Annotated in this window: 411 protein-coding genes, 3 other RNA genes, 38 pseudogenes, 7 riboswitches and 4 other annotated features (2 of these 463 only partly in view); of the genes and pseudogenes, 342 read left to right on the top strand and 110 right to left on the bottom strand. The window is 35.4% G+C overall.

Annotation, left to right across the window (positions count from 1 at the left end):
- From hisC to QUF99_RS10900, 11 genes are all read left to right on the top strand, one after another.
- Positions 1-423 carry the final stretch of a histidinol-phosphate transaminase gene (gene hisC / locus QUF99_RS10850; protein WP_289370021.1) on the top strand. Its footprint begins 690 nt before the window's first position, so only the last 423 of its 1,113 coding nucleotides appear in the window; its start codon lies beyond the left edge, outside the window; it ends in the stop codon at positions 421-423.
- A 135-nt stretch (positions 424-558) separates the two neighbouring features.
- Positions 559-1,842, top strand: a complete 1,284-nt coding sequence (gene aroA / locus QUF99_RS10855; RefSeq protein ID WP_289370022.1) for a 3-phosphoshikimate 1-carboxyvinyltransferase — start codon at positions 559-561, stop codon at positions 1,840-1,842.
- 310 nt (positions 1,843-2,152) lie between these two features.
- A complete protein-coding gene (locus QUF99_RS10860) occupies positions 2,153-3,415 on the top strand; it encodes a tetratricopeptide repeat protein (RefSeq protein ID WP_289370025.1) in 1,263 nt (420 codons plus the stop codon).
- Positions 3,416-3,491: 76 nt separating this feature from the next.
- The gene (locus tag QUF99_RS10865) at positions 3,492-4,028 is read left to right on the top strand and encodes a ReoY family proteolytic degradation factor (protein WP_289370026.1); all 537 of its coding nucleotides are present in this window, start codon (positions 3,492-3,494) and stop codon (positions 4,026-4,028) included.
- A 214-nt stretch (positions 4,029-4,242) separates the two neighbouring features.
- Positions 4,243-4,701: a YpiF family protein gene (locus tag QUF99_RS10870; RefSeq protein ID WP_289370028.1), complete on the top strand. Its 459-nt coding sequence runs from the start codon at positions 4,243-4,245 to the stop codon at positions 4,699-4,701.
- A 141-nt stretch (positions 4,702-4,842) separates the two neighbouring features.
- Positions 4,843-5,355 carry a menaquinol-cytochrome c reductase iron-sulfur subunit gene (gene qcrA, locus QUF99_RS10875; protein ID WP_289370030.1) on the top strand — a complete coding sequence of 171 codons (513 nt, stop codon included), beginning with the start codon at positions 4,843-4,845 and terminating at the stop codon, positions 5,353-5,355.
- The gene (gene qcrB, locus QUF99_RS10880) at positions 5,356-6,030 is read left to right on the top strand and encodes a menaquinol-cytochrome c reductase cytochrome b subunit (RefSeq protein WP_286124269.1); all 675 of its coding nucleotides are present in this window, start codon (positions 5,356-5,358) and stop codon (positions 6,028-6,030) included.
- Between the two features lie 51 nt (positions 6,031-6,081).
- Positions 6,082-6,849: a menaquinol-cytochrome c reductase cytochrome b/c subunit gene (qcrC, locus tag QUF99_RS10885; RefSeq protein ID WP_289370031.1), complete on the top strand. Its 768-nt coding sequence runs from the start codon at positions 6,082-6,084 to the stop codon at positions 6,847-6,849.
- A 107-nt stretch (positions 6,850-6,956) separates the two neighbouring features.
- Positions 6,957-7,547 (top strand): lipoprotein heptaprenylglyceryl N-acetyltransferase LhaT, encoded by a 591-nt coding sequence (lhaT, locus tag QUF99_RS10890; RefSeq protein ID WP_289370032.1) that lies wholly within the window; start codon positions 6,957-6,959, stop codon positions 7,545-7,547.
- 73 nt (positions 7,548-7,620) lie between these two features.
- Entirely contained in the window at positions 7,621-8,409 is a 789-nt protein-coding gene (gene ypjB / locus QUF99_RS10895; protein ID WP_289370035.1) for a sporulation protein YpjB, read from the top strand.
- A gap of 104 nt (positions 8,410-8,513) precedes the next feature.
- Positions 8,514-9,197 (top strand): zinc metallopeptidase, encoded by a 684-nt coding sequence (locus QUF99_RS10900; protein ID WP_289370037.1) that lies wholly within the window; start codon positions 8,514-8,516, stop codon positions 9,195-9,197.
- Positions 9,198-9,273: 76 nt separating this feature from the next.
- On the opposite strand, the gene QUF99_RS10905 is transcribed toward QUF99_RS10900, so the two are convergent.
- Positions 9,274-9,522, bottom strand: coding sequence for a hypothetical protein (locus QUF99_RS10905; protein WP_289370039.1), 249 nt, complete (start codon positions 9,520-9,522; stop codon positions 9,274-9,276).
- Positions 9,523-9,696: 174 nt separating this feature from the next.
- On the opposite strand from QUF99_RS10905, the gene QUF99_RS10910 reads away from it, so the two are divergent.
- Complete coding sequence (locus tag QUF99_RS10910) at positions 9,697-10,338, top strand: uracil-DNA glycosylase (RefSeq protein WP_483298625.1); 642 nt, start codon at positions 9,697-9,699, stop codon at positions 10,336-10,338.
- Positions 10,339-10,422: 84 nt separating this feature from the next.
- Here the strand turns inward: QUF99_RS10910 and QUF99_RS10915 are convergent, their stop codons facing one another.
- Complete coding sequence (locus QUF99_RS10915) at positions 10,423-11,304, bottom strand: YitT family protein (RefSeq protein ID WP_289370041.1); 882 nt, start codon at positions 11,302-11,304, stop codon at positions 10,423-10,425.
- Positions 11,305-11,690: 386 nt separating this feature from the next.
- Between QUF99_RS10915 and QUF99_RS10920 the strand changes: the two genes are divergently transcribed.
- The 17 genes from QUF99_RS10920 (at position 11,691) to QUF99_RS11000 (ending at position 26,970) form a co-directional block, all read left to right on the top strand.
- Positions 11,691-12,035, top strand: a complete 345-nt coding sequence (locus QUF99_RS10920) for a nucleotide pyrophosphohydrolase (protein WP_286125211.1) — start codon at positions 11,691-11,693, stop codon at positions 12,033-12,035.
- Entirely contained in the window at positions 12,032-12,832 is an 801-nt protein-coding gene (gene dapB, locus QUF99_RS10925; RefSeq protein ID WP_289370043.1) for a 4-hydroxy-tetrahydrodipicolinate reductase, read from the top strand. Before QUF99_RS10920 ends, dapB begins: the two co-directional genes overlap by 4 nt.
- Before the next feature lie 14 nt (positions 12,833-12,846).
- Positions 12,847-13,242: a methylglyoxal synthase gene (mgsA, locus tag QUF99_RS10930; protein ID WP_286124275.1), complete on the top strand. Its 396-nt coding sequence runs from the start codon at positions 12,847-12,849 to the stop codon at positions 13,240-13,242.
- An 11-nt stretch (positions 13,243-13,253) separates the two neighbouring features.
- Positions 13,254-13,955 (top strand): bacillithiol biosynthesis deacetylase BshB1, encoded by a 702-nt coding sequence (gene bshB1, locus QUF99_RS10935; RefSeq protein WP_289370044.1) that lies wholly within the window; start codon positions 13,254-13,256, stop codon positions 13,953-13,955.
- Complete coding sequence (gene bshA / locus QUF99_RS10940) at positions 13,956-15,101, top strand: N-acetyl-alpha-D-glucosaminyl L-malate synthase BshA (RefSeq protein WP_289370046.1); 1,146 nt, start codon at positions 13,956-13,958, stop codon at positions 15,099-15,101.
- The gene (locus QUF99_RS10945) at positions 15,088-16,281 is read left to right on the top strand and encodes a CCA tRNA nucleotidyltransferase (protein WP_289370048.1); all 1,194 of its coding nucleotides are present in this window, start codon (positions 15,088-15,090) and stop codon (positions 16,279-16,281) included. The genes bshA and QUF99_RS10945 overlap by 14 nt, the downstream gene beginning before the upstream one ends.
- Positions 16,266-17,246, top strand: coding sequence for a biotin--[acetyl-CoA-carboxylase] ligase (locus QUF99_RS10950; protein ID WP_289370049.1), 981 nt, complete (start codon positions 16,266-16,268; stop codon positions 17,244-17,246). The genes QUF99_RS10945 and QUF99_RS10950 overlap by 16 nt, the downstream gene beginning before the upstream one ends.
- A gap of 459 nt (positions 17,247-17,705) precedes the next feature.
- Positions 17,706-18,539: a 3-methyl-2-oxobutanoate hydroxymethyltransferase gene (gene panB, locus QUF99_RS10955; protein ID WP_289370050.1), complete on the top strand. Its 834-nt coding sequence runs from the start codon at positions 17,706-17,708 to the stop codon at positions 18,537-18,539.
- A gap of 2 nt (positions 18,540-18,541) precedes the next feature.
- Positions 18,542-19,390 carry a pantoate--beta-alanine ligase gene (gene panC, locus QUF99_RS10960; protein WP_289370051.1) on the top strand — a complete coding sequence of 283 codons (849 nt, stop codon included), beginning with the start codon at positions 18,542-18,544 and terminating at the stop codon, positions 19,388-19,390.
- Positions 19,391-19,402: 12 nt separating this feature from the next.
- Positions 19,403-19,804 (top strand): aspartate 1-decarboxylase, encoded by a 402-nt coding sequence (panD, locus tag QUF99_RS10965; protein ID WP_289370052.1) that lies wholly within the window; start codon positions 19,403-19,405, stop codon positions 19,802-19,804.
- Between the two features lie 265 nt (positions 19,805-20,069).
- Positions 20,070-22,859 (top strand): ATP-dependent DNA helicase DinG, encoded by a 2,790-nt coding sequence (gene dinG / locus QUF99_RS10970; RefSeq protein ID WP_289370053.1) that lies wholly within the window; start codon positions 20,070-20,072, stop codon positions 22,857-22,859.
- Between the two features lie 240 nt (positions 22,860-23,099).
- Positions 23,100-23,270: a YpmA family protein gene (locus QUF99_RS10975; protein WP_286124284.1), complete on the top strand. Its 171-nt coding sequence runs from the start codon at positions 23,100-23,102 to the stop codon at positions 23,268-23,270.
- A 7-nt stretch (positions 23,271-23,277) separates the two neighbouring features.
- Complete coding sequence (locus tag QUF99_RS10980) at positions 23,278-23,754, top strand: cell wall elongation regulator TseB-like domain-containing protein (RefSeq protein WP_289370056.1); 477 nt, start codon at positions 23,278-23,280, stop codon at positions 23,752-23,754.
- 19 nt (positions 23,755-23,773) lie between these two features.
- Entirely contained in the window at positions 23,774-24,961 is a 1,188-nt protein-coding gene (locus tag QUF99_RS10985; protein WP_286124286.1) for a pyridoxal phosphate-dependent aminotransferase, read from the top strand.
- Between the two features lie 115 nt (positions 24,962-25,076).
- Entirely contained in the window at positions 25,077-25,784 is a 708-nt protein-coding gene (dnaD, locus tag QUF99_RS10990; protein ID WP_289370058.1) for a DNA replication protein DnaD, read from the top strand.
- Positions 25,785-25,799: 15 nt separating this feature from the next.
- On the top strand, positions 25,800-26,447 hold the full coding sequence (gene nth, locus QUF99_RS10995; RefSeq protein ID WP_289370059.1) for an endonuclease III: 648 nt from the start codon (positions 25,800-25,802) through the stop codon (positions 26,445-26,447).
- Between the two features lie 4 nt (positions 26,448-26,451).
- A complete protein-coding gene (locus tag QUF99_RS11000; RefSeq protein ID WP_289370061.1) occupies positions 26,452-26,970 on the top strand; it encodes a YpoC family protein in 519 nt (172 codons plus the stop codon).
- Between the two features lie 17 nt (positions 26,971-26,987).
- Here the strand turns inward: QUF99_RS11000 and QUF99_RS11005 are convergent, their stop codons facing one another.
- Both QUF99_RS11005 and recU read right to left on the bottom strand, forming a co-directional pair.
- Entirely contained in the window at positions 26,988-29,618 is a 2,631-nt protein-coding gene (locus QUF99_RS11005) for a penicillin-binding protein 1A (protein ID WP_289370062.1), read from the bottom strand.
- 65 nt (positions 29,619-29,683) lie between these two features.
- Positions 29,684-30,286 carry a Holliday junction resolvase RecU gene (gene recU / locus QUF99_RS11010; protein ID WP_289370063.1) on the bottom strand — a complete coding sequence of 201 codons (603 nt, stop codon included), beginning with the start codon at positions 30,284-30,286 and terminating at the stop codon, positions 29,684-29,686.
- Positions 30,287-30,388: 102 nt separating this feature from the next.
- On the opposite strand from recU, the pseudogene QUF99_RS11015 reads away from it, so the two are divergent.
- The 3 genes and pseudogenes from QUF99_RS11015 to QUF99_RS11025 all read left to right on the top strand — a co-directional run bounded on the left by QUF99_RS11015 (position 30,389) and on the right by QUF99_RS11025 (position 32,494).
- A pseudogene (locus QUF99_RS11015) lies at positions 30,389-31,413 on the top strand (DUF2515 domain-containing protein).
- Between the two features lie 478 nt (positions 31,414-31,891).
- The gene (locus tag QUF99_RS11020) at positions 31,892-32,134 is read left to right on the top strand and encodes a hypothetical protein (protein ID WP_286124293.1); all 243 of its coding nucleotides are present in this window, start codon (positions 31,892-31,894) and stop codon (positions 32,132-32,134) included.
- A gap of 15 nt (positions 32,135-32,149) precedes the next feature.
- Entirely contained in the window at positions 32,150-32,494 is a 345-nt protein-coding gene (locus tag QUF99_RS11025) for a YppE family protein (protein WP_286124294.1), read from the top strand.
- Positions 32,495-32,519: 25 nt separating this feature from the next.
- Here QUF99_RS11025 and QUF99_RS11030 read toward each other — a convergent pair whose 3' ends face one another.
- Positions 32,520-32,714, bottom strand: coding sequence for a YppF family protein (locus tag QUF99_RS11030; protein WP_289370068.1), 195 nt, complete (start codon positions 32,712-32,714; stop codon positions 32,520-32,522).
- Between the two features lie 176 nt (positions 32,715-32,890).
- Here QUF99_RS11030 and QUF99_RS11035 point away from each other — a divergent pair, with 176 nt between their 5' ends.
- From QUF99_RS11035 to QUF99_RS11075, 9 genes and pseudogenes are all read left to right on the top strand, one after another.
- Positions 32,891-33,454, top strand: coding sequence for a YppG family protein (locus QUF99_RS11035; RefSeq protein ID WP_289370070.1), 564 nt, complete (start codon positions 32,891-32,893; stop codon positions 33,452-33,454).
- Between the two features lie 293 nt (positions 33,455-33,747).
- A complete protein-coding gene (locus QUF99_RS11040) occupies positions 33,748-34,164 on the top strand; it encodes a CotD family spore coat protein (RefSeq protein WP_289370071.1) in 417 nt (138 codons plus the stop codon).
- Positions 34,165-34,386: 222 nt separating this feature from the next.
- Entirely contained in the window at positions 34,387-34,941 is a 555-nt protein-coding gene (locus QUF99_RS11045; protein WP_289370073.1) for an SLOG family protein, read from the top strand.
- A gap of 97 nt (positions 34,942-35,038) precedes the next feature.
- Positions 35,039-35,374, top strand: coding sequence for a cell division regulator GpsB (gpsB, locus tag QUF99_RS11050; RefSeq protein WP_289370074.1), 336 nt, complete (start codon positions 35,039-35,041; stop codon positions 35,372-35,374).
- An 86-nt stretch (positions 35,375-35,460) separates the two neighbouring features.
- Positions 35,461-35,850, top strand: an RNA gene (gene rnpB, locus QUF99_RS11055) — RNase P RNA component class B.
- Between the two features lie 182 nt (positions 35,851-36,032).
- Positions 36,033-37,172 (top strand): THUMP domain-containing class I SAM-dependent RNA methyltransferase, encoded by a 1,140-nt coding sequence (locus tag QUF99_RS11060; RefSeq protein WP_289370075.1) that lies wholly within the window; start codon positions 36,033-36,035, stop codon positions 37,170-37,172.
- 161 nt (positions 37,173-37,333) lie between these two features.
- Positions 37,334-38,245, top strand: coding sequence for a tyrosine-type recombinase/integrase (locus QUF99_RS11065; RefSeq protein ID WP_289370076.1), 912 nt, complete (start codon positions 37,334-37,336; stop codon positions 38,243-38,245).
- Between the two features lie 796 nt (positions 38,246-39,041).
- Entirely contained in the window at positions 39,042-40,169 is a 1,128-nt protein-coding gene (locus QUF99_RS11070) for a site-specific integrase (RefSeq protein ID WP_289370077.1), read from the top strand.
- Positions 40,170-41,046: 877 nt separating this feature from the next.
- A pseudogene (locus QUF99_RS11075) lies at positions 41,047-41,124 on the top strand (hypothetical protein); the annotation flags it as partial.
- Between the two features lie 163 nt (positions 41,125-41,287).
- On the opposite strand, the gene QUF99_RS11080 reads toward QUF99_RS11075, so the two are convergent.
- Together QUF99_RS11080 and QUF99_RS11085 are read right to left on the bottom strand one after the other, a co-directional pair.
- Complete coding sequence (locus QUF99_RS11080) at positions 41,288-41,452, bottom strand: hypothetical protein (RefSeq protein WP_289370078.1); 165 nt, start codon at positions 41,450-41,452, stop codon at positions 41,288-41,290.
- Complete coding sequence (locus QUF99_RS11085; RefSeq protein ID WP_289370080.1) at positions 41,442-41,969, bottom strand: hypothetical protein; 528 nt, start codon at positions 41,967-41,969, stop codon at positions 41,442-41,444. Before QUF99_RS11085 ends, QUF99_RS11080 begins: the two co-directional genes overlap by 11 nt.
- Positions 41,970-43,650: 1,681 nt before the next feature.
- Here QUF99_RS11085 and QUF99_RS11090 point away from each other — a divergent pair.
- Positions 43,651-44,256, top strand: coding sequence for a recombinase family protein (locus tag QUF99_RS11090; protein ID WP_289370082.1), 606 nt, complete (start codon positions 43,651-43,653; stop codon positions 44,254-44,256).
- A 375-nt stretch (positions 44,257-44,631) separates the two neighbouring features.
- On the opposite strand, the gene QUF99_RS11095 is transcribed toward QUF99_RS11090, so the two are convergent.
- Positions 44,632-45,147: a hypothetical protein gene (locus QUF99_RS11095; protein WP_289370083.1), complete on the bottom strand. Its 516-nt coding sequence runs from the start codon at positions 45,145-45,147 to the stop codon at positions 44,632-44,634.
- Positions 45,148-45,469: 322 nt separating this feature from the next.
- Positions 45,470-45,703, bottom strand: coding sequence for a helix-turn-helix domain-containing protein (locus QUF99_RS11100; RefSeq protein ID WP_289370086.1), 234 nt, complete (start codon positions 45,701-45,703; stop codon positions 45,470-45,472).
- Positions 45,704-45,845: 142 nt separating this feature from the next.
- On the opposite strand from QUF99_RS11100, the gene QUF99_RS11105 reads away from it, so the two are divergent.
- The 21 genes from QUF99_RS11105 to pbuX all read left to right on the top strand — a co-directional run bounded on the left by QUF99_RS11105 (position 45,846) and on the right by pbuX (position 65,678).
- Positions 45,846-46,151, top strand: coding sequence for a hypothetical protein (locus QUF99_RS11105; RefSeq protein ID WP_289370087.1), 306 nt, complete (start codon positions 45,846-45,848; stop codon positions 46,149-46,151).
- A gap of 20 nt (positions 46,152-46,171) precedes the next feature.
- Positions 46,172-46,537 carry a DUF3961 domain-containing protein gene (locus QUF99_RS28505; protein WP_353958394.1) on the top strand — a complete coding sequence of 122 codons (366 nt, stop codon included), beginning with the start codon at positions 46,172-46,174 and terminating at the stop codon, positions 46,535-46,537.
- Between the two features lie 176 nt (positions 46,538-46,713).
- Positions 46,714-47,007, top strand: coding sequence for a hypothetical protein (locus tag QUF99_RS11115; protein ID WP_289370088.1), 294 nt, complete (start codon positions 46,714-46,716; stop codon positions 47,005-47,007).
- Positions 47,008-47,330: 323 nt separating this feature from the next.
- Positions 47,331-47,747: a hypothetical protein gene (locus tag QUF99_RS11120; protein ID WP_289370089.1), complete on the top strand. Its 417-nt coding sequence runs from the start codon at positions 47,331-47,333 to the stop codon at positions 47,745-47,747.
- A 124-nt stretch (positions 47,748-47,871) separates the two neighbouring features.
- Positions 47,872-48,642 (top strand): hypothetical protein, encoded by a 771-nt coding sequence (locus QUF99_RS11125; protein WP_289370090.1) that lies wholly within the window; start codon positions 47,872-47,874, stop codon positions 48,640-48,642.
- A gap of 372 nt (positions 48,643-49,014) precedes the next feature.
- Positions 49,015-50,589 carry a DUF4209 domain-containing protein gene (locus QUF99_RS11130; protein ID WP_289370091.1) on the top strand — a complete coding sequence of 525 codons (1,575 nt, stop codon included), beginning with the start codon at positions 49,015-49,017 and terminating at the stop codon, positions 50,587-50,589.
- A 355-nt stretch (positions 50,590-50,944) separates the two neighbouring features.
- Positions 50,945-51,169, top strand: a complete 225-nt coding sequence (locus QUF99_RS11135; protein WP_289370092.1) for a helix-turn-helix domain-containing protein — start codon at positions 50,945-50,947, stop codon at positions 51,167-51,169.
- A complete protein-coding gene (locus QUF99_RS11140) occupies positions 51,166-51,588 on the top strand; it encodes a hypothetical protein (protein ID WP_289370094.1) in 423 nt (140 codons plus the stop codon). Before QUF99_RS11135 ends, QUF99_RS11140 begins: the two co-directional genes overlap by 4 nt.
- Positions 51,585-51,812 carry a hypothetical protein gene (locus QUF99_RS11145; RefSeq protein ID WP_289370095.1) on the top strand — a complete coding sequence of 76 codons (228 nt, stop codon included), beginning with the start codon at positions 51,585-51,587 and terminating at the stop codon, positions 51,810-51,812. The genes QUF99_RS11140 and QUF99_RS11145 overlap by 4 nt, the downstream gene beginning before the upstream one ends.
- 5 nt (positions 51,813-51,817) lie before the next feature.
- Complete coding sequence (locus QUF99_RS11150) at positions 51,818-51,973, top strand: hypothetical protein (RefSeq protein WP_289370097.1); 156 nt, start codon at positions 51,818-51,820, stop codon at positions 51,971-51,973.
- The gene (locus QUF99_RS11155; RefSeq protein ID WP_289370098.1) at positions 51,966-52,736 is read left to right on the top strand and encodes a hypothetical protein; all 771 of its coding nucleotides are present in this window, start codon (positions 51,966-51,968) and stop codon (positions 52,734-52,736) included. The genes QUF99_RS11150 and QUF99_RS11155 overlap by 8 nt, the downstream gene beginning before the upstream one ends.
- A gap of 91 nt (positions 52,737-52,827) precedes the next feature.
- Positions 52,828-53,871: a major capsid protein gene (locus QUF99_RS11160; protein ID WP_289370099.1), complete on the top strand. Its 1,044-nt coding sequence runs from the start codon at positions 52,828-52,830 to the stop codon at positions 53,869-53,871.
- Positions 53,872-53,914: 43 nt separating this feature from the next.
- Positions 53,915-54,166 carry a hypothetical protein gene (locus QUF99_RS11165; RefSeq protein ID WP_289370101.1) on the top strand — a complete coding sequence of 84 codons (252 nt, stop codon included), beginning with the start codon at positions 53,915-53,917 and terminating at the stop codon, positions 54,164-54,166.
- Between the two features lie 2 nt (positions 54,167-54,168).
- A complete protein-coding gene (locus tag QUF99_RS11170) occupies positions 54,169-57,021 on the top strand; it encodes a phage tail tape measure protein (protein WP_289370102.1) in 2,853 nt (950 codons plus the stop codon).
- 970 nt (positions 57,022-57,991) lie between these two features.
- A complete protein-coding gene (locus tag QUF99_RS11175; protein WP_286124301.1) occupies positions 57,992-58,171 on the top strand; it encodes a DUF3921 family protein in 180 nt (59 codons plus the stop codon).
- Between the two features lie 134 nt (positions 58,172-58,305).
- Positions 58,306-60,246, top strand: coding sequence for an ATP-dependent DNA helicase (locus QUF99_RS11180; protein WP_289370103.1), 1,941 nt, complete (start codon positions 58,306-58,308; stop codon positions 60,244-60,246).
- 90 nt (positions 60,247-60,336) lie between these two features.
- Entirely contained in the window at positions 60,337-61,854 is a 1,518-nt protein-coding gene (locus QUF99_RS11185) for a carboxypeptidase M32 (protein ID WP_289370104.1), read from the top strand.
- A 250-nt stretch (positions 61,855-62,104) separates the two neighbouring features.
- Positions 62,105-62,569 carry a GNAT family N-acetyltransferase gene (locus tag QUF99_RS11190; protein WP_289370105.1) on the top strand — a complete coding sequence of 155 codons (465 nt, stop codon included), beginning with the start codon at positions 62,105-62,107 and terminating at the stop codon, positions 62,567-62,569.
- 119 nt (positions 62,570-62,688) lie between these two features.
- Positions 62,689-63,435: a type I methionyl aminopeptidase gene (map, locus tag QUF99_RS11195; protein ID WP_289370106.1), complete on the top strand. Its 747-nt coding sequence runs from the start codon at positions 62,689-62,691 to the stop codon at positions 63,433-63,435.
- A gap of 125 nt (positions 63,436-63,560) precedes the next feature.
- Positions 63,561-63,662, top strand: a riboswitch (purine riboswitch).
- Positions 63,663-63,768: 106 nt separating this feature from the next.
- On the top strand, positions 63,769-64,362 hold the full coding sequence (locus QUF99_RS11200) for a xanthine phosphoribosyltransferase (RefSeq protein ID WP_289370108.1): 594 nt from the start codon (positions 63,769-63,771) through the stop codon (positions 64,360-64,362).
- Positions 64,363-64,364: 2 nt separating this feature from the next.
- Complete coding sequence (pbuX, locus tag QUF99_RS11205; RefSeq protein ID WP_289370111.1) at positions 64,365-65,678, top strand: xanthine permease PbuX; 1,314 nt, start codon at positions 64,365-64,367, stop codon at positions 65,676-65,678.
- Between the two features lie 19 nt (positions 65,679-65,697).
- On the opposite strand, the gene QUF99_RS11210 is transcribed toward pbuX, so the two are convergent.
- On the bottom strand, positions 65,698-66,864 hold the full coding sequence (locus QUF99_RS11210) for a DUF418 domain-containing protein (RefSeq protein ID WP_289370112.1): 1,167 nt from the start codon (positions 66,862-66,864) through the stop codon (positions 65,698-65,700).
- A gap of 489 nt (positions 66,865-67,353) precedes the next feature.
- Here QUF99_RS11210 and QUF99_RS11215 point away from each other — a divergent pair, with 489 nt between their 5' ends.
- Positions 67,354-71,013 carry a dynamin family protein gene (locus QUF99_RS11215; RefSeq protein WP_289370113.1) on the top strand — a complete coding sequence of 1,220 codons (3,660 nt, stop codon included), beginning with the start codon at positions 67,354-67,356 and terminating at the stop codon, positions 71,011-71,013.
- 3 nt (positions 71,014-71,016) lie between these two features.
- Here the strand turns inward: QUF99_RS11215 and QUF99_RS11220 are convergent, their stop codons facing one another.
- The gene (locus QUF99_RS11220; protein ID WP_289370115.1) at positions 71,017-71,271 is read right to left on the bottom strand and encodes a DUF3931 domain-containing protein; all 255 of its coding nucleotides are present in this window, start codon (positions 71,269-71,271) and stop codon (positions 71,017-71,019) included.
- 72 nt (positions 71,272-71,343) lie between these two features.
- Between QUF99_RS11220 and QUF99_RS11225 the strand changes: the two genes are divergently transcribed.
- From QUF99_RS11225 to QUF99_RS11250, 6 genes and pseudogenes are all read left to right on the top strand, one after another.
- A complete protein-coding gene (locus tag QUF99_RS11225) occupies positions 71,344-71,805 on the top strand; it encodes a GNAT family N-acetyltransferase (RefSeq protein WP_289370116.1) in 462 nt (153 codons plus the stop codon).
- 49 nt (positions 71,806-71,854) lie between these two features.
- Positions 71,855-72,127, top strand: a complete 273-nt coding sequence (locus tag QUF99_RS11230; RefSeq protein WP_289370117.1) for a YpbS family protein — start codon at positions 71,855-71,857, stop codon at positions 72,125-72,127.
- Positions 72,128-72,129: 2 nt separating this feature from the next.
- A complete protein-coding gene (locus tag QUF99_RS11235; protein WP_289370118.1) occupies positions 72,130-72,963 on the top strand; it encodes a sulfurtransferase in 834 nt (277 codons plus the stop codon).
- A 115-nt stretch (positions 72,964-73,078) separates the two neighbouring features.
- A non-coding RNA gene (gene ssrS, locus QUF99_RS11240) (6S RNA) lies at positions 73,079-73,261 on the top strand.
- Between the two features lie 21 nt (positions 73,262-73,282).
- Positions 73,283-73,466: non-coding RNA, 6S RNA (gene ssrS / locus QUF99_RS11245), on the top strand.
- Positions 73,467-73,598: 132 nt separating this feature from the next.
- A pseudogene (locus tag QUF99_RS11250) lies at positions 73,599-73,778 on the top strand (family 1 glycosylhydrolase); the annotation flags it as partial.
- A gap of 146 nt (positions 73,779-73,924) precedes the next feature.
- On the opposite strand, the gene QUF99_RS11255 reads toward QUF99_RS11250, so the two are convergent.
- Positions 73,925-74,374, bottom strand: coding sequence for a hypothetical protein (locus QUF99_RS11255; RefSeq protein ID WP_289370120.1), 450 nt, complete (start codon positions 74,372-74,374; stop codon positions 73,925-73,927).
- An 82-nt stretch (positions 74,375-74,456) separates the two neighbouring features.
- Here QUF99_RS11255 and QUF99_RS11260 point away from each other — a divergent pair, with 82 nt between their 5' ends.
- The 20 genes and pseudogenes from QUF99_RS11260 (at position 74,457) to QUF99_RS11355 (ending at position 95,583) form a co-directional block, all read left to right on the top strand.
- On the top strand, positions 74,457-74,768 hold the full coding sequence (locus QUF99_RS11260) for a hypothetical protein (RefSeq protein WP_289370121.1): 312 nt from the start codon (positions 74,457-74,459) through the stop codon (positions 74,766-74,768).
- 3 nt (positions 74,769-74,771) lie between these two features.
- Positions 74,772-76,004 (top strand): glutathionylspermidine synthase family protein, encoded by a 1,233-nt coding sequence (locus QUF99_RS11265; protein ID WP_289370122.1) that lies wholly within the window; start codon positions 74,772-74,774, stop codon positions 76,002-76,004.
- Positions 76,001-76,387 (top strand): DUF350 domain-containing protein, encoded by a 387-nt coding sequence (locus QUF99_RS11270; RefSeq protein WP_289370124.1) that lies wholly within the window; start codon positions 76,001-76,003, stop codon positions 76,385-76,387. Before QUF99_RS11265 ends, QUF99_RS11270 begins: the two co-directional genes overlap by 4 nt.
- Positions 76,388-77,039: 652 nt before the next feature.
- Positions 77,040-77,387: pseudogene (locus QUF99_RS11275) on the top strand (DUF4260 domain-containing protein).
- A 498-nt stretch (positions 77,388-77,885) separates the two neighbouring features.
- Positions 77,886-78,049: riboswitch (M-box (ykoK) riboswitch) on the top strand.
- A 408-nt stretch (positions 78,050-78,457) separates the two neighbouring features.
- Entirely contained in the window at positions 78,458-79,183 is a 726-nt protein-coding gene (locus QUF99_RS11280) for a P-type ATPase actuator domain-containing protein (protein WP_289370125.1), read from the top strand.
- A 158-nt stretch (positions 79,184-79,341) separates the two neighbouring features.
- Positions 79,342-80,208 carry a 5'-3' exonuclease gene (locus tag QUF99_RS11285; protein ID WP_289370126.1) on the top strand — a complete coding sequence of 289 codons (867 nt, stop codon included), beginning with the start codon at positions 79,342-79,344 and terminating at the stop codon, positions 80,206-80,208.
- Between the two features lie 216 nt (positions 80,209-80,424).
- Positions 80,425-81,180 carry a YveK family protein gene (locus QUF99_RS11290; RefSeq protein ID WP_289370127.1) on the top strand — a complete coding sequence of 252 codons (756 nt, stop codon included), beginning with the start codon at positions 80,425-80,427 and terminating at the stop codon, positions 81,178-81,180.
- Between the two features lie 92 nt (positions 81,181-81,272).
- The gene (locus QUF99_RS11295) at positions 81,273-81,902 is read left to right on the top strand and encodes an AAA family ATPase (protein ID WP_289370129.1); all 630 of its coding nucleotides are present in this window, start codon (positions 81,273-81,275) and stop codon (positions 81,900-81,902) included.
- A 223-nt stretch (positions 81,903-82,125) separates the two neighbouring features.
- A complete protein-coding gene (locus QUF99_RS11300) occupies positions 82,126-82,785 on the top strand; it encodes a sugar transferase (RefSeq protein WP_289370130.1) in 660 nt (219 codons plus the stop codon).
- An 8-nt stretch (positions 82,786-82,793) separates the two neighbouring features.
- A complete protein-coding gene (gene wecC / locus QUF99_RS11305) occupies positions 82,794-84,089 on the top strand; it encodes a UDP-N-acetyl-D-mannosamine dehydrogenase (RefSeq protein WP_289370131.1) in 1,296 nt (431 codons plus the stop codon).
- A 40-nt stretch (positions 84,090-84,129) separates the two neighbouring features.
- Positions 84,130-86,043, top strand: a complete 1,914-nt coding sequence (locus QUF99_RS11310) for an alginate lyase family protein (protein ID WP_289370132.1) — start codon at positions 84,130-84,132, stop codon at positions 86,041-86,043.
- Entirely contained in the window at positions 86,024-87,385 is a 1,362-nt protein-coding gene (locus tag QUF99_RS11315; RefSeq protein WP_289370133.1) for a phenylacetate--CoA ligase family protein, read from the top strand. Before QUF99_RS11310 ends, QUF99_RS11315 begins: the two co-directional genes overlap by 20 nt.
- 13 nt (positions 87,386-87,398) lie before the next feature.
- Complete coding sequence (locus QUF99_RS11320) at positions 87,399-88,481, top strand: glycosyltransferase family 4 protein (protein ID WP_289370135.1); 1,083 nt, start codon at positions 87,399-87,401, stop codon at positions 88,479-88,481.
- Between the two features lie 4 nt (positions 88,482-88,485).
- On the top strand, positions 88,486-89,799 hold the full coding sequence (locus tag QUF99_RS11325) for a flippase (protein WP_289370136.1): 1,314 nt from the start codon (positions 88,486-88,488) through the stop codon (positions 89,797-89,799).
- Positions 89,792-91,048: a hypothetical protein gene (locus tag QUF99_RS11330; RefSeq protein ID WP_289370137.1), complete on the top strand. Its 1,257-nt coding sequence runs from the start codon at positions 89,792-89,794 to the stop codon at positions 91,046-91,048. Before QUF99_RS11325 ends, QUF99_RS11330 begins: the two co-directional genes overlap by 8 nt.
- Positions 91,045-92,232, top strand: coding sequence for a glycosyltransferase (locus QUF99_RS11335; RefSeq protein WP_289370139.1), 1,188 nt, complete (start codon positions 91,045-91,047; stop codon positions 92,230-92,232). The genes QUF99_RS11330 and QUF99_RS11335 overlap by 4 nt, the downstream gene beginning before the upstream one ends.
- Positions 92,210-93,334, top strand: coding sequence for a glycosyltransferase (locus QUF99_RS11340; protein ID WP_289370140.1), 1,125 nt, complete (start codon positions 92,210-92,212; stop codon positions 93,332-93,334). Before QUF99_RS11335 ends, QUF99_RS11340 begins: the two co-directional genes overlap by 23 nt.
- A complete protein-coding gene (gene pssD, locus QUF99_RS11345) occupies positions 93,300-93,773 on the top strand; it encodes a PssD/Cps14F family polysaccharide biosynthesis glycosyltransferase (protein WP_289370141.1) in 474 nt (157 codons plus the stop codon). The genes QUF99_RS11340 and pssD overlap by 35 nt, the downstream gene beginning before the upstream one ends.
- The gene (gene pssE / locus QUF99_RS11350) at positions 93,770-94,249 is read left to right on the top strand and encodes a PssE/Cps14G family polysaccharide biosynthesis glycosyltransferase (protein WP_289370142.1); all 480 of its coding nucleotides are present in this window, start codon (positions 93,770-93,772) and stop codon (positions 94,247-94,249) included. Before pssD ends, pssE begins: the two co-directional genes overlap by 4 nt.
- 14 nt (positions 94,250-94,263) lie before the next feature.
- Entirely contained in the window at positions 94,264-95,583 is a 1,320-nt protein-coding gene (locus QUF99_RS11355) for a UDP-glucose dehydrogenase family protein (protein ID WP_289370143.1), read from the top strand.
- Positions 95,584-95,656: 73 nt separating this feature from the next.
- On the opposite strand, the gene QUF99_RS11360 is transcribed toward QUF99_RS11355, so the two are convergent.
- Positions 95,657-96,823, bottom strand: a complete 1,167-nt coding sequence (locus QUF99_RS11360; protein ID WP_289370144.1) for a hypothetical protein — start codon at positions 96,821-96,823, stop codon at positions 95,657-95,659.
- A gap of 109 nt (positions 96,824-96,932) precedes the next feature.
- On the opposite strand from QUF99_RS11360, the gene QUF99_RS11365 reads away from it, so the two are divergent.
- The gene (locus QUF99_RS11365) at positions 96,933-98,141 is read left to right on the top strand and encodes a hypothetical protein (protein ID WP_289370145.1); all 1,209 of its coding nucleotides are present in this window, start codon (positions 96,933-96,935) and stop codon (positions 98,139-98,141) included.
- Positions 98,142-98,232: 91 nt separating this feature from the next.
- Here the strand turns inward: QUF99_RS11365 and QUF99_RS11370 are convergent, their stop codons facing one another.
- The gene (locus tag QUF99_RS11370) at positions 98,233-98,598 is read right to left on the bottom strand and encodes a winged helix-turn-helix transcriptional regulator (RefSeq protein WP_289370146.1); all 366 of its coding nucleotides are present in this window, start codon (positions 98,596-98,598) and stop codon (positions 98,233-98,235) included.
- Positions 98,599-98,768: 170 nt separating this feature from the next.
- On the opposite strand from QUF99_RS11370, the gene QUF99_RS11375 reads away from it, so the two are divergent.
- On the top strand, positions 98,769-99,398 hold the full coding sequence (locus QUF99_RS11375; protein ID WP_289370148.1) for a hypothetical protein: 630 nt from the start codon (positions 98,769-98,771) through the stop codon (positions 99,396-99,398).
- A gap of 475 nt (positions 99,399-99,873) precedes the next feature.
- Positions 99,874-100,728: a GNAT family N-acetyltransferase gene (locus QUF99_RS11380; protein WP_289370149.1), complete on the top strand. Its 855-nt coding sequence runs from the start codon at positions 99,874-99,876 to the stop codon at positions 100,726-100,728.
- A gap of 55 nt (positions 100,729-100,783) precedes the next feature.
- Here the strand turns inward: QUF99_RS11380 and QUF99_RS11385 are convergent, their stop codons facing one another.
- Complete coding sequence (locus tag QUF99_RS11385; protein WP_289370151.1) at positions 100,784-101,344, bottom strand: isochorismatase family protein; 561 nt, start codon at positions 101,342-101,344, stop codon at positions 100,784-100,786.
- Positions 101,345-101,693: 349 nt separating this feature from the next.
- Between QUF99_RS11385 and QUF99_RS11390 the strand changes: the two genes are divergently transcribed.
- On the top strand, positions 101,694-101,954 hold the full coding sequence (locus tag QUF99_RS11390) for a DUF6123 family protein (RefSeq protein WP_289370152.1): 261 nt from the start codon (positions 101,694-101,696) through the stop codon (positions 101,952-101,954).
- Positions 101,955-101,956: 2 nt separating this feature from the next.
- Here the strand turns inward: QUF99_RS11390 and QUF99_RS11395 are convergent, their stop codons facing one another.
- The 3 genes from QUF99_RS11395 to QUF99_RS11405 are packed head-to-tail and all read right to left on the bottom strand — an operon-like array spanning position 101,957 to position 104,151.
- Positions 101,957-102,862, bottom strand: coding sequence for a DMT family transporter (locus tag QUF99_RS11395; protein ID WP_289370153.1), 906 nt, complete (start codon positions 102,860-102,862; stop codon positions 101,957-101,959).
- Between the two features lie 13 nt (positions 102,863-102,875).
- A complete protein-coding gene (locus QUF99_RS11400) occupies positions 102,876-103,262 on the bottom strand; it encodes a reverse transcriptase-like protein (RefSeq protein ID WP_289370154.1) in 387 nt (128 codons plus the stop codon).
- A 16-nt stretch (positions 103,263-103,278) separates the two neighbouring features.
- Positions 103,279-104,151, bottom strand: coding sequence for an aldose 1-epimerase family protein (locus tag QUF99_RS11405; protein ID WP_289370155.1), 873 nt, complete (start codon positions 104,149-104,151; stop codon positions 103,279-103,281).
- Between the two features lie 170 nt (positions 104,152-104,321).
- A riboswitch (PreQ1 riboswitch) is annotated at positions 104,322-104,366 on the top strand.
- 6 nt (positions 104,367-104,372) lie between these two features.
- Between QUF99_RS11405 and QUF99_RS11410 the strand changes: the two genes are divergently transcribed.
- The 5 genes and pseudogenes from QUF99_RS11410 (at position 104,373) to QUF99_RS11425 (ending at position 107,801) form a co-directional block, all read left to right on the top strand.
- Positions 104,373-104,858: a QueT transporter family protein gene (locus QUF99_RS11410; protein ID WP_289370156.1), complete on the top strand. Its 486-nt coding sequence runs from the start codon at positions 104,373-104,375 to the stop codon at positions 104,856-104,858.
- Between the two features lie 823 nt (positions 104,859-105,681).
- Positions 105,682-106,719, top strand: a complete 1,038-nt coding sequence (locus QUF99_RS11415; RefSeq protein ID WP_289370157.1) for an acyltransferase family protein — start codon at positions 105,682-105,684, stop codon at positions 106,717-106,719.
- 34 nt (positions 106,720-106,753) lie between these two features.
- Positions 106,754-106,828, top strand: a pseudogene (locus QUF99_RS28685) (IS6 family transposase); the annotation flags it as partial.
- Between the two features lie 124 nt (positions 106,829-106,952).
- The gene (locus QUF99_RS11420; protein WP_289370159.1) at positions 106,953-107,612 is read left to right on the top strand and encodes a ribonuclease H family protein; all 660 of its coding nucleotides are present in this window, start codon (positions 106,953-106,955) and stop codon (positions 107,610-107,612) included.
- Positions 107,613-107,624: 12 nt separating this feature from the next.
- Positions 107,625-107,801, top strand: a complete 177-nt coding sequence (locus QUF99_RS11425; RefSeq protein ID WP_289370160.1) for a zinc-finger domain-containing protein — start codon at positions 107,625-107,627, stop codon at positions 107,799-107,801.
- Positions 107,802-107,920: 119 nt separating this feature from the next.
- Here QUF99_RS11425 and QUF99_RS11430 read toward each other — a convergent pair whose 3' ends face one another.
- Together QUF99_RS11430 and cspD are read right to left on the bottom strand one after the other, a co-directional pair.
- Positions 107,921-108,169, bottom strand: a complete 249-nt coding sequence (locus QUF99_RS11430) for a DUF2564 family protein (RefSeq protein ID WP_289370161.1) — start codon at positions 108,167-108,169, stop codon at positions 107,921-107,923.
- Between the two features lie 120 nt (positions 108,170-108,289).
- A complete protein-coding gene (cspD, locus tag QUF99_RS11435; protein WP_286124348.1) occupies positions 108,290-108,487 on the bottom strand; it encodes a cold-shock protein CspD in 198 nt (65 codons plus the stop codon).
- Positions 108,488-108,757: 270 nt separating this feature from the next.
- On the opposite strand from cspD, the gene QUF99_RS11440 reads away from it, so the two are divergent.
- The 9 genes from QUF99_RS11440 to QUF99_RS11480 all read left to right on the top strand — a co-directional run bounded on the left by QUF99_RS11440 (position 108,758) and on the right by QUF99_RS11480 (position 118,086).
- Positions 108,758-109,486, top strand: coding sequence for a YqcI/YcgG family protein (locus QUF99_RS11440; RefSeq protein ID WP_289370162.1), 729 nt, complete (start codon positions 108,758-108,760; stop codon positions 109,484-109,486).
- Between the two features lie 153 nt (positions 109,487-109,639).
- On the top strand, positions 109,640-110,272 hold the full coding sequence (locus QUF99_RS11445; RefSeq protein WP_286124350.1) for a LysE family transporter: 633 nt from the start codon (positions 109,640-109,642) through the stop codon (positions 110,270-110,272).
- Positions 110,273-110,291: 19 nt separating this feature from the next.
- The gene (locus tag QUF99_RS11450; protein WP_289370164.1) at positions 110,292-110,585 is read left to right on the top strand and encodes a cytoplasmic protein; all 294 of its coding nucleotides are present in this window, start codon (positions 110,292-110,294) and stop codon (positions 110,583-110,585) included.
- Positions 110,586-110,817: 232 nt separating this feature from the next.
- Positions 110,818-111,447 carry a sterol desaturase family protein gene (locus QUF99_RS11455; protein WP_289370165.1) on the top strand — a complete coding sequence of 210 codons (630 nt, stop codon included), beginning with the start codon at positions 110,818-110,820 and terminating at the stop codon, positions 111,445-111,447.
- 195 nt (positions 111,448-111,642) lie between these two features.
- The gene (locus QUF99_RS11460) at positions 111,643-111,981 is read left to right on the top strand and encodes a DUF485 domain-containing protein (RefSeq protein WP_289370166.1); all 339 of its coding nucleotides are present in this window, start codon (positions 111,643-111,645) and stop codon (positions 111,979-111,981) included.
- 2 nt (positions 111,982-111,983) lie between these two features.
- Positions 111,984-113,534 (top strand): solute symporter family protein, encoded by a 1,551-nt coding sequence (locus QUF99_RS11465; RefSeq protein ID WP_289370167.1) that lies wholly within the window; start codon positions 111,984-111,986, stop codon positions 113,532-113,534.
- Between the two features lie 183 nt (positions 113,535-113,717).
- Positions 113,718-115,070 carry an aspartate aminotransferase family protein gene (locus tag QUF99_RS11470; RefSeq protein WP_289370168.1) on the top strand — a complete coding sequence of 451 codons (1,353 nt, stop codon included), beginning with the start codon at positions 113,718-113,720 and terminating at the stop codon, positions 115,068-115,070.
- Positions 115,071-115,595: 525 nt separating this feature from the next.
- Complete coding sequence (locus QUF99_RS11475; protein ID WP_289370169.1) at positions 115,596-116,429, top strand: MerR family transcriptional regulator; 834 nt, start codon at positions 115,596-115,598, stop codon at positions 116,427-116,429.
- Between the two features lie 304 nt (positions 116,430-116,733).
- Entirely contained in the window at positions 116,734-118,086 is a 1,353-nt protein-coding gene (locus tag QUF99_RS11480) for an MATE family efflux transporter (RefSeq protein ID WP_289370170.1), read from the top strand.
- A 36-nt stretch (positions 118,087-118,122) separates the two neighbouring features.
- Here the strand turns inward: QUF99_RS11480 and QUF99_RS11485 are convergent, their stop codons facing one another.
- Positions 118,123-118,794 (bottom strand): DUF421 domain-containing protein, encoded by a 672-nt coding sequence (locus QUF99_RS11485; protein WP_289370172.1) that lies wholly within the window; start codon positions 118,792-118,794, stop codon positions 118,123-118,125.
- Positions 118,795-118,983: 189 nt separating this feature from the next.
- Here QUF99_RS11485 and QUF99_RS11490 point away from each other — a divergent pair, with 189 nt between their 5' ends.
- The 4 genes from QUF99_RS11490 (at position 118,984) to QUF99_RS11505 (ending at position 122,103) form a co-directional block, all read left to right on the top strand.
- Positions 118,984-119,562: a YdcF family protein gene (locus tag QUF99_RS11490; protein WP_289374623.1), complete on the top strand. Its 579-nt coding sequence runs from the start codon at positions 118,984-118,986 to the stop codon at positions 119,560-119,562.
- Between the two features lie 112 nt (positions 119,563-119,674).
- Positions 119,675-119,992 (top strand): magnetosome magnetite crystal formation protein family, encoded by a 318-nt coding sequence (locus tag QUF99_RS11495; protein WP_289370174.1) that lies wholly within the window; start codon positions 119,675-119,677, stop codon positions 119,990-119,992.
- Between the two features lie 129 nt (positions 119,993-120,121).
- The gene (nfsA, locus tag QUF99_RS11500; protein ID WP_289370176.1) at positions 120,122-120,856 is read left to right on the top strand and encodes an oxygen-insensitive NADPH nitroreductase; all 735 of its coding nucleotides are present in this window, start codon (positions 120,122-120,124) and stop codon (positions 120,854-120,856) included.
- Between the two features lie 392 nt (positions 120,857-121,248).
- Positions 121,249-122,103, top strand: a complete 855-nt coding sequence (locus QUF99_RS11505; protein ID WP_289370178.1) for a phospholipase C — start codon at positions 121,249-121,251, stop codon at positions 122,101-122,103.
- Positions 122,104-122,434: 331 nt separating this feature from the next.
- Here the strand turns inward: QUF99_RS11505 and QUF99_RS11510 are convergent, their stop codons facing one another.
- Complete coding sequence (locus tag QUF99_RS11510) at positions 122,435-122,980, bottom strand: helix-turn-helix domain-containing protein (RefSeq protein WP_286124364.1); 546 nt, start codon at positions 122,978-122,980, stop codon at positions 122,435-122,437.
- A 511-nt stretch (positions 122,981-123,491) separates the two neighbouring features.
- On the opposite strand from QUF99_RS11510, the gene QUF99_RS11515 reads away from it, so the two are divergent.
- The 5 genes from QUF99_RS11515 to QUF99_RS11535 all read left to right on the top strand — a co-directional run bounded on the left by QUF99_RS11515 (position 123,492) and on the right by QUF99_RS11535 (position 128,199).
- Entirely contained in the window at positions 123,492-124,205 is a 714-nt protein-coding gene (locus QUF99_RS11515; protein ID WP_289370180.1) for a response regulator transcription factor, read from the top strand.
- Positions 124,202-125,260 carry a sensor histidine kinase gene (locus QUF99_RS11520; protein WP_289370181.1) on the top strand — a complete coding sequence of 353 codons (1,059 nt, stop codon included), beginning with the start codon at positions 124,202-124,204 and terminating at the stop codon, positions 125,258-125,260. Before QUF99_RS11515 ends, QUF99_RS11520 begins: the two co-directional genes overlap by 4 nt.
- 98 nt (positions 125,261-125,358) lie before the next feature.
- Positions 125,359-125,853 carry a DM13 domain-containing protein gene (locus QUF99_RS11525; RefSeq protein ID WP_289370183.1) on the top strand — a complete coding sequence of 165 codons (495 nt, stop codon included), beginning with the start codon at positions 125,359-125,361 and terminating at the stop codon, positions 125,851-125,853.
- Positions 125,854-126,492: 639 nt separating this feature from the next.
- Complete coding sequence (locus QUF99_RS11530) at positions 126,493-127,776, top strand: hypothetical protein (protein ID WP_289370185.1); 1,284 nt, start codon at positions 126,493-126,495, stop codon at positions 127,774-127,776.
- Between the two features lie 111 nt (positions 127,777-127,887).
- Complete coding sequence (locus QUF99_RS11535) at positions 127,888-128,199, top strand: heavy metal-binding domain-containing protein (RefSeq protein ID WP_289370186.1); 312 nt, start codon at positions 127,888-127,890, stop codon at positions 128,197-128,199.
- A 452-nt stretch (positions 128,200-128,651) separates the two neighbouring features.
- Here the strand turns inward: QUF99_RS11535 and QUF99_RS11540 are convergent, their stop codons facing one another.
- On the bottom strand, positions 128,652-131,093 hold the full coding sequence (locus QUF99_RS11540; protein WP_289370187.1) for a PAS domain S-box protein: 2,442 nt from the start codon (positions 131,091-131,093) through the stop codon (positions 128,652-128,654).
- A 250-nt stretch (positions 131,094-131,343) separates the two neighbouring features.
- Here QUF99_RS11540 and QUF99_RS11545 point away from each other — a divergent pair.
- Positions 131,344-131,577 (top strand): annotated as a pseudogene (locus QUF99_RS11545) (hypothetical protein); the annotation flags it as partial.
- A gap of 186 nt (positions 131,578-131,763) precedes the next feature.
- Here QUF99_RS11545 and QUF99_RS11550 read toward each other — a convergent pair.
- The 6 genes and pseudogenes from QUF99_RS11550 to QUF99_RS11575 all read right to left on the bottom strand — a co-directional run.
- Positions 131,764-132,028 (bottom strand): annotated as a pseudogene (locus QUF99_RS11550) (Ger(x)C family spore germination C-terminal domain-containing protein); the annotation flags it as partial.
- A complete protein-coding gene (locus QUF99_RS11555; protein ID WP_289370188.1) occupies positions 132,007-133,227 on the bottom strand; it encodes an MFS transporter in 1,221 nt (406 codons plus the stop codon). The pseudogene QUF99_RS11550 and the gene QUF99_RS11555, both read right to left, overlap by 22 nt.
- A gap of 4 nt (positions 133,228-133,231) precedes the next feature.
- Complete coding sequence (locus QUF99_RS11560) at positions 133,232-133,690, bottom strand: ArsR/SmtB family transcription factor (RefSeq protein ID WP_289370189.1); 459 nt, start codon at positions 133,688-133,690, stop codon at positions 133,232-133,234.
- Between the two features lie 185 nt (positions 133,691-133,875).
- Positions 133,876-134,007: pseudogene (locus QUF99_RS11565) on the bottom strand (MFS transporter); the annotation flags it as partial.
- A 28-nt stretch (positions 134,008-134,035) separates the two neighbouring features.
- Positions 134,036-134,491 (bottom strand): VOC family protein, encoded by a 456-nt coding sequence (locus QUF99_RS11570; protein ID WP_289370191.1) that lies wholly within the window; start codon positions 134,489-134,491, stop codon positions 134,036-134,038.
- A gap of 125 nt (positions 134,492-134,616) precedes the next feature.
- Positions 134,617-135,219 carry an HD domain-containing protein gene (locus QUF99_RS11575; RefSeq protein WP_289370193.1) on the bottom strand — a complete coding sequence of 201 codons (603 nt, stop codon included), beginning with the start codon at positions 135,217-135,219 and terminating at the stop codon, positions 134,617-134,619.
- A gap of 193 nt (positions 135,220-135,412) precedes the next feature.
- Here QUF99_RS11575 and QUF99_RS11580 point away from each other — a divergent pair, with 193 nt between their 5' ends.
- The 9 genes from QUF99_RS11580 (at position 135,413) to QUF99_RS11620 (ending at position 142,742) form a co-directional block, all read left to right on the top strand.
- On the top strand, positions 135,413-136,306 hold the full coding sequence (locus tag QUF99_RS11580) for a DNA-binding domain-containing protein (protein ID WP_289370194.1): 894 nt from the start codon (positions 135,413-135,415) through the stop codon (positions 136,304-136,306).
- Positions 136,307-136,711: 405 nt separating this feature from the next.
- On the top strand, positions 136,712-137,398 hold the full coding sequence (locus QUF99_RS11585; protein ID WP_289370195.1) for a methyltransferase domain-containing protein: 687 nt from the start codon (positions 136,712-136,714) through the stop codon (positions 137,396-137,398).
- Between the two features lies 1 nt (position 137,399).
- Positions 137,400-137,807, top strand: coding sequence for an NUDIX domain-containing protein (locus QUF99_RS11590; RefSeq protein WP_289370196.1), 408 nt, complete (start codon positions 137,400-137,402; stop codon positions 137,805-137,807).
- A 151-nt stretch (positions 137,808-137,958) separates the two neighbouring features.
- Positions 137,959-139,758, top strand: a complete 1,800-nt coding sequence (locus QUF99_RS11595) for a M3 family oligoendopeptidase (protein ID WP_289370198.1) — start codon at positions 137,959-137,961, stop codon at positions 139,756-139,758.
- Between the two features lie 145 nt (positions 139,759-139,903).
- Positions 139,904-140,617 (top strand): alanyl-tRNA editing protein, encoded by a 714-nt coding sequence (locus QUF99_RS11600; RefSeq protein WP_289370199.1) that lies wholly within the window; start codon positions 139,904-139,906, stop codon positions 140,615-140,617.
- 30 nt (positions 140,618-140,647) lie between these two features.
- Positions 140,648-141,478, top strand: a complete 831-nt coding sequence (locus QUF99_RS11605; protein ID WP_289370200.1) for a TrmB family transcriptional regulator — start codon at positions 140,648-140,650, stop codon at positions 141,476-141,478.
- Positions 141,478-142,203: an AzlC family ABC transporter permease gene (locus QUF99_RS11610; RefSeq protein ID WP_289370201.1), complete on the top strand. Its 726-nt coding sequence runs from the start codon at positions 141,478-141,480 to the stop codon at positions 142,201-142,203. Before QUF99_RS11605 ends, QUF99_RS11610 begins: the two co-directional genes overlap by 1 nt.
- A complete protein-coding gene (locus QUF99_RS11615; RefSeq protein ID WP_286124381.1) occupies positions 142,194-142,505 on the top strand; it encodes an AzlD domain-containing protein in 312 nt (103 codons plus the stop codon). The genes QUF99_RS11610 and QUF99_RS11615 overlap by 10 nt, the downstream gene beginning before the upstream one ends.
- Before the next feature lie 60 nt (positions 142,506-142,565).
- Entirely contained in the window at positions 142,566-142,742 is a 177-nt protein-coding gene (locus tag QUF99_RS11620; RefSeq protein WP_289370202.1) for a DUF3951 domain-containing protein, read from the top strand.
- Positions 142,743-142,843: 101 nt separating this feature from the next.
- On the opposite strand, the gene QUF99_RS11625 is transcribed toward QUF99_RS11620, so the two are convergent.
- The 5 genes and pseudogenes from QUF99_RS11625 to QUF99_RS11645 all read right to left on the bottom strand — a co-directional run bounded on the left by QUF99_RS11625 (position 142,844) and on the right by QUF99_RS11645 (position 145,791).
- Positions 142,844-143,191 (bottom strand): hypothetical protein, encoded by a 348-nt coding sequence (locus QUF99_RS11625; protein WP_289370204.1) that lies wholly within the window; start codon positions 143,189-143,191, stop codon positions 142,844-142,846.
- 228 nt (positions 143,192-143,419) lie between these two features.
- Positions 143,420-144,031, bottom strand: a complete 612-nt coding sequence (locus QUF99_RS11630; protein WP_289370206.1) for a dienelactone hydrolase family protein — start codon at positions 144,029-144,031, stop codon at positions 143,420-143,422.
- Positions 144,032-144,034: 3 nt separating this feature from the next.
- Positions 144,035-144,217 (bottom strand): annotated as a pseudogene (locus QUF99_RS11635) (antibiotic biosynthesis monooxygenase family protein); the annotation flags it as partial.
- A 110-nt stretch (positions 144,218-144,327) separates the two neighbouring features.
- Positions 144,328-144,507: an H-type small acid-soluble spore protein gene (locus QUF99_RS11640; RefSeq protein WP_286124385.1), complete on the bottom strand. Its 180-nt coding sequence runs from the start codon at positions 144,505-144,507 to the stop codon at positions 144,328-144,330.
- A gap of 69 nt (positions 144,508-144,576) precedes the next feature.
- Complete coding sequence (locus tag QUF99_RS11645) at positions 144,577-145,791, bottom strand: helix-turn-helix domain-containing protein (RefSeq protein WP_289370207.1); 1,215 nt, start codon at positions 145,789-145,791, stop codon at positions 144,577-144,579.
- A gap of 118 nt (positions 145,792-145,909) precedes the next feature.
- Between QUF99_RS11645 and QUF99_RS11650 the strand changes: the two genes are divergently transcribed.
- From QUF99_RS11650 to QUF99_RS11675, 6 genes are all read left to right on the top strand, one after another.
- The gene (locus QUF99_RS11650; protein WP_289370208.1) at positions 145,910-147,178 is read left to right on the top strand and encodes an MFS transporter; all 1,269 of its coding nucleotides are present in this window, start codon (positions 145,910-145,912) and stop codon (positions 147,176-147,178) included.
- Positions 147,179-147,445: 267 nt separating this feature from the next.
- The gene (locus tag QUF99_RS11655; protein ID WP_289370209.1) at positions 147,446-147,973 is read left to right on the top strand and encodes a hypothetical protein; all 528 of its coding nucleotides are present in this window, start codon (positions 147,446-147,448) and stop codon (positions 147,971-147,973) included.
- 410 nt (positions 147,974-148,383) lie between these two features.
- Positions 148,384-148,545: a peptidase gene (locus tag QUF99_RS11660; protein ID WP_289370210.1), complete on the top strand. Its 162-nt coding sequence runs from the start codon at positions 148,384-148,386 to the stop codon at positions 148,543-148,545.
- A 193-nt stretch (positions 148,546-148,738) separates the two neighbouring features.
- Positions 148,739-149,380: a cupin domain-containing protein gene (locus tag QUF99_RS11665; RefSeq protein ID WP_289370211.1), complete on the top strand. Its 642-nt coding sequence runs from the start codon at positions 148,739-148,741 to the stop codon at positions 149,378-149,380.
- Between the two features lie 495 nt (positions 149,381-149,875).
- Positions 149,876-150,481, top strand: a complete 606-nt coding sequence (locus QUF99_RS11670) for a histidine phosphatase family protein (protein WP_483298598.1) — start codon at positions 149,876-149,878, stop codon at positions 150,479-150,481.
- 75 nt (positions 150,482-150,556) lie between these two features.
- Positions 150,557-150,967, top strand: coding sequence for a hypothetical protein (locus QUF99_RS11675; RefSeq protein ID WP_289374627.1), 411 nt, complete (start codon positions 150,557-150,559; stop codon positions 150,965-150,967).
- A gap of 211 nt (positions 150,968-151,178) precedes the next feature.
- On the opposite strand, the gene QUF99_RS11680 is transcribed toward QUF99_RS11675, so the two are convergent.
- Together QUF99_RS11680 and QUF99_RS11685 are read right to left on the bottom strand one after the other, a co-directional pair.
- Entirely contained in the window at positions 151,179-151,508 is a 330-nt protein-coding gene (locus tag QUF99_RS11680) for a DUF3147 family protein (RefSeq protein WP_289370212.1), read from the bottom strand.
- Positions 151,492-151,902 carry a MarR family winged helix-turn-helix transcriptional regulator gene (locus QUF99_RS11685; protein WP_289370213.1) on the bottom strand — a complete coding sequence of 137 codons (411 nt, stop codon included), beginning with the start codon at positions 151,900-151,902 and terminating at the stop codon, positions 151,492-151,494. Before QUF99_RS11685 ends, QUF99_RS11680 begins: the two co-directional genes overlap by 17 nt.
- Positions 151,903-152,073: 171 nt before the next feature.
- Between QUF99_RS11685 and QUF99_RS11690 the strand changes: the two genes are divergently transcribed.
- From QUF99_RS11690 to QUF99_RS11700, 3 genes are all read left to right on the top strand, one after another.
- On the top strand, positions 152,074-152,865 hold the full coding sequence (locus tag QUF99_RS11690; protein ID WP_289370215.1) for a PP2C family serine/threonine-protein phosphatase: 792 nt from the start codon (positions 152,074-152,076) through the stop codon (positions 152,863-152,865).
- A gap of 369 nt (positions 152,866-153,234) precedes the next feature.
- Positions 153,235-153,801: a sigma-70 family RNA polymerase sigma factor gene (locus QUF99_RS11695; RefSeq protein ID WP_289370216.1), complete on the top strand. Its 567-nt coding sequence runs from the start codon at positions 153,235-153,237 to the stop codon at positions 153,799-153,801.
- A complete protein-coding gene (locus QUF99_RS11700; RefSeq protein ID WP_289370218.1) occupies positions 153,798-154,898 on the top strand; it encodes a DUF4179 domain-containing protein in 1,101 nt (366 codons plus the stop codon). Before QUF99_RS11695 ends, QUF99_RS11700 begins: the two co-directional genes overlap by 4 nt.
- 48 nt (positions 154,899-154,946) lie before the next feature.
- Here QUF99_RS11700 and QUF99_RS11705 read toward each other — a convergent pair whose 3' ends face one another.
- The gene (locus QUF99_RS11705; protein ID WP_289370220.1) at positions 154,947-156,017 is read right to left on the bottom strand and encodes a WD40/YVTN/BNR-like repeat-containing protein; all 1,071 of its coding nucleotides are present in this window, start codon (positions 156,015-156,017) and stop codon (positions 154,947-154,949) included.
- 141 nt (positions 156,018-156,158) lie between these two features.
- Here QUF99_RS11705 and QUF99_RS11710 point away from each other — a divergent pair, with 141 nt between their 5' ends.
- The 3 genes and pseudogenes from QUF99_RS11710 (at position 156,159) to QUF99_RS11720 (ending at position 157,377) form a co-directional block, all read left to right on the top strand.
- Positions 156,159-156,779 carry an FMN-binding negative transcriptional regulator gene (locus QUF99_RS11710; protein ID WP_289370221.1) on the top strand — a complete coding sequence of 207 codons (621 nt, stop codon included), beginning with the start codon at positions 156,159-156,161 and terminating at the stop codon, positions 156,777-156,779.
- Between the two features lie 39 nt (positions 156,780-156,818).
- Positions 156,819-157,022, top strand: a pseudogene (locus tag QUF99_RS11715) (cation efflux transmembrane domain-containing protein); the annotation flags it as partial.
- A gap of 184 nt (positions 157,023-157,206) precedes the next feature.
- Positions 157,207-157,377: a Fur-regulated basic protein FbpA gene (locus QUF99_RS11720; protein ID WP_286124397.1), complete on the top strand. Its 171-nt coding sequence runs from the start codon at positions 157,207-157,209 to the stop codon at positions 157,375-157,377.
- Positions 157,378-157,544: 167 nt separating this feature from the next.
- Here QUF99_RS11720 and QUF99_RS11725 read toward each other — a convergent pair.
- The 3 genes and pseudogenes from QUF99_RS11725 to QUF99_RS11735 all read right to left on the bottom strand — a co-directional run.
- Positions 157,545-157,985 (bottom strand): annotated as a pseudogene (locus tag QUF99_RS11725) (GntR family transcriptional regulator); the annotation flags it as partial.
- Positions 157,986-158,361: 376 nt separating this feature from the next.
- Positions 158,362-158,889, bottom strand: a complete 528-nt coding sequence (locus QUF99_RS11730; RefSeq protein ID WP_289370222.1) for an isochorismatase family protein — start codon at positions 158,887-158,889, stop codon at positions 158,362-158,364.
- A gap of 437 nt (positions 158,890-159,326) precedes the next feature.
- The gene (locus tag QUF99_RS11735) at positions 159,327-159,443 is read right to left on the bottom strand and encodes a bacitracin ABC transporter ATP-binding protein (protein ID WP_289370223.1); all 117 of its coding nucleotides are present in this window, start codon (positions 159,441-159,443) and stop codon (positions 159,327-159,329) included.
- Between the two features lie 163 nt (positions 159,444-159,606).
- Positions 159,607-159,755: riboswitch (cyclic di-AMP (ydaO/yuaA leader) on the top strand.
- 141 nt (positions 159,756-159,896) lie between these two features.
- Here QUF99_RS11735 and QUF99_RS11740 point away from each other — a divergent pair.
- From QUF99_RS11740 to QUF99_RS11750, 3 genes are all read left to right on the top strand, one after another.
- Positions 159,897-161,723: an APC family permease gene (locus tag QUF99_RS11740; RefSeq protein WP_289370224.1), complete on the top strand. Its 1,827-nt coding sequence runs from the start codon at positions 159,897-159,899 to the stop codon at positions 161,721-161,723.
- 350 nt (positions 161,724-162,073) lie between these two features.
- The gene (locus QUF99_RS11745; RefSeq protein WP_289370225.1) at positions 162,074-162,640 is read left to right on the top strand and encodes a histidine phosphatase family protein; all 567 of its coding nucleotides are present in this window, start codon (positions 162,074-162,076) and stop codon (positions 162,638-162,640) included.
- A gap of 109 nt (positions 162,641-162,749) precedes the next feature.
- Complete coding sequence (locus QUF99_RS11750; RefSeq protein WP_289370227.1) at positions 162,750-163,052, top strand: MazG nucleotide pyrophosphohydrolase domain-containing protein; 303 nt, start codon at positions 162,750-162,752, stop codon at positions 163,050-163,052.
- 185 nt (positions 163,053-163,237) lie between these two features.
- Here the strand turns inward: QUF99_RS11750 and QUF99_RS11755 are convergent, their stop codons facing one another.
- The 4 genes from QUF99_RS11755 to QUF99_RS11770 all read right to left on the bottom strand — a co-directional run bounded on the left by QUF99_RS11755 (position 163,238) and on the right by QUF99_RS11770 (position 165,501).
- Positions 163,238-163,765: a permease gene (locus tag QUF99_RS11755; RefSeq protein WP_289370229.1), complete on the bottom strand. Its 528-nt coding sequence runs from the start codon at positions 163,763-163,765 to the stop codon at positions 163,238-163,240.
- Positions 163,762-164,244 carry a hypothetical protein gene (locus QUF99_RS11760; protein ID WP_289370230.1) on the bottom strand — a complete coding sequence of 161 codons (483 nt, stop codon included), beginning with the start codon at positions 164,242-164,244 and terminating at the stop codon, positions 163,762-163,764. The genes QUF99_RS11755 and QUF99_RS11760 overlap by 4 nt, the downstream gene beginning before the upstream one ends.
- A complete protein-coding gene (locus QUF99_RS11765) occupies positions 164,237-164,578 on the bottom strand; it encodes a PadR family transcriptional regulator (protein WP_286121470.1) in 342 nt (113 codons plus the stop codon). The genes QUF99_RS11760 and QUF99_RS11765 overlap by 8 nt, the downstream gene beginning before the upstream one ends.
- A gap of 503 nt (positions 164,579-165,081) precedes the next feature.
- Positions 165,082-165,501, bottom strand: coding sequence for a VOC family protein (locus tag QUF99_RS11770; protein ID WP_289370232.1), 420 nt, complete (start codon positions 165,499-165,501; stop codon positions 165,082-165,084).
- 408 nt (positions 165,502-165,909) lie between these two features.
- Between QUF99_RS11770 and QUF99_RS11775 the strand changes: the two are divergent.
- Together QUF99_RS11775 and QUF99_RS11780 are read left to right on the top strand one after the other, a co-directional pair.
- Positions 165,910-166,445: pseudogene (locus QUF99_RS11775) on the top strand (DUF3967 domain-containing protein).
- Between the two features lie 174 nt (positions 166,446-166,619).
- Positions 166,620-166,820, top strand: coding sequence for a hypothetical protein (locus QUF99_RS11780; RefSeq protein ID WP_289370233.1), 201 nt, complete (start codon positions 166,620-166,622; stop codon positions 166,818-166,820).
- A gap of 147 nt (positions 166,821-166,967) precedes the next feature.
- On the opposite strand, the gene QUF99_RS11785 is transcribed toward QUF99_RS11780, so the two are convergent.
- Entirely contained in the window at positions 166,968-167,189 is a 222-nt protein-coding gene (locus QUF99_RS11785) for a hypothetical protein (RefSeq protein ID WP_353958422.1), read from the bottom strand.
- Positions 167,190-167,284: 95 nt separating this feature from the next.
- Between QUF99_RS11785 and QUF99_RS11790 the strand changes: the two genes are divergently transcribed.
- The 4 genes and pseudogenes from QUF99_RS11790 to QUF99_RS28690 all read left to right on the top strand — a co-directional run.
- Positions 167,285-167,857, top strand: coding sequence for a histidine phosphatase family protein (locus QUF99_RS11790; protein WP_289370234.1), 573 nt, complete (start codon positions 167,285-167,287; stop codon positions 167,855-167,857).
- A 188-nt stretch (positions 167,858-168,045) separates the two neighbouring features.
- Positions 168,046-168,429, top strand: a complete 384-nt coding sequence (locus QUF99_RS11795) for a hypothetical protein (RefSeq protein WP_289370235.1) — start codon at positions 168,046-168,048, stop codon at positions 168,427-168,429.
- Between the two features lie 1,355 nt (positions 168,430-169,784).
- A complete protein-coding gene (locus QUF99_RS11800; RefSeq protein WP_289370236.1) occupies positions 169,785-170,429 on the top strand; it encodes a 2OG-Fe(II) oxygenase in 645 nt (214 codons plus the stop codon).
- A 962-nt stretch (positions 170,430-171,391) separates the two neighbouring features.
- A pseudogene (locus tag QUF99_RS28690) lies at positions 171,392-171,647 on the top strand (histidine phosphatase family protein); the annotation flags it as partial.
- A gap of 100 nt (positions 171,648-171,747) precedes the next feature.
- Here the strand turns inward: QUF99_RS28690 and QUF99_RS11810 are convergent.
- From QUF99_RS11810 to QUF99_RS11820, 3 genes and pseudogenes are all read right to left on the bottom strand, one after another.
- Positions 171,748-172,644: a VanZ family protein gene (locus tag QUF99_RS11810; protein WP_289374628.1), complete on the bottom strand. Its 897-nt coding sequence runs from the start codon at positions 172,642-172,644 to the stop codon at positions 171,748-171,750.
- 204 nt (positions 172,645-172,848) lie between these two features.
- Positions 172,849-173,113 (bottom strand): annotated as a pseudogene (locus QUF99_RS11815) (IS4 family transposase); the annotation flags it as partial.
- A pseudogene (locus tag QUF99_RS11820) lies at positions 173,043-173,408 on the bottom strand (VanW family protein); the annotation flags it as partial. The pseudogenes QUF99_RS11820 and QUF99_RS11815, both read right to left, overlap by 71 nt.
- Here QUF99_RS11820 and QUF99_RS11825 point away from each other — a divergent pair.
- The 6 genes and pseudogenes from QUF99_RS11825 to QUF99_RS11850 form a co-directional block, all read left to right on the top strand.
- A pseudogene (locus QUF99_RS11825) lies at positions 173,401-173,592 on the top strand (DDE-type integrase/transposase/recombinase); the annotation flags it as partial. The pseudogenes QUF99_RS11820 and QUF99_RS11825 sit on opposite strands and share 8 nt — an antisense overlap.
- A gap of 975 nt (positions 173,593-174,567) precedes the next feature.
- On the top strand, positions 174,568-175,758 hold the full coding sequence (locus tag QUF99_RS11830) for an efflux RND transporter periplasmic adaptor subunit (RefSeq protein WP_289370238.1): 1,191 nt from the start codon (positions 174,568-174,570) through the stop codon (positions 175,756-175,758).
- Entirely contained in the window at positions 175,755-176,435 is a 681-nt protein-coding gene (locus QUF99_RS11835; RefSeq protein WP_289370239.1) for an ABC transporter ATP-binding protein, read from the top strand. Before QUF99_RS11830 ends, QUF99_RS11835 begins: the two co-directional genes overlap by 4 nt.
- Positions 176,432-177,631, top strand: a complete 1,200-nt coding sequence (locus QUF99_RS11840; RefSeq protein WP_289370240.1) for an ABC transporter permease — start codon at positions 176,432-176,434, stop codon at positions 177,629-177,631. The genes QUF99_RS11835 and QUF99_RS11840 overlap by 4 nt, the downstream gene beginning before the upstream one ends.
- 292 nt (positions 177,632-177,923) lie before the next feature.
- Positions 177,924-180,812 (top strand): collagenase ColA, encoded by a 2,889-nt coding sequence (gene colA, locus QUF99_RS11845; protein ID WP_289370242.1) that lies wholly within the window; start codon positions 177,924-177,926, stop codon positions 180,810-180,812.
- Positions 180,813-181,002: 190 nt separating this feature from the next.
- A pseudogene (locus tag QUF99_RS11850) lies at positions 181,003-181,125 on the top strand (undecaprenyl-diphosphatase); the annotation flags it as partial.
- A gap of 94 nt (positions 181,126-181,219) precedes the next feature.
- Here the strand turns inward: QUF99_RS11850 and scfB are convergent.
- From scfB to QUF99_RS11865, 3 genes are all read right to left on the bottom strand, one after another.
- A complete protein-coding gene (gene scfB, locus QUF99_RS11855; protein WP_289370243.1) occupies positions 181,220-182,626 on the bottom strand; it encodes a thioether cross-link-forming SCIFF peptide maturase in 1,407 nt (468 codons plus the stop codon).
- A 126-nt stretch (positions 182,627-182,752) separates the two neighbouring features.
- Positions 182,753-182,902, bottom strand: coding sequence for a six-cysteine ranthipeptide SCIFF (gene scfA / locus QUF99_RS11860; RefSeq protein ID WP_079999468.1), 150 nt, complete (start codon positions 182,900-182,902; stop codon positions 182,753-182,755).
- A 596-nt stretch (positions 182,903-183,498) separates the two neighbouring features.
- Positions 183,499-184,887, bottom strand: coding sequence for an MFS transporter (locus QUF99_RS11865; RefSeq protein ID WP_289370245.1), 1,389 nt, complete (start codon positions 184,885-184,887; stop codon positions 183,499-183,501).
- Positions 184,888-185,541: 654 nt separating this feature from the next.
- Here QUF99_RS11865 and QUF99_RS28695 point away from each other — a divergent pair.
- Positions 185,542-187,157 (top strand): annotated as a pseudogene (locus tag QUF99_RS28695) (IS1182 family transposase).
- Between the two features lie 110 nt (positions 187,158-187,267).
- Here the strand turns inward: QUF99_RS28695 and QUF99_RS11880 are convergent.
- Together QUF99_RS11880 and QUF99_RS11885 are read right to left on the bottom strand one after the other, a co-directional pair.
- Complete coding sequence (locus QUF99_RS11880) at positions 187,268-188,008, bottom strand: GntR family transcriptional regulator (protein WP_097795053.1); 741 nt, start codon at positions 188,006-188,008, stop codon at positions 187,268-187,270.
- A 304-nt stretch (positions 188,009-188,312) separates the two neighbouring features.
- Positions 188,313-188,753: a GNAT family N-acetyltransferase gene (locus tag QUF99_RS11885; protein WP_289370249.1), complete on the bottom strand. Its 441-nt coding sequence runs from the start codon at positions 188,751-188,753 to the stop codon at positions 188,313-188,315.
- Positions 188,754-189,101: 348 nt separating this feature from the next.
- On the opposite strand from QUF99_RS11885, the gene QUF99_RS11890 reads away from it, so the two are divergent.
- From QUF99_RS11890 to QUF99_RS11915, 6 genes are all read left to right on the top strand, one after another.
- On the top strand, positions 189,102-189,632 hold the full coding sequence (locus QUF99_RS11890) for a sigma-70 family RNA polymerase sigma factor (protein WP_289370250.1): 531 nt from the start codon (positions 189,102-189,104) through the stop codon (positions 189,630-189,632).
- On the top strand, positions 189,625-190,650 hold the full coding sequence (locus QUF99_RS11895; RefSeq protein WP_289370251.1) for a DUF4179 domain-containing protein: 1,026 nt from the start codon (positions 189,625-189,627) through the stop codon (positions 190,648-190,650). Before QUF99_RS11890 ends, QUF99_RS11895 begins: the two co-directional genes overlap by 8 nt.
- Before the next feature lie 185 nt (positions 190,651-190,835).
- On the top strand, positions 190,836-191,183 hold the full coding sequence (locus tag QUF99_RS11900; RefSeq protein WP_289370252.1) for an SH3 domain-containing protein: 348 nt from the start codon (positions 190,836-190,838) through the stop codon (positions 191,181-191,183).
- Between the two features lie 122 nt (positions 191,184-191,305).
- Positions 191,306-191,506, top strand: a complete 201-nt coding sequence (locus QUF99_RS11905) for a MazG-like family protein (protein ID WP_289370253.1) — start codon at positions 191,306-191,308, stop codon at positions 191,504-191,506.
- Between the two features lie 499 nt (positions 191,507-192,005).
- Positions 192,006-192,530: a hypothetical protein gene (locus QUF99_RS11910; protein WP_353958396.1), complete on the top strand. Its 525-nt coding sequence runs from the start codon at positions 192,006-192,008 to the stop codon at positions 192,528-192,530.
- Between the two features lie 610 nt (positions 192,531-193,140).
- Positions 193,141-193,452, top strand: coding sequence for a magnetosome magnetite crystal formation protein family (locus tag QUF99_RS11915; RefSeq protein WP_289370255.1), 312 nt, complete (start codon positions 193,141-193,143; stop codon positions 193,450-193,452).
- 67 nt (positions 193,453-193,519) lie between these two features.
- On the opposite strand, the pseudogene QUF99_RS11920 reads toward QUF99_RS11915, so the two are convergent.
- A pseudogene (locus QUF99_RS11920) lies at positions 193,520-193,872 on the bottom strand (DDE-type integrase/transposase/recombinase); the annotation flags it as partial.
- A gap of 165 nt (positions 193,873-194,037) precedes the next feature.
- Here QUF99_RS11920 and QUF99_RS28515 point away from each other — a divergent pair.
- The 5 genes and pseudogenes from QUF99_RS28515 to QUF99_RS11940 all read left to right on the top strand — a co-directional run.
- Positions 194,038-194,541 (top strand): annotated as a pseudogene (locus QUF99_RS28515) (IS3 family transposase); the annotation flags it as partial.
- A 292-nt stretch (positions 194,542-194,833) separates the two neighbouring features.
- Complete coding sequence (locus tag QUF99_RS11925) at positions 194,834-195,817, top strand: LacI family DNA-binding transcriptional regulator (RefSeq protein WP_289370256.1); 984 nt, start codon at positions 194,834-194,836, stop codon at positions 195,815-195,817.
- Positions 195,818-195,914: 97 nt separating this feature from the next.
- Positions 195,915-197,363, top strand: coding sequence for a sucrose-specific PTS transporter subunit IIBC (locus QUF99_RS11930; protein ID WP_289370257.1), 1,449 nt, complete (start codon positions 195,915-195,917; stop codon positions 197,361-197,363).
- 65 nt (positions 197,364-197,428) lie between these two features.
- Complete coding sequence (locus QUF99_RS11935; RefSeq protein ID WP_289370258.1) at positions 197,429-198,901, top strand: glycoside hydrolase family 32 protein; 1,473 nt, start codon at positions 197,429-197,431, stop codon at positions 198,899-198,901.
- Positions 198,902-198,919: 18 nt separating this feature from the next.
- Positions 198,920-199,888, top strand: coding sequence for a carbohydrate kinase family protein (locus QUF99_RS11940; protein ID WP_289370259.1), 969 nt, complete (start codon positions 198,920-198,922; stop codon positions 199,886-199,888).
- 469 nt (positions 199,889-200,357) lie between these two features.
- Here QUF99_RS11940 and QUF99_RS11945 read toward each other — a convergent pair whose 3' ends face one another.
- The 5 genes and pseudogenes from QUF99_RS11945 to QUF99_RS11960 form a co-directional block, all read right to left on the bottom strand.
- Entirely contained in the window at positions 200,358-201,212 is an 855-nt protein-coding gene (locus QUF99_RS11945; protein ID WP_289370260.1) for a phospholipase C, read from the bottom strand.
- 120 nt (positions 201,213-201,332) lie between these two features.
- Positions 201,333-202,100 carry a hypothetical protein gene (locus QUF99_RS11950; RefSeq protein WP_289370261.1) on the bottom strand — a complete coding sequence of 256 codons (768 nt, stop codon included), beginning with the start codon at positions 202,098-202,100 and terminating at the stop codon, positions 201,333-201,335.
- Between the two features lie 424 nt (positions 202,101-202,524).
- A pseudogene (locus tag QUF99_RS28700) lies at positions 202,525-202,689 on the bottom strand (IS4 family transposase); the annotation flags it as partial.
- Positions 202,689-202,889: pseudogene (locus QUF99_RS28705) on the bottom strand (IS4 family transposase); the annotation flags it as partial. The pseudogenes QUF99_RS28700 and QUF99_RS28705, both read right to left, overlap by 1 nt.
- A 442-nt stretch (positions 202,890-203,331) precedes the next feature.
- The gene (locus QUF99_RS11960; RefSeq protein WP_289370262.1) at positions 203,332-203,805 is read right to left on the bottom strand and encodes a MarR family winged helix-turn-helix transcriptional regulator; all 474 of its coding nucleotides are present in this window, start codon (positions 203,803-203,805) and stop codon (positions 203,332-203,334) included.
- A gap of 203 nt (positions 203,806-204,008) precedes the next feature.
- Between QUF99_RS11960 and QUF99_RS11965 the strand changes: the two genes are divergently transcribed.
- The 3 genes from QUF99_RS11965 to QUF99_RS11975 all read left to right on the top strand — a co-directional run bounded on the left by QUF99_RS11965 (position 204,009) and on the right by QUF99_RS11975 (position 205,967).
- Entirely contained in the window at positions 204,009-204,542 is a 534-nt protein-coding gene (locus tag QUF99_RS11965; protein ID WP_289370264.1) for a DUF3238 domain-containing protein, read from the top strand.
- A 141-nt stretch (positions 204,543-204,683) separates the two neighbouring features.
- Positions 204,684-205,268 (top strand): DUF3238 domain-containing protein, encoded by a 585-nt coding sequence (locus tag QUF99_RS11970; protein ID WP_063966207.1) that lies wholly within the window; start codon positions 204,684-204,686, stop codon positions 205,266-205,268.
- Between the two features lie 72 nt (positions 205,269-205,340).
- Positions 205,341-205,967 carry an FMN-dependent NADH-azoreductase gene (locus QUF99_RS11975; RefSeq protein WP_289370267.1) on the top strand — a complete coding sequence of 209 codons (627 nt, stop codon included), beginning with the start codon at positions 205,341-205,343 and terminating at the stop codon, positions 205,965-205,967.
- Positions 205,968-206,406: 439 nt separating this feature from the next.
- Here the strand turns inward: QUF99_RS11975 and QUF99_RS11980 are convergent, their stop codons facing one another.
- On the bottom strand, positions 206,407-206,871 hold the full coding sequence (locus QUF99_RS11980) for a putative iron-sulfur cluster-binding metallochaperone (protein WP_289370268.1): 465 nt from the start codon (positions 206,869-206,871) through the stop codon (positions 206,407-206,409).
- 223 nt (positions 206,872-207,094) lie between these two features.
- Here QUF99_RS11980 and QUF99_RS11985 point away from each other — a divergent pair, with 223 nt between their 5' ends.
- Both QUF99_RS11985 and QUF99_RS28710 read left to right on the top strand, forming a co-directional pair.
- Positions 207,095-207,502, top strand: coding sequence for a carbohydrate binding domain-containing protein (locus QUF99_RS11985; RefSeq protein WP_289370270.1), 408 nt, complete (start codon positions 207,095-207,097; stop codon positions 207,500-207,502).
- Positions 207,503-207,638: 136 nt separating this feature from the next.
- Positions 207,639-207,737: pseudogene (locus QUF99_RS28710) on the top strand (RHS repeat domain-containing protein); the annotation flags it as partial.
- A 235-nt stretch (positions 207,738-207,972) separates the two neighbouring features.
- Here the strand turns inward: QUF99_RS28710 and QUF99_RS11990 are convergent.
- Positions 207,973-209,160, bottom strand: a complete 1,188-nt coding sequence (locus QUF99_RS11990; RefSeq protein WP_289370272.1) for a GTP-binding protein — start codon at positions 209,158-209,160, stop codon at positions 207,973-207,975.
- A 189-nt stretch (positions 209,161-209,349) separates the two neighbouring features.
- Here QUF99_RS11990 and QUF99_RS11995 point away from each other — a divergent pair, with 189 nt between their 5' ends.
- The 6 genes from QUF99_RS11995 to fumC all read left to right on the top strand — a co-directional run bounded on the left by QUF99_RS11995 (position 209,350) and on the right by fumC (position 217,037).
- Entirely contained in the window at positions 209,350-210,327 is a 978-nt protein-coding gene (locus QUF99_RS11995) for a permease (RefSeq protein WP_289370274.1), read from the top strand.
- Positions 210,328-210,339: 12 nt separating this feature from the next.
- Positions 210,340-211,206: a TIGR03943 family putative permease subunit gene (locus QUF99_RS12000; protein ID WP_289370276.1), complete on the top strand. Its 867-nt coding sequence runs from the start codon at positions 210,340-210,342 to the stop codon at positions 211,204-211,206.
- A 318-nt stretch (positions 211,207-211,524) separates the two neighbouring features.
- A complete protein-coding gene (gene nhaC, locus QUF99_RS12005) occupies positions 211,525-212,928 on the top strand; it encodes a Na+/H+ antiporter NhaC (protein ID WP_289370277.1) in 1,404 nt (467 codons plus the stop codon).
- Between the two features lie 332 nt (positions 212,929-213,260).
- On the top strand, positions 213,261-213,968 hold the full coding sequence (locus QUF99_RS12010; RefSeq protein WP_289370278.1) for a hypothetical protein: 708 nt from the start codon (positions 213,261-213,263) through the stop codon (positions 213,966-213,968).
- Between the two features lie 751 nt (positions 213,969-214,719).
- Positions 214,720-215,490, top strand: a complete 771-nt coding sequence (locus QUF99_RS12015; RefSeq protein WP_289370280.1) for a TerC family protein — start codon at positions 214,720-214,722, stop codon at positions 215,488-215,490.
- Between the two features lie 158 nt (positions 215,491-215,648).
- Positions 215,649-217,037 (top strand): class II fumarate hydratase, encoded by a 1,389-nt coding sequence (gene fumC, locus QUF99_RS12020; RefSeq protein WP_289370282.1) that lies wholly within the window; start codon positions 215,649-215,651, stop codon positions 217,035-217,037.
- 581 nt (positions 217,038-217,618) lie between these two features.
- Here fumC and QUF99_RS12025 read toward each other — a convergent pair.
- From QUF99_RS12025 to QUF99_RS12035, 3 genes are all read right to left on the bottom strand, one after another.
- Positions 217,619-217,822, bottom strand: coding sequence for an aspartyl-phosphate phosphatase Spo0E family protein (locus QUF99_RS12025; RefSeq protein ID WP_289370284.1), 204 nt, complete (start codon positions 217,820-217,822; stop codon positions 217,619-217,621).
- A gap of 372 nt (positions 217,823-218,194) precedes the next feature.
- Positions 218,195-218,581, bottom strand: a complete 387-nt coding sequence (locus tag QUF99_RS12030; protein WP_289370285.1) for a hypothetical protein — start codon at positions 218,579-218,581, stop codon at positions 218,195-218,197.
- 527 nt (positions 218,582-219,108) lie between these two features.
- Positions 219,109-219,858, bottom strand: a complete 750-nt coding sequence (locus tag QUF99_RS12035) for an alpha/beta fold hydrolase (protein WP_289370286.1) — start codon at positions 219,856-219,858, stop codon at positions 219,109-219,111.
- 432 nt (positions 219,859-220,290) lie between these two features.
- Between QUF99_RS12035 and QUF99_RS12040 the strand changes: the two genes are divergently transcribed.
- The 3 genes from QUF99_RS12040 (at position 220,291) to QUF99_RS12050 (ending at position 223,000) form a co-directional block, all read left to right on the top strand.
- The gene (locus tag QUF99_RS12040; RefSeq protein WP_289370288.1) at positions 220,291-221,055 is read left to right on the top strand and encodes a DUF2087 domain-containing protein; all 765 of its coding nucleotides are present in this window, start codon (positions 220,291-220,293) and stop codon (positions 221,053-221,055) included.
- Between the two features lie 163 nt (positions 221,056-221,218).
- Positions 221,219-221,575: a GIY-YIG nuclease family protein gene (locus QUF99_RS12045; protein WP_289370290.1), complete on the top strand. Its 357-nt coding sequence runs from the start codon at positions 221,219-221,221 to the stop codon at positions 221,573-221,575.
- 15 nt (positions 221,576-221,590) lie between these two features.
- A complete protein-coding gene (locus QUF99_RS12050) occupies positions 221,591-223,000 on the top strand; it encodes an MATE family efflux transporter (RefSeq protein ID WP_289370291.1) in 1,410 nt (469 codons plus the stop codon).
- 207 nt (positions 223,001-223,207) lie between these two features.
- On the opposite strand, the gene QUF99_RS12055 is transcribed toward QUF99_RS12050, so the two are convergent.
- The gene (locus tag QUF99_RS12055) at positions 223,208-223,609 is read right to left on the bottom strand and encodes a helix-turn-helix domain-containing protein (protein WP_289374629.1); all 402 of its coding nucleotides are present in this window, start codon (positions 223,607-223,609) and stop codon (positions 223,208-223,210) included.
- Between the two features lie 457 nt (positions 223,610-224,066).
- Here QUF99_RS12055 and QUF99_RS12060 point away from each other — a divergent pair, with 457 nt between their 5' ends.
- The 11 genes and pseudogenes from QUF99_RS12060 (at position 224,067) to QUF99_RS12110 (ending at position 232,100) form a co-directional block, all read left to right on the top strand.
- Positions 224,067-224,306: a PLD nuclease N-terminal domain-containing protein gene (locus tag QUF99_RS12060; RefSeq protein WP_289370293.1), complete on the top strand. Its 240-nt coding sequence runs from the start codon at positions 224,067-224,069 to the stop codon at positions 224,304-224,306.
- Positions 224,303-225,202: an ABC transporter ATP-binding protein gene (locus QUF99_RS12065; RefSeq protein ID WP_289370294.1), complete on the top strand. Its 900-nt coding sequence runs from the start codon at positions 224,303-224,305 to the stop codon at positions 225,200-225,202. The genes QUF99_RS12060 and QUF99_RS12065 overlap by 4 nt, the downstream gene beginning before the upstream one ends.
- A gap of 2 nt (positions 225,203-225,204) precedes the next feature.
- The gene (locus tag QUF99_RS12070) at positions 225,205-225,993 is read left to right on the top strand and encodes an ABC transporter permease subunit (protein ID WP_289370295.1); all 789 of its coding nucleotides are present in this window, start codon (positions 225,205-225,207) and stop codon (positions 225,991-225,993) included.
- A 537-nt stretch (positions 225,994-226,530) separates the two neighbouring features.
- On the top strand, positions 226,531-226,944 hold the full coding sequence (locus QUF99_RS12075) for a BlaI/MecI/CopY family transcriptional regulator (RefSeq protein WP_289370296.1): 414 nt from the start codon (positions 226,531-226,533) through the stop codon (positions 226,942-226,944).
- 4 nt (positions 226,945-226,948) lie between these two features.
- The gene (locus QUF99_RS12080) at positions 226,949-227,761 is read left to right on the top strand and encodes a M56 family metallopeptidase (protein ID WP_289370297.1); all 813 of its coding nucleotides are present in this window, start codon (positions 226,949-226,951) and stop codon (positions 227,759-227,761) included.
- Positions 227,762-227,818: 57 nt separating this feature from the next.
- Positions 227,819-227,983 (top strand): annotated as a pseudogene (locus QUF99_RS12085) (cytochrome c biogenesis CcdA family protein); the annotation flags it as partial.
- A 117-nt stretch (positions 227,984-228,100) separates the two neighbouring features.
- Positions 228,101-228,655 carry a TlpA family protein disulfide reductase gene (locus QUF99_RS12090; RefSeq protein WP_289370298.1) on the top strand — a complete coding sequence of 185 codons (555 nt, stop codon included), beginning with the start codon at positions 228,101-228,103 and terminating at the stop codon, positions 228,653-228,655.
- A 17-nt stretch (positions 228,656-228,672) separates the two neighbouring features.
- Positions 228,673-229,356: a diacylglyceryl transferase gene (locus QUF99_RS12095; protein WP_289374630.1), complete on the top strand. Its 684-nt coding sequence runs from the start codon at positions 228,673-228,675 to the stop codon at positions 229,354-229,356.
- Positions 229,357-229,598: 242 nt separating this feature from the next.
- Positions 229,599-230,027, top strand: a complete 429-nt coding sequence (locus tag QUF99_RS12100) for a DUF3995 domain-containing protein (protein WP_289370300.1) — start codon at positions 229,599-229,601, stop codon at positions 230,025-230,027.
- Between the two features lie 61 nt (positions 230,028-230,088).
- Positions 230,089-230,286 (top strand): annotated as a pseudogene (locus QUF99_RS12105) (potassium-transporting ATPase subunit KdpA); the annotation flags it as partial.
- 566 nt (positions 230,287-230,852) lie between these two features.
- The gene (locus tag QUF99_RS12110; RefSeq protein WP_289370302.1) at positions 230,853-232,100 is read left to right on the top strand and encodes a DUF445 domain-containing protein; all 1,248 of its coding nucleotides are present in this window, start codon (positions 230,853-230,855) and stop codon (positions 232,098-232,100) included.
- A 273-nt stretch (positions 232,101-232,373) separates the two neighbouring features.
- Here the strand turns inward: QUF99_RS12110 and QUF99_RS12115 are convergent, their stop codons facing one another.
- Positions 232,374-233,198, bottom strand: coding sequence for an exosporium protein E (locus tag QUF99_RS12115; protein ID WP_289370304.1), 825 nt, complete (start codon positions 233,196-233,198; stop codon positions 232,374-232,376).
- Positions 233,199-233,523: 325 nt separating this feature from the next.
- Here QUF99_RS12115 and QUF99_RS12120 point away from each other — a divergent pair, with 325 nt between their 5' ends.
- The 10 genes from QUF99_RS12120 to QUF99_RS12165 all read left to right on the top strand — a co-directional run bounded on the left by QUF99_RS12120 (position 233,524) and on the right by QUF99_RS12165 (position 243,020).
- A complete protein-coding gene (locus tag QUF99_RS12120; RefSeq protein WP_289374632.1) occupies positions 233,524-234,162 on the top strand; it encodes a response regulator transcription factor in 639 nt (212 codons plus the stop codon).
- A gap of 4 nt (positions 234,163-234,166) precedes the next feature.
- Complete coding sequence (locus tag QUF99_RS12125; RefSeq protein ID WP_289370306.1) at positions 234,167-235,270, top strand: sensor histidine kinase; 1,104 nt, start codon at positions 234,167-234,169, stop codon at positions 235,268-235,270.
- Between the two features lie 134 nt (positions 235,271-235,404).
- The gene (locus QUF99_RS12130) at positions 235,405-236,343 is read left to right on the top strand and encodes an ABC transporter ATP-binding protein (protein ID WP_289370308.1); all 939 of its coding nucleotides are present in this window, start codon (positions 235,405-235,407) and stop codon (positions 236,341-236,343) included.
- Between the two features lie 35 nt (positions 236,344-236,378).
- Positions 236,379-237,488, top strand: coding sequence for an ABC transporter permease (locus QUF99_RS12135; RefSeq protein ID WP_289370310.1), 1,110 nt, complete (start codon positions 236,379-236,381; stop codon positions 237,486-237,488).
- 1 nt (position 237,489) lies between these two features.
- Positions 237,490-238,635, top strand: coding sequence for an ABC transporter permease (locus tag QUF99_RS12140; protein ID WP_289370312.1), 1,146 nt, complete (start codon positions 237,490-237,492; stop codon positions 238,633-238,635).
- A gap of 261 nt (positions 238,636-238,896) precedes the next feature.
- On the top strand, positions 238,897-239,148 hold the full coding sequence (locus QUF99_RS12145; RefSeq protein WP_034670468.1) for a hypothetical protein: 252 nt from the start codon (positions 238,897-238,899) through the stop codon (positions 239,146-239,148).
- Entirely contained in the window at positions 239,141-241,084 is a 1,944-nt protein-coding gene (locus tag QUF99_RS12150; protein WP_289370317.1) for an insertion element protein, read from the top strand. The genes QUF99_RS12145 and QUF99_RS12150 overlap by 8 nt, the downstream gene beginning before the upstream one ends.
- Before the next feature lie 246 nt (positions 241,085-241,330).
- A complete protein-coding gene (locus QUF99_RS12155; RefSeq protein ID WP_289370319.1) occupies positions 241,331-241,819 on the top strand; it encodes a DUF2975 domain-containing protein in 489 nt (162 codons plus the stop codon).
- Between the two features lie 10 nt (positions 241,820-241,829).
- On the top strand, positions 241,830-242,045 hold the full coding sequence (locus QUF99_RS12160; protein ID WP_053358565.1) for a helix-turn-helix domain-containing protein: 216 nt from the start codon (positions 241,830-241,832) through the stop codon (positions 242,043-242,045).
- 471 nt (positions 242,046-242,516) lie between these two features.
- A complete protein-coding gene (locus tag QUF99_RS12165; RefSeq protein WP_289370323.1) occupies positions 242,517-243,020 on the top strand; it encodes a GNAT family N-acetyltransferase in 504 nt (167 codons plus the stop codon).
- Positions 243,021-243,311: 291 nt separating this feature from the next.
- Here QUF99_RS12165 and QUF99_RS12170 read toward each other — a convergent pair.
- A pseudogene (locus QUF99_RS12170) lies at positions 243,312-243,666 on the bottom strand (acetyltransferase); the annotation flags it as partial.
- Positions 243,667-243,812: 146 nt separating this feature from the next.
- Here QUF99_RS12170 and QUF99_RS12175 point away from each other — a divergent pair.
- The 3 genes from QUF99_RS12175 (at position 243,813) to QUF99_RS12185 (ending at position 246,827) form a co-directional block, all read left to right on the top strand.
- Positions 243,813-245,024 (top strand): phospholipase D-like domain-containing protein, encoded by a 1,212-nt coding sequence (locus QUF99_RS12175; protein ID WP_289370324.1) that lies wholly within the window; start codon positions 243,813-243,815, stop codon positions 245,022-245,024.
- Between the two features lie 682 nt (positions 245,025-245,706).
- A complete protein-coding gene (locus tag QUF99_RS12180) occupies positions 245,707-246,168 on the top strand; it encodes a CarD family transcriptional regulator (RefSeq protein WP_289370325.1) in 462 nt (153 codons plus the stop codon).
- Between the two features lie 542 nt (positions 246,169-246,710).
- On the top strand, positions 246,711-246,827 hold the full coding sequence (locus tag QUF99_RS12185; protein ID WP_289370326.1) for a BC1881 family protein: 117 nt from the start codon (positions 246,711-246,713) through the stop codon (positions 246,825-246,827).
- Between the two features lie 213 nt (positions 246,828-247,040).
- Here the strand turns inward: QUF99_RS12185 and QUF99_RS12190 are convergent, their stop codons facing one another.
- On the bottom strand, positions 247,041-247,856 hold the full coding sequence (locus tag QUF99_RS12190) for an LptM family lipoprotein (protein WP_289370327.1): 816 nt from the start codon (positions 247,854-247,856) through the stop codon (positions 247,041-247,043).
- Positions 247,857-248,547: 691 nt separating this feature from the next.
- Positions 248,548-249,291, bottom strand: coding sequence for a UMP kinase (pyrH, locus tag QUF99_RS12195; RefSeq protein ID WP_289370329.1), 744 nt, complete (start codon positions 249,289-249,291; stop codon positions 248,548-248,550).
- Positions 249,292-249,864: 573 nt separating this feature from the next.
- Between pyrH and QUF99_RS12200 the strand changes: the two genes are divergently transcribed.
- The 12 genes from QUF99_RS12200 (at position 249,865) to QUF99_RS12255 (ending at position 269,122) form a co-directional block, all read left to right on the top strand.
- Complete coding sequence (locus QUF99_RS12200; protein WP_289370330.1) at positions 249,865-251,136, top strand: cation:dicarboxylate symporter family transporter; 1,272 nt, start codon at positions 249,865-249,867, stop codon at positions 251,134-251,136.
- A gap of 24 nt (positions 251,137-251,160) precedes the next feature.
- Positions 251,161-252,600 carry an aspartate ammonia-lyase gene (gene aspA / locus QUF99_RS12205; protein WP_289370332.1) on the top strand — a complete coding sequence of 480 codons (1,440 nt, stop codon included), beginning with the start codon at positions 251,161-251,163 and terminating at the stop codon, positions 252,598-252,600.
- Between the two features lie 205 nt (positions 252,601-252,805).
- Positions 252,806-254,539: an oxaloacetate-decarboxylating malate dehydrogenase gene (gene malS / locus QUF99_RS12210; RefSeq protein ID WP_289374634.1), complete on the top strand. Its 1,734-nt coding sequence runs from the start codon at positions 252,806-252,808 to the stop codon at positions 254,537-254,539.
- An 87-nt stretch (positions 254,540-254,626) separates the two neighbouring features.
- Positions 254,627-255,946, top strand: a complete 1,320-nt coding sequence (locus tag QUF99_RS12215; protein ID WP_289370333.1) for an ATP-binding protein — start codon at positions 254,627-254,629, stop codon at positions 255,944-255,946.
- A 4-nt stretch (positions 255,947-255,950) separates the two neighbouring features.
- Entirely contained in the window at positions 255,951-256,883 is a 933-nt protein-coding gene (locus QUF99_RS12220; RefSeq protein WP_289370335.1) for a response regulator, read from the top strand.
- Positions 256,884-257,038: 155 nt separating this feature from the next.
- Entirely contained in the window at positions 257,039-257,677 is a 639-nt protein-coding gene (locus tag QUF99_RS12225; RefSeq protein ID WP_289370337.1) for a LysE family translocator, read from the top strand.
- Positions 257,678-258,206: 529 nt separating this feature from the next.
- Positions 258,207-261,437, top strand: a complete 3,231-nt coding sequence (locus QUF99_RS12230) for an SNF2 helicase associated domain-containing protein (protein WP_289370339.1) — start codon at positions 258,207-258,209, stop codon at positions 261,435-261,437.
- A gap of 486 nt (positions 261,438-261,923) precedes the next feature.
- On the top strand, positions 261,924-262,874 hold the full coding sequence (locus QUF99_RS12235; protein WP_289370341.1) for a nucleoside hydrolase: 951 nt from the start codon (positions 261,924-261,926) through the stop codon (positions 262,872-262,874).
- A 70-nt stretch (positions 262,875-262,944) separates the two neighbouring features.
- Entirely contained in the window at positions 262,945-263,544 is a 600-nt protein-coding gene (locus tag QUF99_RS12240) for a kinase (RefSeq protein WP_289370343.1), read from the top strand.
- Positions 263,545-263,701: 157 nt separating this feature from the next.
- On the top strand, positions 263,702-264,673 hold the full coding sequence (locus tag QUF99_RS12245) for an HD domain-containing protein (RefSeq protein ID WP_289370345.1): 972 nt from the start codon (positions 263,702-263,704) through the stop codon (positions 264,671-264,673).
- A 412-nt stretch (positions 264,674-265,085) separates the two neighbouring features.
- Positions 265,086-265,347, top strand: a binding site (T-box leader).
- Positions 265,348-265,418: 71 nt separating this feature from the next.
- On the top strand, positions 265,419-266,402 hold the full coding sequence (gene asnA, locus QUF99_RS12250) for an aspartate--ammonia ligase (protein ID WP_286124451.1): 984 nt from the start codon (positions 265,419-265,421) through the stop codon (positions 266,400-266,402).
- 704 nt (positions 266,403-267,106) lie between these two features.
- Positions 267,107-269,122, top strand: coding sequence for a class I SAM-dependent methyltransferase (locus tag QUF99_RS12255; protein WP_289370349.1), 2,016 nt, complete (start codon positions 267,107-267,109; stop codon positions 269,120-269,122).
- Between the two features lie 510 nt (positions 269,123-269,632).
- Here the strand turns inward: QUF99_RS12255 and QUF99_RS12260 are convergent.
- Together QUF99_RS12260 and QUF99_RS12265 are read right to left on the bottom strand one after the other, a co-directional pair.
- A complete protein-coding gene (locus QUF99_RS12260; RefSeq protein ID WP_289370351.1) occupies positions 269,633-270,862 on the bottom strand; it encodes an aspartate kinase in 1,230 nt (409 codons plus the stop codon).
- Positions 270,863-271,093: 231 nt separating this feature from the next.
- Positions 271,094-271,280, bottom strand: a riboswitch (Lysine riboswitch).
- A 606-nt stretch (positions 271,281-271,886) separates the two neighbouring features.
- Positions 271,887-276,140 (bottom strand): S8 family serine peptidase, encoded by a 4,254-nt coding sequence (locus QUF99_RS12265; RefSeq protein WP_289370353.1) that lies wholly within the window; start codon positions 276,138-276,140, stop codon positions 271,887-271,889.
- Between the two features lie 1,022 nt (positions 276,141-277,162).
- Between QUF99_RS12265 and QUF99_RS12270 the strand changes: the two genes are divergently transcribed.
- The 6 genes from QUF99_RS12270 (at position 277,163) to QUF99_RS12295 (ending at position 284,795) form a co-directional block, all read left to right on the top strand.
- Positions 277,163-278,071 carry a DoxX-like family protein gene (locus QUF99_RS12270; protein WP_289370355.1) on the top strand — a complete coding sequence of 303 codons (909 nt, stop codon included), beginning with the start codon at positions 277,163-277,165 and terminating at the stop codon, positions 278,069-278,071.
- Positions 278,072-278,075: 4 nt separating this feature from the next.
- A complete protein-coding gene (locus tag QUF99_RS12275) occupies positions 278,076-278,696 on the top strand; it encodes a DUF4166 domain-containing protein (protein ID WP_289370357.1) in 621 nt (206 codons plus the stop codon).
- The gene (locus tag QUF99_RS12280) at positions 278,693-280,321 is read left to right on the top strand and encodes a YndJ family protein (protein ID WP_289370359.1); all 1,629 of its coding nucleotides are present in this window, start codon (positions 278,693-278,695) and stop codon (positions 280,319-280,321) included. The genes QUF99_RS12275 and QUF99_RS12280 overlap by 4 nt, the downstream gene beginning before the upstream one ends.
- Before the next feature lie 399 nt (positions 280,322-280,720).
- Positions 280,721-281,488 carry an ABC transporter ATP-binding protein gene (locus tag QUF99_RS12285; protein WP_289370361.1) on the top strand — a complete coding sequence of 256 codons (768 nt, stop codon included), beginning with the start codon at positions 280,721-280,723 and terminating at the stop codon, positions 281,486-281,488.
- Positions 281,489-281,500: 12 nt separating this feature from the next.
- Positions 281,501-283,369 carry an ABC transporter permease gene (locus QUF99_RS12290; protein ID WP_289370363.1) on the top strand — a complete coding sequence of 623 codons (1,869 nt, stop codon included), beginning with the start codon at positions 281,501-281,503 and terminating at the stop codon, positions 283,367-283,369.
- 163 nt (positions 283,370-283,532) lie between these two features.
- A complete protein-coding gene (locus QUF99_RS12295; RefSeq protein WP_289370365.1) occupies positions 283,533-284,795 on the top strand; it encodes an MFS transporter in 1,263 nt (420 codons plus the stop codon).
- Positions 284,796-285,013: 218 nt separating this feature from the next.
- On the opposite strand, the gene QUF99_RS12300 is transcribed toward QUF99_RS12295, so the two are convergent.
- On the bottom strand, positions 285,014-285,481 hold the full coding sequence (locus QUF99_RS12300; RefSeq protein WP_289370367.1) for a hypothetical protein: 468 nt from the start codon (positions 285,479-285,481) through the stop codon (positions 285,014-285,016).
- A 416-nt stretch (positions 285,482-285,897) separates the two neighbouring features.
- Between QUF99_RS12300 and QUF99_RS12305 the strand changes: the two genes are divergently transcribed.
- Positions 285,898-286,443: a PadR family transcriptional regulator gene (locus QUF99_RS12305; protein WP_289370368.1), complete on the top strand. Its 546-nt coding sequence runs from the start codon at positions 285,898-285,900 to the stop codon at positions 286,441-286,443.
- A 37-nt stretch (positions 286,444-286,480) separates the two neighbouring features.
- Positions 286,481-288,229, top strand: a complete 1,749-nt coding sequence (locus QUF99_RS12310) for an MFS transporter (RefSeq protein ID WP_289370369.1) — start codon at positions 286,481-286,483, stop codon at positions 288,227-288,229.
- A 770-nt stretch (positions 288,230-288,999) separates the two neighbouring features.
- On the opposite strand, the gene QUF99_RS12315 is transcribed toward QUF99_RS12310, so the two are convergent.
- The 3 genes from QUF99_RS12315 to QUF99_RS12325 all read right to left on the bottom strand — a co-directional run bounded on the left by QUF99_RS12315 (position 289,000) and on the right by QUF99_RS12325 (position 292,492).
- Complete coding sequence (locus QUF99_RS12315; RefSeq protein ID WP_289370372.1) at positions 289,000-289,533, bottom strand: PCYCGC motif-containing (lipo)protein; 534 nt, start codon at positions 289,531-289,533, stop codon at positions 289,000-289,002.
- Between the two features lie 165 nt (positions 289,534-289,698).
- A complete protein-coding gene (locus QUF99_RS12320) occupies positions 289,699-292,143 on the bottom strand; it encodes a heavy metal translocating P-type ATPase (protein WP_289370374.1) in 2,445 nt (814 codons plus the stop codon).
- A complete protein-coding gene (locus tag QUF99_RS12325; protein WP_289370377.1) occupies positions 292,133-292,492 on the bottom strand; it encodes an ArsR/SmtB family transcription factor in 360 nt (119 codons plus the stop codon). Before QUF99_RS12325 ends, QUF99_RS12320 begins: the two co-directional genes overlap by 11 nt.
- A gap of 287 nt (positions 292,493-292,779) precedes the next feature.
- Between QUF99_RS12325 and QUF99_RS12330 the strand changes: the two genes are divergently transcribed.
- Positions 292,780-293,817: a flavin-containing monooxygenase gene (locus QUF99_RS12330; RefSeq protein ID WP_289370379.1), complete on the top strand. Its 1,038-nt coding sequence runs from the start codon at positions 292,780-292,782 to the stop codon at positions 293,815-293,817.
- A 255-nt stretch (positions 293,818-294,072) separates the two neighbouring features.
- On the opposite strand, the gene QUF99_RS12335 is transcribed toward QUF99_RS12330, so the two are convergent.
- Positions 294,073-294,528 carry a DUF3574 domain-containing protein gene (locus tag QUF99_RS12335; RefSeq protein WP_289370381.1) on the bottom strand — a complete coding sequence of 152 codons (456 nt, stop codon included), beginning with the start codon at positions 294,526-294,528 and terminating at the stop codon, positions 294,073-294,075.
- Between the two features lie 605 nt (positions 294,529-295,133).
- Between QUF99_RS12335 and QUF99_RS12340 the strand changes: the two are divergent.
- From QUF99_RS12340 to QUF99_RS12430, 19 genes and pseudogenes are all read left to right on the top strand, one after another.
- A pseudogene (locus tag QUF99_RS12340) lies at positions 295,134-295,458 on the top strand (protein kinase); the annotation flags it as partial.
- Between the two features lie 507 nt (positions 295,459-295,965).
- A complete protein-coding gene (locus QUF99_RS12345) occupies positions 295,966-296,562 on the top strand; it encodes a DedA family protein (RefSeq protein ID WP_289374635.1) in 597 nt (198 codons plus the stop codon).
- Between the two features lie 517 nt (positions 296,563-297,079).
- Positions 297,080-298,339, top strand: a complete 1,260-nt coding sequence (hflX, locus tag QUF99_RS12350; RefSeq protein ID WP_289370384.1) for a GTPase HflX — start codon at positions 297,080-297,082, stop codon at positions 298,337-298,339.
- A 297-nt stretch (positions 298,340-298,636) separates the two neighbouring features.
- Positions 298,637-299,845 (top strand): MFS transporter, encoded by a 1,209-nt coding sequence (locus tag QUF99_RS12355; protein ID WP_289370386.1) that lies wholly within the window; start codon positions 298,637-298,639, stop codon positions 299,843-299,845.
- A 15-nt stretch (positions 299,846-299,860) separates the two neighbouring features.
- The gene (cysK, locus tag QUF99_RS12360) at positions 299,861-300,778 is read left to right on the top strand and encodes a cysteine synthase A (RefSeq protein WP_289370388.1); all 918 of its coding nucleotides are present in this window, start codon (positions 299,861-299,863) and stop codon (positions 300,776-300,778) included.
- Positions 300,779-301,470: 692 nt separating this feature from the next.
- Positions 301,471-302,829: a diaminobutyrate--2-oxoglutarate transaminase gene (locus QUF99_RS12365; RefSeq protein ID WP_289370390.1), complete on the top strand. Its 1,359-nt coding sequence runs from the start codon at positions 301,471-301,473 to the stop codon at positions 302,827-302,829.
- The gene (locus tag QUF99_RS12370) at positions 302,822-304,240 is read left to right on the top strand and encodes an MFS transporter (protein WP_289370391.1); all 1,419 of its coding nucleotides are present in this window, start codon (positions 302,822-302,824) and stop codon (positions 304,238-304,240) included. The genes QUF99_RS12365 and QUF99_RS12370 overlap by 8 nt, the downstream gene beginning before the upstream one ends.
- A complete protein-coding gene (locus QUF99_RS12375; protein ID WP_289370392.1) occupies positions 304,230-305,909 on the top strand; it encodes an IucA/IucC family protein in 1,680 nt (559 codons plus the stop codon). The genes QUF99_RS12370 and QUF99_RS12375 overlap by 11 nt, the downstream gene beginning before the upstream one ends.
- On the top strand, positions 305,884-307,662 hold the full coding sequence (locus QUF99_RS12380; protein ID WP_289370394.1) for an IucA/IucC family protein: 1,779 nt from the start codon (positions 305,884-305,886) through the stop codon (positions 307,660-307,662). The genes QUF99_RS12375 and QUF99_RS12380 overlap by 26 nt, the downstream gene beginning before the upstream one ends.
- The gene (locus QUF99_RS12385) at positions 307,659-308,444 is read left to right on the top strand and encodes an HpcH/HpaI aldolase family protein (RefSeq protein ID WP_289370396.1); all 786 of its coding nucleotides are present in this window, start codon (positions 307,659-307,661) and stop codon (positions 308,442-308,444) included. The genes QUF99_RS12380 and QUF99_RS12385 overlap by 4 nt, the downstream gene beginning before the upstream one ends.
- Complete coding sequence (locus QUF99_RS12390) at positions 308,434-309,648, top strand: type III PLP-dependent enzyme (protein ID WP_289370398.1); 1,215 nt, start codon at positions 308,434-308,436, stop codon at positions 309,646-309,648. The genes QUF99_RS12385 and QUF99_RS12390 overlap by 11 nt, the downstream gene beginning before the upstream one ends.
- Positions 309,641-309,901, top strand: a complete 261-nt coding sequence (locus QUF99_RS12395) for a hypothetical protein (protein ID WP_289370400.1) — start codon at positions 309,641-309,643, stop codon at positions 309,899-309,901. The genes QUF99_RS12390 and QUF99_RS12395 overlap by 8 nt, the downstream gene beginning before the upstream one ends.
- An 18-nt stretch (positions 309,902-309,919) precedes the next feature.
- Positions 309,920-311,461 (top strand): IucA/IucC family protein, encoded by a 1,542-nt coding sequence (locus tag QUF99_RS12400; protein ID WP_289370402.1) that lies wholly within the window; start codon positions 309,920-309,922, stop codon positions 311,459-311,461.
- A gap of 236 nt (positions 311,462-311,697) precedes the next feature.
- Complete coding sequence (locus QUF99_RS12405) at positions 311,698-312,294, top strand: RraA family protein (RefSeq protein ID WP_289370404.1); 597 nt, start codon at positions 311,698-311,700, stop codon at positions 312,292-312,294.
- 86 nt (positions 312,295-312,380) lie between these two features.
- Positions 312,381-313,349: pseudogene (locus tag QUF99_RS12410) on the top strand (ABC transporter substrate-binding protein).
- Positions 313,350-313,461: 112 nt separating this feature from the next.
- Positions 313,462-314,505: a FecCD family ABC transporter permease gene (locus tag QUF99_RS12415; protein WP_289370405.1), complete on the top strand. Its 1,044-nt coding sequence runs from the start codon at positions 313,462-313,464 to the stop codon at positions 314,503-314,505.
- Positions 314,471-315,514 (top strand): FecCD family ABC transporter permease, encoded by a 1,044-nt coding sequence (locus QUF99_RS12420; protein ID WP_289370407.1) that lies wholly within the window; start codon positions 314,471-314,473, stop codon positions 315,512-315,514. Before QUF99_RS12415 ends, QUF99_RS12420 begins: the two co-directional genes overlap by 35 nt.
- Positions 315,515-315,525: 11 nt before the next feature.
- A complete protein-coding gene (locus QUF99_RS12425) occupies positions 315,526-316,266 on the top strand; it encodes an IucA/IucC family C-terminal-domain containing protein (RefSeq protein ID WP_289370409.1) in 741 nt (246 codons plus the stop codon).
- Positions 316,267-316,269: 3 nt separating this feature from the next.
- A complete protein-coding gene (locus tag QUF99_RS12430) occupies positions 316,270-317,091 on the top strand; it encodes an ABC transporter ATP-binding protein (RefSeq protein WP_289370411.1) in 822 nt (273 codons plus the stop codon).
- Between the two features lie 266 nt (positions 317,092-317,357).
- Here QUF99_RS12430 and QUF99_RS12435 read toward each other — a convergent pair whose 3' ends face one another.
- Positions 317,358-318,992: a putative polysaccharide biosynthesis protein gene (locus QUF99_RS12435; protein ID WP_289370414.1), complete on the bottom strand. Its 1,635-nt coding sequence runs from the start codon at positions 318,990-318,992 to the stop codon at positions 317,358-317,360.
- 239 nt (positions 318,993-319,231) lie between these two features.
- Positions 319,232-319,453: a binding site (T-box leader), on the top strand.
- Between the two features lie 318 nt (positions 319,454-319,771).
- Here QUF99_RS12435 and QUF99_RS12440 point away from each other — a divergent pair.
- Both QUF99_RS12440 and speB read left to right on the top strand, forming a co-directional pair.
- Positions 319,772-321,109, top strand: coding sequence for a sodium-dependent transporter (locus QUF99_RS12440; protein WP_289370417.1), 1,338 nt, complete (start codon positions 319,772-319,774; stop codon positions 321,107-321,109).
- 313 nt (positions 321,110-321,422) lie between these two features.
- The gene (gene speB, locus QUF99_RS12445) at positions 321,423-322,367 is read left to right on the top strand and encodes an agmatinase (protein ID WP_289370419.1); all 945 of its coding nucleotides are present in this window, start codon (positions 321,423-321,425) and stop codon (positions 322,365-322,367) included.
- 827 nt (positions 322,368-323,194) lie between these two features.
- Here the strand turns inward: speB and msrA are convergent.
- Entirely contained in the window at positions 323,195-323,737 is a 543-nt protein-coding gene (gene msrA, locus QUF99_RS12450) for a peptide-methionine (S)-S-oxide reductase MsrA (protein ID WP_289370421.1), read from the bottom strand.
- Positions 323,738-324,070: 333 nt separating this feature from the next.
- Complete coding sequence (locus tag QUF99_RS12455; RefSeq protein ID WP_289370423.1) at positions 324,071-324,349, bottom strand: YesK family protein; 279 nt, start codon at positions 324,347-324,349, stop codon at positions 324,071-324,073.
- A gap of 198 nt (positions 324,350-324,547) precedes the next feature.
- Positions 324,548-324,793: a binding site (T-box leader), on the top strand.
- Positions 324,794-324,861: 68 nt separating this feature from the next.
- Positions 324,862-325,108: a binding site (T-box leader), on the top strand.
- A gap of 151 nt (positions 325,109-325,259) precedes the next feature.
- On the opposite strand from QUF99_RS12455, the gene ilvE reads away from it, so the two are divergent.
- From ilvE to ilvA, 3 genes are read left to right on the top strand one after another with little or no spacing between them, the layout of a single operon-like run.
- Positions 325,260-326,159, top strand: coding sequence for a branched-chain-amino-acid transaminase (gene ilvE, locus QUF99_RS12460; protein ID WP_289370425.1), 900 nt, complete (start codon positions 325,260-325,262; stop codon positions 326,157-326,159).
- Between the two features lie 24 nt (positions 326,160-326,183).
- Positions 326,184-327,857 (top strand): dihydroxy-acid dehydratase, encoded by a 1,674-nt coding sequence (gene ilvD / locus QUF99_RS12465; protein ID WP_289370428.1) that lies wholly within the window; start codon positions 326,184-326,186, stop codon positions 327,855-327,857.
- A gap of 33 nt (positions 327,858-327,890) precedes the next feature.
- Complete coding sequence (ilvA, locus tag QUF99_RS12470) at positions 327,891-329,153, top strand: threonine ammonia-lyase IlvA (RefSeq protein ID WP_289370430.1); 1,263 nt, start codon at positions 327,891-327,893, stop codon at positions 329,151-329,153.
- A gap of 410 nt (positions 329,154-329,563) precedes the next feature.
- On the opposite strand, the gene QUF99_RS12475 is transcribed toward ilvA, so the two are convergent.
- Both QUF99_RS12475 and QUF99_RS12480 read right to left on the bottom strand, forming a co-directional pair.
- Positions 329,564-330,355 (bottom strand): DUF2935 domain-containing protein, encoded by a 792-nt coding sequence (locus QUF99_RS12475; RefSeq protein ID WP_289370432.1) that lies wholly within the window; start codon positions 330,353-330,355, stop codon positions 329,564-329,566.
- Positions 330,356-330,792: 437 nt separating this feature from the next.
- Positions 330,793-331,899, bottom strand: coding sequence for a CapA family protein (locus QUF99_RS12480; RefSeq protein ID WP_289370433.1), 1,107 nt, complete (start codon positions 331,897-331,899; stop codon positions 330,793-330,795).
- A gap of 1,134 nt (positions 331,900-333,033) precedes the next feature.
- Between QUF99_RS12480 and QUF99_RS12485 the strand changes: the two are divergent.
- A pseudogene (locus tag QUF99_RS12485) lies at positions 333,034-333,746 on the top strand (DUF554 domain-containing protein).
- Between the two features lie 110 nt (positions 333,747-333,856).
- On the opposite strand, the gene QUF99_RS12490 reads toward QUF99_RS12485, so the two are convergent.
- The 3 genes from QUF99_RS12490 to QUF99_RS12500 are packed head-to-tail and all read right to left on the bottom strand — an operon-like array spanning position 333,857 to position 336,208.
- Positions 333,857-334,585, bottom strand: coding sequence for an ABC transporter permease (locus QUF99_RS12490; protein WP_289370434.1), 729 nt, complete (start codon positions 334,583-334,585; stop codon positions 333,857-333,859).
- The gene (locus tag QUF99_RS12495; RefSeq protein WP_289370435.1) at positions 334,585-335,301 is read right to left on the bottom strand and encodes an ABC transporter permease; all 717 of its coding nucleotides are present in this window, start codon (positions 335,299-335,301) and stop codon (positions 334,585-334,587) included. Before QUF99_RS12495 ends, QUF99_RS12490 begins: the two co-directional genes overlap by 1 nt.
- Entirely contained in the window at positions 335,276-336,208 is a 933-nt protein-coding gene (locus QUF99_RS12500; protein ID WP_289370436.1) for an ABC transporter ATP-binding protein, read from the bottom strand. The genes QUF99_RS12495 and QUF99_RS12500 overlap by 26 nt, the downstream gene beginning before the upstream one ends.
- Positions 336,209-336,385: 177 nt before the next feature.
- On the opposite strand from QUF99_RS12500, the gene QUF99_RS12505 reads away from it, so the two are divergent.
- The 4 genes and pseudogenes from QUF99_RS12505 to QUF99_RS12520 all read left to right on the top strand — a co-directional run bounded on the left by QUF99_RS12505 (position 336,386) and on the right by QUF99_RS12520 (position 339,963).
- Positions 336,386-337,057, top strand: coding sequence for a response regulator transcription factor (locus tag QUF99_RS12505; RefSeq protein WP_289370437.1), 672 nt, complete (start codon positions 336,386-336,388; stop codon positions 337,055-337,057).
- Positions 337,054-338,403 carry a HAMP domain-containing sensor histidine kinase gene (locus tag QUF99_RS12510; protein WP_289370438.1) on the top strand — a complete coding sequence of 450 codons (1,350 nt, stop codon included), beginning with the start codon at positions 337,054-337,056 and terminating at the stop codon, positions 338,401-338,403. The genes QUF99_RS12505 and QUF99_RS12510 overlap by 4 nt, the downstream gene beginning before the upstream one ends.
- A gap of 113 nt (positions 338,404-338,516) precedes the next feature.
- Positions 338,517-338,603: pseudogene (locus QUF99_RS12515) on the top strand (N-acetyltransferase); the annotation flags it as partial.
- Positions 338,604-338,751: 148 nt separating this feature from the next.
- Positions 338,752-339,963, top strand: coding sequence for a multidrug efflux MFS transporter (locus QUF99_RS12520; protein ID WP_289370439.1), 1,212 nt, complete (start codon positions 338,752-338,754; stop codon positions 339,961-339,963).
- A gap of 106 nt (positions 339,964-340,069) precedes the next feature.
- Here the strand turns inward: QUF99_RS12520 and QUF99_RS12525 are convergent, their stop codons facing one another.
- On the bottom strand, positions 340,070-340,831 hold the full coding sequence (locus tag QUF99_RS12525; protein WP_289370440.1) for a DODA-type extradiol aromatic ring-opening family dioxygenase: 762 nt from the start codon (positions 340,829-340,831) through the stop codon (positions 340,070-340,072).
- 414 nt (positions 340,832-341,245) lie between these two features.
- Between QUF99_RS12525 and QUF99_RS12530 the strand changes: the two genes are divergently transcribed.
- The 9 genes from QUF99_RS12530 (at position 341,246) to QUF99_RS12570 (ending at position 349,988) form a co-directional block, all read left to right on the top strand.
- Positions 341,246-342,169, top strand: a complete 924-nt coding sequence (locus QUF99_RS12530) for an alpha/beta fold hydrolase (protein WP_289370442.1) — start codon at positions 341,246-341,248, stop codon at positions 342,167-342,169.
- Between the two features lie 62 nt (positions 342,170-342,231).
- Complete coding sequence (locus tag QUF99_RS12535; protein WP_289370444.1) at positions 342,232-342,837, top strand: pentapeptide repeat-containing protein; 606 nt, start codon at positions 342,232-342,234, stop codon at positions 342,835-342,837.
- A 97-nt stretch (positions 342,838-342,934) separates the two neighbouring features.
- Complete coding sequence (locus QUF99_RS12540) at positions 342,935-343,381, top strand: GNAT family N-acetyltransferase (protein ID WP_289370447.1); 447 nt, start codon at positions 342,935-342,937, stop codon at positions 343,379-343,381.
- A gap of 56 nt (positions 343,382-343,437) precedes the next feature.
- Positions 343,438-343,794, top strand: coding sequence for a YunG family protein (locus tag QUF99_RS12545; protein ID WP_483298599.1), 357 nt, complete (start codon positions 343,438-343,440; stop codon positions 343,792-343,794).
- A 95-nt stretch (positions 343,795-343,889) separates the two neighbouring features.
- Positions 343,890-345,197, top strand: coding sequence for a bifunctional S-methyl-5'-thioadenosine deaminase/S-adenosylhomocysteine deaminase (locus tag QUF99_RS12550; protein WP_289370450.1), 1,308 nt, complete (start codon positions 343,890-343,892; stop codon positions 345,195-345,197).
- A gap of 245 nt (positions 345,198-345,442) precedes the next feature.
- Positions 345,443-347,086: a peptide ABC transporter substrate-binding protein gene (locus tag QUF99_RS12555; RefSeq protein ID WP_289370451.1), complete on the top strand. Its 1,644-nt coding sequence runs from the start codon at positions 345,443-345,445 to the stop codon at positions 347,084-347,086.
- A 160-nt stretch (positions 347,087-347,246) separates the two neighbouring features.
- Entirely contained in the window at positions 347,247-347,945 is a 699-nt protein-coding gene (locus QUF99_RS12560) for a response regulator transcription factor (RefSeq protein WP_289370452.1), read from the top strand.
- Positions 347,911-349,005, top strand: coding sequence for a sensor histidine kinase (locus QUF99_RS12565; protein ID WP_483298600.1), 1,095 nt, complete (start codon positions 347,911-347,913; stop codon positions 349,003-349,005). The genes QUF99_RS12560 and QUF99_RS12565 overlap by 35 nt, the downstream gene beginning before the upstream one ends.
- Before the next feature lie 83 nt (positions 349,006-349,088).
- Positions 349,089-349,988, top strand: a complete 900-nt coding sequence (locus QUF99_RS12570) for a M23 family metallopeptidase (RefSeq protein WP_289370453.1) — start codon at positions 349,089-349,091, stop codon at positions 349,986-349,988.
- A 48-nt stretch (positions 349,989-350,036) separates the two neighbouring features.
- Here the strand turns inward: QUF99_RS12570 and bacA are convergent, their stop codons facing one another.
- The 3 genes from bacA to QUF99_RS12585 all read right to left on the bottom strand — a co-directional run bounded on the left by bacA (position 350,037) and on the right by QUF99_RS12585 (position 353,432).
- Positions 350,037-350,849, bottom strand: a complete 813-nt coding sequence (gene bacA, locus QUF99_RS12575; protein ID WP_289370454.1) for an undecaprenyl-diphosphate phosphatase — start codon at positions 350,847-350,849, stop codon at positions 350,037-350,039.
- 210 nt (positions 350,850-351,059) lie between these two features.
- Positions 351,060-352,355, bottom strand: a complete 1,296-nt coding sequence (locus QUF99_RS12580; RefSeq protein WP_289370455.1) for an Nramp family divalent metal transporter — start codon at positions 352,353-352,355, stop codon at positions 351,060-351,062.
- A 504-nt stretch (positions 352,356-352,859) separates the two neighbouring features.
- Positions 352,860-353,432, bottom strand: a complete 573-nt coding sequence (locus QUF99_RS12585) for a helix-turn-helix domain-containing protein (RefSeq protein WP_289370456.1) — start codon at positions 353,430-353,432, stop codon at positions 352,860-352,862.
- Positions 353,433-353,710: 278 nt separating this feature from the next.
- On the opposite strand from QUF99_RS12585, the gene trhO reads away from it, so the two are divergent.
- Both trhO and QUF99_RS12595 read left to right on the top strand, forming a co-directional pair.
- On the top strand, positions 353,711-354,685 hold the full coding sequence (trhO, locus tag QUF99_RS12590; protein ID WP_289370457.1) for an oxygen-dependent tRNA uridine(34) hydroxylase TrhO: 975 nt from the start codon (positions 353,711-353,713) through the stop codon (positions 354,683-354,685).
- Positions 354,686-355,212: 527 nt separating this feature from the next.
- The gene (locus tag QUF99_RS12595) at positions 355,213-356,067 is read left to right on the top strand and encodes a hypothetical protein (RefSeq protein WP_289370458.1); all 855 of its coding nucleotides are present in this window, start codon (positions 355,213-355,215) and stop codon (positions 356,065-356,067) included.
- Positions 356,068-356,269: 202 nt separating this feature from the next.
- Here QUF99_RS12595 and QUF99_RS12600 read toward each other — a convergent pair whose 3' ends face one another.
- On the bottom strand, positions 356,270-356,800 hold the full coding sequence (locus tag QUF99_RS12600; RefSeq protein WP_289370459.1) for a cysteine hydrolase family protein: 531 nt from the start codon (positions 356,798-356,800) through the stop codon (positions 356,270-356,272).
- 544 nt (positions 356,801-357,344) lie between these two features.
- Between QUF99_RS12600 and QUF99_RS12605 the strand changes: the two genes are divergently transcribed.
- The 10 genes and pseudogenes from QUF99_RS12605 to QUF99_RS12655 all read left to right on the top strand — a co-directional run bounded on the left by QUF99_RS12605 (position 357,345) and on the right by QUF99_RS12655 (position 368,838).
- Complete coding sequence (locus tag QUF99_RS12605; RefSeq protein WP_289370460.1) at positions 357,345-357,524, top strand: small acid-soluble spore protein H; 180 nt, start codon at positions 357,345-357,347, stop codon at positions 357,522-357,524.
- Positions 357,525-357,787: 263 nt separating this feature from the next.
- Complete coding sequence (locus tag QUF99_RS12610) at positions 357,788-358,840, top strand: pyruvate kinase (protein ID WP_289370461.1); 1,053 nt, start codon at positions 357,788-357,790, stop codon at positions 358,838-358,840.
- Positions 358,841-359,027: 187 nt separating this feature from the next.
- Complete coding sequence (locus QUF99_RS12615; protein WP_289370462.1) at positions 359,028-360,806, top strand: DNA/RNA non-specific endonuclease; 1,779 nt, start codon at positions 359,028-359,030, stop codon at positions 360,804-360,806.
- 333 nt (positions 360,807-361,139) lie between these two features.
- Positions 361,140-362,201, top strand: coding sequence for a M4 family metallopeptidase (locus QUF99_RS12620; RefSeq protein ID WP_289370463.1), 1,062 nt, complete (start codon positions 361,140-361,142; stop codon positions 362,199-362,201).
- 39 nt (positions 362,202-362,240) lie between these two features.
- Positions 362,241-362,558, top strand: coding sequence for a protealysin inhibitor emfourin (locus QUF99_RS12625; protein ID WP_289370464.1), 318 nt, complete (start codon positions 362,241-362,243; stop codon positions 362,556-362,558).
- Between the two features lie 569 nt (positions 362,559-363,127).
- Positions 363,128-364,816, top strand: coding sequence for a peptidoglycan-binding domain-containing protein (locus tag QUF99_RS12635; protein WP_289374637.1), 1,689 nt, complete (start codon positions 363,128-363,130; stop codon positions 364,814-364,816).
- An 82-nt stretch (positions 364,817-364,898) separates the two neighbouring features.
- Positions 364,899-365,945, top strand: a complete 1,047-nt coding sequence (locus QUF99_RS12640) for a SpoIID/LytB domain-containing protein (protein WP_289370466.1) — start codon at positions 364,899-364,901, stop codon at positions 365,943-365,945.
- Between the two features lie 370 nt (positions 365,946-366,315).
- A pseudogene (locus QUF99_RS12645) lies at positions 366,316-366,556 on the top strand (DDE-type integrase/transposase/recombinase); the annotation flags it as partial.
- Positions 366,557-366,748: 192 nt separating this feature from the next.
- On the top strand, positions 366,749-367,678 hold the full coding sequence (locus QUF99_RS12650; RefSeq protein ID WP_289370467.1) for a patatin-like phospholipase family protein: 930 nt from the start codon (positions 366,749-366,751) through the stop codon (positions 367,676-367,678).
- Positions 367,679-367,890: 212 nt separating this feature from the next.
- Positions 367,891-368,838: a DNA-binding transcriptional repressor DeoR gene (locus tag QUF99_RS12655; RefSeq protein WP_289370468.1), complete on the top strand. Its 948-nt coding sequence runs from the start codon at positions 367,891-367,893 to the stop codon at positions 368,836-368,838.
- Positions 368,839-368,897: 59 nt separating this feature from the next.
- Here the strand turns inward: QUF99_RS12655 and QUF99_RS12660 are convergent, their stop codons facing one another.
- Positions 368,898-369,260, bottom strand: coding sequence for a hypothetical protein (locus QUF99_RS12660; protein ID WP_289370469.1), 363 nt, complete (start codon positions 369,258-369,260; stop codon positions 368,898-368,900).
- Positions 369,261-369,424: 164 nt separating this feature from the next.
- Between QUF99_RS12660 and deoC the strand changes: the two genes are divergently transcribed.
- The 11 genes from deoC (at position 369,425) to QUF99_RS12720 (ending at position 382,531) form a co-directional block, all read left to right on the top strand.
- Positions 369,425-370,096, top strand: a complete 672-nt coding sequence (gene deoC, locus QUF99_RS12665) for a deoxyribose-phosphate aldolase (RefSeq protein WP_289370470.1) — start codon at positions 369,425-369,427, stop codon at positions 370,094-370,096.
- Between the two features lie 112 nt (positions 370,097-370,208).
- Entirely contained in the window at positions 370,209-371,390 is a 1,182-nt protein-coding gene (locus tag QUF99_RS12670; RefSeq protein ID WP_289370472.1) for a NupC/NupG family nucleoside CNT transporter, read from the top strand.
- 73 nt (positions 371,391-371,463) lie between these two features.
- Entirely contained in the window at positions 371,464-372,765 is a 1,302-nt protein-coding gene (locus QUF99_RS12675; RefSeq protein ID WP_289370474.1) for a pyrimidine-nucleoside phosphorylase, read from the top strand.
- A 39-nt stretch (positions 372,766-372,804) separates the two neighbouring features.
- Positions 372,805-373,200, top strand: coding sequence for a cytidine deaminase (locus QUF99_RS12680; protein ID WP_289370476.1), 396 nt, complete (start codon positions 372,805-372,807; stop codon positions 373,198-373,200).
- A gap of 513 nt (positions 373,201-373,713) precedes the next feature.
- A complete protein-coding gene (locus QUF99_RS12685) occupies positions 373,714-376,065 on the top strand; it encodes a xanthine dehydrogenase family protein molybdopterin-binding subunit (RefSeq protein WP_289370477.1) in 2,352 nt (783 codons plus the stop codon).
- Positions 376,052-376,891 (top strand): FAD binding domain-containing protein, encoded by an 840-nt coding sequence (locus tag QUF99_RS12690; RefSeq protein WP_289370478.1) that lies wholly within the window; start codon positions 376,052-376,054, stop codon positions 376,889-376,891. The genes QUF99_RS12685 and QUF99_RS12690 overlap by 14 nt, the downstream gene beginning before the upstream one ends.
- Positions 376,891-377,361 (top strand): (2Fe-2S)-binding protein, encoded by a 471-nt coding sequence (locus QUF99_RS12695; RefSeq protein WP_289370481.1) that lies wholly within the window; start codon positions 376,891-376,893, stop codon positions 377,359-377,361. The genes QUF99_RS12690 and QUF99_RS12695 overlap by 1 nt, the downstream gene beginning before the upstream one ends.
- Positions 377,358-378,299, top strand: coding sequence for an XdhC family protein (locus QUF99_RS12700; RefSeq protein ID WP_289370483.1), 942 nt, complete (start codon positions 377,358-377,360; stop codon positions 378,297-378,299). Before QUF99_RS12695 ends, QUF99_RS12700 begins: the two co-directional genes overlap by 4 nt.
- Position 378,300: 1 nt before the next feature.
- Entirely contained in the window at positions 378,301-378,903 is a 603-nt protein-coding gene (locus QUF99_RS12705; RefSeq protein WP_289374638.1) for a nucleotidyltransferase family protein, read from the top strand.
- A gap of 1,294 nt (positions 378,904-380,197) precedes the next feature.
- Positions 380,198-380,587 (top strand): cupredoxin domain-containing protein, encoded by a 390-nt coding sequence (locus tag QUF99_RS12715; RefSeq protein ID WP_289370484.1) that lies wholly within the window; start codon positions 380,198-380,200, stop codon positions 380,585-380,587.
- Between the two features lie 513 nt (positions 380,588-381,100).
- Positions 381,101-382,531 (top strand): PQQ-dependent sugar dehydrogenase, encoded by a 1,431-nt coding sequence (locus tag QUF99_RS12720; protein ID WP_289370485.1) that lies wholly within the window; start codon positions 381,101-381,103, stop codon positions 382,529-382,531.
- 361 nt (positions 382,532-382,892) lie between these two features.
- Here the strand turns inward: QUF99_RS12720 and QUF99_RS12725 are convergent.
- Positions 382,893-383,159, bottom strand: a pseudogene (locus QUF99_RS12725) (VOC family protein); the annotation flags it as partial.
- A 967-nt stretch (positions 383,160-384,126) separates the two neighbouring features.
- On the opposite strand from QUF99_RS12725, the gene QUF99_RS12730 reads away from it, so the two are divergent.
- A complete protein-coding gene (locus QUF99_RS12730) occupies positions 384,127-384,699 on the top strand; it encodes a hypothetical protein (protein WP_289370487.1) in 573 nt (190 codons plus the stop codon).
- 121 nt (positions 384,700-384,820) lie between these two features.
- Here QUF99_RS12730 and QUF99_RS28520 read toward each other — a convergent pair whose 3' ends face one another.
- The 3 genes from QUF99_RS28520 to QUF99_RS12740 all read right to left on the bottom strand — a co-directional run bounded on the left by QUF99_RS28520 (position 384,821) and on the right by QUF99_RS12740 (position 387,287).
- Positions 384,821-384,898 carry a helix-turn-helix domain-containing protein gene (locus QUF99_RS28520; protein ID WP_353958423.1) on the bottom strand — a complete coding sequence of 26 codons (78 nt, stop codon included), beginning with the start codon at positions 384,896-384,898 and terminating at the stop codon, positions 384,821-384,823.
- Positions 384,899-385,204: 306 nt separating this feature from the next.
- On the bottom strand, positions 385,205-386,572 hold the full coding sequence (locus QUF99_RS12735) for a sensor histidine kinase (protein ID WP_289370489.1): 1,368 nt from the start codon (positions 386,570-386,572) through the stop codon (positions 385,205-385,207).
- Between the two features lie 31 nt (positions 386,573-386,603).
- A complete protein-coding gene (locus QUF99_RS12740; protein WP_289370490.1) occupies positions 386,604-387,287 on the bottom strand; it encodes a response regulator transcription factor in 684 nt (227 codons plus the stop codon).
- A 155-nt stretch (positions 387,288-387,442) separates the two neighbouring features.
- Between QUF99_RS12740 and QUF99_RS12745 the strand changes: the two genes are divergently transcribed.
- Positions 387,443-389,113: a multicopper oxidase family protein gene (locus QUF99_RS12745; protein ID WP_289370491.1), complete on the top strand. Its 1,671-nt coding sequence runs from the start codon at positions 387,443-387,445 to the stop codon at positions 389,111-389,113.
- A gap of 129 nt (positions 389,114-389,242) precedes the next feature.
- On the opposite strand, the pseudogene QUF99_RS12750 reads toward QUF99_RS12745, so the two are convergent.
- Positions 389,243-389,424: pseudogene (locus QUF99_RS12750) on the bottom strand (IS4 family transposase); the annotation flags it as partial.
- Between the two features lie 56 nt (positions 389,425-389,480).
- Between QUF99_RS12750 and QUF99_RS12755 the strand changes: the two are divergent.
- Positions 389,481-389,654 (top strand): hypothetical protein, encoded by a 174-nt coding sequence (locus tag QUF99_RS12755; protein ID WP_353958397.1) that lies wholly within the window; start codon positions 389,481-389,483, stop codon positions 389,652-389,654.
- Between the two features lie 365 nt (positions 389,655-390,019).
- Positions 390,020-392,164, top strand: coding sequence for a DNA topoisomerase III (gene topB / locus QUF99_RS12760; protein WP_289370492.1), 2,145 nt, complete (start codon positions 390,020-390,022; stop codon positions 392,162-392,164).
- A 340-nt stretch (positions 392,165-392,504) separates the two neighbouring features.
- On the opposite strand, the gene QUF99_RS12765 is transcribed toward topB, so the two are convergent.
- A complete protein-coding gene (locus QUF99_RS12765; RefSeq protein WP_289370493.1) occupies positions 392,505-393,362 on the bottom strand; it encodes a glycine betaine ABC transporter substrate-binding protein in 858 nt (285 codons plus the stop codon).
- 251 nt (positions 393,363-393,613) lie between these two features.
- Between QUF99_RS12765 and QUF99_RS12770 the strand changes: the two genes are divergently transcribed.
- Together QUF99_RS12770 and QUF99_RS12775 are read left to right on the top strand one after the other, a co-directional pair.
- Positions 393,614-394,819: a quaternary amine ABC transporter ATP-binding protein gene (locus QUF99_RS12770; RefSeq protein ID WP_289370496.1), complete on the top strand. Its 1,206-nt coding sequence runs from the start codon at positions 393,614-393,616 to the stop codon at positions 394,817-394,819.
- Positions 394,812-395,648 (top strand): ABC transporter permease, encoded by an 837-nt coding sequence (locus QUF99_RS12775; protein ID WP_289374639.1) that lies wholly within the window; start codon positions 394,812-394,814, stop codon positions 395,646-395,648. The genes QUF99_RS12770 and QUF99_RS12775 overlap by 8 nt, the downstream gene beginning before the upstream one ends.
- A gap of 155 nt (positions 395,649-395,803) precedes the next feature.
- Here the strand turns inward: QUF99_RS12775 and QUF99_RS12780 are convergent, their stop codons facing one another.
- Positions 395,804-396,997 (bottom strand): NupC/NupG family nucleoside CNT transporter, encoded by a 1,194-nt coding sequence (locus tag QUF99_RS12780; protein WP_289370497.1) that lies wholly within the window; start codon positions 396,995-396,997, stop codon positions 395,804-395,806.
- A 409-nt stretch (positions 396,998-397,406) separates the two neighbouring features.
- A riboswitch (ZMP/ZTP riboswitch) is annotated at positions 397,407-397,486 on the top strand.
- Between the two features lie 57 nt (positions 397,487-397,543).
- On the opposite strand from QUF99_RS12780, the gene QUF99_RS12785 reads away from it, so the two are divergent.
- The 3 genes and pseudogenes from QUF99_RS12785 to QUF99_RS12795 all read left to right on the top strand — a co-directional run.
- Positions 397,544-399,175 (top strand): glutamate/serine transporter AimA, encoded by a 1,632-nt coding sequence (locus QUF99_RS12785; protein WP_289370499.1) that lies wholly within the window; start codon positions 397,544-397,546, stop codon positions 399,173-399,175.
- 509 nt (positions 399,176-399,684) lie between these two features.
- Positions 399,685-401,013 (top strand): branched-chain amino acid transport system II carrier protein, encoded by a 1,329-nt coding sequence (brnQ, locus tag QUF99_RS12790; RefSeq protein ID WP_289370500.1) that lies wholly within the window; start codon positions 399,685-399,687, stop codon positions 401,011-401,013.
- 188 nt (positions 401,014-401,201) lie between these two features.
- A pseudogene (locus QUF99_RS12795) lies at positions 401,202-401,474 on the top strand (tetracycline resistance protein); the annotation flags it as partial.
- A gap of 105 nt (positions 401,475-401,579) precedes the next feature.
- Here QUF99_RS12795 and QUF99_RS12800 read toward each other — a convergent pair.
- Positions 401,580-402,563: a DUF4003 domain-containing protein gene (locus QUF99_RS12800; protein WP_289370502.1), complete on the bottom strand. Its 984-nt coding sequence runs from the start codon at positions 402,561-402,563 to the stop codon at positions 401,580-401,582.
- Between the two features lie 201 nt (positions 402,564-402,764).
- On the opposite strand from QUF99_RS12800, the gene QUF99_RS12805 reads away from it, so the two are divergent.
- Positions 402,765-402,983, top strand: coding sequence for a hypothetical protein (locus QUF99_RS12805; RefSeq protein WP_289370505.1), 219 nt, complete (start codon positions 402,765-402,767; stop codon positions 402,981-402,983).
- Between the two features lie 98 nt (positions 402,984-403,081).
- Positions 403,082-403,294: a hypothetical protein gene (locus QUF99_RS12810; protein WP_289370506.1), complete on the top strand. Its 213-nt coding sequence runs from the start codon at positions 403,082-403,084 to the stop codon at positions 403,292-403,294.
- Positions 403,295-403,664: 370 nt separating this feature from the next.
- Here QUF99_RS12810 and QUF99_RS12815 read toward each other — a convergent pair whose 3' ends face one another.
- Positions 403,665-404,798, bottom strand: a complete 1,134-nt coding sequence (locus QUF99_RS12815; protein WP_289370508.1) for an FAD-dependent oxidoreductase — start codon at positions 404,796-404,798, stop codon at positions 403,665-403,667.
- A gap of 361 nt (positions 404,799-405,159) precedes the next feature.
- Here QUF99_RS12815 and QUF99_RS12820 point away from each other — a divergent pair.
- Positions 405,160-405,482 (top strand): annotated as a pseudogene (locus tag QUF99_RS12820) (LOG family protein); the annotation flags it as partial.
- Positions 405,483-405,753: 271 nt separating this feature from the next.
- Here the strand turns inward: QUF99_RS12820 and QUF99_RS12825 are convergent.
- Complete coding sequence (locus QUF99_RS12825; protein WP_289370509.1) at positions 405,754-406,230, bottom strand: hypothetical protein; 477 nt, start codon at positions 406,228-406,230, stop codon at positions 405,754-405,756.
- 390 nt (positions 406,231-406,620) lie between these two features.
- Between QUF99_RS12825 and QUF99_RS12830 the strand changes: the two are divergent.
- Both QUF99_RS12830 and QUF99_RS12835 read left to right on the top strand, forming a co-directional pair.
- Positions 406,621-406,752: pseudogene (locus QUF99_RS12830) on the top strand (LytTR family DNA-binding domain-containing protein); the annotation flags it as partial.
- 243 nt (positions 406,753-406,995) lie between these two features.
- Positions 406,996-408,198 carry an L-lactate MFS transporter gene (locus tag QUF99_RS12835; protein WP_286124843.1) on the top strand — a complete coding sequence of 401 codons (1,203 nt, stop codon included), beginning with the start codon at positions 406,996-406,998 and terminating at the stop codon, positions 408,196-408,198.
- Between the two features lie 76 nt (positions 408,199-408,274).
- Here the strand turns inward: QUF99_RS12835 and QUF99_RS28525 are convergent.
- Both QUF99_RS28525 and tnpA read right to left on the bottom strand, forming a co-directional pair.
- Positions 408,275-408,454, bottom strand: a pseudogene (locus QUF99_RS28525) (transposase domain-containing protein); the annotation flags it as partial.
- Positions 408,439-408,699 (bottom strand): IS66 family insertion sequence element accessory protein TnpA, encoded by a 261-nt coding sequence (gene tnpA / locus QUF99_RS12845; RefSeq protein ID WP_289370514.1) that lies wholly within the window; start codon positions 408,697-408,699, stop codon positions 408,439-408,441. The pseudogene QUF99_RS28525 and the gene tnpA, both read right to left, overlap by 16 nt.
- Positions 408,700-409,068: 369 nt before the next feature.
- On the opposite strand from tnpA, the gene uptA reads away from it, so the two are divergent.
- The 8 genes and pseudogenes from uptA to QUF99_RS12885 all read left to right on the top strand — a co-directional run bounded on the left by uptA (position 409,069) and on the right by QUF99_RS12885 (position 416,177).
- Complete coding sequence (gene uptA / locus QUF99_RS12850) at positions 409,069-409,665, top strand: undecaprenyl phosphate transporter UptA (RefSeq protein WP_289370516.1); 597 nt, start codon at positions 409,069-409,071, stop codon at positions 409,663-409,665.
- Positions 409,666-410,091: 426 nt separating this feature from the next.
- Positions 410,092-410,511, top strand: a complete 420-nt coding sequence (locus QUF99_RS12855) for a VOC family protein (RefSeq protein WP_289370519.1) — start codon at positions 410,092-410,094, stop codon at positions 410,509-410,511.
- A gap of 279 nt (positions 410,512-410,790) precedes the next feature.
- Positions 410,791-411,054, top strand: coding sequence for a hypothetical protein (locus QUF99_RS12860; protein WP_289370521.1), 264 nt, complete (start codon positions 410,791-410,793; stop codon positions 411,052-411,054).
- A gap of 311 nt (positions 411,055-411,365) precedes the next feature.
- Positions 411,366-411,707: a hypothetical protein gene (locus QUF99_RS12865; protein WP_289370522.1), complete on the top strand. Its 342-nt coding sequence runs from the start codon at positions 411,366-411,368 to the stop codon at positions 411,705-411,707.
- Between the two features lie 143 nt (positions 411,708-411,850).
- A riboswitch (SAM riboswitch) is annotated at positions 411,851-411,956 on the top strand.
- A gap of 72 nt (positions 411,957-412,028) precedes the next feature.
- Positions 412,029-412,347, top strand: a pseudogene (locus QUF99_RS12870) (LLM class flavin-dependent oxidoreductase); the annotation flags it as partial.
- Between the two features lie 43 nt (positions 412,348-412,390).
- Positions 412,391-413,344: an ATP-grasp domain-containing protein gene (locus tag QUF99_RS12875; protein WP_289370523.1), complete on the top strand. Its 954-nt coding sequence runs from the start codon at positions 412,391-412,393 to the stop codon at positions 413,342-413,344.
- A 503-nt stretch (positions 413,345-413,847) separates the two neighbouring features.
- Positions 413,848-415,527 carry a copper resistance CopC/CopD family protein gene (locus QUF99_RS12880; RefSeq protein WP_289370524.1) on the top strand — a complete coding sequence of 560 codons (1,680 nt, stop codon included), beginning with the start codon at positions 413,848-413,850 and terminating at the stop codon, positions 415,525-415,527.
- 26 nt (positions 415,528-415,553) lie between these two features.
- Positions 415,554-416,177, top strand: a complete 624-nt coding sequence (locus tag QUF99_RS12885) for a YcnI family copper-binding membrane protein (protein WP_289370527.1) — start codon at positions 415,554-415,556, stop codon at positions 416,175-416,177.
- 68 nt (positions 416,178-416,245) lie between these two features.
- Here the strand turns inward: QUF99_RS12885 and QUF99_RS12890 are convergent, their stop codons facing one another.
- Positions 416,246-417,157 (bottom strand): DMT family transporter, encoded by a 912-nt coding sequence (locus QUF99_RS12890; protein ID WP_289370529.1) that lies wholly within the window; start codon positions 417,155-417,157, stop codon positions 416,246-416,248.
- Between the two features lie 97 nt (positions 417,158-417,254).
- On the opposite strand from QUF99_RS12890, the gene QUF99_RS12895 reads away from it, so the two are divergent.
- From QUF99_RS12895 to QUF99_RS12930, 8 genes are all read left to right on the top strand, one after another.
- On the top strand, positions 417,255-418,124 hold the full coding sequence (locus QUF99_RS12895; RefSeq protein WP_289370531.1) for a LysR family transcriptional regulator: 870 nt from the start codon (positions 417,255-417,257) through the stop codon (positions 418,122-418,124).
- A gap of 176 nt (positions 418,125-418,300) precedes the next feature.
- Entirely contained in the window at positions 418,301-418,753 is a 453-nt protein-coding gene (locus QUF99_RS12900; protein WP_289370533.1) for an Rrf2 family transcriptional regulator, read from the top strand.
- A gap of 101 nt (positions 418,754-418,854) precedes the next feature.
- Positions 418,855-419,505: a DsbA family oxidoreductase gene (locus QUF99_RS12905; protein WP_289370534.1), complete on the top strand. Its 651-nt coding sequence runs from the start codon at positions 418,855-418,857 to the stop codon at positions 419,503-419,505.
- A gap of 94 nt (positions 419,506-419,599) precedes the next feature.
- Positions 419,600-420,202 (top strand): nitroreductase family protein, encoded by a 603-nt coding sequence (locus QUF99_RS12910; protein WP_289370535.1) that lies wholly within the window; start codon positions 419,600-419,602, stop codon positions 420,200-420,202.
- 29 nt (positions 420,203-420,231) lie between these two features.
- Positions 420,232-420,639, top strand: a complete 408-nt coding sequence (locus QUF99_RS12915) for a nuclear transport factor 2 family protein (RefSeq protein WP_289370536.1) — start codon at positions 420,232-420,234, stop codon at positions 420,637-420,639.
- Between the two features lie 252 nt (positions 420,640-420,891).
- Entirely contained in the window at positions 420,892-421,422 is a 531-nt protein-coding gene (locus QUF99_RS12920) for a GNAT family N-acetyltransferase (protein ID WP_289370538.1), read from the top strand.
- 590 nt (positions 421,423-422,012) lie between these two features.
- Positions 422,013-422,141 (top strand): hypothetical protein, encoded by a 129-nt coding sequence (locus QUF99_RS12925; RefSeq protein WP_286124580.1) that lies wholly within the window; start codon positions 422,013-422,015, stop codon positions 422,139-422,141.
- 328 nt (positions 422,142-422,469) lie between these two features.
- Positions 422,470-423,513, top strand: coding sequence for an AI-2E family transporter (locus tag QUF99_RS12930; protein ID WP_289370541.1), 1,044 nt, complete (start codon positions 422,470-422,472; stop codon positions 423,511-423,513).
- Positions 423,514-423,610: 97 nt separating this feature from the next.
- On the opposite strand, the gene QUF99_RS12935 is transcribed toward QUF99_RS12930, so the two are convergent.
- From QUF99_RS12935 to QUF99_RS12945, 3 genes are all read right to left on the bottom strand, one after another.
- Positions 423,611-424,276, bottom strand: a complete 666-nt coding sequence (locus QUF99_RS12935; protein WP_289370543.1) for a nitroreductase family protein — start codon at positions 424,274-424,276, stop codon at positions 423,611-423,613.
- A 53-nt stretch (positions 424,277-424,329) separates the two neighbouring features.
- Positions 424,330-425,178, bottom strand: coding sequence for a VOC family protein (locus QUF99_RS12940; RefSeq protein ID WP_289370545.1), 849 nt, complete (start codon positions 425,176-425,178; stop codon positions 424,330-424,332).
- Positions 425,179-425,712: 534 nt separating this feature from the next.
- The gene (locus QUF99_RS12945; RefSeq protein ID WP_289370547.1) at positions 425,713-426,657 is read right to left on the bottom strand and encodes an L-lactate dehydrogenase; all 945 of its coding nucleotides are present in this window, start codon (positions 426,655-426,657) and stop codon (positions 425,713-425,715) included.
- Positions 426,658-426,954: 297 nt separating this feature from the next.
- Here QUF99_RS12945 and QUF99_RS12950 point away from each other — a divergent pair, with 297 nt between their 5' ends.
- The 8 genes from QUF99_RS12950 (at position 426,955) to QUF99_RS12985 (ending at position 436,628) form a co-directional block, all read left to right on the top strand.
- Entirely contained in the window at positions 426,955-428,397 is a 1,443-nt protein-coding gene (locus QUF99_RS12950) for a flavin monoamine oxidase family protein (RefSeq protein ID WP_289370549.1), read from the top strand.
- Between the two features lie 307 nt (positions 428,398-428,704).
- Entirely contained in the window at positions 428,705-429,628 is a 924-nt protein-coding gene (locus tag QUF99_RS12955) for a CobW family GTP-binding protein (RefSeq protein ID WP_289370551.1), read from the top strand.
- A gap of 532 nt (positions 429,629-430,160) precedes the next feature.
- Entirely contained in the window at positions 430,161-431,387 is a 1,227-nt protein-coding gene (locus QUF99_RS12960; protein ID WP_289370553.1) for a serine hydrolase domain-containing protein, read from the top strand.
- 513 nt (positions 431,388-431,900) lie between these two features.
- Positions 431,901-433,118, top strand: a complete 1,218-nt coding sequence (locus QUF99_RS12965; RefSeq protein ID WP_289370554.1) for a substrate-binding domain-containing protein — start codon at positions 431,901-431,903, stop codon at positions 433,116-433,118.
- A 161-nt stretch (positions 433,119-433,279) separates the two neighbouring features.
- On the top strand, positions 433,280-434,053 hold the full coding sequence (locus tag QUF99_RS12970; protein ID WP_289370556.1) for an ABC transporter ATP-binding protein: 774 nt from the start codon (positions 433,280-433,282) through the stop codon (positions 434,051-434,053).
- A complete protein-coding gene (locus tag QUF99_RS12975) occupies positions 434,031-434,735 on the top strand; it encodes a branched-chain amino acid ABC transporter ATP-binding protein (RefSeq protein WP_289370558.1) in 705 nt (234 codons plus the stop codon). Before QUF99_RS12970 ends, QUF99_RS12975 begins: the two co-directional genes overlap by 23 nt.
- Before the next feature lie 23 nt (positions 434,736-434,758).
- Complete coding sequence (locus QUF99_RS12980) at positions 434,759-435,619, top strand: branched-chain amino acid ABC transporter permease (protein WP_289370560.1); 861 nt, start codon at positions 434,759-434,761, stop codon at positions 435,617-435,619.
- A 7-nt stretch (positions 435,620-435,626) separates the two neighbouring features.
- Positions 435,627-436,628: a branched-chain amino acid ABC transporter permease gene (locus QUF99_RS12985; RefSeq protein WP_289370561.1), complete on the top strand. Its 1,002-nt coding sequence runs from the start codon at positions 435,627-435,629 to the stop codon at positions 436,626-436,628.
- 70 nt (positions 436,629-436,698) lie between these two features.
- On the opposite strand, the gene QUF99_RS12990 is transcribed toward QUF99_RS12985, so the two are convergent.
- Positions 436,699-437,232: a GNAT family N-acetyltransferase gene (locus tag QUF99_RS12990; RefSeq protein ID WP_289370562.1), complete on the bottom strand. Its 534-nt coding sequence runs from the start codon at positions 437,230-437,232 to the stop codon at positions 436,699-436,701.
- A gap of 572 nt (positions 437,233-437,804) precedes the next feature.
- On the opposite strand from QUF99_RS12990, the gene QUF99_RS12995 reads away from it, so the two are divergent.
- The 8 genes from QUF99_RS12995 to QUF99_RS13030 all read left to right on the top strand — a co-directional run bounded on the left by QUF99_RS12995 (position 437,805) and on the right by QUF99_RS13030 (position 447,174).
- Positions 437,805-439,205, top strand: coding sequence for a cytochrome ubiquinol oxidase subunit I (locus QUF99_RS12995; RefSeq protein WP_289370563.1), 1,401 nt, complete (start codon positions 437,805-437,807; stop codon positions 439,203-439,205).
- Positions 439,192-440,208: a cytochrome d ubiquinol oxidase subunit II gene (cydB, locus tag QUF99_RS13000; RefSeq protein ID WP_289370564.1), complete on the top strand. Its 1,017-nt coding sequence runs from the start codon at positions 439,192-439,194 to the stop codon at positions 440,206-440,208. Before QUF99_RS12995 ends, cydB begins: the two co-directional genes overlap by 14 nt.
- Positions 440,208-441,935 (top strand): thiol reductant ABC exporter subunit CydD, encoded by a 1,728-nt coding sequence (gene cydD / locus QUF99_RS13005; protein ID WP_289370565.1) that lies wholly within the window; start codon positions 440,208-440,210, stop codon positions 441,933-441,935. The genes cydB and cydD overlap by 1 nt, the downstream gene beginning before the upstream one ends.
- 50 nt (positions 441,936-441,985) lie before the next feature.
- The gene (cydC, locus tag QUF99_RS13010) at positions 441,986-443,680 is read left to right on the top strand and encodes a thiol reductant ABC exporter subunit CydC (RefSeq protein ID WP_483298626.1); all 1,695 of its coding nucleotides are present in this window, start codon (positions 441,986-441,988) and stop codon (positions 443,678-443,680) included.
- Positions 443,681-443,850: 170 nt separating this feature from the next.
- Positions 443,851-444,072, top strand: a complete 222-nt coding sequence (locus tag QUF99_RS13015; protein WP_289374640.1) for a hypothetical protein — start codon at positions 443,851-443,853, stop codon at positions 444,070-444,072.
- A 264-nt stretch (positions 444,073-444,336) separates the two neighbouring features.
- On the top strand, positions 444,337-444,786 hold the full coding sequence (locus QUF99_RS13020; protein ID WP_289370568.1) for a DUF6376 family protein: 450 nt from the start codon (positions 444,337-444,339) through the stop codon (positions 444,784-444,786).
- 225 nt (positions 444,787-445,011) lie between these two features.
- On the top strand, positions 445,012-446,013 hold the full coding sequence (locus tag QUF99_RS13025) for a D-alanyl-D-alanine carboxypeptidase family protein (protein WP_289370570.1): 1,002 nt from the start codon (positions 445,012-445,014) through the stop codon (positions 446,011-446,013).
- Positions 446,014-446,574: 561 nt separating this feature from the next.
- Positions 446,575-447,174 carry a nitroreductase family protein gene (locus QUF99_RS13030; protein WP_289370572.1) on the top strand — a complete coding sequence of 200 codons (600 nt, stop codon included), beginning with the start codon at positions 446,575-446,577 and terminating at the stop codon, positions 447,172-447,174.
- A 156-nt stretch (positions 447,175-447,330) separates the two neighbouring features.
- On the opposite strand, the gene QUF99_RS13035 is transcribed toward QUF99_RS13030, so the two are convergent.
- On the bottom strand, positions 447,331-448,101 hold the full coding sequence (locus tag QUF99_RS13035; RefSeq protein WP_289370573.1) for a TSUP family transporter: 771 nt from the start codon (positions 448,099-448,101) through the stop codon (positions 447,331-447,333).
- A gap of 189 nt (positions 448,102-448,290) precedes the next feature.
- Here QUF99_RS13035 and QUF99_RS13040 point away from each other — a divergent pair, with 189 nt between their 5' ends.
- Both QUF99_RS13040 and entFM read left to right on the top strand, forming a co-directional pair.
- On the top strand, positions 448,291-449,073 hold the full coding sequence (locus QUF99_RS13040; protein WP_289370574.1) for a TrmB family transcriptional regulator: 783 nt from the start codon (positions 448,291-448,293) through the stop codon (positions 449,071-449,073).
- Positions 449,074-449,489: 416 nt separating this feature from the next.
- On the top strand, positions 449,490-450,803 hold the full coding sequence (gene entFM, locus QUF99_RS13045; protein ID WP_289370575.1) for an enterotoxin EntFM: 1,314 nt from the start codon (positions 449,490-449,492) through the stop codon (positions 450,801-450,803).
- Positions 450,804-451,180: 377 nt separating this feature from the next.
- Here entFM and QUF99_RS13050 read toward each other — a convergent pair whose 3' ends face one another.
- The gene (locus tag QUF99_RS13050) at positions 451,181-451,945 is read right to left on the bottom strand and encodes an alpha/beta fold hydrolase (protein WP_289370577.1); all 765 of its coding nucleotides are present in this window, start codon (positions 451,943-451,945) and stop codon (positions 451,181-451,183) included.
- A gap of 528 nt (positions 451,946-452,473) precedes the next feature.
- Here QUF99_RS13050 and QUF99_RS13055 point away from each other — a divergent pair.
- The 7 genes from QUF99_RS13055 (at position 452,474) to QUF99_RS13085 (ending at position 460,232) form a co-directional block, all read left to right on the top strand.
- The gene (locus QUF99_RS13055) at positions 452,474-453,193 is read left to right on the top strand and encodes a 3-ketoacyl-ACP reductase (RefSeq protein ID WP_289370579.1); all 720 of its coding nucleotides are present in this window, start codon (positions 452,474-452,476) and stop codon (positions 453,191-453,193) included.
- A 673-nt stretch (positions 453,194-453,866) separates the two neighbouring features.
- Complete coding sequence (locus tag QUF99_RS13060; protein ID WP_289370580.1) at positions 453,867-455,435, top strand: spore germination protein; 1,569 nt, start codon at positions 453,867-453,869, stop codon at positions 455,433-455,435.
- A gap of 33 nt (positions 455,436-455,468) precedes the next feature.
- The gene (locus QUF99_RS13065) at positions 455,469-456,665 is read left to right on the top strand and encodes a Ger(x)C family spore germination protein (protein ID WP_289370581.1); all 1,197 of its coding nucleotides are present in this window, start codon (positions 455,469-455,471) and stop codon (positions 456,663-456,665) included.
- Entirely contained in the window at positions 456,662-456,889 is a 228-nt protein-coding gene (locus QUF99_RS13070) for a hypothetical protein (protein ID WP_289370583.1), read from the top strand. Before QUF99_RS13065 ends, QUF99_RS13070 begins: the two co-directional genes overlap by 4 nt.
- Before the next feature lie 40 nt (positions 456,890-456,929).
- Positions 456,930-458,036 carry a GerAB/ArcD/ProY family transporter gene (locus QUF99_RS13075; RefSeq protein ID WP_289370584.1) on the top strand — a complete coding sequence of 369 codons (1,107 nt, stop codon included), beginning with the start codon at positions 456,930-456,932 and terminating at the stop codon, positions 458,034-458,036.
- Between the two features lie 72 nt (positions 458,037-458,108).
- Positions 458,109-459,203 (top strand): GerAB/ArcD/ProY family transporter, encoded by a 1,095-nt coding sequence (locus QUF99_RS13080; RefSeq protein WP_289370586.1) that lies wholly within the window; start codon positions 458,109-458,111, stop codon positions 459,201-459,203.
- 171 nt (positions 459,204-459,374) lie between these two features.
- Positions 459,375-460,232, top strand: coding sequence for a peptidoglycan-N-acetylglucosamine deacetylase (locus QUF99_RS13085; protein WP_353958424.1), 858 nt, complete (start codon positions 459,375-459,377; stop codon positions 460,230-460,232).
- A gap of 27 nt (positions 460,233-460,259) precedes the next feature.
- Here the strand turns inward: QUF99_RS13085 and QUF99_RS13090 are convergent, their stop codons facing one another.
- Positions 460,260-460,874 (bottom strand): NUDIX hydrolase, encoded by a 615-nt coding sequence (locus tag QUF99_RS13090; protein ID WP_289370587.1) that lies wholly within the window; start codon positions 460,872-460,874, stop codon positions 460,260-460,262.
- A gap of 94 nt (positions 460,875-460,968) precedes the next feature.
- Between QUF99_RS13090 and QUF99_RS13095 the strand changes: the two genes are divergently transcribed.
- On the top strand, positions 460,969-461,373 hold the 5' portion of the coding sequence (locus tag QUF99_RS13095; RefSeq protein WP_289370589.1) for a pyridoxamine 5'-phosphate oxidase family protein. 237 nt of this gene lie beyond the right edge of the window; only the first 405 of its 642 coding nucleotides appear in the window; the start codon lies at positions 460,969-460,971; its stop codon lies off the right edge, out of view.

A 461,373-nucleotide genomic window follows, 5' to 3' on the forward strand; every position in this document is an offset into this window, starting at 1 on the left:
ATTGGCTATGCAGTTGGAAATGAGAAGTTGATTCAACAGCTAGAAGTAGCAAGGCTACCGTTTAATACTTCGGCAGTTGCTCAAGTTGTTGCAAGCGTAGCGGTAGAAGATCAAGCGTTTTTACAAGAATGTGTGAAATTAAATAAAGAAGGCTTACAGCAGTATTATACATTCTGTAAGGAGTACGATGTATTTTATTATCCATCACAAACAAATTTCATCTTCTTGAAGCTTGGTCTTCCTGGTGATGAGGTATTTGAAAGATTGATGCAAAAAGGATATGTTGTTCGCTCTGGAGGAGCGTTCGGCTTACCGGATGGTATTCGCATTACTGTTGGCCTAAAAGAAGAAAATGATGAGATTATTGGGTTGCTTACGGAACTTGTGAAAGAGGAAGTAAAAAAAGAAGAAACATACTCTTAAGAAAAAACGACTCCAGTTATAGGAGTCGTTTTCTTTCTCTATATTTGCACGATGAAGAAGGAAAGCGGTACAATAAAGATAGATGATATACGTGAGCAATGAAGCATATTGTAACAATTGAAAGAGGTGAGAAAGGTGAAAGAATTAATAAAGTGTAAAAGTGGTTTAAATGGAACCATTGCTGTTCCTGGAGATAAGTCTATTTCACATCGTGCTGTTATGTTTGGAGCAATAGCAGAAGGAACAACAAAAATCTCGAACTTTTTACAAGGAGAAGACTGTTTAAGTACGATTTCTTGCTTTCAAAAATTAGGGATAACGATTGAACAAAATGGAAACGATGTCACTGTATATGGAAAAGGGCTAGATGGTTTACGGGAACCAAAAGACGTACTAGATGTGGGAAATTCGGGAACGACGATTCGTCTCATGCTCGGTATTTTAGCGAATGCACCTTTTCATTGCACTGTAATTGGAGACTCATCGATTGGAAAACGTCCAATGAAGCGTGTCACAGGTCCGCTTCGTGAAATGGGGGCTAAAATTGATGGGAGAGAAGATGGACAATATACTCCCCTGTCTATTCGTGGGGGAAATGTAAAAGGTATACACTATCATTCTCCTGTAGCAAGTGCACAAGTGAAATCAGCTATTTTACTTGCTAGTTTACAAGGAGATGGTGTGGCGTCCGTAACTGAGCCTTTGCAATCGCGTGATCATACTGAGCGGATGTTACGTGCGTTTGGATGTACTGTGGATGTACAAGGACTAACGGTTTCTTTACAAGGTGGTCAATCACTTTTTGCAACGGACATTGAAGTGCCAGGAGATATTTCTTCAGCTGCCTTTTTCTTAGTAGCAGGTGCCATTGTACCAAGTAGTAAAATTGTATTGAAAAATGTTGGTTTAAACCCAACGCGAACAGGAATTTTAGATGTACTATCGGAAATGGGAGCAACCATTTCGATTAACAATATTCGTAATGAAGAGTTTGAACCATGCGGAGATATTACAATTGAAACATCCAAACTGAAAGGAATTGAAATTAGCGGTTCTCTCATTCCGAGGTTAATTGATGAAATTCCTATTATTGCTTTACTCGCAACACAGGCACAGGGAACAACAATTATTAAAGATGCTGAGGAATTAAAAGTAAAAGAAACAAACCGCATTGATACAGTTGTTGATGAGCTCAAAAAACTAGGTGCACGGATAGAGGCAACGAAAGATGGCATGATTATTTATGGAAATCAGGCATTACACGGAAATGTTGTCGATAGTCATGGAGATCATCGCATCGGCATGATGCTGGCAATCGCTTCCTGTATAGCAGGTGAAGAGGTGGAAATTGAAAATAGTGATGCAGTTGCTGTGTCATATCCAAACTTCTTTGACCAGTTAGAAGCGCTGCAAAGTTAAAAGAATCTTTTCTATATAAATACAAATTAAAAAAACGACAAAACCCTTCTTTTTAGGTGGGAGAGAGCATCCGACCATGCATAGAAGCGGTCAGATCCTTTTCCTGCCCCAGACACAGTGAAAACAAAGAGAGAAAACGAGTGCAGGTCACCTTTTGGTATCCATAGCCGCGGCTTATATGTCGAAAAATCAAAATAGATTTATATAGTTGAGAGGATTCTTTTCTTCTTCTTTTTGGTTGCTTACCGCACAACAGTTGTTTATCATTAATGAACAGAAGAGTATATTATGAGTGTTAAAGGAGATATTTATGCGAAAGTTTGAACAAGCTGTTTCTTACATTGAAAACGGCGAAGTAGAAAAAGGATTACAACAATTAAAAGAACAAGTGAAACAAGGGACAGACGAGGAGAAATATGACATTTCTCGTTACTATCATACGCTTGGATTTATTGATGAAGCGTTAGCGATTATAGAAGATTTACGTTTGTTATATCCTGAAGAAAGTGAGTTTACGTTATTTTTAGCAGAATTATATATTGATTTAGATAAAGAAGATGAGGCAATTGAAGTGCTTCATGATATTGCGGAAGATGATGAACTCTATGTTCAATCTCTATTACTTGTAGCTGATTTATTTCAAATGCAAGGCTTTGATGATGTTGCGGAACAAAAGCTATTAAAAGCAAAAGAGCTGATGCCAGAAGAGCCTGTTATCACATTTGGACTAGCCGAATTGTATAGCAGCAAAGGTGAGGATCAAAAAGCAATTGCCTATTATCAGTCATTGTTAGCGGAGCATAAAGTGATGGGTGGTGTTGTGATTGCACTCCGCCTTGCAGAAACTTTAAGTGCAATTGGGAAATGGGAAGAAGCAATTTCTTATTATGAAGAAGGATTAGAAGAGCAAAAAGATATTCATTCTCTATTTGGATATGCATTCACGCTATATCAAGGAGAAGAGTATCAAAGAGCGATTGGGGTATGGCAAGAGTTAAAAGAACTAGATCCAGAATACGCTTCTTTATATATGTATTTAGCAAAATGCTATGAAAAAGAAGGTATGCTGCAAGAAAGCTATGAAACGCTTCAAGAAGGTATCAAAATCGACGAGCTGTCTGTACCACTTTATGTAGAACTTGCACATATTACTGCAAAACTAGGTAGATTAAGTGAAGCGGAAGAGTTACTGCAAAAAGCATTGAAACTTGATCCAAGTCATTTAGGTGCAATTTTGAAATATGCATATATTTTAAAAGAACAAGAGAAATATGAAGAACTAATCAATGTTGTGGAAAAAGCAATTGATAATGGGGAACAAGATACACAATTGCTTTGGGATCTTGCGTTTGCGAAAAAACAATTAGAAATGTATTCAGATGCATTAAAGCACTATGAAAGTGCATATACTTCTTTTAAGAATCATCCAGATTTCTTGGAAGAGTACGGTTATTTCCTGTTAGAGGAGGGTTTGCGAAAAGAGGCGAAAGAAGTATTTACAAGCTTGATACAACTAGACCCGACACAAATTCACATTGAAGAATTGCTATATAATTTAGAGGATTTTTCATAAAGTGGAAGGAAACTGAATGCTGCTTCTTGAATCTAAATAAGTAAGAAAAAGAAAGACAGAGGAGGGATTAAGCGCTATGAATACCCCTGTTTCTGTAAACGAGAAGAAGGATTTTGTAAAATGGTTTTTAAACAATTACCAACTGAAACAGCGTGAATGTGTATGGATTTTAAATTATTTAATGAGTCACGATCAATTAATGCATAAAGTCCATTTCGTAGAACATGCGAAATATTGTCCCCGAGGTTTGGTGATGTCAGCAAATTGTGTAAAAGACACACCATTTCATTTCTTTAAACAAAATGTTATGACGACGGATGCAGAAAAGTCGTTTCATGATATTCGTTTAAATCGAGATGAAGATATTTATATTCAACTTAATTTTAAATCTTCGTTTCAAAATGCAAATTATGTTGCGGTATTAGAAGAAAATCCATATTTACCAAAGCATATTGAAGTAAATGAAAAAGATCGTTTACTTGCAGAGCGATTTTTAGAAGAAAGTATATATTCATTTCGGAGGGACCGACTTTTAAAGTTAATTGATGAGGCGCTGGATAGTCAGGATAGGGAAACTTTTTGTAAGTTGACGGAGGAATTAAAGGGCTTGTAAGGAAGACTACTGTTTAATTTTGACAATTTTTCGACTGTTCAAAAGAAAAACTACCTATATTAGGTAGTTTTTCTTTTTTTACCTGTTTCAGTATGGTTTAATATATATAAAGTGAAAGTTCTGTCATTTAGAATGGGATAAAGTGAAAATTTCGTTAGTGGAGTATCTTACTGCCCACAAATAGCGGGATAAAAGGCAAAGGGGGGGATATATTGTGAAATGGGCTGTAAAAGATGCAGAGCAATTTGAACAAGCAAGAGAGTATATAGATACAGGTATTATACCCCTTCTTTCTATTTCAGTTGCAAAAGAAATGAAGTCTATTGTAGAACAAGGAGAATTCATTATAGCGTTAAGTCGGGAATTAGAAAGGGAATATAAAGGAAGGGTGCTTCTACTACCCGCATTTACTTATTTAACAGAACAACAAGAGCTGGAACAAGAACGCTTGCAAGACTGGACAAACCATCTCAAAGAGCAGGGGTTGAAACATATTGCTTATGTTACAAGTGACTTTGCATGGAAAGAAGCTAAGGATGCATTAACAGGAAATTTATTTTGGCTACCAGCTCTATCACTAGAACAATTCAGTGATCAAGCGAAAAGAGAAGTAATTCATGCCCATATAAAAAACATAATGGATTTATTGACAGAAAAGTGGGAAAATAAATAATAAGCAGATAGTTCCCATGATTATGAGTAGTATGATATTGACCTGTGCATTGCGGTATTATATCATGATAGTGTCCTAGTTTTTATTTTTTATATTGTTTTGTCACGGGGGGACAATTTCTGATAGAGGGGGGAAATTTTCGTGAGCGAGAAGGAACATCGTGTGTCAAGAAGACAATTTTTAAACTACACACTTACAGGTGTAGGAGGATTTATGGCAGCTGGGATTTTAATGCCAATGACGCGCTTTGCACTTGATCCAGTTTTAAGGAAAGAAGCAGGGGGAGAAATGGTTGCTGTTGCTCAAGTAAAGGAGATTACAACGGAACCAAAACGCTTTGACTTTAAGGTGAAGCAGGTTGATGGATGGTATAAATCCGAAGAGCCAAAATCAGCATGGGTGCATAAAGATGAAAGCGGAGACATTATGGCGTTTTCTCCGGTTTGTAAGCATTTAGGATGTACGGTGAACTGGAATTCAGACAAGTCACATCCTAATCAATTCTATTGCCCATGTCACGGGGGGCGTTACACAAAAGATGGTATGAACATAAAGGGAACACCGCCTCTTGCTCCGCTTGATGTGTATGAATCCAAAGTGAAAGATGGAACGCTTTATTTAGGAAAGGCAAAGCCAAGAGGGGGTGCGAAATAGATGTTGAATAAAATTTATGATTGGGTGGACGAGCGGTTAGATATTACACCGTTGTGGCGTGATATTGCCGACCATGAAGTGCCCGAACATGTAAACCCAGCGCATCACTTTTCAGCATTCGTCTACTGCTTTGGAGGATTGACGTTCTTTGTTACTGTTATTCAAATTTTGTCAGGAATGTTCTTGACGATGTATTATGTACCAGACATTAAAAATGCCTGGGAATCAGTTTATTATTTACAAAATGAAGTTGCATATGGACAAATTGTTCGTGGTATGCACCATTGGGGTGCCAGTCTTGTAATTGTGATGATGTTTTTACATACACTTCGAGTTTTCTTCCAAGGTGCATATAAAAAGCCTCGTGAATTAAACTGGATTGTCGGTGTTCTTATTTTCTTCGTTATGTTAGGTCTTGGTTTTACAGGATATTTATTACCTTGGGATATGAAAGCGTTATTTGCTACAAAGGTAGGGATTCAAATTGCAGAGCAAACGCCGCTTATTGGTCCTTACATTAAAACGTTACTTGCCGGTCATTCCGAAATTGTCGGCGCTCAAACATTAACTCGCTTCTTTGCTATTCACGTATTCTTCTTGCCAGCAGCATTACTTGGGCTCATGGCATTCCACTTCATCATGATTCGCAAACAAGGTATTTCCGGTCCACTATAAGAAATTGTTAGGTTTAAAAGGGGAAAAGAATTGAATTGAAGGAGGGAGATTATGCATCGCGGCAAAGGGATGAAGTTTGTCGGAGATTCGCGAGTACCTGTCAATAGGAAACCGAATATTCCGAAAGATTATTCAGAATACCCAGGGAAAACAGAAGCATTTTGGCCAAACTTCTTGTTAAAAGAATGGATGGTTGGTGCGGTTTTTTTAATCGGTTATTTATGTTTAACTGTGGCGCATCCGTCACCACTAGAGAGAATGGCAGATCCTACAGATGCAGGATATATACCACTTCCAGACTGGTATTTCTTATTTCTATATCAACTCTTGAAGTACTCATATGCATCTGGTTCATTTACTGTAATCGGTGCGTTTATTATGCCAGGGATTGCGTTTGGAGCACTATTATTAGCTCCGTTTCTAGATCGTGGTCCTGAAAGACGTCCGTTGAAACGTCCAGTGGCGACAGGATTTATGCTTTTGGCAATTGCTTCTATCATCTTTTTAACATGGGAATCCGTAGCTACACATGACTGGGCAGCTGCAAAAAAACAAGGTGCAATTGTTAAAACGACACCAGTCGATAAAAACGATGAAGGTTATAAACTGATGCAAAAAAATACATGTTTAACATGTCACGGTGATAACTTACAAGGCGGAGCAGCGGCTCCGGCATTGCAAAACTTAACGTTAAAGCCGGAAGAAATCGCAAAAGTTGCGAAAGATGGAAAAGGTGCAATGCCTAAAGGCGTATTTAAAGGAACGGATGAAGAGTTGAAGAAACTTTCGGAATTCGTTGCAAAGTATAATAAAAAATAAGAGAAGAGAAGGCTGACTGCAAATTTGTGGTCAGCTTTTCTCGTATATATAGAAAAGTTTGCTATAATATGCATGAATGTATGTGAAGAAAGTTGAGGGATAATAGCGTGACATTTTTATATTCGATATTGAGAGAGCGTATGTTTTTATGGCTTTTACTCATCATTAATATTTTTGGTACGATTTATGGATATATTTGGTATCAATATCAACTGATTGAAACACCGCTTATTTTTATACCTTTTGTGCCTGATAGTCCAACAGCTAGTTTATTTTTTGTATTTGTATTAATTGCTTTTCTTCAGAAAAAAAACTGGGGGCTAATGGAGGCCCTAGCTATTGTAACTTTATTTAAATATGGTGTATGGGCTGTGGTGATGAACGTACTACTCATCATTGTACAGGGAGATATCGGCTGGGCTGGCTACATGTTAATTGCTTCCCACGGTGCAATGGCAATTCAAGGGTTATTATATGCACCGTTTTACCGCATAAAGTGTTGGCATTTCGTTGTTGCAGCGGTTTGGACCGTACATAATGACATCATTGATTATGTATTTAGACAAATGCCAAGATATGGCGTGCTAGATGCATATTATCAACCAATTGGCTATTTTACATTTTGGCTTAGCATTCTGGCACTAGGAATTACCTATTATTTATGCATGAGAAAAGGACGTCTGCAGTTTTCCCTATAGTGGTTCAAATATCTCTGTTCTATTCTTGTCCACCCCAACATATTTTGTACTAGTAGTTATAGGGGGGACCGGAATGAAGAGAGTATTAATTGGAATGGTGGCATTTCTGCTTATATTGTTTCCTGTACGTATATATGCTGAAAACTGGAATGAGTTAACGGGGATATTAGATGATTCTTTGCAGTTTGTAAAACAAGAAGAGTATAAGAATGCAACACAAGTGTTGAAGCATTTTTCAGAGCAATTTTTATTGCGAGAGAACGCGAAGAAAGAGAAACTGTCACCAAAGCACTTCCGAACGATTTCTCTTGCGTATGACCGAGCGCAGCAATCGCTAGCGGAACAAACCGTAAGTCAGCAGATCAAAATAGATGATGTATTGGCATTGCAACTTGCAGTAGATGCGGAAGTATCTAAGTATCAACCACTTTGGATTGAGCGAGAAGAGCATATAATGGGTGCGTTTGCAAAAGTAGAAAAAGCAACTCAAGCAGAGGATGATGGGCAGTTTCAAATATCATTAAATACATTCTTGCATGAATTTGATGTAATTTATCCGAGTTTAATGATTGTCTTGCCAGAAAATCAATTACAGCGTGTGAATGCACATTTATCTTATTTAGATGAATTTCGTAATGTCATGTTAAAAAACAAAAGTGGACAAACGCAAATTGGCATTATAAAAGGGGATTTACAAAAAATATTTCGAACGGCAAAGAAGGATGAAGTAGATTCTTCGCTTATCTGGTTTATGACGATTACCGGTGGGCTCATTCTGTTTACATTAACATACGTTGGTTGGAGAAAATATAAAGGTGAGAAAGCAAAACGCAAAAGCGCAATGCACTCTAAAAACCGATAACATTGTCAATTATGAAACGGATTGTAAGGTTTCTTAATTGACAATGTTAGGAGAAAAAAATAGAATTGATAGTATTACAATTACGACTTCAATGGAGGTTCATGATGGCTTTTTACTTAATTTACTTCGCGATCATTATGATCATACCGTTGTATGCACAGTCTAAAGTGCGAAGTGCTTATAGTAAGTATTCACAAGTGTATTCAACATCAGGTATGACAGGCGCGGAAGTGGCTCGCAAAATTTTAGATGAAAATGGTTTGTACAATGTCGCTGTAGAAGAAACGCCAGGACATTTATCAGATCACTATGATCCAACAGCAAAAACGGTTCGCCTGTCGACGGACAACTACTATGGTCATTCGGTTGCTGGAACAGCTGTTGCAGCTCATGAAGTAGGGCATGCGATACAAGATGCGAAAGATTATAGTTTTATGCGTTTTCGTCATTCGCTAGTTCCGGTTGCAAACTTTGGGTCTAACATGTCATGGGTGTTCATTATGATTGGTATGTTTGCACAAATGACAAATCTATTGTTGTTAGGAATTATTTTAATGGCAGCAGGTGTACTTTTCCAACTTGTAACATTGCCAGTTGAATTTGATGCTTCAAAACGCGCAATGAAGCAAATTGAAGCGTTTGGTATTGTGTCAACAGATGAATATGGGCAAGCTCGTAAAGTATTAAATGCAGCCGCCTTAACGTACGTTGCAGCAGCAGCCGTAGCAGTATTTGAACTGCTTCGTTTATTATTAGTTTACACAGGCATGCAGCGCAGTGACGATTAAAGACTATCGGTTCCGATAGTCTTTTTTATTGGAAGAATGCCCTCGTATTCTAAAAGGATACGAGGGCATTCTTCCTTTATCTTGGTAATTCAAATTTAACTGTTTGACTTTTTGCGGTATCCTGTAAGCTCATATCAACTGTTGGACCAAATTCTAACGTGAATCTTTTGTAGAAATTCAATTCACCTTTACGGAATAAGAATACGGAAATCTTTTCGCCTTTTTCGCCAGGTTTAATTTCATTCGGTTCTTTTGGTTCTACATGTAATTCTGGTAAGAGAATCCCGCGATTATCGTCAATATGTAATTTTGTATATATTTCCATGGAATATTATACAATTAATGTTTAAATATCGCAATTTTCTTTCGGAAGTGAATAAAGAGAATAATTTGTATATTGATTGACGGAAATAAGACGTCATTCTTGGCTAACATAGTGTAATGATTTTATAAGAGAAAGTTATAATAAAGGTAGTTAAAGTGATCATGAATGAAGGTGATGATTGTGCAATATCCAGATTTATTAGTGAGAGGTGTGAAAGAGCGAAGTGCCGCTTATCCATTAGAGGGCTTTGTGTATGGACAAGGGCCAGAACAACCAAAACTGATGTTTGTAGGAGAAGCACCGGGAGAAACAGAAATTCATAATGGTGTTCCTTTTAGTGGAAGAGCGGGAATTCATTTAATGGAATTTTTGGAGCGAATTGGTGTGACAAGAGAAGAAGTATATATTACGAGTGCTGTGCGCAGTCGCCCTTATAAATGGAGAGAGAAACGAGAGCGAAATGGACAGGTTGTACAGCGGAAATATAATCGAACGCCGAACCAACAGGAAATACTTGCGCATGCTCCTATATTGGATTATGAAATGGAACACATTCAGGCACCGATTATTGTGACACTAGGAAACATTGCTTTAAAGCGTCTTGCAGGACCAGATAAAAAGATTTCCGATATTCATGGGCAATTATTGCAGCAGCCAGTGCGCAAATTAAGAAACAATCAAAGCACAGAGTATATATGGACGGAGAAAGTATGTAACATTTTTCCGACTTTTCATCCAGCTTCTATTTTTTATAATCGAAGTTTATTGGAATTAATTTATGAGGATTTAGAAGTATTGAAGAGATACATACAGTGAAAATTCTTCTATCATGTACATGGACAGGCAACGAAATAAAAAGCTATCTGGTTCGATAGCTTTTTATTTATGCTAAGCTTCTCGTTAATTATGTAATGGATTTTTATTTTCATCCAATGTAAAACCTTCTCCAACCACATCATGGACATCACTTACCGCTACGAATGCATGTGGATCAACAGAAGTAATGATATTTTTCAGTTTTACAATCTCATTTTTCCCAACTACGCAATAGAGAACATTTCGTTCGATTTTTGTATAGGTACCAACCGCTTTTAAAAAAGTTGCCCCACGTTCCATTTCTGACAAAATTTTAGCTGCAATTTCATCATTTTTCTCGGAAATAATCGTTGCTCCTTTTGCAGCATATGCTCCTTCTTGCATAAAATCGATAACTCTTGCCCCGATAAAGACAGCAACTAATGTATACATGCCTTCACGATAGGATAAGTAAGTAAGGATAGAGATAGCAATGACAACTGCATCAAACATAAACATCGTTTTACCCATACTCCAGCCAATATATTTATGTGCTAACCGTGCGATAATATCGACGCCGCCCGTTGTACCACCATATTTAAATATAATTCCAAGTCCAATTCCGATAAATGCGCCGGCGAATAATGCCGCTAACGTCATATCATTTTGTAAGTTTAAATGTAAATTTAGCGATTCATAGCGCTGGAAAATCCAAAGAAATAAAGAGACGCTAAACGTTCCAATTAATGTGTATAAGAAGGTTGTTCGTCCGAGCAACTTCCAGCCAACGAAAAAGAGAGGGATATTTAAGATTAAGTTTGTATAAGAAGGATCGAGTGAGAATAGAAAGTACAGTAATAACGTAATTCCTGTAAATCCACCTTCTGCTAGATGGTTTTCAATATTAATATTGACGATACCAAAAGAAAAAATAGCGGAACCGATCAGAATAAAAATAATGTTTCGAATCTTTAAATTGGTTTTCATGTAGCATGCCCCCTATTATGTAGTTGTCACTCCGCTCCGCTGAAACGGCTAAATAAGAAGAAAAAATGAAGAAAAAGCAAACCAACCATAAGAGCCTGATTGGTGAGGGCTAACCTTTGGCATAAAAAGCACATGCAAAAGAAAGTTTCACTTTACCCCGCTCAAACGGTTGGTAAGAAGCAAGAGCAGGGTGAAAAAGCAAACCAGCCATAAGAGCCCGATTGGTGAAGACTAATCTTTTGCATGAAAAGCACATACAAAAGAAAGTTTCACTTTATTATAGTCTATCCAAAAAAACGTGGCAAATGGAGCGGAAAGTGGAATAATATTTGTCAAATCGTGATGAATTGGCTAACATGAAAGAAGAAGGATTAGAGGTGAATAATATGGAACAAAAAACGATGAAAGATATGCAGAAGGAAGTAGATGCATATATTGGTCAATTTAAAGAAGGGTATTTCAGCCCGCTTGCTATGATGGCTCGTTTAACAGAAGAAATGGGTGAACTTGCAAGAGAAGTAAATCATTATTACGGTGAAAAGCCAAAAAAAACGACTGAAAAAGAACGAACAATTGAGGAAGAACTTGGAGATGTATTATTTGTTATGATTTGCATGGCAAATAGTTTACATATTGATTTAGAAACAGCACATAACATCGTAATGAATAAATTTAATACACGTGATAAAGATCGCTGGACACGTATTGAAGAAGGAGAGAAAGAAGAATGAAAGACATTAGAGTAATTATTGCAGGACCGAGAGGACGCATGGGGCACGAAGCGGTACTTCTTATGGAAAAAACACCACATTTTCAATTAGTAGCAGCGATTGATTATAAACATGGTGGCGAAAAGATTGCTAACATTGCTGGAATGCCTGCATTGGATGCACCAATTTATGCGGATTTACATACTTGTTTAAACGAAGTAGAAGCGGATGTACTACTAGATTTAACAACACCAGAAGTAGGGAAAAAACATGTAACGCTTGCTGTGGAACATGGTCTGCGTTCTGTAATTGGGACGACAGGTTTTACTGAAGAAGAATTACAACACTTAACTGAGACTGCAAAAGAAAAACAAGTCGGTACAATTATCGCTCCAAACTTCGCAGTTGGTGCGGTATTAATGATGAAGTTTTCTCAAATGGCAGCGAAATATTTCCAAGATGTTGAAGTTATTGAATTACATCATGATCAGAAGTTAGATGCACCGTCTGGAACCGCTGTGAAAACGGTAGATTTAATTCGCCAAAACCGTGAGTCAAAACAGCAAGGTCATCCAAATGAAACGGAACAATTAAAAGGTGCACGTGGTGCAAATGTGGATGGCATTCACATTCATAGTGTGCGTTTACCAGGACTTATTGCGCATCAAGAAGTATTGTTTGGCGGAGATGGACAGATGTTAACAGTTCGTCATGATTCTTTCAACCGTGCATCATTTATGTCAGGTGTAAAATTATCCATCGAAACAGTAATGGAGCTTGATCATCTTGTATACGGTTTAGAAAACATTATCGACTAAAGGGGAGACTACCGATGAAGATTGCCTTAATTGCACACGACAAAAAGAAAGATGATATGGTTTCGTTCGCATACGCATACAAACCAATCTTCGAAAAACATGAACTCTTTGCAACAGGAACAACAGGTCTTCGTATTATGGAAGCGACTGGTATGTCTGTAACAAGATATCAATCCGGTCCTCTTGGCGGTGATCAAGAAATTGGTGCAATGATTGCGAAAAACGATTTAGATATGGTGATCTTCTTTCGGGATCCACTAACGGCACAACCACATGAGCCGGATGTGAATGCATTACTTCGTTTATGTGATGTGTACGCGATTCCCCTTGCAACGAATATGGCAAGTGCTGAGATGTTAATGCATGCATTAGAACGAGGAGATTTAGACTACCGAAAGCTAAGAAAATGAGGGGAACAATTATGAGTGGATTACATATATTAGCGTTTGGAGCCCATGCCGATGATGTTGAAATCGGTATGGCTGGCACCATTGCGAAATATACAAAACAAGGATATGAAGTTGGTATTTGTGATTTAACAGAAGCTGACTTATCTTCGAATGGAACGGTAGAATTGCGGAAACAAGAAGCACTAGCAGCTGCTCATATTATGGGAGTGAAAGAGCGTATAAACTTAGCGATGCCGGACCGTGGTTTATATATGAAGGAAGAGTATATAAGAGAAATCGTGAAAATTATTCGAACATATAAGCCCAAGCTCATCTTTGCACCTTATTACGAAGATCGTCATCCGGACCATGCAAATTGTGCAAAACTTGTAGAAGAGGCTGTATTTTCAGCGGGTGTTCGTAAATATATGCTGGAAATTCCACCGCACCGTGTGCAATCGTTTTATTACTATATGATCAATGGTTTTCATAAACCCAATTTCTGTATTGATATTAGCGAGCATCTTACTGAAAAAGTGTCGTCATTAGAAGCATATGAAAGCCAATTTACAACGGGTAGTGATGGCGTAAAGACACCTTTAACGGAAGGATATGTTGAAACGGTTATTGCTCGTGAAAAAATGTTCGGAAAAGAAGTTGGGGTTATGTATGCAGAAGGGTTTATGAGCAAAAAGCCAGTTTTGTTACATGCGGATTTAATAGGGGGGATATAAATGAAATTGAAAATAGGCATTACATGTTACCCTTCAGTTGGTGGTTCTGGAGTTGTCGGAACGGAGTTAGGAAAACAATTAGCAGAACGCGGACATGAGATTCATTTTATTACATCTGGTCTGCCATTTCGGTTGAATAAAGTATACCCTAACATTTACTTTCATGAAGTAACGGTAAATCAATATTCCGTTTTTCAATATCCACCATATGATTTAGCATTAGCAAGCAAAATGGCAGAAGTTGCACAGAGAGAACAATTGGATGTTTTACATGTGCATTATGCGATTCCACACGCAATCTGTGCGTATTTAGCAAGGCAGATGATTGGAGAGAACATAAAGATTGTTACTACGTTACATGGGACAGATATTACGGTACTTGGATCGGATCCATCCTTAAATAATTTAATTCGTTTTGGAATTGAGCAATCTGATGTTGTAACAGCTGTATCTCGTTCATTAATTGAAGAAACAGCTGAGCTTGTGAAGCCGAAAAAGGATATCCAAACTGTATACAATTTCATTGATGAACGAGTGTATTTCAAACGTGATATGTCGCAACTTAAGAAAGAATACGGCATAAAAGAAGATGAAAAAGTGCTAATTCATATTTCGAATTTCCGAAAAGTCAAGCGTGCGCAAGATATCGTACAGTCATTTGCTCGAATTGTAAAACAAGTTAAGACAAAGCTATTGCTTGTTGGGGATGGTCCTGAGTTTTGTACTATTTTACAACTTGTGAAAAGTTTACATATTGAAGAACATGTTTTGTTTTTAGGGAAACAGGATAATGTAGCTGAGCTTCTTGCGATGAGTGATTTGATGTTGCTTTTATCAGAAAAAGAAAGCTTTGGTCTTGTCTTGCTTGAAGCAATGGCATGTGGTGTGCCTTGTATCGGTACGCGCGTTGGTGGTATTCCGGAAGTGATTCAACATGGTGAAACCGGATACTTATGTGAAGTTGGCGATATTCATGGAATAGCGGAGCAAGCAACCAAGTTACTTAAAAATGAAGAACTCCATCGTAATATGGCACAGCGAGCAATGGAAGCTGTATATGAACAATTTCGTTCAGAAAAAATTGTTTCACAATATGAAGCGATTTACTATGACATACTAAGGGATGACAAAAATGAAACAATTTAAACGAGCTGCATTGATTATTGAAACATTAAAGCAGCATGGTTTTGAAGCGTATTTTGTTGGAGGGAGCGTTCGTGATTCTATTATTGGACGACCAATTGGTGATATTGATATCGCAACATCCGCCCTTCCAGAAGAGGTAATGCGTCTGTTTCCACGGCACGTTCCTGTCGGTCTTGAACACGGTACTGTCATTGTTGTACAGGAAGGTGTCCCGTATGAAGTGACGACCTTTCGAACAGAGAGTGATTACGAAGATTTTCGACGTCCAAGCAGTGTTCAATTTGTTCGTTCGTTAGAAGAAGATTTAAAGCGTCGAGATTTTACAATGAATGCGATTGCGATGACTGAACATGGAGAAATAATTGATTTGTTCGGTGGACAAGAAGCAATTGCAAAGAAAGAAATTGCAACGGTAGGGAATGCTGCAGATCGTTTTCAAGAAGATGCACTTCGTATGATGCGTGGTATTCGCTTCGTTAGTACACTTGGATTTTCTTTGGAGGAACAAACTAAGCAAGCGATTGAGACATATGGACATTTGCTAGAACATATAGCAATCGAAAGAATTACAGTCGAATTTGAAAAACTATTAACTGGTACATATTGTACAAAAGGGCTTCAGCATTTAATAGCAACCAAGCTATTTGAGCATTTACCATATTTGCAAATGTCAGAATCCACTATTTTGAAAGCGACGCAATATAATTGGGATGCTTTCGAAACGGAAATTGAAACATGGGCATTCTTTTTATATTGTATTGGTGAAGAGCATCCATCTGTTTTCTTACGCCAATGGAAATTTTCAAATAAAAAAATAAAAGATATTGTAGCTGTTATTCTAGCAATTCGTTCTCGAAAAACAAAAGCTTGGGATGCAGTTTCTCTATATAAAACGGGTAATGAGATTGCTTTAATGGCAGAACGAGTGTATCAAGTGATGATAGAGAAGTATGATCTGTCTGCTGCACACGAGGTACAGTCTTTATTTGATGCACTGCCAATTCATAACCGTCAGGAAATGAACGTAAGTGGTAATGATTTATTAGTTTGGACAGAAAAAACACCAGGCCCATGGGTAGCAGAAGTGCTGCAAAATATTGAGGAAGAAGTACTGTATGGAAGATTAGAGAATGAGAAAGAGAACATAAGGGAGTGGCTACAGCGATGCAATCTACTATGAGAAAACAATTACTACAAATTTTTTCTGAAGCAGATGGCGAATTTGTATCCGGTCAAACAATTAGTGACAAGCTTGGCTGCTCAAGAACTGCCGTTTGGAAACATATGGAGGATCTTAGAAGTGAGGGATATGAATTAGAAGCTGTCCGTCGTCTTGGATATCGAATTAATAGTAAACCGGATAAAGTAACAGCAAATGAAATTCAATTGGGCTTACAGACAGAATTTATCGGCAGAACCGTTTATTTTGAGGAATCAGTAGAGTCAACGCAGCATATTGCGGCACGGCTTGCATATGAAGGGGCAGCCGAAGGAACAATTGTTGTGGCTGAAGAACAATTGGCCGGTCGCGGCCGTTTAAGCCGAAAGTGGCATTCACCGAAAGGAACGGGAATTTGGATGAGCATTATTTTACGCCCAACAGTTCCGGTTCATCAAGCACCACAGCTTACTTTATTAGCGGCTGTTAGCGTGGCACAAGCAATCGAAAAATGTACAGGTGTGAATGTGGGCATTAAATGGCCAAATGATATTTTAATTCAAGGGAAAAAAGCTGTTGGCATATTAACAGAGATGCAAGCAGATCCAGATAAAATTAATGCTGTCATTATTGGAATTGGCATTAATGTAAATCAAAAACAGGAACATTTTGCTGATGAAATACAACATATTGCAACTTCTTTAGCAATTGAATTAGGAAAACCAATCGTTCGAGCAGAGCTTATGCAACAAATCTTTTTACAAATGGAAAAGTTGTACCAAGAATATTTGAAAAATGGATTCTCTGTTATTAAACTTCTTTGGGAGAGTTATGCAGTGAGCATTGGAAAAGAAATTACAGCTCGTACGATGAAAGATGCAATTAGCGGTGTTGCAAAAGGAATTACAGCGGATGGTGTACTCATGTTAGAAGATCATGAAGGGCATATTCATCATATTCATTCTGCAGATATAGAAATAAAGTAAAAGGAAGCTTCCGAGAAGGGAGCTTCCTTTTACTTTATCCCGCAGTAATACCCCCATCTCAAAATTCGGCAGGAAGTCAAAAAGTTAGGTGAGGGATAAAGGCCCTCCCACTGATAAAAGTCTCACTTCATGAGCCATACGTATATCATTGTGTGTGCCGGCATAAATAAAATTTCATATACCGAATTAGGAAGGGAATTTGTTTTTTCAAAAAAGTGTAGCAATTTCATTTCCGAGTTTGCTATAATTAGTTCGAATATGGGCAGTATCGCACAGAACTGCACCACTATTCATGCAATGAAGAAAAAATAATTTGGATTCTGCCTTGATCCAACAACGGACTGGGACAGAGGGATGAAATTTGCCGACTAACACAACCCTTCTGCCCTTTTATGGCCAGAGGGGTTTTTTATATGATTTCGGCCATCTCCTCTCTCCTGTATAAAGGAGGAGTAATTTTTGAAAACGAGAACAGATTTTTTGAAAATGAAAGAGAAAGGTGAGCCGATTACGATGCTTACTGCGTATGATTACCCATCTGCTAAGTTAGCGGAAGAAGCTGAAATCGATATGATTTTAGTAGGGGATTCACTCGGAATGGTTGTACTTGGGTATGATTCTACAATTCCGGTAACGGTAGATGATATGATTCATCATACGAAAGCAGTGCGCCGCGGAGCGAAGGAAACTTTTATTGTAACAGATATGCCATTTATGTCTTATCACGTATCTCTGCAAGAAACGATGCATAATGCTCGCCGCATTGTGCAAGAGAGCGGAGCGCATGCAGTGAAAGTAGAAGGGGCTGATGAGGTAGTATCTATCATTCGTTTCTTAACGAATGCAGGAATTCCAGTTGTGGCTCATCTTGGTTTAACACCACAATCTGTTGGCGTATTAGGTGGCTATAAAGTGCAAGGAAAAGATGCTAAAAGTGCGAACAGATTGTTAGAAGATGCAAAAAAATGCGAAGAGGCTGGAGCGATTGCCCTTGTATTAGAATGTGTGCCAATGCAACTAGCTGAGCTTGTATCACAGCAACTAACGATTCCGACAATCGGCATAGGTGCTGGGGCGAAAGTAGATGGTCAAGTGCTTGTTTATCACGATCTCATTTCGTATGGCGTAACGCGTGTTCCAAAATTTGTGAAGCAATATACGTCTGTCCAAGAAGAAATTGTACGTGGAATCTCACAATATGTGACTGAAGTGAAAACGGGACAATTTCCAGGGAAAGAACATTCGTTCACAATGAAAGAGGAAGAATGCTTAGCATTATACGGAGGAAAATAGTGATGAGAATTATTACAACAGTGCAAGAGATGCAGCAAATTGCTGGAGAGATTCGTGCGAGCGGTAAACAAATCGGATTTGTTCCAACGATGGGTTATTTACATGAAGGCCATGGGGCATTGTTACGCCAAGCAAGACAAGAGAATGAAATTGTTATTTTAAGTGTATTTGTGAATCCATTGCAATTTGGACCGAATGAAGATTTAGATCGTTATCCGCGTGATATTGAGCGAGACGAGAAGATAGCGGTAGAAACAGGCGCTGACTACTTATTTTACCCGAGCGTAGAGGAAATGTATCCCGCAGAGCAAACAACAAAAATTGAAGTTGTGAAGCGGACAGATGTATTATGCGGAAAGCAGCGCCCAGTCCATTTTGCTGGTGTTGCGACAGTATTAATGAAGCTTTTTAATGTAACAATGCCAAACCGCGCTTATTTCGGTATGAAAGATGCCCAGCAAGTTGCCGTAATTGAAGGATTCGTGAGTGATTTTAATATTCCGATTACGATTGTACCTGTCGATATTGTCCGAGAAGAGGATGGGTTAGCAAGAAGTTCTCGTAATGTGTATTTATCAGAAAGAGAACGTCAAGAAGCGCCTCATTTATACCGTAGTTTATGTATGGCAAAAGAACGTATTGAAGCGGGGGAACGTAATCCAAGAACGATTACAAGTCTTGTGAAAGAATATATCGAAGTAAATACGCAAGGTATCATCGATTATGCAGATGTATATGCATATCCAAACTTGACGGGAATTGAGACAATCCACGGACGCATCATTATTGCGATTGCAGTGAAGTTTGAAAATGCACGATTAATTGACAATATTACATTAACGGTTGGATAAGGGGGAGCATCGATGTTTCGCACAATGATGAGAGCGAAGTTACACCGCGCGACTGTAACGGAAGCAAATTTAAATTATGTAGGTAGTATTACAATTGATGAAGATTTAATGGATGCAGTAGAAATTGTAGAAAATGAAAAAGTACAAATTGTTAATAATAATAATGGGGCTCGTTTAGAGACATATGTTATTAAAGGAGAGCGTGGTAGCGGTGTTGTTTGTTTAAACGGTGCAGCGGCCAGACTGGTTCAACCAGGTGATAAAGTTATTATTATTTGCTACGGTCTTGTAGCAGCAGAAGAAGTATGCAAGCAAGTACCGAAAATTGCAGTGTTAGATGATAATAATCAGATTATTGAAATGCTGGGTGCTGAAAAAGCCGGCACGATTTTACCCCGCATTAACGGGCAGTAATACCCCCCACCTCAAACTTCGGCGAAAGTAAAGATGATAGGTGGAGGATAAAACTGCCCGTAAAAGCCCGATTGGTGAGGGCTGATAATCAGTGGGGGATGAAAAAAAAACCGACTGATTAAAGTTTCACTTTATAAGCAAGAAAAGCTATCTCTTCACGGGGATAGCTTTTTTTGTTTCTTTTCATTAAGATAATAAAAAACGTGGTATAGTAACAATATATGAATTTCTGTTGTTTGAAAGGTAAGAAATTGAGGTGTTACATATGAATAAGCGTTATGTCGTTGTTGATTTGGAAACGACAGGGAACTCCTGGAAAGATGGGAAGGACAAAATTACACAAATTGCAGCTGTTGTAGTGGAAGATGGAGAAATTTTGGAAATTTTTTCGTCTTTTGTCAACCCAAAGAGAGAGATTCCCCCATTTATTACAGAACTAACAGGGATCGATGAAGATCTCGTGAAACAAGCCCCGCTATTTCGCGATGTAGCGCCGATGATTGTTGAACTATTACAAGGTGCTTATTTTGTTGCACATAACGTTCACTTTGATTGGAATTTTCTAAAGGACGAATTAAAGCAGGCTGGATATCCAGAAGTAAACTGCCCTAAAATTGATACAGTTGAACTGGCACAAGTTATTTTGCCAACTGCTGATAGCTATAAATTACGTGATTTAGCAAAAAAATATGAATTGGAACATGACCAACCACATCGTGCAGATAGTGATGCTCTTGTTACAGCGGAATTATTTTTACAATTTCTAGACAAATTAAAGCAGTTCCCGCTTGTTACATTGCAATCCTTGTATGAACTAAGTGATGTGTTTCAAAGTAATATAGGCGATATTATTTCAGAGAATATTTTAAAGAAAATGATGCATGGCACAGAAGATGTAAAGAAATTCGATATACATCGAAATCTTGCACTTCGAAAACGAAATTACACATTAGCAATGGGAGACGATTGTTTATCTAAATTTGATGCCTTTCTACATAAAGCGATGGAGCAGCTTGCGCAAACGATGTCATCGTTTGAAAAAAGAGAAGGACAGCAGCAAATGATGACGGAAGTATATACGGCGTTAAGAGACTCTCGTTTTTCTTTAATTGAAGCGGGAACAGGTACAGGAAAGACGCTTGCCTATTTACTACCAAGCGTGTATTATGCGAAGAAAACAGAAAAACCTATCGTAATTAGTACACAAACTGTACAGCTTCAACAACAAATGCTTGAAAATGAAATTCCTTTATTACGAAACATATTGCCGTTTCCGTTTGAAGTGGCTCTCTTAAAAGGCAGAAAGCATTATCTTTGTTTACATAAATTTGAACATGCACTGCAAGAAGAAGAGAGGAACTATGATATTGCGATCACGAAAGCAAAAATTTTAGTATGGCTGCTTCAAACAGAATCGGGTGATCGAGATGAGCTCAATATTCCAGAAGGTGGAAAGTTACTATGGGAGCGTATTTGTAGTGACGTATACAGTCCAGGTGGAATGCAGAGTAATTGGTTTAGCCGCTGTTTTTATCAACGTGCAAAAAATAAAGCATTATTTGCAGATATTGTGATTACAAATCATTCTTTATTATTTCAAGACTTTATTAGTGAAGAGCCACTCTTGGCATCGTGCGAACATATTATTTTTGATGAGGCACATCATCTTGAAGAAACAGCAAGCAGAACACTTGGTGAACAGTTTTCATGCATGTATTTTCAACTTGTTTTATCACGTCTAGGTACGTTAGAAACAGATGATGTGTTGGCAAAAGTGTATGAGATGATGAAAAAATCACAATATGCATCACGTTCAACTTTTCGAATGCTGAGCCATAGGCTGAAAGAAATTAAATTTGATGCCGATGAATTATTTCAAATGATACGTACATTTATATTCCAACAAACAAAGCAAGAACAAGGAGCGAGCAATATGCCGCTCGTTTATCGATACGATGCGAAACAAGAAAGAGGAAAGCTATGGAGTAGCATTGTTGAGCTAACCAATCGTTTTGTATACGAATTAAGAAAATTACTTACTTTGTTAGAGAAACAAGCTGATGTACTGCAAAATCAAATGGAGTGGGAGATGCATATTGTTACAGGAGAGTTTATGCATCTGATTGAGTTGTTAAATAAAATGGTTGATTCGATTCAGTTGCTTATTTTAGAACAAACACCGTATGTAACATGGATGGAGACGGAAACGAAAGGTACGATTCATTCAACCGTATTATATGCGCAGCCCGTCCATATAGCAGAAAAGTTTGCCGATGAGTTTTTAACAGGGAAACAAAGTGTAATCTTCACGTCAGCGACATTAACTGTAAATAATACATTCGACTATATAAAAGAAGGACTAGGACTACATGACTTCGCACCAGATACATTAACAGTGCCGTCGCCATTTCATTATGAGGAGCAAGTAAAATTAATGGTTTCAACTGACGTTCCTCTTATTAAGCAAGTAAGTGAGAAAGAGTATGTAAACGAAATGTCTCAGCATATTATGAAAATTGCGAAATCTACAAATGGGAGAATGCTTGTTTTATTTACATCGTATGAAATGTTAAAAGAAACATATGCAAATTTAAAACAAGAAGATGAATTAAAAGATTTTTTATTGCTTACACAAAGTGTTCATAATCGTAGTCGCAGCCGCTTAGTTCGGAAATTTCAAGAGTTTGAAAAGGCGATTCTTTTAGGAACAAGTAGTTTTTGGGAAGGGATTGATATTCCAGGTGAGGCGTTAAGTTGTCTCGTTATTGTTCGCTTGCCGTTTACACCTCCTAGTCAGCCGATGATGCAAGCGAAAAGTGAATGGATGAAAGAAAAAGGAGAAGATGTATTTACAAAGCTTGCACTTCCACAAGCAATCCTTCGCTTTAAACAAGGATTTGGCCGATTGATTCGTACAACGACGGATACAGGAACAGTATTTGTGTTAGACCGTCGTTTAACCACAGCCTTTTATGGAAAACGATTTCTTCAGTCTATTCCTAATGTTCCTCTTTATGAGGGACCATTAGAAGAGCTTTTGCAGAAATTGGAATAGAGTAAAAATATACGCCTGAAGTACATGGTACTTCAGGCGTAAAATGTGGGTAGGAGGAATTTTATTTTTCTTACATCATGTATACAAATGTATTGCTTTTCAATTTGAAACCTTTTTTTGCTGTACATGTCCTGCTATAATAGATTGGTGATGAAGCAGGGGTTGTAAAGAATGTACTCTTATTGTAACCGTATTGCGTTCTTCTATAATTAGAAATTTTTGTGTAACGGAGGAGTTTTCATGGAGAAGAAAATCGAAGTGCTATCAACAACGCGTATTAAATATACGTCCGATTTGTATAAAATTGTTGATAGTTTAAATCGCACTTTAAAAGAGCAGGACCTCATGTTCGGGTTGGCATTAGACGAAAACGAAAAAGAAACAGCAGTATTTACGATATACAGAACGTAGTGATACAATGAAAAAGTGGATCTTTGCCATCATTATCGTTATCGTTGCTATTGGGTTATATGGGGTGCATATTTATAATACGACGATGGAGAAAAAAATTCCAAAAGAGTCGAAAACTATTGAGATGGCAAAGGAAAAAGCCAAGCTCACGAAAGTAGAAAAAGTCGACTACTATAACGGAAAATCTTCATATGCAGTCGTACAAGGTATGGATGAAAAAGGAGAACAAACAATCGTTTGGGTACCTGAGAAAAAAGGAAATGTCCTAGTGCGGAAAAAAAGCGAAGGAATTTCCGAAAAGAAAGCAATGCAAATTGTGGCTAGTGAACGTAAGCCAAAAGAATTTGTAAAGGTTAAATTAGGTGCTGAAAACGATGTTCCATTGTGGGAAATTACATATATTGATCAAGAAGGTCGTTATACGTATTATTATCTAGAATTTCAAGATGGGAAATATGCTGGTTATTACAGCATTGAAAAATAGATGCAGGGGGAAACCACAAATGAAATTAGCAAAGCGAGTAGCTGCTTTAACACCGTCTTCAACTTTAGAGATTACAGCAAAGGCCCAAGCATTAAAAGCAGAAGGCCATGACGTAATCGGACTAGGAGCCGGAGAACCGGACTTTAATACGCCGGAGCATATTATGAATGCCGCACATCAAGCGATGTTAGAAGGACATACAAAATATACGCCAACGGGCGGATTAGTGACGCTAAAACAGGAAATTGCGAAAAAGTTTACTCGTGATCAAGGGTTAGCGTACGACTCTAGTGAAATTATTGTATGTAATGGAGCAAAACATGCTTTATATACATTGTTTCAAGTGTTACTTGACGAAGGAGACGAAGTTATCATTCCAACTCCTTATTGGGTAAGTTATCCTGAACAAGTGAAGCTTGCTGGTGGTGAGCCTGTATATGTAGAAGGCTTAGAAGACAATCAATACAAAATTACACCAGAGCAGCTACGCGGGGCAATTACGGAGAAAACGAAAGCTGTTATTATTAATTCGCCGAGCAATCCAACAGGAATGATCTACAGCAAAGAAGAATTACAACAGCTTGGAGAAGTATGTTTAGAACACGACATTTTAATCGTTTCTGATGAAATCTATGAGAAATTGGTTTATGGCGAAACCGAGTATACATCCATTGCTCAGCTTTCTAATGCATTAAAAGAACAGACAATTATTATTAACGGTGTATCTAAATCGCATTCTATGACAGGATGGCGCATTGGCTATGCAGCAGGTAATAAACAGCTCATTAAAGCGATGACGAACTTAGCAAGCCATAGTACGTCAAACCCAACTTCAATTGCACAATACGGAGCAATTGCTGCATATGCCGGTTCACAAGAACCTGTCGAAATGATGCGTCAAGCGTTTGAAGAGCGATTAAATATCATCTATGATAAACTGATTCAAATCCCAGGTTTCACTTGCATTAAACCACAAGGGGCATTTTATCTGTTCCCGAACGTAAAAGAAGCTGTTACATTAGCTGGTTACGATACAGTTGATGAATGGGCAAAAGCGTTACTAGAAGAAGAAAAAGTGGCGCTTGTTCCAGGAACAGGATTTGGTGCGCCAAATAATGTTCGCTTATCTTATGCAACATCTCTTGAGCAATTAGAGAAAGCATTAGAGCGAATTAATGCGTTTATGAACGATAAAGTGCAAGCTTAAAAGTAACTGTGAACAAATGAAAATGACCTCCCTATCTATAGGGAGGTTTTTTGACGAATTGTGGCAAAAGGAAATGCTAACAGGTGTGTTATACTAGAGATCGAGGTGTTGAAATATGAAGAAGAAAATGATGCTACAATGGTTTGAGCAGGGAAGTATTGCTATTCCAAAGTTGCTTATGATGCATTATAAAAAACTTGGTTTAAATGAGATAGAGTTTATGGTAGTGCTCCATGTGCATACTTTTTTAGAGGCTGGGAATTCTTTTCCAACTCCAGCGGAAATTGCGGAGCGTATGACAATTACAGAAATGAAGAGTATGGAAGTCATTCAAGTATTAATTCAAAAAGGATTTTTAGCACTAGAAGGCGGTCAGAAATCCGAAGCTGGTATATGTGAGAGTTATTCTTTACAGCCACTTTGGGAAAAAATATTATATTTTTTAATGAATGAAAGCATTGAGGAAGAACAAAAAGAACAAAAGGAACTACAAGTAAATTTATATACAATTTTTGAACATGAATTTGGTAGACCGCTATCTCCGTTTGAGTGTGAGACGTTAGCAATGTGGCAAGATCAAGATCAACATCATCCCAATCTAATTCAAGCAGCTCTTCGTGAAGCGGTGATGAGTGGGAAACTTAACTTTCGGTATATTGATCGAATCTTGTTTGAATGGAAAAAGAATGGAATTAAGACTGTTGATCAAGCGCAAGACCAAGGACGGAAATTTAGAGCAAATCAACAGCGCTCGCAGCAAGTATCGAAACAAGAGACAAAATATACAGGGAAAGTCCCTTTTTATAATTGGTTAGAGCAGTAATATAGGAGGACAGGCATGTTAAATAAGACACAAATTCGTCATTGCTTAGATACAATGGCAGAGATGTATCCGGAAGCACATTGTGAATTAAATCATGAAAATCCATTTGAACTTGTCATTGCCGTAGCTTTATCTGCACAATGTACAGATGTACTTGTAAATAAGGTAACGAAGAGTTTATTTCAAAAATATAAGACGCCTGAAGATTATTTAAGTGCTTCGTTAGAAGAATTACAGCAGGATATCCGTTCAATCGGATTGTACCGAAATAAAGCAAAAAATATTCAAAAGCTATGTCGGATGCTACTTGATGATTATGATGGAGAGGTGCCGCAAGATAGAGATGAATTAATAAATCTACCAGGTGTCGGCAGAAAAACAGCAAATGTAGTTGTTTCCGTAGCATTTGGCATCCCAGCTATCGCTGTTGATACACATGTGGAACGGGTGAGCAAGCGTCTTGCAATTTGTCGTTGGAAAGATTCTGTACTAGAAGTAGAGAAAACATTAATGAAGAAAGTACCAATGGAAGAGTGGGGTGTTACGCATCACCGTATGATTTTCTTTGGGCGTTATCATTGCAAGGCGCAGCGTCCGCAATGTGAAGAGTGTCGGTTATTAGAAGTATGTCGTGAAGGCAAGAAGCGGATGAAGGGGAAATGAAGGAATGAAACAAGTATTACAAATACCAGATGAATTTCAATGTATTCCTTTTTTTGAAAGTGATGTAAAGAAGATAGAATATGATACAGATCAATCTTTTGTAGAGTTGTTAGAAAGTACTTATTTTTTATTTGATATAGAGAAGCAATATAAGCCGTGGAGTGAAATAGAAACGAGTATTCCAGCGGTGTTAGATGTGTGGAAAGCGAAGAAAGAGGATATTTCTATACTTTTTCGAAATCGAAAGCGGAAAGAAGCAAAAGAACCGATGATTCAGTTTGCTGCACATTTATTATCAATTTTGCACTGGTTGAATGGACAGCTAGTACCAGGACTGAAAGAGATTGAGAAAGAAATTGAAAAGTTAAAGATAAAGCCTGTTAATTTTAGGGAACGCTATTCATTTATTACAGCGCAACCAGATCATTATCATTCCTTTATTCAAATTACGCAGTTGTATGGAGAAATTGAAAAGCTCTATGTAAAAGCATTACTAATAAAAAAGAAGTCACCGTCTCGCTAGGAGAGGGTGACTTCTTTTTATTGTTGTGGTACCGGATTTGGAGGCTGTACCTCACCTGGTGGTGGGTTAGATCCATCACCAGGCTGTCCTGTAGTCGGTTTATCTGGTTGCTCCGGTTTATCCGGTTTATCCGGTTTATCCGGTTTATCCGGTTTATCCGGTTTATCCGGTTTATCCGGTTTATCCGGTTTATCTGGTTGCTCCGGTTGCTCCGGTTTTTGCTGTTCTTGTTTGTTCTTTTCTTCTTCAGCTTTTTTCTTAGCTTCTTCTTCTTCTTGTTTGCGCTTTTGTTCTTCAGCTTTTTTCTTAGCTTCTTCATTTTGTTTGTTTTTTTCTTCTTCAGCTTTTTTCTTATCGTCTGTACTCTCGCCCGGAATGGTGATGGATGCACCTGCTGCATCACTTGTTCCATTCCCTTTTTTCGCTACTACAGAGAAGCTGTAAGTTACGCCGGGTTTAATACCGCCAAGTGAGGCACTTGTACCACTCACGGATAAACTACCGCTAGAGCCATCGCTTCCTTTATAGCTTGCAGAATAAGAAACATCTGAAGGTCCAGACCATTGTAATGTAACGGTATTAGATGCTTGATCGTAAGCAGGCTTTAAGCCAGTAGGTGGAGCTACTTCTGTTTTCTTCACAGCATCTTGTTTTACACCTTTAATATATAGTTCATCATTGTCGCGATATACCGTATTGGGCATTTCAAAACGAGCGTTATCTGTTGCCAACTCGCTCATCATTGCTTTAAACATACGTGGAGCAATTTGAGTTGAGTTTGACCCAACATAATTTTCAGGACTATCTTTTTCGTATCCTGTCCAAACAGCCATCGTATATTGTGGCGTATAGCCAGCAAACCAACTGTCACGGTTCGCTGAAGCTGGAAGATTATATTTCTTTAATGTTGGTGCATCATAGTTTGTTGTACCTGTTTTACCAGCGATATCGAGAGAACTAATATTTGCTGTTTTACCAGTACCAGATTGAACGACCGTGCGAAGCATATCGGTTACCATATATGCTGTGTAATCTTTCATAACGCGTTTTGCTTTTGGTTTAAAGTTATATTCTTTTCCGTCAGGATAAACCACTTTTGTTACGAAGTGAGGTTTATTGTAAACACCGCCATTACCGAAAGAAGCATATGCACCAGCAACTGCTAACGGAGAGGATTCATTTGTACCAATTGCACTTGATTCTACCGCACCATCTTTACCAAATGTAAGGCCAAGTTCTTGTGCAAAACCTTGTGCTTTTGATAAACCAACTTCTTGTGCTGTTTTGATAGCAGGTACGTTTTTGGACCATTGTAGCGCGTAACGCATTGACATTGGCCCTTCATATCTGCCATTCGCATTTCTAATCGTTTGGCCAGTTGAATATTTATATTCTGAATCATCTAATTGATGATAAGTAGACCATCTCAAGTACTCAATAGCTGGACCGTAGTCAAAGATTGGCTTCATTGTGGAACCAACAGCACGTTCTAAATCCACAGCCATGTTATGACCTTTAAATGTTGCTTTTTTTTCTCCACGACCACTACCAATTGCACGAACTTCTCCAGAAGTTGTATCCATAAAGACAAATGCACCTTGGAATTGATCATTTGGATAGTCCACGAGTTCATCGGTATTCATGATTTTATCTGCATGGTCTTGGGCTTTCGTATCTAACGTTGTATAAATAGAAAGACCATCAGATCCAATATTGACATCTTTTATCTCATTTTCAATTTCTTGTACAACAGCATCAAGGAATCCTTGATATGGCATTTCTGTTGCTTCTTTAGATGGTAGAAGTCCTTCTGTTACAGGAATGTTCATCGCTTCTTCCATTTCTTGCTTCGTAATGAAGTTGTGTCGATTCATTAACGTTAGTACAATGTTACGACGTTTTGTTGCGGCGTCGACGTTTTCGGGTTTTGTTGGGTCATATTTGTTTGGACCTTGTGGTAGGCCAGCAAGCATAGCAGCTTCATGTAATTTTAAATCTTTTAAATCTTTTCCATAATAGTTTTTTGCAGCTGTTGCAACCCCATAAGAACGATTGCCAAGATTGATTTTGTTTAAGTACATTTCTAAAATTTCATGTTTTGAATATTGTTGCTCTAACTTATAAGCTAAATACCATTCTTGCACTTTACGCTTTGATGTTTTTTCAAACGTTAGGAAATAGTTTTTGATTACTTGCTGTGTAATCGTACTACCACCTTGCTTAGAATCACTTGTAAAGTTCTCCAAAATTGCTTTTCCGGTCCGTTTAAAGTCAATACCGTTATGGGTATAGAAACGAGCATCTTCCGTTGCAAGAAATGCACTTTCCACTACCTTTGGAATTTGATCGTAAGTGACATTCGTTCGCTGTTCGGCCCCATATTCATAAATAAATTTCCCATCTTTATCATAAAACTTTGTTGATAGTGGGTTGACAAGTTTTGCTTTATCTAGCTTTGGAGCATCTTTCACCATCACAAAGAAAGCGGAAACTCCAGCAACAAGACCAACAATGCCAATTAATAAGCAAGCAATTAAAAATTTCTTAAAAAAGGAACCCTTTTTCTTTGGCTTCTCCGTTTTATGTGTTTCTTGCTTTTGATTTTGTGCATGTTTTCGTTCTGTACGAGAACGATAATTTTCTGACATTATACTTTCTCCTACCTTTCATTTTCTCCCCAAAAGTCGAAAAAAGAGCCTTATTGTTGACTCTATCACGAAAAATAAACCGTGTCTAGTACGCGAATATAATCGATTCGAGGGTGATAACCGCATGATAACAAGGATCCGTTCTCTTCGATTTCATGTTTTGTAATCGATTTGCGTCCACCGGAATCTTGGCGATTCCAAAATGAAATGACATGTTTTGCATCGAGTAAATAAAATTCATCATAAAGCGTAAATTTAATAATAACAAATGCAATTCCATTATGAGCTACTACTTGTTTCATATGTTCAATTTGATGAAGATGGAAGTTTTGCAACGGAAAACTTGTTTTATTTTTGGTTTCTTTCGCCTCAAAGTCAATGTACCGTCCTTTGTATACACCGTTGTAGTCCGTTGTAGATGGCTGTTTAAAATAAGCCTCTTTTACAACTGCGGCACTTCGAGCAGGGTAATCTACTTTTACAATTTGAAGAGGGGTGGGCTTTTTATGTATACATGCAATATTATGTGTTAAATAATATTGATTTGTTTCATTTAATTCCTCTTCAAGAGACATACCTCTATTACTATAAGTATGCTTTTTTAATTGTGCTTTTTGAGGTTGCAACGCTTGATTGTACCTTTTTCCGTTTGGGTAACGAATGGTCATATTTTGTCCACTCCAACTGCCTAGAATTACTTACAAAGGTGATTATATCAAAAAAAACAAACAAGATGCGATTTTTTTCAAGAGAGGTGTGATGATTTCGAGATGTTTGTACAGGATGAGTATGAGAAAATAAAAAGAGAGCGCAGCGGAATTTCTTGTATGGAAGAAGAGAAATATTTGATAGGACGTATTAAGCAACAGACAGTTCTAGCAAATGTAGATAATATTTCACGCACACACGCTTATCAAGAATACTACTTGCGAAATAAAGAAATCGGGTGGTCATTTTTAGCGAGTATGGTATCGAGGAATGCTGGATGGAATATGACGGATTTAGAAGGGAAATATTATCCGAGAATTTTATCTGAGGAAATCAGAAAGCAATTATTTCTTACGTATGAAAGTGCAAATTGGCTCATTTTTTCAGATGCATATCCGCAATTATTACTCTATGAGTACAGCAAAGAAATGAAAAGACCATTGTTTCATTTATTACAGTTTTTTTATGTATCTATTTTTATGGAGAAAGAATGGAGAAATTTTTGGAAGAACGGAGATCGAAAGCGACTAATCACAGCGCTTATTATTAATGAACAAAATAAAATTCAAAAGCCTGTCATTGAACATCCGTTTTTTCAAAAACACGTATTTCAAACCTTACTGTTTAAGTTCCAAGAATTGTTTCATTTTAGTGCTGTTATTTTTCCTACCACAGCTGGGGAGCTGTATGGTTTTTCCATATATCAATTTGAAACATTGCAAAAACGTATAGAGTTAGGAAAGAAATTAGCATGGCTACTATTTCATCCAACATATGAAAAGATGTTTCATGCTTTTGCTTTACTAACGGTTCATACAGGGTCAAGAATGGATTATGAGCAGTATTTTGCTGTTTCAAAAGAGAAAGATACAGCGCAACTTCGAGATGTTTTTACAATCATCTCCCATCATAATAAGGTAGAAAAAGATTGGTTTGATGAAAACATGGAGGTAGAGGCGTGGTTTTTATTTCAGGAGCCAGAAGAAGAAACAGATATTACAGCCTGGTTTTTACAAAAACAACAACAAGTACATATTTTTTCTTCATTAAGTAGCTTTTTTTAAGAAATAATGACTTCATGATATAATAAGAAAAAGTCCCGCTCCCTTATAAGGGAGTGGGACTGATTTATTACTTAATAGGTCATACTCTGTATGAGTTTTAATAAGAAGGTACATACAAGAACTCACCTTTATGTATCATACATGGGTAGTAATATCCCCACCTCAAAGTTTGGAGGAATCAAGGAAGTTATGTGGGGATAAACTGCCCATCAGAGCCAGTTGGACGTGAGTTTCACTTTATGTAGCAGGAAAGTTTGGCCCATCTAGCTTTGGATTTCCAGTTTCGGGTTTATTTTGTTGTTTGTTTTGTTTTGTCTTCTTTTCATTTTTAGTTTTAGCCATGATAAACACCTCCCATTCGTATTGTTACCATTACTAAAAATCTCATACGAAACGATTTCTTTGCCGAATCTCAACTAGTTTTGTCAAGTATGCAGGAGCGAAAAGAGGCCCGTCGAAATTACATGACAAAGGAAAAGCAAAGAAGGAGGCGTTTTGTAAATGGCGATGGTTCAGAAAGAAAGTGTAATGAAAAAAATGGATCAAATGTTAAGTGCTCTTGATTTGCTGGAAATGAATGTTTCTCTTAGGGTTAGTCATTCTTTAAAGGATAAACGCGAAGATTTACACAATAGAGTGGAAGTAACTGAAATGCATATCCAACATATGGAAGATAAATTATCGCATCATGAAGAAAAAGGAAGTTGGCTCCAAACGTTTCAAAACGTCGTAGTGAGCGCTTAAGAGGGTGGAAATATAGTGGAATATAAAATGTTAATACAGTCTTCGGAAAAGTTAATACATTATAATGACGAAACAATTATAAAAAAGAAAGAAAATAAAGAGTTTGATTTTTATAAAGATATGAAGCCATTTGTAAATGTTGTGGATCAGGAGTTAGAAGAGTGGAAAGGATTAGCCTATCAATGGATAAAGCAAGAAAAACCAAAATATATCCATGTGCAGCAAATTGATCAAGTCTGTGAGAATTTACAAAATAATGCGTTGCAATGTTTTGTAAATAAGGGAAAAGGGAAGCGGTTTTATGAAACGCACCAAGCGATTCTTTATACGCTTCAAAATATTGTAGAACAATGTAAGTAACAAGAGGGGAGACCCTCTTGTTTTTTTATACTTCTACAATAGTATGCGCGGGTTTAGTAGCACCGATCGTTTCTAATTCACGTGTTAACGTTCGATATTCTGAGATGCAGATTTTTCCTTCTAAATAGTGTTGTCTAGTAAAATCAAGCAATTCATTCATATCTTCTGTGTCATACCCCTTTTTTTGAGCAAAAGCTTGTTTTAAATTCCCTAACAACATGTTGATTCCTCCCCCATGAGAATCTTCTTCTCTACTATCGTAGCATGAAAAGGTTTACTTTCTTATTTTTTTAAAAATTTAAACTTCCGACAAAAACAGACATTTAAAAGGTTACACATTTTATTTTATAGGTACATATTCTATATGTAGAAACCTAGTTAGAGGGGGGAGAATGCATGTTTCCGCAATCTAATGTATATGAGCAATCAAATGTATACCAGCAATCCAGTGCTTATCAGCAACCGAGCTCATATCAACAACCCAATGTATATCAGTACAATGAAAATCCACCTTTTCGTTACAATATGTATCCATTTATGCCTTATTATGGAGAACAAATGAATTATTATCAACCATTTGAAGTATCCTTTATGAATCAGCAGCAACAGCAACAGCAACAGCAACAGCAACAGCAACAGCAACAGCCTTATATAAATCAACAGCAACAGCCTTATATAAATCAACAGCAACAGCCTTATATGAATCAACAGCAACAGCCTTATATGAATCAACAATCTATGTTTTACCCACCGAAACAGCCTTTTCAACCATACCCAACGATGAACAAACAAAAGCAACAGCAACAGCCAAGTCAATTTTCTAGTTTTGTATCCCAATTTAAGACGTCTGATGGTAACTATGATGTGAATAAAATGATGAATACAGCAGGACAGATGATGAATGCCATGAATCAGGTTACGGGAATTGTAAAACAAGTTGGAGGCTTTTTTGTGAAGTAAGGATGGCTGTATGTATGATAGGAGTGTGACATAGACATTAAGGTAGGCGGGGGCTGATTAAAGTTTCACTTTATTTTACACTGACTATTTGAACTCTTGACTATGGGAAGATGGCCATTTTATTGTTATTTTTCATCATGATTGCATGTCCGCTTCTGTTTTTTACAAATTATAACTGAATTTTATAGACAAATTCCTACTGGAAATGGGTATATATAACAAACAGCTTTTACTTCTTTCTCATATTGTAAAGTGTAGTCACATTTTTGAAATGAGAGAGGAGAGAAAAAACTATGTATCATTGTCATCCTTGTTTTGGAGGGCATGCGCCTGTTTCACCTATTAGTATAACACCTCCTGTAATTCATCCAACAAAACAGTGTGTAACACACACTTTTTCAACAACGGTGGTACCACATGTTCACCCAACTCATACAACACATGTTCATCACCAACAGCTTAAAAATCAACATCTTTTCCCGCAAACGACTTCTAATGTGAATGTTGTAGATCCTGGACCTCTAGGACCTGTTGGAGGATTCGGCGGAGGACCTGTTGGAGGATTCGGCGGAGGACCTGTTGGAGGATTCGGCGGAGGTTGTGTCCCATGTGGTCACGGTCCACAAATATCCCCATATGGACCAGGGCCTAATGTATCTCCATTCGGACCAAACGTAGGACCAAATGTCGGTGGAATATTTAAAAAGTAAGTGTTATGTTAGAACTAGCAAATAGCTAGTTCTTTTCTTTTAGAAGATGTTCAAAAAGTCCGGTAAAGATAGCTGCCATATTTCTTCGTTACGTTGCCACTCCGGTACTCATGTAGTTCGGTCTACACTCCGTATCCTCATGGCTTCCGCGCTTCGAACTACTCGGCTCTCTTTATCCTCCTTTTTGAACAAGCACTTTTAGGAGGAAAATGGAGTGTTGATATGAAAGTTGTAGCTGTAACAGGATATAAACCATTTGAACTTGGAATTTTTACGAAAGATCATCCAGGTATTACCTGTATAAAAAAAGCGGTGCATCGTAGATTACTTGCCTTTATGGAGGAAGGATTAGAATGGGTAATTATCAGTGGCCAATTAGGTGTAGAGTTATGGGCAGCTGAAGTTGTTTTTGAGATGCAATTAGAATATCCAGATCTAAAGCTTGCGGTATTTACCCCGTTTTTAGAACAAGAAGAAACGTGGAAGGAAGGAAATCGTGAATATTATGAGTCCATTCTAGCGCAAGCAGATCATATTGATAGCATTACGAAAAGAAAATATGAAAGTCCAGAGCAATTTCGATTAAAAAATCAATTTTTTATTGAAAAAAGCGATGCGCTATTAGCTGTATACGATGAAGAGAAACCAGGAAGTCCAAAATATATTGTAGAAGTAGCAAAGAAAAAAGTAGAATTAGAAAATTATCATAGTTATTTTATTCTTTTTTCGGATTTACAAGATATAATAGAAGAGGAACAGTGGAATAATGAAGGGTAGTATAAAAAGTGGCTTATGTATATGTTATTGACAAAAGACATTGTTTCTGAAAAAATTTAGTTAATGAAAGTTTTGGTAAAAATTTGAGGTGAAGAAAATGATTTCGGATAAAATTAAGTTAACAGCGAAAGATATTTTGGAAAAAGAGTTTAAAACAGGTATGCGAGGTTATCAGCAAGAAGAAGTAGATAAGTTTCTTGATATGGTAATTAAGGACTACGAGGCATTCCATAAAGAACTAGAACAATTAAAGCAACAGAATGTTCGATTGAAACGTGAATTAGAGGAACAAAAAGTAGCGGTAACGCAAGTTCCACAGCAATCAGCTCCAACACCAGTTCCACAGCCTGTATACAACAATACAAATACAGATATTTTAAAACGTCTATCAAATCTAGAAAAAGCTGTATTTGGAAGTAAGCTATACGAATAATAGAAGGAAAGAAGAAAGATTGTAGCATATACATATAAAAAACGTTGCAAAATCTTTTTGTTTCCACTATAATAATGTTTGTCATAACGTTTGGGTAATCGCTGCAACGCCAACGTTGTAGAGGAAAGTCCATGCTCGCACGACCTGAGATGGTTGTAGTGTTCGTGCCTAGCCAATTCATAAGCTAGGGTATTCTGGCTGTAAGGCTGGATTAACGGCAGGGAAAAAACCTAAGTCCTTTTGGATATGGTTTGACTACCTTTAAAGTGCCACAGTGACGAAGCCCTGAAGAAATGATGGGAGTGGAACGAGGTAAACCCCACGAGCGAGAAACCCAAATTATGGTAGGGGAATCTTTTCCAAGGAAATGAACGATGGAAAAGGACAGACAAGTTGCTCTGTAGATAGATGATTGCCACCGGAGTACGAGGCGAGAGCCGTTTGCAGTACAAAGGAACAGAACATGGCTTACAGAACGTTATGAACCAATTATGGAATGACTCAGCTCTCCTTTGTAAGAGGAGGGCTTTTTATTTGTATGAAGTTATAGCATGTGAGTTAAAATGGTAAATAGGTTAAGAATTCGTAATTTCAACTTATTCACAGAGGAAAAGAAGCTGTCAATAAGTATTTGATTATACATAAGAGGTGAATGAAAATGGGAAAAGTTACTTTAATTGCAACAGCAGCAATGGGTATAGAGGCTTTAGTTGCAAGAGAAGTTCGTGATCTTGGGTATGAATGCCAAGTAGAAAACGGAAAAGTAACGTTTGAAGCGGATGAAAAAGCAATTTGCCGTAGCAATTTATGGTTGCGTACAGCAGATCGTGTGAAAATTAAAGTTGGCGAATTTAAAGCAACAACATTTGATGAGTTGTTTGAAAAGACAAAAGCATTAAATTGGGGAGACTATATCCCGGAAAATGGGGAATTCCCTGTAATTGGTAAATCTTTAAAATCAACATTATTTAGCGTTTCAGATTGCCAACGTATCGTGAAAAAGGCTGTCGTTGAGAAGTTAAAGACAACATATAAACGTACAACTTGGTTTGAAGAAGATGGTCCTTTATTCCGTATTGAGATTGCAATGTTAAAAGATATTGCGACATTGACAATTGATGCAAGTGGAGTTGGACTTCATAAGCGTGGATATCGTTTGGAACAAGGTGAGGCACCGCTGAAAGAAACGTTAGCAGCATCTTTAATTATGCTTACAAATTGGAAGGCCGATCGCCCGTTTGTTGATCCGTTTTGTGGTTCTGGAACGATTCCGATTGAAGCAGCGTTAATTGGTCAAAATATTGCTCCAGGTTTTAACCGCGAGTTTGCTTCAGATGCATGGGGATGGATTGGTAAAGACAATTGGCGTGAAGCTCGTCAAGAAGCAGAGGATTTAGCGAAGTATGATCAGCCACTACAAATTATTGGTTCAGATATAGACCACCGTATGATAAGAGTTGCACAAGATAATGCAGATGAGGTTGGACTTGGTGACTTAATTTCATTTAAACAGATGCAAGTAAAAGATTTTACAACAAAAGAGGAATATGGCTATGTTGTAACGAATCCTCCATACGGGGAACGTTTAAGTGAGAAGCCACTTGTTGAAAAATTATATGCTGAAATGGGACAAGTATTCCGTCCATTAGATACGTGGTCTCTATATTTATTAACGAGCCATGAAGAATTTGAAAAATGTTACGGAAAAGATGCGTCGAAGAAACGTAAATTATTTAACGGATTTATTCGAACTGATTACTATCAGTATTTCGGTAAACGCCCACCCCGTAATTCATAGTATAAAACCTCTATAGCACGCATATACTGGCTATTATGTAATGTGCTAAAGGAGCGTAAAGGGCGAAAAATATAATCGGTCCATCACGAACTGACTATTAAATATCAGCCCGATATTAACCTCATTCTTTTTTCCGAACGGAAGAAAGGGTGGGGGTTTTTTTGTTGCATAAATTTGCGATTAAAGAATTTCTGGACGACAGAGAGCTACGGAATTTAAGCCGGCACACACTGAGATCGTATAAGGGAGTTTTGAAAACGTTTGAATCATTTTGCGTTAGCAAAGGGGTATTCGATACTGACGAAATCACCGCGAAGATGGCAAAAGAGTTTCTGATTTATTGCAAGCACGAACTTAAAAATAACGTGGCTACTATAAACGGGAAAAATCGGACGCTTAAGGTGTTTTTTAAATACTTAGTAGAGGAAGAGATATTGGAAGAGAGTCCGTTTAGGAAACTTCGATTTAGTAAAGAAGAGATTATTATGGACGTGTTAACTGACGAACAAGTAAGAAAAGTATTAGACCATTTCGAACGAGGGCATTTTAAAGGCTCTAATTTTGCTTTAATGCGTAATCGATTGGTAATAGTCATACTTATTGCGACAGGGCTTAGAAGGGAGGAATTAGTCAATTTAAAGTGGTCAGATATCGATATGAGGAATCGAACGATTACCACTTATGGAAAGAAACGTGCTATAGCGACAATTCCATATACACGTAAACTACAGAAAGAATTAGCTGAATATAAAACTTTTCTTGAATTTTATTTTGAAAAAGAGGAACTGATTTACGTATTTACAGATACGAGAAACGATCGGTTAACTACAGAAGCGATTTCTACGCTATTTAAACGACTTAAAAGGAATTTAAAGATGGAAGGTTTAACGTGTCATGCTTTTAGACGTTACTTTGCGTCGAAGTGTTTAAAAATGGGGATGGATTCGTTAAATTTACAGAAACTTATGCGTCATGAAACGCTTCAGATGACCGAGAGATACGTTAAATTGTATGGTCACGCTTTACATGACGTAAACGATAAATATAATCCATTGAATTTTATAGAGGTATAAAAAGAAAAAAGTCCCCAGTTGGCGCTGGAGACTCAAAACATTCACATATAACTAAATAACGGACGATCCCGTACATTCAGTACCTTCATTTTATCGAAAAAATTCGAGGAATGCAAGGCTTCTTAAGTGCTGACTTTTTTCAGCGATAAGAGACGTTGGTGTACGGTTTTTCCGAACGAGGAACGACCTAACACTCGTTAAACTTGAACAGGTGAGCCTAGCCAATGTCGGAAAGTAAGGCGCTGTACTTCCAACGTATAACCCTTCCATACGTGTGCAGGTCTAGGTGGTCGCTACCATAAAAGGCGAGGAGTGGACGCATGTTGTTCTTACGGGAACAGGGTGTACTGTTAGGCGCGGTACGTAAAGTACCGGCGCATTGTGGGACATGCTGCAATGTAGAAAGACGGTATAGGCGAAAGTCTAAAGTCGGAAGGGGCGTACTCGGAAACCTCAGCCAACGACTGACGCTAGTATGTGCTTTACCTCTTACCGCAAAGTTAACGTTTTATCGTTTTAGACTTTGCGCGTAGGGGTGAAGCCTGCCCCATCGTTTCCTAGACCGTCCTCCTTCTGCTAGCAAAAAGCGTGAGATTGGTCAAGTATAAATTCGAAGATATTGGCGGTTAATTTAGGCGGAGGGTGGACTATATTATGGTACGAAAACGTAGGTTGACGGAATTTGACGATAGTTTTAAGAAAGAATGGCGTAACTAAACGATCTAAAACGATTTTTTCGACAAGAGGAAAACGATAAAATAAGTACGAAAGTAATATAAGAGAGGAGGGATGACGGATGAAGGGAAGCGTTATTTTAGACAAAATAAGAGGAACTTGGTATTTCTCGTTCGATAGGGGAAAAGATCCGTTTACAGGAAAACGTAGACAGATTAAGAGAAGAGGGTTTGCTACTAAACGAGATGCTCAAGAAGCGATGATAAAACTACAAGCCGAAATTTTAAATGACGAATTTACTGATTTATCGCAAATGAATTATGCTACATACTTAGAGGAATGGATGAAAGAACGATCTTTTCACTTGCAAGAATCTACTTATGAAATTCATAAAAGGTTTTTGAAAAATGTAATTAAACCTCGATTAGGACATTTTAAATTACAACAGATTCAGCCGATACATATGCAGACATTTGTTAACGATTTAGTGACTACCACAGATTATTCACCACATACAATTCATCTCGTTTTTCGAATAATAAGCGCTTCGTTGAAAAAAGCCAAGGTTTTAAAACTAATTAAAGATAATCCTACGGTAGGAATTACATTACCGAAGATAAGAAAGACAGAAATGAATATATGGACGTTGGAGCAAGTGAATCATTTTCTACGTGAGGGGGAAAGTGTCTATCGACCTACTCGTGTTTACATCGCATGTATAATCGCACTACTAACCGGTATGAGGCAAGGCGAAATAATGGCGATAAGGTGGAGTGATATCGATTTTGATAAGCAGATTATCTACGTAAGACAAACGTTAACTCAAGCGGCAGAAATAAAAGTAGGCGCTAAGAATGCGTCGAGTATACGCTCTGTACACATTCCGATGAAATTAATCGAAGAACTTGAAACGCATAAACAAACGATAATAAGGGAGAAGAAAGTATATCAACGAGATTATAAAGACCATGACCTAGTTGTTTGCGCCCGTAAAGGAAATCCGATGATACCGAGGAACTGTCGTAAGGAATTCTATAATTTAACGGAAAAGCTCGGTTTACCGAAGATACGTTTCCACGACCTACGTCATACACACGCGACTATGTTGATACAACAGAACGTCAATGTAAAGCTGATATCAGAGCGTTTGGGCCATACGGATATACAGACGACGCTTAATACGTATAGTCATGTGCTACCGACGATGCAGAGAAGTGTAGCGGATAAGTTGGACGAGATTTTTGGGTGAATTGGTGCACATCTTATGATAGTCAAAAATGTTAGATCATGGAATACCGACTGAAGACGGGCGGAAGTGAACGTCAGTGTAATCGAAAAGTTGTAACTGTGTGGTGACATAGACTTATGACGTTGAGAGAACGAAGGTTATGTATAATTAGCGGACGAAAAAATGTTCACAAAAAATGAACCAAAAACGGTACACAAGAGTGTATACAAAAAATTGATAAATAATGTATACAAAATAAGTTGTTATTGGACTAGCAGTCCAGTATAATAAAGTTATCGCGATAGTGATACAATCTGTATCGCTTTGCTGGTAGGTTGACTGACAGTTAATTTTTTTTTAACTTACAAGTTGCCTCTAAGGCAACATCGAATTCTAGTTTACTCGTTAGAGTATTTTTTTTGAAGCAGAGGTTTGCTTCAGGCAAACTTTTTAGGGATTATTACCCTAGTAGTGATGTAGTAACACACTTACACACTAAATCAAGATTTTAGGTTTACTTTTTAGATTAGAAGCCATAATAATAGAAAAAAGCTTCCCAAGTGCTACCAACACTGAGAAGCTTAAAAAATATAAAATAACAGATTAGATGAGGATAGTTACTAGTAGTGTAAGAGTACCGAATACTACAGTAAATACCACTGTAAGAATTGCACATACTGCTTGAACAGTTTGCGAATCCATAGCCTCACCGCCTTTCTTATGCCAAGCTTAGTACGTACTACCAATACGTATTAGGCTTTTTGTCGTATGCATTACCAAAGTTGGTGCATATTGTCATTATAAACTATACAAAGGCGCAAATCTACCTCGAAAAATATAATTTAATAGATTTATATAAACACCTGATTTATCTGTCGGAGTATCGTTCCTAAAAGTCGATACGATTGCGGCTTCTTTATCGATCAGCACACGCACGGTGCGCCGTGCATTAAAAGTATTATCGGAAGAGTACGGAGTGATTGAACGGAAAGAAACGATCCGTACGGAGGGGAAATTACGAGGCGGTAACGGATTACTCCCGTATATTTGGAAGTTGAATAATATTCCACGAGGGGTTCATAACGTATAGGTAATGCGAGGGTAAAAGTTAGTAGTATAACGAAAAAAAGAAACAGAGTTTATTTCCCCTGTTTCTTTTCGTTATTAATTTTCTTAATAGGAGACGCTGACTCATTAAATCGTCCCTTAGTAATTTTTGTTGTCCCTAAACCTCGTATAGTAGTACCGCTGTTATTACTAGCCGACTCGTTAAATCTTGTAATTTTATTTTTATCATTTGACATGTCTAATCACCTCCTCAATTACAAAATGCACTGCGAAAATTACAAATCCCCAAATCATAAAACTCAAACCAGTTCCATACAATTTCATTTTCGCTTCTAGTTTATCCTTATTTAATTTAACTGCGTCAGTATATGTACCAGCAACAGATAATTTTGCACTACGTTCTTCTTCTCTAGCAAAAGTCTCCGTTACTATATAATCTAAACCAACTTGGTCATATTCACCCGTTTTAATTGACCTTAGAAAGTATACTATACTGATAGTAAAACATACAAAAACCGTTAACTTTAATAGAAATGTGTATATGAGGTATGGAACGTTCTTCGTTACAGGATTAAACGCCCCAAGATAGGTTAAATATGCACCAAATAAAACGCCAACAAATGCAAGTGTTATATTTGTTTTTGCTTCAGCTTGTGTAAACCTCGCAGATTCTTCATTATAAATTTCTTTTGCCGTGTCTAGTATGACGTCACAAGTACCTTCAACAAATGGTCTTTCAGTTTCTTGACTCATCTCTATACTCCTTATAACAAAATAGGTTAAGTATTCCTATATTTCTATATAATTCCTGACACATTTAATTATATTTATAAAATCAAACCTTGTCTAGTGAAATACATATATAAAAATAACCACCATTCCTGGCGACTTTACTCGTCTTTCTTCGTCTGATTATACAGATGATATTTCTCTCGTAATCATTTATCTAAATCAATCGCTTTAAGAATATACATTTATATTATTACCTAATTATACCGCATTAGTAATATACAGGAAATAGAGCATTCCAGACAAATGTCCTTTCGGCTCTCCTCTACATTGTAGACTTTTATAGCTTGCATCCTCGTAAACTCTCGCTAAATAGAATGACGTTATACGGTTATCTGTACTATGGATAAGTCTATTCGCTTAACAAAACTGAACAAATAAACGTATTCTCACCGTTGTACATTACGTTACATATTATCAGCCGAACGCTCGTGACGCACGTCTACCTCTCGAAACTCACCCTTCAATAACCTCTCCCACGCACTAAAACCGTGCATCGTAAGCGGAAGAAAACGAAGTAAAGGTGGTAATGCGTCCGATGAACAAAATCATGCACATTATATAGTAGGAACTCGTTTTTAGTATCGGACATAATCGGACTATTATAACGCTTTACCAGGCGAACGTCCTTTACGCATGACCCCTCGAACGCTTTCACCTATCGCTGTCACAATGGATGGGAAGTGCCGGTTTTAGTGCGTATATATAGAAAGAACTAAAATAACGAGTTCCCAACCGTTCCCATTTCGTCAGTCTCACGCCCGTTACAGATGTCCTATACCGAATTTTTACTAGGTAACTATAACGATAGAATTCTGCGTTATATAAGGAGGAAATGGGTTATATCGAATATAGTACGGTATAGTAATTTGTGACTTTTACCAGGCGAATGGTTCAGCCGGACGGGCCTCCGAAACTTTTAACGGTCTTCCCTGCATATATGGAAATACGGTGTAAAGCGTTATGATCCGTTGTGATTTTTAGAAGCCTAGCGCCTACTATACGTACCCCTCCGATAATTTTTAACGTGAATGTAATAGTTTACATCGGTTTACATTTCGTCAGTCTCAGTCGTCTAATACATAGCCGGTCGGAAATTTCGGAAGAGGTGTTATTTCGGTGCATATATAGTAGGAATTTGAAATACAACTTTCCGATTCTTTCCGATTACACCAGCTTCTCCTCTCCGATAGAGATGTCCTTCAAAACTTCAACCCTCCTTTTTATGCAAGATTTTATACAGGGATTACCGGTATATAGGTCGTTACAAACGTTGATATGACGCATGTATAAAAGTAATGTATTGATAAAAGTATAAAACGAATGTGTAAACGTTGAGATAACAAGGTTTATACGATGCTTCGAACGTAACAAAAGATGAAAATGTTACATTCGTTATGCGCCTAAATGTATTTAAATAAACGTTTTATGCAATCGGTGGATAACTGCTGCTATACCTACTCCGAATATACCTACCGTCCGTTTAAGTATACCTTTACGAACCATCAATAATAGGTTGATTATTAACTATTTTGTCGTTCGTTTAATATAAGAAAACACTTTACGAACGTTCGTTTATTTTATTGACTTTTACGAACGTTTATTTTACAATCGAATCAAACATAACGGAAAGGGAGTAAGGGGAATGGCGGAGAATAGAAGGATTGGATACGTAAGGGTAAGCGCTAAGGATCAGAACGAGGGCAGACAGTTAGAGGCGTTGAAAGCGTTAGGGATTGCGGAGCGTGACATATACATCGATAAGCAAAGCGGAAAGGACTTTAACCGTCCTAGCTATCAGTTATTAAAGCGTGTGCTGCGTAAGGGAGACATACTATACATCCATTCGTTAGACCGTCTAGGACGTAACAAGGACGCTATACTAAACGAATGGAACGAGATAACACAGGAGATACAGGCGGACATCATCGTAATAGATATGCCGTTACTAGATACAACGAAGTATAAGGATAGTGTCGGCACATTTGTCGCTGATCTAGTGCTACAAATACTATCGTGGATAGCTGAGGAAGAACGTAAGAAGATACGTACAAGACAAGCCGAAGGGATTGCCAATGCACGTAAGCAAGGGAAGGAACTAGGACGACCGAAAGCAACGATTACACCTGTGTTTATCGATGTATATAAACGATGGAAAGCAGGAGAGATAACGGCCGTAATAGCGATGAAAGAAGCAGAAGTAGGTAAGACAACGTTTTACAAACTAGTAAAAGAATACGAAGAAAAGTAATAAGTCGGTGAATAATACCGGCTTCTTTTTTTATGCCGGGGGATATCGAAATTATACGATGTTCGCCACGTGACAGAGAAATCGACGCGTCAAAAATAACGTTTGATTTTACAGCGATGTAAAGCGAGTATATTATTTACGCTTTTCGAACGATAAACCGTCTTAATGTATATTTGTATTACTTCGGATATACGTACTCGATTTCGTTGATAATAGTCTAGGAAAAACGACCTCAAAACGTAAAATACAAGGTCTAATAAGTAAATTCTAAAGGAAATACGTACTACATTACGGCTAGCATTGCGTATGTGAGTGTACGATAATATAACGAAAATTAAACCGTCTCTGTAATAGGAGGCGGTTCTTTTTTTTGTATCAATTAGCTATTTTCGTGGTGCCAGGTAGGTAGCTAATTATTTTCTCGCGCTTTTCTTCGTAATCGTCTGTCCAAACCAATTTAATTTCAATAGAACTTTTTCCAGGAACATGAATCATTATTTCGACATCCTCGGAATATTTGGCGCTAATTCGAGTTGGGAAATTGTCTTGTACTATTTTAATCCCTTCAAAGTGATACCGATATACCATACCGTTTTGAATCCTATCACCACTTTTGTATGTTTGGATTTCTAGACCATTAATAAAAATTTTGATATCTTTGGCATCAGAATAACCTGTATTTGAGATTCTTATTTTTCTTTTCCCGTTTCTGTTTTTAGAAGTGCTTACATCATCCCAAATTAGATTGGCTTTATTTTTTTCTTCTTGTTCACTATTGTACTTCTTTTCGTTAATTCTAGAGTTTTTCCAGTTTAAAAATAAAGCGAAACAGGAGATGCAAAAACTTAAAATACTAAGTATACTTGTCCAATTGTCCATTATAAATTCCAAAAAATCATCCTTTCCACACGGTTATTTACAAAATTTATAGTACCATGATTAAGTCGGCATGTCTGTTATTTCCTGGGACTATTTAACTTCGAAAAGGTACAGTTTAGACCGCATATCTCTTATCGTGTGACGAAAACGATACCTAAATACGTCCCGTGACGTGTTTTCCTGTGTAATACCTCTTAGCCAGTGCCACGTGTCACCTACCTATGTAATAACCCTCAGAGTAAAGAACGAACTCCAATCCTTCGATTACTCTCTCGTAAATTGACCGCAGAATGCACGTTATCACCGTTAATTTCCTACATATAAAAAAGACGCCTTATTCAGCGTCCTCCTCATCGTCCATGATTGCTAACAACTCGTTCATATCGGTAATATTCAACTTATCAGCGATCTTTTCTAATGCTTCTTTCGGATATCTTTTCATTTTCCCGCTCGCTAGTTCACTTATAGTTCGTGTAGATAATCCATTATCGTCATCGATTAAATCCTTCTGATCCATACCACGAGCTTTTAATATATCACGTAGCTTAACTTCTATTCTTTTAACCACTATGTATCACCCCTTATTCACATTATATAGTTTAAAAAGAATTACGTAAAATGTAATTTTAGGGTTTACAGTTACGGTAAACGTAATTTATGATATAGACATCAGTTACGGTAAACGTAATTAAACGAGGGGGAAACACAAAATGAATTTATCAAATATCGAACAAGTAAACGTAAAAATCGTACTAGAAAACGGCGACGGTACAACTGTCGAATGCATCGAAAAAGGCGTGAAAATCAGCGATACATTAGTCCTTAGCGTTTACGAAGCTGGTGTATCTATTAATGAGTTTCATTACGATCAAACAGGCGATATTGTATTAGGTGATGAAATCCTGGACTTACAAGGCGTAGTAAATGATTCAGCAATCGACCTTGAAGCAATCGGTAACATGAGCGCCCTAGACTTCTTGTTAAAAATCGCAGCTATCAAACGGGACTTACATTAATTCGAAAGGGGATAACGAAAATGAGATATTCACCAAGTGTTATACAAATGCAGGGGTTACCGGTTACGTTGCAAACGGCAATTGCAAACGAATTTATCGACGAACCGATTAAAACATTCGAAGTAAAAGAATCTGATTTGATATATACGGCAGTTATCGAAACAGACCATTGGCGCAACACTATCGAATTTGACGGCAGTACAAACGAGGTAAAACAACGGGATATTGAGCCGCTTGGCAAGTGCGTTAATTTCTACGTTGTTTTAGAGCAAATGGATGACTATTTCGGTTTACAAACGACATCTGATCGCACTTGGTTTTACGGATTTTACGTATTAGGTACGTTGTTGTTCGCGGCGAGTATGTTTATCGCTTACGTACTATAAAAATTGAAAAGGTGAGTCGTGATATTGGTACGTTGATTGGCAGAGCGTATCAGTAAGCGCTCTTGAATGACGGTACGAGGTGATATGGAGCCGTTTGTAGCTGGCAACTCTTACGATTATGTACCACTTCGGTATAAATCCGTCGGCCTATTAAATTAAGGGGGAGGAAATGAATTATGGAGTTAAAAGCAGGCGATGTATTTCGGATGGAACGGCGGTTCCCAATCGATGACCATTACGAAACTTGCATACTAGAAGGCATGATGCTAAATGACGAGTTATTCTTAACGGCAGAGGATGACACTATGGGCGTGTATGATTTTCAAACGTTTTTAGAAACGAAAGACCTTAGCGATAACTACTTGCAGTTGCATGTTTTTAGTAAGAAACCGTTATCTATCGAGGATGTAAGTCAGTTTAAAGATAAAAGTTTAATCGATTTCCTACTATATTATGTAACAGCGAAATAGGTGATTGGAAAGAGCCTCGTTTTGGCGGACGGGGTTCTTTTTTATTTTTACAAAGGTGTCGTTTTTGATACTTCTCCGGATCTATTTAAAGTAAAGGGGTAATTTTTTATGGAAACCCGTCGTTTTTGCATTTCGAGCGGCACTATTATATGTGAAGGCGAAAAAAGTTTCGTAAAAAGTGCGCGGCGAGTGGCACACTCGCATCATACATAGTATAGGCGGTAAAAATTACAGAAAAAATTCATGAAAAAGTGCGCGGATTGGCAATCTCGTGCGTCATACGCTGTAGAAGGTGAAAAATTGCGAAAAGGGAGAGATTGATTATGAAAAATATTTATGAGGTTGTACTAGTGGAAAACGGAGAAGAGATTACTGTTGATGTTCTACGTATTGAAAGCCAGGAAGAATTAGAAGATAGACGATCTCACTTGGCAAAAGGTTATTCGATAAAGGAATGCAGTTTAAATCAAGATGAGTTAATCGATTTTCTGTTAATGATAAAAGAAATCGAAGAAGATGTTGAATATATCGGTAAAGTTGGTGTTGATAGTGGGCAACTTTTAATTTCTGATCCGTGCTACATAGAGAAGGGGTTGCAGTCATTTGAATACATTGAAACTCATAAACAAGTATTAAATGGGCTAGCCTTTGCATTTTCTTTAGCTAAAGGTGATGGGATTTATGGCGTTTACGCTAAAAGAGATGAAAAAGGTCGTATTTATAAAATCGAAATTGAATAAACGGAGCGGCTTCGGCTGGTATCTCAAAAGAAGCATCGTTTTGTAACGGTGCTTTTTCTTTAATTCGTTAATCACTGTGGAGTTATGTAGTAAAAGTTCAGATTTTAATAGGAGGTAATGGTGAATGAATTCGGCTGTATTACAAATGAAAGAAGAAATCAAAGTGGAAACAAGGCGTGAAAAAATAGAAAAGCAATTAAGAGAGGCAATCGATAATTATATGGAAGGAAATTATACGATTGATGAGGCGATGTACAAGCTGTTACATCAATCGAGCCCGATAAAAGGTTGGTTAAAGAAGAAAGCAAAACGTTTTTTAGACGGAAACTACGACATTTCTATTAGATATGAGGTCGATGATATATACAGTTTGTTAACCGAAGAATTGTGGGAGTTCGTTGCAGAAAGTTCGAATCGTTATGAAGAAATACTGAATTATGTAACCGTATTAAATTACCGTTGTGATTTACGCCTTACAGATTTTAAACGGTATTTTTTAGCAGAAAAACGGACTGTCGAAAGAGTTACGAATCCGAAAGACGACGAAACCCTCGATTATGTTGAATTAAGTACACAGGCGAACGGAAATTACAGCGTCAGTACATATAGAAGCGGCGATAGTGAAGAGGAAAACGAAGTAGGTCAAGCTAGCCGCCGAAAATTCCTTGTTACAGGTTACGGAGAAGAAGTGTTAGAAAACCGTGTGCTGATAACTGAAATGCTAGAATCGCCAGCCTTAAACGAAAAAGATCAGCGGTTATTAAAGTATTTATATCGTTATCCTGATGCATCGTTATCTGAAATAGCGATGGATTGCGGTTACACGAGTAAAAAGGCGGCAAGCCGTGGCATTAAACGAATCGCACGCCAACTTATCTATCTTATACGTTATTAACTATGTATCTATGTGTTATTACGGTTAGTAGCGTATGGGGGCGGTTCTAATACGTATTATTTCCGTTCTATTAGCCTTACGTATTTATAGGTCGTAAAAAGTAATAGAATCGTGCGGGTAAAATGAAAATAATTAAAGATTATAACGGGAATTTTTGTTTCTACTTTGGTTGTTTAGAGGTGCGTTTGCGTTGTTGTTTTAATCGTAGAGCTGTTCGTGATTAAGGAAGTGAAAGCGTATAGGGAAGCAGTTAGAGAGCAAAAGAGAAGAGAATAGAAAATATTTCATAAACCTCCATCTTTTAGGTATAATAGTTTAGTTAATATATTTGAAGATGGATTTTTTATGATAAGGAAATAATGAGGTGATAAAGTGTTACAAGAATACGCTTTAGTTTATTATGGACCAAATGATCCAGTAACAGGCTACTATATAAAAAAATTAATAGATGATTTGAAGGATGATAACTTTATAGATCTGATAATAGAAACAGTACGTAAAGAAACAAAAACACTTCAAGATTATGAGGAAATATTAAAAATTAAAGTTATTCTTGAATATGAGTTAGTAATGGACAATATAAATAGTCCAGAATTTTTGGAAGTATTAAGCCATCTATATAAAAAACTCACCGATGAAGATATCAGCCGAGAACTAATTAAAAAAAAGACAATATCGTATATAAATCAAAGTGCAGTAGAGATTTTTAAACAAGCTAATTATAATATTCAAAAGGAAACATTAATGATTGGCCTAAATTTTGCTGGTGCTATGAAGGTATGGGATGAAATCATAACACATGCAAATGAATTGTTATTAACTCGTTATTTTAATGAATTATATGAGTATACGAAAAAAAAGAAATTAAATGATTTAACTTATAAAATGATAAATAAAATACTATTTCCTATATCTACAAAGCGGTATGAGGAGAAAATAGGAATTGCATTACGAATAAGAAGCGATTTTAAGGATGTTTTTAATAGGTTTAAGATAGATTTATGTGGTTTTTTTGATTTAGCAGAATTTGCGAACTTAACTAATGTGGAACAAGTTAAAATGTTGAGAGATACTTTAGGTAGTAAAATACTTGGTATTGAAGGTGAAATCCAACTGAAAAGTAAACTTGAAGATGCGGAAGAAATCTTTGATGAAAATCTAAAGGAATCAGGTATGGAATACGAGATAACATCAAAAGAATTTGCAGATTTAGAAGAGTTATATGACGATTTTCGAGAAAAGTTTTATCTTCTTACTTATAAAGAAAATTTCCCCATCTATCAAATTATGCAATATCAAGATAAGAAACCAACCACTATTCTTGATCATGTTTCAAATCTAGATGGAATAAGACATGAAAAATATGGTAATGTATCTTTTTCAATGAATTTTCATTATTTTGAAACATTGATGGTGCTGGAAACTATACATCTTATTTATAAATACAAAGATATGTTTTGGGAGGAACTTTCAAAACTTGCAATTGATATTGAAGGATTTATAGGATTAGGTGGATTCTTAAAAGCGGATATAAAGAAGCTTGAAAAATTAGTGAACGAGAAAGATTTTTTTCTAGCTTCTTCATTTGTAACACAATTAATTGAAAGGTTACTTAGAGAATTATTACTCAAATTATTATATGGAGTGACGGATATTCTAAAGGAAGCAAAATTTACACTGGGCATTATGCTAGATATAAAAAGGGAAAGCATTCTTAAAGAAATTTTCACTAGTGAAGAAATTGAAACAATGGAGTACTTTTTAATAAATAATGAGTACGGACTTAATTTAAGAAACAGATTAGCTCATTATAATATTAATTCAGAAGAAGTAGGCATCGATATCTTTGCTCGTTTACTGCATATTTTAGTTTTCATTTTGGTTAAGCTTGATTATCAAGGTATAAAGTTTGAAAGTGAAAATTTACAGTTTGAAGAGAACCAATAATATATTACTACTAATTTTTACCCTCTTAGTTACCTATACGTAATGTAGGATACGATGAAATTATTTTTCGTTTGACTACTGTATTTTAAGCCTTTAGTTACCTATACGTATTAGGAGGACTCTACTAATTTTTAGTATGTTTTGTGTCCTATTATATGAGAAATATCCATCAGATGTTGGGCAGTACCGGCTACGTATTACCGTAGTCGTTATTCTTCATAATTTAATTTTTCTAACGCATTCTTTAGCTAACGTTTAGAGGGCGCTTCCTACGTGGAGGCGTCTTTTTCTTTTGGCTTCGATGTGAAGTTTCGGAATATCGTAATAAAAACTAATTAGAAAGGGGTTGAATCAATTGAAAATTGACGGCAAGTTAGTTCGTTTGCTTCGTTGCGACGAAGGATTAACACAGGAGGCTTTTGCGAAAGCGTTGGGCGTAGGTGTTACAACAATCGCTAATGTAGAAATTGGGTATCGTCCGGTCTCCGATCCATTAAAAGTGAAGCTAATTCGTACGTTCAACTTAACGGACGCTAGATTAGGAGAATTGAAGTCGTTAGAAAAGGTGGTTTTTGCATGAGGTCAGATACGATGATAATCGATTTTACAGCGTTACGCATTCCAAACGAAGCATATATCGTAGGTGCAATGATGGATTACTTTCACATCGACGAAGAAGGTAATCGTAGCTACCCACCTTGTAAAGTAGCGAGTCTCTATATTGATGATACGGAAGTGAATTCAACGACTAAGTGTATCAAATACATATTAAAGTGCTTAGTCATGGAAGTGCCGGAAGGTGTTACGCAAGTTGTATTTCGTTCCAATCTCCCACACTGTATGCGAAGTAGGGACTATCGTAAGGAAGTTGACGGCTTAATTGACGCTGATATTCGCGTTAAGTACGTACATCGACTAGGAAATAAATTAACTCAGTTACAGCTATTAGCGAATGACGCGTTAACTCGAAAATCTAGTGTGATAGGAGTGGTTTCATGAAGGAAGCAGTAGCAATTATATTTTTACGAAGTCACCCCGTAGCGGGATTAGCGGTGAATTGGCGCGTTATCGATAAGGATACAGGCGAAATTATTCGTAATGACGCATTCTCTCGATACCAATTCGAAATCGTAGAGACGGTGAACGGAGTCATGCAAGACGTAATTGGCGTTTGTAATGAATTTGACCGCCGCTTAACTGGTATCCAACTGAAAAGGGGATGAGTGCTATGAAACAAGAAATCTATCGCGAAAAAAGTCGTATCTTTATCAGCAACCAATTACAAGAGGAAACTGAGACTATCGTTTATTATAGCGATGGATCTTTTTTAATTATAAATTCTAATGAATACACACAAAACGAGGAGGAACTTATTAATGTTTAAAGATATCTATATGTTAACGGATGAAAAGGTGGAAGGTCATTACAAGCAAGCCGGTCATATTTATACGGTACAAGAGGAAAATGCTGACGAATTAATTAAGCAAAAGAAGGCTTCATCTCCGTACGACTATGGGCTAACTCACTGGAGGGACAAAGCGGACAAGCTTAAAGAAGACTTCCAAAAAGAGTTAGACGCGATTAAAACGAATAACCGGTTAACCGATATCGCCAAAAAAGAAGATATCAAGGCGCTTATCGAAAAGTATGACGCAGACTTCGCAATAACACAGCGATTATACATGGAAGATATCGAATCACGTTTAGCGGATGCTAAAACGGAGGAGGGCGTTTCAGCTCTTAAAACTGTAAATAGATTCGATGCTAATAAGGTTCGACAAGAGGCTGGCGTAATTGTATCCGACCTAGTCATGGCGAGCAATTTAAACGAAGTTGTTTCCTATATGGAAGAGAAGCTTCAGTCTATCGATCGTGAGGTGGCACGTGAAGTACTATCTCAATTCGTTAGTATTAAAGGAACATTAGACGATTTAAAAGGAAATACAGCAATGGAACGAGCACAAGGGACGACGAAGATTCGAGGTATTTATGAAGGATTAAAGAGTGCAGCCGCTGACGAGGCGCAAGTACAGGCGAATTCTAAAGTAGGAATGTATTCGGCCATAAAAGATCATCGAAGTGACCTTTTATGGCAGTGGCGCCAGAAAAAGCTCGCAATTGAATCGGCTCAAAAGAGATCGATATAAAAAATCGAATAAATCTAGTTTATTAGGACGCTTTCATAAATGAGGGCGTCTTTTTATTACAAATTAAACGAAATATAGGAGGAAGTAAATTATGTCAATTTCGCATTTAGAACCGTTTCAACCACCAGCATTAAAGTTATTAGTCGAGGAGGTGCTACATAATACCCCACCTTCGTTCACTGACAGAGTCTTACCTAATTTCGATTCATTTGATACACGCTTTGCTTTCGAAGTAATTAAGAGCAATAAACATATCGCAGCACTGATTGGTTACGGCGCAGAACCGCCGGTAATGGATAAGAGTGTAGTCGCTTCGAAAATCGGTGAAGTTGTAAAGATGGGGCTTAAGAACATTTACACCGAAGAAGAACTATTAGCACTCAACACGCCGAGAAGTGAAGGCGAGAGGGTAAATGAGATTGGAAAGATGTTAGCTAAGAACGTTGACATCATCGGTGCTTTACAGTTACGTATCGCTCTATTGAAGCTAGAAGCAGTCATGAAAGGTGAGATTAAATACGATGGTAACGGAGTTAAGATAAACCTTGATTTTGGCATTCCGGAAGAAAACCATATTGTACTGGAAAAAGGCGCTGATTGGAGCGATCCAATGCACGACATACTCGGAGATATTGAGGAATGGGTGTATAAATACGAGGACTTAAACGGTGAGCGCCCGGATTTAATTGTTATTCCGCCGGAGGTTTCGAAACTATTACGTTTCAACCAGGGCATTCGCGCAGAAGTTGCGTACATGAAAGGTGAAAGCTCAAGTATTCCAGTACATGCAAGTAACGAAAAAGTCCAGGAGGTATTCGATACGTTTAGATTACCTAAAATCGAATTTCTTAAACGACGAAGCATTACAGCACGTAACGTTTATACAGGCGAAGATGAGCAAATCGAGTATGCACTTCCGAACCGTATCGTTTTCGTAAAAGAACGTGCTGGCGAAACTATCTTCGGACCTACTGTGGAAAATGATTTTAATCCAGGGTACTGTTTACAGATTTACGATAACCGAGAGCCTATCGAAAGCGTTCAAAGAGGCGTCGTTGCCGCGTTGCCAGTGGTTACCAAACCGTCACTATTAATGTTCGCAGATGTTATTGATAACGAAGCACCCGTGCAATAAAGCGTGGGTGTTTTTACTTATATAAAAAATTAGGAGTGATTACATGGGTACAATACAAAATTTAAAAGAGATGGAAAAACTCGCGATTACCTTAACAAAGACAGACGCGTCGCCAAAAACAAAAGTTCAGATTGGAAGACTATTAGAACTTTTTGGGGAAGAAAGCGTAAAATTCGGTGGGTTATACCAAGCCTTAAGCGATGAGCTAGCTGAGTTAGAGGATTTACGACGTTTTATCAAATCTCAGGGACTCTCAGAAAACTTTTCAACGTTCCGGAAGATCGGGAGTAGATAATTATGTCTACAAATCGCGTAGAAGTACAGTTACTTGCAGATATAACGAATTTACAAAGAGGCATGCAGCAAGCTACCCAAGTAGTACGTAATTTTCACCAGGCGGTTAGTCAGCCTATTAATATACCGGCGCCTACTATTCCGACACTAAATACAGCGCCTCTTCAACAAGGGTTACAACAAGCCAATACACACGTACGAAACTTTGGTAACGGAGTAAGCAGGGCAGGACAAACGATGCAGAATGCGTTTGCACCAGCGGCGGCAGCATCAGCGTTTGCGTTAGGGCGAATGATTCAGAATTCGAGAGATTTCGAATCGCAAACACGACGTGCAGCGGTACTTACCGGAGGTAGTTACGATCAAGTTAAATCGTCTATTCTCGATATGGCGTCTACTTCAGTGTATTCAACGGGAGAAGTTGCCGCGGCTTTTGCCGAAATGGGCGCAAAAGGTTTCGATGCTGCCCAAGCGACTGACGCATTACCTGGCGTATTATCAGCCGCTGCAGCATCGGGAGAGGATTTAGGATTAGTTGCTGATACGATTACTTCGGCGCTTAATTCATTCGGAATGGAAGCGTCAAAAAGTGGTCATGTGGCGGATGTACTTGCCCAGGCGGCGAATCAGTCAGCGGCGGGCGTACTTGATTTACAATATGCATTTAAGTATGCTTCCGGTCCAGCAGCGCAATTAGGAATTTCGATGGAAGAACTCGCAGCATCTGTTGGTATTATGGCAGATAATGGTATTAAAGGAGAGACGGCGGGTACGGCGTTACGTGCGTCCTTATTACGTTTGGTTAAACCACCGAAAGCCGCAGCTAACATGTTGAAAGAGCTTGGAGTTGCCGTTACGGATCAACAGGGTAATATGAAGCCGTTAAGTGATATTATTGGTCAACTTAAAACAGGTATGGAAGGCATGACGAAAGCGCAAAAAGGTGCCGCATTAGCTACCATTTTCGGTGTAGAAGCTGTTTCCGGTATGATGGCACTTGTTTCGGCAGGTCCCGACGAAATCAACAAAATGACAAAAGCGCTCGAAAACTCCGGGGGCGCAAGTAAGAAAGCAGCCAAAGATATGCAGGAAGGATGGGCTGGTGCGTTAAAGATGATGGAAAGTGCGTTAGATACCGCAGGGCGCGCATTTACAGACTCTTTAGCCCCGGCTATTACCGCAGTCGCCAATAAAATCGGATGGTTAGCGACCGCTTTTAAGGACCTTCCATCATCGGTGCAAACTATCATCGCTACAGTCGCAGCAGTCGCAACCGCGTTCCTTATTTTTGGTACCGTAGCAGGTATCGCCATGAGTGCTATCGGTACATTCGTTAGTGTTATCGGTGGATTAGCCGCTTCTCTCTTCGGAGCAGTCGGAGGAATGAGTGGTCTATCCGCGGTATTTGCAGCGATAACCGGTCCGATTGGAATAGTCATCGCCGCCATTGCAGGATTAGGCGTAGCGTTAGTAGCCATGTGGCAATCTAACGAGCAGTTTAGGAATAGCGTTATGACAGCATGGACCGCTATCCAGGAAGTAATTAGTACCGTTATCTCAGCCGTTAGTTCTTTCATTATGTCGGTATGGGGACAAGTAGTCGCTTTTTGGAATGAAAACCAAACTTCGATTTTAACAGCAGCACGAAACGTGTGGACGATGATACAAACGGTGATTAATACGGCGCTTACGGTAATTATGGCGATATTCCAAGCTGTGTGGCCTGTCTTGCAGCTCATCGTACAAGGCGTATGGGAAAATATTAAGGGCGTTATACAAGGCGCTTTAACCGTTATTCAAGGGATTATCCAATTATTTAGCGGCATATTCTCCGGTGATTTTGGGCTTATGTGGGAAGGTATTAAGAACATTTTCTTCGGCGCTATTCAAGTTATTTGGAACTGGTTTAACTTAATGTTGGTCGGTCGATTACTAAGCTTAGGTAAACTACTATTCGCAGGACTAAAAGGAATCGTAGTAGGCGGATGGTCGTTTATTAAGTCCGCTTTCCAAGGCAGTATTTCTAGCATCTCGACGTTAGTATCTAACGGATTCACTTCGATTAAAACGATTATTAGCTTTGTAATGAATACAGTAAAATCAATCGTTTCCGGCGCATGGAACGCAATTAAGAGTGGCACATCGAGTGTAATGTCAGCGATTCGAAGCGTGATTTCATCGGTATGGAATGCGATTAAGTCGATCATTTCCACCGTAGTAAATTCGGCAAAAGCAGTCGTACAAGTAGCCTTTCAGTCTATGAAAAACGTAGTCTCTGAAATTTCGTCTAGTATTAGCTCAACGATATCTAGCGCATGGAACGGCATTATTTCCTTCTTAAGAGGAATCAACTTAATGAGTATCGGTAAGAACATCATGGACGGTCTATTAAAAGGGATTACTTCGATGGCAAGCTCGATTTGGAATAAAGTAACAGAGATTGGTAACGGTATTAAAGACAAGCTTACCGGACTATTTAAAATCCACTCACCGTCTAGATGGATGCGAGATATGATCGGTGTGAATATGGTGCAAGGTTGGATTAACGGTATTGACGGAATGAAAGGCGCGGTGTTAAGAACGGCGGATAACATGACGAACTGGATGAAACCGGAGATGCTTGCGGTGGATACAGGTTATGCAAATACGTCTTTAGCGAAGGCTGTTTCACCTTCGGCTTATTCGAACAAAGAACGTTCAAGCGGAGATGTATCAGCGCAGTCATCTAGTAGACCATTAACGATTGAAAACGTAATGGTTATGGATGGATACGAAGTCGCAAGGGCAACTGTAGATCACCTAGATGGTATGCAAGCTGACAGATTATCGATTAAATCTTATATGAGAGGGCGTTAATGATCGAAATCAAATAGAAACGTTCAAACATGACGGCGGGTCTTCCTATTACGGAGAGCTCGCCTTTTTTATTTATATAAGAAAGGAAGCGAGATTGTGAACGTAGAGAAACAAGTAAAACGGTTAGTACGAGACACATGTGCTTGTTATACATCGAAAGAAGGTAACTGTATATACCAGGAAAAATGTCCTTTTTTAAATTCGTTATATTACCGTGATAAAGAAGTAAAGTTTGAAAGTAAGCGATGTGACTATTTCGAAAAACACGTACTACCGGCTGATAAAGAATTATATGCGTTATATTTCAACGAAGGTCAGAACGGAAAGGTATGCGCGGTGTGTAACGATCATTTTATCGCGAAAGGTAACCGAGCTAAATATTGCGACAGTTGTCGGGGTGACGTACGTAAGAAACAGGCGAGGGAGCGTATGCGGAGATATACTAACAAAATAGGGTAATAATTACGCAACAGGACGATTAAAATGCGTTTTAAGCTCGTATTTCACTGATAATAACAAGGAGGATACGAGCGTTATATAAAGAGTAATGTATTTATATTATAACGGTCTAAATCGTAGTGTAATGCGTAAAGTAGACGACAGAGGCGGCGGGTCTTTCCACAAACGGAAGGGTTCGCCGCTTTTTTTGCCTATTTACGTCGGAACATGTCAGAGTTTATTATTGAGCATGATAAATAAGTGTGTTATTATACGAAGATATGCAAATAAACGTCTAATTATGTAAAACATATTGTATTTCCATTCCGTACATATTATTATTAAGGTAATAAAATAATGTTCGGAAAAAATGAACTTGAGGAAATGCGATGAAATCGGGCATTGTGCCGTTTAATATCGTAACTGATTACTATCAGTATTTCGGTAAACGCCCACCCCGTAATTCATAGTATAAAACCTCTATAGCACGCATATACTGGCTATTATGTAATGTGCTAAAGGAGGAAATAATATGGATGGTTTCCAATTTTCAATGATTCAAAAGGCCATTCATCGTACGTATGATGAATTAGGGGAAGAACTTCAAGGGACAGCGATAGATGAAATACAAAGAGCTCGCGAAGAATATTTATCAGCGCTGTCACATGAAACGTTAATCGAAAAGCGGTACTTAAAGTCATTAATAGAGTAAAAAGTTTTCCTTTGTATAAAGGAAAACTTTTTTCGCTCATTTTTATGTATTACAACAGGGGAAAGCAACTGCGTTTTTATAAATAGCGGTTGCTATATCTTTTTATAGAAAAACTTTTTGGTTGGAGGCTAAGGATGTTTACTGAGAAAAGGTTACCATTTGAAGTGGGGAAGCAAGATAATTTTTATGATAAGTTGAATGAGTGGATTGGAGATGTGTTTTACGATATCCTCCCAGAAAAAGGGTTTGAAGAACGTGATGAACAAATTTTCATGGCATTCCAGTTAGAACGAGCATTTCAAGAGAAGCAAGTAATGTTTGCAGAAGCAGGTGTTGGAACAGGGAAAACAATTGTATATCTTCTGTATGCGATTTGTTATGCACGTTATACAGGTAAGCCGGCAATTATTGCTTGCGCAGACGAAACGTTAATTGAGCAGCTTGTGAAAGAAGAAGGAGACATTGCAAAGTTATCTGAAGCATTAGGATTATCTGTTGATGTACGTTTAGCAAAATCAATGGATAATTATTTATGTTTACGTAAACTTGAAGATGTAATGAGTGGACGAGCTCCAGAAGTGATTGAGGATTTATATTATGAATTGCCTCAATTTGTATTTGATCATGGGACAATGCAAAACTTTACTCATTACGGTGATCGAAAAGAGTTTCCGTTATTAAATGATGAAGAATGGTCAAAGGTATCTTGGGATTATTTCCAAGACTGTTTTACATGTGATTCTCGTCATCGCTGCGGACAAACACTATCTCGTGAACATTATCGTAAAGCAGCAGATTTAATTATTTGTTCGCAAGATTTCTATATGGACCATATTTGGACATATGATGCACGTAAGCGTGAAGGACAAATGCCGCTTTTACCAGAAAGTAGCTGTGTTGTCTTTGATGAAGGTCACCTTGTAGAATATGCGGCGCAAAAAGCACTTACGTACCGCTTAAAACAAACGATGATGGAGCAATTATTAACTAGATTATTACAAAATGATATTCGTGAAGAATTTGCTCATTTAGTAGAGGAAACAATTTGGCAAACAGAACGCTTCTTTGATGTATTAAAAGAAAGCAAAAAAGAAATTGCTGGATCTGATCGTTTAGAAATTGCAGTAACCGAAAAAGTGACGACAGAGGCAAAACGACTCTATGCGAAAATTGCTGAAGTCGGTGATGCGCTTGTGTTTGAAAGCGAAATGCATACAGTGAACACATACGATTTAAATATTGTTGATGAGCACTTAGATGTATTGGAGCATTCGCTTCGTCTCTTTATGCATGAGAAAAATGTAATTACATGGGGAGAAGAAGGAGACGGTGCTTTTACATTAGTTATTATGCCACGTGCGGTGGAAGAGGTATTACAAGAGAAAGTATTCTCGAAAAAAATTCCTTACATTTTCTCTTCTGCTACATTATCTGACAATGACTCATTTGCATTTTCAGCAAATAGTTTAGGGGTAAAAGATTATTTATCATTCTCAGTTGCTTCTCCATTTGATTATGAAGAGCAAATGAAAGTATATTTACCATCGTATAAGAAAGAAAATGAATGGGAAAGAAAATGCCAGTATACACTAGAGCACATTCAAAAAACAAATGGACGTACGTTAGTGTTATTCCGTACAACGCAAGAGCTTGCGGCATTTAAAGAATATGTAAATAAAGAGCAAATGTCTGTTCCGTTCTTATATGAAGGAGACCAGGAGATTAGTCAGCTTGTTTCTCGCTTCCAAAATGAAGAAGAAACGGTACTATGTGCGGTTCATTTATGGGAAGGACTAGATATTCCGGGATCTTCACTATCACATGTTATTATTTGGTCACTTCCATTCCCTCCAAATGATCCTGTGTTTGAAGCGAAACGCAAACATGTAAATGATCCGTTTTGGGATGTAGATGTACCGTATATGATTTTACGTCTTCGTCAAGGAATTGGTCGTCTGATTCGTACGAGCGAAGATAAAGGATACATTTCTTTATTCTTATCAGAAGATGAAAACGAAAAGGTAGTAGAGGCTGTAAAACAAGTACTTCCAGTGGAAGGAAAAGTATTACAATAAGCTTGGCATTTGCCAAGCTTTTTTCTTTTAAAAAAGGATTTGATTTCTTTATGTCGAAGTGAAATGAAGGAGAAGAAGGAGGCTAATAATATGACAATCGTTACATACGAAGTAGAAAAAGAGTTTTTAGCACATGTAAAGAAAATGGATAATTACGGGGAAGCATTGAATCTCATGTTTTGGGATTTGCGCACAGGTGCACCGAAGCAAGGGGTAGATCAACGTTCAGAAGTGATTGGAATGCTTTCAACAGAAGTGTTTGAATTATCAACTTCTCAAGAAATGGAAAGGTATTTAAATGAATTAGAACTGTTGATTGCTGAAAATAAACTTTCAGAAACAACGAAAAAAATTGTGGAAGAATGTCGCAAAGAATATGATCGTAATAAAAAGATTCCAAAGCATGAGTATGAAGAATATGTAAAATTACAAGCAAAAGCAGAAAGTGTATGGGAAGAAGCACGTGAAAAATCAGATTTTCAAATGTTCCGTCCATACCTAGAAAAGATTGTTGCGTTTAATAAGAAATTCATTACATATTGGGGTTATGAAACATACAAATATAATACACTTTTAGATATGTATGAGCCTGGTGTTACGGTAGAAGTATTAGATCATGTGTTTGGACAATTACGTGAGCGGATTGTACCGCTTGTAAAAGAAATTTCCGAATCTAATAAAGCGTTACAAACAAGCGTGTTGTTTGAGAAATTCGGAAAAGAACAGCAAAAGAATTTCACAGTACAGTTATTAAAACAATTAAATTATAATTTTGAAGCGGGGCGCCTAGATGAAACGGTTCATCCGTTTGAGATTACATTGAACAGAGGGGATGTTCGCATTACGACCCGTTATGACGAGAATGATTTTCGCATGGCGGTCTTCGGAACAATTCATGAATGTGGACATGCTGTTTATGAACAAAATATTGCAGAGGAATTAGAAGGAACGCCACTTTGTAGTGGTACATCGATGGGGATTCATGAATCACAATCTCTATTCTTTGAGAACTTTATCGGTCGTAATAAATCATTCTGGAAGAAAAATTATGATGTATTAAAGGAATATAGTGATGGTCAATTCGAAAACGTATCTGTCGAAGACTTCTATGATGCAATCAATGAATCGAAACCTTCATTGATTCGCATCGAAGCAGATGAACTTACGTATCCGCTTCACGTTATGGTTCGCTATGAACTGGAGAAAGAACTATTTGATGGCACATTAGAAGTTAAAGACTTACCGGCAGCTTGGAATGACAAGATGGAAAGTTATTTAGGCATTCGTCCAGAAAGTGATGCACAAGGCGTATTACAAGATGTACACTGGGCAGGAGGATCGTTTGGTTATTTCCCATCTTATGCGCTTGGTTACATGTATGCAGCACAATTCAAACATAAAATGCTAGAAGAGATCCCAAACTTTGATGCATTGTTAGAAGAAGGAAATGTGACACCAATTCGTGAATGGTTAACAAAAAACATTCATCAATATGGAAAAACAAAAAAACCGTTAGAAATTTTAGAAGATGTAACAGGTGAAGGATTAAATGCGAATTATTTAGCGGATTATTTAGAAGCGAAATATAAAGAGATTTATGAGTTGTAAGAAAGAGGAAGAGCTGCTTCGTGCAGCTCTTTTTTTATGAACAGGGTAAGTGAAAGGGAAAATTATAAAGTGAAACTTTAATCAGTGGGGGTTTTCTTCATCCCCCACTGATTATTAGTTGAACCAATCGGGCTTTTACGGGCTGTTTATCTCCCACCTAAACTTCTTTGTAATCCTCAAGTTTTGAGGTGGGAGTTTTACAGCCCGTTAATGCGGGATAAATGTGGATTTATTTTATGGGGGGCGAATGATGAAGTATAACTTTAAAATTATGACACAAGAGCAAGCGGAAGATATAGCACATAATTGGCATTATGAAGGGGAACATTCTTTTTATGATATAGAAGCAGATCAAGAAGATTTAGTTGAATTTTTGGATCCGGAAACACGTGGAGACTCTACATTTGTTGTTATTAAAAATGATGAGATGATTGGTTTCTTTAGTTTTTGTAAAGTAGATTACTATACTGTTGATATAGGATTAGGGATGAGACCGAATTTGACTGGAAATGGAAATGGTTTAGAGTTTTTAATGGCAGGTTTAGCATTTGTTCAAGAGGAATATTCACCAGAAAATATAACATTATCAGTAGCAACTTTTAATGAAAGAGCAATAAAAGTATATAAAAAAGCTGGATTTGAAGCAGTAGGTACTTTTGTTCAAGAGACAAATGGTAGTAAATTTGAATTTTTAAAAATGAGTTATAGATGCTGATAAGTTTAGAGGGACTTTCGGTAGAGGGGAGGTTCTTTTTTTATATCCATACCAACATTTTTTGAAGATCTTGAAAAATATGTGTATCATTGAACTGGACATAAACGAGGAGAGATTGAATGATTACCATAAAAAATAAACGAGAAATAGATTCGATGCAAGAAGCTGGAAAAGTATTAGCTTCTTGCCATAAAGAAATCGCAAAAATGATTCAACCAGGTATCACAACTTTAGAAATTGATACATTTGTTGAAGAATATTTAGAAAGGTATGGTGCAACGCCTGAACAAAAAGGATATAACGATTATCCATATGCAATATGTGCGTCTGTGAACGATGAAATGTGCCATGGATTTCCAACTAATCAACCGTTAAATGAAGGAGATATTGTTAAGATTGACATGGTAGTGAACTTAAATAATGCTCTCGCTGACTCTGCATGGAGTTATAAAGTAGGAGATATTTCTAATGAGGCAAAAACGCTATTGCTAGTAACTGAAAATGCCTTATATAAAGGAATTGAACAGGCCGTGATTGGAAATCACATTGGAGATATTGGTCATGCGATTGAGAGTTATGTAACTGCTGAAAAATTCTCTGTTGCAAGAGATTTTACGGGTCATGGAATTGGTAAAATAATACATGAAGAACCGGCGGTATTTCACTTTGGGAAGCCAGGTCAAGGACCAGAGTTAAAAGAAGGAATGGTTATTACAATTGAACCTATCGTAAATATAGGTATGCGATATGCAAAGGTAGATTTAAATGGATGGACTGCAAGAACGATGGACGGTAAATTATCAGCACAGTATGAGCATACAGTAGCTATAACGAGGGAAGGACCAGTCGTTTTAACTGCTCATTAGATGGGGCAGTTAAAAATGAAAGAGTTTTCAAAACTCGAACGAAAAGTGTATATTTTAAAAATTCGTACGTGTTTTTTGCGGAAATGCTTTTCAAAGTAAAAAAAGTGCGTTATAATCCATCTATAAATAAATAAGTTAACTACACTCATATAATCGCGGGGATATGGCCTGCAAGTTTCTACCAAAGTACCGTAAATACTTTGACTATGGGTGAGGACGAATATATTGCTGGTTTAGCATTCTTTTTTGCGAAACTCCAAAAGCACGTCTCTCACTTATATTGGGTGAAGACTGCTTTTGGAGTTTTTTATTTGCATAAGAGGAGGAACAATCATGAAAGTGTTACAAGAGAAGATTATGAATGAAGGAAAGGTTTTATCAGATAATGTATTAAAGGTGGATGCATTTTTAAATCATCAAATTGATCCAGTACTTATGCAAGAAATCGGAAAAGAGTTTGCAAAGCGTTTTAAAGAAGAAAATATTACAAAAATCGTGACGATTGAATCTTCAGGAATTGCACCAGCTGTTATGGCTGCTTTAGAGCTTGGTGTAAAGGTTATCTTTGCAAGAAAGCGTAAATCGTTAACGTTACAAGATAATATGTATGTTGCCAAAGTATATTCTTATACAAAACAAGAAACGAATGAGATTTCATTATCTAGAAATCACATCCATGAAAATGACCGTGTATTGATTATCGATGACTTTTTAGCAAATGGTCAGGCTGCTCTAGGGTTAATGAGCTTAGTTGAGCAGGCTGGAGCAAGCATTGCAGGAATTGGAATTGTGATTGAAAAAGCATTTCAAGATGGGGGAAAAAAGCTGCGTGAGAGCGGTGTTCGTGTAGAATCACTTGCAGAAATTGCATCTCTTGATAACGGTACTGTTACATTTGTTCAGCATGAGACTGCGGAGGTGAAATAGCCATGAAGCAACACCCATTTAAAATCGCTTCCCTTGGTATTCAACATATGCTGGCGATGTACGCAGGAGCAATTATCGTTCCACTTATCGTCGGCGGGGGACTTGGCTTAAATCAACGAGAATTAACATACTTAGTGTCCATCGATTTATTAATGTGTGGTGTCGCAACTATTTTACAAGCTTTATCGAATCGCTTTTTCGGAATTGGCCTTCCTGTTGTATTAGGTTGTACGTTTACAGCGGTTGGACCGATGATTGCGATTGGTAAGCAGTACGGTGTCTCCTCGATATATGGAGCAATTATTGCAGCAGGATTATTCGTAGTTATTTTCGCAAAGTTATTTGGAAAACTCGTGAAACTTTTTCCACCCGTTGTAACAGGATCCGTTGTTACAGTTATTGGGGTTACATTAGTCCCAGCAGCAATTAATGATATGGCCGGTGGAGTAGGGAGTAAAGATTTCGGAAGTCTTGAAAACTTAGCGTTAGCATTTGGTGTCTTATTATTTATCATTATTATGTATCGCTTCTTTGATGGCTTTATCCGTTCTATTTCGATATTACTTGGACTATTATTTGGTACAATCATTGCAGCATTTATGGGAAAAGTCAGCTTACAAGCCGTTGCAGAAGCAGACTGGTTTCACGGTATCCAGCCGTTTTACTTTGGCACACCAACGTTCGAATTAACACCAGTCATTACGATGATTCTTGTTGCATGTGTCGGCATTGTAGAAGCGACAGGCGTTTACTTTGCTTTATCTGATATTTGTAACAAAAAAATCGGTGAGAAAGAGTTAACGAAGGGTTATCGTGCAGAAGGATTGGCAATGGTTTTAGGTGGTATTTTCAACGCATTCCCGTACACAACTTACTCACAAAACGTTGGTCTTGTTCAACTAACAGGTGTACGTAACCGTGTGATCATCTATACGTGCGGTGGTATGTTAATCGTTCTTGGATTTATTCCGAAAATCGCCGCATTAACAACGATTATTCCAAAGTCAGTACTCGGCGGTGCAATGCTAGCGATGTTCGGTATGGTTATGGCATATGGAATTAAAATGTTAAGCAGTGTAAAGTTTGAGAAGCAAGAGAACTTATTAATTGTGGCGTGTTCTGTTGGAATTGGACTTGGCGTAACAGTTGTGCCAACATTATTCTCACAGCTTCCAGAAAGTATTCGTATTTTAACAGATAACGGGATTGTACTTGGAAGTGCATCTGCGGTGTTATTAAATATCGTGTTTAATATGATTCCCCAAAGAAAAAAGAAAACAAAAAAAGAGCAAGTTCCAGTGCAAAGTGCAGTATAAGAAAAGCAAGATCTCGAATTTACGAGACCTTGCTTTTCTTTTTGAGAGGCATTTTCTTTCCGTATGTACCAAGGCGCCAAATATATTCAAATGGGCCGTATTGGTAATGGGAAAGCCACCAGCGGCTAATAAAAATTTGTAGTGTATAAAAACCGATGCAAAAAAGTGTTCCTGTCCATAATGGTGGAACTGATGTAGTACTTTTAAATACGAGTCCGAAGACCAATAATGTAATCACAGTCTGAGAAATATAGTTTGTCAGCGCCATGCGTCCTACAAATTGAAATGGGTGTAATATTTTTTGCCATCTTTCTTTTTGTAATAGACGCATGAGCGTAAAGATGTAAAAGATGAATAAAGTTTTACCGCTAAACATTGTAAATCCTAACATGTATATCGGCTCATACGGTTGTTTTGTTACAAAGTAGCGAATCATAAAGAACCACATTGGGATTGTGAAGACAAACATAATGATTTGCCATTTCTTAAGTTTTTGATCCAATTCACTAGCGCGGCGAAATATATCTTTTTTTCCAGCGTATAAGCCGAGTAAGAACAACCCAATTGATTCTGGAAGGAAGGAGATGTTTAACCAGATTGATTCAGAATAAAAGGCGGTAAAGCGATCTTGCACTTGTGAGCCCCAGTTTTCCAAAGGCATAATGGGTAGGGAAGATCTTAACTCTTCTATCGGTACAAATGCAAGCATTACACTACCTAGTAACATGAAGAATTGGAAAATACCTAGTAAGACAAGTGCCCATATAAGGATGGTCCGGGGAGCTCTTTTGTAAAACAATAATAAGAAAAATCCTGTAATTGCATAAGTATGTAAAATATCTCCGTCCCAAAAGAGAACGTAATGAGTAAATCCAAATAAGAATAAAATGAGCAGACGGCGAATAAATAATGTTGTTGGACGATTCGTCTTCATTTCAGCTCGTTGCATAAAAATATAAAATCCTAATCCAAATAAAAACGAAAAAATAGTATAAAATTTTGTTTGAATTAACATGTCATAAAATAGGCGGATATAGCTGTCTACTCCTTCATAACTTCCTGTGATATCGCGAGAGTCAATGCCAGCTATAATAGGCCAGTTAACAAGAAAAATGCCGAATATAGCAATACCTCGAATAATATCAATGGAATGAATCCTCTCACCTTGCGAAATACTTTGTGTCATTTATTTCCTCCTTTAAATAATTTCCTTTTATTATATAAAATGTAAACAATAGGAGGAAGGATATTTTCCAATTTTTTTAACTGTTAAGATACTTGTTATGAGATATAATAAAGATGCACAACAAGTTTTTAACTCCTTTAAAACAGGCAGTAAAAAGGCTCCTTATACCCAAGGAGCTTTCTTTTTTGAAATTCATGTTGATAATGATTCTCTTTAATGATAAAATGTACTCAAAAGTGATAATCATTATCAAAAAAGGCTGGTGTAATAAATATGATGTATGCATTTGTTGCAGGAACGGTTGCTGTATATGCTGTGATTACAAAATACGTGTTAAATGGAGTAGGAACAACAAAATGAACGACCTTACATAAAATCCCTTTCGTCTTTAAAAAGAATGAAAGGGATTTTTTATTTTTAATGAGAATATCCTGAAAATTTAGTATGATAAGAGGGTATATACATCTTGGAATAAAGGGGAACAAGGGGATGACAAACATAGTACAGACAAACAGTATACAAAAACTTGTTTGTTTTTATGAGGAATGGCAGAAGTACGGTGATACGGAAAATAGCTTGAAGTTGTTTGAAGTGATTCAAAAATATAAGCAAGAGCAACTCATGATTGCATTTTGCGGTCATTTTTCTGCTGGAAAATCGACAATGATGAATCATTTATATAAAGCACAATTATTACCAACAAGTCCAATTCCAACGAGCGCGAACGTTGTAAAAATTGAAAAGGGGCAAGATCGTGTTGTTGTTGCAGTAAAATCAGGACAACAGTATGAGCATGATGGTGCGTATTCAGCGGAAGAGTTAAAACAGCTTTGTAAAAATGGTGATGAAGTCATCGGTGTTCATATTTATCGAAATGATGCACCCATTCCTGATGGTGTAATGCTCGTTGACACACCTGGAATTGATTCAACAGATGATGCGCATCAATTGGCAACAGAATCAACGCTTCATCTTGCTGACGTTATTTTTTATATGATGGACTATAATCATGTCCAATCAGAAGTGAATTTACAATTCGTAAAGGAACTAAAGCAGCGTAATAAAACCGTATATCTCGTTGTAAATCAAATTGATAAGCATAAAGAAAATGAATTATCATTTGAAGCGTATCAACAGAGTGTCGCACAATCATTTTCCAACTGGAATATTGAAGTAGATGGGATTTTTTACACTTCTTTACGGATGATGAACCATCCCTACAATGAGATTGAACGATTAGAACAATTACTTTCTTCTATTATGAAAGAGCGTGAGCAATATGTGAAAGTTGGTATGGAACGAGAAACAGCTTATTTATTACAAGAACATTTTTCGTTTGTTCTTTCAGAAAATGAAAAACAGTTAGCTCCATTTCAAAAAGAATTAGCATCGACAGCATCTCTTCCAAACGTAATTGCAATGAAAGAACAACTGATTGAAAAGGAAAAGCACATTGCTGGAAAAGAATCAGAAGTGAAAAATGAATTTGTAAAAGGTTTGCAAGCGATATTGGATAATGCGTATTTAATGCCATTTGAGATGAGAGAATTAGCGAATCAATATTTAGAAACAAAACTAACAAAATTTAAAGTTGGTTTGCTATTTGCAAAAGGAAAAACAGAACAAGAAAAACAAAGACGTTTAGATGCGTTTTATTCTACATTACAAAAAACAGTCGAAACGCAAATCGATTTTCATGTGAAAGAATATATCGTCTCTTTTTTAAAGAAGGAAGAGTTATTTACGGAAGAAATCGGAAAAGACATATATGCACTGTATATCTCTTTTGAACCAGAGTTACTAGAGGATGTTATTAAACAAGGGGCAGGATTTACTGGAGATTATTTGCTTCTTTATACAGGAGATGTTACGAATGAGCTGAAGAAGCGGTATTTCATGAAATCACAGCAAATTTTTGAAAAAAGTACAAGTATCTTACAAGAAAAGATACGTGTAGGAATTTCTCATATAAAAGAAGAGATAGAAGAGTATACAATCATACAGACGGCAAAAGAAACAAAATTACAATATATACAAGCATATGATGATTATGAGAGAAACTTGCAAGATATTTGGTACGATCGTGTGTCTGTGCCGAATGAAATCGATGTAGAGAAAGTGTTACAAGGTAGGAAACAAGTCGTAAATGAGAAGTTTAAAGTGCAAGAACAGGAAACAAGTAAGGATATCGTACTTTATAACGAGAAAGAAGCAACATCTGCAGCAAAATTAAATATTCATCGCATTATGGAGCAAGTAAAGCAGGCAGAAGGTGTACTACAGCAACTTCCTACTCTCAAGCATTTACATCAAGAAGTCGTTGAAAAGAGAAAGCGTGTGGAAACGAAGCGATTTACAGTGGCTTTATTTGGAGCGTTTAGTGCAGGGAAATCATCGTTTGCAAACGCGTTGCTTGGTGAGAATGTATTACCAGTATCACCGAATCCTACGACAGCAACAATTAATCAAATTTTGCCGGTAACGAAAGAAAAGCCCCATGGTACAGTTATTGTTCAATTTAAATCAAAGCAAGCACTCTTTGAAGATATGAAGGCTGTTTATAAGCTGTTTCATTACGATGTAGCAACGTTCGAAGAAGCATTATCGCAAATTGATACAATATTAGTATATCCTTCACCAAGTGGGAAACAGAAAACGACATTTAGTTTTCTAAGAGCGGTACAGCGAGGCTATAGTGCGGTTTCTAATCATATAGGAGAACAAGTATGTGTGACATTAGAACAATTTTCTGATTATGTTGCCAATGAAGAGAAATCATGTTTTGTTGAATATATGGAATTGTACTATGATTGTGCCTTAACAAGACAAGGAGTTGCTCTTGTTGATACGCCAGGTGCAGACTCGATTAATGCACGTCATACAGATGTGGCATTCCAATATATTAAAAATGCGGATGCAATTTTATTTGTGACGTATTACAATCATGTCTTTTCAAGAGCGGACCGTGAATTTTTAATTCAGCTTGGCCGTGTAAAAGATACATTTGCACTTGATAAAATGTTTTTCTTAATTAATGCAGCAGATTTAGCACAATCTGAAGATGAGCTGCAGATGGTAAAAGGATATATTGCAGATCAACTCTTACAGTATGGCATTCGAAATCCACGTTTATTTGCAATTTCAAGCTTATATGCACTTGAGGAAAAGCAAGGAAAGAACATTCAAAAAGAAAAGTATGGTATTTTGCAGAATTCTGGAATTACGCAGTTTGAAGAATCATTTACGTCCTTTATGATGCGCGATTTAATGCTCGTCTCTGTACACTCTTTATACGGTGCTTTGCAAAGTGCAAAGCAGCTTCTTATTAATATGATACAAGGGGCAAAACAAGGAAATGATGAAAAAGAAAAACAAACAAAAAAATATGAAGCAGAACGTGAAGACCTACTTCGCATCATTTCAACGTTTAGTGTGCTAGCAGAAGAGCAGGCACTTCAAAATGAAGCAACAGAACTTTTATTTTATGTAAAGCAACGTTTGTTTTTACGCTATAACGATGTGTTTACTGAATTCATTAATCCGGCATCACTTCGAACAGAGGGAAATGTGAAAGATCAGCTACAAGAATGTGTCATGGAACTTGTGACGTTTTTACAACATGATTTAATGCAGGAAATGAGAGCAACATCGCTGCGTCTTGAAAAGTGGATGAATGAAGCGATAGGGCATGTGCAGAATGAAATTGTAGCAAAATGTAAGTTGGAAAATGAAGCCATTTCTATGAATGGTACAGTGGAGTATGAGTATCAAGTCATTACACATAAAGATCCGTTTCCTGCTATAGAAATAAAACATTTCAAAAAGGCACTCTCTTATTTTAAAAATGAGAAAAGCTTTTTTGAAAAAGATGATAAAGCGTCGATGCAAGAAGCAGTAAAAGAAACACTTGAACCTTTCGTATCAGAATATGTAACAGATGAAGAAAGTTTATTTATTCATCATTATAAGCAAGAATGGGAAACGAAATGGGAGCTATTACAAGCAGCGATGCGACAGGATGTTGAACAATATTATGAAAGTGTATTGTTTGCATTAGCAGAAACAATTGATATATCTCTATATGAACAAAGCGAAGAGCAATTGCAGAAAGAGTTAACTGCAATCGAAAAAGAAATTCATATTTTATAAAAACTAGGAAAAAAAGATTCGTTCAATTTTTTTTTGTAATACAGTATCTAACGATTTTACAAAACCGGCAAATTCATCTGTGGAAATCATATGAGTAAGGATAAGGCGTCTACCATCTGGTGTTTCACCGCATAAGACGAACGAAGTAAACTCATATGTTTTCCCTTCTACAACTAACTTCGGATAGGAGTATGTGCCATTTTTCTTTTTCTTTCCATCAATTGAGATGACGTTGCACTTTTTTTCATTGTTGTCCATGGGGAATTCCTCCTTTGTATTATTTATGGTAGACAAGGGGTGTTTAGAACAAAGGAGAAGGGAGAAATTTTTATGGAAATAGTAATGGAACACATTTCGCAAAGTATGGCACCTATGTCGTTGTTATTGCTTGCTGATCCAAGTCATGAGCAAATTGTTTCTTATTTACAGCGTGGCATCATATATATTGCCAAACATGATGAGCATGTTGTAGGTGTGTATGTTTTGCTTGAAACAAGGCCAAATACAATGGAGATAATGAATATCGCCGTTTTGGAAGAGGTGCAAGGACAAGGAGTCGGAAAGCAACTGCTACAACATGCAATTGCCCTTGCTAAAGAAAAAAACATGCATACGCTTGAAATTGGGACAGGTAATTCTAGTGTTTCACAGCTTGCTTTCTATCAAAAATATGATTTTCGAATTTTTTCTATTGATTTTGATTACTTTTCGAAGCATTATGAAGAAGAGATTATTGAAAATGGGATTGTATGCCGTGATATGATTCGGCTTACAATGGATATCGTGCAGTAACTTCGATGTGAGGAAACTGCATAAAATTATACACTAGGGGGAAGAGAAGATGGAAGTACATAAAGCTATTACAGCACATTCTCGTAAACAAAATGAAATTGTTACAACATTTTTACAACTAGAAGCACAGCGTGAAGCGGCCATTGAAGCGGCAGTATCGCTTGCGTCAAATGGAAAACATTTCTCAGTGGATGTAATTAATATGGTAACACAGCAAATTAATGTACTTGCCAAACGAGGTGTTGCCCCGCAGCGTAAAGTTGTAACAGAAGATATGGTTATGGAGTATGTGGGTCGTTTACAAGAGAAAGAAGGTCGTTAAGGATGATAGTTACAGTCGAATGGTTGCGTGATCATATAGAAGATGAGCATGTTCGCATAATCGATTGTCGTTTTGACTTAGCAAATACAAACTGGGGGAAAGAGCAGTATGAGCTAGAGCATATTCCTCATGCATTATATTTTGACTTAGATCATGATTTATCAAGTCCAGTTACAAAGCATGGAGGACGTCATCCTCTTCCTGACGTTGAGACATTGGTACAAAAGCTGTCTCAAGCTGGTATTGATGAAAATACGACAGTTGTTGCATATGATAGTCAAGCTGGAGCAATGGCTTCGCGTCTTTGGTGGTTATTAACATATGTAGGACATAAAAAAGTGCATGTGTTAAATGGTGGTTTTCCAACTTGGAAAGAACAGAACTTGCCTACAACAGCGAATCTGTCGGTTGTTGCACCAAAAACATTTATACCATCTTTAGAGGAAGATATACTCATAACGATGGAAGAACTGAAAGAAAAGATCAACACAAATGTAGACATGACGTTAATTGATTCTAGAGAGCCAAAGCGTTATGCTGGTCTTGAAGAACCTGTTGATACGAAAGCTGGGCATATTCCAACAGCTGAAAATTATTTTTGGAAAGATGGGGTAACGGTAGAAGGTCAATTTAAAGGTGAGATTGATCAACAAGAACGTTTCCGTCATCTTGATAAAGAGAGAGAAACGATTGTATATTGTGGCTCGGGCGTTACTGCATGTCCGAACGTACTAGCGTTAAAAACAGCTGGTTTCAATAACGTTAGACTATATGCTGGAAGCTGGAGTGATTGGATTTCTTATCCTGAAAATCCAATTGCGAAAGAAGAAAAGTAACCTCTTGCATGGTGAAAAAATTTGTATTAAAATAGGAATATAAACAAGAAAACACTTCAAAACAATATGTTTTACACATCGCATTTGATGTGTTAAGATAACGACAAGTAAATAAAACATCCTGCGGTGTACGTAACTTATTTATGTCTAAAACCGATGTTAGTTATACGGAAGCTCAACATTTAGAGGCCATCATCAAGCCTTCCTAGTGGAGGAAGATGTACGGCAACTGTGAGAGCATCCACCTGCGAGTAGCGGGTTTTTGGACATTTACGAGGGACGGCACGTGCGGGGGTCTTATTTCATATTACAATATATAAAATTCCTACGGTGTACGTAGCTTGTGTATGTCTTAAACCAATGAGTGTAATACGGAAGCTCAATATTTAAATGCGAACAGCATGCCATCTTTTTAAGAAGGAAGCTGAAAGCTTTTGTGAGAGCATCCACCTGCGAGAGCGGGTTTATGGACATCTAGAGAGAACGGCATGTGTGGGGCTATATAAAAAACCTTACGTTTTATACGTAAGGTTTTTCAGTGTGTTAGGAAACTCTTTAGTTTTTTTCGGCACGCTGGGAATTATTTAAGTTTCAATGTGTGGAAAACACAAAAAATGATAGAAATAAAGTGAACCTTTAATCAATGGGAGCCTATTGACCTAATTAGCGTTTCTACAAATGAAGTGTCCAAACGCTATGGCTTTATCTATGTGGACCAAGATGATGAAGGTAACGGGACGCTTAAGCGTTCACGAAAAGACTTATTCTTCTGGTACAAGAAAATCATTGCAACAAACGGAGAGGATTTGACTTAACTCCATAACCTCTAGCTTATCCTGGCGATTCCTAATTTCTCCATTATAGTTTGACTAGAATAACCTTCTTTTTCTATGTCCCACTATTTGAGTTCACTTCACAATACAGAAATCATCTTCTTGATGTAGCATAGGCTTTTTTATTGTTACCTGCGTTCACCTGTAAAATTCCCGTAATAAATATAGCACTTTCGGTCTTCATCAATTTCTCTTGAATCTAAGGAAAATTCCATAAATATTCCGTCCCTTTGAATGTACAAAACATCTGAATGGAGAGACGTTAAGATTTCTTCATGATCCCATACATCCTTACTTTCTACCAGGATCGAACCTGCTCCCTGTAGTTCTCTAATCTCAAAGCCTATATGGGAATATCTATTTTCTGAAGAATCATTCAAGAACTTTTCTTTTTTGACATATAATACTGCTGTTCCGTCGGGATCCATCGCGGTTGCTGTTACGACATACGTATTTCCTTCTTTAACGAAATACTCACAAGTCATCCTTGCAACGGCTTCGGAAACAGGAATTTTCAAGTAGTTCCATAAGGCAGGATATTGCTTAACCTCATCATTGAGGCGATATTCTAACCGCAATTTCAACCCCTCTTCCTTTTTCTTCTATTTTATCATGCATTCATTTATAATAAAAATATAATATATAAAGGAGCGTGGGAAGGTGAAAAAAACCCAATGGTTAGTAACGGGTGTTCTTACTTCTTTGATGGCCAGCACTTTATCGGGCTGTACAGAAGATCTTCCTCCCAAACCAAATGATAAAAGCTGTTCCGATTGGGATTGGGATGATGAACTTGGCGTGTGGCAATGTGATGACAATCATTCAAGTTATCGTGGGCATTATTTTTACGGGGGTAAATATTATCAAAATAAATCAACTTTCAAAAATTCATCTGAATTTAAGTCCTATCAAGCTTCGTCCAATTTTAAAGGGGGCATTGGAAGCGGTTCAAAGGGCGGATTCGGAGGTTAAATCATGTCGTTTTACATAAAGAAACGAAATCAATTTTATTCAAGGTTCCCTCAATTCTGGTCTGATTTATACGGGAGTGAGTATAGCCTTTTCCATGTTTTTGAAATAACAGAACAAACTATCAGGCATTTGCAATTAGCAACAGAACGAATGGGAAAAGTATTTTTTAAGACTGCTAGGCTTCTTCGGACCTTGTCTGACGCTCAGCTTCTTGAACTTGGTTTTCCTTCTTCAAGTCTGCCTTTTATCAGAATGAAATCTCTATTTCCTGAATCTATTATTTCGAGATTTGATTTTGCTTTGACGGATGATGGTATTAAAATGCTTGAGTTTAATAGTGATACGCCTACTTTTATTATGGAATGCTTCCAAATGAATGGAAAAGTTTGCAAAGAATTAGATTATCATGATCCAAATAAGGGTCAGGAACGTCTTCTTTCTTCTGGTATCACAAAAGCTGTGATGGAAGCTGGTAAAAGAATAGAAAGGCCGAACGTTGTCTTTACAGCCCATCATGAACATATAGAAGATTGGAATACTACCCGGTATTTGAGTCAGCTATGTCAGGTTAGAAACAAAATGATGTCTATGTCAGAACTCAGAATTACTGAAAATGCTTTACTTGACGAAGATGGTGTGCCAATTGATGTTTTGTATCGCCAAACATATCCGATTGAGGATTTGGTTGAGGACCGGGATCCCAAAACCGGAGATTTTGTAGGGATTGAGCTACTGCAACTTGTAAAGGAAGGCAAGCTCTTTATTATAAACCCTATTTCGTCCTTTTTACTTCAGCCGAAATCGATTCAATGCTTGATTTGGGGATTGGCCGAGGCAGGCGCTTTTTATACAAATGAGGAGCGACAATGGATAAAAAAATATATGCTCCCTACTTACCTAGAACAGGATACTTTTTTAGGGAAAAGTTCTTTTGTTCAAAAGCCTTCGTTCGGTAGAGAAGGCGACACGGTTACAATTCGTGACAAAGACACCAATATTGTTAATCAAAATTCATATCAAACGTATAAAAAAGAGCTTCCTGTATTTCAAAAATATATAAAGCTTCCGGTTGTTTCTCTTGAGACTGAAAAGGGGAACGAGGAGTTGTCATATGTGTTTGGATCATTTTTAATTGCTGGGAAGCCAAGTAGTATTGGTATACGTGCTGGTGAAAAAATTACGGGGAATGAATCTTATTATTTACCTGTCGGAATTAAAAAGGAGGATTATAAATGATAAATTTCTTACTTTATTTAGCAGTTTCAATCGGTCTTTTATGTATCGGTCTTTTTCTTATGGAAGTGACAACAAAAGTGAAGGAATTTTCGTTAATAGCTAAAGGGAATAAAGCGGCAAGCTACGCACTTGGAGGAAGACTTCTTGGTCTTGCTATTGTCTTGTATTCGACTGCTGCTCATTCTGTTTCATTAATGGATATGGTTTTATGGGGGGCGATTGGAGTATTAGCGCAAATTATTGTGTTTTATTTAGCTGAGTGGTGTACACCGCGCTTTAATATCAACCAAAGCATCGAAGAAGATAACCAGGCTGTCGGACTTTTCCTTATGTTTTTATCAATTTCCATAGGAGTCGTTATTGCCGGTTGTTTAACATATTGAAAAACCTTATGTTTTATACGTAAGGTTTTTATTTGTCTTTCGTTAATCCTTCTGATACATAGTCAATGAGTTTATCCATCACTTTAGGGAATAACTCATCACCTATTTCTTCTTCATGTAACCGTAACATCATCACAGCTTGTATAATTCCTACGATGATTTGTGGATTATCAATACTCCGCGTTCTATTAGAAAATGGAAGTTCCCGTTACGTTACTTATTAAATAAAGAAAACAGGATGGGAATGTAGCATCAAAATACATATAGATCAAAAGTAAAACAGCTAATTAGGAATCATTAGTTTGCTGCAAGTTCATAATTATGACAAATTAGATATTAATTTAGAAAACGCGTTCAATTAATTATTTGCATTTTAAGGAAGTTAAAGTAATGTTTTTAATAAAGGAAGAAGAAATTCAATATTTTCTGCAAAGCGATTCTAATAAAATATATGAAAAATTCATCCATGTATGTACTGAATTAACTAATGGTCTATCTTCCTATCATTTTATGGCTTTATAACTTTTTATCTCAGCGGTGAAGCTCTGTATGAAAATGTAAAAAAACAGCTGATTATCATGTTAAAAACATTATGGAAAGTATTAATAACCTTTACTTATTATTAACTGATGGTTAAAGAGGAGAGTGAAATATGGAGAAAAAAATCATACATTTCGAAGGGTTTATTGTCTTAATAGCGACTATTTATATTTACGCATTAAATGAGTTTAGCTGGTTGATATTCCTCTTGCTGCTTTTAGTACCTGATGTTTCAATGTTAGCATATTTTATTAATAACCATATTGGTGCACAGGTTTATAACCTGTTTCATACTTACATAGTATCGATATTCCTTATTTTGATAGGCGTCTTTCTAAAATCAGATGTCACCCTTATGATTGGTTTAATTTAGACAGCTCATATTGGAATGGATCGTCTGTTAGGATATGGTCTTAAATATAAAACAGGTTTTAAAGATACTCATATCCAAAAGTTATAAGATAGAATAAATACTTATATAACATATGAATTTTGTTGTAAAACAAACTATATAAATACAAATTAAAAAACCGACATAAAGCCCTTCTTTTTAGGTGGAAGAGAGCATCCGTTCATGCATAGAAGCGGTCAGCTCCTTTTCCTGCCCCATACATAGTGAAAACAAAGAGAGAAAAGGAGTGCAGGTCACCTTTTGTTATCCATAGCTGCGGCTTATATGTCGAAAAAACAAAATGGATTTATTTGGAATTTAATCGTGAATATTTAGATGAGATTTATCACGAAATTATAGAAAAGTATGGAACAGTAGAAGAGTATCTTCTTCAAGCTTGCCGCCTTGAGAAGAGAAGTATACAAAACCCTAAAGCAACTAGTATTAGAACTGGACTATTCTTGCCAGAATCATTTTCTAGGAAATACTTGTTGTAGTGAGAAAAAAGTTTAAATTCAAAGTGTTGACATCTATTTTAAATAGGAGTAACATTTTCTATGTAATAAAATATGTCTCTGTTAGGTGAGGCTCCTGTATAGAGAAATGCTACTGCCCAAAAATGTCGAGAGACGCCAATGGGTCAACAGGAATGATCGAATTAAGGTTTTTCTTAATGTAGCTGGTAAAGTACCTATGCTATACAGTGCTAAAACTCGGCGAGGGAGAGGTTCGTGTATTTCTAATTTTATTAGGAATCGCTTATTTGCGTGTGTACAGACCTTTACTCGTTTACGAGTAGAGGTCTTTTTATTAATAAGATATAAGTATTTTCATAGTATAAAAAATGACTAAAAAAACGAATGAGGAGGTGAGGAGCATGTCAAATTCTGACTCGGTTCCGTTACCCATATACTTCAAAATAAAAATATATGATGTAGGCAGGAAACGACTTGTTCCTCCCTCTATATTTATCATAAGATAACGTTTCACGAACGGTTATTCGTTATGCTTTGTTTAAACATAATCGTTAGTTGAACGCGTCACTCTTTAACAGACTATAGGAACTTCTTAGTCGTTAAAGCAGGATAAATCGAGAAACAAAGCGTTTCTTCCTATGTTATAAAGGAGGAGACGATAGTATGTTATATGTAAATAAACTTGTGGGTAACATGTCTCAGAAACAAAGTAAAAAAGTGATGAAAGAACAATCTATGCTACAACAAAATAGAGAGTTGTTAATTGAAATTGCAACGAGAGATATAAAGTCTGTATTTGCTTATTTTAAAACAACAAGAAATGGCCTTTCTAGTCAAGAAGCGAAAAAGCGTATGCACGTGTATGGAAAAAATCAATTATCTTCTGAACGAGCATTGATCGCTGATATTATGATGAAATTAGGCGAGATCATTCCTCTGTTTTCAAAACATCATGTTCATAGTGAAACAGAGCATGAGTCTATGACAGTTACTGTTTCAAGAGTAGAAGAGTGTGCTGTTCAAGGAGCGAATAGTGATTTTAAAATGATGGAGCTTCCAATTGAAGAGCTTGTTCCTGGCGATATGATTTTTCTTTCTGCAGGTGATATTGTTCCGGCAGATGTACGTATTATTTATGCAGAGGATTTCTTAGTAAATGAGTCTACGGTAACAGGGAAAGAAACATCTGTCGAGAAATTTGAAAGCTGTTATCATCTTGAGCGTAAACGATTTATCCCATTGAAACGTATGAAAGATTACAATCCACTTGAACTTGAAAATGTATGTTTTATGGGTTCACATATTGTAAATGGAAATGCAAGAGCTGTTGTCGTTTCAACTGGGAAAAACACATATTCTGGATTATTGAACACATGTTGTAAAAAATGACTGTCTAGAACTTGTGGTTGGAATAGATAAGGATGCTAAATATAGAAAAACAATGTATAATAGATAGAGTTGAAAAGATACGTAGAATGGTAATCTATTTATATATAACCTTACGTGATGACGTGAGGTTATTATTTTTTTTTATTAGGAGAGGAATTATGAAAAAAGTATTGTTAGTCGATGGTATGGCACTACTATTTCGTGCTTTTTACGCAACGAGTGTTTACGGACAATTTATGAAACGACAAGATGGTACCCCGACAAACGGGATTCATGGCTATATGAAACATTTGTTAACTGCTACGCAAGCAATTGAGCCGACGCATATTGTAACGTGCTGGGATATGGGCAGTACAACGTTTCGAACAGAGTCTTTCTCGAACTATAAAGCGAATCGTGCGGCGCCACCGGAAGAATTAATTCCACAATTTGATTTAGTACAAGAAATGACAGCTCATCTGTCCATTCCTGTAATTGGAATGAAAGGCTACGAAGCAGATGATTGTATCGGTACATTAGCGAAAGTATATAAAAGTGAAGCAGAAGTATATATTTTAACAGGTGACACAGATTTACTACAGCTCGTGGATACGAACGTTACGGTTATGCTACTTCGTAAAGGAATTGGAAACTATGAGTACTATACACCAGAGAAGATTATGGAAGAAAAAGGGGTAGAACCTTGGCAAATCGTTCACGCGAAAGCGTTTATGGGAGACACAAGTGATAACTATCCAGGTGTAAAAGGAATCGGTGAGAAAACAGCATATAAGATCATTCAAGAGCATGGTACAGTAGCAGCTGTTTTAGAAAATATTGCGTCATTAACGAAAGCGCAGCGTACAAAAATTGAAAGTGATTTAGAGAACTTAAATATATCATTACAATTAGCGCAAATTCATTGTGAAGTTCCAGTTTCTTGTTTGCTAGAAGAAGGACTTCATACAATTGATGAAGTAAAAATGCGATTTGTCTGTCAGCAGATGAACTGGGGAAGACCAGAAGTATTTTTAAAAATGTTATAAAAAGAGCGGTTCCTAGACAGGAGCCGTTTTTTTTAGTATGAGGTAAATTTATTATAAATTCGAGAATAAATTTTAAAAAACAATGTACTATATTACATTATACTTCAAAATATTCATATTAATGGAAAAAATATGTCGGAATTATGTGGTAAATTTAGGATGAAAACTTAAAGAATGATGTTATAATCTATATAAAATATAATACGGGGCGATGATATGGAGCAAAAAATTAATTTATCTTTTTTGGCAGCAATTCTCAAAAGAAACGTATTACAAATAACGGCAACAACATTATTTTTCTTATCAATAAGTCTTGTATATGTGTTCTTTATAACGAAACCTGTGTATGAAAGTTCAACTCAGCTCATAGTAAATCCATCAGCACAACCAAATGCTAATGTTGTATACAATGAAATTCAAGCTAATCTACAACTTATTAACACATACACACTCGTATTGAAAAGCTCCGCAATATTAGATGTAGTACGAACTAACCTTCAATTAAATGAATCTACTAGCACACTCCAAGAAAAAATCACAATTGTAAATGAAAAGAATACGCAAATCATGTCTATTACTGTACAAGACGTGAATCCAAAGATTGCAAAATCTATAGCTTCAGAAGTTGCAAATGTGTTCTTACGGCATTCGCAAGACAAAATGAATGTAAAAAATATAGAAATACTTTCTGAAGCCAAGGAACCAGAATTTCCTGTAAAACCAAACAAAAAAAATTATGTATTGGCATCTATTATATTTGGAATTGTAGTAGGGATGGGATTAGCGATAGTAAGAAATACATATAACGATAAAATTTGGTTTGATGAAGATGTGAAAAATATTTTACAAGTTCCGATGATTACAGTGATAGAGGAAAAAAATATTGATTTATCTAATAAGAATCGAGTACAAAATTTATATTCTCGAAATTCTACGAAAATGAAAAAATTAGAAGGAGATAATCACCTGTAGTTACAAGAAACAATTTATGTGAAAGTGCGATTGGTATTTACCGGATGATGAAACCGGAAAATTTTTAACTTTATAACAGGTAGGTGGTTCACATGTATAAATTTTTTCGGTGGAGAAATAAAGATAGAAGAGTGGAGGAAGGGGTTACAAGTTACCGAAAAGCAAAATTGAAACTAGAAATATTGAATATAAAAAAAGGAATGAAAACATTTGTTATTACTGCACCTGAAAAAGAAAATGGGGTTTATACATTTACATGTATGATAGCAAAAATATTTGCAGAAGAAGGGAAAAAGGTATTAGTAATTGATACAGATTATGAAGGTGCAAATATCCACCACCATTTGCAATTAGAAAAACGACCGAGTGATGATTCTATGCTTGATAATAGGATATCTCCTCTTATCTACAAGTCACACTTAAAAAATTTATACGTAGTACCGGCAAAAGTTCTTTACTCTGAATATTCCGAAAAAGAAAATTGTATAGATTCATTAAAATTATTATTTGAAAACAGTCATAAAGAGTTTGATATTGTCTTGATCAATGCTATGAGATTCAATGAAAATGCAACGACACAATTGTTATCCAGCTTATGTGATGGTGTTATTTTTATGATTCAAAAAGAGTATACAAGAAAATCAAAGCTTTATGAAACACGCAGTATTGCTGAAGGGCTTTCCGTTCGTGTAATTGGATTTGCAATGAACAATACTCGTTAGAAAAAAGTATGTATATAATATTTTATGATTTAGGTAATATCTCCTCACCTATATCAATGGAGGTACTCGGCTATGCTGTGGGTAATTTTATTACCTTAGATGCTTGTCATCAATAGTATAGTGTGAGGATGGGTTAGATGCCTAAATGTAAGCAAATTCATGCTAGTTTTTTGTGGAGGTATAAGGTCATGAGAATATTTACTAATGTAAGGACCGCCAAAGAATGAACTCAAATCAAGAGATGCCTATGAAAAAAATGTTGTACATGCAACCGAGGAAACGGTATGTGATCGGTAAACGATGCATGGATATTATAGGGGCGTTATTTGGACTTATTTTATTAGCACCATTACTCGTTTTGGTAAGCATCTTCATTAAATTAAGTGATAGAAAAAGTAGTTTAATTTTTAAGCAAGAAAGGGTTGGAAAAGAAGAACGTATATTTTATATATATAAATTTAGAACAATGGTATACGATGCGGAAGAACAACTACAAGCATTATTACCACATAATGAAGTAAGTGGAGCGATGTTTAAAATAAAAAATGACCCTCGTGTTACTAAATTTGGTCGGATATTACGTAAGACTAGTATTGATGAGCTACCTCAGCTATGGAATGTATTAAAAGGAGAAATGAGTTTAGTAGGACCAAGACCACCACTAGTAAGAGAAGTAAAAGAATATACAGAATACGAAAAACAAAGATTATTAGTTATACCAGGGTGTACAGGAATATGGCAAATAAGTGGTAGAAATCAGTTGTCATTTCAAGAAATGGTGGAATTAGATTTGATGTATATACAGAATCGAACAATCATGTATGATATAAAAATTATTATTAAAACCATTCGATATTTATTTAAAAATAATGGAGCATATTAATGTAGGGGATGAATGAAATGAAAACATGTGTAGTTGGATTAGGATATATTGGTCTTCCCATTGCTAGCTTATTAGCATCACAAGGCTATCAAGTCCACGGTGTTGATATTGATGAAGAAGTAGTTCGAACCATTCGAAATGGAGATACACATATTATTGAACGTGACTTAGATTGTATAGTGAAAGAAGCTGTACAAAATGGAACATTAACGGTTTCAACTAAACCTATACAAGCAGACGTATTTATTATTTCTGTTCCTACACCTATTACCAAATACTATGAACCGGACGTGAGCTATGTTAAAAATGCAGTTGATTCTATTATACCAGTTCTAAAAGAAGGAGATCTTGTTATTATCGAATCAACATGTCCAGTTGGAACAACAGAGATGGTTGCAGATGTAATTGAACAAAAAAGGCTTGATATAACAGTTCAGGGTAGTAATAAAGGAAACGAAAAGAGTAAGATTTATGTAGCTTATTGTCCTGAACGCGTACTTCCGGGACGTATATTACAGGAACTAAAGATGAATGATCGAGTAGTTGGAGGTATGAATGAAGATTCTACTAAGAAAGCAAAAGATTTCTATAAAGGATTTGTAAAAGGAAATCTATTAGAAACAAATGCAAGAACAGCTGAGATGGTTAAATTGACAGAGAACTCTTTTAGGGATGTAAATATTGCATTTGCAAATGAACTGTCTATTATTTGTGATCAATTACAAATTGATGTTTGGGAATTAATTTCCCTAGCAAATCACCATCCAAGGGTCAATATTTTACAACCAGGGCCAGGGGTAGGCGGGCATTGTATTGCAGTAGATCCTTGGTTTATAGTCAATTCTGCACCAGAACAATCGAAACTGATTTATACGGCACGTATTGTGAATGATAATAAAATGTATCATGTGGTGCAAAAAATAAGAGAGCAAGCAGTAAAATTTAGTACGCCAACAATTGCTTGTTTTGGATTGTCATTTAAAGCAAATATAGATGATTTACGAGAAAGTCCAGCCATGAAAATTGTTGAACAATTAATAGAGTTTGAGGATAAAGAAGAATTATTGGTTGTTGAGCCGTATATATCAGCACTACCATCTAACTTTCAAGCAGGAGGAATTCGTTTAACGTCAATTGATGAAGCACTTGAAAAAGCAGAAATTATTGTGTTTTTAGTTGATCATGACAAGTTTAAGTCTATTAATCAAAAGCTATTGATAAACAAGACAGTGATAGATACGAGAGGAATGATTAAATATAGTGCAAGAAAACAGCATCTTACACAAATGGAATACAATTCCTAAAAAGAAGTTTTTTCAAAAATCGTTTAGGAAATCTATAACGATGTGTAAAGATATGATTCGCAGAAGGTGGATATCTCGTTATCCTATTACAGCTTCTTATATCGACTTTTCTACGTTTCAATCAGATTGGTGTTTTTTCTTTACGGAGGATGAGAAAGAACAGTTTATGATGCAGTTAAGTAACGTACAATTACAAGAAATTCAAAAGGATGCTGACAGAATATGCCAACACTTGTTTCAAATATTGGGTTCAGGAATGTGCGATGTAGGAGAGAAACTTCCTTGGCATATTGATTTTAAAGTGGGATACGAATGGAAATCACAGTATTACAAAAAGATAAAGAAAATTGATTTATATAATGATGCTGATGTGAAAATACCGTGGGAGCTTTCGCGTTGCTATCATTTTTTTACGCTAGGAAAAGCATATTGGATTACACAAAATCAACAATATATAGAAGAATTTATAAATCAAGTTGAAGATTGGATCGAAAGTAATCCAGTAGAAATGTCGGTAAATTGGACTTGTTCAATGGAGGTTGCAATTCGAGCAATAAATTGGATGAGTGCATATATGTTCTTTGAAAAATCTCCGCTTATAACAAATGAATTTAAAAAAGGTTTCTTTCAATCTCTTTATTTGCATGGAGTATTTATTTATAAAAACCTTGAAAATAAAGGAGAGTATCGGGCAAATCATTATTTGACAAATATAGTGGGGCTCATTTGGTTAGGAATTTTTTTTCGAGGTTTAAAAATAACAAAATCTAGTTCTTACCAACCGAATGTATGGTTAGCTTTTTCACTCAAAGAATTAGAAAAAGAATGGGAGAACCAAGTGAATGTAGATGGGACAAATTTTGAATCTTCTACCTCCTATCATCGCTTAGTAACCGAAATGTTATTGTCAACAACAATTTTGTGTAAGAAAAATGGAATAGAACTATCAATGAAATATAGTATTGTATTAGAGAAGATGTGTGAATTCATAAAGGATATAACGAAAAAAAATGGATTATCACCGATTATAGGCGATGCAGATGATGGACGATTACTCATTTTATCTCAATATGGAAATGAAGATAAACGAGATTTTCGCCATGTTTTAGCAATTGCAGGTGAGTTTTTTAATCGGGATGATTTTCGGGCTTATGCAACTGGCCATGAAGAAAATGCTTTGTGGATATGTGGTTCTTTTAAAACTATAGAAAGAAAAAACGAATATACTTCTAAAGCATATCCCAATGGTGGGTATTACTTGTTGAAAAATAAGGAAGTTTACTGTGTTGTTCGTTGTGGAGAACTTTCTGTTCGTGGAAGAGGTGTTCATAGCCACAACGATATGTTGAGTATTGAATTAAACGTGTCAGGAGAAGATTTTTTTATAGATTCAGGAACATACGTATATACTGCAGATTATAAAATGAGAAATTTGTTTAGAAGCACAAATATGCATAATACGATTCAGGTGAATGAAGAGGAGCAAAATGATATACGTGAAACCTTGTTATTTTCATTGCCAGAACAGACTTTTGCAAAATGCTCTTTGTTTACAAAACAGCATTTTATAGGAACACATAGAGGATTTAGTGATCTTATACACGAGCGAGATATAAAGCTACAAGAGAATAAAATATGGATAAAAGATTCTTTTTTTGATAAACAAACAACGAGTGGGAAAATTTGTGAATATACATCAAACTTTGTTTTAGATGATGATGTAACAATTGACATAATGAAAACGGGGTGTAGATTAAACAAAAAAGGTCTACAACTTTATGTGGAAGTTTTGCATGGAGAGTTGTTTGTAGAAGATTGTATGATTAGTAAGAGTTATGGTACAAAAGTTAAAAGTAAAAAATTAGTGATAAAGGGAAAAAATCAAAATACATCATGTAACATAGGGGTGCTAAAAAAAAGGAGCAGCGATAAGAATGAAGAGGTTCGTTTCTAATACATTGCGACATATGTATTATAAAATACCTGATTATATAAGATGCGGGAAATTATACCGAGATATGTATATGTTTTTGGAAGAATCACAGTGGTGGGATAAGAAACAGCAAGAAGAGTACCAAATGCTAAAGCTTCAAGAATTGTTACAATATGCCTATGAAATGGTTCCGTACTACAAGCGGATTTTTAATGAACGAGATCTTGCCCCTAGGGATATTCAATGTATGAATGATTTGAAATTAATCCCTTACTTAACCAAAGAAATTATTCGAGAACATTTAGAAGAATTTATTTCTATTCAGTATAAAAAGAAAAAGATTCAATATGTAACAACAGGTGGATCAACGGGTGTACCGTTTGGTTTTTATCGACACGATAGAACAGAATTGACAAAAGAATGGGCGTTTGTTACCCACATTTGGGGAAGGGCTGGTTATAACATACGTAAGGAAAATCGACGAGTGATTCTGATGGGACAAAGTGTTACAACAGGAGCGAAATGGTTTGAATATCGGAAACGTCATTTGTTTTTATCTTCTTCACAATTGAATGCTCAAAATATAGAGGCATATTTCAAAAAGATTGAATCATTTCAACCAGATTTTATTCAAGGATACACATCTTCTCTTTTTCTTTTAGCTCGGTATATGATAGAACATGGATTACAACTTCCTTCCTTCCATTTAAAAGCAATTTTATGTGTATCAGAAAATATTTTACCGGAACAAAGAGCCATCATTGAAGCTGCTTTTAATAAGAAAATACTATCATTTTATGGTCATACTGAGCATGCTGTAATTGCTGGAGAATGTGAGAATAGTACAATGTACCATTTTGAAAGCCAGTATGGAATTGTAGAGTTTGCAAATGGTAATCAATTAGTGAATCAAGAAGACGAAGTTGGAGAAATAATTGCAACTGGTTTTCATAATCCTGTTATGCCTTTTATTCGTTACCGAACAAAAGATTTAGCAGTATGTACAAATAAAACATGTTCATGCGGAAGGAACCATGTACTAGCAAAAAGGATTTTAGGAAGGGAGCAAGAAGTTGTTATAACCAAGACGGGAAGTAAAGTAATTTTGACAGGAGCTTATAAAGTGATTTTTTCATTGCAGGAACAAATTGAATTGGCTCAATTTTATCAAGATCGACCAGGTGTTGTTATATTGAAAATTGTGAAGAAAAATACGTATAGAATCGAGAATGAGCATTTAGTCTTAAGGGAGTTATATAAAAAATTTGGAGATAGCGTGGATATTCATATTGTGTATGTGGATGATATTGAAAGAACACAGAGAGGAAAGCAATTGTTTCATATTCAAAAGTTAAAAGTGTAGGAAAGGAGAATGTATGCGTATTGTTATGGTTGCACCATACCCACCCCCAGTTGGTGGAGTATCTGTTCATGTAAAGAGAATGAAACAATATTTGGAGGGAAATGGATATACGTGTGCAGTTTATAATGAAGCGAAACGGGATGATATTGCGGAGCAAGTGTATAAGATAGAACGATATATTGAATTTGTTTGGCAAATTCCGTTTTTAAAAGGGGATATTCTACATTTTCATTCACCGGATATACGAGTAAGAATGTTGTTAGGATTTTATAAAATATTTAGAAAAAAAATTATTTTAACAGTTCATGGAGAAAGTTTATACTTTCAACTGAAAAACGCAGGGAGAATAAAAAGATTTTTTTTAATCAATAGTTTACGTCGTATAGATAAGGTTATTTGTGTAAATGAAAGGAATACACAAGAGTTGTTGACATTAGGGTTTCAAAAACAAAATGTAATGACACTTCCTGCTTACGTACATCCGATTGAAACACAATATGATGAGAGAGGGATTTCTAATGAAGCATGGGATTTTATCAATAAAAGTTCCTTTTTAATTTGTGCAAATGGATGTGTACGTACTTCGAATGAAAAAGATATATATGGTTTTGATTTATTAATCCACCTCTTGAAACGAATTCATTCAAACGATATACAAGCAAGCCTCTTTATAGCTGTTTTAGATGTGGGTGGACAAAATGATAGTGAGAAAGCATATTATGAGAGTTTGAAAGATCAAGTCAGTGCATACCATTTGAATGACTATGTATATTTTTATGAGGTGAAAGATACCGAATTTTATCCTATTCTCAAAAATAGTCATCTATTTATTCGTCCTACATTAATGGATGGTTTTGGAGTATCAATTGCGGAAGCTATTTATTTTGGTGTTCCAGCAATTGCAAGTGATGTTTGCAAAAGACCTGAAGGAACCATTGTGTTTCCCTCTCAAAATATGAATGCTTTAGAAGCTAAAACACTAGATGTTATACAACATTATTCTACTTATAAAGAAAAACTATCGCAATATAAATCACTAGACTATGCAGAAAGGTTATGTGATGTATATAAGCAAATTGTTTCTTTAGAGGAGTAACAACATGAAACAAGTGAACGGCGTAATTGTGAAAATGAGATTAGATATATATATGCTTTGGAAGAAAATCATTGAAGTAGGTTTTTTTCATTTGTTATCTGCTAATGTGTTTATTCAGTTAGCAGGTTTTAGTGGACAGATTTTTTTAACAAGATGGTTAACTGTTGAAGAAATTGGAAGAATCAAAGTTCTACAGTCATTTACAGCAATATTTGTATTGTTAGCTACCGTGGGAATGAATACGGCAATTTTACAGAAATGTGCAGAACAACAAGAAGAATGGAAGAGATGGTACTTTTTAGTAGGGATAAAGATTAGTTTATGTAGTGCCCTTTTCCTCACAAGTATTGTATTTATTTTAGCGGATGTGCAACTTATTTCAAAGGATCGTTTAATTAATGAAGCGATGAAAATGTATTGTTTATTAATCCCTTCTATGGTTATTAACGGAATATTAGTTGTGTACTGGCAGGCACAAAAAAAGGTGAAACTTCTTTCAAAAGTTCAAATCTTTACTAAAATGCTTGTATTAACGATGAGTATAATAGCAGCACTTTTTTTTCATTTTCAAGGCTATATTATCAGTCTTGTACTATCAAATTGTATAACAGTTCTCTTTTGTTTATATCTAGTACGGGTGGATTTGAAAGATTTTTTTAAGGTGAAAATGGAATGGATTTATGTACGAGGACTTTTGAGAATGGGCTTATTTGCGTGCTTAACAAATTTATTAGGACAATTACTGTCGACAATTAACATTATTATGCTGAGTTATATGACGGATGCTAGAACTGAAATTGGATATTATAGTGTAGCACAGCTAATCATTGGCGCTATGATGATGATTCCTCAGTCATTTAACGGAATTATGATTCCATATATTTCTGAAAAATCAAAAGACATAAATGTAATACAAAGAATTGTAAATACGTATCGAAAAAGAATGTTTCTATTAATGACGGTAATGATAGTTTTTGTTGGCTGCATTGTACCGTTTTGTATTCCCTTTGTATTTGGTGAAACATACCGTTCCTCTGTCTCTTATTTTTATTTATTATTAGCAGGTCTATATTTCTGGAGTTTATATTCTCCAAAAGGGATTACGATGATGAGTATAGGGAAAATAGAAGGGAATTTTTATACGGGAATTGTCGCTGTTATTATGAATGTAATTTTGAATTATATTTTTATCAAAGAGTATGGAGTATTAGGAGCTGCCTGTGCCAATGCGGTTACATACTTCTTTACTATTTTTGTAAATCATTTCTTTTATCAAAGGATGATTAAAAAGGTAACAAGGGGTTTAAAGTATGGATAAAACGGTGTATTCGTTACAAAATATGCAATATCAAAGGTTCATTACGATTCATTACAGCGTTTGTTTTTTTTTATCACTGTTTGTATTGAATGAGACGATTCGGTCTACGATTCAAAGTACATTTACATCATTTAACTTGTTATTTTTGATTATAAGTATTGCTTGTATTCTATTCTATTTTATTAAGCAACGTATATTGGTAGGTTTATTTTATCTAGCTTCTTTTGCTTCAATGATTGTAATGATTAACAGTATTTTCTTTCTTCATTATGATAGTCGCCAATTGATTTTAACAATTGCATCTGTATTGATCCCATTATATTTAGTGAGCATTCAGCTAACAAAAGATGAAGCGTTGCATACCCTTGGAAGATTTTTGTTTTTTTTTAATATATTAATGATTGCTTTGTTTTGTTTTGGCTTAGTGGATTATGTGACGAACCGTTATCTACAGTTGGGAATGGCAAGTACCATATTTGTAGGGAAAGATTTAAGTAGTCTTATATACAATGAAAATTTATCAAATATTTATCGATTGTACTCTTTCATGGGACATCCATTAACGAATGCAAAGTATTTTTTGTGTTTTTTTATACTAAATTTCATTTATAGTTCGAAAAAAAAGACATTACTCCCCCCCTATCTTATCATTCTTATTACAGCGATTGGCTTACTATTAAGCGGAAGTAAAACAGCGCTGTTTTTATTTTTATTTTTGTTGTTATTCGTGTATCAAACAAAATATCGACTTCTCTATTATATAGGGATAGTAGTATTATTATTTTTTTTATCTCAATCCAGTTTATTTCAAGACAATCTATTACAGCGCTTTACGATGGGAATTGAAAATAATGATGTTTCTTCTGGACGTAATGACTTAATAGAACAACTTCTCAAAGAAGGGAAAGAACTGCCAAACATATTATTTGGAAAAGGTGAGAATTATTCCCGAATTGTCGCACAAAGTTTTCATGATGATACGCAAAATTTTGAATACCCATTGTTAATGCTTTCATATGATTATGGGTTAGTAGCAGTAGGGATAATTTATTTTTTATGTTTTTTATATCCAGCGTATCTTTTACTAAAAAAGAAGGAATACCGTATATTATGTTATTTTCTAATCTGGTCTCTCATGATTAATTCATATAATGCAATGGCAAATTTGGGAAATGATACATTTGCTCAAGTTTGTTTTATTACCTTAATAATTCAAAGTTTAGTGAATGATGGGAGAGAAGAAATATGAAAAAATTGCTGGTTGTTGCGTACTATTTTCCACCTTATGGATCAGTAGGGGGAGTAAGAATGACAAAGCTTGTTAAATATTTTCATAGGTTAGGATGGGAATTAACAGTTGTAACAGTGAGTGAAGAATATTATGAAAAAAATGAAATAGATTACAACAAATTCGTAGATATTCCTGAAGCTGTACAGGTAATACGTACAAAAAGGTGGGCTGCATTTACGTCTTTTCAAGAAGAAGGGCTGTATTGGGCATTCCCGCTGTATAAGGAATTAAAGAAACAGGTAACGACTACAAAGTTTGATTATATTTTATACACAGGAGGCCCATATTTTCATTGGATTATTGCTCCAGTTTTAAAAAAGAAAATGAGAATTCCATATATTTTAGATTTTCGAGATCCATGGTTATTAACCCCGTATAATCAATCTGCAATAAGAAGAAGAGTTGCAAGCAAAATTGAACCAAACGTTATTAAAGAAGCAAGCTTTATTTTAAATGTTACTGAAGATGCAACGAATATGTATAAAAAGCAGTATTGCAATGAAAAAGACAATAAGTTTATTACAATTCCAAATGGCTATGATCCAGAAGACTTTACAAATGTTATTGAAAAAAGTAGTAATGTTGAAGGGATTAAGATTGTATATACAGGGAAATTTGGGACATTTCGAAATCCGTTCCCTCTATTCCATGCAATTCAAAAATATAATGAAGGCCATGAGGAGAAGATAAATTTTATTCATGTTGGTAAACAAGAAAAAGTAATTCAAGAGTTTATAGAGAACAAACCAACTATGAGAAAGTACATACATGAAACTGGTTTTCTGCCATATAAAGAAGCGTTGCAATATGTTAAAGGAGCTGATTATACAGTTCTTATTTCGGGTGGACATCCATATGAACCAACTACGAAGGTATATGACTATATGGCATTGCATAAACATATTTTATGTATAAATGATATTCGTTATGGTTATTTGCATAATTTATTATTCGATCAACCATTCTCTTCTGTAGTAAATAATGATGAAACGGAGATTTATGAAGCACTTATGTACTTAAATAAACGAAGAGAAGCTGATACGAAGTATATAGACACGGACCAATTCAATCGGAAGAATATTTATGAGAATTTGAATGACATATTAAAGGAGATTTGTCATGAAGATATTGCTCATATCTAATATGTATCCAAGTGCAGATTATCCTGCTTATGGAATATTTGTGAAAAAAACGGCGGATCTATTGGTAGAGGAAGGAATGGAATTAGAGCCCATTGTTATGTATAAACAAACAGCTTTGTTAAAAAAAGCACTGGCTTATGTATACCACTATATAAAAATCATGTGGAAATTATTGTTTTATTCCTACGATATTATATATGTACATTATGCATCACACAATGCCTTGCCAATTTTGCTGATAAAATTATTGAAAAGAAAAATTAAAGTTTATACGAATGTTCATGGAAGTGACGTCATTCCTGAGACGAGTATACAACGACTATTACAGCCATTTGTACATCTATTACTAAAACATTCCGCTTTTATTATTGTACCATCTGTATATTTTCAAAATATTATTAGAGAGAAATATAAGATAGCCACTCCAATTGGAGTTTTTCCATCTGGTGGCATTAACAGAGAAATATTTTATCCTGCAGAAGCGAAATTTTCTACCCTACACTTGTCGCCGCAATATCGCTATATTGGTTATGTCGGTAGAATCGATTATGAAAAGGGGTGGGATGATTTAATTTATTCCTTTTCAGTTTTAAAAAAGGATGATGCTATTCCCTTTGTGAAATTAATCATGGTGGGAAATGGGAAAAATAAAAAAGAGTTACAGAAACAAATTCAATCATTGGCTTTACAAGATGATGTTATTTTATTTGATTTTGTCTCTCATGAAACACTGTGTCTTTTATATAATATATTCGAAGTTTTTGTGTTTCCAACGAGGAGAATCGGAGAGAGTTTAGGATTGGTGGGATTAGAAGCAATGAGTTGTGGGTTGCCGGTTATTGGTTCTGAAATTGGTGGTTTAACAAGTTATATTTTAGATAAAGAAAATGGATTGTTTTTTCAGCCTGGGGATCGAGAAGATCTAATAGAAAAGCTACATGACTTCCTTTTGTATTCAGAGGAAAAAAAAGAATACATGCGAAAAAAAGCAATTGAAACAGTAGCACCATACGAACAGCATAGAATAAAAGAGGTGTTTATTAAGTTCTTTTATAAAGGAGTATGTTATGAGGAAACGAGAAATGAAAATTTGTCTCACTAGTTCGTCGGGAGGTCATTTATCACAAATTTTTCAGCTCATACCAATCGTTAAGGAGTATTCATATTTTTTTATAACGGAAAAAAATATGACAACGGCGTCTTTACGACAACAACATAAAGTTTATTATTTACAACAACAAGAGAGGAAAAATCTCTTTTTTTTATTTGTTTTTTTACGAAATATATGGTTGTCACTGCTGTATGTATGGAAAGAAAAACCTAGTGTTGTCATTTCAACAGGTGCTGGTGCGACGTTTCCTGTTTGTTTATTTGGAAAATTAATGGGCGCTCAAATTATATTTATTGAAAGCTTTGCAAAAGTACATTCACCAACGATTACAGGGAGAATGGTTTATCCCTTAGCTGATCGTTTTTATATTCAGTCACAAGGGCTAAAAAAATTTTACCCGAAAGCAGAATATAAGGGGGGCATATATTGATATTCATTACTGTTGGAACACAAAAGTTTGCATTTAATCGATTGATTCAAGCGTTAGATGAATTAGCTCTCAAAAGGAAAGTTTCAGAAGAGATGTTTGCACAAATTGGATATTCAACATATATACCTACGCATATCGGGGTGAAAAAGATGCTAACACCAAAAGAATTTTCGGCATATATGGAACGTGCCAGCATTGTGATTACGCATGGTGGTACGAGTTCAATTATTCAAGCGTTGAAACAGAAAAAGAAAGTCATTGTTGTACCAAGAAGAAAGAAATATAAAGAACATGTTGATGATCATCAAGTTGAAATTGCTCAAATGTTCTCTGAATCTGGTATGGTGGAAATTTTAAAAGATGTTTCCAATTTGTTAGATCAATTGCAAGTAGTAAAACAAAAAGAATATAAACCTTATATCGAGCGGGAGTCTGGTTTAGTGCAGGATTTGGCACTTTACTTAGAGCGAATATAGAGAGGAAGATAGAGATGGAAATTGTCTTATTTGGTTGTGGATATGTTGGATTGACAACAGCTATATGTTTAGCAGAATTAGGACATCAAGTTACTTGTATAGATGTTGATGCACAAAAAATAAATATGTTAAAACAAGGAGAATCTCCTCTATATGAGCCAGGAATTGATATATATATAAAGCAACATACACTTGCTGGAAATCTGTTTTTTGCGAATGAAATAGGGACAAGTATTCAAGGGGCGGATTTTATTTTTATAGCAGTAGGAACTCCGCAAAGAGATGATGGATCAGCTGATTTGACAAATGTTTTTGAAGTGAGTCAGCTGATTGCTGAGTGTGTTGTGAAAGATGTCATAGTAGTTGTGAAAAGTACGGTTCCAGTTGGGACAAATGATACTATAAAAAAGGTAATCAGTGAAAAGAAAAGAAGTAACGCCGGTATCCAAATTGCTTCAAATCCAGAATTTTTACGAGAAGGAAGTGCTTTACATGATACATTTCAAGGAGAAAGAATTATAATCGGAGCAAGCGAAGAAGATGTATTTAAAAAAATGGAGACGTTATATAAACCCTTACATATTCCTATTGTAAAAACGGATATAAAAAGCGCGGAAATGATTAAATACGCATCAAATGCATTTTTAGCTACTAAGATTAGTTTTATTAATGAAATGGCGAATTTATGTGAAAAAGTAGGAGCGGATATTGAACAAGTAGCATATGGAATGGGGTTAGATAAACGTATTGGAAATGCATTTTTAAAAGCTGGAATTGGATATGGAGGGTCTTGTTTTCCAAAGGATACAAATGCATTGATGCAGATAGCAGGAAATGTACAATATCCATTTCAACTTTTAGCGTCAGTTATAGCTGTTAATCATGAGCAAAAAAGGAAATTCATTAATAAACTACAAACACTTTATGGTGATATAGTAGGAAAGCGAATTGCGGTTTTAGGGTTAGCTTTTAAGCCGAATACTGACGATATTCGAGAAGCACCAGCCATTTCCATTATTGAAGAACTATTCAAGTTTGGAGCACAAGTAATAGCGTATGATCCGGTTGCAATACAAAATGCTAAAAAAGTATTACCGAACGAGGTGAGTTTTGTTAGTGAAATAGATCAAGCGATTACAGATGCTGATTGTGTATGTATTTTGACGGAATGGGATGAAATTAAGAACTATCCATTAATTAATTTTCAAAAGTTAATGAAAGAAGCGATTATCTTTGATGGACGGAATTGTTTTACACTAGAGGAAATAGAAAAGTATGAGATACAGTATCATTCGATTGGGCGAAGACAAGTTATACATGATTTTGTGAAATAGTGAAAAGAGGAGCAGCCTCTTGTTTTGTATAGGCGTATTGCTTTATACAAGCAAGAGGCTTATTTGGAACATATTAATTTTTTAGGATAACATCCCATAAAGTCTGATCGTATTGATATCCTTCTATATTTGCCTCAATCGTGTTAGAGAGATGAGTTTTTCCGTTGGAATAACTCATATAGCCTTGTTGTAATTTATATAATAAATCTTTTGTACCAACTTGTATAAGAGCTTCGATAGACTGATTTTGTTGATTAACATCCCAATACCCTAATAACTTCAAATTAGTTAATGTTGGAACGGTATTCATCCAGCTTTCATAGGAATAAAATGCATCGCTTCGTTTTCCTTGTGCATCAGTAGCATTAAATTCTTTGAGCATACCGGATTGTCCCACAACAGGAGAAGACCCTTTGATAAGGTATGCTCTCCCATTAGCTCCTGTGTTTGTTACGATTTCACTGTACGTAAATTGGGATACTGTATGAAAGAGAGAAATAGAGTTGGACAATGGAATTCCTTGATAAGAAAATGAATGTTTTATACCAGCTCCATAACCACCATAGCGGTCATAACCACCGCTCTCCATTAAAGATTTTGATGTCTTTATCCACGTATTGTAAATATTTGCGAATCCTAATTGCTGAAACATATTCATATAGGTTGTATAGTCAAAGTTTTGCAGGAAACGATTTACAGTATCTGCACCAAAATAGTAGGAAGCTGCAATCATGACATTTACATATCCATTGCGGTAATTGGGATTATAAGACTTTTTAAAATTTCCTAGTTGATTTAAACCGGTATAAAAATCATTGTTATCATCGTATGACCAGTGTCCAGCAATAGTAAAGGCTCTCATAAGCCAATCAATCTTTTGGATTTCTAGTGGGGAGAGTTCTTTCCAAATAGCAGGAATATGTTTTGTAAGTAAAAATGTTTGTGCAATAATATTGTGAGTGCGACCATCAAGTCCGCCGTTTGCATTCGGTTCTTTGCCTGAACTAATCACACTTTTAATATGTTGGAGGACTCGTGTTTTTACAGTTATATTTTTAGGTGTTTTATATTCAGGATTATAGAAGCAACAAAGAGTTAAAAAGTAAAAAGCTTTTGCACGTTTTACAATAATGCTGCTTGTATCTGTATAGTGAGGAGAAATCACTGCAAGTAATGATTCAGATAAAGCTTGATCAACTAAAGAGGTGGGGAAGGGGAAAAATGAGGAGAGATTATTCATTATATAAAAACCACTCTTTCTTTTATAAATCTATTAATCTATTAATATGTATTAAGTATGCAAAGAGTGTGGACAAGAGTGGGGTTTTGATTGATAAGGAGGAGTTTATTTGCTGAGGAAAACGGTATGGTTTATAGGTGCCCTTTTTTTAGGTATAGTAGCTTTCTTATATGTATATGAACAGAAAAATAAAAATAGTGAACGCATCGTTAATGAAGAGAAGATATTATGTGTTGCAATGGAGGAACCACTGCTTGCATTTGAAGGAAGGCGAGATATTAAAGCTGTATATGTGAAACAAGCAAAAGCATTTTATTTTTTATCATTATTTTCGTATGAAAATCAGGGGAGAGTAGAGGTAAGAGAAAGGATTTTAGAACATGTACGTAGTCTTATAAGTGGTGGAAAGGAACCAAATGCAAATGGTGGACTTGATGGTAGGACACATAACATAGTTGCCCAAGCTCTTGTGTTGGTGAAGCATAATGAGATGATATGGGAAGAATTAAATAGAGAAGAGAGAGAGAAAGTAGATTGGATTATGCGCTCTTTAGCAATTGCTTCTCATTGGTCGTATGATGACGATAATAATTTTTATACAGGCTTAGATCAGCGAGGAAATTTTAAAAAATCGTATAATCCAAATTACAAAAATGGTTATGGAAATACAATAGTGGCTGTTACGATGTATTTTGGTGTGAAGAGGACTAAAGCTATTTTTTCGGAGTTTTCTTACCATTACTACATGGAACAGTTCAAGAAATATCAATATAAAAATATTATAAATACGTGGTCTCAAGCTGGAAGTCATATAATGGAACAAGGTGGAAGAGATCGAAAAGGTGGCTACGGTGCAGGTGTGAAAAATAGTTTCATATTTGAGGGAACAGAGATTGACAATGTAATGGGGATTTTTAGAAAAGTGACGTTTGATACATATAACAAGAACGTAAAAAATAGTGGAGCGGATGGGAAAGCATACATAGTAAAAGGGCGTTCTCCTTCTGAAGGAGAGATGGGAATGATTGCTGAATTTGATTCCAATGATGCAAAAGGAAAACGGAGTGACGCATTTTATTCTTATGAAAGCTGGATGAATACAATTCCGACAATGCTGAATTTAAAACTATTCAATTATTGGGAGGATAAAGATGGAGAAATCGAAAAGCGAATTGATGTAGGAACAAAGGATTTACTTTATAAATTAGAGAAGGGGTATAAGGGATTTGCGAATGGAGAATCTTACGTGATAACAGAGTCGGATGTAAATAAAGAAGGGTTTTTATACGATCAATTCATTTGGAAATATTGGATGTAAAAAAATAAGATGCATTATTTTTAAAATATGTTATAAGAAAAGTGGCTCCTGAAAAGGAATCGCTTTTCTTATAGGGAAAATATGAAAATAGTTATTCTTTTTGTAATTGTTGAATTCGTTTTTCGCCCCAATCGTACATCATTTGTAAAATAGGTTGTAAACTCTCACCTAGTTCTGTTAAAGAATATTCTACTTTAGGTGGGATTTCTGGATAAATTTTTCGTGAAATAACACCGTCATCTTCTAGTTCACGTAATTGTTTTGTTAATACTTTATGCGTAATTTTCGGGAATAAATGTTGTATGGCACTAAAACGCATCGGGCCATTTATGCCTAAACGATACAAAATAACAATTTTCCATTTCCCACTTATAATGGATAAGGTTAATTCTTTTGCACAATTAAATTCTTTATGCTGTATTTTATATAATATTTCATCACGTAAGTCTTGTTCCATACGATTCACCTTCCATTCAGTATCCTTGAGGATACTATCTATCAAAAAAGTGCATTCTTCTCGTACTGTAAAACTATATTTATAATAAAAGCTGTAAGGAAGAAGTGTTCACTCAATTCTATCTTACCACAATTGGATTAGGGAGCGACTTTATAGAGGAGGAATTGAAAATGAAAAAAATAGGGGAAATGACAAAAAATTTTGTTAGTAATTATCTTGCAGAGCAACCATTTACAATGAAAAATCGTTACACATATAGTTTGCCTCTTTATAGCGTTGGAATTATGATGATGGAATTGATGGAAAATGATTACTTACAAATAAACAAAAATAACAACATTCAATTTACGAATAAAGGAGAAGTAAATCATACTTATTTTAATAAGCTTATGTTAATTATAAAAAACAATGAAAATCGTACATTTATAGAATGGATTCTTTATTTTGCAGCAGAGAGAAAGAAAATAGATGAGCTGTTTATGGCTGTATTGAAAGAGATGAAAGAAGAAGGAGTAATTCAGTATCAAGCAAAAAAGGTACTTTCTTGTATTCCTTACCAAAAAATAGTCTTGTACGTGAGCGGAACAAACTCATTTGTTGATTATATACAAAAAGATTTGTTATTTAAAAAAGGAAATGAAATTGAAAAGACGGTAGTGTTATGGAAATATTGTTATGCAGCTTATACAAATGAATCAGAAGTATTATCTTTAAAAAAAGAGCATAGGATCCGTCATTTTGCACAAAAGTTACAAGAAGGAGTGCTTGGTGGGGCTCACAAAAATGTTTTGTTTGTGTAAATGCACTTTCATTCATTTATCAGAATGGCTGAATATTTTTACTTTGAGAAGCATGTAGGACAAATGATTATAAAGGAAACAAACAGGGATTACAGGTTTGTTTCCTTTTTTGCATTTACAATTAAATACTTATTTCCATTCAATCCCTTGTAAATGAGCAAGCAAATTGCTATGGATACGTAGTAAAGAGTGAATATCTTCTTCTGGCATTTTTTTTTAATACTGTTGCCATCGCTCGATATGATGATGGGTTTTCGATAGACTTTTTTGTGCCTTCATTTAATTTTTGACTAGTCATGGCGTCTCCTTCTTTCAAAAAAACAGTTCAATAATAAACTAATTTCATATGGAATCAATGTGTTTTGACGTAATATGAATTTGTTGTGAAATACTAAATGTTATAATATTTAGTAAATTTATCCATCTAGATAATCGCGTAAGGACTTTACTCTTAAAAAAGAAATGGAGAATATATATGGTAATCAGGGTAGAAAAACTAGTAAAAAAAGATATATCATATCTAGTTGCTTTATCTGAATCAATTGGATGGGATTATAATATGGAAGAAATCCAAACCATTTTTCATTCAGGTGTTGTCTATGGAGGAAAGAATGAGCAAGGTGAGATCATCGCAAGTGCAGCTATTATTTTATATGGAGAACAATTAGTAGCTATTGGTATGGTTATTGTACATCCTAGTTATAAAGGAAGAGGAATTGGAAGAAGAATGACGGAGGTGTGTATACGAAATGTTTCAGAACATACGCCAATTATGCTCATTGCAACAGAAGAAGGGAAGCCTTTATATGAAAAAATAGGTTTTCAAGTTGTGAGTCATGTTTCAAAATACATATGTGATAAGTATGTAACTCCTATGGAATATTATAGGAATGAACATCTTATTTTTGTAGATTATGATGAAGAAGACATACACGGAATCGTAAAATTAGATGAGGATGCCTTTGGTGTAAATAGAAGCAGGTTTATAAAGAAAAGAGTGGAACAGTGTGAACAATGTGTAGTTGTAAAAGACAAAGAAAATCATATTGTCGCGTATGGAATGAGTATAGAAACACCTACAAATAGAATAGTAGGACCGATTGTTGCATCAAATGATCAACTGGCAGCTACAATTATTCATCATTTAGCAAAAGATTATGAAGGTCACCTAAGAATCGATGTTCCAGCAGGAAAAGAAAGCTTTATGCCTAATTTAGAAATATGTGGTTTCAAAAAGGTGAATGAACCACCCATTATGATGAAGAATGATAATCAATTTTTGAAACGGAATGGGGAACTGTATGGAATTGCTGCGCAAATTTTTGGTTAAAACAAAAGATTCCTTTTTGAGAAAGGAATCTTTTTACGTTATACATGAAATTGCGTCATTCACGATATTGGTCATGAGTGGGTTGAAATAGATCTTCCTCGACATCTCTAACGATGGAAAAATGATCGACATTATAATGACCATGCAGTGTTTCGTTATGGTGTTCGATGATTTGCTTTGCAGATAAAATTGTAGAATCGGTCGTTGAATGCCCATCTTTTATTAAAGTGACATCAAATCCTTGTACTGTTGCTGTTCTAACGGCAGTATCAATACAATGTTCGGTTTTACAGCCTCCTATAACAAGATGGCCAATTTCTTTTTCTATTAAAATAGCATGTAAAGAAGTGTTATAAAATGAATTGGTTGCCTCTTTATCGATAACTAGTGCTGTAGATGGTATTTTAATTTCTTCGTGTATTTGAAATCCCTTCCCTATACCGGAAGCAACATCAGTATCCCTTACAAAAATAATGAGAGTATCTGATTGAAGTGCTTTTTTGATTGCTACATTAATTGTCTTTAACAATTGATCTTTCTGAAACACTTCTGTTTCTTTCTCATTTCCGTCAATAAGTTCTTGTTGGGCGTCAATAATTAGCAAAGCTTGTTTCATTGTTTTGCTCCTTTGTATTGAAATATATTTTTCTCTTTTTTATTTATTTCTCTAAGTTGTGGAAGAATCCTTTTTACACGAGCCATATAAAAAAAGGAAATGATTTATTACCCCTAACATTGTGTGATATCTTACATATAACTAAGGTGGAGATTGTAGGTGGAAATTAGTGCATTACCTAATCAAACAGGAGTGAGAATCCAATCACTTTGTATCTATTTACTATAAATAAATTATATTATAATGATTAATGAAAAAATAAACAGTTGTCAAAGAAAATGCATTCTCATCATGTTAAAAAACATGTATTATAGAGAGTGGAGAATTTTTGAAACTAGGTGGGAACATCATGCAAACAGTACAAGATTATCTAGCATTCTTACATACAAAAGGATTTAAATTATCAGAGGAAGCACATGGATTTATTATGTTCGGTCAAGGTTATACAGGTGCATCTGATGGAATTGTAAACGCGGCGATTGAAGCGACAATCAAGCATCAATTACAGTTTGATGGTAGTTACTTTGTTGCCTTGTTAGAGCGATTGAACGAAGAGAAAATTACCGATAAAAAAAGCGCAAAGGCTTTTATGCGGAAGTTACATGCTTAACTTCAGGCAGCCTGCGCTTCTTTTTTTGCTTTTGAAGGAAGTTCAACAAAAATCATACCTATGAAAATACAAAGACAACCAATTATTGCTGAAATGGAAAGTTGTTCGTTTGCGACAAGAACGCCTGTTAATGCGGCAAATACGGGCTCCATTGCAAAAATAATCGCAACTCGTGTCGGAGATGTATGCTTTTGTGCAGATGTTTGAATGAAAAAAGCCAGAGATGTTGCAAATAATGATGTTAAGAATAATGCGAATAGAAAAGAATGATTCATCCATAAATCAATCGAAAATAATTTCTCCCAATCTTCAAACAAAAGGGCGCAAATGCTAGAAAAAATGCCAACTGCTAACACTTGTGATGTGCTTAATAATAAGGGAGATACTTTTTTAGAAAAGAACCCATTTATGAGAATGTGTGCTGCAAAGGCAACAGCGCAGCCAAGAACGAGCAAATCCCCGATATTGAATTGAAAGGAATCTCCGGCAGTTAATAAATACAATCCCATTGTTGCGGCGATAATGCCAAGTACAATAAACGGTGTGGCCCGTTGTTTTAAAAAGATAAACGATAAGATTGGTACCATAACGATACTTAATCCAGTTAAAAATCCGGCTTTAGAAGAAGTTGTATAGAGTAATCCAAATGTTTGTAGTAAATACCCAACAAATAAGAAAAATCCGACAATCATTCCGGCAACACCACTATATTGCACTTGTTTTCGTGGTGTTTTTTTCACGAAAATGAGCTGAATAATTAATAAAATGACCCCAGCGAATAAAAAACGTATCCCATTAAACGTAAATGGCCCAACAAACGACATGGCATTTTGAACGACAACAAACGTAGCTCCCCAAATAAAGGAAACGAATAATAAGGAAAGAGGAGCAATCCACTCTTTTTTCACGATACGACCCCCATTAGTTTTGTAAAATGGCTTTTCGTGCTAATTCATCGGCAACTTTATTTTGAATACTTGGAATCCATTTTATAAAGAAAAGATCAAATTTTTCTATGTACTGCAATGCTTCTTGTAAAAGTGGTGCGTACAGTTGGTTTTTTGCATATTTATTTTCCACAGCACGTTCGACGAGCTGTGAATCTGTTCGGAAAGATACAATGCTATAATTATGTTCTGTGCAATATTTTAATGCAGCTAATAGGGCATGATATTCTGCTTCGTGATTAGACATCGTTCCAAGTGGAAGCGATAATTGCACGGGTGGTTGTACACCTTTAATAAAAATCCCAGCGCCAGAAGGGCCAGGATTTCCTTTCGATGCACCATCAATATATACTTCAATCAAACTGAAAACCTCCAAGTTATCCGATTGTAATACTGTAACGGCACGTAAATGTTTTATTCGCTTGTAAGGATTGAACTCCTTTTTTCTTTTTGAAATCTTTTGCTGGCTCTAATTCATCGGCAATTCCATACCAAGGTTCAATGCATAAGAAGGGAGCATCATTTCCTGGTGTCCATACACCAACGAATGGAAATCCTTCAAATGCTACTTTTACAAATTTATCATGTTTATGAGAACGAATGAAAATTTCATTTTTATTCATATTTTCAAAAATAAGAGCATCATTTTTGAATAAATCATATGTAAGTGGTAATTCTGTTGTACTTTCAGCAATTAGCTGCTTCTCTTTTGAAAGAAATGGTCCTTCTAACACGCTTGTTTCTAATCGTTCTAGGCTACTAAAAGATAAATGGTAGTCTGTAAATGCTTCACCTTCTAGTAAAGGACAGTTAAAACCTGGATGTGCGCCAATTGAAAAGTACATCTCAGTTGAGGAAGAATTGATTACTTCGTAAGTGACATGTACATCTTGCTCGTTTATTTCGTAAGAAACAAGTAATTCAAATGTGAACGGATATTTTTGTAAAGTTTCTTCATTACTGGTTACAGCATATGTAATCTTTGTTTCACTCTGTTCTTTTACTGAAAATGTTAGGTCACGAGCGAAACCGTGTTGTGTTAATGAATATGGCTTACCATCCACATAGTATGTATTGTCTACTAATCTGCCGACAATCGGAAATAAGATGGGGGCACGGCGTCCCCAATGTTTTGGGTCTCCTTGCCACATATATTCTGTGTTATCTTCTTTTAAGCGAACGCTCTGTAACTCTGCACCTTTTTCAGAGATGGAAACGATCACTTTATCATTTTGAATCGTTGCTGTCATGAAAATAAACCTCCTAAATCTTTCATATTCTTCATTATACGTTGTCTAAAAGAAAAAGGGTAGAGATGAAGGTGCGGTTGTCTAAAAGAAATCTACAGCAAAAATTGCGGCTTAATATATTGACGAATAGGTGCCAAATGCGTAAAATATAATTTTGTTGTTTACAGACGACTCACGTGGTTCGAAACCATCCCACGTAAAAAAACTAAGGAGATTTTGTCATGAATATAAAAACAATTGTTGGTAATGGTATTTTAGCAGCGTTATATATCGCTGTCTCTATGCTTATTCAGCCGTTTGGCTTTACGAATGTACAGTTTCGTATTTCAGAGATGTTTAATCATCTTATTGTGTTTAATAAGAAGTCTATTTACGGGATTGTACTAGGCGTATTTTTAACAAATCTCTTTTTCTCACCTATGCTTGCTTATGATTTAGTATTTGGAGTGGGACAATCGATTATTGCACTTCTTGCTACAATTATTTCAATGCGTTTTATTAAAGGCGTTTGGGCACGTATGATTTTTAACACAGTAATCTTTACATTTACAATGTTTATGATTGCGATTGAACTTCATCTTGCGTTTGATTTACCATTTTTATGGACGTGGTTAACATGTGCAGCAGGCGAATTTATTGTAATGGCAATTGGAGCACCTGTTATGTATTGGGTTAATAAACGTGTTCAATTTGAAAAAGTTATGTAAGAGCTGTTTGCGATAGGAGCGTAACCTTAGTCAAGTAGACAGTACTTAAAATTTCATAGCTAAATAACCTGCATTCGATATTGTATCGAATGCAGGTTATTTTATTTCTTTTAGGGGGACCGTTCCATCACCATCAAGTTAAAGTTTTACGGGAACTAAACTAAGGAAATAATCTCAATTCTTGCAGGTAACTGTTGAAAGATAAATAGGGGTTCGGTGAAATCTTAGCTTGATAGTAATCTGAAGGTATGTGTATATCAGGATTTATTCTATACAACTTAAGAAAAATTTAGTACTGTATCATAGTTGATCAAGCATATGAACTAGGCATTTAATTATTTCAGCAGAATGCTTAATTTGTTCTGTATCAAAGCGAATTGAGATTGATTCAAATCGGATTGTTTTTTTTGATTACTTGTAATTATCCTGAAGTTTTTGTACCAGAGCCAGTTTTACAATGTTTTAGTAAGTTCAATGAATCTGCACACTTTTTGCATACTTATAATATAATATGTATGTGTAAATTATATTATAAATATGAGTTAGAAAAAATCTTCCCATTAATATATATCAATGGGAAGATTTTTATTTATTTGCTGAGGAGTTATATCGATATATGTCTCCCGCTGCATACCACTGTCCTTAGAATAACAATACCTATATCTGAAACTTCAATTATTTCTAAATGAGATATAGACCAACGTAACCAGAAAGCATTAAATCTAAAAATAGATGATTTGATTATAATTTTAAGGGTTTTTTAAGGTTATAAACGTAATATTAATTTGGTATGAAAATTTATTATTTTAGGTGGTATTAGAGAGTGAAAAGTAAAGTACAAGAAATTATTATTTTAAGAAGTATAGCGTGTTTAACTGTAGTTTTTATACATGCTATTACACGTAGTCCCTCCACGTTTGACTCTGTTAATAAAATGGATATAGCATTTTCATATTTGCAATTATTGTTAATGTATGGTACACCAATGTTCGTTTTTATATCAGAGTTTGTACTCGCTTACAATTATAAGGATCGAATACCAGATAAATTTATTTCAAAAAGAATAAAATTTATCTTGTTACCTTTTATATGTATGGGTATTTTTTATGCTGGATTTTCAGAGCATGCAAATGGAATTCAAGCAACAGCAATACAAAGTGTACGAAATATTTTTTTAGGAGATTATCATGGGTATTTTATCTTAATTATATTCCAGTTTTACTTTCTCCATATGATTTTTAATAAAGTTAAGAAAAAAATCTCCCCTAAACTTGTTCTTATTTCTGCACTATGTATTAACTTGGCGTATTTAAGTTTCTTTAATTTTGTTGAACCCTTTAATGTACCAACGGCAAATTATATTTGGTATAGATTCTCTTGGATTCCGTTTATAGGTTGGATTATTTATTTTGTTATTGGCTATTATGCAGGTTCTTATTATGAATATTTTAAATCACTATTAACTAGGAATTTGAAATGGATAATTCTTTCGTGGTGTTTGACAGGAGCCCTGTTTCTTCTTTTTCAATACTTTAATGTTTTAAATGATATTAGTTCTAAAAGAGTAGATGCACTATTGTATACGATATCAACGATTATGGTATTTTTCTATATTGCAACAAAGATAAAAAATATACCGCGCTTTTTATTATTAATCAATCGATATTCTTTTGGAATTTATTTGTTACATCCTTTTTTTCAGCAAACTATTGGAGATATGATTTTGATAAATATACCTTACCTAAATAATCTGTATGGCTCCTTGTTTCTTTATTTCATAATTGGAGTTATTGTGCCTATTCCTGTGGTTTACCTTCTAAACAAGATAAAAATAGGTGCGTACATTGTGGGGAAAGTATAAACGGTTTTGGTGTAAAAACTTCAAGATAATTGCAAGAAATCAGAAGGCTGCAAAGCGCTTTTTCAAGAAAGCTTTGCGGCCTTTTTATGTTTCGAAGTCTCGTGTCTTACTTCCATTGCTTCGCTAGGAAGTGTACTTACTAGCAGTAATAAAACATGAATAAAATATTCGTATACAATGCTGTGTCCCTTGGTAAAATAAAATATGAAGTCGGAAATAAAAGGGGAAACGGTATGAAATATAAAATGAACTGGTTGTATAAAACAAAACAGGGTCTACAGACTGAATTGACAACAGATTATGTTCGTTTAGAAGAAGCATTACAGCTTGCAACAGATTTTGAAAAGACAGGGAGAGTCAAAGAACTTTTATTTTATGATGAGATGGGAACGGCATGGACGTTAAAAGAAATGAAAAAACTGAGTAAACAAGTGGAGGAAGAACCGCAAGAAATAAGCGTGTATTTTGATGGAGGATATGACCTCGAAACGAAAGAAGCAGGCGTTGGCGTATGTGTTTACTATAAAAAAGGTGGGAAAACGTATCGGGTTCGCCGTAATGCTTATATAGAAGGTATATATGATAATAATGAGGCGGAATATGCAGCACTATTATATGGAATGAACATATTGGAAGAATTAGGTGTCAAATATGAGCTGATTACGCTTCATGGCGATTCTCAAGTCGTACTCCAGCAATTAGCCGGAGAATGGCCATGTTACGATGAACATTTGAATCACTATTTAGATCAGATTGAACAAAAAGCAAAGACAATGAAAGTGAAGCTTGTATGTGAAGCGGTGTCTAGAAAACAAAATAAAGAAGCACATCAATTGGCAACACAAGCATTGGAAGGAACCGTAATTGATAGTCACAAAGAATTAACGGAGTAGAGAGGTGCAGATGTGAATAGAAGGCAGCTCATTACAGAGGTAAATGATTTATTAGAAACATATTGCGAGGGATGTTTTGTACAGCAACATTTTCGTAAAGAACATAGTAAATATCATGCTCACTCCTTTTGTATTCGGCAATGTACAGTGGGAGAAAAGTTAAAAGAATATGGAGAGCGATTATCATAATGTGCCCTCACCAATTGGACACTTAGGGGTAGCTTAAGCTAATATGACTTCTTTGATTCTTCATTTTGGGTATTTAGTACGGGATAAAAAAACATCCAGAGATATCTCTGGATGTTTTTTTAATGCTTCGCTTCTTGCAATTGATGTTCGCATTGTTTTAATTTCATTTCTTCATTCAATAAAAAAGGTTCGTCTAAGTCTGTTGCGACAGTTTTCATTGTATCGAGTTGATAACGAGCTTCTTCGACTACAGTTGTCGCATGTTGTAATGAACCAGGATCCATTGAAATTGTCGCAGATCCTACCATTTTTTGTGCGTTTTCTACACGGAGTTTCACTTCTTCAAAATCATTTACAGGTGAACCCATTGTTTATTCCTCCTTTGTGATCTTTCTCATTTCACATAGTTTTTACTCTGCAAAAAGGAAATATACAAAGGAATAACAAAGGAGGTTACCAGGTAAGGTAACCTCCTGTTATAAATTGGATTAAAGTTTTACTACGTTAGCAGCTTGAGGTCCACGGTTTCCTTCAGTGATGTCGAAAGATACTTCTTGACCTTCTTCTAAAGCTTTGTAGCCGTCGCCTTCGATAGCTGTGAAATGTACGAATACATCGTCAGCGCCTTCAACTTCGATAAATCCAAAGCCTTTTTCATTGTTAAACCATTTTACTTTTCCTTGCATGTTACAATTCCTCCTAAAAAACGATTGCTTTTTCATTTAGCGACACAGACTTGAAATATGTACAAATTCATAAAACTGAAAGTCTTATATTATCGAATATTCTGCTAAATGATAATTTAAATATACACGAAATGGTAGATTTTAGTCAAGTAAGCGGTTTGAAATTTTTGTATTTTCAAATAATGTTTTACGCAAGTTTTACAGAATGGCATAGGACAACTTCTGTTTTAAATATGATTAAATAAAGGCTGTACATAATGAGGTGAGAGAATGAATCATTCGTATTTATTGGATAATGAGGCAATGAAAAATAGAAGTGATATACCTTCTTGGGTATCACAAGAATTTGAAAATTTTTCTAATGTTGTATTAGAAAAGACGTTTCCTTGCTATTTCGGCTTAACGGCTTTAAAGAAAAATGAACTTCGTTACTCGTTTCTTTCTCATGATGATTGGAGTCATCTGCCAAATACAATGCTATCTTTTTTACAGTTAATGCAGGAGCGACCGATTGTGAGAAGAGGTTTTTTTCTCTTTGTTGAACCAGAGCGTGAAGAGCAATCATTGGAACATTACCGGACGTATTTTTGGAAAGTGCTACAATATTTACATGAACAAGATAATCAGCCCTGGCCAGAACTGATTCCAGAAAATCCAGATCATTATTTATGGGAATTTTCATTTGGCGGGGAGCCGATGTTTGCGTTTGGCAATGCACCTGCCTACAAACAAAGAAAGACGAGGCATTTAGGAAATTCACTTGTTATAGGATTTCAGCCTCGCATTATTTTTGATGGACTAGAAGGAGATCGGCCTAAAGGTGCTTATTCAAGACAAATGGTAAGAGAGCGTGTTGAAAAGTGGGATCAGCTCCCAAAACATCCAAACATTAGCCATTATGGAGATCCAAATCACCGTGAGTGGAAGCAGTATTTTATTGGAGATGATATTGAACCAATAAGCGGGAAATGTCCATTTCACCATACAATAGAGAAATAAACGATATTACGTCAAGCCGTCATATAGGAACGGCTTTTTTGTATATTTTGGATAAAAAAGGACATTTTAAATATGTATATTTTCATAAAAGCTAGTCTATTTTCAGGTTCGCAATCATTACTTAATAGTAGCAAATGCAGAAAGGACAGGGCGATGTTTGGAGCAATTATACAACAAATTGTGTTAGGTATTTCATTAGCTGCACCAGTAGGGCCAATTAATATTGAAATGGTGAAACGAGGGATTGAACGAGGATTTTGGCATGCATGGGTCGTTGGGATAGGAGGAATGAGTGCAGATATTTTATTTATGCTCCTTATTTACTTCGGATTATCTTCTGTATTCATGTATACATATGTACAAGCATTCATGTACTGCGCTGGCTTTTTTTTATTGTTTTATCTTGGATTTCAAAGTGTGAAACAAGGGATTTTGCAATCAAACATGGAATATAAACAAGAAGAGATAGGCGGGCTTCGCCAATCCTATATGGCAGGTTTTTTAATCGCATTATCTAATCCATTAAATCTTGTCTTTTGGTTTGGTGTATACGGAAGTACGCTTAGCTCATTGTTAACGAAAGTAACGAAGCAGGAGGCATTTCTGTATAGTCTTTGTATCATTGCTGGGATTATTTTGTGGAATTTAAATATCGCTTTTTCTGTTCATTTTGGACGAACATTGCTTCGTCCAAAAGTACTCGGCTATATTACAGCAGGGGCTGGTCTAATCTTAGTTGGGTATTCAATCCATTTTGCGTATAAAGCTTTAGAGTTGTTCATATAAGATTGAAGGGGAGATTTTTATGTATCGAACCACGGTAAATGGAACAGAAATTATGATTACATTATCGCCAAAAATTCGTAAAGAAGTAACAGAAAGAAATCCGTTATATGAGGCTGTGCTACAAACAGCTGAGCGTTTGCTTCATACAAAACAACCGACATTTGCTGTAAATCATGAAACATTTGGGCTCATTATTGGAGAAGTCCAGAGCGGTGAAGTAACTGTCTTTGCGGTTGAGCATATTATTCCGAGACAAAATATATTTGGATCGGGTAATCATTTTATAACAATTGAGCGACGAGCAAATCTGTAATAGGAATAGAATAAAGTGAAACTTTTCTCAGTGGGGGTTTTCTTCATCCCCCACTGAGAATTAGTTAAACCAATCGGGCTTTTACGGGCAGTTATCCCCCACTTATCTTCTTTGTTGCTCTCTCTGAATCTTGTGGTGGTGGTCTTACTGCCCACGAATAGCGGGATAAATATAAAAGATCGGTCGTAACAATATGTTACGGCTGTTTTTTCTAAGGAGAGGGGTATAGAAAATGAAGAGGGTTCTAAAAGAGTTCTTCTTTCAACATGATATTGTCATTACGTTTGGAATTTTAATCGCTTTTATCATTATTTTGAAAACACAACTGTTTACAGGAATAGCGGTGATTGCGTGTATTGCTGGCATTATTTTTTATACGGTTAATGAGTATGTAACACATCGATTTTTATTTCATCTTAAACCGCCAAAAAATCCGTTTCTACTAAAGATGTTAAGAAGACTACACTATGATCATCATGTGTATCCCGATGATTTGAAACTGTTATTTTTACCTGTCTGGTACAGTTTGCCGGGCTTTACGATTTATTTGCTACTTTTATATGGGGCGACGAAACATATAACAATTACATTTGCATTTGGAATTGGGATGGTTATAATGCTGCTTGTATATGAATGGAAACATTATATTGCACACAGGCCGATGCGTCCTTTTACCCGTTTTGGAAGGTGGCTAAAAAAGCAGCACATATTGCATCATTATAAAAATGAAAACTATTGGTTTGGTGTGTCAAATCCGGTGTATGATTTTTTATTCGGTACGTATAAAAATGGAAAAGAAGTCGAACTGAGTGAAACAGCACGCAATTTGGAGAGAGAAAAAGGAAAGGATGCAGTGCTATGAGCACTGCTTTCTATTGTGAAAAAATATATTAAAAAATTGTAAAAAAATGATGAAAATTGTCTATCGGAAAATCTTTGCATCAAGACAGAGATTGTCTAAAATAGAAATAAGTTTCTGAATATTTGTAAAATTTAGTAATTTAAAATTAATTTAGGAAGAACAGTGTCATGATATGAGGGAGAGGGGAGATTATGAATGAAACAAGACAGTTCGGCTCGTCAGTTACAAGGTAAGGTAAATTATACAGAAGTGGTTCAGTCAGTAGAATTTCAATCATTGTTAGAAAAGAAGCGGAAGTTTATTATCCCAATGAGTATTTTCTTTTTGAGCTTTTTTATTGCATTGCCCATCTTGACTTCTTATTCAAAGGTGTTAAATACATCAGCATTTGGTGATGTGACATGGGCTTGGATTTTTGCTTTTGCACAATTTGTGATGACGTGGGTGTTATGTATGATTTATAGCAAAAAGGCGGAATCATTTGATGAATCTTCGAAGAAAATTCTTCAAGATATGCAAAAAGGGAGGGGATAAGATTGAACACAACAGCGTTTGCACTATTTTTAATTATTGTTCTGGGTACGCTCGTCATTACATATTTTGCATCGAAAAAAACGAAAAATGCGAGTGAGTTTTACACAGCAGGTGGAGGATTAACTGGCTGGCAAAATGGTTTGGCCATTGCTGGCGATTATATGTCAGCAGCTTCTTTTCTTGGAATCGCTGGGGCGATAGCATTAACGGGATTCGATGGTTTCTTTTATAGCGTTGGCTTTCTTGTTGCATATTTAGTTGTATTGTATCTCGTTGCTGAACCGCTTCGGAATTTAGGGAAATATACATTAGCAGATATGATTGCTGCTCGCTTTGATGCGAAAAAGGTGCGAGGGATTGCGGCTTTAAATACGGTAACAATTTCAATTTTTTATATGATTGCACAACTTGTAGGAGCAGGAGCACTTATTAAACTATTATTAGGAATTGAATATACAACATCGGTTTTAATCGTTGGAACATTAATGACAGTATATGTTATTTTTGGAGGCATGACGGCGACAAGCTGGGTACAAATTGTAAAAGCTGTATTACTTATGGCAGGTACATTTGTCATTTCAGTTATTGTATTTGCAAAATTTAATTTTAGTGTAACAGAAATGTTTGCACAGATGAAAACAGCAACGCCGCTACAAGAAGCATTTTTAAATCCAGGTGTAAAGTATAAAGATGGACTAGATACAATTTCTTTAAACTTAGGTCTTGTTCTTGGTACAGCCGGGTTACCTCATATTCTCGTTCGTTTCTTTACAGTTCGCGATGCAAAAACAGCACGTCAATCGGTTGTATATGCAACGTGGTTAATCGGTGCGTTTTATATTATGACGATTTTCTTAGGCTTTGGTGCCGCGGCGTTTGTAGGAAATGAAGCAATTATTCAGGCAAATCCAGCTGGTAATATGGCGGCGCCGTTATTAGCAAAAGCACTGGGCGGAGATTTCTTATTTGCTTTCGTGTCTGCGATTGCATTTGCAACGATCTTAGCTGTTGTAGCAGGACTGGTGTTAACAGCAGCGTCAGCTTTTGCACATGATTTTTACAATGAAATCATTCGTAAAGGTAAGTCAACAGAAAAAGAACAAGTGTCAATGGCACGCTATGCATCAATTGGTGTAGCCATATTATCGATTGCTTTAGCATTATTTGCACAAACATTAAATGTTGCTTTCCTTGTATCGTTGGCATTTGCGGTTGCGGCAAGTGCGAATTTACCAGTTATTTTGTTTACGATTTATTGGAAACGCTTTAATACGACAGGTGCCATTTGCGGTATGGTTGTTGGTTTAGTTTCAGCTATCGTTCTTGTGGCGTTAAGTCCGAATGTTTGGAGTCCTGAAGTAGGGAAAGCGATTTTTGTTGGAGAACCATTATTCCCTTATACAACACCAGGAATCATTTCCATTCCGCTTGGGTTTTTAGCAGCATATTTTGGGACAATCTTCTCCAGTAAGAAAGAGGATGCAGCGAAGTTTGATGAAATTTTAGTGAAGTCCAATACAGGACACGGAGTAAGTGACGTGTCGGCGCATTAAAAAGAAAAAGAGCTTTCCAAATGCTTGGAAAGCTCTTTTGTTTGAGAAACTTTGAAAAATATTGCTCGACAATCGGTAGGATTTGTCGACTTTACGTGGAATGAAAATAGCAGGGAAAGTTTTAACTCATCATGGCACCAACGCAGCTTGGAAAAATATCAGTTGTTATGGAAGGTGGAATGTATGGTGAAGACGAGGCTGTCAGATGAATTATTAGCAAAGGATGAAAAATATGTATGGCATGGGATGCGTCCGTATAGCCCAAACAGTACAATGATTGGAGCGAAAGCGGAAGGGTGCTGGGTAGAAGATACAGAAGGAAGACGTTATCTCGATGGCATGAGTGGCCTTTGGTGTGTGAATAGTGGATATGGAAGAAAAGAACTTGCTGATGCAGCGTATGAGCAAATGCAAAAGTTAGCATATTTTCCAATGTCACAATCACATGAACCAGCGATTCAGCTTGCTGAAAAGCTAAATGAATGGCTTGGAGGAGACTATGTCATTTTCTTCTCTAACAGCGGATCAGAAGCAAACGAAACGGCGTTTAAAATTGCTCGCCAATATTATGCATATAAAGATGAGCCACACCGTTATAAATTTATGTCACGATATCGTGGTTATCATGGGAATACGATGGGAGCGATGGCGGCGACAGGACAAGCGCAGCGGAAATATCAATATGAACCATTTGCCGCTGGATTTTTACATGTAACACCGCCAGATTGTTACCGGATGCCTGGTATTGAGTCACAACATATTTATGACGTAGAGTGCGTAAAAGAAATCGACCGCGTTATGAAATGGGAACTAAGTGAAACAATTGCTGGGTTTATTATGGAGCCAATCATTACAGGTGGAGGTATTTTAATGCCGCCGCAAGACTATATGAAAGCTGTTCATGAAACGTGTCAAAAGCATGGTGCGTTGCTTATTAGCGATGAAGTCATTTGTGGTTTCGGACGTACAGGGAAACCATTTGGATTTATGCATTATGATGTAAAGCCTGATATCATCACGATGGCGAAGGGAATTACCAGTGCATACTTACCGTTATCGGCAACAGCGGTGAAAAAAGAAATTTATGAGGCGTTCCAAGGGGCAGGGGAATATGAATTTTTCCGCCACATTAACACCTTTGGTGGTAATCCTGCAGCTTGTGCATTGGCATTGAAAAACTTAGAGATTATGGAAAATGAAAACTTAATCGAACGTTCTGCACAAATGGGTTCGCTTTTATTAGAGCAACTACAAGAAGAAATTGGTGACCATCCATCTGTTGGAGATATTCGGGGGAAAGGGTTACTCGTTGGTATTGAACTTGTAAATGATAAGGTGACGAAAGATCCAATTGCTGGTGATAAAATTGCGAGTGTGATGAATGCATGTAAAGAAAAAGGTCTCATTATTGGTCGTAACGGGATGACAACAGCGGGGTATAACAACATTTTAACATTGTCGCCACCACTTGTTATTTCTAGTGAGGAAATTGCGTTCATTGTAGGAACAGTGAAAACAGCGATGGACCGTATTTGATAAAGTGAAACTTCCATCAGTGGGGGTTTCATTCCCCACTGATGGTTAGCCTTCGCCAATCGGGGTTTTACTGCTCGTTAATGCAGGATAAAAATGAAAAATCGAGCCAGAATGACAGCGGCTCGATTTTTTGCAATCGTTCGTTAATGAACACCTTGTTCCTCTGTCAGTCCATCTAGTGCACTTTTTAGTGAAACAAACCAATTGTTTTCATTATGGTATGCAATCAGTTGTTCCAAAAAAATATCTTTACGGTTCATGAAACACCTCCGCGAGTATTTATTACAGCATACATATTTCATTCGCTCTTTAGAGATTTTTTTCCTATATTCATACTCATTTATTTCATTAAAATGGTTTGTGAGTTTTTCAAAATAGAAAGTAGAATTGGAGACTTTATTATTTAAAATACAGGATTTGTACTTGTATAATAAAGTAAACGAGTGGATAAAAAGAAAAAGACAACAAAGATTTTTAAGTCTGTTTTGGCAGATGAATGAACTCGAAATGAACGGAGAAATAAATATGTTATTAAACCAACGATTTACAATCGGAGAAATGGCAAAAATGCACAACATTTCGGAATCCACATTGCGCTATTATGATGAAAAAGGTATTTTTCATCCAGCTATTGTCGATCCGCAAACGAATTATCGTTATTATACAATTGATCAATTTTCACTTCTGGATACAATTAAATTTTTACGGCAGTTAAATATTTCGTTAAAAGAAATTAAGCAATATATTGATGAAAGAACACCATCTTATGCATTAAACTTACTGGAAAAGCAGCAAGAAATGATGGTGAAGAAGCAAAGGGAAATCGAATATACATTGGCAAAAATAAAACACAAAATTGAATTGATGAAAGAAGCTGTAAAAGCAGATGCAGATACCATCTTTTTTTTAGAACTACCAAAGCGAAAAATCACGGCACTTCCTATTGCGCCAAATATAACGGATGATATGTTTGATTATTATATTCATTCATTGCAAAAAAATATGAAACAACTAGATGATAGTTTATTTTCAGGTGATCTTGGCGTTACAGTTGCCAAAGATGCACTGCTTCAAAATGAGTTTCAAGCATATAACAGTGTATTTATCCTTCTTGAGTACATGCCATTTCAAATCGATACTCCCAATGTAATTGAAGAGGGCATGTATGCGTGTGTGTATCATCATGGACCGTATGAAGAAACGGATAGAACGTATAAGAGATTGTTACAAGCTATTGAAGAAAATGATTATGAAGTGTACGGAGATGCAATCGAATTAGCGTTAATTGATTGGTCTGTAACGGATAATCCAGAGGAGCAAGTGACGGAAATACAAATTCCTGTGAGGAAAAGAAAATAGATATATATAAATACAAATTAAAAAACCGACATAAACCCCTTCTTTTTTGGTGGGAAAAAGCATCCGGCCATACATAGAAGCGGTCAGATCCTTTTCCTGCCCAGACATAGTGAAAACAAAGAGAGAAAACGAGTGCAGGTCACCTTTTGTTATCCACAGCCGCGGCTTATATGTCGAAAAATCAAAATGGATTTATATAGTACGGATTTTGTTAGCTGAAAACACGTTTTTTACTTCTCTCTTGACCTTCAAGTAACTTGAAGGTTTAAAATATGAACAGAGAGTTGTAAAGGAGCAAATTGTAATGGAAGCAACTGAGAAATTAAGAGAAAAACCAATTAAAAGTTTATTTATTTCCTATTTAATCCCGGCAGTACTTGGAATGGTATTGATGTCGGTTAATATTATGATTGATGCGGTGATGATTAGCCGCGGCGTTGGAGCAAATGGTTTAGCAGGAGTGAATGTTGCTGTTCCAGCTTTTTCAATCTTTTTCTCCATCTCATTATGGATTGGAATGGGCGGAGCCACATTATACTCCATAGCGCTAGGAGAAAATAAAATAGAGCGAGCACGGTCTATTTTTACACAATCGATGACGGTAGCGGTTGTGATTGTTGGTATTTTAATGGTTATTTGTTTATGGAGAATAGAGGATTTAGCTTATTTATTTGGGGCAAATGCTGTCATTTTACCATATGCATTAGATTATCTACATGTATTATTAGCATTCGGCATGATATATGTATTAGAAAATATTTTGAGTACGTTTATACGGAATGATGGGAATCCAAATTTAGCAATGGCAGGTCTCATTATAACAGCAGTACTGAACATCGTATTTGATTATATTTTTATCTTCATTTTTGGCTGGGGTGTAACAGGAGCTGCATCTGCTACCATTTTATCTGCGGCAATTGGTTTTCTTGTATTACTCAGTCATTTCTTTAGAAAAAACAGTATTTTAAAATGGACGAAATTACATTTAGAATGGCCAACCGTAAAGCAAATTATGGTCATTGGTTTTCCAAGTTTTACGACAGAAATAACGGTAGCCATTGTAACAATTGGATTTAACATAGCATTTATTCAATATGCTGGAGAACAAGGTGTTGCATCTTATGCGATGGTAAATAGTATTCATTCGATGACACTGTTGTTATTCTTTGGTGTTGGCGCAGCACTTCAGCCGATTGCAAGTTTTCATTACGGTGCCAACTTGTCTGAAAGGTTGAGAGAAGGGTTACAGCTTGCAGTAAAAACGGCAGTTGTGCTTGGATGTGTAGCAAGTATAATCGGTTTATTCTTTGGGAAACACGTTATCGATTTATTTGACGTTCAATCAGCAGATTTACTTAACTTGACTGTGACTGGAATTAGCTTATTCTTCCTTCAGTATGTATTTTTAGGCTATAACATCGTGTATGGAGAGTATTTTCAGTCGGTGAGACAAACGAGCAAGTCAGTCTTTATTATTTTGAGCCGTGGATTATTGTTTATTATACCGCTTCTTTGGATCATGCCAAAGGTGTTTGGGGTAAATGGAATATGGCTTGTAATGCCCGTCGCTGAACTATTGACAGCGTGTATCGTTTTCACGATGAATCGTTTTTTTCATCCAGTTCCGATGCAAAGGTTAGAAGAAAAACATGCATAAAAAATGTTTGTTAGGATGAAATCCCCTTAACGTATGTTAAGGGGATTTCTTTAGACTAACAGTGAAAGAACCATCTGTTTCCTGGACAGAAGCAAATGCAATATCTCTTATGTCTTCGAATCCTCTTGCTTGTAATTCCTGTCTCAGCCAATCCTCATTTTTATGAATGAGCTTTAAGTTGTCATATTGAATGTGTTCATCAACAATCACTGCAATTGGTAATCCTGTATATTCGACATCCATATTCATATCCTTTGGAGTAAGAGGGACAAGTTCTCTTTTTGGCAAAATGCTGATTGCACCATTTGCTTCTAAAATGGCATATTCAATTTCATTCACACTAGGGTATCCAGCCACCCTAAGGTTAGAAAGTAACTCTGCTATAGGGTATCTACTTTGCTTTAAGTTTTCAAATACAATATTTCCATGTTTGATAAGAATCGTTGGATGGCCAAGGATAAAACGATTAAGTTTATTTAGCAAACTAAGTTTTGTAATAAAAAGGTGGATGCATGTAATAACGATTATACCAACAATGCTTTGCAATGCACCATCTACAGGTATAGCGCTAAAAGCTAAGTATGATAAAAAAATAATAGCTCCGAAATCATGCGGCGTAAGTTGTGCCAGTGCTGATTTTCCTAATAGCTTGATCGATACAATGAATACTAAAAAGAAGAACGTTACATTACATAAAAAAACAATCAATGTTTACACCTCTTATATGAAATTCACACTGTAGATTGTGTATTATACGTTATTCAATATTCCCACCCTTGTGAGAAATATTACGTTTTGAGGATAAAATAGGATGTATTGCAAAATTTAACTATGTAAATGTCATAGGTGATATTATGATGAAGAAAAATGAAGGGGACAGGAGATCATAGAGCAATGTTGAAAAGAAAAAAACTTATAAAGTATATCTTTATTTTGTTTATGATTGTAGTAAGTTACATGGGTGCCTTGCAATATACAATTTACAAGCATGGTCATATGGAAGCACCAAATGATGCGGAATATATGATTTTACTTGGTGCACGTGTGAAAGGAAATGAGCCGTCTCTTTCACTGCAATATCGGATTGATAAAGCCGCAGAGTATTTAAAAAAACACCAACAAACGACCGTGATTGTATCTGGCGGGAAAGGAAAAGGAGAGAATATTTCCGAAGCATCGGCAATGAAACGTGAATTAATGGAACAAGGAATTGAAGAGGAACGAATTATAATGGAAGATCGTTCTACAAGTACAGATGAAAATATAAAATTCTCAAAATCTCTTATTCCATCAAATAAACAAAAAGGTATTATTGTTACAAATGATTTTCATATGTACCGTGCAAAAAAGATTGCCGAAAAACAAGGTTTACAGTTAGATGGTCTTTCTGCAAAAACACCGAAAGTGAGTGCCATTAAATCTAATGTTCGTGAATATTTGGCGATTACAAAGTATTGGTTGATGAATCAAATATAATGATGAATCTTACAAATTTGTAATGATTCTGAAAGGTAAAGCGATGGTTTCTAAAGTTTTGAAATGGCATAATAAAGGTAACAAAAACAACGAAACTTTAGAGGTGAACGCTATGAAAGGCAATAATATTTTATCTTCATTATGTTACTTTAGTATTTTCTTTGCACCGTTTTTACTACCAATTATCGTCTACTTTATTGGAGAAGATGACGTGAAATATCATGCGAAAAAAGCATTATGGACACACATTATTCCCTACGCAATATTATTTGGCGGTCTTGCTGTAAGTGGTGCATTTGGTATTAGTATGGGAGAGTCAACAAGTGTTGGTTTCGGTATTATCACAACTTATGTGATATTCGCGATTGTAGGAATTTATTATTTCGTTTGGAATATTGTAAAAGGTGTGAGAGTGCTAAAAACGGTATAGTGGTTAGGAAAGGATCAATCAAAAAATTGGTCCTTTTTTGTGTCTAATTGTGCTATGAGCATATACTTTGTATGTATGCGAAGAATGTGCTAATTATTGGGTATTCAGACTATAAAAGGTGGAGATATAATGAATGAAATCATACGTACAATGGAACAGCACGTATCAGTCCGCAAATATAAAAATGAGCCAATTCCAAAGAACATAGCTGAAAGGATGGTCCAAGCTGCACAATATGCTGCATCCTCTCATTTTGTCCAGGCGTACTCTGTTGTATATGTCACAGATGCAGCACTGAAAGAAAAATTGGCGGAGTTATCTGGAAATCGTCATGTGAAAGAGTGTGCGGCATTCTTTGTTTGTTGTGCAGATTTAAAGCGGTTAGAAATAGCATGTGAAAAACACGGCACAGAAATCAAACATGATACAACAGAAAACTTTATTGTTGCTACTGTAGATGTTTCGCTTTTCGCACAAAACTTAGCGCTTGCAGCAGAATCTCTCGGATACGGTATTTGTTATATTGGCGGAATTCGTAACAACCCAGAGGGGGTAAGTGAACTTCTTCATTTACCAGATAAAGTGTACCCAGTGTTTGGAATGACAGTTGGAGTACCAGATGAAGATCATGCGGTGAAACCTCGTTTGCCAGTGGGAGCTATCTTACATGAAAATGCGTATGATGAAAACAAATATAACGAATTATTAGAGGGATATGACCATACGACAAATGAGTATTACAAGGGAAGACTGGCAAACCAAAAGAATGTTACGTGGACCGGATCGATGAGTGCTTTCATGTCGAAAGAGAACAGATTGCATATGAAGGGATTTTTGAATGAAAAAGAGTTGAATAAAAAATAAGTTTTGTAAAAAGCAAATCTGTATGATGCAGGTTTGTTTTTTTTGTTAGTTTCATTAGCAAATAAGTCAGACCTTTGAAAGACTTTTGTAACATTTATGAAAGAGAAATGAAAGATTTGTTAGATAAGATGAGGCTTATCTACTCTTATTATGGGGTTACAACAACTTTCCAACTACAGATAGCACAACAACTAGGCTCAAATCAAGATAAAATGTGGGCAATTTCTGCTCCCAAAAGTATTGCTGGCTATGAATTAGTACCTTTACCATAAAGTATCTGTTACATTCAGCTTTATATAACTGCACTTATTAGTATTTAATGTGTCTTCCGGTAAGGTAAGAGAAAACTCTATGAAGGAAAGTTAAATTATACATCAAATGGAGGAATATTTATGAAAAGAAAAATTTTTGCTATAGCTTCTGTAATTGCTTTAACAGCCCCTATTCAAAGTGTGGCGTTTGCACATGAAAATGATCAGCAATATGATCCGCCTATTGCTCAAAGATGGTCAGCAGAATCTATACATAATGAAGGAGTAAGTTCTCATTTATGGATTGTAAACAGAGCCATTGATATTATGTCCCAAAATACGACTGTTGTGAAGCTAAATGAAACAGCTCTATTAAATGAATGGCGTACTGATTTGGAGAAAGGTATTTACTCTGCGGATTATCAAAACCCATACTATGATAATTCCACATTCGCTTCACACTTCTATGATCCTGATTCAGGAAAAACGTATATTCCGTTTGCTAAACAAGCAAAGCAAACAGGAGCGAAATATTTTAAACTAGCTGGTGAAGCTTATCAAAATAAAGATATGAAAAATGCATTCTTTTATTTAGGATTATCACTTCATTATTTAGGGGATGTTAACCAGCCTATGCATGCAGCAAACTTTACTAACATTTCGCATCCATTTGGCTTCCACTCAAAATATGAAAACTTCGTTGATACAGTGAAAGACAATTATAGAGTAACAGATGGAAATGGCTATTGGAATTGGCAAAGTGTAAATCCAGAAGAGTGGGTTCATGCTTCGGCTGCTGCTGCAAAAGCTGATTTTCCATCAATTGTTAATGATAATACGAAAAATTGGTTCCTAAAAGCAGTGGTATCACAAGACTCTGCTGACAAATGGCGTGCTGAAGTAACACCGGTAACAGGAAAACGTTTAATGGAAGCACAACGTATTACAGCTGGATATATTCACTTATGGTTTGATACGTACGTGAATCAACAATAATAAATAAATTTACACATGACACAAATTATTTATGCCAAAAAATTAATATGAAAAGAGAGAGGCTTTTACTAGAAAAGCCCTCTCTTTCTGCTTCTATTAAGTTAATCCAATTTATCTGCATATTGTAATCATGTTTGATATACGAATTATCTGTGCAACAAGGATGTCCTTATTGAGATATGGCAACAATTCAAGGGATAACCCACCATATTTAAAAATTTCCCATTTTTGGCAGAGAAAAGTTTCTTATTAATATAGTTTTATTCGAAATTGACAAATGTTGCTTGTTTAGTGGCCCCAATTATTAAATAACATTTAACGTTTAGCTAACTTAAAACGAAGGTGGGGTAACTGAAAATAATACAATTGCAATTTCATTAAAATTATTTTCCCATTTATGTTTCAAATTTGCCGGTATTTTTACACTATCACCAGCTTCTAATAAATATTGTTCTTCATCTAAATACAACAGAATTTTTCCTTCTAAAATGACTGCAACTTCCTCACCTTTATGTTCTAGAGGATTTTCTGACGAAGAGGTATTTGGGGGAACATTCATAATCGCTGTTGCCAAATTACCAGTAAAATCAGGTGACAATAGCTCATAAGATAAATTATCAACGATCATTTTCTTACGTTTATTGGATCTTACGATTAAATCATCTGTATTTGTTTCTTCAATAAAAAAACTAAATGTTGGAACATCGAGGGTTTTAGCTAAGACCTTTAGGGTTTGTATGGAAGGGTTTGCTAACCCTCGTTCAATTTGGCTTAACATTGAAGGTGTAATCGCAGCTAATTTTGCTAACTCCCTACTATTCAATCCTTTAGCTTTTCTGTATTTTTTAACTTTCTTACCAATGTCTATATTTTCCATAACCATACTCCTTAATATTATAGTTAATTTTATTTAAATAAATTAAATTAAATTAAACGAAACGGTGATTTTATGCTAAACTATATTAAAATAAATTTAATTATAATTTAACATTTAAATCGCTACAAGAAAATAAGGAGGATCAGATAGATGAAGGAGATTGAGAACAAAAATCTTCAAATTTGGAAAGACCATTACACTAATATTATTTCATATCAGTAGAACGAAACCATGCATTTATATGTAGTATTCTATTATCACAGCTCTTATATTTAGTTTTGGAATTATCATAACCCTTGTACATTTGCTGCAAGATTTCGATAGGATAAACACAAATTGATTATAGGTTCAAAAGAGTGCCAATTAGAAGGAATTTATTACAAGGGGTTTACTCTAAACTGGAAGCGCATTCGTTATATTTGGATAAATAGTTATAAATATCCGTTGTGTAAGGATAAATAATAGAAAGATTTCTTTCGTTATTGATAATAGAATGGAGGAGATTGTATGTATGAAAAAAAGAATTGTAATTATAGAAGATGAAGATAATATCCGAGAAATATGCAGGCGGTACTTAGAAAGAGAAGGATATGAGGTATACACAGCTGTAAACGGAGAAGAAGGTTGGAACTTATTTCAGCAATATCAACCAGATATCATTATTTTAGATTTGATGATACCGAAAAAAGATGGTTGGGAACTATGTGGGGAAATTCGACAGCACTCTAATGTTCCTATTATTATTTTAACTGCTAGGGGAGAAGAAAGAGATCGAATTTTGGGATTAACAATGGGTGCGGATGATTATGTGACAAAGCCGTTTTCCCCTCGTGAATTAGTATTAAGGGTGCAAATTATATTACGAAGAGGGAATCAAGCAACAATACAAATGCAAGAACCAGTATCAGAAATGGTAAAGTTCCTAGATTTAGAGATTTATCCAAAGAAAAGACGTGTATTTGTTTGTGGACATGAAATCGAGTTAACAGTTAAAGAATTTGAGGTACTTTATATAATGGCAAAACATCCAAGACAAGTATTTTCACGATCTCAACTTCTTGAACAAATTTGGGATTTTGAGTATGAAGGGTGCACAAATGCAGTAACAGTATTAGTGAGTCGTCTACGTGAAAAATTGGAGAAGCATACAACAAAGAACCGTTGGATTCATACAGTGTGGGGCATAGGTTATCGCTTTGAGCCGGATGGAGTAGATGAAATATGAGATTACGTAATCAATTGTTATTGATGAATTTATTGAGCACGAGTATCATATTAGTTTCTATCTGGTATAGTGAAAGGCAGATGTTACTTAGACCGGAACAAACACGGTTATTAATAGGAATTGTAATCGTAGCGCTGATTTTCTCAACCATTATTTATTGGTTAATGACACGACCTATTATGAAATCTATTCAGAATTTAATTGCATTAACCAAACAATTTAGTGATAGACATTTTGAAACAATGTATATAATAGGGAAAGAACCAGAAGAATTTAAAGAATTGGCGACAGCTTTTCAACAAATGGCTAAAAAATTAGAAGAAGGCTTTACTAAGTTAGAAAAAGGAGAAAAAGCACGTACTGAGCTGATTGCAAATATATCCCATGACTTACGAACTCCCATGGCTAGCATACAATTGATGATAGAAGCGTTACAGGATGATTTAATTGAAGATCCTGATATGAAAATGCAATATCTAACGACAATTCTAAACGAAATACAAAGATTAAGTGGATTAATTAATAACTTGTTTGAACTTTCTAAGTTAGAACTTGGACAAGAAACTTTTCATCCAAGTTTAACACATGTAGACAGCATTCTGTTAGAAGTACTAGATTCACATGCTATCTTATTAAAGGACAAAAATATCCAGTTGAAATTGTGCGTCTCAGATACGCTACCACGAATTTGGATTATGCCATGTAAAATAGTACGGGTTATCAGTAATTTATTACATAATGCAATTCGGCACTCTCCTATATGTGGGACAATCGAGTTGATCGTAGAGGAAAATAAACAGAAACAGCAAGTCCAATTCACTTTGCGTGATGAAGGGGAAGGGATTGCTCTAGATGATCAATTGCGCATATTTGAACGTTTTTTTAGAACAGATCCATCAAGAAGTTCACAATCTGGAGGGTCTGGACTCGGACTAGCCATTGTAAAATCGCTAGTTGAAATGCACAAAGGAAAAATTGGTGTTCGAGATCGTTCTGATGGGAAACAGGGATGTGAATTTTGGTTTACTCTTCCCGTTTCATCAGAAAAGAAATAAGACGGTCGAAAGACTTTTGTAATAGTTATGTTATAGAAATGATAGACCTTCTTGTTAACATACATACAAGCACTATGTTACAGGAGGATTTTTATGTTATGAAAATAAAATATGTATTGTTTATCGGAGGAATTGTGATGGTTGGGGGAATTTTATGGTTTTTATTCCGTCCCGAAAAATTATTTATTGATAAGCAAATTAATGAAGCATTGCCACAAACAGAAATAAAATCAAAAGAAGTTCAACCACAAGAACGAGTAATAAGCAAAGGGCGGTTTCAGAATGGCGTTCATGAAACCACTGGAGTAGCAACCATCTATCAATTACCTGATGGGAAACGTGTTCTAAGACTTACCAATTTTGAAACTTCTAATGGTCCAGATGTTCGAGTGGTATTGGTTCCTACGAAAAGTTTAAAAAATAATGAAGATGTAAAAAGCTATAAGTATATTGAATTAGGTAAGTTAAAGGGAAACAAAGGATCTCAAAACTATGAAATTCCTGAAGATGTAGATATCAATGCATATGGTTTAGTTTCTATATGGTGTAAGAGATTTAATGAAAATTTTGGTATGGCTCATTTTAAGAAGTAAAAAGAGATATAGGAATGGGGTTTTGGTGAAATTTGAATTAAATCTGATTATAATACAATTCCGATATGAAAAGATATACAGAAGAATCTTGGTAGGGGTATAGACTACGAGGTCGTTCATAAAAGAATGTTAATGACGTCGTAAGCGAACTGTACGTGTGTAAATATATAGAAAACAGGCATTATTGCTAAAGCACCTTTTTGGAATCAAGGTGCTTTTTCTTATTCACACTGATCTTTTTTCAGAGTGCTAGTATCAGTATGTCCAAGTTTCAGAGATTAGTTACAATTATCCTCAAGTTTTCGCATAAAGTGAAACTTTAATCAGTGGGGGTTTTCTTCATCCCCCACTGATTATTAGTTGAACCAATCGGGCTTTTATGGGCTGTTTATCTCCCACCTAAACTTCTTTGTAATCCTCAAGTTTTGAGGTGGGAGTTTTACAGCCCGTTAATGCGGGATAAAAAATCAATGAAAGACTTTTGTAACATTTACGCAAGTAAATTGAAAGATATATATAATAAGATAAATATGTTGAAGGTGATTTTATTTTAATCCGAAGTAAAAAGTATAAGCAATGTACAGTATAATTTCATCTTTTGTAATCTTGTAGAGATGATAAAAGAAAGGGAGAGATCACATGAATCATATGAAAAAAGTAATTCCTGCAGCATTAGCATTTGCTGTTCTAGCAAGTCCAGTTTTTGATTTAAAAGCAGAAGCAAGTACAGTATCTTCAGTTTCTAGCGCAATTACTTCTGCTGAAAAAGAAAATCCATCATTAAATATTAAAGAGGGACAGGTATCCGAAGAAAATTCCAATGTAAACCAAGAATTTAATGCAGACTATATCAATAATAATATTATTAAAGCGAATTTTCCATCTGTTACACCGCCTCACATCAAGCAAGCAAAGCCTCTTGAATATGTATATTTAGATTATTTTTATACAAATAACAATAAAATTATTGGGGACTGGAGAAACAAAGAACTAAAACATATGGATCCGAAACCTAGATTTTATTATGATTTAGGATTTATGGGGTATACCGAATCCCAAGTCGAAGAATATTTTGGAAGCACTTATGGAGAGGCTTTTGTAAAAGGGCTTGTTCTGGAAACATTAGAAAAATTTTTCCAAACTCGATATGCTCAAGATCCAAATGATCCTGATGTGCAAAAAATACTGCAATCTAAATATTACGAAAAAAGTGAAGCTGAAGATTCATTCTGGTTGCCAGAATTTTTCCAAGGAAATGGTGGTTTAGAACGAGCAATTCTAGAGGAATTTGGAAAGAAAAGTTTAGACGAGCTTGGAATCCAAGTTATTTGGGGCGATAATAATTGGGGCGCTGAAAAGGCTGTAACAATTGGTTACTCATCAAAGACACCGTTTAATCCACTAAAGGATGCTGTATTAACTGAAAAGAAATATCTTAAGAAAGTTCCTGGTGGATCAGCATCAATTCCAGCTAAAAATACAGGATATGAGGTAACATTTGATATTAAAACGGGATTGACTAATGAACAATCACAATCATTTGCCCACACAGTAGGTGTGAATGCCGGTTTTGGTATTGAAGACATTTTTGAAATTGGAGCAAGTTATGAGTTCCAAAGTACATTTGGTACAAGTATCTCATTAAGTGAAGAACAAACAGTATCCCGTAAATTTAGTCTTACTAACGATACTGATAAAACGATTACAGCAGCATTATACCAAGTTACTGCTGAGTATAGCCTAAAACCTGGATCAGTCGCTGCGGGAGCTGTAAATAAAACAATAAATTCACCTTTTGCACAGTTTTGGCAAGGTGGCGGTTATTGGGATACAGCTACAAAAGTTAAACCATCATCTACTTCAACAGGTGCAATTAAAACAGATGATTTAAAACTAGTTCGTTCAGATGTACTAGAAAAGTAAGGAAAGTGGCATTTTTATGTAAGGTAATTAGATAGTTCATTTACGATTTCAATGTGATAATAAAAGTATAAGAAATAATAAATTTTTAGATGTTATAGGAGAGTGCTAGTAATGATTGTAACAACAACTTCTGCTATTCAAGGAAAAGAAATTATTGAGTATATTGACATTGTAAACGGTGAAGCAATTATGGGTGCAAATATCGTACGCGATCTATTTGCTTCTGTTCGTGACATTGTTGGTGGCCGTTCTGGTGCATATGAAAGTAAATTGAAAGAAGCACGTGATATTGCAATGGAAGAAATGAAAGTTCTTGCGAAGCAAAAAGGTGCAAATGCAATTGTTGGTATTGATGTAGACTACGAAGTCGTTCGTGATGGAATGTTAATGGTGGCCGTAAGCGGTACAGCGGTACGTGTGTAAATAGATAGAATGTGTATTTTTCTATAGTTGTTATGTATTTTCTATAAATATAGATACATTATGTTTATGAACACATCACAAAACATAAAAAAGGAAGAGAATTATAAAAATTCTCTTCCTTTTTTTATGTGTTCATAGATTTAGTGATACAGAGAAAACTTGATACGTCTGCAAAACCGTTCCAATAGAATGTGTACTTTACGCTTAGAAGTAAGAGGTTTCTTTCAAATTTTAGTTAAAAAGAAAGGTTGATAATTTACAATATGAAGGAAGATAAAGGATGTTAGGGCAGGATATAAAATTATTTTAGGGAAAGGAGGACCGCTCGAAAACGCCATTATGTTAAGCTACATTTATATATCAAAAGCGAAAAGAAATTTTTTCGCTTTTGATATGTTATTATTTTTAAATTCCTGGTGATATGGTGGTACCTAAAAAGATAAATAAGAATATTAGTTTTCGAGAGTAGATATAGGAAGATTTACATTAATTGTCGTTCCTTTACCTACTTCACTTTCAATAAGTATCTTGCCTTGGTGCTTTTCAATAATTTTATAACAGATCATTAATCCTAAACCGATACCATTTTCTTTGAGACTATAAAACGGCTCTCCTAGATAAGGTATACGTTCTTTTGAAATTCCACACCCGTGATCGATAAATCGAATATCTACCTGGTGCTTGTCAGGCGAATATTCGATTTGAATCAAGATTTTTCCTCCCATTGGTGTCGCTTCAATCGCATTTTTTAAGATATTTATAAACACTTGTTTTAATTGATTTTCTTCACAAAGTATGAATGAAGTATCAGATGTAACTTCAGTTATAATTTGTATGTTATTCATCATTGCTTGAGACTCAAGTATCATTACAACTTGTTTTATTAATATATTAAGGTCATTTATTTTGATTTCTAACGCCTGAGGCTTCGCTAACGCCATAAATTCATTAGTGATACTACCTATTCGTTCAATCTCTGATAATACCACATCTATATAATGTTCATTGTTCTTATTTTCCGATGATTTTAGTAAATGCATAAATCCTTGCATTGCCGTTAAAGGATTGTTAATTTCATGTGCAATTGCAGTGGCTAATTGACCTACTACAGCAAGTTTCTCCGATTTTCGTAATAATTCTTCTGTTTTTAACCGTTCAGTGATATCACGAGAGATACTTAAGAAAACGTTTTTGCCATTCAAGTTAAAAATACGGACACTAAACTCAGTTGTTATTGTTTTTCCTGTTGGAAAAACATATTCATCTTGCAAAGTGAAAGAAGTCTGTCCTTCTCTAATTTTTTCTAACAACCGTATGACCATTGGAGAATCTTGCGGTACAGTATTGGGAAATGGCATCGAGAGAAGCTCTTCTCTACTATATCCAAATCTTTTACACCCAACAGGATTTACCTCAATAAATCGAGTTGGAACTTGATCCTCATTCAGCTCTACTACATATACTGCGTCAGTTGCTTGTTCGATTAGTGCACGGTATTTCATTTCACTGTCTCTTAATTGTTGATGTAATCGAAGTAGTTCTCTTTCTGCTTGTTTTTTTTCAGAAATGTCTCTACAAATTGCTGATAAAGCAATTACATTTCCCCTTAAATCTAGAATGGGTGAAACTGTCAAGCTTACATCAATGAGAGTTTTGTCCTTTCGTTGTCTAACTGTTTCTACCCTAGTAATAACAGGGTCTTTTGTATTAATATTTTTAATGTTTTTGATAGTATCTAAAGTTTGATTCATTAAAAAATCAGGTACGCAAGGTAATTTTTTTCCCAAGATTTCTTTTTCTGACCAGCCAAATATCTTCTCATAAGCTTTATTCGCTTGTATCATATGTCCGTCTAAATCAAATATAGTGATAGCATCTACGTTATGATTAATAAATGATTCCAGCCGTTCTTTCGTCACCTTTAGTTCATCTTCCGCATTTTTTCTTTTAGTTATATCAACAGTAGAACCAACTACCTCAATAACTGTTGCTTCTCGTTTAACAGGCCTAAGAGAGAAAAGTATAATAGTCTCATCATTAGGCCATGGCAGTTCGAAACTGACTTCTTCACCATCCCATGCCTGTTGATAATATTTTAGTAGTCGAGGAAGTAAATGAAATGGAATAATGGAAGAATCTATGGTAAGTAAACTTCTTCCTACCACTTGTTCTGAGTGAAACCCATGTTGATAGAATAACTGCCCATCACACATAGTATGAATAAAATTTCCATTTACTTTTTTAAATTTAAAAATACCTCCTTGCAATTCATGTACGGTATCCCTTAATTCTTGCTTGGATTCTAGTAATGTTTCATTCGCTTTAGTTAAATTTTGTGTTAAACAATATAATTTTTGATAGGACTCCATAAGAAAAATACAGATCAATAGTCCAGAAGATATAAATAATGTACCTTGAATGTCAAAAAGTATAAGAGGTATAGAAGGAAAAAAGAATCCGAATACCAAATGAATCATAGCTATATAAACAGCTAGATAGAGAAAGACTCTCTTAAAGGGATGAAGCTTCTTGAGATATGTTTCAAAAATAGTATATATAGTAGCTATTCCTAAAGAAACAATCAAAGATGGTCCCCAATTACCACCAAGATAGAAAATGCGCATAATTATAATAAATGTTATTGTAATCCAACCAGCCGTACGACCAAAATAAATGTACGAAATTATAAGAGGAGCCATTCGGAGATCATAAAACAATCCCATGTACTTAAAATTAAAGACCATCAAAATAGCAGCTATGATACCGGCAAATACTCCTCCATATAGCTGGTCTAATTTAGAATTAATATTCAAAATCAACACTCGAATAAATATAGCTGAGCTAACTAGGAAAGCAAAAATAGATAGATTAATGAAGAATCCTTTGAAAATCATGTAATATCCCTCCTTTCATTGAATGTATTCGACAAAAAATAATAAAATCCTACAAATTAAACGGTCTGTAGATTCATTATTGTGAATGTTCTGTCGAAATGAACCGATAATACTTAGATATACGGATATTATATTCAAAAAAGAGGAGAAGTCTGTCTATAAATAGATACTCTACATATATAAATGGTTTAGATTAGTATCATACTTCATAAATGAAAAGGATATTGAGGTTCTATGATTCTAACAAATCATGAGAGAACTCCTGTTACGTAAGAAACAGAAAGAACTAAGCGAATATAAAGCAATGTATATAATTAAAGATTACTTCTTACTTTTTCATCAAGCATTACAAAAAAACACCCAAGAATTATCAAAGGTTCTCCTTCGTCTGTTTAACCTTCTACAGCAAAACGGACGAAAATCTCATCGGTACGAGAAAAAGACAGTCTTTGATATACGTACTTTTATAACATCCGCAAAATAAAATAAAAAATGACTGGGAAAAATCTAACTTTGTATAAAAATATACTTTAAGTTGATGGTGATGGTATGGCACCACATCACCATCAATTTTAAAAATTTGTTGTTCTCTAAACGAAAAAATGAAGTCTACTTGTATAAAGGGGTTCAGCTGAGATACGTGTAAAATTAGATAATGGTGGTACATTTTTTACTTAATCGTCCCCATCCCGCTAATTGTCACACTTACCTTAACGTTTACATCAGCTTTTGAAAAGGCCTTTCCCCATTGATTTTGGACTTTTTTCCATTCAGGATACTTGTAGGCTCTTGCATATACACCAAGTCCAATAGGATCAATTTTTGCGGCTTGTATTTTCTTTATTAAGTGGTCGAAATCGCTGTTTAGTTTCAATGCCTTTTTGCAGTTTTATGGCGTCCTTTCGTATGGTCACTAAAAATCTACTGAAGATTCCGTACTGACGTAATGTTTACTTCGAGAAGGAACCATTGCCCATAATGCGAGTATACAAGAAAAGAAGAGGATAAATAATGCACTACCAATTACAGCAAATTGGATTGAGATTACTTCTGCTAAAGTTCCAATTGCTAAAATAAATACAATTTGAACGAAGTTTTTCATCGCATCAAATACACTTTCAATTCGTCCCATCATGTCGAGAGGAATACTATTTTGATAGAATGTGAAAAATCCTGTATTTGCAATGGAAGAAAAGATACCAAGAACGATAAAACCGCTTACTGCCATGATGAATGAGCTGGAAAAAGCATATATGACATATCCAATGGCCATGACGATCATACCAATCCCAATGCAGTATTGAAGTTGAAGTTTTTTAGCGAACAAAGAGGCAATAAAGGAACCGAGAACGTAACCAGCACCAGTTAGACTGACAAGCATACTATATTCTCTTTCAGTTAAATCAAGCACTTGCTTAGAGAAAACAACTTCTTGTGAGTCTAATGCCATTGCGATTAATAATGTAGCTTGAAAGAGGATGTATATGAGCATGACATATTTTTGTGTACGGGCGAATGAAAAAACTTGTTTCCAATCTGCTTTTAGTGTGTGCACAAATGTTTTTTTCTTGTCTTCCAAATTATTTTTATGTAATGAAATATTGGGTAGAAAATAGATGATGAGCGCTGAGATGAGAAAGGAAATACCGTTACAGAAAATAACAAATTGCGGTGAATAAACAGCCATGAGTAATCCAGCAAGAGCAGGACCAATAACGAAAGAGCCTGTAGCTGATAAACTGTTCCAAGCGTTGAATTGTTGCCGTTCTTCACGAGGTATAAGCGTTGCTGTGTATGTAAATGAAGCTGTTCCAAAAAAAGAAGTAGCGATATGTGTGAGAAATATGCAGAAGTAAATGGGCCAAATTGAGCTAAAAAATGGAATGCTACAAATACAGAAGGCACGAATGATATCGGTAATTATCATAATTGACCGTTTATTTAAGCGATCAACAATACTGCCTGACCAGAATTTTGTACAAACCGCTGCCAGGGGACCCATTAGCCATAATCCGGCTACGATGGTGGGAGATTTTGTATCATTCAGCACCATCCAATTTAGGGCAACGAGATACATAAAATCGCCTAAACGGGAAATCCCCGTTCCTGATAATAATAGTAGTTTTGTTTTCATTGTCCTACATTCCTCCGTCTTCTTCATCTCTTTTCATGCGAAAGGAAAGACGATATTCCTGCTCAGAATTCGTTTGACGTGCTGTTTTACTTTCCCATCGTAAAAAGAGTTGTTCCACTTCCCATAGTAATTGAAGATATTCTTCATCACTTAAAAATAGATGGGAACCAAGTTGAGCTAAGCCCTTTATTTCTTCTTTTTTAACAGAAAATGAAACGGACTTCGCTTTATAGTATTTTTCAATAATACCTCGTTTTTCTTTCGTTTCTACCAATTCGAGAAGATCGCCTTCATATAGTAGTTGAATGTGATAATGAATACTACCAGGTGATTTATTCAACTTCGTAGCTACTTGTTTTGCAGTTAGCGCTTCATCTTTTAACAAGTGAATGATTTGAATACGGAGGGCATTCGAAATTAGCTTTTGTTGCTCGGCAGAAATAATAAATCGTTGATCAGACATTCTATAAGCCCCTTTCTAATTAATCTAAAATTATTGTACATTCTAAATAATTAGAACGTAAATAAAAGAAATTCTCTTTTTTAATCTATATTTCGACAAGGCGGGAAAAGAGAACATAAAAAAGAGCATGCAATTATACATTGGCATGCTCTCGATCAAGTTTCTCACTATAAAACATATACAGCCATATTTCCAATAACTTGAGGAGTGAGGGTTCCTAGAAGCCAACCAGTAATAAGCATCGATAACTGTATAAGAGACTCATAAATAGAATAATGAAATGAAAATACTTTTCCGATCATATCTTCTTTTATATGTGTTATAGATTTTGATGTCATGAGGCTATTAGTATAGGGAGTGTGAAAGTTTCTTCCATTCACTTAAATACATTTTATCAGTCCTTTTTAATTCAATAGGAAGTCTAGCAATGAGTTCTAAACTATTGCCATCAGGATCATCAAAATATACTGCTGCATGTGCTTGTTCTGGAAAAACAATTGGTTCAATCGGTTCCATTCCAAAATCCTTTCTTGCAGTAATCCCTTTATGACTCAACCATTCTATAGCCTTTTCTAAATCATTCAACTCTACTTGAAAAGCTACATGCCGCAGGGAAGGATGATATTTTGTTTTATATTCTTTTTCTTGCCAAAGTCCTAACCAACTTTGTTCTTCTACAATCCAAAAGAAAGCAGTCGTTTTACATTTTTTATATAGTTTTAAACCTAATGATTCATAAAATGGAATTGATATTTCTAGATTACTAACAGGAAGATGTGCCTCATATAGTCCCTTGATCATAAAAAATCGCCTCCTTTGTTTCTTCTTATTTTAATCTATATATTTCCAGATTAAATCAACAAAAAGAGTGGAATACACCTCATACAAAAGTATGAAATAAAAAACAGCTCATTTATCATGAGCTGTTACTGTTTACATGCCTCTACGTCAATTCCAGCAGCAATTAATTTTTTCTCTCCTTCTTGTTCAATTAATTTCTGTAATTTTGATAAGAAAGAGTCAAAGTCTGTATGCTTAGCAACCTGGAAGGTCATTTTATGTTCAATCGGAAGCCATGTATCAATGTCTGCTTCGTTATGCTGAATTTTTACTTCCAGTTTATCAAGAGCATTTGCGACTTTTGCCTCATATGTTTCTTTTGCTTCAAATTCCATCCATAAATTGTATAATTCGTCTCCAAGAGGGGCGTCTAATGTACGTTTAATGTTTAGAATGGCTTGTTGTTCGTTTTCTTGTTTTTTAAGTTGTAATTCTTCACTATTCATTGTGTCAAAAGCAGGAATATCACCAGCTTCTGCTTCAACAAGGTCATGAATGATGACCATTTTAAGTAATTTTTCCATTTGTACTGTTTTATCTAAATAAGGCTGAACAAGAACAGCCATGAGTGACATACGCCATGTATGTTCTGCGACACTTTCTTGACGACCGTTTGAAAGCCAGCTGTGCCTCATTTCATATTTCAGCTTTTCTGCTAGTGCAATAACTTGTAAAATATTGTGTTCCATATGGATCCCCCTTATATTGCTATACAATAATCTTAATATAAAAATGAAATGTGTCAATTTTGTTGTTGCACCACTTTGATTTGACGGATAATTTAGAAATATTGTAAAATATTTTTAAAATATTTTTTTATTTTTACAAAAGACAAAGAATTAATATAAAAATTGCAAAGTGCTGAGAGGGAGTGGGAATACGATGTACCAACATGCAGCAATTACTGTACTAAATCTTTTGAAAAATATGTCAGATGAAATGAAAAATGATAGTAAAGTAGAAGAGGAATGTAAAAAAATAGAGAAACAATTCCATATAACATATGAAGAGTTAATGGATTTATATAATAAAATGGTCGTATTTCAAAGAGATATTGAGAAAATAGGTGGTTTGTTAGCGTATGAACAATCTCCTATCATGTGGTTAAAATCTGAATTAGAATTGTTATATGTGACGTATCAATTTTGCCAGCGTTATGATTTAAATATTGCGGATATTTCAAAGTATGTAAATAAAGAAAGCCTTCAGTTGTTTCCAAAAACAGAAAGTCAACTGCAGAATACGTACTATAAATTAAAAAAACAAGAGTTGCCATTTGAAAATATTAAAAAGGGAAAACCAGGTCGTAAGAGAAAATATGGATCTGGAAAAAATAATGAAGAAAAATTAAAGCGTGAAAATAGCGTTGAGCTTCATAGTGAACATGCAGAAAATAATCTTGTTACAGTGTTATCAGGGATTGTTGATAATTTTGAAACGATTGGTGTACAAAGTGAAAAACAAGAACTGTATCAGTTTATGGAAGGGATTTACAAACTTTCTAGTTTGGCAGCAGAGCATATGAGAGAAGAACATGGTATACATGATGTGCAGAGGGAATTACATGCTCTGCGTGCAGAAAATGAGCAACTACGATGTGAAAAGAAAGAACTTATTTCGAGTATGAAAGAAATGACAAATCAAATGAATCATTTCATCGAGAGCTCTGATATTGAACAAATTCGAACATTACCGTATTTTGTGAATATGTGTAAACAATATTTACATAAGAGCGGAGTACACAATGAAAAACAAACTATGCCAATGAAACAGTAAGAGTCTAGTACCTGATAAAACAAGGGTGTAAATGCCACTGCATAAAAATTCTGCAAAAGAAAAAGCACAAGCCTAGTAATATCAAAGGTTTGTGCTTTTTCTATGTTACTGATAACGCCAATCATGTTACGTAATGGTCATGTATTCCACCTATGTCTATCTTTTTTCCTACTTCAAGTTTAGTAACTTCATTCATCATATAGCCTCCAAATATATTTGTATTTGTTATTGCTTCAATATGAAAGGTAAATATACTTTTATCTTGAAGTTAAATTCATCTCAGTCTCATGTATTTGTGACATAGTATTTAGTAGTCGGTTCTTCCTGTTTTTGAATTTCAGGATAAGATCGTGTCTATTCTAGAGAGAAAGGAATGGTAAAATAGGGAAGGAGGGAGATGGAGAAATGAAATTAGATATTAATAGAGTCGTATTTATTGGTCGTACATATGAAGAATATAAGAGCATGTTTCGTTTACAGGGGGAAGAAATCAAACAGAACAAAATACTAGATTGTCCTTCTGGTGCATGTTCATTTACAGCGGTTTCGAATCAACAAGGGGGAGATGTAACCGCATGTGATATTGTATATCAAATTCCAATCGGGGAGTTGTATAACAAAGGATTGCAAGATGTGATCCATACGATGGAGCATATAGAAGTAGCAAAGGATAACTATATATGGAGCTATTTTTCAAGTGTCGAAGATTTACAGAAACATCGATTAGAAGCACTCGAAACATGTTCAAGGGATATAAAAGAAAACCCAAGCCGCTATGTGTATGCGACATTACCGGAGCTTCCTTTTGAAGATGAAGAGTTTGATATACTATTATCAGCACACTTTTTATTTATGTATAGCGACCGGTTTGACTATGCGTTCCATGTGAATACAGTAAAAGAATTATTGCGTGTTGTAAAAAAAGAAGTTCGAATTTTCCCTTGCATTGATTTAAAAGGGGATCGTTATGAATTTTTAGATGCGCTTATCGAAGATTTACAGAATAAAGGATATGAAGTAGCGGAAGTAGAGGTGCCGTATGAATTTCAAAAAGGCGGCAACACGATGCTACAAATTAAAAAGGAGCATTAAGATGAATCAAGAATTATACCCACGCGTTGGTGTCGGGGCGTTCATTTTAAACGAGCGAGATGAATTACTGCTTGTACTGCGGAAGAAAGCACCAGAACAAGGACACTGGAGTCTTCCTGGCGGCAAAGTAGAATGGATGGAAAATGCGGAAGATGCGGTTATTCGAGAAACTCAAGAAGAAGTAGGATTAAAGATTGAACTCACATCGTTATTATGTGTGACAAATCATATTTTGCCTGAAGAAGAAGCTCATTGGATATGTCCAACTTATATCGCAAAAGTGAAAAATGGGACAGCGGAAAATCTGGAACAACATGCGATTGATGAGATTGGGTGGTTTTTGTTAGAGCGTATTCCGGCACCATTAACGCTAACATTACAAAATGCATTGAACGAATATCAGAAATAACGATGTATACTTTATCCTGTAAGAGCCCTTAGTGGAGATGAAAAAAATTCCGCTGAGGGCTCGTTTCCTTTTTTTTATCGAAAGGGATTGATTCATCTTTCCTAGAAGAGGGTATAGGTTTGTAATGATATTGAAAAAGGGGATGGATAATTTGCTTGAGACATTAAGTCAATGCTGGAATTTGGATGCGATTTTTCCAGGAGGGAGCAACTCTCAGGAGTTAACATATTGTTTAACTAAATTAGAAGATGATATTGCACGAGAACAAGGGAAACTTAACGAATTAGAAGTACCCCAGTCGCTAGTTCAGTTTGAAACATGGATCGAGGAAATCAACAGAATACAAGACATATCAGCTCGATTGTATGAAGTGGCAGAGTTTGTAGAATGTTTGCAAGCTGATAATGTACAGGACACAAGGGCAAAGGAATTACAAGAGACGATTCATCAGATTTCAGTCCAGTATGAAAAAGTAATGAATATATTGGAGCAATTATTAGTTCGTATTCCAAATGATATCTGGGAACAATATCTGCAGCTGGAGGAAATAAAAGATATTGCATATCCACTTCAAGAAAAAAGAGGACGAGCAAAAGAAAGATTGTCACAGGCAGAAGAGACGCTCATTCAAGATCTTTCTCCAAGTGGTTATTATGCTTGGGAGCGTTTAGTCGAAACTGAGATTGGAAAAACGAAAATCCTCTTTGAAGCTAATCAACAAGTTCATTATTTCAATATTGGACAAACATATAATGCTTTACATAGTACCGAAAATCGAGAGGAACGAAAAAATTTGGTGGAAGGATGGGAAAAAGCAAGTGAAACGATAGCAGATACTTGTGCCATAGCTTTAAATCATATTGCTGGCTTTCGATTGCAGGTGTATAAGCATAAAGGATGGGATTCTGTTTTAAGAGAACCATTGCAATATAATCGTCTATCACAAGCCACGATGGATGCAATGTGGGATGTAATTGATAAAAATAAGGGATTACTTGTCGATTTTATAGAACGGAAATCACGTCTTCTAGGTCTAGAAAAAATGAATTGGTTTGATTTGCATACGCCGCTTGGTGCAATAAGAAAAATATATACATATGACGAAGCTGCTGAAGTCATACTTGCTCATTTTCAAGCAGTAAGCCCGAAGCTCGCTGATTTTGCAAGACAAGCATTTCAAGAGCGATGGATTGATTGTGAATATCGAGAAACGAAAGCAAGCAGAGGATTTGCAGCGAGATTTCCAATCGCTAAGCAGTCTCGCATTTTTATGAACTTTGAAGGGACAGCGGACAATGTAGTGACGCTTGCTCATGAATTAGGTCATGCATTTCACCAATGTCAGCTTTCAAATACGGTACCGCCCTTTTCTCAATATTATCCATTGTCTCTTGGCGAAACAGCTTCTACTTTTGCAGAAACAATTGTTGCCAATGCAGCGGTTAAAAGTGCTGAAAGTAAGGAGGAGCAAATTGCTTTATTGGATGCAAAAATAGCAATGACCATAAAATATATAATGGGAGTACAGGCGAATTTTGTTTTTGAGAAGAATTTTTATGAAAGGAGAAAACAAGAAATAGTAAGTGTAGGGGAGCTAAAGCAACTCATGATAGAAGCGCAAAAATATGCTTTTCAAGGTTCTTTAGATTCTTACCATGCATACATGTGGATATGGGCTCGGCATTTTTATTTTACGGATAAGCCATTTTATAATTTTCCCTATACGTTTGGCTTTTTATTTAGCCAAGGTATTTATGCAACTGTACTTCGGGAAGGGATTGCATTCGAAGAGAAATATATACAGTTACTTCGTGATACAGGGAGAATGACTGTTGAAGATCTCGCAAAGCGGCACCTTGGTTTTGATTTGACAAAACAAGATTTTTGGCAGCAAGCGATGGATCTTGTTTTAGGGGATGTAAAAGAATTTCTTTTATTAACGGAGGAATGAGGGGCTCAAATGTGGCAAGGCTATCTTTTTATGAAAAGATAGCCTGTTTTTTGTAAATTAAAATAAAATTCGGAATTTTATTGACTATCCGAATGTTTCTTTTTATATTAGTAGGTATAACAATAACTACTAAAGGGGTGGGAACATGACAGAGGCATTATTTCTACAAGATGCATATGAAAGAACTTGTCAAACAGAGGTAATGAAAATTGATGGAGAGCGAGTATTTGTCAAGGAAACAATCTTTTATCCGACAGGTGGAGGCCAAGAATGTGATACAGGTGTTTTTATACAAGGGGAGCATACTTTCGAAGTTGAAAAAGTAAAGAAAGAACAAGGAGAGATTGTTCACTATGTGAAAGATGCAACGGATTTACAGCTTGGCTCAGTTCAAGCAGAGATCGATTGGGAGCGTCGTCATAATTTGATGCGTCATCACTCCTTACTGCATTTGATTGGTGCAGTTGTATATGAAAAATACGGGGCACTATGTACAGGGAATCAAATTTATCCTGATAAAGCACGTATTGATTTTAATGAATTGCAAGAGTTAACAAGTGAGCAAGTAGAAGACATTGTAATAGAGGTCAATCGGTTGATTCAGCAAAATAAAGAAATCTCTACAAGATTCATAAGCCGCGAAGAAGCAGAAAATTCCACAGGAATGATTAAAACAGCGATAAATCTTCTACCACTATCTATTCAAGAAATTCGCATTGTAACGATTCAAGATATTGATGAGCAAGCATGCGGGGGAACACATGTAAAGTATACAAACGAAATTGGTTCCCTTGTAATCGATAAAGTGAAAAGTAAAGGAAAACAAAATCGACGCTTTGAAGTACGTGCTGTCCAGTAAATACAAACAAAGATAGAGTGAGGGATTGCAGTGGATGAAGTTATGAAAGAGCTACAAAAATTAGGGTTTTCACAATATGAATGTAAAGCTTATATCGGTTTGTTAAAGCATTATCCAGCGACAGGATATGAAATTAGCAAGCAAACAGGAGTACCGCGCTCGATGATTTATGAAGTACTCGGTAAATTGATGGATAAAGGTGCGGTGCATTTAGTACCATCAGAACCGGTTAAGTATGTTCCTGTATCAGCGAGTGAATTAATGAACCGAATGAGAAAGGATTTCGAAAAATCGTTTGATTTTCTTGATCAAAAGTTAAATTGTTTGGAGCAGGAACGCCAAGTAGATGTCATCTCTCATATTCGCAGCGATGAACGTATTTTGAAAGAAATAAGCAATATCATTGAGCGGGCGGAAGAAGAATTATGGATTTCTGTATGGGAACAGCAGGTGTTTCAGTTAGAGGCGTTAATCCAGCAGAAAGAACAGGAAGGCGTACATGTTTTTTCTGTTTTATTTGGAGCACCGCATACTAAAATCGGAACGACGTTTCATCATAACTATATGACACCAGATGTTGTGAAAGAGCGGATGGGCGGTCATTTAACAATTGTTGCACGGGATGGAAAAGAAGTGCTCATTGCTAAATTTTTAGACCATAGCACATCATGGGCTGTGACAACGTATGACCCGGCATTAGTGCTCGTGGCAACGGAATATGTTCGTCACGATATTATGGTTGAAGAAATTACGCAAGAGTTTGGACCTAATAAGCTTGATGCATTATGGCGGAATAATCCTGATTTGGTTCACGTTGTAACGGGAAAACGATTGATTCAAAAAATGAAGGGGGAAGAATGATGGCTAGGGCAGAAGTGCAAATGCCAATGCACGGAGATGAAACGTTTCGGCAAGGTGTGAAGGATTGTTTGCCGACAGTGCTGGGCTATTTAAGTATCGGGATTGCGGCAGGCGTCATTGAAAAAACAGCCGGGTTTTCTTTAGCAGAAATTACGCTTATGTCTATCCTGATTTATGCTGGATCCTCCCAATTCATACTGGCTGGTATGTTTGCGGCTGGAGCACCTGCTTCAGCGATTATATTTACTGTATTCTTTGTCAATTTACGTCACCTGTTAATGAGTGCAGCGTTAGCACCTTATTTAAAGAAAGTCCCTTTTATGAAAAATATGATAATCGGTTCCCAAATTACAGATGAAACATTTGGTATTGCAGCGCAACATGCCTCGGGAAAGCAATATTTAAGTGAAAAATGGATGCTTGGTTTAAATGTGACGGGGTACTTAAACTGGATCTTGGCAAATATTATTGGAGGTATTTTTGGAGAGTGGATTCCAGACCCGCATACGTATGGTATGGATTATGCACTGCCTGCCATGTTTATTGGGTTATTTGTTCTACAGTTAATGAGTAGCCATCCAAATTTAGCGATTCATGTAAGTGTAGCAGTTGCAGCAATTGTGATTGCATATAGCGTACATTTTTTCGTACCAGCAAGCGTAGCGGTTATTATTGCGACACTTGCAGCAGCAACAATTGGGGTGGTGATTGAGAAATGGAAGTAAGGTTGGATGTACTATTACTTTTATTAGGAGCAGGTTTAGTGACTTTAATTCCGAGAATATTACCACTTCTTGTATTTAGTAAAATACAAATTCCAGACTGGGGCTTAAAGTGGCTGAATTATATACCGATTGCGATATTAGCAGCACTCCTTGCTCAAGTGTTATTTATGCATGAAACGATGCAATGGGACTATATATTAGCTGCTATTCCAACGTTCCTTGTTGTCATTTATACACGTAGCTTATTAGGAGCGGTATTAACGGGCGTGATTGTGATTATTTTGTTACGTTTTTTCATGTAACAAGGATTCTCGCATGTTGTATCGAAATGTGTAATATCACGATTAAAAGGGGAGGGTGCTATGTTCATTGTCACAATAGGTATTATTTTGTTCACACTGTTTTTCTGTTTTGTAATTGGACTTATGACTTATACAATGTTTGTCAAAAAAGCAACCCCGCAAATTTATTACACACCAGTTGATTCCATCACAGCACAACCACATGTAAACAAAGATAAGGAAAAGAAGGGCTTTTAAGCCTTTCTTTTATTTGTTTATTCCTGTTTGGATGGAGCGCACCAATTTTAAAAATGAGATAGTTTAAAAATGCTGATTGGCCTAGCTCCTATAAGATGAATTTACATGTTGGAAATCCCGTGCAATAATAGCTCAAACAGTAAACTAATAAAAGAAAATGTTCCGACAGATACAGAAATGATACGGTTATTTTTCCATTCTTTTATGAAAACTATAAATCCTAAAATACAAATAAAGAACCAAATAGGTAGAAAAATAAAATCGCTAATATGGGTAGGTAACAGGCCATAAAACCCAGTTAAAACTAAAATCCAATGCCCAAGACACAATATAATCACGATGAGAGAATGTCTATAAGGACGGTTCAGATGTGTATTATTTTTGAGAAAGGTAAAGATTGAAAATAATGTTAATAGAATAATAAAAATAAAGAAAGCAAATAAAGACATTCTTTTTAGGTGGGAGAGAGCATCCAGCCATGCATAGAAGCGGTCAGATCATTTTCCTGCCCCATACCAAGTGAAAACAAAGAGAGAAAACGAGTGCAGGTCACCTTTTGTTATCCATAGCTGCGGCTATATGTCGAAAAATCAAAATGGATTTATATAGGAGGGGGATAGCTGCCCATAAGAGACCGATAAATTCAACTAACCATAAGTGGGAGATGAAGCACCCACTTATGGCAATTTCACTCTATCAATCACAATTTTTGCAAGAAACGAATTTATCATTTCGAATGCTTGTTTTGTAGATTTTTCGTTATACTTTGTAGTGTAAGGGTCAAGAAATCCATGCTCTCCAGGAAGCTGCTGTACATGTAGAAATGGATTGTTTTGTTTTTGCACAGCTGTGATAAGAGAAGGAACTGAAAAACTTGCTTCTTTTTCTGGGAAAATTAATAGCGTAGGACATGTAGGTACAATATGCGTATAATCCCGTATTCGCGATCCATAGCAACCGATGACAAAATCAACGTTTTGATTTTTACTACATAGCCATGCGATGGTTGCCCCGACACTAAAACCAATGAGTCCGATGTATGTGTAGTCTTTATATAGTTGTAAAATCATATTTTCAATTTTTTCTTTTCCATGCTGGAATCCGGTGGTATGCATAAAATGGGAGTAAGCTTTTTGTTCTTTTTCATAATGAAAAGGCGTGTTATGTTGTAAAAGATTTGGGCAGAAGACATCTATATGCTGTGAAGAAAATGTTGTTACAACGTCCTGCATATGTTCATTTACTCCGTATATTTCGTGCACAACAATAAGAGCAACTTTATGATTCATAGATTACAAACTTTTTCTCTGAAAATCGTATTCTTTTTCAACAACACAAATCTTCATGTGAAATTGTTCATACCATTGTTCGCGGCCTCGTTGTCTCGCTACAGTATGGGCAGCATTTTCTCGCCAGTGTTTAATTGCCTCAAGTGATTCCCAGTATGAAATGGTAATTCCCAACCCAGACGTATTGTATCATAAAAGTGTGGACTTAAAATAAATTTTTACCATCTATAAAAAATACCCTATTTAACAGTACTCCAAAAGAAGTCCCACTTCGAAGGAAAATGAAGTGGGACTTCTTATATTTCTTCTAGGCTGTTAATCGGAACAGTTAATTCACGGTTGGGGTTTGCTGCATCATATATACGTGCGGTCTCATTGCTTTCATCAACATGTTGAATCATGACTGGCATTCCTTGAAAACTTACATTTGCTTGTTCTGATGACTCGGAAATTTCTTTTGCACGTTGAATGTTCATTTTTTAAACTCCTCCCATCATTACTATCTTTGCTCTGAGGGAGGAATAATATACCAAATTAACATGGATTTAAAGTTTTTGTATTATTTGTAATGTTTCTTCGATAAAAGTAGTAAACATTGAGTCAGGAAATTCTTGTATAGCATCAAAAGCTTGCGTTGCTTCATTTAGTGCTTGTTCTTTCTTTTGTAGTTGCATATAGCAAAGTGCACGATAACTTCCGGCAGTTATAATCCATGCTTGGTCTAGCGGATGAAACATATAATCTGGGATTGTTACTTGTTGTAATGTTTCTAGCGCTTCTTTATATTGTTTCAGACCATATAATGCTTTTCCCTTTTCAAGGTAATAAAGCCCATCTTCTTTAAAGGATGATTCGTGTTGCAATTTTTTTCTAAACAACTCTAGGTGTTGTAAGGCTAGAGTATACTCTTCTCTGCTTGTGTTATAGTAATAAGCCTGTAATATGTCTACATTAGCAGCGGATAAAGTATCTTCTGTAAATATAGCGAATTGTTCAGCTTTTTTTATATAGTGTAGATATTTATTTTCATCCGCTACTATTACTTTTTGGTAAGAAAGAATCCGATAAAATTCGTCCGTTTTATAATACACTTGATTTTTTTTAGAGAAGTCAAGTGCTTGTAAGATGATTTTTTCGCATCCATCATAATCACCGTATGCGAGTAAAACAATTGCTTCATTTAAGAAAAGTTCTATTTGCGTAATAAGGTCCATCTCTAATTGCTTTGTTTCATATTCTGTTCGAATAGATGCAATGAGTTGCAGGCATTCCTCATACTTTTTATGGATAAATAATACATAATAGTGCATTAAATTTGTTTGTGTACTTTCACGATATAAAGTATATTTTTGAAAAATAGACACAGCTTTTTCAATATATGAATGTACGTTGTAATCTTTCATACTAATTGCACTTGTTACAAATTGCTTATATAAACGTGCTGTGCTTAAAGTGGGTGGCAGTTCTTCTTGAACAATGGGCAATAGTGTGTGATACACTTCTTCAAATTGATTGGCTTTTATAGATTGCTCCATTTTTTGAATGAGTTCGGTTACTTCTTTATTATCTTCCTCTAGTAAAAAACTTGCCTCACACCCAAGCTTACCAGCCAGATACTGTAATGTTTTCATCGAAGGTGTTGCCTTCCCGTTTTCAATTTGACTCAGCATACTTTTCGTTAGCTCTGTGCCAGTTAATTCCGTCTGGGTAAGACGTTTTTCTTTTCGTAGTGTTTTAATTTTTTCGCCGAGAGTAGCCATAACATTGCTCCTTTATAATTAAAAAGTTAAATTTAATTAAACTTTTTATTGTCAAAATCTGAAAAATGATTATATAATAAGTTTAACACAATTTAACTTATTAAGGGAGAGTGACGTAATGGGGGACATAAGTATAAATCAAAATGATCCACGAATCAAAATTGCGACGAGAAATATCATTTTGATGATGATTGGAAAAATGACTTCTTTATTAGGTGCAGGAGTTTATGCGTTTGCGATGGGGTTATATGTATTAAAAACAACAGGATCAGGGACTGGATTTGCGATTACGCTCATTTGTGGTTCAGTTCCAAGAATGATTTGTGGACCAATTGCAGGTGCGGTAGCGGATCGAGTAAACCGAAGATGGCTTGTTATTGGTGCAGACTTATTAAGTAGCATTATAATGTTAACGATGTTTTTACTTTCTACTACATGGGGACTTTCACTTCCATTCATCTATGTATCTGCAGCGTTGTTAGCAATATGTGCAAGTTTCTATACGGTTGCTTTTACAGCTTCTATTCCAACTTTAGTTGACGGTGAGCGTATTCAACAAGCAAGTTCTTTAAATCAAACAGCAACATCACTTTCGACTATTTTAGGTCCAATTATTGGTGGGATGGTATTTGGTTTCTTATCTATAAACTTCTTTTTTCTATTAAATGGAATTACGTTTTTCTTAGCGGTAATCATACAATTGTTTATCGTATTTAATTTGTATAAAGTACAATCAGAGCAGGGGAAAGCTCATTTTTTAACGAGTATAAAAGAAGGTTTCTCATATGTGAAAAAGCAGCGCAATATTTATTCGATGATAAAATTGGCAATTTGGCTTAATTTTTTTGGATGTGCCATTCAAGTTGCTCTTCCTTATATTGTCATTCAAAACTTACAATTGTCTTCTAAGCAACTTGGAGTTGTAGAAGGAATGCTAGCAGTTGGGATGTTAATTGGTGCCATTGTTTTATCGGTTCGTAAAGAAGTTAATAATATGTTTCGTGTGATTCGCATTGGTTTGTTTATATTAGCATGCTTGTATTTATGTACCGTATTTCCATTATTAGTTGCACTTCCGAAAACGGTAAGTTTTATTTACTATATATTTTTTATGCTCCTTTGTGGAATAATGCAGGCTGCAATTAACATACCTCTTCAAGTATATGTTCAAAAAACAACTGATCCTGGGTATTTAGGCCGTGTTTTTGGACTTTTTGAAGCAATCGTTCCAGTAATTGCACCTATTGGACTCATTTTGTATGGAGTTTTATTAGATGCCATTCCAACTAGTGTAGTAATGACCATTTCAGGAGTAGGCTTACTTTTAGTAGTACTATTAGGAACAAAGCAATGGGGCGTGAAAAAACAAGTGGATGTATCAGCTTAAATAAAATGAAACTTCCATCAGTTTGGGATTTTACTGCTCGCGAATGGCGGGAGAAATAGTGTATTTCTGTGAGGAAACTTCATTTCTTTCATATTTAAAAATATGAAGAAGGTGAAGTTTTCTTTTTTTTGAAAGTGTTTTTTAGTTATGATACATTTAGTAGGATGTCATTCTTTAGTTGAATGACTTCACAAGATTTACAATTTTAATCCAACAATTTAAGTTGAGAGATAGAATGGGAAGAAAAGAGAAGAGGAGAAATACACCATGAGAAAAAGAATTTTTATTATGCTAGGATTATTTCTTATCATGGCTGGCTGCAGCTCCAGTAATTATGATATGCAAGTAGAAACAGGCATGAAATCACTAAAGGATGGGAATTATAGTGATGCAACAATGTGGTTTGAAAAAGCGGAAAAAGAAAAATCTACTAATGAAGCAAAAACATATATGAACATAGCAAAGTGGATGGACAATGGTGCGACAGCATTAAAGGCTGGTAAGTATCAAGAGGCGATGGAAAATGCGAATCAAGTGATACAGACGAAAAAGGATGCGACACTTGAGAAAGCTGTAAAGGCAAATGCAGAGGAAATACTGCAACAGGCAAAAGATATAGAACAAAAAGAAAAAACAAAAGCTGAAAAACAAAAGAAAATAGACGAAGAGGGTATTGATAAAGCGATAAAAGCAGTCGATAGTGTTGATGAAGTAAGAGAAAAACAGAAAAAGGTTGGAGAAGCTTTAGATAAAGCTGAAGAAGCAAAAGAAAAAATCGAAGCGAAGAAAAATTAAAAAAATCACCCAAGTAAAATAAAGTGCTTGGGTGATTTTTGTATTCATTCTATCAAAATAGTAGAATCCTTTTCTTTTTTTAGCTATATAAATCCATTTTGATTTTTCGACATATAGCCGTGGCTATGGATAACAAAAGGTAACCTGCACTCGTTTTCTCTCTTTGTTTTCACTATGTCTGGGCAGGAAAAGGATCTGACCGCTTCTATGCATGGCCGGATGCTCTCTCCCACCTAAAAAGAAGGGTTTTATGTCGGTTTTTTAATTTGTATTTATATATATCTTTGTACATAAATCCATAATTAAATATAATTAGAAAAATAAATTTTGTTACAATAAGTTGAATTTCCGACATTTTACGAGAAAAAGGACTATAATAAAATCATAATCTATTACAAGGAAGTGTAACTATGAGTACTGTTGCTATCGTATATGGTATCATTCTTTCTACAATCTTTGCTACGTTTGTTTTTGGAATCACACGTTATATGCACAAATGGAAAGAAGGGATTGCAAAGTTAAATCATATTGAAGAAGAACTTAGCGATTTAATGTTACACCATGGTAAGTAAAAGGAAGTATTTTTTAGTTGAATAATGTGAAGTATATCACAAAACATGCTAGTAATGTAGAGCATGTTTTTTTGTTGTCTATAAACATAATAGGAAGTCTATTGTTGATGTGCACATCTGCTTTGCTTTTTCCATAACATACAATGTTAAGTACGGAATTATATATATTAAGAGAGTGGAAAAGAGGGATCGGATGGGTAACTCAGGATATGTTCCAGACAATAAAAATCTAAAGAAAAGCTCTGGAACGCCAAACCTCTTCTTTGATTCGCGAGAAAATGTATTTTTTAAGCGAAATGATAAAAATATTGCTTATGAAGTAACTTCAACCCAGTTACCAGCAATGATTGGCGGAGCATTTGTTGATCTTTTTATGACGAAAGGGCATATGAGAGAACCACATTGGCACCCAAATGCTTGGGAATTAGATGTAGTTGTTTCAGGTGAAGCTGTTACTTCTATTTTAAATCCAGAAACGAACCAGCTGCAAAATTATCAAGTAAAAGCGGGACAAACAGTCTTTATCCCTATGGGGTGGTGGCATTGGATTACTTCCGTATCTGAAGAAGTACATTTACATCTGTTCTTTAATAACGATCAATTTGAGACGGCTGAAGGCTCCGATGTGCTAAGATTAACTCCACCAGAAGTGTTTCAAGCTGCTTATGGTGTGAATGCTGAACACTTAGCAAAAGTGATTTCGCCTATTAAGGAGTCTGTCGTAATTGGGCCACCAAATTCTAATCGTTATATTGAGATTCAGCCAAGTTGTAATACAAATTCTGATATAGTAGTGGTGTTAAATGGTGAAGTTATTTCATGTGAAACAGAGTAGCCCGTATTCATTTAGAATAGGAGTTATTTTAATTTGTATAAACAAAAAGCTTTTACGGGACTGATAAAGACGGAAATAAAATTGGAATTGTCTTTATGTCCAATGATCTAGATGATATAGAACCGAAGAAACTTCGAAATAATTTAGGTTATTTCATTAAAAAAATAGCAAATAATAAAGAATTTCTAATAAAATTATAATAATATAATTTTATTATGTAAACAAAAGTGAGATGCCGATAGATGACATCTCACTTTTTTGTTTTGGGAGAAAAGTGAATGAATGATTGAATATTCAATTAAATGAAAGGCGTTTTTATGTTATGGTTTTATAAAGTGAAACTTTTCTCAGTGGGGTTTTTCTTCATCTCCACTGAGAATTAGCCCTTACCAATCGGGCTTTTACGAGCAGTTTATCCCCCACCTATCTTCTTTGTTTCTCTCTGAATCTTGAGATGGGGATCTTACTGCTCGCGAATAGCGGGGGAAAAGGAGAGTGAGAAGAATAGTGGAAACGAATCACATTTATTTCGTACGTCACGCACATTCTACATATATACCAGAAGAAAGAGAGCGTCCGTTATCTGAAAAAGGACGGAAAGCAGCACACAATGTCACTATGTTATTAAAAAACGAACAGATAAATGTTGTCATCTCTAGTCCTTATAAACGTGCGATGCAAACAATTGAAGGCGTGGCAAAACATTTTGATTTATCCATTCAGTTAGAAGAAGATTTTCGAGAAAGGTTGTTAAGTAAAATTCCAGTAGTAGATTTTGAACAAGCTATTACGAGAGTATGGGAGAATCCTGCTTTTTCTTTTGCTGGTGGAGAATCGAATAATACTGCGCAAAAGCGTGGGGTTGCATGTTTGAGAAAGATATTAAAGAAATATGAAGGTGGCAACATTGTTATTGGAACGCACGGAAATCTTATGGTGCTTATTATGAATTATTTTGATTCTAAATATGATATTGCTTTTTGGAGAAGACTACATATGCCTGATATATATAAATTAACTTTTTGTGGAGAGAATTTAACGTCTGTAATAAGAATAGAGAATAAATGTACGATAGAATCGAGTGCTTCACATATTGAATAATTTGTAACATTTTATCAAAATAGCAGGAAAGTATATAACAATTAGCGAAGTATGAGCTGAAGCATAAAAAATTGTATTATAAAGGAGGCTGTTTATATGTTCGAGAAAGAGAAAAGGTTGTCATCTCTTCCGGGAGAAGTTGTTGAAGTGAACAATGTATATGAAATCGTACCACCAGATGGAACAATTATTGGTATGGCAACACCAGAAGAAATGGAAGTTGCAGCTGAGCTAGAATTACAGCACTATGCCTATTCTCGTTTGCTGGAAGCAAATATTCAGTTAGACGGTGCCTCCTACAAAGATATACTTCAGGAATTTGAGCAGTATGAAAGAAAATCGATGGTATTTTGGAGAGCATTACATGAACGATTGGCTGTACCGTGGGCATGGGTACTTCGCGTTGATGTTGCGAATGGGCCAATTTATGTGAATAACGGAAATACGTATTACGATGTGGAAGATGTAGAGGAAGACTACGAATAGACAAAAAGGAAAGCAGTGAAGGCTGCTTTCCTTTTTTATAGATAAAGAGAAGGACTTTGTAATTGGAAGAAAGCTCATTTGCTATTGGCATCCAATCGTAAAATGAACATCCCACCCCGGTTTGAATGACAATCGTTTGAGGCCTGTCACCTTTCATACACATTTCAACTTTCTTTCCGAAAATATCTATAAATATCCTCATAATCCTCCTCTAAGCTTGAAAAATTCTTTGACAAGCTAATAAAATACACCAAACCCCTACGCCAAATAATACAGAAGTACTAAGAGAAAAGGCATTGCGTAACCCGAAATATACAATTAATAACAGCAGTGCGGATGCCGGAAATCCATATAGAACGCCTAAAGCGAATTGACTTAAGTCTTGTTTGCTTCCACCTTCAACAGAAATCCAAAATAAACTAAGCAAACTTATGAGCGGAAGAGCGGCAATAAAACCGCCAATTGTACTGTAATGTTTGGCAAGTTCTGTTACGCCACCAATAATGAAGGCGGAGGCGAGAACCTTAACGAGAAAAGACATGTTTTGCCTCCTTTGCTAATAAAGAAAAGGCAGTTTCAATTAGGTGTTTTTCTTCTTCTGATAGACGAGATTGTAGTATGGTCAGTTTCTCTTCATCTAATAAGGTATGTTTTGCTAAAGTGTTACTGCCTGCTACCGTTAACATAACATTGACTACACGTTCGTCTTGTTTATTTCGTTCTTTTATAATGAATCCTTTTTGAATAAGACGCTTTATATGTTCAGATGCAGTATTGTGAGAGAGGTTTAATTCTGATGCAACGTGTCCAATTGTAGCAGCTTTTTTTCGTGAAATGATTTGCAAAATCCGAACTGCTTGGTGAGAAAGACTGTCTTCGTATTCATACCGTAAGTGATAATAAATCATTTCCCAATTATGATTGATGTTTTCCATATGTGATGTTCTCCTTTAGGCTTTTTATATCTTACAATACGATATATTCGTTATATAAGAATTAATTTCCTTCTTTATTACGTAAAAATTCGTGAAAAAGTTTATTTTTCTTGAAAGATGCGGTACTCTTAGCGTAAGGGCATGCAATGAGTAAGAGAGAGGATGATATGAATGAATACATTTAAATGGATTGGTCATGAAAAGACATATCTAGACGAAATACATGTTGAAAAATGTGGTCCTCTTTCAATCGGGTTATATGGTGGAAATCAAGACGTTGGTGCAGACACAGAGAAAAGAGAAGATGCGGTACTCGCTTGGTGTGATCCACAGTTAGACTTTGAATTTGTTATGATTTTTGATGCTCATCATAAAGCAAAAAATATTCATTTTATCATAGAAGAAATTTGTGAAAGAAAAGAGAAGTTACAAGAACTATTTGCGTATCCGGTCAATCTTGCATTTCATCATACACATATGTATTTATTAGCATTGTTTACAGATGAGGCATTTATTCAGAAATGTGAACAGGAAAACAGTGAAACAGCTTGTCTCATTTGCTTACGGAAAGGTGAATTTTTATATTGGCTATCAGTCGGAGAATGCTTTGCCTATTTGTTTCAACCTGAACAATTGCAGAATGGAAAAGGTAGATTAAATCAACGTAAATTTTATGAGTGCATTGGAAGAGAAAATGCTTTTTCAGCAAATACATCATGCTTTACTTCAGGTGTTCGTGAACTGCCAAATGGCATGAATCATATCGTAATGGTTACTGATGGTGTAGTAGAGTGTGGACAGCGAACATTTGATGATGATCAATTTTTATATGAAGCATTACATGAGGAAAATCAACTTCAAATAGAGCGTGTACTGAAGCATGTACAGGAATGGCAAGGAAGGGATTGTGCAACAATTATTGGCTGGTCGATTGATACAGAAAACAGAGACTGTGCACATTAAAATAATGCAAACAACGAGCTTGGGACATATATGTCCCAAGCTCGCTTTATTTCAAAGTGGTCGATGTTTTATATTAAAAGGTACGTTCCATAAATATTAGACCAGTCGATATCAATTAAAATATTTTATCTCGCTATTCGGGTGCAGTAATACATCCACCTTAAAGTTCTGCAAGAAGGAAAGAAGATAGGTGGGAGGTAAACTGCATGTAAGTACGTAAAAGCCCGATTGGTTCAACTAATAATCAGTGGGGGATGAAGAAAGCCCCACTGATTAAAGTTTCACTTTATTGTAAATGTGAGAGAAAATCTTTTTCCATACGTTATATAAGGTGTAAAAGCTTTTACAAAAATTAAGGGGAATGGATATATGAAGTCAAATGATAAAAATTTTATTAAACGATTAAAGCGGCAGGAAGAAGACGCATTAGAGTTTATTGTGGATAAATATTTGCCATTAATGAAAGGAATCACTCATAAAGTTCTCATGCCACTTCAAAATGATGGTGTCATAGAAGAATGTATTAATGATATTTTTCTTTCAATCTGGAACAATGCAAATAAGTTTCATGGCGATTCTGCTGATTTTAAAAAATGGATTGCAGCGATTGCTAAGTTTAAAGCGATTGATTACTACAGAAAAGCTACTAAGCAAGTAGAAATTACTACAAATGATATTGAAGTGAATACAGAAAAATCAGTGGAAGATGAATTGATTTTAATAGAAGACAGAAATGAACTTATAAAACTAATCAACCAATTAGAGCCTGTGGATCAAAAGATTTTTATCATGAAGTTTCTTCTAGGTTTAAAGACTGAGGAGGTAGGAGAAAAACTTGGTTTAACTCGAGCTGCGATAGATAATCGAATTTATAGAGGGAAAAAGAAACTACAAAAAAGTGCTACGAATCTTAGTTTAGGAGGTAGTGTAGTATGAAAGACATTTATGAGCTATTAAATGAGATTGAAATAGATGAAAAAGAATTTGAGGAAATAGAAGCTTCTGAATTTGAAAAGGAAAAAGTGAAACGTAATTTGGAACAAGCTATACATAAAAAGAAAAAAACAAAGAGCTGGAAAAAGAGGATTGCTGCTGCATCCATTCTAGTAGGATTATCAGCTGCGACACTGGGGTTAGGATTTCCTACTTATGCCGGGAGCCTTCCTATAGTAGGTGATATTTTTCGATTTTTAGATAATGACAGAACAGGTCTTTATGAGAATTATAAGGGATTTTCTACAGAAATGAATATGACAAGAGAAAGTAATGGAATTAAAGTCACTATCAATGATGCAATTTTTGATGGGAGAACTGTATCAGTAACATATTCTATAGAAAGTGAGCAAGATTTAGGAGATAAACCAGTTATATTTGGTAACTTAGATGCGATGGAATCTGATGGGGGGACAGGAAGTTCTAGAATTTCTAAAGTTGCTGACAAAAAGTATATAGGCTTAGCGACGGCTACTCATCATAATCGAAATAAAAAAGATGCTATAAATATTAGATGGAATATAGACAGTATAGAAATACCAGATAAAAAGAAAGAAGTGAAAGGGAATTGGAATTTTGCTCTTACTGTAAAGGCAACGGATAGTAAAGAAAGAACGATTAGTGGAAGTTCAGAAAAAGATGGCGTAAAAGTAAATATGGAGAAAATCGCAGTGTCACCAATGTCATTTATTCTTTACTACAATCAAGAAGTTTCCAAAAATACAAGGAATGAATGGGACGATGTAGATGTTGAGTTAGAAGTTAAAGACGATTTAGGAAATCATTATTCTGGGAAAGGGAATGGAGGATCAGGTAAGGATTCTTATAATATCAATTGGAGTACAACATTCCAAAAGCTTAATGAAAATGCAACGAAACTTATTGTCACTCCTCATGTTAACTTGCGAATCCATACTCCTGAAAACCATGGTGGAGTAGAAATGAGCGGTGGAAAAGAGAAGAAAATTGAAGTACCTAAAAAAGAAGGGGAAAATAAAGATATTGTTTTAGATGATATCGTTATTGACTTGAAGAAGTAAGAGATATAAGGACTGTCTTATTTACATAGGACAGTCCTTTGTTTTGTATTAAGAAGTAATCAATAAAGCGTGTGGATGCTGCGTTGTATATTCTTCTTTCCATGAAATAGGTAACTGTTTCCACGTTTGTCCTGCATCTTTAGAGTGAAATACACCGTTATTATTCAAAGCATAAAACGTATGAGGTTCTGTAGGATTGGTTGCTAGCATGGAAATCACAGTTCCGATTGGAGATGGTAATCCGTGATGAACCGCTTGAAAAGATTCATTCTTTGTTTTTCTATAAATATAAGATTCATACGGTACGTGGTGATGAGCTAGATCAGGGCTTGATGCAGCAGAAACGAGAATTGTATCACAATCGGCAGAATCAATTGCCATGCTATATAAATAGTGATGGTCTAAACCTTCACTACATGAAACCCAACTGTTTCCTCCATTATAACTTTCGACGTATGCACGATCAGGATCACCCATAAATCCATCTCCACATGATGCATAAAGACGATTAGGAGCATGCGGATGCATGAGAAGTTGGTGTGCATCGACAGGACCACCGAGTTTTTTATCTTCCCATGTTTGTCCGTTATCTCTACTTCGAATGACAGCGCCTGCCTCAATTGAAATATAGAAATTATCTTTTTTATGTGGATCCATTGTAATCCATCGAACATGGTGGGTAAAAGGTCTAGGGGGAAATGCCCATGTATACGAAGAAAGTAATGATTTCATTCCCTTGCATTCGTCCCACGTTTCACCACCATTTTCTGAATAAAATAAAGCACTTGGTTCTGTTCCAACATAAACAACACCATAACCGTTAACTTGTTTGATGGGACTTATAGCAATAGAAGTAATAGCTGAATGAATAATTCCTTGTTCTTTATGAAAATCAAAGTAACTGCAAGAATCGCCAATTGGCTTCCACGAATCCCCTTTATCTTCGCTTAACCATAATCCTCGTCCAAATGTCCCACAATATATGCGATTTGGTTGAAATGGGTCAATTGCAATACAAGTTGGCTGCATTTTTTGTAAGTGATATTGTACTTTGAAATCTCCATTTTTCTCTTCTACCACAATTAGTTCACGTTCCATACAAAGAAATAGTCGTTTCAATTTTTCCACTCCTTTTATTATTTCTTATTACTAAACGATATGAGCAACGAAAGAAAGTAGTCATGTTTTTTATTGAGAAAAAAGGAACTGTCAGTACATATAACGAAAAGAGTACGAGGTGAAAGAGGGGAGAGGTTAAAGGTGTATATTCCAAAGTATTTCAGAGTAGAAGATAAACATGAAGTGATAGAGTTTATAAAAGAGCATTCATTTGCTACGATGGTTTCTTATCAAGATGGAAAGCCGATTGCCACTCATTTACCATTTGTAGTAGAAGAAAGAGGAGATGATTTATATTTATGTGGGCATCTTGCACGTCCCAATCCGCAGTGGAAAAATATAGAGGGAAATGCACAATTATTGGTGATGTTTCAAGGACCACATGCATATATTTCACCTTCTTGGTATGATCATGAAAATGTTCCGACTTGGAACTATATGACTGTTCACATATATGGAACTGGAAAGAGGGTTAGTGAAGACGCGATGAAGGAATCGCTCACTCTCATGCTAGAAAAGTATGAAACAGGTAGAGCGAATTCCGTACTTATGGACACATTATCTCCTTCCTTTATAGAACAACAGATGAAGGGAATTGTTGGGATCGAAATCAAAGTGAATGAAATAGAAGCACAATATAAGTTAAGTCAAAATAGAAACAAGATTGATTACGATAATATCATAAAAAAATTGCATGAAGAGAATGAAGTGTTGTCTAGTGAAGTTGCAACTAAGATGCAAAAGAAACGTATGGAAGAATAAGACTTGGATATGCGAGTTTTTAAAACGCATATCGAACCTATGGAGTATTCACATAATCATGGGCATTCACAAAATAAAAAAGCATTGATGCTTGCCTTCATATTAACAACGAGCTTTATGGTTGCGGAAGTCATTGGCGGAGTTGTAACAAATAGTTTAGCGCTGTTATCAGATGCAGGGCATATGTTAAGCGATGCGGTTTCGCTTGCACTTAGTTTACTTGTTTTTAAACTCGGAGAAAAAAGATACTAAAAAGTGTCATGACATCTTTTGCGGAACATATATATATATAATGTGGCCACAAACAGTTTGTAAGGTAAATATTTCATGAAATTACTTTACTTCTAAACTATCATCTTTTATAATCAAAGTGGTAATTGATAAAGATTATCATTTTCAATGATTGTAGAAAGGAGTTTTTAAAAAGATGAGTAATCAACTCCGTTTTGCTGTTGAAAATCGTAAGAGGCATTTAATTGATCAGTTAATTGGGGCAGGTGTGTTTAAGATTCTCGATCGACAATTATACGAGCTTTCCTTAGACGAACTAGAACAAGAGTATAAAGACATTGAGAAATATGCAGAGGTTCATGCATAGTCATATAGAGCGCTGAACATAAATCCCCTTAAGTGTATCGAACTTAAGGGGATTTTTATGTGAACGATAAAAATAAACTACATATTAGAGGATGTTCAAAAAGTCCGGTAAAGATAGCTGTCGCATTTCTTCGTTACATCGCCAGTCCGGTACTCATGTAGTTCCAGCTACACTTCGTATCCTCCTGGCTTCCGCGCCTCGAACTGCTCGGCTCTCTTTATCCTTCCTTCTGAACAAGCACTATTAGAAATGATTTTTTGAATCTCTTTCATTGGTCGCAACCAGTTTTGAGACATTATTTTTTCCATTTGTACGGAGTCACGATTTATTAATGCTTGAATGATTGCGTTATGTTCCTCAATAGATTGGATGGCAGGAACGAAATTTTGGAAGAAAAGATATTCAAGACGCAATACATGAAGTTGTATGCTTGCTAAGAAAGGCTCAATGTATGTATTATTGGCGATCGATACGATTATATTATGAAATTGTAAGTCTAAGTTCATTGTACGTTTTGAATCCTTCTCATCAATGGCTTGTTTAAATTCGTTGTTTATTAGCGTCAGTTGTTTTATATCGTTTTCTTTTATATGATGAAGGGCATCTTGAACATTATTAAAACGATATTAAATTCATTCGTGAACATGGAAAAGAGTGGATTTAAGGGTAGGCTTTTGTTGAACTAACGGGGGCTTTTCTTGAATAAGTGAAGAATATTATTCATTCCCCTAAGTCTATTAGAAATCAAAAAATCCCAACTTTTTATCTAGAAAGTTGGGATTTTTTTCGTAAAAGGATTTGTCTTTTTTCTTAAAGCACTACACTACATTTAATTCTGATATAAAAACTAAAGGGGCATGCTACTTATAATTGTAGTATGTCCCCTTAAAATTGTTTAACTTTCGATAATTAAAATATTATCTGTTTTGAAAATGAATAATAAAGTTGTTTAATTTGATTGGCGAATCTTCACAATAGCTCTTATTACTTATACAAATCAATCGGCTGTATTTGCACAAAACGGTTGTTCCATACAGATTCATGATGCTCTATAATTTGTTCCGCACTAAGTTGGCTACTATTTAATGTACTATGCGCGCCTTTTACTAGCAGATTCTGTTGATAGCCCTTGCTATAGGCAATTCGCATTGTCGTATCTAAGCAAAATTCGGTTTGAGCACCCACAAAAATCAGTTGCTCGATACCCAAATTTTTTAATGTTTTCTCTAAATTGGTTTGATAGAAGGAATCCCACGTGATTTTCTCGATGACGATATCGCTACTTTCTCGGTGCAGCCCTTTATGTAATTCCCAAGCATACTTACCCTTCGCCATTTCATCTGATGGATTTTGATCTGTATGCTGGATGAAAATAACGGGTATCGCCTTTGTTTTTGCCCAGTCAATCACCATATTCACATTCTCAAGCAACTGTTCATGCTGATATAAGTAATTTTTTTCTTCTGAAAAAAAGATTTCTTGCATATCGATAATGATTAATGCTTGTTTCAAATGTACCTCTCCTATCCGTTTGTTGAATTAAAATTTTTATTTTTATTGTACCTTAATTTGAAAAATATGCCACTATTTATTTAAGTGTCGGCTGTCATTTTTAAACAACTTTATTATCTTTTAAACGCCTTTATTATTTTTAAAAGAATTTTATTAGTTGTGAATAGCAGAGATGAATGTATGTATCTTTATCCCGCTATTTGCGGGCAGTAACTCCCTGCCTCAAAGTTCGACAGAAAGCAAAGAAGTTAGGTGGGGGATAAACTGTCCGTGGTTCTGGTGCAAAAACTGTAAGACAATTGCAATTCATCTATAAATTTTGGACGTACATATGTCGTTGTAATTTTTTTAGTTATGAGGATACCAAGCCGCCTTAGCTTGATGGCGATATACCGGGACCCCTATTATAAATTTTGATGAATCCATTCATACAACGATTATACGCTGGGGACATCATTTTGTTCCTTTGTGGAATCACCATATAGTTGATTAATCTCTTTAACAACTTCATCTAAAAATTCATCAGACAAAAAGGGTTTATTTTCTTTAGACATATAATTCCTCCTAGCCTAACTTGATATTATAAATTATGTTCACTTATGAAGTAATATCATACATGATCATCATAATCCTTCTATTTCTAAAAAATTAATCTATTGTATAAAAATTTTTATTTACTTTTTCTAAATAAGAGAGTATGATAATCGACAGTTTCGAATTTCTAAATCGCTGAAACCTGATGGTACGGGGGAACCGTTTTTGTGGATTGATACATAATCCAAGGGGTGAATCCTTGCAAAAGAGGTAGGGCTACTCACAGGCCCGAACCCGACAGCTAACCTCGTAAGCGTTATATGAGAAGGAAGGTGGAGCTTGTGCGACAAAAAAATTAATGTCTACAAGTCTATTTGTTATGGCTTGTAGACATTTTTTGTTTTCTGAAAAACAGTTTATTAATTTGACTAAAAGAGAAATGTACGTACAAAGTTATTGGAGAGTGGACAGCAGTGGTTTCAACTATAAAGAGGTTTTTAATTGGAAGACCATTAAAATCAACCGAATTAGGAGAGCAAAAGCTTAATAAAACGAAAGCGTTAGCGATTCTATCTTCTGACGCATTATCATCGGTTGCCTATGGTCCGGAGCAAATATTGATTGCTTTAGCTACACTTGGCTCTATAGCATTTTGGTATTCCATTCCAATCGCTATTGGAGTATTAATATTGTTAACAGCTCTTATTTTATCTTATAGACAAATTATTTTTGCCTATCCTCATGGTGGTGGAGCATACGTAGTATCAAAAGAAAATTTAGGTGTCAATCCGGGCTTAATAGCTGGAGGATCTTTATTAGTAGACTACATTTTAACAGTTGCAGTAAGTGTATCTGCAGGTACAGATGCTATTACATCTGCTTTTCCTAGCTTACATGCTCATAATGTAATTATTGCTATTATCTTTGTATTATTTATTACAATTTTGAACTTAAGAGGAGTAACGGAATCAGCTTCTATTTTAGCTTATCCCGTTTATTTATTTGTTTTAGCGTTATTTATATTAATCGGTGTAGGCATATACAACATTGTAACAGGTGAAGTTTCACCTAATTTGCATACACCAATTGGTACACCAGTAGCAGGGGTTAGTTTGTTTTTACTTTTAAAAGCATTTGCATCAGGTAGTTCTGCTTTGACAGGTGTTGAAGCCATTTCCAATGCGATTCCAAACTTTAAAGATCCGGCTCCTAAAAATGCTGCTAAAACGTTACTTGCGATGGGTTCCTTACTTGCTTTGTTATTTTCAGGAATCATATATTTAGCCTATTATTATGGTATTACTCCTAGTAAAGAGGTAACAGTTATCTCACAAATTGCCGAAGAAACATTTGGACGGAACTTCATGTATTTCTTTATTCAAGGAACAACAGCGTTGATATTAATACTTGCTGCTAATACTGGTTATTCTGCTTTTCCTTTACTAGCAGTTAATCTTGCAAAAGATAAGTTTATACCTAGAATGTTTACAGTTAGAGGAGACCGATTAGGGTATTCAAATGGAATTATCATACTTGGAATTGCTTCAATTCTTTTAATTATTGCTTTCCAAGGGCAAACGGAACATCTTATTCCACTTTATGCAGTAGGTGTGTTTATTCCATTTACGTTGTCCCAGTCTGGAATGGTGGTAAAATGGATTCGTGAAAAGTCTCAAGGGTGGATTTTAAAATTAACGATTAATTTAACGGGTGCTGTTATTAGTTTTATAGTTATGAGTATGTTCTTTTTAACTAAGTTTGCACAAGTTTGGACAGTGTTAATTTTCTTACCTGTCATTATTATTGTTTTTCATCGAATTAGAAAGCATTATGAAGCAGTAGGTGATCAATTAAGTCTTAGAACTTGTGAACCTATTGTACCGATTGAAGGGAATGTAATCATTGTACCTGTGGCTGGTATGACTCATGTAGTAGAGAGTTCATTAAATTACGCTAAATCTCTTTCACCAGACCAGATCATTGCTGTTTACGTTTCTTTTGAAAGGGAAGATGAAAAAAGGTTTGAAGCAAAATGGAATAAATGGCAGCCCGAGGTTAGACTGGTGACACTGCACTCTCATTACAGAAGTATTATTCAGCCACTGACCAAATTTATTGATACAGTTCAATACAAAGCAACTGAAGCAAATTATCGGGTTACTGTGGTAATACCGCAATTTATTCCTAAGAAAGGCTGGCACAATATTCTTCATAACCAGTCTAGCTTACTAATTCGCGCATTCTTGCTTTATCGGAGAAATGTAGTTATCACGACTGTACCTTATCATTTAAAAAAATAAAGATTCCAAAACAAGCAATTTCTTAGGTAGCTTTACTCATGTAGAGCTACCTTTTCTTGTCCTACCAGGTGCATTTGACATTTTAACGGCTTTACATTACGCTATATTTTTTTATGAGAAGTGAGCAGGTCTTTTTCTGTTTTACTGCCGATAACACTTGATTATGTGAACGAAGAGTCCCTTCAGAGTGTCTGAAGGGACTCTTTTATAGGTTTCTAGATACATAGACTGCTGATAAATGGTGTTATGTTAACTGAGCATGTATAGAATATACTTAATAAGAAGTAGGAAAATGGCTTATAGTTGTCGAATGAAAAGATTCTGATACTTAGGATAAGGGGATTAGAATTATGAAAACACTCATACTTGTAAGACATTGTAAAGCAGAAGGACAAGAGGAAGGAGCCTTATTGACTCAAGAAGGTCAGCAGCAAGCTACTAATCTAATGACACATTTATTCAACTTAAATTATAAGATTGATAAAATAATCTCAAGTCCATATGAAAGAGCCATAAAAACAATTGAACCTTTGGCTAAAAAAATAGGCTTAGAAATACATACTGACGAAAGATTATCAGAAAGAAGACTAAGTGATGGACCAATCACCAATTGGCTAGACGTATTAAAACAAACATTTAATGATATAGATTTCTTTGTAGAAGGTGGAGAATCAACAAGAGAAGCTACAGAGCGTGTCATTACTCTTATTAAAGAGGAGATATGTAATAAGGAACAGACAACATTGCTAGTAACCCATGGTAATCTCATGACTTTAATCCTTAGACATTTTGATCAGAGAATTGGTTTTGAAGAATGGGCCAGTCTAACGAATCCTGATATTTATAAAATAACAATCCAAGAGGAGAAATTTACTGTCACACGATTATGGGATACAGCCATATCAAGTAGCATCTAGCATTTAACTTCCGCTAACACTAATTATATAAATGTAACAGAAATAATTATTAAACGGCTATATAAGAAAGTTATAGAATGAATACTTCAATAAAAAATGGGGGAATAATGTGAAAATATCTGAATTACAAAAAGAGGTTAGAGAGTTTAGTAAAAATAAAGGCTTTGAGAATTCATCAATTGAAGAAAGAACTTTATATTTGGTTACAGAAATAGGAGAGGTTGCAAAAGAAGTCTTGAAAATTTCTTCTGATCCTGGCTCTGTAAAAATTAATGAATTAAAAGAACAGTTAGGGTTAGAAATATACGATGTGGTATGGAATGTTTTTGATTTAGCTAACAAACTTGATATCGATTTAGAAGATGCATTTAGAAAAAAGAATGAGATAAATAAATATAGACATTGGGATTAATTTTATAAAATCTAAACTTAAATCTGCTGAAAAAGAATCCATTTTGATTAATCTTTTTCAAAGTGGATTCTTTTTACTTATCTTAAAATGCTGGTTTATAAGGTGTTTTTGATCAAACGTTATTTAAAAGCTACAGCTACAAAAGAATCTGGGATGGAGGGGCTTAAAGACTTATTGATTTAAATCTAAACTTTTTTAGTTATATCATACTTTAACAATTGTCGTTGGTCATAAAACTTCTCATAAATAATACCCATTAAATAGAAAAATAATAGACCAAAACAAATGTGAATGAGTGTAAATTTAACTCCAAATGAAGCAAATTCATATACAATAATCGGTAATTTTGCAGTTGTCCAAACTCCTAAAAAAAATACAATGTGCCGTATGCTTGCACCTTTTTTTAATAAAAGTGCCGCAATTGGAAAAGCTACGTAGAGGGGACCAGCTGCAATTACTCCTAATAATAGAGAGAACAAGGTGCCATAGATGCCAGATTTTTTCCCCATATATCTAATTAGTGTTTCTTTCTCCACCCATTTGTCAAGCAAACCTACGAATATTAAGACAGGAGGGAGTAGAAACAGCATATCTAAAATGCTGTTTCCTGTTAATTGAAATGCCCTCCATCCCAACGATTGATTTATAAAAGTAAATATAATGAGCCCAAATAATAAAATGAAAAAGAAACGATATTTTCTTAATTCATTCATACCATCACCACCCAAATAATATACGAAAATATGAGAGACATTAACACTGCAGATGCATTACGAGAATAGGCAAAACTTCGCCCAAATATTTTTTGTTCCATAGGTAAAGTTGTGATTCCTACTGACATTAATGTAGACATTAATGCAGCTACTTGAGGAAGACCTGCACCATTTTGGACTAATGTATCTCCAAGGGGAAATACAACAAAGCTTGGAATTAGTGCAACAGAGCCAATTATTGTCGAATAAACAATACCTATTAATCCAGATTTTTCTCCAATGATTGAAGAGATTAAGGATGGCGTTAATATAGATAGTGATAGTCCAACGAAAAGCATAATTGATAACATGTCAGGTATAATATTACGAAACATTTCCCATGACTTTAATAGAGCATCTTTTGTTTTATTTCGATCTTTTATAAAAGAAATACTGGTAAGAATAATAGCTATAGTGTAAAGGATAGCACCATTAATCATGATTAGACCCCTTCCATTTTTTGTATTTATTTAAGAAAAATGATAAATTCTTAATTTTTTCTTCAATATCTATTTGAAAATCTTCTAATTTTCTTTTTCCAACTGTAGTAATTTTGTACATTTTTATCGGCTTATCTTGATCAGATGTATCCAAATAAGACTCAACAGCACCTTCTTTCTCTAATTTTTTTAGTGTGCGATATATGATGGCACTATCAATTGGATTGATGGGAAGCTCTTCTTCACATTTCTGCAGAAGTTTCCCTCCATAGCTATCTCCCTCTGTTAAAAACAGCAAAAGAAATGCACCTGTATGTCTCCCTGTATGTTTCATAAAATATCTAACCTCCTGAATTAAATGTAAAAAATATTTTTTGTCATCATAACATTAAAATTTATACTGTTAGTAACATTATACTGTCGTTAACAGTAATATGTTACTGACAGTATAAATTTAATATAATGTCATGTCAATTCTAAAAATAAACAACATGTTTTTTTATCTTTCTGATAACATGAATTCAATTGCAAATACTACCGAAGAATTGACAAAGTCAACAGAAATGAATGCGATGTCATCTATAGATGGGGTAGCGTCAGGAAAATGCGGATTTACAACGTTAAGAGTTTTCCTTTATAAAAAGCCCGATTTTTCTCAACAATGTTTAGAGAAATCGGGCTTTGTTTATTTCACTATTGTTATCCGCTAGCGGAATGCTAATTAGTTATATTCATTTGTTCGAGTAATCGAGTCTGTAAAATAGATTTGTGTAAACATACCAGCGATGTGAGTAGTACAAACTGGACCTGTGTTAAGCCAAATGCCGATGATGCGGGTCACACCTTTCCGGTCGAACCCAGAACCTCCAAATAGTGCCGATTGTACATAATGCCTAGAATGTTTCCAAAGGGATCAACCACGGAGGCAGTAATGAACCCCTGACCACGCTCTGTGGGTGCTTCGTACTCTTTCGCTCCCATAGACAGCAGCTTCTCGAAAGTTGCTTTCACATCGTCGACGTACCAATACACGACAGCACCGCCCGGGCGGTTGTTCGCCGAACCATCGGGCGCGTAGCGGCTATCGATCAGGCCCAGCTCGTGCTGGTAATCGCCGAGACGAAACTCGGCATATCCTGGGCGTTCAAAGTATGGGGCGGTGCCCAACAGCTTGGCATACCACTTCTTTGCCGCCGCTAGATCAGCCGCCCAAAAACTGACGGTAGTGAGTCCTCGTAATGTCTGTGTGTCGCTCATAATCGATTTCCTCCTCAAAGTAATTTCCGATTTACTGTTTCTATGGCTATTTCTACATTTGGGCTGCTATTTCCCGCAAAGGTTAAACTGAAATATTTTGCCCGTTAGCTGAACAAGAAACGTCCCATTAAGGTAAACCCTATTGGGGCGAACTATGAAACATTGATACACAAGACTTCTTATCCTTAACGTTGTAAAAGCACAAAATCCTGACGCTACCCTAGTTAAATACTATTTTGATTAGTTAATACGCAATATGAGGGGTCTCCCCATACTTTGGCCAATCTCAATCTTAAAAGACAATTGAAAACTCTTCTTTAAATCTAGAAAAGAAGGTGTTACCTTTTTAAAGAAGGAAAACACTATATAGCAACTGAAGAACAGCTTAGAACAGAGGGAGGACAAAATATAGCTCAAACTTATTGGGGATTTGAGGTAGCCAAGAACTTAGGAATTGGCTCAAGTACTTTGCGTAAATATTGCCTTGCCCTGGAGGAAGCCGGGTATCCTTTTGAGCACGGCAGCAATAATTCTAGAATTTTTTTTCATAAAGATGTAGCAACTATAGAACGGCTAGTAACAGCTATGAACAAGAAGAACGTAACACTAGAACAGGCTATAAATCTAGTAATGACAAGTGTTACAGAAAGTGAGATAGCAACTGTTGCTACAGATAGCGTAGCAGATACAGAACATATAAAAGCATTAGCAGAACGTATAGAACGATTAGAACAACTTAATTTAGAGTTAATTCAAAGATTGGATCAGCAAAGTAAACTTTTACAGGAAACTGATGCTCAAAGGATAATAAGAGAAGATCAAAGAGAGATATTCAATTAATGCAAGTATTAAGAGAAATACAAGATAGCAAGCGTCTAATAGCAGCTTCAGAACAGAAGAAATCGTTTTGGAATCGTTTATTTGGTAAAAAAATTAGAATTTAATGATAGAAAGAAAAGCTCACTTCTTATTTGAAAAAAGATAAGAAGTGAGCTTTTTTGTCTACTACCGATAATGAGACGTTGTGTAAACCTCCCATGAATATCCTATACATTCAAAATATACAACAAACCGCTTATTCCAGATGATACAATCAGAGAAAGGGAGGTGAATGAGTCATGACAAAAAAAACAGGTTTGCCTAATCTTCTGGTAGCTTTAATCTGGTTAGGAACTTTAGGGGCACTCTTATCGAATTTTGCTAGGTTAATTCCTAACAATGTTGTGTCCTGGGGGATCCTTGCTGTTGCAATTGTAATTACATTTGGAGCTTCCTTTACAGGGCTTTCCTTACTTAGAAAAAACAGCAAACAAAAATAAAAGATTTTAAGAACGAATAACACCTCTCTCCGAACGGGGAGTGGTTTGTTGTTCTCTACATGGAATAATGAGGATAAGGGGTATTTTTATGTCGAAATTTGCTTAACGTGGTTTTTTTCCGATTTGCGGTTTGTACCCCTTGTATTCCTACAATTGATAAATTGTATTATATTTCTCCATTAAATAGTCAATTAAATATTGAACATTTAAGCTTTCACCCGTAATATCCTGTAGTAATTGTAATGGTTCCTTCAACTTTCCGTACTGATGAATTTGCTCATTTAACCATTGTTTAATCGGTCTAATATTTCCTTCCGACAGCAATTGATCATAATTTGGTAAGTCTTTCAGTATCGCATGCAGAAGGATTTATAGTGAGTATTAGTTATGGTCATTGGGAAAGTTCTTTTAATTAATATAAGCAATATATGGAATAAAGAAACCTAAAAAAATTGGAGGCAATTATGAAAACTTTCATATATATGGTGAGACACGGAGATTCACCAAAAGCTGGAAAAGAAAGAACAAGAGGATTAACTGAAAAAGGAAAATTAGAAGTTCAACGAATAACAGATGTATTACAAGGTGAGGGAATTGACGCTGTTATCTCAAGTCCATACAATCGTTCAATGCTAACTGTTCAGCAGTTAGCGAAGCAAATAGGACAAGAAGTTTTAGTATTTGAAGACTTAAAAGAGAGAATTTTTATTGCTGAAGAGGAACGAATGTCGGATAAAGAATTATTCCCTTTGATAAAAAAGTCATTCTTAGACCCCGACTTTGCTTTAACGGGAGGAGAGTCTAATGTCGACTGTCAGAAACGTGCTATAAAAGTCTTAAAAGAATTATTAAACACCTATCGAGGGCAGAAAGTAGTATTAGGCACTCATGGAGCTGTTATGACTTTGGTGATGGGATATTATGACAGTAAGTATGATTTGAATTTTTTACTACAGACATCAAAACCAGATATATACAGAATGGAATTCAATGGACAGGAATTGGTGGAGGTTAAAAGATTGTGGGAAATTTCATAGATTGACTTTATTCATCCATAGCTTCTCCCAATGACGTGTATTATAAACAATAGGGTTACTACGGTAACTCTTTTTCTTATGGCACTGACGGGGGATTGAGTTCAACAATCTAAAAAATTCGGTTCCTTAGCGTACAAAATTCACGTTTTGTTCTTGCTATCCCGAGATGAAATGGGAGGGAATGGTTTTTGGGCAGGATACCTTTAAAGTTATTTTTTAAATCAATCCTATTTTTTTTCTTATGCGGTATTGTTGTTTATTCTATATTTCAGATTATTTTTGTCTGGAGTGTTTCGACAGGATTAGGGAGGGATGATATAGTCGGATTTTCTGATAATAAGTATGTAATTGGTCGTCCACCTGTTAGCTATAATTTATATAAAAAAGATAGTGGGGAAACTATATTAGATAATGTTATTGGTTATAAAAAGGGAAAAACTAAAAGCTATGTTCGGAATGAAATTGAATTTGTAGTGATAAATGAGATAAAGGGTAGCTATGAACTGTATAAAATAGAAAAGGCTTCAGAAAAGGATATAGAACGGCTGAAAGAAATGAAGAAATTAGAATAAAAGAGACTATCTGAAAGGTAAAAATGCACACTTGTTATTGTTAGATCTAAAAAATGGTTTAGACTGATAACTGAGTTTTATTTCATGAAAAGAGTCATTATTAAAATAAAGTATTAGGGGTTCAGTCCCATGCCCATCAAGCTAATATTTTCTTCGTTTTGGGGAACTACCAATTTCTTAAGTTGATGGGCATGTATGGTGACCCCTTTTAGGGATATCGCACATATTTTAACGAAAATATACGCTAAGAGATTCTCGAAACTCAATAATACGAATTTAATTGAAATTTTGATTTAAAGGTGGAGTTTGAGACGCTTTTTTAGCTGTTTTCAGCACTTTTTAAATTGAATTGTATTTGTCTCAAATATCTACGTTTTTGAGAATGGTGTTGGTTTGAAACAAAGTCGCACCGTTTTGAAAAAAGTTTAACCGTTTATAAAAATGATGAACCGAAATCTATCTGTGATTTCGCTTTTTTCTTTTTGAGCTAACAGAGAAGGTTGGTTTAATTACCAAATTAAGGGGAAATATGGTTTTTGGTTCAATACAGGAATGTGGTTAATGTGGAAACTAATTTTATTAGATGCCAGTTCTGAAGGGGCTTCAGTGGAGTGGTTCGCGGAAGTGGTAGAGTTATATATTATCAATCCGTCGTGTATATTAGGCTACGTGGTTCTTGTTACGATATGGATATGGAGATTAGGGAAAAACCTACAAAAGAGTTGGGCAGCTCGAAAGGAAAAAAAGAAAGTTAATTTGGATAAGATATGATAAGTGTGAAGGAAGAGAGTCTAATATGTTGCTGAATAATAAAGTCTTTTAAAAATAATGATCAACCTTTTTTCTAAAATATACGGTCTCAAACATTAGAGAATTAAAGGTTTTGAGCAATCTTTCTTCAAAACATGCTCTTAAAGGTTATCAATTTATCAACGGTTGTTAGTACATATTTGATCAAGGTTTATTTTAAAGTAACATAGACGCCTCCTAAGAAGAAACAAATCTATCCCACAACAACAGCGGCGCTTTAGCTAACGATCGTGCAAGTTGTGTACTGGATTATTCAGATTTGTAAGCTTCTACTTTCTTAATCATCTAGAGGTATGCCCATTTTTACTCCAAATTCCCCGAGAGTGCGTTTTTTGCCAGTTTAGGTCTTCTGATTTAGAAACCAACTCTTCCTAGCACAATATGAGATAGAGAGAAAAATTATGAACCTCGATTCCAAAGTGAGTCGAGGTTTTTTATGACAATGTTTAAAATATAACGGAACAGTCCTCACCTTAATTTTTCAAAAAAAATGAATAGAAGGAAAAGTGTGATATATTCATAATGTTCAATCATTTTTAAGAGAGATGGGGAAAAGAACAATGGAAAATAAGGAACTAACGATTTTTAACCACATTGGAAACAAAATTGTAACAGAAGATAGAGAAATCCAAATTATTTCAAGATTAGAAGAGCCTCTTATTGTCGTGTTAGCAAATGTATTAAGTGATGAAGAGTGTGAAACGTTAATTGAAATGTCTAAAAATAAAATGAAACGTTCTAAAATTGGTGTTTCGCGCAAAATAAATAACATTCGGACGAGTAGTGGTACATTTTTAGAAGAAAGTGAGGCCGTTACTAGAATCGAAAGACGAATCGCTTCAATCATGAATGTTCCTGCCCCACATGGAGAAGGGTTACATATTTTAAAGTATACAGTTGGCCAAGAATATAAAGCGCATTATGATTTTTTTGCAGAAAACAGTGCGGCAGCAAATAACAATCGTATTAGTACCCTTGTCATGTACCTAAATCATGTAGAAGAAGGCGGAGAGACTTTCTTTCCAAAACTCAACCTTTCTGTATCTCCGAAAAAAGGAATGGCGGTATATTTTGAATATTTTTATCAGGATGCATCATTAAACAAGCTCACTTTACATGGTAGTGAACCTGTTATCAAAGGTGAAAAATGGGTTGCGACGCAATGGATAAGAAGAAGACCTTTGTATTAAGATAACACTCAATTACGAGTTTTTTATCGTTTTCCGACTTCTTATTTATTTAAGAAAAGGGCGCAATTGTGGAGCCACACAGGTAGAGAATGATCAAACTTTTTTATAAAACTGAAACTTAAATCTGCTGGATAATAATCCATCTTGATTAATCTTTTTTTCAAAATGGATTATTTTTATTTGGCTCAAAATGCAAATTTAATTGATATTTTTGATTAAACTTTTTTTCAAAACCACAAATGGTGATATAGCCTAGAGTAGTAAAATCAACGTTTTTTCATGTCGAATTTTGCTTAGCGTATATTTTCGTTAAAATGTTGGCTGTACCACATGCCCATCAAGGTAATATTTTGGAGTACCCCCAAAACGAAAATTTTATCTCTCCACAGTTGTCTATGAGGATTCAGCTCATTTTTTCGTTTTGGGGAACAATGAATTTCTTAACTTGATGGCGATGGGCGGTACCCCATGTAAGAGAAATGACAAAAGAAGAGGTTACTGCATTTAGATACTTAGAAGATACTTTTCCGCAAGACTTAATGAATAAAGTAAAAAGCCCTCTCATGTAGGGGCTTTTATGATTATTTCCATTTAATAGAGTTCTTTTACAATTCTGCTTGTAGAATAAAATTATCTTTCATACTTCCTTTGTATGTATACATAATTTCATTGTTTTTATATGATTTTGTATGGTCTTTACTAAATACTTTTTCATCATTAATACCAAGTTCTTGCTTGGCTAGATTACGGTCACAAAACTAAGGTAATTTCAAAAGGAAGCTTCCGTATAAGAAGCTTCTTTTTTCTTTTTAAATTGGTTCTATACAAGAAAACGGAGGTCAGAAAATAAAAATTTTACCAACATCTATCACTATGTAATTTTTCGCCAAGTTAAACCTTAGGTTATGTAGGTATGGAATAATAGTCTTTCAACAAAGCATGGTGTAGCGGATATTAGAAGAGAATCGAATACAGATTGTCAGAGCCGATGTGTGACAGCATTGAAAGAGATATTAAAGAATTTTAAAGGTCATAAAATTGTAATTGGTACTCATGGACTTGTCATGACGATAATGATGGGGATATTTCGATAGTCAATATTTTTATGTATACTCTCTAAAACCACCAATAAAAGTATACATTCAAAGTATGATAAATAAAGAAACTAGAAAGGATTCAACCGAGTTAGATATTAAACGAATAGATTATAGGGGATAGATCCTTTCATAAACACTTTTGGCAGGGCTAGAATTGTTCAATTAGATATTTGAACATATAAAATAATCCGCTAGTATCTAAACTAGTGGATTTCAATTCATTATTTTTTCCATTCTGTAAGCTTGACATCCCATAGCAATGCATCTGTATCAATAAATTTAATACTAAGTTCATTTGCTTTAGCCAACTCTATCTTAAAAGAACTTGTGGATGTAGATATGCTTTCTTCAGAGAATCGAATGGTTTGTACATCTTTTCCATCAATAGAAATAATTATCTTACCGGAATGTTTGCTAGCACTATCAGGGATACCGAGATATCCCGAAAGTTTTGCATACTTACCTTTTAACAAGTATTTAAATTGCTGAGAATTTGTCCCTTTACTACTATACATATTTAATTTAGGTTCAATTTTTTTATGAGCCACTTCAAAGCTAGTGGAATTGTTAACTTTCGGTACATATCCAGTACTTTCTGTCAGTTGATTTAGCGCTATAACGGTTCCATTTTTTAGGGATTGTTGTTCCTTTTCTAATGATTTATTAATTTCACCTACAACTACAAGTACTCCTAATATCAAGATAAATGCTGTTACACCTGTAATAATAAAGTTTTTCAAAGTATTATTAGAGCGAAATCCTATTTTATATGCACAAAATCCTATTGTAGCACCCATTGCATTCACAATTACATCATCAATGTCAAAGCCACCAAGAAAAGTAACCATTTGTAGGACTTCTAGTATAAGAATAGAAATACAGAATGAAGTAATAAATCTAATAAAGCTACAACGATATAACATAGGAATTAATACCCCAAAAGGTATGAATGCTGTTAAATTTCCAAAATTAAAAAACCATAGATTAAAATCTTCCCTATCTACCATATTTGGCAAGCTCAAAGGAATACTACTCGGAATTAACTGGAATTCATATTCATGGTTAATATATTTTAATCCCAATCTATCGAAACCAAGAAACATAAAGTAGAGAATCAGAACGGAATATAGTCCTAATATTGCGAGGGTAATGTTACGATGTTTTCCTTTGATAATAAAACCTCCTATTACTAATAATTGTTCTTATTGATGCTTTTACAAATTCGTATATTTTAAATATAACAATAAAACCATGTCGGCGTAAGTAGTAATTCGGTTCTGTTGCAAGGTTTTTAAAAGTAAGCTAAACTTTTGCAAAACAAAGCGAGGAGAATACGTCATTCCTTTCTTTTTCTCTCGAACAGCTTGATCTTGTAGACGTTTTTTTTTGTTGTTTTTCTGTAAGTCGATGAACAATAACATGAGTCTGTACTTTGTCACTCATCCCTACATAAGCATCTGTTATATCATAGGTTTGTCCTGGCTGCATGGAATGCATCAACTTCTCCATATCTAACTTAATGTACTGCATACCTTTCTTTATTCTTCCGTCTTGAAAGTAACCTGGATTGAGATTTTTCTGAATTACAAGCTAATAAGGGTTCATACATCATTATAGCGTGATTCTCCGTTACATATTGATCTTCTACAAACTCTTTCTGTTGGCTATATACTCTACGTTGAATAACATTATGTCGTATATAACCACCCCAGTATGCAGATTGGATTGAGTGTTCTTTTTCATAAACTTCATATTGATAAATCTGCGGATAGGCTGTTCTCCATTCACCAACTAAATGTTTATCTGTGATATAAAGGTGAAGTTGATACGATTGGTCCGTTTCATTTTTACTTTGTAAGTCCAAATAGTTATAGGAACAAGAACATCGCTTTATTAAGAAACGTGTGCGTTCTATGTTGGGGTTCAAGTCATTTAAAACTGCAACCTCTATATTGAGTGGTGTTGAAGCCATGCATATGATAAAAAAGGGACAGATTGATTTACGGAATCAGTCTGTCCAAAATCAAAAAGAGTTCATCCACCAAGTGTTTGGACTTATAGCATAAAATACGATCCCGCTAGAAATATATGTGCTATATTCTCTTTTATTTTATTTTTGCACCAGAACCAAGAAAAGGAATGTAGTAAATAATCGTATACAAGTACTCTCTTACGATAGATATGTGAGGGGCATGAAAATACAAAAAGGGAAAAGAATGATAAACATTTTTTCCCTTTTTCCCTACTGGAACTTTCATGCTCATTAGCTTTTCGGTATATCGAAAAATGCTGTAGAATTTCCCTTTTCCATTATAGTAATAAAACCAGCTTATGTCATATGTAATATTGCATATTAAAATGTATTGATATATATATGTAAGCGCTTACTATAATAAGGGTATAAAGATTTACAACATCTTACTATACAAAATAAGAGGAGGAAATAATATGGCAATCGCAATGGCAGTTTTAAAATTTTTAGGTGGAATCATCCCATTCGTAGCAGAACTTTTAAAAGCAGTAATGTAAGTTCGTTATCTTACTATACAAAATAAGAGGAGGAAATAATATGGCAATCGCAATGGCAGTTTTAAAATTTTTAGGTGGAATCATCCCGTTCGTAGCAGAACTTTTAAAAGCAGTAATGTAAGTTCATTATTCCGCAATTGCAATTATATGTAAAAAATATCATACAAATGATCTGTATATCAAGAATGAATTGATATGCAGATCATTTGTGTGAGCAAACTTTAAACGAGAAAAAGAATCCCAGAAATCATAAGGGATTCTTTTTCTTTATGTAATTACGGCATTAACATTTTTGCTACAGATAATGATAGATTATGTAAACCTCACTAGAATAAGATATATATTCATGTTTAATATTTATATATTATAATAATAATGATTATAGTAAGTAATTATATTAATGACAACACTTTCTTATATGCAATATTGCATAATATTATATATGTCATTCATGTTATGTTTAAAAATTATAATATACTTAAAAAGTATATAATCATGAAAGGAGATACACTATGTTACCAAATACAACACGTAAACTTAACAAAAAGAGGAAATGGATTATCAGTGGGGTTATTACATTAATTGTTATCGTTGCAGCCATCAATATTTTTGTCATGCAAGGTAAGAAGAAGGGTGAGGCAAAGGTAGATGCTGTTAGCTTCGAAAAAGTAACAGAGCGTAAACTTAATAATACAAAATTGATTTCAGGGCAGGTGAAACCTGGGAATATTGAAAGCTTTTATGCAGATCCGACAAAAGGAAAAGTAAAGGATATTGAAGTGAAAGAAGGGCAAGAAGTAGAGAAAGGAACGAAATTATTCTCTTATGATAATGAAGAAATTAATTTACAGATGAAGCAAGCTGAGCTTGATCAAAAAATGGCTACTATGCGTTATGATCAAGAGCAAAAGAAAATAGATTCCATAAAGAAAGAGATTAAGAAGGCGAAAGATAGCGGTGCTGGGAAAGAAGTAACAGATCCGTTAGAAGAGCAAGTAAGTCAATTAGAAGTACAGCAAAAAACAACTGACCTAGAGAAAGAAAAAGGTCAATTACAAACAGAACAGTTAAAGAAAAAACAAAATGAACTTACTATTTATAGTAATTTTTCGGGTGTTGTACAAAAGCTAGATAAAGATGCAGCACAAAGCTCAGTGCAAGCAATGGGCGGACAAGGAAAAGCATTCTTACAAATTGCTTCTAAAGATCCATTCCAAATTCAAGGGACATTAACAGAAATTCAAAAATCAAAAATTCAAAAAGATCAAACATTCACTGTAACTACAAAAGCGAATAGTAAGAAGAAGTGGACAGGGAAGATCATAGAAGTAAGTGAGTTCCCAACGAGTGCAGAAATGGCAGCAGCTGGCGCAGGCGGTGAAGCAACACAAAATATGTCTCAGTATACATATAAAGCTAGTTTAGATGGACAAGAAGGATTGTCTCCAGGCTATCATGTATCCTTACAAGTCAATTTAGAAAACAAGAATATGATTGCTGTTCCTAGCAAGAGCATTGTAGAAAAAGGCAAAGATGCATTTGTTTATGTAGAAGAAAAAGGAAAGCTTCGTAAACAAAATGTGAAAAAAGGTTCTACTGATGGAGACTGGACAGAAGTTCTTGAAGGCGTAACAGTGGGGCAAAAGGTAGTCAAAAATCCTTCCGACAACGTGTATGACGGAATGGAAGTGAAAGAAAAATGATTACGTTAAATAACATTCATAAAACATATTATCAAGGGAAGCTTGCGGTACCGATTTTACATGGTATTAGCTTAACAATTCAAAGTGGTGAATTTGTGTCGATTATGGGGCCTTCTGGTTCAGGGAAATCAACACTTATGAATATTATCGGTTGCTTAGATCGTCCAACAGAGGGTGAATACATATTGAACGCTGTGAATATCTTAACAGCAGATGAGTCAAAACTTGCCCTTATACGTAATGCATATATTGGTTTTGTGTTCCAGCATTTTAATCTATTACCTCGCCTTTCAGCAGTAGAAAATGTAGAGCTTCCGCTGATCTATGGCGGCGTGAAGAAAGCCGAACGCCGTCAAAGGGCGCTAGTGGCTCTTGGAAAGGTAGGGCTTTCCGACCGTGTACACCATTTGCCAAGTGAACTTTCAGGTGGACAAAAGCAGCGTGTAGCTATCGCTCGCGCAATTGCAAATGATCCGACGTTTATTATGGCTGATGAGCCAACCGGTGCACTTGATACGAAATCTGGTGAACAGGTTATGGATATTTTTACAAAGTTAAATGCGGAAGGTACAACAATTGTTATGGTTACGCATGAAGAGGAAGTTGCTGCGTATTCTTCACGCCGAATTGTACTACGAGATGGGAAAATTACAGAAGATAGAAGGTGTGCGGTATGAGTTTACTAGATAGTATAAAAATTGCCCTATCTTCTATTCTAGCTCATAAACTGCGCTCAGCACTTACGATGCTCGGGATTATTATCGGCGTCGGTTCCATTATTATTGTTGTTGCGATTGGGCAGGGCGGGGAAGCCGCATTAAAATCACAATTTGTTGGTTCTGGAAATAGTGTGATTTCTATTCACTATAGTGCTGACATGAATGATCCATCCGGTATGGAATCATTGGGACAACCAAAATTGACGGAAGAAGATATTTTTGAAATTAAGAAGATTCCAGAGATTGCACATGTAATTAAGACAAATTCAAATATGGAAACACTTGATGTTAATGATAAAAAAGAGATGGTAAATATAAAAGGGCTAGACGGTGAATACTTTGCTGTAAATAAAGTTAAGGTGAAAAAAGGTCGTTCTTTAAATGATACAGATATTGAACAAGGAAATAATGTTGTCATGATTAGCACTGGTTTAGAAAAAAAGATATTTGAAAAAGAGAATCCCATTGGAAAAATCATCGAAATGAAAGGCCAACCAATGCAAATCATTGGTGTATATGAAGCTACAGGTGGATTTATGGGAATGGGAGATTCCGAGGCGTTAATTTCATTAACGTTATGGCCAACGTTGTATGGAACAGATGAAATTCAAAGTATTTCTGTTCAAGCGAAAAAAGTCGATAATTTAGATGCCGCTGGAAAGAAAGCAGCTGATGTATTAAATAGTCGTAAGCCAAGTGAGTTTACAGGTAAATATGAGGTACTAAACTTAAAAGAAATTCAAGAGGGTATTTCTAAAATGACAAATATCATGACGATGATTATTGGTGGTATTGCTGGTATCTCACTAGTCGTTGGTGGTATCGGTGTTATGAACATTATGCTTGTATCTGTAACAGAGCGTACTCGTGAGATTGGGGTACGTAAAGCACTTGGAGCAACGCGTAGTAAAATCTTACTACAGTTCTTAATTGAAGCTGTTATGTTAACGCTTCTTGGAGGACTAATTGGAATTGGCCTTGGTTATGGAGGTGCATATATTGTGTCAACATTTGCAAAATGGCCACCACTTGTTTCATGGCAAGTAGTCGTTGGCGGTGTGTTATTCTCTATGACACTTGGTATTATTTTCGGGTTGATTCCAGCGAACAAAGCAGCAAAATTAGATCCGATTGAAGCCCTTCGTTATGAATAAGTTTATTAGTAGAAAGCTCTTTATTTAATGTAGTTCTGATAAAAAGATAAAACAAAAAAGAATCCCTCGTTCCTTTTGGGATTCTTTTTTGTTTGCAAAGGTATATTTATCTGAACATACATAAGTTTACAAGGTTTTTAAACACAAAAATAGGAGGAATTTTATGATTTTTTGTTCAACATTACCGTGTACAGAAATGTACAAAGAAAGAATATGCAATATTGCATTTTACATTATTTTATCGGGATAATATGTTATTTATTGAATGGAATATATAAATGGAGGAAATGTTATGAACAAGAAATCAAGGTTTACCAAAATGATGCTCGGTATTAGTACAATGGCCTTATCATTTGGAAGTATTCAAACACAAGTATCAGCGGAAGAAAACACACCTTATAATGTGTTACAAAAGAAACCAATTGGGATAGAAACTTCAACAGATGAAATTGCACATTCTACAAAAGCAGACGAAACATTGTCTTATGAAGAACGTTTAAAAGTAGGCGATTTTTCACAACGTCCAGCTCCGGTCGTGAAACGAGCAGCGGCAAAACAATTTCAGCAAAAGTATTCTGTGGCAGAGCTGAATAGAATGAGTGATGACGAATTAATTGATACATTGGCAAATGTTAGTTGGGATCAAATTACAGATTTATCTCAATTTAATCAAGAAACAAAAGCGTTTTATCAAAATAAAGGGCGAATACAAGTTATTATTGATGAATTAGGTCGCCGTGGAAGCACATTTACAAAAGATGATACAAAAGGGATTGAGACGTTTGTTGAAGTATTATATTGCGGTTTTTATTTAGGCTTTAATAATAAAGAGATAAACTATTTAAATGAGCGAAGCTTCCATGATAAATGTTTACCGGCATTAAAAGAAATTGGAAGAAATCCGAATTTTAAACTTGGTACAGATAAACAGGATAAAGTGGTATCTGCATATGGTAAATTAATTCATAACGCTTCTTGTGATGCTGAAACCGTTCAATATGCAGCGAATATATTAAGGCAATATAACGATAATATTTCTACATATATAAGTGACAAGAAGAAAGGGGACGCCGTGTATAATCTCATACAAGGGATTGATGATGATATGCAGTCTTACTTGAATGAGACACGTAAAAAAGAGGATGAAACAATATGGTATGGGAAAATTGATAGTTTCATAAATGAAATCAGTCGAATGGCTCTTCTGAATCATGTAACAACAGAGAATAGCTGGTTAATTAATAATGGTGTTTATTATACTGGTCGTTTAGGGAAATTCCATAGTAATCAAAATAAACCTTTAGAAGTACTTACACAAGCAATGCATATGTACCCTCGTTTAAGTGAAGCTTATTTTAATGCGGTAGAGCAAATTTCAACAAACTATGGTGGAAAAGATTATTACGGAAATACAGTAGATTTACAGAAAATACGTGAAGAAGGCCAACAGCAATACTTGCCAAAAACGTATACATTCGATGACGGTTCTATCGTATTTAAAACAGGAGATAAAGTAACAGAAGAAAAGGTTAAGAGACTATATTGGGCTGCTAAAGAAGTAAAAGCACAATATCATCGTGTAATTGGAAACGATGCAGCGTTAGAAGCAGGGAAAGCTGATGATGTACTGACAATCGTAATTTATAATGATCCATATGAATATAAACGAAATAGCCAATTATATGGATATGACACGAATAATGGTGGCATTTACATTGAAGGAAAAGGAACGTTCTTTACATTTGAACGTACACCGCAGCAAAGTAGTTATACTTTAGAAGAATTGTTCCGTCATGAATTTACACACTATTTACAGGCAAGATACGAAGTTCCAGGATCATGGGGACAAGGAGAATTATATCAAAATGAACGTATGACTTGGTTTGATGAAGGAAATGCAGAATTTTTTGCGGGATCTACTCGTACGAATAACGTTGTTCCGCGCAAAAGTGTAATTAAAGGATTATCATCTAATCCTGCAGAACGTTATACAGCAGAACGAACATTATTTTCGAAATATGGATCATGGGATTTTTATAATTATTCTTTTGCACTGCAGTCTTACTTATATACTCATCAATTTGAAACTTTCGATAAGATTCAAGATTTAATTCGTGCAAATGATGTGAAGGGTTACGATGCATATCGTGAAGCTTTAAGTAAGGATCCAAATTTAAATAAAGAATACCAAGACTATATGAAGCAGTTAATTGATAATCAAGATACATATAATACCCCACAAGTATCAGATGATTATTTAGCTGAACACGCACCAAAGCCACTAGCTGATGTAAAGAAAGAAATTGAAAATGTGGCACGTATAAAAGATGCAACAATGACAAAGCATAAGTCTCAATTCTTTGATACGTTTACATTAGAAGGAACATATACAGGCGGCGTAACAAAAGGAGAATCTGAAGATTGGAAAGCGATGAGCAAGCAAATTAATCAATCTTTAGAACAGTTAACGCAAAAAGAATGGAGCGGCTACAAAACAGTTACGGCGTATTTTGTTAATTATCGTGTTAATGCGAACAATCAATTTGAATACGATGTTGTATTCCATGGTGTTGCAACGGGAGAAGAAGAAAAACAGACGATTAAAGTAAATATGAATGGACCATACAATGAGATGTTAAATGAAAAAGTTGAGTTTCATAGTGATGGTACAGAAAGCATAGGTGGAAAAATTGTTTCGTATCTCTGGGATTTTGGGGATGGTACAACAAGTATAGAAGCAAATCCTACTCATGTATATGGAAAAGAGGGAACATATACTGCAAGGCTAACAGTGAAAGATAATAAAGGAAAAGTAGGCCGAGGACAAACAACGGTTACCGTAAAACAGGATGAGCCAGTAGGTCATGGATATGACAGCGCAAAGGCAATTCGTTTTAATAAGCTTTTCAAAGGAAATATGGATATGCCTAATATGGCGTATATGTACGCATTCAATGTTACATCTCCAAAAGAAGTAGATATTTCCTTTATAGATGAACAAGGGATTGGAATAAAATGGGATGTATATCACGAATCAGATTTAGGAAATCCTGTCATTACGGGCCAAGCGGATGGAAATAATATAAAAGGGAAATTTGAAGCGAAAACTGGGAAGTATTATGTAGTTGCATTTTTTGAAGAGGAAAACAGAAATGGAACATATTCATTATTAGTAAAGTAAATTCATTTAACCGTATATAACGACGAATCGTAATGAATAAGAGACTTTTGCTATTCCTTGTTTATCTGTTTAACAAAGAATAATGTAATATTCGAGAAAAAATTGAATTAAATAAAAAAGAATCCCTTAATTCCTTTTGGGATTCTTTTTTTAAATTTACTCAAACAAATGACCTGCACATCAATCAAGTATTTCAGCGTTATTTTCGTATTGGTTAGTACCGAAATTTTCTTTTATCACACAATTACTTATTTTATATGAAAGATTAGAGCAACAAGTTTTACCATTAAAAAACAAATTAAAGGGATTTTGAGTATATAATTATAAAAAAGTAAAATATCTTCAAAGAGGCTGAGCATAAATCAAATTTTCGACTTATGTCTCAGTCTCTTATAATATCTATGTGCTTATTCAGCCACAGCTTGTTTGCTTTTTTTCATAGCTCTTATGGATTCGGCTACTTTAACCATCATGGAACATTCTACTCTCTTACGGAAGATGTCACAACTGAAATCGTAGATTCCATTGATGGAGCCGGTTGCGTGCAACGCGTTAGCAGGGCAACCGCCACTGCAGTAAAGTTTCGCCCAGCAGTCCTGGCATTCCGGCTTCGAGTAGCAGTTGCTCTCTTTAAATTGGCATTGCGTCTCTTGTTGTGTAATCCCATCCCAGATGTTTCCCATACTGTATTCGTTATCCCCGATGAACTGGTGGCAAGGGAAGAGCTCGCCCCATGGTGTGACCGCGAGATATTCGATTCCTGAGCCGCAGCCGGAAATTCTCTTTTGAATGCAAGGGCCTTCTGAGAGGTCAAGCATGTAGTGGTAAAAAGTGAAGCCATTACCTTCTTCCTCACGCTTTAGCATTTCCTTGGCGAGAATTTCGTACTGGTTATAAATATCTGGAAGGTCCTTTTCGGTGAGTGCATATGGTTCCCGGGGATCACAGATAACCGGTTCCATCGAGAGCTTGTCGAAACCAAGATCTGCGATATGAAAAATGTCATTGGTGAAGTCAACGTTATTGTGAGTGTAGGTTCCACGCACATAGTATTCTTTATCTCCACGCTTTTCGACGAATTCTTGGAACTTGGGAACAATATAATCGTAGCTCCCCTTTCCAGTTACTGTTTTACGAAGGTGATCGTGGACTTCTTTTCTTCCATCAAGACTCAATACGACATTGTACATTTCTTTATTCAAAAAATCAGTGATTTCATCGTTTAGCAACATGCCATTTGTAGTAAAGGTGAAGCGAAACGTTTTTTTGTACTCTTTTTCTTTGCTTCTTGCGTAAGCGACAATCTGTTTTACGACTTTCCAGGCCATAAGCGGCTCTCCGCCGAAGAAGTCGATGTCGAGGTTTCGGTGGTGACCGGAGTTTTCCAATAGGTAATCGATAGCTCTTTTGCCGACCTCATAGCTCATAATCGCTCTGCTTCCATTGTATTTTCCTTGGCTGGCAAAGCAGTATTCGCATGATAAGTTACATGTGTGTGCGACGTTGAGGCAGAGGGCCTTTACATAAGTTTGGCGATTTCTTAAATCAATTGAGAGACTCTTATATTCATCCTCAGCAAAGAGTTGCCCATCATTTTTTAGCTCTTCGATATCTGCAATGGTTTCTCGAATGTCCTTCTCAGAGATATCGGAATCATGTACGTATTTTTCTAGCATCATTGTTATGATTTCTTCTGCAGAAGTAGTCTCATAAAGCGCGATGATTTCATAGGCGAGATCGTCGACAACATGTACTGATCCACTGTAGGTATCGAGTACGATGTTGTATCTGTTTAGTTTATATTGATGAATCATATTTAATAATCAAACTCCTTTTATCTATAAAGTGGAACTTCCATTAATGGGACTGTTACTTCTTGTTAATGCGGGATAAAAATGGCCGCCCATCTGGGAGCAGTTGGGCGGTACGTTTCTTGTTTTCTATCTGTTCATTGTGTTTTCACATTTTTGATTTGCAACTCCGCAAGATGTCTTGCAAGCTGATTGGCAAGATGTTTGGCATGCACCACATCCACCATGTTTTACTGTATCTGTCAGTTTACGAGTACTTAGTGTTACGATTCTTTTCATAACGTATAACTCCTTTTTAAAAATATTTTTAAGAAACAAGAATAAGATTTGTGAATGTTTTCACATTATAAACTACAATTTGTGAAAAATTTCACATTAATTCCAGTAATAATTTTAACAACACCTTTGGTTCACGTCAATCATTTGTGATGTTTTGATACCAAAAGATAATTCTTTATGATAAGGGTGTGGTGGTTTCTGCCCCATTTGTTTCTCCTTATGTCATAGATAAGACTAAGTCCCTAGTTTTACCTTTCGTAATTTATATATCGGAATATACGGAAGTTAGTGTTCACTGATTTACTTCATAGGGATTTATTGTGTAGTTTCTATATAACAAAGAAAAAAGCACCCTATTTGGATGCTGGAGTGAGCCCTGAGAATGAGACGATAAAAAACACCTCTCTAAATCGTAAGTAAGTTATGATTTTAATGGAGGTGTTTTTTCTTTGTCTCACCAAATGGGGTCAGACCACTTATAATTCTACAGAAAGGATAACGTCTTTTTGGCTTTATGGGTAGTGTAAAACCTTAGCTTGATAGCGATGGGGTATGGGGTTCCAACATGAAATAATCATTTTAAGGTTTTTATAAATCTATTTTGTCGCTTTTCGTCCTACTAATACCCAGTACAGAGATAAACTAAAAAGGGTAATGAGTACGAGAATGAATAGGATATTACTAAACATGGAAGCATCCGGATTGCTTATAATCCCTAGAAAATTTTTTCTCATTGCGGAATGGTCCATCATTGCAGCTGTATAGGCAATTCCGATTGACATAGCGACATTAAGTGTTAAATTATAAAATCCGATGGCTGTTCCTGTTTTTTCTTTCTCAATCGTACAAATGCAAGAATCAAGTAATGGTGCATACATGAATGCAAATGAACTAGAGAATAAAATCATGGATATTATGAATACAACAACAGAAGTTTTTATAAAGAATCCGCCTAATAGTAAGCTGACCATAATGCTAGACATAGCGATTGTAATACATTGCTTGCTTCCCATAACCTTCGCAACTTTTCCAGAAAGAGCCCCGATTATAGTAGCTGCTATATAGCCTGGAATCAATAATAGTGAAATGGTATCTAGCTTCAAACCATAAATCTTTTCAAGTAAGAATGGAAATAAGAAAATATATGCTAACTGTACAGAGTAAATTATAAAAGCAACTCCAAGCAATGAGATAAACTGTTTATTTTGAAAGAATGATATTCCGATAAAAGCTTTTGAGTTCTTGCTGATATAAGTAAGGAACAAGATAATTGCAACAATAAACAAGAGAAGGTAAATCCAATTGAAATCGGTAATATATAGTAATAGGGATGCTGAAATGGCTCCAACTAGAAATAATCCTAATACATCTACATTACTGTTTTTCGCTTCTTCCTTAGGAAGGTACTTTAAAATAAAAGGAAGGGTGAAAAGTGTTACTAAAGAAAGTAAAAACAGAGTTGTCCAATGGAAATATGTTGAAACATAACCTCCAGTTAATGCACCTATAAGCTGTGAAAGAGCAAAACTGCTTGTACTTAATCCTAAAAATTTCTTTTGTTCATTTGCAGGTAAATGTTTTGTGACAAATATCACATATAAGGTTTCAGCTGATGCTAAACCGGCAGTTTGGATAATTCGTGAGATAACAACTAGTAAAAACGAGTGTTGAAAAATATACCCCATGGCTGAACCGACACATATTAAAATAATACCAATGCTAAAAAGTTTTCTGATACTAACGGAATCCGCTAAAGCTGCGTAAACCACTGCCCCAATTCCAATTACAAGACCGGCTAGGGTTGCTTGCCAGCTAACTGTTGTCACTGAAATGTGAAAATCCTTTGCCATGTCAACAGAAATAATCTTAAACGAATTGTCAATTATCAAACATAATAGAAATAACAGTAAGGTAACGGGTACTGCTTTCTTAGCACTATATTCCTGAGTTTTCTTCATGCTCACATCTTCATTAATTGTAGACATAGCTATATTCCTCTTTTCTTGTTATTCAGGGAATTGTCTTCCTGAGTCATGATTGTCTGGCCTTTAACTACCAATTGATCCTTTTGTAAAAGGATGGTTTCAGTAATTTCTACACCTTTTGTTTCATATGCGGGGCTTCCTTGTGCACAGTTGTACCCATTTTTGTTCGTTCCTTCTTATGGTGTTTGAAAAGGAAACGTTTTCACGAACAACCAAAAACATCTTATCTTTTGATTGCGCTTTCATGATGATGCATAATAACTCCTTGAACTATATAATATTGTCTAGTTATTTAAAAACTTGTATGCACCTGAATATTGAAAAGGATATCATACCTTTCCTTCTTATGATGCTTACAAGGACGCATTTTCATGAACAACCAAAAACATCTCACCTTTTGATTGCGCTTTCATGACGATGCATGATGACTCTTTGATATATACAATATTGTATAGTTGTCTAAAAACTTGTATGCATCTGAACAATGAAAAGGATATCATACCTTTCCTTTGCTCACAACCCATCTTTCTTTTGGAATTTGTCTTTTTTGTTACAAAAAAATCGCCCACCCATTATAATTGTAAGTAACCAAACAAAAAATAGGAGACGATTTTTTTATGAGTAACCATTCAGCTACTTTCATTCATTAATAACATGGGTCGGTTAATTCTACCAATGGACTATAGCAATTTAATCCCAGAAGATCATGTGGTAAGAGTGATCCATGACATGGTGGAACAAGTAAGTGATGACTTATTCTTCTCTCGTTATCAAGGTGGCGGTCGTAGCTCTTATCATCCCAAAATGATGACGAAGGTAATCCTCTATGCGTATACCCAAAAAATCTATTCTTGTCGTGATATTGCCAAATCATTACGAGAACACCTACCAATGATGTGGCTATCTGGACAACAAACGCCCAATTTTCGGACAATCAATCGTTTCCGTTCCGAAAGAATGAAGGATATGATTGAACCCCTTTTCACAGAATTAATTCAACTGTTATTGAAACAAAATTATATATCTATGGAGAATTACTTTTTGGATGAAACAAAAATTGAAGCGAATGCCAATAAGTATTCTTTCATATGGAAAAAAGCGACAGACAACGAAAAGCTCCAACACAATATTCAGCGCACATTTCAATACATTGAAGAAGCGATTGAACTGGATAAACAATTACTAGTGAGTTCAGAAAAACCTATTCGAAAGGTCACCTCTGAACAATTAGCACAAGTGGTAAAACAAGTAGAAAAACAGGTGGAACAAGCGAAGACGGAAGTAGAACAGGAACAAGATAAGGGAGCAAAAAAAGAGAAAAAGAAAGTGTATCAAGAGAAACGAAAAATACATAAGAAACTGAAAGAAGACTATTTACCACGACTACAAAAATATGAGTCACATCAAGAGACTTTCGGTGATCGTAATAGCTTCTCGAAGACAGATCCAGATGCCACGTTTATGAGAATGAAAGAAGACCACATGAAAAACGGTCAACTGAAAGCTGGATATAATGTGCAAGTAGGAACAGAAAATCAGTTTATTGTAGGATACTCTCTTCACCAAAGTCCGACAGATACACGTTGTTTCATACCGCATTTGGAGAAATTAAAAGAAGCCAATGTATTGTTTCCAAGGCGAATTGTCGTCATGCGGGATACGGAAGTGAAACAAATTATTTGTATGCCAAAGAGAAAGAGTTTCAAGTATTGATTCCTCCCCCTATGATGAGAAAAGAAGAAACACGTTCGTATAAAAAGGATATTCGCAACGCTAGTAACTGGGAATATAAGGAGAACGACGACTATTATATTTGTCCAAACAACCGAAAAGTTGCATTCAAAACGTATTCAAAGCGTACAGATTCATACGGTCACACAAGAGATTTTAAAATTTATGAATGTGAGGATTGTTCAGGTTGTCCATTTCAAGAGAAGTGCACAAAAGCAAAAGGTAACCGAAAAGTTCATTACAATCCAGTGTATGAAGAGTTAAAAGCGAAAGCAAAACGAAGCCTTTGGTCTGACGAAGGATCACAAATCTACGCCAAGCGAAAAGCGGAGGTAAAAAGTGCGTTCGGTCATATCAAGGGCAATCGGTCGTTCCGTCGATTCTCGCTAAGAGGATTGGTGGAGGTAACGATTGAATTTGGGCTGGTCGCCATAGCACACAATTTCCCCAAACAAGCGGAAAAGAAGCACTTGTTTGAGGGCAAAACTTTCAAAACAACAAAACCCACGGAGAAAATTTATTTTCTCCGTGGGTTTTAGTCATTTAAAGGAACTTTTGAGGCAGCTTCTTCCAAATTAAATATAGAACTTTATCGCTTATAGCTCTCCACGAATGGAAATTTCTAAGAGATAATGGATTGTTCATTCGATTATTTAGATGCTTTAATCCTAATTTGACTAAATTCTATTGGTATATAGTATTTATTATAAACCACAGGGTATTTGTCGCTGATATATACACTTTCTAAAATTAAATCAAATTCCTCCCCGTGGAAAATTTGGTATTTTAATGACGGAGTATTGGCGGAATTAGAACGTTTAATTTCAATGGTAGAGGAGTTAGCCAGTTCATATACTTTCTCCTCCAACATTTCCAATACTTGCTTCTCGTTATGTAAGTCAAGGTTCAATTTGGAAACGGCTTCTATTGGCATCATAGTAAAAGCAAAAGCTACTATCTTATCGTGATTTTTATACCAGCGTTCCAATGCAACCACTGCAGTCATTTGTTGATTTAATACTTGCATTGCATAGTCCGTTACTAGGTCAATTCGGAAATTAAGTTCGATATCGTCTATTTTTTCCGTATAGCATTTATATAAGGGATTCCCCAGCTTCTCTAAGCCATCGCTACTTTCATTATGATGAAATCTTGTAATGAAATTTCCTTTTCCATGGATATTTTTAACCAATCCATCTTCTTGTAAAAGTGCCAAAGCATGTCTTAATGTCATTCTGCTCACACCAAATATTTTGGCCAATTCGGGTTCTGTTGGAAGTTGGCTGCCTAGAGGAAATGTTCCATCCGTGATTAATTTATACAATTGATCATACACAATGACGAATAGTGGTTTTTTTTGTTTATTGAGTTCATGAAGTTTATTGTTCATTTTCTTATACCCCTATAGTTTTTCAAATTCATGATGATAAATTCTATTTCTTCTCGTTTTATAGTAGTTTATTTTCTTTTTCTATTGTAGCTTACTTTTCCGCGTAAATTAATACGCTTTCAAAAATTTGTGTAGAGATAATAAAGTTGTTTAATTTTGTCTTTAGAAATACAATAACTATCTATTCATAAATTTAATAGGTAGTTATTAAATTTATTTAAAAATTGTTTATTGCTTTCATTATACGCTATTTTAAGAACAATAAAGTTGTTTAATTCGAAAGGCAATCAAATATAATAGTCTCTTAAATTTCTTTATTGAAAACAATTCTATCAAGATTCTCACCAGCATAATTTTCCACTAAATTCACATCAAACCCCATTGCTCGATGAAATTTAATTGAACCTTCATTAATAGGTGTCGTAATACATTTAACCTTATCGCACCCAATTTTTTTTACATTCTCAAAGAAAGTAAAATACATTTTTTTAGCTAAACCAAGCTTACGATAATTAGGATTTACACCTACAAAATGAATATATGCTTCTTTATTATTCGTTTGAGAGATAAACCCAATAATAAAGCTTGCTAATTCACCATCTATTTCGAGAATAAAACTTGTTGATTGGAAATGTTCGAAGAATAGGCGTGGAAGTAAATGTGTCATCTTTCTTCCACCCCACCATTCATCTATTACTTTTATCACTTTGAAATAATCATCTGTATTAATGCTCCTCAATTCCACTAAACAGTTCCCCCTTAATGTTTAAGACTTTCCAATAATTTAATATATAAAAAAGTAGTATAGGTTTTCTTCTCTTTTCTGCTTTTTTGAACTAACCAAATATCAAAATATTCTCTCTCGTTATACAGGAAAATCAAAATATGGTATGAAAATCCAATTTAACTCTATCTTTTTAAACAAATTTATTTGTTTTTAAAAGACTTTATTGTAAATGTAACAACTTTATTGTCATTTTGCAGATTCCCTCCAAAGTATTTTGCTGGAGGGATTTTTATATGTGTGCTCTTATTTTTGCAACCTTTTCATTCTCTCATTCGACTATATTAGTAAAGGGAGGAAGAAATAAAAATGGACATAGCCTATCTAGTAAAACAAGCAAGAAGAGGAAATGATCAAGCATTTGAACAACTCATTGCTTTTGTTCGCCAAAAATTATATCGAACAGCCTATTTGTATGTAAGAAATGAACAAGATGCATTGGATATATACCAAGAAACAATTTATGAAGCATATCTTTCATTGAGGAAATTAAAGAAACCGGAGAAATTTCAAAGTTGGATTACAAAAATTCTCGTTTTTAAATCCATTGATTTTGTACGGAAATCTTCTAGACAACTTGTTGCAACCGATGAAATATTTGCTAATTTATGTACAGAAGAGAGCATTAACAAATTAGAACAATCAATGGATTTAACCGAGGCATTTAACTTCTTAAACCCAACTTACAAAACTATAATTCTATTAAAGTATTATCACGATTTATCCATTAAAGAAATTGCTGAGATTCTTAATTCTCCAGAAGGAACGGTAAAATCTCAATTACATCGGGCAAAGCAAGCCTTACGCCCCATTTTAAAGGAGGGATATAGTTATGAATAAAGAAAAGCTTAATTACCATATCAATGATATTTCTATACCAGAAAATCAGCTAATTCAAAGAGAAAGAGCAGCTATGTTTCAAGCTAAGAAAAATCAATACCGTAGAAAAACAACCAAATATTCTAGTTTTGTTGCTTGTGGAATATGCGTTTCTCTTTTAGGCTTTGGATTCATTTCTCCTGTTATGGCAAAGACTTTATCGAGTTTCCCAGTTATAGGACCCATTTATGAACAATTTAATGATATTGCCTCTGATAAAATTGAACAGGGTGAGCTTGCTGCATCAATTGAGAGACAAGATAGCCATAGTGGTTTAACGATGAATGTGAAAGAAGCAGTTTACGATGGCGGACGTTTAGTGGTGACGGTGGAATACAAAGGAAACAAGCCTATTTCCAATAGTGATGAAAAGAAAATTGGATTTAGTTATGTAACCATTAATGGGAAAGAAGTTAGACCTGCAATTGGTTCTACTAGACAAAAGTCAAAAGGACGAGACACTATTATTGAGCAGCATGAATTCACTCTGGCTAATTACGGTGAATTTGGCGATAAAATTGATATTGCTGTCCATGGGGAAGATTTATTTGGAAAAACAGGAATCTGGAACGTAGCATTTCCTCTTGCAAAAGTTGAAGGGAAGATTCGTAAATTTACTCCAAATATAAAAGCATTAACGAAAGATAATTTGTATGCATTAACAGTAGACAAAGTGACCTTTTCTTCACTTTCAACAAGAATTGACCTGACTTTTGATTACCCAAAAGAAATGGAAGCTAATGATAAATGGCCAGTATTTGATTATACTGTGACTGATGATAAAGGAAAAATCTACGAAGGAGGCAAATTACAAGTTGGTAGTGCGGGACCTTACGGACACCATATTGTTTTAGCTCTTCCACCAATGGATAATCCTCCAAAATCCTTAACAATCGAACCTATGTATCTTAGTGGTCCAAATCATACATTAAAAAATGGAGGTGCTGAAGATTTGAAAATGACAGTTTTACTACAATAATTGAAGAGCATTTCTTAATTTAATGGTAAAATTTGCAAATAATCACATTGTATTAAAAAGAAGATTATTTTTATAGGTTTCGAGATACAGTGACTACTGATAAGTTTTGTTATGTTAACTTGATGTATATAGGGTATGTAATCTTTTAGTTATGATAAAGTACTAAATGAAAGGGGGAGATGTATGTGGATTATAAGGTAGTTCAAAAGCATGAAAGTAATTATCCGAATCCCATTTCATTAAAAAAGGGAGAGATTATAAAAGTAGGAAACAAATATGAAGGTCCTGAAAACTGGGATAATTGGGTATATTGTCATACAAAAGAAAATGAGGATTGGGTTCCAGAACAAATTATAAAGAATGAGGGCAAATTAGCTTTTGCATTAGAAGATTATATAGCTAAAGAACTTAATGTTGAAGAAAAAGAAATCATTTCAGAAATTAAGGAACTAAATGGTTGGTTATGGTGTAAAAGAAAAACTAACGATGAAAAAGGTTGGCTACCTAAAAGCAAATTAATGTTGTTAGATTAGTTGTATTTGTAATTATTGATAACGAAGATCATGTAAATATATAAAGGTAACAGAAATAATTATTAAACAGCTATATAAAAAAATTATAGAATGAATCCTTCAATAAAAAATGGGGGAATAACGTGAAAATATCTGAATTACAAAAAGAGGTTAGAGAGTTTAGTAAAAATAAAGGTTTTGAGAATTCATCAATTGAAGAAAGAACTTTATATTTGGTTACAGAAATAGGAGAGGTTGCAAAAGAAGTCTTAAAAATTTCTTCTGATCCTGGCTCTGTAAACATTAATGAATTAAAAGAACAGTTAGGATATAGAAATATATGATGTGGTATGGAATGTTTTTGATCTAGATAATAAACTTGATATCGATTTAGAAGATGCATTTAGAAAAAAGAATGAGATAAATACAGACATTGGGATTAATTTTGTAAAGGTAGAGTTAATATAAATTTATAATTTTTTAATGAGTGACACAAACTCTTTATTTATGAATTTTTGAATGTATACTTTTCTCAGTATTTTTCTAAAAACAGTTGAAGTATGATAAGTCCAATAAAATCAATATAAACTAATATAGTAAAGTTTACATTCAAAATGATAAAAAAAGCTCTAACTATTTAAGGTTAATTCTATAGATATTTGTCGGTTTGGAACAAAGATGCACCGTTTATAAGAAAATCGTACCGTTTTGAAAAATTTTAACCGTTTATAAAAAGGATTAACCGGAATTACTTACACTTCGTTTTTCTTATTGAACCAACGACGCAGATTAGTTAAACATCAATAATTAAAATATCAAAACTTTAGGAAGAAGGGGGGGATTATGATGAATAAAGAAATTCAAGAATTGTTTGATGATCTCAATTTATTTGCCAGACAAATTGCAAATGCAAGATTGTCAAATTCATCATTTGATGTATATGAATTTAAAGATGAATATGCAATGCAAGTAGACTTAATATTCGCCAGAAAGGGTCAATTTGATAATATTCAAGAGGCCTTTTCTGCACTATTTAAAAGGGAATTGTTCGATGGAGAGGAATGGGATATTAGTGATGAGCCAGACTCTTCAGATGAACAATGGATAACAGCACTAAAAGATGGCTGGATTAATGCATATTATCCAAGAGTATGTGTTTGTATAGAGTTAGTAAACAAAGACGATTTTATAAGTAGATTTAAAAGGGATTTAGCTGATGTGAATGCACCAGAATTAGTTGTTAAAGAACTTTTAATTAGATTAAATCATATTGAAACAATACAAGTACAAAAAGGACATAATTATGATTACATATTCGGACAATCTGATAGCCATTACTTTTTGTTTGAATGGGGAATATATGATTAGAATCATTACGATTACTAAGATTGTGAAGAAACGTACTTAAAGTAACAGGGCGTTAGTGAAATAACGGATAACAAAACAATCAAACTTTTTTATAAAATTTTTATATCAATTAGCAAGAAAGGAATCCATTTTAATCAATCTTTTTTCAAAATGGATTCTTTTGGTTTGTCGTAAAATCAAGGTACATACAATATTTCTAATCAAACTTTAATTCAAACCTACAATATTTTAATTTTATATATTAAAATATTAATATAAAATTATATTTATGAGGATGGTTTAGAATGAACTATAAAAAAGGTATTATGATAGGTTTATTATGTGTATTTGTTTTTTCATTAGTTGGTTGTGATTTTGGGGATGGATTTAAAAGTGGATTCAGCTCTAAAACTGAAAAGTAGAAAATCAGGAGAAATAATAAAATTCTTATAGATATTTTGAAGTAAAAAGACGACTTATTTAATGTCGTCTTTTATTTATTTTTTGTAATCTTTTTCTTCCCCTTAATAATATTTACAGCTATCTAAAAACTTTTATCTAGTTCATTTACTATTTAAATGTAATAATAAAGAGTATAAAAAATGATAATTAAATTTTAGAGGTGAAACACATGAAAGGAAATAATATCTTATCTTCTTTAAATTACTTTAGTATCTTTTTCGCACCATTATTTTTTCCGATTATTATATATTTTTTAGCGGAAGAAGATGTTAAATATCACGCGAAAAAAGCACTAGAGACACATCTTGTACCGTATATAACTTTATTTATTGGTATTATCGTAGCTGGAATATCTGGATTTTATACCGAAAATGTAATCGGGATTCCTTTAATAATAACCTTGGTTATTGCTTTTGTAATAAATATTTATTATTTCATTTGGAATATTGTAAAAGGTTTTAAAGTATTAAAAAAAATATAATTAAGATGCCAAACGGTTCTGGTGCAAAAAAAGAATAAAATGCATATATTCCTAACGGAATTATATCTTATGCTGTAAGTTCAAACAATTGATGGATGAATTCCACTTGATTTTGGATAGACTTGTCCCGTAAAACAAGTTGCCCTTTTTAATCGTATGCATCACTTCTATTCCAGAAATAATGGACTTTGCTGTGCGAAAAGATTTCAATCCTAACGTAGAACGGACTCGTTTCTTTATAAAGCGATGATCTTGCTCTACTATGTTATTCAAGTACTTTTGTTGTCTAAGTTGCATACCGTCAGATATGCTTTTCTCTTTTTTTAACTGTTCAATTGCTATAGGATACGCTGGATTCTTATCAACTGTTATAACACGAGGCTGAGAAACATGAAAAGACCGCAAAGCTTTCTTGAAGAAGTGGTATTATCCCTTTTGAGTAGACAGTGTAAAAAGACTGCTTTTGATAAGTAAGTGTTACACTCTATTTGGAGGGGATTTTCTTTGGCTAAAAAAGGACAAACATTTCAACCTTATACAGAAGAATTTAAACGTAAGGCCTCTATCATATAGCCGAATCGACTCAATCGTGTATTTAAAACGAATGAACCGAACCATCTTTATGTTACAGATATAACCTATCTAGATCTTGGAGATCGTTTCTATTACCTGTCTGCCATCCAAGATCTTTTTAACAATGAAATTGTCGCGTGGGAGCTATCAAAACGAAATGATCTGAAGTTGGTGAGTGATACCGTCAAAAAACTGGCTACAACAAGAGAGGTACAAGGAGCAATCCTTCATTCAGACCAAGGTTTCCAGTACACATCTAAAACATACAATAATCAAATTAAAACATTCGGGATAATAGGCAGTCATTCTCGCAAAGGAACCTGTCTAGATAATGCATACATTGAATCCTTCTTTTCACATGTCAAAACAGAGAATATGTATTTTTCTGAATGTAAAACAGAAAACGATCTCTATCGAACCATTGAGGATTATATTTGGTTCTATAATCATGAACGATTTCAGAAAAAACTGAATCAGTGTGCACCAATCGAATATCGGAACACACTGATTGCATAGTCTTTTTTGAATCTGTCCACTTGACAGGGTAGCAAATGTATTTTGCACTTGTTTTCTCATTTTGTTGTAAATCGTACACGTGGCAGAAATAGGTCTTGACCGGTTAGAATCTCTCGTCTATTTTTTATATCGGTTTTTCAACTTGTATTTAGATATACGAATTATGTCCAAATATACAGGCGCTTTGTCATTAGAAAGGGATAGAAATATAACTTTTATTTTTCAACATAGCAGACTAGAATAAAAGCAGGTGACATGATTAACAATCGTATATGAATATGGAGATGAAATAATGAAAAAAACAATTTCTGATATTGCTCAAATAGCGGGGGTTGCAAAGAGTACAGTTTCCCGTTATTTGAATGGCGGTTCTGTTAGTGACGTGACAAAAGAGAGAATTAAGCGTGCTATTCAAGAAACAGGATATATTCCTAATACATTTGCTCAAAGCTTAAAGGCAAAGAAAACGAATATTATTGGTACAATCGTACCACGTTTGGATTCCTATGCTTCATCACTAACATTAATTGGTATTGATGAACAGTTAAAAGAACAAAATTATCAAATGTTAACATCCAATTCCAATCAAGATTTAGAACGAGAAATCGAAAGCATTTATACATTGGCAAATCAAAAAGTTGCAGGGATTATTTTACTGGCTACACAAGTTACTAATCAGCATATAGAAGCTTTTCGTAAAATCGATATACCAGTGCTGCTTGTTGGACAACAGCATAATGAAGTGTACAGTTTAATTCATGATGATTACGGAGCGGCTTATCATATAGGACAATATATCCTTACAAAGGGGCATAGAAGAATCGGTTATTTAGGTGTAACAGAACATGACATTGCGGTTGGTGTAAACCGAAAGCGGGGGTTCAAAAAAGCAGTAGATACAAAAACGAACTGTGAAGTGAAATATTATGAAACAAGTTTTAATATTGAAGACGCGATTGAAACAACATCGAAGATCATCGAAGAATTTCATCCTTCTATTTTAGTGTGCGCAACAGATAATATTGCCCTTGGTGTATTAAAAGCCGCATATATGAGAGGTTTACGAGTACCTGAAGATTTGTCCATTACTGGATTTGGTGGATATCAAGTAACAGGAGTCATTCATCCTGCTTTAACGACTGTGAAATTTTATTACAAAGAAGTTGGACAAATGGCAGCTCGAAATATTGTAAAGCTCATAAATGAAGAAGGGATAGAAAAAATCTCAATATCCAAATATGAAATAATTGAAAGAGAAAGCGTTGACAACATATAAAAGCAATCATATAATCTAATTGAAACCGGTTCCAAAGACTGGTTTTTAATTAACACCAATTTGGAACCGGTTCCAAAAATGATAAAGGAGGAGCGTTATGAATTACAATCAAATCGCAAAAGAGATTTTGGAAGCAATTGGCGGTAAAGAGAATGTATCTGCAGCAGCACATTGTTCAACTCGCTTACGTTTAGTTTTAAATGATGAAGCGAAAGTTGATCAAAAGAAACTTGATAGTATGGATACGGTAAAGGGAACTTTTTCTACGGGTGGACAATTTCAAGTCATTATAGGTTCAGGAACTGTAAACGAAGTGTATAAAGAGTTTTCGAAATTAACAGATATTTCTGAGATGTCTACAAAAGATGTGAAAGCCGCTGGAACAAAAAAGTTGAATCCGCTTCAACGATTTGTGAAAATGCTTTCTGATATTTTCGTTCCGATTATTCCCGCCATCGTAGCCGGTGGTTTATTAATGGGGATTAATAACCTATTAACAGCAAAAGATTTATTTATTGCCGGAAAATCATTAGTGGAAGCAAATCCTCAAATAACAGATTTAGCAGCACTTATTAATACCTTTGCAAATGCAGCATTCGTATTTTTACCAATTTTAATTGGTTTTTCAGCGACACAACGATTTGGAGGGAATCCCTATCTTGGGGCGGCGCTTGGTATGTTAATGGTCCATCCTGATTTATTGAATGGATATGGGTATGGGGCAGCTTTGGTAGCTGACAAAGTACCCGCTTGGCATATATTTGGTATAAGTATTGAAAAAGTAGGATATCAAGGTACAGTATTACCAGTTCTTGTGGCATCATTTATTCTAGCAAAAATAGAAACATATTTAAGAAGAGTAATTCCGACAGCACTTGATAATCTGCTTACACCTTTATTAACAATTTTTATTACAGGTTTATTAACATTTACAGCAGTAGGGCCAATTACACGTTTTGCAGGGAATTTGTTAACTGATGGAATCGTTTGGTTATATGACACTACTGGATTTATTGGTGGCGGGATCTTCGGATTCCTCTATGCACCGATTGTTATTACAGGTATGCATCATAGTTTTATTGCAGTGGAAACGCAATTACTAGTTGACGTTGCAAAAACAGGGGGGTCATTCATATTTGCAATTGCGACAATGTCTAACGTCGCACAAGGTGCAGCAACTCTTGCGGTTTTTCTTATTACAGGAGATAAGAAAGTGAAAGGCATTGCGTCAGCCGCGGGAATTTCAGCACTTCTAGGTATTACAGAGCCAGCAATGTTTGGTGTTAATTTAAAACTAAGATATCCGTTTATAGGAGCTATTATAGGTTCAGGAGTCGCATCTGCTTTTATAACTTTTTACAAGGTAAAAGCAATTTCACTAGGAGCTGCAGGTTTACCTGGTATTATTTCGATTAGACCAGACTGCATTATTCCTTATGTAATCGGAATGGTAATTTCCTTTATCATTGCTTTTGTATTAACGCTTATTTTAGCAAAAAGAACAGAAAAGAAGGGAAGCAATTCTTCTCAAAAAGAGGCAGCTTAATTTATGGTAACAAATGGAGGATGATGGTTTCATTCTCCTCTATTTGTTAAGGGAGTTTGATAGAAATGATATGGACAAAGAAACAGCGCTATCGCCGGATTGAGGAGGTAAGTTCGGAAGAATTTCAGAAATTACAAGCAAGAGTAAATAATTGTTCTTGGCGGCAAACGTTTCATATACAGCCAGAAACAGGTCTGCTAAATGATCCGAATGGATTTTCTCTATATAATGGTGAATATCATTTGTTTTACCAATGGTTTCCACTCGGGCCTGTGCATGGTTTAAAGTATTGGTATCATACGAGATCAAAAGATCTCGTTCATTGGGAAAATGTTGGTATAGGGATTGAACCGAAAAATGATTATGACAGTCATGGCGCTTATTCCGGAAGTGCGATTGAGCATGAAGGGAAATTGTACTTATTTTATACCGGTAATACTCGTGATGAAAAATGGGTAAGAAAACCTTATCAATGCATTGCTATTATGGATGAAACAGGAAAAATCAAAAAGTTAGAACATCCTGTCATTCATGAAGTTCCAAATGGGTATACAGATCATTTTCGTGATCCGAAGGTTTGGAAAAAAGGTAATATGTTTTATGCAGTCATTGGAGCGCAGCGAGAAGATAAAACAGGATGTGTAGTCTTATATCAATCGCCTGATTTACTACAGTGGAACTATGAAGGAGAATTGCAAATAAACTTGAATAATTTCGGTTATATGTGGGAATGTCCAGATTATTTCGAGTTACAAGGCAGAGGAGTTCTCCTATTTTCTCCACAAGGTCTAAAACCTAAAGGAGATCACTATCAAAATATTTATCAATCTGGCTATATTCTTGGAGACAAGCTGGATGTGAAACAATTATCTATGTCGCACGGTTCCTTTCAGGAGCTGGACAGAGGATTTGATTTTTATGCTCCTCAAACAATGATAAATTCAGCTGGGCAGCGTATTTTAGTTGGATGGATGGGATTGCCGGAAATAGATTATCCAACTGATAAAAATGGTTGGGCGCATTGTTTAACATTACCAAGAGAATTGATCGTTCGAGGAGACAAGTTTATTCAACGGCCAATAAAAGAGCTTCAAGCACTTCGTAAACAGCAATATAAAATAAAAGATACGATTTGCAGTGAACAGAAAATGTATGAGGGATTTACAGGGGTAGCATACGAAATGATTTGTAAGTTTGAAAATAAGAATGCAACTGAATATGGAATTGCATTTAGAGTAAGTGAAACTGAGAGAACAGTAGTTAAGTATAATGTTGCTGAGAGAAAAGTAATACTAGATCGTACACATTCAGGAGAAGCAGTGGGAGCATCTTATGGAACAAAGAGAAAATGTTCAGTAGATGCACAAGCGATTAAGTTCCATTTATTTGTGGATACATCTTCTGTTGAAATCTTTATAAATGATGGAGAAGAGGTATTTACTAGTCGTATATTTCCGAGAACCGACAGCACAGAAATTTATTTTTTTGCAGAAGAAGGAAGTGCATTATTACAAGCAACAAAATGGGATTATGAATAAGGCGAAGAGGTGGAATGTATGAAGAACTTGTATGCAATCGGGGAAGCTTTAATTGATTTCATTCCTATTCAAAAAGGAAAGGCTCTAAAAGATGTAATGGAATTTCAACGAGTTCCTGGAGGGGCACCTGCGAATGTAGCAGCCGCAGTTGCAAAATATGGGGGAAAGTCATGTATGCTTACAAAGTTAGGTACCGATGCATTTGGCGATTTTCTGTTAGAACAATTACAGGAAGTAGGTGTAAATACAGGCAAGATTATAAGAACGAACGAAGCAAATACAGGCCTTGCCTTCGTCTCATTACGCGAAGATGGTGAACGTGATTTTTCTTTTTATCGTAATCCTTCTGCAGATTTGTTGCTTAACGAAAATGAGATAGATGAAAGATGGTTTGAAAAAGGTGATATTCTTCATTTTTGTTCCGTTGATTTAGTAGAAAGTCCGATGAAATATGCGCATCTAAAGGCGGTTCACTCTGCGAAAGCAAGAGGAGGGATTATCAGCTTTGATCCTAACGTACGTCTCCCGCTTTGGAAACATGCTGAAGATTGTAGAAAAACGATTTTGGAATTTATTCCGCGTGCACATATCGTTAAAATTTCAGATGAAGAGCTGACGTTTATCACTGGAATTTCTGATACGGAAAAGGCTATTGAGTCTTTATTTATAGGAGATGTGAAGGCTGTTATTTATACAAAAGGAGCGCAAGGTGCGGAATTATATATGAAGGATAAACAGTATCAATCAAATGGATATCTTGTTGTAGTGCAGGATACAACAGGTGCTGGAGACGCATTTATTGGCGGCTTTTTGTATAAATTGTTAGAGAAAAATGTAAGACAACAAAATTTAGAAGAGGTGCTTCATATGCATTGGCAGGAGATATTAACATTTGCGAATGCAAGCGGGGCTCTTACTACAACAGGAAAAGGAGCAATATCTTCTATTCCTGTAAAAGAAGATATCTATAAGCTGCTTCAAGGGTGAGCTAAATAAAGCGAAACTTCCATTAGTGGGGATTTTCTTCCCCACTATTTTTTTCTTCTTACGAGAACGATGTATGCCAAGCAAGGGGAAATGTAAAACTTAGCCAAGCAAATGGGGCATATTTTTCGTAATATCTTCTACTATTTTTTCTGCTATAATTTCAGAATTATCATACCTTTTAAATGTGTTTTCTTTTTTAAGGGGTGCGCCGCATAGCCATCAAGTTAATAAAAATCCTCCAGATGCTGAAAGCATCTGGAGGTCGTGGGGATCTCATTTAGCGAGTCATATTTATAAAAAATAGACTTTTTTTGGATCATTAATAACCTTTGTGTCCATGACTGTCAAATGTAGGTTCTGGTGCAAAAACTTCGAGATTCTTGTAAGTAATCTCCAAAACTTGAACCCAATAGTCGCTTCCGTTTTACTTTATGACATAAATAACTTTTGCCATGTGTAAATGTATTTGTTATTGGTGATTCACATATGTATCAAACCATAAGTGAATATATCCAGCTGTAATACGCTGTGCTTCCATTAAACGTTTTCCTGTTACCGGTGTTACTTCAGCACGCCATTTGTCAGCAGAGTCTTGTGATACCGCTGCTTTTAGGAACCAATTTTTCGTATTATCATTAACAATTGATGGAAAATCAGCTTTTGCTGCAGCTGCTGATGCATGAACCCACTCTTCTGGATTTGCACTTTGCCAATTCCAATAGCCATTTCCATCTGTTACTCTATAATTGTCTTTCACTGTATCAACGAAGTTTTCATATTTTGAGTGGAAGCCAAATGGATGCGAAATGTTAGTAAAGTTTGCTGCATGCATAGGCTGGTTAACATCCCCTAAATAATGAAGTGATAATCCTAAATAAAAGAATGCATTTTTCATATCTTTATTTTGATAAGCTTCACCAGCTAATTTAAAATACTTTGCTCCCGTTTGCTTTGCTTGTTTAGCAAATGGAATATACGTTTTTCCTGAATCAGGATCATAGAAGTGTGAAGCGAATGTGGAATTATCATAGTATGGGTTTTTATAATCTGCAGAATAAATACCTTCCTCCAAATTAGTACGCCATTCATTTAATAGAGCTGTCTCATTTTGCTTCACAACAGTCGTATTTTGGGACATAATATCAATTGCTCTGTTTACAATCCATAAATGAGAACTTACTCCTTCATTATGTACAGATTCCGCTGACCATCTTAAAGCAATAGGCGGATCAGATTGCTGATCATTTTCATGCGCAAACGCCACACTTTGAATAGGAGCTGTTAAAGCAATTACAGAAGCTATAGCAAAAATTTTTCTTTTCATAAATATTCCTCCATTTGATATATAATTTAAATTTCTTTCATAGGGTCTTCTCTTACCTTACTGAAAGACACATTACATATTAATAAGTGCAGTTATATAAAGCTGAATGTAACAGACGTTTTATTGCAAAGGTACTAATTCGTAGCCAGCAACGCTTTGAGGAGCAGAAATTGCCCACATTTTCTCGTGATCTGAGCCTGGGTATTGTGCTATCTGTACTTGGAAAGTTGATGTAACCCCATAATAAGAGTTCTTTGGATCTGCACTGTACCAATCACAAGGTCTACCAAATTTATCTCTAAGAATCTCGGTGGTGCCTGTTGCTAAGTTTATTTCCTTCGAATTTACTTTCTGAACGATTGACTTGCTTTTTGATTGGTCGCTAAAATAAATCCATCCAGCATCCTTTGCATTTATATATTTTTTTACTCCTCCTGCCTCAGCATTTGGTCCACCAATCCACATTGACATGGTAACTGGCGTATTATGTCTTATATATCCATCACTGTTTAATCCATCTGGAGTTTCAAAATTTATAGGTGTACCATAGTACTCATTGCCTTTTGCATCTTTATGTATTTCCGCTGATCCATAATAAGATGCTTTTCTATACTGAATTGCATAATGCCAACCAGCGTACTTCTCATAAGTTACTCCAAATCTATTCTGACCTACAGGTGCTATACGGTCTTTAGGATGAACTCCCACCACGTCCCAGTACTTATTTATTAATATATAGTCTTTATTTGTGGTAATTGGATCACCATAAATATCAAGGATACGATCTTCTTCATCTGCATAAGCAGAATTTGTAGGAAAAACAGTAACTATCAAACTAAATATTAGTGCTAAAAATGTAAGTATAGGTAGTTTTCTTTTAATCAACATGTCTTAATCCCTTCTTATTTTCATAATTGGTCATACCACTGACCTATTTAATCTTAACAGCAGATGTTAAATTTGTAGATAGCTTTTAACATATATGTAAAATTGCATATTAAAATAAAATTATGTAAACGCTGGGGTATGCAACCAAAAGCAATTTACGGGGCCATATGCAAATAATTTTCAATAATGGGATATCGCCACATCGCTATCAAGCTAAGCTTATGCAAAGTCAATTTTAGGCGAGATTGTTTCTTTTTTCTAAAGGGCAAGTGTAGGTGATTTAAAGAGTTGCATACGAAATAAACCCTAACGGGTTTCACTTTTTTGAATTAAGCGGCTTGATTATCAGACATGGTACAATTGTAAACGACACCTAATATATCAAAGACCGTTTTTTTCTCATATCGATGAGATTTCCGCCCGTTTTGCTGTGAGGAGAATACGTCATTCCTTTCTTTTTCTCTCGAACAGCTTGATCTTGTAGACGTTTTTTTTGTGGTTCTTGTGTAAGTCGATGAACAAGAACACGAGTTTGTACTTTGTCACTCATCCCTACATAAGCATCTGTTATTTCATAGGTTTGTCCTGGCTACATAGCTGTGTTAAGGAAGTTTTTGCTACACTTTGGCTTATCCATACACATAAAGCTAATAAATCTTGTGCACGATACTTACTTGCTCGCTGTACAAATCCAACATCTCTATCTAGGTGTTGTAAGGCACTTGGGGATAAAAAACTTTGAATCTCCTGTGCAAATAGTTGTAACTCATCAGATACAGAAATAGACATAAAAAAACGCCATCCTTTCTTATGATTCTACAGAAAGAATAGCGTATTTTTTTCGTTCTGGGGGGATTTCTTTTTGTTAGCTTGATAGTGATGGGGTCCCGCCAACCAAACGACATAAAACCCACATTCAGACATTTTTCGGCATTTTTAAGCTAATATTCCGAGGCACCTCCATAATGAAAATTTTGTTTCCATTTTGATAGAAAAATGCTTACTTTTACTGTTTAGGGGGACTATGTATTTTTTATCCCGCATTAACGGGCTGTAAAACTCCCACCTCAAAACTTGAGGATTACAAAGAAGTTTAGGTGGGAGATAGACAGCCCGTAAAAGCCCGATTGGTTCAACTAATAATCAGTGGGGGATGAAGAAAACCCCCACTGATTAAAGTTTCACTTTATGTTGATGAATGTACAAATAGTCCCTTTTATAAGCTCTATGATTACCAGACAGGTCTTAATCTCGTTGGTAATTTATCTTCATTTGCTTCATAAACTAGTTTTGTTAAATCTTCTTTGAGCATTTGCAGTCGTTCGGTACCTATGTTTTCAATCCAACGTTGCTCAATCTCAGCTAGTATCTTCTCTTTTGCTTTCACTACTAACCAACCTCGTTCGGTCAAAACAATAATTTTTCCTCTCTTATCAGTGGGATGAGTTTTGCGCATTACATAACCACTTTTCTCAAGATAATCCACCATTTTACTCACAGCTTGCTTTGTAATTCCTAAATATTCGGCTAGTTCTATACCTGTTGCTCCGTTGGGAGTGATACATTTAAACATAAAACCATGTACAGGTCTAATATCTCCAAATCCCAATTCACTCAATCCGTCATGTAGTTCATTAATTGATGTACTAAAGGATAATGATAAAAGTGATGTAAGATCCAATTCACTAAATACTTCATGAGTCATACATAAAACCTCCTCAAATAAAGTCAATCAAGTTGACTTTATTTGAAATACATTGTACTATACACGATATAGTCAATCAAGTTGACTATATTTTGTTTATGAAAGAAATAGGATTCAACGAAATACAAATTAATAAATTATGGAGGTTTCTTATGCCTAATATCGTTAAAATTAGAGGGAGTGTATTTGCACCGTATACTTGATTGGAACCTATTAAAAATCCTGCAACAGGAAGTGTATTTGAATATACTGGTGATGCTCGTGAATTTACACCATATGCTGTAAATACAATGCGGTCAAGATTAGAGCAAGAAGTGATTATTGATTTTTATAAAAAAGAAATTTTCACATATGCAAACGCTTGTATGGTAACTGTGAAAGTTACAAATCCAGATGGTTCAATTGATTATAAAGAAGGAAAAACAAGTACAGAAAACATTGTATGTACGAATGTTGTGTGGGGCGCTGATGAAGTTTCTTTTGAAATGAGGGCAAGTGCCAGCAATCCTTTAAATACAGCAGCACCTGCGGCTGATTATTTATTAACTATACATGTTAACAAAAGTGGTGTTGCGCATATTGAAGGCTCTCATGATGGGTTCCCTTGCTATGAATTTTATAAACAAACAGATTTTGGTTCATTTGAATTAATATATACACATGATTTCAGAGAAACTGGTGACACTCCAGCGGCACTAGCTGGAGAAATGGAATACAGTTTTAAAGCGACGATTTAGATATAAATATTAAGTAAAAAATTACAAGCAGTAAGTATTAAAGGAAAGTAATTGATTATATGAAAGAAATTGCGACCTATTTTGCTCAATGGGTCGATATTATTACCCAAAATAAATTTAAGAATTATAGAGGTGTGTCTCATGACTAATATCGTTAAAGTTAGAGCAAGTGTATTTATTCCAATGTCTTGGACTGAACCTAAGAAAGATATTCAAACAGGAAACATGATTCAATTCGAAGGTGACTCACGTGAATTTACACCTTATGCTGTAAACGCTATGCGTTCCAGAATTGAACAAGAAGTAGTTGTAGATTTTTATAAAAAAGAAATTTTCACATATGCGAATACTGGAATAACAACAGAAAGAATCACAACTCCTGATGGTTCCGTTAATAAAAGAACAGGAAAAGCTAGTACAGAAGGTATTTTGTGCACTGATGTTGTATGGGGGTCAGATGATGTCAAATTCCAAATGAGTGCTAGTGCTAGCAACCCATTAAATGTATATGCACCTCCCGTTGATTATCTATTAACTGTACATGTCAAAAAAGATGGTACTGTCGATATTCAAGGTGCACATGATGGATTCCCTTGTTATGAATTTTATAAGCAAGTAAATTTTGGTCCATTTGAAGAAATTCATACACATGATTTCAGAGAAACTGGTGATACAGCTGAAGCTCTAGGTGGAGAAATGGAGTATAGTTTTAAAAAGATATTATAAAGAATAATATAATGCCCTTTTTAGTAGATAAATATATAACAACATAAGAGTGAATAACAGGAGGAACAAAGAATGACAACAGTTTTATTTGTAAAAGCAAACAATCGCCCAGCAGATCAGGCAGTTAGTGTGAAATTATATGATTCTTTTTTAGCGAGCTACAAAGAATCACATCCAAATGATACAGTGGTAGAACTTGATTTATACAAGGAAGAATTGCCATATGTAGGAGTAGATATGATTAATGGTACTTTTAAAGCTAGTAGAGGACTTGATTTAACAGCAGAAGAAGCAAAAGCAGTAGCTGTTGCTGATAAATATTTAGATCCATTCCTTGCAGCTGATAAAGTTGTATTTGGTTTCCCTTTATGGAATTTAACAATCCCAGCTGTACTACACACATATATTGATTACTTAAACCGCGCGGGCAAAACATTTAAATATACGCCAGAAGGTCCAGTAGGTCTTATTGGAAATAAAAAAATAGCATTATTAAACGCAAGTGGCGGTGTATATTCTGAAGGACCAAAAGCTGAAGTGGAAATGGCTGTTAAATATGTAGCAAGTATGATGAACTTCTTCGGTGTAAAAGATATGGAGAAAGTAGTGATTGAAGGTCACAACCAATTCCCTGATAAAGCAGAAGAAATTATTGCTGCTGGGCTTGAAAAGGCTGTTAAAGTAGCAAGTACGTTCTAATTAACAAAATGCTTGTCACTTTGTATGGCAGTACCAACACTTTTATAGCGGTGGTACTGCTTTTTTTTATTCACTTATCTCACTACTTTTGGGCAATGATTTACTAAAAACGATTATTTTTGGGATAAATGATTATCAAGCAATTCCAGCTATTTTTTTGTCGAAAAGTTTATCCAAAACTCATTCCAAAAACTATGCCCTTAAAATGTACGTTTTTTCGTGTTGAAAATTGCTTAAAGTATATTTTGGGGTTCAGCCGAGATACGCGTAAAATCAGGTCACGGAAATGCATTTTTTACCAATTAGTGTTTTTCAATGATATTTGCAGTGCGGTCAACATTTCGGAAATTTCGTACGTTAAGTGAATTTTAACTTAAAAAAGTCGATTGTCTGCATGTTAAGGAATCGACTTTTTAGGTTGTATGTGGAATATTTAAATTTATTTGGTTAGTTTGTTGATATAACCTGTAACATTAGCTAAACAACAACTACCTTGTGGATTGTTCACCTCACATCCACATCGGTTTTCTTTTATGTTTTCACGAATATGTTCAACTGGATTAGGAATTAACTTTTTTTCTATAAATTGCTTGATTTTCTCTTTTGTCCAACCAAAACAATAGCAAACAGGTACAACAGAAGAACTATCTTTTTGATGGACAAAGACCTTAATTTCGGATGTTAAATACATTTTTTTGTCAGTATCAAAATAAACAACATTACAATCTTTTGTAGAACAAAAATAATGAGTTAAATCTGCATTCATTGTATCTAATGTTGTTGGTTTTAGCATTGATTTTAACGTGATTATTTTTACTCTTTTTCCTTTTATATTACAAGAAGGACACAATTCAGAGCCATTGTTTTCTGAAACTTGTTCCTTTACAGAACAGCAATCAGACATAATCTTCCTCCCTTATCGTTAGTCTAATATGAAAATTATAACATTCTTTGTTCAACTTTACTTCCTCCGTTAGTTGAAGAAAAACTGTTCTATAAACGAATGTTTATGGTAATGACTTAGCGTACGAAATTCGCTTTCTGTTGGAGCGACTTCCATTTGTAACATAAATGTTCGTTTTTGTTACGTTGCAGGTAGTTTAGATTTAGCGACTTCAGATAATAAAATGCGCAATGGTGGATTTGAACTCAATGCAGATTATTGGACACTACGTGGTTGGAATCATGGTGGTAAACAAGAAATAGAGTCAAGTGTCAAAGCAACACAGCTTGGACAAAAATCTTCATTACGTGTGATTCCAAAAGGAATCAATGGAAATTGGGGCACCACGATTACGAGTCAAACTATTGATGTGGAACCGAACTCTCAATATATTTTGAGTTCTTTAATTAAAACCGAAAAATTAAAAAATGCAAGTGCATACTTCATTATTCACGGTGCAGATGAAAAAGAAAATTGGATTAATGAAGAAGTGTACTCGAATATTAATAGTAAAGTAACAGGAACTACAGACTGGACAAAACGGCTGGATTTTCAATTGACAAATACACTGCTCCATAATTATCCCTTTTGAAATTAAAACCTTCTCCATTAAAAGGTTTTCCTTCACGTATTTGCATATTAAACTGTTTAATATGATCCAATAAGTCATAATTAGTCGTTATTCAATTCTATGGCCGTCCATTTTTATACTCACTTCCCTTATTAGCCGAATTGAAAAGAATGTAAATGGAAAAGTAACACGTTATCATTATAAGTGTGACAGCATCCATCTATTATATGAAACAGATGGAAAGGGCGAAATTTTATAAGAAGAGGTGATAAAATGACAGAAAGTGATGAAATGATAATTTGGATATATGGGATATTTACCGTTATCAGTACGATTATAGTACTGATATGGGGAAATCTCATTAATAAGCCTCCTATATCTAAATCATAAATTTATAAAATACGATGATGTCATAGAAAAGGACATCATCGTATTTTTGGAAAGTACAACAGATTTTTTAAGAGATTATTATTAAACTCTAAAACTCATTATTATGATGCAACAGTAAAAGGTGGAATGGGATCAACGAAATCATCCCATTCTTGTTTCATTTCTTCATCTGTTAGTAAACATGTGTCTAAAGAGCTTTCAATCTCTCGTTGGTTCATTTCAATCCCGATAAAGACAAGTTCAGTGATTCGGTCACCATATTGTTCATCCCAATTTTTAAATATTTCTGGTTCTTCAGCGATTAGCTGTTTTTGCTCTGCTACGGGTAAAGCGGCAATCCATTCTCCTGCTCCTTGAACCGTGATGGAAGAGCCCGCTTGAGAGAGAAGACCCATCATATTGTTACGTGATGCGAGCCAGAAAAATCCTTTCGATCTCACAACATCCTGTGGCCATTTTTTTAACCAATTCATGAGACGAACTGGATGAAACGGATGTTTGCGGCGATACACGAATGAGCCAATTCCATATTCTTCTGTTTCAGGTGTATGATGCTCACTATTTAGTTCTTGGATCCAGCCCGCAGCTTGACTTGCTTCATCGTAGTTAAATAAATTTGTATTTAAAATGTGCTGCAGTGGAACGGCTCCATAAGAAGCCTCAATAATTTTTGCTTCGGGATTCAATGTTTGTAATAAATTATGAAGTTCCTGAACATCTTCCTTTTCTAGTAAATCAATTTTATTGAGAAGAATGATATTTGCAAATTCAATTTGATCGATCAGTAAATCGATGACTTCACGTGTATCCGTTTCATCCAGCGCTTGCTGACGATCTAGTAAGCTTTCACCTGCCGCAAAATCATCCCAGAAACGGTTGGCGTCAACAACAGTAACCATCGTATCAAGTCGACATTTACTAATTAAATCAATTTCAAGCTCCTCATCCATATACGTAAATGTTTGAGCAACAGGAATCGGTTCGCTAATACCAGAAGATTCAATGACAATATAATCAATATCCCCAGCGTCTACAAGACGGTTTACTTCAATAATTAAATCTTCTCGAAGCGTGCAGCAAATGCAGCCATTTTGAATTTCTACTAATTTTTCTTCTGTACGCGAAAAACCTCCTTGTTTGACAAGAGCAGCATCAATGTTTACTTCGCTCATATCATTTACGATGACGGCTACTTTCAATCCTTCTCTATTTGCCAAAATATGATTTAATAATGTGGTTTTTCCGGAACCTAAAAAACCACTTAAAACTGTAATAGGGACTTTCTTCATTGTGTATTCCTCCTGTATAAATCGTAATCGTTACGTTTTATATTAAGTGATAAAGAAAAGGAATGCAATAGTAAATCATAATCATTACGATTTGTGAATAAGAATAGCGTATAAAAAAATGTTTGGAAAGTGTCATAGATAAAGAGGACAAGCATATTTTTAACTATGAACAAAACGGAGGCGAGAAAGTTGATTTTTACTAGAATTTCAAAAGAGTTAATTGGAATGTTTCTTATTGCCCTATTTCTTTTTTTACTGTTTTTTGTTGACTTTACAAATCTATCAGCTCTGCAAAAAGGTATTCCGAAAGAGTGGCTTAATGTAAATACGATTTTTTTAAGTATCTTTTTTGAAGCTGTGCCATTTATATTACTTGGGGTATTAATCTCTTCTATCATTCAAGTATTTGTAACGGAGGAAATGATTCAAAAAGTCTTGCCAAGGTCAGCAATAATCGCCATCATTCCAGCGGCATTTGTGGGTGTGATTTTCCCTATGTGTGAGTGCGTCATTATTCCTGTAGTGAGAAGACTCATTCAAAAAGGCTTACCTCTTCATGTTGGGATGGTCATTTTAGTAAGTGCTCCGATCTTAAATCCGATTGTTTTCTTATCAACGTATTATGCGTTTCGAACAAATACGACCATTTTATATGCTCGTTTCGGGCTAGCGTTGCTCGTTGCCTTATTAATTGGACTTGTTGTGTATTATGTATACCGCGGGAAAAATGTATTAAAGGATGACAAAGTAATCTCTCATGAAGAGAAGAACAAAAACTGGAGGGATGTTACAAGTCATGGGGTTAATGAATTTTTTGATACAGGAAAGTATTTATTAATTGGCGCTTTTTTAGCAAGCTTGTTTCAAACATTTTTAGATCGGAATGTGCTTGCAGAAGTTGCAAGTAGCGGTGTTTTTTCACCATTGGTCATGATGGCTTTTGGCTATGTCTTATCGCTTTGTTCAGAAGCAGATGCTTTTATTGCTGCATCGTTTGGTCACATATTTTCAGCAAAAGCACTTGTCGCTTTCCTCGTATTTGGGCCGATGTTAGATTTGAAAAATACATTGATGTCATTTGCTTATTTCCAAAAGAGATTTGTGTTGTTCTTTATCGGAATTGTGACAACAGCTGTGTATATAATTGTTCAGCTTACGATGGGATAGGGGGAAGAAATGGTGAAAATACAAAATAAGAAAGAGTTTCATACGTATATTCGAGGCATTATTTTACTCGGTTTTGCGATGCTCCTGTTTAAGCTTCTCGTAACAGGAAATATGGATCACTTTATTGCACCAAAAATGATAAAATTTATGTATTTTGCGTTCATTATTTCACTTGTCCTTGGATGCTTGCAAGTATGGCGTAGCGGAGAAGGAAAGCAAAAGGCTTGTCATTGCTGTCAAAATCATACATTACCAAAATCAAAAATAGGAGCTTGTATGCTATATGCGATTTTTCTGATTCCCATTGTAAGTGCATTTTTATTTTCAAATGTGACGATTGATGGGAATCTAGCAGCAAAACGTGGTATGAACCAAAGCGTGCAAGCAAAGCAACAACCGGCAAGTTCCGACTGGAGAGAGCTATTAGTTGATCAAGAAGAAGAACCAATTGCAAATCTTCCTACTTCACAACAGTCACCGGAGGAATTAGAGAAAAATATAACAAAGCAAAAATCGATACAAGTGGATGATAAAAATTACATTCCAACGATGAATCTAATCGGTAAAGATGTACTTGGATTTAAAGGAAAACAAATTACATTTACCGGTTTTATTTTTAACGATAAAGAAGTGAAAGGTGATAAAAAGGTAGTGGCTCGTTATGGGATTACGTGCTGTGTGGCAGATGCTTCTGTATGGGGGATGATCGTTTCAGGCAAAGAAATAAAAACGTTACCGGAAGAGACATGGGTGAAAGTCACTGGTACATTAGATGAAACGACATATAAAGGGACTTTATTTCCACTTGTGAAAGTTAGCAAACTAGAAAAAATTGAAAAGCCGAAAGAGCCGTATGTGTATGATGCGTTGCCTCAGTAATGAGCGGTGATATGAGATGAGGAGTAACTTTTTAAGGGATTTTGTATAAGCTGATAGAGAAATAAAAGCACAAACTCAGGAAATAGAGAGGGTTTGTGCTTTTATTTCTAGAGAAGTATAAATAAAAATACAACTTTTTTTTAGAATTTTCATTGCGAAATGCTCGCTCTACTTTTACAATAGAAAAGGTTGTGTATTTATTATACTAAAAAAACAAATCGGAATAATGTGAAAATTATAGTTTGTCTTGGCATATTATATAAAATATACATGTAAGACGATGCACATCATATTATCGACTTGTAAGGAGAGAAGCAAATGAAAAGTGTAAGATTACCATCGATTCCAGAAATCATCATTCTTTTATTATTGTTTCTTGCCGTCGTCTTTTCCTTTCAAACGATTTTTAATCTGCCAATTCAATTAGCGTTATTTATTTCATGGTTTTTAGTGATTGGTCTTGGCTTACGATTAGGTTTTGGTTATCAAGAATTGCAAGATGCCATTACGAAAGGGATTTCTAACGGATTAGAGGCTATTCTTATTTTAGTTGCAGTTGGAGCACTAATCGGAACGTGGATTGCAGGCGGTGTTGTACCGACGTTAATCTACTACGGATTAGAATTTATTCATCCGAGCATTTTCTTACTAGCAACATTAATTATTTGTTCAATTACTTCTCTTGCAACAGGTACATCTTGGGGAACAGTTGGGACAGCTGGTATTGCTATGATGGCAATCGGTGAAGGTCTTGGCTTACCGCTTCCATTAGTTGCTGGGGCAGTTCTTTCAGGCGCATATTTTGGAGACAAGTTATCACCACTTTCTGATAGTACAGTACTTGCTGCTTCTATGGCGAAAGTAGATGTGATTGCACACGTTCGTGCCATGTTTGTGTTAGATGTGCCAGCATACATTATTACAGGACTTATGTTTACAGTTGCAGGCTGGATGTATGGCGGGAAAAATGTTGATTTAGGTAAGGTTGAGTTTTTAAAAGAATCCTTATTAAAACATTTTGATATCAAAATCTGGATGTTAGTTCCAGCTCTCGTTGTTCTTGTACTGTTAGCAATGAAGCGTCCATCTATGCCAACGATTGCAATGGGGGCATTACTTGGCGCGATTTGGGCAGCATTGTTCCAAGGTATGAATTTCGGTGATGCGATTGGAACAGCATATAATGGATTCTCTATTCAATCTGGTGTTGATTTCGTTGATAAACTGTTAAACCGAGGCGGCATTAATGGCATGCTTGGTTCAGTAGCAGTTATTATTTTCGGACTTGGTTTTGGAGGATTGCTTGAAAAGTTAGGTGTACTAAAAGTAATCGTTTCAAAATTCGAGAGGAAATTAAATTCTGCGGGAAATGTAACACTATCTACATTAATCGTTGCCTTTCTAGCAAACGTATTTGGCTGTGCGATGTATGTATCACTTATTTTAACGCCAAAAATTATGCAAGAGAGCTATGATAAACTAAAACTTGACCGCCGTGTACTAGCTCGTAACTCAGAAGTAGGTGGAACTTTAACTTCAGGTATGGTTCCGTGGTCTGATAACGGTATTTTCATGGCTGGTATTTTAGGTGTCGCAACATTATCATACATTCCATTTATGTGGATGAGCTTTGTATCATTAGCATTAGCAATTATTTATGGATATACAGGAAAATTCATTTGGTATGTGGATGATGCTGAAAAAGGGAAGCAAGTATCATAATAACAAAGAGGTCATCTTTTGCGAAAAGCAAAGGGTGACCTCTTTTACTATATAAATACAAATTAAAAAACCGACATAAAACCCTTATTTTTAGGTGGAAGAGGGCATCTGGCCATGCATAGAAGCGGTCAGATCCTTTTCCTGCCCCATGCCAAGTGAAAACAAAGAGAGAAAATGAGTACAGGTCATCTTTTGTTATCCATAGCCGCGGCTTATATGTCGAAAAATCAAAATGGATTTATATATAAGTACATATATATTTTTTATTTGCAGATTTTAACAAAAAATATTATATTATGAATAATCATTTTTTTGGAAGGGGATTTCATATTGTGTTAGATTCACAGCAAACATATCAAGTTTTGATAGAACGTAAGAATATTTTAGAACAATATCAAAAATTATTAGATTTACAAAAACCTCGAAGTATCATTAGTATTCCTATAATCATTGGGATTCTCTCTATAGGATATTTTCCAATATTATGGATGCTAATTCAAAATTTTATTCGTTTTGTCTCAGATCACTCATTGTTTATGAATATCATATATTTTGTATTTATATTGATTTTAATTGTAATCGCTATAATTGTTTATACGGTTGTATTATATTTTATTGGGTTATTTATTTGGGGAATGAACTATTTTCTTTCATCTTTGAATACAACATTTAAATTGAAGGTAATAGAAATTAAAAAGAAGAAGGAAAAACTTGAAACGAAATATCAGGAATTAAGCAACTTGCTTGTAGACTCAGTCATGCCAAAAGAGTTTCAGGAGGTTACGATTGTAGAGTATGTGAATCATGTGATTCAGCAAGGAAGAGTAACAACAATTACGGAGGCAATTCATCTTTATGCCGAAGATCCTCAGCATCAGGAACAGATCCAGATCCAAAACATGAAGCAACAATATTACAAAACTCATAATGAAATGAGTGCTTTAGAAAAAGATCTAGCTCTCGAACGAAGAAAATTGAATCATGCCCAGGGTAGTCTCAGAAAAGGATTTTTATCAATACTATTACATAAAGGGGTGTAATGAGTAAAAAGTATTTTGAATGCTAGCATTTTATCCCGTTATTTGCGGGCAGTAATACCCCCACCTCAAAGTTCTGCAAGAAGCAAAGAAGTTAGGTGGGGGATAAACTGCTCGTAAAAGCCCGATCCGTTCAACTAATGATTGGTGAAGGATGAAGAAAACGCCCACTGATCAAAGTTTCACTTTATCTTTAAAGTACAAAATACAAGAAATTGAGAGAATCACATATTTTTGCCGTGAACCTCTTTTTTGAATTTGTTCGCTAGTTGTTGATATAATAGTATTTAGAACGTTTTTGATGAAAATGTAAAATACATAACTACCAGTTTGCAGCAAAACATTGTAAAATATAAGTAAGTAAATGGTAATGAAAACTTGATATATAAGGTTTTTTTGTAGGGATCTTTATTGGGTTTTATAAGAACTATATGGTATGTAAATGCATACTACGAGTAATCTTTTCCAAGTCGGACGGAGTGTTTTATAAGAACTATATGGTATGTAAATGGTAAATGGAGTGGCGATAGATTCGAATATGATCCAGTTTTATAAGAACTATATGGAATAGGAATACTTAACCAAAATGATAGTATAATTTTAATTTGTTTTATGAGAAGTTCTAATTCTCCATGTAAATAAGACAACCCGTAGGTTCTAATAGAGCTTATGGGTTTTTCGCTTTCTTACGCTGCCAGTATATTTGCTACGGCAATAAGCACAAAATATGGTATCAAAAGGCAGGAGGGGAAATATGGAATTATCGTTACTGATGGAGTATGGAGGGGTTATACTGATCCTAATAGCATTAGAAGGAATTTTATCGGCCGATAATGCTCTTGTGCTTGCCATCATAGTAAAACATCTTCCTGAAGATGAACGGAAAAAGGCATTATTTTACGGCTTATTTGGAGCGCTTGTATTTCGTTTTGGATCATTATTTTTAATTTCATTTCTTGTAAATGTATGGCAGATGCAAGCGATAGGTGCTGTTTATTTACTATTTTTGTCCATCAATCATTTAGTTAGAACCTATATGAAAGAGAATGTGCAAAATGAAAAAGAGGAAGAAACAGAACATACACCAAAAAAGAAAAGTGGTTTTTGGTTAACTGTTTTAAAGGTGGAGGTAACAGATACAGCGTTTGCAATGGATTCAATCTTAGCAGCGGTAGCTTTTACATTGACAATCACACCGCTAAATAGGGGAATGATAGGTGGTCTTGATGCAGGTCGATTTGTTGTTGTTTTAACAGGTGGCATGATCGGATTAATTATTATGCGATTCGCTGCTACTTATTTTTTGAAATTACTACGTGATCGTCCAGGTCTTGAAACAGCTGCTTTTATGATTGTAGGTTGGGTTGGTGTAAAACTTATTGTTTCAACATTAGCGCATCCTTCAGTAGGAATCATTGATAAACATTTCCCGCAATCCATTACGTGGAAAGTTATTTTTTATGTCGTATTACTTGCGATTGGAGCTTATGGCTGGTTTTTATCGCCTACCCCCTCTGAAAAGTGATAACCTATCATTAGAATGGAACTAAAAGTGTCAAGAGGATATAGAGGGAGTTTACGTTCTTCAATGAATTTTCTCCATTTAAGTGAGAATTCTTATCATCCGAACGAAAGTCTGTTAAAATAGGAACGTAGGTATTTTATTTTCAAGGGGATGAAAAAATGGAGTACAGAATTGAAAGAGATACATTAGGAGAAATGAAAGTTCCAACTGATAAATTATGGGCAGCACAAACGCAGCGTAGTAAAGAAAACTTTCCGATTGGTACCGAGCATATGCCGCTTGAAATTGTACAAGCCTTTGCAATTTTAAAGAAAAGTGCAGCGATTAGTAATCAGAAATTAGGAAAATTAACAGAGGAAAAGGCAACTGCAATTGTTGAAGCGGTTGATGAAATTTTAGCAGGAAAATGGAATGAACATTTCCCGTTAGTTGTGTGGCAAACAGGTAGTGGTACACAATCTAACATGAATGTGAATGAAGTAATCGCAAACCGCGGGAATCAAATTTTAAAAGAAAAGGGGCTTGATGTACATATTCATCCAAATGATGATGTAAATATGTCACAAAGTTCAAATGATACATTCCCAACAGCGCTTCACGTTGCTTGCGTTATTGCGGTAGAAAATCAGGTGCTACCTGCAATCATAAAATTAAAAGAAACATTACAACAAAAAGTAATTGATTTTCAACATATTATTAAAATTGGTCGTACGCACCTACAAGACGCAACGCCATTAACATTAGGACAAGAAATTAGTGGTTGGCATCGTATGCTTGAAAAAACAGAGCGGATGATTGCAGAAAGCAATACATACATGAAAGAACTCGCAATTGGTGGTACTGCCGTTGGAACAGGGATTAATGCCCACCCAAAATTCGGCGATATGGTTGCAGAAGAAATTAGCAAGTTTACAGGAAAACAATTTGTATCGGCACCAAACAAGTTTCATGCGTTAACAAGTCACGATGAAGTTGTATTTACACATGGTGCTTTAAAAGCGTTAGCTGCTGATTTAATGAAGATTGCTAATGATGTACGCTGGCTTGCAAGTGGTCCGCGCAGCGGTCTTGGTGAAATTATTATTCCTGCAAATGAACCGGGAAGTTCGATTATGCCAGGTAAAGTAAACCCAACGCAAAGTGAAGCATTAACAATGGTTGCAGCGCAAGTAATGGGGAATGATGCAACAATTGGATTTGCAGCGAGCCAAGGTAATTTTGAACTAAACGTATTTAAACCAGTGATTGCCTATAACTTCTTACAATCAGCTCGTTTATTAGCGGATGCGACAGCTTCATTTAACGATAAATGTGCAGTTGGTATTGAAGCTAATGAAGAAGTGATTAGCCAAAACGTAAATCGTTCATTAATGCTTGTTACAGCTTTAAATCCGCATATCGGTTATGAAAATGCGGCGAAAATTGCGAAGCATGCACATAAAGAAGGTTTAACGTTAAAAGAAGCAGTGTTGCAATCTGGATTATTAACAGAAGAACAATTCGATGAAATTGTAGATCCGAAGAAAATGATTGCTCCGAAGGAATAAGCTAAATAGTTTAAAAAAGACAGGATTCTCAAATGAGAATCCTGTCTTTTTTAGCTAATAATGTAATTAAGGTAAAGAAGCTCATATGAAAAATGAAGAGTATAAGTTAATTTATGATAAAATATGTTGTTTCTACTTTAACAGTTCTCCAACAGAAATCCCCTTTTTCAAGTACGTGCAGGGCATAGCTCAGGTGGTAGGGAGGGGATGAATGTTGATCGTGCATAGTACGAAGTTTTTATTTCCTTTTTATCCCGCATTAACGTGCAGTAATACCCCCACTGATTAAAGTTTCACTTTCTGTCACATCCTATATGATAGTACTAGAAATGAAACGAGAACGTATATCCTATTTTGTAGTTAGGTATCTGAAACACTACAATGAAAAAGAGGAAGGTGATGACAATGTTGCTGATCTTGGTGAACGATTCACGAATTGAGGTACTATCCAGGGAGGATTACAGATTTAAACTCTGAAATGACTAGATTTACACATAACATTATTTTATATATTTAATTTAATATATGATTTTATCTATATTATATTATAACTATATAAATTATAATGATAAGTAATTTTTTTATTGTGATATATTTGTACTTTCCTGTTTAAGAATTCTTACTATAAAAGGATTATTTTTTTGTTCCATCATACGATAAATTAAACGATCTAGATCTTGGCTAAAATCAATGACTTTTTCATGATTTAAACCGTAACTTGTAACGAGTTGGATTAATTCCTTTTTTTTCTCTTCTATTATATTGTGTAGCCTTCTCATCTCCATATCTATGCATAAACTCCTCTATCTAATAAAATCACTTAAAAATTATAGATTATTTTCATATATAGTGGAATAGTCCAATTAACTGAAATAGAACATTTTTGTGACAGTTTAAGAAAAAGAGAGTTGTAACAATCTGGATTTGCTTCCGATATTGATGGGTTATATAAACCTCACATGTATAGGATATACAAAAAAGACACTGATGCGTATTCAGTGTCTTTTTGTATTTGATCTATTGATAAGCGACGTTATGTAAGAAAGCTGGTACAAGTTAATAGACGGCAATAGATAAGACGACCCTAACGGGTTGATGCGAGGGTTAACCTTACCTATTGTCATCTATATCTTGATATAAAGTATTAGAAATTAAGGTTATAGACCCATACCAGGGAAACCACCCATACCCATACCAGGGAAACCACCCATACCCATACCAGGGAAACCACTCATACCCATACCAGGGAAACCGCCCATACCCATACCAGGGAAACCGCCCATACCTATACCAGGGAAACCGCCCATACCCATACCAGGGAAACCGCCCATACCCATACCAGGGAAACCACCCATACCCATACCAGGGAAACCGCCCATACCCATACCAGGGAAACCACCCATACCCGTACCAGGGAAACCGCCCATGCCCATTCCAGGAAAACCGCCCATACCCGTACCAGGGAAACCGCCCATACCCATTCCAGGAAAACCGCCCATACCCATACCAGGGAAGGCTATAATACGTTGAGAATCTAATGTCATGTTTCCACCTACTTTTTATTAATATTTCATAGTCTTTTACATGATATGCTTAAAGAAAATAAAGGAGCTTATTCTCTTTTCAAATTAGGCAGGCTAACTACAGATAACGGATTTTATGTAAAGAAGAAAAGATAATTGGAGGGGATTTTATGATTAGGATACTAGTTGCTATTAGTTCTTTCATTACTATCGGTTTCTGTATTTACAGTTACAATGATCCTACTCAATCAAATGCAGCTATAACTCAACTATTATTAGCAATCACTATGTTTTTGTTAGGTATACTATTTTTTTTTCAAAAAAGAGTAAATAAGATCATGGCTATTTCCTTTTTTATTGTTTCAGGGATCAATCTGTTTGTTTATTTTAAAATCATGTTTTGACAAGAAAATTAACTTCTGGTAACACTGATTATGTGAAAGAAAAGTCCCTTCATCTTCTGAAGGGATTTTTTTAGGTTCCTAGATACATTGAATACCAATAAGTGGTGTTATGTTAACTTCGCTTATTGGTAGTAAACATGGTCTTTAAGCTTTAATCAGTACTAACATGTCTTTAATTGCATTTATTACAGTTTGTGGACGATCCATGTGAATTGCATGTCCAGCATCTTCAACAATTATGTGCTTACTGTTTGTAGATAATTTAGCAAGATCTTTGTGGAATGCTATCCAAGCAGACATAGATTCTGGCGTGTGATGAGGTTGTAAACCACCTGTCATCACAATAAGCGGGATATTGCCAAGGGATTTGGCAACCCGAGCTTGTTCTAGGCTTTCTTCAATTTCATTAAGAGAACCTTCAGCAACAAATTGACTGAAGTACGCTTCTCGAACTTCTTTCGAAAATAAAGGAGCCATTATTTTATTTTGATCTTCATGACATGAATCTAAAAGGAGTACTCCTGCTATCTCTTCTGGATATGTACTGGCATATAGTCTAACATTTAATCCTCCAAATGAATGACCAACTAACACGTAAGGAGGCTTTATATTTGCTTTCTGAAGTAACGTGCGAAGGTTTTCAACAGCTTGTTGACTATGGCGAGGTTTTTTATCATTTCCACTTTCACCGATACCTGCTCTGTCATAAATAAACATCTTTGTGAGCTTTGAAACTTCACCTTTGATGGGGTCCCAATTATCTAATGTCCATCCATATCCAGAATCAAAAACAAAAGTTGGATTTTCATTATTTTCACCAAAATGTTCATAATAGAGTTTAGTTCCACCTATATCTAATTTTTGACTTACTTTCGTTTTAGCAATTGCATTCATAACATGACCCCCAAGTTTTTCCTTATTTATTGCTGTTTTAACAATAAACGCAAAATATCTATTTGACAATATGTTATTAAGATTAATCAATTTAATCAGATTAGATATGAAAAGTATCAAGTACATTGTCTCTTTCTTTAATAATGGTATAAAAGGGGAATTTTCCAGAGAAGAGATTAACAAAGGCAGAGGTGACAGCGCCAGGGAATAGCACGAATCCAATGGACTTTGCACTTAATCTATTTAATTCTTCTAGCAATAACGGAGATACAAAGAATGTTCCGTTATGATAAACATTTTTAAATTTGTTTACAAAATAGGTAAACGAATTATTGAAATGTTTGTTATGGTTATGATAAGATGATGAAGTAAAAACAAACAATATCGGAATCTGTTTGCATTTAAAATAAACTTTTTGGAGGATTGTTTAGTGTGAGTGATATTTCAGGATGGTTTTGGAACGCCTCAGTTGAGGAGCTGAAAAAAGGATATGTATTTGAAAAGGATACGGAAGAATATATTTGTTTAGCATGTGGAGAAAAGTTTGTGAAGGGTGTTATTTATCAAGAGGAGAATGTCTTTTATGAAGCGGAGAAGTTTACACAGCTGCATATCGCAAATGAACATACTTCTATGTTTGAATATTTATTAGGTCTTGATAAGAAATTGACAGGTTTGACAGATTTGCAAAAGAAAATGGTGCAGTTCTTTCATATGGGCTTAAATGATAAAGAAATTGTGAAAGAAATGGATGGTGGAAGCACATCAACGATTCGAAATCATCGCTTTACATTAAGAGAGAAGATGAAGCAGGCAAAAGTATTTTTAGCTCTTATGGAGTTGTCGGAGGAAAAAGCGACGAATCAATCTAAATTTCTTCCTGTGCATCGTACAGCTACGATGGTTGATCAAAGATATGATATTACGGAAGCGGAGAATGAAGAAATTTTACATTCGTATTTTACAGAAGGGTTAGATGGTTCACTTTCTAGTTTTCCGAAAAAACAAAAGCGGAAATTAGTAATCTTGAAACACTTAATGAAAAACTTTGATAGCAGTCAAAAATATACAGAAAAAGAGATTAATGAAATTTTAGAGCGTGTGTATCATGATTACGTCACGTTAAGAAGATACTTGATTGAATATGGTTTTCTAGACAGAACACCTGATGGAAGTAAGTACTGGGTTAAATTATAAAGTGAAACTTTCATCAGTGAGGGCCATCCCTAGCTGATAATTAGCCCTCACCAAAGATGGTTACCTTCCACCTATCTTCTGCACGTCTTTAATTGAGGTGGGAGTCTTATTCCTCGTTAGTGCGTGATAAGAAAATGAGGAACCAATGAAAGGAGACAGGAAAATGAATAGAAGAGCAGAATTAAAACAACTATACAAAGAAACAGAGGTTGAAGCTGGTATTTATTGTATTACAAATATGAAAAATGACAAAGTGTATGTAGAGAGTACAAGGAATTTGAAGACGATGAGCGGGAGACGCTTTGAACTGAATATAGGTTCTTATATAAATAAAGCACTGCAAGATGAATGGAAGGAATATGGAGAAGATGCCTTTGCGTTTGAAATATTGGAAGTTTTGCAAAAGAAAGAAACTGGGTATTTTAATGCAAAGGAAGAATTAAAAAAATTAGAAGAGAAATGGCTGGAGAAACTACAACCATATGGGGAGCGCGGGTATAATCGCACAATATCTCGATAAAAGGAGAAATGAAATTTGAAACCACCTACAGATAACAATCAAGAAGGTGTAGAATCACAGAATCAGGAAAAGGAAAGTAAACCGATATGGCGTTCGATGTCCATGTTTCTAATTCCTTTGCTTTTGAGCAATGTACTACAATCAGTTGGACAACTATTTGGTATGGTAGTGGTGGGCCGTTGGCTTGGCATTAATGCTTTAGCTGCCATTTCAGCTTTCTTTCCATTATTTTTTCTACTTGTTTCATTTGTAATTGGTATTGGTTCTGGTAGCTCCATTTTAATTGGTCAGGCTTTTGGAGCTCGTAATGAAGAACGCTTAAAAGCAATCGTTGGTACAACGTTGACGTTTACGTTTGTTCTTGGAGTGATTTTAGCGGTAGTCGGAAGTATATTTGCTATGGATATTATGCGTCTTATGGGTACACCAGCAAACATTATTGACATGAGTGTTCACTATGCGCGAATATTATTTATCTCTATGCCAATCTTATTCTTATATTTTGCATATACGACGTTTATGCGTGGTACAGGGGATTCGAAAACACCATTTTACTTTTTAATTGTTAGTACAGCACTGAATATGGCATTATTACCTGTTCTTATTTTTGGTTGGTTAGGTCTTCCGCAACTTGGTGTTTACGGAGCAGCATACGCATCGGTCATATCAACAATCATAACATTTATTAGTATGCTCATTTATTTAGGGAAGACGAAGCATTCGTTGCAATTTGATGCAACGGTTCGAAAATATCTTCGCATGGATTGGGACCTGTTAAAATTATTGTTACGTCTTGGTATTCCGGCGAGTATTAATATGATATTAGTCTCATTATCTGAAATTGCGGTTATTGCGTTTGTGAATCGCTTCGGATCGGATGCGACTGCGGCATATGGGGTAGTCAATCAAGTGGCAAGTTATGTCCAGATGCCAGCGGTGAGTCTTGGAATTGCTGTGTCTATATTTGCTGCACAGTCTATTGGAGCAAATCAATTCGATCGATTACAGAAAGTCATTCGAGCAGGAATTGTATTGAACTATATAATCGGAGGCGTATTAATCACTCTTATTTATGTATTCTCACAACAAATTTTAGCCTTGTTCCTAACGAGTCAGAGTACTATCGATATTGCACATAGCCTGGTCATGATTACACTATGGAGTTATTTAATTTTCGGTCATGCGCAAATTATTGGTGCGACAATGCGTGCAAGTGGAACAGTACTGTGGCCGACTATTTTTGGTATCGTATCCATCTGGCTTGTGGAAGTACCTGTTGCATATTTCCTTTCGTATCATACTAGCCTTGGCATAAAAGGGATATGGATTGGGTATCCAGCTGCATTTATTGTGAGCTTAATTTTACAATATGGGTACTATCGATTTTCGTGGAAGAAGAAGCGTATTACGCGCCTTATTAGTTAATAAGTAAAAAGCGTGTAACCACAAATAAAAAGACTCTGATCTTGAACCGGGGTCTTTTTATTTGGATTCCATAGCGTATTTTTTATTTATAATTACCCTGTTATTTAACATGGTACACAAAAAGCGAATAACAAATTTCTTGTTCAAATGTGTCTGTTATTCAGGTTATAGTTCAAAATCATAGACCTTGTCTTTTGAGTAATTTGTTTAGGATTCTGGAATAATTGTAACGGCAATTGTTCGAATTGGAGCGTCAAGCTTATTGTTTCTTTGGGTAGTTTTGTAATATTTTATCATTAGGTCATTCAATTCATTTTCAAACTGTACAAAATTTTCATCATCAAGTTTCAATTCTACAAGTGAAAAAGTAGAACGATCTTCTGAGCGATCTTGCTCTTCTAATTTGGTAAGGTAGTTTTGATATTGGGTCATAAGTGATAATTGGTAATAAGAAATATAATCCAACTTTGTCTTATTAGAAGACTTTTTCCACTCATCCGCACTGAGTCTTGCTTTTTCTTCATTTAAAATGTAGTATTTTTCGGAAACAGATCTTAATTTTTGCTCAGTTACACGAAATAGAAAGTCTTCATACGATAAGTGATGCACTACTGGACGAAGAACTTCAAAAAACACTTGGATTTGAATCAATTAGTGCTTCTCAATTGTCACGAAAGAACAATGAGATAAACCCTGCTATCCTTTCAAACTTGTTTTTAGATCTTGTTAGTAAAATTCTACATTGGCGTTGTTGCCTTAAGTTCAAAATGTATTTACGCAATGCTAGTGATTCTCAGGGGATCATGAATAATAATGGAAGTTTTTTCATAAAGTTTATTATTCAAATTAATTTTTTCAATGTAAGGCGACAGTTAATATATTGTTTCACTAGCGAAGAGGATCATCCTATTATTATTGATACTAATAATAAAACAATAAAAATAATAATGGTTGAAACAATATTTTTTTAAAGAAAAAACAGGTGTGAAATTCCATTTATCATGTTATCATTATCAATAACGATAATATTAATTGTTATTGAAACTAAATTGAAGGAGCGGTAGATATGAAAATGCATTACGATTTAAATGATTTAAAAGAAATTGATATTATGTCTTTCTTACCAATTATTTTACCAGTACTGGCCATAGGAATAATTTTGATTTTAATAGCATTAATTGATTTATATAGAAATAGAGAAACAAGAAAAAATGTTTTGATGTGGAGTCTTGTCATTATTTTTATAAACACAATTGGTCCCATTTTGTACTTTGTTATGGGTAGAAAGGATAGTGAAAGAATATGAAATTAGAAATCAAAAATGTTACGAAAAAATTTAAAGAAAAAACAGCTGTAAATAATTTTTCAATGGAAATACAATCGGGAGAATGTGTAGGATTGATTGGTCCTAATGGAGCAGGTAAATCGACATTAATAAAAGTGATTTCAGATATTATTGACCCGAGTATGGGAGAAATATTGCTTGATGGCAATAAAATTTCGGAAATGAAAAAAGAAATAGGTTACTTACCGCAATACCCTAACTTTTTTCATTGGATGACTGCAAAAGAAACTCTTACTTTTATGGGGCAACTATCAGGACTAAAGAAAGAGGTGTTAACAACAGAGGTTCCAAAAATATTGTCGAGAGTAGGGTTAAGCGGAGAAGAGAACTCCAAAGTTGGCACGTTTTCAGGTGGAATGAAACAGAGACTTGGAATTGCGCAAGCATTGTTGCATAAACCATCTTTGATTGTAATGGATGAACCGGTATCAGCATTAGACCCGATTGGTCGAAGAGAAGTACTTAATCTAATAGAAGAAATTAAGAAAGAAACGACTATTTTATTATCAACACACATATTAAGCGATGCAGAAGAGATATGCGAAAGATTTGTAATTATAAAAAATGGAGAAAAAATTGAAGATACAACTATTGCAGATTTATTAAACCGAAATAGCAAAAATAAAATTAATTTTGAAGTAATAGCTAAAAAACAAGAATGGATTGAATTTTTAGAAAAAACAAATTATGTAAAAGGGGTAGAAGTAATAGGAAATAAAGTAAGAATAGAAGTTGAAAATATAGAGCTAAACAAGAACATGTTGCTAAGAAGTGCTCTGGAATATGATATTGATCTTGTAAAATTTGAAATAAATAATGATACATTAGAAGAAATATTCTTGAAATTGGTGGTGTGAAAATGAATAGTTTTACTGTATTAACCAAAAAAGAATTTGTTCAAATGATACGCGAATTTAAAGTTCTTTGGCTACCTATGGTATTTATATTTTTAGGGATAACGCAACCAGTGGTTAGCTATTATTTACCAACAATATTAAAAGCTCTAGGTGGGGGACAAGGTATCACAATTGATCCTAGTATGGCAGCTCAAAAGGGTGGAGAAATACTTGCAAGTACAGTAGGATCTCAATTTGATCAATTAGGGATTATGATTATTGCAATATCTATGATGGGGGTAATACAGGCAGATAAAGCAAATGGGATGTTGGCTTTTATTCTTACAAGACCGGTAACTGTCGTATCCTATATTAGTGGGAAGATTATTTCAAATTATATATGTATTGCTTGCAGTGTAACGTTAGGTTACTTTGTTTCATACCTGTATATTAATATGTTATTTACAAATGTTAATTTTGTAGACATGATAATAGCTTTACTATTTTATCTGTTATGGGTTCTATTTATGGTATCATTCACTACGATGATAAGTACAGTTTTTAATACTGCTGGAGTTATTGCATTAATATCAATTGTATTCCTACTTGGATGTAGAATAGTGGTTGGCTTAAGTCCTATTATAGATTTTATAAATCCAGCCAGTATGAGTAAAAATGCTATGGAGGTATTAACTATAGGAACAGTTAATACAAATGCAATTTGGAATGTATGTATGACACTTGTATGTATTATACTAACAATCTTAGTTACGAAGTTTTGGATTGCTAATAAAAAATTCACCAATGAATAAGTAGAAGAAAGAAATGAGATTAACAGGAATGTGTATAGGTAAACTTGAAAATAAAAATATAAAACTATAACAAAACATTTAATTATTTGAAAATTATATAAATGTAAATTAAAAAACCGACATAAAACCCTTCTTTTTAAGTGGGAGAGAGCATCCGGTTATGCATAGAAGCGGTCAGATCCTTTTCCTGCCCCAGACACAGTGAAAACAAAGAGAGAAAACGAGTGCAGGTCACCTTTTGTTATCCATAGCCGCGGCTTCCATGTCTTTCCTTGTACCATATCGGAGACACATCAGGGAATGTTTCACCTACTGAATTGTAGTGAAATACCCCAACTATAAACAGATAAAATAATATGAAATATTACATATCACAATGAGTTGTCACCATTTATTTGGAATTACTGCGTAAACCTCGATTCCGTTAGAAATCTGTATGGATTTTTCAAGATCGTACTATATTTACACTAGAACCGTATTATGTTTGACGTTTTATTTATTTTGTACTACAATTCGTAGTGTGAAAGGGGGCCGAACATGTTCACGCAAAACTATAAGTTGAATGAACAAGGCTTAAATCATTTCTTTGGACCGCTCGAAGCAAAAATTATGGAGATTGTCTGGAGTTCTCCGGACATAACGATTAAAGAGGTACAACAAAAGTTAACGGAGAAATCTCCGGTGAACTTTAATACAGTCATGACTGTGATGAATCGGTTAGTAGAAAAAGGTCACTTGCAAAAACAAACGGTAAAAAGAAGTGGTGTATACCGTTCTGTACAAACAAAAGAAGAGTTTTTATCGAATCAGACGAAGAGAATGACACAAGAATTGATGGGTGAGTTTGGTGATTTCGTTGTAAATCATATGCTAGATGAGCTTGAACAAGCGGATCCAGCTTTAATTAAAAAGTTAGAAGAAAAACTGCATCAATTGAAAAAAGAGGAGTAGACTTGTGAAGTGGCAAATACGAAAAATTGTTTTGTTTACAAGCGTCATTAGTTGCCTTTTTCTCGGTATGTTAGTGTATTACGTTACATATCCATTTCTTTTGGCGAATAAGGCATTTTTTCTATCACAGTTTTGTCTGTTCGAGTTACAGCAGCATATGAAAGAATTATCAATGATTCGAATTATGATGAGTGGCTTGTTGTTATTCACAGTATTTATTGTATGTAAAAGAGTATGGAAGCAGTTTTTCTATAGTCGGAAATTAACGAAGAGTTTGGTTAGGATTAATCGAAAAGAAAAGCAGCTGTATTTGTTGCCAACATTAGAAGTTGCGGTATTTACTATTGGAATGATTCATCCGAAAATTGTTCTTTCAGAAGGTGCCTTGCAATCTTTTACGGAAGAAGAGATCGATGCGATTGTATTACATGAAGAATATCATCAAAAGAATCATGATCCATTAAAATTGTTTCTGTTTACAGTAGTAGCAGAAGGGATGATGTATGTTCCTGTTTTGAAAGGATTTTTACGGTGTTATAACACCTATCAAGAATTATTAGCGGATAAATATGCGATGGATCAAATGAAATCATCGTTCGAATTAGGTAGCGCATTGTTAAAACTAATCAAAATAAAAACAGCGTCTAATTCGTTTGTAACAGCATCGTTTGCAAAGACAGCAATCAATTTGCGTATACAACAAATTGTTAGTCCGTCATCTGTGAAAATCAGTATGCCGCTACATACAAACTCGATTTACATGACTACGGGATTATTTCTTATCTCATTTGTACTTATTATTGGAGAGTGCATATAGCCTCTTTTTTTGACCACAAACACTACTGTTTGTAGTGTTTGGAGATGGAGGAGAAACATGAATGCAGCAGATTTGACGATATGGCTTGTAGTAGGGGCCGGGATTCTTTCATTTGTATCACCGTGTTCTTTACCGCTATATCCATCTTCTTTATCGTATATTACAGGAGTTTCGATTCAAGATTTAAAAGAAAATCGTGGCATGATGCAAAAGTCGGCGGTGGGATGACGATCATCACAGGGGTGTTACTTTATACAAATCAAATGACGAAAATTACTGCCTTCTTTATTCGTTTATTTGGTGGATTTACAGGGTTTTAAAAATAGGGGGGATAAGAAATTGAAAAAATTAATCGCAGTAATACTTGCTGGTGCTCTTATATGGGCGGGTGTTAACTTTTACAATTCAAAACAAGAAGAAAAAGAACGAAAAGAAAAGCAGGCAGCTCAGCAAACGAAAGAAGTATTACCACAGCCAGGATTTAAAGCGCCAAAAATTACGCTAAAAGGTTTGGATGGAAAGTTACATTCGTTAAATGATGCAAAAGGAAAACCATATATCATCAACTTTTGGGCATCATGGTGTGGGCCATGTGAGATGGAAGCTCCGGACTTAGTTCGACTGTATGATAAGTATAAAGGAGATATTGAAATCTTTGCAGTGAATGCAACGATTGGGGATCCAGTACAAGAGGCACAAGCATTTTCAGAGCGTTTCGGATTTGAATTTCCTGTTTTACTAGATTTAGATGGAGTAGCGGGAATTGACTATAAAGTAATTTCATTGCCAACGACATTTTTTGTCGATAAAGACGGCATCATTGTCGATCAAGCACGAGGTGTATTACCTCCAGATCAATTGGAAAAGAAATTTAAGCAATTAATTGAGAAGTAAAAGGAGACCTCGTATTGATGATGGAATGGATGATGAAAATACAGCCGATTTCTCCCATATTAGGAAGCTTATTTGGACTTATATTGATGAAATTAAAGTTGAAAAAACAGTGTATTCCACATGAAACAATGATGGACGCGGTAACGAATGGCCTCCTGATTATAGTAGTAACATGGAAATTTGCACCGGGGATTTTGAATCCAGGATGGACCATTCAATCTCCGCTCCAAGCATTGTTAACTGCCGGAAATGTGAAGCACATTGTAATAGGGTGTTTAATCGCAAGTGGATACGTAGTATGGAAAAGTAAAAAGGCTGATTTTTCGATTCGTGTATTACTAGATATACTGCCTTTTGGAATCGTAAGTATCCTCATTTTATATTCTCTATTTCACCCGCAATTTGGCGTGAGAACGACAATGCCATGGGGCATGAGAATATATGATTCAAAGTTTTTGTATCATCCCATTTATATCTATGAAATTATAATTTCCATCTTTATGTTAGGGTGGTTATGGAAACAAAAAGATGTACTAGGTAGTGGGAAATATATAAGCTATTTTCTCATTGCAGAGGGGATCGTACATATTTTTATCTCATTGATAAGCGAACAAATTTCATTTCTACTAGGGTTATCCTTACAACAATTGTTCATATTTATTGTGATCAGTACAGGGATTGTATTATTTCCGAAAAAATAAAAGACATCGATGTGTGGACTATTCATGCATCGATGTCTTTTTGTTTATTGAGAAATGGATGGCGGAACATCATATTTTTTAATGGAGCTGTATAATAAATCGCTTTTCTGTACTTTTGTAGATTGTATGAATCATAGTAAATGTAAAGGGATGTTATTAGTGAAGAGAGAAATGAAAAGTGAAGCAAGAAGACAAATATAATTTACAGATATGATAGAAAACGAGAATAGGAGGAGTGCACAATGACATCATTTTTAATTATTTTATGTGCCGGCATACTTGTGTTAATCAGTCTCATTCATATGTACTGGGGATTTGGAGGATCTTGGGCAAGTAAAGTTGTCCTTCCCATGAAAAAAGATAGTGAAGAATATGTTTTTGTTCCGCGGAAGACGGGGACTTTTATGGTGGCGATTGCGGTTCTATTTTTTGCTATTGTGTTATTAGCACAGCGTGGATACATATCTTTTTGGAGTACGAGTCGTATAACAAAATGGGGCTGTATCTTGTTGGCGGTAATCTTCTTTATACGTGCAGTTGGCGATAGGAAGTATATTGGGATTTTCAAGAAGGTAAAGGGAACGGAATTTTCGATGTATGATACGTGGGTATATAGTCCACTTTGTCTATTTATAGCACTTTCTTTTGTAGTTGCGGTTTATAGTAACTGAAGAATATAAAGAAAACTTCTAGCAAAGGAAGTTTTCTTTATGGTTAAATTTTACAATTTGTTATTTTGGCTTCATTATGATACTGGGCGTTGTGGTTGGGCTTAAAAGAAAAAAGGTTGTACTTGAGACAGTTGGTATCTTCAAAACAGATAATCGTTTGTTTGGAGGAGCTTTACTTGGTACGATATTTTTAGTAGGTGTTTTAACATTTTTACGAGTGCTTGTACTTGGACCAATTGCTGAATTTTTGACTATATAAATCCATTTTGATTTTTCGACATATAAGCCGCGGCTATGGATAACAAAAGGTGACCTGCACTCGTTTTCTCTCTTTGTTTTCACTGTGTCTGGGGCAGGAAAAGGAACTGACCGCTTCTATGCATGACCGGATGCTCTCTCCCACCTAAAAAGAAGGGTTTTATCCCGCATTAACGGGCAGTAATACCCTCACCTCAAATTTCTGCAGAAAGCAAAGAAGTTAGGTGGGGGATAAACTGCCCGTAAAAGCCCGATTGGTCAGGGCTAATAATCAGTGGGGGATGAAGAAAACCCCCACTGATTAAAGTTTCACTTTATGTCGGTTTTTTAATTTGTATTTATATATATCATAAAGTAATAAAGTGAGAGGAGTATAAGCCTCTCGTTTTTATTATGAATTTCTTTGTTATTTCTGACGTAGTTCATTATAGTATATGTATAAGCTTTTGTAGAAGATAAGACTTTGATTTTTAGTTAAATTAGGTTATAGCTATGAGAGTCTAATTACTTCAATGAACTTATATATCGAAAGTTTCACTTTACATAATAAGAGGATGTGGATACACAATGTCAATACAGTCAAAATATCTAGCTGGCATTTCACTTGGAGTGATGGGAGTTGGCTTTGCAACGACAATACCATTCCAAGGCACAATGGTAGGTGCGCTTGCACAGGGAGGGTTTGAAGCAGGATTAGTAGGAGGACTCGCGGATTGGTTTGCAGTTACAGCACTATTTCGTCATCCGATGGGGATACCAATTCCTCATACAGCCTTGTTACCGAAAAATCGTAAACGGGTTACAAAAGGTCTCGTTTCGGCACTTGAAAATGATTGGCTTACGAAAGAAAGCATTACAAATAAAATAAAAGAAATGCAGTTGGTGGAAACGGTGTTACACATCGCGGAAAGAGAGCTACATTCCGATGCTGTGAAAAAAGGAATCGTGACAATTGCTGAAAAAGCGATTCTTCAAATTGATACGAAGCGGTTAGCCGCTGACATTGAAAAAGAATTAAAGACGTATTTACATACAATCAATACAGGAAATATACTTCGAGTACTTGTCGATCAAATGATTGAGAAGGAATATGATGAGAAAACGTTAGATTATATGCTAGTCAAAGCGAAAGAATGGACAGCACAAGAGGAAGCTCGTCATCAACTTGGCAGTTTAGGTATGAAGGCGATGGAAAATATAAAAGTAGATGGTTTCTTGCAGTTTACACTTAAATCTTTTATGAATATTGTTGATGAAGAAAAAATCGGTAGCATTTTGCAAAAGTTTATTATTAGTAATATTAGCAGTTTGCAGGATACTGATAATAGCACGAGACAACTTGTATTAACGAAAATTCGTCAAGAACTCACAAGTGTAAAGGAAAATGAAGCGATATTAAAGGAAATAGAAAATTGGAAAGAAAACTGGATTGCAGGTTGGGAGGCAGCTGGGAGGATAACAGAGTTTCTTGAGCAAGCGAAACAAAGAGCTGTAAGTTTTATTCAAAAAGAAGAGTTTACGGATCAATATCTTCTTCCATTTTTGATAAAGCAAATGGATAAAATAAAAGGGGATTCAGCGACAGTTCAGAAAATGGAAAACTGGCTGCAAAAGCAAATTGTGAATCTCGTTGAAAGCAATCATTCTAAAATAGGAAAACTTGTTCAAGAAAATCTTGATAAACTTGATGATGAAACACTTATTGAGATGATTGAAAATAACGTTGGAAAAGATTTGCAGTGGATTCGTGTAAATGGCGCAGTTTGTGGTTTTATGATTGGGGTAATTTTAGAAGGGTTAAAAATGGTTATATAATGAAGTGTGACTTTAGTAGGTCATAATTCCAGATTTATTAGTAAATCAACAAATAAAGATAGGAAACAAAACCTTTCACATTGTACAAACCAGTTGTAAAGATGTGAAAAGTTTATTCCGCTATTCGCGGGCAGTAATACCCCACCTCAAAGTTCAGCGAAAAGCAAAGAAGTTAGATGGGGGATAAACTGCCCGTAAAAGCCCGATTGGTGAAAACTAATAATCAGTGGGAGATGTGAAGAAACTCCCCACTGATTAAAGTTTCACTTTATTTTACTTTTCAAGGACGTTAACATCAAGGTTATAAGCATGTAGCACATTTAAGTGGTGTGTACCGTTGCCAAACTTAAGAGTTCCTGTATACCATTTTTCATGCTGTTCTTCATTTTGCTCCTCTCTTGAATGGGTGTCTTCATTTTTATTTAACTCTTCTATATATTCCCATGGCATATTTCCTTGTAATTCTTTTTTATTCGTCACTGCTGATAATGTCATATCACTATCTTTTGCGAGATAAACGGATACACTCGATTTTCCTTGAATGGACCAGTTACTTTGCAATTGACCTGGGTAAAGAGTAATATCCCTTTGTGATTCCCTAATTTCGACATCTATGTTTTGCGGAAGCGTAAGAGTTGCAGTAATCTTTGGCTCTGAAACAAAGAATTTGCTTGTAATAGGAAGTGGTTTTAGAGTAACATACATCGTTTGATCAATCATACGTATTGACACAAAATCTTCTTGTTTCAGTTTGTTCTTTTCCTGTTTGTCCATTGCAACTTGATATGTTCCAAATAGACGGAGTTCACTAGACTGTGTTCCTTCAATGGTAAGTGGCATATTGCTTGTATCAACGACAACCTTTGTAATGGTATCTGGAATGCTACGTTGCACTTCTGGAATGTCATTTGTTTGTTCGCTTGCGCTGACTGAATATCGAATCTCTTCTAGTAGACCTGTTGATAGCAAGAAGTATAATGTAATACCAATTGTGCCTAACACACCGATAAAGAAAATACTAAATATATCGTATTTAACAAATACTTCTTGTGTAACATCTTGCGCATCCTCTTGATGTTGTAATATCGAAAAAATCACATGAAAGATATAATGGCGATATGTTTCAATAAGGATACGAAAAGCATGTTCACTTCCTTGTTGTGCTTTTTCAATTAATAGTCTCTCTTCAATCGTCTCTCCCTCCTTTTAGATGTATTCTATTATATAGACGTATAAAATGTTTCGTCACCCTACACATATTAAAAAAAAGAATAATTTTATTTAAAATACAAATATATTTTGAGGGAAGATAATGCCACAAAAGGTATGAAAAAATTGCTTGGAGAAGTATATAATGAGCAATAGAAAAAGTTAAATGGGGAAGGATGTGAATGTTAGTAAGGAAATACCTATACTAACAAACATGAAAATAAAAATAATGATAGCGGATGATAACTCTTTTATTAGAGAGGGCATGAAAATTATATTAAGTACATACGAAGAATTTGAAGTGCTAGCAACGGTAAATGATGGTCAAGAAGCTCTAGATTATTGTAAAAAACATGAGGTGGATATTGCACTGTTAGATGTTCGTATGCCAAATATGAATGGTGTGGAAGCTACGAAATTAATTTGTGAGCAAACAAAAACAAAACCGTTAATCTTAACTACATTTGATGATGATGAATATATTTTAGATGCAGTGAAAAACGGGGCAAAAGGTTATCTATTAAAAAATAACGATCCGGAACGAATCCGCGATGCGATAAAAAGCGTTTATAACGGACATACTGTCATGCAAGATGTGGTGCTAGATAAAATTAAATCAAACTTACTTGAAAATAAAGAAGTAGAGCTCAAAATAGATAAAAGTATGTTCACAGAAAGAGAACTTGGTATTATCGCTCTTATTGCAAAAGGATTTTCTAATAAAGAAATTTCAAAACAGCTTTTTATATCAGAAGGGACAATTGCGAACTACATTACGTCAATTCTTGGTAAAACGGGACTTGAGCATCGTACGCAAATCGCAATTTACTATTTAACAGGAAAAGTGGACTAGAAATATGGAACTTTGGGTTATTATTAGTAAACTAATTGTTTTCGTTTATATCGTATTTAGTTACGTACATTCCAATGTTACAAGTCTACCATGGATTATACTCTCCTTGTTGTTGTATCTTTGTGTGAATGTGGCTATTTATATTGTGAAAAAAGATGTCTTCAAGAAGACAATAATAGGCGTATCGATTTTCATTACAATTTTTTTTACGGGACAAATTCATTCGTTATTAATTTTATTTTTACCTATGAACTTATATGAAATAGTATCTTATTACATAAATGAAAAATGGCTGATCTTTTTAATTATGATTCTTCCTATTATGTTTATTGATGAAAGTGTTCAGATGACATATGGGCTAATTGCTACATTCGGTTTTCTTATTTTTACAATGGCCAACCTGTATACAGCAAGGTTATTAAAACTTGAAATGCAAAACGACACGATACGAAAAAATATGCAAAGGCTCACAAAGAGCTTAAATGAAAATAAAGAATACATAAGACAATCTGAATACACCTTTAAATTAGAAGAACGAAATCGATTATCACAAGAAATTCATGATAAGATTGGTCATTCTATGACAGGGGCGCTTATTCAAATGGAAGCGGCAAAGCGATTAATGGATATAGACAAAGGAAAGGCAACAGAACTGCTTCAAAATGCTATTCACATTTCCAAAGATGGAATCGAAAGTATTAGAATTACACTTAAGAATATGAAACCACCAACTGAGCAAATTGGGATTCATCGCATGAAATTATTCATAGATGAATTTGGGACAAAACATGATATGAAAATTCCGTTTGTGTATAAAGGGAATTTAGATACGATTTCTCCAATTCAATGGAAGATCATTGGTGAAAATGTCATGGAGACGTTAACAAATGCGATGAAATACGCTGATGCGACGGTGATTTCAATAGAGATTCATGTGCTTAACAAGGTGGTAAAGGTACAAGTGAAGGACAATGGAAAAGGAGCTCATCTCGTTAAGAAAGGGCTCGGTATTATTGGAATGGAGGAACGAACTGCATCCATTAATGGGAAGATTATTGTAGATGGTACAAGTGGTTTTTCGGTAACAATGTTATTACCGATTCAATAAGGAAATGAGTGAGATGAAGGATCTCATATGAAAAAAGTGAATATTCTCATGTGAAAAGAATGAACTTCTGCACTGAGCAGGTTCATTCTTTTTGTTTATAATAACAGCAGAGAAACCGAAATAGGGGTGAAATGATGAACGCATTAGAAATAAAAAACTTAACGAAAAAATTTGGTGACTTCATCGCAGTTGATAATATGTCTTTATCCATCGTACAAGGAGAAATATTTGGATTTTTAGGTTCGAATGGTGCTGGTAAAAGTACAACAATTAATATGATTGCTGGGTTGTTGCGAAGTAATGAAGGTGAGATTAACATACTGGGAAAAAGTACAAAGAAACATAGCCGATTTGCAAAGATGAATATTGGTATTGTTCCGCAAGATTTAGCGATTTACGAGGATTTAACTGCCTATGAAAATGTGAAATTCTTTGCGGGATTGTATGGACTACGGGGAGCTGAATTGAAAGCGAGAGTAGAAGAAGCATTGCAGTTTGTAGGACTAAGTGATAAACATAAAAGCTATCCAAAGAATTTCTCCGGTGGAATGAAGCGAAGACTTAACATTGCTTGTGCCATTGCGCATCGTCCGAAGCTAATTATTATGGATGAGCCGACGGTAGGGATTGATCCACAGTCAAGAAACTATATTCTCCAGTCTGTACGAAAATTAAATGAAATGGGAAGCACGATTATTTATACAAGTCACTACATGGAAGAAGTAGAAGAAATTTGTACAAAAATAGCAATTGTGGATCATGGAAAGGTAATTGCGGAGGGAACGAAAGAACAACTGAAAGCTATTATTACAGATACAAAGGATATTTGGATTGAAGTGAAATCAGTTGAGAATATGGATGTGAATAAATTAAAAGAAATTAGTGGAGTTAAGGCTGTTCAACTTGAAGAAAACGTAATTAAAGTAAATTCTGATGCAGGAGTGAATAATTTAAATAAAATTATTCAATATTTTATTAATACTGGTATAGAAATACGTTCTGTAGAAGAGCAAGCGCCTAACTTAGAAACAGTATTCCTGACATTGACGGGAAGAAATTTACGAGATAAATAAGTTCTACTAGGAAAAAGAAAAGGGAGGTTCATCGATTGAACATCTTCAATATTGCTATAATGCAAATTAAAAGAGATTTTCGAGACATAAGAACGTTAGTTTTTATGTTAGCATTCCCGGTTGTGCTTATGCTCATTTTGGGAACCGCTTTAACGAATGCATTTAATAGTGACAATCTTTCTATTAAAAATATACAGGTATTATATAAAGATGAAGCAGATGGTAAATTCTCTCAGTCCTTTGAAGCATTTATAAAAGAAACAGGTAAATCGGGGATTCACTTTAAGAAAGCTTCAAAGGATATAGATGGGAAAGAAGAAGTGAAACAAAATAAGTATGCCGGCTATGTAGAAATGAATCAAAACGGCGTGAAGTTATACGAGAGTGATCGGAATAGTATTGAAGGAAGTATCGTTGAAGGGATGCTTACTACATTTATCGATAAGTACAACGTAGCAGTGGAAGTTGCGAAAGTAGACCCTGGGAAAGTTAGCACAGTCATTTCAAGTGGAAATCATGATGATTATATAAAAGAGACATCTTTACAAGCTGCTAAAAAACCAAGTTCTATGGATTATTATGCAATTGTGATGACGACAATGATTGCCTTGTATGGGGCGATGGGAGCGAGTTATCTTATTCGCGGAGAGCGATTACGAAAAACGGGAGATCGTTTAATTGCCGCACCTGTTAGTAAAGCAGAAATTTTTATAGGAAAAATACTTGGTAGCCTTGTAGCAAATGGGATTTGTCTCCTTCTTGTTATTTTCTTTAGTAAATTTGTGTATAAGGCAAATTGGGGTGACCATCTTGGAGTAGTCTTCCTTATTTTACTGACAGAAGTATTACTCGCAATTAGCTTTGGTCTAGGGATAGGATATATTACGAAAACAGGTGAGGCATCTAAAGCAGTTATTATGGTTGTTGTACAATTGGCCTCTATTTTTGGAGGAGCATATTTTGTAGTCGAAGAAAATATGCTTACAAATCTATCACCATTAACATGGGCAAATACAGCGATTATGAAAATTATTTATGCGAATGATTTAGGAGCAGTACTCCCTGTGATTTCTTTAAATCTTGGAATTTCAGCATTGTTTTTATTGTTTGCGATTTTCGCATTACGTAGACGGGAGGGGCTATAACATGAAAGATATTTTATGGCTCATGCAAAAAACATTATCTATACTTTTGAAAAATAAAAAAGGGTTACTTATTATTATTGGATTGCCAATAGTGGGATCACTAATGGCGTTTCTAATATATGGGAATGCAGGGCAAGGGACCCTACGTATTGGAGTTGTAAATAATGAAAATCATTATATAGCAAGTGATACAGTGAAATTTTTAGAAGGATTAAACCATGTAAAAGTGAGTAAGATTCAATCATCGGAAATAGAAGAAAAGCTTGCTTCGAAAAAGCTCGATGGTGTTATTACGTTAGATTCGGGTTTTTCGCAAAGTGTTCGAGATGGTAAGCCGAGTCATATTCAAATTTCCTCGATCAAAGGTGCTCAAATCACAAGCTTTATAAAATCTTATTTGTATAATTATATCGACAATATAACAGCGATTAGTAAAGTAGCACAAGATAATCAAAGCACGTTTGATAAGATGTATGCAAGTTATCAAAAAAGTTCATTCAAGCTAACAGCTCATACGCTTAATGACACTTCGAAAAATAAAGATATGACGAATCAAACAGTTGGTTATCTGATTATGTTTATGCTGTTTTCAGCGGTGAATTTTTCAGAACTGATTTTGAAAGAAAAAGAGAATAGAACGTATTTCCGATTATTATCAACACCGATAGATGGGAAAAAATATATATTATCTAATGTTGCTGTTAATATGCTTATTTTAATCGTACAAATTGTTGTAACAGTATTATTTATGACCAATGTATTTCATATTGATACAAATATGCCTTTGCTTGTTATGATTGGAGTACTGATGATATTTGGCTTAATTGCAATTGGTTTATCATTAGCGATTATATCTTTTGCGAAAAGTTCAACTTCTGCCAATGCAATGCAAAATATCATTATTACACCAACATGTTTGCTTGCCGGATGCTTCTTTCCATTTGAAATTATGCCAGCGTCTGTACAAAAAATAGCTGACTTCCTTCCTCAGCGGTGGTTATTAGATACGATGGGGAAACTACAGCAAGGTACGCCATTTTCCGATTTATATTTAAACATTTTAATCTTATTTACCTTTGCAATCGCCTTTTTCTTAATTGCAATTTACAAATTTGGTCGGAATAATGATGCGCGGAATTTTGTTTAATAGAAAGGGGTGCGGTATGATGCTAACGGGTTCCCTTTTGAGGTGCAAAATTTAATTCCACAATACATTTTTAGCGTGAATTCACACATGAATTCACGCTTTTTATTTCCTTGGTATTACTGCACTCTTTGGTATTTTTCTTTAAATTCAAGCAGGAATTCGCATACTATTTCTCGAATATGGAAATAATTATTGTACAGTGTGAATTTAACTGTGAATTATCATGTGATTTTCTTTGTGAATTTGGAAGGAGGAACAGATATGGAGTTTATTAAACCTAAGAAAACCCAAGGACGAAAAGTTAACTGGATAGTGTCTGAACACACCAGAGCAATCGTTAAATACTATGCTCAATACACTGAATATAGCGAGGATGAAGTTGTGGATACATTTTTAAAAAATTTACTCAAAGATGAAGATTTTATGGAGTGGATTCAGAAGAAGCGTTTTAACAAACGAATTACAGACCAGCTCTTAATCAATGTTGAGGAGGAAGAAGAACAACTTGTCTAAATTGAAAAGACTTGCTACCAAAGAAGATAATATTGTTGTTATTGAAAGTCCCATCACTAGCACCGAGTTGTCGGAGTGTGAAAAAGATTATCCTCTCCTTTTCCCCTCAGACTTTGCAAAAAAATATCGTGACCTACTGTTTCAACCCGTGAAATTTCACTTCAAAGGTCAACCCTTCCTCATTCAATTTAATCGTTGTACGAATCCCTTCTGCAAATGGTTTGGTGAAACCCAAAAGAGATTCGAGGATTTAAAATACAAGCCTAGCCGATATAAAATTGTCGGAAGTGCGAAGCATAATACTCAGGCTATACAATGCAATCCTGACCCTACTGGTTCAAAATTAGGCACAACTTGGAATTGTACATGTGTCCCTTACTCTAATTGGTCGGTTGCAGAAGAAATCGCTCGACTTGCAGCATTAGATAAAGTTGAAAATATTGAGGTTGAATATGAATTCCATAAAGAAGATTGTGAAGTATCACATCTGAATCCATTTAAACATTCGGGAGAATTTTATAGGCGGGGCAAAAGTAGTGGAAATTCGCAGAAGTGGCAATGTAAAAAGTGTAAGAAAATAACTAATGTCATGCCTAGCCGAAGAGAATCCACAACTTATCATCAAAAACGAAATGATATCTTGCCTGATTTAGCTGCTCAACTTTTAAACAGAACTCCTGTTAAACGCTCGTGTGAAATGTTAGGGATTGGTTCCAAGACCTATTACTCTAAATTAGAATGGCTTTATAGAAGATGTTTGGAGTTTCTTGAACGACACGAAGCAAAGGCTTTTGAATCGATAAATTTTGATAAGATGTGGGTTAATACGGATAAAATGATTTACAATCTGAACAATGTGCGAAAAGGTGGGCAAAGATTTGATGATATCGAAGAACAACAATTCCCTACTCATATTGTTGTGAGCGGTGATGTGGGGTCACGATACATCTTCCGTTCGGATGTGGCATACGATTGGGATGTTCGAGTTGAAGATATCTACAATGACACAATCCTATATAAAGATGACCATCTTGATGATTTCTCTCAAAAGAATGCAAGACTTCGCTTCTCTTTCTCTCCTCAACCACCAACAAAGAATGATACGGAGTCTTACTCGGAATATTTGAATGCCCTTCATGAATTTGATCGAAGAAACAAGTATATCGAAGGACTTCATGTTAATTCAACCTATACTACAATGGCGCATTATTTCCATATTAAACTGATGGTGAATGCAAAGGAATGGCGTTTCGTATCAGATGACGACAGTTCAATAATCACAGCCTTATTTCGTGTTTTCGCAAGGGAGATAAAGCGAGGGGCTGCCCATCACTTCCTTTCTAAAATTGACCGAAATAAGAGCCGTAAAGATGCTTATCGAGAATATGTGGATGCAAGGGAAGAATTGAAATCATGGGGTGGAGGCGGCTCAGGTGATGAATCCTCTATCACAAAGTTAGCCGTTGCAAAGTTGATATCTATCCTTCGCTATCATGATTTTTATGAGATGGTGAAGAAAGACGGCAGCGAGTATCGAAAATGGGCTAAGAAGCCTATTGAACATCCCCTTCCCTCAATTGACCAAGGAAAGTGGTTTGTTGATTGTACTACCGATTTATCATCTTATGAAATTGAACATGTGGCTAACATGTTGGTTAAGGTAAATGACAAAGCAACAAGCGCATTCATGCAACAAATTCGGAGGAGATTATCTATTTTAGAGCGCCCGTTGGTTACTGCGAGAGGCGAAGGAAAAAGTTATATCTATGCAAATTTTAATCCGAAGTATGCTCAATACGTTTTAACTATCCTTCGTACTTTCTACAACTTCTGTTTGCCATACAATTCATGGGATAAAGTGAAGGCTACACCAGCTCAAAGATTGGGGATTGCCGATAAACAATTTACGATGAAGGATATTATTTATTTTAAGTAGGTTCTGTTATCTTTCGTTGTTGATTTACTTTATTAAACTATTTGGAAGTTTTGTTGAACAAGTTGTAAATTTAACATTTTAAAGTAAGAGCATTTCTTTGTAATGAGAAATGCTTTTTATTTTTGTCAAAATTAAAAGGATATTTCAATAACAATAATAATATAATAAAAAACAATACAAATTTATTGTAAAACGATAAATCATGTGATAAAATCATGTTGCCATTAAATAAGTGAGGTGTTTTAAATGAATGTTAAACGAGGTTCAACCACTTTCTTAAAGGTAATTATTTTTCTGGCTGGAATCCCAGTTCTTGCATTGTGCATATTTTTGGTGCCTAAGATCGGGAATTTTGCTGGAGAATTGTATCCAGATATTGCTTATATGAAATCTCTCGTTTTAATCGATATGTACGCGGCAGCGATACCTTTTTACTTTGCTCTGTATCAAGCTTTTAAACTTTTAAGCTATATTGATAAGAACCAAGCGTTCTCGGAATTATCGGTAAAGGCTTTAAAGAATATAAAATACTGTGCCATCACGATCAGTACCTTGTACCTGCTAGGTATGCCACTCTACTATCTCATGGCGGAAAGAGTTGACCCTCCAGGTATCATACCAATCGGATTGGTCATTATTTTCGCCTCTATGGTGATCGCCGTTTTTGCTGCTGTTCTCCAAAGACTTTTACAAGAAGCTATTAATATAAAATCAGAAAATGATTTAACGATCTGAGGTGAATATCATGGCGATTATCATCAATGTTGATGTGATGTTGGCAAAAAGGAAAATGAGCGTAACAGAACTTTCGGAGAGGGTTGGAATTACTATGGCGAATCTTTCCATTCTGAAAAATGGGAAAGCAAAAGCGGTTCGTTTTTCAACATTAGAAGCGATATGTAAGACTTTGGATTGTCAGCCGGGTGATATTTTGGAGTACAAAAGTGACGAAGACACTTAATAAAAACAGACAACAACTTTCTTCAACCAACGGGATTAGATAGTGAAATTAAGCTATCCCTTCTCTGCGTTTATTATTGTTATTTAATTAGAGAATTCCATTGAGAATTGCATTGATATTAGTGACAAAAAATGTGATGTGATTTGCAATGTTTGCACCTCAAAAGGGAACCCGTTAGTATGACGCTGCACCTCTTTTTGTATGGAGGAATTTCTTATTGAACTAACGGTGCAGGTTACTTGAAGACGAACAACGGTCAGTAGAAAAATTATTTTGCGATTTTTGAAAGAATGTACAGGATATTTCTGGAATGATAAACTTAAGTAACCATTTAATAATGGATTGCAAAGTGTGATGCCTCCTTTATTTTGGATTAAATATAATGGGGGTAGCTGCCAATAACATATACCTATTTTTAAATTTGTTTTTGTCTATTTAAAATGGCGTACAAATTATGATAGGAGTGTAATAATGATTGAATTAAATACAGAAAGATTAAGACTAATTCCTCTAAGTGCAGAAAATCTGAAATTACTAATTGATAATCCAAAGGAAATGGAACTAAGGTTATCTTTAAGTGAATCAGATAGATTTTCTAGTCCGGAACTTAAACAAGCTATGGAAATAAGACTTTCAGAGCTGTTAGTTGATGAGGAAAATTATATATGGTATACCAATTGGTTAATCGTGTCGAAAGATAAAAACTGTAATGTTGGAGGAATAATGATAAAAGGTCTTCCAAATGAAAATGGTGAAGTAGTAATTGGTTACTATACTCTTCCTAAATATCAAGGAAACGGCTATATGACGGAAACTATTAATAATATGAAAAACTGGTTGTTAAATCAGTCCGATGTTATGTACGTTATTGCTGATACTGATAAAGATAATATTCCATCGCACAGGATATTAGAAAAATCAGGGGCGGAAATGTATAAAGAAACAGATGAATTATACTTTTGGAGATTCGTCTGAAAGAAGTTCCCTGAAAAAATTGGCTAAGAGTCATTATTTTATAAAGGTGGCTCTTTTTTACGGCATCTGTACAATGTTAATCAATAGAATGGCAAAACTTGATTCAACTAACGAGTGCTTCAGTTGAATCAGAAGCACAAAAAATGATCAAACTTTTTTATAAAAGAGTGATACATTAGAATATTTTAAGAGCGTGTTTTGATTAATCTTTTATCAAAACACGCTCTTTCTTTTTGTTCGTTTATTAAGGTTGTTCGTATTAATTTGTACAAACTTTATTGCAAAGCAACACTAAAGTATCCTTTGCAATATTGATATGCTTTTATATAAGATTTCATTATGCGTACCTTGCACAACATATTTCTCTTCCTCAAAGGAAAACACTATTTGTAACGACATTTCCATCACCAAATGTTGTAGCTATATCTCCTACCACTTTTCCATCTACTCATTTCATTTTGGAATGAGCGGGAACCACTTGTAAATATTGAATTGTTTCTTCCCTATAACCTGCAATTAGTGTGGTCTGAATATTTCTTTTCTGTATCATATTCCTGTTTTGATTTAATTCATCAAGAAAGTGATTTTGTGTTCTCATTTTTTGATAAGGTATGAATTCAATGAACGATCCTGTTTGTATAAAGAGTTATTATCACTACCATACTTATGACATTTTTTAAGGAACATGAAGCACCTTCCTTAGAATATAGTTAGGTATTTAAACAAAGCATTGAAATCAAATTTTTTGAAACACTATGTAATAATAATTGCTTTGAGTGGAAGGAAAATAAAATGTTTAAAAAAATAATACGTGTTGTTTGGATTGCGATTAGCATAGTAATTCTTCTGATTGTTTGGATGCATATGGATGTAACATTAGGACGACGAATGGAGGCTGAAAAAAATCAACCGAAAGAATATGGACAGCATTATAGTAATTTTCAATTATATATGGAGGGGAAACCTTTATATCAGCAGCTGTTTTCTGATATAAAGGAGGCGAAACATTCCATTTTCACTTATTTCTATATTATTTCTGATGATGAAAGTAGCCATGCATTTTTAAAGTTGTTGAAAGAAAAAGCAGAGGAAGGAGTCCAAGTATACTTATCGGTCGACTGGATCAATGATTTGTCATTCGAAAGAAAACTTAAAAATGAATTAAGAGCAAGTGGCGTTCATTTTACATATAGCAGAAAACCTGAATTTCCGTTCTTTTTCTATTCGCTACATCATCGTAATCATCGTCGTATTACAACGATAGATGGGAAGATAGGGTATAGTGGCGGTTTTAATATAGGTAATGAATATTTAGGAAAAGATAAGCGATTTGGATATTGGCGAGATTATCAAGTGCGCTTACAAGGAGAAGGTGTGAAAGATTTAGAAGAACAGTTTGTATTAGATTGGAAACGAGATACTTCTGAAGGAATAACACGAGCCTCTCAACATACTGTACCAGGGAAAACGTTACATACACTGTCTGCTTATAATGGTCATCATGTTGTTACAAAGTATATTGAATTAATAAACGAAGCAAAACAATCCATTGTGATTGCTACGCCGTATTTTATACCAAAAGATAAAGCGCTTATGAATGCTTTAATTCAAGCACGACAGCGTGGTGTTTTCGTTAAAGTGCTCTGGTCTTTCAAGCCGGATGTTCCGCTAATAAAAGAAGCGGCATATCCTTACATTCGCCAAGCGATTGAGAATAACATATCCGTATATGGTTATAAAAAAGGAATGTTCCACGGAAAAGCTATGGTGATTGACAATGAGACAACAGTTATGGGTACAACAAATTTCACTTCGCGTAGCTTTTATTTAAATGATGAAATGAATTTTTATATAAAGGGTGGTCCCATTCTTCAACAAGTGAACCAAGCATTAGCGCAAGATTTTCAAGATTCAAAAGAAATGACTTCATCATTCTTTGATGATCTATCATTTTTAGACCGATGCAAAGAAAAAATAGCAGGATTGCTTAATTATTATTTATAGGATTAGCGATGCGATGATTAAGAAGAGATTTGGTATGATTCCGCATTTCTTTTGTTTACCCAACATGAATAGCGGGGGAATGGATTTATTTCTCTCTTCCTAATTTCTCATGTAAGACCTTAAGCCATCACTGCACACGAAGTGATGGCCTGTATTAAGCCTTTATCGCTACTAAAGTAGGTATGTGTTCTATATAAAGAAAAGGAATATCTGGAGGGATTTTATACATGAGACAAAAGAAAATACGAGGCTTAAAAAGAAGGTATCGCACTTTCTTGAAGTATATTGCTGAAGATACTAATTATTTACCTAAATTTCATGATCATTCTTATTTAGATTGTTGGCAATTATAACTATCCTCCTGAAGAGGAGATACGGTTCATTAGAGAATTAAATTACCATAACTTCCGCTAAGTGGTGTTATGGTAACTAATTATAAATAGAGTAGACATGAATAAAAATATGATGGCTGTTTTTGATATGAAAAGAGGAAAGTAACAATCTTTGCTTTACTGGCAATGGGGCACTATTTCTATCGTTTTTTTTGTTATTTTTGCTCGGCCTGATTTTTTAAGAAAAAAGAAGTTGACATGAAAAATAAAATTGTGATATTATAAAATTTTGCTAAAAAAACACATGTATGTTAAACTTAAGAATGTTACCATATATGGGGGTGGATTATTTGTTTCAAATTGGCGATAACATTGTTTATCCAATGCACGGAGCAGGTATAATTAAAGCTATAGAAGAAAAGGAAATATTAGGGAAGAAACAACAGTATTATGTTATAAAAATGTCAATCAGTAATATGCAAGTAATGATTCCTACGGGTAAAATATTGAGTTCAAGTATACGCCCGGTTACTGATAGGATTGCATTAAAACACATAATACACATTTTTCAGCATGGAGAATCAGATAGATCACTTTTGTGGAAGCAAAGGTATAAATTGAATACAGAAAAAATAAAAACAGGTAAAATACAAGAAGGTGCTGAGGTTGTACGTGATTTAATGCGTATGAAGAAAGAAAAAGCACTTCATGGAAGCGAAAAAACAATGTTGGATAACGCGCATGAATTTTTGATTAGTGAACTGGAATTAATTGAAGGGATCACGGAAGATCAGATGAAAAGCTTCTGTTAAAGTTCATTATAGATAATATATTACGTTTTTAGAATGACCTGAATTTTCAATTTAACACATTATAATTATCATTAAAAAAATCATTTTAATGAAATGTAACTTCTTCAACTCACAGTTACAATAATAACCTCTTTTGCTATTTCTACAATCTAATCCATTTCTAATTTCTTTTACGAATGTTCAAAACTTCACCAAATAACTTGATAAAAATAGTAACTTGATTTTTTGCAATCCTGATTCACACTGGCACGGACAAGGAGCCGTAAGGATGGAAGAGAGGTAGGGCTTTCATTGTTTTAGGTATATATATCTAAGTCATTATTTCTAGAAGAACAAACAATCAATCTCACCTCTATCTTTAAGAATTTCTTACATCCACTGAGACAGTGAATAGTAATTGCTTATCTTCTTTACGTAAAAGAGATAAGCGAATTGGTAACATTATATGGTTAGCTACAAAAAAATGGTTTCTAGACATGGAAACCATTTTTAAATTCATTAACATAACGATAGTAAATTAAGCGACAAGAAGGAGTGCAGATATGAAAAACATGTTAACAAAAGAATTAAGTAACGAGTTAAAGAAGCGTAAATGTGTCACTTCTATTGTGGTTGAGCCTTATGAAAAACTTGAAGCAAAACTATGCTTAGTTGTTTAAGTAACGGGTGCTAATGGTGAGAAAGTTGTATTTTTACTACCGATAACACTTGATTATGTAAACGAAGAGTCCCTTCAGATTGTCTGAAGGGACTCTTCGAGGTTTCTGGATACATTGGCTGTTGATAAGGAAAATTATGTTAACTGGATTGTTTTAATAACAAAAAAAAATTATGATTCTATACTCTAACAGTTAAGATAATTATTTAGATTACTAATTCTGATATTTTGCTAATCTTTCTTCAGCATTTTTAGATAATAATATATTTAGCATCAAAATCATATTATTTGTTTCTTGGCGTGCATTCGCATATGCATCTTTAAAAGCGTCTTTGTTATTTTCTGGATTTTCAACAGCGGCTAGCTGCTCCCAGCTTTTCTTCATTATGCCACACTTCTCATACAATCCGATATCTGATTGAGATTGAGGAGCAGGGGCTGCATATTCGAAGCTGCCTCCTCTTTGAATGTATGAAAGAGCATCTTTAATTTCAGGACTTGAAAAATCTCCTTGTTTTCCAGGGACATCTAGTATTCTAAATACTGAAAATGAAACAAATACAGTTTTTATTAGTGCTCTTTCTAAATTTGTCGTCTCATCCCAAGTTCTATATTGAAAAGACGGATCATTGTAATCTGTAACAAATGAAAAAGCTTTCGGGATATATTCTTTTGGCAGATTTACAAGTGGTTCTTCCGTATTTAAATTAATGAAAGAATCTCCGTAATTAAAAATATTAGTACGCTTACCATCATCACTTGTTACACGGCGAATAGGATGCTCTGTATAGAATATATAACCATTCTTATCGACATGCTCCTTCAATTCCTCATCCTTAGTTTGTATACCAATTTGCCCTTCTTTTTTCTTTGGTTCTTCTTTACTTTCTTTTTTGGGAACTGTTACGTTATCCTTTTTTATTTCTTGCTTCGTTTCTACTGACTTTGCAGCTTCCTTTTCACCACAAGCAGATAATGTGAATATTGTGGTTATTAGTGTTAAAATTGACAAAGTTTTTCTATGTATCATATAAATCCCCTCCCATCCTTAATTATACATATTTCTCAAAAATAGTAACGTGGTTTCCAATGGTCTACAGCTGCTAATATTTATAAATCCATTAATAAATTTATAATCATTAATAAAAGACGAGAATTCCCCTTGAATACATTTTCCTTTTCCATACTGTTCACACACCTTTTGTAGAGTAATAGTATCAGTATGTCCAAGTTTTGGAGATTACTTGCAGATATTTTGAAGTTTTTGCACCAGAACCAGAATTATAGGAGCAGCTTTCTTTGTAGTTTAAAAATCTATTATAATAATGATGAAAATAAAAAAAGACGGTTAAGGCCGTCTTTTTTTATGCTATTGTAAATTTACCCCGCTATTCGCGGGCAGTAACACCCCCACTGATCAAAGTTTCACTTTATTTTTTATACTCATGATGATTGATATATTTTTAGGATCTATATTATATAAATCCATTTTGATTTTTCGACATATAGCCGCGGCTATGGATAACAAAAGGTGACCTGCACTCGTTTTCTCTCTTTGTTTTCACTGTGTCTGGGGCTGGAAAAGGATCTGACCGCTTCTATGCATGGCCGGATGCTCTCTCCCACCTAAAAAGAAGGAGTTTATGTCGGTTTTTTAATTTGTATTTATATAGTTTTTCTGATATTTGTAAAACGAAAAGATTTTGTTTGTGTGAAAAAGGTTAGTTTTCTTCTTCAAGTTTTGTTAACTCATGATTAATTAAGGTGCCGATATGCTCACCTGAGCAAATCTTTTTCATAACTCCTGGCTCATCAAAATTAAAGACATGTGCTGGTAAATGATAGTCCCGAGCAAGCAATAATGCTGACTGGTCCATTACTTGTATATTGTGGCGAACGACATCATTATAATTTAGCTGTCGATACATTTTTGCTGTCTTATCCCGTTTTGGATCACTTGTGAAGACACCGTCTACTCCTTGTTTTGCGACTAGAATTGCATCGCTGTTCACTTCTATTGCTCGCTGTACACTTGGGTAATCTGTCGTAACAAACGGTTGCCCATTTCCCCCGCCAAAAATGACTATATATCCTTTATCTAAATGATGAACTGCTCGTAAACGAATATAGGGCTCTGCAACAGCTGTAAAGGGAATGGAGGTCATAACGCGTACTTCTTTATCTGTCTTGCTTGATAGTACACCTCGTAACATTAAGCTATTTATAATTGTGCCTAATGTACCTATGTTATCTGCTTCTACACGATTAATGCCCCATGTCTCAGCCAAGTTCCCTCTGAAAATGTTACCTCCGCCTACTACAAGAGAAACTTCAATACCTAAATCTACAATCGACAAAATTTCATTTGCAATATGCTCTAAACGTCTAGAACCAAAACTGTTTCCATCTTGATCAGCGAGAGCGCCGCCGCTTAGTTTTATTAAAACACGTTTGTATGGCTTCATTATCGTTCCTCCTTGTAAAGTGAAACTTTTCTCAGTGGAGTGTTCATCCTTCACTGAGAATTAGCCCTCACCAATGGGGCTCTTATGACCAGTTTATTCCCCACCTAACTTTTTTGCTTCTTACAGAACTTTGAGCTTTGGGGGACTGTTCGTTAGTACGAGATAGATAGCAATAAAAAAGGAGCAGAGGCGAATGCCTTTGCTCCTTTACAAGAAAATGAAACGGAAAAGAAAGAGATGTAATGAAATCCTTCGTATATCGTTTCATATGACTCACTCCTTTTCGCCTCATTTATTTTTAAATAAACTTATTTTTTAGATTATACAAAATAAGTTAGTGATTAATCAATGTTATTTTTTGATTGTTTATCCCACATTAACGGGCAGTAATACCCCACTGATCAAAGTTTCACTTTATTGATGAAGGATATCAATGAACATTTTAAGAAAAATATTTGAATGTTTTGTGACAAACTTGTAGGTTTTTGTCTGATTTTGTAGGTTAGCCTGTAACATGTGGGTATGCTTTTATAAATATAAATGAAAGCGTTCGCATGAAGGGGATGAAAATACGTGAAAAAATTCGGATTGGCAACACAAATTTTTGTAGCGCTTGTTTTAGGGATTGTAGTAGGGGCAATCTTTTATGGTAATAAAACAGCAATTTCTTATATCACACCAATTGGAGATATATTTATTCATTTAATTAAGATGATTGTGGTACCAATTGTTATTTCAGCACTGATTGTTGCGGTAGCTGGTGTAGGGGATATGAAAAAGCTTGGGAAGCTAGGCGGGAAGACAATTCTTTATTTTGAAATTATCACGACAATTGCAATTTTGATGGGATTAATTGCAGCAAACGTGTTCCAGCCAGGAACGGGCGTTGATATGAGTAACTTACAACAAAGTGACATTTCATCATACAAAGAAACAGCTGATGCAACGCAGAAAAAAGGTTTTGCAGAAACAATTGTTCATATTGTACCGACAAACGCAATTGAATCAATGGCAAAAGGTGATTTATTACCGATTATTTTCTTCTCGGTGTTATTTGGTTTAGGAGTTGCAGCAATTGGTGAAAAAGGTAAACCAGTTTTTAATTTCTTTGAAGGTGTGCTCGAAGCGATGTTTTGGGTCACAAACCAAGTTATGAAATTTGCTCCGTTTGGTGTATTTGCACTTATCGCTGTCACGGTTGCAAAGTTTGGTGTGGGAACGCTTCTTCCATTAGGAAAATTAGTGCTAGCAGTATATGTAACAGTTATACTATTTGTTATTATCGTATTAGGTATCAATGCAAGAATGGTGGGAGTAAACATCTTCACCTTAATGAAAATTTTAAAAGAAGAGCTTATTCTTTCATTCACGACAGCAAGTTCAGAGGCTGTCTTACCAAATATAATGAGAAAAATGGAGGAGTTCGGCTGCCCGAAGGCAATTGCATCTTTCGTTATTCCAACGGGTTATACGTTTAATCTAACCGGATCGGCCATTTATCAAGCATTAGCAGCATTATTTGTAGCACAAATGTACGGAGTACCAATGTCACTAACGGAGCAAATTACGTTGCTATTCGTTCTAATGTTAACGTCTAAAGGGATGGCTGGTGTTCCTGGAGCTTCATTTGTTGTTGTATTAGCAACATTAGGATCAATGGGGCTACCGTTAGAAGGTATTGCTTTAATTGCTGGTATCGACCGCATTTTAGATATGATTCGCTCGTCTGTCAATGTGTTAGGAAACGCATTAGCAGCCATTGTCATGTCAAAATGGGAAGGCGAGTTTGATCATGAGAAAGCACAGCGTTATGTAGAAAATGTGAAACAAACAGAAGCAGCATAAAAAATAGATAAGGAGTGAAGAAACATGGCAACAATTACTGAAACTACAAAAAATGTACGAATTGAAAAAGACTTTTTAGGTGAAAAAGAAGTACCAATGCATGCGTATTACGGTGTTCAAACAATGCGTGCGGTAGAAAACTTCCCAATTACAGGTTATAAAATTCATGAAGGATTAATTAAAGCTTTTGCAATTGTAAAAAAGGCAGCTGCACTTGCTAATACTGAAGTAGGACGATTGGAATTTAAAAAAGGCGGCGCAATTGCAGACGCAGCACAAGAGATTCTTGAAGGGAAATGGCATGATCATTTCATTGTTGATCCAATTCAAGGTGGAGCTGGAACTTCTATGAATATGAACGCAAATGAAGTCATTGCCAATCGTGCTCTTGAATTATTAGAACTGGAAAAGGGAAACTATCATTATATTAGTCCAAATAGCCATGTAAATATGGCACAGTCAACAAATGATGCATTCCCAACAGCAATTCATATTGCAACGTTAAATCTATTAGAAGATTTGCTACAAACAATGGGATATATGCATGATGTGTTTGAATTAAAAGCAGAGCAGTTTGATCATGTGATTAAAATGGGACGCACTCACTTGCAAGATGCTGTACCAATTCGTCTTGGACAAGAATTTAAAGCATATTCACGAGTGCTTGGGCGTGATATGAAACGAATCCAGCAATCTCGTCAGCATTTATATGAAGTAAATATGGGGGCGACAGCTGTTGGTACAGGGTTAAATGCTGATCCAGCGTATATTGAGGCTGTAGTAAAACATTTGGCTTCTATTAGTGAGCTTCCTCTTGTTGGAGCAGAAGATTTAGTAGATGCAACGCAAAATACAGATGCTTATACTGAAGTATCAGCTGCACTGAAAGTATGTATGATGAACATGTCCAAAATTGCGAATGACTTACGCTTAATGGCATCTGGTCCACGTGTTGGACTAGGAGAAATTATGCTCCCATCTCGTCAACCTGGTTCATCTATTATGCCAGGAAAAGTAAACCCTGTTATGCCGGAAGTGATTAACCAAATAGCATTCCAAGTTATCGGGAACGATCATACGATTTGCCTTGCTTCAGAAGCGGGTCAATTAGAGCTAAACGTAATGGAACCAGTACTTGTCTTTAACTTACTTCAATCAATTAGCATTATGAACAATGGATTCCGTGTCTTTACAGATAATTGCCTAAAAGGTATTGAAGCGAATGAAGGACGCTTGAAAGAGTATGTTGAGCAAAGCGTTGGGGTTATTACAGCTGTAAATCCGCACATTGGATATGAAGCGGCGGCTCGTGTAGCAAAAGAAGCGATTGCAACGGGACAATCTGTTCGTGAGCTTTGCCTGAAAAATGATGTGTTATCACAAGAAGAATTAGATTTAATTTTAGACCCATATGAAATGACGCATCCGGGTATTGCTGGTGCAGCTCTTTTAAAGAAAAATTAAAAGAGGGGGGACTTTCCCCTTTTTTTTGTTTACAATATAGAAATGGAGTAAAGTGAAACTTTTCTCAGTGGGGGTTGTCTTCATCACACGCTGAGAATTAGCTCTCACCAATCGTGCTCTTACGGTTAGTTTATCTCCCACCAAAGTTCCTTGCTTCCTGCAGAGTTTTGAGGTGGAGATATTGCTGTCCGTTCGTGCGGGGTAAATAGATAAAGGTAGGGATGGTATGAGTAAATTTATAGTTTCCTCTAATGGTACGTTAGAAACGACATTACGAGGAGTAGAAGTATTAGCAACACCGCTTTTAAATAAAGGAGTCGCTTTTACAACAGAGGAAAGAGAAGAATTAGGATTAAAAGGGTTATTACCACCAGCGGTGTTAACGTTAGATGAGCAAGCACGCCGTGCGTATGAACAATTTTGTTCACAGCCAGATGATTTACTAAAGAATGTATACTTAACAGCATTGCATGATCGTAATGAAGTATTGTTTTATCGTTTACTTACAAATCATTTACGAGAGATGCTTCCAATTGTGTACACACCCACTGTCGGTGTGGCAATTCAAAGATATAGTCATGAGTATCGTAAACCACGTGGGGTATATTTATCAATTAATGATCCGTCTGGCATTGAAGAAGCATTTTCTAACATCGGTGCAACAGCGGAAAATATTGATTTAGTCGTTGTCACAGACGGTGAAGGTATTTTAGGAATTGGTGACTGGGGTGTAGGTGGTATTAATATTGCGATTGGAAAGCTTGCTGTTTATACAGCGGCAGTTGGTATCGATCCGAGCCGTGTGCTTCCTGTTATTTTAGATGTTGGGACGAACCGCGAAGATTTGTTAAATAATCCATTTTACATCGGAAATCGCCACCCTCGTATAACAGGAGACGCATATGATACGTTTATTGATACGTTTGTAAAGGCTGTATGTAATAAGTTTCCGAATGCGTTATTGCACTGGGAAGATTTCAGCTCACGTAACGCACGCAAAATTTTAGATAAATATCGTGACAATGTATGTACATTTAACGATGATATACAAGGAACAGGTGCTGTTTCACTTGCAGCAGTATTATCGGCTGTGAAAGCTTCTGGAGTTCCGCTTTGTGAACACCGCGTTGTTGTTTTTGGAGCTGGTACTGCTGGAATTGGAATTGCAGATCAAGTGCGAGATGCAATGGTTCGTTCAGGTTTATCAAAGAAAGAAGCAAATAATCGTTTCTGGTGTATTGATCGTAATGGTTTACTTACTGATAATATGGAAGACCTTCTTGACTTCCAGCGTCCTTATGTACGTGAAAAATCAGAAGTGCAAGAGTGGAAACAAAATGAAATAATTGGACTTGCAGAAGTTGTGAAACATGTACAACCAACTATTTTAATTGGTACATCAACAGTAGCTGGTGCTTTTACAGAAGAAATTGTTAAAGAAATGGCTTCTCATACAGAAAGGCCAATTATTTTACCGATGTCTAACCCAACGCCACTTGCAGAAGCAAAGCCGGTTGATTTGATAAATTGGACAGAAGGACGAGCACTTGTGGCAACGGGAAGTCCATTTGAGCCAGTTACATATAATGGTGTAACGTATGTAATCGGACAATCAAATAATGCGCTTATCTTCCCGGGTCTTGGGCTAGGAACAATTGTTGTTCGCGCGAGTGTAATGACAGATGGTATGTTTGCAGCAGCTGCAGAAGCGGTAACGAACATGGTAGATACAAGTCAGCCTGGTGCACCAATTCTCCCGGAAGTAGAAGAACTACGTAACATTTCAGAGATAGTTGCGATTGAGGTAGCGAAAGTTGCAGTTGCTGAAGGTGTTGCTCGTGAGGAGTTAACTGATAACGATATCAGGAAGGCTGTCCAAGCTGCCATGTGGAAACCTGAATATCGTCCTATAAAAGCAGTTGAAAAGGTAACAATATAAAAAATGGAGCCCGTTTATGATATAAACGGGCTTTCCTTATGATGTTTCAAGAATAACAGTATAGCTAGGAATACTAAAAAATAGGAAGTGGCATCTTTGAACTGGAATCAATTGTGGAAGAAAGATATTTCCCTTTTAATCATTTTAGTTTTGATAGTTCCCATAGCTGGAGAACTAAATTTCCATCCATTTAATGATACATTTCGCGTTAGCTTTGGAACACCGATTTTTTTCTTTTTGCTATTATTTCTACGGAAAATACCAGCTGCTTTAGCAGGTATACTTGTCGGTATATCTGTTGTGATATTTCGCGTTGGTCTTGATTGGATGATGCAAGGTTCCTTTTATTTATCAGATTCTTTTTATATGCGTTATCCTGTCTTCTTTTACTATTTCATTTATGGGAGCCTTTTTTCACTATGTAAAGTAAATAGATTCCATCAAAAACCGTTACTAATAGGGTGCTTTGGGATTACACTTGAAATTGTCTCGAGTATGTCAGAACTTGCTTTTTATCACTTCTTTGTGCTTGGCACGGCGATTACAGTTTCAGAAATAAATAAAATTATTATTATTGCTATTTTTCGAAGTTTTTTTGCTCTCGGTTTTCTGAATATGATGAGTTTGTATGAAGCGAAGTTAAAAGAGGCACAGGTTCGGAAAGAAAATGAAAAAATGTTTATGCATCTTTCTAATTTATATGTGGAATCTATTCATTTGAAGAAGACACTGCAAAATGCGGAAATGATTACACAGGAAGCATATCAATTATATCGAAACTTACAAAAGACAAACATGGAAAACGGTGAAAGAGATATAGTGGAATATAGTAAAAAAGCACTAAAAATTGCAGGAGAAGTACACGAAATTAAAAAAGATAATCAAAGGATTTTTGCGGGATTATCAAAGCTTCTTTTAGATAAAAACCTTTCAGAATACATAGAGGGACATGAACTAGCAGAAATGATCGTAAGGATTAATGAGAAGTATGCACAGTTATTGGAAAAAGAAATCAAATTCTGCAAACAGATAGAAGGAGAGCATTCCGAGTATCATGTATACAATGTTTTGTCGATTTTAAATAACCTAGTTGCGAATGCGGTTGAAGCAATTGACAAGGTTGGTACAATTACGATAACTGCCAAAAGGAAAGAAGAGTTCGTGACATTTGAAGTAATAGATGATGGTCCCGGTATTCCATTGAAGTATAAGGAGCTAGTATTTAAGCCTGGTTTTACTTCGAAATATGATCAAACAGGAACACCATCAACGGGGATTGGACTCTCCTATATAAAAGAGATGGTGACGGAACTTGGAGGAGAAGTTATACTACAGAGCGGAGACAATGAAAGAGGCTGCAGATTTATTGTGCGGCTGCCGGAGTCTAGTTTAGCTAGGGAAGGGTGATCGGATGTTTTATTATATCATAGATGATGACGAAGTATTTCGTTCTATGTTATCGCAAATTATTGAAGATGAAGATCTTGGAGAAGTAGTAGGAGAAGCGGAAGATGGGGCCTTAGTAGAAGTCGATCAATTAAATTTTAAAAAAGTAGATATTTTATTTATTGACTTATTAATGCCAATTCGAGATGGAATTGAAACGGTTCGTCAGATTGTGCCATCGTTTACAGGGAAAGTAATTATGATCTCTCAAGTGGAATCAAAGCAACTAATCGGTGAAGCATATTCCCTTGGTATTGAATACTATATTACAAAACCTCTTAATAAAATCGAAGTTGTATCGGTTGTACAAAAAGTGATGGAGCGTATTCGGTTGGAACGTTCTATTCAAGATATCCAAAAGTCATTGAATAACGTATTTCAATGGGAGCAGCCTAAAGTACGAAGTGAACCACTACTAGAAGAGAAAAAAATTACTGATTCTGGACGGTTTTTATTATCGGAACTCGGAATCGCTGGAGAGAATGGAAGTAAAGATTTACTTAGTATGCTGGAATATTTATTTGGACTGGAAAAGGAACAAACATTTGAATATGGATTTCCAGCTTTAAAAGATATTTTTCAATATATCACGGTTAAAAAATTAGGAGAAGTAGCTTCAGAAGCAGAGATTGATAAAGAGAGAAAAGCTTCGGAGCAACGGGTACGCCGAGCGATTTATCAGTCATTAAACCACTTAGCTTCCCTTGGTTTAACCGATTTTTCGAATCCGAAGTTTGAAAGCTATGCCCCGAAATTTTTTGACTTTACAATTGTCAGAAAGCGTATGACAGAAATGACAAAAGAAGGAATAATAGCATCGGGTCATACAAGGATTAACACGAAGAAATTTATTCAGGTGCTATATTTTGAAGCGAAGCGGTTAACTCAAATAGATTAAATAAAAGAAGGTGTTTATAAATTAAACGCCTTCTTTTATTTAAATTTAGAATCATCAGAATTATCAGTTGTTATATTTAGTAATAAAAGGTTATAATTGGTTTTATATAAAATTTGTTATGTCATATATATGTAAGGATGTGAATAGAAAACAAGATGATAAGTACAATTGTTAGTTATTTGTTGCTTGGAGTTTCTCTTTCAGCACCAGTTGGTCCGATCAATGTTGCTCAGATAAATAAAGGGATGAAAAATGGTTTTTTAAGTGCATGGCTCGTAGGTGTGGGGGCAATGTCAGCAGATATAATTATGATGCTCTTAATTTATTTTGGTGTTTCTGTTTATTTAACAACTCCTATCGCTAAGCTCACCATTTGGGTATTTGGTTTCTTTACACTTTTATATCTTGGATACGAAAGCATAAAAGATGCCTCTAAAAAAGTAGAGAATCAAGGGGTTGGAGAAAGAGAACATCCAATGAAATCATTTGTTTCAGGGTTCCTTATTGCGATTTCGAATCCACTCAATATTGTATTTTGGATTGGAATTTACGGAGCTGTTTTGACAAGTGCAATTGGTACAGTAGGAAAAGAACAAGCATTGTATTATAGCATTACAATATTTGTTGGGATTATGATTTGGGATTTATTTATGGCGACTTCTATTCATTTTGGTAGACGGTTTGTAAATGATCGTATCATGAAATGGATTTCTGTTTTTGCTGGAGTTGTATTAGTTGGGTTTGGGATGTATTTTGGGTATGAGGCAGTTAGAGGAATTGGAGAGCTTATATAAGAGGAGGATTGCGTTGTGAGGAGGCAATCCTTTTTTTATGATCAGAAAATGTAATGTGTTTTATGTTATTTTACAAATTAACCAATAAAAAGGAGTTGTTTTTTTGAAAGTAATCAAATGCCCTCAATGCGAAGGCGAGGATATTAAAAAAGGTGTAATTAAAGGAGCGAATACAGCTGTTCATATGTTTCCCGTAAACAATCTAAGAAGCAAATCTTCACCGATATCAGCCGAATATTGTAACAATTGCGGATACATTTTATCTCTTTATGTGGTTGAACCCAAGAATTTAGGATAGCACTTGCTATCCTTTTTCATTAATCCTAAACTATACCCCTTAAAACATTAACTGTTATTTTACTTGATTATTGTATTACAACGAAAGTAATTGTTATTTTATATTTACGTGTATAACATGTAAAATGTTGTATAAGAGTAGATGAAAACATTAGAAATGTCTGTATTCTAATGTTTTTTCAATATAACTTTTAAAATGGTAAATTTTTATTTCTAGGGAAGGGTCGAAATAATGAGTTTTGCATTAAATAAATCAATTATTAAACAGTTATGTGGAGAAACCTCATACAAAAGAGGTGAGGCTTATTATCAATCAAAAAAAGTTACTATCAAGAATTATGATGCTGACGGAGATAGTTGTGAAGCGACAGTGAAGGGGAATGGAGATTTTTATGTCACAATAGAGAATGCTAATAATGGTAATATTGCTGCCAAATGCAGCTGCCCTTCATTAGCTTCTTTTGATTCATACTGCCAACATATCGCAGCTGTATTATTATATATCAATAATTTTCAACAAACTGGACAATCGATAGAGTCTAATGATTCCAATTCAAAAAAGGATTTGATAAATGGTTTGTCTAGAGATATTCAATTAGCGAATGGGATGTTAGATTTATTCGGTGAAAAGCCACTACGTCCGAAAAGTAAGCAACATCGATTTGATACACGGAAGATGCTTGATGTGGAATTTACTTGTATTCCAGTTGCTTCAAGAAATGGGGGAGCGTTGATTGGCATCCAGGTGAAGCTTGAGAAGTTACACCCTATATATCAAATTAGAGGGTTTCTTAATAGAGTAGAACAAAGAGAGTCTTTCGTATGTTCAAATGATTTTACCTATACGCCGGATGCTCATAGCTTTCAACAAGAAACAGATGCTGTTATTCAACAACTTATTCAAATCTATCACAATGAAAAAATGTATTTAGAATCGTTGCAAATGAGCTCTGAACAAGATGAAAGTATGATTTTAATTCCACCTGCTTCATGGAATCATATTCTTTCATTGCTTTCGACTACCCCATTTGTAACGATTGAGCATGATAGGAAATCATTTCATGGCATACATATCTCGAAAGAGTTGTTACCTATCGATTTTGAGTTCAATAAAGGTACAAATGGTGGATATATACTTCAGATTGATGGTTTATATCAAGTTCAGGTAATGGATACATATGGTTATGCTCTTTCTAGAGGGCGGTTATATCGTTTAAATGATGAGGATTGTAATCGACTTGTTGAATTAAAGAGAATGATGCACCATTCACAAAGTAATCAATTTCATATTCCAAATAAGAAAATGGAACACTTTGTAGAAAAGGTAGTACCAGGTTTGATGAAACTTGGAAACGTTCGAATTGACGAGGTTGTATCAGAGCGGATTGAACAAACACCTCTTAAAGCGAAATTATTTTTAGATCGAGTTAAGAATCGTTTATTGGCAGGGCTAGAATTTCAATATGGAAATATTGTAATCAATCCGTTAGAAGAGGATGGACAACCTTCTGTACTTAATCGGGATGAGAAAAAAGAACAAGAAATTTTAAAAATTATGAATGAGAGTGCCTTTGCCAAGACTGAAGGCGGTTATTTTATGCATAATGAGGAAGCAGAATATAATTTCTTGTATCATGTTGTTCCGAAGTTAAAGAGTTTGGTCCAGATTTATGCAACTACTGCTATAAAGTTACGGATTCATAGAGGAAATAGTGCACCTATCATAAGGGTGGAGAGGAAAGAGCGAATTGATTGGCTATCATTCCGCTTTGATATAAAAGGAATTCCTGAATCAGATATCAAAAATGTACTGGCTGCACTTGAAGAAAAACGTAAATATTATCGATTAGCAAATGGTTCATTATTATCGCTGGAAAGTAAGGAATTTAATGAAATTAACCAATTCATAAAGGAATCGGGTATCCGAAAAGAAATATTACAAGGTGAGGAAGTGAGTGTACCCTTAATTCGTAGTATGAAATGGATGGATTCACTTCGGGAAGGAAATGTTTTGAGCTTGGATCAATCGGTTCAAGAGTTGATGGGAAATATTCAAAATCCTAAAAATCTAAAATTTACTGTACCAGATAGTTTAAATACGGTACTTCGAGAGTATCAAAAATATGGATTTGAGTGGATGAAGACACTTGCATATTATCGTTTTGGAGGCATTTTAGCAGATGATATGGGCCTTGGAAAAACACTGCAAAGCATTGCTTTTATCGTTTCCGTCTTGCCTGAAATTCGCGAGAAGAAGTTACCTGTATTAGTTGTATCTCCTTCTTCATTAGTCTATAACTGGCTTAGTGAACTGAAGAAATTTGCTCCAGATATACGAGCTGTTATTGCTGATGGGAATCAAGTAGAGAGACGAAATATTTTAAAAGATGTTACAAAATTTGACGTAATTATTACGTCGTACCCTTTATTACGAAGGGATGTAAAGTTATATGCACAACCATTCCATACGCTATTTCTTGATGAGGCACAAGCGTTTAAAAACTGTACGACGCAAACAGCAAAAGCAGTTAAAACGATTCAAGCTGAATATCGTTTTGCACTCACTGGAACACCAGTAGAGAATTCATTAGAAGAACTTTGGTCTATTTTTTATGTAGTGTTTCCAGAGTTACTACCAGGAAGAAAAGAATTTGGAGATTTGAGGCGTGAAAACATTGCAAGACGAGTGAAACCGTTTATACTACGTCGTTTGAAAGAAGATGTACTAAAAGAATTACCAGAGAAAATTGAGCACTTACAATCTTCCGAACTGCTTCCAGAACAGAAAAAATTATATGCAGCTTATTTGGCAAAGTTGAGGCAAGAAACATTAAAGCATTTAAACAAAGATACATTGCGTAAAAATCAAATTAGAATTCTAGCTGGTTTGACACGACTTCGTCAGTTGTGTTGCCATCCAGCTTTGTTTGTCGATGACTACAAAGGAAGTTCAGCTAAATTTGAACAGCTACTGGAAATTGTAGAGGAGTGCAGGAGTACAGGAAAGAGGATCCTTATATTTTCACAATTCACGAAGATGCTTTCAATTATTGGACGTGAGTTGAACCGTCAAAGCGTACCTTATTTCTACCTAGATGGGAATACACCGGCCTTTGAGCGTGTAGAGTTATGCAACCGATTTAACGAAGGAGAAGGGGACTTGTTCCTTATTTCTTTAAAAGCTGGTGGCACAGGGCTGAATTTAACCGGTGCTGATACGGTCATATTATATGATTTATGGTGGAATCCTGCTGTCGAGCAGCAAGCGGCAGACCGTGCTTATCGGATGGGACAAAAGAATACTGTGCAAGTTATTAAGTTAGTAGCACATGGCACAATTGAAGAAAAAATGCATGAGCTCCAGGAGAAAAAGAAGAACTTGATTGAAGAAATCATTGAACCGGTGCAAGAGAAGTTGTCGTCTATTACGGAGGAAGAGATTAGGGATATTTTGATGATTTGAGGAAAACGTATCCTGTACTTACCTCTGTTAGAAACGCCTAAAAGAAAGGGTTACGATATTGTGATTCACATATGACCTGGAAAGATCTACAAGAGGTCCGGCGCATCGCCATCAAGAAAATATAAATTTGTAACCAAATAACAAAAAAACGCTATCCTTTTTGTGGAAATATACAAAAAGAATGACGTTTTTTATGAATTTATCGATTTCAGATGAAATGCAATGGTTTTCTAATGAATTAAAACGCACTGCTAAGCATAGCCCATAGCATTCCATTTTGGAAATCCGCTTAGCAGTGGGACTTTTTATCCCGCTATTTGCGGGCAGTAATACCTCCGCCTCAAAATTCAGCAAGAAGTCAAGAAGGTTAGGTGGGGGATAAACAGAATGTACTATTTACAAATACATAAAATATATTAAAAACATAGTACAAATCTATTACCCACTTAATAGATTTAAAATCCTATAGGTTTTGGAGGAAGACATATGCAAAAAAAAGTTCTTTTGTTTACAGATTTAGGAATTGACGATGCATTTGCTATTTTATATACCTTTTTTCGTAAGGATATTCAACTGGTAGGCATTGTAGCTGACTATGGGAATGTATCAAGGGAAAAGGCTATATGGAATATTAACTATTTAAAGTATATTGGGGGAAGGCAGGAGATACCTGTTTTTCTTGGTGCTTCTGTCCCTTTAACAGGTATAGCTGTTAAGTCTTTTCCAGAAGTGCATGGGGAAGCTGGGCTAGGACCTATCATTCCTCCTCAAATCACTTCGCCTGTTTATCCTATCCATGATATTTATCAGATTATAGATTCAAACTTGGACAATCTAACCATTATTAATCTAGGAAGACTTTCTTCTTTGGCAACCGCATTTGTTTTAAACTTAGCTAAGATGCAGGATGTGAAGGAATACATTTGTATGGGAGGGGCTTTTTTTTATCCCGGAAATGTGACAGCCGTGGCTGAAGCTAACTTTTACTCAGATCCTTATGCAGCAAATCTAATTCTGCAGTATGCTAAGAATTTGACAATTATTCCGTTAAACGTTACGCAAAGTGCGATTATTACACCTGAAATGGTTCAACAAATCGATACGTTTCATCGTAACACACAGGATCCAGTAGGACTCATCATTAAACCTATGTTGGATTACTATTATAATTTCTACTCCAAATCGAATCCCGATATACAAGGAAGTCCTGTGCATGACTTTGTAACAATATGGTATCTGTTAAATCCAGATGCGGTTCGCCTCTCAAAAGTACCTATTAAAGTAATACCTGATCAAGGAGAGGGATTCGGTCAAAGTATTGCCGATTTTCGTTTTACGACAAATCCAGGTTATAAAACACATAGTGTGGCTTTTCAGTTTGATTATGAAAGATTTAGGAGAGATATTATGGAAACTTTCTTAAAGAAGAGACTGTAGCGCATGTTAGATAAAGTGAAGATTTCGATAATGGGTGTTATGTCAAATACATACAAATAGGAGAGACTGAATGACACAAGAGGATAATCTTTTACGTTTGTTAGAAATAATTTCAAAGGTCAAAACAGGTACAAGATTTATCTTAGGGATAGATGGCCTAAGTCGCTCAGGAAAGACAACACTTGTGAAGAAACTTAGTGGAAAACTTCAGGAAGAATTAATTCATGTATCTATCTTTCACATAGATGATCACATCGTTGAGCGAAAAAAACGTTACAATACTGGTAATGAAGAGTGGTTTGAACATTACTACTTACAATGGGATGTAAAATGGCTACAAGGAAATTTATTTAAAATCTTAAAAACATCTAAAGGGATCCGTCTTCCTTTCTATGAAAATAAAACGGATACACATGAAATTAAGAATATAGCACTGCCTGAAACAGGAGTTATCATAATTGAGGGCGTCTTTTTACAGCGTAGAGAATGGAAAGATTCCTTTGATTGCTTAGTTTATTTAGATTGTCCACGAGACCAAAGGTTTTCCCGTGAAAGTAAATACACACAAGAAAATCTTGCAAAATTCAAACAAAGGTACTGGATGGCTGAAGAGCATTATTTAAAAACTGAATTCCCTAAGGAACGGGCCAATTTAGTTTTAAAAGTATAGTAAAATCGATATAAGGAGCTAATTGCCGAGAGTGATGTCTTATGTAAATTAACTTTGTATATCTTATTCATTTTGAATTAGTGATAAAGTGAAGGGTAGTAATTTATTCGAAATAATGGTAGAACTGTTTAGACGTGAAGAAAGGGGCTGATTTGTTATGAGAATTCAAGATTCTATTTATGGAGATTTTGTTTTAGAGCCAGTTCTTGCAGAATTGATCTATACTAAACCCATTCAAAGACTTAAAAATATCCATCAAGGTGGAGCAAGCTATTTAGTAAATTCAAAATGGAATGTAACTCGGTTTGATCATTCTGTTGGTGTCATGTTATTAATTAAAAAGTTAGGTGGCTCTATAGAAGAACAAATAGCAGGATTATTGCATGATATTTCGCATACAGCTTTTTCTCATGTAATAGACTTGGTTCTAGATAATGCAGAGCAAAATTATCATGAACAAATATTTGAGGAAATTCTTATGTCATCTGAAATCCCTTCCGTTTTAAAGGAGCATGGGATTAAACTTGAATCTATATTACCGATAGAAAGATGGTCTTTATTAGAACAGCCACTCCCTTTGCTTTGTGCAGACCGCATAGACTATACACTTCGTGATTTGGCTACGTATAATATGATTCCTTTAGACAAAGTTTCCTATTTTGTAGATACCTTAAGAATCATTGACCAAAAAATATGTGTGGAGTCTATTGATGCAGCAGAATGGTTTGTAGAAGCTTATTATACCGAAGTAATTGACTTTTTTCTGCATCCATTAAACGTATATGGATATGCTATGCTAGCAGATATATTAAAAATAGCGATGAAGAAGCAAATCATTCAATTGAATGATTTATTATTAGATGATTTTACTGTATGGAAGAAGTTGCTTAATAGTCGTGATGATGAAATTTTAAGTAGAATAAGGAATCTTGATAAGAAAGTGATAAGCGATGAAGATGATTATGACATACATCAAAAGAAAAAGGTCCGAATCATTGACCCTTTAGTTCTTGTAGAGAATAGTCAACTTAGGAAGGCTACAGAACTTTCTAACAAAGTAGTAGAATTAAACCAAAAAGCTTTCGAAAAATCATTGAAAGGAACATTTGTTAAAGTTCTAGATGCTTAAGGTTTCGTTACATGTATATAAATCCATTTTGATTTTTCGACATATAAGCTGCGGCTATGGATAACAAAAGATCACCTGCACTTGTTTTCTCTCTTTGTTTTCACTTGGCATGGGGCAGGAAAAGGATCTGACCGCTTCTATGCATGGCCGGATGCTCTCTCCCACCTAAAAAGAAGGGGTTTATGTCGGTTTTTTAATTTGTATTTATATAGGTGGGGCCTTGATTATGAGACGAAAGGTAGCCTTTTAAAGACTTTCTTTTTTTATGGTTGCATACAAATATTGTCATAAACAAAATCTATTAATAAAGCCATAATATAAAGAATTGAAACACATTTAAAAATTTTTTGTTGACTTTCTTGTTTTTTTGTATAGAATAATCATTAATAAAATGTTTCAGAGATGTAACAACAAAACGACTGTGAAGGGAAGAGTAGTAATAGGACGTAGTCAAAGCGAATCGGGGGCGGTGTGAGCCTGATACGAAGCCTATTATGAAGAACCTCCTGGAGTCGCTAACCGAAATCCTTTAGAGGGAAAGTAGACTTAGCCGGGTACTTCGCCGTTACAAGAAGAACAGTATCGAGATCTCTCTAATCTCCGTACTGAATAAGTGAGCAACCTCTGTTGCTAATTTGGGTGGTACCGCGGAACCAAAGCCTTTCGTCCCAGTTTTTTTGGGAAAGAAGGGCTTTTTTTATTGGTTTCTTTCCACTACATCCAAACATTTTAGGAGGAAAACAACATGTATCAATCATTAATGACAGTAAGAGAGACACAAATCGCAATTAAGGAAGTTAAAACATTTTTTGAGGATCAATTAGCAAAACGCCTGGAGTTATTCCGCGTCTCTGCACCATTATTCGTAACGAAAAAGTCAGGCTTAAACGATCACTTAAACGGTGTGGAACGTCCAATTGAATTTGATATGCTGCATTCAGGAGAAGAGTTAGAAATTGTACACTCACTAGCAAAATGGAAACGATTTGCATTACATGAATACGGATATGAAGCTGGTGAAGGTTTATATACAAACATGAACGCGATTCGTCGTGATGAAGAACTTGATGCAACACATTCCATTTATGTTGACCAATGGGACTGGGAAAAAATCGTCCAAAAAGAATGGCGTACAGTGGATTACTTACAAGAAACAGTACGAACAATTTATGGAATATTTAAAGATTTAGAAGATCATTTATTTGAAAAATATCCGTTCCTTGGTAAGTACTTACCGGAAGATATCGTATTTATCACATCTCAAGAGCTAGAAGATAAATACCCAGAATTAACACCGAAAGATCGTGAACATGCAATCGCAAAAGAACACGGCGCAGTCTTTATTATCGGAATTGGAGATGTACTTCGTTCAGGTGAAAAACATGATGGACGTGCTTCTGACTATGACGATTGGAAATTAAACGGAGATATCTTATTCTGGCATCCAGTATTACAAGCTTCATTTGAATTATCATCAATGGGTATTCGCGTTGATAGTAAATCGCTTGACGAACAATTAACAAAAAAAGGTGAAGATTTCAAACGTGACTACGATTTTCATAAAGGGATTTTAGAAGATGTACTTCCTCTTACACTAGGCGGTGGTATTGGACAATCGAGAATGTGCATGTACTTCTTACGCAAGGCGCACATTGGTGAAGTTCAAACTTCTGTATGGCCTGATGATTTGCGTGAAGCATGTAAAAAGGAAAACATTCATTTGTTTTAAAAGAGGAAACAAATCTCTTAAGTAAAAAAGATTTATTTTAGATGAGGCGTTTTCTATTTCTTAAAAAACAAGTAATAATTCTTACAAGGTTTGTACAGCTAAGATTTAGTAGTTTCTACTATATAATGAAGTAACTTAACGTTGTTTCGTGGAATTAATATACAAAACACCCGAAATATCCAAGAATGTCTTTTCTCATACCGATGAGATTCTCTGCCGTTTTTCTGTAGAGGGATGAACAATCGAGACGAGGCACTTGATTATTTTGGGTGTTTTTTGTCGAGTTTTATAAAAATGAAACATGATAAGGGGTCAAAAGATAAGGAAGACAAGTGTATGATAGACTGGAAATTGATAGAAACGGATGTAACGTTAAGCTATATAAATACAAATTTAAAAACCGACATAAAACCCTTCTTTTTAGGTGGGAGAGAGTATCCGACCATGCATAGAAGCGGTCAGATCCTTTTCCTGCCCCATGCGAAGTGAAAACAAAGAGAGAAAACGAGTGCAGGTCACCTTTTGTTATCCATAGCCGCGGCTTATATGTCGAAAAATCAAAATGGATTTATATAGATATAATGTGTAGTATGCCAAAACGGTAGAATAAAGGGAAAACAATAAGCATATTAAGGAAGCGGGCTAATTATTTGTTTCATTGATGTCTCTAAATGCTAAATATGGAAAGAAATGAGGAGAAGAATATGTTACACAGTTTACGAGCAATAGAAGAAGCACAAAAGGGAAACCTACATATCAAAGAAGCGAATTTATGGTTGGGATTTTTATTAGAAGAACACGGAACCGTAAGTGTAGAACGGAATTATCGTAGTGCACTAGACTATGTGGAACGAACGCTACGGCATTTGGAAAAGATGGATGTGTCATATGGTATTCGTTCACGTGTGGAAACTGTTTTATGCTGGAGCGAAGTATCAAAGTGTGGTTCTGTTACACAACGTAATAAGTGGAAAGAATTAGGGGTTTCGTTTTTGGCACATAATGAAGACTCAGCTTGGATTTATAGACGTTATTTTCCATATGATGATGTAACGGTTGCTCTCATCCGTACACATGGCTTGGTAGGACAAGTTCTGCGAGGAGAAGTATCCATGAGTTCCCATGAAGAATTGGTGAGATTATGGAAGCAGGGAATGATTCAGATAGAGGAACTTCGAGAGGTACTTCGAGTTTTAAATGAGTGCATTATTACTGGGGTATCGTCTGAGTTATGGGAGCGAGTACAAGGTGATGTATATGAACGTATTGATCAGATTCTCTGCGGAGAACTTGTCGAATATAGTGTGAAGGAACGAATTCGCCGGTTACGTACCGTTGCTTCTCCTAATGATAAGCACTTTGAACAAGAATATGCTGTAATCATGAATGATGCGCTGGAAGAAATGTTTACTACTTTATTTCATTATGACCTTTGGTATGTAGAAGCGGCATTAACTCACTTCAATTTTGAAGAATTCGTAAAAGTATTCGCGTTAACATATCAACGTGCCATTCATACGAATGTGGACCATATTAGTTTTCAGCCTCTTATGGATGCACTGTATTATGAGAGAGACGGAGAGAGACACTTAAATATATATGCCAAACGTGCGATTGAAAAGGTACTTCGAAGTGCATCGCTGGTCGAATTGCTGAATATAAGTCATATACCAAAAACAGAAATGTATCCAGAATTAACGGAAACAGAAAATGTGTTGACAGTTGGGTTTGGAACGAGTGAAGTTGGAAAAACGCTAATTGAGTTTTGTTTAGCTTGTAAAAAAGAAAATAATGCTCATTATGAGCAAGCTGTCATGATGTTATGTGAAATATTTGGTTTACGCCGCGATGCGTTTGATCGCTTGGAAAATGAAGAAGAGTATCTTGCACATATGAATGGAAATGTAGATGAAAAAGCTGCTGTTCTTCCGTATGTTGTAGGAGATACGATAGTAGAAATTGGTCCTGGCGGGGGCGCCATGATGAATAAATTCAAAGAGGCTTATCCTGATAAGTCGATTATTGGTGTGGATTTATCACAAAACGTAATTGAGAAGTTAACAAATGATAAATACGAAAAGGGACACGGTTGGGATGTAACGTTAGGGGATGCTTTAAATCTTGCGGATACCTTCGAACCAGAAAGCATTTCTACTGTTCATTGCGGTTCTGTGAATCATGAAATCTTTTCATATGGAGAAACAGACGGCAAGAAATTCAATATTGCCACAATGAAAAGATTAGTGGAAAGTGTTTTTCAAGTTTTAGAGCCTGGTGGGCGTTGGATTATAAGGGATGGAGTAAAAACAGAAAGTGATGAATGGTGTGAACTGCATTTTCATGATGAAACGGGGATGCCTTTCTTGCGAAATTATCAACGTGATTTTAAAGGGCGCCAAATTGCTGTAGAGGTGTTGAGTGTGGAGAGAGTACGTATGCCGATAAACGATGCAATGGAATTTTTATATACATATACGTGGGGACAAGAGGCGTATCCGCATGAAGTACAAGAACAATTTGGTGTATTCACACTTCAAGAGTATATTGATTTTATAGAGGATGTCGTAGGTTCAGAGAATGTAAAGGTGATAGAATCGAAACAGTATCTCTTAGCAGGTTACAAAGAACATCTATCTCCCAAGGTCACACTGTATGATAAATATGGTGAACAAAAGTCATTACCAAATAGCACATGTTTACTAGTGTTTGAGAAAAGCTAAATCGAAAAAAATTTTGTGAAAGAAAAGCATGTCTAATATTCCTTGTTCATCATCTACTAAAAGAATATTTTCTGTGTGCATTATGTATCCGCCTTTACATATTTTTTATTGTAATTTATCCCGCTATTTGCGTGTAGTAAGACCTCTACCTCAAGATTATAAGGAAACTAAAGAAGAGAGGTGAGAGCTAATAATCAGTGGGGATAAAGAAAACCCCCACTGATTAAAGTTTCATTTTATAAAAGAATTGGGAATTATTGCACATAGAATAGTTTAACGTGTTTGAATTGTTTGATAATGTGTGTAAAAAAGTTTTTGTCCCGCTACTCAAGATTCAGAGAGAAACAAAGAAGATAGGCGGGGGATAACTGCCCGTAAAAACCCGATTGGTGAAGGCTAATAATCAGTGGCGGATGAAGAAAAAATCACTGATGGAAGTTTCACTTTATGGCATAAAAATAACAACAAAGAAGATACTCTTTGTTGTTATATATGAAAACGAATATAGAGTTAATTTGTTTGTAACATTGGATGGATTTTTGCCATAAACGATTGATGAAGTGCTTCTACACCATCCACTAAATGAAGGCGATCAATAACGACAGATACTTTAATTTCAGATGTACTTACCATTTTAATATGAATATTTTCTTCTTTCAATGTAGAGAACATGTCAGCAGCAACACCTGGATTAGACACCATACCTGATCCAACGATTGATACTTTTGCTAAATGATTTTCATACTCTACAGATTCATAGTGAAGTGCTTCTTGATTTTGTTCTAATACTGCTAGTGTTTCTTTTAAGTCATTGGAATGAATAGAGAAGGATAAATGTACAGTTCCTTCATTTGTAATGCTTTGAATAATGATATCAACATTAATATGAGCATTAGCTAATGTAGAGAAGATGGTTGCAAGTGAGCCCTGCTCTAATCCTTTAATAGTTACGCGTGTAATATTATCTTCAAATGCAATACCTTTTACGATTGATTGTTGTTCCATGTTACATTCTCCCCTTACGATTGTTCCGTTTTCTTGTTCCATACTTGAGCGAACTTCTAATATTACGTTATGATTTTTTGCGAATTCAACTGCACGTGGATGAAGTACGCCAGCGCCAAGATTTGCGAGTTCTAACATTTCATCATAGGATATTTCATCTAATTTAAACGCGTCTTTTACAACGCGTGGATCGGTCGTGTAAACACCTGTTACATCTGTATAAATATCACATTTTTTTGCTTTTAACGCTGCGGCCAATGCGACTGCAGTTGTATCAGAGCCACCACGGCCAAGTGTTGTAATTTCTTTTTCTTCACTTAATCCTTGGAAACCGGCGATAATTACAATTGTTCCTTCTTGTAAATGTGATTGAATGCGTTCTGGGTTAATATCAGTAATCCGTGCACTACCATGTACAGATTCTGTTGTAATACCAGCTTGCCATCCTGTTAGTGAAATTGCCGCATAACCTTTTGCTTGTAGTGCCATTGTTAACAAGGAAATGGTTACTTGTTCACCAGTTGTCAGAAGCATGTCCATTTCACGTTTGCTAGGATTTTCCGTAATAGCAGTAGCTAGTGCGACTAATTCATCTGTACTTTTCCCCATTGCGGAGACAACAGTGACAACACCGTGCCCTCGCTCATATTCTTCAATGATTAAATCTGCTACATGTTGAATGCGCTGAATACTTCCGACTGAAGTACCACCAAATTTTTGAACAATCGTTTCCATTGCATATTCCTTCTTTCGTCCATATTTGTTAAAAGGTCAGGAAAGGTGTGACAACACATAAGAGAGAAATCTAGAAATCCCCTTTATTCCTGTAGTTACCGGAAAGAAAATAAAAAAACACCATCTCAAATAAGTGAGGATGGTGCTGTTACAGGAAAAGGGAAACAGAAAAAGGAGCTAATAAAAAAACCGCCAAAAAAGGGAATATCATATAAAATGTGATATCTCTTTTTTGTAGATAGCTCTTCATACATACACGTCTGTATATATGACAGTTCTGTTTCTATTCGAAAACAGCCCCAATTGATATGTGCAGAGAAACTTATCAATTTCGGCAACACTTCCTTTCTTCTAAATTCAGCGACATCTCTGTGTCTCCTTTAGAATACTTATAAGCGTTGCAACCTCTATCTCACGTTTTGGGCGAGAGTGTTTGGTTTATGAAGTTATTGGTAACATTTGTTTTATAATAATGAAAATATTTCAGGAAATCAAGTGGTTTATTAATATTCAGAATATTTAACCTATTATTGGGAGATAATAGGTTTATCACTGAGAAGCTGAACTATATAAATACAAATTAAAAAAACGACATAAAACCTTTCTTTTTAGGTGGGAGAGAGCATCCGTTCATGCATAGAAGCGGTCAGATCCTTTTCCTGCCCCATGCCAAGTGAAAACAAAGAGAGAAAACGAGTGTAGGTCACCTTTTGTTATCCATAGCCGCGGCTTATATATCGAAAAATTAAAATGGATTTATATAGTAATAAGAAATTTCTATGTATATCCTAAGCTAATAGGGGAATGAATATTTCTTCACTATGCATAATATTAAGCAAGCACTTGTAAATCAAGCGCACTAAAGAGAAACGGTGATTTTACATGCGGGTTAATAATCAGTGGGGGATGATATTCATAAAGAACGAATGAACCCGAACAACAGTGCTTTTTTTAGCGCCTGTTATTCGGGTTACAATTCAAAGTGATGGAGATACTTTTCCTATTATTATTATTATTATTATTATTATTTACCTTCTAATTCTTTTTTGATACTTTCTAATGTTTCCCCTTGATATTTCTCTTTCGGTTTTGGAGGATTCGTTGCAGTTTTATTCACCGATAAGAAATTTTTTTCTATAAACGCAAAGTCTTTCATATCAACTGTACCATCAAAATTGATGTCTGCGCTACGTGTATTTGTTCCCCATTTTTCTTTCATAAATACTGCGTCCATAATGTCGATCACATCATCTTTGTTAACGTCACCCGCTTTTACAGTGCCGCTATTAATCGGACTGTCTTTTTCCCCACGAATCGTTGTTAATTCTTGTTTAAAGACAGTAAACGGTCTATGGTTTGTAAAGTGTCCAGGTATGTTAGTGTGGTACATCATTTCTTTGTCAGTTACCGGCAATTTAGAAAACGTTGATTGTGGATAACCGCCACTGCCCGTATTTGCAATTGTACCTTTATATTCTTTGTTGTTCATATCCGTAACAAATGAAGTTGCACCTATTTTACTGTAATCCACCGTTTGCGGGATACCTTCTGCCAAACTTCCCACCATAATTTCTGAAAACGTTGGGATTACATAAGATTCAACAGATGCACTTGGTACAGAAACCGTTGCATTTTCAGCATTGATATAAGAGGACGTAAGGTTTTTCAATTCTAATACGTCGTCGTAATATAAGTTGTCCTTAACTTTCATTTTTACATCTACCATTGGCATAGTGCCGTCTATACCCTCCGGTACGGATACATGTATACTATGCTTTTTAACCGCCCCACTGCCTGGTAATTCTTTTTGATCCAATTGTACGTTGGCTTTTTTCTGTAATTCCGGATTAACGGTTACACTTTCAATTTCAAAGTAATCGCTTAAATAGTCAAATGTAAACGTTTGGTCCTTTAACTTGTTAGCATTATTCATTTTTAGTGTATAAGTAACAGATTCACCCATTTTTGGCTCTTGCTTATTTGGCGTTGCGTCAACATATTGTGTACCCTTTTTAACAAAATACGTTGTCGGCATTTTTGGATAATCTCCAGCTCCTGATATACTATGACCATAGAAACGAACAGGAAGAATTGGGATAGATTCATCCATTGGCATCTCACTTGCAAATGTGCCATCTGGATTAAGAGAAATGGCTCCGCTTGGTTTCCCTTGTGTAGTATTCTGCCAATCCTTTGGTCCCGGCTTAGCTTTGTTGTAATAATATGAAACTTTATTTATAGATTGAGAGACATCGAAACCGGCAGCCTTTATATCATTAACACTCTCGTCGTAAATAGACCCTGAAACAGGAACTGTTTTTTGTCCTGCTTCATACTCGTACACTCCGTGCGGAAGGGAAAGCTTAAATTCTGGAGCCGTATTATCTACAAAAAAAGGTTCTTCTGCAGATGTAGAGATTTTTCCTTGTTCATTTGTTATAATGGCCTTTATCTTATAATTTCCAGGTTTTACCCAGTTAAGTGTATCAGTAAATTGAGAGTTTAAATATTCTGCATCAGTAGAAAATGGTTTATTTGGATCTCCAATAAACGGTAAATAATATCCCAAAAATCCTATAACAGGAGTATCTACATTTGGTTTCAAGGTTTGACCAGAAAGAACGCCGAGATACCCAGCATATTGGTTTGTTTTGGCATCTATAAGCAAGAAATCAATCCTCTTTACATAAGACTTCAACTTAATATTGAAAATGGAGGCGTTATTCATAAATGGGTTTGGAGCCGATATAGATGTTGTTGTTACTGCCTTTGTTAGCACTGTGAAATTTTCAAATCCTTCTTCTACATAATTGACCCCAAATGGCACTTGATATGTTTCAGATGGATTGTCTTTGTTTGTATACACCACATACCCTTCATAGAGTCCCTTTTCTGCTGTTTTTGGAATCAAAATCCCAAAGTTGGTCTTCTTTTCACTGCCGCCCTCGAGTGTAATTGAATGACTTGTCATCGCCTTTACGCCGTTTTTCTTTGCGTCCTTTGATCCCCTTGCATCTGTTTGAAATTCCACTTTTACATCGAAAGTTTTTGTTGTTTTCCCTTTGTTGCTGAGTGTCAAAGAGCGTATGTCCTTAATATCTTCGCCTGTATAAGAAAGTGTGCCAAAGCTGATGCCGCCTGTTTGTTCTTTGATAATTTTGTCCTTACCGTTTTCAATCATTCTTGTTTTGTCATTTACTTTGATTTCCACATCAGAATGGATCGCTTCATATGGGTCGACGCGTCCTGCACCGACTTCAAACACGCTGTAAGGTTTGCTGAGTGGATCTGCTGTATTCATTAAAATAGTCTTCACGTCTTCTGGCTGTAATTTAGGATTTGCTTGTAGTAAGAGTGCAGCGATACCGGTAACATGTGGAGATGCCATCGATGTTCCGGACATGCGCTGGTATGCATATTCATAATTATCTTCTTTACCATGATTGACCACATCTGAAGCCACGGTAGAGAAGACTGCTACGCCTGGTGCTGTTACTTCTGGTTTGACGTCAGAATTGACACGTGATGGTCCACGGGAGCTAAAACCTGCCAATACATCTCCTTCTGTTTTCGATTCTGTCATCTCTCCAAATGTGAAGTTGTTGTGCCCCACTTCTACCTTTTCTTTCAAGGCTAATCCTTCTGCATTGGATAAGGAGAATGTCGGGATATAATCGATTCCTTCTGCTAAATAAGCGGGAATATGTCCTTCTTCTGCCTTGTCATTGAATAAAAGTACCGCAGCTGCACCATTTTTCTTAGCAAACTTAATTTTATCAGCCAATGCCATGTTATTTCCACGGCTTACTAAGGCAATCTTCCCTTTTACATCTTTACCCGTAAAATCAGCCTCGCTGCCCATACCAGCATCGACAATCGGAAGCGTCTGGTCTTTTAGTTTGGTAACGTCATCTCCATATCCGATTGCCAATAGGCGTAAGTCTGCAGATATTTTATCTTGTCCTGCTGCAAGTGAGCCTTTATAGTTTACAAGTGTAATTGGAACATTACTTGCTCCTACGGTAATTGCTAATGCTGCTGCAGCTGGAGCTCCTAACGTGTACATTTTATCTCCTGTGTTTCCAGCAGATACCACTGCCGTAACTCCGTTTAAAACAGCGTTATTCACGGCCATACTTACGGGATACATCGGGTCATTTATGGCTGCGCTCAGTGACATATTAATCACGTCCATGCCGTCCTCAACCGCTTTATCAATTCCGGCAATAACCCCAGCAAATGATCCTGATCCATATGGTCCTAGAACACGGTACGCGTACAGTTCAGCGTCTGGAGCGATCCCTGTAGTTGCGTGTTCACTAGTATTGGTTCCTTGTCCAGCAATGGTTCCTGCAACATGTGTTCCGTGCGTGGTGTAATAGGTAAAGCCTGGAACTTCGGGCTTACCCGAATTTTCCCAATCCTCATACGTCGTTTCCATCGGATCAGTATCATTGTCGACAAAGTCATATCCACCTTTAAAAGCATTCTTTAAGTCTGGATGGTTGTAGTCAATTCCTGTATCTATTACTCCTACTTTAATGCCTTTTCCTGTGAACCCCTCTTGATGAAGCTTGTCCACCTGCAGGTAGGAGATCTCATCCGCCATTCCTTTACTAAGGGTGCTGACTTCAGTTTTTTCCTCTTTTACAGGCGGTTCAGCTTGTACTTGCACATCACTGTACACAGCTTTGACTTCCTTTGATTGTAAGAGAGATTGCACTTGGTTTGCCGGCAGTTTCATAGACACACCGTTGAAAGCATTTTTATAAGAGTGTTTCACTTGGAAAGAAGGTGCTTTTTTCTCTCCTTTTGACGTAAAGATCGTTTTTAAATCTTTTTTAAATGTATTATGGGAGGTATCTACTTGTTTTTTCGCTTCTGCTGCAGACAATTTTTTTCCTTCTGCCGCTGCTTCTAATACAGCTACTTGATGTGGCCTTTGTTTAAATTCAACAATAACAGAAATTTCGTCTGTACTCTCCACATTTACCTCTGGTGCTAAATGCAGACCAGTTTCATTGATTGTTTGTAATTTCATAAGAGCGTCACGCTGTTCTGAAGTGAGATTAGCTAGCAGTTCCTCTGGTTTTTGCAGTTTCGTAAGGGCTTCACGTTGTTCTGGAGTAAGATTAGCTAGTAGTTCCTTTTGTGTTCCGTTCTCTTCTGCATGTGCAACCGCCGAAGGAAAAGAATTTGTTAAAAGTCCAGGGAACTGTGATAAAACGAGAGTGCTAGAAAGGCCAATTATCGCAAATTGTTTTTTGAAGTTGTTCACTCAATATCCACCTACCTATTATTTTATTTTTATAAATCTCTATAAATCTAACTAAAGTTTTCAATACATTTACCATCCTTCACCTTGGTATACTACTAGAAGTAGAACGAAAAAGAAGTGGTAGAGGCGTTGTATAAATGTTGAAAAATTAATTTAGATTTATATACTACCAAATCATAATATTTTATTTGAAATCGCTTTCATAAACTAAAATAGACGTAGGGCCATAGAAGTTACGAACTCTTTTTGTTTGTACTTTAAACCCCGTGAATCCTAAGAGTGCTAAAGGTATAGAAAACTTAATTTAGGCATACGTATCACATCATCGTATGTATTTGTTGTACGATCCGTTTGCGCACTGACAATTTTGACTTGCTCGCCTGTAGTTACTAACCTCGTAACTTGATCTTTTACTCCTAATAGAAGGTAAGATTTTACAATACTTTGCTTACTTAGTCTTTTAGCATGAAATAGTGCAGTTGATACGTTTGTTGATTCACAGCAAATGTAGCTATAGTTGGTAATAATAATCCAAATATAATGAATAAAGCCGATATAGCAGGTAATACTGCTTTTTACTCGTTATTTCTAGTGTTTCTTTTTCAATACTCCCTTCTTAGAGATTTAATGTTGAAGCAATTATAATTATTAAGAAAATTCAGATTAAATTCAACCGTTTGCAGTAAAATGTATGTTGGGAAAATTTTTATCCCGCTATTCGCAGGTAGTAAGCCTCCCATCTTAAGATTCTAAGAATTCAAAGAAGATAGATGGGGGAGAACTGCCCGTAAAAGCTTGATTGGTAAGGGCTAATGATCAGTGGGAGATGAAGAAATCCCCTACTGATCAAAGTTTCACTTTATGCGATTTTCACACATTTTCTGTTTTAACGAGTAAATTCGACAAAATTATTTGGTGTTCATCGATAAAAAGTCGTTTCAACTTTCTGGAAAATATGCACAAAAAATGATATAAGGAAATTGTAAATGAATTATATAGATAATATGAATGGAGGGATGTAAATGAAAAAGAAAAAACCAATTTATGTTCAAACTGAAATGGCAACATCAATGGACGAACTTTGGAAATATACACAAGATCCGAAGCTACATACAGAGTGGGATGCACGTTTTACCGACATATCATATTTAGAGAAAAAGGAAGGCGAGCTACAACGTTTTTTATATAAAACAAAAATCGGTTTTGGGCTTGAAATAGCTGGAGAAGGAGAATCGATAGGAGAATTACAAAAAGAAACGGGAGAGCGAATTTCTTCGCTGAAATTTTGGACAGACAGCAAGTTATCATTGATACAAGTAGGAAGAGGCTATTGGAAGTATACGCCGAATGGAAAAAACATTAGCTTCGAAACGCAGTATGATTATGACACAAGGTTCGGAAGTATAGGGAAATTCATAGATTTATACATATTTCGCTCGCTATTAGGCGCGGCAACGGCATGGAGTTTTGATGCTTTAAAATTATGGTTAGAAAAGGGATTTCATCCACGTTTATTATTACGAAGAGCGGTTACGTATTGGCTCGTTTGTTTCTTATTTTCATTTGTTTGGATCTATCAAGGGCTAGTTCCGAAAGTGCTGTTTGCTCATCCGGAAGAGGTACGGATGCTTTCTGTTCTTATTGGTTCAACTGATAATAGTATATTAGCTATTAAAATGATTGGATTTTTAGAAATATTGTTTGGAATCATGTGGTTGTTACCTTTTCAAAAGAGGAAGTTATTTTTATTACATATTACCATTCTATTGGTTTTGATAGCTGCAGCAGGATTCACAAATGTTGCTAGTTTTACACAACCATTTAATCCAATTACCTTAAATATTACACTAATTGGATTATCAACCATTGGCTATATGAATAGTAGTGACTTACCACGAGCAAAACATTGTAAGAGAAATAGAAAGGGGTAAACATGTGCCTAGCATCTATGAAATATTATTAGGAGAATCCTATCATCATTTACACCCAAAATTACAAAAACGTTATGCAATTACGGAAGAACATAGCTTTATAGGAGAAGGGCGAATGGATGAAATTACAGAAGGTTCTGTTGTTGCAAGAACGATCTTAAAAGTTGCAGCAAAGTTCCGGATGTTCTTTTCAGAAAGAGGGGAAGAAGTGCCATTTACGATTCATAATACTGCAGAGAAGGATTATAAAGGTGAAGTATTTGTAAGGTGGAACCGTATGTTTCTATTTGGAACAAAAAAGCGTTATTTTAATGCTATTATGTACTTAAATAATGAACAAGATGAAATTGTTGACTATTTTGGTGAACCGCATTTGCTTGTATCAACGCTTGCGTTTCATGTTGATGAAAAAGGAGCGATTCATATTGCATCGAAAAAGCAATGGTTCTACTTATTCGGAATGAAAATACCATTGCCAAAGTTCTTATACGGAGAGGCAAAGATTACAGAGAGCTATGATGATGAATTGGATTGTTATCGAATTCATGTACAAGTCCGAAATCCATTGTTAGGACCGCTTTTCTCTTATAAGGGAACGTTTATGGAAAGGGATGCAAGTTTATGAAAAATATAGCCATTGGACTTATATGTTACATCATTTTTCTGATAGTGGAATGGCCAAGGTTACATCCCGTTGAATCTATCATTTTATTATCGATTCTTCTATTTATACCAATGTCATTTTGTATTGTTGATAAGCATAAAAGAGATGGATCTATATTACCATTACACAGGTTTGTATCGCTCCTATATCCAGTGGCAGCGATTAGTGCAATGCTTGCTTTTGTAACAAATCAATTTTTCTTTGCGATTATTTGGTTCATATATATAGGAATCGTTGCTTTATTCGGAGTAAGTAGATTGCTAGAAAGAGGATGGAGGCCACTAGAAGAAACGGCAATTGATAGTGGTTTTATCTACTTGTTTTTAGGTGGTTTTTGGTTCTTAGCCTCGGTAGCAAACATACCAATTATGCAGTTTAGTTCAGATATTGTTTTGCTAACAGCAGCTCATTTTCATTATTCTGCTTTTCTACTTCCTTTATCTGCAGGTCTGCTAGGTAGAAAACAACAGAAGAAAAATAAACTGTATGTGGTCATTACGTTTATTATCGTCATATCTCCGATGACAGTAGCACTTGGTATTACCTATTCGAGGGCATTTGAATTTTTTGCCGTACTTATTTATCTTATTTCACTTTACGCTTATGGTGTTTTCGCGTGGAAAACGCAATTCACCTTTAGGAGTGCGAAAATTCTTCTTATTATTTCGTCTAGTACACTTATGATTACGATCTTCTTTTCGCTTTTATACTCATATGGGAACTTCCGGCAAGTCATGACCATTACGATTGCTCAGATGGTTTGGATTCATGGGGTGGTGAATGGAATTGGTGTGGCATTGCCTGCGTTTGTTGGCTGGATGATTGAAAAAAATGCTCCGGTATACATACATTATGGAAAACCGATGAGTCATATCAAAGGGAAAAGGAAAGTTGGAGAGAATGTTTTGTTACAAAATGATCTAGTAGAGAAGAGAGAATATACAGGTCTTGTAAATAAAATGACAGACTTTCATGGTAAGCAGCTTGATGCAAGGAACGTATTACCACGTATCGTTGATTTTTATGAGCATACGAAAAACTATGAATTAAAAGCGAATATTCATTGGGCACGTTGGTTTCAGCCTTTTGCCTTCCTATACGAAAAAATAAGTCGACGTGTGCAGCAAATTCATTTAGGAACGGGGAATCAGTGGGAAACAATGCACGGTAACATCGTTGCTATAAAAGATGATAAAGACGGTAGAAAAGACGTAAGAGCATGGGTTCGGAAAAATGAACAAGATGAAACGATCTTTGTCGCGCTCTATTCTCAGCACGAACATAATGGGGAAACGTATATGAATATTGCGCTGCCATTACCATATTCGAATATGACCGGTATTTTAAAACTATGTAATCATAACAAGGATCTTATTATTACGAGCCGATTAAGAAAAAATGCAAGAGGGGACGAAGGCATTTATTTACATAGTCGTTTCTTTACGATTCGCTTACCGTTATCCGAAACGTTTACGATAAAAGAAAAAGATGAAAGAACTTTAACAGCACATCATCAAATGTGGATATTTGGTGTGGAATTTTTGGAGATTGATTATGAGATTGAAAGAATGAAAAATCTTCGTTAATGAGGATGGGGTGTGTAAGTTGGATACTTTATATAAATACAAATTAAAAAACCGACATAAACCCCTTCTTTTTAGGTGGGAGAGAGCATCCGGCCATGCATAGAAGCGGTCAGATCCTTTTCCTGCCCCATGCCAAGTGAAAACAAAGAGAGAAAACGAGTGCAACCTTTTGTTATCCATAACCGCGGCTATATATCGAAAAATCAAAATGGATTTATATATAAGTAAAGAGCCTTTGTATACTTCAACATAACCTAAAAAATTCCTTTGGTATCAGACCATAGGCATTTTTTATTTGACCATCAAGAATTCTTAAGAATTCTTAAGAAATTTCCCACAAGAAACTTAAAAAATTTCTGAGAAGATAATAACAGATACTAAGGGATAGGGGATGAAGTTATGGGGAGTACAGTAGTAGAGGTAAAACAGGTAGAGAAAGTATACGGAAAAAAGAATGAAAATCAATCGAAAGCATTAAAGGGTGTAACGTTATCAGTAAAAGAGGGGGAGTTTGTGGGGATTATGGGACCTTCGGGTTCTGGTAAAACGACGCTTTTAAATGTGATTTCGACACTCGATCAGGCGACTGGTGGTACAGTTACGATTGCTGGAACAGATATTACGAAAATGAAGGGAAATACATTGTCTGATTTCAGGGCACAAAAACTAGGTTTCATTTTTCAAGACTTTAACCTTCTCGAGAATCTTTCCATCTATGAAAATATTGCATTGCCGCTTTCATTGCAAGGAGTACCGTCCAAAGATATTAGAGGGAAAGTACAAGAGGTTGCTAAGAAACTTGGGATACAAGAAATTTTAGAGAAATATCCAACTGCTGTTTCCGGTGGTCAAAAACAGCGCACTGCCGCAGCGCGTGCACTCGTACATAATCCGGCAATTGTTTTGGCAGATGAACCAACAGGTGCACTTGATAGTAAAAATGCTAAAAGCTTATTAGAGGCAATGCAAGACTTACATGAAAATCATGAGGTGAGCATTATGATGGTAACACATGATGCGTTTAGTGCAAGCTATTGTCAGCGTATTTTGTTTATACAAGACGGATTACTTTATAAAGAAATTCACCGCAATGGAAGTCGAGAAGCATTTTATCAAGATATTCTAAGTGTGCTTGGGAAAATGGGATCTTCCCAGGAAGCGATATAAGGAGGTGAGAACATGTTACTGAAATTATCCGTACATAGTATACGCAAGATGATGAAAGACTATCTTGTCCTCTTAATTGGTCTTGTGATTAGCATTAGTATTTTTTACATGTTTCAAACGATGGCTTTAAATACTGCGTTCACAAAAGAAAACAGTATCATTAGTAGTATTCGTCTCGTCTTTGGCGTAGGAGCTGTATTACTTTCCTTTATTACATTGTTTTATATACTATATGCCAATTCGTTTTTGCTCACATTGCGCCGAAAAGAGTTAGGGATGTACATGATGCTAGGTGCAAAAAAGAAAAAGGTTGCACAGTTACTATTTATTGAAACGTTAGGGCTTGGTACTGTCGCTCTTATCATTGGAAGTGCGGTAGGTATCATATTAGCAAGTACAGTGGGGAACTTTCTTATAAATGGGATGGATGTATCAGCGAAAGGGTACGAGGCGTTTTATATGCCTGCTTTACTCACAACGCTCCTTTTCTTCTTTGTGCTCTTTGTAGTTACAGGTATCGTAAATAGTATCCGTCTCCTGCGTAAAACAGAACTAGAGCTCATACGAGAAGATGAAACGCAAGATACGGTAGAAAAAAGTAAACGTCGTATTACAATCTTTACGGTTCTTGGTATTTTGATGTTAGGAATTGGGTATTACTCCATTGTTCATGTGGAGAAGATGCAGGAAACCGGCCTTATAGCTGCGACAATTTGTACAACTATTGGAACTTATTTTATATTTGGTTCGCTGCTGCCTTTATTTGTTACGATGTTAAAGAAAAATAAAAAAAGAAATGAGACAGGGCTTAATAGTTTTACATTTGCTCAGCTACGCTTTCGTATTAACAGCTTATCGAGAGTACTAGGTACAGTTGCAATGCTAATTGCATTGGGTGCTGGTGCGATGACAGCGGGGATGGCGTTTCAAAAAAATGTCGGGATGACGACAGAGTTTTCACGTGTGTATGATGCGACGATTCATGATCCAAATGCAGAAGATGTACATGCGTTAAAGCAAATGAACATTACAGAAGAAAAGAAATATGCCTATAAAGAAAATGAAGAAGCTGTTTACTTTTTACGTGATGATTTACTTGATCACCCACCACTTATTTCTGAGCACAAAAGTGCGAAAAAAAGTAAAGAACCAGTTCGTGTCCGTGTGAACGAAGCACTACCTGAACCAGTATACACATCGCTTGAGAGTCCGGACGTACGGAAACACCCAAGTATGCCAGATCAATGGGAAGAAGCACTCATTCGAGAATTTCAAATTAGCTATAATCAATTCGGGGGAAAACCACTTCGTATTGCGGACAAAGAAAACTATGACAAAGTACAAGGGACATCGCATTCACTTCTTTTAGTTCGTGTCGATGATTTGCAAAAATATAAACCGTTACTTACTAAAATTGATCAACGACAAAAAGAAGTTGCTGAAAAAAATGTTGGTGAAGAAGTAGAGATGCAAACAAAAATGACGACTTATCAGTTTATGTATTCCTTTATGAGTGGCACGATGTTTATGGGATTTTTCCTAGGTATTGCCTTTCTTGCAATGATGGCAAGCTCACTCATGTTTAAAATTTTAACAGGGGCATCTAGAGATACACGCCGCTATGCAATGCTACGGAAAATTGGTGTAAGAAAAGGGATGCTCTCTCTCAGCATCTATAAAGAAGTATTTTTCATCTTCTTATTCCCTGGTCTTGTTGGAATTGCTCATGTACTTGTCGGAATGAATCTCTTTTCATTCATTCTGCTTGATCCGTATGTGAAAATTTGGGTGCCAATTAGCTTGTTTATACTCATTTATCTTGCATATTACTGGATTACAGTAATCTTGTATAAAGGTATGGTATTGCCAAAAGAAAGATGAATTTCCTATATATATTGGTACATCACTGATTTGGAGTGATGTACTTTTTGCTTTTAAAGCCTTTAATACATTGAGATGAATGTTTTTTCGGAAAATTCTCACGTTTGAGTGCTATAATAAAGGAGAATATTGTGTTGTTTCATTTTGAACAAGGAGGAAAAGTATGCAAGGGGAGATACAAGAGAATAAAAGTCCAAGTTATGTAAATCAATTGTTATTACCAATTACAAAATCGCGCCATTTTACTTTTTTATGGATTGGTCAACTACTTTCGGTCCTTGGAAGTTCCATTACAATGGTCATTCTTCCAGTGGTTGTATATAACTTAACAGGGTCAACAGTGGTTATGGGAATGACGATGGCGATGTACATGCTTCCAAACGTACTGGTTTTACCGTTTTCAGGGTTAATCGTTGACCGTCTCAACCGTATTAAATTGATGTTATTCACTGACATTGTTCGATTTATATTAATGATAACGCTCACGATACTTATTTTTTCAGATATTTTAACAATTATAATTCTATATGTATTAGTAGCAATATATGGCCTTATGGATGGTTTGTTTCAACCTGCCTATTCAGCAGTGCGAGCGAGAGTATTTGTACCAGAAATTCGGAATGCGGCTAACGCATTGACTCAGGTGAGTAATCAAGGTGTACGCTTAATCGGTCCAGCGCTTGGGGGGCTCATTGTTTCTGTTACATCAGCAGGTGTCGGGTTTGGTTTAGACGCGTTAACTTATTTGCTCTCTTTTATATGTTTATTATTTTTAAGAGATTTGAAAACAAAAAAAGTGCAAGAATCTGTGGACAATACATTTAATATAAAAAAAGATTTTACGGAAGGGATCGTCGTATTAAAGAGCCATCCTTGGTTATGGATCACGATTTTAGCGTTCTCATTTATTAATATTTGTTACGCGGGTATCGTCGTTGTATTAATTCCATGGTTATTCAATATTCACCATCACTTTGAACCTTTTGTCTATGGTCTCGGCATGGCATTCTCTGGAGGGGGTGCAGTAGTTGCTGCCCTCATTTTCGGTGGGAAACAACAATGGCATAAGCGAGGGCTATTTGCTTATGGCGGTGTTTTGATCAGTGGCCTGGCACTTTTGATTATGCCTTTTGTTTCGTGGGCTCCGGGCTTAATTGGATTAATGGCAGTTGAAGGGTTTGGTATTATGATTTTTGGATTGATTTGGGAGACGAGTTTACAAGAGCTTGTACCGGAAGAAGCATTCGGGAGAGTTGCTAGTCTCGACATGCTCGGATCCTTTGCGTTATTACCGTTAGGGTATTTGGGAGTTGGCTGGTTGGCCGATGTGATTGGCGGAACTTTGACCATTGCGATTTTAGCGATTGCAGCTATTGTAGTGGTCGCAAGTGCTTTATCTGTTCCGAGCATTCGTCAATTTGATTAAATGTGGAGTTTCTGAAGCGATTCAATTCAAATACATAAAAACGAATACATATTTTGGTATTTAGGCAATGGATACAAAAATATTTATATTTAAATCTTTTTCTTTACAATATTTGTAGAAGTATCTTTGAGAATTAAGAAAAGGAACGTAAGAACTTTTTTTACCATGTAGCCATGGTTTGACGTGAAAAAACAGTAAGCTCTGCTTAAAGGCAGAGCTTACTGCTCGTTAAATACGAATGTTTGCTTATATTTTCTTCCTGCATTTTCTGGGTGTCCATTATAAGTAAACTGTTTTTCTTCCCATTTGATTACAACCTCAAATTTATTTGCTTCCGCATATAGTGGGAAATTCATATGCGTAAAACTTGTTCGACTCTTGGATATACTCATATCAGAAACGCTAAAAAGTTCGTAAGCTTTTCTTGCCTGGGGATCATTTCGATATACTTCAATGGATACATCGGATACGTCTTTCCCGATATTTTTTACAAATAAACTGTATGTATCAAACTCACCATTTTTGGGTTGCAGTGCTTTTAGATTTTCACTTTTGGATTTATCAATTTCGATATACCATTGTTTAGATTTCGATGTAACTGGAAGTTCTTGAAATGTAAAAGCGCTTGTTTGAAGAGGGAGTGCAAAACATATGAAAGCAAGTAAGAACGCTATTTTTCTTTTCATGTATAGATCTCCAATTCATTATATATTGTTAGTTTTATTAAGTTAGCTTGTTCTGTTATTTGAAAATTATGCGTTAGGTTCTGAAACGAAAGTAAAAATGAAAATGTATATGTAAGAAGCTGAATTGTTGTGTAGACATGGAGGAAATAAAGTCAATCATACCTTATATAAGGTATGATTGACTTTATTTTTTTATCCCACTTTAAGGAGAAGTAAAACCCGCATCTTAAAATTTTGCAGAAAGAAGTTAGTTGGGAGATAAATTGTCCTTCAAAACACAATTGGTAAGGGGTGCTAGTTAAAGTTTCATTTTATTGGTTACATTTTACAAATGAATGCATAAGATGTATAATCAATAATCATATTAACATTGTTAATATGATTATTGATTATATAAATCGTATGGGGTGTTTGTTATGAAAGGAAGAGATGTAGTTCTAGGGTTATTGATGGAGAAAGAGTTGTCCGGTTACGATATAAAAATTGTATTTGAGGATGTGTTTACTCATTTTTTTGATGGAAGCTTTGGCATGATTTATCCAACTTTAAGGCAGTTAGAGAAGGAAGGGAAAATCAAAAAAGAAGTTGTGATGCAAGAGGGGAAGCCAAATAAAAAAATGTACTTTATAACCGAAGAAGGAAGGAAAGAGTTTCATCAATATTTGCAGACAGATGTAGAGAAGGATGTTTTACGTTCCGACTTTTTAATGCGTATGTACTTTGGTAATTATAGTGATGTCACAACGATGAAAAAATGGATTGAAGAAGAAATTGAAAGAAAAGAAGCGTATATTGCTGATCTTCGTTTGAAATATGAATCTTGGAAAGAAGGTATAACATTTGCGGAAGAGGTTTCGTTAGATGTTGGGATTGCGTCTTATACTGCGCAAGTTGAAACATTAAAGAAGAAATTAGCTCAGCTAACGATAGAAGAAGAGCGTGAAAAAAACAATACAGATTGAAGAGAAATATTCAAGATAAATAAAGGGGGAGATTGACATGGAGCAAGCAAAGGGAATCAAAATTGTATTCCTAATGTGTTTAGGTATCTTTCTTTGCATGATTGATACGACAATAATGAATATTGCTTTACCAGCGATACAATCTAGTATTGATACGTCTTTAGAGAAAATGTCGTGGGTATTAAATGTATACACAATGTCGATTGCAGTGTTGGCAATTCCATTAGGGCGGATTGCTGATATTTTTGGAAAAGCAAAATTGTATGTACTTGGTTTAATAGTTTTCGGGGGCGGTTCAGCGTTATGTGCATTTGCGAATACAGGAGATTTTCTTATTTTTTCTCGATTTATTCAAAGTATAGGAGCTGCTATTTTATTTCCAACGAGTATGGTAATTGGAGTATCGGCAGTTCCTTTAGCGAAGAGGCATATTGCACTTGGTATTTTAGGAGTTACACAAGGTTTATCCGCAGCCATCGGTCCTGTGATAGGTGGAATTATTACGCAAAGTTTAGGATGGAGATGGGTTTTCTTCGTTAATATTCCGATTTGTGTCATTGGCATTGTCTTATGTATTATCATGCTGCAGATTAAAAAGGAAGAGCGTGTGGTATCTAAAATTGATTGGATCGGATTAGTACTATGTAGTTCGTCCATTTTCTTTTTCACTTTAGTGCTAGTGAAAGGGAATACATGGGGCTGGATGAGTAACTTGGCATGGACTTGTTATGTTACGAGTATCATCTCTGTTATATTATTTATCCTAGTCGAAAGAAAAGTGGTATCGCCGATGGTAAATTTACAGCTATTTAAAGACCGAATTTTTGTCGGGGCCTCTATTGTTGTTATCCTTAGTAATCTATTTTTAATAGGAGTGACTGTTTTACTCCCAACTTTCCTTACAAAAATGCAACATCGAACCGAGTTAGAAGCAGCTTTTTTAGTCACTCCTATTTCGGCGATGATATTTTTGGTTTCTCCGTTTGCCTCACTACTTATAAAAAAGCTTGGAAAAGTCTTAATCATTTTATCAGGATTTATTGTTATGAGTGCATCTTACTATTGGTTACAAATGATAGGTGTGCATTCAACAAGTAAAGAAATTATTGTGCCTTGCATGTTATTAGGTGTTGGGTATGGTCTTGTTGTAGGACCCATTACAATCTTAACAGCGTCATCATTTGAAGGAGAGTTACTTACGGCTTCTCAAAGTGTGGTCTCGATGCTAAGACAAGTTGGCATTGTATTAGCCGTAGCTATTTTTGTATCAAGTTTGACTCATAATCTATCTATTAGTAAAGCAAAGGTCTATAAATATGCGGAAGAAAAAGTACGTGATATCCATGTAGATAAAGCCGAACAAGATAAAATATTACAAGTGACCAAAGAGAACATAAAAAATAAAAGTTTAGAAGCAAATATGGAAAAGAAACAAAGTGGGGAAGCTCTTGTTTTGAGTCAGGAGCAAAAAGAGGAATTGATTAAACAAAAAGTGACTGAAATTTTAAAGGGAGTTCCTGTAGAATATAGAGATATAAAAAAAGCTGAAATTACAAAACAGGTAACAACAGAAATTGAAGAAAAAACAGAGAAAGTAAAAAGAGAAGTTCTTGCATTCTCAGATGATATTAATCGTTATGCTGAAAAAGAAATGGCGATGAGTTTTACAGATTTATATAAAGTAAGCGCGCCGCTTATTTTGATTTGTGGATTGGTGAGTTTGTTGTTTAGCGAGAGAAGGTTTGGGGTTAGCAGGAGGGGAAAAGGTTTGGAAAGTAAGGTGTAGTGAGTAGTAGTAGCTGTATTACAAATGTGATGTGTAGTGAGTGCAAATATATAAGTGTATAAAGGTAATAATCAATTACAAATTGCTATTTGTATACAAAAAATGCACTAATGTACATAATGTATATTAGTGCGACTATAAAAGGAGTTTTTGTAAAAAAACGGTAAAATAATATTAAATTGAAGAATGGATATCAAACATTTTATAGCAATAAATTCTCAAAAGGGCGTATGTATATTCTGATAAACCAAATTATCATCTAAATATATTCTTATCCCTAGCGTAACCTCAAATCGAAGGGATAGATAAATAGAAGGCCTATCCCAGGGGATTTCTAGCTTCTTGTCCTTTTATTATAAATAAAAGGTTTTAATGAAAAGAGTGTTTCGTTTTTGAGAGAAGGACAAACGCGAACAAGTTTTACATGTTTCGGTTTTGAGTGTATAGATATTAAGATATAGTTTCAAAGTTTGCTAGCGATTTTTGAAATAAACAAAGTGTGTATGTTGTAGAAATGAGAATACAGTAGAAAAAATTAGGAATCATTAAAGAGAATACCTCTGCGTAAATTTCTTTTAATATAGATGTCATATAACCTTTATGACATGAAAGTTCTCTTTTCACAAGACTGTTATGATGTTTGTTATTTTATCTTTCTTATATAACGTTTGTTATATAAGAAAGTAACCGTTTTATGTTTTGTACGAATAAACAACCATCGATATAACGATGGTTGTTTTATTTCGTAACAGATAATTTTATCGTGTATATTAAGCACTTGGCATAGGAGTTGGAGTTGGTTTTGCATATCCTTCTTTATACTGTTTATCAATGTATTGACGAATCTCTAGTGTGGACATTCCATTTTTCTTTAGTGAAACAGATTGCAGAGCGATTTCTAAACAATTGGCACAAATTGTTGCATGAGAGTCCCAGACAATTTCACCACTATTTTTCACTTCACGAACAAAGCAATTTTTATTGCTCTTATGATCCACGCTTTCTCCGCACCCACAATAACAAGGAATCCACTCTAATAATTCATGATCTTCTCCTGCCATTTGATAAATTTTTTGCATCTGTTCAGGCTTAGTAGATAAGAATGAGGGCAGTGTATCAGCTCCCTTTGTTGTTTCTGCAATATCGGCTGCAGTATGGTCATCTCCCATGGCATGTTCCTGCTCGTTTTTCTGTTTTTGCTTTGGTTTTGAAGAAGCTTTTTCTTCATTTGAACTGCATCCTGCTAAAGCAATTAGAATGGAAAAACAGATTAATAGTAGGGTAGAACAAAGCGATTTTTTCATATACGTTGCTCCTTTGGTTTTTATTATGGATTAACGAATCGTTTTAATATCTTGAGTAATCTCTTCGTACGGTGTATTTGTAAGGGCTGAATAACTCTTTACCACAGTTCCGTTCTGTATTTCTTCATTATGTATAAGGAGGCTATGCGATAGCCTCCTAACAGATTACTTGTCTCGTAATAAACGCATACTATTTAAAATGACGAGGAGCGCAGCACCTGTATCACTCAGTACAGCAATCCACAGTGTAAGCCAGCCTGGAAAGATAAAGGCAAGCGCAATAAATTTAATAATTAATGAGAACCAGATGTTCTGTTTAATAACGTACAATGCTTTCCGGCTTAGTCTCATTGTATAAGGAAGTTTTTCGAGATTATCTGCCATTAGTACAATATCCGCTGTTTCCATTGCCGTATCAGTTCCTACGCCGCCCATGGCAATTCCAAGGTTTGCTGTGGCAAGGGCAGGGGCATCATTAATGCCATCCCCAATCATGGCTACTGTTTTACCTTCGGATTGAAGTTGTTTTACAGAACGAACTTTATCCTCTGGCAGTAAATTAGCGAAATAACGATCGATTTTCGCTTTCTGTGCAATATGTTCAGCCGTTCCTTCATTGTCTCCTGTTAACATAATGGTTTCTTGAATGCCTGCACGTTTTAATTCTTGAATGGTTTGATAAGTAGTAGAACGAATGGAATCTGCTACGGAAATCATTCCTAGAATAGTATGGTTTGTTCCGACAAGTACCACCGTTTGACCAATTCGTTGCATTTCTTGAATCGGTTCTTTCCACACTTGAAGGGAGACACCTAAATCATCAAATAGGACGGCATTTCCAGCATAATAGGTTTCTCCATCGATACTTACTTGGGCACCTTTCCCTACAATTGTACGAAAGTCTCTTCCTTCTTGAACGGGAATTTGCTGTTCCTTTGCATATGCCGCGATTGCTCTTGCGATTGGATGATTAGAGTATTCCTCAATTGTTGTCGCAATTGACAATAACTCGCTTTCAGAACAATCTAGGCTTCTTGCGTGCATTACTTTTGGTTTTCCCTCGGTCAATGTTCCTGTTTTATCAAATGCGATAGCATTTAACGCGCCGGCTACTTCTAAAGCCGTTCCACCTTTAATGAGTACGCCGTTTCTCGCAGCATTTCCAATAGCAGATACAATTGCGACAGGGGTAGAGATGACTAAAGCACAAGGGCATGCGACAACGAGGAGTTCCAGTCCTTTATAAATCCAATCCATCCACGCTCCCATACCAAGGAGAGGAGGGATTACCATTACAACAAGTGCTAATAGAAAGACGATTGGTGTATAAATTTTTGCAAAACGATCAACAAACGCTTCGGTCGGTGCTTTCTTTTCTTGTGCTTCCTCAACAAGGTGAATAATCCGTGAAAGAGTAGTATCCTCTACAAGTTTGGTTACCGTGATTTCTAGAGAGCCTTCTTCATTAATCGTTCCAGCATACACTAAATCATCAATTTGTTTATCTATAGGAATAGATTCGCCTGTAATAGGTGATTGGTTTACAGTAGAAGCGCCGCCTACAATCGTTCCATCCAATGGGATTTTTTCACCTGGCTTCACAACAATTGTTGTGTTTACTGTAATATCATCTACGGATTTTTTTACAAGTTCTGTTCCAACTTTCACCCATGCTTCTGAGGGTGCTAAATCAATAAGTCCACGAATGGATTCACGCGTACGTTCAATAGATTTGTTTTGTAACGTTGCTCCTAATGCAAATAGCCAAACAACCGTTGCACCTTCTAACCATTGTCCGATTAGAGCAGCACCAATAGCAGCAGATATCATGAGAACATTCATATCTAGTGCCTTACTTCTTAAGGCATAAAAAGCACTTTTTGCAGGTTTATATCCTCCAATTAGGATACTAGCTGCATAGAGAAGTGTTATAAGAAGAGGTGGTGTATTTACAAATCCACCTAAAAATCCTAATGCTAAAAACAATCCTGAGAGAATCAAAGTTGTATTTTTAGATTTAGAAGTAGGTGTCGGACCTCTACGAACCCCTGCTAAGGAGGCGCCGAATCCTGCGTTAGACACTTCTTTTATAATGTCATCCACGTCTCGATCATGACGTATATGCATTTTCCCGGTAGCAAAGTTTACTCGAACTTCTTGAACTCCTGTTACGTTTTGTAGATGTTTTTCGATTGTTAAGGCACATGCCCCACAATCCATGCCTTCGACCAGATATGTTTGTACGCCATCTCCTGTTACTTTCTGAGTATCACGAGGTGATGTGTCTTCGCATGAGCTATCACTACAACAAGAAGTTTTTGGTGTTACTTCTTCTTTTTGTATGGCGGATGCAGAAGAGCAACATGAAGATACCTTTTCTGGTTTGGGTTCACAACAAGAATCAGAAGAGTTATTCTCTGTTTTCACAGTATCAGTGTTACTACTGCAACAGGAATCTTTCTTAGCAACGGGAACGATCGGAATTTCTATTTTTGAAGAGCAACACGACGATGTTTCCTTTGTTACTTCTTCTTTGACAGGAGTTGGTAAAGAATCGCTACAAGAAGAAGTTTGACAACAACTCGTTTGTTTTTCTTTCTTATCTGTCATGACAATTCTCTCCCTTTTGAGATAAGCAAGCATCGTTTTTATCACATGATGCTACTTCGGTCTGTACTTCATGAAATACAGCATCAAACATCGTGAGTAGCTGTTCAATTTGTGTATTTCGTAAAGAATAGTAGACGTACTTTCCTTCTTGTCTACCAAGTATAATGCCACATCCTTTTAGACAGTTCAGATGTTGAGATATATTTGATTGATTCCCATTGGTTATTTCTACAATTTGGGATACCGTTTTTTCGCCGTCCATCATACACTGGAGAATCTGAAGTCTTGTTTTATCAGAAAAGCCGCGAATAAATTTGGCTTTTATATCTAAATCATTTGGATTGCACAATTGTATTCACTCCATTCGTATTAGTCATTACTAATATGTTTATTCTTCATTCATATTAGCATTAGCTAATATGTGTGTCAAAAATATTTTCGAAAAGTCTGATAAATATTTCGTTTGCTTCATTTTTGAATTTAGATAGACAAGGATTCTTACATAATTTATTTCATAAGAAATTGGATAAAAATCCCTTGACGTATAAAAAGGGAATGCTATAATGAACGAAAATATATGAACATATGAACAATTATTCATATGAAATTTAAAAAGTAGGTAATGGAGGTGAAGGCGTGTTAGATGTTATTGTGATTGGTGCTGGGCAAGCCGGTTTAAGTATGGGTTACTTCTTGCAACAAGGACGTTATCATTTTGTCATACTTGATGGAGAAAAACGAATTGGAGGCTCATGGAGAAACAGGTATGATTCTTTGCTTCTATTTACACCTAAGTCATATAGTTCACTGCCAGGTATGAAATTAGAAGGAGAGGGAAATGAGTTTCCTACAAAAGATGAAATTGCAGACTATCTTGAAACGTATGCTAATCATTTGTCATTACCAGTACAGGTGGAAACAACTGTACATAAAGTACAAAAAATAGGAAATACATTTGAGGTATCTACTAATAAGGGAGTTTTCCTGTCCAAACATGTCATCATCGCATCTGGTGCTTTTCAGAAACCGTTTATTCCCTCAATTTCTCAAGGACTTTCACAAGAGGTGTTTCAGATTCATTCTTCTCAATATCAATCACCAAAGAAAATCCCAGATGGTCCTGTCCTCGTAGTAGGCGGCGGAAATTCTGGTACACAGATTGCAACCGAACTTGCGGAAAGTCGCGATGTAACCATTGCTATTAGTCATCCATTTAAATTTTTACCACTCAAAATTATAGACAAAAGCATCTTTCATTGGTTAGAAAAGGTTGGTTTATTATATGCAGGGACCAATACAAGGCGCGGAGCATGGTTTCAAAAACAAAGTGATCCCATTTTTGGTTTTGAATTGAAAAAATTGATTCGCGAAGGGAAAGTTGAAACCAAACCGAGAGTGACACAAACACAGGAAAGAGAGGTAACCTTTGACGATCATAGTAAAATAAACGTGCAAAATATTATATGGTCAACAGGTTTTGTTCCTGACTACAATTGGATAGACATAGAGGGAAGTTTAGATGAAAAAGGTTTTCCTATTCAGAACAGGGGGGTGAGTCCAATCCAAGGGGTATATTATATTGGATTACCGTGGCAACATCAAAGAGGGTCAGCACTTATTTGCGGAGTGGGAAGAGATGCTGAGTTTATATATTCAGTTATAAAAGGGACTTAAAAAAATAATTTAAATAACATTATTAACCCAAACAGGAAAGGTAGCTGTTTTAGCTACCTTTCCTGTTTGGGTACTATTCATTTTTAATATTTATTTATAGACAAAAAGAATAAGTAGCCATATTGAAAGTCTTATACTTTATATTTTTTGATTTTATAAACTTTAGGTATCTTAAAAAGGGGCGGCTGACAATTGTGTCAGTCTACAGTAATAAAGAAGCCTGAAGATACAAAATCTCCAAGCTTCTTTAAACAGTTATTCAATGAAATACATCTTTCCGTTTACTTCAAGAGACACTGATGATTGCTTCATCTCTTCCTTTAGAGATTTAGCATATGCTACCACTTCATTAACCTTCTTCTTATTTAAACTTTCCGCAAAACTATAAACAATGGTGACTTTTTCCTTAATAAGCTGATTATTATCTCCTACCCAGGCCCCTGTTCCCTCAATAGCGGTAGCTCCTCCAAACATAGTAGAGAATGTCTCGAGAGACTTGTTAACATACGGAGTATTATCAATAGGTTGATCTACATTATAGGTTGATGGTACGTAAATTTTTATTACATTATCAAGATGGAATTGTCCTTTTAAAGCATTCGATTCTTGAACCTTAAATGATTCTTGCTGTTCTGCAGCATACACCGTATGTCCTAAAAAAGCAACCAACATAATAGATAGAAACCAATACAAAATCGTTTTCCTTTTCAAGCTTGCCACTCCTTCTTATTTGACTGATTTGCTGCCAAAACAATGGTGAGTGTTCTATTTACTATTATACTTACCTTAATAAGATTTGAGAGAACAAATTTAATTTATATTTTATAAAAAATTGAAGAAATTGTAATTTATTCAGATGGAACAATTGATATTACATATATCTTTGCAGCTCTATGATACTTCGCTTTTTTGAGATTCAAAAACCAAAATTGGTATTTTATCCAGTGTTTCATCTAAGTTTCCGTTCTTAATTCTATGGTAATTGTGTGCATCTTTATTGCCAACAAAGAATGATGAGGAGGTCGAAAGGGAATTTGCCCCCCTTCTTTGTTAATTAGGATTTTTTATTCTTTATTTGTATTCCTGAGAGTTACTAAGGATGTAATATAGGCTAAGATGATTAGAGTTTTTATTGCTTTGGGGACTTGATTTTCAATTAAGTTGTATATGACTACCACTATTTTTATAATTAGCGGAAGGGAAAAAACAGTATATGTTTGCCTACACATCACAAATGAAATATGCAGTGTCTGCAAAGAAATTATGTAATACATCATATAAACCTAAACATTTTAATTTTTAATGGACGCTGAGGAATTGAAGAGAAGTTATTTGAGTTTTGTAGAACAGTTAATGAAAAATATACCGTTAAAGTAACTCTTTCTGTGATTCATGAAAAATTAAGCCGGAATGAGCTGTCAATTGAAGAATCAATTAAATGCACGATCAGACTTTTAGTCAACAGGGGTTTGTATTGGGAAGATGAATATCATGGTTTATATAGTGTTGATGATAGTTATGAATTAGCTAGAAATGGTGTTCATTTTGATTTAGTTGAAGTTGTTAATACATATATTGAAACGTTAGGTGTATAGTAAGTATTTTAGTGAGTTTGAAAATTTGTATTTTTGGAATCCCTAGCATTACCTCAAACCGAAGGAATAGACAAATAGAAGGCTTATCCGATGGGGTTTCTAGCTTCTTGTCCTTTTACTATCAATACAGGGAGTTAATGAAAATGACTCTTCGGTTTTGGAAGAGGGGCAAGCGCTAACAAGCTGTACGAGTTTCGGTTTTGAGTGTAATAGGTACTAAGACATAGTTTCAAAATTTGATAGTGATTTTTGAAGTAAACAAAGTATGTACATTGTAGAAGTGGAAATGCAGTAGGGGAATTGTGGAATAATTAAAGAGAATACCTCTGCGTAAATTTATTTTAATATTGATGTCATATAAGCTTGATGATATGACAGTTTTATTTTCACAAGATTGTTATGATATTTGTTATTTCATCTTTCTTATATGACGTTTGTTATAAATGAAGGATTTATAAAATGAATATTTTTATCTAGGTAAGGATAAAACAAAAAAATATATATATCAACTGCATAACAATTTGTAATTGATACAAATGGATGGTGATTACAGATCGAACAACAATTACATTATCTCATTTCACATTTTGGATACTTTGGAATTATAATTGCTTTGGTTGGTGGAATTATTGGATTACCGATACCTGATGAAACACTGTTAACATTTGTAGGGTACTATGTATTTAAAGGGGAAATGAAATTTCTATTAGCGTTACTCAGTGCATGGGGTGGATCTTCTATTGGTATTACCATTAGTTATTTGTTAGGTGTAAAACTTGGGATTCCCTTCTTGAAAAAATTTGGTCCTAAGATACATATTACAGAATCGAAAATAAATCGGACACACACCTTATTTCAGAAGATTGGTCCTTCTTTATTGTTTATTGGTTATTTTATTCCAGGAGTGCGGCATGTTACTGCCTATTTAGCTGGTATTTCCCGTTTTCGATTTTGGAATTTTTGTCTGTATGCATACTCAGGAGCATTATTATGGAGTTTCACCTTTATCAAGTTAGGGTTAGAGTTGGGAGTAAAGTGGCGTCAGGTAGAACACTATGTTCATCGCTATGGTTTGATTCTTTTGATTGTGTTAGTTATTCTTGTGGGTTTGATTTTTGTATATTTTCGCTTCAAAAAAGATAAAAAGTAAGCAATAATTTACCATAACAAATGTGATGTAAAAACATACAGTATTCAAAAACTTCCAACACGAGACACATTCCCATTGTACAACAACTTCACATATGCTAAACTGTAGGTAACTTTAATGAACGGAGGGGTCTCCTTTGATTTTAATCAGATTACGTCTCAATACTTTGTGCCGATAATTGAATAGCGCTCAAAGGCTCTGTCTGTGTACAGAGTGAACGGGATTGGTCTGCCTATTTTAAAGGAACCCTTATTGAACTGATATGTGAAAAGAGGGAGGGACGAATATACCCTCTTTTTGTTTTACCCTTTATAAATAGAATGATGTGATGCAGGTACAACATTTCTTTGGTATTTTGAAAGTTGTTTCGTGCGTCATACGGGATTTGACGACCATTGAACAAGCTGAAAGCTATGCTTTCTTTTTGCTTATTTGTCGTACTCTCATCCGTTTACGAAAAACACAGACAGTGGCTTGTGTTTTTTATTTTGCGTAATCGAAATGGAGGAATAAATATATGGAAGAACTAGTACAAAAAGCGATATTGGTTGGAGTTAATTTAAGTAGTCAAAGTGATTTTGAGTATTCGATGGAGGAATTAGTGAATTTAGCGGAAGCATGTGATGTGGAAGTAGTCGGGCAAGTTACACAAAATTTACATCGCGTAAACCCATCACATTATATAGGAACAGGTAAGATTGAAGAAGTGTCAGCTTTTGTGAAGGAAGCGGATGCCAATATGGTGATTTTTAATGATGAGTTATCGCCTTCGCAAATTCGAAATTTAGAAGAAGATTTAGAGTGTAAGGTGATTGATCGTACCATTTTAATTTTAGATATTTTCGCGCAGCGTGCAAAGACGAAAGAAGCACAGTTGCAAGTAGAAGTAGCGCATTTACAATATATGATGCCTCGTTTAATTGGCCTTCGTGAATCGTTAGGTAGACAGAGCGGTGGTGTTGGTACGAAAAACAAAGGTGTTGGTGAGAAGAAATTAGAACTAGACCGTCGTAAGATTGAAGAGCAAATCGCAGTGTTAAATAAAGAGTTAGAAGCTCTTGTTGCGCAGCGTCAAACGCAGCGTAAACAACGCAAGAAAAACGAAATGCCAGTTGTTTCGTTAGTTGGGTATACAAACGCAGGTAAATCAACAACGATGAATACGATGCTTGAAATCTTTAACGGATCTGTAGAAAAACAAGTGTTTGAAAAAGATATGTTGTTTGCGACGCTTGAAACATCTGTGCGAAATATTCAATTGCCAGATAACAAAGCATTTTTACTGACGGATACGGTTGGTTTTGTGAGTAAGCTACCGCATCACCTTGTAAAAGCATTCCGTTCAACGCTAGAAGAAGTAGCGGAAGCGGATTTATTGATTCATGTGGTGGATTATGCAAATCCAAATTATGAACAATTGATTGAGATTACAAATCAAACACTTAAAAAAATTGGTGTTGAAAATATCCCAACGATTTATGCTTATAATAAATCAGATATGATGGATGTTGAGATTCCACAAGTACAGGATAATCGTGTGTATTTGTCAGCAAAACAAAAAGTGGGCATTGAGGAACTCGTTGAAATGATTCGTTCACACATTTATAAAGAATATACAAAGTGTGAAATGTTGATTCCTTACGATCAAGGGCAAGTTGTTTCTTATTTCAATGAACATGCACATGTTGTATCGATGAGTTATGAAAATGAGGGTACGAAGATTTCGCTTGAATGTAAGACGAGTGATTTTGAGAAGTATAAGCGTTTTGTAATATAAAGTGAAAAAGGCGATCCTAATATTTGATTAGGACCGTCTTTTTCTTTATAGTTGTCATCCTTTCCCTTTATCCTTTGTCTAAGTATAGAGGAATAGAAAGAAAATTTCCGTGATTAATTCATATAAAACCGATGTAAATATAATGTTATTTTAAAGGGGTGGGGAAGTTGTGTTGCTGGAAAAAGAAATGAAAGCAGTATAGAATAGTAAATGTTTCAAAAGTCAGAAATTATTCTAATAAGTGTAATGATGAAGGGTTACATTTACAATGGTTTCGTGTGGAGAGGAGAATGAAATATGCAGGCGGTTTCTAAACAAAATACAATGGCTACACCAACGATTTATCGTATTTTATTTGCGATTAGTTTTGGTCATTTTTTAAATGACTCGATGCAGGCTGTTGTACCGGCACTGTTTCCAATTTTAGAAAAGTCTATGAATCTATCCTATATGCAAGTGGGATGGATTGCGTTTGCCTTAAATATGACTTCATCAATTATGCAGCCGGTATTTGGGATGTATTCAGATAAGAAGCCATCACCATTTTTATTGCCGCTCGGTATGTTTTCAAGCATGCTTGGGATGATTGGACTTGCGTTTGCACCAAACTTTATTATTGTTATTATCTCTGTTTTATTTATTGGTTTAGGTTCAGCGGTCTTTCATCCTGAAGGGGCACGTGTTGCGTATATGGCAGCTGGTGCAAAACGTGGTTTAGCTCAATCAATTTATCAAGTGGGAGGAAATACAGGGAATTCGCTTGCGCCGATTTTTACAGCGTTAATCTTTGTGCCACTTGGTCAAATAGGATCGCTTGGATTTACAGGATTTGCGGTGGTTGGTATCGTATTATTAATGTTCGTTTCGAAATGGTATAAAAATGAATTAATAAACGGTGCAGTGCGAAGAAAGAAACGTGCGGCTTTAGAAGCTGAAAATGCAATTATTAGTACACATATTAAATTTGTTGTTGTACTTCTCGTTTTTCTAACATTTGTTCGTTCTTGGTACGGCGCAGGTATCGGGAATTTCTATCAGTTTTATTTAATCGAACACTACGATCTATCTATTCAAAATGCACAGTACTATGTGTTTGCCTTTATGATTGCTGGTGTGTTTGGAACGTTCTTTGGTGGACCGCTAGCAGACAGATTTGGGAAGAAAAATATTATCGTATTTTCGATGCTAGGTTCAGCACCACTTGCTTTATTATTACCACATGTTTCTCTTACATGGGTCGTACCACTATTTATATGTATTGGATTTATTAGTTCCAGTAGTTTTAGTGTAATCGTTGTATATGCACAGGAGCTTGTTCCTGGAAAAATTGGTATGGTGTCAGGTTTAATTGTCGGTCTTGCTTTTGGCCTTGGGGCATTAGGGGCTGTTGTACTTGGAAAACTGGCCGATGTGTATAGTTTGAATTTTATTATGGTATTATGTAGTTGTTTACCGTTAATTGGTCTTACGTCATGGTTACTGCCAAGCGATCGAAAACAAATATAGAATAGGAGATGCGATATGAAACGATGTCAAAACGTTACAGAATTAATCGGAGATACACCTGTCGTACGCTTATCTCGCTTCGTTCCAGATGATGCAGCGGATGTATATGTGAAATTGGAAATGTTTAATCCTTCACGCAGCGTCAAAGATCGTGCAGCTTATAATTTGATTCATATGGCAGAAGAGCAAGGCTTTATTCAGCCAGGAGATACGATTATTGAACCGACAAGTGGAAATACAGGAATCGGTTTAGCGATGAATGCAGCAGCCAAAGGATATAAAGCTATTTTGATTATGCCAGATAATATGTCAAAAGAACGTATTAATTTATTAAAGGCATACGGTGCAGAGGTTGTCTTAACGCCAGCGGCAGAACGGATGTCAGGGGCAATTGCAAAAGCGGTTGAACTGCAAAAACAAATTCCAAATAGTTTTATTCCGCAACAATTTGAAAATCCAGCGAATCCAAATATTCATCGCTATACAACAGCGCTTGAAATTTACGAGCAAATGGATGGAGAATTGGATGCCTTTGTAGCAACGGCTGGCACAGGTGGAACCATTACAGGTACAGGGGAAACGTTAAAAGAGAAACTACCAAACTTGTACATTGCGGTAGTTGAACCGAAAGGATCTCCTGTGTTATCTGGCGGTGTTCCAGGACCTCATAAATTAGTTGGAACAAGTCCAGGATTTATTCCGAAAAACTTAAATACAGAAGTTTATAATGAAATCATCCAAATTGCAGATGAAGAAGCATTAAGTACGATGCGAAATCTAGCAAAACAAGAAGGAATATTAGTAGGGCCATCATCAGGGGCATCGGTATATGCGGCAATCATGATTGCGAAACGACTAGGCGCTGGGAAGAAAGTACTTTGTATTGCACCGGATACAGGAGAGCGTTATTTAAGCATGGGATTGTTTGAATAATTGTTATCGAGATATAGAGAGATAGAGAAAGAGGATGTATGCGCCATATACATCCTCTTTTTTGTATTTTATCCCGCTATTCGTGGGTCGTAATTCCACACCTCACAATTCCGCAAGAAATTAGGTGGAGGATAAACTGTCCAAAAAGCTAAATTGGTTGAACTAATGCTTCAGTGGGTGTTACATGTGTTCTTAATCGAAAGTTATAAAAGAACAATAGAGGAAACGTTTCAATATCATTCAAGGCGATTAGTTAAAAAATTAAAAGAGTTTTTTTAACATAATTTTTATTATAAGTAGCATTATTTGATTTGTGCATCATAAAGGAACATGAGAAATTTTGTTTTGAAAATTCCGAATTTATGAGATTATAAATATTTTCAGTAGGAGATAGTCTAGAGAATGAGTTTTTGAATTTTATGGAGTTCTCTTTAAATATGAATAAGAGAACTATCTGTTGAAACAATTGTATTATCACGTATTTTTGAAAGAATTGAATCAATGTACAGTAGAAAAAAACAATTAAATGTTGATATAACTGCGTTTACAGAAGGAATCTTAAACCATCTAACTAGAAAACTGTTAATATTTATTTGTCTTAAATCAATGAAAATTCTAATATTTTATTTGACAATGATAATCATTATCGTTTATTGTGTTATTTGTAATCAATTAAAAAGGAGTGTCCAATAATGATCACATTAAACACAGAGAATAAGTATTTAAAATTACAGAATGAGAAAGAATCTAATGCAAAATCTTATCCACGTCATTTCCCGTTGGTTATTGAGAAAGCCAAAGGTATGATGGTAACGGATGTGGAAGGAAAAGTTTTTTATGATTGTTTATGTGGTGCAGGTACGCTAGCTTTAGGACACAATCATCAAGTCGTTATTCAAGCGATAGAAGATGTGTTAAAACAACAAATTCCGTTACATACTTTAGACTTAGCAACCCCTTTAAAAATCGAATTTATGCAAGAAATATTTTCTATATTACCTAAAGAGTTAAGAGATTCTACTAAAATACAATTTTGTGGTCCGACAGGTGCTGATGGCGTTGAGGCAGCTATTAAATTGGTGAAAAATGCCACTAAAGGCAAGTCTATCTTGGCGTTCCAAGGCGGTTATCATGGATCGACGCAAGCAACGATGTCAATGAGTGGTAACTTAAGCAAGAAACAACATTTGCAAAGTTTATTACCTGATGTTCATTTTTTACCTTTTCCTTATGAATATCGATGCCCATTCGGTATTGGAGAAGATAAGACAGCTAAAATTAGTGCGCAATATATAGAAAATTTATTAGATGATTGTGAAAGTGGTATAGCGTCTCCTTGTGGCATGATTTTTGAAACAGTGCAAGGGGAAGGGGGATCAGTTCCAGCCGATATTGAATGGTTAAAAGAAATGCGACGCATTACTGCAGAAAGAGGAATTCCTTTAATTGTAGACGAGGTTCAAACAGGAATTGGGAGAACTGGTGAAATGTTTTCTTTTGAACATGCAGGTATCATTCCAGATGTCATTATTTGTTCGAAAGCGATAGGTGGAAGCCTGCCAATGTCGGTTGTTATTTATAAAGAAGAACTAGATCAATGGAATCCAGGTGCACATATCGGTACATTCCGTGGCAATCAACTAGGCATGGCTACAGGGTTAGCAACTTTAAAATATATTAAAGAAAATCATATACTCGAAAATGTAAAAGTACGCAGCGAACAGTTTTTCAAAAATCTTAACGATTTACAAGAAAAATACGAAGAGATTGGTGATGTTCGTGGAAGAGGGTTGATGATAGGAATTGAAATTGTAAATCCAAAAGGTCGCAAAGATAATTTAGGACATTATCCACAATTTGAAGAGTTGGCTTTAAAGATTCAAGAGAGATGTTTTAAGAATGGTTTGATTATTGAAGTAGGAGGACGCCACTCAGCAGTTATGCGTTTCTTACCGCCATTGACAATTACAGAAAATGAAACGACAGAAGTTTTAAGTATCTTTGAGAAATCTGTAGTCGAAGCAATTCAAATGATTAATACGAATGAGTAATTTAGGCAATTTAAAAAAGCATTCTGTTTTATTTGCCATCTTGGTTAGTGCTTTTTCTTTAGTTTTGACTAATAGCGCTTTTAATATTTTATTACCAAGCTTAATTGAAATGTATGATATATCCACTACATTTGGTGGATGGATTATTACACTTTATCTGTTAGCGATGACGATAACAATGCCATTGACTGCTTGTATTGTCGATCGTCTCGGTAGAAAGACAACATATATTTTGGGAATTAGTTTATATTGTCTGTTTTCTATTATGGGTGGCTTATTTTATCAATATGTACAGATTATATTGTTAGTACGCTTTATGCATGGCGTTGCCGCGGGTTTGATGATTCCGCTATCGTTAGTTTTGTTGTTTGATATTTACAGTAAAGAAGTGCGTGGAAAAGTGACTGGTGTATGGGGAATGTTGTTAACTATTGCGCCAGCTATTGGTCCAACCTTTGGAGGTATCATTATTCAATTTGGTGAATTGAAACATCTGTTTTGGATAAATGTTCCATTTGCACTGCTTTCATTAATTTTTTGTTGCAGGCAAATCAAACTTGATCAACCGGCACATAAGAAAACAATTCGCCTTCAAGGTATTATATTAATGGTTTTAGGTATTGGTGGATTAAGTCTAGGGATTCAAATGTTTTCAAATCCAACTTTTCCGAGATGGATAACATGTGTATTGCTTTTTTTAGGCGTAGTTATTTTGATTCGTTTTATTCAAAAAGATAATTTACAAAAAGAGCCTTTAATTCGTTGCGGGTTATTACGTAATCCAATATATGCTATTTCAGTCATAATGACTGCGGTGCAGGCTTCAGTCATGTTTGGCATCATCTTTATTTTTCCATTGATGTTACAAGAGGTGTTTAATTTATCACCTTCATTAACGGGAGCTATGTTTATTCCAACAGCGATTTGTACAAGCTTGTTTGTTTGGATTGGTGGAAATTTAATTGATTCGGGAAAATCATTGCATTTTATTGCTTATGGTGTTGGCCTAATTGCAATTTCAGTATTGTTATTTGCGTTTGTTTCGAAAGGGACATCATTAATTGTCATTGTCATCTTAATGGCAGTAAGAGGCGTTGGTATTGGATTATCGAATATGACCGTAACGACAGTTGGGCTTAATTCATTAACGGATGACGATCTACATGAAGGATCAGCATTGTCTAATACAATCAAACGTTTAGCGTCTTCATTTACAGTCATGTTATTGACGGGTTATTACGACATGCGTTGGCAAATGATTAGTCAATCGGGAGAAATCGCTCAAAATGCGAAATGGATGGCATTAAAAGAAGAGTGCATGGTGTTAGGGTGTTTAATGTTATTAACCTTACCATTAGCTTTATTTTTAAATAGAAGAAACTTAAATGTAGGTGTTGAAAATGGCAGATAATAAACGATTTAACAGTCGAGAACAAGCAAATTTCCATACGTGTAAGACATTATTAAATTGTTATATTAGAGAGTTTTGTAGTGAAAAATTGAATTTATTTTCAGTGAATCAAAATAAGAATACTTATTCTATTTATTTCCCAACGAGTGACGTAATCATATCAGGAAATCTTTCATTTTATTCAAAAATGGGTGAGCATGAATACGAAAATTATTATGTGAACAAAGAAAGGGAACTTGACTATTCTTATTTAGTTCAATGGATTATTAAAGAGCTAAAACATGATAATCCGATAATTACTGATGAGAGATTAATCGATTTTTCAAATAAAGTGGATAATAGCTATCATAAATTAGCTTTATTTTTAAAGCATGCAGCTAATCAACATGAATGGAATTATTTATCATCGGAGCAATCTTTGTTATACGGGCATCCGTTTCATCCATTTCCGAAAAATACATTAGGATTTACAGAAGATGAAGTTAAAAAGTTTTGTCCTGAACTCCGTACTTCTTTTCAGTTATGTTATTTGGCTGTTAGAAAAGATGTTTTTCATGAAGAATGGGTCGAGGAAGAAAGGCGGATTGAACTGCATGAAAGTGTTAAAGTGCATGTACAACACGTACTTAAGGACAAAAGGGATGCGTATGAAATTTTACCAATTCACCCTTGGCAATATGAACATGTAAAAACGATAAAAGCGGTAAAGGACTATATTGATCAAGAGAAAATGATTCCGCTTGGTAGTTTTGGTCCGGTAGCATATCCGACATCTTCAGTGCGTACGGTGTTTATTCCTGATATGAATTGTAACATCAAACTATCGTTAAATATCCAAATAACAAATATGATGAGAAATAATAATAGAGAACAAATGCGTCGAACGTTGGATGCGACTAACTATATATTACAGAGAAACTGTTTCCAAGACGAATTAAATACAAATATCTCTTATGAGGTGGGTGTATGTACTTGTCATTTTGCAAATGATGATTTAACAAAATTATTTACAATCGTCTATCGTCCAATTGAATTCGATGAAACATCAACTTATGTTTTGTCTAGTTTGATTGAAGTTCCAGTTGAAGGAGATCAATCTCGATTATGTTCGATGATTGATAGTCGAAATATGGAGCAATGGTTCATACGATATTTAGAAATATCACTGTTGCCAATTGTTCGCTTAGCAGAGGAAAAAGGTGTTCATTTTGAAGCACATTTACAAAATTCTTTATTAACAATAAAGAATGGTATGCCGCATGCATTTATTATTAGAGATTTAGAAGGTGTAAGTGTGGATATAGAAAAGGTTGAAGATGATGTTGATACGACGGGTCCCCTTTTCTATCAAAAAGAAGAAGCCTGGGCACGTACTTCATACTATTTTGTAGTTAATCATTTAGGCTCTTTAATTCATGCAATAGCTAAAGATTTAAATGTAGAAGAAGAACATTTTTGGGGAATTGTACGTCATGTTCTCACGCAAGAATACGAAAATAACGAAAATGAATATGTACTTCACTTACTAACAACTAAAACATTTAACGCTAAAAAGAATATGATGAGTTGTCTCATTGGAAAAAGTGAGACGCCATCTTACATTCCAGTAAACAACGTAATGAAGAAATTAGGGAGTGAAACGTATGGAAACGCTAAGTTACTTGTATAAAGAAAAGTCATTATTCATTGAGGAAGTAAAAGAGAGAATTATGCGCCAAACGATGGAGGCATTAATATATGAGGAAATAATTGAAATAACTAAAAATGAAAGAGAGTGGTCTTTTACTGGAAAAAGCGCTAAAGGTGATTTCGTCAATTATTCATGTAAAGCAGATGAAAAATGGTCTTTCGGTAGAATTAAAATAGAAAAAAATTCTATTAAAAGGGAAGGGAAGACATGCACGAATATATATGTATTCCTTGAAGAAGTCATTCAGAATAATTCGAAAGGTTTGTATACTACTCAGTTCATTAATGAATTATTAGCAACATTAGTGAAAGATAACCAGTCTAAGCAATTTCAATTGGACCAAATTCCAGAACAAGATCAGCAGTATGAAGCGTTAGAAAGTCATATGGTGGACGGTCATCCTTATCATCCAAGCTATAAATCAAGAATTGGCTTCTCTTTAGCAGATAATCTTGCTTATGGTCCAGAATTCAATCAAGAAATTTCTATATACTGGGTTGCGGTAAATGAACAGTTAGTTGATGTCAATATTTCTAAAGAGATGTCATTTGATGAAATATTTAATCATCATGTGACGAATGAAGAGAAAGCTAAATTTATAGAAATGATTAAAGAAAAAGGTCGTAAAGATACAAAATACATTTTCTTACCGGTGCATTCTTGGCAATTAGAGCATCAAATTCAATCTGTTTTCGTTCAACAATTGACTAACCAAGACATTGTCATTTTAGGAACATCAAATAGTACTTATAGAGCGCAGCAATCTATCCGTTCGTTATCTCATCGTGACAATGCAAATGCACCGTATATAAAATTTCCGCTAAGTATAACAAATACTTCAACGAGTCGTATTCTTGCTCATCACACAACTCAAAATGCACCACTAATAAGTGATTGGCTAAATAAAATTATTCAAAATGACTCGCTATTAACGAAGGAAAGATTTCATATTTTAAGAGAAGTGATGGGAGTTTCTTTTCGATACGATGAGTTACCTCCAATTCAATATAGTTCAGCTTATGGAACGCTCGGCGCAATATACAGAGAAAATGTCTCGACATATCTTGAAGATAATGAAGAAGCGTGGCCACTAAATGCCCTATCACATATTCAAAAAAATGGAGAGCCGTTTATTCAAGCAGCGATTGATCAATACGGGATTGAGGCATGGAGCGATGCACTTATTAAAGTTGTGACGCTTCCAATTATACATCTATTATTTGCTCATGGGATAGCGCTAGAATCTCATGCTCAAAATATTATTTTAGTCGTCGAAAACAATTTCCCGAAACGAATTATTATTAAAGATTTGCATGATGGTGTTCGCTACACACCAGAACAACTTTTGCAACCGGATTGGGCACCAAAATTAAATCCGGAGCCAGAAAGTCATCGGAAATTTAATAGATACTCGTTTATTCAAACAGAAGATGTGTCAGAAGTTAGAGATTATACATATGATGCTTTTTTCTTCATCTGCATGACAGAAATTTGTTTCATATTTGAAAAATTTGGTTTGAGTGAAAAAGATTTTTGGCGTAAATGCGTAGAAACGATAGTAACATACCAAAATGATTACCCAGAATTTAAAGAACGGTTTGACATGTTTAATCTATTTTCTGAAGATGCATTAATAGAGGAAATGACGAAACGACGTATTTATGGTGATGGTAAGTTGTACTTCCGTAAAGTGAAAAACCCTTTGTTACTGGCAAAGGAGTCATTTGAATGAAAGAAAATAAGCTCAAAGAAAAGATAAAAAGAAACCAACCTGTTTTTGGGATGTTTGTGTCTATACCGCATCCAATTATGGTTGAGTTGATTGGCTATGCGGAATTTGATTTTGTCATTATTGATTATGAACATGCATCAACGAATATGGAAACCATTGAAAATATGGTCCGCGCTGCAGAATTATTAAATATTACGCCACTTGTCAGAATATCTAAAGTGGATCGGAATGAAATATTGAAAGTGCTTGATTGTGGTGCTCAAGGCATTGTTATACCTCATGTTAAGCGTAGGGAAGAAATAGAAGAGGCAATTAACTATGCTTATTATCATCCGATTGGCATGAGAAGTCTAAATAGCGGTAGACCAGGTGTTTTTGCTAAATATTCTTTAAGCGACTATATAGCTAAAGCTAATGAAGAAATTATGGTAGTTCCGATGATAGAGAGTTTAGAAGGCATTAATGAAAGTGAGTCTATTTTATCTTCACCACATATAAGTTTTGTTCTAGAAGGAGCGGCGGACCTTTCCCAGTCGCTCTCTGTTCCATGGGATACGGATCACCCAGAAGTGCAAAGAAATTTAGAGAAATTATTTGAAGTATCAAAGCAATGTAAAGTCCCTTATGCACTTGTTTCTAGAAATCATAGCCATCATAAAAAGTGGACGGAAATGGGAGTGAATATTTTCGTGTTAGGGGATGAGAGAGGTACAGCATTCCGTGCATATATGGAAAAATTGGCTGCCTATCGAAGTTTAACTGGAGGACATTATGAATCGTAATATAAAGAAATTGATAAATGAGGTGCATGATCAAAGTACAGATCCAATATGTGCTTATATTTATGACTTAGAAGGCATTCAAAAACACGTAAGAAATATGTTAAAAACAATGCCTAAGCAAACGAACTTATTTTATGCGATTAAGGCAAACCCAGATACGAGAATAATTCAGGCATTATTACCGTTAGTGAAAGGGTTTGAAGTTGCATCGATAGGTGAGTTGATCAAAGTAAGAGAAGTTTCCAAGAGTATTCCTATTTTGTTTGGAGGACCAGGTAAGAAAGATTATGAGCTTGAAATGGCTATTAGAGAAAACGTCTCATATATTCATGTAGAAAGTCTTTTAGAACTTAAGAAATTAATCATGTTAGCGAAAGAAAGTAATAAGCATATACAAGCTTTATTACGTATTAATTTAAGAACAAAAACATTACCTAAAACTAAAATTTCAATGGGAGGTCGCCCAAGTCAATTTGGAATAGATGAACAATTAATTGAAGAGGCGATATGTATTTTGAGAGGGGAAGAAAATACACATGTTCAATTAAGTGGTTTTCACTTCCATTCTTTATCAAATAACTTGAAAGCAGAGTTACATGTAGAAATGATTAAACATTATCTTCAAAAAGTAGAACAATGGAAGCATTCATATGGATTAGATATTAAAGTCATTAATGCTGGAGGGGGGATTGGAGTCTCTTATGATGAAACCCCTGGATTTGATTGGGAACTCTTTACGTCGCTGTTAGCACAAAGTGACATATTGCAAAACTTAGGTGATACACAACTGTTCTTTGAACCAGGGAGATTTATCGTTGCTGATTATGGTTATTATGTTGCTGAAGTAGTAGATATAAAAGCGTCAGTAGATCAATACTTTGCTGTATTGAGAGGCGGTACACATCATAATAGATTACCCGCTTCCTGGGGGCATAATCATCCGTTTTTCGTTGTACAACTAGCACGGTGGTCTTATCCTTTTCAAAGACCGGAAGTGAAAAATTCGAAAGTAACGATAGTTGGTGAGTTATGCACGCCAAAGGACCAACTTTATAAAGATGCCGAAGTGGAAAGTATACGTGTTGGGGATGTCATTATATTTGAGAAATCGGGGGCATACTGTTGGACGATTTCTCATCACGATTTTTTAGGTCATCCATATCCGAATTTTTACTACATAACAGAAGGGGATCATTATGAATAAAACAATCACTCAATCAAAAAGAGTTACTGCTGAACAATTAATAATGAAAGACTTAATGAATGCATTTATTGCAGAGCAATTCTTTCATATCGATGAACATACAACCAAAATGCTTTCAACCGTACCCAATGTTATTCAAAATCTTTATCTCGAATCTGAACAAGCTTTAATTTATATTGATGAATTATGCTTTCTCGTAGAAAAAAGTTATAGACAGGGCTATCAATGGGTTTCCGGTTCCTCTATTTATTAGAAGGTGGCTGATGCTTGGGTGATAATAAGTTCGCCCCTAGAACTTAGTCAATTTGTGTTACACCATAAGCTATCCAAGGAAGCATATGCACATCCAGGTGTAGCCGATTTCTTAGATGGATTAAAAGTGTCTATTCAACAATTAAACCTTAGTCTAGAGATGACGGCAGATCATCAATCTATTATGCCTCAGTCACCTTACGATTGGTATGTGAAAGGTGAGATGATTTCATCTTTACGCGATCGTCCATTTCATCCTTTGTCTAAAGCAAAAATAGGTTTTACACCACAAGATTATCAAAAGTATATGGCTGAATTTGGAAAACGAACGACCTTATGTTGGATAGCTATATGTAATGATTCTATCGTAAAAGGATGTCTAGAAAATGAAGTTGAAAGTCTCGATGTGCTAAATGATGAGGAAAAAGCTATCGTCGAAAACGAGTTAATACTGAAAGAAATATCGAAAAAAAAATATACAATCATACCTGTTCATCCGTGGCAACTTAAAAATATTATCTTACCAAATTTCAAAAAAGAATTAGAGGATAAGGTAATCATTATTTTAGATTCAAAAGTAGGCGATTTCATAGCGACATCTTCAGTACGTTCATTAACGTCACCTTATGAATCAACGAAAATGTTAAAGTTACCAATTAGTGTTAAATCTTTAGGTGCTGCTAGATATTTGCCAGTCGTTAAATTATTAAACGGGATAGTCGGAGAGCAAATGTTTCGCCAAGCAGTAGCTTGTGATGAGACGCTTGCGGATAGAGTATTCTTATGTGAAGAAAAAAATTGGTGGGGATATATGCCTCAATCTATGGGACTTTTTGATGATCATCCTCGTCATTTGGCTGCTCAAGTTAGAATTTATCCACAAGAAATTATGAAAAAAGATTATAAAATTATACCTATGTCTTCCTTGGGTGTTGCGCTGCAAGAGCATCATTTTTTAACTGAAATATTAGGAGAGAGTTTATCTAATGAAGATGTCATTAACTTTTATACAGATTTAGCCGCTATGTTTTATGATATTACGCTGAGATTATTTAAAGTTGGGATTGTGCCAGAAATACACGGTCAAAATTGTTGTGTTGTACTGAAGGATAACAAAATAGTTGGATTGTTATTTAGAGATCATGATTCAGTGCGTCTGCATCAACCATATTTAGATAAACATCAAATTCAAGACCCTGGTTACCATATAAGACCTGGTTATTCAAATAGCTTATACAATGAAACGATTGAAAAATTAATTTACTATATACAATCCCTTGGTACACAAGTGAATTTGGCTGCAATAATGGAATCATTATCGGAAATGTATTGTATTCCAGAAAAAATATTCTGGCAGATTACAGAAATGAAATTAAGAGAATCGCTGCAAACAATTGATATTCCTAAAGAAGATAGAGAAGTGCTGCATTATGAGCTATTTGAAAATAAAGAGTGGCCAGTGAAATTAATCATTCGTCCATTACTAGAATCTGATGGTGTACCAGGAGCAATGCCATCTGGAAAAGGTATTGGACACAATCCGTTTTATTTTAATAAATAAGGATATTGCTATTATAAGGCTTAATGGCGCTGCGATAGAGGATTAAGCCCTTGCTACATTATTATTTATCCCGCAATAACGGGCAGTAAAACCCCCACCTCAAAGTTCTGCCAAAAGCAAAGAAGTTAGGTGGGGGATAAACTGCCCATAAAAGCCCGATTGGTGAGGGCTAATAATCAGTGTGGGATGAAGAAACCTCCACTGATTAAAGTTTCACTTTATAGAGGGAGGTCTGTATGTTAACTGTTAAAGATAGGATAGAAAAATATTCGAACAATGAAATAGAGAAATTTAAAACGATTAGTACTTCTACGATAGGTCACTTTACCGATTTTGGTTTTCTAGCAAATTATAAATGTACGATACCTGTAACTAAAGTTTATGGGAAAGTTACAACGGTAAAATTATCTAGTGGAGATGGTTATCCATTAAATGTTGCGCTTCAACAAGCTAACGAAGGAGATATTTTAGTTATTGATACTTCAGGGAATAAAACACATGCTTGTTGGGGCGAATTTAGAGCTAGAAAAGCAGAAGAAATCGGATTATCGGGTGTTATAGTTGGAGGGGCAGTAACTGATATTGAATATTTGAGAACGAGTTGTGTCCCTGTATTTTATGAGTCTATTTCCGCAAAAACGACAAGAGTTTTAAAGTTGGAGGGAGAAGTAAATACTGCAGTAAGTGTAGGTGACATCGTTTTTGAGTCCGGTGATTATGTTATTGCTGATCAAGATGGAATTTATAAATTTAACTATTTAAACTATATAAGATTAATAGAAGCGGCGATAGAGAAAGAAAAAACAGAAAAATATAGAAGATTTGGAAAATAACTATATACATTTTTAAAAATAATGGTATTATATAAATGAAAATGATTATCGTTATCGGGTGGTAAGGAGAGAAGGAGTGTTTTTTGATGTTCCGTAATAAGTTAGTTTCGACTATGTTATGCGTTATAGCACTGATGCTACTTGTAGTAGGCTGTAGCAGCAAGGAAACAACAGGAGAGAAGAAGGAAGCAAATTCACCTCAGAAGGAGCGCATAGTTAAGCATGCTGGGGGAGAAACAAAGGTTAAAGGTACGCCTAAAAGAATCGTAACTTTATATCAAGGTGCGAATGATACAGCTGTGGCGCTTGGCGTGAAGCCTGTTGGTATTGTTGAGTCTTGGGATCAAAAACCGATTTATGAATATTTAAGATCAGATTTAGAAGGTGCAAAAATTATTGGGCAAGAGTTGCAGCCTAACTTAGAAGAGATTTCTAAATTGAAGCCAGATTTAATTATTGCTTCTAAATATCGTCATGAGAAAATTTATCCGCAATTATCAAAAATTGCTCCAACTGTTATGGACGATACAATTTATGAATGAAAAGACACGTTGAAATTGATGGGTGATGCATTAAATAAAAAAGATAAAGAAGCAGAATTGTTAGCTAAGTGGGATAGCCGCGTAAAAGACTTTAAATCGCAAATGGGTGACAAGTTACCGGTTAAAGCGGCTATTACAAACTTCCGTTCGGACCATATGCGTGTTTACTACAACAGTTATGCAGGATCAATTTTGAAAGAATTAGGATTTACGGGACTTGAACGTCCTGCAGGAAGTAAGGGTGAAGATTGGGGTGAAAAGATTACTTCTAAGGAACGTATTCCTGATTTCAACGCTGATGTAATCTTTAACTTCAATGCCTCTAAAGATTCTGAACTAGTTGAGAAAAACTATGAAGAGTGGACAAAGCATCCGCTTTGGAAAGAGCTTAATGCTGCGAAAAACGAGAAGATCTTCCAAGTTGATGAAGTGTACTGGAGTGCAGGTGCTGGTTATACATCAGCGAATCTAATGCTTGATAGTTTATATGAAATATATAAATTGAAAAAATAAGTGGTAAGTCTATGAAAATAGTGAACCTGCTAAGAAATGAGTAATCTTTGCTCATTATTGAAGCAGGTTTTCTTTACTGTTAGAAGAAGTCAAAAATATGAATGGTGATTAAATGGCACAACATATAAAGCAAGGTAAGTGGAAAATTCTAGGGTTGTTTTTATTAATGATTTTATTATTCGTTTGTATGCTATTGAGTTTGATGTTCGGTAATACGCATTATACGTTAGCTGATATTCACAGTATGGTAACGTCATTTCATGCACAAGATGTAACACATGTTATTCTTTGGAAAGAACGTTTTCCGCGGATGGTAATTGCGGTCGTTACTGGAGCTTCCCTGGCAGTTGCTGGTGTCATTAGTCAGTTATTGACGCGCAATCCGCTAGGTTCTCCAAGTGTGCTAGGGATTAATTCCGGTTCGATTTTTTTTATTGTTGTCTTTGTTGTTTTATTTAAAGTGTCAGATGTAAACATTATTGTTTATTTCGCTTTTTTAGGAGCGTTAGTGGCGGCTATTTTCGTTTATTTGCTCGGTTCTTTAAGTTATTCAGGGACTACTTCTGTGAAAATTATTTTAGCTGGGATTGCCGTTAATGCGATGTTTGTCTCATTTACGCAAATCATTTTGTTAATGAATCAAAAAGGGATGAGTGACGTTTTGTTTTGGATGGCAGGGACGATTAGCGGCCGGACTTTAGATATGATTTTAGCTGTTTTGCCATTTTTACTTATTTCTCTCATTACGACGTGTTTTTTAGGACGGTCTATGAATGTTTATGCTTCTGGTGAAAGCATTGCTAAAGGATTAGGGCAAAACGTGATGTTAATGAAATTGACGTTACTTGTTTTAATGGTTGTGCTTGCGGGTGGTGCACTAGCGGTAATTGGTAATGTTGCGTTCGTCGGTTTGATTATTCCACATTTAGCTAAATCACTTGTCGGGAATGGCTATACTTGGTTGATGCCTTACTCCATTTTATTAGGAAGTATCTTTATGTTAGTCGCAGATATTAGTACGCGCTTAATTCATCCGCCTGCGGAAATTCCTTTAGGGGTTATTACAGCATTCATTGGAGCACCGTTCTTTATTTATGTCGCTTTTAAAGGAGGGCGTATGCGTGGAAAATCGATGGATAGTTCGGTCGAAAAATGAGAAATTATCATTTTTTATGATAAAGAAAGATGTTTATAAAACGATCGCAGTATTGGTTAGTTTATTGTTCGTCGTTTTGTTAGGATTGATGGTTGGTAGTGACATCATACCGCTTTATGAAGTGATTAATTATACATTTAATTTAGCACCGATTGAGAATGAATTTGCGCTTGGTGAATTAAGGATGCCACGTGTTTTATCGGGAGCTATTGTTGGGGCATCGCTTGCTGTCGCAGGTTTAATTGTGCAAGGGATTATTCGAAATCCGCTTTCTTCACCGGACGTTATTGGTGTCACAGGAGGTGCTTCTGTAAGTGCAGTTTTATTTTTAACTTACTTTAGTGAGTCAATAGGGGTAGGGTGGACACCTATTTTTGCAGTAATTGGTGCAGTTATTACGTTCCTCATTATTTATCTCTTTTCACTGCATCCGTCGATTACAGCTAATCGAATCGTGTTAATCGGCATTGGTTTATCATCACTTGCGAATGCACTTGTTATGTATATTCTCGTGACGTCGGCTTCATTTTCATCTGAACGCGCATATTTATGGCTGACAGGAAGCTTATATGGCGTCAATTGGTTGCAAACAATATCGATTCTAGTGTCGTTTATTGTCTTATTTTTACTGATTATGTGGTCGAAGCGGAAGTTTGAGTTATACAGTTACGGTGATTCAGTTGCAGAACAATTAGGGTTAAATTTGAAGCGATTTAGAATATTACTTTTGTTCTTTAGTGCATTGCTTTGTGGATTATCGGTTTCAGTGGCTGGAGGAATAGGTTTTATTGGCTTACTGACACCGCATATTTCAAGAAGAATTATACGTCATCATACGTCACTCCTATTCGTTATGACAGCTGGCATCGGTGCTATATTAGTCGTACTTGCAGACTGGATAGCACGTATTGCCTTCCAACCGTTAGATATTCCGGTAGGTGTCTTTACATCTGGTATCGGCGCACCATTCTTTATTTATTTACTGATTAAAAATCGAAATTCATTTTAAGGATGATAAAAATGAGTAGTATTGTGATAAAACAACTGAAAACTTTCGATATACATTTAGAACATGAGAGGCTTAAGGAGATCACGATAACAGATTTGTTAAATGAAGAAAAATGTTTATTATTTCTACAAAAGCAAATGAGAGAGATAAAAGCGCCGAATTTATCAGTTGCAGCTTCAATGCTTTCGAAAAGATATGCTTATCTCGTCGTATCGTCTACTTTATATAGTATGGTCGAATTCAACTGCGCCCTTAATTTGCCGGTAAAAGCATGTGCATTAAGTAAAGAACGCAAATTATGTATTCAAGCAGGTATGTGCAAATGGCAGGAAGTAGAGGGTATGGAGAGGGAACAATGGCGTGAAAACGTGCTGCGCGACCTTTTTTCGTCTCATATAACGCCGGTTTTATACATATTGAAAAAAACATCCCACGTTCCGTCATCAATATTGTGGGAAAACGTAGCTATTCGAATTAACTCAATTTACCGGAAGATATTAGCGAGAGAATCTGATCCTATTAAAATTGAACGATTAAACAGCGACTTCAATTTCTTGAAAAATGCGAGTGGGGACTTGTTTAATTTAAAAGAAAATCCGATTAAACATTATTTGAAAATAGGAGAAGAACTTAAATTAAATCCATACCGAAAGACGTGCTGCTTGTACTATAAATTAGAAGAAGATGTTGAAGGAATCGGTTATTGTGGCAATTGCCCAGCTAAAAGTAAGCAGACAAAAGTGAGGGAATAGTGCATGAGCGAGATAAAAATCAATGTTAAAGATATAACATTAGCATACGGTGAAACGAAAATTATTGATTCATTAAATTTAGCAATCCCTAAAGGGAAAATCACTGTTTTCATTGGTCGAAATGGATGTGGGAAATCGACTTTGTTACACGCAATTGCCCGTTTACTAAAACCGCAAACGGGTAGTGTATTTCTTGATGACCGAGACATTTTGAAAATGAAATCAAAAGAAGTCGCTAAAAAGTTAGCTATTTTACCACAGTCACCAATTGCACCGGAAGGGGTAACAGTGGAACAGTTAGTGAAACAAGGTCGATATCCTTACCAAAGTACATTCAAACAATGGACAAACGAAGACGAAACAGCTGTTAATCATGCTTTAACAGTAACAAACATGAAAGAATTGCAAGATAGATATATCCATGAATTATCTGGTGGACAGCGACAAAGAGCGTGGATTGCTCTTAATCTTGCTCAAAATACCGATACCATTTTATTAGATGAACCAACAACGTACTTAGACTTAACGCACCAAATTGAAATTTTAGATCTGCTGTATGATTTGAATAGAGACGAGAACAGAACAATCGTCATGGTTTTGCACGATATTAATTTAGCTTGTCGTTATGCGGATCATCTCGTAGCGATAAAAGAGCAAAAAGTTTTTATTCAAGGTGCCCCTGAAAAAATAATAACGAGCGAAAATATCGAACGCATTTACGGACTAAAATGTCGCATCGGTGTAGACAGTCAATTCGGTACGCCAATATGTTTCCCGAACGGAAAGGGGAGAAAAATAAATAATGAATTATATGGATTGGCGTGAATCTTTTCGATTCGCGCCAATTTTGTTGCTCGGGACATTCTAGCTTATCTGCATTGCCCGTCCGAGCAAAATAAACAAAAAATAACTATCGAAGAAATAATATAAAACTGCCTATCGATTAATCTTCTAACTAGAATTCTTGGACCGAAAAATCATCTATCATCTTTTGGGGTTTCCTTCAAGTTATTTCCTTTGCGTATCTAGAATACTGATGAAAGTTAGAAAAAGGTGTAACTTTATATGGAAGTTACACCTTTTTTCACTAGCTATTGTTTTAGTCTTCTCAATACGGGTAAACGATTAATACGATCACCAAGAATGTGCGATGCAAGTCCACTTGTAAATACGAAAGTGAGGTAGACAAGACCACCAATTGCCCCACATACGATAACGATTAGTAATGATTCGATGTAAGGTTGTCCAGGAATCAACCATTGTATGATGGATTTCAATCCTATTACAACAGCTGACATTGCAGCGGAATAAAGCGTAATGAGAAATACGGTTTTACCTGTTTCAATGATATTAAATTTCGTGAATTTAACGATGCAATATAGCATGATGATATCGGAGACAAGGTATCCGAGAATGGTTCCGAGTACTGCGCCATGTCCACCTAATAGGTAAAGAAGCGGTGTATTTACAATGACTTTTACGAGAATACCAATCGAGAAGGCGATCATTGTTTTTCTTTGATAATCAATCCCTTGTAAGATTGCCGCTGAAACGGTAAAAATAGCACTCAGTACTGCTGAAGGTGCATATGAAATTAAATATTGTGACCCGCCTAAAGCAGTATCAGGGCTCATATATACCATACGGAACGCATCATATGCGATGCTAGCGAGTCCGAATGCAGCAGGGATGGTAAAGAATAATAGTACTTGAAAAATCTTTGTGATTTGTTCTTGTAATTCTTCTAATTTTCCGCTTGTAAATGATTTTGTAATCGCAGGGATAATCGTAAGTGAAAATCCGGTTGCGAGTGACGCGGGAATCATAATTAATTTTTGAGCATAGTTCGTGATATAAGCGAAAATAGCATTTGCTGTTTTAAGTGGTGTTCCAACTGCCCTGAGTGCATCGGCAACTGTATATTGATCCACTAATGTATACAGTGGAATGGCAATCCCAACGAATACGATTGGAATCGCATAACGAAGTAATTCCATATAGATGTTTTTTAATGAAATACTAGATGAACGTGATTTAAGCTCGCCTTCTGGTGGCTTTAAGCTATTGTATTTTCTCCAGTACATCACTAAAATTGAAACACTTGCAATCGCCCCGATTACAGCTCCAAATGTTGCGACTGCAACTGAAGAAGCAACAGAACCACCTAACAATTTTGAAACGACAAAACTTCCAACTAAAATAAAAACGACGCGTGCAATTTGTTCCACAACTTGGGAAACAGCACTTGGTTTCATATGCTGGAAACCTTGAAAATAACCGCGTGTTACACTCATCGCAGGTACGATAATTAGAGCGAAACTTAATGCCCGCATTGTAAGTGTCACGTCAGCAATGAACTGTGGGTCAGGTGTTTCAGAACGAATAATAAACTGAGATACGTAAGGTGCTCCAATAAACAAAATTAAGAAGCCGATAAAGCCCATAAGCATCATGAGTTTTACACTGGAATTATACAGTTTTTTACTTGTACTATAGTCACCTAGTGCATTATATTTGGCAACAAATTTCGAAACGGCAATCGGAATACCAGCCGTAGAAAAGCTAAGTAAAATGCCATACCAAGAATATGCATACGCATATAGGGCAACCCCTTGTTCCCCAACTAATAGTTGAAAAGGAAAGAAGTAAATAAAGCCTAAAATACGCGAAATCATTGTGGCGCCGCTTAGTAAAGCAGTTCCTTTTAAAACTTTTGAAGTAGACAAAACGGTTCCTCCTACTCATGTTGCTAAGAATCATCTTTTCTTACTATAAACCTGTTGGTGTATTTAATAAAGTATTAACCATAAGCGATTGAATAGTATTCATAGAAAAGTCATATTTTAGATTTTTATAACGAAAAATAGTAATTTTAAGCATAATAATACATAAAAATTCAAAAAAATCAGTTGACACTGTTTTTAATGTGTGATAAAAATGATAGTAATCAATTCGGAAAACATATAGTTGAGCAATGAAAGGGTATAGTAGTGAAAATCTCCCTATGTCAGAGAGCTGATGGTTGGTGTGAATCAGTATATAGATTATTCATGAAGTTCGTCCTGGAGCATCTTTCATAAATCTCGTTAAGAGGAAATGAAAGACGGTAGTGTATACCGTTATCAAATAAAGTGGTGAAGAATGTTTTCACAGCTAGGGTGGTACCGCGATATATATCGTCCCTACGTTTTGCGTAGGGGCGTTTTTTTATTGAGGTAGTATTCTTTGTGTATCTTCATAACTAGGGTGGTACCGCGATATTCTATCGTCCCTACGTTTACGTAGGGGCGATTTTTTTTATTGAGGTAGTTTCTTAGTGTTCTTCACAACTAGGGTGGTACCGCGATAATTTCATCGTCCCTACGTTACTGTAGGGGCGATTTTTTATTTTTGAAAGGAAGTGGTTGGATTAGAAAAAGGGAAAAACAATACTGGTAGTTGTTACATGATTTTCGTATTAGTAGATATTTAAAAAAAGAGAAAACAGAAGAGAGGAGATAGAGAGATGAATTCACAGCAATGGACATCGAAACTTGGTTTTATTTTAGCAGCAGCAGGTTCGGCAATTGGTCTCGGAGCGATTTGGAAATTCCCGTATATGGCCGGCATTGGAGGGGGCGGTGCGTTCTTCCTTATTTTCATCGGGTTTACATTATTAATCGGTTTACCATTATTACTCGCTGAATTTGTTATTGGAAGAAGCACACAAAAAGAGGCCGTTGATGCGTATAGAGAAATTGCACCAAACACATTATGGCCGTGGCTTGGTAAGTTAGGTATTGTAACATGCTTCATTTTACTTTCTTTCTATAGCGTTGTAGGCGGTTGGATTTTACTATATTTATGGAACGCGATTACAGGAAGGTTATGGGAAGGGAATGGTTCATATGAAGCCACGTTTGGTGAAATCATTTCTAATCCATATTTAGCAGTTGGTTCGCAGCTATTATTCATCCTTATTACTATTTTTATCGTAAGTAAAGGTGTACAAAACGGCGTTGAAAAAGTAAATAAGTACTTCATGCCAGCACTATTTATTTTATTCTTTGTATTAATCGCTCGAGCTCTTACATTAGAGGGAGCAGGTGAAGGGGTTCGTTTCTTCTTACAACCTGACTTCTCACACGTAACATCTGAAATCATTTTATATGCAATGGGTCAATCTTTCTTCTCATTATCTATCGGTGTAGCAGTAATGGTAACGTACAGTTCCTATTTACCAAAAGAAGAGAGTTTACCGCGATCAGCAATTTCAATTGTAGGTTTAACACTTGTGATTACATTGCTTGCTGGACTTGCCATTTTCCCAGTCGTCTTTGCGTTTGGAATGGAACCATCTCAAGGACCAGGACTACTATTTATCGTATTACCAGCTATTTTCAGTAAAATGGCATTCGGAAAACTATTCTTCATTGTTTTCTTATTACTGTTCTTCTTCGCTACCATAACATCAGCGATTTCCATGTTAGAAATTAGCGTTGCTTCGCTTACAACAAAAGGTAAGAAAAAACGTGAGAAAACAGCATTAATCGTTGGCTTATTAATCTTCGTTGTGGGGATTCCATCAGCATTATCATTCGGTGTATTAAGCGATGTGAAACTATTTGATAAAACAATCTTTGATTTAGCGGATTTTGCAGTAAGTAATATACTTATGCCACTTGGCGTATTATTAGTTGCCATCTTTGTTCCGTTAAAAATGAAGAAGGAAGTATTAATGAAAGAACTTGGAGTAAGTAAAAACAAAGGATATAAATTATTCGTTTTATGGTTATGTATACTTCGTTATGTAGCACCAATTGCGATTATTATCGTATTTTTAGATGTTATTGGGGTTATATAAAAAACTCCTAAGAAGGCCTATATGTTAACAACGCTTTATCGAGAGATTACGAAAATAAGTGTTTGTTAATGACGTAAATATAGAAATAAAAAGGATGATATTATTTTTTCATCCTTTTTATGCTGCATAGCATGAATTATTCGTTTGTGCATAGGTAGAAAATACATATATAAGGAATTGATAGTGAGGAATGGTTTGTTTCTGTTTGGTATGATTTTTGCATTGTATAAAAGAAAAATAATCTTGTGTATGTTTTCATAAAGGGAATTTCTTTTTGATGTTAAAAATCATGTTTATAAAGGGGAAATGACGAATGAAATATCCGCTCACACCAGATGTAAAACCAGAATTTTGTACGACAGGTTCATTTATGAGACTACCTTCTAGCAATGATCAAGCGAAGGTTGCTATTTTAGGAATGCCATTTGATACGGCTGCGTCTTTTCGAGTTGGTGCACGTTTTGCCCCGCAAGCAATTCGTCAAGCATCTATGACATTATTTCCGTATCATCCAATTCATCATGTCTATCCGTTTGATGATACGAACGCGATTGATATTGGAGATGTGTCTGTTATTCCGCATAATATCCATCGTAGCTATGACTTGATTGAAGAAGCTGTTGTTGGCTTAATGAAACAAGGAATTATCCCGATAGGCCTTGGGGGAGATCATTCTGTTACATTAGCCAGCCTTCGTGCGGCAGCTAAAGTACATGGACCTGTAGCTATGATTCATTTCGATTCTCATACGGATACATGGGATACTTACTATGAAGAGAAATATTGGCATGGTTCTCCATTTATACGTGCACATGAAGAAGGACTATTACAATCAGATAAAGTATTTCAAATTGGGATCCGCGGAACGTTGAATCATCCAGGAGATATACAAGCCAGTGATGATTTGGGATATAACGTCATTACGACGACGGAATTATGTGAGCGCGGTTTTGAAAGTGCTCTTCAGCAAATGCGACAAACAATTGGTGATACACCTTGCTTTTTAACATTTGATATTGACTTTGTGGATCCTTCTTGTGCACCCGGTACTGGCACGTTAGAAGTAGGCGGATTCAACAGTCGTGAGACATTGAATATGGTACGTTCCCTAAGTGGTTTTAACTACATCGGTTTTGATTTAGTTGAAGTATTACCGCCATATGATCAAGCACAAATTACCTCTCTTTTGGCAGCTACGCTTGTGCATGATTTTGCTAGTTTGATTGCTTTAAAGATAAAAAAAGAAGAGAATAAGTAGATATAGATAATGAAGGAACTAGGAGTAAGTAAAAACAAAAACAGCTTGTTTATCAGTCTATATCCTATATTTTAGAATAATAGCATTCATATCTAGTCTACATAAATACAAATTAAAAAACCGACATAAACCCCTTCTTTTTAGGTGGGAGAGAGCATCCGGCCATGCATAGAAGCGGGCAGGTCCTTTTCCTGCCCCATGCCAAGTAAAAACAAAGAGAGAAAACAAGTGCAGGTCACCCTTTGTTATCCATAGCCGCGGCTTATATGTCGAAAAATCAAAATGGATTTATATACATAAAGTCTCATTATCGGTATTCAATGTATTTAAAAACCTAGAAAAGTCCCTTCAGAAAAAATCTGAAGGGACTTTTCGTTCACATAATCAATTTTATCGGAAATTTACACAGCATGCCCAAACCATACGACTTTGCTTAGCATATGATATATGAGATATATATATTTTACCTTATACGTACAAACACCTCCACCCTACATGGTAGCAACATTTGAACAAGCCTCCAATCTTGGAGGCATTAGAGCCCTTTCTCGTTTACGGGAAGGGTTTTTTTATTTTATTGTGTGTGTATGCTAAATAATTTGGTTTCAATTGCGATAAATATGTGATGATAAAAAACCTCAGCGATCTTTCAAATAGTAGAAAGATCGCTGAGGATTCTTATTGTTTTTTATCCCGCATTAACAGGCAGTAATACTCCCACCTCAAAGTTCAGCGAAAAGCAAGGAAGTTAGGTAGGGGATAAACAGCCCGTAAAAGCCCGATTGGTGAGGGCCAATAATCAGTGGGGGATGAAAAACCCCCACTGATCAAAGTTTCACTTTATTCCAGTTATCTTGAATAAAGTCTTCACGACCTGACTCTTTACGCTCTTGCGCATATTTCTCTGGATTCTTTTTATAAAAATGTTGATGATATTCTTCGGCCTCGTAAAATGGAGCAGCTGGACGAATTTCTGTTACGATTGGCTCCTTAAACATACCGCTTTCTGCTACTGCTAGCTTTGACTTTTCAGCTAGTTCTTTTTGCGTTTCATTATGATAAAAAATCGCTGTACGATATGATGGTCCGCGGTCAAAAAATTGTCCGCCATCATCAGTCGGATCGATTTGTGGCCAATATAAATCTAGTAATTTTTGATAAGGGAAAAGGGAAGGGTCAAATGTAATTTGCACGACTTCTAAATGACCGGATGTTCCTGCTTTTACATCCTCGTATGTTGGATTTTCTACGTGACCACCAACGTAACCAGAAATAACTTTTTGAATACCAGGAAGTTCATCAAATGGTTTTACCATGCACCAAAAGCAACCGCCTGCAAAGGTTGCGAGTTCGTATGTTTTTTCTGTCATTGCTGTAATCCTCCTAAATAGATATGTTTTATTTAGTATCGTATATATTGTTTATTCTCGCAATGAAAAAATTTGAAAATATATATTTTTTTGAGTTGTTTAATATTGCAGGCAGGAGTCACTGCTAGCATCAATTTGTTCGATCACGCCGGTTTTCGCTTTTCGTTCGTCAGATTTTTACTCACTTTCCTATCAGCATAAGGGCCATCATTTGAATCTATACTTTCTTTAAAAGAACAATTTGCTAGTATGAAAAACAAATGCAAGATAAGCAACAATTTTGGATATGACTTTATTTTTTATTCCACCTTCGTAAACAGAAGAACTAGTAAGCTATTTTTTGAGTTTTGATAAAGCGAAATATTCTAATAGCGACGAAAAGACGAAAGTTAACAAGCTAGTTAAAATCATGAAAAATGCTAGTGAGCCATAACCGATGCCTTCCCATCCACCACTCTTTATGGCAATTAACATTAAAATGCATCCACCGAGTAACACAATGCCACTGGGGACATATTTTAAGAATTGTTTCATTGGAAAAAATTTATAAAGCAAATATGTGACTACGATTAAACAAATGAACAATAATATGCTGATCATAGTTAAAGACACAATCCGTTCCTCCTAACCTATCCAATATGATTATCCATATTTTACCATTACCTTATATTCTAAAGCGTTTTTAAAATAATATATGAATTGAAATTTAAATATGAATTTTTAAAAAAGTGTTGACAACGAAAAGAGTCTAGTCCTATAATACGTTTAACAACTAAAAGTTAATTCTGAATTTTCTAACTTTTAAATAATTTACGTGCAAAGAAGAGGAAAGTAAATGATTATGAAAGTTTCAGAGAGCTGCCTCGTGGCTGGAAAGGCGGTAACGATCGATTCATTGAAAATCACCTCGGAGCACCGCTTGCGAAAGGGAAACCCAGTAGAGAGCGGCGGCATCGTCCCCGGTAAAAGGACGGGAGTCTGATAGGACTTACAGAGCTTATATTTCGTGAGAAGTATAAGGAAGCTGAGTGGTAACGCGAATCTCTCGCCTCAGCAATCAAAGCTACAATGATGTAGTGATTGATTGCTGAGGCGAGAGATTTTTATTTTGGAAAAAGAGAATAGAAGAAGCGAAGAAGAGGAGAGTAAACGATAAAGAGCGTTTCAGAGAACTGTCCCAGGGGCTGAAAGGACGGTAACGATCGCATCGTTGAAGATCACCTCAGAGCACTGCTTTCGAAAGGAAAACTTAGTAGAAAGCGGCGGAGTTGTTCCCGATAAAAGAACGAAAGTCTAATAGGACTTACAGAGCTTGTATTTCGTGAGAAGTATAAGGAAGCTGGGTGGTACCGCGATTCCCTCGCCTCAGCAATGGGTTGCTACAAGTTTGTAGAAAATCGATTATTGAGCCGAGGATATTTTTTATGATTCGTATACAGAATATTAAGAAAATGACTTCTTCTCAGCAATCGATATAGAGATGGATTGCGTATAAGGAGATAAAAAAGAGGAGCGATGTATGATGAAAAAACAATATATCTATATGAATGGGGAATTAGTAGAAAAAGAAAAGGCAGTTGTATCTGTTTATGATCACGGATTCTTATACGGGGACGGCGTATTTGAAGGAATTCGTAGTTATGGAGGGAATGTATTTTGTTTGAAAGAGCATTTGAAGCGTTTATATGAATCTGCGAAATCTATTTTACTTACGATTCCAATGACAGTTGAAGAGATGGAACAAGCAGTTTTACAGACACTACAAAAAAATGAATATGCGGATGCATATATTAGGTTAATTGTTTCAAGAGGAAAAGGGGACTTAGGGCTTGATCCAAGAAGTTGTGAAAATCCGAGTATCATCATTATCGCTGAACAGTTAAAGCTGTTCCCGCAAGAATTTTATGATAACGGTCTTAGCGTTGTATCTGTTGCATCTCGACGCAATATGCCAGATGCACTTGATCCTCGGATTAAGTCGATGAACTATTTAAATAATGTGCTTGTGAAAATTGAAGCGGCACAAGCGGGTGTCCTAGAAGCACTCATGCTGAATCAACAAGGATATGTTTGTGAAGGATCAGGAGACAATGTGTTTGTTGTAAAAGATGGGAAAGTATTGACACCTCCTGCTTATTTAGGAGCGCTGGAAGGAATTACGCGTAATAGTGTAATTGAACTTTGTGAGCGACTAGGCATTCCATGTGAGGAGAAACCATTTACACGTCACGATGTATACGTAGCAGATGAAGTCTTTTTAACCGGAACAGCTGCGGAGTTGATCCCAGTAGTTAAGGTTGATTCAAGAGAAATTGGGAACGGAAAACCAGGGGGTGTAACAAAACAGTTAACAGAAGAATTCCGAAAGTTAACGCAAGAACGAGGGGTACGTGTTCCAGGACTCGCAGGAAATTTAGCTTAACAAAGAGAGAAAGGATTTGGGAAAATGAGAAGTGACATGATTAAAAAGGGATTTGATAAAGCACCGCACCGTAGTTTATTAAAAGCGACTGGTTTAAAAGATGAAGATTTTGATAAACCGTTTGTAGCGATTTGTAATTCTTTTATTGAAATTATTCCAGGTCATATGCATTTAAATGAATTTGGGCGCCTTGTGAAAGAAGCAGTTCGTGCGGCAGGAATGGTTCCGTTTGAGTTTAATACGATTGGAGTCGATGACGGAATTGCAATGGGACATATCGGCATGCGTTATTCACTGCCAAGCCGGGAGATTATCGCTGATTCAGTAGAAACAGTTGTAAATGCTCACTGGTTTGATGGAATGATTTGTATTCCGAACTGTGACAAAATTACACCTGGTATGATGATGGCTGCGATGCGCGTTAACATTCCAACTGTTTTTGTTTCAGGCGGTCCAATGGCTGCAGGAAAAACTTCAAAAGGAGATGTAGTGGATTTAAGTTCTGTTTTTGAAGGAGTTGGAGCCTATCAATCTGGAAAAATTTCAGAAGAAGAGTTAAAAGATATTGAAGATCATGGTTGTCCGTCTTGCGGCTCATGTTCCGGTATGTTTACGGCAAATTCGATGAATTGTTTATGTGAAGTGTTAGGATTGGCACTTCCGGGGAATGGAAGCATTCTAGCCACTGATCCACGGCGTAAGGATTTAATTAAACAGGCAGCAGAAAAATTAAAAGTATTAATAGAACGAGATATTAAGCCACGTGACATCGTTACACAAGAAGCAATTGATGATGCGTTTGCATTAGATATGGCGATGGGTGGTTCGACCAATACTGTATTACATACGCTAGCAATCGCTCAAGAAGCAGGGTTAGACTATGATATGAATCGAATTGATGAAGTTTCTCGCCGCGTTCCTCATTTATGTAAAGTAAGTCCGGCATCGAATTGGCATATGGAAGATATTGAGCGTGCTGGCGGCATTAGTGCAATTTTAAAAGAATTAAGTAGAAAAGAAGGGGTACTTCATCTTGACCGGATTACAGCTACAGGTCAAACGTTACGAGAAAACATCGCTCATGCAGAAATTCAAGATAAAGAGGTGATTCACTCTCTTGAAAATCCGCATAGTGAAGAAGGTGGCCTGCGTATATTAAAAGGAAACCTTGCGAAAGATGGTGCTGTTATTAAAAGCGGTGCAACAGAGGTAAAACGATTTGAAGGACCGTGTGTCATTTTTCACTCTCAGGATGAGGCACTTGCTGGTATTATGCTTGGTAAAGTAAAAAAAGGTGATGTTGTTGTTATCCGTTATGAAGGGCCAAGAGGTGGACCAGGTATGCCGGAAATGTTAGCACCAACATCAGCAATCGCGGGTATGGGCTTAGGGGCAGATGTTGCATTATTAACGGATGGTCGTTTCTCAGGTGCATCACGCGGCATTTCAGTTGGTCATATTTCACCGGAAGCTGCGGCAGGAGGCGAAATAGCTCTTTTGCAGCAAGGAGATATTGTATGTATTGATGTAGAGGAGCGTCTCCTTGAAGTAAGAGTAAGTGATGAAGAACTAGAAAAGCGCCGAAAAGAATGGAAAAGACCAGAGTTAAAAGTGAAAACGGGTTGGCTTGGGCGATATGCACAAATGGTTACATCAGCAAATACAGGTGCTGTGCTGAAAATGCAAAATTTTGATTGAGTCACATATTAAAGAGATAAGGAATGATACGAGATGGTGCAAAACGTAAGGGAGAGAGTGAAAATCGAAGATATCCTTGTGGCTCATAATCATATGAAGGATATCGTAAATAAAACGCCGCTGCAACGGGTGTTGGTTTTATCGGATTATTATGAGTGTGATGTGTATGTGAAACGGGAAGACTTACAAGTCATTCGATCGTTTAAAATTCGAGGTGCTTACAATTTAATTCAAAGTTTATCAAAGGAACAAGTACAAAACGGTGTCGTTTGCGCAAGTGCAGGAAATCATGCACAAGGAGTCGCGTATACGTGTAATTTATTGAAGATTTCGTCAAAAATCTTTATGCCAACGACAACGCCCAAACAGAAAGTATCCCAAGTCCAATTTTTTGGAGGTGACTTTGCTGAGATTATTTTAGTTGGCGATACGTTTGATAGTTCTTTCCAAGAAGCACAGCGTTATTGCGAAGAACAGGGGATGACGTTTGTTCACCCATTTGATGATTCATATGTAATTGCTGGTCAAGGAACTGTTGCCGTTGAGATTTTGCACGATATGGAGAAACCTGTTGATTACGTATTCACAGCAATTGGTGGAGGTGGTTTGGCATCAGGAATTGGTACATATGTAAAAGGTGTTAGTCCTTCCACGAAAGTAATCGGGGTAGAACCAGTTGGTGCTGCATCGATGAAAGAAGCTTTTTTACAAAACGAAAATGTAGCATTAGACAATATTGATAGTTTTGTTGACGGAGCGGCTGTAAAACGAGTTGGGAAATTAACTTTTGAAACGTGTAAGGAAGTTTTAGATGATATCGTACTAGTGCCTGAGGGGAAAATTTGTACAACGATTTTAGAGTTATATAAGAAAAATGCAATCGTTGCTGAGCCAGCTGGAGCTCTTTCTATTGCTGCACTGGATTTATATAAAGAAGAAATTAAAGGGAAAACTGTTGTTTGCACGTTAAGTGGCGGGAATAATGATATTGATAGAATGCAAGAAATCAAAGAACGCTCTCTTATTTACGAAGGATTAAAACATTATTTTGTTATTGAATTTCCGCAGCGTTCAGGGGCATTGCGAGAGTTCCTTGATAAAGGCTTAGGACCAGATGATGACATTACTCGATTCGAGTATATTAAGAAACATAATAAAGAAAACGGACCTGCACTTGTCGGAGTGGAGTTAAAACATAGAGAAGATTATGAGCCGTTAATTACTCGTTTTCAACAGAATAATATTCAATTTATGGAGTTGAATAAAAATCCGGTGTTGTTTGATTTATTAATTTAGCGTGGATGAAACTAAATCTCTAAGAGAATTTTTCAAAGAGATTTAGTTTTTATTTTATCCCGCTATTCGTGGGCAGTAAGATCCTCATCTCAAGATTTAGAGAGAAACAAAGAAGTTAGGTAAGGGCTAATGATCAATGGGAGATGAAGACCCCCTGCTGATAAAAATTGCACTTTATATATAAATACAAATTTAAAAATCGACATAAACCCCTTCTTTTTAGGTGGAAGAGAGCATCCGGCCATGCATAGAAGCGGTCAGATCCTTTTCCTGCCCCAGACACAGTGAAAACAAAGAGAGAAAACGAGTACAGGTCACCTTTTGTTATCCATAGCCGCGGCTTATATGTCGAAAAATCAAAATGGATTTATATAGATTATATTTATTGGTAGATTTACAAGATGCACCTTTTAGGAGCTTGCAGTAAGACTTTTATCAAACATATCAATAATATGAAGAAATCTTTCAGCCTCACGATAAACATGGTCTGCAAGAAGAGGATGAATGTTACTTTTTATTTTGCAGGCTTTAATTAACTCTGTTGCCGTTTTCTTAAAGTCACGCAAAGCAGTTACTGAAACACGGTTTTGATCAAGGAATTGGTCTAAAATAGGTACCGTTTCTGATTGTGGACGCATAGAGTTTAAATCGATTGCTTGAAAAACAAGTTGATCAAAATCATGACTAAATTCTCGTGCTTGTTCAACTAATTTTCTTTCAGACTGATCGAGAAGATGACCAATAAATTTTGCATGATCTGCCATGATTTTTAAGAAAAATACATTTTCTTCTATAATTGCTGCGGGCAATGGATCGAGCTTATTTTCATTTAAATCTTTTAAGCGGTTGGCAAAATAGGCGGCTTCGCGGCTAGTATGATCAACTAATAATGCATAGTTATTGGATTGAATCTTACATTGCAATATTAAGCCTAACACTTTTCGCTTATAGGCCCAAATGGAAGAGACAGCTTGATAAACTTGATTGTTAAAATTTTTGATTTGTTGAGGGTCTGAATCAACAGAGTATTGATTCAGTTGTTGCTCAATTTTTTCAAATAATGCAATAAATTGTTGTGCCTCTTGTATGAGTTGTGTATCACCAGCACTAAATCCAAGACTTAAAAATAAAGCATGTTCTTTCATAATCCGAGACCAGAAGCGAATTTCATCGAGTGATCTTGATACAAATAAATCAGCCATGTGTACCCCCTTGTAATAAATATCATCCATTTATTGTATTCGCTGGTCATAGTGATTAGACGAGTTTATTTAATATAGACCTAGATTACATATATATAAATACAAATTAAAAAACCGACATAAAACCCTTCTTTTTAGGTGGGAGAGAGCATCCGGCCATGCATAGAAGCGGTTAGATCCTTTTCCTGCCCCAGACACAGTGAAAACAAAGAGAGAAAACGAGTGCAGGTCACCTTTTGTTATCCATAGCCGCGGCTATATGTCGAAAAATCAAAATGGATTTAATGAATAAAAAAATACCTTCCGCGAAGCTAGAAGGCATTTCTATCATTTTATAGATGTATGAACGGATACTTTCAATTGTACAAAGAAGAAAGCAGAGTTGGTTAGGGATAATGATTAATGGGGGATGAAGCCCCATTAATCAAAGTTCCACTTTATTGGTTACGTTTATCTATTATTTTTCCATTTTTATCAATTTCTACATCATTCGAAATAGATTGTAAATATTGTAGCATCGTTTTCTTTTCTTGAGCGTCAACTGGTGAAATTTGATTGTTACGAATTATATAAGGATTAAATGACATTTGCACGTCTTTTCCTTTGAATTTCATTGTTAATACACCAGTTTCTGCACTGTGTCCTTTTACATAATCAGGGAACAAGAAGTTTCCAAGTGAGTATGCAACAGGAACTTTTTTATAATATTCAAATCCTTGGAGCTGGTGTGGGTGACTACCAACAATCGCATCAGCACCTGCTTCAACCATTTGGGGAACATATTGTTTTTGATAATCTACTGGTCTATTTGATTTTTCAACACCCCAATGCATATATACAATCATATAATCGGCATCTTTCTTTTGTTCTTTAATTGTTTTAGTTACTAGATTTATATCATATCCATTTGTAACGCCCGGTTTGTCCTTACCAGCTACCCAATTGAATTCAGGTATAAAGCGAACAAAGGAGAGGAATTTAAACTTTTTCCCTTTCACTGTAACTTCTCGTGCTGTATATGCATCATTTGCATTTTTTCCGGCACCGATATAGGGGAGTTTTAGTTCTTCTACGTGAGAAATAGTATCCATTAAACCATCTTGTCCATAATCGAGCGTATGGTTGTTTCCGATATTGACGATATCATAGCCCATATTTTTAATCGTTTGTAACGTAGACGGGTCGCTTTTAATCCAAAATAACTGACCAGGATATTTTTTATCACGTGTTGTAAATGTGGATTCTAAGTTTACAAAAGAAAAATCTGCTTTTTTAATTTCTTTTTTTACATGTTCGAATGGATAATCAGAGCCTTTACTCTGAATAACAGGACGTAATTGCCAGTCAAACATTGTATCGCCAGAGAATGTAAGAGTAATTTCAGGATCTTCTTTTTTCTTTGTTTCTGTTGCCTTTGCTTTTTGTGATTTTTCTTCTACTTTTGCTACGTTTTTTGCCTTTGAAGTAAAGGAGTTATTTACGGATAAAACGATCGGTGTAATGAGAATAGCTATTAAAATAAAGCGTTTTAATAAAGTTGTCATATATACCTTTCCTTTTTGAGTTTTTATTCCGCTATTCGCGGGCAGTAAGATCCCCACTTCAAGATTCAGAGAAAACAAAGAAGATAGGTGAGGGATAACTGCTCGTAAAAGCCCGATTGGTGAGGGTTAATTATTAGTGAGGGATGAAGAAAACCCCACTGATAAAAGGTTCACTTTATCTGCTTATTACGTTCTAGTAGATCCGTTGTTAGGAGTTTCGTATGATATGTAATAGAAATAAGTAGACTATATAAATACAAATTTAAAAACCGACATAAACCCCTTCTTTTTAGGTGGGAGAGAGTATCCGGCCATGCATAGAAGCGGTCAGATCCTTTTCCAGCCCCATGCCAAGTGAAAACAAAGAGAGCAAACGAGTGTAGGTCACCTTTTGTTATCCATAGCCGCGGCTTATATGTCGAAAAATTAAAATGGATTTATATATAACCAAAAAATGAATAACTATGTATGCAAAAAACGGTGTACATTGTGTAAGATGTTCATTATATATTATGAAAGCAAGCCAAGGAATTATCTCGTAATCGTTGCAACAATACGGTAACATGAAATGTGGAGTGAATACAATACATAAATCAATTTTAGGTGTTTTATTTCAAAAATTCGGGGGAATATTGTGTCTTGTAGCATACTAGATTCGAAGATTTAACTAGTGTATATAAATACAAATTAAAAAACCGACATAAACCTTTCTTTTTAGGTGGGAGAGAGCATCCGGCCATGTATAGAAGCGGTCAGATCCTTTTCCAGCCCAGACATAGTGAAAACAAAGAGAGCAAACGAGTGCAGGTCACCTTTTGTTATCCATAGCCGCGGCTATATGTCGAAAAATCAAAATGGATTTATATAGTATTCCTAACCGAAATGCTAGTTCATATAACATGTCGTTATAATTATATAAATACAAATTAAAAAACCGACATAGAGCCCTTCTTTTTAGGTGGGAGAGAGCATCCGGCCATGTATAGAAGCGGTCAGATCCTTTTCCAGCCCCAGACATAGTGAAAACAAAGAGAGCAAACGAGTGCAGGTCACCTTTTGTTATCCATAGCCGCGGCTATATGTCGAAAAATCAAAATGGATTTATATAGATACAAATGGAATGGAGAATGAATGATGGTAATACTAGGAGCCTTAGTAAATGGGATTTTCATATTAATCGGCACTTTATTTGGTAGATTATTAAGTAGTATTCCGGAAAGTATGAAGGGAAGGTTATGCATGCAATTGGTCTGGCCGTCATGGTACTCGGTTTACAAATGGGATTGAAAGGTGAAAACTTTCTTATTGCCATTCTAAGTCTCGTCATTGGTGCAGTGATTGGAGAATGGTTGAAATTAGAAGAGAAATTAACGAGTTTAGGGGATTGGTTAGAAAAGAAGGTCGGTTCAAATGGACAAGGTAGTATATCTTTAGGATTTGTAACAGCAACGTTAATCTTTGCTATTGGTGCAATGGGGATTATCGGGGCATTAGATAGTGGCATTCGCGGAAATCATGATGTATTATTTACAAAGGCAATTATTGATGGATTCATTTCACTTATTTTAACGACAACGCTGGGAATTGGTGTGCTATTTTCGGCGATACCTGTCATTTTATATGAAGGAGCCATTGCATTATTTGCGACGCAAATTGATCGTTTTGTACCAGAGGCATTGATGAATCAGTTTATCGTTGAAATGACTGCTACTGGTGGAATTATGATTTTTGCGATTGGTTTGAATTTATTAGGGATTATTAAAATTAAGGTGGCGAATCTATTACCCGGGATCTTTGTTGTGGCGGTGATTGTTTCGTTGATGTATGGATATGATTTATATTTTTAAAATTGTTAGTTTCGGTTTGTATAATAGAAATGATAGCCCAGTAGTTTCCTCAAAAAATGAAGAGAGAATTACTGGGCTTTTTCTAATTCTATATACATAGAAATATGAAGTTAATAGGATTTCTTCATAAAATGCATGAATCCACCGATAAAGAAAAAAACAAAACTTCCCATAATCACAAAGACTAATGTTTGAACCGATATGAATAACAGTTGTGGATCATCTGGAGGCATCATCGCTTTAAATGGCTGAGACCATGGATAAAAAGGTGCGAATCTTTCAGACTGCGAAATAATTAAAGCTGGTATAGTTGCAATGACATTTAAAGCAAGCGGTGCTGCAAAACTAGACCAAATGGTTGAAACCCACAATTGTAAGGAAATTAAAGGGAGTGTGGCGATCCAGCCGCCAATTAAGCTTTTTAGTACGGAGTCTATCGGGAAAGAACCAGTTACTCCAGAAAGCCAACTTACTATAACAAAGCTTATTCCAAATAAAATTTGCAAAGAAGCTGTAAATAAAAGAATAAAGAAAAATTTAACGATATAAAGTTGATAACGTGCAATAGGTTGAACTAAAAGCTGTTTCCAACCACCATGAGAATGTTCATATCTGCAAATAAAAGCAGTGAAAATCCCTGTTAATAATGGTAGAAATAGCATTCCATGTATCAGTACCATAACACTGTAGATGAGTTGCCATTGTTTATACTCGGGATAGTGGGTGGCAGTTATAAAAGCTAATCCACCTGTTATGAGAGAGCTGAGAAATAGCAAGACCCATATTTTTGTTTTTCTAATTTTATAAAATTCTGCTTGCATTATTTTGAGCCAGAGCATTACTTGTGCACATCCCTTCTTACATAGTCTACTGTTTCGATATACAACATAAATAAGCTAACGGCAATGCCTATTGCTACACATAGAATAGGAGGTCCCCAGTCAATATGTAAACTTGGCCATCTCCATATGATCCAATTTGGAAGGGCTGATGAAAACATGGCGAAGATCGTTCCTAACATTCCTACTGTAAAAGCGATGCCTTGGTTATCAAATACGATAGCAATCCATAATTGTAAAGCTACGATTGGTAGTGCGGAAAAATATGGATAAAAACTCATTTTGAATAAAGCGAACCACGGGATTGAAGCATCAAATTGTAAAGCTAAGCCTAATCCAACTGTACCTATCAATAGTAAAAAGCAAGATACAGTAAGTAAACAAAACACAAGTATAAATTTTGTTATAAAAACATCTCTTTTTTTTATAGGTAATGATAAAAGGTGTTTCCATGAAGTAGAATGATGTTCTAGATGTGCAATTAAAGAAGTAACGATAGTAATCCCTAATATAAGAGTTGTTAAGGCAAGAGGTTGAACTTCAGAAAGAAGCCCGGCCCATAAGTCTTGTGCATACTTATCTGTCAAAAAATCATAACGAAGAAAAAAGTTACATGCTTGGAGTGAAATAACACCTACCGGTCCTAAAACGATTAAAAACCAAATCCACTTTCTCTTTATTTTTAAGATTTCAGATTGAAAGAGGCGCTTGTACATCCGCTTTTTCCTCCCTTACAAGCTGTAAGAATATATCTTCCAGTGATTTTTTATTTTCTTCAATTCGAAATACAGCGATGTTGTGTGTTACTAGTGTTCTTACAATATCCGCAACAGTTTGATTTGTTGCGTTTGAGAGGATGATTTTATCCTCTTCTCGCACCGAAGGAGTTCCTTTGGCGAGAATTGCTTTCCAAGCAGCATCAGGTTTATCTGTCATAAGTGAAATCGTATGCTGAGCATGGTGTCGCAGTGCTTCAATTTTATCTTGGAAAATAAGCTCGCCTTTTGAAATAATACCAACATAAGTCGCCATTTGATCGATCTCGCTTAATAAGTGACTGGATATAAGGATGGTAATTCCTCTTTCTTTGGCTAGTTTTTTAATTAACGTGCGTATTTCGTGAATACCTTGTGGATCAAGACCATTTGTCGGCTCATCTAAAATCAATAGCTGCGGATCGCCAAGTAGGGCAATCGCAATTCCTAAACGTTGTTTCATCCCTAATGAATATTCTTTTACTTTTTGTTTCGCGGCATGTTGTAAGCCGACAATTTGTAAAACCTCCCCGATTTTTTCTTTTGGAACATTTCTTAAAATACGATAGACTTCTAAGTTTTCAATTGCATTTAAGTGAGCATAATAAGATGGGTTTTCAACAAGAGCGCCGATTTTAGATAGAATGGATAATCGTTCTTTCACTAAATCTTGATTGAAAATGGTGACGCTGCCTTGCGTTGGTTTAATAAGACCTAATAACATACGAATACTGGTTGTTTTTCCAGCACCATTAGGACCGAGAAAACCGTAGATTTCTCCTTTTGGAATTTTTAAGTCTACGTTGTGTACAACATAATTATTTCGATATTTTTTTGTTAACCCTTTTGTTTCTAAAATATAAGTCATTTTCATATCACCTCCCATCTAGTATAAAAAATGAAGGTTAATGATAAGGTTAGGAGAGTTTAAGATTTGTTTAAATTTATATAATATTCCTTGGATTTGGAGTGTAATGGTTTTCAAAAGGACTCTTATTCCTTATCATGGAAGGGAAAGGTTAAATTTGTATATGAAGGTGAAAAAATGAGACGCATTTTATATATTGAGGATGATATTGAAATTGGTGAGTGGATAAAAAAAGAACTTGAGAAACAAGATTACGAAGTTTTATGGTTTACTTCAGAGAAGGGGAGTTCCGAAGCGAGTAAAACAGCAGATGTAATTGTTTTAGATGTGATGTTGCCAGGATTAGATGGCTTTACATTGGGACAGCGTTTTAAAAGTGAATATCCAGATACACCAATCATTATGCTTACGGCACGAACAACATTAGAAGATAAAATATATGGATTAACATTTGCAGATGATTATATAACGAAGCCATTTCACCCAAAGGAGTTAATAGCACGAATTGAAGTATTGTTGAGAAGATATAACAGGGACGGAGCAGAGGTTCAACGTGTTCGGCATTTACAAGTATTTACGAAAGACTATCGTATTGTAAATACAGACACAAATGATGAAATTGTTTTATCAGGAAAGCAACATCAAATCTTTTTTTATTTGATGAAACATATAAATCGAACGTTAACAAAAGAACAGATTTTTGAAGCTGTATGGAACGAATCGTATATAGAGGGCGATAAAGCTCTAATGGTTCATATTCGGCATTTGCGAGAGAAAATCGAGCGGAATCCAAGTAGCCCAACAATTATAGAAACGATACGCGGGATTGGCTATCGGTGCAAAGCATGAGGAAAAGTACGTCTTTATTACGAAGATATCTTCTTATTATTTTTGTGGCACTTATATTGTTACCTTTTATTGTTCCACTGAGTTCGTTTTTTTTTACAAATTCATTAGAGCGGATAGAGGATCTAAATCCCTATTATGGCACTGAACAAATTGAAGAAAAATGGGCTAATCAGGCGAAGGCGTTGCATGAAGAGAATCCAGAGGAAATTAAGAAGGCGTTTCAGTTGTTTCGTGAGCAATATCCGGAAAGCTCTATGTTTTGGATAGATGGACAGGGACAAACACGTTTTCAAATTCCTGAAAAACAAAATATTCCACAGCACTGGTCTGCAAGTGACACGGTAGCATTTATGAAAAAAAGTTTCGAAGGGGATCCATTTACCGTCGTATCTTATATGGGAAAAAAGAAACAAGGTGCATTTATGGTATTTCAAATTCCGAGGAAATATTTGAAAGCACCAATCGTTCAAATACGAGAAAGATATGAAGTCGTATTTGAATTAATAATCATCACTTTCTTTGCCATATTTATTGTTTGTTCTATCATATTTTTTCTTAAAATTAGAAAACGGTTGTTAAAGTTACAAAAGGCGATGGAATTTCCACAGGATCAGTCTATTCCATTAACAGTTCAAATATCAAAGCAGGATGAGATTGGTTTATTAGAAGAATCATTTAATCGAATGGTAGAGGCCTTACATAAAAGCCAAATGAAAGAAGCGGAGGAGGAACAGTTTCGCAGAAAGTTAATTGCGGATCTTTCTCATGACCTGAGAACACCTTTAACCGTAATGCGTGCACAAATTGATTCATTGAAAGAAGAGGTCATTTCAGTAAAAGGAAATGAAACGATAGAATTAATAGATGAAAAAATTAATTACTTGGCCGAGCTTATTGAAAATTTATTATCGTACTCTTTAATAACAGCAAAAAAGTATCCGTACCATCCAAAGCAAACGGATATGACACGTCTAACAAGAAAGCTTGTAGCATCATGGTATGACATGTTGGATGAACAAGGATTTGAAGTTGATATTGTCATTCCGGAAAAGCCACTCTTTTGGAATATTGACGCGAATTGGTTTCAAAGAATCATAGACAATGTGATTCAAAATGTCATTCGCCATGCGGGAGTTGGGAGATTTATCGGTATTTATATTGATCATGAAGAAGCGACAATTACAGTCGTCGATCATGGGCCTGGTTTTCAAAATGCACCTTCAGTTAATAAAGGTGCAGGAATTGGATTGTCCATTATTGCCGTTATGGCAAAAGAAATGGAAATTGAGTGGCGAATAGATTCTGATGATACAGGAGCAAAAATTTTATTTAAAAAGCTGGTTTAAATAAAAATATGAGAGAGTGTGAAAAGGGGAATTGGGATGGAGAAATATCAATTCATAAACCACGTAAATAGAATTTTTCATATTGCACGTAAAGAAGTTGAATGTAGCGAATCGGTTATGAATATGCGATTATAGGCCAAGCAGGTCCGGTTGAATTTTATGAAAGAATGTGTAACGCGCGATTAATCCCGATTATATAAGGTAGATTTTACCCGATTCATTTAACTAAGCCCCCAGTAGGAAATAATATTCCCTGCTGGGGGCTAATTTCATTTTATACGGAATCGTATTGCTAAACATTTTGAAGTAAAAAGTGTAGAATGGGTCTTTAGGAAAGAAGGTGTAAAAATGGCCAACTGGAAAAGAAATTTAATCATTTGTTGGCTTGGTTGTTTTACTACTGCAGCTGGAATGAGTTTGGTTATTCCGTTTTTATCCTTTTACATTGAGGAGTTAGGAGTGTCTGGTACTTCTAACATTGCAGAGTGGTCAGGAATTGCATTTGGTGTAACATTCTTAATGGGTGCGATTGTATCACCTTTATGGGGAAAACTTGGTGATGTACATGGCCGAAAATTGATGCTCATTCGTGCAAGCCTTGGTATGGCGATTATTATGACACTCATGGGATTTGTAACCAATATATATCAATTAGTTGCTCTCCGTTTTCTTATGGGAGCTGTATCTGGTTTTCTTTCAACGGCAATGACATTTATCGCAGCAGAGACACCGCAAAAACATTCTGGTTGGGCAATTTCTACTTTATCAACCGGTGGTGTAAGTGGTTCATTACTTGGACCATTGCTCGGAGGATACCTATCTGAATTAATCGGAATGCGTCACGTGTTCTTAGTAACGGGCGGTTTTTTATTTCTTTCTTTTTTAATTGTCATTTTCTTTTTACATGAATCTAATCCTACTACAGAAAAAAAAGAACAGCCAAAGAAAGTGTGGACGATGGTCCCAGCAAAATCTTTTATTATGAGTTTATTTGTAGCAACGTTTATGATTCAACTTGCGAATATGTCGATTCAGCCAATCATTACGTTGTATGTGAAGCATTTAGCAGATGCAAATACTGCTCATATTGAAATGGTTGCTGGTGCAGTTATGTCTGCAACAGGTTTAGCTGTTATTCTAACAGCTCCTAGATTAGGACGCTTGTCGGATCATATTGGGCCACAAAAAATACTCGTTGTTGCTTTGTTTATTGCAGGAATTATTTTTATCCCACAAGCATTTGTGACTTCTCCTTGGCAATTATTAGTGCTTCGTTTTCTGCTAGGGATTGCGCAAGCTGGATTGTTACCTTCCGTACAAACTCTATTAAAAAAACATACACCAAACCATGTTACTGGACGTATTTTCGGATACAATCAATCATTTCAATTTTTAGGGAATATGATTGGTCCTGTTCTAGGCGGACAACTTGCTGCACATGCCGGATTCCAGTATGTATTTTTCTCTACAGCAACGCTTTTGTTTATTACTTGCATTTGGGTATACTTCAACAGTAAAAGCATTCAAACATCGGAACAGGTTCATTTAAAGGTGAGTTAACTACAAGAAAAGTGTATGCAATATGGGTCAAGTAACTCTGATTGAATGGTATGAAAAAAGGATGAAGCGAAAGGTTACGCTTCATCCTTTTTTCATATTGTATCTACTAAAACTGAAAGCAAAGATAACTTAATGTGCCAAGTTCATAGCTACGATGAATCATTTTTCCTTCAGAAGCGCCACTTCCCATGGCAATGAAAAGAGGGACAAAGTGTTCAGCTCTTGGAACGGCTAAACGTGCATGAGGAGCGTCTGTTTCCCAATTGAAAAGCGCCTCTTTATTGTTCTGTTGCATGTGATCAATGAGCCATTCGTCAAATTCAACAGCCCATGATTCAGGTGTAGTTTGTTCCCAGTTTAGCATGCGTAAATTGTGTACAGTAACACCGCTACCGATGACTAAAATATCCTCTTGTCCAAGTCCTTGAATGGCCTTTCCAATTTCATATTGCTCTTTTGCTGGAAGGAATGGATTTACTGAAATTTGAATGACTGGGATATCAGTTTTTGGGTACATCCGGTGTAGTAGTGTCCAAGAACCGTGATCTAATCCTCTCGTTGTATCTTTTTGAACTGGAATTCCTTTGTTTTTAAATTTCTCTGCTAGCATAGATGCAATGGCTGACGAACCTTTTGCTGTGTATTTTATTTCATATAATTCAGGAGGAAAACCGCCAAAATCATAAATCGTTTCATATTCATCGTCTGAGGAAGAAATCGTTAAAACTTCACTCTCCCAATGAGCTGTAAAAATAACGATTGCTTTCGGTTGATATGTTTCACCAAGTGTTTTTAAAAATTGTGTATAGTCTGTATCTTGAATTGCAAGCATAGGAGAACCGTGTGCTAAAAATAAAGATGGCATCATAATAATTACCTCCAAATCATATAGTTACTTTATGTAAGTAACTATATGATTTTATTTTCGTCTCGTCAAGAAATAACATAGTATGAAAGAAAGAATCATGATTTGTAATAAGCAAGGCTTTTGCATATAATTTATATATAAATACAAATTAAAAAACCGACATAAAACCCTTCTTTTTAGGTGGAAGAGAGCATCCGGCCATGCATAGAAGCGGTCAGATCCTTTTCCTGCCCAGACATAGTGAAAACAAAGAGAGAAAACGAGTGCAGGTCACCTTTTGTTATCCATAGCCGCGGCTATATGTCGAAAAATCAAAATGGATTTATATAGTAAGAAGAATGAATAGTCATTCATTTCATAGGGATATAGATTGGTATTGTTATGAAAGTGATTATAGATTTGGGGGCTGTCAAAATGAACATACAGGAAAGCTTCGTTATGGCACTGGATGGATCGGAAATTTATCTACGTAAATGGTTGCCAGAAAATGAGCTGCGTGGGATTGTACAAATTGCACATGGTATGACAGAACATGCTGGTGTCTATACAGAATGTATTGAGGCTTTATTAAAGGCTGGATATGGTGTGTATGCTCACGATCATCGCGGGCATGGACAAACAGTGAAGCAGGAAGAAGATTATGGTCATTTTGAACCAAATGTTGGTTGGGACCAAGCTGTTTCTGACGTGATCTTTGTTTCAGAGCTGATCCGTAAAGAGTATGATTGTCCGCTTTTTTTACTAGGACATAGTATGGGTTCTTTTCTATCAAGACGTGCTGTGCAGCTTCGCGGTGAGTTATATGATGGATTCCTTATTTCTGGAACGGGCGGGAACCCTGGGTTTTTAGGAGTAATTGGTCATAAAGTTGCAACGGTTGAAATGAAACTTCGTGGCGCGAAAAAGAAAAGTCCAATGCTAAACTTTTTATCATTCGGTAATTTTAACTCGAATTTTAAGCCGAACCGTACGAAATTTGATTGGCTTTCTTCGGATACGAATCAAGTTGATAGATACATAGAGGATCCATTATGTGGATTTATTTGTACAACGAGCTTTTACCGTGAATTATTTAACGGTGTGCTGACAGTAAACAAGCCTGAAGAATACAAGAAAACACCAAAAAATCTTCCAATACATATCTTTTCTGGTGATCGTGATCCAGTTGGAGATATGGGAAAAGGCGTACAAGAAGTATACGACATGTATAAAAAATGCGGCGTAAAGGATGTAACGATCCGTTTATATGAAAACGGTAGACATGAAATGTTCCATGAAGTGAATCGCCATGAAGTATTCCAAGATTTGATTTCTTGGCTAAATGAGCATATTGTGTAAGATGAAAACCTCGCTTTTTCATAGAAGCGAGGTTTCTTTTTTCAGAAATAGGAGGTCCAAAAATGACGGAATTTATCAATAAGGAATATATAGAAATAGATTTTCGAGAAGTTGCGATAAAAGAAGAGGAGTTAAGAAACTGTACATTTATGAAATGTCGTTTCAGAGGTGTAGATGCATCAGAAATTTTAACGCAAAACTGCCACTTTATCGAATGTGATTTTACGGGTACTCTTTTCAATGCCTCTATACATAAAGGCTCCACCTTTGCTAATTGTAAATTTTCTGGAGCAAATTTATTTGTTTCTAAATTTGAGGAATGTAAAATGACCGGATCGGATTTTGAAGAGGCGAATTTAGACGGAATGACAATCGAGGGTGGCGATTGGTCCTATACGAACTTACGGTTTGCGAATTTAAGTAAGCAAAAATTAAAAGGCATTCGCTTAGTTGAAGCGGACTTGTATGAATGTAATTTAGAAAAAACGGATTTACGTGACTCGGATTTGACAGGGGCACTGTTAGGAAAAGCTAAACTTGTAGGTGCTGATTTACGAGGTGCTACAGTTGATCGAATAGATTTCAAATCGTTTGATTTGAAAAATGTAAGATTAGACGTTGCGCAAGCAGTTGCTGTTGCTACGTGTTATGGCGCAAAGGTAAATTGAAAAATTATGTATGTAAAAACGAAAGAATTCTTACTGTGATAAAGTACATGTAAGGATTCTTTTTTTGTATGTATAAAGAAGATAAGGGGAGAAGTCAATGATAGTTAGAGAAGCTTTATTAAATGAAGCAAACGAACTAAGTAAAATTGCCTTAGAATCAAAAGCAACGTGGGATTATAGTGAAGAATTTATATTGGCATGTAAGGAAGATTTAACAATTACGGAACAGTATATTGAGAATAACTATGTTTATATTTTAGAAAAGGAAGGCGTGAAAATTGGCTTTTTCTCATTCGAAAGGAAAGAAGTTGATAGCCTTGATTTTCTATATTTATACCCAGTCTATAAAGGAAAAGGTTATGGGAAAATTATTTGGGAATGTGTTGTTCAACAAGCGATTAAAATAGGAATAACTAGCTTTACAATTGATAGCGATCCCAATGCGAAAGGCTTTTACTTAAAAATGGGTGCGAAACAAATAGGAGAAACACCATCGACAGTTTTTAAAGATCGTGCACTTCCACTTTTGCGGTATGATGTATAAATGATTGCCTTTTATAATTGGAAATTATTTTGAATTTAGTTAGGGGATGCTAAATGATGAGTACTGAAGTAGCAAAGATGAAAGATATTTTCTTCAAATCTTGGTCACTCGAATCCAGTTCAAAGTGGACATTAGATAATCCAGCAAAGGGACAATGTGGTGTAACCGCATTAGTGATAAACGATTTGTTTAGGGGAGAAATACTGAAGACAAAGGTTCCAGAAGGATGGCACTTTTATAACAGCATCAATGGTGAGCGTTATGATTTTACAGAAACGCAATTTTCGAAAGAGATTCTATATATGGATATTCCTTCTAACAGAAAAGAAGCATTTGCAGATACAAATGAAACGCAATACAATGCTTTAAAACAACAAGTACACAAACAAGTAATACAATCTATCTCATGGTAATTATCTTTTGACTCTTGATTCTTTATGAGTTACTATAATGGTAGTAACTCATAAAGGGAAGGTTATACTTAAAAGAGTCGAGAGGGGAAATAGTTTTGAAAACAGCTTATGTAAGCGCTACGATTGCGACCTTAAATGAAAAGAATGAAGTATTGAAAAACGGATATATCATTGTAGAAGATGATAAAATTATAGAAGTGCAGGCAGGAAAATTGCCTACAGCAGTACAAGTAGATCAAGTCATTGACCTTCATGGGAAATGGGTATTACCAGGGCTTGTCAATGTACATACGCATGTATTGATGAGCATTTTACGCGGAATAGGCGATGATATGTTACTGCAGCCATGGCTTGAAACGAGAATTTGGCCACTTGAAAGTCAATTTACACCAGAACTTGCTGTTGCGAGTACAGAACTTGGCTTATTAGAAATGGTGAAAAGCGGAACGACAGCATTTTCTGATATGTTTAATCCAATTGGAGTGGATCAGGATACTATTATGGAAACTGTTCGTAATAGTGGAATGCGTGCCGCTGTTTCACGAACGCTATTTAGCTTTGGCGCGAAAGAAGACGAAAAGAAGGCAATCCGTGATGCGGAGAAGTATGTAAAACGTTATTACAATGCAAGTGGCATGTTAACAACGATGGTCGCTCCTCATAGCCCGTATACATGCTCTACAGAAATGCTAGAAGAGTGCGCACGAATTGCAGTGGAAAACAGTACAATGGTTCATATTCATCTTTCTGAAACAGAGCGTGAAGTTCGTGATATTGAAGCGCAATACGGAAAACGTCCAGTAGAGTATGTAGCGAGTTGTGGATTATTCCAGAGACCAACTGTCATTGCTCATGGTGTTGTGCTAAATGAAAATGAGCGCGCTTTCCTAGCGGAAAATGATGTACGCGTTGCACATAATCCGAATAGTAATTTAAAATTAGGATCGGGTATAGCAAACGTTAAGGCTATGCTGGAAAGTGGAATTAAAGTCGGAATTGCAACGGATAGTGTTGCTTCAAATAACAATCTAGATATGTTTGAAGAAATGCGCATCGCGACTCTGCTGCAAAAAGGGATTCATAAAGATGCGACGGCATTACCTGTTGAAACGGCTCTTTCATTAGCAACAAAAGTTGCAGCAGATGTAATTGGGATGAAGCAAACAGGTTCGCTTGAAGTAGGGAAATATGCTGATTTTATTACGATTGATCCATCTAATAAGCCGCACTTACAACCAGCAGAAGAAGTGTTATCACACCTTGTATATGCAGCGAGTGGAAAAGATGTTTCAGATGTTGTGATTAACGGGAAACAGATTGTTTGGAATGGCGAATGTCAAACATTAGATGAAGAGCGGATTATTTTTGAAGCAGGCCGTTATAAGCGTGGATTAAATATGTAATTGAATTTCTAAGCTAATCCAGATTAGAAATTCAATTAAGAAAATATAAGGACGTTATCCTTTCCAGCGAATAATAGGGACGGATAACGTTTTTACTTTCTATGGGCGTTATACAAAAAATAATTATAAAGCCTATAAAAGGTAAACGAATAAAAGTTCAGTAAAATATCATACTTTTGTTACTAGTATTCTGTTATAATAAGTAGCGTTTTATAACATTATTCGAATTTAAGGAGAAAAAATTCATGAAGTGGCAAGAGAGACTATCAATGGTAATTATACTTGCAATATCTTTATTTGTTTCTGCTTGTAGTAATAAAAAGGTAGATGAAAAAGCAAATGAGAGAGTTGAAAAACAAATATTAAATGTAACGATATCAGAAGAAATCCCGTCCCTCGACACAGCAAAGTCAATGGATGGTACATCATCACATGTGATGCAAAATATATTTGAGGGGTTATATGTGCTTGATGAAAAAGACAACCCAGAACCAGGGGTTGCAAAGTCCTTTGACAAAAGTGAAGACGGAAAAACATATACATTTCATTTGCGTAAAGATGCAAAGTGGTCAAATGGAGATGCGGTAACAGCGCATGATTTTGTCTATGCATGGAGACGTGCCGTTAATCCGAATACTACTTCACAATATGCATACATGCTATTTCATATGAAAAACGCAGAAGAAATAAATAAAGGTGCATTGCCCATTGATCAACTAGGAGTGAAAGCAGTCGATGATGATACGTTAGAGATACAATTAGAGCAGCCGATACCGTATTTACTTCATTTATTGGCACTGCCTATTTATTTACCGCAGCATGAAACATTTGTGACTGAAAAAGGAAGCACCTACGGATTAGAACCAGAGCATTTGATTTATAATGGACCATTTGTATTAACAGATTGGAAACACGAGCAAGAGTTTCAGTTAAAGAGAAATGATACATATTGGGATAAGGATAAAGTGAAATTAAAGGAAATCAATTTTCATATTGTAAAAGATACAGCGACAGCTGTTAATTTATATGAATCTGGCAGTATTGATCGTATTCCTATTAACGCTTCATTTGTTGATCAATATAAAGGGAAACAGGACTTTTATGCGACAAAAGACGCTGCCATAGCCATGTTGCGTTTTAATCAAAGTAATGCTGCACTAGCAAATAAAAAATTACGTCAATCGCTTTCAATGGCTTTAAATAAAGAAGCCTTTGTAACGCATTTCTTAAACAATGGGGCAACAGCGGCACAAGGCCTTGTACCGGTAGGATATAAAAATGAAATAGATGGAAAAGATTTTCGAAAAGAAAATGGGGATATAGCCATATATAATATTGAAAAGGCGAAAACCCTTTGGGAAGAAGCAAAGAAAGAGCTTCGTACAGAAAGTGTTACACTTGAATTTTTAAACTTTGAACAAGATCATGCAAAGTGCACAGCTGAATATATAAAGGAAGAACTTGAAAAGCACTTACAAGGATTGACGATACATATAAAGCAGCAGCCATTTAAGCAGAAGTTACAGCTTGAAAAAACCGGACAGTATGAAATGTCTATGGTTGTATGGGGACCGGATTACAAAGATCCAATTAGTTTTCTTGAATTATTTACAACAAGTAACCCGAATAATAAAATGGCTTACTCAAATCCTCATTACGATGAACTGATAAACAAAGCAAAAAGTGATGTTGTATTACAGCCAAGGAAAAGATGGGAAGCTTTACAAGAGGCAGAAAAAATATTGATAGAGGACGCTGCAGTAGCACCACTCTATCATACCGGTTCGGCATACTTACAAAAGGAATATGTAAAAGGTATTGAGAAGCATCAATTTGGTGGTGTGTATACGTATAAAAATGCGTATATCATTGGAAATGAAGAGAATTGAGTGGAGAGTAAATAAGAGCTAAGTGCTTTGTATAAGCCTTAGCTTTTTTATTTTTATACAATACGTAAGTTTGTATAAAGAAATGTTATAGATATTGCTTATATGCATGGTACTATAAAATTATGGAATATATTTCAAATATACAAAATGAGGTTTAACTATGAAACAGCAATCTATATTAATCGTAGATGACGATACTGATATCGTTCAATTAATTGAAGCGTATTTGAAACAAGAAGGATATCAAGTTATAAAAGCTTATAACGGAGTAGAAGCGTTACAATTACTCAGTACGAATGATGTTCAACTTGTAATTCTTGATATTATGATGCCAGCTATGGATGGTATTGAAGTGTGTAGAAGAATAAGAGAGAAGCATAGCATTCCAATTATCCTATTAAGTGCGAAATCGACTGATGTAGATAAAGTAATTGGATTAAGTACAGGTGCAGATGATTATATCGTCAAACCATTTAGTGCAATTGAGCTTGTAGCACGAGTTAAGGCTCAGATAAGAAGATATACGTATTTAAATCAAAGTAGCAATCATGTACATGATACGAAAATACAGATTAAAGGGTTAGAAATGGATGAAAGATCTAGAAAGGTTACGTTGTACGGGAAAGCTATTAATCTTACGAAGACAGAATATGATATATTGCATCTTTTAGCAAAACATCGAAATCGAGTATTTACACTAGAAGAGATATTTGAAAGTGTTTGGGGAGAAGCAGCTTATGAAAGTAATAACACTGTCATGGTTCATATCGCAAGATTAAGAGGGAAGATAGAAGAAAACCCAAAGGAATCAAAAATTATACAAAATGTTTGGGGAGTCGGATATAAAATTGAAGGCTAACTTATTTCAAGGAATTAGAATGAAGTTTTTTATCGTTTTTATTTGTAGCATCGTATTAGCTACTATATGCATTGTATTGTTTCAAAGTGTAATAGCAAATACATATGGAGATGTCGCTAAATTAGAAGAGAAGTATTCTTTTATCTATTTTGTTATTTTTCTTGTTTTTACCTCACTCTTTTTCTTTCTATTTTCAAAGAATATGATGAGAAGATTGGAACAAATCAATCAAAATGTGAAAGAGATTAGTATGGGAAACTTAGAAGTACATATACAAACAGTGAAAAATGATGAAATTGGCGAATTAGCAGCGAATATTAATGGGATGACCAAAAATTTAAAAGAATCAATTGAAAAAGAAAAAACAGCCCAAAGAATGAAAAATGAGCTGATTAGCAATATATCTCATGATCTACGAACGCCCGTAACATCCTTAATAGGTTATGTTGATTTAGTGGAAAGAAATCTTGATACAAATCGAGAAGCTTGCGATCAATATGTAGCAGTACTAAAACGAAAAAGTTATGAGTTGAAAGATCAAATAGATGATTTACTAGAATATTGTCACATTAACTATAGAGAAATTCAGTTACATAAAGAGGTAATAGGAGTTAAACAATTATTGGAGCAAATAATGATTGATTTTGTACCCCAACTAGAAGAGACAAAGATGAACTTTGATATCGAGTGTAATCAAAATTTGCAGATTGAAGCGGATATAAGCTTAATAGTAAGGTTAATGCAAAATGTAATTAGTAATAGTATTTCTTATGGGAAAACTGGAAAGAAAATTGATATTCAAATTTTGCAGGAAGAAATGAGCATCGTAATAAAAATCAAAAACTATGGGGAACGAATTCCAGAAGAAGATCTACCGCATGTATTTGAAAATTTTTATCGAGGAGAAAAATCAAGGAGTACTCATACTGGTGGGAAAGGAATGGGACTTGCTATTGCCAAAAGTATTGCTCATATTCATGAAGGTGATATAACAGTTTGGAGTAATAAACAAGAAACAATATTCACCATTATCCTACCAAAACATAAAAAGGAATCGTAAGAAAATCGTAAGTATTTCTTTTATATGTCGTAATGTCTGTTCTATATCATAGCTAAGGAAGATGTAGAACTGGAGGGAATAACATGTGGAAGAAAGTCGTACTTATATTGCTTGCTACAGTATTATTAATAGGATGGGGCTCAGTTTTTCTAGTTGGAGGTATTGTAGCAGTTTTTGCTTGGTGGATGATGCAAGCTTTTAGTTTGTTTGGCGTAGTTATTTTAATGGTTTCGTTGATTATTATAATCTTTCAATTAATTAAAAGGCGAAGAGTAAGTCAACTAACCAGTGCTATTTGTATTCTCTCTATAATAGTAGCATGGCCATGTGGCTGGTTTATTGGAATTGGACAAATGGCTTATCCAGCAGATATTCATTCGACTACACCAAAAGCAACTATTCGTCTTCCTATAAATCAACCTGTGCTAGTAGGATGGGGTGGGGATCGTCTTGAAACGAATTATCATGCTATGGCCCCAATTGAACGTTGGGCATATGACCTTCTCATTCCACCAGCGGGGATAAAAAGCTCAAAACTAGAAGATTACGGTATATTTGGAGTAGAGGTAGTAGCTCCTGCCTCGGGAACGGTTGTATCAGTAAATAATGTGGAAGCTGACCTAATACCAGGTACTGATAACTATAAGTCTATGGCAGGTAATCATGTATATATACGTTTAGATGAAACAGGTACATATCTTATGATTGCTCATCTGAAGAAAGATTCAGTACGAGTAAAGGTTGGACAACATATACAAGAAGGAATAGTGATTGCTCAAGTTGGGAATTCAGGGAGTTCTAGTGAACCTCATTTGCATATTCATCATCAACGTCAAGATCCTTCTAAGACAAGTATATTTCTTTCGGAAGGATTACCACTTTATTTTCGTGATATTGATGGACCAGCTATGCCAGAAGGTGGAATTCGTGTAAAGAATGGAGATGAAGTGCCGGTTGGAGATATAATTTCACCTGTATCCTAAAATAACGAATCCCCTCTGTATTACAGCAGAAGGGATTCGTAACAAATCTTATAAAATAAAAATCCAAAACATAATGGCTAGAACGAAACGATAAATCGCGAAAGGAATTAGCTTTATTTTAGAAATCAATGACAAGAAAAATTTGATCGCGATTAAAGCAACGATAAAAGCTGTTAAAAACCCTGTAATAAACAATGGTAGATCACTAGCAGAAAGCTGACTCCAATTATCGAATAAGTCTTTGCCAGAGGCTGCGAACATAATGGGAACAGCCATAATAAAGCTGAATTCAGAAGCCGTTTTATGATTCATGCCAACTAATAAACCACCAGATAACGTCGATCCCATTCTAGAGAGACCAGGGATGAGAGCGAGACACTGAAATAATCCCATGTATAAAGCTTGTTTATAAGTCACAGAATCAAGATTTAATGTGGCAGAACGGTTCTTATGTAGTAAATCAGCGGTAATCATCAAAATGCCGCCAGCTACTAGTCCAATCACAACTGTTTTTGGAGAAAACAAAACGTTTTTAATGAAGCCATGAAATAGAAGCCCGCCTATCATAAAAGGAAGAATCCCAATAAATACATGTAGCACATTAAGATGAGACTTTGCAGGACCTGCTGTTTCAACTGATTTACCGATTCCGACAATATTAAGCAGGCGTTTCCAAAAGACAACGACTACCGCAAGGATAGAGCCGAGCTGAATGACAACTTCAAATGTAGTAGCACGCGTTGTGCCTTCAAACCCAAGTAAATGTCCTACTAAAATTAAGTGTCCTGTCGAAGAAACAGGAGCAAATTCAGTTAACCCTTCTACAATTCCTAATATTACAGCTAAAATAATATCACTCATTTATCCATATCCTCCTGAAAAACAAGAAATTCCCACACTATTCCAGTATAGGAGATATTTAAATAATATGAAACTTAATTTTCAAACTGAATCTGATATAAAAAGCAGGTTAAACGAGTGTGTTTGTTTTGTACATACCGGAGCAAAATAAAAAGAAGATATCTTACAGACTCGATATAATCGAGTTTGTAGGAGACATCCTCTTTCTTATTAACCAGTAAATGTTTGATACAGCAAGAAAATATTTAAAGTGATAATTAAAGCGGCAATTAACCATGCGATTGTGGTTGTAATCCAGTGGTTGACTAGAGCGCCCATAATTTTTTGCTTGCTTGTAAATACAATGAGTGGAACAAGTGCAAATGCAATCCCGAATGATAAAACGACTTGACTCATTACGAGGGCACGAGTCGGATTGACGCCTAAAGCGATAATAACAAGCGGCGGAATCATTGTAATAAATCGTCGTAAATATAAAGGAATGTGCATGCGGATAAAGCCTTGCATAATAATATCACCAGACATCGTACCGACAGAAGAGCTAGATAAGCCGGCAGCTAGTAGCCCAACTCCGAAAAGAGTGGCAGATACAGGTCCAACTAAATTACCAAATTCGTTAAAAGCGACATCTAAGTCTTCAACATGCAGTCCATTTTTGAAGAATAGAGCTGCTGCTACAATTAACATACTCGCATTAATGGCCCCAGCAATGACCATCGCAATTATGATATCGATAAATTCAAAGCGAAAAATCTTTTTACGCTGTTCATCTGTCGTTCCCACGACGCGGCGCTGCGTTAAAGCCGAATGCAGATAAATCGCATGTGGCATTACTGTTGCACCTAAAATACCTGCCGCAAGTAAAATACTGTCCACACCTTGGAATTTAGGAACGAATAGCCCTGATAGAAGAGGGCTTAGTTCTGGTTTTGCATAAAATACTTGCACTCCAAAAGCAACAACGACAATAAAGACCATGCCAGTAATCACGGCTTCTAATGGGCGAAAACCACGGCGTTGAAACTCAAGAATAATGAATGAGCCTACCGCTGTAATTAACGCTGCCGGCAGCATGGGAATGCCAAATAGTAAATACAAACCTAAAGCTGCACCGATAAATTCGGCGAGGTCGGTTGCCATAATGACTAATTCACCTTGTATCCATAAACCGATAGAAACAGGTTTTGGAAAGTGCTCCCGAGCCACTTCAGGTAGATTTTTTCCAGTCGCAATCCCTAATTTAGCGGACAGGGATTGGATTAATACTGCCATTAAATTAGAAGCAAGGATAACCCAAAGTAGTAAATAACCGTACTGTGATCCTGCCGCAATATTTGTGGCGAAGTTCCCTGGATCAATATAGGCAACAGATGCAATAAAAGCAGGTCCTAAAAATGGTAATAATCGTTTGAATCCTTTTGTTTCACCGCTTAAAGCTAACTGTGCTGAATGAGCCGTTGTACTTTGTGGAGGGACATGTTCATCTTTTGTTATATCTTTATTCATAGTAGAGTTCCCCTTTTGTTTCTTAGCTTGATGCAATTTATTTTATTTATTCTTATTACTTAATTCAATACATTTAGATATTTTGTTTGATGTTTTTATTTGAACATAAATCTTTCCTATGTGCAAATTATATGAACTTGCGCAAGATTTGGTGTATGAGTGTGGAAAAAAACAGTTTTTAAATGACTAAAGTGGCTTTGAAAGGGGAGGGTACATAATTTTATGAAAGTTACAATGTAGAAAAGAATTATTTTATGATGGAAAATACTGAAAAAAGCAGCCTTGCAAGGACTGCTTTTTTCAGTATTTGCGTTTGAATAATTTTATCCCGCACTAACGGGCAGTGATACCCCCACCGCAAAGTTCGGCAGGAAGCAAAGAAGTTAGGTGGGGGATGAAGAAAACCCCCACTGATCAAAGTTTCACTTTATCAACACAAATTTTAAAATGAAAGAAATAACGTAGTATATAATCTTTTTAAATAGCCGTTCGGTATCGAATCTTTTATAGGGATTGAATATGGGGATTAGAATAAAAAATTGTCATGCTAAATTCACAGATTTTATCGGTTGGATTTTGATATACTTGGCAAGCATCTGCAGAGAATGAGATGGCATCTCCTTTTTGCAAAATATAGCTTTCACTGCCGATTTCAATGGTTAAGATACCGGAGTAGACTGTTAAAGACTTTATCGCCCCTATTCCATGGGCTTCAGAAAGATGTCTACAACTTGGTAACAATCGCATACGATAAGTCTCAAGTGGTAGGCCTGGTGAGGCAAATGTATTATGAGCCTCAAAAAGGTCGTCATATTCTTGAAACTTTGGTTGCTCCTCTACTCGAAGAAGTCTGATAGAGGGATCCCCTGCAAAAAATGAAGCGAATGGAATTTGTAATCCGGCAGCTATTTTCCATAGTATTGCCACAGTTGGATTAGAGGTACCACGTTCAATCTGCCCAAGCATTGGCTTACTAACGCCAGTGAGTTCAGCAAGATCGTCCAAGGATAATTTACGTTGTTGTCTGTGATAACGTAAACGTTGACCAATTTGAATTGATAAGAAGCTTTTCTCCATTATAATTCTCCCTTTTAATTCCGATAAATGTTTTAGCATAAAAATTGATAGATAAGAACTTGTATGTTATATAATATATTAGTATTATTATAACATACAAATAGGAGAGTTATTTCAAACTTTTTTATTTGTGTTAACCTAAGGAGAACCATTGTAAATAGGTTAAATTTATTTGTATTATGATGGGTATATTTTTTATTTTTTATTATATGTTCCGATATATTCGTTAATGTATACATTATTTAGAAATATTAAGTTAGATAGGTGGTAGAAATAAATTGTCAAATAATAAACCATACAGAGTGTTACTGTACTATATGTACACTACAATTGAGAATCCTGAAGAATTTGCAGCTCAGCATTTAGAGTTTTGTAAATCGCTTGAATTAAAGGGAAGAATTCTTGTGGCGGAGGAAGGAATCAACGGGACTGCTTCTGGAACTGTTGAGCAAGCGGAGAAATACATGGAAGTGATGAAGAACGATCCGCGTTTTGCTGGGATCGTATTTAAAGTGGATGAAGCAGATGAGCATGCTTTTAAAAAAATGCATGTTCGTCCTAGAGAAGAGCTTGTTACGCTGCGCTTACATGATGATATTAACCCAAAAGAAACAACTGGAAAATATTTAGAACCGAAAGAATTTTATGAAGCGATGCAGCAAGAAGATACAGTTGTAATTGATGCGAGAAATGATTATGAATTTGATTTAGGACATTTTAAAGGTGCGATCAAACCTGATATTAAATCTTTCCGCGAATTACCGGATTGGATCGATGAAAATAAAGAGATGCTTGAAGGTAAAAAGATTTTAACGTATTGTACGGGTGGTATCCGTTGTGAGAAGTTTTCGGGTTGGTTAGTTAGAGAAGGGTTTGAAGATGTAAGTCAACTTCACGGGGGAATTGTAACTTACGGAAAAGACACTGAAGTGCAAGGTGAACTGTGGGATGGGCAATGTTATGTATTTGATGAGCGCATTAGCGTGCCTGTTAATCAAAAGGAACATATCATTGTTGGAAAAGACCACTTTACAAATGAACCATGTGAACGCTATGTAAATTGTGCAAATCCAGAGTGTAACAAACAAATTTTATGTTCAGAAGAAAATGAACATAAATATTTACGTGCATGCTCACACGAGTGCAGAGTACATCCACGAAATCGTTATGTGAAAGAACATGAATTAACAGAAGAACAAGTAGCTGTCATGTTAGAAAAAATCGAAGAAGAAAACAAAATAAAGCAAGGATAATAAGTTACCTCTTAAGGAGAGAAAAGCACAGATTGTATCGTTAAAGATACGATCTGTGTTGAAACTACTTAAGAGGTTTTTTTTGTTTTTGGGATACAAATTACCTTAGCTTGATGGCGATGCGGTTGAACCCCTTATAAGGAGAATCAGCAAAAAACGGCTGCCTGAATATGAATAGATAATGAATACAATATTAAAGAAAGAAGTGAAACTAATCCAATGAATTTTATCGATAAAACGTATCCAAGTAATTTGAGTTGAACATCATGACCATACAAGAAAAAACGATAATTAGGTGATATTGTTATGCATGAATTTCCTATTATTCATACGGATTCTTGAGATGCAATCCTCGCTGTCCCTACAATCGTATTTCGTATAGGTGTGGCTATCGCAGTTTTTTACAGCCACCGAAATGATTTGAAAAATGGAAGAATCAGTAACGTCTATAGATTTTTTCCCTGAGAAAGCTAACATCATGATTAACATCCCAAAAGTAAAAATTAATACAGGAGAAGTCAAATCAGATGAGCAATAAGATATTTTACAAAATCCTTACTGTTATTCTTTTATTATGTTGTATCATTCCCCATCCAACATATGCACTTAAGTGGGAAGACGATGACACTCCCATCAGTTTTAAACTTGAACTGTTACCCTGGGATTACGTCGATAAAATTATTCCTAATAAAACAAAATTCACCATTGTAGATGTTGAAACAGGATTGTACTTTAATGTTCAGCGAAGAGCTGGGAATCAACATGCCGATGTACAACCATTAACAAGGAAAGATACGAAAATTATGAAGAAAATCTACAGTGGGGAGTGGAGTTGGAAAAGGAGAGCAATCATTGTAGTAGTTAATGATCAGATGATTGCTGCCTCCATGCATGGTATGCCACATGGGGCAGGCGCACTGCAAAACGGTTTTCCTGGTCACTTTTGTGTTCATTTCTATGGAAGCATTACACATCGTTTGAAAAATGAAGATCCTTCTCACAAACTAATGATATTGAAAGCAGCTGGTAAGATTGATGAATATTTAAATACGGTAAATCCGTATGAACTTATAAATATTTTTACAATCGCCATTAACCAAGGGGATCGACAGTTATTAAAAATGATCCTTTCAAATTCTGGTTATTCTAAACGCTTTGATGAAATTTTAAAGGATATCACATATTTGAGGGTTAACATTCTCTCGACACCATCATCTGAAGGTATAAATGAAATGATATTAGTTGAAATACCGGTTCAAATAAATATTTATACAAAGAAACAGGATCGGAAAAAAAAGAGGATCAATTTTATCATCAGAAGAGATAGTTTAACGCACCGTTGGCTAATTGATCAAGAACTTCTATATAAATATTTGAAATAAGAGATTGTGAAGACAGTGATAAAAAAGTCGTTTGTCCACTGGCAAACGACTTTTTATGGTCAATTGATTGCCATTCTACTCTGTTCCAAACTATACAAAAAGACACCCAAGAGCTATCGAGGGTGCTACTTAGCCTGATGGTGATATGGGGATATCCCTTTTATTTGATGGGTATGTGACAGACTAAAATATGGAAATATATCTAAAATTCAACGGTATCAGCTTTCTTTACATCAACGAACCACTGACCAAGTACATGATTGTGATGATCAATAATTTGAGATGCGGATAAAATTGGAGAGTCGTATGTACTATGTCCATCTTTCACAAGAATAATGTCATATCCAAGACTATATGCACTCCGACATGTTGCATCTATACAAACCTCGGACTGGATTCCTGTAATGACGATTCGTTTTATGTTTCTTGCATCTAATTCTTGTTGAAGCTTTGTTTTATGAAACGAATCGGGATGATTTTTTTCAAAAATAATGTCTTTTTCTAATGGCGCTATAGATGCATGAATCTCCCAACCAGAGGTTCCTCGTTCAAGAGGGGTTCCAGGCTTATCGTTATACTTCATATAAATAATAAGAGTCTGAGCTAAACGGGCTTTTGAAATTAACAACTGAATGTTCTTTAATAGTTCCGTACCTCTGTATAATGATTTTTTTTCGTGAAAAGAACCGGTCTGTACATCAACAATGAGTAATGCAGTACAACTTGTTACCATGAATATACCTCCCAATATTCGTTTCTAAATACAAAAGTTAAACATACGCAAAATAACAAATATGCATCTTTAATATACCTGAAATGAACTGTGAAATTGTGGATAATCATAATTTATCATAAGGGAATGATTTCACTAGGAAACATAAAGTATATTCCAAGAAATACAATACAAATTAAATAATCAAATGGATATATTAACAAGTGGGAACTCCCTTTTACATAGGATGAAAAGTCTTTCTTAATTTATACGGGAACGTTTTTACAAGAAAAAGCCAATTCATATCAACAAGTATTTCAAACAAACAGTAAATTATGAAAGAACTGCAAAGTGTTAACAATGATATTGTGAAGAAAGAATCTGTATTATATACATTGTTTAACATACATACGTCAACAAGTTGAGAGTTCTCAACAATTGCCCCGTTAGTTAAGTAACCATATTTAGAATTAGCTCCCTGTTTGTTTAATATTGAGTAACAAGAATACTTAAGTAGTTTGAGGTAAATATTATGATTGTTATAAATCAAAAGGGGGTTATTATAATGAACAAACAACGAGCACAAGAGATTTCTGTTTCCCCAGTTATGGCTAATGTAACCTATAATGGGGTTCCAATTTATATTCAAAATGTGGATGAAAATAATGAAACAGCTAGAATCTATCCTCTCAATGAACCAAATAATGAACAAGAGATTCCTTTATCCAACTTAATAGAACATTAATTAGTTAAATGTTTCGCCAATGAATAATAGCTTTCAATACAAACACCACTCACAGTGGTGTTTGTATGTTTGGTCAAGCTTATTTTCCATCTTCTTCAATTATCATGCTCCGTTAGCTTAATAAGAATAAAAAGAAGAATACCCGTTAATGCGGAATAAAAAACATTTTGATCACTTTATGCTTTAAATTACAAATCGATGTACCGAAGATATTATTTTTACCTCCCATATGGGAACCATAAATCAAAAGGATGGTGAAAAATATGACGATTGATCGAATTTGTACGATTGGACCAGCCAGTAACAATAAAGATACATTGTCTAAGTTAATAAAAAACGGTATGAATATTGTTCGGTTAAATTTATCACATGGTTCACATGAAAGTCATAAGGAAGTGATTCATTTAGTAAAATCTTTGGATGATTCAATCAAAATTCTAGGTGACCTACAGGGACCCAAGATAAGATTAGGGGTTATTGAGGAAAATCAAATTACACTTCAAGCAGGGGATACCTTTATTTTGTATATTAATTCCGTCTCAGGAAGCAAAAATGGAGCAAGCGTTGATTATTCAGGTATTGTGAATGATGTTAAAGCGGGAAATAGAATTCTCATTAATGATGGACAAGTAGAGTTAATTGTGGAAAAGGTAGACGAGGAAAAAATAGAAACAAAAATAAAGACAGGTGGTAATATTGCTTCCCATAAAGGAGTGAATTTACCAGGTACAACCGTTAATTTGCCGGCTATTACAGAAAAGGATAAAAAGGATATTCATTTTCTTTTACAAGAGAATGTTGATTTTATTGCATGTTCATTTGTTCGAAAACCTGCTCATATAAAGGAAATTCGAAACTTTGTACTTCAAAAAAAAGAAAACCCACCAAACTTAATTGCCAAAGTTGAAACAATGGAGTCCATCCAAAATTTCCAAGCTATATGCAATGAAGCAGATGGTATTATGATTGCAAGAGGAGATTTAGGAGTAGAATTACCTTATCATTTTATTCCGCTTCTACAAAAAGCAATGATTAATGAGTGCAATCGTACAAATACATATGTCATTACCGCAACTCAAATGCTTCAATCCATGATTGACCACTCTATTCCTACAAGGGCTGAAGTTACAGATGTATTTCAAGCTGTACTCGATGGAACAAATGCTGTTATGCTTTCCGCCGAAAGTGCATCGGGTGACCATCCGATTGAAAGTATCGAAACATTGCGCCTAGTTTCCCACTTTGCCGAGTGCGTAAAAAAAGATGCGCCCTTTGATATGGTAGATATGTTGAAATTATTAAGTAATTCCCTTTAGTATCATCGTATTTTAGAAATATTTAAATTTTCATAGAGGTTTGTTGTCGGAGAATAGGCGGTCAGTAGGTAATCATTCGCATTATTTAATTATATAACAAAATTGCATAATGCAATTGAGGATAGGAAATATATAACGTGAAATGAAGAGCTGTAAACCTTTTTCACGTATTTTAAGGAGGTTAAACATGTCTATTATACGATTTGATGAGTTTCAGAAATTGAATAGTGCTCTTGTAGCTATGCAACAACAAAAAGCACTACAGCGTTACATCGAACGATCCAATGAACGTGAGCACATCGCTAGTGAGCTAAAAACTAAAAGTCCTTTTGAAGTAGAGACGCCCGAGCGGATCGCCTCTCGTAAGGCGCTTATTCATCCTCGTGATGGACTAGCGATAGAGCGTCTGATTGGTCAAAATGATTTGTTTCCTATTTCTTATCTTGAAGCGGGCCTTAATGCAGCTAAATCTGTTTGTAGGATTGAAATACGAGATAGTATTGGGCGGGTTCTCGGACATGGTACGGGATTTCTGGTTTCGCCTTCCTTATTGCTTACAAATAATCATGTTTTAGACAATGAAGATATGGCATTGTTTAGTCTCGCAGAATTTAACTATGAGCTTGATCTGAACTTAAAGGAACGTCAGATTAAGAGTTTCCGTTTTGCACCCAAGCGTTTATTTATTACTGATGTAGACCTTGATTTTACATTAGTCGCTATCGAAGAAGTGTCTGCTGACGGAACGAAGTTGAGTGATTTTGATTTCTTGCCTCTCTTGTCACAAAGAGGGAAAGCTTTAGTTGGTGAATATGTATCAATCGTTCAACATCCTTCGGGTGCACCAAAAGCTGTAGCTATAAGAGAAAACAAAATTACAGATATATTTGACGACTATATTCACTACTCAACAGACACGATGGAAGGTTCATCTGGCTCACCTGTGTTTAATGACGAATGGATTGTCATCGCTCTCCACCATGCCGGTGTTCCAGATCCAAACGATAATACAAAATTTATATCCAATGAGGGCATTCGAATAAGTAGTATTTTAAAATTTGCTACGGAGCAATGCCACGGTTTAAGCGCTGATAAGAAAAAGTTAGTTAATGACATGTTGAAGGATAGGAATTTTATTGATCATAAACTTGAAGAGATGCTGGATGAGGAATCGACTGGTTATGACACAAAATTTCTTGGTAATAATTACGAAGTTCCGCATCCGAAATTTAGATCTGATCTTGAACAGGACATAGCACCTGTAAAGAATGGAGGTAATGTATTAAACTATACACACTTTTCAATTGTTATGAGTAAATCACGTCGTTTAGCTTATTACACTGCGGTTAATATTGATGGAAAGCAACTGATTGATATAAAACGTGAGAAAGATAAATGGCATTTCGATCCACGTATTGAAACGAGATTCCAGTGTGGTTCGGAGCTATATCAAGGCAATGATATTGATCAAGGACACCTTGTACGCCGACGTGATCCTGTATGGGGAAATGCAGCAAAAGAGGCAAATGAGGATACATTCCACTTTACAAATTGTTCTCCACAACATAAAAATTTAAATCAAAAAACTTGGCTAGATTTAGAAAATTATATTTTAAACAATGCTGAAAACTCTAAACTTAAAGTAACGGTGTTTACTGGTCCAATATTTCGGAGTGATGACATCGTTTATCGAGGAGTTCAGATACCAGCAGAATTCTGGAAAATCGCTGTGATTGTTAAGGAAGATGAGAGTTTATCTGCTACGGCCTATATACAATCTCAGAAAAATCTTATTGATAATTTGGACTTTGCTTACGGTGAATATAAAACATATCAAATACCGGTTTCAAAAATTGAAGCATTGACAGGTCTTGATTTTGGAGATTTACGAAATCATGATCCAATAGCTCGATTAGAATCCACAATAGGTCATGTCATTGAGACTTCCGAAGATATAAAAATTTAAAATTTGAACATAATACTAAAGTTAATTAGTGTCTTGAAAAATGTTTTTTATCCCGCATTAACGGGCAGTAATACCCCCACCTCAAAGTTCGGCAGGAAGCAAAGAAGTTAGGTGGGAGATAAACTGCCCGTAAAAGCCCGATTGGTGAGGGCTAATGATCAGTGGGGGGGAAGAAAACCCCCACTTGATCAAAGTTTCACTTTATGAACATGCATTCAAAACAAGAGTGGATTAGGGTATTTGCAGGGATCTACTAACAAATGTTTAAACTTCATGTAATGAGATCAAGCTAATAAAGATGTCTATTACTATTATCATGAAAGGGTGTAAAATTTGCCTACAAAACGTTGTTCGCATAAGAATTGTCAATGTTTTATTGTACCTAACTATGTTCTGGAGAATTTAGCACAAAACGAAGTAGAAGCAGCACGAATCAGTTTAGCGAAAAGTCGACAAATTCGAAAACGCAGAATCTTGAAAGAATATGATATTACTGGTGTTGTCGCCTTAACTGATGCAGGAACAGGACCACGAGGTGAATCTGCTCGCCATGTATACGATTGTAAAGGGGCAACCAAACTTCGGGTGAATGAGGTTAGGAAAGAAGGAGACAGATCAAGTGGAGATACTGTAATTGACCATGCGTACGATTATGTTGGAGTTGTACGTGACTATTTCAAGAATGTGTTTCACCGTAATTCTATTGACGATAAAGGACTTGATCTTATTCTTAATGTTCACTATGGGCATAACTTTCAAAATGCCTATTGGGACGGTGATGAAATGGTGTTTGGTGATGGAGATGGAGTTATTTTTACCAGTTTTGCAAATTCACTCGATGTCATTGGGCACGAACTTACACATGGTATTACTCAATTCACTAACGGATTAGAGTATGAAGGCCAGTCTGGAGCTTTGAATGAACATATTTCGGACGTGTTTGGAATTGCAATTAAGCAATCTTATTTAAAGCAAACAGCACAAGATGCGGACTGGTTAATTGGGGCTGATATAATGGGGCCAACACTAAAAGGACAAGCCCTTCGTTCAATGAAAGCACCTGGTACTGCATTTGACAACAAACTAATGGGTAAGGATATGCAACCTGATCATATGAAAAACTATTATCAAGGAGACCGTGATCACCATGGTGTCCATATTAATAGTGGTATACCAAACAAGGTGTTTTATCTTGTATCCATGGAGATTGGAACAGATGAAGCAGCTTTGATATGGTATAATGCAATACAAAGCTTATTTGCAACTACAAACTTCAATCAATTTGCGCAAATCGTAATTAAAGCAGCACAAAAACTTGTTGATAGTGGAGAAGTTCCTAAAACGGCAGCCAAAACAGTAGAATCTGCTTTTAAAAATGTTGGACTATCTTATTAGTCATATTCTTTATCATGAATTGGAGGCTCAATAATTAACATGCACATCCAATTTAGCTGTATCGGGGGAATCGCTAATTTTAACTTAACCTTTCAGGCAGATACGGTCGAATTATCAAAGGAAAAAGCTAAGAAATTACTTGATTTAACCAAGCAAGCTAATCTTTTTAGTCTTAAACCAAGTCAAGGGGAGGGTGCTACAATCCAAGGAGCGGATGCTTTTTCTTACCAGTTAAGGATAGAAGATGGAGAGAAGCAAAAGTCCTTTTCATTTACCGATGTAACAGCTCCGCAGGAAGTGCGCCCCTTATTGGATTATTTACGTAATTTGGCTATTGCAGAAAAAATGAAGGAATAATAAAAAAATAACATTTAAGTTGCTAGTGTATGATAAAGTGATGATTTTTCTCCATTATATTATTCGCGTACTTTTGTTGTCTAAAAAGCATATCTTCAGATATGCTTTTTTCTTTTTTAATTGTTCAATTGCTATAGCATAAGGCTGGGTTCTTATCCTTGTAATGACACGAGGTTTGTAACCTTTGTATTTTAGAGATAGTTTAACTGTTTAGCTTGATGGAGATGGAGTGCTATCCCAAGTTTTGGGCATTTCTTTGTATTAAAAATTATAGGGTGTATTTGGAAAAAGAGATATAATAGGCGATTTTTTATATAAAAATAGGCGATTTTACGATTCCCATAAAATACACTTGAGCATAATATTTTGGATAAAGGCCCTTATTTGTTTTGTTCATTTACTAGAGATGAGGTGTTTAAAGTAATGTTTACAAATAAAACAAAATTTATAAAAAGGAGTGAGTAAAATTGGAAGATTATAACTCTAATCAAGATTTTTCAGAGAACATTATAACAACCCCCTTGAAAAAAGGCAGTCTTAAAGATATAAAACCGAGTGACATAAATGATATGAATGAACCGTTGTACCGACAACCGAGTGGTAAATTATTTGCAAAAATATACGAAAAGGACACAGAAAAGCCCATTAAGGATGCTAAAATATCGATTTATGAAATGACAGAAGAAGGGCAAATTGTGACTTCGCGACAAAATAATATTATTACATTGCATACTGACGAATTTGGTGAAACCCATACTATTGCTTTACCTGCTCCTCCTCAAGAATATGCTTTAGACCCTTTGGGTCCTAAGCCATACCGTGAATATACGATAGCAATTGAAGCGATAGGGTATGAACCTGTAATAGTCCGTGGTGCACAAATTTTTGCCGATGTTACGGCAAAACAAACGATGGAAATGATACCTGTTAGTGAAACGGCAGGGCGTCAATCTGTGAAAATAATCGATATTCCTGAACATAAATTAATAGGACAATACCCACAGCAAGAAATACAGCCGCAATCACAACCTATAAGACAGAATGGTGATTATGATGTTTTTATACCCGAGTTTGTTATTGTCCATGATGGGCATCCTAATTCTCGTGCGCGAAGGTATAAAGTGAAGTTCAAAGATTATGTAAAAAATGTGCTTGCACATGAAATAATTCCTTCGTGGAAAAAGGAAGCTCTTCTAGCCAATGCTTTTTGTATTATGTCTTTTACCTTAAACCGTATATACACCAGACATTATGAGGCGAAAGGGTATACGATAACAAGTAGTACAGCGGTTGATCAACAATATACTCATGGTGGGAATACTTTTGAAGAAACTGATAATGTAGTAGAGGAAATATTTAAGCAATATATTGCAAAGCCTGGAATAGTTGAACCACTTTTTGCACAATATCGTGCTGGTAAGAAGACCCCTTGTCCGTATGCAATTCGGCCGGGAATTCTATATCAGTGGGGGACTGCATGTCTTGCAGAGCAAGGAAAGAATTATATGGAAATTTTGAAATATTATTATAAGGAAGTGGAAATTCGTTTAGCTGAATTTATACAAGTTGTAAAGCCGTTCCCTGGATTTAATTTAAAAGAAGGAGATCAAAAAGAAGCTGTTCGAACTATTCAAAAGTACTTATATCACATAAGGAAAAAGTATAAAGATATTCCTGAAATAAATGTGAGTGGAATATTTGACCTGAATACAACAAATGCAGTAAAGAGTTTTCAAAAACATTTTCAACTTACAGAAAACGGAGTTGTGGATGAACAAACATGGAATAAGATTACTGATATATATGTATATGTGATCAATCTTCCAGGAACTTTCCCAATTCTACAAGCAGGAAGCCGAGGGGAAAGTGTGAAAATATTACAAACTCTGTTAAAGAAATTTGGATTCTATACAGGAGACGTAGATGGAGTTTTTGGAATGGGAACTGAGAAATCGGTAAAAGAATTTCAGAAAGTTAAAGGTTTTACTGTTACAGGAATAGTACGAAAGGAGCTATGGAGAGTTCTTGAAGAGTTGCAGTTTTCTGTAAGGGAGTCGCGAATTTCTTTACCTAACGTAACAAATAATTCGATGTTTCATGAGACACATGCAAGTTTGAATGGAAATCAACAGAATCCCTCTTCGTTTACAAATTCATCGTCTATTTATTCATCCCACACACCATTCATCCCGAATACATCAGTATATCAAAAATCAACATATCCCTATTATGGAAACGGTTATTATCCTTTTTACTAATTAGTAAGTTTGTTAAAGCTGTTAATTAATACGTGCAAGGGATTGCCCAATTAAAATAGCTGTATAGGAAGGAGGCATTGTATTGATTGGATATAATCCTTATCAACAAGATTTAGTAAAACGGTCATTTTATCAAAATCCCCATTTTTATAATGAAGAATATTATAATCACGCTGCAGAATGTTTTTATCGTGCGTCGACAGGTAAGCTAATTGTATCTGTTTATGAAATGAATACAGAAAAGCCGATTAAGGGGGCTGAAGTATCAATTCGTAAGCAAGAAGGACACAGTCCCATTATCACTACACTTCAAACGAACGAAATTGGTCAAACCAATGTCGTTTCTTTACCAGCGCCCCCTAAAGAGTATGCCTCAGATCCTCTAGGACCAAAACCTTATTCCGAATATATTCTAACTATTGAAGCTCCTAATTATGGAGTCAAAGTAATTCGAGGTGTACGAATTTTTGCGGATACTACAGCGAGACAAAAAGTTGAAATGGCTCCTATTATTCGGACAGGAAATCAGCAATCTATAGAGATTATTGATATACCCAAACATAAATTAACTGAACGATACCTAGAACGGCAACTTCAGCCACAGTATTCTAGTTCTAGTTGTCTTCCTTCGTTTGTATATAATGTTAAAATACCGGAGTTTATTATAGTCCATGATGGTGAGCCTCATGCCCAAGCTCCGCGATATAGGGTGACATTTAAAGATTATATAAAAAATGTAGCTGCTTCTGAGGTATATCCCACATGGCCGAAAGAAGCTCTGAGGGCCAATATTATTTGTATGACATCTTTAACATTGAACCGTATATATACGGGGCATTATTTTGGAAGAGGATTTACAATTAGTAGCTCTGCTCAATTCGATCAATCTTATAATCATGGTAAAAATAATTTTGCAGAAATAGATGATATAGTTGATGAAGTATTTAATCAGTATATTGCCGAACCTTACAGTATTGAACCGTTATTAATTCCATATTGTAGTGGAATAAGAGTTTGTCCAATTGGATATTTTAGTAGATGGGGAAGTAAGCATCTTGCCGATCAAGGGAGAGATTATTTGAGTATTATTAGAAGCTATTATCCCGTAGCAGAGATTCGTTTGGTATAATTTGAAGTTAACAGAGAAATTTGAGGGGGATATTTTACTAGAGGCTAAGAATAAAAATCTTAGTTCTAGTGCAAAACCTCAATGCTTCTCTCAACTTAAAAAGATGGGTATCAGAAAAAGCTAATCGACTTTTAGGGGAAGCATTATCAACCAGAAATCATTCTACTCGCAGTTTATTTCGAGATTTTGAAGAAATGTTGGAAGAGCATGATTTATCCCGCATTAACTGCCCGTAAAAGCCCGATTGGTGAGGGTTAATTATCAGTAGGGGATGAAGAAAACCCCCACTGATAAAAGTTTCAATTTATCAATCTCTTATACAATAATTACGCGCTAGATTCATCAATAAGATTTGGAATTAGATAAGTGAGTTCGCCGCCATCTGAAGAAACAAATAACTTGTGGCGAGCCGATGAACCATATATTAAAGTAAAAGGAAAGTCGATGTACTTCTACCATGCCGTAGATTATAAAAGAAACACGTTTGATTTTTACCTCAGTAGAATATGAAAAGACTGTAAAACGCTTTTTAAGTTTGGCAGTCTTTTCATGTTTCTAAGCCACGTGTCATAACAGTTGATAAGAATCCGACGTATCCTGTAGCAATAGAAGAATCAATAAAATTTCATAACATAAATATAGTAATATGGTTTTTGATTTCACTACTACATAGACTCTTTCAACTGATTCGAGGTAAAGAACATGTACATAAAGAATGTTCTAATATATGTATAAACATTTATTTTATCGACATTCTACATAAATGAATACACTATTAAACCTGAAGGAAGGTTTAACATAAAATGAAACTAGATGGCGTTTTTGAAGGTGGAGGAGTTAGAGGCATTGGACATGTTGGTGCCGTTTGTGCATTAGAAGAAGAAGGATATGAATGGGCACGTTTAGCAGGAACCTCTGCAGGTTCCATTGTTGCTGCACTTCTAGCATGTGGCTACACAGGAAAAGAATTAAAAGAAATCATTGGTAATTTGGATTATACAAAGTTTATAAGCAAAACATGGATGCATAATATTCCTCTAATCGGAAGAGGATTGAGTATTTGCTTTCAAAATGGTTTATATAAAAATGACTATGAAGAAGAATGGATAGAATCTTTATTACTAAAAAAAGGTTTCCGTTATTTTGATGACTTAGGTAATGATGGGAGATTGAAAATTATTGTTTCAGATATCAGTAGTGGAAAAATGGTAGTAATACCTGACGACTTATCACAATATGGACTATCACATAAGGATGTCACGATAGCTCGAGCAGTAAGGATGAGTGGAACCATCCCGTTCTTCTTTCAACCAGTAAAATTAAGGATTCCTAAATCAAAACACCCTTGTTATATCGTAGACGGTGGAATTCTTAGTAATTTTCCTATATGGATATTTGATGACCGTCCAGAATGGCCTACATTTGGATTTCGCTTAGTAAAAGACGAAATTATTGGGAAACCTATTGAGGATGGAAATCCTATCTCTATGTATAAAGCCATGTTTAAAACAATGATGCAAGCCCATGATCTTCGGCATCTTACACCTGAGGCTAATGCACGCACCATCAAAATCTCTACCGGGAAAATTGTAAGTACCAATTTTCGTTTAACTCCTGAAGAAAGAGAAAAACTTTATGTATTTGGTTATCAAGCGGCTAAAAGTTTTCTTGAAAAGTGGGATTTTGAGGAATATAAGAAGAAATACGCAATTACTAATAACTCTTCAACCTAAAAAGACTTCACACATTGGAGTCTTTTTTATTATAGTGGTTTATATTCAAATACAAACTCTATTCACCGATATTATTTGAAAAATAATTTACTCTTGAAATTTTGGCTACCAATTTAGATGGTCGAATTTTCTGGAATAAAGCGGTATAATGCTTGTAAGTACAATGTATGTAAGGATAGAAAAATGTAAGAAAGGATACATAAATAGCTAATATGGATAAAGAGAAACAACAATTAAGCGTTGAAGTTGCAAGGTTATATTACCAATCTGATTATAGCCAACAAGAAATTGCTAATAAGCTGAATATCTCGAGGCCAACAATTTCAAGATTGTTAAAGTATGCGAAAGAAAAAGGGTTTGTTCAAATCAATATAGCTGATCCGTTTGCTGATTTAGATAATGTTGGAAACCTACTTAAAGAAAAATATAATTTATTAGAAGCACATGTCGTGTTTTCTCCGGTACCAGAGTATGCGACTATTACGGAATATATTAGTAAATATGCTGCTGAATATATGGAGAAGACTGTTTCAAATGGTGATATCGTAGGGGTGAGCTGGGGGACGACAATGTATGAAATCGCCAGGAAAATTATTCCTCAGCATGTTAAAGGGGTAGAGGTTGTCCAATTAAAAGGAGGCATTAGTCATTCAAGTGTAAATACATATGCGAATGAAACGATTGCTTTGTTTGCAGATGCCTTTCAAACAACACCACGAAATCTACCACTTCCAGTTATATTTGATAATGCAGTGACAAAGGAATTAGTGGAACAGGATAGACATATCCATCATATTATTGCAATGGGAAAACAAGCGAACATTGCGATTTTTACGGTCGGAACTGTTCGAGATGAAGCGTTATTATTCCGATTAGGTTATTTGGATAAGGAAGAAACGAGCTTATTGAAAAAACAAGCGGTTGGTGACATTTGTTCACGCTTCTTTGATGGAGACGGCAATATTTGTAGCGAAGAAATTAATCAGCGTACAATTGGAATTGATTTAGAGGAACTAAGATTAAAAAAACGTTCCGTTCTTGTTGCTGGAGGCTCTAGAAAAGTGAAGGCAATTGATGGTGCGTTAAGCGGTGGATATGCGAATGTATTAATTATAGATCAGCATACCGCAAAAGAGTTGTTACATTATCAAAAAGAGTAGAATAAAAGGCTCTCTCAAAAGTATTACTTTGGGAAAGCCTTTTTGAATATATATTTTTTTTAGTATGAATAAATAAGGGTATAGTACCTCGTATAGTATTTATAAGAAACGCTCTTCGATTGATCTCCTTTTTCAAAAGTTAGAGAGTTAGCCATTATATCTCTTTCCATGAAACTCCAACCATCTTCTTCCATCATATCGATAAACGGTTCCATTTTTCCACGTTTCACTAAGTAAGGATATTCATTGTCTATTGGCTCGACGGCTACCATTTCTTTATCTTGAATAACCATTTTTGAAATAGCTATAGCAAATGGTATGGGGTTCCCTTCTTGGAAAATTACTTTCCTTTTTTGAAAAATAAATATAGATAGTGCGATGCATATTACTAATGCTAGTATAATGGGTTTCGATTTTAGCAAATGACCCACATCCTTTGTTTTCCATTTTATACTACAAATTAAGATTCGTTTTACTGGAGGGAATTTCCTTTTAAAAATATATGAACAAAATTTCAAAAGTATGTTTACATTTGTTCAAAGTAGAGTTAGAATGAAGTTGTTAAAAGATATGAGGAGTGAAGATAATGAACATTGCAAAGTTAATTGATCATACAGTTTTAAAACCGAATACTACGAAAGAAGATGTTATGAAAGTTTTAGAGGAAGCAAAGAAATATAATTTCGCTTCGGTTTGTATTAATCCTACATGGGTAAAATTAGCTGCTGAAGAATTGGCAGGACATGACGTGGATGTTTGTACAGTTATTGGATTCCCTTTAGGTGCGAATACGACTGAAACAAAAGTATTCGAAACAAAAGATGTAATTGCAAAAGGTGCAACTGAAGTAGATATGGTAATTAATGTCGGTGCTTTAAAAGATGGCGATAATGAATTTGTTGAAAAAGATATTTACGAAGTTGTACAAGCTGCAAAAGGAAAAGCACTTGTAAAAGTTATTATTGAAACTTGTTTATTAACAGATGAAGAAAAAGTCCGTGCTTGTGAATTATCTGTAAAAGCTGGTGCTGATTTTGTGAAAACTTCAACTGGATTCTCAACTGGTGGCGCAACTGCTGAAGATATCGCATTAATGCGCAAAACAGTTGGAGAAAATGTTGGCGTGAAAGCGTCTGGTGGCGTTCGTACACGTGAAGATGCAGAGAAAATGGTTGAAGCTGGAGCTTCTAGAGTCGGAGCAAGCGCTAGTGTTGCAATCGTATTAAATGACGAAAAAGGCGCTTCAGATAATTACTAATCAATAAATAGATAGAAGCAATAGATACACGAATTGTTGAATAGGCATAGTGTATCTATTGCTTTAACACTTGGAAAATATGTAAGCGGATACGAAGAGGAGGGAAAATTTTATGAAATATGTAATAGGGATCATAGGCTTGGTAATTACTTTAGGTATTGCGTGGCTTGCTAGTAATAATAGAAGAAAAGTGAAATATCGTCCTATCGTAACGATGATTGTACTTCAGTTTATTTTAGGTTTTTTACTATTAAATACAAGTATTGGAAACATACTAATTGGCGGAATCGCAGATGGCTTTGGACAATTGTTAAAGTATGCTGGTGATGGTGTTAATTTCGTATTTGGCGGTTTGGTGAATCAAAAAGAATTTTCATTCTTTTTAGGGGTATTAATGCCAATTGTTTTTATATCAGCTTTAATTGGTATTTTACAGCATATTAAGGTTTTACCATTCATTGTGAAATACATTGGTCTGGTTTTAAGTAAAGTAAATGGGATGGGGAAACTTGAATCATATAACGCTGTAGCTTCAGCGATTTTAGGACAATCAGAAGTATTTATTTCTGTTAAGAAACAGCTAGGGTTATTATCGGAAAGAAGATTATATACATTATGTGCGTCTGCAATGTCGACGGTTTCTATGTCTATAGTTGGATCATATATGGTGCTATTAAAGCCACAATACGTTGTAACCGCTTTAGTGCTTAACTTATTTGGTGGTTTTATTATCGCTTCCATTATTAATCCTTATGAGGTTACTGAGGAAGAAGATATGTTAGAAGTACAAGAGGAAGAGAAAAAGACCTTTTTTGAAGTATTAGGGGAATATATCATAGATGGTTTTAAAGTTGCTATTACAGTAGCTGCTATGCTAATTGGATTCGTTGCTTTAATAGCTTTCATTAATGCAATTTTTAAAGGAGTAATTGGTATCTCATTCCAAGAAATTCTTGGCTATGTATTTGCGCCATTTGCATTTATTATGGGGGTTCCTTGGCATGAAGCTGTTAACGCTGGTAACATCATGGCGACGAAACTTGTATCAAATGAATTTGTGGCTATGACAAATTTAGCACAAGGAAACTTTAATTTCTCAGGAAGAACGACTGCTATCATATCAGTGTTCCTTGTTTCATTCGCAAACTTTTCTTCTATCGGAATTATCGCTGGTGCTGTTAAGAGTTTAAATGAAAAACAAGGGAATGTGGTAGCGAGATTTGGCTTAAAACTACTTTTCGGAGCAACTTTAGTAAGCTTTTTATCCGCAACGATTGTTGGATTAATATACTGAGAGTTTAAGAGGTTTACTATAGAGAGCCTCTCTATAAACCAAAAAATAAAAATGAAAAGGATCGGTGATTAAGATGAGAATGGTAGATATTATTGCGAAAAAACGTGACGGTAATGAACTAACAACAGAGGAAATTGGGTTTTTTATTAAAGGGTATACAGACGGAACAATACCTGATTATCAAGTAAGTGCCCTTGCAATGGCTATTTTCTTCCAAGATATGTCCGACCGTGAACGTGCCGATTTAACGATGGCTATGGTTGAGTCTGGAGAAACAATTGATTTATCAGAGATTGAAGGGATTAAAGTAGACAAGCATTCAACGGGCGGCGTTGGTGATACAACAACATTAGTTTTAGGACCACTGGTAGCTGCTTTAGATGTACCAGTTGCAAAAATGTCTGGTCGAGGTCTAGGCCATACAGGTGGTACGATTGATAAATTAGAAGCGGTAGAAGGGTTCCATGTTGAAATTACGAAAGAGCAATTCATTGACATTGTAAACCGCGATAAGGTTGCAGTTATTGGACAAACTGGGAATTTAACACCTGCCGATAAAAAGATATATGCACTACGTGATGTTACCGGAACTGTAAATTCGATCCCATTAATCGCAAGTTCTATTATGAGTAAAAAAATTGCAGCTGGTGCTGATGCAATTGTACTTGATGTTAAGACGGGTGCAGGCGCATTCATGAAAACGGAAGAAGATGCGAAAGAATTAGCACATGCAATGGTGCAAATCGGAAATAATGTTGGACGTCAAACAATGGCTGTTATTTCAGATATGTCACAACCTCTTGGTTTTGCAATTGGTAATGCTCTTGAAGTAAAAGAAGCGATTGATACATTAAAAGGAGAAGGTCCAGAAGATTTAACGGAATTGGTGCTTGTATTAGGAAGTCAAATGGTCGTACTTGCTAAAAAAGCGAATACGTTAGAAGAAGCGCGTGAAATGTTGAAAGAAGTTATGAAAAACGGAAAAGCAATTGAAAAATTCAAAGAGTTCTTAAGTAATCAAGGTGGGGATAGCTCGATTGTAGATCATCCGGAAAAATTACCGCAAGCCAAATATGTAATTGATGTGCCGGCAAAAATTTCAGGTGTTGTTTCCAACATTGTGGCAGACGAAATTGGCATTGCTGCCATGCTTCTAGGAGCAGGTCGTGCAACAAAAGAGGACGAAATTGATTTAGCTGTTGGCTTAATGTTACGCAAAAAAGTTGGCGAAGCTGTAAAAGAAGGGGAACCATTCGTTACGATTTATGCAAATCGTGAAAATGTTGAAGATGTAAAAGCTAAAATTTATGAAAACATTTCTATATCAGATAAAGCTGAAGCACCTAAATTAATTCATACTATTATAACTGATTAATGTTTAGTAGAATTGAATGTACTCTGAGGAGGAAATGAGATGGATAAAGAAAAATATTTTGAAGAAGCTACAAAGATGTTATCGAAAGCTTACATTCCGTATTCCAAATTCCCTGTTGGAGCGGCACTAGTTACGAAAGATGGTAAAATTTATACAGGGTGCAACATAGAAAATGCTTCTTACGGTTTATGTAATTGTGCTGAAAGAACAGCTATATTCAAAGCAGTGTCAGAAGGAGAACGCGATTTTAGTTATTTAGTAATAACAGGTGAAACAGATGGACCAATTGCACCATGCGGAGCGTGTAGACAAGTCATTGCAGAATTTTGTGATCCACAAATGCCAGTTTTATTGACAAATCAAAAAGGCGATGAAAAAGAAGTAACGGTTGAACAATTGTTACCAGGTGCTTTTTCGATAGATGATTTAATTTAATGAAAGATAAGCATTGCATGATTTGTAGTTTATAGATCAATACAAAGAAGGAAGCTGTCCCAAAAGCAATATAGAGGGATAGCTTCCTTCTTTGTGAATGAAATGCTTTTATTTGTATAATCATTGATGCTCGCTAACTAAGGGCACTTTTCTATTTGAATGAGCTATAATGATGTGTTTTGATTTCTTTTCTGGAAAATTTTACGCGATAGAGCAGTAGAGCTTATATGGGGGAAAATTCATTTTATAATATAGTATTCTGATCTCGGTACTGTTTGGAAAAACTAGTTGAAGTATCTACCTAATATTCATGATTGATTCTTTGAACATGAACTTGTTGGAGAGTTGCTGATCGGTTTGCAGAAATTACTCTTTCCCTCTGTTTCGTATCTACTGATGCTACGGAGTCAGGATAAATTCCCGAAATGGTATTATGCTCCTATATAGAGTTTCGTACTAAATGGTTTGTACTGCGAATAGGTTGGTAAAAGAGTATAAGGAAGGGGGCGTGGAATGAAACAGTATCACATCATTGGAAAAAGCGTCAAGCGAAAAGAAAGCGCTGATAAGGTAACGGGAAGAGCGAAGTACGTGAATGATGAGATAGAGGTCGGCACGTTATATGCAAAGCTTTTAACGAGTGTATATGCTCATGCTTTTATTGAAAGCATTGATATAAGGAAAGCTAAGAAAATACCTGGTGTTCATGCTGTGATAACAGGAGCAGATTACCCTATTCTTGTCGGCTCCAGTATTGTAGATCGTCCTCTGTTAGCCTACGAGAAAGTACGATATTTTGGTGAACCTATTGCACTTGTTGTCGCAGATAGTGAAGCGATTGCTAAACAAGCCGTAACGCAAATACGTGTTACATATAAGAAACTCCCAGTAGTTCATGCTCCACTGCAAGCCTATTTAGAAAGAGATATACTCGTACATGAAAATGTAGAACAATATGAATTGGAAGAAGAAGTATATCCAGAAGCACATACAAACATTGCAAATAGAACGAAAATTCGTAAGGGTGATATTCAAGAAGGATTTGGAAATAGTGAAGTTGTTGCAGAGGAAACGTTTTCCTTCAGGCAACCTGATCATACCGCAATAGAAACGCGATGTGCGAAGGTAGAAATTAAGCCAGATGGAGAGGTTATTGTTCATTCTACTTCGCAAGCTCCTTTTGAAATTAAAAGATTGCTCAGTAAAGCGTTTCAAATTGATGAGGAAAAAATAATTGTACATGTTCCTTTAGTTGGAGGAGCGTATGGTGGAAAGACAGCGGTACAACTTGAATATTTAGCTTATCTTGCTTCAAAAGCGGTCGATGGAAGGCGCGTTATCATTCGAAATAGTAGAGAAGAAGATTTTATAACATCCCCTGTTCATATTGGTTTACAAGCAAAAGTAAAGCTTGGATGTACAAAGAATGGAAAATTGCAAGCTGCAGAAATTTTGTATTTATTTGATGGCGGTGCTTATGCTGATCGAGCGGTGACAATGAGTAAGGCAGCTGGATTAGACTGTACGGGTCCATATTCAATTCAACATGTATCGTGTGATTCACTCTGTATGTACACGAATCACCCATATGCGACATCGTTTCGAGGGTTTGGTCATGCTGAATATACATTTGTAATTGAAAGAATGATAGATATATTGGCAAATAAAGTAGACATGTGTCCACTTGAGTTTCGTATGAAAAATGCAATTGAATTAGGAGATACAACACCAACACAAGTAGTGGTCACCAAAAGCAATACAGGGGACATTAAGGCGTGCCTGCAAAAGTTAAAGTCGCTTATTAATTGGGAAGAGGGCAATCGAATAGTTTTACCAAATGGAAGGATACGAGCAAAAGGAATTAGTTGCTTTTGGAAAAATTCGACCACACCAAATAATGCCGGAGCAGGTGCGACCTTAACCTTTAATAGTAATGGGAGCGTAAATATTAATTGTGGTGCTGTTGAAATTGGGCAAGGAACGAAAACAATTTTGACACAAATGGTTGCGGAAAAAATGAATATGAGCGTTAAAGATGTATCTGTCATGATGGAAGTCAATACACAAATAACGCCGAAACATTGGAAAACAGCTGCTAGTCGAACAACACATCTTGTTGGAAATGCAGTTGTAAAAGCGACTGAAGATGCAATGAAACAGCTACTAGATACGGCTGTTAATTTACTTGGAACACCAGCACATGAGCTAGCAATCGCGAACAAGACTGTATATATGAAAACAAATCCAGATATTCACGTACCATTTTCAAAAATTGTTTTTGGATATGTTGATTCGAGTGGGAATGTAGCTGGGTCACAAGTAATCGGAAGAGGTACTTATGTCTTTGAAGGGATTACAAAGATTGACCATGAAACAGGAAAAGGGCAACAAGGACCGGAATGGGGAGTCGGGGCACAAGCAGTTGAGGTTGAACTCGATCCACAGGCATATACGTATAAATTAATTAAAGCAGTAACGGTTGCAGATGCAGGAAAAGTTTTAAATAGAAAAGGAGCAGAAACACAAATTATAGGAGCTATGAGTATGGGTTTAAGTTTTGCGACGAGAGAAACGTTTCACTATGACTCGTATGGAAGAGTTCTTAATTGTCAGTTTCGTTCTTATAAAGTGATGCATTATGGCCAACAGCCAAAATACACCGCTGAATTTGTAGAAGCACCGCATGACCAATCTGCATTCGGTTCAAGAGGACTTGGTGAGCATGGAATTATCGGTATGCCAGGTGCTTTAGCGAATGCTTTGTCAATTGCAGCTATTATTTCACTTCGTCAATTACCACTCACTCCTGAATTGATTTGGAAAGTAAAACAAGAGAAGGAGAATGGTGTGTATGATACCATTTGACTTTGAATATTATCGTCCACGTTCCATTAAAGAAGCCATTCGTTTATTTCATCAACTGGATGAAGAAGGGAAAAGCCCCCTTTATTATGGGGGGGGCACTGAAATTATTACGATGGGTCGCTTACAGCAAATCATTACGAAAGCAGTGATTGATTTAAAAGATATTCCTGAATGTAATGTTTGTATATGGAATGACCATAAACTGATCCTTGGTTCTACATTAACATTAACAGAAGTTCAAGAAACAAAAGTATTTCCTCTTCTTGGAGAGACTGCTGGAAGAGCGGCAGATCACACAGCAAGAAATAAAATTACACTTGGCGGAAACATTGCAGGAAAAATTATATATAGAGAAGCAGTGCTCCCTTTTTTACTAGCTGATAGTACATTTGTTATTGCAGGAAGAGAAGGCGTAAAGCATATCCCAGCTCAGCAAGCATTTATTGAGAAATTACAATTGCAAAAAGGTGAGTTTCTTGTACAAATTATAACAGATCAAAAATATGTAGGATTGCCTTATTATAGTGTGAAAAAAAGACAATTAGAAAAAATTGATTACCCACTTGTAACAGTTGCAGCGCTGAAAATTAATGATAGCATTCGAATAGCATATAGCGGATTATGCGCATTTCCATTTCGATCATTCACGATGGAAACAGTATTAAACGATTGGGATATTCCGGTAGAGGAGAGAATTGAACGCGCTCTTTTTCATATTCCTGCGCTTATATTGGATGATATACGAGGTTCACGTGCTTATCGTATTTTTGTTTTGAAGCATGTGCTCTACGATGTACTGATAAAGCTTGAAGAGGTGAGAGAATAATGGGAAAGGGTCAATTTATTCTTCAAGTGAATGGGGAAGACAGAGAAGTGATTGCCAGGATGGCGGATACGTTATTATATACATTGCGACATCAACTCGATCTAACAGGAGCCAAGCCGGGATGTGAAAACGGTGATTGTGGTGCTTGTACAGTTCTTGTTGATGAGATACCAATTAAGTCTTGTATTATGTTAGCTGTTGAAGCGATTGGAAAGCGGATTATAACTATTGAAGGCTTACGAGAAACTCCTATTCAACAAGCTTTTGAAGACAAATGGGCTTTTCAGTGTGGGTATTGTACGCCAGGATTTATCATGAATTGTCATGCGCTCGTTACACAAAAAATGGATGTGGATGATTCAGTTATTGAAGAATGGTTAAGTTCTAATATTTGCCGGTGCACAAGTTACCAAGAGATTGAAGAAGCTGTGAAATCTGTCTTGCAAAAGCAGCGAGAGAATCAATTATGACTTCTGTTCATACTGTACTAGAAGCACTACTATCTTGTGAACAACGATGTGCCTTAGCTACGATTATTCGTGTGGAAGGCTCTGCATATTGTAAAGAAGGAACAATCATGCTTTTTTGTGAAGATGGAACAAAAGTTGGAATGTTAAGTGCAGGCTGTTTAGAAGAAGAGGTTTCTTTTTATGCAGCAAAAGTGATAGAGAATAAAATCTGGTCTGTTCATCAGTTTAATACGAAAGCAGAAGATGATTTATCTTGGGGAGTGGGATGCAACGGTATCGTTCATATATTAATTGAACATATAGATGATGAGTACAAAGCTCTTTTACAAACACTATATGCGTATCTCAAGAACGGCATTTCTGTTTGGATGATTAAAAACCTTTCATTGTTACAAACTTTATTTATATGTGAGCACGGTGAAACATTTGGGAATTGGGAAGCTCCATTTTTACCTCTTTCTTTACATGGCCAATGGTATTATCAACATTTTATGCCAAAGCCACGTCTTTTTATTTTTGGAGCAGGAGAGGACGCAAAGCCACTCGTTCGATTTGCGAAAGAAGTAAACTTTTTCGTAACAGTTTGTGATTGGCGTGAATCGTTATGTAATCCTTCACGTTTCCCGAGTGCAGATACTTGTATGATTGGGTTTCCGAAAGAGATTATACCGCGACTTCTATTACGAGAAGAAGATTTTGTTGTGATTATGACTCACCATTTTCAGCGCGACCAACAATTGATTGAACTTTTATGTGAACAATGTGTTCGCTATATTGGTATCTTAGGTCCACGCCATCGTACTACTCGTCTATTAGAAGGAAAAACAATACCAAAACATCTTCATTCTCCGGTGGGACTTACAATTGGAGCAAAAGGTCCAACTGAAATTGCGATTAGTATAATAGCTGAAATTATTCAAGAGTTAAGGGGGAAGTAAAATAAAGATTGCTGGGATATATTTAGCTGCTGGAAACAGTCGGAGAATGGGGCCGGGAATACATAAGTTGTACCTTCCATTACAAGGGAAACCACTTGGGAACTTAGCGTTACAAGCAGCAGTTTCTTCAAGGCTCTCACATATTATTGTTGTTACGAATGAACCTGCTTGGATGTTAGAAGGAATATGCCGTGAAAATGTGCACATTCTTTCTTGTCCAAATGCTTATAGAGGACAGTCATACTCTCTTCAATGCGGTGTTGAGAAGGCGAAACGAATGAATGTAGATGGAGTAGTTGTCCTTCTGGCTGATCAACCATTTGTGACAACGGAATTTATCAATAAGATGATAAATTGCTGTGAGCAAAATAAAAACCTTCACTTTGTAGCAGCGAGTTATAGAGGGATCAGACAACCGCCTGTTTTATTTACAAAGAAAGTGTTTCCGTTTTTTAAAGCATTGAAAGGGGATGAGGGGGCACGTGCAATTTTTACGCAGCCTACGATCAATGGAATTTCATTGTTGTCTGAAAATGATAAAATATTTTTCGATATAGATACATGGGAAAAGTATCAACAGGTGAAACAAGAAAATGTGGATTGATAAGCTGGCTACACAAATCCGTCAACTTAAAAAATAGATGATCCCCAAAACGATAAAAAGCGTAGGGGAGGTCGTAGTATAGGGTGAAATATTAAAGGAATAAGTTTTGTTATGTAATTATTCGTAATGTTTTCCATGATAATTAATAAATCCTACGGGATGATGTGTGAAATGTATAACTGCATCTCCTGGATTCCCTGGACTTGGATATGCAATGTTTTTATCAATATGTTCACCTTTTAATTCAATTTCTTCTCCTTCTTTAAGGTCTGGAATTCATCAGGAGATGTACGTTTTCCGGTTATAATTGGAATTTTATCAATGTGGATCATTAGCGTTCCCTTCGCATATCTATTAGGTATTGTCTTCAATTTAGGTCTGGCTGGAATATGGATAGCATTTATTATTGACGAATGGCTTCGTGTATTACTCATGATGAAGAGGTGGCGTTTCAGAGTGTGGATGGAAAAATCTATTTTCCTTCGAGATAAAAGAAAGGAAGCATAGGGCATTCTTCATGTAGGTATTCTCGATTCTTTAAATGGTTATTTCTCTTTTTATCATATTAAGTTAATTCTTCTTGTAAAACGCAATCTTAACTATGTAATATACTTGGAAGAGAAGAATAAAAAGGAGTGTATCTACAGTAGTTTTGACTACACACCTTTTTAAAAGCTTTTTTTATTCATGTTTTGGTTGATAGTGAGATGTATATTATTTTGTATGTCCATGCTTTTCTATTGAGGCTTTCATAGATAATGAAAGCCCAGTTATAAATAGTGGAATAACTAGATTGCATAATTGTAATTAAAGTGAATAATAACGATAGTATTGATTCTATTCTATTCTATTCTATTCTATTCTTTGTTTTATAAGTAGCTCTTGAAATTTATATATCTAGTTACTCCACTGTTGATTTAAAATAAAGTTTGATAATTTGTAAAAAGGTTCGATAATTTATAAAAAAATTTGATAAAACTCTGTATTAATTTAGGGTTTTTCTTTTGACCCTTAAACCCCAGTTGTATTGTTCAATTAAAGGGCCAGATTGTGGAAGATCAACTTGAAGATGATGAAAATATTTTGTTTGAATGTGAAGTATTACACTTAAACTAATGGTGCAGATTAATTGAAGAAGAATGGATTCCAGAAGATCGTCATTAGAGTCGATCTTTTTTCTTTGTCACTGTTTCAGATAAAAGAGTTACTATTTGAAGTACGTTGGAACCCCATGTATAGTGATAATATTTTATGAATTGGAAAACAATAGTGGTTAGGAAAGGAAGGATTGCGAATGTCTGTGAAAAAGTGGTTAACTGGATTGGTCGTTTTGCTTGCGATGATTGTGGTTGTGACAACTCCAGGCTCACTCAGTGTATTTGCCGAATCCGGCGTCGTAACACAGCCTATTGAGTCAGTGAAAGTGATTGAGGTCGAGTTGAACGATGATTACTTTAATCCGAAAGTCATCAATATTCCGATTGGAAGAACGACAACGTTGATATTGAAAAACCAAGGTAAGAAAGAGCACACCTTCACAGTGAAAAAGCTCAGAATTGACGCCGAAGTCCAGCCGGGAAAAGAAAAAACCATTACCGTGAAACCTAAAAATCCCGGTACATATGAACTGATATGTCGGTACCATTTCCAGAAAGGAATGGATGGAAAAGTAATAGTCAAATAACAAGCAGGGCCAATCGGGCCTTGCTTGTTTAATAAGCAACGGTAACTTACTTATTATTACCCAGACATCATTATAACAGCTAACCTTCCTCCACGAACAGATGTTCTTACAAAAAGTAAAGAGGTAGGTTTGTTCAATAAGACATAGTAATTAAGATCTTCCACAATCTTCCCTTTTACTTTCAGTAATGTACTAAAATCCATACAGTAAAAACTCCTTATAAAAGAAATAAACGAAAAATTGAAACTTATTTAATCGAACTAATGTAAATAGTTTTATCTTTTTAATAACACCAGTCAATATAAATGCAAAAACACCATCTACAATTGCGTTGAGTAATATAAACAATTTGAAATTTCCATTTGTCCACTTTAATATCCACATAGAATCTACCAAAAACGGACCAATATTAAAAGGGAATTTCCTCAATTCCCTGGCCCTAATTTGATACTAATAGAACAGTTCTAATCATATTCTTATACTAGAAAACAATAAAAAGGGGTGTAAAGTTAGTTGATAAAAGTTAAGGTTAGTTTACGACCCATTGTAAGTAAGATAAATTTACCCACCGTTTTGAAAACAACTATACTTCCGGGTGACTCAATTGAAAGATTATTTATTGCAACCCAGGTAGGAGAGATCTTTTACATAGGAAACGGAGTTATAAGGACTTTTTTAGATATTCGCCCGCGAATCATAAAATTAGGTAATTCTGAACTAGGTGTTTCTGGTAGTGGATATGATGAACGGGGATTGCTAGGGCTAGCGTTTCATCCAGAATTTTATTATAACGGTCTGTTTTATCTTCATTATTCAGTAGCTGGAACACAAGGTCCAGGGGCTCTTCCTGAATCTTTTAAGCCTAACCCGTGTGATCCCAGAACTTTAAACCTAAGGTGGATAAATAGAGAAACTCAATATGATCATATTGATACAGTTGAAGAATGGATTTTACAATCGAATGGTCAACCTCAAAAACGACGGACATTACTTAACATAAGAAGGCCATTTTTTAATCATAATGGTGTCAATAGCTTAAACTTTTCACCTGAAACCGGAAAACTTGTTTTAACAACCGGAGATGGTGGAGCAGGCTATGATCCATTTAATTTAAGTCAGGACGATATGGAAATAGCTGGTAAAATAATTGAAATTGATGTAGTTAAGAATACATTTATCTATAATCCTCCCATAGTCACACGTTTTAATGAACTTCCCGCACCTATTCAGGAAACGCTTACGGTAATTGCCAAAGGGGTTCGCAATATACCAGGCATTTCATTTCAAAGGTTTTATAATCAGTATATCAAATATGCGGGAAATGTCGGACAGGATTTGGTAGAGTCGATTTTTTCATTCGTTCATTATAAACCAATACCGGTTACTCAGCTTATTCAAGCTTCTTTAATGAGATCTAAACCTGACCAAGAAGGATTTATTAACTTTGGCTGGCGAGGGTGGGAAGGTGCTTTTCCTACTTCGTTTATAAGGGGCTGTTCTGCAAATCCGACTTTGGATGAGAAAACAATTGCTTATTACAATGAAGCAGTAAAAATTTCAGTGAGGCGTCTTCAGCCTTTAACTAGTTATTTTCATAAAGATCCCCGACCCGATAAGTTTGGAGGAACTGCACTTACAGGAGTCCAGCCATATATGGGGAATGGAATCCCCAATTTAACGGGAAGCGTCGTGTTTACCGATCTTGCCCAGAATGAAGAATCTCGACCTCCGGTTAGAGGGGTTTTAGCTTATACCAGGGTAAGTACAGATTGTAAACCAAATGATTTTAGTGTTATTGAAACCGATTATAATTTTGGGTCTCAATCAGCTTATTATGTTAATTTGGGAACGAATCTGGATCAAACCAGACTATATTTAGGGGTTTATGGCTCTATGAAAGTGACTGATTTTAACCAAGGTACTGTTTTTGAAATTGTTCCATGATTTATAACTATAAAATTCGACGGCTGGAGTATTTGTCATACATTTACTACATTTATTACGATAAAGACAAAGAAGGAGAAAATTTCAAAATAGAGCTAATTGTAGCTTTGAAATAAAGTTTGTTCAAAAATACCTCGCAAACCCCATGCCCATCAACTTAAGGAATTCATTGTTCCCAAAAATGAAAAAAATGAATTGAATTTTCATAGACAACTGTGAAGAGATAAAACTTTCGTTTTGGGGATACTCTAAAATATTAGCTTGATGATGATGTGTTATGACTCTGTTTAGTGAAATAAGCTTATCTCGCAGTCTCGCATTTAAATGTATTATTAACTAGTCCCTCCCATTCTACAAAGGACTACTTATCTGTAATATGTTTTAATTCATTAGGAACTTCAACATAACATATTAATTCTAAACTGTTACCATCTGGGTCATTGAAGTATACTAAAGCATTACCTTGATGTGGGCGGATAAATGGCTCAATAGGTTTTCTATTATCAAATGGGACAGCTTCAACTTGAATAGAATCTAGCCACTTTAAAGATTCTTTTAAATCTTCATATGAAACTCGAAAAGCAATATGTCTTCTTAGTCCCAAGGCAACTAATTCAATTTGAGATCCATCTGGATTAGCTTGCAAGATACTTCCGCTAGCTTTTATCATCCTTTTTATATATTCCCCTTTATAGGAAGGAACACCAAAGGGAGAGAATGCGGCTGTCCATACTTGCTCACTTGAAACGCCGGATAAATAATTCTTTGTTCTAAAGTTTTGTCCAACTAGTGGAATGAAGGAACCGGGATGGTCATGAAAGAAAGGATATTGCTTCACCCAACGGCTATTATCCTCACCAACAACACCGGAATTTGTAGCCGTTCCTTGCCCAAAATACATTTTTCCATCGGGCCCGAAAATAACACGGTTGTTATGATGATCCCCAAAGCTAGGTAATCCTGAAATAATATCCTTCTTGGAGCCATCTGGTTTTACAATAGTAATAAATCCTCGGTGTGCAACATAGATGTTATCTTTGTAAAAAGTAATACCTGTAAGCAGAGGTTTAAATCCCTCAGCTATTACTTTTGTTCCGGTTGGAGTAAGCATTAACATCTTACCATTTCCTGAAGCAATTCCAGCATCTGCAATTAGCAATTCCCATCGATCTGTAAACGTTAAGTTAATGGGAGTTGTAAGCTTTTCAGCAAACACTTCAATTTTATCCCGCATTAACGGGCTGTAAAACTCTCACCTCAAAACTTGAGGATTACAAAGAAGTTTAGGTGGGAGATAAACAGCCCGTAAAAGCCCGATTGGTTCAACTAATAATCAGTGGGGGATGAAGAAAACCCCCACTGATTAAAGTTTCACTTTATATCCTAATGGAACCAAAATATCTTCTGGCTTTATAATTCTTTCAATTGTATCAGTACGATACATCATATCCCCCCTAGAAAAAGCTTCTATTTTTAAATATTCATAGAGGAGAAGTCCTCATTCCAATTGATTACTAACAGGCAATACTGCATAAAACGTAAGGGAATGAATAGTATAGGAAGTGAAAAATAGGATATTTATAGGAGGTGTTTCGATGAATCGGTTTGTTCGTTATTGGTATCAATCGATGGTAGAGACAGGTTCAAACTATGTCCATGTAAGAAAGATGGCCCTTGCAACCAAATTGGTCATTACAGCCTTATTGAGTACATTTGCCACCATGTTTCAATCAGCAGGGGGCTTTATGCCTGGTATAGGCTTTCTGATTAGTTCTCTAGCGACATTACCCATTTTTTTAGCTACTTACTTTTCTATTCGCCAGGGAATCCTTTCTTATACCCTTACGATTTTCCTCTTATTTATTATCCAGCCGAGTGAACTTATTATTTTTCCCTTTACAACAGGTTTATTAGGTATAGCGATAGGCGTGGCTTTTTTACAATTGAAGAGGAGAATTGTGATCGTTTTCTTTTCATCAGCATGTTTACTTGCGGGTATTATGATGATCCTGTACGTATTCCGTTTTCCGGTGTTAGGCCCTACTGTTGATACAACTATGAATCCAAAGGTTATTGCATTAATATTTACAGTGAGTTTTCTTTACTGCTGGATCTTCGCGGAGCTTTGTAGAGTACTCATAAATAGGTTGTGTCAGGCATTGTCTTAAAAGTTGAGTGAAATCTTTTTGAACGAATATTAGAGGGGATTTGCATATATTGCTTTCGTTCCTCTGCCGTAAGAAGTTCCCTTACTCTTACATACATTAGAAATCATCCCCTTCATAATAATTATTTTACTTTCTGTAAATAACGATATAATGTAGCTCTTGAAATACCTAACGTGTTGCATATTGGATGTAAGTCAATATTTTGGACACAAAAAAGTTAAATTTAAGCTACTTCTTTAACAAAATTTTCTATTGCTTGGGGAGTTTTATAACTAATGCTACTATGGATTCACTTGCGGTTATACCATCCCTCGATGTATTGAAATCCATTGTAAGGACTTAACTAAGTTGTGTCTATATGACTACACTAACTCCAGCATAAAATAAGGATGACAAGACTTAACCATTGCATGTTCTTCATCCCAGTTCATTTATTACAAATTATTATTGAACTATAATTAAAGACTCATCAAATTCTTGACGAGTCTTTAATCGAGGATATGCCTTATTTTTTTAAAAGAATAGTAAAGATCGTCCCATGACCTAATTCACTTTCTACAGAAATACTTCCTTCATGTAATTCGATAATTTCTTTTACAATTGCAAGTCCTAGACCGCTTCCTCCTGTAGCACGAGTTCGAGATTTATCAACCCTGTAAAACCGTTCGAAAATATGAGATAGATCTTGTTGAGGGATACCTTCTCCTTCATCTTTTACTATAATCTTAACATTTTCTTTGTTTTCTATAACTGTAACAAATACTTTAGAATTTATGCTAGAGTGAGAATATGCATTGTTTAACAGATTGAGCATAACTTGTTCAAAACGTTGTTCATCGAGAAGAAGAATAAGGTCTTCTGGACACGAGAAAATAATACGAATATTTTTATCGGTATAAGCTGGTTGGATTTTTGTTAATATGTTTTTTAACAAATCATATAGATTAGTCTGATTTGTATTGATAATAAAATTATGCTTCTCCATTTTAGCTAATGCAAATAAATCTTGAACAAGCCGTGTTACATGATCAGCTTCCTCTTTAATTATAGATAAATAATGATTCTGATCCTGTGTAGACATCTGAGTTTTTAAAACAATATCAGCATACCCTCTAATATATGTTAAAGGTGTTCGAAGCTCGTGTGCAACGCTAGCTAGAAATTCACCTCGTTCTTTTTTTATATAATTTAAATCATCTGCTAGTTTTTGAATAGAGTGTGCTAGTTCTCCCACTTCATCGTTTCCATTAATATTTAAAGACACTGATAAGTCACCCTTACTCATTTTTTCTGTTGCTTTTTTCATTCTAATTAAAGGATTTGTTAGAATTCTTGATAATAAAAACATGGTTATAATGGTAAGGATAAAGGTAATAGCTCCAACAACAATAAATTGGTACGTTAAACGTTGAATCATTTGCTTAATGGAGTCAGTACCTAAAAACATGTATACATATCCTTTAATATCGTTACCGATTTGAATGGGACTAATTGTACAAATATAATTAGATGTTTTCCAATGGTCTTCTGCAACAGCACCATTTTTACTAACATCAGGCATGTTTGTATATAAATGTTTCTCCATGGAAGCATCTACATTACTTGATTTTGCAAGTATCTCACCAGTTTTGGAAGTAATGACAACCTTCGTTTCAGCTTCAGATTCCATGAGGGCTACATGAGATATCGTTTGATTATCAAAGTATTTCTCTAATACATCACGGTGATTATTTCCTCTGGCAAGGAGGGATTTCACTTCCTCCTGAACTCTTGTATTAACTAAGCTATAATACAATAAAAGAAACAATATACTTTCAATTAGAAAGGTACAAATAAAAAAGTAAAATCCAAATTTTACTGAAATGCGCTTCATAAGAACCCACTATCCTTATTGTTTAGTAGTATCATATATTGTTCTCTTCATTTGCCCAGCGGTATCCGATTCCATATATAGTCTTAAGGTGATCATTAATGGGAAAAGAAGCTTTTCGCAATTTTTCACGTAGGTTACGGATATGAGAATCCACTGTTCGATCTTCCGTTTCTGATGTATATCCCCAAATGCGTTCAATAAGTTGTTCACGACTAAAGACATAATTTAAATTATTTAAAAATAAACCGAGTAGAGAAAATTCGATTGGGGTTAATAACAGTGTATTTTCATGCACAGAAGCGGTATGTTTTGCTTCATCCCAAATTAATCCTTTATATTCTATTTTATGATGTTGCTTTGTTCTTCGAAGCACGGCTTCTATGCGAGCTAATAATTCTTCTTCATAAAATGGTTTAGTGATATAATCATCAGCACCTTTTTTTAATCCTTGTACAACATCTTCTGTATCATCGCGAGCGGTTAGCATGATGATAGGTACACTATTGAATTCGCGAATTCTCGTGCAAGTTTCCCAGCCATCCATTTCAGGCATCATAATATCTAATAAGATTAAGCGAAATTCTTTTTGTTCTACTAAAGAAATCGCCTCTTTTCCAGAAGTTGCTTTTGTGCAGTGATAGCCCCGAGGGGTTAAATATAATGAAAGTAAATCTAACATACGTGGTTCATCATCTACTAATAGTATATTAATCATAAAAGTCCTCCTTAATTACATGATATCTAAACATGAGATATTTTACTAAAAAATAATGAAAAAATTGTGCAGGCCATTGTTATTTTTTCATCTTCATAATTTCTTGATAATCATTTTATATAATTACCGTGAACAAACAGAAGGAGGAGTTTTTCATGAGAAGATTCGTATTAACTGCGATTTCAGTCGTAGCAATTTCATTAATTGCTGCATGTTCTACGGCTACAAGTACAACAAGTGATCATAAAAATATGAGTGATAAAAAGACAATACAGACTGAAACAGCAACCAAACCATTGCAAGTTGTAAAGGGACCTGAAGTCACTTTAGTGGCGAAAGAAGAGAAGCAAAAGTTAAGTAACGGTGTCGTTGTTCCAGTATGGACATTTAATGGTTCATCTCCTGGACCAGAAATTCGTGTGAAAAAAGGTGAAAAGGTTAAGGTCATATTAAAAAATGAACTATCTGCACCAGTATCTATTCATTGGCATGGGTATCCAGTTCCAAACAACATGGATGGAATTCCAGGAGTCACACAAGACGCAATTGGACCTGGGAAAAGTTTTACGTATGAATTTGAAGCAAACGTACCAGGAACGTATTGGTATCATTCACATCAAGACTCTGTTAATCAACTAGATAGAGGGCTGTATGGTGCTCTTGTTGTAGAAGATACAAATGAAAAATATGATAAAGATTACACATTAATGTTAGATGAATGGGTAACGGACAAAACAGAAATCAATAAACAAATAAAAGAAATGACAAAGGGGAAAACAGAAAAATCAGATGGTGAGAAGTCTAGTATGGATCAAGGAAACATGAAAAAGGATGATGATATGAAGGGTATGGACCATTCTGGTATGGACATGGGAAGTGATATGGAAGGCATGGATCATGGAAATATGAAGATGGATCAAGATAAAGGTTCTAGCGGTATGCAAATGGCAGGCCATAATATGAGTATGTACAATTTATTCACAATCAATGGTAAAAGCGGGAATTTAGTAGAACCGTTGAAAGTGAAAAAAGGCGATAAAGTTCGACTTCGCTTAATCAACGCTGGTTACCTATCACATAATATTCATGTTCATGGTCATGATATAAAAGTAATTGCAACAGATGGACAGCCAGTTAATGATCCAAAAGTTATAAAGGACCAAGTTATTTCGATCGCACCAGGTGAACGGTATGATGTTGAGTTTACAGCGAATAACCCTGGGAAATGGTATATTGAAGATCATGGAGAAGGAAAAGGTGTAAAAGGAATGAAAGCTGTTATTGAGTATGATGGCAGCAAAGAAATGAAAGATAAAGCAAATAAAAAAGAAAAACTGCCAAAATTAGATATGATGAAATACGGTTCCAAGAAAGTAGGAAGTTTCACATTAGACCAACAATATAATGCCACGTATACAATGGACTTAAATACAGAAATGAATGGAAATGGAATGGTATATACAATTAACGGAAAAACATTTCCTGATATAGATCCAATTCAAGTGAAAAAAGGTGACTTAATAAAAGTAAAATTAGTAAACCGTTCTAAAACAGATGATCACCCTATGCATTTACACGGCCATTTCTTCCAAGTATTAAGTAAGAATGGAAAACCAATAGAAGGTTCTCCAATTGTGAAGGATACATTAAACTTGAAACCAGGAGAAGAATATGAAGTAGCATTTGTAGCAGACAATCCAGGTGAATGGATGTTCCACTGCCACGACTTACATCATGCTTCAGCAGGTATGGTAACAGAAGTGAAATACGCGGATTATAAATCTGATTATGTTCCAAATCCTAATATCCCTAATATGCCAGAGTAATGCTGAATTAACTTCTGCTAACACTAATCATGGTAAGAAAAGGTATTTTCACGTATGAAAGATACCTTTTCAGTCTACAACTATTTTTTAACAATCTAACGCTTTATTTTATAGTTTAAAACATTTTTTTCATAAAACATTAAAGAGTGTTTTCTTCTCATATCTATAAAACTTTCTCCCATTTTTCTGTAAAAGGTTGAACACCCAAGAGATATCTTTGATATCTCTTGGGTGTTCTTTTGTAGAGCTTGATAATGAAGTGAATAATAATCTTTAATGATATAAATAGCTGTATATTTACTCATTTCTTGTAATAAATAAGCTTATTTTTTCTTTAGAGGCAATTTATTTTTGCATAGAGCGGGATATGGTTACTTCGTATGCCATGCTTTCTTCTGATTCTCCTGATACAGTAGGGGCTAAACAAACAATTGAAGAAATGCGGAATTACTTAGCACCGCTTGTTGAGAAAACAAGCTACAACATGTTAGATGCGACTACTATTCTGTTACGAGAAGGATTGGAAGGGCTATTGGATTGAAATTTTATAATTAGCAAAGTTTTTATATTATTTTTTCAGTTTTAGATATATTTAGATCTACTAAGTCTAGCAAAGATAAAATAAAATATTTTTATGTAGCTGAATCTCTTTGTAGTTGAAAAAATCTATGAATTAAAAGTTGTATTGTTTATTTGAGACAGTGATTATATATTTATGAAATGCATAGTGTAACAAGGATTATATAATCAGACCTATTGTGAAGGTGTTAAGATTAATCGTATAATATTATAGGTCTAAAACATATAAAACGAATTGTGAATGATAAAAACGATAAAGATTTTTCATCACTTATAAAAAATAGATAAAATGAAGGTAATATCGGAATTCAGATAGGGAGTTATAAAATGAAATTAATTATTGCCGAGAAACCAGATCAAGGTTTGGCGCTCGTTTCTCAATTTAAATATAAAAGAAAAGATGGGTATCTGGAAGTAGAACCAAACGAATTGTTTCCGAAAGGAGCCTATTGTACGTGGGCAATTGGTCATTTGACGCAGTTATGTAATCCAGAACATTATCATGCAGAGTGGAAAAAGTGGTCGCTTGATACGTTACCAATGATTCCAGAACGATTTCAATTTGAAGTAACAAAATCAAAATATAAGCAATTTAACGTTGTGAAACAGTTGTTACATAATCCGCAAGTGACGGAAATCATTCATGCAGGCGATGCTGGGCGAGAAGGGGAACTAATTGTACGTAATATCATCAATCTATGTAACGTGCAAAAGCCGATGAAACGTCTTTGGATTTCCTCTTTAACGAAACAAGCCATTTATCAAGGGTTTAAAAACCTACTTGATGAAACAGACACAATCAATACATATTATGAAGCATACACACGATCATGTGCCGACTGGGTAGTTGGAATGAATGCATCGCGTGTCTTTAGTATTTTGTTAAAGAAAAAAGGAATGAATGATGTTTTCTCGGCTGGACGTGTTCAAACGCCAACACTTGCATTAATTGTGAAACGTGAGAAAGAAATTGAAAACTTTAAGTCAGAGCCATTTTGGGAAGTGTTTGCAACCTTTAATATTGAAGGAAAGAAATATGAAGGTAAGTGGGAAAAGGATAATGAATCTCGCTTGAAAGATCCAGATATGGCAAATAAAATCGCTGCATTTTGTCAAAATAAACCGGCTGAAGTGAAAGAAATGAAAACAGAGCGGAAAGAGTTTCAGCCACCATTTTTATTTAACTTATCATCCCTACAGGCAACAGCGAATAAAGCATTTAAGTTTTCTCCAAAGAAAACATTAGATATTACACAAGCCTTATATCAAAAAGGAATTGTCTCCTATCCGCGTTCGGATTCCAACTATGTAACAGAAGGAGAAGCGGCAACGTTTCCTGATATTTTGCAGAAACTAAGTGAGTTTGATGATTACAAAAATCTCTTACCAGCACCAATCTCTTCGATTATGAATAATAAGCGTTACGTGAATGAAAAGAAGGTTACAGATCACTATGCGATCATTCCAACAGAACAAGTCACGAATCCAAGTAGATTATCTGGTGATGAAAAGAAAATTTACGATATGGTTGTAAGACGATTAATTGCAGCGCATTACGAAGCAGCAATATTTGACTACACAACGATTACAACAATTGTGGATGAACGAGCAGCATTTATTTCAAAAGGGAAACAGCAAATTCAAGAAGGTTGGCGTAAAGTTATTTTCCAAGACGATAAAGATGAAGAAACGCTTCTTCCTATTGTGCAAGAAGGCGAACAAGGAAAAGTCGTAAAAGTGAAGGTGAAAGAAGGAAAAACGCAGCCGCCAAAGCGTTATACAGAAGGTCAACTGATTACCTTAATGAAAACTGCTGGTAAGTATTTAGATAATGAAGAACTTGAGAAAGTACTGAAAAAAACAGAAGGCTTAGGTACAGAAGCGACTCGTGCAGGCATTATTACGATGCTGCAAGATCGTAAATATATTGATGTAAAGAAAAACCAAGTGTATGCAACCGATAAAGGGAAAGTATTAATTACCGCAATTGGTGATAAAATTTTAGCCTCTCCAGAAATGACAGCAAAATGGGAGCAACGACTTGCTGAAATTGGGGAAGGAACAGCATCACCAGCAACGTTTATGGAACAAACGAAAAAGCTATCAGCGAAAATTATTGAAGATGCAGTCGAGATGTCTGAGAAATGGGATTTCACCGGATTGCATGTTGAATCCATTGAACGGACAGGCTCAAAATTTACAGTTGGTAAAAAAGTAGGACAATGTAAAAAGTGTGAGGGAGACGTCATCGATAAGTCCAGTTTTTATGGCTGTTCAAACTATAATACAACGAAATGTGATTTCACAATCTCGAAAAAGATATTAGGAAAGACCATTTCGCAAAAAAATATGAAAAAGCTATTAAAAGGCGAACAGACAGAGTTAATTAAAGGTTTTAAGAAGAATGATAAAACATTTGATGCGAAGTTAGAGTGGAAAGATAATAAGATTAATTTTGTGTTTGAGAAGTGAAAAAAGGTGTTACGCACAGTCGTAACACCTTTTTCATAAGTATCCGTTTGAAATTTATATAAATCCATTTTGATTTTTCGACATATAAGCCGCGGCTGTGGATAACAACCGGTGACTTGCACTCGTTTTCTCTCTTTGTTTTCACTATGTCTGGGCTGGAAAAGGATCTGATCGCTTCTATGCATGGCCGGATGCTCTCTCCCACCTAAAAAGAAGGGTTTTATGTCGGTTTTTTAATTTGTATTTATATAGACACTCATTATTAAGAGTATAGTAATATTTCACCTTGACGTTTCAAGGTTGTTTAATAATGTTCCTTACATAATTTACATATAAATTTTTAATCGTTCATCCATGTATCTACTACTTCTTTGTTCTGTTTAATCCACTCTTTAGCAGCTTGTTCAGGGTCTTTTGTTTTATTAAGCATGACCATCAGTGTTCCAAGTTGTTCATCGGTCATTTTCCATTTATCAAAATATTTAATGAGCTCAGGATAATCTTTTTCAAATCCTTTACGAACCGAGTAATAAATATCATCTTTTTCACCATATACCTTTTTAGGGTCTTTTAAATATTTAAGGTCGAATTCTGAAAAGGCCCAGTGTGGGTTCCACAGTGTCACAGCAACTGGTTTCTTTTGATTATAGGCTTTCTTTAACTCGCTCATCATTGCCGCTTCTGAAGATTGGATAAGGTTAAGCTCGATGCCATATTCTTTTATCGTTTTATCTGTTAATCTCATGAGACTGCTGCCAGGTTCAATTCCAATGATTTTATTATTGAATTCGTCTTTATGAGTATTTAAATCTTCAATGCTATTGATGTTAGTCATATAAGAAGGGACGACTAAGCCGAGACCAGTGCCTTCATACCATTTCGATTTTATTACAACATCGTCTTTATATTTTTCATATAGTGGCTTATCAGTAACAGGTAGCCAGACTTCTAGATTAGCATCTACATCACCTCGTGCTACCCCGGTCCAAACGGCTGCCTTTTCTAAGTACATTAACTCAACTTTATAGCCTTTTTGTTCAAGTAATACTTTCCACATGTTTGCCGTAGCAATGTTTTCTTTCCAGCTTGTTACACCGAGCTTAATTTTTCCTTTTGTAGTATCCTTCGTCGTACTACAAGAACTACTAATGATACTAATTAAAAATAATATACAAATAAGCCATATTTTCTTCTTCATCAAATTCCTCCTACTCTTTCTAAATAGGCATCAAATCTCTAAAAGTTTATTCGGAAAAATATTTGGATGAGGCTAAATATTTTGCTTTCCTAAATAAATATTCTATAATTATAACTATCAATCAGATAAATATAACTATTATTAGCTTAACAAAAAAATATAAAAAAGTCTTTGATAAACTATTTTGATGTAATATTCTCTATAAAAAACGTTACATGATTTGAATAGATACAAAGAAAAGGAGTGAAGGAATGAAGGATACAAAATTACGTGTTGAGAACGTCACAAAGGTATTTGGAAAGAACCCTTCAAAAGGGATTGCCTTACTAAAAGAAGGTAAAAGCAAAGCAGATATATTAAAAGAAACGGGTATGACTGTGGGTGTGAAACAAGCAACGTTCGACGTGTATGCCGGTGAAATATTTGTCATTATGGGTCTGTCTGGTAGTGGTAAATCAACGCTCGTCCGAATGCTAAATCAGTTGATCAGAACGACTTCAGGTCATATTTATATTGATGGAGAAGATATTGCAACAATGGGGAAAGAGGCACTCCGAAAAGTAAGAAGAGAGAAGATGAGTATGGTATTTCAAAAGTTCGCGTTATTCCCACACCGTACCGTCTTACAAAATGTAGCATATGGATTAGAAATTCAAGGAGTATCGAAAGAGGAAAGAGAAGAACAAGCTTTAGAGTCTCTAAAACTAGTAGGATTAGAGCATAATAAAGATAGTTATCCAGGTCAGCTTAGCGGTGGTATGCAGCAACGCGTAGGTATCGCAAGAGCATTAACGAATAATCCAGATGTCCTTCTCATGGATGAATCATTTAGTGCGTTAGATCCGCTTATCCGAAAAGAAATGCAAGATGAGTTGTTAGAGCTGCAAGATAAAATGGAAAAAACGATTATTTTTATTACACATGACTTAGATGAAGCGCTGCGAATTGGTGATCGTATTGCGTTAATGAAAGACGGAGAAATTGTTCAAATTGGAACACCAGAAGAAATTATGATGAGTCCAGCAAATGAATTTGTAGAGAAATTTGTCGCCGACGTAAATTTAGGAAAAGTATTAACAGCCGAATCTCTTATGAGAAGACCCGAAACGTTACTAATTGATCGAGGTCCGCGAGTAGCACTGCAAATTATGAGAAATGCCAGTGTTTCTAGTGTATATGTAGTCAATAAAAAACATGAATTTTTAGGTATTTTAACAGCCGATGAAGCGAGTAAAGCTGTTAAAAAACAATTGACTATAGCTGAATTGTTAGAAAAAGAAATCCCGCATGTATTTTTACATACATTGCTGGAAGAAATGTATGTAAAAATGGCAGAAACAAAACTTCCTCTTCCAGTTATTGATGATAAGAAAAGATTAAGAGGAATTATAAAACGTGAAAGTGTCATTCAAGCTCTGGCAGGAAATATAGAGGAAGAGGTGAATGACAATGAATAGTATTCCGCGTATTCCCTTAGGAGAATGGGTCGATTCATTTGTTGAAGGCTTATATCAGCATTTTGAAGGGTTTTTTAGAGGATTTTCTTTCGTTATTGGAGGATTTGTTGACTTATTAACAAACCTGTTAATGTTTATTCCATCAATTGTATTCATAGCGATTGCGTGTTTTCTTGTTTGGTATACCTCAAGAAAAGCTTCACTTGTTATTTTTTCGTTAATTGGATTTCTTTTTATCCTCAATATCAACTATTGGGAACAGACCATGCAAACATTGGCACTCGTTCTTACATCTGTTATCATTTCCATCATTATTGGACTACCCATTGGAATTTTAGCATCTCAAAATGAAAAATTCTCCAAAGTTTTGAAACCGACGCTTGACTTCATGCAAACAATGCCAGCCTTTGTTTATCTCATTCCAGCAATTACGTTCTTTGGTGTCGGAGTCGTACCAGGCATTATTGCATCTGTTATTTTTGCAATGCCACCAACGATACGCTTTACTGATTTGGGGATTAGACAGGTACCAGAAGATTTAATTGAAGCAGCGAATGCATTTGGTTCAACTGCATCGCAGAGGTTATTTAAAGTACAGCTTCCGCTTGCAACCGGAACCATTATGGCTGGCGTAAACCAAAGCATTATGCTTTCATTATCTATGGTTGTAACAGCTTCTCTGGTAGGGGCACCAGGTCTTGGAGTAGACGTGTACCGATCTGTTACACAAGTCAATATTGGAATGGGCTTTGAAGCTGGATTAGCTATTGTTATAATTGCAATTGTGTTGGATCGAATTACACAAGGGTTCCATAAAAAGGGATTGTAATGTAAATATTGATAGAGTGACCTATAATTTTGTATGATTATGGGTCACTCTTTTTGTTTAGATAAGAATACAAAGTAAATTACAATTTTGTAGAAATGAACACCTTACATTTAGAATAAAGTTGTTTAAAGATCTCATGCACATTCAATATTCATTTACCATACAAATAGACCTACAAGCATAGCGCTTAATAAGGAAACAGCCATCCCACTAACAAGAAGCTTCCAAACATTCTTACCGATAATTGCTGATTTTTCTGTACCAAATAATGAATTGTAAGTTCCGTAAATCATACCAACTGTACTAAAGTTAGCAAAAGAGGCTAAAAATGTTGTTGCAACTGCAACTGTATGTGCATTTAAAGAGTGTAAATGTGATTTTAAATCCATCATCGCAACAAACTCATTAGTTGCTATTTTTATCCCCATTAATTGAGCTACATACATAGCATCAGTTCCTGATAAACCAAGTAAAAAGGCAAAAGGACTAAAGATGATAGAAAAGATTTTTTGAATTGTTAAACCTGTTACAAAGAAACCTAAAATACCATTTAGACATGCTGTTAATGCTACATATCCAATAACCATCGCTAAAATAACGATGACCATATTCATACCAACTAACATACTGTTTGAAATGGTAGAAAAGAAATCTTTTTTTTCTTCTTTTGACGGTGAATAAACAATATCTTCTTCCTTAGTAATTTCTAAAGGATTTAAAACGTTTGCCAAAATTAATGCATTTAAACAGTTTAAAGGAATTGCACTGAAAATATAAGTTGCAGGGACCATTGTTAGATAAGCGCCAAGGATGGATCCGCTCACACTACTCATACTCATAATTCCAAAAGTTAATAAACGATTTTCTTTTAAAACAGATAATTGATCACGAACAACAGCCAATGCTTCCGTGTTTCCTAAAAACATCATTTGAATGGAAAAGAAACTTTCTAACTTTGGTAAACGAGAAATTTTTGAAATAATCCAACCTACTTTATCAATAATCCAAGTTAAGATTCCAAAGTAAGAAAGAATATCAAAAAACGTTATAACAAAAATAATAGGAAGTAATGCACTAAAGAAAAAATCAATTGTTTGATTCCCCATAGCTGATGGAAATGCAAATCGAATCCCTTCATCGGCACATGATATGAGCCAAGTGAAAAATGACGCAATTTTATTAATTATGATGCTTCCAAATTTGGTGCCTAACATAAACCAAGTAATAAAAAGTTCAAGCGTTATCAGAATAATGATTGGTTTCCATTTTATTTTTCCTTTGTTAGGCGAACATAAGAACACTACTAATAATACAATAAAAATTCCTACAATATTTAATATCAAATTCATGTTAGCAACTCCTTGATGATTATTATTTGTATATAAAAAAGCTCTTATTCTTCATAATTTGGTTTATAACCAGAAATTATGAAAAACAAGAGAGGAATGTAAAAAAATAGTTGAAATGAATATATAAATACAAATTAAAAAACCGACATAACCCCCTTTTTTTTAGGTGGGAGAGAGCATCCGGCCATGCATAGAAGCGGTCAGATCCTTTTCCTGCCCCATGCCAAGTGAAAACAAAAAGAGAAAACGAGTGCAGGTCACCTTTTGTTATCCATAGCCGCGGCTACATGTCGAAAAATCAAAATGGATTTATATAGTTGGGAATGAGTTGTTATTTTTCTAGGTATTTATAATTTACAAAAAATATTGTTAAGTTTGAAATAATATTGTATATTAAAATGAGAATTTAATTCCCATATGTAACTGGCGCAACATGGAATACCATGGGGGAGCATATGGATTTATGAGCCGCGCGCCTGGGCAAGCACTTGATATTTTTAATCAAGTGCTTTTTATTTTTCTAAAAAAATAAAGGAGTAGATGGGGATGAATTCTAGACACAAAAAGATGGGGACTTTTGCTCTTACAATGACAGGTCTCGGTTCTATGATTGGTTCAGGATGGCTATTTGGAGCCTGGCGAGCTGCTGAAATTGCAGGGCCAGCTGCTATTTTTTCTTGGGTCATAGGTATGATTGTTATTTTATTTATTGCATTGTCTTATGCAGAACTTGGTGCTATGTTTCCTGAAACGGGCGGAATGGTGAAGTATCCACAGTATTCTCATGGTTCATTTGTTGGATTTTTGGCAGGATGGGCCAATTGGATTGCGATTGCTTCTTCAATTCCAGTAGAGGCAATTGCTTCTGTTCAATATATGAGCACATGGTCGTGGAAATGGGCACAATGGACACATACCCTTGTACAAGATAATGTACTAACATTTAAAGGGTTACTTATTGCTTCTATATTGCTTCTCGTTTATTTCTTCTTAAACTACTGGACAGTTAACCTTTTCGCTAAGGTGAATTCTTCCATTACAATTTTTAAAATTGTTGTGCCTGGTGTTACCGCGGGTGCCTTGTTATTTGCCGGATTTCAAGAAAGTAATTTTACAAATTCCCAAGGAATGGCACCTTATGGTTGGGCAAGTGTATTAACAGCCGTTGCTACTTCTGGAATTGTGTTTGCCTTTAATGGATTTCAAAGTCCAATTAATATGGCTGGTGAAGCAAAAAAACCGAGTCGTTCCATTCCTATTGCAGTTATTGGTTCCATTTTGATTGCTACGGTTGTATATGTTGTGTTGCAAATCGCCTTCATTGGAGCAGTGGATCCAGCTATAGTGGCAAAAGGATGGGGTAATTTGAATTTCAATTCGCCATTTGCTGATTTGGTGATGGCACTTGGGATGAACTGGTTAGTTATTTTATTATATGCTGATGCTTTTATCTCTCCATCTGGATCAGGGACAACCTACACTGCCTCAACAGCTCGTATGGTTTACGGTATGGAGAAAAATGGGTATCTACCTAAAAAATTAGGTACCTTACACCCTGTATACGGTGTTCCACGTCCAGCGCTCATTGTAAATTTGGGTGTATGTTTTCTCTTTTTAATATTATTTCGTGGGTGGGGAGTTTTAGCTGAAATCATTTCAGTTGCAACCTTGATTTCTTATATTATGGGGCCAGTAGCTTTAATGACATTAAGGGGAACAGCTAGTCATTTATATCGTCCTTTTCGTTTGAAAGGAGCAAAGTTTATTGCTCCATGTGGATTTGTTTTTGCATCTCTTACTTTGTACTGGGCACGCTGGCCACTGACAGGTGAAGTTCTTTTCATCATGGCAATTGGATTACCAGTTTACTTTTATTATCAAGCTAAAAATAAATGGCATGATTTTAAGAATCAGTTCCGTTCAGGGGTTTGGTTGATTACATATTTACTGTGTATGATAACGATATCATATAGTGGGAGTAATAAATTTGGTGGACATAATTTTATTCCATATGGTTGGGACTTGCTTCTTATTACCGTATTGTCACTCTTTTTCTATTTTTGGGGAGTACGAAGTGGACGTTATACGGAATATATGAAAGAAGCTGAAAAAGTGAATGGAGTATTATTACAAGAAGAAGGAAAGAACGAATATATTTCTAAAAAGAAGGTTGTTTAATATAATTTTGTTGTGGTTAAAGGATCCGGTAACATTATAGTGGAATGTAAGAGGTTCATGTTGAAATGAGCCTCTTTTTTATTCGTTTTTTTATACAAGTTTAATTCATTACTTTTGATAAACGTGTATACTTATCCTAATAGTAAAGGGCTAATGAGCTTATAGTTATAATAAGAGGAACCACTGGATTACTGAAAATACCAATTCTACCAACAAAGAACCTTAAGTAAGAAATAAGTAAGGGTATCGGAATACAAAGATAAATAATATCAAACATGTAATGAAAGTGTGGATAACGCTATAGTAGTTGTGTTTGAACTTTTTCATTAAGGTTATGATTTGTATAGTAGAACTATATTTGAATGAAAAGTTTGAAAATAATATTGAAATATATTATTCTTAAGACTATAATAAGTGAAAGAATAAGATGTCTATCATTTTAATATTCTGAATATTTAATTATCAAAATTATTATTAAAAATAAACATGTTTTAATGGAGGTTTTTATTATGGCAAATAAAGTACCCTTTTCGTTCATAGTAGTTATTGGACTAATGTTATTTGCTCTATTTTTTGGAGCAGGAAATTTAATTTTCCCTGCAATGCTTGGTCAATCAGCAGGGACAAATATTTGGTCAGCGAATGCAGGATTTTTAGTAACAGGAGTAGGCCTACCATTACTTGGCGTATTAGCATTTGGTTTTTCAGGAAAAGATGATTTACAATCGCTAGCAAGTCGTGCTCACCCTGTTTTTGGGACAGTATTTACAACGATTCTTTATTTAGCAATTGGTCCTCTATTCGCTATACCAAGAACGGGTAACGTTTCTTTCGAGATTGGTGTTAAACCTTTTGTATCAGAAAATCTAGGTTCTATCCCTTTGATTATCTTTACAATAATTTTCTTTAGCATTACGTGTTTTCTTTCGCTCAATCCTGCGAAAATTGTCGATATTGTTGGGAAAATATTGACTCCAATAAAATTAACGTTCATTGGAATTTTAGTAATCGTTGCGTTTATCCATCCAATAGGAGATTTGCAAGCGCCTACTAATACTTATACATCTGACTCATTTTTCAAGGGATTTCAAGAGGGGTATTTAACAATGGACACCCTTGCATCTTTCGTGTTTGGAATTATAATCATTAATGCGATTAAAGAAAAAGGTGCGAAAACAAAAAAACAGATTATGATTGTTTGTTCGAAAGCAACTCTTATTGCTGCAACTATATTAGCAATTATTTATACAGCTCTTTCTTATATGGGGGCTTCAAGTGTAGAAAAACTTGGACATTTAGAGAATGGAGGAGAAGTTTTAGCAAAAGTTTCAAATTACTACTTTGGTTCATACGGCGGTATACTGTTAGGGTTAATGATTACAGTAGCGTGTTTAACAACTAGTGTAGGACTTGTTACTGCATGTTCTTCATTTTTCCATAAACTATTTCCAAATGTACCTTACAAAACAATAGCTATTATTTTATCTGTTTTTAGTGCAATTGTTGCAAATGTAGGGTTAACACAATTAATTGCTATTTCTGTACCTGTATTAACAGCTATTTATCCATTAGCGATTGTATTAATCTTCTTAACATTTTTCCATTCACTATTCAAAGGGAGATCGGAAGTTTATCAAGGTAGCTTACTCATAGCGTTTATTATTAGTTTATTTGATGGATTAAATGCAGCTGGAGTACACATTCAAGTAATCGATCGTTTATTCACTCAAATTCTTCCAATGCATGAAGTTGGTTTAGGTTGGATTTTCCCAGCTATCATTGGTGGATTTTTGGGGTATGGTATTAGTGTCTTACGAGTAAAATATCAAGTTAATTAATTCTAGTACAGCTAGATTAAATAAGTAAATATCTATCAAAAAAGTTATAGAATTAGTTTCTATAACTTTTTTTGTTACTACCTATACTCATCTAACTAAATGGTGTGAAAGGGTTGCTGTTCGTAAACGTCAAGTAGGCCCGAAATACACCACTCATGTATTATATTTTAGGACTACTTGACGTTTACAGCACAGCAATGTATAAATTATCGGCAATACACGCTACTTTTAAAGACCCTGTACTGCATAACAATTCCTTTTATTTAACAGGAACTCTGCCGATGGTCAAAACAGAGAACTTTAAGCGTGACCTACATTCTTTTACTGAAGGCGAAGGTGTTTTTATCGCTAGACCTTGCAGATATAGTAAAATCGAATCAAATTTCCCATCGCGAAAACGAGTAGATTATAATCCACTTAATCGAAAAGATTATTTATTGCATGTGCTTCGTTCTTATTAACTCAAAAGTCGATTGTCAGCAGGCAATCGACTTTTGAGTTAAGCATGATATATGTAACCCTTTTTGGAAAATCCTACATATAGCATTCATGCAGCAAATTGCACGTTATGAACTACTGCTGGCAGAAGCTGCTGCGGAGGAAGCGGTAATTGCTGCTATCATAGCTGCCTGCTGCGCCTGTATGAGAACCTCTATCATTGTTTGTAAGCCTGTGTTGGCAGCGTGACTTTCCGCACCTTTTTGACTTACGAATAGTTGAATAGCAATAAGAATATTTGCATCCGTATGCCAGCGGAATAGCTTGTCCCCCTGCAATTTTTCAATGAATGCCCAAACAGAAGGGACCTCTTTCTCTCCATCCTCAAGCAAAGCTAGTAGCCCGATAGCCGGATAATACATCTGTTTAACTTTTACCTTTTCTTGCTTTAGCAGGTTCCATATGTTTGTGCAGCGTGCTACTAAAATATCTTCACTGACATCCTTCTTTAGAGAAAGAATATGACTTAAAAATTGAAGATCATTCCCTTTGTGCATACCAGTTGCCGCCAGCTTGTGATAGAGACGTTCCACTCGATCCATAAGTGTCTCTACTTTCTCTGGTTGTCCTGCTAGCAAAACAGCGAGCGGGTAATCATTTGTGCTTGTAAGAAAGAAGTGATCCTCTTTCATGCGTTTATATACTTGCAGCGACCGCTGAATGCGTGTTTCATGCTGTCCATTGTCTTCTGGTAAAAGCGCTGCTGCTGCCAAATGAGTGAATATACTCCGGCTAAAGCCACCAGCGACCAATCGTTCATATAAGTCTAGAAACTGCTGAAACGCTTCTTTGTAATATGTAAAGTGAATATCTAATGTTGCTGCAACCACAAAGCGATGATAGGACTTCAAATATGAAAACATCCCTACCTGATCATTAATATAACTACTAATTTGTAAAAAACGCCCAAGATCAAACGGCTTATCGCTGCCTGCATACATAGCAGCAATCATCATCCCTGTCCGAGAATCACCGGTTTTCCACCTTAGTTCTCCCTTCAACTGTGCATATATGTGTGTATACTGCTCCAGCTTCTGTTGCAATGTAATCATAGCGGTTCCCCCATTTTTCTTGTACTTCTCTTCTATCATACTATAATTCCATATTTGGTAATATATGCATTTTATTCTTTTTTTGCACCAAAACCGACTGGGAAAGTCATTGGAACTAAGGGAGAAACAAAAGTAAAAATAGTTTATGATGAATTAAAAAATATATGGACTACTTATCCTATAAAATAAGGAATGATGAATTTGAAAAAAGAATTTAATAAACAAACTTTTTTAGAAAAGAATGGAGAGTTTTCTAAAAACAAGTTAAAAGATTTTTTGATATCAGAAATTGAGGAAGATACATTAGAAGATACTATTACATTTTTAAAATGTGAAATTGGGAAAGAAAATGAAGTACTAAAGGAAGATTTGTATCATGGTGACAAATATGATGGAGTCATACTTGCTGGAAATCAATAGACAGCGGAAAGAGTGGATTATTTCAAAAGAAGCAATGATTCAATGGTTTGGAGAAATAGAAAGTAAGGTTTAAATATTATCTGGAGGAAGTGGAGGATATGGGAAAGATACAAGAGCTAGAATTGAAAATAAAACATTTAGAAGAACAAGTACAATGGCGTGATAATCACATAAAGGAAATTAATGAAGATAATACAACGATAATAGAGCAAGCGATGGAAGCGGCAAGATTTATTGAAATATATGATAAATTTATTTTAACAATGGATTTACAAGATGAACTAAGGAAGTTTTTGAAAGAAGAACAATAAAAAAATTATAATTGAAACATGTTAATGGAAACTATGGGATCTTAGAGTTAAAAACAGTAAAATTCATGAAAAAACAAAAAAAAGCATTGCTTAACCTAAGCAACGCAAATAACCCAAAATAACAAATAAGAGTACCTTTTTGGGCTCTGGTGCAAACCTCAAACGCTGTCAAAATACACACAAAAATATGAGATTAATTACGAATATTCAATCTTTACAAAGTATAAAAATACGGATTTTTATATTAATTCCCGAACAACTCATTCACATAAAATTATAACATTCATGTTGGATTATCTACGTAATCATTTTTGCACCAGAACCTCATTGTCTACTATTAGGAACTTGGAGTCTGAGCTAACCACCTCTTTTACATATCCGATATTTGTGTATTAAGAAAAGAATGACACGCTTTTATAATTTCTTCACTACCTTCTTCCCTCAGTAATTCTTTTCTTACAAGTTCTGAAGATAGCTTTTGAATTTTTTGAGCTCTATAATATCTTCTCTTAAAATAGGATTGAAATGCTATATAAAAGTAATCATGATTATTAATTTCTTCTGCTAATACCATAGCATCTTCTATTGCCATTGCAGCTCCTTGGGCTAAATTTGGTGCACTGGCATGGGCAGCATCTCCACCAATGACTACACGGTTGCTGTACCAGTTCTCTTCCAATACAACTTCTTCAACTAGATTAAAGATAATGGGAGAATCTTTAGAAAGCCCCTCTTTAATTAAAATTGATGCTCCTTTAAATTGATCTACAATGTTCATCACTCTTTCATAACGTGTCATTTTATCATCCCAGTAATCTATCTTTACCGGCTTCAAGATAAAAGCATAACCTGCACTTTCAGACAATGGTACAATGCCAATTTTAGTACTTCCATTATGAAGCATGAGCGTCTCATTAAAAGATTTACTCTTAGGAAATTCTATAGGAAATCTCCATGCTCCCATACCTAAAAATTGAGGATGAATTTTTCGACCCAGCATTATATCCCTGACTTTAGAACGAATGCCATCAAACCCTATAAGAATATCGCAAGTGAGAGTGCTCTTGTCTTCAAAAGTTACATTAACACCATATTCACGTTCGGTATAAGACTTTAAAGTTTTATTCCATTCTATATGTACCCCTAAAGACTGAGCTTTTGCAACTAATATTTCGCTTAATTCGGAACGCCAAATAGCATTTCTACCTGGTAGGTTTTCATCCATAAATGTTTCACTAATTTCACTTATTACCATGCCATGTTTATCAAAAATTTTTAGGGAATTGAGTTGAAATCCTTTATTTAAGCATTCTTCATATATACCCAATTCTTTGAGAACTTTAAATGAATTTTGAGGTTGCAGAATGCCTGCACCTTTAAGTGAATTACTACTTGAAGACTCACATACTGTAACAGATAAACCATTTTTTCTTAAAGCAATTGCAGCAGATAGTCCACCTATTCCACCGCCGATTATAAGAATTTTTTTGATCTGCTGTTTCATTATATACACCCTTTCATAAAAGATTACTGATTACTATATTATAGTTTTTTTCTTATAAATAATATGAATAATGAAACTTTTCTAAAAATCAACCATCTCATATCCGATTGGACTGAGCGTTTACAGGAATGATAGTTTCACGATGAAATGTCAGTCGAAGAAGTGTTATTGCCCAACATACAATTGAAATTAATAAAAGATTTATGATAAAGACAGAAACTGAACCCTCTTGATAGATTAGTTTCATAAATCCTCGCATAGCGTTAGGGGCAGGTAGAAAAGCTCCAATATGTTGATATATTCCTACTAGCAATTTTTCTGATAAAATATTCCCTGCTGTCATCAGTTGTAATGGAATCAAAACGAGCGCAAAGCAAAAATGGGAGAGCTTGCGGATGCATTTATTGCATTACCTGGTGGATACGGAACATTTGAAGAGTTGTTTGAAGTTGTATGTTGGTCATAAATTGGGATTCATGATAAACCAGTTGGCTTATTAAATATTAAAGATTTTTATGGGCCGATTCTGCAAATGGTTGACCGTGCCGCAAAAGAAGGGTTTATGAATCCATCTAATAAAGAACTAATTGTTTCAGCAACTACTGCGGATGAATTGATGCGGAAAATGCAAAATTATAAAAGACCCGTTGTAGGGAAAAATGGAAGCAGTTATCGGGACATTAATATAGAAAAAGAGAAGATTTCTTTCATTGGTGATGGAAAATATAAAGATCCCGAACCTCTTTTGTAAAAGGCTCTTTTCGTATAGATTGTTGCTTTTTTGCGATAAAAATAAGACCTTAGATTAAATCCAGGTCTTAGGTATTTATGAACGCTTTCTTCGTATGGTGATATTAATCTTCATCACGATTTCCAAGTCCAAACAATAACCCAAATAAATGCACAAGATAGAATCCGAAAATCAGCTTCGTGAATGTAAATATTTACCAAAATTCTATTTTTTGTGCACTTTACCATTTAGAATATTCTTGCATTTTCTAATATTTCGTTTGATTTGCTGATTTTCAAAAAAATAAACCTCTGTACCTGACCAAACAAAAACCCAACACACAATGCTTAATACTCCTGCAATATAGGCATGATTGCTTGAAAGCTTCAAGAATATCACCCCAACAATAATACCAATCACAAACAAAACAATAGCCTTTTTGACATTTCTAGCATATGTATATTCCTCTTCGTTCAAAAGGTTAGAAAAAGTGTTAAATGTGGCAGTCTTCAATGACTTTTCGTCAAAATCATTCTGACCTGAAAAAAATATTTCTACTTCTTTTCTTTTGCCACTGTGTAGCTTTGACAAAATAAAATCTTCAAGGTCAGAGCTTAGGTGAACATCATCTGAGCTATAATATCTTGAAAACGGAGTATCAGTTTCACCTAAATAGATATTTATACTTAATTCATCTTTCATGTTAACCCTCCTTTAAATCCAATTTACTAGTTGAAAGTCAACCTTTTATCAGTATGGTCAAGATAGCAACAATTCTTACGAAAACAGCGTTGTAAAAAGAGAAATTCAATTCAAAAGAAACAAGAAACTAGCAATATAACCAATACAGTTAAGCAACTAGTACATACTTCTCTATCTCCAGGTGTAATAAGAGAAGAAGTTATCTCACTTCCTATTAGTAAGAAGGGTGTTCCACAACAAAATGAGGAACTAAGAGAACAACTTGCACTATTTTAAAAAGGTTTGAAAAATTTTTACTACACAATTACACAAGTGTTATTGTGTAAAAAGAAAGGAAGGATAGATATGAATGAACTAGTTCTTCACCCTACTGCTAAAATACATAAATATGTAAATGTAAATCATATTTCTGAAATCCAGCCGTGGTTTAACTCTACGTATAATTTAATTATGAAAGAGGATTCAAAAGTACCTGTAAGCCGTACTTATGCAAAAGAATTAAAGAAGCTGCTTCGTATTTAACAAGCAGCTTTTTGTATTTCATCCTTCTTTTTCTGTAATTGATTTCATATATTTGACGTTCTGCGTTGTAAGTGCTTACACAATCGTTTACATCCTATACAATAAGGCTATTAAATCGAAAGAGGTGGCGAAAATGAGTACAAAAAAAGTATACGATTTTCTAACATATTGTATTGTGGTTATAAAAAACGTCGATAGACGATTATTGAATAGAATCGAAATAAAAAGAGAGGGAGGGATGGTATGAAACAATCATCTGTTAATCCATGGCTTGTTGTCCTCGGTACAGTCATAGTACAAATGGGACTTGGAACGATATATACATGGAGCTTATTCAATCAGCCTTTAGTGAGTAAATACGGCTGGAGTCTTAACGCTGTTGCTATAACCTTCTCAATCACTAGCCTTTCTTTAGCATTTTCAACTATGTTTGCGAGTAAATTACAAGAGAAATGGGGACTTCGTAAACTCATTATGATAGCGGGATTAGCCTTAGGAATTGGCTTGATGCTTAGTTCGCAAGTTTCCTCATTACTAATGCTTTATGTACTAGCAGGAGTTGTTGTAGGTTACGCAGATGGTACAGCCTATATTACCACACTATCCAATTTAATAAAGTGGTTTCCAGAGCGTAAAGGTTTAATTGCTGGTATATCTGTCTCCGCATATGGCATGGGTAGCCTAATTTTTAAATACATTAACACTAAGTTCATTGATTCAGTTGGTGTATCACAAGCGTTTTTATATTGGGGCTTAATTGTTGCAGTTATGATAGTGATAGGCGCTTGTTTTATCCATAAGGCCGCTGAACAAGATACAGTTCATGAAACAAAAAGTCATGACTATACAACAAGAGAAATGCTACGCACAAAAGAAGTTTATCTGTTATTTATTATGTTATTTACATCATGTATGAGTGGCTTATACTTAATTGGCATGGTAAAAGATATCGGTGTTCAACTTGTAGGGCTTAGCGCAGCAACAGCAGCTAATGCTGTCGCTATGGTTGCGATCTTTAATACGCTTGGCCGAATCATTTTGGGACCGTTGTCAGATAAAATCGGCCGTTTAAAAATTGTTACCTCAACGTTTGTCGTTATAGCTACGTCTGTCTTTGTTCTCAGTTTTGTGGATTTAAATTATGGCATTTATTTCGTCTGTGTAGCAAGTGTTGCTTTTTGTTTTGGTGGAAATATCACTATTTTCCCAGCTATTGTTGGTGATTTCTTTGGCCTAAAAAATCATAGTAAAAACTACGGAATCGTGTATCAAGGCTTTGGTTTTGGAGCGCTCGCAGGTTCCTTTATCGGTGCAATTCTAGGTGGATTTAAACCAACTTTTATGGTGATTGGCGTATTGTGTGTCGTTTCATTTATTATCGCTATTTTAATTCAACCACCTAATCAGAAAAAAGAAAAACAAGAAAATTATCGCAGCGTAGCGTGAGCATTTTAAATTTTTATTACATTCTAAAGTAAACGTAAAGTAACTCCAAAATATACAATAAAAGTTGATTTTGGAGTTATTTTTTGTTTACTTCACTTTTTTTCGGCACTCTGCATCTAGACGGTAAATCCGTTGACCACGGCCAGACTTTATCAATTTCTTCTTTATTGTTTAAATCGATATTGGGGAGTGTTTCAAACAAATAAAGAAGATAATGATAGGGAATTAAATTGTTCTCTTTTACGGTTTCAACCAGAAGGTTTTGGACAGACTTATCCCTATGACCGCGTTTCTTCTTACGAAAGGGACATTCATAGAAATCCAATTCACACGCTCATTTTTATTTTGATCTTCAGTTTCAGGTGATAATTTTTTCAGCCAGTAATATAGCCGATGAACTGATAGGTTCTGTTTTTGACACCAGGCAACTTTTGATAATCCACTGTTTTTATAGTCTTGAATATAAGTTTCCCATTCTTTCTTTAATAGGTGTCTTTTCATAAAAAAACCTCCACATGTAGTATGTAAGGAGATTATCTCATGGGTTATTTACAAATAGTAGGTGGGGAATATTTGACGCTTACTGCTGTTCAGAGTGAAATTTATTTCTAGGTATTTTATCCTGCTATTCGCGGGCTGTAACACCCTCACCTCAAAATTCGACAGGAAGCAAAGAAGTTAGGTGAGGGCCAAATAAAGTTTCACTTTATTTGGCCCTCATGATAAAAATAAATCAGCATGATAACAAAGAAACTTTTACTATTTTTAACTATTGATAATCTATATAATGTAAAATAAAGAGACAACTTATATAAGTTGTCTCTTTATTTTTATAGCTGTTTAGAAAATCTAGTATGTAGAAGGTGTAATATGTTAGGGAATTTGATCCATTCAATTTTAGTTTTTTTAGAGGGACTTGGCTATTGGGGCGTTATGCTTGGGCTAATGATTGAGATAATTCCAAGTGAAATTGTGCTAGCTTATGCGGGGTATTTAGTATCATCAGGAAGTTTATCATTTTTTGGAGCTGTAGCGTTTGGTACAATTGGTGGTGTTGTAGCACAAATATTTATATATTGGATTGGGCGTTATGGAGGAAGACCTGTCCTTGAACGTTATGGAAAATACATTTTTATTCAAAAAAAGCACATTGACCATGCGGAGACATGGTTTAATCGTTATGGAACAGGTGTTATTTTTACAGCACGTTTTATTCCTTTTGTGCGCCATGCTATTTCAATACCTGCAGGCATTGCTAAAATGTCACATGCTCGATTTATAATGCTTACTACACTTGCTATTATTCCATGGTCAACATTATTTGTTTATTTAGGTTGGACACTAGGTGAAAAATGGGAGAATATTAATGAGATAGCAGGGCCTTATGTGAAATATTTTGCTTTTGGTGCAGTGAGTCTTGCTGCTTTCTATTTCATTGTGAAAATATTAATGAAAAGACGTCGATAGTAATTTATTATTAATCATTAATCTAATCTTATGTTCAAAAAGAAAGCTTTAAGAAGAATGATAAAACATTTGATGCGAAGTCAGAGTGGAAAGATAATAAAATTAATTTTGTGTTTGAGAAGGTGTTACGTATAGTCGTAACACCTTTTTATTTGTATGGAATTTTCGGCAAGATATTGTACTATTTACACTCTTTATAAGCTTGTAGAGTAGGGAGTATTTTTAAATCGTTTAGGTGAACAATCGTAGTTAATTGTATAATAAATGTAACCATCCGTATAATTTGCTTAAGGAGCCTGCAGAGTCCAGTTCTGTTCTATAGAAACTGTAGATTTTTTAGTAACTTGTAGGCAATGCGAATGATACATTAGGTTGCTGCTTAATGTGCTTAGGTTAGAAGTAAAAAATCAAACTAGGAGAAATCAAATGAATAAAAAAATTGATCATATCGGTATCGCTGTCCGTGATTTAGAAAGCACGATTCATTTTTATGAAAATGTGTTAGCAGGTAAATTAATAGATCGCTACAAAAGTGACTCAAAAGGTGTTGAAAGTGAAGTTGCAATTCTTGAAGTAAATGGAGATAGAATCGAATTGCTTGCACCAACAAACAATACGACTTCGCCAATTGCGCGATTTATCAAGCAGAAGGGGAAAGGAGTTCACCATATTGCTTATCGCGTAGATGATCTAGATATAGCTTTAGAAGAACTGAAAAAACAAGGAATTCGAACATTAGAGGATACATTACGTATAAACAAGCACGGGAGACGATTGATTTATCTCAATCCAGCAGATACAGAAGGGACAATTATTGAATACTGTGATTATCCAGAAGGAAAATGAACCTGCTAACTGACATGAAGCAAGGTTCTGTATTTAAGGTGTAATAAAGGCTGTCCCAAAAGTAGCTGAATAGCTATTTTTGGGACAGCCTCTTTTGATGTCTCTTCTTGTATAGTTAAAAAACCCTTATTATATAGTTTTTTAATGATTAGTTATATAAGTGAAAGAAAGATGGATAGGATAAATCGTAGATTTTAAGAGAAAGTCGGACAAACATACTGTCATCTGTATTTGCAATGAATATATTGAAAGTAGCATATGAAAAGGAGGGATGTTGACGTGGGAGATTACTGTGATAAAAAGTGTAATAAAAAACACGATCATAAGTGTAGTAAAAAACACGATGATAAGTGTAATAAAAAACACGATGATAAGTGTAATAAAAAACACGATGATAAGTGTAATAAAAAACACGATGATAAGTGTAATAAAAAACACGATCATAAGTGTAGTAAAAAACACGATGATAAGTGTAATAAAAAACACGATCATAAGTGTAGTAAAAAACATGATGATAAGTGTCATGATAAGTGTAGTAAATAACACAATGATAAGACGGATTACGTGAATGAAAAGTCCCTTCATCTTTGAAGGGGCTTTTCTGGGTTTTTAGATATATTGAATACCGATAACGATGGATTATGTTAATCTGATATGAATATGATATACATTGTTTTTTAGATAGGGTCTTATAAAAGCCACGGTGAAATAAGATGTTATGAGAGGAGGAGAATATTCTGTTTAAATGGTTTTGGAAGAAAAAAAGAAATGATAAGAATGAAGAAGAATTTAATCAATACATAGAAATACCAAAAAGTGAAATAAATGAAGACCTAAAACTAGGGATTATAGAATTGGAAAGGATTAGTGAAGGACTTTGTAATAAATATCAAGAAATATATAAAGAAGTTTTTGAAAAAAGTGGAAAAGAAAATCTAAGATTATGGATTACAAGAGATATAGACGGTGATTACTTAGAACCCATTACATCTAATAAATGTTTAGAGTATGAATATAGATCGGAAATTAGATTTGAGTATGATGGTTCAAAAACATGGGAGGTCTGTACTATCCATCTTTGGTACTATTACCAGGGGTATTTCAGAAATAACAGTGTAGGAACACTTTATAACGGAACCATTGAACAATTAGAAAAAGAAATCGCAGAAACACTGGAACAACTACTCCATGATTAAGAACTTCTGCTAACTGATTTTATTTCAATTAAGTTTAGATTAGATGAAAGGAATCAATAATCATTTGAATAATGTTCATCTGGAAATTTGGTATTGAAAGCTTGATTTTTATTATTCAAATGATTATAATAAATTAAAATTAATTCTTATTGTGAGAAGTGGAGGGACTGGCCCGATGAAACTTCGGCAACCTCGTATAGACGAAAGGTGCTAAATCCTGCAGGTGAAAAGATACCTGAAAGATAAGAGCGGTTAATTTAACGAATCGAGCTACTCTTATTACGATAAGAGTAGCTTTTTTAGTACATAGAAAACGAGAGGATGTATATTTGGTGGAATATGGTTTTTGGAGGATGGCTCCGGAATATAGACGACGAATCTATGCCACCAACATTTGATTATGCAAAACAAATAGCACAAGCTGCAGAGCAATTAGGTTTTTCGACAACACTTATTGCCGAATTAAATTTAAATGGATATTAAATGTGTTTCGGCGCCAAGCTTGGAAGCATGGACAACAGCGACTGTGCTTGCTGCTGTAACAGATCGGCTAGAAATTATGACAGCAGTAAGACCGGGCTTTCATAATCCAGCAGTTACAGCGAAAATGGCTGCGAATATCGATCAACTAAGTAATGGATGTTTGCCGTTAGTAGAAGCAACAAGAAAGGAATTGACTATACATGAGTAAAATTTACATATTGCATGAAAATAAGGAATGGACGGATCATTTGGTGAAAAGGCTAGATGAACTAGAGTTGCCTTTTGAGGAATGGTTTTTGAATGAGGGGACAGTCTCACTAGAACAGGAGCCGCCAGAAGGGGTTTTTTATAGCCGAATGAGTGCTTCTTCACATACGCGAGGTCACCGCTATGCACCAGAACTGACGGAAGGTGTAATTGCATGGTTAGAAGAACATGATCGAACCGTTTTTAATGGATCGCGAGCACTGCGACTTGAGGTTAGTAAATTAAATCAATACACAGCACTACGAAAATTCGGAATCAAAGTGCCAAAAACAATTGGTGCTGTTGGCCATGATAATATTATAAAAGCAGCCCGGGAATTAGGTGAAATACCTTTCATTACAAAGCATAACCGGGCAGGAAAGGGTCTCGGTGTTCAATTATTTCATTCCATTGAAAGCTTACAACACTATCTCGATGATCCGGCATTTGAAGAACCCGTTGATGGCATTACTTTAATTCAAGAATATATTAAGGCACCTGAACCATATATCACACGCTGTGAGTTTATAGGCGGACAGTTTGTATACGCGGTTAAAGTGGATACATCAGAAGGCTTTGAACTTTGTCCGGCAGATGCATGTTCAATTGATGATGCTTTTTGCCCAGTTGGAGAGAAAAGTAAAGAAATTCCTGCCAAATTTAATATTTTATCGGACTTCAACGAACCGATTATTGAACAGTACACGGCATTTCTGAAAGAAAATAAAATTGCTGTCGCTGGCATCGAATTTATTCGAAGCTTAGATGGAACGATTTATACGTATGATATCAATACAAATACGAATTATAATGCTGATGCAGAGTCTGTAGCTAATAAATTCGGTATGCTTGAACTAGCGAAATTCCTTGGAGCGGAATTAAAAAAACAAACAGCGCTAGTCAAATAATGATTGAAAACACCATGTGATGATGCAATTGATCTTGATTAAAAAATGAAAAAAGGTGTTACGCATAGACGTAACGCCTTTTTTGTTTTTCAAAAATGTTTAGGAATTGATAGGGGATTGAGACGTATAAAAATATTCTTCACATTTAATTCACAAATGATTCACTGTTTCTTTTCTTCTTTGAAAACTTATATTAGTATATTATATGTTATAATCGTAATTAGCTTTCGAAAGATAAGTAATGTTGTAAAGGATAGTTACTGATGGAGTGTAAATATGAAGGCGGACACATCCTGATTAAAAATCTCAACCCATGTTAATAAATGAGGTTATTCTTAAAAAGTGAAAGATAGTAGTTTTTCTATTCTTCATGGGAATAAACTCTGGTTTTTATATTGAGTAACTAAAACTTAACTATATTAAATATTTTTAGATAAATATTAAAAGAGGAAATACAATCTTTTAACTTTCAAAAAAATAGTGTCGTAAAAGAAAGAAGTGAAATGACTTTGAGTGTAATGAAAAAGTTAGGCGTATGGATGCTAATGGTATGCGTATTTATTATGTTAGTTCCAACTGCTACTTCAGCTCATGCTTATATTGCTAAAGCCACTCCTTCGGAAAATGAGACGTTAGTGAAAGCACCTTCTGTTGTAAGTATTGAATTTGATGAGGTGCTGCAATCCTCTAGTTTTAATACATTGTTCGTAGTAGATGCTTCAGGGAAACGTGTAGATTTAAAAAATGCTCATATTAAGAAAAAAAACCCGGAGGTAATGGAAGCTGGGGTGAAACAAAACATACCAAATGGTACATACTCGATTCAGTGGAAAGCGATTTCGGCAGATGGACATCCGATTCAAGGAGTCATTCCATTTAGTATTGGAACACCAGGGAAAGATTCTAGTAGCTTACAAACAAAAATAATTGGTTATATACCACAGGCGGATATGATTATTGAAAGGGGACTTTTATATACTAGTTTCGCCCTGTATATAGGGGTTATATTTTTTAACCTTTTGATTTACAAAGGGCAGGATAACCAATCTATTAAAGTTCATTCAAGAAGTAAAACAATCATTTGGTTGTCCTTGCTTGGAATGATGATTAGTTTGTTATTAAATCTACCCTTGCAAGCAAAAATTAATGCCGATGTTTCATGGATAAACGCATTTCATCCTTCGTTACTAAAGGAAACTTTGAAACTATCTATTTTTGGTTATGTATGGATGATTCAAATCGCTCTCGTTATCATACTTACGATCGTGACCTATTTTGCTATAAAACGAGGGAACCTTTCTTCCTTTAAAGCATGGACAACTCCAAGTCTCTTCCTAATAGGATTACTTGTCACGAAAGCAATCAATAGCCATTCATATGGTCTGAAGTATAGAGAAGTTGCTGTCGCTATGGATTTTTTACATTTGTTTGCTGCTTCATTGTGGATCGGAGGACTAGCCGCGATTGTCCTTCTTTTACCTAAAAGTAGTATAAATGAGAAAGGTAATAAGGGGAATTGGAGTATGTATTGGGATGCAATCCAGCGATTTTCTCCTTGGGCAATCGGTGCTGTAATAGTCATTTTGATTACTGGGCTTTTTAACAGTACATTCTTTATTCCAACTATTCATTCGCTTTTTGATACAAGGTATGGATTAGCGTTGTTAGTAAAGGTGATTTTATTTGTCGGGATGGGTGTGCTAGGAATTACTCATTTTGTGAAGAGTAGGATGAGAAGGAAGAAAGGTCTTGGTACTACAGCAAAAATCGAATGGGGCATAGGTATTAGTATTCTAGTAATTGTAGCCATTCTGACGAATTCACCAACCCCGCCGATGCCGCCAACAGGTCCTTTTATGGAGAGTAAACAGCTTGATAATGGGTATCAGCTTACATTGAATGTGAGTCCGAATAGAGTAGGAATGAATACATTTCATATTGATTTGAAGGATAAAAATGGACAACCTGTCACTGACATAGAACAAATTATACTGACAACGTCATCCTTGGATATGGAGATGGGAAAAGGTACATTTAAAGTTCCACCTGTGTCACCCGGAACGTATCAAACAGAAGGGATGTATATCAATATGACAGGGAAATGGAACATACATGTTCACGGGCTGATGAAATCTCTTGATAGTTTTGATATAGATTTTAATCTCATGGTAGGTAGTCGATAACCACTGATAAAGGAGTTCGTATTAGAATGAAAAAAACAAACAAATTATTAATAAGCATGTTTTCAATAGTAGTTGCAATGGGGCTTTTTTCATTACCCGTTAGTGCCCATGTAACTGTAAAGCCAGCTACTTCCGGAGCGGGATCTTGGGAAACGTATACGATAAAGATACCTGTTGAAAAGGATATGCCAACAACGAAAATTACTTTGAAAATGCCAGAGGGAGTCGAGTTTCAGCAATATGAACCGGTACCTGGATGGAAAGTAGATGAACAGAAAGATGCATCTGGAAAGATTAAGTCGGTTATATGGGAAGCGACTGGAGAAGGGATTTTACCTGGACAATTTCAACAATTCACGTTTGTTGCTAAAAATCCAGACAAAACGCAGAAGGCTGCTTGGGATGCGTATCAACAGTATAAAGGTGGGGATATTGTAGAATGGACTGGAGATGAGGGAGCAGATAACCCGCACTCTCTTACTACGATTACAAAAAGTACATCATCAACGGGAGAACATGGGGAAGCGCATGTTTCGGATACGAAACATACAGAAAATACTAGTATGCCAACAACGACAATGATTTTATCGATTCTTTCTGTTGTCCTATCAATAGGAGCCCTGGTTATTGCGCTACGCCGTAAAAAATAATGAGTGAATAAAAGAGAAATTTGAAAGCGCCTATTTTGAAAAATAGGCGCTTTTTTTAATAATTTGAATCAACATTTCTTAGGTTCAACTTGTTGTTTAATAGCAAGTGATTTAGGTTTCATATTCACACAACAGATGCTTACAACAATGAATAAGAGTCCAACAAAAAGGCTAAGTGTAATTGCTTCATGTAAAAAGATAGAACTTGTTATAATCGCAATAAGTGGAGTGAGAAATGTATAGGATCCCACTTTGCTTGCCTCTCCTGAGCCGATAAGTGTAAAGTAAGCTAACCAGCCCATTGCAATAACAAAGATAGAGACGAACAGTAATGTAGATGTAAATGGCACATTCCAAACAATACTAGACCAGCTTTCAAATTCTGATCCAAATCCGATTAAGAAAAAGCCACCAATAATCAGTTGAAGTGTAACCATCCAAATTGCGTTTACACGATTACCGGTTTTCTTAATGAACACCGTACCAAGTGCCCAGCCAAGGGAACAGCCTAAAGCGAGTAATATTCCAATGATAGAAATATGACCACTTAAACCACTCGAACTTATAACAGCAACACCGGAAAATCCAAGAATCAAGCCGAAGATTTTTAATCCATACATTGCTTCTTCGAGCCAAATCCAAGAGAAAATACCGAGCAGCACTGGCTGAAGGAAAACGATAGCTGAAAACAGACCAGCTGGCATATATTCAAGTCCTACAGTCTGAAGTCCATAAAATAATATGATATTAAGTAAAGCGGAAATAAAGTATAAATGCCATGTTTCCTTTAAGTTCAACTCTTTATATTTTGGCAAGGCAAAAATAAGTAAGATGAATCCGCCTAATACTGTTCTCAGTCCCGCAAACAACACTGGCGGCGTATAATGAAGAGCGAATTTAGACAAAGGCCAATTGATTCCCCACATGATGACAAGAAATGTGAGAAGTAAAGCCATTCTTGTTCGCGAAAGTTGTGTCACGTTAAGACCTCCTTGTTGTATTTCATTTCACTATGATATGATATGGGACATAATAAATAAAATGAATCTTTTTTATAAGGAGTATAAGTAATTCGTTATGACCATTACGCAACTTCAAGTGTTTGTAAAGACCATCGAAATGGGAAGTTTCACGAAAGCTGCTCAAAGTCTGAATATGACACAACCAGCTGTGAGCCACGCTATATCTAGTATTGAATCAGAATTAGGCGTCACACTAATCATTCGTGATAAGAGAAAAGGATTAATTCTTACTGATGTCGGGAAACGCATTCTTGTTCATATTCGAGAGATTTTGAATGGGATAGAAAAGGTGGAACAAGAAGTAGCAGCAGAAAAGGGACATGAAGTAGGGACAATTCGTATTGGAAGTTTTCCGAGTGCTTCCGCATATTTCTTGCCTAAAATCATTAACATCTTTCGGCAGAAATATCCGAACTTAGAGCTGATCCTTTATGAAGGAACACTTAAGGAAGTAGAAGATTGGTTATTGTCTCGCGCCATCGATATTGGGATCGTTATTCTTCCAAATGAAGAAATGGAAATTATCCCATTGACGAGGGGGAAAATGGTTGTGGTACTACGAGATGATCACACCCTATATAAGAAATCAGCTATTACAATACAGGATTTGAATAACGAACCAATCATTATTTTTAAAGGGGGATATGAACCTCCGATTATCGATATGTTTAAACAAGCCGGAGTACCGCTCCGCATTGAATATGCAGTTTCTACCGTAACGACATCATTAAATATGATACAAGAAGGGCTAGGTTTGGCCATCTTAGCTGAGTTATCCTTATCTAATCTACCCCCGAATGTTCGAACCCGAGAGCTAGAACCACAAGTTTGGAGAGAAATTGGTTTAGCTGTCCCTTCATTAAAGGAATCATCGCTTGCAGTCCAATTATTTATTGAAGAGGTGCAAGAACTGTTTTCTTTGTAGAATAGGCTTATCCCTTATATGAAGGGGGGCCTTTTTCTTTATTATTTTCTGCCCAAATTGTACGAGAAATGGAGGTTTAAAATAGATAGGAGTAAAAAAGTAAGTGTTTTTTATTAGAAAAGGTTGACTTATAGTTATGTTGTAACTATAATGATTACATCGAGGTGGTGATCATTATGAAAATTAGTAGCCGCTTTTCTATAGCTGTGCATATTTTATCTCTCTTGAAGAATAATCCACCTTCTATGTGTACCTCGGAATTTATGGCGGAAAGTGTAAACACAAATCCGGTTGTAATTCGAAAAATAACATCATATTTAAAGAAAGCTGAATTTGTTTACGTACGACGTGGTACAGGTGGAGCTGAATTATTACGGAATCTAGCTGAAATTACGTTGCTAGATGTATATCATGCAGTAAATGTAGTGGAAGAAGAGAAGCTATTCCATATTCATGAGCAGCCAAATCCTGCTTGTCCAATAGGAGCAAATATACAAGGTGTTTTAGAGGTTATTTTAGTTCAAGCACAAGAGGCAATGGAACAAATGCTCAACAGTATTACAATGGAACAATTAGTTACATCATTACAAAATAAGATAAATGCTTCAAAGCAACTAGTAAGTAATTAGATGCAATTCTCTATAAAAGAGAGTGCATATTTTTTTTCCCAAGTTGTAACTATATAAGTTACAACTTGGGGGTGATAAAAAGAAAGGCAAGGTGTTATAAAATGACTGTGAAAATTAAAGTGTATTCTGATTTTATATGTCCATTTTGTTTTTTAGGAAAAGGTCCATTAGATGAAGTCGCTCAGGAGAAAGATGTAGAAGTAGAATGGATGCCATTTGAATTACGCCCAAGTCCATATTCGAAAATTGATCCATGGAACGAACCTGACAAATTGGGTTCATGGGATTCTTTTATTCTTCCTACCGCAAAAAAATTAGGAATTGACATGCGTTTACCACGTGTTTCTCCTCATCCATATACACATATGGCTTTTGAGGGATATCATTTTGCAAAGGATCATGGAAAAGGAAATGATTTTCACCACAGAGTGTTTACAGCATTTTTCCAAGAAGAACAAAATATTGAAGATATCGATGTACTAACGAAATTAGCAGGTGAAGTGGGACTTTCTGAAAGTGCGTTTAAAGAAGCTTTAGTGTCTCGAAAATATAAAGAAACACATCAAAAAGCTATGGAACATGCTTATGAAGAAGCTCAAATTATGGCTGTTCCAACCGTTATGATTGGAGAAGAAGTAATTCAAGGACTTGCTAGTAAGGAAATGTTAGAACGAGTTATCGATAAAGAATTAGAAAAGGATAAAACAAATGCATTTGATGGCATGCAATGTACGACTGATGGATATTGCTAATACTAGCTATTAGTGGCACTACTCGTACTTGAACTATTAAATCAATTTGTTTCAATCAATTATTTTTAATAAAACATACATTGGAGGAATTAAAATGTCAGTAACTACAACAAATTTAAAAGAAGCTATGATGAACCGTCGTTCAATCCGTAAGGTGACAAAGAATGCAAATATTACAAAAGAAAGAATAAATGAAATTGTAACAACAGCTTTACATGCACCATCATCTTTTAATATGCAAAGTGGACGTATAGTTGTATTAATGGATACAGAACATGAAAAGTTATGGGATCTTGTAAAAGAAGCACTTCGTCTCCGCGTACCAGAAGAAAATTTCGGCGCAACAGTTGAGAGATTACAAGGTTTTCGTGATGGAGTAGGAACAATCTTATTCTTTGAAAACCAAGAAACGGTAGAGCAAATGCAAGAAAAAGCACCATTATATAAAGAGCAATTCCCATATTGGTCTCACCAAGGAAGTGCAATGTTGCAATATGCTGTATGGATGTCATTATCTGCAGAAGGAATTGGAGCATCCCTGCAACATTACAATCCAATTATCGATGCAGAAGTAAAACAAGCGTGGGATATTCCGGGGGAATGGAGTTTAGTAGCTCAAATGCCATTTGGTGAACCAAATGAACAACCAGGTGAAAGAACATTCTTACCTGCCCAAGATGTTGTGAAATTTTATTAAATCTTACAGGAAAGCGTAGGGAAGACTGTATGAATGAACGAACAAATTTAGAAATTATTCGCAGTACGTATGAAGGGCCATCTTCTTCAAATGCGCAACACTTAATGGATGCTCTTTCAGAACAGGTAGAATGGACAGAAGCAGCTGGTTTTCCATATGGCGGAACGTATATCGGCGTAGAAGCAGTGATGGAAAATGTATTCAGTCGTTTGGCATCCGAATGGAACGATTATAAAGCAAGCGTGCATACGTATCATCAAGTGGAAGGGAAAGACGTTATTATCGCTGAAGGTGTATACTCTGGCATATATAAACAGTCTGGAAAAGCATTTCAAGCAGATTTCGTACACGTTTGGGAATTGAGTAATGGAAAAGTTGTAAAGTTTAAACAGTATGTAGATAGTCATACTGTTCAAAAAGCAATGGCATTGTCGTAAGCATCAGTTTGAATTTTAAAAAAAGAAGCTATTTTGAATGTTTATTTCAAAATAGCTTCTTTTTTTATTGGCTCCGTTAAATAGTTCTGTTAATATTCAATTAAATTGAAAGAATGTTCTATTGTGTTTGTAACTGGTGCAACGTATGCTAGGTTAACCTTATTAAGATTTAGTATTTAGAAAAACGTCTTATTGAACAAACGGGACAGTTTAGTTGAAGAAAGAAAATTTCATACTAAAGGGAGTGGGAGAATGTTTCCTATACTAGAAACAGAACGGCTAATCTTGAGAGAACTGACAGAATATGATGCACAAGATATTTTTAATTGCTTTTCTAACGAAGATGTCCTACGTTATTATGGACAAGGCCCATTGACAAGCATAGACCAAGTAAAACAAATTGTTGGGGTTTTTGCAAGGAACTACAAAGAAAACCAAGGTATTAAATGGGGAATAGAAATAAAAGGCAAGGAAGGAATTATCGGAACAATTGGATTTCAGGCGTGGTCTTCTGAACATAAGAGAGCTGAAGTCAGTTATGCACTTTTTCCTGAAAAATGGGGAAATGGATATGCTACTGAAGCTGTTTCCGAAGTTATATCATACGGTCTGAAAGAGCTTGGTTTAACTCGTATTGGGGCTATTGTCTTTATTGAAAATGAAGCATCAAACAAATTATTAACAAAACTAGGCTTTGAAAAAGAAGGAGTTCTGAGAGATTATATGTATCAAAATGGTGTTCCATATGATGCGAATGTTTATTCCATATTAAAAACGAGTTAGTAGATGGGTTGCTTACTAGGGCGTAAAATAAATTTACCATCATCTAAAACTAGAAGCTCCAAACTGTAATATAACTGAAAGAGTCCTTCATTTGAGGGGCTTTGTTTTTAATCCCGTATTAACGAGCAGCTCAAAGTTCTACAAGAAGCAAAGAAGTTAGGTGGGAGATAAACTGCTCGTAAAAGCTCGATTAGTTGAACTTTATGAGAAAATCACGTTGTTATAGAAAGAACGGGGGACTTTCATATAAATGAAGTCTCTTTTTTTGTTGTTTAAAATCAATAATACGCTTTAACAGAGTATTTTTATCCCGCATTAACGGACTGTAAAACTCCCACCTCAAAACTTGAGGATTACAAAGAAGTTTAGGTGGGAGATAGACAGCCCGTAAAAGCCCGATTGGTTCAACTAATAATCAGTGGGGGATGAAGAAAACCCCCACTGATTAAAGTTTCACTTTATTAAAAGTAATTATATGAAAGAGTAAGGATTTTCATTTTAGGGAAGTAATACAGAAAAACATACCTTGTTTTTGGCCAGCTAAAAATAAAATTCGTAGTTCCTATTAAAGATTAAAAAGGATGTGTAGTATGAACAAAGAGAAAAAGTATACAGTTGTTGGTACAGATATTGAAGAGGTGAAACATCTTAATAAACATTCAGGTTTAACTTATAATCAAGCAAAAGAATTATTAGCGAAACGGATAAAACATAAGTAGGTATACGTTTTTATAAAAAAAGTATGAGACTAAAGAATATTGATTTCACAAATATTTTTTGGAGGATCTATTCCAAGTCTCATACTTTTTTATTTTTTTATAAAGATAATCAAAAGGTATTTGTAGTCTAACGTTTTGAAAAGAAGAATAAAAAAGAGGATTCTTTCAAAGTAAAGGGAAAGATTATCTTGATTATTTCATAAAATGTTTTAGAATAGGTTTTTTGTAAAAGAATGGGAAAGATAGAATTTCCATCGGCGGGATTGTACTGCTCATTAGTGTAGAATAAATGGAACATGAAGGATTTGGAAGGGGAGATGGAGTCTAAATGATGCAGATGAAAAATTTCTTTCAAAGTAAAGTGTTTCAGAAATTACTCATATTAGGTTTCTTAGCCCTTTTATTATACGGGCTAAAAAGTATGATTCATTTAATATTAATCACTTTTATTCTTATATTTTTAATGGATCGATTTCAAAAGTATATCTCTCGGAAACTTGATCATTTTGTTTTGATGAATCGAAAAATCATTATCGCCTTTTTATACATTGTATTAGTAAGTGGGATTGTCATTACATTGTATAAATATTTACCTGTGATTATGGTTCAAATTTCACAATTAATTTATCAGTTTAATGTATTTTATAAGCATCCTCCTGATAATGAAGTGGTCAAATATGTAATTGCTACAATTGATCAGATGGAGGTATCAAAATATATCGAACAAGGTGTAGATGTGATCTATCAATCGGTAGCTAATATTGGGAAAGTGAGTTTGCAAATTTTACTGTCTCTTATCTTAAGCTTATTTTTCTTATTAGAAAAAGAGCGTATCATTACATTTACCTCTAAATTTAAAGAAAGTAAGCTTGCTGTTTTCTATCATGAGATTGCGTACTTTGGGCAGAAATTTGCACGTTCGTTTGGAAAGGTTATTGAAGCACAATTTTTAATCGCGATTGTAAATTGTATACTTTCCTTCATTGCACTGTGGATTTTAGGATTCCCGCAGCTTCTTGTATTAACAGTTATGATTTTCTTGCTTGGTCTCATTCCGGTTGTAGGCGTCATTATTTCGCTATTCCCACTTTGTATTATCGCTTATAATATCGGTAGTATTACATATGTGGTGTATATATTAATTTTTATTACAGCTATTCATGCATTTGAAAGTTACTTTTTAAATCCGAAATTTATGTCTGCAAAAACGAACTTACCAATTTTTTATACTTTTATGATTCTCATATTTTCGGAACACTTTTTCGGAATATGGGGACTTATTATCGGGATTCCAATCTTTATATTTTTACTTGATGTACTCGAAGTGAGAAATGAAGAGGAAGATCGTGTAAATCAGGGTATAGATCAATAATATATAATAGCCTGAGCCGAATAATATATTTCGACTCAGGCTATTATGCTGCTTATGATTCAGCAGGGAACGGTTCATTTGTTTGTCTAGTTATAAATTATTTAAAAAATTTAATACGTTCTTCTGTTGGTTTAAATTCTTTATCACCAGCTGGAGCAACTGGTTTACCAAACGGCATTTGAGCAATCAAATTCCAGCTGCTTGGAATATTCCATTCTTTTTTCACTTGATCGTCGATAAGAGGGTTATAGTGTTGCAGCGTTGCGCCAAACCCTTCAAGTTCTAAAGATGTCCAAATGACAAATTGAAGCATACCAGATGATTGTTGTGACCATACCGGGAAATTATCTTTATATAGAGCAAATTTCTCTTGTAAATATTCAATTACGCTGTTGTCTTCAAAAAATAATACTGTACCATAACCGTTTCCAAATGCTGTCATTTTTTCTTCTGTTGAACTAAATTGATCAGCAGGTACGATTTCTTTCAATGTGTTTCGTGTAATGTTCCACAATTTATCATGTTGTTCACCTAGTAACACGACTACTCGTGCACTTTGTGAATTAAAAGAAGAAGGGGTATGTTTTACAGCATGATTCACAATTTCTTGAATACGTTCGTCTGAAACGACTGTATCTTTACTAATTCCGTAGATAGAACGTCTATCCGCTATAGCAGAATAAAAATCTTTTTTTGTATCTTCTGCACGATTTACTTCTTCTTGACTAGCTGAACTTCCGAATAATTTATTTAAAAAACTCATTTTATGCACCACCAAATTTTATTTTTTTCATTTTTTCTATTTATATAACTTCTTTAAATACATAATTGGATATGATTACCTGAGGGATCTTTTGTCACAATGACTCCATCTTTTGTTGTTACGGATGCGCCGATTTCTTGAAGGCGCTGTACAGCTTTGTTTCGTGTTTCCTCATCAGGGAACAAGAGTGAAAAATGTTTTAATCCCACACTGTTTGCCGAAGGAGCAGGTGCACCAACACCATTCCATGTATTTAAGCCAATGTGGTGATGGTATTTTCCTGATGAGATAAACAGTGCTTGATGACCGTATCTGTTCACAACATCAAATCCAAGACCAGCACAATAAAATCCCTCTGCTTTGCCTAAATCTGAAACATGTAAATGGATATGTCCCATTACTGTACCACTTGGGAAACCCTTCCAAGTTTCTCCGTTTGCTTCTGATAAAATGTCATCCGCGATAGGTTCAGTTGTCATTGCTACTTGTCCGTGATTCCATTCCCATGTTTCATCGGGACGGTCTACATAAATTTCAATTCCATTTCCATCAGGATCCGCTAAATAAACCGCCTCACTTACAAGGTGATCGGAAGCCCCTTGTAATGGATAATCCGATTGGATGAGGTGATTTAATACCTTTGCTAAATCAGAGCGCTGTGGTAATAAAATTGCAAAATGGTATAAGCCAGTTGTACGTGGTTGCTTAGGAAATACATCTTTTGGTTGTTCAATTGTTAAAAGTGGCGTTTTTCCATCAGCTGTTAGCACAGCTTTTGTTTCTGATTGCTCGAGTAATTGGAATCCTAATTTTTCTTTGTAAAACGCAAGAGAGCGTTCTAAATCGGCAATTAATATGTGAACGTGACTTACGAAAGTATAAGGATGACGTTGGAATTTCATCATTGCTCCTCCTTTGATGATTAAAATGTTAGTGATGTAACAATAATTAAAATTTATCACGAAAAACATTAAATGTTATTTAATTACTTTATGTAAGTTAGTATAGAATTGTATTTAAATTATGTCAAGTACATTACTAAAAATAATTTAAAAACTTGTAAGAACACAAAAAAAGAATTGAATGATGATGTGTGAGTGATTTCTTTCTGAGGATATATATGACAGGAGGAGGTGAATTTTTAGTGAAATGAAAAAAGAAGCAGCTGAGCCGCTCCTTTTTATAACTTTATCCCGCATTAACGTGCAGTAAGACCCTCACCCCAAAGTTCTGAAAGAAACAAAGAAGATAGGTGGGGGATAATTGCGCGTAAAAGCCCGATTGGTCAGGACTAATAATCAGAGAGCGATGAAGAAAACTCCCACTGATAAAAGTTTCACGTTATATTTTACATAAACAACGTCATAAAAAATGCCTTCTGAAAATAAGAAGGCATAATAAATTAGAAATCCTATGGACGAGAAACGAAGTTTACTTTAAAGTATTGGTGACATTGTTTCTTTTAGTACTTGTACAGAGTGATCGAATTTCAATTCTTCTTCTTCACTTAATTCAACTTCTAAAATTTCACGAACTCCTTGACGATTAATGACCGAAGGAACACCGATATAAACATCATTTTGCCCATATTGCCCTTCAAGATAAGCAGATACTGTTAATACACTGTTCTCATTATTTAAAATGGCTTTTGTTATACGTAAAAGCGACATGCCAATTCCATAGTACGTCGCACCTTTACGCTCGATAATGTGATAGGCAGCGTCACGTACCTTAATAAAGATTGCATCTAAATCGGTTTGATTATGCTGATTGTCTTTTTCAAGAAGGGTTTGTAGCTTTTGAATCCCAATTGATACATGACTCCATACTGGAAGCTCCGTATCACCATGTTCACCAATAATATAAGCGTGAATATTATGAGGGCCTATATTAAAATATTCCCCTAACATATAGCGGAAACGAGCAGAGTCAAGAGTTGTACCAGAACCAATCACACGCTCTTTTGGTAATCCAGATTCTTTCCAAGTTACATATGTTAAAATGTCAACTGGGTTAGTCGCAATTAAGAAGATACCATCAAATCCAGTTTCCATAACGCTCTGAACGATTTGTTTAAAGATTTTAGCATTTTTTTCAACTAAGTCTAAACGAGTTTCGCCTGGCTTTTGTGGTAACCCTGCAGTAATCACAACAAGGTCTGCATCTTTGCAATCTGCATAGCTGCCTTTCCATACTTTTGTTGGCGCTGGTGCAAAGGGAACTGCATGACTTAAGTCCATTGCTTCTCCTTCTGCTTTTGCTTCGTTTACATCAACAAGAACAAATTCTTCCACGACACCTTGGTTAATCATACAGTATGCATAACTACAACCGACAGCTCCTGTTCCAATTAAAACTACACGATCGATACCTTTTTTCATTTTAAAAATCCTCACTATTTCATTTATTTTCGTCTCATGTTAACTTAAATCGTATCTTCACGATATTTTTTACACGTACTCTAGTTCTTTCAAGTTTAATGCAACAGATTCTACATATAAGAAAAATATAGCATATCCAAAAATAGTTTATTCCACTTTAAAAAAGATATTCAATTGTTTCAAAAACACCTGTAGTGTACACTCTTAAACGGGCAGAATTACTCATAGGCATCTTTTTCCTTGAATATAATGCAATGAAGTCCTTTTGAAGAGGAGTAAATAAGGATGCCTCATAACATGAGTGAACAATTAACAATGGAACACATGCTTCACATCATTAAAAGTGGTCTTCATAAGTCACAAGTTCCCAAACATATTATTATTGTTGGCGCAGGGTTAGCAGGGCTAGTTAGCGCATCTTTATTAAAAAACGCTGGGCACAAAGTTACGATTCTTGAAGCGAACAGTAGAGTAGGGGGTAGGGTGTATACACTACGATCTCCTTTTAGTAATGGTTTATATTTTAATACAGGACCAATGCGTATTCCTGAAGTGCACGCTTTAACTTTAGCGTATATTCATAAGTTTCATTTACCTACAAATATTTTTATTAATCGAACTCTTATGGATATCATTTACGTAAATGGTATTACAACACGCCTCAGCATATTTGAACAAAACCCAAGTGTTTTAAAATATCCAGTTAGTCCAAATGAAAGAGGGAAAACAGCTGAAGATTTAATGTCTTTAGCACTACAACCAATTCTGGATTTTATTAAACAAAATCCAGAAAGAAATTGGTCGATTGTAGAAAAACAATATAGAACATATTCATTAGGTTTCTTCTTAAATTCCTATTTTTCAGATGGTGCAATCGATATGATTGGTGTACTTCTTGATATGGAAGCGTATATGGGGATGTCCCTAATTGAAGTACTGCGAGAATTGGTATTCTTTACATCAACAACGAAGTTTTATGAGATAACAGGCGGGATGGATGCATTACCTCAATCATTTTTACCCCAGTTAAAAGAAGATATACGGTTCTATCACAAAATGACAAAGATTATACAGCATCATAATGGTGTTACCATTCAGTCTAATCATGAGCAAACTTCAGAACAATTTATGGTGATAGGTGACCTTGCCATTATAACAATCCCTTTTTCTACATTACGTTTTGTAGAAGTTGAACCATACCCTTCTTTTTCTTATTACAAAAGAAGGGCGATTCGTGAACTTAACTATATGGCTTCAACAAAAATCGCAATTGAGTTTAAAAACAGGTTTTGGGAAAGAGCGGGCCAATACGGTGGTAAATCTATAACGGACCTACCAATTCGATTTACGTATTATCCGAGTTATGGTATTCATACAACAGGAGCTGCTGTGGTTTTAGCAAGTTATACATGGGCAGATGAAGCTTTGACATGGGACAGCCTATCTAATGAAGATCGTATTCGCTATGCTTTAAAAAATTTGGCGAAAATATACGGAAATCAAGTCTATACTGAATATGTATCAGGCGCATCTTATAGCTGGAGCCAAAACCCTTATTCCTGCGGGGCATTTACAGCTTTTGAGCCAGGACAAGAATTGGAATTATATCCTTATATCCCGACACCTGAGGGAAGGGTGCATTTTGCGGGTGAGCATACGACACTTACTCATGGCTGGATGCAGGGGGCGATTGAATCTGGAATCCGTGTTGCATATGAAGTTAATAATTTGCCAAAATGATAAATACCGAATCGGAAAAAAGATGTTGATGTAACTGAAAGCGTCAGACTTAGTCAGTTATAAATCAGACGCTTTCGCAATTTTTGAAAGTAAACATAACAATGCTTAATATTATACATTTGGAAGAGAGATTCACTTCTTTCTAATACGTCTTTTACATATGATTGAAAAGATGCGCGTGTTTTGTTTACAAATAAAATTTGTTTTAATAAAATAGTTAATATAAATCGTAATAATTACGCTTTATGATAAAGGTGGAAAGTAGTTCAAATCTTAATTAGAAACGAAGAAATGGATGGTTGGTAATATGAACAAAGTAGAAATTCATATATTAGGTGGATTTTTAGGCAGCGGGAAATCAACGTTACTTCAAAATCTTTTGATTGCGGAAAAGCAGAAAAATCGAAAAGTTGCTGTATTAATGAATGAAATAGGTGAATACTCGGTAGATACAGATATTGTAGGAAGAGAAAATATATTGAGAGAACTTTTGAAAGGCTGTATTTGCTGCACAATGAAAGATGAGTTAGAAATTCAGCTACATTCCTTGTATCAGGAAGAAAGACCAGACGTTATTTATATCGAAACGACTGGGGTTGCTCATCCAATAGAAGTACTAGATGCTTGCCTTGCGCCTATTTTAGCTCCTTATATTGAAGTAAAGTCAATTATCGTCGTACTAGATGCAATAAGATGGAAGAATCGCGAAACTTTAAGCAAAAGCATACAACAACTTCTGAACGAACAAATCAAATATGGAAGTCATATTCTTATCAATAAAGTAGACTTGCTAACAGAAAAAGAGAAGAAGCATATTTTAGATGAAGTAGCTTTGATAAATGCAAATGCAAAATTGTATGAAACACAGTACTGTAATATATCTTTAGATGATTTAGAAGAAGTAAAACCAGAACGAAATGAAGAACATGAAAAATTACATGTAAAACAGCATTTGCATATTCAAACAATGACGTATCAATTTACAAAATCAATTGAGCAGGACAAACTGTACGAGTGGCTCTCAAATTTACCTGAGGCAATTTATCGTGTGAAAGGGTTTGTGAAATTTCATGGTGATAAGTATCCAAACTTATTGCAATATTCATTTGGTGTGCCATCGTTATTAGAGCAGGACTTTGGTTTTCCTACGAACCTAGTGATTATTGGAGAAAATTTAGATAAAAAGCAATTGATGGAAGAGCTAAAGAGTTTGGAAAATACATCAATTTGAGTAGCGAAATATGAAAGTGAATATTATGTTTAGTAATTCATGATAAAACAAAAGATGAAACACCTTGCAAATAAAGAAGTTTATCTTTATCCCGCATTAACGGGCTGTAAAACTCCCACCTCAAAACTTGAGGATTACAAAGAAGTTTAGGTGGGAGAGAAACAGCCCGTAAAAGCCCGATTGGTTCAACTAATAATCAGTGGGGGATGAAGAAAACCCCCACTGATTAAAGTTTCACTTTATTTGCAAGGTGTTTTTTATGCTTTTTTATATAGCTATAGGTGCCCCTTGAAAATTATGAAATTTGGCGAAAATAAATAATTGTTAATTGAGCTCGAACTTTGAAATTGAATGGAGTGTAATTTGATAAACAAATCGATGAGGATTCTAAAACAAGTTAATGAATGAATTCTAGACTGTTTGGGAAAGATTTTACTTCAAGGTAAGCCATATCAATCCTTAGGGAGTTAAAGTATAGTGGTGAATGTGTCTGAAGATGAGAAGTCAAATGTTTTGTTACAAGGAGAATAAAATGAATAAGAAATACAGTTTTAAAAGAACTGTTTTATTTCCAGCTTCTATGGCTGTCCGTTTATATGACTTAAGAACTTTAGTGAAAAGAAATAATACAATGAAGAAGAATCCTTCTAACCTTTGTACACTATTTGCTAAGCGTAAGAGAATTGAAAATTTCCGTAGTCTTTACAAAATATATCCTGCTCAGAAGGTAAAACGGAAAGGGCCTGTATTTCAATTTGATTATGATTTGAAAAAGATGTGTATGATGTATAGTTATAATGGAAAGCAATCTACTCTTGACGAATTTCTTAAACGAACGATGACTACAGGTTTTTTAGCTATTAAAAACGATAAAATTGTAAACGAACGGTATTTACATGGGAATACAAGTAGTTCTCTTAACACTTCATGGTCCGTTACAAAATCCGTTATATCCGCTTTAGTCGGTATAGCAATTGATGAAGGATATATAAAAGGGGTACATGAACCTATCATAAGTTATGTTCCAGAATTAAAAAATTCTGGGTATAAAAATGTCTCTATTAAAGAAGTTTTGCAAATGAGTTCAGGTATTCACTTCAATGAAAATTATAATGACTGTTCTTCTGATTTCTACATGATCATACAGGAACTATTTGGTGAAGGGCAAAGTATGAACCAGTATGTTTCTCAATTGGATTATCAAGAATTTCCCAGGATATTTTCTTATAAAAGTATTGATACACAAGTACTAGGCATGCTTATTACGAAAGCAACTGGACAGAATCCAGCACAATATTTGCAAGAAAAAATATGGGAACCACTTGGAATGGAATGTGATGCATTTTGGAATACAGATTATGATGGAAATATACTTGCTTATTCTTTCCTGAATGCTACTCTTAAAGATTTTGCGAAATTTGGACTGCTCTACTTACATAACGGAAACTGGAAAGGAAAACAAATTATTTCACAGAAATGGGTTCGTGAGTCTGTTATACCAGAAAGGCATGATCTCCTTAAGGATACTCGTTCTAATTTTACTGATAGCTATCAATATCAATGGTGGATACCAGGACCAAATTATATAGACGGAGAATTTCTTGCGATAGGAATTTGGGGACAGAGCATTTATATAAATCAGCAAGAAAATCTTGTCATTGTTAAAACAAGTGTTGATCCTAATTTCGAAAAACATCACTATGAAATGTATACTGTGTATCGTGCAATTGCAGATTTTTTACGGGAAGAATTTAAATAAAATAATAAACGAAACTTCACGAACAAATAGATTTTCTTATTTAAGTAGAGTAGAAGGGAAATTAGCTATTTTAGATTGAACTGTTTAGAACAATCAAGTGAAATATTAATATCCTGAAATGGGACTGACTCATGTTTTGAGTCAGTCCCATTTACTTATTAAACATTATTTTGAGCGTGTTATCCCACTATTCGTGGGCAGTAAGCCCATCGCTTCAAGATTCAGCTGGTACAGGATATACTTGGGCAGCAACTGTTATTAGGTGGAAAGGGTGAAGGATGTGAATTATATGTGTTTGGAGCATGTGAATGTAATGAATACTTCGAACAAGTGTATGAATATTTACAAATAAGTTGGAAGGTATTTGGAAAAATGTGGCGAATGTAAAGGTACTTCAGGAAATTTCATTTCATAGCAACAATTGATGTTGATAAAAGGGGAATGTCATTATTACGGATGGTTTGCTTCAATGTATTCAATTCTATAAGAAAGTAAATTATAGGGGGAATCATGATGTCAGCGAAAAAACGTAAGTGGCTAAAAATGGTGTTCACAGGATGTATACTTGGTTCACTGTTAGTAACAGCTGGGTGCTCTGGAAAAAAAGCAAGCACAGGTGATGAGGAAACGATTAAGGTTGGTGTTCTTGCTTCGTTAACAGGACCGCTTGAATCGTACGGAAAACAAACAGTAAACGGATTTGAGCTTGGGCTAGATTATGCAACTGGTGGGACAGGGAAAGTGGAAGGGAAAAAGATTAAGTTTGTTGTAGAAGATACGGAAACAAAAGCGGATGTAGCGGTTAAGAAGGCTACGAAACTTTTAGAAGAAGAGAAGGTTGACTTTTTAGTTGGATCATCAAGTTCAAGTGATACGCTAGCTGTTTTACCGTTGGCTGAAGAATACGAAAAAATAATGGTCGTTGAACCAGCAGTAGCGGATAGTATCACAGGTAAGAACTGGAATAAATATATTTTTAGAACAGGAAGAAATTCATCTCAGGATGCAATTGCTGGTGCTGCATCGATTGCTAAGAAAGACGTGAAAATTGCTACGTTTGCTCCAGATAATGCCTTCGGACGTGAAGGGATTGCGGCATTTAAAGCAGGAGCAAAGAAGTTAGGTGCCAATATTGTGAATGAGCAATATGCTGATACCAATTCCACTGATTTCACGGCAAATATACAAAATATTATTAGCTCAAAACCAGATTACTTGTTTATTGTTTGGGCTGGTTCGAATTCACCATGGAAACAATTAAAAGACATGAATGTGGAACAGCAAGGTATTAAAATTTCAACTGGTGCACCTGATATTCCTGCGCTAAAAACGATGGATGCGTTAGTTGGAATGCAAGGATTTTCAGTGTACTATCATACGCTTCCGAAAAATAAAGTAAATGATTGGTTAGTGGAAGAGCATAAAAAACGTTTTAACGGTACTGTTCCAGATTTGTTTACAGCTGGAGGCATGTCAGCTGCTATTTCAATCGTGGAAGCTTTAAAGAAAACGAAAGGCGATATAGATGTTGATACGCTTATTAAAAAGATGGAAGGTATGGAATTTGAAACACCAAAAGGAACAATGAAATTCCGTGCGAAAGATCATCAAGCTTTGCAAACACTCTATTCGATTACATTAAAAAAACAAGATGGTGTTGATTATCCAGTACCGGTTTTAGAGCGAGAATTAAAAATGCAAGAAACGGAGCCACCAATCCAAAATAAATAATCAGAATAATTAAAAATCAATCACGCATTGCCTTCTCTAATTACCTAGTTTTCATGGGGAGATAGGGTGTGATTGATGAGAGATTTCCAGCTGTGATAGAAGAAAAAACATGGCTGGAATTTTTACTTTATACAAAAAATACTTTGTGAGGAGGGCGTAGTGTGGATAAATTGCTAGAGACTCGCGACCTTTGTGTCTCGTTTGGAGAACATCATGTCATTAGAGACGTGAATTTGACGATACAAAAAGGAAAGCTTATTTCTATTATTGGGCCGAACGGAGCAGGAAAGACAACTTTATTTAATTTGTTAAGTGGTCAGCTTTCTCCGACAAAAGGAGAGATTTATTTTAAGGAACGTGACATTACAAAGTTATCGATTCCAGATCGAACGCGCCTTGGCATCGGACGTTCTTTTCAGCTTACGAATATTTTTCCAGAATTAACTGTTCTTGAAAATGTTCGGCTTGGTGTGCAGTCGTATGCGAAAGATTATTATAGTTTTTTCCCGAAACCGTTCCAGTATAAGCAGCAACAGGAAGAAGCGCGGCATTTACTTGAGGTTGTACTACTGAATGATAAAGAAGAAGTTTTGGCGAAAGACTTAGCTCATGGAGAAAAGCGAAAATTAGAACTTGCCATGCTTTTAGCGCTTAAAACAGATGTATTATTGCTTGATGAACCGACGGCTGGTATTTCTATTGAGGAGGTTCCTGCTATTCTACAAGTAATTGAAAATATAAAGAATAATAGTGAAAATACGATTGTGTTAATAGAACACAAAATGGATATGGTTCTTCATTTGTCTGATCATCTCGTTGTATTATTTCATGGGGAATTATTAGCAGAAGGTTTGCCAGAGGAGATTATGAAGGATCAGCGTGTGCAAACTGCTTATTTAGGGGGATTATACAGTGACACTATTAAAAGTGGATAATATAGAAACGTATTTAGATCAGTTTCACATTTTGCAAGGTGTTTCCTTCGGTGTCGAAGAAGGGACCATTACAGTCTTATTTGGCAGAAACGGAGCGGGAAAAACAACAACACTTCGTTCAATTATGGGTTTTCATACGATTTCTAAGGGAGAGGTTTACTATGGCGACGAGAAAGTAAACGGGTTATCTACACATACGATTTCGCGAAAAGGTCTGGGATATGTGCCAGAAAATCAAGGGATATTTCACGATTTAACGGTTGAAGAAACGCTTGCTCTTGCTCAAACGAAAAAAAATATTGAAACAGATGAAAAGGTGGACTGGATGCTTGAGCTCTTTCCGGATTTAAAAAGATATTGGCATAAAAAAAGTGGATTATTAAGTGGCGGACAAAAACAAATGTTGGCTATTGCACGGGCGTATATTAACAGTGAAGGCCTACTGCTTATTGATGAGCCGAGTAAAGGATTGTCTCCGATTATGATTGAAAAGCTGATGGTATCTATTTTAAAAATGAAAGAGAAAACAACTGTTTTGCTTGTTGAACAAAACTTTATGATGGCAAGTCAAATCGGTGATTATTTTTACATTATGGATAATGGAAAAATTGTGCATAGCGGTCTGATGAATGAACTGAAGGAAGATAAGGTAACATGTCATAAATATTTAGGGATTTCTTAATCTTAATACGGGGGGCATGGAAAGTGGATGTGCTGGTCAACTTATTTGTAAATGGTGTTTCGACAGGAATGTTGATTTTCCTATTAGCATCTGGACTTACGCTGATTTTTGGTTTAATGAGTGTCCTCAACTTTGCTCATGGCGGATTGTTTGCATGGGGAGCTTTTACAGGTGTATGGCTATTTAATGTAACAGGTAATTATATAATTGCATTACTTGGTGCCATCGTGATGGGAATGTTTCTTGGGTGGATATTAGAAAGATTTCTCATTCGTCCTGTTTATGGGAATCACGTTCGGCAACTACTTGTTACACTTGGTGGTATGCTCGTGCTCAGTGAATGTATTAAAGTATTTTGGGGACCAAATCCGATTGGAGCTAAATTGCCTTCTTGGTTACAAGGAAGCTTTACATTTGATGGGATTATATTAATTAAGTATCGCTTATTCGTTATTTTAATTGGTTTATTGATTTACATCGGACTTGTATTGCTACTTCGTAAAACGAAAATTGGGCTTATGATTCGTGCTGGTGTTATGGATAAGGAGATGGTTCAAGCACTTGGGATTAATGTGAAAGCTATTTTTTCTTTCGTGTTTTTATTAGGGGCTGGAATGGCTGCGTTAGGTGGTTTTCTTCTCGCTCCATATTCGGGTGTTATTTTTGCAGAAATGGGAATGCAATATGCAATTTTGGCTTTTATTGTTGTAATCATTGGTGGGTTAGGGAGTGTACAAGGCTCTGCTCTCGCATCTTTAATCGTTGGATTGGCAGGAGCTTTTACAGCATATTATGTTCCTGATTTATCGCTTGCTATAAATATGTTGATGTTGTTATTCGTCTTATTAGTCAAACCAACAGGATTAATTGGTGAAAAGGGGTGAGAGCGTTATGACCACATTTTCTAATCGGGGTAGATTATATTTCGGAATCGCAATGCTTTCTTGTTTGATGATATTCCCTTTTGTAAATGATTCACGGAGCATACTTATTTTGTTCACACAAATTTTCATCTTTGCCATTTTCGCTATGAGCTTTGATATTCTCCTAGGGTATACAGGAATTGTGTCGTTTGGACATTGTATGTTTTTTGGAATAGGGGCGTACTGTGTCGCACTCTTATTAGATCGTCAAGAGGCAACGGTAGCGAGTTTTTTAATTGGAATTACGATAGCAGTCATTTTATCGGGGATCATTAGTTATATTATTGGCATGCTTTCTTTACGATTGAAAAGCCATTTTTATACGATGCTAACACTTGCTATTTCCCAGTTATTCTTTGTGCTCGCTGAAAAATGGCGTACTGTAACACACGGGGGAGACGGTTTTACATTCCGTGTACCTGATATGTTTCGAGATCGTTTCACATTCTATTATATTACGCTAATAAGTCTAGTAGTTATTTTTCTATTACTACGACTGTTTACGAAATCTTCCATTGGAAAAGTACTAAAAGCTGTTTCGCAAAATGAACAACGTGTGGAGGCGCTCGGCTATAAGATTCTTCACTATAAAGTCATTGCAAGTGTTGTAGCTGGAATTGTGGCAGCGCTTAGCGGCGGATTATTTGTTGTCACACTCCGTTTTGTAAACACGACCGTTTTCTCGATTGAAATGACGCTAAATGCTTTATTGATGACGACGATTGGTGGTATTGGTACATTAGTAGGAGCGGTAGTAGGGGCAGGAATCATTGAATTTTTTAAGTATTATTTATCAGAGCTTGCTGCGCAGTATCCAATCTTTGAACGATGGACAATTTTCCTTGGTTTATTGTATATCATCGTCTTGTTAGGTTTTCCAACAGGATTGCTAGGAACAGTTAGGAAATTGACGAGCTGGAGAAGGCATAAGAAGAAAGAAAAGAGTGAGCAGGTCGAGCATAGTGCTTAATGCATTGGAAAACGGGACTCTCCGATTGGAGAGTCCGTTTTTTGTTGAAGGTAAGTACAAAAGTTTCTTTTTAAAATATTAAACTCATTATTAGTGTGCTATAAAAAATACCATTGATATAAGTATCTTCTTTCAATAAACCTTCTTCTTCAAATCCAACCTTCTTATATAACTCGATTGCTCTCGTATTATCCTCTCTCGTAACAAGAGTTATTTTTTTAGTAGTTCCGTTTGCTTGTGCCCACTCGATAAGTTCATTCATCAGTATTTTACCTAAACCGAACCCACAATGTTTTTCTTCTATAACAATTCCTAAAGTTCCAACATGTTTCGTTCTGGCCTTTCCATTAGAAGTAATGGACGCGATACTTACGATTTCATCATCAATTGTTGCTAACAAGATAATGGAATGACTTTCTGCTCTAGTAGATGCTAGGAAGCTTTCATAATCCGTTAACCCCATGCTAAACTCATTTTCCCCAAATGAAAGAAAATCCGTTTCTCCACCTACAATATTATAAAAATCTATCATACGCTTGGCATCTTCTTTTGAAACCTCTCGTATGAAAACTTCTTTCCCGTTTCTCAAACTTATTTTTTTCATGTATCTCAGCTTCTTTCAAATTAGTCTTGTTCATCATAACAGTTAAAAAAACTTTATGGCTATCATTTTTTGAATTTAAAAAAATTAATTTGTTCTTGACAGAATATCAATCAATTTCTTGTTTGAAAACATGGGCATTTTTTAGTGATAAAGTCAAGCGTTTTAAAGGGAGTCATGATTTTTTTCTAAGAAGAGATAGCTTTCATGTTTAAAAATCGTATTTTTACAATGTGAAATTCCTTTTTCAAAAAAATAACAAAAGACATATTTCCGACAAAATCCTGTCAAGAATACGTCAAAAATCCACTGAATTTATTATGCAAGTATATTATACAATTCGATTAACAAAGAAAATACTATGGAAATAGGGGAAAGTTAAATTGCATGAGTTGAGCTTACGTATTTTCATTGTTAGCTTGAAAATCTGAAAATTTTCATTTTCAAACAATACATACGTGAATTAACAATTTTGTATTTCCTACTGATTGAGTTTTTATTAATTAACATAAAGCATAAATATGGCTCAATCTATTTTTAATACATATAAAAAATGAAAAGGAAGTGATTTTAACATGGATACACTCGAATTGGCACGAATTCAATTCGCATCAACAACGATTTTTCATTATTTTTTCGTTCCGTTGTCTATCGGTCTAGTTTTTATCATTGCGTTAATGCAAACGATGTATGTGGTAAAAGGACAAGAAATTTATAAGAAGATGACGAAATTTTGGGCTCATATATTTCTTGTTAACTTTGCGGTTGGTGTTGTAACTGGTATTTTACAAGAATTCCAGTTTGGAATGAACTGGTCAACCTATTCCCGTTTTGTCGGTGATGTATTTGGACCATCACTGGCAATTGAAGGGCTTCTTGCGTTTTTCATGGAATCTACATTCCTTGGTCTTTGGGTATTTGGTTGGGATAAACTACCGAAACGGATTCACCTTCTATCCATTTGGCTTGTGTCACTTGGAACGATTTTATCCGCGTTTTGGATTTTAACAGCGAATGCGTTTATGCATGCGCCAGTTGGATATGAGATGGCTGATGGACGTGCACAAATGAATGATTTCTGGGCAATTATTCAAAACCCACAATTGTGGGTACAATTCCCACATACGATTACGGCAGCAATGGCAACAGGAGCTTTCTTCATTGCTGGTGTAAGTGCATGGAAAATTGCTAAAAGACAAGAGACAGAGATGTTTAAAAAGTCTTTCCGCATCTCAATTATCGTTGGAACAATTGCAACAGCTCTTGTGCTGTTCTTTGGTCATGCTCAAGCACAAAATTTAATTAAATCACAGCCAATGAAGATGGCAGCAGCTGAAGCTTTATGGAATACAAGCGCAGATCCGGCACCATTTACAGCTGTGGCAAAAATTAATCCAGAAACAAAGTCTAACTCATTCGAAATTCAAATTCCTTATATGTTAAGTTTGTTATCCTATGATAAATTTAGCGGTCAAGTGGAAGGGATGAATCAGCTTCAAAAAGAATATGAAGCAAAATATGGTCCTGGAGATTATATTCCACCGGTACGTACAATGTTTTGGAGTTTCCGAGCGATGGTAGCTAGCGGTACATTTATGCTACTTCTAGGCGTATACGGTTGGTTTTTATCAAAAAAAGATCGTTTAACAGAAAAACCATTGTATTTAAAGCTAATGGTATATGCAATTGCTCTTCCGTTTATCGGTAATACGGTTGGCTGGATTATGACAGAAATGGGGCGCCAGCCTTGGGTTGTATTTGGAGTAATGAAAACAGAAGATGCGGTATCACCAAATGTTACAGCGAATGAAGTACTGTTCTCTCTCGTTTCATTTACGACAATGTATTTGATTTTAGGTGGGATCTGTATTTACTTATTCGTTCGTCTAATCCGCGGACATGCCAATAAGAAAACACAAACCGATCATCATAGTCATGATCCGTTCGATAAGGAGGAAGAATATGTTGTCTCTTAATGAGTTGTGGTTTCTTATCATCTCTACGTTATTTATCGGGTTTTTCGTGCTCGAAGGGTTTGATTTTGGGGTAGGAACAGTCGCTAAGTTTTTAGGAAGAAATGATTTAGAACGACGTATATATATTAATACAATCGGTCCATTTTGGGATGCAAATGAAGTATGGCTTGTAACGGCTGGTGGTACGATGTTTGCGGCGTTTCCACATTGGTACGCAACACTGTTCAGTGGGTTTTATATCCCGTTTGTGTTTATGATACTCGCTTTAATTTTACGAGGGGTTGCGTTTGAATTCCGAGGAAAAGTGGATAATGTAAAGTGGAAGAATATGTGGGATTGGGCGATTCTTATCGGTAGTTTTGTTCCACCACTTCTTTGGGGAATTGCCATTACAAACTTTATGGTAGGCGTTCCAATCAATGAAAATAAAGATGTAGTAGGTGGCTTCTTACAACTGCTTCATCCATTTGCTCTACTTGGAGGTTTAATGTTCGTTCTCTTATGTGTAGTTCATGGTTTGCAGTTTATTACGCTTCGAACAACTGGAGAGCTACAAGAACGTGCGCGAATTGTTGCAAAAAAAATGGCACCCGTTACATTACTTGCTCTTCTTGCTTTTGCAGGTGTGGGATTGCGGGAAACAGATATTTTTATCGCTCATGGAACAGGCTGGATTGCACTTCCATTAGGTGCATTCGTAGCGCTATTTGTATCTAGTATATTGAATAGAAAGAGACGCGATGGCTGGGCATTTTTTATGACAAGCTTAACAATTATTCTGCTTAGTGCAAGTGTCTTTATTGGTATGTTCCCACGTGTCATGATTAGTACACTTGGGGCAGCGAATGATTTAACAATTTATAATGCGGCATCAGGACCATATTCACTTAAGTTAATGAGTTACCTTTCACTTACGATTTTACCGTTTGTATTAGGCAATCAAATATGGAGCTACTACGTGTTTAGAAAACGTATTAAGCCTCAGGATCATTTGGAGTACTAATGAAACGAAAAAGAGGACTTCCGTCGTATCCTGGTAGCCGTTTTTTATATGTAATACTCAGTTTCATTAGTATTTTTGAAGCTTTGAGTATAATTGCACAAGCAGTATTTTTGTCGCGTACCATTACATTTTTGTTTCAAGGGACCCCCGTGCAAACCGTTTACAAGGAAATACTATTCTTTGCGATTGCTTTTTTTGTAAGACGTATACTTATACATGTATCACAATTTCTAGTAGAACGTTTTTCAGAAAGAACAGGACTAGCACTGCACGAACAATTAATACAAGCGTATTTCAAACTAGGACCAAGGTTTATACAAAAGAATGGAACTGGTCGTCTGGTGACCTTATCGATTGAGGGGATAGAACAGCTGAAAACATATATTGAGTTGACAATTCCTCGGATGATTCGAAGCTGCACCGTCCCAGCGATCCTTGTTGTATATGTTTTCACGCTAGATGCTACTTCAGCTGTGATTTTAGTTGTAACAATACCGATTGTCATTGTGTTTATGATTCTTCTTGGTCTAACAGCACAAAAAATGGCCGATAAGCAATACGACACCTACCGTGTGTTATCTAATCATTTCATTGATACGCTAAAAGGTTTGGAAACATTAAAGTACTTAGGAAAGAGCGGGCAGCATGAGGAGAAAATCGAGAAGGTTAGCAAGAGGTATCGAAAAGCAACGATTCGTACATTGCGAGTTGCTTTTCTTTCTTCTTTTGCACTCGATTCCTTTACAAGTTTATCCATTGCCTTTGTTGCGGTAGGACTTGGTATTCGTTTGATAGATGGTTCCATTATTCTGTTACCAGCTCTTACAATTCTTGTTTTGGCTCCAGAATATTTCCTACCGATTCGTCAAGTTGGAGCAAATTACCATGCGACATTGGATGGTCAAATTGCGATGGAGCAAATTGAAGATATAATCGAACAGCAAAAAAAAATGGTAGTTCCGAGGGCTGATTCCCGGATTTCCTGGGACCCTTTTAGTAGTATGGCATTAAGCAATATAACAGTTTCTAATGAAGAATCGGAAAAAACATTGTTACAGGATATTCATTTCTCATGGAAAGGTAATGGGGCTATTGGCATTATTGGGGAGAGTGGGGCAGGAAAATCGACATTCATCGATGTACTTGCCGGATTTCTTCAGCCGGACCATGGTAGCATTGTTATTAATGGCACTGAAACGAAATCGTTCACACGTGAAGATTGGCTGCAAAGTATTGCTTATATTCCGCAAACTCCATATGTTTTCCCGCTGTCTCTAGGGGACAATATCCGTTTCTATGAACCGAGTGCTACAGATGAAGAAGTGGAGAGAGTAATAGACGAAGTAGATCTTCGTTCACTTGCTGAATCCCTTCCGGAAGGGATTCATGAAAGAATTGGAGAAGGAGGGCGCATGCTTAGCGGAGGACAAGAGCAACGTGTCGCAATGGCACGTGCACTCCTCAGTAAAAAACCTATTATTCTATTGGATGAACCGACGGCTCATCTTGATATTGAGACAGAATTTGAGATCAAAAAAGAGATGCTTCGTTTATTCCAAGGGAAGCTTGTATTCCTTGCAACGCACCGTCTCCATTGGATGAAACAAATGGATCATATTCTTGTTCTAGAAAAAGGAAAGCTTGTAGAACAAGGAACATATGAAGAACTCCGAAAAAAACAAGGGACATACCAGAAATTAGTTGGCAATCATGTGGAAGGGAGGTAATACAAATGAAAAATTGGGTTCAACCTTATATAGAACAAAATAAAGGCCGCATGCTCCTGACCATTGCTCTTGGTGTTCTTGGAGTAAGTTCAGGTGCGATGCTCCTATTTATTTCAGGTTACTTAATTTCAAAATCTTCTCTCCAACCTGTCAATATTATGGTGGTGTATGTACCTATTGTGGCAACGCGGGCATTTAGCATTGGACAAGCAGTATTTCATTATATAGAACGATTGGTTGGACATGACGTCGTTTTACGAATATTAGAAAAGATGCGAACAAAATTATATCGCGTTATAGAACCACAAGCGTTGTTTTTACGATCACGCTATCAAACAGGAGACTTACTAGGTGTATTATCGGAGGATATTGAACATCTACAAAACTTGTATTTACGAACAGTATTTCCTAGTATACTTGCTCTTGCGATTTATAGTGTATTTGTTGGTGTTCTTGGTGCATTCGATTGGCTCTTTGCACTTATGATGGGGCTCATGCTAGCTGTCATCATTTTTCTAATTCCATTTGTATCATTAATGATGACCAAGCATCACCATGTTGCCTTAAAACAAGGGCGAAGTCGTCTATATCAAAAATTAACAGATGCTGTATTTGGTCTAGCGGATTGGCAAGCAAGTGGTCGAACAACTGAATTTGTAAAAGATTATTCAGAGCAAGACTTTGAACTGTTAAGAGTTGAAAAGAAAATGAAGCGTTGGCAACATATACGCGATGGACTCATTCACCTTACTGTAGGAATCGTTGTAATTTCTATGATTATATGGACAGGAGATCAAGCGCAATCAGAACAAATTGCATCAACGGTCATTGCAGCTTTTATATTAATGACATTATCAGTTACAAATGCATTAATACCTGTTTCAGATGCGATTGAGAGAATTCCATCCTATAGAGATTCATTAGTACGAATTACGAATGTGGAGGATGCTCCCGCTTTATCGTTTGAAGGAAAACATGTTTCTAAAGTAGAAAATATTTCTTTACAAACGCAGCAGCCAGTAGTCATTCAATTAGAGGATGTATCGTATCGGTATCCAGAAAGTAAAGAATCCGTACTGAAAAATCTTTCTCTCACAATTCCAGTAGGAAAAAAGGTTGCTATTTTAGGGAAAAGCGGAACTGGAAAATCGACGATGTTAAAGCTACTTACTGGGGCCTTGCATCCAACAAATGGCCGAGTTTTAATTGAGGGCAATGAGGCACATACTGATTTTTTAGCACAGTATGTTTCGGTACTAAATCAAAAACCACATCTATTTGATACAACGATAGGCAATAATATACGAATTGGTAGACCGGATGCAGAGGATAAGGACATATGGAACGTTGTTGAACAAGCGCAGATTTCTTCATTGATTTCTTCGCTTCCAGAAGGACTTCAGACAAAAATGCATGAAATGGGGAAAAGGTTTTCTGGCGGAGAGCGACAACGCATTGCCTTTGCTCGAACGCTCTTACAAGAAACACCTGTTATTGTACTGGATGAACCGACAATTGGTCTCGATCCTAAAACGGAATATGCGTTACTAGAAACGATGTTTACCGCTGCCAAAGATAAAACGGTTATTTGGGTAACCCATCACCTTGTGGGGATTGAACATATGGATGAAATTATTTTTCTTGAGAATGGTCAAATTGCGATGCAAGGGAATCATGAACAGCTTTTGGCAACAAATAAGAAGTATCGCGAGCTGTATGATATGGATAGAGGGGCATCAAAATAACTCTTTGAAAGATAGTTTATAATGATATTCCTTATTGTGTATCCGTAAAACAAAGATGGATCAGCGGGAAATTGTGGCGTAGTGTTTAGAACTATTCATATATAGGCAATACTTGAGCCATATGAATTGTTTAAACGAAAGGATGAGACGTAATGTTGGAGGATGGGGATATATATGAGGAAGATGGAACGATTTTAATTATGGAACCTTTAGATGAAAGAGGTTTCAGGAAATTTATATTAACGATACCAAAGTCCGTCTATGAAAAAGAAGAAGTTACGTTAAAATATGGAGCTGCCATAGGTGGTGGATATACAAATATCATTGATGAGATTATTGGTGTATACATGGAAGCAGAACAAGTAACGATTGTAGGATATGTAAGGAATTAGTATCCTCTATTCATGTTTATAATAACACGTGAATAAGTTGTGAGTGAATTAACATTTATTTGGAATCTAAATAAAGGGAAAGAATTAAATGTTAGTTTAGTGGGTGTTATTGTATCTTGAGTTCAACCATATTATAAAGAGGTGCTTTATCCATCTGGATAGAATAAAAGAAAGAGAATACTCAACACTTTATTTTAAAGTGTTGAGTATTCTCTTTCTTTATTTGGTGGGAAGGGAAGTAGTTAATTTAGGAGGGGTAAAGGAATGACAATGAATAAAACAATGTTATTTTTGTTCATGATGGTATTTGGTTTAATGGGTTGCTCAGCTATTGAAGAAGGAAAAAACTCCATCGATTATTTTCAAAAAGCTACAGAGTACGTCAATGAAGTAAGTAATTTTGCAAAGGAAGCCTCAGCTTTAGCAGAGAAGGCGATAAATGATGATGCTGCTCGAAAAGAATTAGAAAGCAAATTGCAACAAATTCAAAAGGACATCCCAGCTTTTAATGAATTAACACCTCCAGACGTAGCAAAAGATATTCACCAACAAATTGTTGGTTATAATGAAAAACTAAATTCGTTAATTGATACATCTACGAAAAAAATAGAAGAAGGGAAAATGGATTTAGCACAATTTAAGAATTCAGAGCTGATGCAGACGATTCAAAAAATAAAAAATCTCGCAGGAGAAGTTCAAAACTTGGGAAAATAAAGGAGTAGTTAACGAGTCAGTATAAAGTGTGAAAATGTAAGGAGAAATATTTGTATGTGTAAAATCCCCTTTAGATAGTACCTAAAGGGGATTTTGAATGTGTTCTAGTTACTGATATTAAATGCCGTGTTTGAGCAATGATCTTCTGTTTCACCTTGACGATTTGAAGGCCTAGTTGTTATGGTAGAATTTGAAATTGTTCTTAGTAGAAAAGGAGTTTTTATCATGAAAAGGTCAAGGTGGGGGCTAGTAGCGATACTATGTGTGATTATCTTTAGCGTATGCTGGTTCTTTTTCCATGAAAGAATACTAGAAAAGAAAGAAGAATCGGTTGCTCAAACAGAGACAAAAACAAAAGCGGCAGAAGAGAAACCGCAGGAAGTAAAGCCTGAAACAAAAGAAGAGAAACAACAGGAAGCACCACTAAAAAAAGTTGTTCCGCAAATTCCAGAGCCAATCGTTGAAGCGAAAGCAGCGGTGGTACTAGATGCTAGTGATGGAAAAGTAATCTATAAAAATAATGAAACAGAACCGCTTGCTCCAGCAAGTATGTCAAAAATGATGACAGCTTATATCGTGCTAGAAAACATCCATAAAGGTAAAATCCATTGGGAAGATCAAGTGAAAATTAGTGCGAAGTCCTCACAAACTGATGGTGCTGGAATCCCAGTGCAAATGGGAGATGTATTAACTGTTAAAGATTTATATCACGCCTTAATGATTCAATCTGCAAATAGCTCTGCCGTTGCTTTGGCAGAACACTTAGCGCCGACCGAAAAGGAATTTGTAGAATTGATGAATCAAAAAGCAAAGCAGCTAGAGTTATCAGATGGTACAATTTTTGCGAATGCCTCAGGCTTACAAGAAGCAGATGGAACGGAAACAAAGATGCCAGCAGCTGATGTAGCAAAGTTAGCGTATCATCTAGTAAAAGATTATCCAGAAATATTACAAGTTTCTCGTTTATCACAAAGCCAATTAGCATTTAAAAATACGGTTGTTACGAACACGAATAAAATGCTAAATCAGGCCAACCAGGGACTTTATATAGAAGGAATGGATGGATTGAAAACAGGCTTTACAGATAGTGCAGGCTATTGTTTTACAGGGACTGCAATGCAAGGAGATACGAGATTAATTACGGTTGTTATGGGGACGGATAGTAAAGATAAACGTTTTACGGAAACGCATAAGTTATTATCATATGGGTTTCAAATTGTTAAGTAAGTGAAGGGTTTTGGGGTATAATGTAAAGAAATCACCTTGTTTGAATCTCATGTTGAGAGGGGAATAGGGTGATTTTTTATATTATATAAATCCATTTTGATTTTTCGACATATAGCCGCGGCTATGGATACCAAAAGGTGACCTGCACTCGTTTCCTCTCTTTGTTTTCACTATGTCTGGGCAGGGAAAGGATCTGAACGCTTCTATGCATGGCCGGATGCTCTCTCCCACCTAAAAAGAAGGGTTTTATGTTGGTTTTTTAATTTGTATTTATATAGATATGTTTATAGCAAGTATCAGGACAAAGAATTGGATTTTCAATTTGTAGAAGTGAATGAAGTGTATGGTCCTTATTAAGGATGAGAAAAAGAATTGTGAAATTGAATGCATATTAAAAACCTACAAACAAAAAATAGTAGAAGTGCGTGTGTTATGATTTGAATTCTGTTTGTTGCGTAAATATAATTAATTTATAAACTTATTATTAATAAGTTGAAGAGGCGAAGATAGAAGGAATACATAAGTCTAATGCCTCATAACAAACAATTGGAGGGAATTAGTATGGCAAAAGATTTTTACACAGCGATTGAAGACAGAAGATCGATTTACGCAATTAGTAAAGAACAAGTGATTTCTGATGAAAAAATTCAAGAAGTGATTAATCATGCCGTAAAATATACGCCTTCATCTTTTAACTCTCAAAGTGCAAGAGTCGTTGTTTTATTAGGCGAACAGCACGATAAATTATGGAATATCACGAAAGAAACGTTACGAAAAGTAGTTCCTGAAAATAGTTTTGCACCAACGGAAGAAAAAATGAATGCATTTCGAAGTGGATATGGAACTGTTTTATTTTTTGAAGACAGCAAAGTAGTTGAAACACTTCAAGAAAAATTTGAATTATACAAAGATAATTTTCCAACTTGGTCTCAGCAATCATCTGGGATGCTTCAATTTGTTATTTGGACAGCGTTAGAAATTGAAGGGTTCGGTGCGACACTACAGCACTATAATCCATTAATTGATGATGGAGTGAAAAAAGAGTGGAGTATTCCGGACAATTGGAAATTAATCGCTCAAATGCCTTTCGGTAAACCAGTTGCACCAGCAGGAGAAAAAGAGTTTCAACCATTAGAAAGTCGTGTAAAAATTTTAAAATAACGTGATAGAAAAGGATTACCGATATCGGTAATCCTTTTTATAAATTGTTAGGGAATAATTAGCCTTCTGTTATCCAAATGTTTATCATATAAATTGGTTATTTAATAGCTATTTTATCAAGGGAATCCTAAAAAATCCATATTGTTTTGTCAGAGCCTACAAGATACGTAAGTAATCAATGATATTTTTCCCAATTAGGAAGAGCGTTACGATAATGAATAAAATCCGTACATAGGATACGCCTTTTTTAATCGCAAAGTTCGATCCCACAAAAGCACCAAGAATCATTGCCAGCCCCATTGGAATCCCATATGCAAAGTTTACGACATCTAAATATAGAAAAATAATGAGTGCGGCAATATTACTGCCGAAATTTAATACTTTTGCATTTCCTGCAGATTGAAGAAAATCAAATCCAACCATTAAGAAAGCAAATAATAGAAATGAGCCGGTTCCGGCACCAAAAAATCCATCATAAAATCCAATAATGAAAATAACGCAAGAGAAGAGTATCGCCTTCTTATAGTTCATGCCTCTATAACTCGCATCTTTTCCCCAATCTTTTTTCATAATCGTATAAATGGCAACGCCAATCAATAATACAAGTACTAACGGTTTTAATATTTCAGAAGAAATATGTTTCACGACAAAGGCACCAAGAACAGAACCTATAAATGTTAACGGAAATAACTTGGAGACTAATTTGAAATTAACGTTACCAGATCGAATAAATGAAATGGTACTCATAAGTGCTCCCATTGAACTTGCCAGTTTATTTGTGGCAATGGCTGTTGTTGGTGGAAGTCCAGTAAATAATAGTGCCGGTATAGAAATTAAACCGCCGCCCCCTACGACAGAGTCGATAAATGCAGCTAAAAATCCAGCAAGAATTAAGAAAAGCAGTGTATAAAGATTAATGTCCTCCATATGTATGCCCCCTATGTAAAAATAAAAGATATTAGTCACTACTTAAATAGTACCTATTATAAAGGGATATGTAAATGAAAACTTCAACAACTTTATTCATCCATTTACTAATTTTGTTTTTATAGTTACTATGATAGTAATGACTATCGTAAATGTTTTAGCAAATATAACTCTTATAGGAGGATTACAATGGACGATTTACTACAAAAAATTCAAATGCTCGGTCTCAATCAATATGAAACGAAAGCCTATGTAACGTTAGTTCGCCAAGGGGCTTCAAGTGCCTATCAAGTTAGTAAAAATTCAGGTGTACCTCGTGCTCGTATATATGAAATACTGAATGATCTTGAACAAAAAGGCGTAGTGATGAAAGAAGAAATAAATGAAGCTGTGCAATATTCTCCATTGCCAGTAGATGTTTTTTTAGAAGCAGTAAAGGAAAAATGGGAAGAAACATATGCGTATGTCGAAAAAAATTTAAAAGGGTTTGAGAGAGAAGAGCCAGAAGTTGATCCACGTGTGACCACTCTAAAAGGAGAAGAAAATATACTTGCTTTTTGCCGAATATTAATTCGCAGAGCACAAAAAAAAGTGATTCTATCTATGTGGAATCCAATGTATGAAAAACTCTTGAATGATTTACAAGCAAAACAGGAGGAATGTAGTTTAAAAGGAATCGTATTTCAAGTAGAAGAGCCTTTACCTGAATTAGAAGTTCATCGCCAGACAAGCTATGTCGATAATATCGGAAATCATAAATGGTTCATCTTGTCTATTGATGGAAAAGAGATGGTATATGGACATTCTATAGAGCAAAAAGGTAATGCATTTTACACAGATGATCCTGTGCATGTGTACTTACTAGAGAATTATATATGGCATGATATATTAGTGAATCGTTTAGTGAAAGATAATGAACAAAACATAGATTCTTGGATTGCGCCAGAAAGAGATAAGTTCTTTAAAATATAATCCTAATTTTTTAGAAAATTACAGAATTGTTAGTTCGGTGAACTTTGTAATGATAAGAGGGATGCTCATGTAGGTAACCCTTTTTGAATGGGAAAAATAGGTGTTAAAATCTTTTTATCTCGTATTAACGGACAGTAAGCTCTCATTAATGGAAGATTCACTCTATCCCGCAATAATGGGTGTGAACTCTCCATTATGAAAAAAATGTTGTATTTAAAGCTATTGATTGTTTTTTTACTCAGATTTCACACTATGTTCACACCAAGTTCACTTTAGTAATCTATAATTGATGGGGTAAAAATATAAAGCTCTTGTTAAAAAATGGAATTTCATATGTATTCAATACGTTTCGTTTTGTATATAATGAGTTCGTTTATTTTTAATGAGGAACAGTGGGGAAGGAAGTAAAACAACTTATGAAAAAAGTACTAGCAGGTTTAGCAGCAGCTTCTGTAGCTAGTGTGGTAGTTCCTGGAATGGATACTGCTCATGCACAAGTTCCAACAGATGCACTAAAAGAAATCGATGCACAAACGCAAACACAAAAACAAACAATTGAACCAACAGTAACTGAAACAAAAGCAGTGGAAACGAAATCTGAAATTAAATACACAGTAACGGCTGATGTATTGAATGTACGTACGGGTCCTAGTACGGGAAATGATATTATTTCTAAGGTACAAGAAGGACAAGTTCTACAAGTAACTGGTGAAGAAAATGGCTGGTTTAAAGTAAATGTAAATGGTAAAACAGGCTATGTAAGCGGTGATTTTGTAACAACTGGTGAGAAAAAAGGAACTGCTGTTCAACAAGGAACAGGTAATTATACAGTAAATGTTTCTTCACTTAACGTACGTACAGGCCCTAGCGCTTCTCATACAGTAGTGGGTACTGTAAATAAAGGACAAACTGTACAAGTTATTGGTGAAGTACAAGATTGGTTTAAAATCAATCATAATGGCGGAACTGGATACATCAGTAAGGACTTTGTAACAAAAGGCGGTACAAATACAAATGTAAGTACGGAAACAGAGAAACCAAGTAACAATGATATGACGATTCGAAAAGACGGATCATATGTTGTTGATACAGCTGCTTTACGTGTACGTACAGGCCCAGCTACATATAACGCTGTAATTGGTGGCGTATTGAAAGGTCAAACATTACAAGTTATTGGTGGAGAAAACGGCTGGTATAAAATTAACCACCAAGGAAGAACTGGCTATGTAAGTGCAGATCATGTTAAGTTTGTAAAAGGTGGTACAGAGAATGTAACTACGCCTTCTCGTCCATCTACTGGAAGTGAACAAGGAAATACACAAACAGAAAAACCGCAAACAGAAAAACCGACAGCACCATCTGGTAATGGATCATCAATCGTGTCTGTTGCACAGTCGTTAAATGGTTCACCGTATAAATATGCTGGTACGACACCTGCTGGTTTTGACTGCAGTGGCTTTATCTACTATGTATTAAATAAAGCAGGTCATTCTGGAAGCCGTCAAACAGTTGCTGGTTACTGGGGTAGCTTAACAAAAACAAGTAATCCACAACCAGGAGATTTAGTATACTTTGCAAATACATATAAACCAGGTCCTTCTCATCTTGGAATTTACCTAGGAAATGGACAATTTATTAGTGCAGAAAATGAACAAACTGGTGTAAGAATTAGCTCAATCAATAATTCTTACTGGAAGAGCCATCTATTGGGTTATTCAAAAGCATACTAAGAGAATTATATTCTTAAATAGTATAAGGAAAAGCTTTCTAGGAAACTAGAAAGCTTTTTCATATTTCTATCTTGGATCGTGTTGTTTCTGTTTGGATTATTTTTGATGTTTATAATGCATACAACATCGTATGCTAGTCCACCAAAAAAGAATACTTGAACATAAAGTAGTAGATATTGAAAGGGGCGATAGCTAGAGAAAGAAGAAAGGGCAAGTATAAAGTTGTCATAGTATGATGGTATATATGCATTGAGATTTACATAGCTTTATTTTGCAAACATAAAGAATAACTAACTTACATATGTAAGGAAAGGGAAGCAGTCATATGAAATATGTCTGCTTCCCTTTTTTTCTTTATTGTTGTGAAAGTAAGCATTTTATTGTAATGCACCACGGAGAAATCTAGAGTACAAATCGTAAAAATAATTTGGGCGGAATATATTTGCAGCATGACCAGCTAACGGAATCTCTTTATATAGAACATTAGGAAGAATAGATTTCAAATCAAATAAACACGATTTATAAAGATGGTCGTGCTCTCCCATTACCCAGAGAATCGGTTGCTTTAATTCTTGTAAACGGGACTTTAGATCGAATTCAAGACGATGTCGCAGTGATTCTACAATAATGGATGAATGTAACTCTAATCCAAACCGATAATAAATTTGTTTGGAAATGAGAGCGAATGGATTTGCTTTGAGTATACCGCTTGGGAAAATTGTCTTTGAATATTGATCCAACCAAGTTGAGTACTCATTCTCTCTTTTTTCCCAAAATTTTCGAAATACGTTATACAAAACAGAAGGGTTATTATAATGACCTCCAATATGACAAAGGCTCAAAACTTTCTCTGGATAAGTGTGAGCAAATATAGTACCGATATAACAGCCGTAGCTGAGGGCACAAATATGAGCTTGCTCGATTCCTTCTCTATCATAAAGATCCGACAATTGTTGTACCAATCGTTCTAAAGAAAAGTCGATTGCTTGTCCTTTGTCTTCGCCATGACCGAGTAAATCATACGTTATGATGTTGTAAGAAGGGGAAAATAATTTATACTCTTTTTTAAATGCACGACGATTACCGACTAATCCGTGAATGAATATAATTGTTTTCTTACTAGAATCCTTTTTTGTTTGCAAAAGTATGCCCCTCTCAATTTATGAAAATCAGTTTTTTTGGATATCATTTTTTCGCCATGTAATTAAAGGGAATTAATGATTTTTAAACAGTTGGAATAACGTTTTTATATGAATGTATAAGTGTTTTTGTTTTGAATATTGAAAGTTTAGAGAGAAAGAACTATTCTCTAGTTTTTAATAAGTACCAGGTAATAATATCAGATAATTATATTGTTTGTAAAGATGAGTTTATATATTTTTAATGGAAATAAAAAAGTGGAAAATGTTGTTACATATAGGTGAGGGATAAGCTGTCCCGTGAAAGCCCGATTGGTGAGGGCTAATGATTTTTAAATTGGCCTTATAATTTTTGCAACGAGTATGTAAGTATACATCACTTAGAGTTTAAACTGAAACATTGAAAATGATGCTCGCAGTTACCTGTAAGTAACCTACGCACATAAAAGTGCATGATTGCATTTCGGTCCATATATCGATAAAATTTATGTTATAAAATTAGTAACTGAGAATGATTAAGGAGTGTTATATTTGGCAGAATTATTACAAGGGAAAAATGCATTAATTACAGGAGCAGGAAGAGGTATTGGCCGTGCTGTAGCTGTTGCTTTAGCTAAAGAAGGCGTAAACGTAGGCCTTTTAGCACGTTCGGAAGAAAACTTAAAGGCAGTTGCAAAAGAAGTAGAAGCTGAAGGTGTGAAAGCTGCCATTGCTACTGCTGATGTTTCTTCATATGAAGAAGTAACTGAAGCAATTAATTCATTAAAAAATAGTTTAGGTTCTATCGATATTTTAATTAATAACGCAGGAATCTCTAAATTTGGTAAGTTTTTAGAGTTAGATGTTGCTGAATGGGAAAAAATTATTCAAGTGAATTTAATGGGCGTATACTATGTGACTCGTGCCGCGTTACCAAGCATGATTGAGCAACAATCTGGTGATATTATTAATATTTCATCAACAGCTGGACAAAAGGGAGCACCAGTAACAAGTGCATACAGTGCTTCTAAATTTGGCGTTCTTGGTTTAACAGAATCGTTAGCGATGGAAGTGCGCAAACATAACATTCGTGTTACTGCGCTAACACCAAGTACAGTTGCAACAGATATGGCAGTAGACTTAGGTTTAACAGATGGTAATCCAGATAAAGTTATGCAAGCTGAAGATATTGCAGAGTTTATCGTGGCACAGCTGAAATTAAATAAGCGTACATTTATTAAATCTGCTGGCTTATGGTCTACAAATCCATAAAAGAACCAATCATTGAAGCTTGATTTGAAAGAGTCTAATCAAAAAATGGATGACCCAAATAGTTTTAACTATACGTTTCGCCAAGTTGAAGTTGACAAATATTTTGTTGATTTACGTAAGACTGTGATATGAAGCATAAGTTTGCCGGAACGGCAGGCTTATGCTTCTTTTGTTTGTGGCAAACTTATCTTTGTATCAAGAAGCCCTTCAGCGATTGTCCCACAAGCATTTTACCATCTATCGAATGACAGGGTTATATCAGATGGCGTTTGATCAACGATTATATAAGATGAAACAATGGATAGAAAAACAGATAGAACAGTGCTCCTCATGTAAACAAGAAAACATATATAAATACAAATTAAAAAACCGATATAAAACCCTTCTTTTTAGGTGGGAGAGAGCACCCGGTCATGCATAGAAGCGGTCAGATCCTTTTCCTACCCCAGACATGGTGAAAACAAAGAGAGAAAACGAGAGCAGTCACCTTTTGTTATCCATAGCCGCGGCTATATGTCGAAAAATCAAAATGGATTTATAGAAACAAAATTATGTTTAAACGGGTAAAGAAATTTACAACTAGATAGAATAGTTTTCATAGGTACATCACAAAATAAAGATGAGTTTCCATACAATTTTCCATACAATCTTGAATAAAAGGAAGGAGCTATCTATGTTGTTTCGCGGTGACCGAAAACGATTACATAAGAAAACACAACTCCACACGAAACAATCGCAAGTTGCTAGACAACAAGTTCCGCTTTCTTCTGACTTGGATGAAAACCTACGGGTCCTTCGTTCCATGTATCAGGATTGCTTTGATGTGGTCTTTCGGACGTTTTTAATTAGTGGACAAACAAAAGCTGTTCTTGTTTATGTAGAGGGTTTATCTAGTATGGAGGAGATTGAGAGTTATGTGCTTGCTCCACTTATGTCAGAAACAGAAACAGGGGTTCATAGTCCACGTGAATTATTAGAGAAAAAAATACATATTTCAAAGATGAAAGAAGTCAAGACATTTGCGGATTGTATAGAGAACATCTCCATCGGGAATCCAGTGGTTTTCATAGAACAAGAAATGTTCGGACTCGCCTTGGGATTGGCTAAGTGGGAAAAGCGATCGATTGAAGAGCCGCAGGCAGAGGGTGTCGTGCGGGGACCACGGGAAGGGTTTGTGGAAACATTGGGAGTCAACACTTCCCTGCTCCGACGAAAAATAAAAAGTCCTGATTTCAAAATGAAATCGATGAAAATTGGGCGCTTTACTGAGACAAATGTTGTAATTGCTTACATAGAAGGACTTTCGGATCCAACTCTTATTGAAGAAGTTGAAAATCGCTTGCGACGCATTGACATAGACAGTGTATTGGACAGTGGGTATATCGAAGAACTAATTGAAGACAATCCCTATTCACCTTTTCCGCAACTTATCAATACAGAACGACCGGATGTAGCCGCTGCAAATCTTCTGGAGGGACGTGTGGTGATTCTAGTGGATGGTACACCTTCTGTCTTAATTGCACCTATAAGCTTTTTTTCTTTACTTCAGTCACCTGAAGATTATTACCAACGTTTTCTGATTAGTTCAGTCATCCGCTTGTTACGCTTTGTGTTTATGGTGTTTTCTATCCTTTTGCCTTCGCTCTATGTAGCGGTCCTTACGTATCACCAAGAGATGGTACCGACATCTTTGCTGATTAGCGTGGCAGGTTCAAGGGAAAGTGTTCCCTTTCCGGCGTTGGTAGAAGCATTAATGATGGAGGTAACATTTGAAGCGCTGCGTGAAGCTGGGGTACGGCTTCCGAAACAGGTCGGGGCTGCTGTTAGTATTGTCGGCGCTTTAGTCATCGGTCAAGCTGCCGTTCAAGCTGGTCTAGTTTCCGCTCCAATGGTTATTGTTGTTGCGATTACAGGTGTTTCCTCCTTTATGGTGCCGCACTATACACAAGGAATCGCGTTACGAATGCTACGCTTTCCTATTATTTTTTTAGCTGGCTCCTTAGGTTTGCTTGGAATTATGCTTGGGGGGATTGCAATTGTCGTCCACTTATGTGCGCTGCGTTCGTTTGGGCTTCCATTCCTTACACCCATCGCTCCACTGAAGGGGAGTGAGTTGAAAGATACCTTAATCCGGGTTCCTTGGTGGAAAATGAATACGCGCCCTCATTTAACTGGCGAATTCAACAAATATCGACAGTCACCTGGGCAAAAGCCAAATCCGAGCAAAGGGGATGAAGAATAGAGCAAAGACATGATGAGAAGGATGTGAATAAGAATGGGTCCCTTTCTAGCTCGAAACATTATAAAAATGTTCACTATTCTTTTCTTTTTTTCAGCTAGCTTTCTGCTTACTGGTTGCTGGGACAGAAGAGAAATAAATGATACGGCGATAGTGTTAGGGGCTGCCATTGACAAATCCAATGGGAAAAACATCAGGCTTGCCGTTCAATTTTTGGCTCCTCAGGCTATTGGTGGGCAGCAAGGTGGAGGCGGAGGAGGTCCTAAGGTTTTGATGAGATCGGCGATTGGAGAGAATATGGTAGATGCTGCGTCAAAGCTCCAGGTACAACTTCCGCGTAAACTCTTCTGGGGGCACTGTAAAATATACATTATTGGTGAGAAGCTCGCTAAAGGAGGAGCGCTTAATGAGCAAATTGACTTTTTAATTCGCCATCCGGAACCTCGGGACCGTGCTTATTTGTTTGTGAGTTCTGGGAAAGCATCCAAAGTTCTGGAATTCCAGCCACTTTCAGAGCTACATGTTGGAGAAGGGCTTCGAAAGATTGCTGAGATGCATATAGGTAAAACTACTACAGTAAAGGATTTTGAACAGATGGTAACAGGTGATGCAGGGGTGGCAATCACCCCTTTAATCAAGATGGTACCGGCCAAAAAGGGGGAGAAAGGAAAAATTTTTCCTTTAATGGCAGGAACTGCTGTTTTGAAGAAAGATAAAATGATTGGTCAAATTGATACCAAAGTAACTAGAGGAATGTTGTGGTTACGAAATGAAATCGAAGTGACTGCCATTACAATAAACCCCAAAAAGGGGGAAACGATTTCGATAGATCCAATTCGACAAAAGATGAAGCTTTTCCCTACCATCGAGAATGGAAAGTGGAAGATCTTAGCGAAGGGCACATTGGAAGGCTCGGTGATGCAAAATGGAAGTCATTTTACTGTTATGACCTCAAGCGTTAGGAAGAGGATAGAAAAAGATATAGAAAACACCGTTAAACAACGTATAAACCTGTCTCTAAAGCAAGTGAAGGTGGGGATGAATGCGGATGCATTCGGTTTTGCAGATGCGTTTCATCGTAAATATCCAAAAGAATGGAAAAAAGTCAAAAATCATTGGGATAAGGTTCTGCCACAGGTGGATGTGAAAATAGACATTAAAGCACGTATACGCCGACCGGGTTTATCTTCCACGCCAGCGGGTTTGAAAGAAAAAGAGGTAATAAAGAAATGAAATGGATAACGGTAGCAGGAATAACAATATGCGTGATACTTATTACTTTGTATGAATGGCCAAAAATGGATCGGAATCAAAAAAGGGAGAAAGTAGCCTTTGTGACTTTAACAGCAATGGGATGGTTGCTCGCCATCCTCCTTCTTTTTTTCCCAGATATGCCGGGTCCTACGCAAATGATTTCTTATATTTTTAAACCACTTAGCAAGATACTTGAAAAATAGTAGAACCATGGGATGTTAATCAAACGAAGGAGACAAGAAAATGATAGAAAAAGGGAAAATTTCTTCATTTCAAATGGCACTTATGATAATACCGACAATCATTGCAACTGCTATTCTCATCGTTCCAACGATTACAGGTAAGTTTGCGGGGCGTGATATGTGGATTTCTCCCATTTTGGCGTCTCTCAATGGATTTTTTACAGCGTTTATTCTGTATCGATTACATAAGATCTATCCGAACAAGACGTTCATTCAATACAGTGAACATATAATTGGCCGGATTCCAGGAAAAGTCCTTGGGTTTGTCTACTTGTTCTTTTTTTTGCAAACAGGTGGCTCTATATGTAGAGAGTACGCAGATTTCGTTATTAGTTCTTTCCTCCCTAAAACTCCGATGATTGTAGTTTTGGGAAGTATAATTTTTGTTTGTGCCTTCACTGTACGTGGTGGTGTGGAAGTACTCGGAAGAGTTGCCCAACTGTTGATTCCGCTATTTATACTGCCATTGTTTTTACTCATTTTACTCCTATCTGACTTAAAACCACTAAATATACTTCCGATTATGGAACATGGGATCATGCCTTCTATTATGGGGGCGGCTGTACCACAGGGATGGTTTGCTGAAATTTTTTTGATCTCTATGCTGTTACCTTTTTTGACTGATCGTGAAAAAGGGATGAAATGGAGTGTAATTTCGGTGATTGTCGCTATGTTCACTCTGACTTATACTAACATAATTGGCATTCTTCATTTTGGAGAATCAGTAACTAGTTATGCCTATCCATTGTTTTCGGCTTTCCGATACATTAGTATTGCTGGATTTTTTGAACATCTTGAGTCATTTGTGATAACTTTTTGGATATTAGGAGTATTCGTCAAAATTTCAGTATTCTATTATGCACTTGTTTTAGGGACTGCCCAATGGTTACAGTGCTCTGACTACCGGCCCATCGTATTTCCACTCGGTTTCCTGTTAATGTTGTTCGGTATATGGGTAGCTTCCGCTGAGCAGGAAATGACCCGATTTTTAGGGGACATCTTCCCTTTTTATGGAGCATTGATGATGACGTTCATTCCGCTATTGCTACTGCTCATCGCCATCATACAGAAAAAGCGGAAAGATAAATCATACACCATAAAAGAATAAAATTTTCTGTTTTATCCCCTATATTTCCTATATGTAGTTGCTGTTTAGTTGTCAATTAAAGGAGAAAGATGCATGATGCAGGAAAAAATAGGATTTATTCAACTTTTTTATATAATGATGGCCTTTGAAGTAGGAAGTACCGTGATTTTCGGATTAGGAGCAGAGGCAAAACAAGATGCTTGGTTAGTGATTCTAGTCGGGATGTTCTGTGGGTTAGTGTTAATGTGGGTGTATACCAAATTATTTGAATACTACCCAGGGGATACACTTACACAAATTATTCCAAAGATTGTGGGCAGATTGATCGGTTACCCGTTGATTGTAAGCTATATTCTTTATTTTGTTTATTTAGCCTCGCGAGTGGCAAGAGATTTTGGTGAACTTATAGCTGGAACCATCTTGCCTAAAACTCCAATGATTATTGTTATCGGTAGTTTTATGGCTGTGATTGTGTATTGTTTACGCGGTGGGATCGAAGTATTCGGTCGTACTGGGGAGATATTCTTTCCTGTTCTGTTTCTCGTTGCGATTATAACATGGATTATCGTATTTAGTTCCCAAATTGGTAATATAGAGCGTCTCGCGCCTGTATTGGAAAAAGGAATTGGAACGGTGTGGAAGGCAGCATTTCCCCTTACTGTTACGTTTCCATTCGGAGAAATGGTGCTGTTTATGATGTTTTGGCCAGCGTTACAAGATCCGGGGAAAGTGAAAAAATTAGGAATGATGGTTGTTCTTGCGGCTGGAATTTTATTGACTGTAAATATGATCAGTATTATTTCTGTTATTGGACCTAATTGGATTCGTACACAAACATATCCATTGCTTACGGTGGTGAGAATGGCATCTATTGGAAATTTTATCGAAAGAATTGATGCTGTTGTAATTATAACGATGATAGTAGGTGGATTTTTTAAAGTGGGTTCGTTTTTATATGGTGCCGCAATGGGAGCTGCGCAGCTGTTTAAACTGAAAAGCTATCGAGCTATGGTTGTTCCGTTTGGCATAATTGTAGTTCCATTGTCACTTATGATTGCCACTAGTTATATGGAACATGTAGAAATCGGATTGAAGAAGGTCCCGCTATTTTTACATATCCCACTCCAGATTGTAATACCGGTTATTTTATTACTTATAGCTACAATTCGTAAGAGGATACAGTCATAATTTCTAGCTATTTAATAAACAACTGTATGTTTACATAATACCTCGATAGTATGTTTCATATCTTTCTAACAACCCGTTAGTCAATCGCATATAAAAGTGTTAGATAGTGTTTTTTTCATACTACTGGACAGTATGACCAGATCATAAGATTCAAAGGAGGTATTTATAGTGTTGTATTATTTTTATCCGCCAGAAATATGGACTCCTTTTCAAAGGCTTTTTTTTCGTAATATTCCACAGTGTAATGACTATTTCTTTCTGTCAAATTCATCTATCCAACACACACTTTATACTCAAAATTATACAAATGCATTTCCGTTTTCCTCAAATAACTATACCCAAGTTCCGATTCAAGAGAGTGAAGAAGCCGTTAGAGGCTCTTGGACTCCTTTTTCATGGGTCGAAAAATATGCGTATGCGTTTTCAGGACCTTACAACAAAGCAGAAGTCGCTCTTACATTTGATGACGGACCAGATCTTGTGTATACCCCTCAAATATTAGATAAATTGAGTGAATATGGTGTAAAAGGTACATTTTTCCTGATAGGTGAAAATGCGGAGAAATATCCTGAGGTTGTAAAACGGATTGTAAAGGAAGGGCATATTGTCGGCAATCATACGTATAGTCATCCGAATTTAGCAAAAGTGAGTGATGAAGAGTATCGTGACCAAATTTTAAAAACAGAAGAAATATTACGAAGGTTAACGGGGTATGATGCGAAGTTTATACGGCCACCTTATGGAGTGATTAATGAAAATCAGCTGAAATGGGCGACTGAGCAAAACTTTATGATGATTCAATGGAGTGTAGATACGGTAGATTGGAAAGGTTTAAGCGCTGAGAAGATTACGAACACAGTACTCGGAAATACATTCCCAGGTAGCATTTTGCTACAACATTCTGCGCCAGGAGGGAAATTACAAGGTTCTGTAGACGCTTTAGATCGAATTATTCCTGAACTTACATCTAAAGGAGCGCGATTTGTGACGCTTCCCAAAATGTTTGATACTTCGAAACAGAGACGATAAAATAGAGATGTTAAAAGCCAACATGTATTACAAACTGTTGACTTTTAACATATTTCGACTTTGTTCTACAACAAACTCATAGTATTCAATTTCATGAGGATAAATATCTTCGAATGTTACAGCAATTGGTTTTTCTTTATCATTTATGAGTGTAGTCCCAGTAACAGATGATTGTTCTCCTTTTAAAAGTTGCAAAAAGGAAGTTGCACTGAGTTTCATCACATCATCGACTTCATCACCAGGAGCAAAAGCTAGTGGGGATGTAACAATATGAAAATACATATGACACATTTCATGGTCAATGAGAGGGGGATGCTCGTTATTTAGTTTATAGACCCCTTTGTATACGAAGTCATTAGCATGGAACGAAAGTCCTAATTCTTCTTCTACTTCTCGAAGACCACCTGTTAGCAAATCTTCATCATGCATAATATGTCCAGCAGATGTGATATCCCATTTTCCTGGGAAATCTTTTTTGTCATGCGCACGTAATTGAAAATATAAAGAGAGATCTTCATCATCTCGTTCTATTAACCAGCAATGGAAAGTTTCATGCCAATCACCTTCACGATGTACATCATCACGTAATTTTTTTCCTAATATGTTTCCTTTTTCATCGAATATGGTCAACCATTCTTTCATATATATTCCTCCTTTGGTATATTTTATTATACAATAAGTCGTGTGTAATTTTTAGAAAAATAAAATTTATTCATTGAATGAGGAGGAAAGTATAGTGGGAAAAGAGAATCAAAATCAGAATTCATTCATTTCAACAGAAGAAGAATTACGGCTTATTTTAGGATATCCAAGCGAGCGAGCGGTGAAGAAAGTGATTGAATCGCTTGATCAACATTGTCGTGCGTTTATTTCTAAATCTCCCTTTCTAGTATTATCTACGTCGGATAAATCTGGTCATTGTGATGCTTCACCAAGAGGAGATTCTCCAGGATTTGTATATGTTTTAAGTGAAAAGCAACTCGTTATTCCAGAAAGGCCAGGCAATCGCCGAATTGATTCGATTCTTAATATTTTATCTAATCCGCAAGTAGGGCTTATTTTTTTCATTCCGGGACTTGGGGAAACATTACGAATAAATGGTCGTGCAGCTATCACAAAAGATCAAGAGATTTTAGAGAAA

It is taken from the genome of Bacillus sp. DX4.1, assembly GCF_030348195.1.
Classification (GTDB): domain Bacteria; phylum Bacillota; class Bacilli; order Bacillales; family Bacillaceae_G; genus Bacillus_A.

Coding starts and splice junctions, on each gene's coding strand:
- QUF99_RS10860 (WP_289370025.1), top strand. CDS start 2,153: ATGCGAAAGTTTGAACAAGCTGTTTCTTACATTGAAAACGGCGAAGTA.
- QUF99_RS10865 (WP_289370026.1), top strand. CDS start 3,492: ATGAATACCCCTGTTTCTGTAAACGAGAAGAAGGATTTTGTAAAATGG.
- qcrB (WP_286124269.1), top strand. CDS start 5,356: ATGTTGAATAAAATTTATGATTGGGTGGACGAGCGGTTAGATATTACA.
- qcrC (WP_289370031.1), top strand. CDS start 6,082: ATGCATCGCGGCAAAGGGATGAAGTTTGTCGGAGATTCGCGAGTACCT.
- ypjB (WP_289370035.1), top strand. CDS start 7,621: ATGAAGAGAGTATTAATTGGAATGGTGGCATTTCTGCTTATATTGTTT.
- QUF99_RS10900 (WP_289370037.1), top strand. CDS start 8,514: ATGGCTTTTTACTTAATTTACTTCGCGATCATTATGATCATACCGTTG.
- QUF99_RS10905 (WP_289370039.1), bottom strand. CDS start 9,522: ATGGAAATATATACAAAATTACATATTGACGATAATCGCGGGATTCTC.
- QUF99_RS10910 (WP_483298625.1), top strand. CDS start 9,697: ATGATTGTGCAATATCCAGATTTATTAGTGAGAGGTGTGAAAGAGCGA.
- QUF99_RS10915 (WP_289370041.1), bottom strand. CDS start 11,304: ATGAAAACCAATTTAAAGATTCGAAACATTATTTTTATTCTGATCGGT.
- QUF99_RS10920 (WP_286125211.1), top strand. CDS start 11,691: ATGGAACAAAAAACGATGAAAGATATGCAGAAGGAAGTAGATGCATAT.
- dapB (WP_289370043.1), top strand. CDS start 12,032: ATGAAAGACATTAGAGTAATTATTGCAGGACCGAGAGGACGCATGGGG.
- mgsA (WP_286124275.1), top strand. CDS start 12,847: ATGAAGATTGCCTTAATTGCACACGACAAAAAGAAAGATGATATGGTT.
- bshB1 (WP_289370044.1), top strand. CDS start 13,254: ATGAGTGGATTACATATATTAGCGTTTGGAGCCCATGCCGATGATGTT.
- bshA (WP_289370046.1), top strand. CDS start 13,956: ATGAAATTGAAAATAGGCATTACATGTTACCCTTCAGTTGGTGGTTCT.
- QUF99_RS10945 (WP_289370048.1), top strand. CDS start 15,088: ATGAAACAATTTAAACGAGCTGCATTGATTATTGAAACATTAAAGCAG.
- QUF99_RS10950 (WP_289370049.1), top strand. CDS start 16,266: ATGCAATCTACTATGAGAAAACAATTACTACAAATTTTTTCTGAAGCA.
- panC (WP_289370051.1), top strand. CDS start 18,542: ATGAGAATTATTACAACAGTGCAAGAGATGCAGCAAATTGCTGGAGAG.
- panD (WP_289370052.1), top strand. CDS start 19,403: ATGTTTCGCACAATGATGAGAGCGAAGTTACACCGCGCGACTGTAACG.
- dinG (WP_289370053.1), top strand. CDS start 20,070: ATGAATAAGCGTTATGTCGTTGTTGATTTGGAAACGACAGGGAACTCC.
- QUF99_RS10975 (WP_286124284.1), top strand. CDS start 23,100: ATGGAGAAGAAAATCGAAGTGCTATCAACAACGCGTATTAAATATACG.
- QUF99_RS10980 (WP_289370056.1), top strand. CDS start 23,278: ATGAAAAAGTGGATCTTTGCCATCATTATCGTTATCGTTGCTATTGGG.
- QUF99_RS10985 (WP_286124286.1), top strand. CDS start 23,774: ATGAAATTAGCAAAGCGAGTAGCTGCTTTAACACCGTCTTCAACTTTA.
- dnaD (WP_289370058.1), top strand. CDS start 25,077: ATGAAGAAGAAAATGATGCTACAATGGTTTGAGCAGGGAAGTATTGCT.
- nth (WP_289370059.1), top strand. CDS start 25,800: ATGTTAAATAAGACACAAATTCGTCATTGCTTAGATACAATGGCAGAG.
- QUF99_RS11000 (WP_289370061.1), top strand. CDS start 26,452: ATGAAACAAGTATTACAAATACCAGATGAATTTCAATGTATTCCTTTT.
- QUF99_RS11005 (WP_289370062.1), bottom strand. CDS start 29,618: ATGTCAGAAAATTATCGTTCTCGTACAGAACGAAAACATGCACAAAAT.
- recU (WP_289370063.1), bottom strand. CDS start 30,286: ATGACCATTCGTTACCCAAACGGAAAAAGGTACAATCAAGCGTTGCAA.
- QUF99_RS11020 (WP_286124293.1), top strand. CDS start 31,892: ATGGCGATGGTTCAGAAAGAAAGTGTAATGAAAAAAATGGATCAAATG.
- QUF99_RS11030 (WP_289370068.1), bottom strand. CDS start 32,714: ATGTTGTTAGGGAATTTAAAACAAGCTTTTGCTCAAAAAAAGGGGTAT.
- QUF99_RS11035 (WP_289370070.1), top strand. CDS start 32,891: ATGTTTCCGCAATCTAATGTATATGAGCAATCAAATGTATACCAGCAA.
- QUF99_RS11040 (WP_289370071.1), top strand. CDS start 33,748: ATGTATCATTGTCATCCTTGTTTTGGAGGGCATGCGCCTGTTTCACCT.
- QUF99_RS11045 (WP_289370073.1), top strand. CDS start 34,387: ATGAAAGTTGTAGCTGTAACAGGATATAAACCATTTGAACTTGGAATT.
- gpsB (WP_289370074.1), top strand. CDS start 35,039: ATGATTTCGGATAAAATTAAGTTAACAGCGAAAGATATTTTGGAAAAA.
- QUF99_RS11060 (WP_289370075.1), top strand. CDS start 36,033: ATGGGAAAAGTTACTTTAATTGCAACAGCAGCAATGGGTATAGAGGCT.
- QUF99_RS11070 (WP_289370077.1), top strand. CDS start 39,042: ATGAAGGGAAGCGTTATTTTAGACAAAATAAGAGGAACTTGGTATTTC.
- QUF99_RS11080 (WP_289370078.1), bottom strand. CDS start 41,452: ATGTCAAATGATAAAAATAAAATTACAAGATTTAACGAGTCGGCTAGT.
- QUF99_RS11085 (WP_289370080.1), bottom strand. CDS start 41,969: ATGAGTCAAGAAACTGAAAGACCATTTGTTGAAGGTACTTGTGACGTC.
- QUF99_RS11090 (WP_289370082.1), top strand. CDS start 43,651: ATGGCGGAGAATAGAAGGATTGGATACGTAAGGGTAAGCGCTAAGGAT.
- QUF99_RS11105 (WP_289370087.1), top strand. CDS start 45,846: ATGAATTTATCAAATATCGAACAAGTAAACGTAAAAATCGTACTAGAA.
- QUF99_RS28505 (WP_353958394.1), top strand. CDS start 46,172: ATGAGATATTCACCAAGTGTTATACAAATGCAGGGGTTACCGGTTACG.
- QUF99_RS11115 (WP_289370088.1), top strand. CDS start 46,714: ATGGAGTTAAAAGCAGGCGATGTATTTCGGATGGAACGGCGGTTCCCA.
- QUF99_RS11120 (WP_289370089.1), top strand. CDS start 47,331: ATGAAAAATATTTATGAGGTTGTACTAGTGGAAAACGGAGAAGAGATT.
- QUF99_RS11125 (WP_289370090.1), top strand. CDS start 47,872: ATGAATTCGGCTGTATTACAAATGAAAGAAGAAATCAAAGTGGAAACA.
- QUF99_RS11140 (WP_289370094.1), top strand. CDS start 51,166: ATGAGGTCAGATACGATGATAATCGATTTTACAGCGTTACGCATTCCA.
- QUF99_RS11145 (WP_289370095.1), top strand. CDS start 51,585: ATGAAGGAAGCAGTAGCAATTATATTTTTACGAAGTCACCCCGTAGCG.
- QUF99_RS11150 (WP_289370097.1), top strand. CDS start 51,818: ATGAAACAAGAAATCTATCGCGAAAAAAGTCGTATCTTTATCAGCAAC.
- QUF99_RS11155 (WP_289370098.1), top strand. CDS start 51,966: ATGTTTAAAGATATCTATATGTTAACGGATGAAAAGGTGGAAGGTCAT.
- QUF99_RS11160 (WP_289370099.1), top strand. CDS start 52,828: ATGTCAATTTCGCATTTAGAACCGTTTCAACCACCAGCATTAAAGTTA.
- QUF99_RS11165 (WP_289370101.1), top strand. CDS start 53,915: ATGGGTACAATACAAAATTTAAAAGAGATGGAAAAACTCGCGATTACC.
- QUF99_RS11170 (WP_289370102.1), top strand. CDS start 54,169: ATGTCTACAAATCGCGTAGAAGTACAGTTACTTGCAGATATAACGAAT.
- QUF99_RS11175 (WP_286124301.1), top strand. CDS start 57,992: ATGGATGGTTTCCAATTTTCAATGATTCAAAAGGCCATTCATCGTACG.
- QUF99_RS11180 (WP_289370103.1), top strand. CDS start 58,306: ATGTTTACTGAGAAAAGGTTACCATTTGAAGTGGGGAAGCAAGATAAT.
- QUF99_RS11185 (WP_289370104.1), top strand. CDS start 60,337: ATGACAATCGTTACATACGAAGTAGAAAAAGAGTTTTTAGCACATGTA.
- QUF99_RS11190 (WP_289370105.1), top strand. CDS start 62,105: ATGAAGTATAACTTTAAAATTATGACACAAGAGCAAGCGGAAGATATA.
- map (WP_289370106.1), top strand. CDS start 62,689: ATGATTACCATAAAAAATAAACGAGAAATAGATTCGATGCAAGAAGCT.
- QUF99_RS11200 (WP_289370108.1), top strand. CDS start 63,769: ATGAAAGTGTTACAAGAGAAGATTATGAATGAAGGAAAGGTTTTATCA.
- pbuX (WP_289370111.1), top strand. CDS start 64,365: ATGAAGCAACACCCATTTAAAATCGCTTCCCTTGGTATTCAACATATG.
- QUF99_RS11210 (WP_289370112.1), bottom strand. CDS start 66,864: ATGACACAAAGTATTTCGCAAGGTGAGAGGATTCATTCCATTGATATT.
- QUF99_RS11215 (WP_289370113.1), top strand. CDS start 67,354: ATGACAAACATAGTACAGACAAACAGTATACAAAAACTTGTTTGTTTT.
- QUF99_RS11220 (WP_289370115.1), bottom strand. CDS start 71,271: ATGGACAACAATGAAAAAAAGTGCAACGTCATCTCAATTGATGGAAAG.
- QUF99_RS11225 (WP_289370116.1), top strand. CDS start 71,344: ATGGAAATAGTAATGGAACACATTTCGCAAAGTATGGCACCTATGTCG.
- QUF99_RS11230 (WP_289370117.1), top strand. CDS start 71,855: ATGGAAGTACATAAAGCTATTACAGCACATTCTCGTAAACAAAATGAA.
- QUF99_RS11235 (WP_289370118.1), top strand. CDS start 72,130: ATGATAGTTACAGTCGAATGGTTGCGTGATCATATAGAAGATGAGCAT.
- QUF99_RS11265 (WP_289370122.1), top strand. CDS start 74,772: ATGTCGTTTTACATAAAGAAACGAAATCAATTTTATTCAAGGTTCCCT.
- QUF99_RS11270 (WP_289370124.1), top strand. CDS start 76,001: ATGATAAATTTCTTACTTTATTTAGCAGTTTCAATCGGTCTTTTATGT.
- QUF99_RS11280 (WP_289370125.1), top strand. CDS start 78,458: ATGTTATATGTAAATAAACTTGTGGGTAACATGTCTCAGAAACAAAGT.
- QUF99_RS11285 (WP_289370126.1), top strand. CDS start 79,342: ATGAAAAAAGTATTGTTAGTCGATGGTATGGCACTACTATTTCGTGCT.
- QUF99_RS11290 (WP_289370127.1), top strand. CDS start 80,425: ATGGAGCAAAAAATTAATTTATCTTTTTTGGCAGCAATTCTCAAAAGA.
- QUF99_RS11295 (WP_289370129.1), top strand. CDS start 81,273: ATGTATAAATTTTTTCGGTGGAGAAATAAAGATAGAAGAGTGGAGGAA.
- QUF99_RS11300 (WP_289370130.1), top strand. CDS start 82,126: ATGAACTCAAATCAAGAGATGCCTATGAAAAAAATGTTGTACATGCAA.
- wecC (WP_289370131.1), top strand. CDS start 82,794: ATGAATGAAATGAAAACATGTGTAGTTGGATTAGGATATATTGGTCTT.
- QUF99_RS11310 (WP_289370132.1), top strand. CDS start 84,130: ATGTGTAAAGATATGATTCGCAGAAGGTGGATATCTCGTTATCCTATT.
- QUF99_RS11315 (WP_289370133.1), top strand. CDS start 86,024: ATGAAGAGGTTCGTTTCTAATACATTGCGACATATGTATTATAAAATA.
- QUF99_RS11320 (WP_289370135.1), top strand. CDS start 87,399: ATGCGTATTGTTATGGTTGCACCATACCCACCCCCAGTTGGTGGAGTA.
- QUF99_RS11325 (WP_289370136.1), top strand. CDS start 88,486: ATGAAACAAGTGAACGGCGTAATTGTGAAAATGAGATTAGATATATAT.
- QUF99_RS11330 (WP_289370137.1), top strand. CDS start 89,792: ATGGATAAAACGGTGTATTCGTTACAAAATATGCAATATCAAAGGTTC.
- QUF99_RS11335 (WP_289370139.1), top strand. CDS start 91,045: ATGAAAAAATTGCTGGTTGTTGCGTACTATTTTCCACCTTATGGATCA.
- QUF99_RS11340 (WP_289370140.1), top strand. CDS start 92,210: ATGAAGATATTGCTCATATCTAATATGTATCCAAGTGCAGATTATCCT.
- pssD (WP_289370141.1), top strand. CDS start 93,300: ATGAGGAAACGAGAAATGAAAATTTGTCTCACTAGTTCGTCGGGAGGT.
- QUF99_RS11355 (WP_289370143.1), top strand. CDS start 94,264: ATGGAAATTGTCTTATTTGGTTGTGGATATGTTGGATTGACAACAGCT.
- QUF99_RS11360 (WP_289370144.1), bottom strand. CDS start 96,823: ATGAATAATCTCTCCTCATTTTTCCCCTTCCCCACCTCTTTAGTTGAT.
- QUF99_RS11370 (WP_289370146.1), bottom strand. CDS start 98,598: ATGGAACAAGACTTACGTGATGAAATATTATATAAAATACAGCATAAA.
- QUF99_RS11375 (WP_289370148.1), top strand. CDS start 98,769: ATGAAAAAAATAGGGGAAATGACAAAAAATTTTGTTAGTAATTATCTT.
- QUF99_RS11380 (WP_289370149.1), top strand. CDS start 99,874: ATGGTAATCAGGGTAGAAAAACTAGTAAAAAAAGATATATCATATCTA.
- QUF99_RS11385 (WP_289370151.1), bottom strand. CDS start 101,344: ATGAAACAAGCTTTGCTAATTATTGACGCCCAACAAGAACTTATTGAC.
- QUF99_RS11390 (WP_289370152.1), top strand. CDS start 101,694: ATGCAAACAGTACAAGATTATCTAGCATTCTTACATACAAAAGGATTT.
- QUF99_RS11405 (WP_289370155.1), bottom strand. CDS start 104,151: ATGACAGCAACGATTCAAAATGATAAAGTGATCGTTTCCATCTCTGAA.
- QUF99_RS11410 (WP_289370156.1), top strand. CDS start 104,373: ATGAATATAAAAACAATTGTTGGTAATGGTATTTTAGCAGCGTTATAT.
- QUF99_RS11420 (WP_289370159.1), top strand. CDS start 106,953: ATGAAATATAAAATGAACTGGTTGTATAAAACAAAACAGGGTCTACAG.
- QUF99_RS11430 (WP_289370161.1), bottom strand. CDS start 108,169: ATGGGTTCACCTGTAAATGATTTTGAAGAAGTGAAACTCCGTGTAGAA.
- cspD (WP_286124348.1), bottom strand. CDS start 108,487: ATGCAAGGAAAAGTAAAATGGTTTAACAATGAAAAAGGCTTTGGATTT.
- QUF99_RS11440 (WP_289370162.1), top strand. CDS start 108,758: ATGAATCATTCGTATTTATTGGATAATGAGGCAATGAAAAATAGAAGT.
- QUF99_RS11445 (WP_286124350.1), top strand. CDS start 109,640: ATGTTTGGAGCAATTATACAACAAATTGTGTTAGGTATTTCATTAGCT.
- QUF99_RS11450 (WP_289370164.1), top strand. CDS start 110,292: ATGTATCGAACCACGGTAAATGGAACAGAAATTATGATTACATTATCG.
- QUF99_RS11455 (WP_289370165.1), top strand. CDS start 110,818: ATGAAGAGGGTTCTAAAAGAGTTCTTCTTTCAACATGATATTGTCATT.
- QUF99_RS11460 (WP_289370166.1), top strand. CDS start 111,643: ATGAAACAAGACAGTTCGGCTCGTCAGTTACAAGGTAAGGTAAATTAT.
- QUF99_RS11470 (WP_289370168.1), top strand. CDS start 113,718: ATGGTGAAGACGAGGCTGTCAGATGAATTATTAGCAAAGGATGAAAAA.
- QUF99_RS11475 (WP_289370169.1), top strand. CDS start 115,596: ATGTTATTAAACCAACGATTTACAATCGGAGAAATGGCAAAAATGCAC.
- QUF99_RS11480 (WP_289370170.1), top strand. CDS start 116,734: ATGGAAGCAACTGAGAAATTAAGAGAAAAACCAATTAAAAGTTTATTT.
- QUF99_RS11495 (WP_289370174.1), top strand. CDS start 119,675: ATGAAAGGCAATAATATTTTATCTTCATTATGTTACTTTAGTATTTTC.
- nfsA (WP_289370176.1), top strand. CDS start 120,122: ATGAATGAAATCATACGTACAATGGAACAGCACGTATCAGTCCGCAAA.
- QUF99_RS11505 (WP_289370178.1), top strand. CDS start 121,249: ATGAAAAGAAAAATTTTTGCTATAGCTTCTGTAATTGCTTTAACAGCC.
- QUF99_RS11510 (WP_286124364.1), bottom strand. CDS start 122,980: ATGGAAAATATAGACATTGGTAAGAAAGTTAAAAAATACAGAAAAGCT.
- QUF99_RS11515 (WP_289370180.1), top strand. CDS start 123,492: ATGAAAAAAAGAATTGTAATTATAGAAGATGAAGATAATATCCGAGAA.
- QUF99_RS11520 (WP_289370181.1), top strand. CDS start 124,202: ATGAGATTACGTAATCAATTGTTATTGATGAATTTATTGAGCACGAGT.
- QUF99_RS11525 (WP_289370183.1), top strand. CDS start 125,359: ATGAAAATAAAATATGTATTGTTTATCGGAGGAATTGTGATGGTTGGG.
- QUF99_RS11530 (WP_289370185.1), top strand. CDS start 126,493: ATGAATCATATGAAAAAAGTAATTCCTGCAGCATTAGCATTTGCTGTT.
- QUF99_RS11535 (WP_289370186.1), top strand. CDS start 127,888: ATGATTGTAACAACAACTTCTGCTATTCAAGGAAAAGAAATTATTGAG.
- QUF99_RS11540 (WP_289370187.1), bottom strand. CDS start 131,093: ATGATTTTCAAAGGATTCTTCATTAATCTATCTATTTTTGCTTTCCTA.
- QUF99_RS11555 (WP_289370188.1), bottom strand. CDS start 133,227: ATGAAAACAAAACTACTATTATTATCAGGAACGGGGATTTCCCGTTTA.
- QUF99_RS11560 (WP_289370189.1), bottom strand. CDS start 133,690: ATGTCTGATCAACGATTTATTATTTCTGCCGAGCAACAAAAGCTAATT.
- QUF99_RS11570 (WP_289370191.1), bottom strand. CDS start 134,491: ATGATCAAGGGACTATATGAGGCACATCTTCCTGTTAGTAATCTAGAA.
- QUF99_RS11575 (WP_289370193.1), bottom strand. CDS start 135,219: ATGGAACACAATATTTTACAAGTTATTGCACTAGCAGAAAAGCTGAAA.
- QUF99_RS11580 (WP_289370194.1), top strand. CDS start 135,413: ATGTACCAACATGCAGCAATTACTGTACTAAATCTTTTGAAAAATATG.
- QUF99_RS11585 (WP_289370195.1), top strand. CDS start 136,712: ATGAAATTAGATATTAATAGAGTCGTATTTATTGGTCGTACATATGAA.
- QUF99_RS11590 (WP_289370196.1), top strand. CDS start 137,400: ATGAATCAAGAATTATACCCACGCGTTGGTGTCGGGGCGTTCATTTTA.
- QUF99_RS11600 (WP_289370199.1), top strand. CDS start 139,904: ATGACAGAGGCATTATTTCTACAAGATGCATATGAAAGAACTTGTCAA.
- QUF99_RS11610 (WP_289370201.1), top strand. CDS start 141,478: ATGGCTAGGGCAGAAGTGCAAATGCCAATGCACGGAGATGAAACGTTT.
- QUF99_RS11615 (WP_286124381.1), top strand. CDS start 142,194: ATGGAAGTAAGGTTGGATGTACTATTACTTTTATTAGGAGCAGGTTTA.
- QUF99_RS11620 (WP_289370202.1), top strand. CDS start 142,566: ATGTTCATTGTCACAATAGGTATTATTTTGTTCACACTGTTTTTCTGT.
- QUF99_RS11625 (WP_289370204.1), bottom strand. CDS start 143,191: ATGTCTTTATTTGCTTTCTTTATTTTTATTATTCTATTAACATTATTT.
- QUF99_RS11630 (WP_289370206.1), bottom strand. CDS start 144,031: ATGAATCATAAAGTTGCTCTTATTGTTGTGCACGAAATATACGGAGTA.
- QUF99_RS11640 (WP_286124385.1), bottom strand. CDS start 144,507: ATGAACATTCAACGTGCAAAAGAAATTTCCGAGTCATCAGAACAAGCA.
- QUF99_RS11645 (WP_289370207.1), bottom strand. CDS start 145,791: ATGGCTACTCTCGGCGAAAAAATTAAAACACTACGAAAAGAAAAACGT.
- QUF99_RS11650 (WP_289370208.1), top strand. CDS start 145,910: ATGGGGGACATAAGTATAAATCAAAATGATCCACGAATCAAAATTGCG.
- QUF99_RS11655 (WP_289370209.1), top strand. CDS start 147,446: ATGAGAAAAAGAATTTTTATTATGCTAGGATTATTTCTTATCATGGCT.
- QUF99_RS11660 (WP_289370210.1), top strand. CDS start 148,384: ATGAGTACTGTTGCTATCGTATATGGTATCATTCTTTCTACAATCTTT.
- QUF99_RS11665 (WP_289370211.1), top strand. CDS start 148,739: ATGGGTAACTCAGGATATGTTCCAGACAATAAAAATCTAAAGAAAAGC.
- QUF99_RS11680 (WP_289370212.1), bottom strand. CDS start 151,508: ATGTCTTTTCTCGTTAAGGTTCTCGCCTCCGCCTTCATTATTGGTGGC.
- QUF99_RS11685 (WP_289370213.1), bottom strand. CDS start 151,902: ATGGAAAACATCAATCATAATTGGGAAATGATTTATTATCACTTACGG.
- QUF99_RS11690 (WP_289370215.1), top strand. CDS start 152,074: ATGAATACATTTAAATGGATTGGTCATGAAAAGACATATCTAGACGAA.
- QUF99_RS11695 (WP_289370216.1), top strand. CDS start 153,235: ATGAAGTCAAATGATAAAAATTTTATTAAACGATTAAAGCGGCAGGAA.
- QUF99_RS11700 (WP_289370218.1), top strand. CDS start 153,798: ATGAAAGACATTTATGAGCTATTAAATGAGATTGAAATAGATGAAAAA.
- QUF99_RS11720 (WP_286124397.1), top strand. CDS start 157,207: ATGAGTAATCAACTCCGTTTTGCTGTTGAAAATCGTAAGAGGCATTTA.
- QUF99_RS11735 (WP_289370223.1), bottom strand. CDS start 159,443: ATGTCTAAAGAAAATAAACCCTTTTTGTCTGATGAATTTTTAGATGAA.
- QUF99_RS11745 (WP_289370225.1), top strand. CDS start 162,074: ATGAAAACACTCATACTTGTAAGACATTGTAAAGCAGAAGGACAAGAG.
- QUF99_RS11755 (WP_289370229.1), bottom strand. CDS start 163,765: ATGAATGAATTAAGAAAATATCGTTTCTTTTTCATTTTATTATTTGGG.
- QUF99_RS11760 (WP_289370230.1), bottom strand. CDS start 164,244: ATGATTAATGGTGCTATCCTTTACACTATAGCTATTATTCTTACCAGT.
- QUF99_RS11765 (WP_286121470.1), bottom strand. CDS start 164,578: ATGAAACATACAGGGAGACATACAGGTGCATTTCTTTTGCTGTTTTTA.
- QUF99_RS11770 (WP_289370232.1), bottom strand. CDS start 165,501: ATGAGCGACACACAGACATTACGAGGACTCACTACCGTCAGTTTTTGG.
- QUF99_RS11780 (WP_289370233.1), top strand. CDS start 166,620: ATGACAAAAAAAACAGGTTTGCCTAATCTTCTGGTAGCTTTAATCTGG.
- QUF99_RS11790 (WP_289370234.1), top strand. CDS start 167,285: ATGAAAACTTTCATATATATGGTGAGACACGGAGATTCACCAAAAGCT.
- QUF99_RS11800 (WP_289370236.1), top strand. CDS start 169,785: ATGGGGAAAAGAACAATGGAAAATAAGGAACTAACGATTTTTAACCAC.
- QUF99_RS11830 (WP_289370238.1), top strand. CDS start 174,568: ATGTTACCAAATACAACACGTAAACTTAACAAAAAGAGGAAATGGATT.
- QUF99_RS11835 (WP_289370239.1), top strand. CDS start 175,755: ATGATTACGTTAAATAACATTCATAAAACATATTATCAAGGGAAGCTT.
- QUF99_RS11840 (WP_289370240.1), top strand. CDS start 176,432: ATGAGTTTACTAGATAGTATAAAAATTGCCCTATCTTCTATTCTAGCT.
- colA (WP_289370242.1), top strand. CDS start 177,924: ATGAACAAGAAATCAAGGTTTACCAAAATGATGCTCGGTATTAGTACA.
- scfB (WP_289370243.1), bottom strand. CDS start 182,626: ATGATTCATCAATATAAACTAAACAGATACAACATCGTACTCGATACC.
- scfA (WP_079999468.1), bottom strand. CDS start 182,902: ATGAAAAGAATCGTAACACTAAGTACTCGTAAACTGACAGATACAGTA.
- QUF99_RS11865 (WP_289370245.1), bottom strand. CDS start 184,887: ATGTCTACAATTAATGAAGATGTGAGCATGAAGAAAACTCAGGAATAT.
- QUF99_RS11880 (WP_097795053.1), bottom strand. CDS start 188,008: ATGAACAATAAACTTCATGAACTCAATAAACAAAAAAAACCACTATTC.
- QUF99_RS11890 (WP_289370250.1), top strand. CDS start 189,102: ATGGACATAGCCTATCTAGTAAAACAAGCAAGAAGAGGAAATGATCAA.
- QUF99_RS11895 (WP_289370251.1), top strand. CDS start 189,625: ATGAATAAAGAAAAGCTTAATTACCATATCAATGATATTTCTATACCA.
- QUF99_RS11910 (WP_353958396.1), top strand. CDS start 192,006: ATGATGAATAAAGAAATTCAAGAATTGTTTGATGATCTCAATTTATTT.
- QUF99_RS11915 (WP_289370255.1), top strand. CDS start 193,141: ATGAAAGGAAATAATATCTTATCTTCTTTAAATTACTTTAGTATCTTT.
- QUF99_RS11925 (WP_289370256.1), top strand. CDS start 194,834: ATGAAAAAAACAATTTCTGATATTGCTCAAATAGCGGGGGTTGCAAAG.
- QUF99_RS11930 (WP_289370257.1), top strand. CDS start 195,915: ATGAATTACAATCAAATCGCAAAAGAGATTTTGGAAGCAATTGGCGGT.
- QUF99_RS11935 (WP_289370258.1), top strand. CDS start 197,429: ATGATATGGACAAAGAAACAGCGCTATCGCCGGATTGAGGAGGTAAGT.
- QUF99_RS11940 (WP_289370259.1), top strand. CDS start 198,920: ATGAAGAACTTGTATGCAATCGGGGAAGCTTTAATTGATTTCATTCCT.
- QUF99_RS11945 (WP_289370260.1), bottom strand. CDS start 201,212: ATGAAAAGAAAAATTTTTGCTATAGCTTCTGTAATTGCTTTAACAGCT.
- QUF99_RS11950 (WP_289370261.1), bottom strand. CDS start 202,100: ATGTTGATTAAAAGAAAACTACCTATACTTACATTTTTAGCACTAATA.
- QUF99_RS11960 (WP_289370262.1), bottom strand. CDS start 203,805: ATGACTCATGAAGTATTTAGTGAATTGGATCTTACATCACTTTTATCA.
- QUF99_RS11970 (WP_063966207.1), top strand. CDS start 204,684: ATGACTAATATCGTTAAAGTTAGAGCAAGTGTATTTATTCCAATGTCT.
- QUF99_RS11975 (WP_289370267.1), top strand. CDS start 205,341: ATGACAACAGTTTTATTTGTAAAAGCAAACAATCGCCCAGCAGATCAG.
- QUF99_RS11980 (WP_289370268.1), bottom strand. CDS start 206,871: ATGTCTGATTGCTGTTCTGTAAAGGAACAAGTTTCAGAAAACAATGGC.
- QUF99_RS11985 (WP_289370270.1), top strand. CDS start 207,095: ATGCGCAATGGTGGATTTGAACTCAATGCAGATTATTGGACACTACGT.
- QUF99_RS11990 (WP_289370272.1), bottom strand. CDS start 209,160: ATGAAGAAAGTCCCTATTACAGTTTTAAGTGGTTTTTTAGGTTCCGGA.
- nhaC (WP_289370277.1), top strand. CDS start 211,525: ATGAAAAGTGTAAGATTACCATCGATTCCAGAAATCATCATTCTTTTA.
- QUF99_RS12015 (WP_289370280.1), top strand. CDS start 214,720: ATGGAATTATCGTTACTGATGGAGTATGGAGGGGTTATACTGATCCTA.
- fumC (WP_289370282.1), top strand. CDS start 215,649: ATGGAGTACAGAATTGAAAGAGATACATTAGGAGAAATGAAAGTTCCA.
- QUF99_RS12025 (WP_289370284.1), bottom strand. CDS start 217,822: ATGGAGATGAGAAGGCTACACAATATAATAGAAGAGAAAAAAAAGGAA.
- QUF99_RS12030 (WP_289370285.1), bottom strand. CDS start 218,581: ATGACATTAGATTCTCAACGTATTATAGCCTTCCCTGGTATGGGTATG.
- QUF99_RS12035 (WP_289370286.1), bottom strand. CDS start 219,858: ATGAATGCAATTGCTAAAACGAAAGTAAGTCAAAAATTAGATATAGGT.
- QUF99_RS12045 (WP_289370290.1), top strand. CDS start 221,219: ATGAATAGAAGAGCAGAATTAAAACAACTATACAAAGAAACAGAGGTT.
- QUF99_RS12060 (WP_289370293.1), top strand. CDS start 224,067: ATGAAAATGCATTACGATTTAAATGATTTAAAAGAAATTGATATTATG.
- QUF99_RS12065 (WP_289370294.1), top strand. CDS start 224,303: ATGAAATTAGAAATCAAAAATGTTACGAAAAAATTTAAAGAAAAAACA.
- QUF99_RS12070 (WP_289370295.1), top strand. CDS start 225,205: ATGAATAGTTTTACTGTATTAACCAAAAAAGAATTTGTTCAAATGATA.
- QUF99_RS12075 (WP_289370296.1), top strand. CDS start 226,531: ATGTTCACGCAAAACTATAAGTTGAATGAACAAGGCTTAAATCATTTC.
- QUF99_RS12095 (WP_289374630.1), top strand. CDS start 228,673: ATGATGGAATGGATGATGAAAATACAGCCGATTTCTCCCATATTAGGA.
- QUF99_RS12100 (WP_289370300.1), top strand. CDS start 229,599: ATGACATCATTTTTAATTATTTTATGTGCCGGCATACTTGTGTTAATC.
- QUF99_RS12110 (WP_289370302.1), top strand. CDS start 230,853: ATGTCAATACAGTCAAAATATCTAGCTGGCATTTCACTTGGAGTGATG.
- QUF99_RS12120 (WP_289374632.1), top strand. CDS start 233,524: ATGAAAATAAAAATAATGATAGCGGATGATAACTCTTTTATTAGAGAG.
- QUF99_RS12125 (WP_289370306.1), top strand. CDS start 234,167: ATGGAACTTTGGGTTATTATTAGTAAACTAATTGTTTTCGTTTATATC.
- QUF99_RS12130 (WP_289370308.1), top strand. CDS start 235,405: ATGAACGCATTAGAAATAAAAAACTTAACGAAAAAATTTGGTGACTTC.
- QUF99_RS12140 (WP_289370312.1), top strand. CDS start 237,490: ATGAAAGATATTTTATGGCTCATGCAAAAAACATTATCTATACTTTTG.
- QUF99_RS12145 (WP_034670468.1), top strand. CDS start 238,897: ATGGAGTTTATTAAACCTAAGAAAACCCAAGGACGAAAAGTTAACTGG.
- QUF99_RS12155 (WP_289370319.1), top strand. CDS start 241,331: ATGAATGTTAAACGAGGTTCAACCACTTTCTTAAAGGTAATTATTTTT.
- QUF99_RS12160 (WP_053358565.1), top strand. CDS start 241,830: ATGGCGATTATCATCAATGTTGATGTGATGTTGGCAAAAAGGAAAATG.
- QUF99_RS12165 (WP_289370323.1), top strand. CDS start 242,517: ATGATTGAATTAAATACAGAAAGATTAAGACTAATTCCTCTAAGTGCA.
- QUF99_RS12175 (WP_289370324.1), top strand. CDS start 243,813: ATGTTTAAAAAAATAATACGTGTTGTTTGGATTGCGATTAGCATAGTA.
- QUF99_RS12185 (WP_289370326.1), top strand. CDS start 246,711: ATGAAAAACATGTTAACAAAAGAATTAAGTAACGAGTTAAAGAAGCGT.
- QUF99_RS12190 (WP_289370327.1), bottom strand. CDS start 247,856: ATGATACATAGAAAAACTTTGTCAATTTTAACACTAATAACCACAATA.
- pyrH (WP_289370329.1), bottom strand. CDS start 249,291: ATGAAGCCATACAAACGTGTTTTAATAAAACTAAGCGGCGGCGCTCTC.
- aspA (WP_289370332.1), top strand. CDS start 251,161: ATGGCAACAATTACTGAAACTACAAAAAATGTACGAATTGAAAAAGAC.
- QUF99_RS12220 (WP_289370335.1), top strand. CDS start 255,951: ATGTTTTATTATATCATAGATGATGACGAAGTATTTCGTTCTATGTTA.
- QUF99_RS12225 (WP_289370337.1), top strand. CDS start 257,039: ATGATAAGTACAATTGTTAGTTATTTGTTGCTTGGAGTTTCTCTTTCA.
- QUF99_RS12230 (WP_289370339.1), top strand. CDS start 258,207: ATGAGTTTTGCATTAAATAAATCAATTATTAAACAGTTATGTGGAGAA.
- QUF99_RS12235 (WP_289370341.1), top strand. CDS start 261,924: ATGCAAAAAAAAGTTCTTTTGTTTACAGATTTAGGAATTGACGATGCA.
- QUF99_RS12240 (WP_289370343.1), top strand. CDS start 262,945: ATGACACAAGAGGATAATCTTTTACGTTTGTTAGAAATAATTTCAAAG.
- QUF99_RS12245 (WP_289370345.1), top strand. CDS start 263,702: ATGAGAATTCAAGATTCTATTTATGGAGATTTTGTTTTAGAGCCAGTT.
- asnA (WP_286124451.1), top strand. CDS start 265,419: ATGTATCAATCATTAATGACAGTAAGAGAGACACAAATCGCAATTAAG.
- QUF99_RS12255 (WP_289370349.1), top strand. CDS start 267,107: ATGTTACACAGTTTACGAGCAATAGAAGAAGCACAAAAGGGAAACCTA.
- QUF99_RS12260 (WP_289370351.1), bottom strand. CDS start 270,862: ATGGAAACGATTGTTCAAAAATTTGGTGGTACTTCAGTCGGAAGTATT.
- QUF99_RS12270 (WP_289370355.1), top strand. CDS start 277,163: ATGAAAAAGAAAAAACCAATTTATGTTCAAACTGAAATGGCAACATCA.
- QUF99_RS12280 (WP_289370359.1), top strand. CDS start 278,693: ATGAAAAATATAGCCATTGGACTTATATGTTACATCATTTTTCTGATA.
- QUF99_RS12285 (WP_289370361.1), top strand. CDS start 280,721: ATGGGGAGTACAGTAGTAGAGGTAAAACAGGTAGAGAAAGTATACGGA.
- QUF99_RS12290 (WP_289370363.1), top strand. CDS start 281,501: ATGTTACTGAAATTATCCGTACATAGTATACGCAAGATGATGAAAGAC.
- QUF99_RS12295 (WP_289370365.1), top strand. CDS start 283,533: ATGCAAGGGGAGATACAAGAGAATAAAAGTCCAAGTTATGTAAATCAA.
- QUF99_RS12300 (WP_289370367.1), bottom strand. CDS start 285,481: ATGAAAAGAAAAATAGCGTTCTTACTTGCTTTCATATGTTTTGCACTC.
- QUF99_RS12305 (WP_289370368.1), top strand. CDS start 285,898: ATGAAAGGAAGAGATGTAGTTCTAGGGTTATTGATGGAGAAAGAGTTG.
- QUF99_RS12310 (WP_289370369.1), top strand. CDS start 286,481: ATGGAGCAAGCAAAGGGAATCAAAATTGTATTCCTAATGTGTTTAGGT.
- QUF99_RS12315 (WP_289370372.1), bottom strand. CDS start 289,533: ATGAAAAAATCGCTTTGTTCTACCCTACTATTAATCTGTTTTTCCATT.
- QUF99_RS12320 (WP_289370374.1), bottom strand. CDS start 292,143: ATGACAGATAAGAAAGAAAAACAAACGAGTTGTTGTCAAACTTCTTCT.
- hflX (WP_289370384.1), top strand. CDS start 297,080: ATGGAAGAACTAGTACAAAAAGCGATATTGGTTGGAGTTAATTTAAGT.
- QUF99_RS12355 (WP_289370386.1), top strand. CDS start 298,637: ATGCAGGCGGTTTCTAAACAAAATACAATGGCTACACCAACGATTTAT.
- cysK (WP_289370388.1), top strand. CDS start 299,861: ATGAAACGATGTCAAAACGTTACAGAATTAATCGGAGATACACCTGTC.
- QUF99_RS12365 (WP_289370390.1), top strand. CDS start 301,471: ATGATCACATTAAACACAGAGAATAAGTATTTAAAATTACAGAATGAG.
- QUF99_RS12370 (WP_289370391.1), top strand. CDS start 302,822: ATGAGTAATTTAGGCAATTTAAAAAAGCATTCTGTTTTATTTGCCATC.
- QUF99_RS12375 (WP_289370392.1), top strand. CDS start 304,230: ATGGCAGATAATAAACGATTTAACAGTCGAGAACAAGCAAATTTCCAT.
- QUF99_RS12380 (WP_289370394.1), top strand. CDS start 305,884: ATGGAAACGCTAAGTTACTTGTATAAAGAAAAGTCATTATTCATTGAG.
- QUF99_RS12385 (WP_289370396.1), top strand. CDS start 307,659: ATGAAAGAAAATAAGCTCAAAGAAAAGATAAAAAGAAACCAACCTGTT.
- QUF99_RS12390 (WP_289370398.1), top strand. CDS start 308,434: ATGAATCGTAATATAAAGAAATTGATAAATGAGGTGCATGATCAAAGT.
- QUF99_RS12395 (WP_289370400.1), top strand. CDS start 309,641: ATGAATAAAACAATCACTCAATCAAAAAGAGTTACTGCTGAACAATTA.
- QUF99_RS12405 (WP_289370404.1), top strand. CDS start 311,698: ATGTTAACTGTTAAAGATAGGATAGAAAAATATTCGAACAATGAAATA.
- QUF99_RS12415 (WP_289370405.1), top strand. CDS start 313,462: ATGGCACAACATATAAAGCAAGGTAAGTGGAAAATTCTAGGGTTGTTT.
- QUF99_RS12425 (WP_289370409.1), top strand. CDS start 315,526: ATGAGTAGTATTGTGATAAAACAACTGAAAACTTTCGATATACATTTA.
- QUF99_RS12430 (WP_289370411.1), top strand. CDS start 316,270: ATGAGCGAGATAAAAATCAATGTTAAAGATATAACATTAGCATACGGT.
- QUF99_RS12440 (WP_289370417.1), top strand. CDS start 319,772: ATGAATTCACAGCAATGGACATCGAAACTTGGTTTTATTTTAGCAGCA.
- speB (WP_289370419.1), top strand. CDS start 321,423: ATGAAATATCCGCTCACACCAGATGTAAAACCAGAATTTTGTACGACA.
- msrA (WP_289370421.1), bottom strand. CDS start 323,737: ATGACAGAAAAAACATACGAACTCGCAACCTTTGCAGGCGGTTGCTTT.
- ilvE (WP_289370425.1), top strand. CDS start 325,260: ATGAAAAAACAATATATCTATATGAATGGGGAATTAGTAGAAAAAGAA.
- ilvD (WP_289370428.1), top strand. CDS start 326,184: ATGAGAAGTGACATGATTAAAAAGGGATTTGATAAAGCACCGCACCGT.
- ilvA (WP_289370430.1), top strand. CDS start 327,891: ATGGTGCAAAACGTAAGGGAGAGAGTGAAAATCGAAGATATCCTTGTG.
- QUF99_RS12475 (WP_289370432.1), bottom strand. CDS start 330,355: ATGGCTGATTTATTTGTATCAAGATCACTCGATGAAATTCGCTTCTGG.
- QUF99_RS12480 (WP_289370433.1), bottom strand. CDS start 331,899: ATGACAACTTTATTAAAACGCTTTATTTTAATAGCTATTCTCATTACA.
- QUF99_RS12490 (WP_289370434.1), bottom strand. CDS start 334,585: ATGCTCTGGCTCAAAATAATGCAAGCAGAATTTTATAAAATTAGAAAA.
- QUF99_RS12495 (WP_289370435.1), bottom strand. CDS start 335,301: ATGTACAAGCGCCTCTTTCAATCTGAAATCTTAAAAATAAAGAGAAAG.
- QUF99_RS12500 (WP_289370436.1), bottom strand. CDS start 336,208: ATGACTTATATTTTAGAAACAAAAGGGTTAACAAAAAAATATCGAAAT.
- QUF99_RS12505 (WP_289370437.1), top strand. CDS start 336,386: ATGAGACGCATTTTATATATTGAGGATGATATTGAAATTGGTGAGTGG.
- QUF99_RS12510 (WP_289370438.1), top strand. CDS start 337,054: ATGAGGAAAAGTACGTCTTTATTACGAAGATATCTTCTTATTATTTTT.
- QUF99_RS12520 (WP_289370439.1), top strand. CDS start 338,752: ATGGCCAACTGGAAAAGAAATTTAATCATTTGTTGGCTTGGTTGTTTT.
- QUF99_RS12525 (WP_289370440.1), bottom strand. CDS start 340,831: ATGATGCCATCTTTATTTTTAGCACACGGTTCTCCTATGCTTGCAATT.
- QUF99_RS12530 (WP_289370442.1), top strand. CDS start 341,246: ATGAACATACAGGAAAGCTTCGTTATGGCACTGGATGGATCGGAAATT.
- QUF99_RS12535 (WP_289370444.1), top strand. CDS start 342,232: ATGACGGAATTTATCAATAAGGAATATATAGAAATAGATTTTCGAGAA.
- QUF99_RS12540 (WP_289370447.1), top strand. CDS start 342,935: ATGATAGTTAGAGAAGCTTTATTAAATGAAGCAAACGAACTAAGTAAA.
- QUF99_RS12545 (WP_483298599.1), top strand. CDS start 343,438: ATGAGTACTGAAGTAGCAAAGATGAAAGATATTTTCTTCAAATCTTGG.
- QUF99_RS12555 (WP_289370451.1), top strand. CDS start 345,443: ATGAAGTGGCAAGAGAGACTATCAATGGTAATTATACTTGCAATATCT.
- QUF99_RS12560 (WP_289370452.1), top strand. CDS start 347,247: ATGAAACAGCAATCTATATTAATCGTAGATGACGATACTGATATCGTT.
- QUF99_RS12565 (WP_483298600.1), top strand. CDS start 347,911: ATGTTTGGGGAGTCGGATATAAAATTGAAGGCTAACTTATTTCAAGGA.
- QUF99_RS12570 (WP_289370453.1), top strand. CDS start 349,089: ATGTGGAAGAAAGTCGTACTTATATTGCTTGCTACAGTATTATTAATA.
- bacA (WP_289370454.1), bottom strand. CDS start 350,849: ATGAGTGATATTATTTTAGCTGTAATATTAGGAATTGTAGAAGGGTTA.
- QUF99_RS12580 (WP_289370455.1), bottom strand. CDS start 352,355: ATGAATAAAGATATAACAAAAGATGAACATGTCCCTCCACAAAGTACA.
- QUF99_RS12585 (WP_289370456.1), bottom strand. CDS start 353,432: ATGGAGAAAAGCTTCTTATCAATTCAAATTGGTCAACGTTTACGTTAT.
- QUF99_RS12595 (WP_289370458.1), top strand. CDS start 355,213: ATGAGCAATAAGATATTTTACAAAATCCTTACTGTTATTCTTTTATTA.
- QUF99_RS12600 (WP_289370459.1), bottom strand. CDS start 356,800: ATGGTAACAAGTTGTACTGCATTACTCATTGTTGATGTACAGACCGGT.
- QUF99_RS12605 (WP_289370460.1), top strand. CDS start 357,345: ATGAACAAACAACGAGCACAAGAGATTTCTGTTTCCCCAGTTATGGCT.
- QUF99_RS12610 (WP_289370461.1), top strand. CDS start 357,788: ATGACGATTGATCGAATTTGTACGATTGGACCAGCCAGTAACAATAAA.
- QUF99_RS12615 (WP_289370462.1), top strand. CDS start 359,028: ATGTCTATTATACGATTTGATGAGTTTCAGAAATTGAATAGTGCTCTT.
- QUF99_RS12625 (WP_289370464.1), top strand. CDS start 362,241: ATGCACATCCAATTTAGCTGTATCGGGGGAATCGCTAATTTTAACTTA.
- QUF99_RS12635 (WP_289374637.1), top strand. CDS start 363,128: ATGAATGAACCGTTGTACCGACAACCGAGTGGTAAATTATTTGCAAAA.
- QUF99_RS12650 (WP_289370467.1), top strand. CDS start 366,749: ATGAAACTAGATGGCGTTTTTGAAGGTGGAGGAGTTAGAGGCATTGGA.
- QUF99_RS12655 (WP_289370468.1), top strand. CDS start 367,891: ATGGATAAAGAGAAACAACAATTAAGCGTTGAAGTTGCAAGGTTATAT.
- deoC (WP_289370470.1), top strand. CDS start 369,425: ATGAACATTGCAAAGTTAATTGATCATACAGTTTTAAAACCGAATACT.
- QUF99_RS12670 (WP_289370472.1), top strand. CDS start 370,209: ATGAAATATGTAATAGGGATCATAGGCTTGGTAATTACTTTAGGTATT.
- QUF99_RS12675 (WP_289370474.1), top strand. CDS start 371,464: ATGAGAATGGTAGATATTATTGCGAAAAAACGTGACGGTAATGAACTA.
- QUF99_RS12680 (WP_289370476.1), top strand. CDS start 372,805: ATGGATAAAGAAAAATATTTTGAAGAAGCTACAAAGATGTTATCGAAA.
- QUF99_RS12685 (WP_289370477.1), top strand. CDS start 373,714: ATGAAACAGTATCACATCATTGGAAAAAGCGTCAAGCGAAAAGAAAGC.
- QUF99_RS12690 (WP_289370478.1), top strand. CDS start 376,052: ATGATACCATTTGACTTTGAATATTATCGTCCACGTTCCATTAAAGAA.
- QUF99_RS12695 (WP_289370481.1), top strand. CDS start 376,891: ATGGGAAAGGGTCAATTTATTCTTCAAGTGAATGGGGAAGACAGAGAA.
- QUF99_RS12700 (WP_289370483.1), top strand. CDS start 377,358: ATGACTTCTGTTCATACTGTACTAGAAGCACTACTATCTTGTGAACAA.
- QUF99_RS12715 (WP_289370484.1), top strand. CDS start 380,198: ATGTCTGTGAAAAAGTGGTTAACTGGATTGGTCGTTTTGCTTGCGATG.
- QUF99_RS12730 (WP_289370487.1), top strand. CDS start 384,127: ATGAATCGGTTTGTTCGTTATTGGTATCAATCGATGGTAGAGACAGGT.
- QUF99_RS12735 (WP_289370489.1), bottom strand. CDS start 386,572: ATGAAGCGCATTTCAGTAAAATTTGGATTTTACTTTTTTATTTGTACC.
- QUF99_RS12740 (WP_289370490.1), bottom strand. CDS start 387,287: ATGATTAATATACTATTAGTAGATGATGAACCACGTATGTTAGATTTA.
- QUF99_RS12745 (WP_289370491.1), top strand. CDS start 387,443: ATGAGAAGATTCGTATTAACTGCGATTTCAGTCGTAGCAATTTCATTA.
- QUF99_RS12755 (WP_353958397.1), top strand. CDS start 389,481: ATGGTTACTTCGTATGCCATGCTTTCTTCTGATTCTCCTGATACAGTA.
- topB (WP_289370492.1), top strand. CDS start 390,020: ATGAAATTAATTATTGCCGAGAAACCAGATCAAGGTTTGGCGCTCGTT.
- QUF99_RS12765 (WP_289370493.1), bottom strand. CDS start 393,362: ATGAAGAAGAAAATATGGCTTATTTGTATATTATTTTTAATTAGTATC.
- QUF99_RS12770 (WP_289370496.1), top strand. CDS start 393,614: ATGAAGGATACAAAATTACGTGTTGAGAACGTCACAAAGGTATTTGGA.
- QUF99_RS12775 (WP_289374639.1), top strand. CDS start 394,812: ATGAATAGTATTCCGCGTATTCCCTTAGGAGAATGGGTCGATTCATTT.
- QUF99_RS12780 (WP_289370497.1), bottom strand. CDS start 396,997: ATGAATTTGATATTAAATATTGTAGGAATTTTTATTGTATTATTAGTA.
- QUF99_RS12785 (WP_289370499.1), top strand. CDS start 397,544: ATGAATTCTAGACACAAAAAGATGGGGACTTTTGCTCTTACAATGACA.
- brnQ (WP_289370500.1), top strand. CDS start 399,685: ATGGCAAATAAAGTACCCTTTTCGTTCATAGTAGTTATTGGACTAATG.
- QUF99_RS12800 (WP_289370502.1), bottom strand. CDS start 402,563: ATGATTACATTGCAACAGAAGCTGGAGCAGTATACACACATATATGCA.
- QUF99_RS12810 (WP_289370506.1), top strand. CDS start 403,082: ATGGGAAAGATACAAGAGCTAGAATTGAAAATAAAACATTTAGAAGAA.
- QUF99_RS12815 (WP_289370508.1), bottom strand. CDS start 404,798: ATGAAACAGCAGATCAAAAAAATTCTTATAATCGGCGGTGGAATAGGT.
- QUF99_RS12825 (WP_289370509.1), bottom strand. CDS start 406,230: ATGAAAGATGAATTAAGTATAAATATCTATTTAGGTGAAACTGATACT.
- QUF99_RS12835 (WP_286124843.1), top strand. CDS start 406,996: ATGAAACAATCATCTGTTAATCCATGGCTTGTTGTCCTCGGTACAGTC.
- tnpA (WP_289370514.1), bottom strand. CDS start 408,699: ATGAAAAGACACCTATTAAAGAAAGAATGGGAAACTTATATTCAAGAC.
- uptA (WP_289370516.1), top strand. CDS start 409,069: ATGTTAGGGAATTTGATCCATTCAATTTTAGTTTTTTTAGAGGGACTT.
- QUF99_RS12855 (WP_289370519.1), top strand. CDS start 410,092: ATGAATAAAAAAATTGATCATATCGGTATCGCTGTCCGTGATTTAGAA.
- QUF99_RS12875 (WP_289370523.1), top strand. CDS start 412,391: ATGAGTAAAATTTACATATTGCATGAAAATAAGGAATGGACGGATCAT.
- QUF99_RS12880 (WP_289370524.1), top strand. CDS start 413,848: ATGACTTTGAGTGTAATGAAAAAGTTAGGCGTATGGATGCTAATGGTA.
- QUF99_RS12885 (WP_289370527.1), top strand. CDS start 415,554: ATGAAAAAAACAAACAAATTATTAATAAGCATGTTTTCAATAGTAGTT.
- QUF99_RS12895 (WP_289370531.1), top strand. CDS start 417,255: ATGACCATTACGCAACTTCAAGTGTTTGTAAAGACCATCGAAATGGGA.
- QUF99_RS12900 (WP_289370533.1), top strand. CDS start 418,301: ATGAAAATTAGTAGCCGCTTTTCTATAGCTGTGCATATTTTATCTCTC.
- QUF99_RS12905 (WP_289370534.1), top strand. CDS start 418,855: ATGACTGTGAAAATTAAAGTGTATTCTGATTTTATATGTCCATTTTGT.
- QUF99_RS12910 (WP_289370535.1), top strand. CDS start 419,600: ATGTCAGTAACTACAACAAATTTAAAAGAAGCTATGATGAACCGTCGT.
- QUF99_RS12915 (WP_289370536.1), top strand. CDS start 420,232: ATGAATGAACGAACAAATTTAGAAATTATTCGCAGTACGTATGAAGGG.
- QUF99_RS12920 (WP_289370538.1), top strand. CDS start 420,892: ATGTTTCCTATACTAGAAACAGAACGGCTAATCTTGAGAGAACTGACA.
- QUF99_RS12925 (WP_286124580.1), top strand. CDS start 422,013: ATGAACAAAGAGAAAAAGTATACAGTTGTTGGTACAGATATTGAAGAG.
- QUF99_RS12930 (WP_289370541.1), top strand. CDS start 422,470: ATGATGCAGATGAAAAATTTCTTTCAAAGTAAAGTGTTTCAGAAATTA.
- QUF99_RS12935 (WP_289370543.1), bottom strand. CDS start 424,276: ATGAGTTTTTTAAATAAATTATTCGGAAGTTCAGCTAGTCAAGAAGAA.
- QUF99_RS12940 (WP_289370545.1), bottom strand. CDS start 425,178: ATGAAATTCCAACGTCATCCTTATACTTTCGTAAGTCACGTTCACATA.
- QUF99_RS12945 (WP_289370547.1), bottom strand. CDS start 426,657: ATGAAAAAAGGTATCGATCGTGTAGTTTTAATTGGAACAGGAGCTGTC.
- QUF99_RS12950 (WP_289370549.1), top strand. CDS start 426,955: ATGAGTGAACAATTAACAATGGAACACATGCTTCACATCATTAAAAGT.
- QUF99_RS12955 (WP_289370551.1), top strand. CDS start 428,705: ATGAACAAAGTAGAAATTCATATATTAGGTGGATTTTTAGGCAGCGGG.
- QUF99_RS12960 (WP_289370553.1), top strand. CDS start 430,161: ATGAATAAGAAATACAGTTTTAAAAGAACTGTTTTATTTCCAGCTTCT.
- QUF99_RS12965 (WP_289370554.1), top strand. CDS start 431,901: ATGTCAGCGAAAAAACGTAAGTGGCTAAAAATGGTGTTCACAGGATGT.
- QUF99_RS12985 (WP_289370561.1), top strand. CDS start 435,627: ATGACCACATTTTCTAATCGGGGTAGATTATATTTCGGAATCGCAATG.
- QUF99_RS12990 (WP_289370562.1), bottom strand. CDS start 437,232: ATGAAAAAAATAAGTTTGAGAAACGGGAAAGAAGTTTTCATACGAGAG.
- QUF99_RS12995 (WP_289370563.1), top strand. CDS start 437,805: ATGGATACACTCGAATTGGCACGAATTCAATTCGCATCAACAACGATT.
- cydB (WP_289370564.1), top strand. CDS start 439,192: ATGTTGTCTCTTAATGAGTTGTGGTTTCTTATCATCTCTACGTTATTT.
- cydD (WP_289370565.1), top strand. CDS start 440,208: ATGAAACGAAAAAGAGGACTTCCGTCGTATCCTGGTAGCCGTTTTTTA.
- cydC (WP_483298626.1), top strand. CDS start 441,986: ATGCTCCTGACCATTGCTCTTGGTGTTCTTGGAGTAAGTTCAGGTGCG.
- QUF99_RS13020 (WP_289370568.1), top strand. CDS start 444,337: ATGACAATGAATAAAACAATGTTATTTTTGTTCATGATGGTATTTGGT.
- QUF99_RS13025 (WP_289370570.1), top strand. CDS start 445,012: ATGAAAAGGTCAAGGTGGGGGCTAGTAGCGATACTATGTGTGATTATC.
- QUF99_RS13030 (WP_289370572.1), top strand. CDS start 446,575: ATGGCAAAAGATTTTTACACAGCGATTGAAGACAGAAGATCGATTTAC.
- QUF99_RS13035 (WP_289370573.1), bottom strand. CDS start 448,101: ATGGAGGACATTAATCTTTATACACTGCTTTTCTTAATTCTTGCTGGA.
- QUF99_RS13040 (WP_289370574.1), top strand. CDS start 448,291: ATGGACGATTTACTACAAAAAATTCAAATGCTCGGTCTCAATCAATAT.
- entFM (WP_289370575.1), top strand. CDS start 449,490: ATGAAAAAAGTACTAGCAGGTTTAGCAGCAGCTTCTGTAGCTAGTGTG.
- QUF99_RS13060 (WP_289370580.1), top strand. CDS start 453,867: ATGTTGTTTCGCGGTGACCGAAAACGATTACATAAGAAAACACAACTC.
- QUF99_RS13065 (WP_289370581.1), top strand. CDS start 455,469: ATGGGTCCCTTTCTAGCTCGAAACATTATAAAAATGTTCACTATTCTT.
- QUF99_RS13070 (WP_289370583.1), top strand. CDS start 456,662: ATGAAATGGATAACGGTAGCAGGAATAACAATATGCGTGATACTTATT.
- QUF99_RS13075 (WP_289370584.1), top strand. CDS start 456,930: ATGATAGAAAAAGGGAAAATTTCTTCATTTCAAATGGCACTTATGATA.
- QUF99_RS13080 (WP_289370586.1), top strand. CDS start 458,109: ATGATGCAGGAAAAAATAGGATTTATTCAACTTTTTTATATAATGATG.
- QUF99_RS13090 (WP_289370587.1), bottom strand. CDS start 460,874: ATGAAAGAATGGTTGACCATATTCGATGAAAAAGGAAACATATTAGGA.